Consider the following 461373-nt stretch of genomic DNA (forward strand, 5'->3'; position numbering starts at 1 on the left):
GGCACCGAGATCGATACCGGGTTCCGCGCCGACAATCGCGCAGAGTACGACCGCTGGCTGGAGGAAGAGGCATGACGAACAATCGAAATGGCAAGGCGGTCCTGGTACTTGAGGACGGGCGCGTCTTCACCGGTACGACGTTCGGGGCGGTCGGGCAGACCCTCGGCGAGGCGGTGTTCTCCACCGGGATGTCGGGCTACCAGGAGACGCTCACCGACCCCAGCTACCACGGCCAGATCGTGGTCGCCACCGCGCCGCAGATCGGCAACACGGGCTGGAACACCGAGGACGGCGAAAGCCGCGACGACAAGATCTGGGTGGCCGGTTACGCCGTGCGCGATCCTTCGCCGCGCGCGTCGAACTGGCGTGCCAGCGGAACCCTGGACGACGAGTTGGTCCGGCAGGGCATCGTGGGCATCGCCGGCATCGACACCCGGGCGGTGGTGCGCCACCTGCGCACACGCGGGTCGATGAAGGCCGGGGTGTTCTCCGGAGACGCGTTGGCCGGGACCGACGAGCTGGTGGCCCGCGTACTGGACCAGCCCTCGATGCTGGGCGCGGATCTGGCCGGTCAGGTCAGCACGCGCAGCCCGTACATCGTTGAAGCAGAGGGAGCACCTGAAGGTGGCCACCGGTTTACGGTCGCGGCGGTTGACCTGGGAATCAAGACCAACACCCCGCGCAACTTCGCCCGGCGCGGGATCCGCAGCCACGTCCTGCCATCGTCGGTGACGTTCGACCAGATCGCCGACCTCCAACCCGACGGGGTGTTCCTGTCCAACGGTCCCGGTGACCCGGCCACCGCCGACCACATCGTTGCGGTGACCCGCGAGGTGCTCGGTGCCGGAATCCCGCTGTTCGGCATCTGCTTCGGCAACCAGATCCTGGGCCGTGCGCTGGGCAGGTCCACCTACAAGATGGTGTTCGGCCACCGCGGCATCAACATCCCGGTGATCGACCACATCACCGGCCGGGTGGCGATCACCGCCCAGAACCACGGCTTCGCCCTCGAGGGCGAAGCGGGCGAGACCTTCGACACCCCCTTCGGTGCCGCCGAGGTCAGCCACACCTGCGCCAACGACGGTGTGGTGGAAGGGATCCGGCTGGCCGATGGCCGGGCGTTCTCAGTCCAGTACCACCCGGAGGCCGCGGCCGGACCACACGACGCCGAGTACCTGTTCGACCAGTTCGTCGACCTGATGGCAGGAGAGAAGTAGATGCCACGTCGCTCTGACCTCAACCACGTGCTGGTGATCGGGTCCGGCCCGATCGTCATCGGCCAGGCTTGCGAGTTCGACTATTCGGGCACCCAGGCCTGCCGGGTGCTGCGTTCCGAGGGCATCCAGGTCAGCCTGGTCAACTCGAACCCGGCGACGATCATGACCGATCCCGAGTACGCCGACAACACCTACGTCGAGCCCATCACCTGGGAGTTCGTCGAGAAGGTCATCGTCCAGCAGGCCGAGCGCGGCAACAAGATCGACGCCGTGCTGGCCACCCTCGGCGGGCAGACCGCGCTGAACACCGCGGTGGCCCTGCACGAGAACGGTGTGCTCGAGAAGTACGGGGTCGAACTCATCGGCGCCGACTTCGAGGCCATCCAACGCGGCGAGGACCGGCAGAAGTTCAAGGATATTGTCGCCAAGGTCGGCGGTGAATCCGCCCGCAGCCGTGTGTGTTTCACCATGGACGAGGTCCGCGATACGGTCGCCGAGCTGGGACTGCCCGTCGTGGTCCGCCCGTCGTTCACCATGGGTGGGCTGGGATCCGGCATGGCGTACTCGGCCGAGGATGTCGAGCGGATGGCCGGCGACGGCCTGGCCGCCTCACCTTCGGCGAACGTGCTGATCGAGGAATCCATCTACGGGTGGAAGGAATTCGAGCTCGAGCTGATGCGCGACAGCCGCGACAACGTCGTGGTGGTCTGCTCGATCGAGAACTTCGACCCGATGGGCGTGCACACCGGCGACTCGGTGACCGTCGCGCCCGCGATGACGTTGACCGACCGCGAATACCAGAAGATGCGCGACCTGGGCATCGCGATCCTGCGCGAAGTGGGCGTCGACACCGGTGGCTGCAACATCCAGTTCGCGATCGACCCCAGCGATGGTCGCCTGATCGTCATCGAGATGAACCCTCGTGTGTCGCGGTCCTCGGCGCTGGCATCGAAGGCCACCGGCTTCCCGATCGCCAAGATCGCGGCGAAGCTGGCCATCGGCTACACGCTCGACGAGATCCTCAACGACATCACCAAGGAAACGCCTGCCTGCTTCGAACCCACGCTGGACTACGTCGTGGTCAAGGCACCGCGGTTCGCATTCGAGAAGTTCCCTGGTGCCGATGCGACGCTGACAACCACGATGAAGTCGGTCGGTGAGGCGATGTCATTGGGCCGCAACTTCATCGAGGCCCTCGGCAAGGTGATGCGGTCGCTGGAGACCAGCCGGGCCGGGTTCTGGACGGGCCCGGACCCCGACGTCACCGTCGAGCAGTTGCTGACCGGCCTGCGCACCCCGGTGGACGGCAGGCTCTACGACATCGAGCACGCACTGCGCCTGGGCGCCAGCGTCGAGCAGGTGGCCGAGGCCTCCGGCGTCGACCCGTGGTTCGTCGAGCAGATCGCCGGTCTGGTCGCGCTGCGTGTCGAGCTGCTGGAAGCACCGGTGCTCGACGCGGAACTGCTGCGCCGGGCCAAGCACAGCGGGCTCTCGGACCGCCAGATCGCCGCGCTACGACCGGAACTGGCCGGCGAGTCGGGCGTGCGCGCGCTGCGTCGCCGGCTCGGCATTCACCCGGTGTACAAGACCGTCGACACCTGCGCGGCCGAGTTCGACGCCAAGACGCCGTACCACTACAGCAGCTACGAGCTCGATCCCGCTGCGGAGACCGAGGTCGCCCCGCAGACCGAGAAGCCCAAGGTGCTGATCCTGGGTTCCGGACCGAACCGGATCGGTCAGGGGATCGAATTCGACTACAGCTGTGTGCATGCCGCGACCACGCTGAGTGCGGTCGGGTTCGAAACGGTGATGGTCAACTGCAACCCCGAGACGGTGTCCACCGACTACGACACCGCCGACCGGTTGTACTTCGAGCCCCTCACGTTCGAGGACGTGCTGGAGGTCTATTACGCCGAGGACATCTCGGGCAAGGGGGAGGACGGAACCGGCGCCGGTGTCGTCGGTGTGATCGTCCAGCTCGGCGGTCAGACGCCTCTGGGCCTGGCCAAGCGCCTCGAAGAGGCCGGGGTGCCGATCGTGGGCACCGGGCCCGACGCCATCGACCTGGCCGAGGACCGTGGCCTCTTCGGCGAGGTTCTGGTCAACGCGGGCCTGCCTGCACCGCGGTTCGGGACCGCCACCAGCTTCGAGCAGGCCCGGCGGATCGCCTCCGACATCGGCTATCCCGTGCTGGTCCGTCCCTCCTACGTCCTGGGCGGGCGTGGCATGGAGATCGTCTACGACGAGGCGACCCTGGAGGGCTACATCGCCCGCGCCACGCAGCTGTCCCCGGAACACCCGGTGCTGGTCGACCGGTTCCTGGAGGACGCGATCGAGATCGACGTCGACGCGCTGTGCGACGGCAACGAGATCTACATCGGCGGCATCATGGAGCACATCGAGGAGGCCGGTATCCACTCCGGTGACTCGGCGTGTGCGCTGCCTCCGGTCACGTTGGGCCGCAGCGACATCGAAGCCGTGCGCCGCGCGACCGAGGCCATCGCCCATGGCATCGGCGTGGTCGGACTGCTCAACGTGCAGTACGCGCTCAAGGATGACGTGCTCTACGTGCTGGAGGCCAACCCGCGCGCCAGCCGTACGGTGCCGTTCGTATCCAAGGCCACCGCGGTGCCGCTGGCCAAGGCCTGTGCCCGGGTGATGCTGGGTGCCACCATCGCCGAGTTGCGTGCGGAAGGCCTGCTGAACAAGAACGGCGACGGGGCCAACATCGCCCGCAACGCCCCGGTGGCGGTCAAGGAAGCCGTGCTGCCGTTCCACCGGTTCCGTCGTGCCGATGGTGCCCAGGTCGATTCGCTGCTGGGACCGGAGATGAAGTCGACCGGCGAGGTGATGGGCATCGACCACGACTTCGGAACCGCCTTCGCCAAGAGCCAGACCGCGGCCTACGGGTCGCTGCCGGCCGAGGGCACCGTCTTCGTCTCGGTGGCCAACCGCGACAAGCGTTCGCTGGTATTCCCGGTGAAGCGCCTGGCCGATCTCGGATTCCGGGTGCTGGCCACCGAAGGCACCGCGGAGATGCTGCGCCGCAACGGCATTCCCTGCGATGAGGTGCGCAAGCACTCAGAACAGCCCAGTGGAAGCCGCGACCTGCCGTCCGCGGTCGACGTCATCAAGGCCGGCGAGGTCGACATGGTGATCAACACGCCGTACGGAAACTCCGGGCCGCGCGTCGACGGGTACGAGATCCGTTCGGCCGCAGTGTCGATGAACATTCCGTGCGTGACGACCGTCCAGGGAGCCTCGGCCGCGGTGCAGGGCATCGAGGCGGGGATCCGTGGCGACATCGGCGTGATGTCACTACAGGAACTGCACAGCGAGCTGGAATCGCGCTGACGATGGAGGCTTTCGGGCAACGGCTGGCCGACGCGGTGTCGGAGCGGGGGCCGCTGTGTCCCGGCATCGACCCCCATCCCGAGCTACTTCAGGCTTGGGGGTTGTCCGCCGACGCCGACGGCCTGGCCGCGTTCAGCGAGATCTGCGTGGCGGCGTTCGCCGGCTTCGCGATGGTCAAGCCGCAGGTGGCGTTTTTCGAGGCCTACGGCTCAGCGGGTTTCGCGGTGCTGGAGCGCACGATGGCCGCCTTGCGCGAGGCCGGCGTGCTGGTGCTGGCCGATGCCAAGCGCGGGGACATCGGCTCGACCATGGCCGCCTATGCCGCGGCGTGGGCCGGTGATTCGCCGCTGGCGGCCGACGCGGTGACCGCATCGCCGTATCTCGGGTTCGGTTCGCTGCAGCCGCTGCTGGACACCGCCGCGGCCCATGGCCGGGGCGTGTTCGTGCTGGCGGCGACCTCCAACCCGGAGGGGGCGAGTGTGCAGCGCGCCATGACCGGGTCACGCACTGTCGCGCAGTCCGTCGTCGACGACGTTGCCGCCGTGAATCGAGCCGCCGGTGGGCCGACCGGCTCGGTCGGTGTGGTGGTCGGCGCGACCGTGACCGAACTGCCCGATCTCAGCGCGCTGGGCGGACCGGTGTTGGTTCCCGGTGTCGGAGCCCAGGGCGGCCGCGCCGATGCGCTGGGCGGATTCGGCGGGGCGCGATTGGTGCTGCCCACGGTGTCGCGCGAGGTGCTGCGGGCGGGCCCGGCGGTGGCCGATCTGCGTGCGGCAGCCGAGCGCTTGCGCGACGAAGTCGCTTACCTCGCCTGACGGCACGCCCCGTCGCGTGGGCCGGTTTGCTTGTGCCCCACACCGTTTTCCACACCTGGGCCGTGATCGCCGCGGTGTCGCGACCCAGGCGTGGAAAACGACGACCGATACGAGAAGCGGTCGAGCACAATCAGATTGACTGGTTGCCTGTCAGACCTGTTGCGGCGCAGGCCGTCACAGCGGGATCCAGATGCCGAAGAACCAGAAACCCCACGCGTTGTAGCCCGGATCGAAAATGGGTGTCACCCAGCTGCCGTTGTAGTTGAACGGCTGGTGGTCGAACCGGCCCTGGTCCATGCCGCGCCAGGACAGGTCCGGGGGTGGCGGGCCCCAATGCCGGCCATGGTCGTCCGGTCCACCCGGGCCACCGGGGCCTCGGTCACCCGGCCATCCGGGTCCACCCGGGCCACCGGGCCAGCCGGGCCCATCATGGCCTCCTGGGCCGCCGGGACGGTCCGGTCCACCGGGCCCGCCTGGTCCAGCCGGCCCGCCGGGGTGTTCGGGCCCTCCTGGGCCTCCTGGGCCGCCAGGACGGTCGGGGCCACCTGGCCCACCTGGCCCACCTGGCCCACCTGGCCCACCTGGTCCTCCGGGTCCCTGGCAGTTGCCGAAGCCGCAGGGCGGTGCGGGTTGGGCGGCTGCCACGCCCGCTCCGGCCGCCAAGGTGGCGGTTCCGAGCGCTATGGCGAGGGCAGAAGCGCAGGTCAAGCGCTTGATGTTCATGTCCAGCTTCCCTTCGGGGGTCATGGATTCCCGACCTGTGAAGGCTATTTAGCCAAGCTGTGTAATCGCTATGCGGCAATTAGGTGGGTGCTGGGCGTCGTGAAATGCGTCCGCTTGACGTGCGCGTAACCCGTTCCGACACGCCCGACACGCCGTGACCAGCGAAAAGTTTTTCCAATACCCCGCGGTAACCAGGTCCGGTGGCGTCGGAACCGGTGCGGGACGCCTGAGTAGTTAGCTGTCGATCGCTCGAAAACCATTGACTTGCAGGAATATCCGGCCCAATGGGGTGTCGGGGGCGATGCCGGACGGCGTTTTCGGGGGGAAACCGGGTGTCGCCCGCGCGCACTACACGCTGGGCTTTTAACGCCGTAACCAGGGGGTGGCGTTCGCTTTCGTCAGCCAGCGTGGGTAGGTTCGTCGTCGCTGGCTGGTTTGCACTCCAGCCGTAAAAAACAAGAGATGGCCGAAGAAGAATCGCCAGGAGACGGAGGAACCCGTGGCCCTTCCCCAGTTGACCGACGAACAGCGCGCGGCAGCGTTGGAGAAGGCTGCTGCCGCACGTCGAGCGCGAGCCGAGCTCAAGGATCGACTCAAGCGCGGCGGCACCAACCTCAAGCAGGTGCTCACCGACGCCGAGACCGATGAGGTCTTGGGCAAGATGAAGGTCTCCGCGCTGCTGGAGGCCCTGCCCAAGGTCGGCAAGGTCAAGGCGCAGGAAATCATGACCGAGCTGGAGATCGCCCCGACCCGCCGTCTGCGCGGCCTCGGTGATCGTCAGCGCAAGGCCCTCCTGGAGAAGTTCGACCAGTAGAGGCTTCCGCATTGAGCGCTGGTAGAGGGGCCGGACAACACGCAGCAACGGCTCCGGTCGTCGTGTTGTCCGGTCCCTCCGCCGTCGGGAAGTCCACCGTGGTCCGCTGTCTGCGGGAGCGGCTTCCCGACCTGTATTTCTCTGTCTCCGTCACGACCAGGGCTCCCCGCCCCGGCGAGGTTGACGGAGTCGATTACACATTCGTGTCCGCCGAACGGTTCCAGCAGCTGATCGATGACGGCGAACTGCTCGAATGGGCTGACATTCACGGCGGATTGCACCGCTCGGGGACGCCGGCCCAGCCTGTGCGGGATGCCACCCGGGCCGGGCGCCCGGTGCTGATCGAGGTCGATCTGGCCGGTGCGCGAGCCGTCAAGAAGGCCATGCCCGAGGTGGTATCGGTGTTCCTGGCGCCGCCGAGCTGGGACGAACTCGTCAGCCGATTGTCCGGCCGGGGCACCGAGTCGCCCGAGGTGATGGCCAGGCGATTGGAGACGGCGCGGGCCGAAATGGCCGCCAAATCCGACTTTGACCAGGTCGTGGTGAACCGCCAGTTGGAAACTGCATGTGCTGAATTGGTATCCTTGCTGGTGGACAGTCGATGACTCATCGTGGCGGGACCGACGCGATCGGATCCGCGAGCCACCAGCACGCTGTTCGCAAAGTGCATTTTCGCCATAACCGCCAGGAGACTTTTTAGTGAGCACCCCGCACGCCGATGCGCAGCTGGCCGCTGCGGACGACATCGATTCGTCCGCCGCCAGCGCCTACGACACTCCGCTGGGCATCACCAACCCGCCCATCGACGAGTTGCTGGACCGCGCATCGAGCAAGTACGCGCTGGTGATCTACGCCGCCAAGCGCGCGCGTCAGATCAACGATTACTACAACCAGCTGGGTGACGGCATCCTTGAGTACGTCGGCCCGCTGGTCGAGCCGGGTCTGCAGGAGAAGCCGCTGTCGATCGCGATGCGGGAGATCCACGAGGACCTGCTCGAGCACACCGAGGGCGGCGAGTAGCCAGGCCAGGGCCGGGCACGTGAACGCGGGTAAGCGAATCGTCGTCGGCGTTGCCGGCGGCATTGCCGCCTACAAGGCGTGCACCCTGGTCCGTCAACTGACCGAGGCCGGCCACTCGGTGCGCGTGCTGCCCACCGAGTCGGCCCTGCGCTTCATCGGAGCCGCCACGTTCGAAGCCCTGTCGGGCAATCCCGTGCACACCGGTGTCTTCACCGACGTGCACGAGGTGCCGCACGTGCGGATCGGCCAGGAAGCCGATCTTGTCGTCGTCGCACCCGCCACCGCCGATCTGCTGGCCCGCGCGGTCGCGGGCCGGGCGGACGACCTTCTGACCGCCACGCTGCTCACGGCGCGATGTCCCGTGCTGTTCGCCCCGGCGATGCATACCGAGATGTGGTTCCACCCGGCCACCGTCGACAACGTGGCCACGCTGCGCCGTCGGGGTGCGGTGGTGCTGGAACCCGCGTCCGGGCGGCTCACGGGAGCCGACAGCGGCGCGGGACGGCTACCTGAGGCCGAAGAGATCGCCACGTTCGCGCAGCTCCTGCTCGAGCGGGGCGACGCCCTGCCCTACGACCTGGCCGGGGTCAAGGCCCTGGTGACCGCCGGCGGAACCCGTGAACCCCTCGATCCGGTGCGGTTCATCGGCAACCGCAGTTCCGGCAAGCAGGGATATGCCGTGGCCAGGGTCCTGGCCCAGCGCGGCGCGGACGTGACACTGGTCGCGGGCAATACCGCAGGTCTGGTCGATCCGGCCGGCGTCAACGTGGTGCACATCGGCTCGGCCGCGCAGTTGCGTGACGCGGTGTCCAAGTACGCCCCCGAATCCAACATCCTGGTGATGGCCGCGGCGGTCGCCGACTTCCGGCCCGCGCAGGTGGCCACCAGCAAGATCAAAAAGGGCGGCGCCTCCGAACCCAGCTCCATCGACCTCGTCCGCAATGACGACGTGCTCGCCGGGGCGGTTCGGGCCCGTACCGAGGGGCAGTTGCCGAATATGCAGGCCATCGTCGGTTTCGCGGCCGAGACCGGCGATGCCAACGGTGATGTGCTGTTCCATGCCAGGGCCAAACTCCAGCGCAAGGGATGCGACCTACTGGTGGTCAACGCGGTGGGGGAGAACCGGGCGTTCGAGGTGGACAACAACGATGGTTGGTTGCTGAGCGCCGATGGCGCCGAGGTCGCACTCGAGCACGGTTCGAAGACTCTGATGGCCACCCGTATCGTGGACGCGATCGCGGCGTTTCTGGGCAAGCACGACGGGTGATCCGACGTACGCATCAAGGTGCGGATAAGGGTTGCGCATTCGCGTCCCACGCGCTTGGGTGCAACAGGGCATGGATATTATTCGCCTAACTAAGTAGTTTTGAGACTGAGAACTTTTTCAGATCGGCAAGGAAGGAAGCAGACCGTGAGCCAAGGTCGCCTGTTTACCAGTGAGTCGGTAACCGAAGGACACCCCGACAAGATCTGTGATGCGATCAGCGACTCGGTGCTCGACGCGCTGCTGGAGCAGGATCCCAAGTCGCGGGTCGCGGTGGAGACGCTCGTCACCACCGGTCAGGTGCACGTCGCCGGTGAGGTCACCACCTCTGCCTACGCCGACATTCCGAAGATCGTCCGTGACCGCATCCTGGAGATCGGCTACGACTCGTCCACCAAGGGTTTCGACGGCGCCTCCTGCGGGGTGAACATCGCCATCGGCGCACAGTCGCCCGACATCGCCCAAGGTGTGGACACCGCCCACGAGGCGCGTGTCGAGGGTGCCGCTGACCCGCTGGACTCCCAGGGCGCCGGCGACCAGGGCCTGATGTTCGGATACGCCATCGGCGATACCCCCGAGCTGATGCCGCTGCCCATCGCGCTGGCCCACCGGCTGTCGCGCCGGCTGACCGAGGTCCGCAAGAACGGCGTGCTCGACTACCTGCGGCCGGACGGCAAGACCCAGGTCACCATCCAGTACGACGGCCGGACGCCGGTGCGGTTGGACACCGTGGTGCTGTCCACTCAGCACGCCGACGGGATCGACCTGGACGCCACCCTGACCCCGGACATCCGGGAGAAGGTCGTCAACACCGTGCTGGCCGACCTCAACCACGAGACGCTGGACACCTCCGATTTCCGCCTGCTGGTCAACCCGACCGGCAAGTTCGTGCTCGGCGGTCCGATGGGTGACGCCGGTCTGACCGGCCGCAAGATCATCGTCGACACCTACGGGGGCTGGGCCCGCCACGGCGGCGGCGCCTTCTCCGGCAAGGATCCGTCAAAGGTGGACCGTTCGGCCGCGTACGCGATGCGCTGGGTGGCCAAGAACGTGGTCGCCGCCGGGCTGGCGGAACGCGTCGAGGTGCAGGTGGCCTACGCGATCGGCAAGGCCGCCCCGGTCGGCCTGTTCGTCGAGACGTTCGGCACCGAGACCGTCGACCCGGCCCGCATCGAGAAGGCCATCAGCAGCGTGTTCGATCTGCGCCCCGGCGCGATCATCCGCGACCTGGACCTGCTGCGGCCGATCTACGCCCAGACGGCGGCCTACGGCCACTTCGGGCGTACCGACATCGAGCTGCCCTGGGAGCAGCTGAACAAGGTCGATGACCTGAAGGCCTCGGTCTAGTAGTTCTGCCAACAGCCCCCGATCGCTGATCGGGGGCTGTTGTGTTTCCCGGGCCCGCTGCACGTCGTCGAAAGTGACGCAAACGTCGTATCGCGGTGCGGGGAACGACGTTTGCGTCACTCTCGGCGTGAGAAGCGGCTACGAGGTGAACGCGTAGTCGTCCAGCGGGAAGCTGCGGCTGCGCCAGTACGCCTCGAATGTGGTGGCGGGACGCAGCGGCACGTCCCCGTTGCGGTCGAAGTAGTAGCTGTTGGCCAGGCTGCAGCTGTCCTGCCAGAAGATCTGGCGGTGACGCTTGCGCATCATCTCGGCGAAATACCGGTCGTTGGCCTCCTGGCGGACCTCGACGCGGCGGGCCGTCCGACGGTCGGCCTGCTCGATGCACCGCACCAGGTGACGCGTCTGGGCCTCGATCATCGCGAAGTACGACGACCCGACGTAGCCGTACGGGCCCATCACGGAGAAGAAGTTCGCGAAACCCGGAACGCTGACGCCTTCGTAGGCCTGCATCCGGTGCTGCTTCCAGAACTCGCTCAGCGACTGCCCGCCCGACCCCACGATGTCGAACGTCAGCGCGTCGACGTCCATCACCTTGAAGCCGGTGGCCAGGATCAGCACGTCGACGTCATGGCTCTCACCGTCGCTGGTCGCGACACCGGAACCCGTGATCTTGTCGATCGGTTCGGTGACCAGCCGGACGTTGTCCCGGTTGAATGTGGCCAGATAGGTGTTGTGGAACCCGGGTCGCTTACATCCCACCGCGTACCGCGGTGTGAGCTTGTCGCGCACCTCCGGATCACGCACCTGTTGGCGTAGGTACGCCCGGCCGGCGCCACCGGCCCGCTTGGCGAACGGGTTGATCGTGAAGTACTGCGCGGCGAGCGGGAACGTGAACTCCACGTACGCCTGGCTGATCAGGCGGTGCAGCGTCCGGCCGCCGGGCAGCCGCAGCGCCCAGCGTGCGACCGGCGGGATCGGCACGTCGAACTTCGGGAAGCACCAGATCGGGGTGCGCTGAAACACGGTGAGCTGTTTGACCTTCGGGGCGATTTCGGGAATCACCTGGACCGCTGATGCGCCGGTGCCGATGATCGCCACCCGCTTATCCGTCAAATCCAGGGTGTGATCCCAGCGGGCGGTGTGCACGGTGACCCCGGCGAAGGAGTCCACGCCGTCGATCTCGGGCAGCTTCGGGACGGTCAGCACCCCGCTGGCGTTGACCAGGAACCGAGCCGTCAGTGTCTCGCCTGCGTCGAGATCCAGGCGCCACAGGTTCTCCTCGTCATCGAAGACCGCGCGGGCGACGGTGGTGTTGAACCGGATCCGGGGCCGCAGACCGTACTTGTCGACGCAGTTGTCGGCGTAGGTACGCAACTCGTTTCCTGGGGCGTAGGTGCGGGACCAGTTCCGCGACTGCTCGAATGAGAACTGATAGGAGAACGACGGGATATCCACGGCCACACCGGGATAGGTGTTCCAGAACCAGGTCCCGCCGGCCCCGTCGCCGGCCTCCAGGATCAAGTAGTCGTGCAGCCCCGCCTTGTCCAGGGCGATGGCGGCGCCGATTCCGGAAAATCCGGCTCCGACGATGAGGGTGTGAAAGTCGGGCATCAGGCCACCTCCCGGCTGCGTCCGGTCATGTGAACGCCGTGTTTGGGTCGCAACGTCAACGTAGCCTCCAACTCCACCGAGTGGCCAGGATTGAGATCGAATACGAACCGCCGGCTCATGATCGCGGCGATCAGCGCCATCTCCATCAGCGCGAAACTCTGTCCGATGCAGATGCGGCGGCCGCCGCCGAAGGGGAGATAGGCCGAGCGGGGGCGGTTCTTGGGCGCATCGCCGAGAAAACGGCTGGGGTCGAAGGTTTCCGGATCGGGCCACCATCGGCTGTCGTGGTGGATCTGGTGAATCGGGATGATCACCGTGGTGCCCGGTCGGATGTGGTGGCCGTCGATGTCGTCGGGCTCGACGGCCTCGCGCGCGACGATCCACACCGCGGAGTAGTACCGCTGCGACTCCTGAAGGCACGCGGTCGTCCACGGCAGCCGGGTCAGGTCGGCGGCTGTCGGACGACGCGCCCCGACCACGTCATCGACCTCGGCCAGCATCCGGTCCCGGGCTCCGGGATGGCGTGCCATCAGGAACCAGAACCACGCCATCGCGTTCGCGGTCGTCTCGTGCCCCGCGAGCATGAACGTCAGCGCCTCGTCCCGGACGCGCCGGCGGGGCCAGGTTCCGTCGTCGGCGCCGAACAACACGTTGAGCAGGTCGGCCGATTCCGTGGGATGGGCAAGACGCTCGTCGAGCACGGTGTTCACCGCGGTGTCCAGCGCCAGGGCGATCCGCTGACCTTCGCGAAGCGGTGGGGGCAGCGGGATCCCGGAGAACGTGCTGGTGGCGATGGCGTCGTAGACCGGGCGGGGGAGCAGGCCCAAGAGTCCGAGTCTGGCCAGCAGTTCGGTGCGTCGCAGTCCACGCGTCGTGAGGTCTCGCATGCTGTGCACGATCGGGCCGAAATCCTGGCTGAACAGCGTGTTGGAGACCACCCGCAGGGTAGTTTCCACCATCGCCGAGTGCATGTCGAACTGCACGCCGTCGCCCTGTTCGATGAGCTCGTCCGTGGCCCGCTCGATGGGGTCGATCATCAGGTCGACGAGCGTATTGAGGTGACGGCGCGCGAAGGTCGGATTCAGTGCCGTTCGGTGACCGGCCCAGGAGTCGCCCTCGTCGGTCAGCAGGTTGATGCCCGCCGCCGCCCTAATCGGTTCGTACTCGTTGGATTTGACGTAGCGAAGGCGTGCCCGGTGCAGAACGTGGTCGACGTAGTCAGGATGCGTGATCGATACGAAACGCCTTCCTGCGCAGCGGAACCGGGTGATGTCCCGGCCCTGGGTCCGGGCCAGGAAGCCTCCGTCGGTGCTGAATCCGACGGTGATGGCCTCGCGGGTCATGGTCCACGTGCTCAGTCGTGCCGCCGGCGCCGCCATGAATCCAGCGTATGAGTGACAAGACCGACGAGGAATGGGACTATCGGACACAGAGTTGGGATTTTGGGACAGCGGCTGGAGGCGAACCATGGCCAGGTCGGGATCGATCTCGCGATCAACATGGTCGGCCGACGTGTGCCATCCGATTCATGCCACCCGGGTGCTGTGCGAGGTGGCCGTGGAACGCGGTGTCAGCGCGGCGCAGGTCCTGGCCGGAACCGGAGTGGCGCCAGCGGATCTCGATGACCCCGATGGTGTGATCAGTGCGCACGACGAGATCCTGGTGGTCCGCCACCTGCAGGCCCGGCTTCCCGGCGAACCCGGACTGGGCATCGATGTCGGTGGCCGGTCGGCCCTGACGCACATGGGGCTGTTCGGGTTCGCCGTCATGTCCTGTGCCACCCTGCGGGAACTGTTCAGCATCGGGATGCGGTATTTCGCCCTGACGACCCTGCAGATTGATCTGCAGTTGTTCGAGGGCGCCGACGAGTGTGTGCTGGAACTCAATGCCGACCATCTGCCCAACGATGTCCAACGCTTCTTCATTGAACGAGACATCGCTGGAATGATCGCTACCACAAGCAGTTTCGCGTACAATGTGGTGGCTCAGTATGCCGACCGGATCTACGCCGAGGTGTCGATCGACGAGGAAGTGCTGCAGCCTCTCCTGACCTTGATGCCGCTACCGAATGTGGCGTTCGGGCGTGCCTACTCTCGGTTGCACTTTCCCCGTGCCATGCTCGACGAGCCACTGCCACAAGCTGATCCGTACACCCTCGATCTGTGCATTGCCCAGTGCGATGCGCTGATGCAGCGTTATGAGCAACGTCGCGGTATCACTGCTGTGGTGCGCAGCAAGCTTTTTCGCGATACCGGCCGGTTTCCGGCCCTTCCCGAGGTGGCAGCAGAGCTCGACATGCATCCGCGCACATTGCGGCGTCGGCTCGCCGACGAGGGCACGTCATTCCGCGCGTTGGTGAACGAGGCGCGCTCGGCGCTCGCGCGCGACCTGCTGTGCAATGTCGGGTTGACGGTCGACGAGGTATCGCGCCGCCTCGGCTACACCGAGACCTCGACGTTCTGCCACGCCTTCAAACGCTGGCATGGCATGCCGCCCAGCACGTTCTCGCAGACACGCTAGCCATTTGAACCGCGACTCCGAAGTACGCGATGGTCGGAAGTGAATTACGTTTCAGTACAGTGCGTTTACTCACATGAAGGTCGACGGCGAGGCGCCTTCCCGCTTTCTTCTGTGATAGGCCTTGACCGACTACTCAATTGATTTCCATCCAGGCTGGTTCCGGGCCTAGAGCGGAGTTGAATTCCGCGATCTGCACCGGAGTTGTGTACGTGATGTCCATATTCTCGCTGTCCTGCGAGATGTAGAAGCGTTCCGCGCGTCCGGGTGGGGCAAAGATCGGTGCCAACTGTTCGATCAGCCCGTCGGGTAGGTACTTGGCGTACATGGTGAAGGGCAGCGAGTGTCGGGCAGCGCCCATCTCGAATTCGATGACGGCGTTGGGTGTCGGGTCCAAGCTGGGGCGCTGATGGTCGTCGATCGTTTCGAACCTGATCTGACGCAACGGCCCGTCGTATCCGCTGAGGCGGGCGAATTCACGCACGATCTCGAATACATCGTCGTCGTAGAACTCCACCTGGTTGGTGAAGAACGCGAGGTGTCGAAGTGGTGGGTCCCGTTCGTCGCCCAGCATTTCCAGGACCATCGTCACGGAGTGGATGCCCATCTCTTCGAATACGTCAGTGTGTTCAGCGCACTCGACGACATCGTCATCGGATACTTCGCCGGGTTCGAGAATCCCGGCCGTTTCCAGCAGGGCGAACGTGGACAGCAGTTGTACCTGAAGTTCGGGTGCAAGTGGGTGCCGCCACCGGGGCGACGCCGGTCGGTTCGGGTCAGGTGGTGAATACGGCGGTTCGTCATCGCGGGCTTCGAGAAACTCCTTGTAGGCCTGCCGTAGGCATCCGAGACCAAACGCGAGAATCCCCCACGCGACCAGTTGGTTCGGCATGGGCGTATTCGGGATCGACCACAGCCCCAGCCACCCATGCCGAGGCCGCACCCCAAATAGAGCAGTGGACCAATCCAGCGCGTCCGGTACAGCGCCTGATCGAAGAGGTCCGTCCACCACGAGTTCACGGCGTAATCACTCCCGAACGAGCGACGGGTAGAAATGCGCTCATCTTGAGGTGGGGTGGTTGATGTCTGTAATCAGCAGGGGATTGGTCTCCGCAATCTTCTCGAGTATCTGCAGTGTGCCTGCCACGCCATTGTCGAGCGCTTGTGCGGAAGTGACGGTGTCGTCGGTAACGCCGACAAGTTGAACGAAGCGCAGGCGACCGAATCCGGTGTCGATCGCAGCGAGTGCAGGATCGTCGCCGAACATGATTGCGGTCAGGTCGGTTTGGGGTTCACCTAGTGTGATCGGCCCGCCGACTTTGATGCGGTGACCCACGTCCAGCGCATCGGTTCCGCTGAAAACCAGGTCTCCCAGCCGTTGGAGGAGAATCAGGGACCAGGTAGGAACCTGGGGTGCCAGCGGTTGGGTGAGGTCGATGTCGGCGGCCACTCGGAAGGTCCACTCAAAGTCTGCCCAGGTGTCGTCCTCGTCGGGCGACGGGTCGGAAGCGAACACGTTGGAGAACCCGTAGGTGACCAGGTGCCAGTGCGGCTGAGGGGCCGCGGTGTTCGGGTAGGCAGTGATTCCCCAAATTCCCTGGCCCGGCAGACGCGCATCGGTGCGTCCGAAATGTGGCGCGGCATCCCCCAGTCCTGGGTACAGCCGGGCAAACGCGGCATCGATGGCATCCCATCCGGGAGCCGAATCGTCGTCGTCGTCATCATCGTCGTAGTCATCACGGCGGTCGAAACGTTCACCAAGCGCCTTGGAGGGCAGCACGCCGAAGATGATCGGGAACACGGATCCGATGTAGGGCAACAGGAATAGCAGGGACATCCATCCTGACAAATCGGCGTCATGGAGTCGGCGGACCAAGAGTGCCCAGTTTGGAACCGCACACACAAGTACGAACACCACCACGAGTGCCAGAGACAGGCGCCCGAGCGCGCTGGGGTCTCCGGCTACGGCGACGATTGCCACGCAAAAGATGGCGACTATTGCGATTGCCAGCTGGACCCACCAGTACTCGCTGCGCGACGCGCGGCCGGAGAAGCGGGCGTAGCTGCGGAAGAAGCGCGACACTGCGTGGCCGAATGTGGCTCCGTACAGCGGCAGCGTGAGGTCGCGCGGATCGTTCGCGCCGACTGGCTCGGATGGGTGCGTGTCGGACGACGTGTCCTCGCTGCGGGTCATTGGTCCTCTTCTCGATTATTCGGTTGTGCACGGAACCGGCTGAGTTCCGCTGTCCGATCCACTGGGGCTGAGATCAACGCGCAAGGTACAGCGTTGCGTCAAGCAATACGGGCAATTCGGGTGGAGTGGAAGTTGTCGTAGAGGTAGGTGATTACGCTATCGCTGCGCGGTCTCATTGGTTGACCGTTTGTGTGCGGGAGGATGGCGCGGAATGGCGATAGACCCTCAGCTGCTGGCGGCGATCGACGGCGCGGTTCGTGCCGAGCCGGCAAATCGCGCTCTACGGCTGCACCTGGCAGATCTGCTCCTAGATGACGGGCAGTACGTCGCCGCGCTCGGTCACTGCGAAATTCTCCTGCAGCAGTCCCCTGAGGACGCCGAGGTCCTCGCGCGTAAGACCGCGGCGCTCGATGGATTCGGCATGCCCACTGTCACACCGCAACCGACCGTTCCCGAGCAGGTTGCCCCCGCGCCACAACCGGCGCAGCTGCCGCAGACCGAATCATGGGCCACGGCCGACGACGATGACGACGCCATCCCGGTCAGCGACTTGATGGAGATCGTCCGGCCGGAACTCACGCTCGACGATGTGGCCGGGATGGAGGACGTCAAACAACGGCTTCGGATGAGCTTCCTCGAACCCATGCGCAATGAAGAGCTGCGCAAGTCGTTCGGGCATGCACTGCGATCCAGCCTGCTGTTGTGGGGACCGCCCGGTTGCGGCAAGACGTTCCTGGCCAAATCGCTGGCCGGCGAACTCGGGCTGTTCTTCATCCATGTCGGCATCGCCGACATCCTCGACAAGTGGCTCGGCAACAGCGAGCGCAACATCAAGAGTGTCTTCGAAGAAGCGCGACAGATGCGCCCGACCGTGTTGTTCATCGATGAGCTCGACGCACTCGGCCACAAACGCGCGCAGACATCGAGCTTCATCCGCAGCATCGTCAACCAATTGCTGCTCGAACTCGACGGGGCGACCAGCGACAACGAGGGGATATTGGTGCTCGGGGCGACCAACCAGGTGTGGGATGTCGACCCCGCGCTGCTGCGTCCTGGTCGCTTCGATCGAAAGGTGCTGGTGCTGCCGCCCGATCGACCCGCCAGAGAGGCGATCCTGGCGCACCATCTGCAGACCAGCCCGACAGAGCGGCTGAACCTGGCGGCTGTGGCCGACCGCACCGAAGGGTATTCGGGGGCGGATCTGGCGGGTCTGTGCCGCCACGCTGTCGAGTTCGCACTGCACGACTCGGTGCGACGCGGTTCCACCCAGCCGGTCAACCAGCGCCACCTCGACACGGCACTGAAGGACTCCCAGGCCAGCACGGCGTCGTGGTTCAGCCTGGCGCAGAACTATGTCGCGTTCGCCGAAAACCGGGACGAATACGCCGAACTCGAACGCTACCTCGCGAGGAGGAGGAAGCGGCGATGACGTCGATGGCCGACCGTGCCGCGGAGAAGGTCCGGGTACTTCTCGATCTCGACCGCAACGAGGAGGCAGCCCAGGCGGCACGCGCCGGATTGCAGAGCGACCCGAACAACGCCGAGCTGTTGGGACTGCTGGCCTCTGCGCTTCACGCGGACGGTCACGCGCGCGAGGCCCGGAAGTGGACCGAACGCTCCCTTGCCATCGACCCGAACCAGGCTTGGGTCCATGACGTCCGGGCGCGAGCCATCCTCAACGGTGGCGGAAAGGCCAAAGAGGCAGTCGAATCGGCCAGTGCGGCAGTGAAACTCGCGCACACCCACGCCTACTACCGCTACACGCTCACGCGCACCCAGCTCGAGGCCAAACAACGCAAGGCCGCCCAGGCAACCGCGGAGTCGATCCGCACAGTCGCCCCGGCTTCGCCGTTGGGCCCGCTCTCACAAGCGCTCGTCGAGATCGACCGCGCCAAGTTCTTCAGCGTTCACCCGGTGTGGGCAGTGGTGGCAGTCGTGGTGACCCGGGGTGCCGTCCTGCTTTTCTGGGCCATCGCGTGGCTCTACATGTACTTTCGGCGGCGCGGCCCACTCCGGCGCGCCGACGCCCACCTCATGGAAGCGTTGCGCCTCAACCCAGGGGACGCCTTCACGCATCGGGTCGCTGCCGAAGTCGCCCGATACCGTTTCCGGTTCGTCCGCGCCGTCGATTCCACACTCGCGTCGGCAGCAATTGACGCCGACATGGTGGACGCAACCGAGCTGGCGCGCGGCATCGTGCGCAGGACCACGGCGATCACGGCCGTCACCTTCGCCGTCTGGCTCGTCCTCATGCTGACGCTGTTCAGCACCATGAGCCACTCAGCCGTGATGTCCATCCTCGGTACGGTGCTGGTGATCGCCGCAGCGGCGGGCGTCACCTGGCTTTATGAGGAACAGACCAAACGACTACCGCCGGGCGTCCTGCGACTCGTCCGCCGACGCTGGGGCCTGCCGGCCACGGTGCTCGTGATCGCGGCGTGGCTATCGCTCATGGCCGCGAACAACCCGCTGAGCATCGCTGTCCCTACGGCGGTCGGCGCTGTGACCCTGCTGGCTGGCTTCTGCGTATTGACCGTGAAGCTGGTGTCCGCCAGGCGTATTGGCTGATCCGAGAGATGGAAGTCTGTGACTCACCGGCGTTATGGCTGGGGCAGGTACCAGTGTCGGCCCACTGCCCATCCGAGGAAACGTCGGCCCGTACCCGCCGGCACGGTGCCGGTCGCTGCGAATGTCTTTCCGCCGATGACGTGGTCCAGTCCGTCAATCGCGGGCCGGAATTGGTTGTGGATGCCGGCAGCCCGGGCTTCGTCGTGCAGCAGCCCCACCTGTGACTGTTGCACCGCAGGATCGCAGAAGCTGAGCAGGAAGATTGCCTGACGCCAGGCGTATGCGGCGTTCTTGATTTGGATCAGTGCGACGTGCCAGTCATGGGTGGGTTGTGCGAGTCGTCGGATAACCCAGGTGAATGTGTTGCGGACCAATTGGGGTGAGCTATCGCGCAACTGGTCAAGGAGGTCGAGCTCGTACACGAGCGTAGCAAGGTTATGGGTGGTAAGGATCTGGCTTTGTTCCAGAATGGCGCCGTTGCGAGCGACCCAGGAGCCGTTGCGGGGTTGATATTCCGTGGCGCCTGCCTCTTCGGCTCGCCTAGCGCACACCTGAGCGAAGTCCTCTGCTGTCGGCTTTCCCCATCGTTTCGGGGCGTCGCTTCGGGCCGCCCAGAACCAAGCAGGCGGGAGATCGTAGTAGTCGGCGTAGAGGGTGCCGGCCATGGTGCGGCTAGCGATAGCAGCGGCGCTATGCCATTTTGAGGTGAAGGTGCCCATGAAGATGTCAGCGGCGACTTCCTCCACCAGCGGCAGTTGCAGCCCGGATTCGGTCGCCAGCGTGCCGAGTTCGCGGACCAGTGAGTTGGGCAAGATGGTGTGGGGAAACGCAGTCAGGGCAAGCATGCTGGCTTGTCGCAGAGATTGCCGGGCCGCCTTGGCGTTGTCCGCGTGCCGAGATCGGCATGGTTGCAGCGCAGCGATCCACGGCAATTCCTCAAAGCGCACCTGGTGTTCGAGGTTGAGGAGCAGCAGGCTACGACGGCGGCGGAACGCGGTGTAGGTCTGCTCGTAGAGGCCGGCCAGCACCGGATCGCCGATGCTTGCTGCAGTAAGCCGTGACGTCAGCTGCGGCAGCACGATCGCGAGCACCTCGCTGGAGCTGATGACGCCACGGCTCACCAACTCATCCACGGGCGCTTCTAGCGCGCGAGTTGCCTTCTGCAGCAAGTGTTGCGGGATCGGTGTCCCCGTGGGGATGCTGTCGACTGGCTCATCGGCTTCGGTGACGTCGGCGGCGATCGAATCTAGCGAAGGCACACCTGCGTCCGCGGGGTAGCGGTCCAAGCGTCGGGCGAGCACGCGGGCCAGCGCGGCGTATGTTGGCGCGTTGGCGATTCTGAGCTGAGTCGCTCGGAGTGTGTCTCGGTGCTTAGAGCCGGCGGCTCCGTGCCGGGTGATCGTGTTCGCCAGAGCGCGACGGATCCCGCCGACCTCATGGGCGGGCAGTGTTTCACCCCCGTTGGGGCAGCTTTCAAGAGCGCGGTGCAGCGTGGCGAAGTTGCTCTTGGGGTGGGCGTGGCGACCAACGAATTCATCACTGCTGCATGCTTGCGCGAAGTCGGCGAGCCAGCGTGCCCTATCGTGCGCCCACTTTGGCGGCCATTGTTGGCAGGGCCAGCCTCCATGCACGGCTCGAGTTCCGTCGCGGTGAGGCAATTCACCCTCAACTGTGGTGGACCACAGCGCTACAAGTCGGTCATACAGTGGGTTCCATACGGCCAGCGTTGCCCGCATCGTAGCGATCTGGGGCGGCACTGACACCGCTCGTAATGACTGTGCCGTCTGCGTGGCAGAGGCCAGCCGCACCGCAGCCCCCGACAAGCGGGCCACCGACTCGAACCGTGGGGTGAACCTGAGCCGGTTCATGAACGGCCTCAGTTCTGCGACAAGGTCCAACGCTTGTTCTGGGAAGTCGTTGTCCAACAACAGCACTACGACGCTGAGAGCGGCCTCTTCAGGTATCTCCACGCGGTAGTGGCCGCTATGCAAGGCCTCGCGCAGCCGCGTCTGCCCGGCATCGCTTAGAAACCACAGATTGAGCCGTTCACGCTCATTCGCACCCGGGGTATCGCCGGGCAGCGTTGTCAGCAGCGCCATTTCGTCGTCATCGAGTGCGCTCTCCGCCAGATACCGTCCGGTGGCGAAGCCCCCGTGGGCGACCTCCAAGGTCACCCAAACCGGAGTGTCGGCGACAGGTGTGCGATTGCCCACGGAAATCTGGCCGCTGGCGATCCCGAACACGACATCTTCCCAGCGTCGTACTTTCTGCCGCACCCGCTCACGGTCCGCGGCATCGCCCAGCTCAACTGCCCGGGCCATCGCGCGGTGCAGCTGCTGGGTCGCGTACGCCAGGGACGCGGTGGGGTAGTGCTCGTCGGGCACGACAGTCTCCAGAATTAAGGGGTGACCTGGTGGTGAGGTTCGAACTCACGCCCTCCCGGTTACGAGCCGGATGCTCTGCCGCTGAGCTACACCAGGTTGCGACATGGCGGTCGCGTCGACATGGAGGCGGGGATCGAACCCGCGCCCTCCCGGTCCGAAGCCGGGCGATCTACCGCTGATCTACTCCATGATGGCGAATCGACGCTAGCAGAAGGGACCATTGCTGGCCGGCGATTTCGGCGTGGGGCGACTTGGTAGCTGTAACTGATCAGGGCTCGACCCGCAGTGGGCTTCGCGTGGCGGCTGAAAGACACGTATCAGCCTCGGGATGCAGATCCCCGAGCATCCCGTAGTGGTCAACCAGAAGTCAGGATTGCAATCACTTCCTGAATTCGGCTGCAGCCTGATTGCGACCCTGTTGCATCTTGGCGAGGTCAACCAGCTCACCGTAACCCTTGGACAGTGCTGCAGGGTCTGCGGCGTTTGTCGCCACCCACGAAAGAAGCTGGTCGGCAATGAGATCTACCATCTCGCCACGCGATTGATCCCGCAAATCAAGCATCAGGACATTGTTTTCATTCAGCTCGTGAATTTCCTGGCGCGCTGGCCCCGCCGGCAATGTGTCCTCAAGAAAATCGAACAAGAAGCTGGTCATCGAACTCTTCCATGACCAGTTACCGTGCTGGAGACGAACAAAACCGCCCATGCAGTCCTCTCATGTCACCGCGGATCCGCAGCATGCACACCCCGTGACACAGTCGGTTGCCCAGGGCGGCACATACCGTTCAAGTAAGTGTGGACCCAGTACGCGGATCTTTGAACAACGTATGTACAACCGCATCATGAGTGTGCCCAGTTCCGGTTTCTGAGTCCACCCGTTTATAAAGTCAGGCTTGTTTGATCAGATTCAGTGGATGCGGCAGGCCATGAAGAAACATGCGCTTGTTGTTCAGTCGATCGTCGATGGACGTCACGACGGTATAGGCATTTGGCCGACCTCGGGCACACCTGGACTTCCTTTTATTCACAGACTTCTGCGGTTGCATGGCAGCCGACACACAGACTCGGCACCGCGTTCGGCCGAATGAACGGCGGGCGGCCGCATACCGTTTCACACTGGAGGAAGTCCAGCGGCGAAGGGGAGTGCGACCAGGATGGAATCCGATGACGTTCCGGCGCTCAACCGCAGGAGAGCACTGCTCGGTCTGGCCGCGGTCGGCGGTGTCGCGGCGGTCGGTGTCGGCGGTCTCGCCGAGGCGGCGGGCTTGCTGCGGCCCAGTGCGCTGACTCCGGCGGATTTCGCCGACCGCTTCGAACAGATCAACGGCCGTCACGACGGTTTCCGGCGCAACCACGCCAAAGGCTTGGCCGCGACCGGAACGTTCACCAGCACGGGCGCAGGCGCCGAGGTGAGTCGCGCGGCGGTGTTCAAGCCTGGCGCAGTGCCCGTCGTGGGCAGGTTCTCGCTGTCGGGTGGCCTGCCCGATCAACCCGACAAGCCGGACACCGTGCGGGGATTGGGCCTGATGTTCCGGCTTCCCGACGGGGAGCAATGGCGCATCGCGATGGTGAACGTCCCGGTGTTCACCGACAACACCCCGCAAGGCTTCTACGACCGGATGCTCGCGTCACGCCCACAACCGCAGACCGGCAAGCCGGATCCGCAAGCGATGGCAGATTTCCTGGCCGGCCATCCGGAAACCGCCGCGGCGATGAAGATCATCAAGCAGAACCCACCGAGCGCCGGATTCGCCGACAGCACCTACCGCGGACTACACGCCTTCCGCGCCACCAACGACCAAGGCGCGACGACGTTCATCCGGTGGACGGCCGTGCCTCTGCAACCCGACGAGCCCGCCGAACCGCCACAGGCCAACGACAAGAACGGTCTCTTCGACGCGCTGATCGAGACGGTGGCGCACGGGCCCGTCCGCTGGAAGCTGGTCCTCACCCTGGCCGATCCGAGCGATCCCACCAACGACCCGACACTGCCGTGGCCGGCGAACCGTCCGACGATCGAGGCCGGCACGATCACCATCGACGCCGTCCACACCGAGGCCCCCGGCAACGCCCGCGACATCAACTTCGACCCGCTGGTGCTGCCTGACGGTCTGGACGCCTCCGACGACCCGGTGCTGACTGCGCGATCGGCGGTCTATGCCCGCTCGTTCAACCGGCGGGCTCGAGAACCCAAGTCGCCCAGCGCAGTCGTCGTTCCCGGGGGTGCGCAATGACCACCGAGACGAAATCGCCGATCACCCGCTTCAATCTGCCCGCCAGACTGCTGCACTGGTCGATGGCGGTGATGGTGATCGCGCAGTTCTTCATCGGTGTCACGATGATCGCGGCGCTCAGCTACTACCCGCTGCTGCTGGCGATCCACCGGCCGCTGGGCATAGCGATCCTGGTGTTCGCGATCGTGCGGCTCGTCAACCGGCTGACTCACCGGTTGCCGCCGTTCCTGGCCACGATGGGGTCCGTGGAACGGCGGGTCGCCAGCTACTCCGAATACCTGCTGTACGCACTGCTTTTGGTGCAGCCACTGATCGGGTGGGCCATGCTGTCGGCCGCGCAGTCACCGGTCGTGATGGTGGGGGCGGTGCACCTGCCGGCGATCGCCCCGCACAACATCACCCTGTACGCCGCGCTGCGCACGGCGCACACCGTGGCCGCCTACTTGTTGTTCGCGACGTTCACCGCACACATCTGCGCGGTGCTGTTTCACACTCTGGTGCTACGCGACGGCATTCTGCATCGAATGTCGTTGTGGCCCAAAAGAAACCATCCCGCCGAGTAGGGGAGTGAAACCGTCAGCCGTGCAGCGCATCTCGCAGCGCGGCGATGGCCTTGTCGAACGATTCGGTGGAGGCGGGCACCACACCGACATATCCGAGGTAGCCGTGTACCAGGGTCTCGGCGTTGTCCAGCTGCACCGGAACGCCTGCGGCGGATAGCAATTCGGCGTAGCGGATGCCGTCGTCACGCAACGGGTCGTGCCCGGCCACCGCGACGTAGGCCGGTGCGAGGCCGGACAGATCCGTCGCGCGGGCCGGCACCAGCGTGGCCGGTGGATCGGACAGATCCACGTGCCCGGCATACCAGCGCGAGAACCCCTGGACAGCGTCGAGCCCGAGGATCGGTGCGGTGGCGTTCTCGGTGAACGACGGCAGGCTGGTGTCCCACGTGGTGGCGGGGTACCAGAGCAGCTGAAAGCGCAGGGGAGTGCCGGCGTCACGCGCCAGCAGCGCCACGACCGCGCTGAGGTTGCCGCCCGCCGAATCGCCGGCCACGGCCATCCGGGTGGCGTCGGCACCCAGTTCTGCGGCATTGGCGGCCACCCACTGCGTCACGGCCCACACGTCATCGACGGCGGCCGGGTACGGGTGCTCGGGGGCCAGTCGGTAGTCCACCGACACCACCACCGCGTCGGCGCCCACGGCGTGCTGGCGGGCGGTGCCGTCGTAACTGTCCAGGTCACCCAGCGCCCAGCCGCCGCCGTGGATGAACACGATGACCGGCAGCGTCGCACCGTCGGTGGTCGGCGGCCGGTACACCCGGACCGGGATCGGGCCGGCCGGCCCAGGAACCTCACGGTCCTCGGCCTGCACCTCGGGATGGACCGGCATCCGCGGAATCTCACTGAATTGGCGCCGGGCCTCGTCGACACCGATGTCGGTCGATAGTTGGAACGGCACTGCCTCCAGTACCTTTTGCAGGATGGCATCGACAGCTGGTTTCTCGTCAGCAACGGACATCCCGCCACCGTACGCACACCGCCGGACGGTGTGGCTGTGGGGCGCCGCCGCGGTCGTCGGCGCGGCTTACGGGGTGTTTCTGCTCGTGGTGGCTCTGCGCTTGCCGGCCGGTGCCGATCTCACCGGCCAGTTCTTCGCCCAGCCCGCGGTCAAGGCGCTGCCTGCCCTGCTGCTGGCGGCGGCCGCGTGGGCTCATCCGATCGTGCGGGAACGCCGCTGGCTGGTCGGTGCGCTGGTGTTCTCCGCGCTCGGCGACTTCCTGCTCGCCATCCCGTGGTGGCAGCCGTCCTTCGTGCTCGGACTGGCCGCATTCCTGGTCGCGCACCTGTGCTTCCTTGGCGCACTGCTGCCCCTGGCGCGGCGCTCGACGCCGCGCCTGATCGCCGTCGCAGTCACGATCCTCGCCTGTCTGGCGCTGCTGACCTGGTTCTGGCCCCGGCTCGTCGAACAGGGGATGGCCGTTCCGGTGGTGGCCTACATCGCGGTGCTGGGAGCCATGGTGTGCACGGCGCTGCTGGCCCGGCTGCCCACCCCGTGGACCGCGGCCGGGGCGGTGTGTTTCGCGGTGTCGGACTCCATGATCGGCATCAGTCAGTTCGTGCGTGGCGATCAATTGCTCGCCGTTCCGATCTGGTGGGCGTACGCGACGACGCTACTGCTGATCACGGCGGGCATGTTCTTCGGCCGGGCGTCAGACAAGTCTGCTAAAGCTGTGAAGTGACGATCACCCGCCGCGCCGCCGAGCATGAGCCCATCGCGCGGGTGCTTCCCCTACTCACCGTTCCGCACCTGGACCGGGAGTTCGACTATCTGGTGTCGGAGGAACAATCTGACGATGCCCAGCCCGGCGTGCGGGTCCGGGTGCGCTTCAACGGCAGGCTGGTCGACGCGTACCTGCTGGAGCGGCGGTCCGATACCGACCACACCGGAAAGCTGGGCTGGCTCGATCGCGTGGTCTCGCCCGAGCCGGTACTCACCGCGGAGATCCGGCGGCTCGTCGACGCCGTCGCGGCCCGCTACGCCGGAACCCGCGCGGATGTGCTGCGTCTGGCGGTGCCGCCGCGCCATGCCAGGGCCGAGAAGCAGACTCCCGCCGAGCCGGAGCCGGTCGCGGCCGTCCCGGTCGATACCAGCGCCTGGGCCCGTTACGGCCGTGGCGAACAGTTCCTGACCGCAATCGGTGAAGGCCGTGCGGCGCGGGCCGTGTGGCAGGCGCTACCCGGGGAGAACTGGACACACCGGCTGGCCGAGGCGGCCGCCGTGGCGGTGAACGCGGGACTGGGAGTGGTGGCCGTGGTGCCGGATCAGCGCGATGTGGATGCGCTGTATGCCGCGGTGACCGAACACGTGCCCGCGTCGCGGGTGGTCGCGTTGTCGGCCGGGCTCGGCCCGTCGGCCCGGTACCGCCGCTGGCTGGCGGCGCTGCGGGGACAGGCCCAGGTGGTGATCGGCACCCGCAGTGCGGTGTTCGCCCCGGTGACCAACCTCGGGTTGGTCCTGGTGTGGGACGACGGCGACGACAACCTCGCCGAGCCGCGCGCGCCTTACCCCCATGCCCGCGAGGTCGCCATGCTGCGGGCACATCAGCTGCGCTGCGCCGCGATCATCGGCGGCTACGCGCGGACCGCCGAGGCACAGGCCCTGGTGCGGACCCGCTGGGCGCATGACGTGGTGGCGGCCCGGCCGGTGGTCCGCGCCGCCGCACCACGGGTGATCGCGCTGGAAGACAGCGGGTACGCCCAGGAGCGTGACCCGGCCGCCCACACCGCCCGGCTGCCGTCCATGGCGCTGCAGGCGGCCCGTTCGGCGCTGCAGGCCGAACATCCGGTGCTCATCCAAGTTCCGCGCCGCGGCTACGTGCCTGCGCTGGCCTGCGCGCGGTGTCGTGCGGTGACCCGCTGCAGGCACTGCACCGGCCCGCTGGCCCTGCCGGACCGCGGGAGCGCAGCTGCCGAATGCCGGTGGTGCGGCCGGGCCGAACCCGCATTGCGTTGCGCGCGTTGCGGTTCGGATGCGGTGCGGGCGGTCGTGGTGGGGGCCCGCCGTACCGCGGAGGAGTTGGGCCGGGCGTTCCCTGGCACCTCGGTGATCACCTCGGGCGGCGACGCGGTGCTCGGTGCGGTGGGGGCTGGACCGGCTCTGGTGGTCAGCACGCCCGGTGCGGAGCCGATCGCCGAAGGCGGTTACGGTGCGGCACTGCTGCTCGACGCGTGGGCGCTGTTGGGCCGGCAGGATCTGCGTGCCGCCGAGGACACCCTGCGCCGATGGATGGCTGCGGCGGCCCTGGTCCGGCCGCGCACCGACGGCGGAGTGGTGGCCGTGGTGGCGGAGTCGGCGATCTCCACCGTGCAGGCACTGATCCGCTGGGATCCGGTGGGGCATGCCGACGCCGAACTCGACGGGCGCGGCGACGTCGGACTGCCACCCGCCGTGCACATGGCGGCCATCGACGGGACGACGACAGCCGTCGAGGCACTGCTCGAAACCGCGCAACTGCCCGAAGTCGCGGAAACTCTCGGCCCGGTGGAACTGCCCGTCGGCGCACGCCGGCCACCAGGCCTGGACGCCGACGCCGAGGTGAGCCGGATGCTGGTCCGGGTGCCCAGGGGTGGGGGCCTGGAGTTGGCGGCCGCGCTCCGCAAGGCCACCGCGGTGCTCAGCGCGCGCAAAGACCAGCAACCGTGTCGTGTCCAAATCGACCCGTTACACATCGGGTAGGGCGGATACTTCACCCGTTGTCGGTGAGTGCCGAATCAGGAGGCTGCGATGCGCCGGGTGTGGTCGTGGTTGTTTACGTTGGGGCTCATTGCCTTTGGTCTGCTTTGGCCGCTGGTGTTCACCGGCGGGTCAGCGTCGGGGCCGGGTGTGGGTCACGCCGATCCGGTGGTGATCACCGACTACCGGGCCGAGTTCACCGTCGACACCGACGGACGGATGACCGCGGTCGAGACCATCACCGGCAATTTCCCCAGCGGACGGCACGGGATCTTCCGATATTGGGACGTGGCGAATCAGAACAATTCCCGCCTCCGGCAGGTACCCGAGATCGTGTCGATCACGATGGATGGCGCCCCGGCTCCGTACCAACTGCTGTGGGAGAGCGGTAAACGGTTCCGAGTGGCCAAGATCGGCGACCCCGCCACCACGCTGGACTGGGGCAGCCACGTCTTCGAGATCCGCTACACCATCGACGGCGTCCTCGACCCGGGCACCGTCGGTGCCAACCGTCAGTTCGCCGCGAACACCGGTAGCCCCGATGCGCGATCGGCCTTCTTCTGGAACGTCGTCGCACCGGCCTGGAACAACACCATCGAACGGGCCGACATCTCCGTCACCCTGCCCGCCGAGATCACCGGAGCCGGTTGCAGTGTCGGATTCGGTGTCGGCAGCGCCTGCACCGATCTGCGCGCCGAAGGCAACACCGTGCGGCTGGTGGCGACCGACCTGGAGCCGCACACCCCGGTCACGCTGCGCGCCGGCGTCGACGTGGCCACACCCGCGCAGGCGAGCCTGCCGTGGCCATACACCTGGGACCGGATCCTCGGCCGGTCGGTGACCGCACTGTTCTGGATCGCCTTGCTGACTGTCGGTATGGGGCTGCTCGCCTACTTCTGGTCGCGGACCACCGTCGAACCGTCACCGGGATTTCCGGTGCAGTACGCCCCGCCGGAGGGGCTCGGGCCCGTACAGACCGAGTACATCCGCACCGAGAACGTTCCGAAGAACGGGCTCAGTGCGACTTTGTTTCACCTCGCCGAGCGCGGACTCGTGGAACTGCGGCAGGTCAGTGACAAGCACTGGAAGATCAAAGGTCTCGCGAAGCCGGCAGATTGGGCCGATGTCGATCCGGTCGGCATCGACGTGGGTGCTGCGCTCAAGGTGATGTCGGTGGGTGCCGAGTTCACCGCCAAGAACACCGCGGCGGCCGGCAAGAAGCTGGCCAAGGCCAAAGCTGACATGGCGGTCGCGGTGCGCAAGTGGGCGTTCGACGACGGCCTCATGGTCAAGCGCCGTAGGGAATGGTGGATCCTCGTCGCCAATGTGGCGGCGTTCTTCGCGGCGTTGGCGTGTTTCTGGCTGTGGTTCGGAATCCCGATCACGTTGTGGGGGATGCCCTTCGCGGCGTTCTTCGTGTTCTCGGTAGGTTCCTGGGCCGGCGGTGTGGGTACCCGCCGCACCCCCGCCGGCCGGGAACTGTGGTCGCGGGCAGAGGGATTTCACCGTCTGCTGTCCACCGATTCCGCCGAGACCAGGTTCGACTTCGCCGCGCGCAAGGACCTCTACCTGGCGTACATCCCGTTCGCGGTGGCCGGAGGTACCGCGGCGCTGTGGGCCAAGAAGTATCAGGACACCATGGGCGCTGCTGCACCCCAACCGGATTGGTACAACTCGTCGTCGTCCTCGTCGGACAGCGGCCATGGTTTCATCGGCGGATCCGGCGATGCGGACTTCGACAGTTTCGAATCGGCACTATCGTCATCGATCGGGGCGTACACAGCCTCGCAGTCGTCGTCCTCCTCTTCGTCGGGCGGCGGATCGTGGTGAGCCTGCTGTTGGTGGTGATCCTGGTACTCGCGGTGGCGGTACTGGTGGGCTTCGTCATCGGCTACAACAAGCTGCGGGCGGCCGACGTGCACGTCGCCGAGGCGCTGAGCGGCATCGACGTCGAGCTGACCCGCCGTGCGGCGCTGATTCCGGCGCTGGTGCAGACCGTGGCGACGTTCGCCACGCACGAGACCGCGGTCCTCGGCCGGGTCAGCAGCGCCCAGGCGGCGCTGAACTCGGCGACCGGCGGAGCCTCGGTGGTACAGCGCAGCGCCGCCGAACGTGATCTCGACTCGGCGCTGACCGGCGTCCTTGCGCTGGGATCGTCCTACCCGCAACTCAATTCGTCGAACAACTTCCTGAACCTGCAGGAGAACCTCGCCGACACCGAGAACAAGCTGGCCTTCGCCCGGCAGTACTACAACGACGCCGTGGCCACCCTCAACCGGCTCGTCGGCACCATTCCCTGGGTGTATCTCGCCCCGCTGGCCGGAGTATCCGAGCGGGAGTACTACCAGACGCCGCATTAGGGAAGCGGCGGGCTGGATCCCTAAACTGGTGCGGTGCGTCTTGTCTTTGCCGGAACTCCAGAGCCTGCCCTCCCGTCGTTGCAGCGGCTGATCGACTCGCCCCGTCACGATGTGGTCGCGGTGCTGACCCGGCCCGACGCCGCCGCCGGGCGACGCGGCAAGCCCGAACCGTCGCCGGTCGCGAAGCTGGCGCTCGAGCACGACATACCCGTGTTGCGTCCGTCGCGGCCCAATTCCGACGAGTTCGTCGCCGAGCTGTCCGAGCTGGCGCCGGACTGCTGTGCGGTCGTCGCCTACGGCGCACTGCTGAGTGAACGGCTGCTCGCGGTGCCCAAGCACGGCTGGATCAACCTGCACTTCTCGTTGCTGCCCGCCTGGCGCGGGGCGGCGCCGGTGCAGGCCTCCCTGGCCGCAGGTGACGAGGTGACCGGAGCCACGACCTTCCTGATCGAACCGGCACTCGACTCCGGGCCGGTCTACGGCGTGGTCACCGAGCGGGTTCGTGACACCGACACCGCGGGCGAACTGCTTGGGCGGCTTGCTGATTCGGGTGCGGCGCTGCTGGAGTCCACGCTGGACGGCATCGCCGAGGGGGCGCTGACGGCGGTGCCCCAGCCGGCCGACGGGGTGAGCCTGGCGCCCAAGATCACCGTGGAGTCGGCCCGGGTGCGCTGGGACCTGCCGGCCCACGTCATCGACCGGCAGATCCGTGCGGTCACCCCGAATCCCGGGGCCTGGACGATGATCGGGGACCTACGCGTCAAGGTGGGTCCGGTCACGGTCGAGCGGTCGGAAGATTCGTTGGCGCCCGGCGAAATCCGTGTCGAACGCAATGCCGTGTTGGTCGGTACCGGTTCGCAGCCGGTACGGCTGGGGCAGATCCAGCCACCCGGCAAGAAACTCATGAACGCTGCCGACTGGGCCCGCGGCGCGCGGTTGGAGGAATCGGTGCGCGCATCATGAGCAATACGCCGAACCGGCCCAACCGTGGGACGCAACGCAACCGCCAGCACCGGCGCACGCCGCTGGATCCCGCCCGCCGGGCGGCGTTCGATGTGTTGCGCGCCGTATCGGAGCGTGACTCCTATGCCAACCTGGCCTTGCCCGCACTGCTGCGGGAACGGGGGATCGAGGGACGCGACGCGGCCTTCGCCACCGAGCTGACCTACGGCGCCTGCCGGACGAAGGGGCTGCTCGATGCGGTCATCGCCGCGGCGGCCGGGCGCCCGACCGACCGGATCGATCCCGTACTGCTCGACCTGTTGCGGTTGGGCGCCTACCAGCTGCTGCGCACGCGGGTCGAACCGCATGCCGCGGTGTCCACCACCGTCGAGCAGGCCGGGATCGAATTCGACTCGGCCCGAGCCGGTTTCGTCAACGGCGTGCTGCGGACGATCTCCCGGAGCACCGAGCAGGAATGGGTGGAACAGCTGGCACCGCCGGCGGCCACCGATCCGGTCGGGCACGCCGCGTTCCTGCACGCCCACCCGCGGTGGATCGCCCAGGCCTTCACCGATGCGCTCGGGGCTCGGGCCGGTGAACTCGACGCCCTGCTCACCAGTGACGACGAACGTCCGGTGGTCCACCTGGCGGCGCGGCCCACCGCACTGACCGCGGCCGAGCTGGCCGCACAGTCCAACGGCACCGTGGGCCGCTACTCGCCCTATGCGGTGTACCTGCCCGGTGGTGACCCCGGACAGTTGGCGGCCGTGCGCGACGGTGCTGCCCAGGTGCAGGACGAGGGCAGCCAGCTGGTCGCCCGCGCGCTGACCCTGGCCGAACTCGACGGCCCGGACAACGGTCGCTGGCTGGACTTGTGTGCTGGCCCGGGCGGTAAGACCGCACTGCTGGCCGCCATCGGTGCGGCCTCGGGTGCCCGGGTCACCGCAGTCGAGCCCGCGCCGCGCCGTGCCGATCTGGTCGAGGAGAACACACGCGGTCTCTACGTCGACGTGCGTCGTGTGGACGGCCGGGAATCCGGTCTGGAGCCCGGCTTCGACCGGGTCCTGGTCGATGCGCCCTGCACCGGGTTGGGAGCGCTGCGCCGACGCCCGGAGGCACGGTGGCGTCGGCAGCCCGGCGATGTCCCCGGGCTGGCGAAACTGCAGCGTGAACTGCTTGCTTCGGCTATTTCGCTGACCCGTCCCGGCGGCGTGGTCCTCTACGCGACCTGTTCGCCGCACCTGGCCGAAACGGTCGGGGTGGTGGCCGACGCGGTGCGCCGGCATCCGGTGACCCAGCTGGACGTCCGGGAGTTGTTTGCCCCGGCCGACGACCTCGGCGACGGACCGCACGTCCAGCTGTGGCCGCACCGGCACGGGACCGATGCGATGTTCGCCGCAGCCCTAAAAGTAGGGTGATCGCCATGGCAGAACCCCTGATCGCCCCGTCCATCCTGTCCGCTGACTTCGCGCGGCTGGCCGATGAGGTCGCCGCGGTGGCCGGGGCCGACTGGCTGCACGTCGACGTGATGGACAACCATTTCGTGCCCAACCTGACGTTGGGCCTGCCCGTGGTGGAGTCCCTGCTCAAGGTGACCGACATCCCGATGGACTGCCATCTGATGATCGACCAACCCGAACGCTGGGCGCCGCCATACGCCGAGGCGGGCGCCTACAACGTCACGTTCCACGCCGAAGCCACCGACAATCCGGTCGGCGTGGCGCGCGATATCCGTGCCGCCGGCGCCAAGGCCGGCCTGTCGGTGAAGCCCGGCACCCCGTTGGAGCCGTACCTGGACATCCTCAAGGAGTTCGACACCCTCCTGGTGATGTCGGTGGAACCCGGCTTCGGTGGGCAGAAGTTCATCCCGGAGGTGCTCACCAAGGTGAGCACCGTGCGCCGCCTGGTGGACTCCGGCGAGCTGACCATCGTCGTCGAGATCGACGGTGGCATCAATGCCGACACCATCGAGCAGGCGGCTGAGGCCGGCGTCGACTGCTTCGTCGCCGGCTCTGCGGTGTACAGCGCAGCCGATCCGGCTGCCGCGGTGAAGTCCCTGCGTCAGCAGGCTGCGAGCGCCTCGAGACATCTGACGCTATGACGCCCGAGGCCGCAATGCGGCTGGCCATCGAGCAGGCCGAACAGGTCAAGGGCTCGACCTACCCGAATCCGCCGGTCGGCGCGGTGATCCTGGACAGTGACGGGCAGATCGCCGGCGTCGGCGGGACGCAACCCGTCGGCGGGCCGCACGCCGAGGTGATGGCCTTGCGGGCGGCCGGGGACCGGGCCAAGGGCGGCACCGCCCTGGTCACCCTGGAACCGTGCAATCACCACGGCCGCACCCCGCCGTGCGTGGATGCGCTTCTGGCATCGGGGATTTCGGCCGTCACCTTTGCGGTGTCCGATCCCAACCCGGCAGCGGAAGGCGGGGCGGCGCGGCTCGCGGAGGCCGGCGTCACGGTCAGCGCCGGGTTGCTGGCGAACGAGGTCGAAAAGGGACCGCTGCGCGAGTGGCTGTACAAGCAGCGCACCGGATTGCCGCATGTCACATGGAAATTCGCGACGAGTGTGGACGGCCGCAGCGCTGCCGCCGACGGTTCCAGCCAATGGATCACCAGTGAGGCCGCCCGCGCGGACGTCCATCGCAAGCGGGCCGCGGCCGACGCGATCGTGGTCGGCACCGGGACCGTGTTCTTCGACGATCCGACGTTGACTGCGCGCCGGGCCGACGGCACGCTGGCCGGTCATCAGCCCCTGCGGGTCGTGGTGGGGATGCGCGAGGTGTCGCCGGACGCCAAGGTGCTCAACGATGATTCGCACACGATGCTGATCCGTACGCATGATCCGCTCGAGGTGATGCGGTCGCTGGGCGACCGGACCGACGTCCTCCTGGAGGGCGGGCCGACCCTGGCCGGGGCGTTCCTGCGGGCAGGAGTGGTCAACCGGATCCTGGCCTACGTGGCGCCGATACTGCTGGGCGGCCCGATAACTGCGGTCGATGACATCGGAGTGCCGAGTATCACGCACGCGCAGCGGTGGGGGTTCGACGGCATCACCCCCATCGGGCCGGATGTTCGCCTGAGTCTGGTACCTAACTGATAGTGGGCCCGCAGTAGGTAGCCAGCTTTAGTTAGGGTGACCTAAGTTACGCTCGTGAAATGCCAGGCATCGTCGGTGATGATCGGTACACTCGTACCAAAGCGCGTTCGTTGCCGAATGTGCGCCGGGTGAACACGAGCAAAGGACGCGAGCAATGACTGCACTGCAGGACTGGCTCCCCACGACGCCATGGACTCCCCGCACGATCCGGGCACTGGTGCGCGCTCCGCTACGCCTCGTGCTGCCCGGCCGGCCCGATGAGGCCGACCGGGCGCCACGTTTGCTGAGCCCCGGAGTCGAACGCTGCTGAGCCGATCAGCTCGATCGATGGCGTCCCGGCGGTTGGTCGGTGCCCTGGACCGCCGGGTCGGCTGACTGGACCGGCAGGACCTCCGTCGGCAGGTACAGCTGCCCTGTCGACGTGTCATCACTCTGACCGGCGCGCAGGTCCTCGGGAGGACCGGCAGGTTCGTCGACGTGGACGTGACGCGCGGCAATCAGCAGGCCGAGCACCGCACCCACCACGCAGACGATCGCGGTGATCCCGAAGATGTCGCCGTACATCGACACGTACGCCTCGCGATAGCGCACCGCTTGAGACGCCAACCGCTCCTGAAGCGACATCTGGCCGGTGTTCGCCGCGGCCGACAAGGTGGACAGGTGCTGGTTGAACCGGTACAGGCCCCAGGCCGACAGGCCCGCCATACCGATCAGCATGCCGATCATCCGGGCGACCACCACGAAGGCCGAGGCGATGCCGTGTTGTGCGGCAGGCACCACCCGCAGCGTGGCCGAGGTCAGCGGAGCGATCACCAGTCCGAGTCCCAGGCCGACGATCGCCAGATCGGTGTCCAGGACCGGCAGCTTGAACAGAACCAGGTCGTGTACGGCGTCGAGCACATCGATCGACCACTGGGTGATCAGCCAGAACCCGCCGGCCGCGATCATCAGGCCGACGAATGTGATGATGCGATCCCCGACCCGGGTGGCGATCCAGCCACCGATCAGCGCGCCGATCGGCAGCGCACCCAGGAACCACAGCAGCAGGAAGGCGGTCTCGTACTTGTCCTTGCCGAGCACGCCCTGACCGAACAGTTCGACGTTGACCAGCGTGACCATCAGTGCGGCGCCGGTGCACAACGAGGCGGCGAGTGCGGCCAGGAACGGCAGGAACCGCACACCCGCGGGTTCGATCAGCCGGGTACGCGCCAGCCGTTCCCACACGAAGAACGCCACGGCCGCCACCAGCGCACCGATCAGGACCGGGAGGCCCCAGCTGGGTAGCACCTGCTTGCCGTCGGGTTCCGGGTTGTAGAGGCCGACGACGGCCAGGCCCAACGCGATCGCCAGCAGGATGCCGCCGACGACATCGACCTTCTCGGGGTGGTCGCTCGGTTCCTTGCCCGGCAGGCTGAAATGGATCATCACCATGGCGATGAGCGCCAGCGGCACATTGATCCAGAACACAGATTGCCAGTGATGGAACACCGCCACGGCGCCGATGCCGTACAACGGGCCCAGCACGCTGCCGAACTCCTGGGCGGCGCCGACGCCGCCGAGCACCGCGGCCCGGTTACGTGCGGCCCACAGATCGGCGGCCAGCGCCAGCGTCACGGGCAGTAGCGCGCCGCTCGCGGTGCCCTGCACCACGCGGCCGATGACCAGCATGGTCAGGTCGCTCGACAGTGCGGTGATCACCGAGCCGATGGCGAAACCGGCCAAGCCGACCTGGATCAGCATCTTGCGCCCGAACCGGTCCGAGGCCCGCCCCAGCAGCGGCATCGCCGCGATGTAGCCCAGCAGGTAACCCGTGATGATTGGCGTGACCTGCTGGATCTTGTTGATCGCGATACCGACGTCGGACATGATGTCGGTCATGATCGTGACCACGACATAGGTGTCGAGGGCACCGAGCAGCACGGCAAGACTGCCCGCGCTGATCGCGATATGGCGGTTGCGGCCGGACCTCACCGACTCCGCGGTCGACATCAGGAAGCGGGCTTGGTGACGGTGACCTGCTTGCCCCAGTCAGACAGGGTCATGGTGACGCTGTTTCCGGGCGTGGGTTCGAGCTTGGCCTGCAGCAGGGTGTGGTTCCCGTCCTCGGTGATCCAGGCAGTTCCCGGGACCGGGCCTTCGGCCTTGAGCTGCGGGGCGATCTTGTTGACCGCGTCGGCGCTGACGGTGCCGGTCACTCGGACCGCCTCGGTGCCGCCGATGGATTCACGGCCGTCGGCCTTGGGGTCACTGAAGTTCGCCAGCACGTTGGCCAGGCCGTTGTCGGGGTTCAGGATCGCCGAGATGTCGTAGATGTTCGTGGCGGGCCCGTAGTTGGACAGCGGATCGCCCGGGGTCAGCGCCGCGTACAGATCGCCGCCGGCCACCACGAACTTCGCGTCGGCCAGCTTCTGGCCCGCGAACAGCAGGTCGGCGGTGCCCTCGGCAGCCACCTCGGGGGTGTTGGTCAGGTCACCGTCGAGCTTCTCCACCGGAAGTCCCTTGATGGTGCCCTGCACGGTAAGCAGCAGATGCACGCTCTGCTGTGCCTTGGTGCTGGCCGAGGACTCCTGCAGTAACTGGGCCGCGTCGGGCAGCGGGGCGTTCGACTTCTCCGAGGACGAAGACGACGAGCAGCCGGCCACGAGGGCGGCCGCTGCGAAGAGAATTGCGAGTAAGGACTGGACTGCGAAGCGTGGGCGCGTCTGCATTACTGCATCGTAGAGGCTCGCGGCAGCCGGGCGTTTTCTCCAACTCGTACTCGGGCCGAATAGTCTGGTCGGCGTGTTCACCGGAATCGTTGAAGAGCTGGGTGTCCTGGTCGACAAGGCGGAGCTGACGGATGCCGCCCGATTCACCATCCGCGGCCCCGTGGTCACCGCCGACGCCGGTCACGGCGACTCGATCGCCGTGAACGGGGTCTGTCTGACCGTGGTGGACGTACTGCCCGACGGAGCGTTCACCGCCGACGTCATGGGGGAGACGCTGAACCGGTCGAGCCTGGGTGGGGTCGGGGTGGGCAGCCAGGTCAACCTGGAGCGGGCCGCCGCGGTCAATAGTCGCCTCGGCGGCCACATCGTGCAGGGCCACGTGGACGGCACCGGAACTGTGATCTCCCGCACGCCTTTCGATCACTGGGAAGTGGTCCGCATCGGTCTTCCCGCCACGCTGTCGCGCTATGTCGTAGAGAAGGGTTCGATCACCGTTGACGGGGTGTCGTTGACGGTGTCCGCGGTGGGTGACGACTGGTTCGAGGTGTCGCTCATCCCCACCACGCGTGAGCTCACCACGCTGGGTCAGGCGGGCGTCGGGACGACGGTCAATCTCGAGGTGGACATCATCGCCAAATACGTGGAACGGCTCATGGCCGGTCCCGGTGAGTAAGAGCTGGCAATAACCGCTGGATTTCGGTGGTTCATACTGGAGTCGGCGATTGGTCCCGCATTGGGGACCTGTCATTAGAACAGGCAAGGTGGCGCAGATGACCAGGCTCGATTCCGTCGAGAGGGCGATAGCCGATATCGCGGCGGGCAAAGCCGTGGTGGTGATCGACGACGAGGATCGCGAGAACGAGGGCGATCTCATCTTCGCTGCCGAGAAGGCCACCCCCGAACTCGTGGCGTTCATGGTGCGCTACACCTCCGGCTACCTGTGTGTGCCGCTGGACGGCGAGATCTGCGACCGGCTGGGCCTGCTGCCGATGTATGCGGTCAACCAGGACAAGCACGGCACTGCCTACACCGTCACGGTGGACGCGAAAAAAGATGTGGGAACCGGTATTTCGGCTTCCGACCGGGCAACGACCATGCGTACGCTTGCCGATCCGTCCGCCGTCGCCGACGACTTCACCAAGCCCGGCCACGTGGTTCCGCTGCGGGCCAAGGACGGTGGCGTGCTGCGCCGTCCCGGACACACCGAGGCCGCCGTGGACCTGGCCCGTCTGGCCGGGCTGCAGCCCGCCGGCGCGATCTGCGAGATCGTCAGCCAGAAGGACGAAGGCGACATGGCGCGCACCGATGAGCTGCGTGTCTTCGCCGACGATCACGACCTGGCGCTGATCTCGATCGCCGACCTGATCGAGTGGCGCCGTAAGCACGAGAAGCACATCGAGCGCATCGCTGAGGCTCGGATCCCGACCCGGCACGGCGAGTTCGTGGCAGTCGGTTACAAGAGCATCTACGAGGACGTCGAGCATGTCGCGCTGGTTCGCGGCGATATCTCCGGCCCGGCCAGTGACGGTCACGACGTCCTGGTCCGGGTCCACTCGGAATGCCTGACCGGTGACGTGTTCGGCTCCCGGCGTTGTGACTGCGGTCCGCAGTTGGACGCCGCGATGGCCATGGTGGCCCGTGAAGGACGCGGCGTGGTGCTCTACATGCGCGGGCATGAGGGCCGCGGCATCGGTCTGATGCACAAGCTGCAGGCGTATCAGTTGCAGGACGCCGGCGAGGACACCGTCGACGCGAATCTGAAACTCGGTCTGCCTGCCGACGCACGCGACTACGGCATCGGCGCCCAGATTCTGGTCGACCTGGGTATCCGATCGATGCGGCTGCTGACCAACAACCCGGCCAAGCGGGTGGGCCTGGACGGCTACGGGCTGCACATCATCGAGCGGGTACCGCTGCCGGTGCGGGCGAATTCGGAGAACATCCGCTATCTGATGACCAAGCGGGACCGCATGGGCCACGACCTCGTCGGCCTCGAAGACTACGACGAAGCGGTGAGCATGGACGACTACGACGAGGCGGTGTACCTGCTCGGTGACCGCCGGCCGCCCAGCGCCACCGATTCGGGTTCGACCCTGTGAGCGGCCACGGAGTCCCTGATCTTCCCCAGGTGGACGCATCGAATGTGAAGTTGGCGATCGTGGCCAGCACCTGGCACACCCAGATCTGTGATGCGCTGCTGGCCGGCGCGCGCAAGGTCGCCGACGACGCCGGCATAGCCGAGCCGACGGTGGTGCGCGTGCTCGGGGCCATCGAAATCCCCGTGGTGGCACAGGCATTGGCGGCTACCCATGACGCAGTGGTGGCGTTGGGTGTGGTGATCCGAGGCCAGACCCCGCATTTCGACTACGTGTGTGACGCGGTGACGCAGGGTTTGACCCGGGTGTCGCTCGATGCGTCCACTCCGGTCGCCAACGGTGTGCTCACCACAGAGAACGAGGCCCAGGCACTCGATCGTGCCGGTCTCCCGGGTTCCACCGAGGACAAGGGCGCCCAAGCGGCGGCAGCGGCCCTGACCACCGCGCTGACCCTGCGGGAACTGCGCGCCAAGGCGTGACCGAGAGATGACTGCAGAAACCTGGGACATAGATATCCGGCCTTACCGGACACCGTATTTCGCCTACGGCGCGGCGCTGATCATCTTCCTGGCGCACGTTGCGGTCGGCGTGCTGCTGAAGGTCGGGTCCACCGGCGTGGTCTTCCAGACCTCCGATCAGGTGGCGATCGCCTTGCTGGGAGCCATCATCGGCTGCGTGGTGCTGTTGTTCGCGCGGCCGCGGCTGCGGGTCGGCCCGTCGGGCGTGGCCGTCCGGAATCTGATCGGTTTCAAGGTGATTCCCTGGTCCGAGGCTCTCAGTGTGTCGTTCCCGGTCGGAGCCCGCTGGGCTCGGTTGAACCTGCCCGACGACGAGTACATCCCGCTGATGGCGATCCAGGCGATCGACAAGGACCGCGCGGTCAAGGCGATGGACGAGGTCCGGGACCTGATCGACCGCTACCGCTCAAATCTCGTCTGACACCGCAGGATCAGCCGGCATCGCCCAGCACCAGGCCCTCCCGCCGCGGATCGGCCCCGCCGATCCAGCCCGACGGGGTTCGCACCAGGGCTGAGAGCCCACTGGACTGATCCGCCAGCGACACCTGATGCCCGAGCGCCCGCAGGCCCTCGACCAGTTGATCACGGTCTCCATTGGCGACCGTGTCGACCAACGGGTGCTCACCTCCGACATTGGTCACCGGGGTATTGGCCGCGCCGAAGTCGATCATCGACACCGCCTGCTGTGGATCCAGGTTCCAATCCATGATTCCGACAAGGGTTTTCACGACGAACTGGATGATCACCGAGCCGCCGGGGGAGCCGACGACCGCGTACAGGGGGCCCCGTTGCGGCCCCGTCTTGTCGAACACCAGCGTCGGCGCCATCGTGCTGCGGGGGCGCTTGCCGGGCTCAACCCGGTTGGGTACGGGATGGCCTTCGGTACTGGTCGGCTCGGCGGAGAAGTCGGTGAGCTGGTTGTTGAGCAGGAAGCCGTCGACCATGTGGAACGAACCGAAGGCGGACTCGATCGTGGTGGTCAGTGACGCCGCATTGCCGTGGCTGTCGATCACGCTGATCTGGCTGGTGCCGTGCTCGGGCGGCGGCGGGATGGTCATCGGTGGGGCGAAGTCCCCGGGCGCGGCTGTGCCCATCGTGTGGTTGCGCGAGATCAGGGCGGCGCGGCCGGTCAGGTAGGCGCCGCCCAGCAGTGTCTCGGGTGATCCGCCGGGCAGCGGGACGAAATCGGTGTCGGCGACGTAGCGATCACGGTCGGCGTAGGCGAGGCGTTCGGCCTCCGAGATCAGGTGCACCCCGGTCACCGACGGGTGCCCGCCGTTGAGGTCGACGCGGACCGGCTTGTAATCGCTCATCGGGAAGTGCTCGAGCATGCCGAGGGTGGCGGCCACCGCGATGCCGCCTGACGACGGCGGTGGCATACCGCAGACCTCGCGACCACGGTAGGTGGTGCACACGGGGTCGCGGTGTTTGACGGTGTAGGCGGCGAGATCCTGTTCGGTCATGAGGCTCGGCGTGCGGCCGCCGCTGGTATCGGCCGCGGCCGCAACGACAGCGCGGGCGATGTCGCCCGTGTAGAAGGCCTGAGCACCCTCGGATGCGATGGCGCCCAAGGTTTTCGCATAGGCGGGGTTGGTCATGCGGGTGCCCACCGGCTTGGGACTGCCGTCGGGGTTGAGGAAGTAGCCGGCGGCGGCGGGATCCAACCGAAGCTGGGCGTCGGCATCGTCGATGGCCGCAGCGAGGCGCGGGCTGACGTCGAACCCCTTGTCGGCCAGCGACACGGCCGGGTCGAAGAGATCGCGCCAGGCCTTCTTGCCGAACTGGTGGTGCACGTCGTCGAGCAGTCGCACGATCCCCGGCACCCCGATCGAGCGGCCCGATGCCCGGGCGTCGGGTTTGGGGATGGTGCGGTCGGTCTCCGACACCCAGCGCAGGTAGTTCTCCGTCGCGGCAGCTGGGGCGGTCTCACGTCCGTCATAGGCGCGCACCGCGTTGCCTGCCGCGTCGTAGTACAGCAGGAAGCCGCCGCCGCCGATCCCGGAGGACTGGGGTTCGACGAGACCGAGCACGGCCTGTGCGGTCACGAGTGCGTCGGCAGCCGTGCCGCCGTCGCGCAGCACCTTGCAGGCGGCTTCGGTGGCCAGTGGATTGGCGGTGGCCACCGCGTAGGTGGCGGTGCGGACGGCTGTCATGTCGCTGCGGTAGCCGGTGCCGATCTCGGGGTTGGTCGCGAGGTCGCGGGTCGTCGGCGGTGCCGACGGTTGGGCTGGGGTCGGCGGTGCCGACGGTTGGGCTGGGGTCGGCGGTGGCGGTGCTTGAGGAGGTTTGGGTGACGGGGTCCCGTTGGAAACGATCTGGCACGGGCCTGCCTCGGTCCTCGCCGGGCGCCGACTGCCGTCGGAGCATCCGGCAAGGATCACAGCGAGGACACTGAGCAGCGCGATGACCGAACGGGTGGACGCCAGCAACCGCACAGTTCGACGGTAGCGGAGTTCAGTCGGATCGCGGCAGTAACCTGGAAACCGTGCCCGATCCAGCGACGTACCGGCCGGCGCCCGGATCGATACCAGTGGAGCCGGGCGTGTACCGGTTCCGGGACCCGCACGGCCGGGTCATCTATGTCGGTAAAGCCAAGAGTCTGCGCAGCCGGCTGACGTCGTACTTCGCCGATATCGCGAGCCTGGCGCCGCGCACCCGGCAGATGGTGATGACGGCGGGCAGTGTCGAGTGGACCGTGGTCACCACCGAGGTCGAAGCGCTCCAGTTGGAGTACAACTGGATCAAGGAATTCGATCCACGCTTCAACATCCGCTACCGCGACGACAAGACGTACCCGGTGTTGGCGGTCACGCTCAACGAGGAGTACCCGCGGCTGATGGTGTATCGCGGACCGCGGCGCAAGGGGGTGCGGTACTTCGGCCCCTATTCGCATGCGTGGGCGATCCGGGAGACACTCGATCTGCTGACCCGGGTGTTTCCGGCCAGAACCTGTTCCGCGGGAGTGTTCAAGCGGCACAGGCAGATCGACCGTCCGTGCCTGCTCGGCTACATCGACAAGTGCTCGGCGCCGTGCATCGGCCGGGTCAGTGCCGAGGAACACCGGCGCATCGTGCTCGACTTCTGCGACTTCCTGTCAGGCAAGACCGACCGGTTGGCCCGCGACATGGAGCAGCAGATGATCGCGGCCGCCGAGGAGCTGGATTTCGAACGGGCCGCCCGGTTGCGGGATGACATCGCGGCGCTCAAACGTGCGCTGGAGAAACAGGCCGTGGTGCTCGGCGACGGCACCGACGCTGACGTGGTGGCGTTCGCCGATGACGATCTCGAGGCGGCCGTGCAGGTGTTCCACGTCCGTGGTGGCCGGGTGCGGGGTCAGCGCGGCTGGATCGTCGAGAAGTCGGGTGACCCAGAACAATCCGGGCAGGAGCATCTGGTCGAGCAGTTCCTCACCCAGTTCTACGGCGAGCAGGCTGAACTCGGCGGGGCGGCCGACGAGGCGACCAACCCGGTGCCGCGGGAGGTTCTGGTGCCGGTGCTGCCGCCGAACGCCGAACAGCTGGCGGCGTGGTTGTCGGGGCTTCGTGGGTCGCGGGTGAGCTTGCGGGTGCCGGTGCGCGGGGACAAGCGCACGCTGGCCGAGACCGTCGCGCGCAATGCGCACGAGGCTCTGGCCCAGCACAAGCTCAAGCGAGCCGGCGATTTCAACGCGAGATCGGAAGCACTGCAGAGTATTCAGGATTCCCTGGGCCTGGCCGATGCGCCGTTGCGGATCGAATGCGTGGACATCAGCCACGTCCAGGGCACCGACGTGGTCGCCTCGCTCGTGGTGTTCGAGGACGGTCTGCCGCGGAAGTCGGACTACCGGCACTACGCGATCCGCGAGGCTGCCGGCGAAGGACGTTCGGATGACGTCGCCTCGATCGCCGAGGTGACGCGACGCCGTTTTCTGCGGCATGTGAGCGATACGCAGCCCGAGCCGGGCACGGAGCAGCGTCCGCGCCGGTTCGCCTATCCGCCCAACCTGTTCGTCGTGGACGGCGGTGCCCCTCAGGTCAACGCGGCGGCCGCGGTGCTCGATGAGCTGGGCGTCACGGACGTCGCGGTGATCGGGCTGGCCAAGCGACTCGAAGAGGTGTGGGTGCCTGCCGAGCCTGATCCGGTGATCTTCCCGCGCAACAGTGAAGGGCTGTATCTGTTGCAACGCGTGCGTGACGAGGCACACCGGTTCGCGATCAGCTATCACCGCAGCAAGCGGTCCAAGCGGATGACCGCCTCGGCACTCGACTCGGTGCGTGGTTTGGGCGAACAGCGCCGCAAGGCGTTGGTGACGCATTTCGGCTCGGTCGCGCGGCTCAAGGACGCCACGGTGGAGGAGATCACCGCGGTGCCCGGGATAGGTGTGGCGACGGCGAAGGCCGTCCTGGCTGCGCTCGGCGGTGAGCCGCCAATCGAGCCCGGCGGTGAGCCGCCAATGGAGTCAACAAGCGCGCCGCCATCGGTCCAGAGCGATGGCCCGCGAAGTGAGAACAGCGCCGGACTGGGCGATTCAGGGGCGCCCGCAACGGTTATCGAGGATGATCGACGCAGGGTGTCGGGATGACGGGTAACGGGGACATGAGTAGCCAGGCGGATCGCGCATGAACGAACATCTGCGCGAGGGCGGCATCGTGGGTGGTGCGGACGCGGATTCGGGAATCGATGTGGTGCTGGTCACCGGCCTGTCCGGGGCGGGGCGCGGCACCGCGGCCAAGGTGTTGGAAGACCTCGGTTGGTATGTCGCCGACAACCTGCCGCCGGAGCTGATCGCCCGCATGGTCGAGTTGGGGCTGGCCGCCGGTTCGCGGATCACCCAGCTGGCCGTGGTGATGGATGTGCGGTCGCGCGGTTTCACCGGTGATCTCGATTGGGTGCGCAACGAATTGGCGGCGCGCAGCATCACGCCGCGGGTCTTGTTTCTCGAGGCCTCCGATGACATCCTGGTGCGCCGCTATGAGCAGAACCGTCGCAGCCACCCGCTACAGGGCACGCAGACGCTGGCCGAGGGGATCGCGGCCGAACGAGCGTTGCTGGCCCCGGTGCGCGCGGCGGCCGACCTGGTGATCGACACGTCCGCGCTCCCGGTGCCGGCGTTGCGTGAGAGCATCGAGCGTGCGTTCGGCGGTGAGACCGTCGCCTATACGAATGTCACCGTGGAGTCGTTCGGCTACAAGTACGGGCTGCCGATGGACGCGGACACGGTGATGGACGTGCGGTTCCTGCCCAACCCGCATTGGGTCGACGAATTGCGGCCGCACAGCGGTCAACATCCGGATGTCCGTGACTACGTGCTGGGACAACCGGGGGCCAGAGAATTTCTCGACACCTACCATCGTCTGTTGGACGTGGTGATCGCCGGATACCGCCGGGAGGGGAAGCGTTATATGACCGTCGCCATCGGCTGTACTGGCGGCAAACACCGAAGCGTGGCGATTGCCGAGGCCCTGGCGGAGCGGTTGCAGGGCGGCGACGGGCTCACTGTGCACGTGCTGCACCGGGATCTGGGTCGCGAATGACCCCGCGCATCGTGGCCCTCGGTGGAGGGCATGGGTTGTACGCCACCTTGTCGGCGGCTCGGCGGCTCAGCCCGCACGTGACGGCAGTGGTGACGGTCGCCGACGACGGTGGGTCGTCCGGTCGGCTGCGCAGCGAACTCGATGTGGTGCCGCCCGGTGACCTGCGAATGGCGTTGGCGGCCTTGGCCTCTGACAGTCCGCACGGCCGGCTCTGGGCAACCATCATCCAGCATCGGTTCGGCGGCAGCGGTGCGCTGGCCGGTCACCCGATCGGCAATCTGATCTTGGCGGGCCTCAGCGAGGTGCTGGCCGATCCGGTCGCGGCACTCGACGAACTCGGGCGAATCCTGGGAGTGAAGGGCCGGGTGCTGCCGATGTGCCCGATCGCCCTGCAGATCGAGGCGGACGTCGCTGGGCTGGAGTCCGATCCCCGGATGAGCCGAGTGATCCGCGGTCAGGTGGCGATCGCCAGCACGGTGGGCAAGGTGCGCCGGGTGCGGTTGCTGCCCGGGGATCCACCGGCCACCCGGCAGGCCGTCGAGGCCATCATGAGTGCCGATCTCGTGGTGCTCGGGCCGGGTTCGTGGTTCACCAGTGTGATCCCGCACGTGTTGGTGCCTCAGTTGGCGGCGGCGTTGCGGTCGACGACGGCCCGGCGTGCGCTGGTCTTGAATCTGGCGGCGGAGCCGGGTGAAACGGCGGGGTTCTCGGCCGAGCGTCACATCCACGTTCTGGCCCAGCATGCTCCGGACTTCAGCGTGCATGACATCATCGTCGATGCCAGCCGGGTGCCGAGCGACCGTGAACGGGAGCAACTCATCCGCACAGCCAACATCCTCAATGCCCGCGTTGAGTTTGCTGACGTGTCTCGACCTGGTACACCTTTACATGACCCGGCGAAGTTGGCCGCGGTGCTGGAGGGGGTCCGATTGCGCGCGATGGCGCCCAGGGCTGTGCAGGAGTCCACCGTTCCCACGCCCGCTGCGAGGTCGGTCGACGTGGCGCAGCAGGAGCCGGCGCCGAATACACCGAGAGGGGACGATCCGTGGCGATGACAGCCGAGGTGAAAGACGAGCTGAGCCGCCTCGTAGTCAACTCGGTGAGTGCTCGCCGCGCGGAGGTGGCGTCCTTGTTGCGCTTTGCCGGCGGCCTGCACATCGTGGCCGGCCGGGTGGTGGTGGAAGCCGAGGTGGATCTCGGGATCATCGCGCGCCGTCTGCGCAAGGACATCTACGACCTGTACGGGTACAACGCCGTGGTGCACGTCCTGTCGGCCAGTGGAATCCGGAAGAACACCCGCTATGTCGTGCGGGTGGCCGCCGATGGGGAAGCCCTGGCCCGGCAGACCGGGCTGCTCGACCTTCGTGGACGCCCGGTGCGAGGCCTGCCCGCGCAGGTGGTCGGCGGCAGCGTCGGTGACGCGGAGGCAGCGTGGCGCGGGGCGTTCCTCGCTCACGGATCGCTGACCGAGCCCGGTCGCTCGTCGGCGCTCGAAGTCAGTTGCCCCGGTCCGGAGGCGGCCCTGGCCCTCGTCGGTGCCGCCAGGCGGCTCGGAGTCAGTGCCAAGGCTCGCGAGGTGCGTGGCGCTGACCGGGTGGTGGTGCGCGACGGTGAGGCGATCGGCGCGTTGCTGACCCGGATGGGGGCCCAGGACACGCGGCTCACGTGGGAGGAACGGCGCATGCGCCGCGAGGTCCGCGCCACCGCCAATCGCCTGGCCAATTTCGACGATGCGAACCTGCGCCGGTCGGCGCGTGCCGCGGTGGCCGCGGCCGCCCGGGTGGAGCGTGCGTTGGACATCCTCGGTGACGGGGTGCCCGATCACCTTGCCGCGGCGGGCAAGCTGCGGGTCGAGCACCGGCAAGCATCTCTGGAGGAGTTGGGAAGGCTCGCCGATCCGCCGATGACGAAAGATGCTGTGGCCGGCCGTATCCGGCGCCTGCTGTCGATGGCAGATCGCAAGGCCAAGCAGGAAGGGGTTCCCGACACCGAGTCGGCGGTGACCCCGGACCTGCTCGACGACGCCTGATCCTGTCGCGCTTCGCGTCGTCACGCGCACTGCCACGTGAAGCTCGCCCGGTCGAACGCCCCCGCCGCGAGGTCTTGTGGTCGGATCATGAAGTAGAGGACACCGCAGTCGCCCCACATGAATCCGGCAGCGTCGTCGCTGTCGAATTGAGCGAGCAGTTGCCATTCCCGTGACTCCACTGTGATGGCTGGATCGCTCCAATCAAGGGCGTTGCGTCCGCCATCCGACAGTTGCCCGTAGGCGATTTCGATCTCGACCGGACCTTGGACTGGGTCCGGATGCCCTCCGACCTGATGAACCGGACCAGGAGTCACTTGCCGCACGGCATCCAACTCTTCAAACAGTCCACGCCATCCCTCGGCCGGCCAGTTTTCGTCGTGAAGATCGGGGTGCTCCCACGTCGGCCAGGTGAGGACAGGTTCTGCCCGAAGCTCGATCGCCGGGTACGCGGTGATCGGCGACGGAGGTTCGGTCAGCACAACCGGCACATCCGCCGGGGTGTGGATCACTCTCGCGCCATCGTTGGTACCGAACATTGGGCCGACGACCTCTAGGCCGTCGTCGACCTGACCGTCGAAGTAGAAGAACGACAGGAGCCCGTCCAGCGGGAATCCGGCAGCCGTCAGCGACTCTGGCACGAACCGGTGGAGCGCCAGACAGTCGAGCGTGGCGATATGCGCCAACGGACCGCGGCCACTCCAAATCGGCCACTCGGCGCCTCGCGGAAGGGGCGGCGACAAACCCGTCGTCTATTACCGAAAATCGCTGCTATCAAGGTCTTTTGGCTCGGTAGCCGGGGCTCGGTGGGCCGAATTCGATGGCGTTCTCATCGAAGGCGTTGGTGATTGTGATCCGGTCGTGGGCGAAGCCGAAGCTGATCGCGACCGAATTGTTGGCGAGGTCGGTCTCGCTACCTGCTCGCCCTCGAAGTCCAGCAGGACGGGGCAGTCGGCGAACCACTGATGCCGACAGGCGCATGGATATTTCGGATAGCGGGCGCTATCCGAAATTTCAGATAGCGATTACTATCTGAAATATGGTCGACGATCGAAGCGGTGATGACGCGATGCCAGTACGGATGACGCGGGCTGAGAATCAGGCACGGACCCGGGCGGCGCTGTTGGACGCAGCCGCCCAGACCTGTGCCCGGAAGGGCTACGCCGCTGCATCGGTGGACGAGATCGCCGCCGCAGCGGGGTATTCGGTCGGCGCGGTGTATTCCAACTTCTCCAGCAAGGAGCAGTTGTTCTCCGAGTTGATGGCAGAGCGCGCCTCCGGCCGGCTCGACCAAGTGGTGCAGACCATCGAGGAGAACGCCGACCGGAGACCATTGATGGCCCTGAGCCGCATACTCGTCGAGATCGCGGACAATGACATCGAGTTCGAGGCGATCCAGGCCGAGTTCTGGTTGCATGCCGTCCGCAACCCCGATGCCATGCAGATCCTGCGGGACCGCTCGGCGCGCACGCTGGCCGCGCTGTGCGAGATCCTCGCCGATGCGCTGGAGCGCAACAACATCGACGACAGCGTCTCCGTGGAGGGGTTCGCCGTTGTGGTTCTCGCCCTCTTCCAGGGGCTGATCCGGCAGCGGCGCATCGACCCCGACCGGGTGCCCGACGAACTTTTCGGCCAGGCATTGGCCTGGCAACTCGCCGGCATGCCGAAGGGGTCGGGCCGGAAAACGGCGTCGGCCAAGAACAGGTAGAGGGGAAGACACCGCCATGGATCCAGTGCGGATCGGGCTCTACGCCATGCCCGCCTTCTTCGTCCTGATGGCGATCGAGTTCGTCAGCTACCGCTTCGACAAGGACTTCGACAAGGACAAAGCCAAGGACGACAACGGTTCAGCCCGGCCCCGGGCCGGGATCTCGTGGCGGGACACTGCCACGAACGTCTCGATCTACGCGCTGGGCATTGTCCTGCGCCCGTTGGGTAAATTCATCGCGGTTCCGATGGTCGCGATTGCCGCGTCGCTGACGCCGCTGCATCTGTCGGCGTCGTACTGGTGGGTCTGGGTGCTGGCCATCGTGCTGGCCGATCTGGCCTACTACCTGCAACACCGAATGTCGCACCGCATCCGGATGTTCTGGGCCGCGCACAACGTGCACCACTCGAGTCAGTACTTCAACCTGTCCACGGCCCTGCGGTTGTCCTGGCTGATTCCCGGATCGTTCCTGACCTCCATCGGTTATGTGGGGTTGGCGCTGATCGGCATTCCGGCATGGTTGGTCTTCTTGTCGCAGGCCATCGTGCTGCTGTACCAGTTTCCGATCCACACCGAGCGCGTCGACCGGCTTCCCCGCGTGATCGAGTACGTGTTCAACACCCCATCGCACCATCGTGTCCACCACGGCGCCAACAATCCCTACCTCGACAAGAACTACGCAGGCATCTTCATCCTGTGGGACCGGATGTTCGGCAGCTTCGTCGCCGAGGGTGAACCCGTTCGCTACGGCCTGACCAAGAACATCGATACCCACAACCCGGTCAAGGTGAACTATCACGAGTTCGCGGCCATGGTCGGCGACGTCTGGCGGGCGCGGACCTGGCGCGGCAGGCTCGGCTATCTGTTCGGCCCGCCCGGATGGAGTGAAAAGGCCGACACCGCAACGACTGTCGAGTCCAACGTGCGGAAGCAGCCGGTCCACAATGCAATGACCTAGGCACGTCGGTCGCCGTCGTTGCCGACACCTGCCGGGTTGTCGTGCTTGAGTCACGCCGACGTCATTGCGGCGTTGTAGTGTGTGGCGACAAACTTCGACGTCAACCCCCCGATTGAGGCAGCGCTCGCGATGAGACTGATTCTTGAGCTGATTCGCCCGTACCGGTTGCTGGTCGCCGGAATCTTCGCGGTCCTGCTGGTACAGATCGCGACGGGCCTTGCCGCGCCCTGGCCGTTGAAGGTCGTGCTGGACAGTGTGGTCGGCCACCACCCGTTGCCGGGATGGCTACACGGTCTGCTGCAGCCGCTGCTCGGTGGCGAAGGCAAGATGCACATCGCCGGTCTGGCCGCGATCATGGTGGTCGTCATCGCGGTGGTCGCCGCGATCGCGTCGTACGTCGCCAACTACCTGACCGAAACGGTCGGTCAGCGCATCGGCAACGACCTGCGCACCCGCGCCTACCACCACCTTCAGCAGTTGTCGCTGAACTACTTCGACACCCATCGGGTCGGGCCGATCCTGAGCACGCTCACCGATGACGTCGACACCATCCAAGGGTTCGCGTCGGCCTCCACGCTGGGTATCGCGACCGACCTGCTGACCATCGTCGGCATGTTGGCCATGATGTTGTGGCTGCAATGGGATTTCACGCTCATCGCGCTGGCGGTGGCGCCGCTGCTGCTGTTGTTCGTCTCGCGGATTCGTAAGGCCGTCAAGGCGGCGACACACGAGGTGCGCAAGCGGGAATCGGACATCGTCGCGGTCGCAGAGGAAGGTCTGCAGTCGATCCGGGTGGTGAAGGCGTTCGACCGCGAGGAGTTGCAGGAGCGCCAGCTGGCGATGGCCGGTCAGCAGGCCGTGGATGCCGCGCTCAACGCCAGGCGGGTGAAGTCGGTGGTGTCGCCGATCGTCACCGTCGTGGTGGCCGCCTGCACCGCGGTGGTGTTGTGGCGGGGGTCGGCGCTCATCCTGGCCGGCGCGATGACGGCGGGCACGCTGACCGTGTTCATCTCCTACCTGGCGTCGTTCTTCAAGCCGGTGCAGGATCTGGCCAAGCTCACCAACACCATCGCGATGGCCTCGGTCGGGGTGGACCGCGTCAACGCCCTGCTGACCGCCGAGACGTCGGTCGAGGAGAAGCCCGAGGCCATCGAACCGGAAAAGATCAAAGGTGCGATCAGCTTCGAGCGGGTGGCCTTCAGTTACGACAGCGAAACTCCCGTGCTGCGCGATGTCACCTTCGAGGTGAAACCCGGACAGCTCGTGGGTGTCGTGGGGCACACGGGAAGCGGAAAATCCAGTCTGGTCAGCCTGATTCCCCGGTTCTACGACCCGAGCATGGGCACCGTCCGCATCGACGGCGTCGACCTGCGCGACTACAAACTTCACGAACTCCGGCGCCAGATCGCCTATGTCCTGCAGGACACCGTCCTGTTCCGGGGCACCATCCGCGACAACATCGCCTTCGGCCGGCCCGAGGCCGACCACGACGAGATCGTCGAGATGGCCAAACTGGCCAACGCCCACGAGTTCATCTCAGAGATGCCGCAGGGCTATGACAGCCCGGTCGGGGAACGCGGGCTGACCCTGTCCGGCGGTCAGCGTCAGCGCATCGGTATCGCCCGCGCGCTCATCCGGGACAGCCCGATCCTCATCCTCGACGAACCGACCGCCGCCCTGGACGCCGAGTCCGAGCATCAAGTGATGTCAGCGCTGCAACGGCTGATGGACGGACGCACGGTGATCACGATCGCTCACCGCCTCAGCACCATTCGCGATGCGGACAAGATCGTCGTGCTCGAGGAGGGGCGAGTGGTCGAAGAGGGATCACACACCGAACTCCTGGCCGCAGGCGGCAGATATGCCGAGTTGCACCGCATCCAATACGAGGACGAGACAACGTGACGCGTTCGCTGATCATCCTGCCCGACGACTCGGCGAAGCCGGTGCTCGACGCGATCGCCGCGTCCACCCGGTCGGTGCGGATCAAGATGTTCGCCTTCAACCACCTGCCGCTGCTGGAGGCGGTGGTTGCCGCCCACCGGCGCGGCGTGGATGTCAAGGTCATGCTCAACCCCGAGCGTCGCGACGGGGAAACCGACAACGACGCCGCGCGGGAGACGTTGCAGCGGTTCGGCATCGAGGTCCGGGCCAGCAACCCGGCCTTTGATCTGACGCACGAGAAGTCCATGGTGGTCGACGACGACCACGCGTTCGTCGAGTCGTTGAACTGGACCGAGGAGAACTTCACGGTGACGCGCGACTACGCCGTCGTCACCCCCAGCGCCTACGAAGTCGCCGAGATCGTCGACTGCTTCGAAGCCGACTGGGCTCGGGAGGAGTTCGACCCCGGCGGCGGGGCACACCTCATCTGGTGCCCGACCAACGGTCGGCACCGCATTGCCGAATTCATCGACAGTGCCAAGCACACCCTGTTCGTCCAGAACGAGCGGTATCAGGATCCGGTGATCATCGAGCGCCTGGTCCGTGCGGCGCATCGCGGGGTGAAGGTGCACGTCATGGCCCGCGCGGCCCACCATCTCAAGTCGGGCAAGCTTCTCGAAGGCGTCAGTGGCATGCGCATCCTGGACGACGTCGGCATCAAGATCCACCGGCTCAAGCACATGAAGCTGCACGCGAAAATGATTCTGGCCGATCACGAGCGGGCCATCGTCGGCTCGATCAACTTCTCCCCGGGCAGCTTCGACCATCGGCGCGAGCTGGCCATCGAGGTGACCGATCACCACATCATCAAACGCCTGAACGAGGTCGCCCACCACGACTGGAAACGCTCCGAGCCGATGGACCTGTCGGACGAGGGGTTGATCGCCGATCTCGTGGGTCAGGACCCGCACGAACTCGACCAACTCGCCCTACACGACCCCGATATCTGATGCACTGACCGGGCCGCACGTACAGGACGCATCACTACTAGGCTGGCGGCGGGCAGTTACCGGCAACTGAGGGAGAATCACGTGACCATCCGGGTAGGCGTTAACGGCTTCGGCCGAATCGGGCGCAACTTCTACCGGGCCCTGGCGACGCAGCAGGCCGAGGGTCAGAACACTGACATCGAGATCGTGGCGGTCAACGACCTCACCGACAACGCCACCCTGGCTCACCTGCTGAAATTCGACTCGATTCTGGGCCGGCTGCCGCAGGACGTCAGCCTGGAGGGCGAGGACACCATCGTCATCGGCGACAAGAAGATCAAGGCGCTGGAGGTCAAGGAAGGTCCGGCGGCGCTGCCCTGGGGCGACCTGGGCGTCGACGTCGTCGTCGAGTCCACCGGTATCTTCACCGCCCGCGCCAAGGCACAGGGGCACCTCGACGCCGGCGCCAAGAAGGTCATCATCTCCGCGCCGGCCAGCGATGAGGACATCACCATCGTGCTGGGCGTCAACGACGACAAGTACGACGGCAGCCAGAACATCATCTCCAACGCCTCGTGCACCACGAACTGCCTCGGCCCGCTGGCCAAGGTCCTCAACGACGAGTTCGGCATCGTCAAGGGCCTGATGACCACCATCCACGCCTACACCCAGGATCAGAACCTGCAGGACGGCCCGCACAAGGATCTGCGCCGTGCCCGCGCCGCCGCGTTGAACATCGTGCCGACCTCGACCGGTGCCGCAAAAGCAATTGGCCTCGTCTTACCTGAACTGAAAGGCAAGCTGGACGGCTACGCCCTGCGGGTGCCGATCCCCACGGGCTCGGTCACGGATCTGACCGCTGAGCTCAAGAAGTCGGCCAGTGCCGACGAGATCAACGCGGCCATGAAGGCCGCCGCCGAGGGGCCGATGAAGGGCATCCTCAAGTACTACGACGCGCCGATCGTGTCCAGCGACATCGTCACCGATCCGCACAGCTCGATCTTCGACTCGGGCCTGACCAAGGTGATCGACAACCAGGCCAAGGTCGTCTCCTGGTACGACAACGAGTGGGGCTACTCCAACCGCCTCGCCGATCTGGTCGCGCTCGTCGGAAAGTCCCTCTAGTACCGATGACTGTCAAGACACTCGCCGACCTGCTGGCCGAGGGCGTGGAAGGTCGGGGCGTTCTCGTGCGCTCCGACCTCAACGTCCCCCTCGATGACGAGGGCAACATCACCGACCTGGGCCGCATCATCGCCTCGGTCCCGACGCTGTCCGCGCTGGCCGAGGCCGGCGCCAAGGTCGTCGTCACCGCACACCTGGGCCGCCCCAAGGGCACCCCGGATCCGAAGCTGTCGCTCGCCCCGGTCGCCGCGGCACTGGGGGAGAAGCTGGGACGCCACGTCCAGCTGGCCGGCGACGTGGTCGGCACCGACGCGCTGGCCCGCGCCGAGGGACTCACCGACGGTGACGTCCTGCTGCTGGAGAACATCCGTTTCGACCCGCGGGAGACCAGCAAGGACGACGCCGAGCGGCTGGCGCTGGCCAAGGCGCTGGCCGCCCTGGTCGAGGGGGCCGACGGCTCGCCGGGTGCCTTCGTCTCCGACGGTTTCGGGGTGGTGCACCGCAAGCAGGCTTCGGTCTACGACGTCGCCACGCTGCTGCCGCATTACGCGGGCACGCTGGTGGCCACCGAGGTCAAGGTGCTCGAGCAGCTGACCAACTCGACCGAGCGGCCCTACGCCGTGGTGCTCGGCGGGTCCAAGGTCTCGGACAAGCTCGCGGTGATCGAGAACCTGGCCACCAAGGCCGACAGCATCGTCATCGGCGGCGGTATGTGCTTCACCTTCCTTGCTGCCCAAGGGGTTTCGGTCGGAACTTCGCTGTTGCAGGAAGAGATGATCGACACCTGCAAGCGGCTGCTGGATACCTACGCCGACGTGATCCACCTTCCCGTGGACATCGTCGTGGCCGACAAGTTCGCCGCCGACGCCGAGCCGGAGACCGTGGCCTCCGATCGCATCCCCGACGGCAAGATGGGCCTGGACATCGGTCCGGAGTCGGTCAAGCGCTTCACCGCATTGCTGTCCAACGCCAAGACCGTGTTCTGGAACGGCCCGATGGGCGTTTTCGAGTTCCCGGCCTTCGCGGCGGGCACCAAGGGTGTGGCCGAGGCGATCATCGGTGCCACCGAGAAGGGCGCGTTCAGCGTGGTCGGCGGTGGCGATTCGGCGGCCGCGGTGCGCCAGCTCGGCCTGCCCGAGGACGGCTTCTCGCACATCTCCACCGGTGGCGGCGCGTCGCTGGAATACCTTGAGGGCAAAGACCTGCCCGGTATCGAAATCCTGAAATAGCCGTACTGGACTAAGGACACACATGGCCCGTAAGCCGCTCATCGCCGGCAACTGGAAGATGAACCTCAATCATTTCGAGGCCATCGCGCTGGTGCAGAAGATCGCATTCGCCCTGCCGGACAAGTACTTCGACAAGGTGGATGTCACCGTCATCCCGCCGTTCACCGATCTGCGCAGCGTGCAGACCCTGGTCGACGGAGACAAGCTGCGCCTGACCTACGGGGCGCAGGATCTGTCGCAACACGACTCGGGCGCCTACACCGGTGACATCAGCGGGGCGTTCCTGGCGAAGCTTGGCTGCAGCTTCGTGGTGGTCGGGCACTCCGAGCGGCGTACGTACCACCACGAGGACGACGCGTTGGTGGCCGCCAAGGCCGCCGCGGCGTTCAAGCACGGCATCACCCCGATCATCTGCATCGGCGAGCAGCTCGAGGTGCGGGAGGCCGGCAACCACGTCGAGTACAACGTGAACTCGTTGCGCGGTTCGCTGGCCGGTCTGAGCAAGGAGCAGATCGGACAGGCGGTCATCGCCTACGAGCCCGTGTGGGCGATCGGCACCGGGCGGGTGGCCAGCGCGGCCGACGCGCAGGAGGTCTGTAAGGCCATCCGCGGTGAGCTGGGCAACCTGTCCTCGCCGCAGCTCGCGGCCGGTGTGCGGGTGCTCTACGGCGGGTCGGTGAACGCCAAGAACGTCGGCGAGATCGTGGCGCAGGGCGACGTGGACGGCGCACTGGTCGGCGGTGCTTCGCTGGACGGCGAGCAGTTCGCCACGCTGTCGGCCATCGCCGCGGGCGGACCGCTGCCGTAACCCCGGGGGCCTGGGCCGGACACCGCACCCGGTAGTCTTACAGCCATGGAATTGGCTCTGCAGATCACTCTGGTCGTGACCAGCGTGCTGGTTGTGCTCTTGGTGCTGCTGCATCGTGCCAAAGGTGGCGGTCTGTCCACCCTGTTCGGTGGCGGTGTCCAGTCCAGCCTGTCCGGCTCCACCGTGGTCGAGAAGAACCTCGACCGGCTGACGCTGTTCGTGACCGGTATCTGGCTGGTCTCGATCGTGGGCGTCGCGCTGCTGATCAAGTACAGCTAGTTCGCCTCACCCAAAGACATGAAAGCCGCCCCGGGCAGAGTGCCGGGGCGGCTTTCGTGGGCCCTGTGTCAGTAGCCGGACGCCACATCGGGTCCAGATGCGCTCAGCAGTGCGCGTGAGCCCGACACGCCCAATCGGGTGGCGCCGGCCGCGATCATGGACTGGGCCTGCTTGAGGGTGCGCACACCACCGGATGCCTTCACCGCGAGCCCAGCGTCGCGGACTGTCCGGGACATCAGCTCGACCGCGTGCACGGTCGCGCCACCGGTGGGATGGAAACCGGTCGAGGTCTTGACGAAATCGGCGCCCGCTGCCACGGCCGCGCGGCACGCACCGACGATTTCCTCGTCGGTCAGGGCAGCCGACTCGATGATCACCTTCAGTACCGTCGGCGCCGGAGCAGCGGTTCGCACCGCTGCGATGTCGGCTTCCACTCGGTCGAAGGCGCCCTCTTTGGCCGCGCCGATGTCGATCACCATGTCGATCTCGTCGGCGCCGTTGCGCACCGCCCCGGCCGCCTCGGCGGTCTTGATTTCGGTACTGTGCTTGCCGCTCGGGAAGCCGCACACTGCCGCAACCTTCAGCTCGGAGCCCGCCGGTAGACCGACCGGAAGCATCGACGGTGACACGCACACCGAGTAAGTGCCCAACTCGACCGCCTCGGCGACCAGCGCTTCGACGTCAGCGGCGGTGGCCTCGGGCTTGAGCAGGGTGTGGTCGATCATCTTGGCGACCTGTGCCGTGTTCGGCGGTGTGACGATCGTCATCGGTAAGGGATCCCTTCTGTTGTGGCTTGGGTTCAGGCGGTCTTGGTTTGACGGTCCAGGACGTAGTTCATGATCAGTGCAGCGATCAGGATGAGTCCTGTCACGAGCATCTGGAAGAAGGAACTCAGCCCCATCAGGTTGAACAGGTTTCGGAGCACCGACAGCAGCAGTACGGCAATGAATGTGCCCATCACACCGCCTTTTCCGCCGAACAGACTGGTTCCGCCCAGTACCACCGCGGCGATGGCATCCAGCTCGAGACCAGTGTGCGCCGTTGGTTGACCGATGGTCAGCCGCGCGGTGAGGAGGACCCCGGTCAGCGCAGCCAACCCGCCGCAGATGACATACGCGGCAGTGGTGATGCGCTGCACTGGCAGGCCTGACAACCGGGCAGCTTTTGCGTTGCTGCCGACTGCGTAGACGTGTTCGCCAAAAGTTGTGCGGCGCAACACCAGACCGACGATCACCGTGGTAATCACAAAGATCAGCCCGACGACCGGGATACCTGCCACCGATCCTGCACCCAGGAAGCGAAGGCCGATGGGAATCTCTGCGGTAGTCGGTGTGCCATTGGTGGTCAAGAAGGTCAGACCGCGAATGCTCTGCATCCCGGCCAGCGTCACCATGAAGGCCGGCAGCGCGAGGTAGGCGCTCAGTCCGCCCATGATCCCGCCGAGCACCAACCCGCTCAAGATGGCCAGCACCATGGCAACCGGCCAGGCGATTCCCAATCCGATCAGGATCGCCACCAGCATTCCGGACAGCGCCGCAACGCTTCCCACCGAAAGGTCGATACCGGAGGTGAGGATCACCACCGTCATCCCGATCGCGACGATGCCGGTCAGGCTGGATTGTTGGAGCAGGTTCGCGAGGTTCTGCGAGGTGAGAAATTGCGGAGCTGTGATGGAAGCGACCACGAACAGCGCGACAAAGATGAACAGCAGATTGAACCGCACGATGATGTTCTGCCGCCGTGATCGTGCGGCGCCGGCCGGGTTGGCTGGTGATGGTGGAGCGAGCCTTTGGATTTGGTCAGTCATTGTCGTTTCTTCCTGTGACCACACAGCGAGCGATATCCGCCGGTGGAGTGGTTCTCGGGTCGTAGGCCGCGATGTTCCTGCCTTCGTGCATGACCCAGATCAGATCGCAGTTCTCGGTGAGCTCGCTCATCTCGCTGGACGCCAACAACACCCCGACGCCGCCTTCAGCCAACTCGTGAACCTGTTGGAAGAGATCGGCTTTCGCGCCGATGTCCAACCCGCGGGTGGGTTCATCGAGCAGCAGTAGGTCGATCCCGCGGGCCATCCACTTGGCGAGCACCACCTTTTGCTGATTGCCACCGGAGAGCTGACCGACCGGCTGATCGACGCTGGAGAACTTGACGCCCAACTGCTGCAGCGGTGGCGTACACAACGCTCTGGCGGCCTTCAACGGGTTGAGGCCGAACGGCGCCAGTGCCGCGATTGCGGCGTTGCGCAGAATCGACTGGTCCAGAAACAGGCCCTGGCTCTTGCGGTCCTCGGGCACCAGGCCGATTCCCGCCCGCACGGCGGCTCGTGGTGTCAAATGAGTGATCCGGGAGCCACTCAACGTCAGGTCGAGTGCGGCGCGTCGGTCGCCGAACAGGCTGGCCAGTAGCGTGGAACGGCCCGCGCCGCCCAACCCCGCCAGGCCGATGATCTCGCCGCGACGGACAGTCAAACCCGATACCTCGATCACGCCGGGAATGGCGGCGCGGTGAACGTTCAGCAAGTCGGCTCTGTCCCGGGTCGGGTGAGATGGCTTGGGTGAGTTGGATTGCAGGCTTCGGCCGATCATCGCCTCGACGAGTTCGTCCTTGCTCACCGTCGCGATGTCGAATACACCGACAGTGGCGCCGTCGCGCATGACGGTGGCCCGGTCGCCGATGGCCATCACTTCGTCGAGTCGGTGCGATATGTAGATCACCGATCTGTCCGCAGCGGTGAGCTCGCGGATGACGCGGAACACCTCGGACAGATCGTGATCGGTGAGCGTGGCGCTGGGCTCATCCATGATGACGACACGGGCATCGGTGGTGAGTGCCTTCGCGATAGCGGTCAGTTGCTGATCCGACACCGACAGACTCGCGACGACGTCGGACGGTGCGAAGCTGCCGCCGACACGCGCGATCGCCTCTGCCGCCCGACGATCTCGTTCCCGGCGCGCGATGAACGGGCCGCGCACTGGTTCATGGCCGAGGAAGAGATTCTGTGCCACGGTCATGTCCGGGACGAGATCCAATTCCTGATAGATGGTGTTTATCCCGGCCCGGACGCCGTCGGTGGGGGAGCCGAGCGAGACCTCTTCCCCGTCAAGGGTGATCGTTCCGGCGTCTGGGGTGTAGGAACCCGAGAGGATCTTCATCAAGGTGCTCTTGCCTGCTCCGTTCTCACCGAGCAGACAGTGCACTTCACCGCGGGCGACCTCGAGGGTCGCACCATCGCACGCCTTGGTGCCGGGGAACGTTTTCACGATGTCCCGCATACGCAGTGCGGGCATCCCCAGGGCGTCGGCATCCCGGCGCGGCAACGTCGATTCTGCGTTGTGGCTATGTGTCATGTCGTTGCTCCAGCACGGCCAGCGCCGTGGGCTCGTCGGTGATCAGGACCGAGCACAGCCCTTTCGTCAGTGCACCGATCACGACGGGGACTTTGCGTGGTCCGGCTGCCACCGCGATCGCGCATTTCGCATCCTTGACGTCATCGAGACTGAGACCTACTGTCCGCCTGTCGATGTCGTCGTAGGCGATTTCTCCGGCCGCGGTGATGTAGTGGGCGAGGATGTCGCCGCAGGCTCCGGCTGATTCGAGTTGGGCAAGTTCGGCAGGGGTTACTGCACCGGACTCGACCAAGACCGACGTCGGCCCGAGTGCTCCCAGCGAGAACAGGATCGCCTCTGCCGTACGAGCGCGGGACAGAACATCTTCCACGAACCCCTCGGCATAGAGCGCATCACGCGTCTCGATTCGCTCGACGATGGCCGGGACTGGTAACAGCGTGGCCCGTCCGTTGCCGCTGTGGGCGATGCTGGTCACGATGTTGGCGGCCTTCGTGGGATGCACAGACCGACTCACGCCCCCGTTGACCTGGATGACCTCGATGCCGCTCGTCCACCCGGCAGGTAGCACCGAGGCGATCTGCTGCAGCGTATTGCCCCAGGAAACACCCAGGGTGGTGATCCATGAGGAGTTGGATTTCAGATAGGCGGCCGCGGCCGTGGCGATGTGCTCGCCGATGGTGTCGGGGGTGTCGGGGCCCGGCACGACCACGCACTCGCGCAGACCGAACCGATTGCGCATCGCTATTTCGAGATCGGGGCGACGCGCCTGGGGATGCACGATCTTGATCTGCACCAGGCCGACGCCACGGGCCTCATCCAGCAGTCGTCCCACCTTCCACCGCGTCAGGTGAAGTTCGGAGCCGATATCTTCCTGGGTACGGCCCTGCTCGTAGTAGCACTGCGCAACATAGAGCAACAGGTCCGTATGGCTGCGGTCAGTGGATGCACTCATTACCGCACCACCCGGAACGGGCCACGGGCACCGGCGGCCCCCGAGCCACCGTCAGCGGTGTCACACATGATCGGGCGCAGTGCGGCGGTCAACCGCTGGTAGTCGCCAAAGGTGTGCTCATACACGGCTATTCGCTTCGGATCGGGCTCGAGAAGACGAACTTTCGGGGCGAAAAGTTGTGAACCCGCACCTAGGCTCGGGACGATCCCGGCGGCGGTCGCCGCGATCACCGCACAGGCCCGAAGCGTGAGGTTCTCACCGATCACCAATTCTGCGGGCCTGCCGAGCACATCGATCGTGACCTGCTGCCACAACGAGTTTCGCTCGATGCCGCCGGAGAAGACCAGGCGCGCGCACGGTACTCCGGATCGTTCGAACGAGTCGATAACACTGCGGGTGCCGCAGGCGACTGCCTCGACCATCGCCCGATACAGTTCGGCCTTTGTGGTGCCGAGTGTCAGCCCGATCACCGCACCGCGTAGGCGGGCTTCGCGGTGCGGCGTGCGGTTGCCCATGAAGTAGTCGAGGGCCCTCAGGCCGTGGGCGGCCGGGTCGACGGCGGAGGCCTGGTCGATCAACCCCGGCAGCTCGTCGCGAGGCACACCCATGATGGACTCCCCGGTCCATTTGAGTACCGAACCGCTGGTCACCTGACCGCCCTCGACCAGCCACTTGTCGTGCGTCAAGGCATTGGGATACGGGCCCCACACCTCTTTGGATGTGCTCGGCTGGTCCACTTCGGTGACGATGGCCGAGGACGTGCCGGACACGATGGAGACCAGCCCGTCCGTTTTGCCCCCGCAGGCCAGCAGGGATACGTGCGCATCGATGCCGCCGACGGCGACGACCGGTGTGCCCGAGATTGCGAGATCGGCAGCTGCGCCCGCGGTGAGCGTGCCGGCGGCCCCGCCGACGGGAATGATCTCGTCAGGCAGCTTGGCGATGAGATCCTCCATGCCGAGGGCGGCATAGAGTTCGGCGGGGAAACGCCCGGCGAGGGAATCGTAGTTGTACTTGCAGACCGCGTTCATCTGCGAGCCGACCCATCGGCCGGTCAGCCGGAAGGTGAGGTAATCGACGGCCTCCACGATGCGTGCGGCAGACCGGTAGGCATCGGGGTCATGCTTTTTGAGCCACATCGCTTTTGGCAGAAGCCATTCGGAGGCGTCGGATCCTCCGGACCACTGGAGGATCGGATGCTGGTGGCTGACTTGCGCGGTGCGCTCCGACTCGGCGGCGCCGCGGGCGTCCATCCACAGGATCGCCGGCCGCAACGGTGTTCCGGCCGCGTCGACGACCGCCACGGTTGAGGCCGTGGTCGACGCGGCGATCGCGACCACCTGGCCGGCGGCCCGGCACGGGTCGGTGTCCATGAGCTGACGAGTCGCGGCGGTGATCGCGGCCCACCAGTCCCGCGGGTCCTGCTCGGCCCAGCCCGGCCTGGGGTGATGGGTCGAGTACGGGCGGTGCGTCGTGCCCAGCGGGGTGCCGTCCTCGGTGAATGCGCCGATGCGCGCACCCTCGGTGCCGAGGTCGATCGTCAGAAGGATTCCCATGGCTCAGTCCTCGTTGGGCAGGAACAGAACTTTTGACGAGAAGACCGAGCGGTCGCCGAGCTGCTGCATCATGTCCGGCAGCGCCGACAATGGCAGCTCGTGAGTGATCATGAACTCCCACTTGAGTTTTCCTTCGGTCAGCATCTGAGCCGAGGTGTGCCACTCGTCGCCCGGGAACGGCGCCGAGAATGAGTTCCAGGAACCGTGCAAGCTGGTCTCCAGCCGCATGAACTTGTTGAAGGTGTCCTTGTCGAGTGTCACCGGTGCGTGCGGGATACCCACGAAGACGGCGTGTCCTTGCGGACCGGTCAGATTCGCGGCCATATCGGCCGTCGCTGGCACTCCGGCGGACTCGAGCACGATGTCGAACCCGCGCCCACCCAGGGCCCGCGCCTCTTCGATGCCCTGCACTGCGTGGGTGGCGCCGGCCTCACGGGCCATAGCGGCCTTCTCCTCACTCAGGTCTACCGCCACGATCTGGCCGGCGCCGTGCAGCTTTGCCCATTGAACGGCGAAGAGTCCGATCGGTCCCGCCCCGATCACCAGGACCCGGTGCCCGGCCCTCAGGTTGGTCTTCCACAACCCGTGCAGTGCGATCGCAGCGGGGTCAAGCATCGCGGCTGCGCGGGGATCGATACCCGAGGGCAGCTTGAGCAGATTGCCGACAGGGCTGACGACGTACTGGGCGTAGGCGCCGTCGCATCTGCTGCCGAAGTAGTCATAGTTCTCGCAGAGACCGAACGCGCCTTTGGCGCAGAAGTCGCAGTTGCGGCAGGGGATCAGCGGGGGGACCGATACCAGTTCGCCGATGTCGAATCCCTCGACGCCCTCGCCGAGTTCAGTTACCCAGCCGGAGAACTCGTGACCGCAGATGATCGGCATGATGTAGCCGCCATTGCGCAGCATCCTGGGAATGTCGGATCCGCACACTCCGCAGGCGGCGACCTTGAGCAGGACCTCACCGGGTCCGGGTGTGGGTACCGGCGCCTGTTCGACCCGGATGTCGCCGGGGGCGTACATCACCGCCGCGGTCATCGTCGCGGGCAGGTTGGGTTGCACCGACGCGGTTGTCCGGGCGGGAGCCTCGGTCGTCATCGAAGTTGTCTCCTTGTGTGTGGTGAGGGCTGACGGGAACGGGAGTCGCTATTTGGTGGCGGCAAAAGTTGATTCGCCGACCAGCGCTTGCGCGTTGGACTTGTTGACCAAACTTGTTCCGGCGTCGACGAACTCCGGAACCGACTCGCCCCGGGCCGCCTTGACCGCGGTCTGAACGGCCAACTGGCCCTCGGCGTTGGGGTCGTTGAGCGCGGTGGCGATGTACTGGTCTCCGGCGGCGATAGCGCGCACCGCTTCCATCAGGCCGTCCACTCCGAAAACCTTGACGTCCCTGCGGTGGTTCTCGGTGAGTACCTGCAAGGCGCCCAGCGCCATATCGTCGTTCTGGGCGTAGACCGCCTTGAGATCGGGGTGGGCCTGCAGGAGGTCCTGCATGGCGGTGACGGCTTTGGACCTGGTGTAGTCGGCGTACGGACCATCGACGACGGCGATGTTCGGCTGGGCCGATACTGCCGTCTTGAATCCTTCGCCGCGGTCGCGCGCCACTGCGCCCCCTGCATCGCCCTGGATCTGGATGATCTTGCCCCCGGACGGGCCGAGCGTCTCAACGGCTGCCTTGCCGACAAGCTGGCCCATGGCCTTGTTGTCGCGGCCGACGAACGCCGCCGCGCCCGATTCAACAGGCCGGTCGACGGTGACGACCTTGATGCCCGCCGCCTCGGCCGCCGTCAGGGACGGCGTGACGCCCATCGGATCGACCGGGTTGATCACGAGCACGTTGATGCCACGGGTGATCAGGTCCTGGACGTCGTTGTTCTGTTTTGTCACATCGCCGTTGGCATCGGCGTAGAAGAACTCGTTGCCCTGCGCCTGAGCCTCGGCTTTGGCCGCGTCGGTGAGGGCGACATAGAACGGGCTCTGCTGGGTTGCCTGGCTGAACCCGATCTTCACCGGTCCGTCGACCACGGTGTTCGCGCCTTGGGCAGCGTTGTCGCCGGGTACCGAGCAGGCAGAGGACGCCACTGCCAATGCGGCTCCGACTGCGATTCCCGACAGGGCTTTTCCGAGTCTCACTGTTCCTCCTAAGTGTGCGTCCCGGTGGTTGGGCCGCGCATGACGCACATCACGTTAGAAACAGTCGTATGGCGGGGTCAACATATGCGCATAACTTTGCTCATATGAGCAAACCGGATCGTGGGTCCTCGCCTGAGCAGCGGTTCGGTGCAGGCTCTCCCCACCCTGCGGCCCGTGCGGGTCGCGTCGATACTGGACGCATGCCTGAAACCAGCGATGTCGCGCTCGACCCGATCGGCGCGGTCCAGCGCACTCCGGTGGGCCGCGAGGCCACCGAGCCGATGCGCGAGGATATCCGGCTGCTCGGGGCGATCCTCGGCGATACCGTGCGCGAGCAGAACGGTGAGGAGGTCTTCGACCTGGTCGAGCGGGCGCGGGTGGAGTCCTTCCGGGTCCGCCGTTCGGAAATCGACCGGGCCGAGTTGGCCGCGTTGTTCACCGGCATCGACGTCCACCAGGCCATTCCTGTCATCCGCGCCTTCACCCACTTCGCGCTGCTGGCGAATGTCGCCGAGGATATTCACCGCGAGCGGCGCCGGGAGGTGCACGAGGCGGCCGGCGAGCCGCCGCAGGACAGCAGCCTGGCCGCGACGTATCTCAAGTTGGACGCGGCCGATCTGGACGGCGCCGGCGTCGCCGATGCACTGTCCGGAGCCCTGGTGTCACCCGTCATCACCGCTCATCCCACCGAGACCCGGCGCCGCACCGTCTTCGACACCCAGCATCGGGTGACCGAGTTGATGCGGTTGCGCCTGCACGGGCAGACCCGCACCGCCGATGGCCGCGACATCGAGACCGAGCTGCGCCGCCATATCCTCACGCTGTGGCAGACCGCCCTCGTACGGTTGTCCCGGCTGAAGATCTCCGACGAGATCGAAACCGGCCTGCGGTACTACCCGGCCGCGTTCTTCGAGGTCATTCCACAGGTCAACGCCGAAGTGCGGACCGCGTTGCAGACCCGCTGGCCCGGGGCGAACCTGTTGGAGCAGCCGATCCTGCGGCCGGGTAGCTGGATCGGCGGGGACCGCGACGGGAACCCCAACGTCGACGCAGGCGTGGTGCGGCAGGCCACCGGGCGAGCCGCCAACGTCGCCTTCGCGCACTACTTCACCGAGATGACCGCGCTGGAAGAAGAGCTGTCGATGTCTGCGCGGCTGGTCAAGGTCAGCGACGGGCTCACCTCGCTGGCCGGTGCCTGCAACGAGCCGGCGCGTGCCGACGAACCCTACCGGCGGGCCCTGCGGGTGATCCATGCCCGCCTCACGGCCACCGGGCACGAGATCCTCGACGAGCAACCCGAACACGAACTCGACCTGGGGCTCGAACCCTATCGCGCGCCGGGGGAGTTCCTGGCCGATCTCGACACGGTGGACGCCTCCTTACGTGTCAACGGCAGCGCGGTGCTGGCCGACGATCGGCTGGCTCGACTACGAGAAGCGGTGCGGGTCTTCGGTTTCCATCTGTGTGGCCTGGACATGAGGCAGAACTCCGAGGTGCACGAGCAGGTAGTCGCCGAGCTGCTGGCCTGGGCCGGCGTGCATCCTGACTACGCATCGCTGCCCGAACCGCAGCGGGTGGAACTGCTCGCCCGCGAGATCTCGACCCGTCGTCCGTTGATCGGCGAGGGTGCCGAGCTGTCGGAGTTGGCTCGCAAGGAACTCGACATCGTCGGTGCCGCAGCACGGGCGGTCAGCGTGTTCGGCCCGCAGGCCGTGCCCAACTACATCATCTCCATGTGCCAGTCGGTGTCCGACCTGCTCGAAGCCGCGATCCTGCTCAAAGAGGCCGGCCTGCTGGATGTTTCGGGTGCGGGTCACGGAGCGGAGGTGTACGCTCCGGTCGGGATCGTGCCGCTGTTCGAAACCATCGACGATCTACAGCGGGGGTCCTCGATCCTGCAGGAGGCGCTCGCGCTCCCGGTCTACCGCAGCATCGTCTCCGCACGCGGGCAGCATCAGGAAGTGATGCTCGGATATTCGGACTCCAACAAGGACGGCGGATACCTGGCGGCGAACTGGGCGTTGTACCGCGCCGAACTGGACCTCGTCGAAGCCGCGCGCAAGACCGGAATTCGGTTGCGCCTGTTCCACGGTCGGGGCGGCACCGTGGGCCGCGGTGGCGGACCCAGCTACGACGCGATCCTGGCGCAGCCGCCCGGGGCGGTGAAGGGGTCCTTGCGGATCACCGAGCAGGGTGAGGTGATCGCGGCGAAGTACGCGGAGCCGCGGATCGCGCACCGCAATTTGGAGACACTGTTGGCCGCGACGCTGGAATCCACCCTGCTCGACGTCGAGGGGTTGGGCGACGAAGCCGAGCCGGCCTATCAGGTGCTGGATGAACTGGCTGCCCTGGCGCAGCGGTCCTACGCCGAATTGGTCCACGAGACACCGGGATTCGTCGAGTACTTCAAGGCGTCGACACCGGTCAGCGAGATCGGTGCGCTCAACATCGGCAGTCGCCCCAGCTCACGCAAGCCGACCACGTCGATATCCGACCTGCGGGCCATCCCGTGGGTCCTGGCCTGGAGCCAATCCCGGGTGATGCTGCCCGGCTGGTACGGCACCGGCACCGCGTTCGAACAATGGATCGGCGACGACGAGTCCCGAGTGGCCGTGCTGCAGGACCTCTACGAGCGCTGGCCGTTCTTCCGCACCGTGCTGTCGAACATGGCGCAGGTGCTGTCCAAGTCGGATATGGGCCTGGCGGCACGGTATTCCGAGCTGGTCGACGACGCAGAACTGCGGGCCCGAGTATTCGACAAGATCGTCGCCGAACACGATCGCACCATCGCCATGTACAAACTGATCACCGGCCAGGATGACCTGTTGGCGGACAACCCGGCGTTGGCCCGCTCGGTGTTCAACCGGTTCCCGTACCTCGAACCGCTCAATCACCTTCAGGTCGAGCTACTGCGCCGGTACCGGGCGGGGGACACCGACGAACTGGTGCAGCGCGGAATCCTGCTCACCATGAGCGGACTTGCGACCGCCCTGCGCAACAGTGGCTGAATTGTCGCTGTCGCGACGGTAGCCAGATTGTCGCTGTCGCGACGGTGGCCAGATTGTCGCTGTCGCAACGGTGGCTAGCCCACCAGAATATCCGCCAGCCGGAGCGACACCGTGGCCCTGCGGTCGGCGTAACCTCGTGCGGCACGCTGGATCTCGGCCGTCTGCTCCGTTCTGATGCGTTGGTAACGCTGCAGCGCCTGGGTGAAGTCACCGTCGCGGGCGGTCGAGATCTGGGTTGCCAGCTCCGCGGCGTCCTGGATGGCCTGGTTGGCGCCCTGGCCGCCGAACGGTGTCATCGGGTGGGCCGCGTCCCCGAGTAGCGCAACCCGCGCACTGGTCCACCGGTCGATCGGATCTCGGTCGTACACCGGATGCATGTAGACGGGGCTCGTCGCGGCGCGCAGCATCCGCCCGACCGCGGGATCGAACTCGTCGAACTGGCAGGCCAGCGCCTGCAGATCGGCCTCGGCCGACCACAGGTGCAGCGGCGGCTCGTCCACCCCGAGGGTGGCGTCGACGGCCACCTGTCTACCGGCCCGCACCGGCATGGAGATGACGTGTTTGGCGTAGTCCGCGGAGTGCCACGACCGGAGCCGGTCGTTGGGGGCCTCAAGGCATTCGGCGGGGCTCACGGCCCGGAAGATCACCGAGCCGCAGTAGTGAATGTCGTCGTCGCTGAACATCTTCCGCACTCTCGAACGCAGGCCGTCGGCTGCGATCACCAAACCGGCCCGGTGTACCTCACCGTTGGTGAAGATGAGCTCGACGTGATCGTCGCGCTCGGTGATACCGGCGAGCTCGTGGCGCAGTCGCACCTGCCCGGATCCCACGGTCGACACCAACAGGCTGTGCAGATCCGCGCGGTGCACGGTGCGTGGGGACACCTCGGCGTCGGCGTAGCCGAACCGGCCGTGTTCGGATCCGGCTTCCGGGGTGGCGGCGTAGTCGGTGATCCTCTCCAGTCGCCCCTGCTGGTCGAGGTTCTCGAAGTATTGGGTGGCCGAGGAGATTTCGTTGAAGGCATCGACGATGTTCCACTGGTCGAGCAGTCGCAGTGTCTGCGGTGAGATCCCGAGCGGGCCGCCGACCTCGCCGAGTTCGCGGGTCTTGTCGTACACGACGGGACGATGGCCGTGGTGTTGCAGGGCGACAGCGGCGGCCAGTCCGCCGAGGCCCGCACCGATGATGACGATTTCCATGATGTGCCTCTCGGGTTCAGGGGATTCGGGCCAGGGCTTCGGCGTCGAGGTAGACACCGGAGAACGCGCCGGACCGATAGCTGGTGACGGTGCGGACATTGCATAGCGGCAGCCACAGGCCGCTGTCGAGGATCTGACGCTGGATGTCGTGCACCAGCGCGCCGCGAGCGTCGGGGTCCGCGCAGGTGAGCTGAGCGTCGAGCAGAGTGTCGAGATCATCGGGTTCGTTGCGGCGGTTCATGTTCCGCTGGCCGACGGCGAATTGGTACCGCAACAGATCGGGGTCGCTGCCGGTGAAGTAGAAGAACCGGAAGTCGTAGTCGCCGGACTGCTGGCGGCTTCGGAGTTCGGGGAAGTCGACGTCGGCGAGGATGAGCTCGATGCCGTGTTGCCGCCACTGCGCCGCGACGGCGGTGAGGATTGCGGCGTCGACGGGGGAGAACGTGCTGTTGAACACCACCTCGAACGAAAGTCGTCGAGCGTCTGCGGCAGTGAGTAGCCGGTGAGCGGTCGCCGGATCGTGGGCGAGGTCGGCCGAGCAGTCCCGGTAGCAGTTGGTCGTCGGCGTGAGCACCGACGATGCGACGCTGTACCCGTCGACATCCAGGATCGGCCGCAACGCTTGACGGTCGATCAGCAGCGACAGCGCACGCCGGATTCTGGGATCGGTCAGCGGGCTGCGGGATGCGTTGGGGCACAGGCCGTAACTGATGCCAGGGTTGTGGAGTTCGGCGACGACGCAACCGTCGATCGGCCCGGCGTACAAGTCACCGGTATCGGCCTTGAGGAATGCCAGCCGGCGAGTTGCGTCGGCGACGCCGTCGTCGGCCTGCACCCACCGACCGGTGCCCAGTCCCGATGAGCTCCTGATCGCGAGGCTCACACTGGCAAGCGACCGGAGAAATGCCGCGTTGTGTCGCACGAAGTGAAACGTCACCTTGTCGGCCCCGGCCTCGACACGGCCGAGTCCGGTGAGCATCGCGACCGCGGCAGGCAGCGGTGAAATCTGTTTGAGGGCAATGATGCCGGAGAAGCTCTGCACAACCGCCTCGGGCGTGAGCGGCGTGCCATCGGAGAAACACCTGTCGGGCCGGATGGTCAGGTCCAGGGTGAGCGGGTCGCGGTAGTGCCACGCGGTGGCCAGCCACGGCAGCAGGTTCCCGGTGTCCGGGTCGATGTCGAGCAGGCTCTCATAGATCAGCCGGCAGTACGTCTTCGAGATACTGTTGTACGCCAGTCGCGGATCGTCGGTGAGCTGATGAGTCGGCCAGCCGAAGGTGAGGTCGCGCATCATCGCACCCGTACCGATTGTGTTGCCCGCCATGCCGAACCGGCAGCCAGCGTCGCAATCAATCCGGTCGCCGTCACCACCACGGCCGCCCCGCCGAACAGTGCGGTGCCCAGGCCGTCGATCATCGTCGCTCCCGTTGCCACCCCGATCGCGGCGCCCAACGCCCGAAGGTAGTGGTACAGGCTCGAATCGAACGGGATGTGCGTCGAATTGGTCAGCACGTTACTGGCCAACGAACTCCACAGGAATCCCATCGCAGCGCCCATCAGCGCCGCACTGATCAGTAGCTGCTGCGCGGGCAGGGTCAGGCCGGCCACGATCAGGAATGCCGAGCCGGCACACACGAGACGGGTGCTCTTCGGATTGTCCCCGGGCCTGCCGAACCTCAGCACCGGGATCAGCCCGGCGAAGAACGCCATCGGCAACAGGAACAGCACCGAGCCATAGGAATTCAGCCCTCGCACCTGTTGCAGGACGTACACGACCGACAGCGTGAACACGTTCGTCGCGATGCCGGCTACGAACACCACCAGCAGGCTTCTCGACAGGACGCGCGTCTGTGACCGGCCGCGCAGGACGATCACGGCAATCCCGAGCAGCATCGCGACCGCGAGCAGGGCGACCTTGGTAGGCAGTGCGCCGGACCAGCCGATCGCCAGGAAGATCGCCATCTGCGCCACGGCGAGGCCCACGACCGGGATCGCCTCCCGGTCGGTCGCGGTGCGTTCGTCGGTGGTAGCCGGGGTCCCCGGTGCCAGGGCCAGCAGCACCATCGCCACGACCGTGGTCACCACGGTCTCGTACGGAAACGAGCGCCAGCCCCACAGATCGTTGAGCAGGGCGGTGATCAACGGCGAGCACAGTGCTGATGCCGACACCACCAGGCCCCACGCGCCGAGGACGGTCGAATGATGGTCCGGATAGAACTGAGCCCGAATGATCCGGAAGATCTGGGGTGCGAGCACGGCCGAGGCGATGCCCTGCAGGAACCGCAATGCGATGAGGACCCAGAACTCGGGACTGAGGCCGGCGGCGATCCCGAGTACGGCCAGCGCCGCCGAACCGGCGAAGAACACGGCAGTGGGCCGGTAGCGGTGCGACAGCAGGCCCGCGGGCAGCAACGCCAGACAGAATCCGGCCAGGAACGCCACACCGATGTACGCGGCCTGTGAGAACGGGATCTCGAAGTGGTCGGCGATCGCTGAGTTCAACAGCACAGCCGACGACGAGTTGGAGTAGAGGGTGTATTCGGTCAGGTAGAGCGACGCCGCAACGGCGTATAGGGACGGCTTCATGACGCCTCGAAGCTGATAGCAGGATCAAATGGGCAGCGAGAGCTAACCCGCGATCCTCTTCAGCGGTGCCAGGCGGGCCCGGTTCCAGATCGACGCCAGCAAACTAGGTGCGAACGCTGCGGCAGCGTGCACGGGACGTGCTTCTGCGCGATCGAATCCGGCACCCATGACGACCACTGTAACCGAGGGTGTCGAGTGGACCGGATCTAGAGAAAGGATCGATCGCGGATTGCCTTGACGATGCCGCGCACGGCGGTTTCGGTGGCTGCCAGCGGTGACATCACCGCTTCGCCGATCCCGACGATGACTTCGACGCGGTCCACGATCGACTCGAGGCGTTCGACCACGCCGATCAGGCGCGGCGCGAGCTCGTCGATTCGGGTGATGGTGTCGTTGAACCGGTCCAGGGTGGCATCCAGGCCGCCGGTCGACTTGTTGAGGTCGACCAGAGTGGTGCTGAGATCGGTGAGCAGGGTGTCGACCTGCTCCACGGTCATGTCGGCGTTGAGCGCGGCCTGCGTCAATGTCCGAATTCTCTGCCTCCCGGAATTCGGGCGGGTGCGGCCGTCCCCTTTGTCTGCCATGCCGACAGTATGGCCGGAAAGGAACCAAACGTGGACGAACTGCGTCTGAATGGCTGTGCGGCAATTCTGCGAACATCGAGTCGGATCGGCCGTGGCGGCCGACCGGGTCACACGCAACCATCAGGTGGCCGACTACCTGGCCGGCTACGCCGAGGCTTTGGCGGACACGACGAGCGAGCGGCACGGAGGTGCCGCGGATGACTAGACAGGCGACTCAGAGCTTGGCGGCGGCGGCCTCGTCGAGCAGCCAGATGGTCTTCTCCTGACCGATGGCGCCGGCAGCGGGAATGTCGACCGGATCCGCACCGCCGATCGCGGCGGCGACCGCTTCGGCCTTCGCCTCGCCGGACACCACCAGCCAGACCTCGCGGGACCGTTGAATCGCGGGCAGGGTCAGGCTGATTCGGCGCGGCGGCGGCTTGGGGGAGTCGGTCACCGCGACCACCAGCCGGGTGGTCTCCCGCACCGCCGGGGTGTCCGGGAACAACGAGTTGATGTGCCCTTCGCCACCCATGCCCAGCAGATGCACATCGAACTGTGCCGGCAGCTCCTGTTCGTATGCGGCGGCGGCATCGTCGATGGCGTCGCCGAACAGGCCGTCGCTGGTGGCCATCCGGTGCACATTCGCCGGCGGAATGTTGATGCTCTCCAAAAGCGCGTCGTGCGCCTGCTGGTCGTTACGCTCGGCGTCGCCCTGGGGCACGTAGCGGTCGTCACCCCAGTACAGCTGCACGTTCGACCATTCGATCTCGGCACCGGCGACATGGCGCAGCAACGCGATCCCGACGGTGCCGCCGGTCAGCACGATGTCGGCCGCGCCGCGCGTGGCGATGGCCGAGGTGATCGCACCGACCAGCCTCGCACCTGCCGCTTTCGCCAATTCACCTGCGTCGGCGTAGGTCTCGATGATGCGTTCAGACATAACTCACCTTGTCGATGCCCGTGAGAGCGTCGTAGTAGATTTCGTCGGCGTCGAGGCGGCGTAGATCCTCGGCCAGGCACTCCTTGGCCTCGCGGCGGGCCAGCGGCACCAACGCATCCGGCTTGCCGGTACGGCTCAGTACGGCGGTGACGCCGGTCTGCGGACGTGCCAGGGTCACGGTTTCACTGGGCCTGGTCAGCTCGACCTTCAATTCGCCGGTTGTCCGGGTCACGGGTCCGTCGATCCGGTTGGCCAACCAGCCGGCCAGGATGTCAAGTGCGGGTTCGTCCTTGAGCCCGGATACCAGCGCGGAGGTGATGGGTTCGTGCGGCGGCTGGTCGATCGCCGCGGCCAGCAGTGCCCGCCAGTAGGTGACGCGGCTCCAGGCCAGATCGGTGTCACCGTCGGTATAGCCGTTGAGCCTGCTCTTGATGCAGGCCAGCGGATCAGTGCCGTTGGTGGCGTCGGTGATCCGGCGAATCGCCAACTTGCCCAATGGATCCTTTGCAGGGACGGCCGGGGCGAGGTCGGGCCACCAGGTCACCACCGGGGTGTCGGGCAGCAGGAACGGCGTCACCACACTGCTGGCGTGGTTGGCCAGCGGACCTGACAGACGCAGCACCACCACCTCGTTGGCGCCGGCGTCGCGGCCCACCCGCAGCTGGGCATCCAGCCGGGCTTCGGTGGTCAGTCGGTCCCCGGGAATGACCACGATCACGCGGCACGGATGCTCACGGCTGGCCCAGTTGGCCGCCTCGATCGACTCCTCGAGCACCGATTCGGTGTCGGGGGCGATGACCAGCGTCAGTACCCGACCGAGAGTGATCGCACCGCCCTCCTCGCGCAGAGCGACGATCTTCTTGTTGATCGCCCCGGTATTGGTCTCGGGCAGATCGACGATCATAGTGTTCGGCTCCTCGCGCTCGTCACGGCCGCCTCCATTCGCGGCCCGACCGGCGCAGCATCTCGAACGCCGAATCGGGGCCCCACGTTCCGGACTCGTACGAATCGGGCTTACCGTGCGTCGCCCAGTACTCCAGTGCGGGATCGAGGATCTTCCAGCACAATTCGACCTCGTCGTTGACCGGGAACAGCGATGGCTCGCCCAGCAGCACATCGAGGATCAGGCGTTCGTAGGCCTCGGGTGATTCCTCGGCGAAGGCCGAGCCGTAGGAGAAGTCCATGCTGACATCGCGGACTTCCATGATGTGGCCCGGAACCTTGGACCCGAACCGCAGAGTGATGCCTTCGTCCGGTTGTACCCGGATCACCAGTGCGTTCTGGCCGAGCTCGTCGGTCATCGTGGCGTCGAAGGGCAGGTGTGGCGCGCGCTTGAACAACAGCGCGATCTCGGTGACTCTGCGGCCCAAGCGTTTTCCGGTGCGCAGATAGAACGGCACGCCGGCCCAGCGCCGGGTGTCCACATCCAGGGTGATGGCTGCGAACGTCTCGGTGGTCGATGTCTTCGAGAAGCCTTCCTCGTCCAGCAGCCCGACGACTTTCTCGCCGCCCTGCCAGCCCGCGGCGTACTGCCCCCGGGAAGTGGTCTCGTCGAGCGGCTCGGCGAGCCGGGTCGCCGACAGCACCTTGATCTTCTCGGCTTGCAGCTCTGCGGGGGAGAAGCTCACCGGCTCTTCCATCGCGGTCAGAGCCAGCAGCTGCAGCAGGTGGTTCTGGATGACGTCCCGGGCGGCACCGACACCGTCGTAGTAGCCGCCGCGTCCGCCGAGACCGATGTCCTCGGCCATCGTGATCTGCACACTGTCGACGTAGTGCGAGTTCAACACCGGCTCGAACATCTCGTTGGCGAAGCGCAGTGCCAGGAGGTTCTGGACGGTCTCCTTGCCCAGGTAGTGGTCGATGCGGAACACCGACGACTCCGGGAACACGCTGTTGACCACAGCGTTGAGTTCCTCGGCGCTCTTGAGGTCGTGACCGAACGGCTTCTCGATCACCACCCGGCTCCAGCTGCCCTCCGGCTTGTCGGCGAGCCCGGATTTCGACAGTTGCTCGCAGACCTGGGGGAACGCCTTCGGCGGGATCGACAGGTAGAACGCGTGATTGCCGCTGGTGCCGCGTTCGACGTCGAGTTTGTGCAGCGTCTCCTTGAGGCGTTCGAACGAGGCGTCATCGTCGAATGTGCCCTGTACGAACCGGAACCCCTCCGCCAGGCGGTCCCAGACCTCCTGGCGGAACGGCGTGCGGGCGTGCTGTTTGACTGCGTCGAAGACGATCCTGCCGAAATCCTCATCCGCCCAATCGCGGCGAGCGAAGCCCACCAGCGCGAAGCCGGGCGGCAGCAAGCCGCGATTGGCCAGGTCGTAGATGGCCGGCATCAGCTTCTTGCGGGCCAGGTCACCCGTGACGCCGAAGATCACCACCGCACAGGGTCCCGCGATGCGGGGCATGCGCTTGTCGCGCTTGTCCCGCAACGGGTTACGCCAGGCGGTGGTGTCGGCGCTGGCCGGGCTCATCGTCGTCCTCGGCTCTCCGCGCAGGCGCTCATCGCGTGGCGGCGTCGAGTTGGCCCTGTGTTGCGTCGAGCAGTTCCTGCCACGACTTCTCGAACTTGTCCACACCCTCGTCCTCGAGCACCTTGAACACATCGACCAGGTCGATGCCGATGGCGCTGAGGTTGTCGAAGACTTCCTGCGATGCCGCCGCAGTCCCGGTGATGGTGTCACCGGTGATCTTGCCGTGGTCGGCGACCGCTTCCAGGGTCTTCTCCGGCAACGTGTTCACCGTGTGCGGTGCGACCAGCTCGGTGACGTAGAGCGTGTCCGAGTAGTCCGGGTTCTTGACGCCGGTGGACGCCCACAGCACGCGCTGCACGCGGGCGCCGTCACCCTTGAGCGCCGCGAAGCGCTCGCCGCCAAAGACTTCCTCGTAGGCCGCGTAGGCCAGGCGCGAGTTGGCCACACCGGCCTTGCCGCGCAGTCCCAACGCGTCCTCGGAACCGATCTTCTCGAGCCGGTTGTCGATCTCGGTGTCCACGCGGGACACGAAGAACGAGGCGACCGAGTGGATCTTGGACAGATCGTGGCCGGCCTCGCGGGCCTTCTCCAGTCCGTCCAGGTAGGCGTCCATCACCGCACGGTGCCGCTCGACCGAGAAGATCAGCGTGACGTTGACCGAGATGCCCTCCGCGATCACCGCGGTGATCGCGGGCAACCCGGCAAGCGTCGCGGGAATCTTGATCAACAGGTTGGGCCGGTCGACGATCTTCCACAGCTCGATCGCCTGCAGGATCGTCTTGTCGGTGTCGTGGGCCAGCCGCGGGTCGACCTCGATCGACACCCGGCCGTCGACACCCTCGGAGGCCTCGTACTGCTTGGCCAGGACGTCGCAGGCGTTGCGAACATCGTCGGTGGTGACGGTGCGGATGGTGGCGTCGACGTCGGCGCCCCGCTCGGCGAGTTCCTTGACCTGAGCGTCGTAGGCGGTGCCCTTCGACAGCGCAGCCTGGAAGATCGACGGGTTGGTGGTCACCCCCACGACGCTGCGGGTATTGATGAGCTCCGTCAGATTTCCTGATTGCAATCGCTCGCGCGACAGATCGTCGAGCCAGACGGACACACCCGCGGCACTCAGCGCCGCGAGGTTCGGGTTCTGAGTCATATTCGCCTTCTCCTGCCAGTCGTCTGTCAGTTGTCTAGGGATCGTTCCGCCGCGGCCGCCACGGCCTCGGGGGTGAAACCGAACTCACGGAACAGCGTCTTGTCGTCGGCCGAGGCGCCGTAGTGCTCGATCGAGACGATCTCGCCGGTGTCTCCGACCAGCTTGTACCAACTCTGCGCCACTCCGGCCTCGACCGCCACCCGGGCCGAAACCGCCGGCGGCAGCACCGAATCGCGGTACTCCTTGGGCTGCGATTCGAACCACTCGACACACGGCATCGACACCACGCTGGCGGTGATCTCCTTGTCCGCCAACAGCTTCTGCGCTGCGACGGCGAGCTGGAGTTCGGAACCCGTGGCGATGATCACCACATCGGGGTTCTCGTCGGGAGCGCCGCCGAGCACGTAGCCACCGCGGGCCACACCTTCGGCGCTGGTGCCCTCGATCACCGGGACGCCCTGACGGGTCAGGATCAACCCGACCGGGCCGGTGCTGGCGGTGCGCTCCAGCACGGTCTTCCACGCGTAGGCGGTCTCGTTCGGGTCGCCCGGCCGCACCACGGACAGGTTCGGGATCGCGCGCAGCGCCGCCAGGTGCTCGATCGGCTGGTGCGTCGGGCCGTCCTCGCCGAGACCGATCGAATCGTGCGTCCAGACGTAGATCGGATCGATGTTCATCAATGAGGCCAAACGCACGGCCGGCCGCATGTAATCCGAGAACTGGAGGAATGTTCCGCCGTACGCCCGCGTCGGGCCGTGCAGCACGATGCCGGACAGGATGGCGCCCATCGCATGCTCGCGGATACCGAAGTGCAGGGTGCGGCCGTACCAGGTCGCATTCCAGTCCTCGGTCGAGATCGACGGAGGACCAAACGAATTCGCGCCCTTGATGGTGGTGTTGTTGCTGCCGGCCAGGTCGGCCGAACCACCCCACAGTTCGGGCAGCGTCTGGCCGACGGCGGCCAGCACGGCTCCAGAGGCGGCGCGGGTGGCCACCGGCTTGGAATCGAGCTCCCAATGCGGCAGGTCGGCGTCCCAGCCCTCGGGGAGCTTCTGCGCCTGCAGCCGGTCCAGCAACTCCTTGCGCTCGGGCTCGCGCTCGGCCCAGGCGTCGAAGGTCACCTGCCAGTCGGCGTGCGCCTTCTTGCCGCGGTTCACCAGCTCACGGGTGTGGGCGATGACGTCGTCGCGCACGTCGAAGCTCTTGTCGGGGTCGAACCCGAGGATCTTCTTGGTGGCGGCCACCTCGTCGGCACCCAGGGCGGAACCGTGCACGCCACCGGTGTTCATCTTGGTGGGGGCGGGGTAGCCGATGATGGTCCGCAGTGCGATGAACGAGGGCTTGTCGGTGACCTTCTTGGCCTCGGCGATCGCCTGCTCGATCCCCACCACGTTCTCGCCGCCCTCGACCTCCTGGACGTGCCAGCCGTAGGCGCGGTAGCGCGCGGGCACATCCTCGCTGAGCGCGATGTCGGTGTTGTGTTCGATGGAGATCTTGTTGTCATCCCAGAACACGATGAGATTGCCGAGCTGCTGGGTGCCCGCGAGTGACGACGCTTCGCTGGTGACGCCCTCCTCCATGTCGCCGTCCGAGGCCACCACGTAGATGTAGTGGTCGAACGGGCTCTCGCCCGGTGCGGTGTCGGGATCGAACAGGCCACGCTCGTAACGAGCGGCCATCGCCATTCCGACCGCCGACGCCAGCCCCTGGCCGAGCGGGCCGGTGGTGATCTCCACACCCTTGGTGTGGTGGTACTCGGGGTGGCCCGGGGTCAGCGAACCCCAGGTGCGCAGCGCCTCGATGTCGGCCAGCTCCAGGCCGAACCCGCCGAGGTAGAGCTGCAGGTACAGGGTCAGGCTGGAATGCCCGCAGGACAGTACGAAACGGTCCCGGCCGATCCACTCGGTGTCGCTGGGATCGTGGCGCAGCTGCCGCTGGAACAGCGTGTAGGCGAGGGGAGCCAGGCTCATCGCTGTTCCCGGGTGGCCGTTGCCGACCTTCTGCACCGCGTCAGCCGCGAGCACCCGGACGGTGTCGACCGCAACGCTGTCGAGTTCGGTCCAGTCATCTGGGTGGTTGGGCTGGGTGAGAGCGGTGATCTCTTCGGCGGTGGTCACTAAGCTCACTTCCTCGTCTTCTATCTGCCGGCACGTGCGCGCAGTTGCCATGCTGCTACGACAAACACCCTAGTGGGGCGGACTGAACAGATGCAGACTGGTTCTCACACCGATACCCGGTCGTTTACCCCGTTGTTGCCCCGAACAGACCCTGCGGTGCTGAGCTGTTCGGGCGGCGGTCTACCATCGTGTGTAGTAGAAGCCGCGTGACGCCACCCGAGGAGTTATTTGCGTGAGCATTCGCGAGCGCCGGCTCATCAATGGGGCGCCGAGCCGAATTCGATCCACCATCCTGTCGTATTTGGCGTTGACCAAGCCACGTGTGATCGAGTTGTTGCTGGTCACCACCATCCCTGCGATGTTGCTGGCAGACCGTGGCACCGTTGACCCGCTGCTGATCCTCAACACCTTGGTGGGCGGCATGCTGGCCGCGGCCGGCGCCAACACGCTCAACTGTGTCGCCGACGCCGACATCGACAAGGTGATGAAGCGCACCGCTCGCCGCCCGCTGGCCCAGGCCTCGGTCCCGACGCGGCACGCACTGATCTTCGGTCTGGTGCTCTCGGTCACCTCGTTCTGCTGGCTGACATGGACGTCGAATCTGCTGTCCGGCGTGCTGGCAGTGGCCACGATCGCGTTCTACGTCTTCGTCTACACGTTGCTGCTCAAACGCCGCACCTCGCAGAACGTGGTGTGGGGCGGGGCGGCCGGTTGCATGCCGGTGATGATCGGCTGGTCCGCGGTGACCGGCACCATCCAGTGGCCGGCATTGGTGATGTTCCTGATCATCTTCTTCTGGACTCCGCCGCACACCTGGGCGCTGGCGATGCGCTACAAGGACGACTACAAGGCGGCCGGGGTGCCGATGCTGCCCGCCGTGGCCACCGAGCGTCAGGTCACCCGCCAGATCCTGATCTACACCTGGCTCACGGTCATCACCACGCTGGTACTCGCGCTTGCCACCGGATGGCTCTATGGCGCCGTCGCCCTGCTTGCGGGCGCCTGGTTCCTGGTGATGGCCCACCAGCTGTACTCCGGGGTGAAGCGCGGCGAGCCGGTGAAGCCGCTGCGGTTGTTCCTGCAGTCGAACAACTACCTCGCCGTGGTGTTCTGCGCGCTGGCCATCGACTCGGCGCTCGCGCTGCCGACACTCTTCGGTCACTAGGCGCTATCGCTTATCCGGTCCAGCCGCCCCCGACACCGTTGGGTGTGGCAGCGTTGTGAGCATGACCGAACTGGTGAACCCCGACAACTTCGCGCGTGCCGAATCCGACCTGTACTTCGCCAATGCAGTCAAGGACGGCGGTTTCGGAAAGTTCTTCCACAACCGCGAGCTGACCCCCATCGACCACCAGCTCGTCATCCGGCAGAACCGGGACACGCTGTACTCGGCGGCGGTGTTCGACCTCGACGGCGGTCCCGTGACCATCACGCTGCCCGAGAGCGGGGACCGGTTCATGTCGCTGCAGGTCATCAGCGAGGACCACTACACCACCAACGTCGCCTACGCGCCGGCCGAGGTGACGTTCAGCCGCGACTCCGTCGACACCCGCTTTGCGATCGCGGCGGTGCGCACCCTGGTCGATCCGGGCGATACCGCTGACCTGGCCGCAGTGCACGCCCTGCAGGACGCGATCACCGTCTCGCAGGCCGAGCCGGGATTCTTCGAGATCCCGCAATGGGATCCGGTGAGCCAGAAGACGGTTCGCGATGCGCTCATCACGTTGTCCACCACACTCACGGACACCAACCGGATGTTCGGCCCCAAGTACGACGTGGAGCCGGTCCGGCATCTGATCGGCTCGGCATTCGCCTGGGGCGGCAACCCCGCGCGCGACGCGCTCTATCTCACAGTGGTGCCGGCCCGCAACGACGGCTCCACCGTGCACCGCCTGACCGTGAAGGACGTCCCGGTTGACGGGTTCTGGTCGGTGACCGTCTACAACAAGGACGGCTATTTCACCGCGAACCCGCAGAACGCCTACTCGCTGAACAACATCACCGCGGTCAAGGACGACGACGGCTCAACCACCGTGCAGTTCGGTGGTAGCGGCGCGGGCAACGTGCTGCCGATCACCGAGGGCTGGAACTACATCGTGCGGCTGTACCGGCCGAGGCCCGAGATCCTCGACGGGTCGTGGACGTTCCCCGGCGCGCAGCCGGTTTAGCTGATCGCCGAGTGTGACGCAGGAGTCGCTCCGTGGCGCGGTCAACAACGCCTGCGTCACACTCGGCGTAGTTGTGGTCTAGGGCACCAGCACGATCGAGCCGACGGTCTTGCGGCCCTGCAGGTCGGTGTGGGCCTGGGCCGCATCGGCCAGCGGGTAACGGCCACCGACGGTGATGGTGATGGATCCGTCTGCGATGGCATTGATCAGTTCTCCCGCGCGCCAGGAGAATTCATCGGGCGTGCGGGTGTGGTGGGCCAGCGTCGGACGGGTCAGGAACACCGAGCCGGCCGCGTTGAGTCGCTGCGGATCCACCGGTGGTACCGGTCCGCTGGCCGCACCGAACAGGGCGAGTGTGCCGCGCACCGCGAGGCTGGCCAGGCTGGCGTCGAACGTCGATGCACCGACCCCGTCATAGACGGCGGCCACTCCCGCCCCGCCGGTGAGATCGCGGACCTTGTCGCCGAACTCGGCCGGATCCTCGGGATACTCCAGCACCTCGATCGCGCCGGCCTGCCGGGACAGCTCGGCCTTCTCCGGCGTCGAGGCCGTGGTGATCACCCGGGTGCCCATACTGGTGGCCCACTGGGTGAGGATCAGGCCGACACCGCCGGCGCCGGCATGCACCAACACGGTGTCGCTCGGCTGCACGGCATAGGTCGATTTGATCAGGTAGTGCGCGGTCATGCCTTTCAGCAGGGCCGATGCGATGGCGTCGGGTGCCACGCCGTCGGGCACATAGGCGACGAAATCTGCTGGGGCGACGCAGAAGTCGGCGTAGGCGCCGGTCGCATTCGCGGTCACCACTCGGTCACCGACGGCCAACGCCGCCACATCGTCGCCGACCGCTGCGACGGTGCCGCACACCTCAGACCCGACGACGAACGGGACGTCCCGCGGATACAGCCCGGACCGGAAGTAGGTGTCGATGAAATTGACGCCGACCGCCTCGGCCTTGATCAGTACCTCGCCGGGGCCCGGGGAGGGCTCGGGCCGCTCGACGTAGCTCAGGACTTCGGGTCCGCCGGTCTCGGCAACTTCGATGGCATACACGCCATCCATCATCCACACCTATCATCGCGAGGGTGAAGCTCGCCCGTCCGGATGTGTTCCATCCCCGCATCGTGCTGGCCGGTTGCGCTGCGTTGCCTGAGGGCGACGGCGACGACGCCGGCCTGCTCATGGCGCTGCGCAACCGCGGGCTGCACGCCCGCTGGCTGCCCTGGGACGACCCGGCCACCCTCGATGCCGATCTGGTGGTCCTGCGGGCCACCTGGGACTACACCGAGCGTCTCGACGAGTTCCTCACCTGGACGCGGTCGGTGCCCCACCTGATCAACTCGGCGCAGATCGTCGAGTGGAACACCGACAAGCGCTACCTCGACGACCTGCATCGCATGGGGGTGCCGGTGGTGCCGACCGGATACTTCGCGGTCGGCGACAACGTCAGCGTGCCCGATGGCGAAGTCGTGGTGAAGCCCGCGGTGGGCGCCGGTTCGACCGGGGCGCAGCGATTCGTCGATGCCTCGGAGGCCCTGGCCCACGCGGGGGCGCTGCACGCCAACGGCCGCGCCGTGCTGGTGCAGCCCTACGATCCGCGGATCGCCGACGGCGAGACCGCTCTGGTGTTCCTGGGCGGTCAGGAATCCCACGCGTTCACCAAGGGACCGATCCTGCCGCCGGCCGGGCAGTCACCCGAATTCGAGGAGACCGGCACCTATGCCCAGGAGTCGCTGTCGCCGGCGGATCCCGATGACGAGGTCTGGGAGGTCGGCCGCCTGGCGATCGACGCGGTGATCCGGCTGTTCGACCTCGAGCCCGAGGATCTGGTGTATGCCCGGGTCGACGTGATCGGCGGCCCGGAGGATCCCCGCCTACTGGAGCTGGAACTGGTCGAGCCGGGACTGGGATTCCGGCAGCTCGATCCGGCCGCGCGGGAGCATGCCGAGCGCCGGTTCGCGGTCGGCGTGGAGGGTGCCCTGGAGCGGTTCGGGCTGGGCCCGCTGTCACACCGGGGACTCTGAGGGGCCGGCCGAAGCGGCCGAAGCCCACCAATCCCTACGCCGATGGCAGGTCAGCGATTTCGGCGAACCGGTCGACCGAGCCGCTTTAGAGTCGGCCGGTGGACACCTTTGAAGGACGCGGCGCCGTGGTCACCGGCGGGGCCAGCGGCATCGGCTTGGCGACGGCGCGCCAATTCGCCGCGCGGGGCGCCCGGATCGTGCTCGCCGACTACGACGAAACGGCGCTCGGTCGAGCCGTCGCGCAACTGCGGTCCGAGGGATACGACGCCCACGGCGTGCCGTGCGATGTCCGCGAACTCGAGCAGGTGACTCACCTCGCCGACGAGGCCTTCCGGCTGCTCGGCGCCGTGCACGTGGTGTTCAACAACGCCGGCGTGGCTGTCGACGGGCCGATCGCGCAGATGACCCACGACGACTGGCATTTCGTCCTCGACGTCGACCTGTGGGGGCCGGTTCACGGTGTCGAGGCGTTTCTGCCCCGGCTGATCGAACAGGGCCAGGGTGGGCATCTCTTGTTCACCGCGTCGTTCGCCGGCTTGGTCCCCAACGTCGGCCTCGGCGCGTATTGCGTGGCCAAGTACGGTGTGGTCGCGCTGGCCGAGGTGCTGGCCCGCGAGGTCGACAGCGATGGCATCGGGGTTTCGGTCTTGTGCCCGATGATGGTGGGCACCAACCTTCTTGCCACGTCGGCGCGAGCCCGCGGAGACGCGGTCGAGGATCAACTCATCGCAGGCGACGGCGTTCTCGACGTCGACGACGTGGCCCGGCTCACCGCCGAGGCGGTGCTTGCCGACCGGCTGTACGTGCTGTCGCACGAGGCGTCACGAACTTCGATCCGCCGCAGATTCGATCGCATCGACGCGACCTTCGACGCGCAGACCGCCGCCGGGTGGAACCACTGATGAGGATGGGGCCGGGCTAGTCGCCGGCCTTGACCCGCTCACGCATCGAGGCCCACAACGCCGCCGTGGCCGCGGTGCAGGTAGCCGCACCGGCGACGTGCACGGCGACCAGGACCGCGGGAACACCGGTGTAGAACTGCACGATGCCGACGAGTCCCTGGGCGCACACCAGCACCACAAGAACCGCGAGCCGGACCATGACCGGGCGTGGGGCGCGCACCGCGGCGAGACCGAATCCCAGCGCGACGATCAGCGACAGGTAGGCGACCAACAGCGACGAATGCATGTGCACCAGCGTGGTGATCTCGACCTGCAGGCGTGGCACCACGCGATCGAGGCTCTTGTCGCCGGCATGAGGGCCGGCGCCGGTCACCAGCGTTCCCGTCACCAGGACTGCGGCCAGGAGGACAGCGCTCAGGACCGTCAGCTGCCGCAAGGGTTTCGGCACGGTTTCCGTTGGCGCACCGGTGTCGGGCTGCCCGATCTTGACGAACAGCAGAACGGCGAGCCACACCATCGCCATGGAGGCCAGCAGGTGAATGGCCACGGTCCACCACAGCAGGCCCGTCCGCACCGTGATGCCGCCGATGATGGCCTGGACCACGGTGGAGGCCGGCATCAGCCAGGCGTAGATCAACACCTCGCGGCGGCGACGGGCCCGGGTCACGGCCAGGACCGCGGCGATGGCGGTCAACACCACCAGGAAGGTGATCATCCGGTTGCCGAACTCGACCACCTGGTGCACGACGGCGACTTCGGCGTGCGGTACGGGCGTGAAGCTGCCCGGGAAGCACTGGGGCCAGGTGGGGCAGCCCAGGCCGGATGCGGTGACCCGGACGATCGCCCCGGTGACCGAGATACCGCCCTGGGTGAGGATCACCAGGAACGCGATCAGACGCTGAACCCGCAGACTCGGCATGGGCAGCAGATCGACCAGTCGCTGGAAAGCTGTTCCGCCGGGCACGGCCTGATCGTAGTTGATCAGGAACTACAGCCCGTAGTAGGGCTGGTTTGGGTCAGGTGAACCGGAACCAGCGCAGCGCACAGATCGCCGCGACGGCACCCCACACCACCAGTACGGCCACGCCGAACCAGTCCATCGACACCGTCATCGCCTGGGTGAGGGATTCGGTGAGGGCTCCCGATGGCGTCAGCCGGGCAGCCCAGCGCAGCGCGGACGGAACCGGGCCGCCTTCCAGGGTCAGTGCGCCGAGGCCGGCGAACACGAACCACAGCAGGTTCGCCAGCGCCAAGACGATCTCGGCCTTCAGGGTGCCGCCGAGCAGCAGCCCCAACGCCGCGAACGTGGCTGTACCCAGCGCGATGATCACCGCGCCCAGCGCCAGACCTGCCGGCGAAGGGCGCCAGCCCAGTGCAAAACCGATGGCGCCCAGCAGGATTGCCTGCAAGAACACAACTGTCACCACGGCCAGCGACTTGCCTGCGATGATTCCCCACACCGGGAGTGCGGTGGCGCCGAGCCGTTTCAGGGCGCCGTACCGGCGGTCGAAGGCCACCGCGATGGCCTGCCCGGTGAACGCCGTGGAGATCAGGGCCAACGCCATGATGGCCGGGGTGAAGGTCGCCGCCCGATTGTCACCGAACGCGCCCAGCGGCAGCAGCGTCATCCCGACCAGCAGCGTGATCGGGATGAACATCGTAAGCAGCAGCTGTTCGCCGTTGCGCAGCAGCAACTTCAGTTCCAGCCCGAACTGGGCGGCCAGCATGGCCGGCACCTTGGCCGGGCGGGGGTCCGGGGAGAAGGTGCCCGGGGCGAATCTGTTCGGAGCACTCGTCATGACCGCAGCTCCCGTCCTGTCAGGTCGAGGAATACATCTTCGAGGCTGCGCTGCTCCACCCGCATATCCGTGGCGAGCACGTCGAGCCGGGCGCACCACGCCGTCACGGTGGCCAGCACCTGCGGATCGATGTGCCCCTCGACCAGGTACTCGCCGGGAGCGGTCTCGGTGGCCTTGTAGTTCTCCGGCAGGGCGGCGGTCAGCAGGGACAGGTCGAGCTTGCGCGGCGCGCTGAATCGCAGCTGGTTCTCGGCGCCGCTGCGGGTCAGCTCGGCGGGTGTGCCGGTGGCGACCGCAACGCCGTGATCGATGATGACGATCCGGTCGGCGAGTTCTTCGGCCTCGGTGAGATGGTGGGTGGTCAGCACCACGGTGACACCGTCACGGCGCAGCGCATCGATCAACTCCCACACCACGATTCGGGCGTGGGCGTCCATCCCGGCGGTGGGCTCGTCGAGGAACACCAGCTCGGGGCGACCCACCACGGCGCAGGCCAGTGCCAGGCGTTGTTGCTGGCCACCCGACAAGCGCCGGTAGGTGGTGCGGGCCGATTCGGTCAGACCGAGGGTGTCCATCAACCAGGCCGGGTCGAGGGGATCGGCCGCGTAGGAGGCGACCAGATTGAGCATCTCGCCGGCCTTCGCCGCGGGGTACCCGCCGCCGCCCTGCAGCATCACACCGATCCGCTCACGCAACTGGGAGTTGTCGGCAACGGGATCCAGGCCGAGGATCTCGACACGGCCGCCGTCGGGGCGGATGAATCCCTCGCACATCTCGACGGTGGTGGTCTTGCCCGCGCCGTTGGGGCCGAGCAGGGCGAGCACCTCGGCGCGTTGCACGTCGAGGTCGAGGTTGGCGACCGCTGTTGTCGATCCGTAGCGCTTGCTGACGCCGCGGAGCAGCACCGGATGTTCAGAACGCGAGGTCACGGGGATTCAGCGTAGGCGTCGGGGGTCTGCGTGCGTGCCGGCGGTGGGCTTGTGTCCGTCTGACGTGACGCGCGCCACGGTAGCCGGCGCCACGTCAGCCCGATCAGGATCAGCACGATCAGCGCGCTGGCCAGCGTCGCCATCACGATCTGGAACAACGTGAACCGGTCGCCGTTGGCCGTCGGGCCGAAGATGCCGACGACCAAGGTGATGGCGATCGTGGATCCGCGGAACCCCGGCCGGGTTGCCCACGCCGCCAACGGGATCACCGCCCACAGCAGATACCACGGTTGCACCACGGGGAACAGCAGAATCGTGCCGCCGAGGGCGACGCCCAGACCACCCACGGCATGCAGGCGGCCGCGCATCACCGCCAGCAGCAGCCAGCTGACCAGGATCGCGATCAAGAAGACGCCGATGGCGCGCGTCAGCGCGAGGACCGCGGTGGTGTGGTCACCGAGACCCAACAGGATGCCGACCTGGCCGGTGCCCAGGGCCAGCAACGTCGGCGGTGACATCCAGCTGCGCACGACGTTGGCCGTGCCCAGGGTGCCCAGCCAGCCGAAGCCCAGCCCGCTGGCCCAGCCGATCAGGGCCATCACCGCCAGGGACACCATGCCGAGCGGGACACTCGCCACGAAGAACGCCTTGATCGTGCCACCCAGACGCCAGGCCAGGGCCATTGCGACGAATCCGAGTGCCAGCAGCGACGGCAGCTTGACCTGGGAGGACAGGGTGATCAGCACAGTCCCGAGCAGCAGCATCGCCGCGGGATACCAGTGCTCCCAGTCCTCGCGTGAATGTGGCCAGGTCAGCGGTCGCGGGACCAGGGGCGCGGCCGCGTCGATGCCGCGCAGCGCGAACTCCGTGCCGGCCAGCATCAGCCCGAGCATCAGCGCCTCGTTGTGGATCCCCGCCACCAGGTGCATGAACAGCAGGGGATTACAGGCGCCCAGCCACAGTGCGCTGACCTCGGCGACGCCGCAGCGTCGGGCCAGCCGCGGCGTCGCCCACACGATGAGCCCGACACCGAGCAGCACCACGACGCGGTGGCACAGCACGGCGGCGACGATGTTCTCGCCGGTCAGCGCCGAGATGCTTTCGCCGATCCACAGGAAGAGCGGCCCGTACGGGGCCGGGGTCTCGCGCCACAGACTGGGCACCGACAACGTGAACACGTGATCGAGGCCGAGACCGGTCGCCGGGCCGACTTTGTAGGGGTTGAGACCGATGTACCCGATCTCGCTCTGCGCCAGGTACGAGTAGACGTCCTTGCTGTACATCGGCGGCGCGATCAGCAGGGGGATGGCCCACAGCAAGAGTGTGCGGTCGAGCTGGCTGCGCGACATCCGCCGGGGGCCGAGGGCGAAGCGTCCGAGCATGAGCCAGGCCAGCGCCATCATCACCGCACCGGTGGTGGTCATCGTCAGCGACACGGTCTGGATGCGGGAGGGCAGGTTGAGCAGCCGCACCCCGAAGGTCGGGTCCTGCACGACGGGGCGGGCTCCCGCACCGAGGGCGCCGATCGCCATCAGGACCGTTCCGGTGGCCCCGAACAGCCGGGTACGGCGCTGCGCGATGACCTCGGAGGCGTTGAGTGGAGACCCGACGGTCCGTTCGTCGCCGTGCCACCGGGCGATCGATGAGCTGAAGGTCGACAGGCGGCTTGCCATCAGGGCAGCGTAACCGTCGACGGAGGCGGTCTTCGCCAGGCAACGGTGGCCCAGGTCACGTAAGGGTGCCCTTGCTAGAACCCTGCGTGGAATTCCGTCACAATGGTGTTGTGAAAATGCGTCGTACGGCTGCGGGCTCTGCTTCGAGCCCAGCTTCGGTCAGTGTGCCGAAGCCGGTCAACGACGTGGTGCCGGCCTCCGACGGGCATACCCGGCGGGCGATCATCCACCTGTTGCTCGAAGGCCCCATCACGGCCGGGCAGATCGGTGAGCGGCTCGGGATATCGGCTGCCGGCGTGCGTCGTCACCTCGATGCTCTGATCGAGGCCGGCGATGCGCAGGCCAGTGCCGCCGCCGCGTGGCAGCACAACGGCCGGGGTCGCCCGGCCAAACGCTACCGGCTGACCGCTGCGGGGCGCGCCAAACTCGGCCACACCTACGACGACCTCGCGGTCGCCGCGATTCGGCAACTGCGTGAGATCGGTGGCAAGGATGCCGTGCGGACTTTCGCGCGGCGCCGGGTCGACACCATCCTGGCCGGGGTCACCGAGGGGTCCGGCGGAGTCGCCGACACCGCCCAGCGCGTCGCTGACGCGCTCACCCGGGCCGGGTACGCCACCACCACGACGCCGGTGGAGGGCCCGATTCACGGGGTGCAGATCTGTCAGCATCACTGTCCGGTATCGCATGTCGCCGAGGAATTCCCGGAGTTGTGCGAGACGGAGAGCGAGGCGTTCGCCGAGATCCTGGGCACCCACGTGCAACGCCTGGCCACCATCGTCAACGGTGACTGCGCCTGCACCACTCACGTTCCACTCGATGCGGACAACGTCGAGACCGAAGCAAGTACGGACAGTGCGACCAAGGTTCGGGGCACAGCCCGCGCCCGGACGACCGCAGTGACAAGCAAAACAGCGAGCAAACAAGGAGCGGCGACATGACCATCACGCCCGAAACGCCATTGACCCAGGAAGAGACCATCGCGTCACTGGGCACCTACGGCTACGGCTGGTCGGACTCGGACGTCGCGGGCGCCAGTGCGCAGCGCGGCCTGTCCGAAGCCGTCGTGCGTGACATCTCGGCCAAGAAGAGCGAGCCGGAGTGGATGCTGGAATCCCGGCTCAAGGCCCTGCGGACCTTCGACAAGAAGCCCATGCCGAACTGGGGTTCCAACCTCGAAGGCATCGACTTCGACAACATCAAGTACTTCGTTCGCTCCACCGAGAAGCAGGCGGCTTCCTGGGAGGAACTGCCCGAGGACATTCGCAATACCTATGACCGCCTTGGCATTCCGGAAGCCGAGAAGCAGCGCCTGGTGGCCGGCGTGGCAGCCCAGTACGAGTCTGAGGTGGTGTACCACCAGATCCGCGAGGACCTGGAGGCGCTCGGCGTCATCTTCCTCGACACCGACTCGGGCCTGCGCGAGCACCCGGAGCTCTTCAAGAAGTACTTCGGCACGGTCATCCCGGCCGGCGACAACAAGTTCTCGGCCCTGAACACCGCGGTGTGGTCGGGTGGCTCGTTCATCTACGTGCCGCCGGGTGTGCACGTCGACATCCCGCTGCAGGCGTACTTCCGGATCAACACCGAGAACATGGGCCAGTTCGAGCGGACGCTGATCATCGCCGACGAGGGCTCCTACGTGCACTACGTCGAGGGTTGTACCGCTCCGATCTACAAGTCCGATTCGCTGCACTCCGCGGTCGTCGAGATCGTCGTCAAGCCCGGTGCCCGGGTGCGTTACACCACGATCCAGAACTGGTCGAACAACGTCTACAACCTGGTCACCAAGCGGGCCCGGGCCGAGGCCGGCGCCACCATGGAGTGGATCGACGGCAACATCGGTTCCAAGGTCACGATGAAGTACCCGGCCGTGTGGATGACCGGCGAGCACGCCAAGGGCGAGGTGCTCTCGGTGGCGTTCGCCGGTGAGGGTCAGCACCAGGACACCGGTGCCAAGATGCTGCATCTGGCTCCTCACACGTCGTCCAACATCGTGTCCAAGTCGGTGGCCCGCGGCGGTGGCCGCGCGTCGTACCGTGGCCTGGTCCAGGTCAACAAGGGTGCGCACGGCAGCAAGTCGAGCGTGAAATGCGATGCGCTGCTGGTCGATACGATCAGCCGCTCGGACACTTACCCGTACGTGGACATCCGCGAGGACGACGTCACGATGGGTCACGAGGCCACGGTGTCCAAGGTCAGCGAGGATCAGCTGTTCTACCTGATGAGCCGCGGGTTGACCGAGGACGAGGCGATGGCGATGGTGGTGCGCGGCTTCGTCGAGCCCATCGCCAAGGAACTGCCCATGGAATACGCGCTCGAGCTCAACCGGCTGATCGAGCTGCAGATGGAAGGCGCGGTCGGTTAAGTGACACAGAATCTCACCCAAGCGGTAGAGGGGGTCGTGACAAATAAGGGCGAGCTGTTCGCGTCCTTTGACGTCAACGCCTTCGAGGTGCCCGGCGGTCGCGACGAGCTGTGGCGGTTCACCCCGCTCAAGCGGCTGCGCGGCCTGCACGACGGCTCGGCCGTCGCGAACGGCATTGCCGGCATCACCGTGACCGAGCGGCCCGGCGTGACCGTGGAGACCGTCGGCCGCGACGACAAGCGTCTCGGCGAGGGCGGTGTGCCCACCGATCGTGTTGCCGCCCAGGCATTCTCGTCGTTCGAGGCGGCGACCGTGGTGACGGTCGAGCGCGACACCGAGGTGGCCGAGCCCATCGAGATCGTCGTGAACGGACCCGGCGTGGACACCGTGGGTTACGGACATCTGCAGATCCGGGTGGAAGAGCTCTCGCGTGCCATTGTGGTTGTCGACCTGCGTGGCAGTGGAACCTACGCTGACAATGTCGAGATCATCGTCGGTGATTCGGCCGGTCTCGGATTGATCTGGATCGCCGACTGGGCCGACGACATGGTGCATGTCAGCGCTCACCACGCCAAGCTCGGCAAGGACGCGGTGCTCGGACACGTCAACGTCACCCTCGGTGGCGAGGTGGTGCGTACCGCGGCCACCGTGCGGTTCACCGGCCCCGGCGGTGACGCCAAGATGCTCGGCACCTACTTCGCCGACGACGGTCAGTTCTTCGAGTCGCGGTTGCTGGTCGACCATTCCCAGCCGCACTGTAAGTCCGACGTCCTCTACAAGGGCGCCCTGCAAGGGGATCCGGACTCCAAAAAGCCCGATGCCCACACGGTGTGGATCGGCGACGTGTTGATCCGGGCCGAGGCCACCGGCACCGACACGTTCGAGGTGAACCGCAACCTGGTGCTCACCGACGGCGCCCGCGCCGATTCGGTGCCCAACCTCGAAATCGAGACCGGCGAAATCGTGGGCGCCGGGCATGCCAGTGCCACCGGGCGATTCGACGACGAGCAGTTGTTCTACCTGCGCGCCCGCGGCATCCCCGAGGATCAGGCCCGGCGCCTGGTCGTGCGCGGATTCTTCAACGAGATCATCGCCAAGATCGCTGTGCCCGAGGTGCGTGAGCGCCTGACCGCAGCCATTGAGCAAGAACTGCAAAAGACCGAACTTAACGAATCGAAAGCTACGCACTAATGACCACTCTGGAAATCAAGGACCTGCACGTCTCGGTCAACGCCACCGAAGGCGCTGAGAACACCGAGATCCCGATCCTCAAGGGTGTCGACCTCACCGTGAAGTCGGGGGAGACCCACGCGGTGATGGGCCCCAACGGTTCCGGCAAGTCGACGCTGTCTTATGCCATCGCCGGGCATCCGAAGTACACCGTGACATCCGGTTCGATCACCCTCGACGGCCAGGACGTGCTCGAGATGAGCATCGACGAGCGGGCCCGGGCGGGTCTCTTCCTGGCCATGCAGTACCCCGTCGAGGTGCCAGGGGTGTCGATGTCGAACTTCCTGCGCACGGCGGCGACCGCCGTTCGGGGCGAGGCGCCGAAACTGCGCCACTGGGTCAAGGAAGTCAAGGCCGCGATGGACGAGCTGGACATCGATCCGGCGTTCGGTGAGCGCAGTGTCAACGAGGGCTTCTCCGGCGGCGAGAAGAAGCGTCACGAGATCCTGCAGCTGGGCCTGCTCAAGCCGAAGATCGCGATCCTCGACGAGACCGACTCGGGTCTGGACGTCGACGCGCTGCGCATCGTCAGCGAGGGCGTCAACCGCTATGCCGAGGCCGAGCACGGGGGCGTCCTGCTGATCACCCACTACACCCGGATCCTGCGCTACATCCAGCCGCAGTTCGTGCACGTGTTCGTCGGCGGTCGCATCGTGGAATCGGGTGGGCCGGAACTTGCCGACGAGCTCGAAGAGAACGGATACGTGCGCTTCACCCAAGCTGTCGGAGCCTGACATGACCACCTCGGCGACGACATTGGACCAAGCCGGGTTGACCAGGATGAGAGCTGATTTCCCGATTCTGAGCCGGGTGATGCGCGGCGGAAAACAGCTTGCCTACCTGGATTCCGGTGCGACGTCACAGAAGCCGCTACAGGTCCTCGACGCCGAACGCGAATTCCTCACCACCTCCAACGGTGCGGTGCACCGCGGTGCACACCAGCTGATGGAGGAGGCCACCGACGCCTACGAGCAGGGCCGTGCGGACATCGCGGCGTTCGTCGGTGCCGAGACCGATGAACTGGTGTTCACCAAGAACGCCACCGAGTCGATCAACCTGGTGTCGTATGTGCTGGGGGACAAGCGGTTCGAGCACGCGGTCGGCCCCGGTGATGTCATCGTCACCACCGAGCTGGAACACCACGCGAACCTGATCCCGTGGCAAGAACTGGCCCAGCGCACCGGTGCGACGCTTCGCTGGTACGGCGTCACCGATGACGGCCGCATCGATCTGGATTCGCTGGAACTCGACGAGCGGGTGAAAGTGGTGGCATTCAGCCATCATTCGAACGTCACGGGCGCGGTTGCCCCGGTGGGCGAGTTGGTGTCGCGGGCCAAGGCGGTCGGTGCACTGACCGTGCTGGACGCGTGCCAGTCGGTACCGCACCAGCCGGTCGACTTCCATGCCCTTGATGTCGATTTCGCGGCTTTCTCGGGTCACAAGATGCTCGGGCCCACGGGTATCGGCGTGCTCTACGGCCGGCAGCAGCTGCTGAACTCGATGCCGCCGTTCATCACGGGCGGTTCGATGATCGAGACCGTCACGATGGAACAGACCACGTATGCGCCTGCCCCGCAGCGCTTCGAGGCAGGCACCCCGATGACCTCGCAGGTGGTCGGATTGGCCGCTGCCGCGCGATATTTGAGCGACGTCGGGATGGACGCGGTCGAGGCGCACGAAGCGGATTTGGTGGCGGCCGCCCTGACCGGACTGGCAGGCCTGCCACAAGTCCGCGTCATCGGACCGACGACGACGGAACACCGCGGATCGCCGGTCAGTTTCGTGGTCGACGGGATCCACGCCCACGATGTCGGGCAGGTGCTCGACGACGAGGGCGTCGCGGTACGCGTCGGGCACCACTGTGCCTGGCCGCTGCATCGTCACTTCGGGATCGCCGCGACGGCTCGTGCGTCGTTCGCGGTGTACAACACGCTCGACGAGGTGGATCGCCTGGTGGCCGGCATCAAGCGTGCCGTGGAGTTCTTCTCGTGAAAATGGAACAGATGTACCAGGAAGTGATCCTGGACCACTACAAGCATCCGCATCACCGCGGACTGCGGGAGCCCTTCGCTGCCGAGGTGCATCACGTCAACCCGACCTGCGGGGACGAGGTGACGTTGCGGGTCGCACTCTCCGACGATGCGGAAACGGTCGCCGACATCTCGTACGACGGGCAGGGTTGCTCGATCAGTCAGGCCGCCACCTCTGTGCTCACCGATCAGGTCATCGGCCTGAGCGTCGGCGATGCACTCAAGACGGTCGAGGCGTTCACCGAGATGATTTCCTCACGCGGCAACGTTGAGGGGGACGAAGATGTACTCGGTGACGGCATCGCGTTCGCCGGTGTCGCCAAATATCCGGCGCGGGTGAAGTGTGCGCTACTGGGTTGGATGGCTTTTAAGGACGCGCTGGTGCAGGCCAGCGATGACGTGAAGGAACAGCGATGAGCGAGACCGCTTCTGACGAACTGCTGGCCGACGTCGAGGAGGCCATGCGCGACGTGGTGGATCCCGAGCTGGGCATCAACGTCGTCGACCTGGGCCTGGTGTACGGCCTCAATGTCGAGGAGGGTGATGCCGGCAAGGTCGCCCTTATCGACATGACGCTGACCTCGGCGGCCTGTCCGTTGACCGACGTGATCGAAGACCAGTCGCGTACCGCGCTGGTGGGCGCGGGGCTGGTCAACGAGATCAAGATCAACTGGGTCTGGAACCCGCCGTGGGGCCCGGACAAGATCACCGACGACGGGCGCGAGCAGTTGCGCGCCCTCGGTTTCACGGTCTAGATCGCGACGGACACCGCACAATGACCGTGTGATCACGGTCCCGGCGTTCGTCTGGCGTAGCGGCTTCACGGGTCGGGCGCTGATCGTCGGCGCCGGTGTGGGCATGGTGCTGGGTGTGCTCTCTTGGCTGGACTCCGGGTTCTGGGTCTCCGGCGTGCTGGTCCTCGTGATCGTCGGCACGTTCTACGGCATCTGGATGGCGCGCCGGATGGCCCGGTACTGGCCCATGTCGAAGCAGTTGACCGGCGCCGACCGCGTGGCCGTCGTGCGCGCTGCCCGGGCCGGTGAGCGCATCGAGGATCCGCGATTGGTTGACGCCGCCCGTGACTACGGCCGCGGAGTGCACGCGGCGGCGGAGACGGCTCGCCCGTTTCGCTGGCTGCTGCCGTTGGTGCTCGTCGTCGCCTTGGCAAGTGCGTTGTGGGACGCCGTATTCGGATCGGTCGGTAATGGCGTGGTGTCGGTCATCTACCTGGCGGCGCTGGCGGTCGAACTCTCCTGGTGGCCGAGGCGGCAGGCTCAACTGCTGGCCAACGTCGACCGAGCGTGCCGGTAGAGCAAGGACCAGCCCTGTGGATAATTCCCGATTCTGAGCCGATTCCTGGGTGGGTTTGTCGGCCGGCGTCTTTAGCTTTCGGCGCATGGGGACGGATGGCGTTCCCACGTAACCGGGAGGCACCACGATGAGCACCGAAGTTGAACGACTGCACGCGGCCTGCGAACGCGATCTCGGCGACCCGGCGGGCTGGCCGGATCCCACCGCTTATCCAAACGCGTTGGCGCTGTGCATCATTGATGCGATCTATGTCACGGGAGCACGTCATCTGACCGTCGAGCGGATCGTTGAGCGGTATCGCGGTCACCGGGCCGGGCAAGGGGGCGACGCCGACTCCGACGGCGCCGGGGAATTGCTGGCGAGCATCCACGGCCTCGGCGGACCGCGGCAGTGGGCGTCGCAGATCGGCAACCGTCGCCCGACCTCCACCGCCAAGGGTGCGCCGTTGCGGTCGGCCGCACTCCTCGCGGCCGCCCACGCCCTCGTCGAACTGGGCATCCGGACGGCCGAGGACCTCCGTACGGCCGCCCAGGACGACGATCGCCGCGCCGCGGCCAAGGCCGCGTGGTGCGCGGTGCCGGGGCAGCAGTCAGGTTTCACGTGGGGCTATCTGGTGACGCTCGCGCAGGTCCCCGGCGTCACGGTGGACCGGGCGGTGGCGGGCTACGTCGCTCGCGAGGCGGGTACGGCCGCGCCCGCCGCCGCGTTGCTGCGCGCCGTGTCGGAATCCGCGGGCTGGGAGATCGCTGCCCTTCACCACGCGATCTGGCGATTCGAGTCGGGACGCCCGTACCAACGAGAAGTGCCGGCCTGACGTCCTGACGGCAGGCGGACGCGGGGGTGGCTTCGGCGGCGCGCGCCCGCCGAAAGCCTGCTGCCAGTTCATGTTGCCCATATGGTGGGAACAGGCCGCTACGCCCCGACGTTAGGAAAAGTGTGAGTACGCAGGACATCACCGCAGATCAGTTCAATGACATCGTCAACGGCAACGACATCGTGCTGGTGGACTTCTGGGCGTCGTGGTGCGGACCGTGTCGTGCCTTCGCGCCGACGTTCAAGGCCGCTTCGGAGCAGCACCCTGACGTCGTGTTCGCCAAGGTGGACACCGAGGCCGAGCAGGGGCTCGCCGCGGCTGCCGACATCCGGTCGATCCCGACCCTGATGGCGTTCAAGAAGGGCAAGCTGGTCTTCAACCAGGCCGGAGCGCTGCCACCGGCGGCGCTGGAGGATCTGGTTCAGAAGATCAAGGAATTCGACATCGACGCGGCCATGAAAGAGCAGGCTGCTGAGGGCGACGCCGAACAGGTGTGATGAGCGGCACGCGATAGCGTGCTGTCCGTGACTGCGCAGAACGAATTCGTACTGGTTGACCGTCCGCGACCGGACGTGGCCCTGGTGACCCTCAACCGGCCTGAGCGGATGAACTCGATGGCGTTCGACGTCATGGTGCCGCTCAAGGACGTCCTCGAAGAGCTCCGCTACGACAACAGCGTGCGCGTAGTGGTGCTTACCGGGGCCGGCCGGGGCTTCTCGTCCGGGGCCGATCACAAGTCGGCCGGCTCCGTTCCGCACGTTGCCGGTCTGACCAGGCCGACGTACGCCCTGCGGTCGATGGAGATCCTCGACGATGTGATTCTCGCCCTACGCCGGCTGCACCAGCCGGTGATCGCCGCCGTCAACGGCGCGGCCATCGGGGGCGGCCTCTGCCTGGCGCTGGCGTGTGACGTCCGGGTCGCCGCCGAGGGCGCCTACTTCCGCGCCGCGGGGATCAACAACGGGCTTACCGCCAGTGAGCTGGGCTTGTCCTACCTGCTGCCGCGGGCGATCGGGTCGTCACGGGCGTTCGAGATCATGCTGACCGGCCGCGACGTCGACGCGCAGGAGGCGGAGCGCATCGGTCTGGTCTCCAGCGTGGTGGCCGAGGACGCGCTCCTGGACGCCTGCTACTCGATGGCGGACCGCATGGCGGCGTTCTCCCGGCCGGGTATCGAGTTGACCAAGCGCACACTTTGGAGTGGACTGGACGCCGCTAGCCTGGAGGGGCACATGCAGGCCGAGGGCCTGGGACAACTTTTCGTGCGCCTGCTCACCGCAAACTTTGAGGAAGCGGTTGCCGCGCGCGCGGAGAAGCGCCCCGCCGTATTTACCGACGAGAAGTAACACAGACACCGAGGAGGACGCAGCGTGATCACCGCAACGGACCTGGAGGTCCGCGCCGGCGCGCGCACGCTGCTGTCCTTCGAGGGCTCCGCGCTGCGCGTGCAGCCCGGCGACCGGATCGGACTGGTCGGGCGCAACGGCGCCGGTAAGACCACCACCATGCGCATCCTGGCAGGGGAAGGCGAGCCGTACGCCGGCAGCATCTCGCGTACGGGTGAGGTCGGTTACCTGCCCCAGGACCCCAAAGAAGGCGACCTCGACGTCCTGGCCCGCGACCGGGTGCTCTCGGCTCGCGGTCTCGACACGCTGCTGGCGGACCTGGAGAAGCAGCAGGTCTTGATGGCCGAGGTGGCCGACGATGCGGCCCGCGACAAAGCGGTGCGCCGCTATGGGCAGTTGGAGGAGCGGTTCTCGGCGCTGGGTGGTTACGCCGCCGAGAGCGAGGCCGGCCGGATCTGCGCCAGCCTGGGCCTGCCCGATCGGGTGCTGACGCAGCCGCTGCGCACGCTCTCCGGTGGCCAGCGCCGGCGTGTCGAGCTGGCCCGCATTCTGTTCGCGGCCAGCGACACCGGTTCGGGGTCTGCCACCACGCTGCTGCTCGACGAGCCCACCAACCACCTCGACGCCGACTCGATCGGCTGGCTCCGCGACTTCCTTCACAACCACACCGGTGGACTCGTGGTGATCAGCCACGATGTCGAGCTGCTCGACGAGGTCGTCAACCGGGTGTGGTTCCTCGACGCCGTACGCGGTGAGGCCGATGTTTACAACATGGGCTGGAAGAAGTACCTCGACGCACGCGCGACCGACGAACAGCGTCGTCGCCGCGAACGTGCCAACGCCGAGAAGAAGGCGGGCGCCCTGCGGGCCCAGGCCGCCAAGATGGGCGCAAAGGCCACCAAAGCCGTTGCCGCACAGAACATGTTGCGTCGGGCCGAGCGGATGATCGCCGAGCTCGACGCCGAGCGGGTGGCAGACAAGGTGGCCCGGATCAAGTTCCCCACGCCGGCGCCGTGCGGTAAGACCCCGCTGGTGGCCAAGGGGCTGACCAAGACCTACGGGTCGCTGGAGATCTTCACCGGTGTCGATCTGGCGATCGACCGCGGATCCCGGGTGGTGGTGCTCGGACTCAACGGTGCGGGCAAGACGACATTGCTGCGTCTGCTCGCCGGTGCCGAGACCGCCGACGCCGGAGTCCTGGAACCCGGGCACGGGTGCAAGATCGGATACTTCGCCCAGGAACACGACACCCTCGACAACGAAGCGACCGTCTGGGAGAACATCCGTCACGCCGCGCCGGACACGGGCGAGCAGGATCTTCGAGGTCTGTTGGGCGCCTTCATGTTCACCGGCCCTCAGCTGGAGCAGCCCGCGGGCACCCTGTCCGGCGGTGAGAAGACGCGGTTGGCGCTGGCCGGCCTGGTCGCTTCGACGGCCAACGTGTTGTTGCTGGACGAGCCGACCAACAACCTCGACCCCGCGTCACGCGAGCAGGTTCTCGACGCGCTGCGCAGCTACCAGGGTGCAGTCGTGTTGGTGACCCACGATCCGGGCGCGGCCGAGGCCCTGGATCCGCAGCGTGTGGTGCTGCTCCCGGATGGCACCGAGGACTTCTGGTCCACCGAATACCGGGACCTCATCGAGCTCGCCTGACAGCGAATTCTCAAGAACCACCACATCTTCGAGAACGTCAATATAAGACGTTGGACAAATCGGCCCCTCGGTGTGTGGGTGGTTTCTACTGTGGGTATGCGGTCGGGACATCACAAGCGGGGAGATGTCGATGAGGGATACGAACAAGAATCGCGGCGAACTGCTGGAAGAGCTTCGCAAGGCATACGAAGGGGGTGCCAGTATCCGCACGCTCGTGGCCAATACGGGACGTTCCTACGGCTCGATTCACAGCTTGCTGCGGGAGTCGGGAACGACGATGCGCAGCCGCGGCGGCCCCAATCACCGCACCCGGTCCAGGGCGTACTGAGCAACCGCCTGTGCGGTAGCCCCGGATTCAGTTGTCCGCAGGCGTCTGCTGCCGCACGCTGGCCTCGACCAGGTCCAGCACCGCGGTGAGGTTCTTCGGGTCCTCGCCGGAGGCGATTCGGGCTACCAGGCCGTCGAGAACCAGATCCAGATAGATGTGCAGGACCGCACTGGGCACGTCGTCACGCAGCCGCCCGGCCTGCTTCTGGCGGCGCAGGCGCGCGGTGATCGCGGCGTCCAGTTCGGCCGAGCGTTCCGCCCAACCTTGGTGAAACGCCGGATCGTTGCGCAACTTACGGGCGATTTCCAGCCGCGTGGCCAGCCAGTCGAACTGCTCGGGTGCGGCAAGCATGTTCCGCATCACCTGGATCAGGCCTTCGCGGGCGGCCACTTCGGCCATCCGCTCGGCGTCCTCCCGGGCCAGTTCGAAGAACAAGGTGTCCTTGTCCTTGAAGTGATGAAAGATTGCGCCGCGCGACAGCCCGATGGTTTCTTCGAGCCGTCGCACGGTCGCACTCTCATATCCGTACTGACCGAAGCAGCGCCGGGCGCCGTCGAGAATCTGACGACGCCGGGCGGCAAGATGATCGTCCGTCACCCTGGGCACTGGAGAACTCCTCGCCCAAGCGCGGCTCGGCGCCGCGCCTGTGCTGCTTCGGTTGTCGGATTCAGGATTACTTCGACTTCAGCATGTTGCGCAGCACGTACTGCAGGATGCCGCCGTTGCGGTAGTAGTCGGCCTCACCGGGGGTGTCGATGCGGACCACCGCGTCGAACTCCACCTTGCTGCCGTCTTCCTTAGTGGCGGTCACCTTCACCGTCTTCGGGGTCTTGCCCTTGTTGAGCTCCTCGATGCCGGTGATGTCGTAGGTCTCGGTGCCGTCCAGCTTGAGGCTCGCGGCCGACTCACCTGCCGGGAATTGCAGCGGGATGACGCCCATGCCGATCAGGTTCGACCGGTGGATGCGCTCGAAGGACTCGGTGATGACGGCCTTGACGCCCAGCAGCACCGTGCCCTTGGCAGCCCAGTCACGTGAGGAGCCCGAGCCGTATTCCTTGCCGCCCAACACGACCAGCGGGATGCCGGCTTCCTTGTAGTTGACCGACGCGTCGTAGATGAACGCCTGCGGGCCGCCGGGCTGGGTGAAGTCACGCGTGTAGCCGCCGGAGACGTCGTCGAGCAGCTGGTTCTTCAGCCGGATGTTGGCGAAGGTGCCACGGATCATCACCTCGTGGTTGCCGCGTCGCGACCCCAGCGAGTTGTAGTCCTTGCGCTCAACGCCGTTGGCGTCCAGGTACTGCGCGGCCGGGGTGCCCGGCTTGATCGAACCGGCCGGGCTGATGTGATCGGTGGTAACCGAATCGCCCAGCAGGGCAAGGACTCTGGCGCCCTTGATGTCGCCGACCGGCTCAGGCTCGGCGGGCATGCCGTCGAAGTACGGGGCCTTGCGGACGTAGGTGGAGGCGTCGTCCCACTCGAAGATGTTGCCTTCGGGGGTCGAGAGCGAACGCCAGCGGTCATCGCCCTTGAACACGTCGGCGTAGGAGTCGGTGAACATCTCCCGGTTGATCGAGGACGCGATGGTCTCCTCGATCTCGGCCGCCGACGGCCAGATGTCCTTCAAGAAGACGTCATTGCCGTCCTGGTCCTGCCCGAGCGGGTCGGACTCGAAGTCGAAGTCCATGGTGCCTGCGATGCCGTAGGCGATGACCAGCGGCGGCGAGGCCAGGTAGTTCATCTTGACGTCGGGGGAGATGCGGCCCTCGAAGTTGCGGTTACCCGAGAGCACCGCGGTCACCGAAAGGTCGTTGTCGTTGATGGCCTTGGAGATCTCGTCGGGCAGCGGGCCGGTGTTGCCGATGCACGTGGTGCAGCCGTAGCCGCCCAGGTAGTAGCCCAGCTTCTCCAGGTAGGGCCACAGGTTGGCCTTGTTGTAGTAGTCGGTGACGACCTGGCTGCCCGGTGCCATGTTGGTCTTGACCCACGGCTTGCTGGTCAGGCCCTTCTCGACGGCCTTCTTGGCCAGCAGGGCCGCGCCGAGCATGACCGACGGGTTGGAGGTGTTGGTGCACGAGGTGATGCCCGCGACGACGACCGCGCCGTGGTCGAGCACGAAGTCGCCGCGCTCCTCGGAGCGCACCGTGACCGGCTTGGACGGCCGACCCTCGGAACCGTTGGCGGCCGACGGGCGGACGTCGACCGCACCGTCGTCGGCGAAGGACAGCGAGACGGAGTCGCTGGCCGGGAAGGACTCGTCGACGGCCTCGTCCAGCTTGGTCTCCGGAGTCGGGAGGTTTTCCTCGACGTAGTTGTGGATGTCCTTGCGGAACGCGTTCTTGGCGTCCGACAGCTCGATGCGGTCCTGCGGGCGCTTCGGGCCGGAGATCGAGGGCACGACGGTCGACAGGTCGAGCTCGAGGTACTCGGAGAAGGCCGGCTCGTGGTCGGCGTCGTGCCACATGCCCTGCGTCTTGGCGTAGGCCTCGACCAGTGCCAGCTGCTCCTCGGTACGCCCGGTCAGCCGCAGGTAGTTGATGGTCTCTTCGTCGATCGGGAAGATCGCCGCGGTGGAACCGAATTCGGGGCTCATGTTGCCCAGGGTGGCGCGGTTGGCCAGCGGCACCTCGGCCACACCCTTGCCGTAGAACTCGACGAACTTGCCGACGACGCCGTGCTTGCGCAGCATGTCGGTGACGGTGAGCACCACGTCGGTGGCGGTCACGCCGGGCTTGATCTCACCGGTCAGCTTGAAGCCGACGACGCGGGGGATGAGCATCGAGACGGGCTGGCCCAGCATGGCGGCCTCGGCCTCGATACCGCCGACGCCCCAGCCCAGCACACCGAGGCCGTTCTCCATGGTGGTGTGGCTGTCGGTGCCCACACAGGTGTCGGGGTAGGCCACCCCGTCGCGCTCGAACACCACCCGGGCCAGATATTCGATGTTGACCTGATGCACGATGCCGGTGCCCGGGGGGACCACCTTGAAGTCGTCGAAGGCGCCCTGCCCCCAGCGCAGGAACTGGTAACGCTCGGAGTTGCGTTCGTATTCGAGTTCGACGTTGCGCTCGAACGCGCCGGCATTGCCGAACACGTCGAGGATCACCGAGTGGTCGATGACCATCTCGGCCGGCGAGAGCGGGTTCACCTTGTCCGGGTCCCCACCCAGGGCCGCGACCGCCTCGCGCATCGTCGCCAGGTCGACGATGCACGGCACGCCGGTGAAGTCCTGCATCAACACCCGCGCCGGGGTGAACTGGATCTCGACGCTCGGCTCGGCAGAGGGATCCCAGTTGGCGATGGCCTGGATGTGGTCTTTGGTGATGTTGGCACCGTCCTCGGTGCGCAACAGGTTCTCCGCGAGCACCTTGAGGCTGTACGGGAGCTTTTCGGTGCCGGGTACCGCGTCGAGGCGATAGATCTCGTAGCTCTTGTCCCCGACAGTCAGAGTGTCGCGGGCACCAAATGAGTTAAGGGACGAATTTTCCGTATTCTCGCTGCTCACATCAACTCCCGGTTAGATCTCGCCGCGACGGGCTGTGTCGGCGGCGTGCTGATCTTAACAGTACGCTTGTCCTGCAATGGCCGGCGGGCCGGGGTCTAGTCTTCACCGGTCGCGTGTTCGTTGCCACCCCGTCCGGGCGATCCGTGTGATCCGTCGGCCCGGCACCCGCTCGGGGCCCGCCTCGAGCGTCACCCCGGCGTGACGATAGGTGGTCGATGCGGTGACGATTACCCGTGTCGCTTCGCAGGGGCGGATGGGCTCGGGATACCGTGCGTCTGTGACCGGACCCCATGTCATCCCGTTCCTGCCGGCCTACATCCCGGTCGAGGTGTGTGACACAGTCGGGATGGATCCTGCGCAACCCGACGGGGTGGCCAAGTGCATGGCGGCCGTGCAGGCCGACGTTCGCGATGACGGGGTCAGCGCACCGGACGCCGATGTAGAGGCCCTGCGCCAGGTGGTCAGCGACGCGCGTCAGGGCGGGGTCGACCTCAAGATCGTGGTGCTGCCGCAGAACCCCGGCATCGATACGCCGCTGCGTGACATCGCCTCGGAGGTCGGGGAGGCCAATCCGGGTGCGACCGTGCTCGCACTGAGTCCGTCCTTCGCCGGTACGTACAGCCCGACTGTCGACCGGGTGACTTTGGAAGCCGGACAGGATGTGGCCAAGACCGGTAATCCGGTGTTGTCGGCAAAGAATTTCGTCGGGGAGATTTCGACCCCCGACTTTCCCTGGACCGCACTCACGATCGTGCTGACGCTCGGAGTTGCCGCGGCGGCCGCACTGACTCGTGCTCTGCAGGTGCGCAGCAAACGATTGGCCGGGTCAGAGGCCTCGAGCGCCCCTTCGACGGAGGCCTGAAAAACCCGTCGAACATTAGTTCGGAATATCTCCGAATATCACTAATAGGTCACACTATTCGCAATTACATTCCTGTAATTCGTGACTAAAGTTTCTTTGGCTTCAGATGTGACGTACGGTGCAATCGGTACCCATTGTTGCAGTTGTGCTTCATGTGACTTCTGTGCAAAGGCCCCGAGCAAACGCCGTACAACGGCGTTGAGCCATAGGAGACTTGAGTCGAATGAGACGCACCGTCGGCGTCCCGCGCACGCGAGGAACAGTTGGGGCATCTGCACCCTGGCTGGTCGGCCGTTTCTGGGCTGTGCCGGTGACCGTCGCGATGCTGTTGGCCACGGCGATGTCGGGCGGTGTCCCGGCCGCGGCTGATCCCGGGGCGCCCGATCAGGTGGCAACGCTCGTCGCCGCGGTGGCCAACGCCGATCAGAAGCTGCAGGAGTTGGGCGCTGCCATCCAGACCCAGCAGGAAGCCGTCAACAAGGCCATCGTCGACGTGCAGGACGCCCGCGACGCGGCAGCGACGGCACAGCAGGAGGTCGACGCCAGCCAGCAGGGGATCGCCGACGCCAATGCCGCCATCGCCGCGGCGCAGAAGAGGTTCGACACCTTCGCCGCGGCCACCTACGTCAACGGCCCGTCGAGCTCGTATCTGACCGCGTCGGACCCCGCTGACATCGCGCGCACCGCGGCGACCGGTCAGACCCTTGCGGCCAGCACGGACAAGGTGATCGCCGATCTGCAGCGCGCCCGCACCGAGCAGGTGAACCGCGAGTCGGCCGCCCGGCTGGCCAAGCAGAACGCCGACCAGGCCACGGTCAATGCCCAGACCAGTCAGGACTCCGCGGTCGCAGCACTGCAGCAGGCGCAGCAGACGTTCAGTGCCCAGCAGGGTGAGTTACAGCGGTTGACCGCCGAACGGGCAACGGCGGCAGCCCAACTCGCTCAGGTGCACAAGGCGTCGGCGCCGATCGCCGCCGCGCCGGCGCAGGGAGCGGCACCGCAGGTCGCGGCGGGGGACTGGGATCGGGCTCCGGGTGCACCGGCTCAAGCGGGCCAGAAGTGGGACGGCGAGTGGGATCCCACGCTGCCGGCGATTCCCAGTGCGTTCGTCAGCGGTGACCCGATCGCGATCATCAACACCGTTCTGGGGATCTCGTCGACCTCGGCTCAGGTCACCCAGAACATGGGCCGCAGCTTCCTGCAGAAGCTGGGCATCCTGCCCACGCCGACGGGCTACACCAACGGGGCGATCCCGCGGGTGTACGGAAGGCAGGCGTCTGAATACGTCATCCAGCGGGCCGGCTCCCAGATGGGGGTTCCGTACTCCTGGGGCGGCGGCAACGCGGCCGGTGCCAGCCGAGGCATCGATTCGGGTGCCAACACGGTCGGGTTCGACTGTTCGGGTCTGATCCTCTACGCATTCGCCGGTGTCGGCATCAAGCTGCCGCACTACTCGGGCTCGCAGTACAACGCCGGTCGCAAGATCCCGTCCTCGCAGATGCGGCGCGGTGACGTGATCTTCTACGGCCCCGGCGGCAGCCAGCACGTGACGCTCTACCTCGGTAACGGCCAGATGCTCGAAGCGCCCTACACGGGTTCGCACGTCAAGATCTCGCCGGTCCGGACCAGCGGGATGACCCCGTACGTCGTCCGCTACATCGAATACTGATGGGAATACCTTGCGCTCCTTCGTCTTACGTTGCCTGATACTGATCGCCGCAACTGCGTTCGCGGCGATCAGTATGGTGGCGCCGGCCGGTGCCGCGCCTGACGACGGACAGTGGGATCCCACTCTTCCGAAGCTCGTCAGTTCCGGGGCGCCCGGCGACCCGGTCGCCATCGCCAATGCGTCGTTCCAGGTCAGTCAACTCGCGCTGCAGACCACGCAGAACCTCGGCCAGCAGTTCCTGCAGACCATCGGACTGGCCCCGAAGCAGGCGGCCTCGACATTCCCCGGCGGCCGGGTCCGCGGCCCGCAGGCCATCGAGTACGCGATCCGGCGCGGAGGTACCCAGATGGGCGTGCCCTACTCGTGGGGCGGTGGCACGCTGACCGGTCCCGGCCCCGGTGTGGACTACGACGCCGGAAAGATGGGCTTCGACTGTTCCGGCCTGACTCGTTACGCCTTCGCCGGTGTGGGTGTGCAGATTCCGAAGTACTCGGGTGACCAGTACAACACCGGCCGCAAGGTGCCGGTGGCCCAGGCAAAGCGCGGTGATCTCCTGTTCTGGGGCCCCGGCGGTAGCCAGCACGTGGCGATGTACCTCGGCGGCGGGAAGATGCTGGAGGCGTCGGGCAGCGCGGAAAAAGTCACCGTGAGCCCGGTCCGCACCGCGGGCATCCAGCCCTATGCGGCCCGCATCATCGAATCCTGAGGGGAACCTGAAGTCTTCCGGGCAGCGTCGACGGATCTGGAAGTGCCTGGAATAGTTGACGACGGGCACCCGATTGCCCGATAGAACAAGTTTGCAAGACGAGCGTTTTGTAGTCGAACACCGTGGGAGGAAGTTGATGACGTCACCGAGTGGACCGCCGCAGGGCGCCGGAGGTTATCCCGGTTCGAGCCCGGCGCCGGGCTTTCCGCCCGGGTCGACCGGCTCCCAGCCCGGGCCGGCTGCCCCGCAGGCCCCGACCAACGGCAGCCTGCAGGCCGAGGTGCACACCCTGGAACGTGCCATCTTCGAGGTCAAGCGGATCATCGTCGGCCAGGACCAGCTCGTCGAGCGGATGCTCGTGGGGTTGCTCGCCAAGGGTCACGTCCTGCTCGAAGGTGTGCCCGGTGTGGCCAAGACCCTCGCGGTCGAGACGTTTGCCAAGGTCGTCGGCGGCACCTTCGCGCGCATCCAGTTCACCCCTGACCTGGTGCCCACCGACATCATCGGTACCCGCATCTACCGGCAGGGCAAAGAAGACTTCGACATCGAGCTCGGCCCGGTGGTGGTCAACTTCCTGCTCGCCGACGAGATCAACCGTGCGCCGGCCAAGGTGCAGTCCGCGCTCCTCGAGGTGATGGCCGAGCGCAAGATCTCCATCGGCGGCAAGACCTTCCCGCTGCCCAGCCCGTTCCTGGTGATGGCGACTCAGAACCCGATCGAGCAGGAAGGCGTCTACGCGCTGCCGGAAGCCCAGCGTGACCGCTTCCTTTTCAAGCTCAACGTCGACTACCCGACGCCGGAGGAGGAGCGCGAGATCATCTACCGGATGGGCGTCAAGCCCCCGGAGCCCAAGCAGATCCTGAACACCGGCGACCTGCTGCGGCTGCAGGAACTCGCGGCCAACACCTTCGTGCACCACGCGCTGGTGGACTACGTGGTGCGGATCGTCACCGCGACGCGGGAGCCCGAGAAGTTCGGCATGCCCGATGCGAAGGCGTGGATCGCCTACGGTGCCTCCCCGCGTGCCTCGCTCGGCATCATCTCGGCGGCCCGTGCGCTGGCTTTGGTACGCGGCCGTGACTACGTCATCCCCCAGGATGTCGTCGAGGTGATCCCCGATGTGCTGCGCCACCGCCTCGTGCTGACCTACGACGCGCTGGCCGACGAGGTCTCGGCTGAGACCGTGGTCAACCGAATCCTGCAGACGGTTGCCCTGCCGCAGGTGAATGCGCTTCCGCAGCAAGGGCATTCGGTTCCGCCAGCCGTACCTGCCGCGGCCGGCGCGGCGGGTGGTCGGTGACCAGTTCCCGACGCACCGTCGACCTGCCGTCTCTGAAGCGCGGGGAGATTCGGGACCCCGCATTGACGGCGGCGTTGCGCAAGCTTGAGCTGACGGTGCGGCGCAAGCTCGACGGAGTTCTGCACGGCGACCACCTCGGTCTGATCCCGGGTCCGGGATCAGAGCCGGGGGACTCGCGGATCTACCAGCCCGGCGACGACGTGCGCCGGATGGACTGGTCGGTGACGGCGCGGACGCAGACGCCCCACGTGCGACAGATGATCGCCGACCGCGAACTGGAGACCTGGCTGGTCGTCGACATGTCGGCCAGCCTGGACTTCGGTACCGCCGGTTGCGAGAAGCGTGATCTGGCTGTGGCGGCCGCGGCTGCGATCGCGTTCCTCAACAGCGGTGGCGGCAACCGGATCGGCGCGATCATCGCCAACGGGGACACCGTGCGCCGGGTCCCGGCATTGAGCGGGCGGCTGCACGAGCAGGAGTTGCTGCGGGCGATCGCGACCACCCCGAAGGCTCCGACCGGGGTGCGGGGCGACCTGGCCGGCGCCATCGACGCGCTCCGTCGTCCCGAGCGCCGCCGCGGCATGGCGGTGATCATCAGTGACTTCCTCGGTCCGATCAACTGGATGCGCCCGCTGCGCGCCATCGCCGGGCGCCACGAGGTGCTGGGGATCGAGATCCTCGACCCGCGCGATGTCGAGTTGCCTGCTGTCGGCGATGTGGTGCTGCAGGACACCGAGACCGGTGTCACCCGCGAGTTCACCATCGACGAGCAGTTGCGCAGCGATTTCGAGCGGGCCGCCGCGGCCCATCGCGAGGAAGTGGCCCGCACATTGCGGCGTTGTGATGCACCGCTGCTGAGCCTGCGCACCGACCGGGACTGGATCGCCGATGTGGTCCGGTTCGTGGCGAACCGGCGGCGCGGCGCCCTGGCCGGCCGATGAGCGCTTGCGCGAAGAGGAGACAGCAGCGATGAGCGCTTGCGCGAAGAGGAGACAGCAGCGATGAGCGCTTGCGCGAAGAGGAGACAGCAGCGATGAGCGCTTGCGCGAAGAGGAAACGGCACAGATGACTGAAAGCTTGATCAGCAATCAACCGAAATGACTTCTAGCACATGACTTTACCGATTCTCGGTCCGATGAGCCTGACAGGCTTCGCGCACCCGTGGTGGTTCCTGTTCCTCTTCGTGGTACTGGGCCTGTTGGCGTACTACGTCATCGTGCAGCGCGCGCGGAAGCAGCGGATTCTGCGGTTCGCCAACATGGAGCTGCTCGAAAGTGTGGCGCCCAAGCAGCCGACCCGGTGGCGGCATCTGCCTGCCGCGCTGTTGGCGGTCTCGCTCGTGCTGCTGACTGTGGCGATGGCCGGCCCCACCCATGATGTGCGGATTCCGCGAAACCGTGCTGTGGTGATGCTGGTGATCGACGTGTCGCAGTCGATGCGTGCCACCGACGTCGCGCCCAGCCGGTTGGCCGCCGCCCAGGAAGCCGCCAAGCAGTTCGCCGATCAGCTCACCCCGGGGATCAACCTGGGCCTGATCGCCTACGCAGGCACGGCCACGGTGCTGGTACAGCCGACCACCAACCGCGAGGCCACCAAGAACGGCCTGGACAAGCTGCAGTTGGCCGACCGGACCGCAACCGGTGAAGGCATCTTCACGGCGCTGCAGGCGATCGCCACCGTGGGTGCGGTGATCGGCGGCGGTGACGAGAAGCCGCCCGCGCGCATCGTGCTGATGTCCGACGGCAAGGAGACCGTGCCGTCCAACCCGGACAACCCCAAGGGTGCCTACACCGCGGCGCGCACCGCCAAGGACCAGGGCGTGCCGATCTCCACGGTGTCCTTCGGTACGCCCTACGGCTACGTCGAGATCAACGATCAGCGCCAGCCGGTGCCGGTCGACGACGAGATGCTCGGCAAGATCGCCAAGCTGTCCGGCGGAGACGCCTTCACCGCGTCCAGCCTGGAGCAGCTGAAGCAGGTGTTCACCTCGCTGCAGCAGCAGATCGGCTACGAGACGATCAAGGGCGACGCCAGCCTTGGTTGGCTGCGGCTGGGGGCATTGGTGCTGGCGCTGGCCGGTGTGGCGGCCCTGTTGATCAACCGCAGACTGCCCGGCTAGGACGCGATCCGGCCCGCGCGGTCGCCGGTCGTCACGGGTGATGCGATTTTCAGACCGTGCTGGTGAGGAGATAAGTTGGCGGGCATGAGTGACAGCGTCGCCACCGAGAATGCCACCGAAAGCCCCACCGCAGAATCCGGCGGCCGACCGGCATTCGTCTCCCGCTCCGTGCTGGTCACCGGTGGAAACCGGGGGATCGGCCTTGCGATCGCACAGCGCCTGGCCGCCGACGGGCACAAGGTGGCCGTCACCCACCGCGGATCCGGAGCGCCCGAAGGGCTGTTCGGCGTCGTGTGCGACGTCACCGACAACGAGGCCGTCGATCGCGCGTTCAAAGAGGTCGAAGAGCACCAGGGTCCGGTCGAGGTTTTGGTGTCCAACGCCGGTATCTCCCAGGACGCGTTCCTGATGCGGATGACCGAGGAGCGGTTCGAGAACGTCATCAACGCGAACCTCACCGGGGCGTTCCGGGTGGCGCAGCGGGCCTCGCGCAGCATGCAGCGCAAGCGTTTCGGCCGGATCATCTTCATCGGCTCGGTCTCGGGCATGTGGGGCATCGGCAACCAGGCCAACTACGCGGCGGCCAAGGCCGGCCTGATCGGCATGGCCCGCTCGATCTCCCGGGAACTGTCCAAGGCTGGTGTCACCGCGAACGTCGTGGCCCCCGGCTACATCGACACCGAGATGACCCGTGCCCTCGACGAGCGGATTCAGGCGGGCGCACTGGAATTCATCCCGGCCAAGCGGGTCGGCACCGCAGACGAGGTCGCCGGTGCGGTCAGCTTCCTGGCGTCCGAGGATGCCGGCTACATCGCCGGTGCGGTGATCCCGGTCGACGGCGGCATGGGTATGGGGCACTGACCCAAAAGCGCTGGACAACACGAACTTTCGCATAACTCTTCACCGAAGTAGGAGTCAGGACAATGGCAGGTTTGCTCGAAGGCAAGCGCATCCTCGTCACGGGGATCATCACGGACTCGTCGATCGCGTTCCACATCGCCAAGGTGGCCCAGGAGGCCGGCGCTGAGCTGGTGCTCACCGGATTCGACCGGATGAAGCTGATCCAGCGCATCGCCGACCGGTTGCCCAAGCCGGCACCGCTGCTCGAGCTCGACGTGCAGAACGAGGAGCACCTGGCAAGCCTGGCCGGACGTATCGGTGAGGTCATCGGTGAGGGCAACAAGCTCGACGGTGTGGTGCACTCGATCGGCTTCATGCCGCAGACCGGCATGGGCGTCAACCCCTTCTTCGACGCCCCCTACGAGGACGTCGCCAAGGGCATCCACATCTCTGCGTACTCCTACGCCTCGCTGGCCAAGGCCACGCTGCCGATCATGAACGAAGGCGGCAGCATCGTCGGCATGGACTTCGACCCGACCCGCGCGATGCCGGCCTACAACTGGATGACGGTGGCCAAGAGCGCACTCGAGTCGGTCAACCGGTTCGTCGCCCGTGAGGCCGGCCCGTTCGGTGTCCGCTCCAACCTTGTTGCGGCGGGACCGATCCGGACCCTGGCGATGAGCGCCATCGTCGGCGGCGCACTGGGTGCCGAAGCCGGGGATCAGATGCGGCTGCTCGAGGAGGGCTGGGATCAGCGTGCGCCGGTCGGCTGGAACATGAAGGACCCGGAGCCGGTGGCCAAGACCGTGTGTGCGTTGCTGTCGGACTGGCTGCCCGCCACCACCGGCACCATCGTCTACGCCGACGGCGGCGCCAGCACCCAGCTGCTGTGATGAGCGCCTGCGCGCGGAGCCGACGGCTCTGACTTGTTTTTCGCCGACACCGCGTTCCGGCAGGTGTGCCACTCGCACAAATCCTGTCGGAGTGCGGTTTCGCGGTTGAAAGGAGAGGCACCCAGATGAAGATTGATGAGCCGCTTGCGCGACGATCATCAAGCTTTGACGCCGTTCTGCTGCTGTCCTTCGGGGGACCGGAGGCGCCGGATCAGGTGATGCCGTTCCTGGAGAACGTGACCCGGGGGCGCGGCATCCCCGCCGAGCGCCTGGCCGACGTCGCCGAGCACTACCTGCATTTCGGTGGGGTGTCGCCGATCAACGGGATCAACCGGGCACTGATCGAGCAGCTGCGGGCCGAATTGCCCGGGATGCCGGTCTATTTCGGTAACCGGAACTGGGATCCCTATGTCGAGGACACCGTTACGGCGATGCGTGACGACGGAGTTCGGCGGGCGGCAGTGTTCACCACGTCGGCCTGGGGTGGATATTCCAGCTGCACCCAGTACGTCGAGGACATCGCCCGGGCCCGGGCTGCGGTGGGCGACCAAGCCCCCGAGCTCGTCAAACTCCGCCAGTACTTCGACCATCCACTGCTGGTGGAGATGTTCGCCGACGCGATCGCGGCAGCGGCAGCCACATTGCCGCCCGAGCTGCGCGGCGAGGCCCGGTTGGTATTCACCGCGCACTCGGTGCCCATCGCCGCCGATGAGCGGCACGGCCCGCGGCTCTACAGTCGTCAGGTCGGCTACGCGACGCGGCTGGTGGCCGCGGCCGCGGGCTACCAGGACTTCGACCAGGTGTGGCAGTCGCGGTCGGGTCCGCCCCGGATCCCGTGGCTCGAACCCGACGTCGCCGATCACCTGACCGCATTGGGCCAGAAGGGAACCCGGGCGGTCATCGTGTGCCCGATCGGGTTCGTCGCCGACCACATCGAGGTGGTGTGGGATCTGGACTACGAGCTGCGACTGCAGGCCGAACAAGCAGGTATCGCCTTCGCGCGGGCCAGCACCCCGAACGCCGACAGGCGTTTCGCTCGGTTGGCCGCCGGGTTGATCGATGAGCTCCGCACCGGTGCGGAGCCGCTGCGGGTTGCCGGTCCTGATCCGGTGCCCGGCTACGGATTCAGCGTCAACGGTGCGCTGTGCTCACCGCGCTGCTGTGGCACGCCGTCCTAGTACGCGAACCACCTGAGGCCCGGAAAAGTCAGTCCCGCCAAGCGGATTGCAGGATCGCCTCGAGTGCGGCCAGTCGTGCCGAGCGGACCACCCGGTCCAACGGCCTCATGGCATCGCCGGCGATCTGGACCTCCGAGGAACTCTGCAGGCCGATCGGCATCAGCCCCGAGCTCACCGTGATGATCGCTTCCACGTGGGCGGCGTTCTCCAGCACCCGCACGGCCCGGGTCGGGGCATGGTCCGGGATCGGGTGCATCCGGCCGGCCTCGAGGATGTCCTCCACCATGCCGCGCGGGTCGTCGATGTCGATACCGACACCGGCCCGCAGCGCGACCAGGGTGTCGGCGGCCGAGCGCACCGCCGCCTTCAACTCGTACTCGGCCTCGCCGAGGTCGTAGTGCTGCGGCGGTGGCAGAACCGGCAGTGAGTACACCGTCCACGACAGTGCCCGCGGTTCGGGCGCCAACGTGGATTCGGTTTCCACGTCATCGAATTCGAAATACTCGAACTCCGGCACCAACCCGACGCCGTCCAGCTCGTCATGGGTCACCAGCACCGCTTCGCCGACCGCCAGCGCATCCCGCTGGAACTGCGAACCCGCAGGCAGACCGCGGACGTCGCCGGGAACCGGCAGGGCCACCCTGATCGAGGGCCTGGTGCCGGATCTGCCGACGGCGGTGCGGAGGGTCTGCAGCAACGACACCGAACCGGAGTCCTCCAACTCCGGCCAGGGCAGGCTGGTTCGGACCGCCGCCTGCGAGTCATAGGCGGTCACAGAATGCATTGGTGCCCACTGGGATAACGCGTCGAGGACGTCGTCGGGCGCGGCCGCGCCGGCAAGCCAGGCGTTGGCCCACATCGAGAGAGTTGCACTTGGACACCACATGATCCTGGCAGTGTAATTGTCGGTCGCCGATCAGGCCTGATTCGCTAGGGTGGGCGCATGCCCCTACCGCTGATCTGGCTCATCCTGGCGCTGGGACTCGCCGGGGCAGAAGCGCTGACCGGCGACATGTTCCTGCTCATGCTGGCCGGCGGGGCACTGGCCGCGAGCGGATCGAGTTGGCTGTTCGACCTGCCTCTCTGGGCTGACGGTGCGGTGTTTCTCGTGGTGTCGGTGCTGTTGCTGGTCTTGGTCCGGCCCGCGTTGCGGCGCCGTTTCGAGGCCGGACGAGGACTTCCCGAGCCCGTCAAGGCGCTCGAAGGCAAGACCGCACTGGTGTTGGATCGGGTGGCCCAGCACGAAGGGCAGGTCAAGCTGGATGGAGAAGTCTGGACGGCGCGGCCCCTCAACGACCACGATGTGTATGAACCCGGTGAGCATGTGACCGTGGTCAGGATCGACGGCGCCACCGCGGTGGTCTTCAAGGCGATGTAGTGCCTCTTCAATACGATTTCGAAACGACGTAGCCCCAGGGAGGGATTCACCATGGAAGGTGCCGTAGCCGGGCTGGTCTTGTTGCTTGTGCTGGTGGTGTTCGCGATCATCGTCGTGGCCAAATCGGTCGCGCTCATTCCCCAGGCGGAGGCCGCGGTGATCGAGCGCCTCGGCCGCTACAGCCGCACCGTCAGCGGGCAGCTGACGTTGTTGGTGCCGTTCATCGATCGGATCCGGGCGCGCGTGGACCTTCGCGAACGGGTGGTGTCGTTCCCGCCCCAACCGGTGATCACCGAGGACAACCTGACCCTCAACATCGACACCGTGGTCTATTTCCAGGTCACAAATCCGCAGGCAGCGGTGTACCAGATCAGCAACTACATCGTCGGTGTGGAACAGCTGACCACGACCACGCTTCGCAACGTCGTCGGCGGCATGACCCTGGAGCAGACGCTGACCTCGCGCGACTCGATCAACGCTCAGCTGCGCGGTGTGCTCGACGAGGCGACCGGCAGGTGGGGGCTTCGCGTCGCCCGGGTGGAGCTGCGCAGCATCGACCCGCCGCCGTCCATCCAGGAGTCGATGGAAAAGCAGATGAAGGCCGATCGTGACAAGCGGGCCATGATCCTCACCGCCGAGGGTGTGCGGGAATCCTCGATCAAGCAGGCCGAGGGCCAGAAGCAGTCGCAGATCCTGGCGGCCGAGGGCGCCAAGCAGGCCGCGATCCTGGCCGCCGAGGCCGACCGGCAGTCCCGGATGCTGCGGGCCCAGGGCGAGCGGGCCGCTCAGTACCTGCAGGCCCAGGGGCAGGCCAAGGCCATCGAGAAGACCTTCGCCGCGATCAAGGCGGGCCGGCCCACCCCGGAAATGCTGGCATATCAGTACCTGCAGACGCTGCCGCAGATGGCCAAGGGGGAGGCGAACAAGGTCTGGCTGGTCCCGAGCGACTTCGGTGCGGCGTTACAGGGTTTCACCAAGATGCTGGGGGCGCCCGGCGAGGACGGCGTCTTCCGGTACACACCGTCACCCGTGGACGAGGATCTGCCGAAGCCCGAGGACGACAGCGACGAGGTCGCCGAATGGTTCAACACGGAGACCGATCCGGAGATCGCCCGGGCCGTCGCCAAGGCCGAGGCCGAAGCTCGGGCCACCACTCCGCCGCTGAGTGCCAGGCCGCCGCAGTCGTCGTTGGAGACCCCGCCGGCGACCCTGCCCAACGAACTGGAGGGTGGCGTGCACCGCGCGCAGTAGCACCGGTGCGTCAGCGATTCGGCCGTAGCCGGATCTCGACCATCGGCAGCGGTGTGTCTGTCTCGACGATCGGTCAGGACCTGGTCGGCGCGGCGCTGGTCGAGGACATGGGCGTTGCCGGACACCGGCCGGTGACTGCCGAGCCGGTGCGCTCATGGGTCGTCTCCGCTCGCCCCGTTCACGGCTCCGTGAAGGTGCGTGGAATGTCGACTGGTTGCGCTGTGTCGGGCTGCAGGTGCGCACGCTCGCGGTGATGGAGGCGCATCTCGTAGACCAGTCCGGTCACACCGAGCGCGGCGGTGCTCAGCGACACCATGATCAGCGCCGGGCTGATGTTCCCGGTCAACGCATCGCCCAGAATGACGACCGCTGCCGTGCCGGGGAACAGCCCCACCAGTGTCGCCAAGGTGTAGGGCACGACCCGCACGGCGGACGCGCCGGCCGCATAGTTCAGCACCGAGAACGGCACCGCCGGAATCAGCCGCATGGACAGCACCACCGGCCAGCCACGCCGCCGCAGCCGGGTATCCAGTGAGTCGATCCGGGGATGGGGCAGCAGCCGGTTGAGCTGCCAGCCGGCCGCGCGGATCAGGAACAGGGCCAGCACCGCACTCACCGCACTGGCTGCCACCGCGATCGCCACGCCCAGTACGGGGCCGAACAGCAGGCCTGCGGCCAGGGTGAAGGCGGTGCGGGGGAACGGGAAGACCGTCACCACGATGTGGGCGCCGAGGAAGGCCAGCGGGAACCAGGGCCCGACCGAGGTGGCCCAGTCCCGCATCTGCATCGCTGTCGGCAACGGAATCAGCACGGCAACTGCGACGAGAATCACAATGCCGGCCAGTAGGCCCACGATCCGCCGAGGTGGCAGCTGGGAAGCCGTCGCGATCACCGCGGCGCGCACCACGCGCAGGGTTCTGACGACGGGTTTCACGTCATACAACAGTACGGGCCGCCGGCACGGAACACCGGTGGGCGCCGCCGTGAGTCGACCGACCAGCGGTCAGCGCCGTGATGGCGATCATTTAGCCTGAGGGGCGAGTGGGTAGGTCACACGCTGCGATAACAGGAGATGCGGGTGTCGTTACAGGGGACTAGTGCGGTCGAGTCGGACCGTCAGCAGTGGCGGACGGCCGTCGCCGGCGTGCTGGCCAAGAGCAGTCGGCGGGACGTCGCCGATCTGCCTGCCGAGCCGGAGCGCCTACTGGATTCGCAGACCTATGAGGGTTTCGCCATCCGGCCGCTCTACACCAGCCTGGACGCGCTTCCGGAGACCACCCTGCCGGGGCAGTGGCCGTTCGTGCGCGGCGGCGACGCCCTTCGGGACGTGAAGTCCGGCTGGAAGGTCGTCGAGAGCTTCCCCGCTGTCGCGGGTAGCGCCGTGGGCACGGTCAACGGTGCGGTGCTGGTGGCGCTGACCGAGGGTGCCAGCGCGCTGGCCGTGCGGGTCGGCGGCGAGGACGGTGTCGCTCTGGTTGAGCTGGAGCGTCTGCTGGACGGCGTGTTCCTGGATCTGGTTCCGGTGATCTTTGAAGGCGTTGCGAACACCGCAGCGGATCTGGCCGCCGTCGCCGACGCGGTGCTGCCTCTTCTCGAAGACCTTGACGACGACCAGCGCTCGCGGTTGTCGATCGACCTGGGTGTCGACCCGCTGACCGCGCCGCTCTCGGGGCAGTCCGCCGTCGGCGGAGCCGAAAATTCAGCCACGACCGATGACTCGGACTTACTCGCCACCGTCGCCAAGCTCACCGGCCACGGCGGTGGAGTGCGGGCGATCACGGTCGACGGCCCGGCGTTCCACAACCTGGGCGCCAGTGCGGCGTGGGAGCTCGCCGGCTCGATTGCCGCGGCGGTCGCCTACCTGCGGATCCTCAACGATGGCGGAGTAGCGGCACCGGATGCGTTGCGGCAGATCAGTTTCCGGTACGCCGCCGATGACGATCAGTTCATGACGATCGCCAAGTTGCGTGTCGCGCGGCAGCTCTGGGCCCGGGTCGCCGAGGTGGTCGGTGCCGCGGATGCCGGCGCCGCCCGGATCCATGCCGTGACCTCGCTGCCGATGATGACCCAGCGGGATCCCTGGGTGAACATGCTGCGCACCACGCTGGCCGCCTTCGCGGCGGGCGTCGGGGGAGCCGACACCGTGCAGGTGCACCCGTTCGACGCGGTGATTCCCGACGGCCTGGACGGGACGTCGGCGAGTTTCGCCCGCCGCATCGCCCGCAACACCCAGCTGCTGCTGCTCGAGGAATCGCACATCGGTCAGGTGCTCGACCCGGCCGGTGGCTCGTGGTTTGTCGAAGACCTGACCGCGCAGCTCGCCGAACAGGCCTGGGCGCATTTCCAGGACATCGAGGCGCGCGGCGGATTCGTCGCGGCCCGCGACTACGTCGCCGCCCAGATCGCCGAGGTCGCAGCTCGGCGCAGTGCCGACATCGCGCACCGCCGCACTTCGATCACCGGTGTCAACGAATTCCCCAACCTCGACGAAAAGCCGCTCCCGCAAAGTGGTTCGGTGTCCTCGATCGCTCGGTACGCGGCCGGATTCGAGGCGCTGCGCGACCGCTCGGACGCGTTCCTGGCAGCGACCGGTGCCCGTCCCAAGGTTCTGCTGCTGCCGCTGGGACCGCTGTCCGAGCACAACATCCGCACCACGTTCGCGTCGAACCTGTTGGCGTCCGGCGGAATCGAGACGGTCAACCCGGGAGTCCTGGACGCAGCCGCGGTTGCCGGGGCGGTGGCAGAAGCCGGGGCCCCGACGGTGGCGGTGCTGTGTGGAACCGATGCCCGTTACGGCGCTGAGGCGTCCGGCGTGGTGGCGGCCGCACGTGCTGCCGGTGTCCGTCAGGTGTTGCTCGCCGGCCCGGAAAAGGCTGTCGCCGAAGCCGACTCGAAGCCCGACGGATATCTGACCGCGAAGATCGATGCGGTCGAAGCCTTGTCGAACCTCCTCACCGGACTGGGGGCCTGAGATGACTGCCACAACTGGATCAGAGATCCGTAGTTTCGCCGACGTACCGCTGCGCAATGATGAGCCGGGTCGGTCCGTCACCCCCGATGCGGTTCAGGAGCATGTCGCGGCGGCCGCCGCCGCGCACGGCTACGCCCCCGAGCAGTTGACCTGGGCCACGCCCGAGGGCATCGACGTCAAGCCGGTGTACATCGCTGCCGACCGGGACGAGGCGGCCGAGGCGGGCTATCCGCTCGACAGTTTCCCGGGCGCACCGCCTTTCGTGCGCGGGCCGTACCCGACGATGTACGTCAACCAGCCGTGGACCATCCGCCAGTACGCCGGGTTCTCGACCGCCGCCGAGTCCAACGCGTTCTACCGCCGGAACCTGGCCGCCGGCCAGAAGGGTCTGTCGGTGGCCTTCGATCTGGCCACCCACCGCGGGTACGACTCGGACCATCCGCGCGTGCAGGGTGACGTCGGAATGGCCGGTGTGGCCATCGATTCCATCCTCGACATGCGCCAGCTGTTCGACGGTATCGACCTGTCGAGTGTGTCGGTCTCGATGACGATGAACGGCGCGGTGCTGCCGATCCTGGCGCTCTACGTCGTCGCCGCCGAGGAGCAGGGGGTGCCGCCGGAGAAGCTGGCCGGGACCATCCAGAACGACATCCTCAAAGAGTTCATGGTCCGCAACACCTACATCTATCCGCCCAAGCCGTCGATGCGGATCATCTCGGACATCTTCGCCTACACCAGCGCCAAGATGCCGAAGTTCAACTCGATCTCGATCTCGGGCTACCACATCCAAGAGGCCGGTGCCACAGCGGATCTGGAGTTGGCCTACACGCTGGCCGACGGTGTCGAGTACATCAAGGCCGGCCTTGATGCCGGACTGGACATCGACAAGTTCGCACCGCGGCTGAGCTTCTTCTGGGGCATCGGCATGAACTTCTTCATGGAGGTGGCCAAGCTTCGGGCCGGCCGCCTGCTGTGGAGCGAGTTGGTGGCCCAGTTCGAGCCCAAGAGTGACAAGTCGTTGTCGCTGCGCACCCACTCGCAGACCTCGGGCTGGTCGCTGACAGCACAGGACGTGTTCAACAACGTCGCCCGAACCTGTATCGAGGCGATGGCGGCCACGCAGGGGCACACCCAGTCGCTGCACACCAACGCCCTGGACGAGGCTCTGGCGCTGCCCACCGACTTCTCCGCGCGGATCGCCCGCAACACCCAGCTGCTGCTGCAGCAGGAGTCGGGGACCACCCGGCCGATCGACCCGTGGGGCGGTTCCTACTACGTCGAGTGGCTGACGCATCAGCTGGCGGAGAAGGCACGTGCCCATATCCACGAGGTGAACGAGCACGGCGGCATGGCGCAGGCGATCAGCGACGGGATTCCGAAGCTGCGTATCGAGGAGGCGGCCGCCCGGACCCAGGCGCGTATCGACTCCGGTGCCCAGCCGCTGATCGGCGTCAACAAGTACCAAGTGGAAGAGGACCAGGAGATCGAGGTCCTCAAAGTCGAGAACAGCCGGGTGCGGGCCGAGCAGCTGGCCAAGCTGCAGCAGCTGCGAGCCGATCGCGACGAGTCTGCGACGCAGGCTGCGCTGGCGGAGCTGACCCGTGCGGCCGAGGCCACCGGGTCCGCCGGCGAGGACGGGCTGGGCAACAACCTGCTGGCCCTGGCCATCAATGCGGCCCGCGCCAAGGCCACCCTTGGCGAGATCTCCGACGCGCTGGAGAAGGTGTACGGGCGCCACCAGGCCGAGATCCGTACGATTTCGGGCGTCTACCGCGACGAGGTTGGAAAGGGCAGCAACATCGCTACCGCGACGGAGCTGGTGAACAAGTTCGCCGAGGCCGACGGTCGTCGGCCCCGCATCCTGGTCGCCAAGATGGGCCAGGACGGTCACGACCGTGGCCAGAAGGTGATCGCGACGGCATTCGCCGACATCGGCTTCGATGTCGACGTGGGCTCGCTGTTCTCCACCCCGGAGGAGGTGGCCCGTCAGGCCGCCGACAACGACGTGCATGTGGTCGGGGTGTCCTCGCTGGCGGCGGGGCATCTCACCTTGGTGCCGGCGCTGCGTGACGCGCTGGCCGAGGTGGGTCGCCCTGACATCATGATCGTCGTCGGCGGGGTCATCCCGCCCGGGGATTTCGACGAGCTGTATGAGGCCGGGGCGACGGCGATCTTCCCGCCGGGCACCGTGATCGCCGATGCCGCCATCGGCCTGCTGCAGAAGCTGGCAGACCGGCTCGGGTACCAGCTGAGCGAGTAGTGGTTTCCGTTCGGAGGGCAGGAGCGGAGCGACCCGGGGATATGAACTCAGTTCACGAACTGGCGGCCGCCATCCGTAGTGGCGACCGCGCCGCGCTGGCGCGGGCCATCACGATGGTCGAGTCCACCCGGGCCGATCATCGTGACCAGGCCCAGCAGTTGCTGCTGGAACTCATGCCGGACGCGGGCAAAGCCCAACATGTCGGTATCACCGGCGTTCCGGGGGTCGGCAAGTCGACGACGATCGAAGCTCTCGGCATGTACCTGATCGAGGCAGGTCACCGGGTCGCGGTCCTTGCCGTCGACCCGTCGTCGACCCGGACCGGCGGCTCGATCCTGGGCGACAAGACCCGGATGGCCCGCCTGGCGGTCCATCCGGACGCCTACATCAGGCCGTCACCGACATCTGGGACGCTCGGCGGGGTGGCAAAGGCCACCCGGGAGACCATCGTCCTGCTGGAGGCGGCGGGCTACGACGTCATCCTGGTCGAGACCGTCGGGGTGGGGCAGTCCGAGGTCACGGTGTCGAACATGGTCGACACGTTCGTCTTTCTCACCCTGGCCCGCACCGGCGACCAACTGCAGGGCATCAAGAAGGGTGTCCTCGAGCTGGCCGACGTCATCGTCGTCAACAAGGCAGACGGCGAGCACGCGATCGAGGCCAAGGCCGCCGCCCGCGAACTGACCGGAGCCATCCGTCTGATCTACCCCCGCGAAACACTATGGCGGCCACCGGTTCTCACGATGAGCGCGATCGAAGGTCACGGGCTTGCCGAGCTGTGGGAGACAGTGCTCAAGCACCGTGAGGTGCTCACCGAGGCAGGCGAGTTCGAAGCCAGGCGCCGGGCGCAGCAGGTGGATTGGACCTGGTCGATGGTGCGCGACACCGTGCTGGATCGAGTGATGTCGCATCCTGGGGTGCGCGAGATCCGCGACGAGGTGGAACGCCGGGTGCGCGAGGGCGAACTGACCCCGGCGCTGGCGGCCCAGGAGATTCTCGACGCTGCCGACTGACAGGACGTCTGCCGCACTTACGCTGTTGCAAGCGACACGGAAGCGAAAGGCTGGGCTGAGCCGGAGATGAGGGACGTGAAGGCGAAACTGCGTGTGCTCGTGGGCGCTGCGATGGTCGGCGGTGTGGTGTTGACCGGGTGTGGCGGCGGCGGGTCGACCGATGCGCAACCCACCGTGGCCAAGACCAAGCTCCAGGCTCTGGCGAAGGAGAAGCTGGAAGCCGCGGCCAAACGCAAGGCCAAGTCTGTGACCTGCGAAGACGGCATCGTCGGCAAAGTGGGGGCGACCCAGCGTTGTGTGCTGACAGCCAAGGACGGCACCAAGTACGGCGTTACGGCTACGGTCAAGACCGTCGAGTCCGACAACGTCAACATCGACTTCAAGGTGGACGACAAGCCGAGCCAGTGATCTGGGGGCCGAGCTCCGGCTAACAGGTAGATAACGCTTGTGGAATTTGCCGGGGGTCCAGGTAAATTCGAGTGTGTGACCGATCACAACGGGGTGCGCGACGAGGCGCTCCCACACGGCGTCCAAGGCGCGGCGGACAGGAACTTCTCCTGTACGGTCCGCGGGTTCTCGAAATTGTTCCCAGGCCGGAAGTACGGCGGCGGGGCGCTGGTGATTCTGCAGGACGGAGCGCCGGTCGTCGACGTCTGGACCGGCTATTCGGATCGTGACGGTACACAACATTGGACGGCCGACACCGGCGCGATGGTGTTCTCCGCGACAAAGGGAATGGCCTCGACAGTCATCCATCGGCTCGTCGACCGCGGTCTGATCGAATACGACAGCCCGGTGAGCGCGTACTGGCCTGAATTCGCGGCCAGCGGCAAATCCGCGATCACGGTGCGGCAGGTGATGGCGCACGAGGCCGGGCTGTCTCAGCTCAATGGCGTCAGCAAAGCCGATCTGCTGGATCACCTGGTGATGGAGGGTCGGGTTGCCGCCGCGCCGGTCAACTCGATTCTGTTCGGTAAGCCGGCTTACCACGCCCTGACCTACGGCTGGTTGTTGTCAGGTCTGGCCCGTGCCGTGACCGGGCAGAGCATGCGTGAGCTGTTCCGTGTCGAGTTGGCGGAACCGCTGGGGACAGACGGTCTTCACCTGGGACGCCCACCGGTGGGGTCTCCCACCCGGGCCGCGCAAATCCTTCTGCCACAACGTCATTGGCCCAACCATATCTTCGACTTTCTTGCGCCGAGGGTCGCTGCGCTGAACTTCTCCCGGGCCTTCGGCTCGATGTACTTCCCCGGCGTGATGTCGCTGGTTCAGGGCGACACTCCGTTCCTGGACTCCGAGGCGCCTGCGGTCAACGGTGTGGCAACTGCCCGTGGCCTGGCCAGGATGTACGGCGCGATCGCCAACCGGGGCCGCTTCAACGGCGCGGAATACCTGTCCGAGCGCACCGTGGCCGGGCTGACCGGTCCGCCCGGATTACGTCCGGACCGCAATCTGGGGGTGCCACTCGGCTTCCACCTCGGATATCACTCGGTCCCGTTCGGGGTGATGCCCGGATTCGGGCACGTGGGGCTCGGTGGGTCGGTCGGCTGGGCGGACCCGGCCAGCAGGCTGGCGATCGGCTTCGTGCACAACCGGCTGTTGACGCCGATGGTGCTCGACATGGCTGCTTTCGTCGGTCTGAACGCTCTGATCCGAAAGGACGTCGCCCGCGCCCGCGGGCGGGGATACGCGGCCGTACCGGATCTCGGTGCGTCGCCGCACCGGGTACCCCGGCCCGCGGCGGGCTAGTGCGCCGACCCCGATACAAGCCGACCTGACGGATGCCGTCAGGTCGGCTTTGTTCGTAGCGGTGGGTCTCAGTGGGCTGCCGGAGGCGGCCGCCGCGTTTCCAGCTGCAGTGATATGTATCACACAGTGTCCCAGATATGGGAGACCATTCCTGGTTACGCAGCGCTTCTCCGCCGTTAACCCAGGTCGGTTTGCTTTTCGATGCATGCAGTGGGCTCCCTCACGCGTTCGGGTGTGGCGTGCGCTGAGTCTCAGCGCGTTCGGCCTCGCTGCCTGATGGGCCCATCGCGGCCGTTGGGGGTTGCGAGCGTTTTGCGGATATTCATGATCGGCGCTGGTCGTTACGTTGCGGTGTCAACCAACGCCATTAGCCAATGCGGTTAATAGGTACACATTCGTACCATTATCTGGACGCGCGTAAGCGGAACATGAATGAGGTTCAGCTACGGTTTCGGGAGTTTGCGTGCCAGTGGCCAGCTAATTAATTGAAGGTATCCTATGAATTAACTGGGAGCCGCGAATTGAACGCCGACTTCAAGGGATGGACAACCCATGAAAAGGTGTTTGATTGCCCGAAAATGGCGTGGCACTAGTTAGCGGGATAATTTCTGCCGCGGAGCGATGACTTCGAAGAAGCGACCCAATTAGCTTGGGCTGCACGAGCATTCATCGAATTTCTGGACAAGTCGCCGGACCTGCTGGGGTCTCGCTGGGGAAAGCGACTGCCGCTGTCAGTTTTCGACAATGGGTTCGTCCAGCGAACATGTGATCATTTTTGCGATCAGATGTTTCCAACATCTAGGTTGGGCCACGCGCTACGCTACGGACCCGCGTTGGCAACGACTCGAACCGGATACGGGGATTCGGTACCGTGCGTCGATGGCGACGTAGCGCACGTTCTTTTCCACGTCCTAAGTACGTTGATCGAAGCTTTGCTCATCGATCGCACCGAGAGAGGTTGAGCCGACTTGGTCGAGACTCCAGTGACCCCGATTGCCGTACTCGGCATGGCATGCCGGCTACCCAACGGGATCGACTCGCCTGCCAAGTTGTGGGATGCATTGTTACGGGGCGACGACCTGGTCACCGAGGTTCCGCTCGACCGATGGGACGCCGAAGAGTTCTACGACCCTGAAGCCGGGGTTGCCGGCCGGTCGGTGTCGAAGTGGGGTGGATTTCTCGACGACATCGGTGGTTTTGACGCCGACTTCTTCGGGATCGGCGAGCGTGAGGCGATTGCGCTCGATCCCCAACAGCGTCTGTTGCTCGAGACCTCTTGGGAGGCCATTGAGCACGGCGGTATCGACCCGGCCACTCTCGCAGGATCGTTGACCGGCGTCTTCGTCGGCATGACGGGCGCCGACTACCAATTGGTGGCCGCGGACGCCCAGGCTCTGGACGGGCCGTACGGCTTCACCGGAAGCAATTTCAGCATGGCGTCCGGCCGCATCGCATACGCGCTCGGCGCGACCGGGCCGGCCTACACCGTGGATTCCGCCTGCTCGTCAGGACTGCTCGCCGTGCACAACGCCTGCCGCAGCCTCCACGACGGCGAGAGTGACCTCGCGCTGGCCGGTGGAGTCAACGTCGTTCTGGAGCCACGCAAGATGGCATCGGGTTCCGCGCAGGGGATGCTGTCCCCGACAGGTCGTTGCCACGCATTCGATGTGGACGCGGACGGCTTCGTTTCGGGCGAAGCCGTCGGCATGGTGCTGCTGAAGCGACTTCCCGATGCGCTGCGGGACGGTGACCGGGTTCTCGCGGTGATCCGTGGTACGGCAGCCAACCAGGACGGGCGCACCGTCAACATCGCCACGCCGTCCCGTGATGCGCAGGTGGCCGTGTACCAGGCGGCGCTGGCCGCAGGGGCCACTGATCCCGCCACGATCGGGATGGTCGAAGCACACGGGACCGGTACTCCGGTCGGTGATCCGATCGAGTACGCCGGACTGGCCCACGTCTACGGCACCGACGGCCCGTGCGCGCTCGGCTCGGCGAAGACCAACTTCGGCCACACTCAGTCGGCATCGGGCACCGTCAGCCTGATCAAGGCCGTGCTGGCCCTGCAGGAGGCGGTCGTTCCGCAGAGCCTGCATTTCAATCGGCTGCCCGACCAGATGGCCGAGATCGACACAAACCTGTTCGTGCCACAGGCGAATGTGCCGTGGCCGGCGCCTGCCGGGCATCCGCGACGAGCGGCTGTGTCGTCCTACGGCCTTTCCGGAACCAACGTCCACGCGATCGTCGAACAGGCACCGGAGTACCCGCCCGCCGTCACCGTCGAAGGCGGGGACGCGACACTTGCCCCGGCGGACGGCCCCAAGCTGTTCACCATCTCCGCGAGCTCGGCCGAGGCGCTCAGGCAGACCGCGGGTCGCCTGGCCGACTGGGTCGCCGCTCAGGCGGACTCCGGCGAACTCACCGATCTCGGCTATACGCTCGCGCGTCGCCGCGGACACCGCGACGTCCGGACCTCTGTGCTGGCCGGCAGCCCGGAAGAACTCATCAAGGCCTTTCGCGAGGTGGCCGACGGCGACGCCCCGTACCAGCCCGCGGTTGCTGCCGGTGGCCGTGGACCGGTCTGGGTGTTCTCCGGGCATGGATCGCAATGGGCCGGGATGGGCGCCTCCCTGCTGGCCGCCGAACCCGTCTTCGCGGCGACCGTGGCCGAACTCGAGCCGCTCATCGCCCGCGAGTCCGGGTTCTCGGTGACCGAGGCGATGTCGGCTTCCGAGGTCGTGACCGGGATGGACCGGGTCCAGCCGACGGTCTTCGCGATGCAGGTCGCGCTGGCTGCCACGATGAAGGCGTACGGGGTCAGCCCGGGCGCGGTGATCGGCCATTCGATGGGGGAGGCCGCCGCAGCCGTCGTCGCGGGTGCGCTGTCGGTCGAGGACGGCGTGAAGCTGATCTGCCGCCGGTCGCGTTTGATGGCGCGCATTGCCGGATCCGGTGCGATGGCTTCGGTGGAACTGCCTGCGGCGCAGGTGCTTTCCGAACTCGCGGCTCAGGGTGTCGGCGACGTCGTGCTGTCGGTGGTGGCCTCGCCGCAGTCGACGGTGGTCGGCGGCGCAACCGAGTCGATCCGAAACCTGGTGGCAGGCTGGGAGAAGCGCGGCCTGTTGGCCCGCGAGGTGGCGGTCGAGGTGGCCTCGCATTCACCCCAGGTCGACCCCATCCTCGATGAACTGGCCGACGAGTTGGCGGATCTGTCCCCGATGGCGCCGACGGTTCCGTACTACTCGTCCACCCTGTATGACCCGCGCGAAGAACCCATGTGGGACGCGGACTACTGGGCCGACAACCTGCGATACACCGTGCGGTTCGCCGCGGCGGTGCAGGCCGCCCTCGAAGACGGCTACCGGGTGTTCGGTGAACTGTCGCCGCATCCGCTGCTGACCCTTGCCGTCGAGCAGACGGCCCGCAGCCTGGACATGTCGACCGCGGTCCTGGCCAGCATGCGGCGCGAGCAGGGGATGCCTTCGGGCCTGCGCGGTCTCGTCGGCGACCTTCACGATTCGGGTGCGGTCGTGGACTTCTCGGCGCTGTATCCCGACGGCCGCCTGGTCGAGGCACCGCTGCCGGCGTGGACCCACCGCACCCTGATGCTCGCCCGGGAAGGGCAGGACCAGCTGGGCCACGGTGGCCACAGCGTCGCGGTGCATCCGCTGCTCGGCGCACACGTCCTGCTGCCCGAGGACCAGGAACGCCACGTCTGGCAGGCGGACATCGGCACCGCGGGGCAGCCATGGCTCGACGACCACCGGGTGCACGACGTGGCAGCCCTGCCCGGCGCGGCCTACTGCGAGATGGCGTTGACCGCCGCCGCAGGCGTTCTCGGTGACGGCGCGGAGGTGACCGACCTCGCGTTCCATGACCTGCTCCTGCTCGACGACCAGACGGTGGTGTCGACCACCGCGGCCGTCCTCACCGATGGCGTTGCCGAATTCGGGATCGAAACCACCCGTGACGGCGAACGGGTCCGCCGCGCGTCTGCGCGACTGCAGACCGGCGAGGGGCCGGTGCCGCAGAGTCGCGACATCACTGTGCTGCTGGCTACCCACGCCGACCGCACGGACGGTGCGCAACTGCGGGAATCGTTTGCCGCGCACGGTATCCAGTACGGTCCGGCATTCGCCGGCCTGGTCTCGGCGGGAACCGGGGCCGGAGGGTCTGTGCTCGCCGAAGTCGCACTGCCGCCGGCACTTCGCTCGCAGCAGTCCGCCTATTCCGTCCACCCGGCGCTCCTCGATGCGTGCTTCCAGGCGGTTGCCGTGCATCCCGCGATCAGTGACGACTCGAACGGGGCATTGCTGCTGCCGCTGGGAGTACGCAGGATTCGCGTGCACGCCTCCACCCGCCAGGCGCATTACTGCCTTGCGCAGGTCATGAAGGTCGGCGAGGCGTTGGTGGAAGCGGATCTGGAGATCCTCGACGAGCACGGAGCCGTTCTCGTCACGATCGACGGTCTGCGCCTCGGATCGCGCGCCGGAGCCTCCCGCCGCGATCACACGCTCAACAACCGCCTGCTGACCGTGGACTGGATCCAGCCGAGCCCGCCGAAGGCCGGTGACTTCGGCAACCGGTCGGTGTTGGTGGTGGATACGACCGAAGCGGGCAACCCGGTGTCGGGCGGCCTGGTGGCGGCACTGACATCGCAGGGTGTCACCGCCAGTCAGATGGCCTGGCCCACCGGCGCCGGCGATGCCGCTGCCCAAGCCGCGCTGGAAGCGCACCTCGAGAACGAGAACATCGGGGCCGTAGTGGTATTCGCTGGAGGGGAGCCGACCGTCGAGTCTGGCTCGGCCGCGGTGTCGCAAGGCGCCGACGAGGTTCGTCGGCTGGTGCGCATCGCCCGCCTGCTGCCCGAAGCCTCTGGTGCGCCCCGGCTCTATCTGCTGACTCGGAACGCGCAGTCCGTGCTCGAGGGTGACGTGGCCAACCTCGCCCAGGCTGGTCTGCGCGGCCTGATCCGGGTGATCGGGGTCGAGCACCCGCATCTGCATCCCACGATGGTCGATCTCGACGGCCACGCGGATGCCGGGCAGTTGGCCGCCCAGGTGCTGGCGGGATCCGAAGAGGACGAGACGGCTTGGCGGGACGGGGCTTTCTACGCGGCCCGCCTGAATCTCAGCCCGTTGGGCTCGGACGACTTCCGGTCCACCGTGGTGGACCACCAGCGCGACGGGGTCCGGCTACAGATCCGTACCCCCGGAGACCTGCAGTCGCTGGAACTGGCCGCCGTCGATCGAGTGGAGCCCGGACCCGGGCAGATCGAGGTCGCGGTACGCGCATCGAACCTCAACTTCGCCGATGTCCTTGTGGCACTGGGCCGGTACCCGAGTTTCGAGGGACGCATGCCGCAGCTCGGTGCCGACTACGCCGGCGAGGTCGTGGCGGTCGGACCTGGTGTGACCGAGCATGAGGTAGGCGACCTCGTGGCCGGTATCTCCACCAATGGCGCGTGGGCCACCTACATCACCTGCGACGCGAACCTCGCGGTCGCCCTGCCGCCGTCCTTGACCGCCGGACAGGCGGCCGCGGTGCCCAGTGCGCACGCCACCGCGTGGTACAGCCTGCACAACCTGGCCAGAATCTCGTCGCGTGACAAGGTGCTGATTCACTCCGCCACCGGTGGAGTCGGGCAGGCCGCCATTGCGATAGCCCGTGCGGCAGGCGCCGAGATCTTCGCCACCGCCGGAAGCCAACATCGGCGAGAGTTGCTGCGCGGCATGGGTATCACTCATGTGTATGACTCCCGCAGCATCGATTTCGCGGACCAGATCCGCCGCGACACCGATGGCTATGGCGTCGACATCGTGCTCAACTCACTGCCGGGCGCCGCGCAACGGGCCGGCTTGGAACTGCTGTCATTCGGCGGGCGCTTCGTCGAGATCGGCAAGCGCGACATCTACGGAGACACCCGGCTCGGCTTGTTCCCGTTCCGGCGCAATCTGGCCTTCTACGCGGTGGATCTGGCGTTGTTGACGCTCACCGATCCCAACACCGTGCGTGACCTGTTGACGACGATCTACCAGAACATCGCCGACGGTGTCCTGCCTGCGCCCGAAACCACGCACTACCCGCTGACCGACGGCGCCACGGCCATCCGCGTGATGGGGGCCGCCGAGCACACCGGAAAGCTGGTACTGGACGTGCCGCGCAGCGGTCAGGACCCCGCGGTGGTTCCCCCGTCGGAAGTCAAGACCTTCCGTGCCGACGGTTCGTACGTCGTCACCGGCGGTCTGAGCGGCCTCGGGCTGTTCCTGGCCGAGAAGATGGCCGAAGCAGGTTGCGGCCGCATCGTTCTCAACGGGCGATCGGCACCCGGGCCCGCCGCGCAGTCGGTGCTCCGGCGGATTCGGTCGCACGGTGTCGAGGTCGAGGTGGAGCGCGGCGATATCGCGGACCCGGCCACTGCCCGGCGGCTGGTGGCGGCGGCGACGGCAACCGGCCTGCCCCTGCGGGGCGTTCTGCACGCGGCCGCCGTGGTCGAGGACGCGACACTGAACTCGATCACCGATGAACTGATCGAGCGTGACTGGGCGCCGAAGGTCCGGGGTGCCTGGAATCTTCACGAATCGACGACGGATCAACCGCTGGACTGGTTCTGCTCGTTCTCCTCGGCGGCAGCCTTGGTCGGCTCGCCCGGCCAGGGGGCGTACGCGTCGGCCAACAGCTGGCTGGATGCCTTCGCCCACTGGCGCAAGGCCCAGGGGCTGCCTGCGACGGCGATCGCATGGGGAGCCTGGTCCGAGATCGGGCAGGGGCAGAACCTGGCGCAGGACGAGGCCATGGCGATCCAGCCTGACGACGGTGCCTACGCGTTCGACTCGCTGCTCCGCCACGATCGGACTCACACCGGCTATGCGCCGGTGGCGGGTGCGCCATGGTTGGCGTCGTTCGCGCAGACCCGGCCGTTCGCCGAAGCGTTCCGGAACCTCGACAAGGGGCGCGCGGGTGGCAGCCAGTTCCTCGCCGAATTGCGGTCGATGCCGACCGAAGAATGGGCTGCCCGGCTGCGCCGGCTCATCTCGGATTCGATCAGCCTGATTCTGCGGCGATCGGTCGATCCCGACCGCCCGTTGTCGGAGTACGGGCTGGATTCCCTCGGCAACCTCGAGCTGCGTACCCGGATCGAAACCGAGACCGGTATTCGGATCAGCCCGATGGGCATCACCACCATTCGGGCCCTTGCCGAGAGCTTGAGCGAAACGTTGGCCGCCGAAGCAACTGCTTCGACACCGTCATGATGATCCGGAAGTAGAGCTAGGAGACACATGGTCGCCTTCGAAGCAATCCACGACTGGGTCGATGCGCCGGGCACGGTTGTCTCGTGGGAGCCCTCGGCTGCGACGCTCGCCAAAGTCGCCGAGGCCCCGATCAGCACGGTGCCGGTCAGCTATCAGCAGGCGCAGCATCTGCACGCATACCGCGATCACGCCGCGAATGGGCGCAACATGGCGCGGTTGAACATCCCGTCGTGGAACATTGCGGGGCAGTGCGACATCCGCGCGATGACCCACGTCATCAACGCCTACCTGCGGCGGCACGACACGTTCCACAGCCGGTTCGAGGATGACGGCGCGGGCGGGTTCGTCCGCCGCACGTTGGCCAACGCCCGCGATATCAGGTTCACCCCGAAGAACCTCGCCGAGATGGCCGCGGAGGATTGGCGCTCGCATCTGCTCGCAACGCCGGATCCGCTGCAGTGGGACTGCTTTCGTTTCGGGATCATCCAGCGATCGGACCACTTCACGTTCTACCTGAGCGTCGACCACGTCCACGCGGACGCGATGTTCATGGGGGCCCTGTTCGTCGAGATCCACATGATGTACGCGGCTCTGGTCGGCGGTGGCGCGCCGTTGCAGCTACCGGAAGCGGGCAGCTATCACGACTACTGCATCCGTCAGCGGGAGTACACCACCGGACTCACGGTGGATTCGCCCGAGGTGCGGACGTGGATCGAGTTCGCCGAGCACAATTCCGGTAGCCTGCCGACGTTCCCGTTGCCACTCGGCGACAACGCGGAGGCCTGTGGCGGAGCGCTGCTGACGGTGCAATTGCTCGACGACGATCAGACCGAGCGATTCGAAGCCGTATGCGCCGCGGAGGGCACCCGGTTCAGCGGTGGCGTTTTCGCCTGCGCGGCAATGGCCGATCACAAGATCACCGGTGCGGGGATGTACCACGTGATCACACCCACGACCACCCGCAGAACGCCGGCCGAGTACATGACCACCGGATGGTTCACCGGACTGGTCCCGATCAGTGTGCCGGTGGCGGGATCGTCGTTCGGCGCGATCGCCCGGGCGGCGCAGGAATCATTCGACTCCCGTATCGATCTGGCGAATGTGCCGTTCGACCTCGTTTTGGAACTCGGTGCCGCGGCCGGTGTGCGAAAGCCGTCCTCCGGTGTTCCCATGCTGTCGTACCTTGATGCGGGGCTCCCGCCGCTGTCGCCCGCGATCATCGCGGAGTGGAATCAGCTCAACGGTCGCGTCTTCGCCGATGCCGGTGATGCGCACCAGGTCGGAATGTGGGTGAACCGGCTGGGCAGGGGAACCACCGTGACGGTCGCCTACCCCAACAACGCCGTCGCCCGGGAATCGGCGCTGCGGTACGTCGAGGCGATGAAGGCCGAGTACCTGGAAGTCGTGGCCGGACGTGTGGGCACCGTCTCGAGCAGCTCGCTGCCTGCGCTGGCAGCGCTGAGCTCGACGGTGAGTTGATCGGTGGGGCAGGAGGTTCGACCAGTGGCAGTGCTGCACGGTGCACCGGACGCGAACGTTGGCTCCGCATCGCCTGATCCAGCGGTGCACCCGGACAACCGACTCGACTACACCGACCAGGCCATGTTCTTGGCGCTGCGCGCCACGGGCGAAGAATCGATGGCGCAGATGGTGTGGGTGTACGAGCGCCCCGTAGACCTCGATGCGGTGCGAAAGCTGCACGAGAACCTCGGGTTCGGGCTGTTCGGCCGGCGAATCGAAACCTCGCCGCTACCGTTCGGCCGGCATCGTTGGGTCGCCGCCACGGGCCCCGCGGCACCGTTGGACATTGAACAGTCCGCCCGTCCGCGAACGGAACTCACGGACTGGGCGGACGAGCGTGCAGGTCTGCCGATCGACCCGGAGACCGGCCCCGGCTGGCGCCTCGGGGTGCTGCCGATGACCGACGGGTCCACCGCGATCAGTCTCGAGATCTCCCACTGCCTCACCGACGGCATGGGTGCCGTGCTCACGATCATCGATGCCATCAAGGGCATCAGGCGAGAGCTCGGCTATCCGATGCCGCAATCCCGCACCAGGTCGCGTGCGCTGAAATCGGATGCCCGCGACACGCTTCGGAGCCTGCCCGAGGTCGCGCGAACGGTGGCGAAGACGATTCGGCTGGCGTACCGCCGCCGCAACGACATCAGCCGCTCGGCTCCGCCGCCACAGTTGGCCTACGCCGGTGACCCCGACGCCGAAGTGCAGGTGCCGGCCATATCGGTATTCATCGATCTCGACGAATGGGATCGCCGCGCGGAGGAATTGCAGGGGAATTCGCATTCACTGCTGGCCGGGTTCGCGGCGAGGCTCGGCGCGCGTCTGGGCCGACAGCGAGTCGACGACGGTGCGGTCAGCCTGCTGATTCCCATCGCCGACCGGGCAGAGGGCGACACGCGGGCCAACGCGGTATCCCTGGACAGCATCGCGGTGAATCCGGCGCCCGTGACGACGAATCTGTCCGATGCGCGGGCAGCGATCCGGGCGGGCTTCAAGAAACGCCGGGACGAACCCGACGAGTCGCTGGAACTGCTCCCGCTGATCCCGTTCGTGCCCAAGGTCGCCGTGAAACGAGGCGCCGACGTGTTGTTCGGCTTCGCCGACCTACCGGTGTCCTGCACGAATCTCGGCGATCTGGACCCGACTCTGGGCCGTGCTGACGGCAGCGACTGCGCGTACGTGTTGCTTCGGGGCATCAACGGACGGATCCCACGAAAATTGCTGGAACAGCGGCGTGGGCTGCTGACAGTTGCGTCGGGCCGCATCGGTGGCCAGATCTCGATCACGGTGGTGGGTTACGAGCCCGGTGCGGTGAACACCAAACAGAGCCTGCGTGAGCATGTCCTGCACGTATTGGGTGAGTTCGGCTTGACCGGCATTCGGCAGGTCGAAGGCTGACCGATGCACAACGCGAACACCGTTACGGGAAAAGACAATCGGCTGGCCTATCTGGACCAGGCGATGTTCGACGCGATGCGGGCGGGCAACCGTGCGCAACTCATGCAGTGTCTGTGGATCTACGAACACCCGGTGGATCTCGATGCCCTGCGGCGCTTCCACCACCATCTGGGCGGGACCTTCGCCGGTCGTCTGGTCGAGCGGTCACCGCTGCCCTTCGGCCGCCATCGGTGGATCTCGGCACCCGGTACCGAGCTCGCCATGGATATCGAGTCCGAGCCGAGACCCCGTGCTGGCCTCAGCGATTGGACCGATGAGCAGGCCGCACGACCGATCGACCCCGAGCGAGGGCCGGGCTGGCGGCTCGCTGTACTGCCGATGACGGACGGTTCGACGGCGGTCAGCCTGGTGGCGTCGCACTGCATGGCAGACGGTGTCGCGGGCATCGTCTCGGTCATATTTGCGGCCAAGGGGGAATCCCTGAACTTCGGCTATCCGCCGGCCCGTTCGAAGACGGCTCGAGCCTGGCTGCGCGCCGCACGCATGGATGCCGCGGCGACCGTGCGCGACCTGCCAGAAGTGTTCCGCACCGTCGGGGCCGCTGCGAGGTTGATCATCCGGCGCCGGGATGAGCTGGCGCCGCCGGCTTCTACCGCCGAGAGCATCGGTGACGCCGGAAGCGAACGGGTGGTGACCGTACCGGCGATATCGCTGTTCATCGATGTCGAGCGGTGGGACGCACGCGCGAAATCACTTGGCGGAAACTCGTACTCGATGCTGGCCGGTTTCGCCGCACGACTCGGTGCGCACATGGAGCGGCGGGGCGGTGAGGACGGCGCGGTCAATCTGCTGCTCGCGCTGAGCGACCGTGGCCTCGACGACACCCGTGCCAACGCGATGACGATAGGCAACGTCGGTGTGGATCCCACGGTGGTGACCTCCGATCTGTCATCAGCGCGGACATCGATCAGGGCCGCGATCGCCGAGCGGCGCGATACGCCGGACGAGACCGCGATGTTCCTGCCGTTGATTCCGTTCGTCCCGAAACGGGCGATGACCCGGTTGTCGGACGCCTTCGTCGGCGCGGCCGGCCTGCCGGTGTCCTGCTCGAACATGGGGGAGTTGGACCCGGCCTTCAGCAGGGTCGACGGCACCGACGCGGAGTACGTGGTGATGCGCGGGGTCGACCAGAATGTCATCGAACGCGACATCATCCGCGCCGGAGGGCATCTGGTCCTGGTGTCCGGCCGGCTCGGTGCGAAGATCTCGATCTCGATAGTCGGCTACCAGCCCGGTGCCGAGAATACGAAGGCCTGGCTGCGCGACGTTGCCACTCAGGTTCTGGGGGAATTCGACCTCACCGGGACGGTCGTGTGATGGCCGCCGGACCAATGCCCGCGACGTGCCGTCGCGGTCTGGATATCACCACATCGACAGGTCTGCGAATGCAGTCCGTCGAGCACGAAAGGTATTTCACGTGATCGCATCTTCTCTGACTGCCGTGCTGCGGGAGCGCGCAAGTGTGCAGCCGAACGAACCTGCGTTTACCTACGTCGACTACGACCACAGCTGGGACGGCGTCGAGGAGACGCTGACCTGGGCGCAGATGTATCGCCGGGTGAAGAACCTCGCCGTGGTGCTGCGCGAGCATGCGTCGGTGGGGGACCGCGCCTTGATCCTGGCTCCGCAGAGCCTGGAGTACATCGTCGCGTTCCTGGGGGCGATGGAGGCGGGTCTGATCGCGGTCCCGCTGTCGACGCCGATGGCCGGGGCGCACGACGAGCGGGTGGGCGCGGTGCTGCGGGATGCGGCGCCGACCGTGCTTCTCACCACATCCGCGGTGGCCGGCGATGTCGCACCGTACGCGCAGGCCGACGCAGGCGGCGTCGCTCCCGTCGTGATCGAGGTGGACGCCCTCGACCTGGATGCGCGCAGCGGCGGACGCCTCAAGCGGGAGACCCTGCCCGAAACCGCCTATCTCCAGTACACGTCGGGTTCCACCCGCACCCCTGCCGGCGTCATGGTGTCGAACCGCAATCTGACGGCCAATTTCGAACAGATGATGGGCGGCTTCTACTCGGACTACGACCGCGTACCGCCCGCCGACAGCACCGTGGTGTCGTGGTTGCCCTTCTATCACGACATGGGGTTGCTGCTGGGGGTGTGCGCACCGATCCTCGGTGGCTGGCGGACCGTCGTGATGAGCCCGCTGTCGTTCCTGGCGCGGCCCGCACGGTGGCTGCAGCAGGTGGGTACCCACCCGCACGCGCTGACCGCGGCCCCCAATTTCGCCTTCGACCTGGCAGCCGCCCGCACCAGCGACGAGGACCTGGCCGGGTGCGATTTCGGCAACGTCCTGAGCATCATGAGCGGCGCCGAGCGGGTGCACGAGGTGACGGTGCGCCGTTTTGCGGATCGTTTCGCGCGCTTCAACCTTCGCCCGGCGGTGATCCGCCCCTCCTACGGTCTCGCCGAGGCGACGCTGTACGTGGCGACCAGATCGCCGGGGCAGCCTCCGCTGGTCGCGCAGTTCGAGCCGGAGAAACTGTCAGCCGGCCACGCCGAACGGTGCGGCAACGGAACGGCTTTGATCAGTTACGGCACACCGGATTCACCGTTGGTGCGCATCGTCGAACCCGAGCTTCGGACCGAGTGCCAGGCGGGCACGATCGGCGAGATCTGGGTGCACGGCGAGAACGTCTCCGCCGGATACTGGAACAAGCCCAACGAGACCGAGCAGACCTTCGGCGGCAGCATCGTCGACGCACCGGCCGATGTACCGACCGACAAGTGGTTGCGCACAGGGGATCTGGGCTTCGTGTCCGACGGTGAGCTGTTCATCATCGGCCGCATGAAGGATCTGCTGATCATCCGCGGACGCAACCTCTACCCCGACGACATCGAGGCTTCGGTGCAGGTGATCACTCGTGGTCGGGTGGCCGCGGTCGCCGTCCCGGACGATGCGACGGAAACGTTGGTGGTGGTCGCAGAGGTCAAGAACAAGGGCGACGATGCCGATGCCGTCGCCGAGCATCATCGGACCGTGAAAGGCGAAGTCGCCTCGGTGGTGTCAACGGCGCACGGGGTGGCAGTCGCCGATGTGGTGCTGGTTTCCCCGGGCTCGATTCCCATCACCACGAGCGGCAAGACCAGGCGTTCGGCATGTGTGCAGAAGTACCGCGAGGGCAGCTTCAGCCGCGTCGATGCGAAGGTTCCCGTCAGCTAGTGGTCGGGTCGGTATCTGAGCGACGGGCCCGACTACTCTCGTCGTCGGGCCCGGGCGGTGGCCGGGTGGCCGTCTACGCAGGCGTCGCGCTGCTGATCACTGCCTGGACGCTGGCCATCGTCTACATCGCGGCGTCGGTCGTTCCCATCGACCACTACCTGATCTCGTACTACGTGGTCGACTACCGCTTCGGCTTCACCCGGCGCGGTCTCGCCGGGGAGATCGTCGGAAATGTTTCTGACGCAGGGTTTTTCACCAACGCCTACCTCATGCGGTGGATCTCGACGGCGGTGTACGTGCTCGGCCTCGCCGCCCTGGCGTACAAGCTGCTCAGGAAGCGTCGGTCTGAACGCCGCATCATGGTGGCGCTGCTACTCGCCGTGCTGCCGTTCGGAATCCCGTACGCCGTGTACTCGGCCCGCCCCGATCTCTTCGGGGCGGTCGCCCTCATCGTCCTGTGCCTGGCGCTCACGACGGTCTCCAGGGCACGGTCAATGGTGTTGCGCTGTGGGCTGTTCGGGGCGGTCATCGCCGTGCTCGCCCTGATGCACGAGGGCATGGCGCTGGAGTTCGGGTTGGGCGCGATCCTGGCGATCCTGGTCCTCGGCCGCGGGCTGGCCGCGTCAGCGCAACGCCTCAGCGCCGCCCTGGCCATCGGACCAGGTCTGATCGTCGCGCTGATCGTGGCGGCGTTCGCCAATCACGATGTCAGCGGCAAGGTGTGCGGCACGGTCCCGCACCGCATGATCGAGACGCCGTTCGCGTCGATCAAGTCCTTCCCTGACCTGATCGCCTACTTCACCGGTGCCGTGCACAGCGACGCGGATTACCACGACTGGGTTTGCGGCTGGTATCTGTCCACCTTCGATCACACCGTCACCGACGGGATGAGAGAGGTGGCCGCGGTCGGACTGCCCGCGCTGGTCGGATCGTTCGTGTTGGGTGCCGTGGGGGTTGCCCTGACGCTCCGCGCGGTGAGTTACTTCTCCGGGGTATCCCTGCGCAGCTTCGTCGGCGAGCTGAACGGTCGGTACGCCCTGCCTGCCGCGGGTGCGTTGCTGATGGTGCCGCTGTTCATCACCGGTGTCGACTGGACCCGCTGGCTTCTCGTCGTCGCGTTCGACGTGGTGGTGGTCTACGTCCTGTACGCGAACGGGCGACCCGAGATCGACGAGACGCCGCCGAAACGCGCAGTGCGTCTGTTTCCCCTCGTGGCACTCGGATTCATGCTGATCCCGCTGGGCCTGGCTCCCGGTGGTGGCTCCACGAGGTAGCCGTTACGAGGTAGTCGTTCGTGCCGGCTACCCGAACGGCCATGGCGGGGGTGGCAATCCCGGCGGCGGCGGGGGTGGCGGCAATCCCGGCGGCGGCGGAGGTGGCGGCAGGTCCTGCGGAGACGGCAGTTGAGGCCCCGGCAGGCCCAACCCGGGCAGCGCAGGCAGGGGAAGCCCCGGCGGACCGACCGACACCGGCACGCTCACCTGGACCGGAGCCGGCAGGTCGGACGGCCACGGTCCCGGTTCCGGAATCGGGCCGACCTGTGCCAGTACCTGTTGCACTTCCGGTGTACACGTCGGGCACTGCAGCATCGGTGCGTCGTTCTGGGCGTCGCGGTTCGCGGCGTTCTCGATCGCCTGCGGATCGACGGGATCCGCGTGTGCGACGCCGCACGCGAGTGCGTACATGGCAGCGCCGACCGTGGCGACCCCGGCCGCTCTCAGCAGCCTGTGCGGGAAATTCACCGAGTGCTCCCTCGATTGGAATGTCTTTCGATCATAGTGGTTTCGAATGTTCACAGCCCCGCCGCACCAAGTGCGACAAGCGCCGTTCCGGCCAGCGTCAGGATCAACGCGACGTCCCGCCGGGTGCGGGTGTGGACCCAGGCTCGCATGGCCTCCAACCGGGCACGGGTCGCGGCGGGCGCCACCAGGAAACTGGCGATGGGAATGGCCACGACAGTATTGGCGACCGCGACGAAGGTGATGAGCAGGCCCAGCTGGAGCGACGGTGTGGCTCCGGACGTGGCGATCAGGACCAGCAGGGCCAGATAGTCGATGGAGGGCAGGGCGATTGCCAAACCCATCGCTCCCGAGAACCAGGGTGAGCTGCCACCTACCAGGTTCTTGACCTTGGAGGTCACAAACGCGACAGTCCGAGTCTGGCCCGGAAGTCGAGGCTCGCCCGCGGCATCGGGAGTGCGGGAGAACTGGCCGAGCGGCACCTTGCTCGCCAACACGGCCGCCGCGAGCACCGCGACCACACCGAACGCGATCTGAACCTTCGCGGTGCTGAACTGCGGAGCCCCCAGCATCGCGGGACGCACCACGAACAACACGATCAGCCCCGCCGTGACGCTCATGAGAAAGCTGCCGGACAGGAATGCCATCAGCTGCAGCGCAGGCCTCGGCCTGCCGAGCGCCAGAGTGATCAGACCGAGCCGGATCGGCTCGAAGTTCACCGCGATGGCAAGGCCAAGGACGGTGATCCACACATCAACGGACCTTACTCGAATCGATGGCACGGTGGCCCGGCCCCGAAGGCCGGCCACGATCTACCATGCCGACGTGGACAACACCCTCACGTACATGGATCAGGGGTCATTCCTGGGACTGCGGGCACTGGGGCGCGCGCCGATCATGCAGTTCACCTGGATCTATCGCGACGGTGTCGACATCGCCGGCTTGCGGCGATTCCACGTCAACCTCGGGCACGGGCTACTGGGGCGCCGCATCGAGCGGTCGCCGCTGCCGTTCGGCAGGCATCGCTGGGTCCGGTCGGCAGGTCCCGCCGATATCGCCGTCGCCGCGGCGGAGCGCCCTCGGGCCGAGATCACCGCGTGGGCCGACGAACGCATTGTTGTTCCCATCGATCCCGAACGTGGACCAGCATGGCACCTGGGGGTCCTGCCGCTGGCCGATGGCGGCGACGCTGTCACCCTGGTGGTGTCGCACTCAGTCGCCGACGCGTTGGGTCTGACACTCGCGATCGCCGACGCTTCCGAGGGAATCCGGCGTGAATTGGGTTATCCGGTGCCGGGATCGGCCTCCCGCAGGCAGGCTCTGTTGCGGGACGTCCGGCGTGCGGCCCGGGATCTGCCCGAGGTGGGACGAGCGCTTCTCGCCACGGCCCGGGTCGCCCGGGAGCAGAGTGAGGATCTGGCGGCGTCGGCCAAGTCTGCTGCGCCGGTGAGCGGGCCGGGGTCCTCCGACCCGGTCATTGCGCCGACGGTCACGGCCTACGTCGATTTGGGAGCCTGGGATGAACGAGCTGAAAGCCTTGGTGGAACAAGCAATTCACTCTTCGCCGGCTTCGCGGCCCGGCTCGGGCAACTGCTCGGCCGGGTCGATGCCGAAGGGCAGGCCATGCTGTCATACCCGGTCAGTGATCGCACCGAGGGCGATACCCGTGCCAATGCCCTCAACACCGTCACCGCGATCGTGGACCCGGCCAAGGCCAGTATCGACCTGACTGAGATCCGCGGCGAACTCAAGAGGGTGCTCACCGAGTTGGGTACCTCGCCCGACGCCAACCTGGCGCCGCTGCCGCTGACCCCCTACGTGCCGAAGGTCGTGGTGCGCAGGCTGGAACGCATGGTGCTGAAGGTGGGCAGTCCGATCGGCTGCTCAAACCTGGGCGAATTGCCCGCGGCGGCGAACCGCCCGGATGGCACCGATGCCGACTACGTGTCGTTCCGCCTGGTCGAGCCCGGGATCACGCCCGGGGTGCTGGAAAGTCTCGGAGGACTGCTCTACCTTGCGTCGGGCCGCGCCCACGGACGGGTATTCCTCACTGTGTCCGCCTGGACAATCGGCGGGATCAACACGCGCGCAGAGCTTTCCGAGGCGGTGCGGCGCACGCTTGCCGAATTTGAACTGCCCGCCACCATGGACTGAGATCCGGGTCAGTCCGCGACGGCCGCCAGTTCCTGCTCGGGCTCGGTGTTCTCGGATTTCTTCGGGGGCGCCTTCACTTCCGGCCGCCAGCGCGACGGCCACCAATTGAATCGACCCACCAGAACGGCGATTGCCGGCACGGTCGTGGTACGCACCAGGAACGTATCGAGCAGGATTCCCACACCGATGATGAAACCGGCCTGCACCAGTGTGCTGATGCTGGCGAACAGCATTCCGAACATGGACGCGGTGAAGATCAGGCCCGCCGCGGTGATCACACCTCCGGTTGCGCCCACCGTTCGGATCACCGCGGTTCGCAAGCCGTGTGGCGATTCTTCCCGGATCCGAGAGATCAGCAGCAGGTTGTAGTCGGCACCGACCGCGACCAGGATGATGAATGTCAGTCCGGGCACGCTCCAGTGCAATTCCTGACCCAGCAGCTCTTGGAACAGCAGTACCCCGATGCCGAGCGCCGATAGGTATGAAATCACCACGGAGGCAATCAGATAGAGCGGCGCCACCAGGGCGCGCAGCAGGACCACCAGGATGAGGAACACCACGGCGACCGTCACCAGGATGATGAATCGGATGTCCTCGTTGTAGTACTCACGCGTATCGCGGAGCGACACCGAGTATCCGGTCATCGACACCTTGGCGTCGGCGAGCGTCGTGTTCGGTTGAGCATCGCGAGCGACGTCGAGAATCGCGTTGATCTGATCCATGGCATCGGTGCTGAACGGGTTGAGCTTGGTCTGGATCATGTACCGCACGGTGTGACCGTCGGGGGAGAAGAACAGCGCCGCAGCCTTTTTGAAGTCATCGGTGGCCAGGAACTGTGGCGGCACGTAGAACCCTGACATGGACGGTGTCCTGGCCTCGTTCTTCATCGCGAGCAGGAATGCCGACGCGTCGCCGAGTCCGCCGCCCATCTTCTTGGTCTCGTTGACCAGCAGGCCGACACCGTCGGCCACCTGCCGGCTGGCCTCGGCGAGCGTGTCCGCGTGCTGCTGCAGCGTGGCCATCTGCTGCCGCATGCTCGACGGATTGTCCAGGCCGGCCGAATTCAGTGCTTTGGTGGCGGTGTCGAACGCACCCCGGAGATTGTCGGTCGTCGCACCGAGGGTCTGGTTGCCCTCGGTCGCCTTCAACTGCCTGGCCAACTGGGCGATGCCGGCCAGGGTGCCGTTGTCGCCGGCGTCGACCATGCGTTGCAGCTGCCCACGGGAGTTGCGGCAGGACGGATCCACATCGCAGATCGGGCTGGCGTTCAGCGCGGTCAGGACCGGCCGGGCCTGCTGGACGGAGTCGGCGGCATCGTCGAGGGTCACGCCGATGGAGTCGCCGAGCGATCGCATCGCGAGGACCAGCTTGGCCGCACTGTCGAACTGGTTGAGCGCCTTGTCGCCACCGAACTGTTTCTGCATGGAGCTCAACGCGTCGATCAGACCGCTGACTGTGACCGCTGCCTGGCCCAGCTGCCCCTTCACCCCGCCGAGTACATCGGCGATCTGGCTGGCGCCGCTGGCCAGCTTGTCCATGTCGCCGCCCCGCTCGGAGACCACCGAGGAGGCGTCGTTGAGTTTGGAACCGACCTCGCCGGCCTGGAACGACAGCCTGGCCTGCTCCAACGACTCTCCCGTGGGGCGGGTGATCCCGCGAACCGCTTCGATGTTGGGCAGCTGACTGATGCGGTGGGCCATCTGTTCGAGGTCGGCGAGCTCCTTGGGGCCGCGCAGATCGTGTGGTGATTCGATCAGGAGATACTGGGGCAGGCTGGAATTCACCGGGAAGTGTGCGGCGATCGCGTCATATCCCTGGAGGCTCTCGACGGTGCCGGGGAGCGCCTTGCGGTCGTCGTAGTTGTACCTCGCCAGGCCCGCGCAACTGGCGAGCACCACCAACAGCATCAGGCTGGCGATCAGGTTGCGCCGCGGATTTCGCACGATCCGCACACCCGACCGTCGCCACAGCGTGTTCGTGAGGCTCTTACGCGGCGAGACCCAACCGCGGCGGCCCGCCAGGGTGAGCACCGCCGGCAGGAAGGTCATGGCGGCCAGGCAGCCGATGGCGATGGCGACGGCGAGCGCCACTCCGACCGATGAGAAGATCGTCAGTTTGGTGAAGATCATCCCGATGAAGGTGACGGCCACAGTGGCTGCCGACGCGACGATCACCGGGCCGATCGAGTGCAAGGCGCTCTTGACGGCCTTGTCGGAATCCTCACCGAGCCGTAGAAAGTCGTGGTACCGGCTGATCAGGAAGACCGCGTAATCGGTTCCGGTGCCGGCCAGCATCGCGGTGAGAAAGACGATGGTCTGGCCGGAGATGGCAAGGCCGAGACTGCCCAATGCGGCCACGACGCCCTGCGCGGTCGCCAGCGATACCCCGATGGTCAGCAGCGGCAGGATCATCGTCAGCGGATTGCGGTAGATGATGATCAAGATCGCCAGGAGCATGCCCACCGTGGCGATTTCGATGTGCACACGGTCGCGTTCGCCCACCTCGGCGAGGTCGGCAAGCGTGGCCGCCGGGCCCGTCACATGCGCGGTGATTCCGGATCCGCCGCCGCCCACGGTGTCTTTGACGATCCGGACGACGTTCGACGTCGCGGTGTAGGACTGCGGTGAGCCCAGTTCGCCGGTCAGGCTGACCGGCAGTAGCCACGCCTTGCCGTCCTGACTGCTCATCACCTGGCGCAGCGGCGGTGTGGTGATGAAATCCTGCATTGTCACGACGCTCGCGGTGTCGGCGCGCAATTTGTCGACGAGGCTGCGGTAGACGGTCTCGTCGGCGCCGTCCAGGCCGTTCTCGTCACTCAAAACGACCAGCAGGATGTTGTCCGACCCGGACTCGTGAAATGCCTGCGACATCTGTTGGGCGGCAACGGACCCAGGTGCGTCGGCCGGAAGCATGGCCGGAGGGGTCTTCTGGGAGAGTTCGGTCAGCGAGGGGAACATCGGGGGGAGCGCGGCGGCGAGCACCACCCAGAACGCGATCACCAGCCAGGGCCACCGAACGACGACACCGCCCAGCAAGTGGAACGTGCCGCTCTCGGGGTTGTCCGCGCTGCCGCGCAGGCGTCGCAACAACTGTGCTGCCCTACTGATCCTGCATGTCCTTACCTACTTCGCCATCGAGCGCGTCAGACGGGTCGTCCCGGCGCTCGATGTGACGGGCGACGCTTTCAGTGCGCCCAGTGTATGTGGTGTCCCGGACCGGCCGGGTGGGCTCGCTCTGCCTGTGTGCCCGCTGTGGTCACCGATTGCTCGGCGCCAGCCACCGGGTCTTGATTCGCCAGGAGTGTGCCGAAGCGAGCGCGAAGATGGCGCCGCAGGCACACGCGAAAACCCACACCAGGCGACCGTTCTCGATGGGCTGCAACGCCGGTACCAGAGACGTGACGATCCGGGTCGTGCAGGCGAGCATCCCGCTCACCGACGCGAACAGGTAGATGTTGGCGATCCGGCGGGACTTCGGATCGCGGCGGAGCACCAGCATGGCGCGGGCCCCGTAGCCCAGCAGGTAGAGCAGGGTGCCGCAGAGCAAGATCCAGTAGGCGCTGAGCCAGAAGTCCGTCGGGACCTGGAAGAAGTCGGGCCGGTACACCGCGGCACCGTTGCCCATCGAGAAGGTGGCCAGCAAGACGGGGATGCAGATGGTGGCCGGGCGCTCCACGTACTGCTTGAAGGAGCGCTGCATGGCGTTGTCGTCCTGGAGGCGGCCCAGGGAGTTGTAGACGATTGCCGACGCCGCCACGATGTAACAGTCGTGTCCGATGTAGTCCTCGACGTTCCACTTGCCGGTCAGCGTGTAGAGAACCTGGCCGATGGTTTCCGAGGCCCACGGTGACATCAGCAGCACCGCCACGCCCTGCAGGGCGATGTTCAGAGTGGCGGCCACTTCCCACCGGCAGGACCAGGTGACTCTCCTGATCCACAGGCTCCACATGATGCAACTCAGTGTGATGGCGATGAGTGTGGCGATGGACATGACAATTTGCCTCGGACGGTGGTGCGGATGGAGCCGGAGCGCCGGTTACAGCGGGGGCGCGTCGTGTCGTGGGGTCAGTTGGGACAGTTTCTTGGGCCGGTGCACGGCAGGCCGGACTCGGGTGGCGGTGTCCACGGGAGCCACCGTCACCGGCGACGATTCCATGTAGTGCCAGACTTCCTGGCGACTCATCAGGCCGAACCGGATCTGCAGATCCGGATAGCTGAGGTGGAAGCGGTCGGCGACCTGCCGCAATTCCTCGGCGTTGGGATAGTCGGCTTCTTTGACGCGCCGGTAGTACGTGCTGCTGGATACTCCCAGTGCGCTGTACACGGCCTTGGCGTCGACCTCGCCGTCCAGCAGATAGTCCAGCAGGGCCTTGAGCTGCCTGCCGTTCTCGTCGGTTCGCGGCATCAGAACACAATAGACCCCGAGCCCGGAGTTGGTCGCAGCGAACCGCAGCAAAGCCAGCAGTGGCGTTATTGACAACGCTGTCAGACTTTTGGCACAGCTCTCCCATTTTTGGGAAACTCTGTCTAACGTGACATATATGTCTGTTTCCGTCCTGCCCGACGCATATGGCACCGGTTCGTGGATCGCCGACTACGCCACCGTCGGACCGCCGGCCGTCTCGGATATGGCAACTGTGTCCGGTGCACTGGACGACGTGTTGTCAGCGGAGCTGGACGGAGCCCAGACCGCGATGGGCTGCACGGCCGAGGATCTGCTGCTGGCCGCCCTCGGCCGGGCAGTCGCCCGCGCGATCGGTGACGGTGTTTTGACCGTCGATGTCGTGAGCGGTCCCGAGAGGGCCGGATATCGCCGCGTCGGAGTGCCCTGTGTGTCACATCGTGGCCTGTCGGGGCCCGAATTGCTGGCCGTGGCACGGCCGGGGGTCGGCACCGGTGACCACCCGTCGGCGGACATGAGCTTCGCGTACGGAGAGGGGCCGCGGGCAGGGCAGTCCGACCATCCGCTGGCGCTGCACATCCATCGCGATACCGAGACCACCATGCACCTGCACTGGCGGTTCGACAGCCGCAGATTCGACCATTGCACGGTCGACGAGCTGGCCGAGCAGTTTCCGCTGGCCCTGATCGAGGTCACCTCCGGTTAGGTCTGATTTCCGGATGATTTGCGGCGCTCATTAGACTGGGTCCATCGGCGCTGATCCGGCCATCACCGGGGAGCCTTCGGAAGAACAGCCGCGGGATTCGAGTATTCGGATTCGGCGTCGCTCAGTAGAACCGGACGGGTGGGCCCGTGATCGCCCGAAGTTGAGCGGCGCGCTGCCTGCAGCGCGCAAGCGGGGTGGTACCGCGGCGCTTGCGCACCCGTGCGACGTCGTCCCCGTGCCTGGACACACAGGCTCCCCGGGTGGGGAGCCCCCGACGCGGCCCGGCCGCGTCATAGGCACAGGAGACGCGTCAGTGACTGCCCAATCGGAGTCTTCAACGTCGACCGGCTACCCCAAGCCGGCCGCACCCAACTTCCCGGAGCGGGAACTTGAGGTGCTCGACTACTGGGCTGCCGACGACACCTTCCGGGCCAGCATCGCGCGCCGTGCCGATGCCGAGGAATACGTCTTCTACGACGGGCCGCCGTTCGCCAACGGTCTGCCGCACTACGGTCACCTGCTGACCGGGTATGTCAAGGACATCGTGCCGCGCTACCGCACCATGCGCGGTTACAAGGTGGAGCGCCGGTTCGGCTGGGACACCCACGGGCTGCCCGCCGAACTTGAGGTGCAGCGCCAGCTCGGCATCGCCGACAAGGCCCAGATCGAAGAGATGGGCATCGCGAAGTTCAACGAGGCATGCCGCGCCTCGGTGCTGAAGTACACCGACGAGTGGCGTGCCTACGTGACCCGCCAGGCCCGGTGGGTGGACTTCGACAACGACTACAAGACCCTGGACCCGACCTTCATGGAGTCGGTGATCTGGGCGTTCAAACAGCTGTGGGACAAAGGCCTGGCCTACGAGGGCAACCGGGTGCTCCCGTACTGCTGGAACGACGAGACCCCGCTGTCCAACCACGAGCTGCGGATGGACGACGACGTCTACCAGAGCCGCCAGGATCCAGCGGTCACAGTGGGCTTCACCGTGACCGACGGCCCTCTCAAGGGTGCGCACCTGTTGATCTGGACGACGACCCCGTGGACGTTGCCGTCCAATCAGGCCGTCGCCGTCAATCCCGACATCGACTACGTGCTGGTGCAGGGTTCCGACGGGCGGCGCTACGTCCTGGCCCAGGCTCGGCTTGCCGCGTACGCCCGCGAGCTCGGGGAGGAACCCGAGGTTCTCGGCAGCTACACCGGGCGGGATCTGCTCGGCACGCGGTACCTGCCGCCGTTCACCTACTTCATGGACGCGCCCAACTCGTTCCAGGTGCTGGCCGCTGATTTCGTCAGCACGGAGGACGGCACCGGCATCGTGCACATGGCCCCCGCCTACGGCGAGGACGACAAGGCCACCGCGGACACCGCCGACATCGTCGCGGTCACCCCGGTGGACTCGAAGGGCCGATTCGACGCGTCGGTACCCGATTACGCGGGCCAGCACGTTTTCGACGCCAATTCGCAGATCATCCGCGACCTCAAGAACGGCGACGGGCCTGCGGCGGCCAACGGCGCGGTGCTGTTGCGCCACGAGACCTATGAGCACTCCTACCCGCACTGCTGGCGGTGCCGGAATCCGCTGATCTACCGCGCCGTGTCGTCGTGGTTCATCAAGGTCACCGACTTCCGGGACCGGATGGTGGAGCTCAACCAGCAGATCACCTGGTATCCCGAGCACGTCAAGGACGGACAGTTCGGTAAGTGGCTATCCAATGCGCGCGACTGGTCGGTGTCGCGAAATCGGTACTGGGGCAGCCCGATTCCGGTATGGAAGTCCGATGACCCGGCATACCCGCGGATCGACGTCTACGGCAGCCTCGACGAGCTCGAGCGCGATTTCGGTGTGCGCCCGACGGATCTGCACCGGCCGTTCATCGACGAGCTGACGCGGCCGAACCCGGACGACCCGACCGGCAAGTCCACGATGCGCCGTATCGAGGACGTGTTCGACGTGTGGTTCGACTCCGGGTCGATGCCGTACGCGCAGGTGCATTACCCGTTCGAGAACCAGGAGTGGTTCGACGGAATCGACGCCGGCAATCAGGCCGACGGCACCGACGCGCATTTCCCCGGCGACTTCATCGTCGAGTACATCGGCCAGACCCGCGGCTGGTTCTACACCATGCACGTGCTGGCCACCGCACTGTTCGACAAGCCCGCCTTCAAAACCTGTGTGGCGCACGGGATCGTGCTGGGCAACGACGGCCAGAAGATGAGCAAGTCGTTGCGCAACTACCCGGATGTCAGCGAGGTGTTCGACCGTGACGGGTCCGACGCCATGCGCTGGTTCCTGATGGCCTCGCCGATCCTGCGTGGTGGCAACCTGATCGTCACCGAGCAGGGTATCCGCGAAGGCGTCCGGCAGGTGCTGCTGCCGTTCTGGAACGCCTACAGCTTCCTGGCGTTGTACGCGCCGAAGAAGGGCACTTGGCGGACCGACTCGGACAACGTGCTGGACCGCTACATCCTGGCCAAGTTGGCTCAGCTGCGTGACGATCTGACCATCTCGCTGGATACGTGCGACATCTCCGGGGCATGCGACGAACTGCGGCAGTTCACCGAGGCGTTGACGAACTGGTATGTGCGCCGGTCACGTTCGCGCTTCTGGGAGGAGGATGCCGACGCCATCGACACCCTGCACACCGTCCTCGAGGTGGCGTGCAGGCTGGCCGCACCCCTGTTGCCGCTGGCGACCGAGGTGATGTGGCGGGGCCTGACCGGTGAGCGCTCGGTGCACCTGACCGACTGGCCCGAAGCCGATGTGCTGCCCAAGGACCCCGATCTGGTTGCCGCGATGGACCAGGTGCGCGAGGTGTGTTCGGTGGGTTCCTCGCTGCGCAAGGCCAAGAAGCTGCGGGTGCGCCTGCCGTTGCCGAAACTGACTGTGGCATTGGACAACACGGTGAATCCGTCCTCGATCACCCCGTTCGCGGACCTGATCGCCGACGAACTCAATGTCAAGGATGTCGAGTTGACCGACGACATCGACGCCTATGGCAAGTTCGACCTCGCGGTCAACGCCCGCGTCGCCGGTCCCCGGATCGGCAAGGACGTTCAGGCCGCGATCAAGGCCGTCAAGGCGGGGGAGGGTGTGGTCAATCCCGACGGCACGCTGACCGCCGGGCCGGTGGTGCTGCAACCGGAGGAGTACACCGCCAAACTGGTTGCCGCCGATCCGGAGTGGACCGCGGCCCTGCCCGACGGCGGGGGCCTCGTGGTGCTCGACGGCACGGTCACCGAGGAATTGGAAGCCGAGGGCTGGGCCAAGGACCGCATCCGTGAACTGCAGGAACTGCGCAAGTCGACCGGCCTTGAGGTGTCCGACCGGATCGCGGTGCAGATCTCGGTTCCGGCTCAGTACGAGCCGTGGGCACGTACCCATCGAGATCTCATCGCCGGTGAAATCCTGGCCACCGGTTTCGAGTTCGTCGACGGGGCCGCGCTGCCGGAGGGCACGGTGATCGGGGACGGGGTGCGGGTCGCGATCGCCAAAGCGTGAGGCGGCCCGATCAGGCGCCGGTCACCCGGGCCGTGCGGTCCCCGAGCGAAACGGTGTCGCCTGGGCGTAGCTGCCGGCCGCGCCGGAGTTCGACCTCGCCGTTGACGCTGACCAGGCCGTCGGCGATGACGGACTTGGCGTCGGCGCCGCTGTCGATGAGGGATGCCAGCTTGAGGAACTGCCCGAGGCGAATCGACTCGTCCCTGATTGGTACGTCATCCGGCGTCATGCAGGTCAGGCTAGCGCCATAGCATCACAACCATGAACGGCGCCGAGGCCACGGGCGCGGGCGGACGCTGGGTCCTGCACCTCGACATGGATGCGTTCTTCGCCTCCGTCGAACAGCTGACCCGTCCCACCTTGCGCGGCAGGCCCGTGCTCGTCGGCGGTCTGGGCGGTCGCGGTGTGGTGGCCGGGGCCAGCTACGAGGCGCGCCGCTACGGCGCGCGCTCGGCGATGCCCATGCATCAGGCCCGCCGGCTCGTCGGTGCACCCGCGGTCGTGCTGCCGCCCCGCGGTGCCGTGTACGGCGTGGCCAGCAGGCGGGCGCTGGACACCGTGCGCAGCGTCGTACCGGTGCTCGAGCAGCTGTCCTTCGACGAGGCGTTCGGTGAGCCTGTTGAACTGGCCGGTGCTACCGCGGCCGATGTCGAGGAGTTCTGCCAGCAGTTGCGGGCCAAGGTGCGTGAGCAGACCGGGCTGGTGGCCTCCGTGGGGGCCGGATCCGGAAAGCAGATCGCCAAGATCGCCTCCGGGCTGGCCAAACCCGATGGGGTCCGGGTCGTCCGCCGCGACGAGGAGGCGCGGCTGCTCGACGGCCTACCGGTGCGCAAGTTGTGGGGGATCGGGCCGGTGGCCGAGGAGAAGCTGCACCGGCTCGGTATCGAGACGGTAGGTGCGTTGGCCGCGCTGTCGGATGCCGAGGCCGCCAGTGTGCTCGGCACGGCGGTCGGCGCTGCGCTGCATCGGCTGGCCCGCGGAATCGACGATCGCCCGGTGGCCGAGCGGGCCGAGGCCAAGCAGATCAGCGCCGAGTCGACATTTCCCGAGGACCTCACCACACTGCGTCAGCTTCAGGATGCGATCGGCCCGATCGGCGAACACGCGCACCGGCGCCTGGAGAAGGACGGCCGCGGCGCCCGTACCGTGACGGTCAAGCTGAAGAAATCCGACATGAGCACGCTGACCCGTTCTGCCACACTGGCTTACGCCACCACCGAGGCCGCCACCCTGATCGGTACCGCCCGCCGGCTCTTGCTCGACCCGGTTGAGATCGGTCCGATCCGGCTTGTGGGCGTGGGCTTTTCAGGACTGTCCGACAGCAGGCAGGAATCGTTGTTCCCGGACCTGGAACAGCTCGACGACATCTCCGACTCCCACCACCACAGCGCCGAGACAGCTCAGGTAACCCAGACCGGTTGGCGCATCGGCGATGACGTGGCGCACCCCGAGCACGGCCACGGCTGGATCCAGGGCGCCGGACACGGGGTGATGACCGTACGGTTCGAGACCCGGGCCAGTGGACCGGGACTGGCCAGGACCTTCCCCGACGACACGCCCGGATTCCGTCGGGCCGACCCGGTCGCCAGCCTGGACTGGGGTGACTATCTCAGCGGATTGGCCGACTACCAGAGCACGCCGTAGGTACTGCTGAGAATGAAGCCGTGCTCGCCGTATGTCTTGCACGTCACTGTGCCCTGATAGCCGACTCCGCAACTGGCGCCCCAGTTCTCCAGTCGGTGGCCCTCGGGCAGCACGTCGACGTCGCGGGTGAACGAGGCGGTGTCGGAGTGTCGGTAGGAGGCGGGCCCGCCGCTGTTGACGAAGATCTGGTTGCTGCCCGCCGGGGCATCGATCGGCACGGCGTCACATCCCACCGGACCGCCATTGGGGCCGATTCCGCAATGACGACCGTCCGGGGTCCGGAAGAATACGCCGTAGAAATCGGTGGGCGAGCTGTAGTGCCCCTCGGCGATGGGGTAGCTGTCGATCTGGTCGGCGCCCGGCGGTGGCTCGGCCGCGGCAGTGGGTAAGGGGCCCAGTGCCGACAGGCCGACCGCGGCAATTGCCATGATGAGGCGCATAGGGTCCATTCAACCGATGTCGTCAACCCCCCGGCCGACCACCTGGGCGACAACCGGTTACCAGAGCATGCCGGACGCGGTGTCCAGCGAAAAGCCATGCCGGCCCGACGTTTTGCAGATCACCGTGCCCTGCTCGCCGATACCGCAGCTGGCTCCCCAGTTCTCCAGCCGGTGTCCCACGGGCAGCACGTCGACATCATCGCGGGTGAAGGACGCGGTTCCGGAATATCGGTACGAGGCGGGTGCGCCGCTCTCGACGAAGGTCTGGTTGGTTCCTGCCGGCGCGTCCCCGGGTACCGCGTCGCAGCCGACCGGGCCCCGGTTGGGCCGGATCGCACAGAAGCGGCCGTCCGGCGTTCGGAAGAACATCCCGTAGAAGTCGGTGGGCGAGCTGTAGTTGCCCTCCGCGATGGGGTAGCCGTCGATCTCCTCGACGCCGGGTGGTGAGGGCAGAGCCAGCGCCGTCGGAAGCGGGCTGAGCACCAGTAGGCCGACGGCAGCCGCCGCCGAAATGTGGAAACGCACGTTCTCTATTGAACACAGCGCGTCAACCCCAGGCTTCGATGACCTCGACAACCGGCCGAATGCCGGCCAATGCGGCCATCAGCAGGACTCGGGCCTGCGGTGGGCGCAGCCGGGGTAACACCACCGCGCCGGCATCGACGAGTTGCTGTCCCGGGCCGTACTGCGCGGCGACCGGGCCGTCGGGAACCCGGGTCGATATCGCGACCACCAGGCCGTCGCGGCAGTGCCTGCGGACCCCGTCGATCAATGCGGCCCCAGCATTGCCCGAGCCGACCGCCTCGACCACGATGCCCCGCGCTCCCGCCGCGACACAGGCGTCCAGAGCTGCGGCGTCAGCTCCCGGGTAGGCGGCGACGATGTCGACCCGGGGCGCTGAGGCCGCCGCGAACGCACCGAGAAAGGCACGCGCTTTCGCGGTGGTGAGCACACAACCGGCGTCGGTGACGGTTCCGAGTGCGGTGCCGGTGAAGGCGTCCAGATCGTGGGTATGACGCTTGCGCAGGCCCAGCGGTTGCCACACCGTGCCGGCGAAGCTGACCGCCACGCCCAGGTCCCTGGCCTGCGGGCCGGCCGCGACGGTGATGGCGTCCCGCAGGTTTCGCGGTCCGTCACTGTCGGGATCGTCCGCGCTGCGTTGCGACCCCGTGAGCACCACGGGCACTTTTCCGCCGTAGGTGAGGTCGAGCCACAGCGCGGTCTCCTCCATGGTGTCGGTTCCATGGGTGATGACGACTCCGTCGGCGTGGTCCGCCGCGGCGCCGACCGCGCCTGCGATCCGGTCCCAGTCGGCGGGTGTCAGCAGTGCGCTGTCGGTCGCCATCGCGTCGACGATGTCGACCTGCGCCGCAACGGCCATCCCGGCCGTCAGCTCAGCACCGGTGTGCGTCGGGCGTCTGATTCCGGCCTCGTCGGTGCTGGTCGAGATGGTGCCGCCGGTGGTGATGACGACGATGCGCCGGGGCGGGCGCGCGGGCAGCTTTGCGGGCTCCATCACGGTGCAGATTGTCCCGCATCGACTGTTTGGGATGATGGGAGAGTGACTGATGAAACGTCAGGCCCGGCGGAGCCGGTGACCGACGCAACCGGGGACACGAAATCGTCCTCCGTAACCGCTGCTCCGCCTCGGCGGCGGCTGCGTCTGCTGCTCACCGTTGCTGCTGTGGTGCTGTTCGTCGACGTGGTGACCAAGGTGCTTGCGGTCCGCCTGCTGACACCCGGCCAACCGGTGTCGATCATCGGTGACACCGTCACCTGGACGCTGGTGCGCAACTCCGGCGCGGCGTTCTCGATGGCAACCGGCTACACCTGGGTGCTGACCCTCATCGCCACCGGCGTGGTGATCGGCATCGTCTGGATGGGCCGCCGGCTGGTCTCTCCGTGGTGGGCCATTGGCCTGGGCATGATCCTGGGCGGTGCGACCGGAAACCTGATCGACCGTTTCTTCCGTGCCCCCGGACCGCTGCGCGGCCATGTGGTGGACTTCTTCTCGGTCGGCTGGTGGCCGGTGTTCAACGTGGCCGATCCTGCGGTCGTGGGCGGCGCCATCCTGTTGGTGGCGTTGTCGCTGTTCGGCTTCGACTTTGACACCGTCGGCCGGCGCCAGCCGGGCGACGAGACTGCCGGGGTCGGCCGGCGCCAGCCGGGCGACGAGACTGCCGGGGTCGGCCGGCGCCAGCCGGGTGATCCCGAGCCGGAGAAGGTGAAGCGGGAACCAGCTGTCGCCGCAGACGCTCAGGTCACCGACGCCGAGGCCGAGGAGGCCGGTGACGCCGCCCCGGTGACCCCGTCCGACGAGTCGAGCACGGTCGGTCGCCAGGCCGAGACGTCATAGTGACGACCCGGTCGATGCCGGTGCCCGAGGGCCTGGCGGGAATGCGAGTCGACGCCGGGCTGGCCCGGCTGCTCGGGCTGTCGCGGACGGCTGTGGCGGCCATGGCCGAGGACGGCGGCGTCGACATCGACGGCGCCCCGGCCGCGAAGTCCGACAAACTCGTTGCCGGGTCCTGGCTGGAGGTCCGGCTGCCCGAAGCGCCTGCCCCCGTCGAGAACACCCCGGTCGACATCGAGGGCATGGACATCCTCTACGCCGATGACGACATCGTGGCGGTGGACAAGCCGCCCGGGGTGGCCGCACACGCCACGGTCGGCTGGCACGGCCCAACTGTGTTGGGGGGCCTTGCCGCCGCCGGATTCCGGATCAGCACCTCGGGCATTCACGAACGCCAGGGCATCGTGCACCGACTCGATGTCGGCACTTCCGGCGTCATGGTGGTGGCGCTGTCCGAGCGGGCATACACGGTGCTCAAGCGGGCGTTCAAGCAGCGCACCGTGGAAAAGCGCTATCACGCGCTGGTGCAGGGGCACCCGGATCCTTCGAGTGGGACCATCGATGCCCCGATCGGGCGGCACCGGGGTCACGACTGGAAGTTCGCGGTCGTCGAGGGTGGCCGGCACAGCGTCACCCATTACGACACCGTCGAGGCGTTCCAGGCCGCCAGTCTGCTCGACATCGAGCTGGAGACCGGCCGGACCCATCAGATCCGCGTGCACTTCGCTGCGCTGCATCACCCGTGTTGCGGCGACATGACCTACGGTGCGGATCCCACGTTGGCGAAAAAGCTTGGGCTGGAACGTCAGTGGTTGCATGCCCGGTCCCTGGCCTTCGCCCATCCGGCTGACGGCCGGCGCATCGAGATCACCAGCCCTTATCCGGCCGACCTGCAAGCCGCCCTCGACGTCCTGCGCCGCCACTAGCCGTGGGTGGTCAGGCCCCGTCGCAACGAGCCGCCGCAGGCCGCTCAGGGGTGCTGTACGGGGCAGGTGCCTACATCTGGTGGGGACTGTGCCCCGGTTTCTTCCTGTTGTTGCTGCCCGCGGGGGCGCCGGAGGTGCTGGCCCACCGCATCGTGTGGAGCGCGCTGTTCCTGCTGCTGGTGCTGGCGGTGGCGCGGCGGCTCGGTGATTTACGCCGGTTGACCCTGCGGACCTGGCTTCAACTGCTGGCGGCCTCCGTCCTCATCGCGATCAACTGGGGGACATACATCTACGCCGTCACCACCGGTCACGTCGTGGACGCAGCGCTGGGCTATTTCATCAACCCGTTGGTGAGCGTGCTGCTGGGCGTGCTGGTGTTCCGCGAACGGATCAACCGATGGCAGGCGACGGCGTTGGTGCTCGCGCTCATCGCGGTGGCGATCCTGACCGCCGAACTGGGCGCACCGCCCTACATCGCGGTCATCCTCGCGCTGTCCTTCGGGGTGTACGGCCTGGTCAAGAAAGTCGTGCAGGCCGACCCGCGGGTGAGCGTGGCTGTAGAAACGCTGCTGGCCCTTCCGTTTGCCGCGGGCTACGTGATCACCCTGGAGGTGCTGGGCCGGGGCAACTTCCTCAACCACGGCCCCTGGCACGCGGCGCTGCTGCTGCTCGCCGGACCCGTCACCGCCGTGCCGTTGCTGCTGTTCGCCGCGGCCGCACAGCGGCTTCCCATGGTGACATTGGGCCTGCTGTTCTATCTCAACCCGGGCCTGCAGATGGCCTGGGGTGTGTTCATCGGTCATGAGCCGATGCCGCCGGGCCGATGGGTCGGCTTCGCCCTGATCTGGGTGGCGCTGGTGATCATGACGGTCAGTGCACTGCGCAGAAAGCCGGCGGATTCGTCGGCCGAGATTGTCGATCAGGTAGAACCGGAATCGTCATCACGGTGACAGGCTGGAATCGACAACCAGGAGGACACCGTGCAGTACTGCCTACTCATGCACTACCAGGAGGGACCGGAGGCGGGTCTGAGCGAGGAGGACATGAAGCCGGCCCAGGCCGCTTTCGCCCGCTATGCCGACGACCTGGATGCGGCCGGCGTGCTCATCGGCACACAGGTACTCCAATCGGCGTCGGCCACCACGACCTACACCGCACGCACCGGCACCGCCGAGATCCAGGACGGGCCCTTCGCTGAAACCAGGGAACGGTTAGGTGGAGTGTTCGTCATCGACGTTCCCGACCTCGACGCGGCGTTGGCCTGGGCCGAGAAGTGCCCCGCCGCGGCCTGGGGTTCGATCGAGATCAGGCCCGTCGCAGTGACCTACGGCCGGGGCCGGGGCTGGTACACGCCCTGAACACGCCCGCCGGGGAGCGGCTCACGCAGGTGGTCGGCCGGTCCTATGGCCGGCTGCTTGCGCTGCTGGCCGCGCAGTGCCGCGACATCACCGCCGCCGAGGACGCGTTGGCCGACGCGATGGAACGCGCCCTGCAGCGCTGGCCGCGCGACGGCGTCCCGGGCAATCCCGAGGCGTGGTTGCTGACCGTGGCGCGAAATCGGCTGCGGGACACGTGGAAATCGCCGGCTCATCGGTTGAGCGGGCCCTGGACCGAAGACCGCGACGTCGCCGAGGAGGTGACTGAACCCGCCGCGATTCCTGACCGTCGGCTTGAGCTCATGCTCGTGTGCGCACACCCGGCGATCTCCGCCGACATCCGTACCCCGTTGATGTTGCAGACGGTGCTGGGCGTGGACGCGGCCGCGATCGCCGCGGCATTCGCCGTCGCACCCGTCACCATGGCCCAGCGGCTGGTGCGGGCCAAGAAGCGCATCCGGGACACGGGAATCCCGTTCACCCTGCCCGAGCGCACCGACCTCGCCGCACGACTCCCCGAGGTGCTCGAAGCGGTCTACGGCGCATATTCGATCGACTGGTTGTCGGTACCGCAACGGCCGGCCATCGAATCACTGTCGTCGGAGGCCCTGCACCTGGCCATGGTGCTCGTCGAGTTGCTGCCCGAGGAGCCGGAGGTGCTCGGCCTGGCGGCGTTGATGTGCCTGTGTGAGGCGCGGCGCCCGGCCCGCCTCGATCGGGACGGCACCTTCGTCGCGTTGGACGACCAGGACCGTAGCCGGTGGGACGCCGGGCTGTACGCACGAGGGGAACGGCTGCTCGCCCGGGCCCACGGCTTCGGGCGGCCGGGCCGGTTCCAGTACGAGGCCGCGATTCAATCGGTGCACTGTGCCGACGGCGTTGAGCGTCATGCGCTGCGAAAGTTGTATCGGGCACTGATGCGGGTGGGTCCGTCATTGGGCGCCGCTGTGGCCCTGGCTGCGTTGGACGGCGAAATCGACGGGGCCGACGCGGGATTGCGCGCCCTCGACACGATCACGGACCGGGCCGCCGAGAGGTTTCAGCCCGCGTGGGTCACGCGCGGCCATCTCCTCGGCGAGGCAGGACGCGTCGATGAGGCCGCGGCGGCATATCGCCGGGCCATCCAACTGACCGCCGATGATTCGGTGCGGGCCTACCTGAACGAGCGGGTGCGGAGTCTGACGTCGGCCGGCCCGATTGACGGCATTAGCGACACCCCTTTTTGACCTTGATTCAGCAATGACTTAGTGTTTGCTAGATGACTCCCCGGGGTAGGCCCAAGGCGAGCCGTCGAGGACCGGGCCGACCGGTCGGTGCCGATGCTGCGCAAACCCGTGAGAGCATCATGCAAGCGGCCTACGAAGTCATCAACGAGCGCGGTTACGCGGCGGCGACATTCCAGGAGATCGCCAAGCGCAGCGGCTTGAGCCGCCCGACGCTGAACTACTATTTCGCCAGTCGCGAGGACCTCTACCGTGCACTGCTGCAGCAGGCGCACGAGGTCGTCATGTCGTGCATCCACGTCGCGAAACAGCATGACAGAACGCTGGATCGGTTGCATGCGTACATCGATGCCGTGGTGGAGGTGTGGCATCGGGACGGTGCGGTGGTGGGGTTTCTGGTCAATGCCAGGCTCGAGTCGTACCGCCATCCCGATCTGCCCGCGGCCACGGTCGCGGCCACCCGGGGATTCCTCGGCGAACTGGTCACCGAGGCGGTCGTCCGGCGCGAGTTGCCTGCGCACACCGAGCAGGTGAGTTTGGTCGAACTGCTGTATGCGATGTTGTGGGGAGTGGGCGTCTACACCGGCTGGCAGGGCCGGCCCGTCGATGTTCCAGCGATAGCCAGGCAACTGCAATCGGTGATTGTCAATGGGTTGCTGCCTATCGCCGATCGTGATCTCTGACTCGCCGGCGGAGACACGCGAGGCGACACGCGCGGCGGTGTCGGTGGGGCGCCATAGACTGGCACCCCTATGAGCGGTTCATCTTCTGGGTCCTTCGTGCACCTGCACAACCACACCGAGTACTCGATGCTGGACGGCGCCGCGAAGATCACCCCGATGCTGGCCGAGGCGCAGCGTCTGGGCATGCCGGCGATCGGCATGACCGACCACGGCAACATGTTCGGCGCCAGCGAGTTCTACAACTCGGCGACCAAGGCCGGCATCAAGCCGATCATCGGTATCGAGGCGTACATCGCACCCGCCTCGCGGTTCGAGACCAAGCGTGTCCAGTGGGGTGACCCGAGCCAGAAGAGCGACGACGTCTCCGGTAGCGGCGCCTACACGCACATGACGATGGTCGCAGAGACCGCGACCGGTCTGCGCAACCTGTTCAAGCTGTCGTCGTTGGCTTCCTTCGAAGGTCAGCTCGGCAAGTGGGCGCGCATGGACGCCGAGATCATCGCCGAACACGCCGAGGGCATCATCGCGACCACCGGTTGCCCGTCGGGTGAGGTGCAGACCAGGCTGCGGCTCGGCCACCGCCAGGAGGCGCTGGAGGCGGCCGCCAAATGGCGCGAGATCTTCGGCCCCGACAACTTTTTCCTCGAGCTCATGGACCACGGCCTCGACATCGAGCGCCGGGTCCGCGAGGGCCTGCTGGAGATCGGGCAGAAGCTCAACATCCCGCCGCTGGCCACCAACGACTGCCACTACGTGACGCGGGAGGCCTCGCAGAACCACGAGGCCCTGCTGTGCATCCAGACCGGCAAGACCCTGTCGGACCCGAACCGGTTCAAGTTCGACGGCGACGGCTACTTCCTCAAGTCGGCCGAGGAGATGCGCGCACTGTGGGACTCGCAGGTGCCGGGTGCGTGCGATTCCACGGTCCTCATCGGCGAGCGGGTGCAGTCCTACGCCGACGTCTGGACACCCACCGACCGCATGCCGGTGTTCCCGGTTCCCGACGGCCACGACCAGGGCTCCTGGCTGACCCATGAAGTGCGGGCCGGCCTGGAGGAGCGCAGGTTTCGCGGCGCGCCTGTCCCGCCCGAGTACACCGACCGCGCGGCCTACGAGATCAAGGTCATCTGCGACAAGGGCTTTCCTTCCTACTTCCTGATCGTGGCCGACCTGATCAACTACGCCCGCTCGGTCGGGATCCGGGTGGGGCCGGGTCGTGGATCGGCCGCCGGGTCACTGGTGGCCTACGCGCTGGGTATCACCAACATCGACCCCATCCCGCACGGTCTGCTGTTCGAGCGCTTCCTCAACCCGGAGCGACCGTCCGCCCCCGATATCGACATCGACTTCGACGACCGCCGCCGCGGCGAGATGCTGCGGTACGCGGCCAACAAGTGGGGCAGCGACCGGGTGGCCCAGGTCATCACCTTCGGTACCATCAAAACTAAAGCGGCGCTGAAGGATTCGGCCCGCGTGCACTACGGCCAGCCGGGTTTCGCGATCGCCGACCGGATCACCAAGGCGCTGCCGCCGCCCATCATGGCCAAGGACATCCCGGTGTCGGGGATCACCGATCCCAACCACGAGCGGTACAAGGAAGCCGCCGAGGTCCGCGCCCTGATCGACACCGATCCGGATGTGCGGACCATCTTCGAGACCGCGCGTGGCCTGGAAGGTCTGGTGCGCAACGCGGGTGTGCATGCCTGTGCGGTGATCATGAGCTCCGAGCCGCTCATCGACGCCATTCCGCTCTGGAAACGGCCCCAGGACGGCGCGGTCATCACCGGCTGGGACTATCCGTCGTGTGAGGCCATCGGCCTGCTGAAGATGGACTTCCTGGGCCTGCGGAACCTGACGATCATCGGTGACTGCCTGGAGAACATCCAGGCCAACCGGGGGATCGACCTGGATCTGGACACGCTGCCGTTCGACGATCCGGCGGCTTACGAGCTCCTCGGCCGTGGTGACACGCTGGGCGTGTTCCAGCTCGACGGCAGCGCGATGCGTGACCTGCTGCGCCGCATGCAGCCCACCGGATTCAACGACATCGTGGCGGTGCTCGCGCTGTACCGTCCCGGTCCGATGGGCATGAACGCCCACAACGATTACGCCGATCGCAAGAACGGCCGGCAGGCGATCAAGCCAATCCACCCCGAGCTCGAGGAACCGCTCAAAGACATCCTCGCCGAGACCTACGGCCTGATCGTCTACCAAGAGCAGATCATGTTCATCGCGCAGAAGGTCGCCTCCTACACCATGGGCAAGGCCGATGCGCTCCGTAAGGCCATGGGTAAGAAGAAGCTTGAGGTGCTCGAGGCCGAGTACAAGGGCTTCAAGGAAGGCATGACGGCCAACGGGTTCTCCGAGGCGGCGGTGAAAGCCCTGTGGGACACCATCCTTCCGTTCGCCGGGTACGCGTTCAACAAGTCCCATGCGGCCGGCTACGGCCTGGTGTCCTATTGGACGGCCTACCTCAAGGCGAACTATCCCGCCGAATACATGGCCGGTCTGCTCACCTCGGTCGGCGACGACAAGGACAAGGCCGCGGTCTACCTCGCCGACTGCCGTCGGCTCGGTATCACCGTCCTGCCGCCCGACGTCAACGAGTCGGTGCAGAACTTCGCCTCGGTGGGCGATGACATCCGGTTCGGTCTGGGCGCGATCCGCAACGTCGGCGCCAATGTCGTTTCGTCGCTGATCAGTACCCGAACCGAGAAGGGCAAGTACGCCGACTTCTCCGATTACCTCAACAAGATCGACATCGCGGCCTGCAACAAGAAGGTCACCGAATCGTTGGTGAAGGCGGGCGCGTTCGATTCTCTTGGCCACCCCCGCAAGGGGCTGTTCCTGGTGCACACCGACGCCGTCGATTCGGTGCTCGGCACCAAGAAGGCCGAGGCGATGGGGCAGTTCGATCTGTTCGGCGGTGCCGACGACGGTGGCGGCACGGACGCGGTGTTCACCATCAAGGTGCCCGAGGAGGAGTGGGAGGACAAGCACAAGCTCGCACTCGAACGCGAGATGCTGGGGCTGTACGTGTCCGGTCATCCCCTCAACGGGGTCGCCCATCTGCTGGCCAACCAGGTCGACACGCAGATCCCGGCAATTCTCGACGGCGACATCGCCAACGATGCGCAGGTGGTCGTCGGCGGTATCCTGGCCTCGGTCAACCGTCGTGTGAACAAGAACGGGCTGCCTTGGGCCTCAGCCCAATTGGAAGACCTCACCGGTGGTATCGAGGTGCTGTTCTTCCCTCAGACCTACTCGCTGTTCGGTCACGAGATCGCGGACGACGTGGTGGTACTGGTCAAGGCGAAAGTGGCTGCGCGCGATGACCGGATCTCACTGATCGCCCACGAACTGGTCGTGCCCGACTTCAGCAGCGCCCAGGCTGACCGGCCGCTGGCGGTGAGTCTGCCCACCCGCCAGTGCACCATCGACAAGGTGAGTGCGCTCAAGCAGGTGCTGGCCAACCATCCCGGTACCTCCCAGGTGCATCTGCGGCTGATCAGCGGTGAGCGGATCACCACGCTGGAACTGGATCAGTCGCTGCGGGTGACCCCCTCTTCGGCGTTGATGGGTGATCTCAAGGCGTTGCTCGGCCCAGGTTGTCTGGGGTAGCGGCCAGGTCGATCTTCACGATCGCACTGTCGGGCCACAGCCCGCGATCCCGCGCCCGCCGTAGCTTCTCTCGCAACGGAAGGTCCCGGTGCACGTTGGTGACGCCCGGGATCCTGAGCAGCGGCACGATGTTCCACTGCCATCCGTATCGCCGGTGCAGGGCGCGGTTGGCCTGTTGGGCGTTCTCACCGCCCAGGACGCTGGCCCGGCCGCTCAGCCAGGTGCTCCCGGTGATTCGTCCCTTGTAGTCGCAGACCACCAATTCGACGTCGGGCCGGGCGGTGAGTCTTCGGGTCTTCGGGCCGATCTTGGTGCGGAACAGCGCCGTTGGGCCGTCGAGCACGAACCAGATCGGGGTGTCGACAGCCGTGCCGTCGCGGCGGAAGCTGCGCAGCAGCGCGTAGTGGGAGCGGCTGAGGGTTTGGAGTGTGGTGTCGGTATGCGGCATGTGACCAGTCAACGACTTAGAGTTGACTCTAAGTCAAGCTCGGTGAGGAGGCCGGATGAGAACGACGCTGACCATCGGAGACGTCACGCAGCGGACGGGGGTGGCTCAGACCGCGCTGCGCTACTACGAGCAGGTCGGGCTGTTGCCCGCGCCGGAGCGCGTGGGCGGGCAGCGCCGCTATCCGGAGTCGGTCCTGCTGCGGCTGGAAGTGATCAGGTTGTGCAAGGCCGCCGGGTTCTCGTTGACCGAGATCCGGCTGCTGCTCAAGGACGACACTCCGGGCCGTCCGGTGGCTCGTGAGCTGGCGCAGACCAAACTCGCCGAAATCGATGCGCAACTGGAGGCGCTTGCCCGGGCCCGGGCGATCATCGAGTGGGGCATGCGGTGCACGTGTCCGTCAATTGAGTTGTGTACGTGCGGGATTCATCACGAGCTTCCGGCCTGACGCAGGAGCGGCAGCAGCCGGCCGGCGAGCATGTGCGGGTGCGGATCGAGCGAGCCGATCCGCAGGACCAGGTGTCGTGCCCCGGCGTCGACATACCCGGCGAGCCACGCCGCGCATTCCTGGGCGGATCCACCGCAGATCGCCTGAAACGAGCTCAGCACATCCAGTGGCTGGCGATAGTAGGTCCGGGTGTAGGTGTCGAGCGTGTCGTGGGCGCGCCTACGGTCGTCGTCGATGCACACCGTGGCGTACAGCGCGGGCGTGATGGGGCGCGGCGTCAGCTCGCCGATTCGCGCCAAGCCCCGCGCGTAGGCGCCGGCATCGGGCAGGTAAGGCAACCAGCCGTCGTAGCCTTCGGCGACCCGGGCGATGACCCGGTCGGAGTCGCCGCCGGCCAACCACAGAGGCGGGCCGCCCAGGCGCGCGGGCGGTAGCGCACTGTCGAGGCCATCGATCTGCCAGTACCGGCCGCTGAATCGGCTCTCACCGGCCCATGCCTGCCGCCACAGTTCGGCGGCCTCGTCGAGGCGGCGTGCCCGATCGGTGAACGGCATTGCCAGCGCGTCGAATTCACGCCGGCTTTCCGGTAGGGGAGATCCGGAACCCAGGCCGAGGATCAGCCGGCCGCCCGACAGTTGGTCGACCGTGGCGGCCTGCGCCGAGGTCAACAATGGCGGGCGCAGCGGACCGATCAGGGCTGCGGTACCGAGGGTGACACGGGAGGTGCGGGCACTCACCGCGGCGAGCAGCGTCAGCGGATCAACCCGGGTGCGGGCCAGCACGGAATCCCCGGTCCATACCGAGTCGAATCCCGATTCCTCTGCGATTCTGGCGAATTCGATCAGCCCGCGCGCGTCGTGGCGCCCCGTCATCGCGGTTTCCCGGCTGGGCAGCATGATGCCGATGGACAGCGACATGTGTCAACGATGACGCCACATGCCGGTTCGGTCGACTACCTGACGGGTAATGGCGACGGCCGGTCAGAACCGGTACCGCAGTATGCGCGCCTTGCGGGCTGTCGCCTTGCTGAGGCCGGAGGCTCGGGTCGCGATCCGCAGTACACCGGGAAAGCGATCGACCTCCGGTTGGTGGGCCAGGCTGGACTCCTCGACGAGTCGCAGTCGCGGGTTCCAGGTTTCGGGATGGTGGGCGTCCTTGAATCCCTGGTAGCCCCACTGGCTTCCGACGTCTTTGAACATCTTGGCCGGAAAGAACTTCAGGGCCGCCTTACTCATCCAGCCGATTCGGCCGTAGTCGTTGAACGCGAGCTCCCCGGAATCGAAGTGGTCGGTGATCCTCCGGAAGATGCCGGTGATGACCGGTTCGCTGAGGAACGCGAACAGCCCGTCAGCCACCAGCATGGTGGGTCTATCGGAGGGAATCGGGTCGGTCCAGTCCGGGTCGGCCAACGACGCGGCAACCGTATGCGCCTGGGGAAGTGGCGGCAGCACGCGGTCCCGTAGATGGCTGATCCCCGGCAGGTCCACGCTGTACCAGTCGACTGTGACCGGCGGCGAGACACGGTGAACACCGCTGTCGAGGCCCCCGCCGAGATCGACGACGACGGCGTCGGGATGGCCGGCCACGAACGCGCGGACCCGGTCGTCGAGCATCTTGGCCCGCAGCGCCGACTGGCACACCACGCTGGTCTGCACCCCCAGGCCGGCGAAGTCGTAATCGAGTTGTCCGACTGCCTCATCGGCCATGGCGTCGCCGAGGATCGGGCGGGCCCACCGGCTGTCGAGCGCCCGGGCGTACAGCGTCAGAAAAGCGGTTTCCTCCACCGGTGTGAGGCCCGTCGTCGCAATACCCACAAACCCGACCGTACACCCGGTGCACGGCTGAACAGTTGGGCGAAAACGTTTACCGCCCTTGCGATCACGGGCTGACGCGGGAAACGCCAGTGCGTGGGTGGGCGGCGAGCGTCCGGCAGCCTACGGTGGAACCATGCGTAGCAGGCATGTGAGCGTCTGGATCGAGGTCGCGCCCGACGCGGTGTACGCCTACGCGTCTGATCCGAGGCAGTTGGCCACGTGGGCGGCGGGACTGGCCGAGGGTGGGTTGCGCCTCACTTCGCGAGGATGGGTGGCGGATTCCCCGATGGGTGAGGTCAGCGTCGAATTCACGCCGACGAACGCGCTCGGCGTGCTCGATCACGTGGTGCGTCTGCCCTCGGGTGAGGCCGTCTACAACCCGATGCGGGTTGTCCCGGTGGGGGTCGACGAAGAGTCGTGCGAAGTCGTGTTCACCGTCCGGCAGCGGCCCGGGATGACCGATGAGCAGTTCGAGGCAGATGTCGCCGCCGTAGCCGCCGATCTAGAGACGTTGCGGGGACTGATGGAAGGTCACTGATCAGAGGGCGAGATGCGGCCCAGGCCCAGCCATACCGCAATGGTGACCGCGGTAGCCGAGAGCACAGCTGGTGCAGCACTCATGGTGGCCACACCGACGACCACCAGCACCAGGGCGCCGATCGCCAGGGCGATCAGCTTGTAGGTCGGCCAGGGGACCCCGGCGATGTCAACCTGGTGATCGGCCCGGGAGGTGGCGCTGCGGAAGTTCCCGGCGGTGGTCATATGTTGACGATAGCTCGCAACATTGATTTCGGCTAGCCGAAACCTCGGATCAGGCGTGTCGTTTTCCGGTTGGTCTGGGTCAACAGCGGGCTTCCACCCGGTACCGGACTTCAGACGGTTTGGTCGGGCGGTCGGCGAAGGAGCCGTGCGCTGTGCCGCTGAGGTGGAATTTGGTGTCGTCGATGCCGGCCTGGGTGTCCGACGCTTCGGCCAGCGCGCCCCCGGTGAAGCCGGTCAGGTCCCGAATCCGCATGACCTTGGGCTCGACAGAGGCTCCGGTCTGGATGATCGCGGTGAACCCGGGTGTTTGCGGCTCGGTTTCGATGGTCCACAACCAGGAGATTTGCGTGCACTGCACCTTGTAGGCCGTCGCCATTTCCTGGTCGTCAATGAAGACCCGTGCGGTGTTGGCATCGGCGGGGCTGCCTGCGGGCGCCGCGCACGCAGACGCGGACGCGGCGAGCGCGACCACCATCGCGGTGCGCGCTGCCGCCCACCGCACCCGTTGCTGAGTGTGCCGCACGATGGTTGTTTTCCCAGTTCGGGGTTTGTTCAACCACATGCCGCGAATTTCGGTGGTCGGGCGACGCGGACGGCGGAATCTCGGCGTGTGCGCCCACCCAGGTGTAGTGAAACCGCTGGCCAGTGGCACCATTGAACGGTGACTGCCGATCTGAGCAAAGGCTCCCGAGTGTCCCCGCTGGCCGCGCCGCTGACTGCCGCCGACATCGACGAGGCCGCCGAGCGAATTTCCGGGGTGGTCACCCGCAGCCCGCTGCAGTTCAACGAGCGCCTGTCGGAAGCGACCGGGGCCAACGTCTACCTCAAACGCGAGGATCTGCAGGCGGTGCGTTCCTACAAGGTCCGCGGCGCGTTCAACCTGATGGCCCAGCTCTCGCCCGACGAACTGGCGGCCGGCGTCGTGTGCTCCTCGGCGGGCAACCACGCCCAGGGCTTCGCGATGGCCTGCCGGTCGATGCGCACCCATGGCCGCGTCTACGTACCGGCCAAGACCCCCAAGCAGAAGCGGGACCGGATCCGGTACCACGGCCGCGAGTTCATCGAGCTCATCGCCGGCGGGTCGACTTACGATCTGGCCGCTGCCGCGGCGCTCGACGATGTCGCACGCACCGGGGCCACCCTGGTGCCCCCGTACGACGACCTGCGCACGATGGCAGGCCAGGGCACCATCGCTGCCGAGGTGCTCGACCAGCTCGACGACGAGCCGGATCTGGTGATCGTCCCCGTGGGTGGTGGCGGCTGTATCGCAGGCATCACCACATATCTCGCCGAGCGTGCCTCGGACACATCGGTGCTCGGGGTGGAGCCGGCGGGCGCGGCGTCGATGATCGCGGCGCTGGCCGCGGGTGAACCCGTGACGCTCGACCACGTCGATCAGTTCGTCGACGGTGCGGCAGTGGCGCGGGCCGGTGCGCTGCCCTACGCCGTCCTGGCCGCCGCCGGTGACATGGTCGCCCTCACCACGGTCGACGAGGGCGCGGTCTGTAGTGCGATGCTCGACCTCTACCAGAACGACGGAATCATCGCCGAGCCCGCCGGGGCGCTGTCGGTGACCGCGCTGCTGGAGGCAGACATCGAGCCCGGGTCCTCCGTCGTGTGCCTGATCTCGGGTGGCAACAACGACGTGTCCCGCTACAACGAGGTGGTCGAGCGGTCACTGGTGCACCTGGGACTCAAGCACTACTTCCTCGTGGACTTCCCGCAGGAACCCGGGGCGCTGCGCCGCTTCCTCGACGAGGTACTCGGGCCGGGCGACGACATCACCCTGTTCGAGTACGTCAAGCGGAACAACCGGGAGACCGGTGAGGCGTTGTGCGGTGTCGAGCTGAGCGCGGCCACGGACCTGGAGGGCTTGCTGGCCCGGATGCAGGATTCCGACATCCACGTCGAGTTACTCGAACCGGGGTCGCCGACCTACCGGTACCTGACCTGAGCGACCCCCTGAACCGGCGGGGCCTCAGGCTCCGATGCCGGTGGCCTCGAACCCGGCACTGACTGCCCGGACTTTTTCGTCCAGAACGTCTTGGGGATCCTTGCGGAACAGGGACTTGGCCACGAGTTCGACCGCGCGCCGGCTGTCGCTGAACCCGGATGTCCGCGACAGGTGCAGGGTCAGTGCCAGATAGAACAGCGTTGCGACGTCCTGCGGCGTGAAGAGATAGCCCTGGCCGTTCTTGGCACTGATGACGTTGTACGCCGCCTTGTTGTGGATGCCGCTGTTGGTGTGCACGCCGCCGTTGTCGCGGGTGGTGTTGACGTAGTCGCGCACGTGGGCGGGCTGACCGCGCCGCGTCGGATCACTCAGATCGCGCAGCGGGACGCCGGTTCCGTCGAGTTCCTCGCCCATCTCCCAGTTCCAGCTGTCGATGTCCGGCTTCTGGGAGTTGGCAATGATCGTGCCCATGATGTCCGAATAGGACTCGTTGAGCGCGCCGGATTCGTTCTTGTACTCCAGGCGTGCCGTGTTGTCGGTCAATCCGTGCGTCATCTCGTGGGCGACGACATCCACGGCCACCGCATAGGACCGCAGCTCTCCGTTGACGCTGCGCTGGCCGTACACCATCTGCGTGCCGATCCAGGCGGCGTTGCGCCATTCATTGGGCGTCGGGTCCTGGATCGATGTGCAGTTGATGGAGGAGATGAAGGGTCCTCCCTGGTTGTCCAGACCGTTGCGCTGCAACGTGTTCAGCAGGTAATCGGCCACCTCTTGGGCATTGGCATGTGCGCTGATCGCCGCCGGGCTCCACGGGGCCGGGGGGTTGGTGATCGGCGCGGCGCCCGGTAGCGAGCGGAATTGCGATTCGATCCTGCGGAACCCGAAATCGTAGGTCTCGATGCGCCGGGTCGGGTCCACGAGCCGCGTGTTGTCGTTCTCATCGCGCTCGGCCCGGATACGCCGGGTTTGGCCGAGTGCATCGGTTGAGTCCAGCTCTTCCAGGGTCCATGAAATCGTCTGCGTACGGGGAAGTTTGGTCACCAGATCGCCGGAATGGGCGTCGACGACGTAGTCGAAGAGTTCCGGCAGCGTCTCCGGATGGCCGTCCGAGGTGCGCTTGCGGTGTCGCTGGACGTTCTTGGCGATGTAGACCAGGCGCCACACCCCGGGCTGGGAGCTGTTGTCGAAGTAGAAGTACAGCCGGGGAGGCTCCGGTAAGGGCAGCGCGTCCTTGCCCGCGTCCTTGACGATCACGTCCTGAGCCTGGGCCGGCGATATCGCCGCCACGGCGTCGACACCGTCGGGATTGCCGATCGCCGAATTCACGGCCAGCATGTTGTTGGCGTCATCCAACTCGATCGTGACGAGGGAGCCGTAGATCGGGATGTGCTGACGGTACTGAGCGAACTTGACGACGGTGGAATCCGTGAGTGGTACAGATTCGGTGCCCAGGGCCCGGTACTCGGTTCCCGGACCCGCGCTGCTGTCGGTGATGGTGGGCACCTCGGGGTTGGCGATCATCTGGTTCAGATAGCGACGCGCAGCCGATTCCGGATCGAGTGTCGCCACGTCGATCGCCCGGGCCGTGCCGGGCCTGACCGTTTCGTCATTGATGGCCCGCACTGCCGGGCCCTGGTATTTGTCCGCGCTGTGCAGCGCAAAGCTCTCTAACCCGTTGTCGTTCATCAGTTCTCATATCTCCTGGTCCGATGGTGGCTGCCCCGGATGGGGCCGACCGGGTGTCGGCGCCATGGCATGGCCTGATCATGCGTCGACGGCGCCGCAATTTCGTGCGTAGTCGCCTACTCGAAAATTGCGCCGAACGGACCCGTGAGGTCTGCAGCGGTGCCGCTGTCGTGCGAAGTGACGACCGCGTCGGCACCGAATGCAGGTAGTGATCTACGCGCGCGCTCCGGGCCGAGGATGCCTACCGTCCATGACGTGGGGTTTCAGCCTCACACGAGACCCGCCGTCAAGGGAGCCAGCCATGGCGAAATACCTCATCAAATCCGGTGACACCCTCGGTGCCATCGCAACTCGGCTCGGGGTGGGTCTGGCCGGCCTTGAATCGGCGAACCCGCACATCACCGATCCACACCGGATCTTCCCGGGCCAGATCATCATCGTGCCGGGCAGTTCACCGGTGCCCGGACCCGAATACGTCGTGCAGTCCGGCGACACGCTGACCCACATCGCTGCCAGGTTCGGGGTGAGCCTGGCCGACCTCGAAAGCGCCAATCCCCAGATCGCCAACGTGAACCGGATCTTCACGGGGCAGATCATCACGGTCACGGAAGCGGCTACACGGGTCCGCCACGACATCTGGACACTCGATGAGATCGATCACTGGCACCCGACCATCTACGCCTACGCCCGCGCGGTGCAGGTGCTGATCGACCGGACGGACGCGGACCAGTTCGACCCGATCAGTTGGCAGTATCAGTCCGACATCCATGGCACCACAGAGAATCCCGACAATTACCGCAACCAATGCCAGCACTTCTGCTGGTTCTTCCTGCCCTGGCACCGGATGTATCTGCAGTGGTTCGAACGGATCATCAGATCTGCCATCGCAGACCTGGACGACGTCGACGAGCAGACCAAGGCGACCTGGGCATTGCCCTACTGGAATTACAGCAGCGACGATTCTGCCCGCAGGCGGTTGCCGCAGGCTTTTCTCGATACCACCCTGCCGGACGGCGTGACGCCGAACCCGCTGTGGGTGCCTGGGCGAAACCTCAATGACGGTTCGTCGCTGCCAGTCTCCGACGTCGACCTGACCAGTGCGCTGGCGCCGGTCGATTTCGCCGGGATCGGCGGGTTTGCCGGTGGGCGCACCGGATTCAGCCATGGCGGAGAAGATCCGGGCTCGGCGATGGGACCGCTCGAAGGAACGCCTCACGGTGCGGTTCACGTGGGTGTGGGCGGTCTGATGGGTTCGTTCAACACCGCCGCGCTGGACCCGATCTTCTGGCTGCACCACGCCAACATCGATCGGATCTGGGAGATCTGGCGGACGATGCCCGACCGGACGAACACCACAGAGGCCGCCTGGCTGACCGGTGTGACGTTCCACTTCCACGACGAGAACCGGGCGACGCTCACCGAGACGGTGCAAGAAGTGCTCGACACCACGACCCAGCTCAGCTACCGCTATGAGGACATCACGGCCCCTGTCGCACTGGAGGCTCTCATGCCAACCGCACCTGCACCCGAGAACCCGCCGGAACTGGTCGGAGCATCGGACAGCGCGATCGCCCTGGCCGGTGAGACCACCAATGTCACGTTCGGTATCGCTCCTCCGATCGGCCCGCTGGCCGAGGAAGCGACACCGGCGTCGCGTGCTTTCCTCCGCATCGAGGACGTGACGTCACCGGCACCGGTGGGCGTCACCTACAAGGTGTATCTCAATGTGGGCGGCGGCGAACCCACAGTCGATGACGACCATTTCGTTGGTGTCGCAGCTTTTTTCGGGATCGAGGAAACCAGTAACCCCGACAATGAGCACGGTGGGATGCGGCTCGCCTTCGACATCACGGGCCTGTACCGACGATTCAGTGCCGAGGGCCGCTGGAGCGATCAGGTCAGCGTCACCTTCGTACCGCAGTATGTGGAGCCGGCGGCCCATCCGATCCAGCTGCCGGGTGCCCAGGCCTCGGCGCCGCAGCAGTCCGGCAATGCGCGAGTTGGTCGAGTGAGCGTCTTCCTGCAATGACACTCACCGCGGTGCCGAGCCGGGCGGCGCGGCCATCGGCCTGGCGGCGGTTGCGGTGGAGACATCCGGAGCTGTACCTGCTGACGGTCGCGGTGGCCGCCTGGCTCGCGGTCGTGATCCTGCATCTGACGATGCTGTCCCACACCGGAGCTCAGCATTGTTCGATGGTGCCGCACGGCGCGGGCCACCACCACGGCGTGCTGAGGGTCGACGTCCTCGCCGAGGGTTGTGTCGGGGTGCCCTCCGGTGCAATGGAATTCCCCGAGTCGATGGCGCTGTGGGCGGTGATGGCGGCCGCGATGATGCTGCCGACGACGCTGCCCGCCGCCCGGTCGATAGCGCTGAACGGCAGATGGAATCGGCGCCACCGCGGCCAGGCGTTGTTCGCGGTCGGCTACCTCGCGGTGTGGTCGGGGTTCGGAGCCCTCGCGCTGACGGGCGCCTGGTTGGTCGGACCGAAAACCGGAGGTGCTCTTGCCGTCTCGGCGCTCCTGGCGACGGCGGCGGCCTGGGAACTGACCCGCAGGAAGCGGTTCTTCCTCCGCGCGTGTCACCGGGTCCGGGCGCTGCCGGCCGGCGGATGGCGCGCGGACCGGGCCTGCGTCGGGGAGGGGCTGCGAAACGGATTGCGGTGCACCGGTGCATGTGGCCCGATGATGCTGCCGATGGCGCTGGCCCCGCACGCGCTGTGGCTGATGGTGGTCCTGTTCGGGGTCGTCGTGGGGGAGAAGTGGGTGACGAAAGGCGTGGACCATCTTCGCCTCTTCGCTGCGGTGCTCGCGGTGGTCGCCGTCATCGTGGCATGTGGTGCGCCGCTCGGTTGACCGACCAGACGACCAGCGCGCAAGCCGCGAACGTGGCGCCGAGGATGCTGGAGCCGGTCCACCCCGCGAGCGAGTAGACCGCGGTGGTGGCCGTCGCCCCGAGCGCCGAGCCGAGTGAGTAGAAGAACATGTAGCCGCCGATGACGCTGCTGGTGCGATGCGGGTGGGCTGTGGTGAGTAGGTGCTGGTTGCTCACGTGCACCGCTTGTACGGCGAAGTCGAGCACGATCACGCCGACGACGATCAGTACCAGCGACCATGATGCGTGTCCGATGGCCAGCCATGACACGGTGAGGAGCGCGAGCGCCCCGCCGGTGACGGCGCTCGCGAGTCCGGAGTCGGCCCAGCGTCCTGCGCGGGCCGCGCCGAGCGCACCGGCAAGACCTGCGATTCCGAAGAGGCCGATCTGCGCCGTGCTCAGATGCCACGGAGCGGCGGTGAGCGGCAGCGCCAGGCCGCTCCACAGTGTCCCGAAGGACGCGAACAGGAAGAACGCGATCAGCCCGCGTGAGACGAAAAGGCGCTCGCGGAACAGTCGGGCCAACGACGTCAGCACGTCGAGGTAATCCGTTTGTTCGCGCCGAGGGTCGGGCGGCAGGAGTCTCGGCACCAGGCCTGCCAGCGCAACCAGCAACACCGCCAGCCCGGCATAGACGCTTCGCCACCCCCACACGGCGGCGAGGGTGCCTGCCGCGACGCGTGAACCGAGGATCCCGACGACGACTCCGGAGGTCACCATGCCGAGGGTCCGGCCGCGGTCCTCGGGCGTGGACAGGGCTCATTTCAGCAACTCTTCAGGGGGTGTGATGGCCGAGCCGGTGCCGCACAGCGATGACGTGACCTGGACCGATCCCACCTGCCCGGTGGCGCGCACTCTCGACCTCGTCGGGGACCGTTGGAGTCTGCTCATCGTCCGCGACGCCATGGACGGCGCGCGGGCGTTCACCGACTTTCAGCAGCGCACCGGCATCGCGCGCAATATCCTCACCGATCGGCTGCGCCGTCTCGTCGAGCGCGGCATCCTCGATCGGGAGGTGGCCGCATCAGGACGGCGGCAGGTGTACACGCTCACGCAGGCCGGTCGTGACCTCTTCACCGTCGTGGTGGCGCTGCGCCAGTGGGGTGAGCGGCACGCGTTCGAGGCTGACGAGGCTCGCTCGGTGCTCGTCGACGAACGGGGTCTGGCGCTCGCGGAATTGCGCCCCACGGATTCCCGCGGTGCCCCGGCGGATCCGGACAGCACGTCCGTGCGGAAGGACTACTGAACGCGCTCGGTGCGCAGGATTGCGAACGAGTGACCGGCCAATACCGTGGCGCCGGAAGCGATGTCGGGGTCTTCCCACGCCGCGACCAGTTCGCCCGTCACCGGCACGGACACGGCGTCGGAACCGAGGTTGCAGGCGATCGACAGGGCGCCACGGTGCAGAACGATCCACCGCTGCTGCTCGTCGAAGTCGATCGACATGTGATCCAGCCACGGATCGGCGAGGTCGGGCTCGGTGCGCCGCAACGCGATCAGCTCCCGATAGGTCCTGTGCAGCCGATCGTGATCGCCGTCGGAGACCTCGCTCCAGTTCAGTTTGGACCGCAGGAATGTCTCCGGGTCCTGCGGATCTGGGATCTCGTCGGCATCCCAGCCGTGCTCGGCGAATTCGGCCTTACGACCCTCGGCGGTAGCGCGGGCCAATTCCGGCTCGGGATGCGAACTGAAGAACTGGAACGGTGAGGAGGAACCCCACTCCTCGCCCATGAAAAGCATTGCCGTATAGGGGGATCCGAGCGCAAGCGCCGCCTTCACGGCCAGCTGGCCGAATGTCAGGAGCTGCGACGGCCGGTCGCCGACGGCGCGGTTGCCGACCTGGTCGTGGGTAACGGTGTAGGCCAGCAGCCGCGTGCCCGGAATGGTGGCGGTGTCCAATGGACGGCCGTGTCTGCGATGACGGAACGACGAGTATGTGCCCGCGTGGAAATATCCGTGCTTGAGCGTCTGTGCCAGGGTGGCCAGCGATCCGAAATCGGCGTAGTAGCCCTGCCGTTCACCCGACACCGCGGTATGGATGGCGTGGTGGACGTCGTCGTCCCACTGTGCAGTCAGGCCGAAGCCGCCACGGTCGCGCGGCGTGATCAGCCGGGGGTCGTTCAGGTCGCTTTCGGCGATCAACGAGAGAGGACGGCCGAGTTCTTCGGCAAGGGCGTCGGTCTCGGCCGCCAGTTCCTCGAGCAGATGGATCGCGGTGGTGTCCACCAGCGCATGCACCGCATCCAGACGCAGACCGTCGGCGTGGAAGTCGCGCATCCAGCGCAGCGCACAGTCGATGATGTAGGTGCGAACTTCGTCGGCGTCGGCATCGGACAGGTTGATCGAACTGCCCCACGGATTGCTGCCGGCGGACAGGTATGGACCGAACCGCGGCAGATAGTTGCCCGACGGGCCGAGATGGTTGAACACCGCGTCGATCAGCACGCCGAGTCCACGCGCGTGGCAGGCGTCGATCAGCCGGATGAGGCCGTCCGGTCCGCCGTAGGATTCGTGCACCGCGTACCAGAGCACCCCGTCATAGCCCCAGCCGTAGGTGCCGTTGAACGCGTTGACCGGCATCAACTCGACGAAATCGACGCCGAGATCCACCAGGTGGTCGAGCTTCTCGATGGCGGCGTCGAATGTGCCATCGGGAGTGAAGGTTCCGGTGTGAAGTTCGTAGATCACCCCGCCGCAGATGGACCGGCCCGCCCACCCGGCGTCGGTCCAGGCGTCCGGTGCGGGCTGCCACAGCTGTGAGCGTTCATGCACGCCGTCGGGCTGACGCGCTGAGCGAGGATCCGGCAGTACCGTGGCGTCCTCGTCGAGAACGAACCCATACCGGGCGTCGGCGCGGCAGCTGACCTCGGCCCGCCACCAGCCGTCGGCGGTGCGCGTCATCTCGTGCAGCGCTCCGTCCACGTCGACCCGCACGCGGTCGGGCTTCGGCGCCCACACGGTGAATTCAGTCATCCGTGCGCTCCAGCAAGGCCACCGGCGAATCGGCGAGCAGGTCGGTCAGCGGCACCCGCCCGGCCCACTGCCGGCCACTGAGCCGATCCAGCCACCGGCCGGCGGGTAAGGGCAATACCGTGTCGGCCCAGCCGGTTTCGGCCAGTGCCACGGTCCACCGGCATGCCGCCACCACGACATCCTGACCGCGCAGAAACGACACCAGGTGTGCCGCGGCGGTACCGGTGGCGGGCAGCGGCGTGTAGCCGCCGGCCCGGAAGGTCGCCGGCCGCGCGCGGCGCAGTGTCAGCGCAGCCGTGGTCACCCGCAGCTTGTCATCGTCCCCGCGCTCCAACGCGTCACGCAGCGCCGCATAGTCGACGGGGCGACGGTTGTCCGGATCGACCAGACTGTCCTCGGTCGTTTCGGTGCCCTGGTAGACGTCGGGTATGCCGGGCGCGGTCAGCTGGATGAGTTTCTGGCCCAGGCTGTCGTTCCGGGCGTGCGCCTCGAGCCGACCCACCAGCGCCGTCAGTTCGGCTGCGACCGGACCGTCGAGGACCCGGTCCAGCCAACCGTGCACCTCGTTCTCGAAGTCCACGCACGGGTCATGCCAGGAGGTTCGGGTGGCGGCTTCCCGGATCGCCTTCTCGGCGTAGGCGTGCAACCGGGCACGAAGCTCGTCGGTGACGGCTCCGTCCACCGGCCAGACGCCGAAAATGTTCTGCCACAAGAACAGTGCGGTCTCCCGCTCCGGGGGAGTGGACGATGCCGACCACCGCTCGACCGAATCGGCCCACGTCTCGGGGACCTGGGACAGCAGCCCGATCCGGGCGCGGACGTCCTCTCCGCGCTTGGTGTCGTGGGTCGACAACGTGGTCATCGCCGTCGGCCGGGCGCGCATCCGCGTGGTCGTCCGCTGGTGGAACTCGGCTGCCGACACCCCGAACAACTCTGGTGCACCGCCGACCTCGTTGAGCGACACCAGGCGGGCGTCGCGGTAGAACAGGCAGTCCTCGACAGCCTTGGCCGTCGCCGCACCACACAGTTGGTTGAACCGGGACACCACCTCGTCGCTGGTGGAAAGGGCCGTCGCGACGGTGGACAGCGTGTCGGTCAGTTCCATTGCGGCCCAGGATGTCTCCTGCATGGCCACCGGAACGATCGCGCCGAGCGACGGATAGTCACTGCGGTAGACGCCGATCCTGCTGATGAGTGCTGCCACGGCCGCCGGCAGCTGCGGGTCCTGCCTCGCGGTCACCGTCGCGATGGCCCGGCACAGCCGGCTCAGTTCGCTGGACAGGGTGTCGGTGACCGCCGCGGTCTTGAGCGTGCGTTCGGCGTCAGGATCCGGGCGCCCACTCACCGCGGTGAGTGGGCTTTCCCCTGACGGGGCGATGAACAGTCCACCGACCTCGCGCAGCGCGTCGTAGCCGGTGGTGCCGTCGACGGGCAGTGACGCATCGAGGCTCTCGTCGGCCGCCAGGATCTTCTCGACCACGATCCAGGCTTCGGGACCGGTGAGTTCGCGCAACCACCCCAGATAGCCCGCGGGGTCGGACAATCCGTCCGGATGGTCGATCCGCAGGCCGTCCACCAGGCCCTCCTCGAACCAGCGCTTGACCTCCACGTGGCTCGCGTCGAAGACGGTGCGGTCCTCCTGGCGCAGCGCCGCCAGGGACGTGATCGAGAAGAAGCGACGGTAGCCGCAGATCCCGGTGCGCCAACCCCTCAGCCGGTAGTGCTGGCGGTCATGGACCTCGCTGCCGGTGCCCGAGCCGGTTCCGGGCGCCACCGGGAACACCAGGTCGCCCAGTCTCAGCACGTCGCCGTCGAGCACCAGGTCGGCGACGTCGTCGTCGGAACCCAGGACCGGCAACACGATCCGCCCGCTGTCGAGATCCCAATCGATGTCGAAGTAGTCCGCGTAGGCCGAGGCGCGGCCATGCCGCAGCAGATCCCACCACCACGGGTTCTGCTCGGGGTGGGCGACGCCGACGTGGTTGGGCACGATGTCCACGATCAGGCCCATGCCGCGGGATCGGGCAGCCTCTGACAATCTGCGCAGTCCCTCCCTGCCGCCGAGGGAGGCCGATACCGTGGTGGGATCGGTCACGTCGTAGCCGTGTGTGGATCCGTGCGCGGCGGTCAGGATCGGCGACAGGTAGAGATGTGAGACTCCCAGCCGGTCGAGATAGTCCAGGAGATTCACCGCGTCATCGAATGTGCAGCAGTCGCCGCGCATCTGGAGCCGATACGTGGACAGGATGGGGCTGGGCATATCAGGCCGTCTTGCGCAGCACGAGCAGCGAGCGGGCCTGTAGTGAGATCTTCTCACCCGCGGCCACCACGAGACCGGAATCGCCTGTCGGACTGGAGGTGTCGAGGTCGCCGGTCCATTCGGCGGCGTAATCGCCGTTCGGGGTGACGAAGTCCTGCTCGTGGTCGTTGGCGTTGAAGCACAACAGGAACGTGTCGTCGACGACGCGTTCACCTCGCGCGTTGGGGGCCGGGATGGAATCGCCGTTGAGGAACACCGCGACACAGGTGCCCAACCCGGTGCCCCAGTCCTCGGGGGTCATCTCGGTTCCCGCCGGGGTGAGCCACGCGATGTCCCGAACCTGGTCACCGCTGCGGATGGGCTTGCCCTCGAAGAACCGGCGACGCCGAAACGCGGGATGGCGCTTGCGGAATGCCAGCACCTTGCGGGTGAACTCCAGGTGGTCGGCGTTGCTCTCGAGCCGTGACCAGTCCATCCAGGACAGCTCGGAGTCCTGGCAGTACACGTTGTTGTTGCCCGACTGGGTCCGACCGATCTCATCGCCGTGGGCGATCATCGGGGTGCCCTGGGACAGCATCAGTGTCCCCATGATGTTGCGCATCTGCTTGGCGCGCAGGGCCAGGACCTCCGGGTCGTCGGTCGGGCCCTCGACGCCGCAGTTCCACGAGCGGTTGTGGCTCTCGCCGTCGCGGTTGTCCTCACCGTTGGCCTCGTTGTGCTTCTCGTTGTAGGACACCAGATCGTTGAGGGTGAATCCGTCGTGGCAGGTGACGAAGTTGATGCTGGCGCCGGGCCGGCGGCCGGTGGCCTCGTAGAGGTCTGAGGAGCCGGTGAGCCGGGACGCGAACTCGCCGAGCGTCGAGGGTTCGCCGCGCCAGTAATCACGCACCGTGTCGCGGTACTTGCCGTTCCACTCGGTCCACAAGCCGGGGAAGTTGCCGACCTGGTAGCCGCCCTCGCCGACGTCCCACGGTTCGGCGATCAGTTTCACCTGGCTGACCACCGGGTCCTGCTGGACCAGGTCGAAGAACGCCGAAAGCCGGTCCACGTCATAGAACTCGCGGGCCAGCGTTGATGCCAGGTCGAATCGGAAGCCGTCGACGTGCATCTCCAGTACCCAGTACCGCAGAGAGTCCATGATCAGTTGCAGCGTGTGCGGGTGCCGGGCATTGAGGCTGTTGCCGGTCCCGGTGAAATCCTTGTAGTACTCGAGCTGCCCGTCGAGGAGCCGGTAGTACGCGGCGTTGTCGATCCCGCGGAAGTTGATGGTGGGACCGAGGTGGTTTCCTTCGGCGGTGTGGTTGTAGACCACATCGAGGATGACCTCGATACCGGCATCGTGAAACGCCTTGACCATGGTCTTGAACTCGGCCACGGCGCCGCCGGCGTGCCTGGTGGCCGCATATTGGAAGTGCGGGGCGAAGAAACCGACTGTGTTGTAGCCCCAGTAGTTCCGCAACCCGAGGTCCAGCAGCCGATGGTCGTGCATGAACTGGTGCACCGGCATCAGCTCGATCGCGGTGATGTTCAGCGACTGGAGGTACTCGATGACCACCGGGTGGCTCAGCCCCGCATAGGTGCCCCGGAGTTCCTCCGGGATGCCCGGGTGAGTCTGGGTCATTCCCTTGACATGTGCCTCGTAGATGACCGTGTCGTGATACGGGGTCTTGGGTGAGCGGTCCGAGCCCCATTGGAAGAACGGGTTGATCACCACGCTGGTCATGGTGTGGCCCAGGGAGTCGACCTGCGGCGGGTTTCCGGTGCCGGGAGGTTCGGCCGTCAGGTCGTAGGAGAACAGGGCCTGGCTGAAATCGAAGTCGCCGTGGAACGACTTGCCGTACGGGTCCAGCAGCAGCTTGCTGGGGTCGCACCGATGTCCGGCGCCGGGATCCCACGGGCCGTACACCCGGTACCCGTACCGCTGCCCAGGCGTGACAGTCGGCAGGTAGGCGTGCCAGACGTAACCGTCGACCTCTTCGAGATTGATCCGGTGCTCGGTCCCGTCCTTGGCGATCAGACACAGCTCGACGCGTTCGGCGACTTCCGAGAACAGCGAGAAGTTGGTGCCCGCACCGTCGTAGGTCGCGCCGAGCGGGTAGGCCTCGCCGGGCCAGACGGTCGACATCGGCGTGGGTACTGGAGATGACGGCACTGGAGAAGACGGTGGCATGGGTTCACCACCAACCGGTGGCCGCCGCCATCTGGCGGCCCAGTTCACCCGTCATCGTGCGCATGTACGTCGTGGAGATGTGGTGGGAATCGTGGTACATCAACACATTTCCCTCCACCACGCGGCAATAGTCCTTACGGCACACCGCATCGCTCATGTCGAGTGGCTTGAGCAGAGGAAACCTTCCGACGAAATCCAGCGTGGGGTTGTGGTCGGAGAGTACCTTGGACCGCTCTATGCCGCAGGAGATGGAGTCGCCGCCGTTGGCCAGGCAGTCGTAGGGGAAGTACGGCTGGCCGTTTCGGGTCAGCCACGGGGTATCGCGCATCGCCAAAACCGGAATGTTGTTCTGCGAGAGAGTTTCCCAGATTCCGATATAGGTGCCCGGCATCACGTCACCTGGCTTGATGTTCCACGGCCGGGTGGACGTGGTGAACACATAGTCGGGCCGATCGGCGATGAGCCGGGCCATCACCTTTTCGTTCCACTCATGGCATTTCGGATACGGGCGGTTATCGCCCATCACCAGCGGCGTTTCCTCCGTGGTGAGAGGACAACCCATCTTGAGGTAGGTGACGACCTTGAAGTTGTGCAGGCGGCCCAGCAGGTCCAGGGCGGTGATCCAGTGCTCGGCATGCGACCCGCCTGCCACCGCGACGGTGCGCGGGGAGTCTTTGTCGCCGTAGGTGCAGTTGATGATGTCGGTGTTGCCGAAATCGCTGATACAGCCGTCCGTCGTGGACGCCGGCAGATCGTCCTTCGCCTCGAGCACCGTGGGGCGCATGGGCAGTTTGGGTACCCGCGCGTGGTCGATCAGGGCGCGTGCTCCGGGATAGTCGCGGGCCGACAGCCCCGACAGTTCCTTGCCGTTGGCGCGCTGCACGGTGACATGCTCACGCCAGGTGAAGGAAGTGGCGGTCAAGGCGACACCGAGAAGGCCGACGATCGAGCCGACAACGATGGTGGGCCGGCGCAGACGGACCCGTAGCGGAAGGGCAGGTGCCGCGGTGGCGGCCTTGGCCTTCTGCGAGCGCAGTGGCTCCTCGATATAGCGCGTGGTGAGCCAGGCCAGAACGCCCGACACGAGCAGCACGATCGTGCCCTCGAGGAAGTTGGCGTGGGCATGGCCCGAGTAGGACAGCCAGAAGATCAGCAACGGCCAGTGCCAGAGGTAGAGCGAGTAGGCCATCGAGCCCAGCGACACGAACGGCTTTGTCGCCAGCATCCGGTTGGGTGCGGGCAACCGCTGGCCCGCTCTCGGATCGTCGGTCCGGTTGGCAGCGGTCAGGATGAAGATGACGGTGGCGCCGACCGGAACCAGGGTCCACGGCCCGGGAAACTCCTTGACGCCGTCGATCCACCAGCCACACGTCAGGATCGCGGCCAGCGAGACGGTCGCCAGGACGGTGCGCAACCACATCGGCCACCGCACCGCCGGCACCAACGCCCCGGCGAGCGCGCCGACGAGCAGCTCCCAGCCGCGGGCAAAGCTGTTGTAGTAGGCGGTGGCCTGATCGTTGTTGTGGGCGATGATCGCGTACACGAAAGACGCGATGGTCAGCGCGCTCAGTAAAACGATGAACGCGGTGCGCAGATGGCGGCCGAACAGCCGGCGGCCCATGAAAGCGAACCCGAAGACCAGTAACAGGAAGGCCAGGTAGAACTGCCCCTGGACGGACATCGACCAGATGTGTTGGAGCGGGCTGACCGCCTCACCGGCGCGAAGGTAGTCCGCGGCAGTGTTGGCCAACTCCCAGTTCTGGTAGTAGCCCAGGCTTGCCAGGCTTTGGTCAGCAAACGTTTCCCAGCGGGTCTCGGGCTGCACCAGGATCGTCAGCACGGCGGCTGCGGCAAGCACCACCACCAGCGCGGGAAGCAGGCGCCGAATCAACCGGACCACTTCGGGAAGCGGCCACAGCGGCGCATCCGGATTGAGTGCGATCCGCAGGATCTTGCCGCCGAAGAAGAATCCGGACAGCGCCAGGAAAACGTCGACACCACCGGAAACCCGGCCGAACCAAATGTGGAACATCGCCACGAGGGCGATGGCGATGCCGCGCAGTCCGTCCAGATCGTGGCGGTAGAAACCCGATGCACGGGTACCCATGACTGCGCGTGGAACGGAACCGGATTCGGTGCCGGGCTCCGTCCGGGGGGCGTCAAGGGTTTTCATGGTCGAGGCCAATTTACCTAACATCGGCCTGCCGCTCACATTTCGGATGGGTGCGTCACAGTCTGTGAGCAAAGGGCTAGGCTGCCCGACTGTGGCTGAGCTGACACCAGCGCAGATCAATGCCATCGACGCCGCCCACATCTGGCATCCCTACAGTGCCATGGGCTCGGCGGCGCTTCCGCCGGTGGTGGCGGTCGGTGCCAAAGGCGCGTGGCTGACTGTGATTGACCCTACTGACGGCGCACCGATCGAGGTGATCGATGCGATGGCGTCCTGGTGGACCGCCGTGCACGGACACGGGCACCCGGTACTGGACCGTGCGATCAGTGACCAGCTCGCCACCATGAACCACGTCATGTTCGGCGGCCTGACCCACGAACCGGCCGCACGGCTGGCGCAGCTGCTGGTCGAGCTCACCCCCGAGGGCCTGGAGACCGTGTTCTTCAGCGATTCCGGGTCGGTGTCCGTCGAGGTGGCCGTCAAAATGGCGCTGCAGTACTGGCGCAGCCTGGGCAGAGGGTCCAAACACCGCCTGATGACCTGGCGCGGCGGCTACCACGGCGACACGTTCACCCCGATGAGCGTGTGTGATCCGGACGGCGGCATGCACGAGCTGTGGTCCGGGGAAAACTCAGTCCTGGTGCCCCAGATTTTCGCCCCGCCCGTGCCCGCCGACTATCAACCGGCCTACAGCGAGGCATTCGAGCGGCAGCTGGCCGAACACGCCCACGAGCTCGCCGCGGTGATCGTCGAACCCGTCGTGCAGGGCGCCGGGGGTATGCGTTTTCACGATCCCCGGTACTTGGCCGACCTGCGCGTGATCTGCGATCGCCACGATGTACTGCTGATCTTCGACGAGATCGCCACGGGATTCGGCCGCACCGGAAAGCTGTTCGCCGCCGAACATGCCGGGGTCAGCCCGGACATCATGTGCGTGGGCAAGGCGCTGACCGGCGGCTACATCACCCTGGCCGCCACGCTGTGCACCGGGGAGATCGCACGGACGATCAGCGCGGGGGCACCGGGCGCCCTCATGCACGGACCGACGTTCATGGCCAACGCGCTGGCCTGCGCCGTCGGCGTCGCTGCGGTGGAACTGCTGATCGGCGGTGACTGGCGGGCGCAGGTGACCGAGATCGAGGCCGGGCTGCGGGAAGGACTCGAGCCGGCCCGCACGTTGCCGGGCGTCGCCGATGTCCGCGTGCTCGGCGCCATCGGTGTAATCGAGATGCGCGAGCCGGTGGACATGCGGGTGGCCACGTTGGCGGCCCTGCGCCACGGGCTCTGGCTGCGCCCGTTCGGCAAATTGATCTATGCCATGCCGCCCTTCATCTGCACGTGTGCGGAGGTGGAACAGATCACCGCAGGCATGGTCGGCGTGGCTCGTGCACTAACCTGAACGGTGTTCAATGCTCGGTCGGCACAAAGGAGCACCCACGTGACCCGCACGGATCTTTCACCGCTGGCCTGGCTCGCAGACGTCGAGCAGCAGCGCAGGCAGGCCGGACTGCGCCGTGAACTGCGCACTCGCCCTGCTGTGGCCACCGAGCTGGACCTGGCCTCCAACGACTACCTGGGGCTGTCGCAGCACCCGGAGGTGCTCGACGGTGGCGTCGAGGCGCTGCGGACCTGGGGCGCGGGTGCCGGTGGATCACGCTTGGTCACGGGCAACACCGAGTTGCACGAAGGGTTCGAGACCGCCCTGGCGACGTTCGTCGGCGCCGAGTCGGCGCTGGTCTTCTCCTCGGGTTACACCGCCAACCTTGGTGCCGTCGTCGCATTGTCCGGTCCCGGCTCGCTGCTGGTCTCCGACGCTCTCACGCACGCGTCGCTCGTCGACGCCTGCCGGTTGTCGCGCGCCCGGGTGAGCGTCACCCCACATCGCGACGTCGACGCGGTCGATGCGGCGCTGTCGGCGCGCACCGAGGAACGCGCGGTGGTCCTGACCGAGTCCGTGTTCAGCACCGACGGAGCGCTGGCGCCGTTGCGTGAGCTGCATGCGGTCTGTCGCCGCCACGGCGCGCTCCTGCTCGTCGACGAGGCGCATGGGCTGGGTGTGCGTGGCCCGGGTGGACAGGGTCTGCTGTACGAGACCGGCCTGGCCGGGGCGCCGGACGTGGTCATGACGACGACCCTGTCGAAGGCGCTGGGCAGCCAGGGCGGCGTGGTGCTCGGCCCGGAGGCGATCCGTGCCCATCTCATCGACGCGGCCCGTCCGTTCATCTTCGACACCGGCCTGGCGCCGGCGGCCGTCGGCGCCGCGTGGGCCGCACTGCGGGTGCTGACCGCCGAACCTCAGCGAGCTCAAGCCGTGTTGGACCATGCCGCCGCACTCGCCCGGATTTCCGGGGACACCGCGGTGCCGGACTCCGCGGTCGTCTCGGTGATCCTCGGTGAGCCCGAGGTGGCCGTGGCCGCGGCCGCCGCGTGCCTGGACCGTGGGGTGCGGGTGGGGTGCTTCCGTCCTCCGACGGTGCCCGAGGGCACCTCGCGGCTGCGCTTGACCGCACGGGCCTCGCTGACCGCCGACGAGATGGACCTGGCCCGCCAGGTGTTGACCGAGGTGCTGTCGAAGGCCCGGTTGTGAGCACGCTGGTCGTCACGGGTACCGACACCGGCGTCGGGAAGACAGTGACGACCGCCGCGCTGGCGTGTGCGGCCCGCATGGCCGGCCTCGATGTCGCGGTGTGCAAGCCGGTGCAGACCGGAACCGTCGACGGCGACAACGACCTCGCTGAGGTGAACCGGTTGTCCGGGGTGGGCAACCTGCATGGGGGATGGCGTTATCCGGAGCCGCTGGCCCCGGTCGCGGCCGCGCACCGGGCCGGGTGTGGGCTGCCGACCCGCGCGGAGTTGGTGGACGCGGTGCGAGGCGCCGAGATTCCCGGCGGGCTGACCCTGGTCGAGGGTGCCGGTGGACTCCTCGTCGAATTGGGCGACGACGGTGTCACGGTGCGTGATCTGGCAGCTGATCTGGCCGCCGCTGTCCTGGTGGTGGTGGCTCCGGGGCTGGGGACTCTGAATCACACCGCGTTGACTTTGGAATCTCTTGCCGGGCAGGGGATTCCATGTGCCGGTCTGGTGATCGGTGCATGGCCGGAGAACCCCGGTGTCACGGAGTCGGGCAACCGGGAGGCGCTGGCGCAACTGGCGCCGCTTCGGGCCGTGCTGCCCGCGGGGGCGGGCGGTGCGAGTGCCACGGAGTTCGAGAAGATCTGCGCCGATGCCTTCGACCGGGACTGGCTGATCGGCCTGATCTGAGATGGTGCACTCCGTCGAGCTGGTCTTCGACCCGGACACCGAGGTCGCGATCCGTGGCATATGGGACGCGCTGCGTGACAAAGACATTCCCAGCCAGGCCCCTGCCAGCCGGCCGCACGCGACGCTGACTGTCGCCCAGCGCATCGACCCCGAGGCCGACGCCGTGCTGACCGAGCTCGTGGACCGATTCCCGCTGCCGTGCCGGCTCGGTGCGACCCTGATCTTCGGGCGTTCGGCCGGAGTGCTGGCGCGGCTGCTGGTGCCGACCGACGAGCTGCTGGCCGTCCAGGCCGATACGTACCGACTGTGCCTGCCGTTCACGGACCCGGCCCCGATGCCGCACGCGGAACCGGCGAACTGGACCCCGCACGTGACGCTGGCCCGACGGGTGGCTCCGGCCAGGTTGGCCACTGCCGTGCGGATCGCCGGACGCCCCTCAGAGATCGTCGGCCAGGTGACGGGGCTACGGCATTGGGACGGCGACAAGCGCCTCGAACACCCGATCGGCTGATCGGCCGGCGATCAGCCCTGGCTGTGTTGCGAGATGCCGCGTCCGGAGCTGAGCGTGCTGGCGCCCCGCACGGCCAAGCCGTCGACGAGCAATTGCAGGCCGAAGGCGAATTGCCGCGAGGTGTCGCGGTTGAGCACCGACTGCTCATCCGCCAGTGCTCCAGCCGCATCCCACTGCAGCCGGGACTGTTCGTCGGCGGTGAAGCCCAGCACGTAATAGAGCACCGTGCGGGCGGCCAACTCGTCATCCGGCGACGTCACGCCGGCCTGCTTCGCGGCATCGGCGAGCTGCGCCACGATTTCGCCGACGATCTGGGATTGCCCGGCGGCAAAACTGGACGAGACCAGCTCGGCACCGTCGGTGTGCGACAGCAGTGCATCACGCAACGCCACACAGGTCTGGTGGATTCGGCCCGGCCAGGCTGTCGCGGTGCCCTCGGTGCGGGCGGGCTGCAGGATGCGGTCGGCGACGGCGCCGAGCAGTTCCTGTTTGTTGGCGAAGTGCCAGTACAGCGCGCCCGGGCTGACATTGAGCTCACGGGCCAGGCGCCGCATCGTCAGGTCGGCGATGCCGTAGTTGTCCAGGATGGCCGTCGCCGCATCCACCACGTCGGGTTTGTGGAGTTGCACACCGTTACCCTAGCCTGAACGGTGTTCAATTGTCGGCACCGCCGACGTGTTCAATCGTCGGCACCGCCGACGTGTTCAGTTGTCGGGCTCGATCGATGTGTTCAACCGTCGGCCCGACAGGCAGACGATCCACAGGAGGACTTTCGGTGACGCAGGCAGCCGTAGACGTACTGGGCATGGCTCGCGAGCAGGTTCTGGAGCGTGGCGTCGGCCTCGACCGGGATCAGACGCTGCAGGTGCTGCAGCTTCCCGACGACCAGCTCGAGGAGCTGCTGGCCCTGGCCCACGAGGTCCGGATGAAGTGGTGCGGTCCCGAGGTCGAGGTCGAGGGCATCATCAGCCTCAAGACCGGCGGCTGCCCGGAGGACTGCCACTTCTGTTCACAGTCGGGCCTGTTCGCCTCCCCGGTGCGCAGCGCCTGGCTCGACATCCCGAGCCTTGTCGAGGCCGCCAAGCAGACCGCCAAGACCGGTGCCACCGAGTTCTGCATCGTGGCTGCGGTGCGTGGCCCCGACGAGCGGCTGCTGGCCCAGGTGGCCGCTGGTATCGAGGCGATCCGCAACGAGGTCGACATCCAGATCGCGTGCTCGCTGGGCATGCTGACCCAGGAGCAGGTGGACCGCCTCAAGGAAATGGGCGTGCACCGCTACAACCACAATCTGGAGACGGCGCAGTCGTTCTTCCCCAATGTCGTCACGACCCACTCCTGGGAAGAGCGCTGGGGCACGCTGGAGATGGTGCGTGAGGCCGGTATGGAGGTCTGCTGCGGCGGCATCCTGGGCATGGGGGAGACGCTGGAGCAGCGTGCCGAGTTCGCCGCCAACCTGGCCGAGCTGAACCCGCACGAGGTGCCGCTGAACTTCCTCAACCCTCGCCCGGGCACACCGTTCGGCGATCTCGAGGTGCTGCCGGCGTCGGAGGCGCTCAAGGCGGTGGCCGCGTTCCGGCTGGCGCTGCCGCGCACCATGCTGCGCTTCGCCGGTGGCCGTGAGATCACCCTCGGTGACCTCGGCGCCAAGCAGGGCATCCTGGGCGGCATCAACGCCGTCATCGTCGGCAACTACCTGACCACGCTGGGTCGCCCGGCCGAGTCGGACCTGGAATTGCTCGACGATCTGCAGATGCCGATCAAGGCCCTCAACGCCAGCCTGTAGAACAGGGTGGTGATGATCGAGGAAACGCCGGCTCTGCCCGCGCCCGTCGGCGCCGGCCTCTACAACGTCTACACCGGGGTCCAGGCTGACGCGGCGAACGGAGCTGCGCTTCCCACCGCGGCTCAGCTCGGCCTAGAACCGCCGCGGTTCTGTGCCGAGTGCGGCCGCCGGATGATCGTCCAGGTGCGGCCGACCGGGTGGTGGGCCAAGTGCTCGCGGCATGGGCAGGTGGATTCGACGGACCTGGATACGCGGCGATGAGCCTCTCGGGCGAAGAGCAGAAGGCACCGATGAGCCTCTCGGGCGAAGAGCAGAAGGCACCGATGAGCCTCTCGGGCGAAGAGCAGAAGGCACCGATGAGCCTCTCGGGCGAAGAGCAGATGCTGTCGGTCGACCCGGCCCCCGCTGATATCCCGGGCGCACCGCGCGTTTCGCGTCAGCGGGCGGTACTGATCGTCATCGCCGCTCTTGCCGTGGCGGGTGCCGTCGTCGGTGCGCTGTGGGCGTTCCTGGCCCCCGGAGTGCATGGCGTGGTGGCGTTGACCCGCAGCGGTGACCGGGTGCACGCCTACCTGGGCGGCGAATCCGACCACTTCTTCACCTCGGCGTTCATATTCGTCGGCTTGCTCGTCGTCCTGGGCGTCGTGGCGGCGGTGGCACTGTGGCAGTGGACCCCGCACCGCGGGCCGGTTCTGGTCGCCGCGTTGTCCGCCGGTTGTGCGGTGGCCACGGCGGTGGCCGCGGGTGTCGGTGCGGCACTTGCGCATTGGCGGTTCGGTTCGCTCGATATCGCGGGTGCACCGGTCACACCGGACAACCGTGTCCACTATGTGGTGGAAGCGGCGTCGGTCTTCTTCGGGCACACGCCGCTGCAGATCGCCGGCACGATCCTGTTCCCGGCGGCGATGGCCGCGATGGTCTACGCGTTGATCGCGGTCTCGACGGTTCGCGATGATCTGGGCGCCTGGCCCCCTGTGCAGACGCCGACGTATCCGGTGATTCCGCCGGTGATCAGTTCACCTGGGGCTTGACAGCAGCCGCCTCGAACAGCTCGACGGGGTTGCCGTCGGGATCGCTGAGCTGGATCTGCCTGCCGCCGGGCCCTGTCTCCACCGTGTTGCGGAACACGATGCCGGCACCGCGCAACTCTGTGATGGCCGCGTCGAGGTCATCGACCTCGAGCACGAATCGGTTGTTGCCTCCGGGTGTCTGCGGGGTGCCGTCAGGCAGTTGACGTGCGCCCGAGCTTCCCGGCCCGCTCAAGAACAGGGTGAGATGGCCGTTGGCCACCGACGCGAACGCCGGTCCGCCACGGAGGGCGATATCAAACCCGAGATGCTCGGTGTAGAAAGCGACCGCGCGTTCGACGTCGGTGACCTGGTAGCGGACTGCGCCGGTTCGGTAGGTGATGGATCCAGACATGACCGCAGTCTGCCGACCTCCGCGGCGGATGTATTGAACAAAATTGACCTATGGCTCAAGCGCGATGTGGTCGTCCTTCGCGACGTACCCGCTTCGGCGTAGTTGCTCGGCGGGTGTCATCCCGGAGAATTCCTGGAACTCCCGGATCATGTGTGACTGGTCGGCGTATCCGTGCTCGGTGGCGAAGATGGACCAATGCGGCGCTGACAGTGCCCCGGAGACGGCGTCGTGTGCGTGCCGGAACCGCTGCAGGCGGGCAAACCGTTTGGGTGGCATTCCGACCTGGGTCGTGAACAGCTGGATCAGCCTGCGGTGGCTGAAGCCGACTTCGCGGGCCAGTTTTTCGATCGGCGGTTGGCGGCCGAGGCTGAGGGTGTTCACGGCAAAGGCCACTTCACGTGTCAGTTCGCGGTCGTCGTGTAGCCGGGCGAGCAATGCGCGTTCGACGATCGCCAGGCGTTGTGTGATCGACTTTGCCGCGCAGACCTCGGAACGGAGGTCGGCAACCGCGCCGTTCCACACCGCGTCGAGATTGATGTGAGCGCCGAGTAGCTCGTCCGGTGATACTCCGAGGACTGCGCGTACGCCGCCCGGCTTGAAATGCACGCCGACCATGGCGGTGTGCTCGCTGGCGTCGATGTCGAACGGCCGGGCGTAGGGGCCCGAGACCACGGTTCCCGAAAATCGTTGTGAACCTTGATGGTTCGTTATGGTGACGGCGTCAGCGCTGAGATTGATGACGAGTTCGGTGGTGCCGGTGGGCAGGATTCGCTCGGCGGAATACGTGGGTCCGTCCGCAATACACCACAAGTGGTCGACGCTGTTGCGCAAGGCCACCGACGGGGGTTGACGGATGTAACGCATCTACCCCCATTGTGCCAGCTCCCGGCAGATCAGAGCGGGCGTCGCCGGACAGTGCGTCCCAAGGCGACCTTGGTGGCGATTCCGGCCAGCCGCGCCATGCCCATGTAGGTGATCGGGTTGAGCAGGGTCGGCCACTTGGACCGCACCAGGTTGGCGGTCAGTGGGCGATCGGCGAACCGGTCTGTCAGCCAGCGCAGCGCCATCGGCGCCGAGAACGGGTGCAGCAGCAGGTGCTCGCTGAACATGTCGCGGTGATAGGTCACGTCGGCGCCGCCGGCCAGATAGGTATCGGCGAGTTCGTCGATGTCTCCGACCGAGATGATCTCGTCGTGCACGGCCTGCACGATCAGCACGGGCGGAACCGGCACGGCCACACCGAGTTTGGTGTCCTCGAACACCTCGCTGACCTCGGGCCCGTCGAGGATCTCGTCCAGCGGCATGTCGACCAGGTCGGCCATGTCGGTCCGGAACATCCGCACGACGGCTTCCACGGTGGTCATGCGGTGCAACCGGTCGAGGATTTTGCGTCCCTCGGTCGTGGCGTGCTCGGCGATGACCTGATTGAGATTGGGGTAAATGTCGGCGAGCGCGGCCACCACAAGGGCGGGCAGGCCCGAGAACACGGTGCCGTTGAGCCGGCGGAAGGTGTTTCCGAGATTGCCGACCGGCGAGCCGAGGACGGCGCCGACGATGTTGAGCTCGGGTGCGTAGCTGCCGGCCATTTCGGCAGCCCAGGTACTGGCCAGACCGCCGCCGGAGTATCCCCACAGGCCGATGCGTGTTGTCGGCGACAGCGCCAGGTGTTCGGTGTTGATGGCCGCGCGCAAGCCGTCGAGTACTCGGTAGCCCGGCTCGTAGGGCGCGCCCCACATGCCGTTGACGCCCTCATGGTCGGGAACCGAGACCGCCCAGCCCTCGGCCAGGGCGGCCGAGATCAGCAGGAATTCCAGCTGGGCCAGGGAACCGGTGGCCTTGGCGTGGTGGCGTAGGGCGTAGGACGGGAAGCATCGGGCCGAGATCGCGTCGATCGCGCACTGGTACGACACGATCGGACAGTCCGGTGCGGCGTCGGCCGGGACGATGACGGTGGTGGCGGCGGCCTCAGGGATGCCGTTGCGGTCGGTGGAGCGGTAGAGCAGCTGCGTGGCCTGCAGCCGTTGCGGGATCAGGCCCAGAAACGCCAGTTCGACATCACGGCTGCGCAGGACGGTGCCCGGTTCGGCGTGCTGGAACCCCGCGGGCGGTACGTAGAATGGGTCTTTGTGGGGGAGTACGGGTCGAGCGGCCGGGTCGAGGTCCTCGTGAGGTGCCCGACCGATCCACTCGGCTCCCGAGACGCTGGCCGCACTGCCCAAGTCCATCAGGGCATTCTTGCTTAAGAAGGGTCTAAGAATCCAGTCGACTCACCCGGGTGGGCGTAGAGCAGCGAATTCGTCGGTGACGCGGTACCGCGAGTCGGTGAATCGGTAGAGGGCGGCGGGGCGCCCCCCGCTGCGGCCCGATCGGGCGGTGGTTCCGGTGCGGGTGATGACCTTGCGACGTTCCAGAACCCGCTGCAGGTTGGTCGCGTCGACTTGGTGGTCGAGTGCGGCGCTGTAGATGTCCCGTAGCGTCGAGAGCGCGAATTCTTTTGGTGCCAAGGCGAATCCGATATTGGTGTAAGACATCTTGGCCACCAGCCGGGTGCGTGCGTGCTCGACCATCGGCGCGTGGTCGAAGGCCATCGGGGGCAGGTCGCTGACCGGATGCCACCGGGTGTCCGGCGGCAGGGCCGGGGTGGACGGGGAGGGCACCAGGCCCAGGAATGTGGATGCGATCGTCCGCATGCCGGGCACCCGGACCGGGTCGGAGAACACCGCCAGCTGCTCCAGGTGGGCGATCTCGCGCAGGTCAACCTTCTCGGCCAGCTGGCGCCGCACCGAGCTGGTCAGATCCTCGTCGTCCTCCAGTCGTCCGCCCGGCAGGGACCATTTGCCCCGCTCCGGATCCAGCGCACGCTGCCACAGCAGCACGTTGAGCGTGGGTTGCTTGGTGTCGAGCCCGCGAACCTGGAACACAACGGCGAGTACTTCGTGCGCGGTGTTACCATGTGGCATGTTTTCGATTATAAGTCGAAAACCTGACGTAGTGGAGGAGGTCGGCGTGACCGCTCTCAATGGCACCCTCTCGGGGGGCTTGGCAGATCAGATCGTCGATGGCCCCGGTGGCTATTCCGGCGTCGACGGCGACGAGAAATGGGCTGCCGAGATCCGTCGTCTGGTGGACCTGCGCGGTGCGACGCTGCTGGCGCACAACTACCAGCTGCCGGCCATCCAGGACGTCGCCGACCACGTCGGCGATTCTCTGGCGCTCTCGCGGATCGCCGCAGAGGCCCCCGAGGACACCATCGTGTTCTGCGGCGTGCACTTCATGGCCGAGACGGCCAAGATCCTCAGCCCGGACAAGACGGTGCTGATCCCGGATCAGCGGGCCGGCTGCTCGCTGGCCGATTCGATCACCGCCGACGAACTGCAGGCCTGGAAGGACGAGCACCCCGGCGCGGTCGTCGTGTCCTACGTCAACACCACCGCTGCGGTGAAGGCGCTGACCGACATCTGCTGCACCTCGTCGAATGCCGTCGAGGTGGTGGCCTCGATACCCGAGGACCGTGAGGTGCTGTTCTGCCCGGATCAGTTCCTGGGTGCGCATGTCCGGCGCGTCACCGGCCGCAAGAACCTGCACGTCTGGGCCGGCGAATGCCACGTGCACGCCGGGATCAACGGCGACGAATTGGCGGCGCAGGCCCGGTCGCACCCCGACGCCGAACTCTTCGTGCACCCCGAATGCGGGTGTGCCACCTCGGCGCTCTACCTGGCCGGCGAAGGTGCGGTTCCCGAGGATCGGGTGAAGATCCTGTCCACGGGCGGCATGCTCGACGCGGCGCGCGAGACCCGGGCGCGGCAGGTACTGGTCGCGACCGAGGTCGGCATGCTGCACCAGTTGCGCAGGGCTGCACCCGAAGTCGACTTCCTGGCCGTCAACGACCGCGCGTCGTGCACCTACATGAAGATGATCACTCCGGCCGCGCTGCTGCGCTGCCTGATCGAGGGTGCCGATGAGGTGCACGTCGATCCCGATACCGCTCGCCTGGGTCGTGCCAGCGTGCGGCGCATGATTGCGATTGGCCAGCCCGGCGGCGGCGAATGACTCCGACGGGCAGTGCCCGGGGATCAAACCGCTTCGCCTGCGGCAGTTCAACGCTGTGGCAGCAGCGCGCTGACGTCGTCGTGGTCGGCACCGGGGTCGCGGGCCTGGTGGCAGCCCTGGCCGCGCACCGCCGCGGCCGACGGGTGGTGGTGCTGAGCAAGGCCCGCGAGACCGCGACCTTCTACGCCCAGGGCGGGATTGCCGTCGTGCTGCCCGACACCGACGATTCCGTCGAGGCGCACGTCGCCGACACGGTGACCGCCGGCGGGGGCCTGTGCGACCCGGACGCGGTGCGCTCCATCGTCGCGGCAGGCTATGACGCGGTCGCCGATCTGGTGGCCGACGGCGCACAGTTCGACGAGACCGCTCCCGGGCGTTGGGCGCTGACCCGCGAGGGCGGTCACACCCGGCGCCGGATCATTCACGCCGGCGGCGATGCCACCGGGGCCGAGGTGCAGCGGGCTCTCGATTCTGCGGCCGCCACTCTCGACATCCGCCGTGACCATGTGGCGCTGGAGGTCCTGCGCGACGAGGCCACGGTGACCGGGGTACTGGTCCGCAATGAGGACGGCGTGGGCATCATCCACGCGCCGTCGGTCATTCTGGCCACCGGGGGCCTCGGCCACGTGTACGAGGCCACCACCAACCCGAGCGGCTCGACCGGTGACGGCATCGCGCTCGCGCTGTGGGCCGGCGTTCCGGTCCGTGACATCGAGTTCGTCCAGTTCCACCCGACGATGCTGTATGCCGAGAACAGCGGCGGGCGACGCCCACTCATCACCGAAGCGCTGCGCGGTGAAGGCGCTGTACTCGTTGACTCGCAAGGTAACTCGGTAACCGGCGGGGTGCACCCGATGGGGGACCTGGCCCCGCGGGACGTGGTCGCCGCAGCCATCAACGCCCGGCTGAGCGCCACCGGCGACCCGTGCGTGTACCTCGACGCCCGGGGCATCACCCGGTTCGCCGACCGGTTTCCCACGGTGGCGGCGGCGTGTGCGGCGGCCGGTGTCGACCCGACGCGCCAGCCCATCCCGGTGGTTCCGGGCGCCCACTACAGCTGTGGCGGCGTGGTCACCGACGTGCATGGCCGCACCGAACTGCCCGGGCTGTTCGCCGCGGGCGAAGTGGCCCGGACGGGGATGCACGGGGCCAACCGGTTGGCCTCCAACAGCCTTCTGGAAGGGCTGGTCGTCGGCGGCCGGGCCGGTCGGCTGGCCGCCGAACACGCCGGCGCGGCAGGCCCGGTGCGCGCACAGGCGCCGCAGGACCGCCGTCAAGACTCGGTCGACCGAGATGTCCTGCAGCACGCCATGTCTGAGCATGCCTCAGTGGTCCGCGATGCCGATGGCCTCCACCGGCTCGATGCCATTCTGGCCGGCGCGCGATCAGTGCAGCCCGCCAACCGTCAGAGCTTCGAGGACGCGGCCCTCACCGCGACGGCACAGGCGATTGCCGTCGCAGCCCTGGCCCGTACCGAAAGCCGTGGCTGCCACCATCGCGGCGATTACCCCGAAACCGACCCCGCTCAGGAGCATTCCGTGACGATTCGCGCCGTAGCCGGCCGTCCCGCCCTCGACACCGCAACGGCGGTGTGCTGATGGCACTTTCGGATCTGGAGCTGGCCGAGGCGCGTGCCACGATCGCGCGGGCGCTCGAAGAGGACCTGCGCTACGGCCCGGATATCACGACGCTCGCCACCGTGGGCGCCGACGCCATGACCACCGCCTCGGTGGTCAACCGGGAGCCGGGTGTGGCCGCGGGTGTCGACATCGCGCTGATGGTGCTCGACGAGGTGCTCGGCGCCGATGGCTACCGCGTGATCAACCGTGTCGAGGACGGTGCCCGGCTGGACGCCCGTTCGACGATCCTGACGGTCGAGGCGTCGACCCGCGGGCTGCTCACCGCCGAACGCACGCTGCTCAACCTGATGTGCCACCTGTCGGGGATCGCCACCGCGACCGCTGCCTGGGTCGATGCGGTAGCCGGCACCAACGCCAAGATCCGGGACACCCGCAAGACGCTGCCGGGCATGCGTGCGCTGCAGAAGTACGCGGTGCGCGTCGGTGGCGGCGTCAACCACCGGATGGGACTGGGCGACGCGGCCCTGATCAAGGACAACCACGTAGCCGCGGCCGGGTCGGTGCTGGCCGCTCTGAAGGCGGTCCGGGCCGAGGCGCCGGATCTGCCGTGTGAGGTCGAGGTCGATTCGCTCGAACAACTCGACGATGTGCTCTCGGCCGACGTGGAACTGGTGCTGCTGGACAACTTCCCGGTCTGGCAGACCCAGATCGCGGTTCAGCGCCGGGACACGCGCTCGCCCAAGACGCTGCTGGAATCCTCGGGCGGCCTGACGCTGGACAGCGCCGCCGATTACGCCGGCACCGGGGTCGACTACCTCGCGATCGGCGCCCTCACCCACTCGGTGCGGGCGCTCGACATCGGTCTGGACACCTAACCCGCAGCGGTGCGGCGTAATTCGCGCCGGGTCGCGGTCGGCGTCCACCCGGTGTGCGCACGCACTGTGCGGCAGAAGTGAGCCTGGTCGGCGAAGCCCAGCGTGGCCGCGACATCGGCCATCGTGGATTCACCGCGTTGCAGATGCTCGAGCGCCCAACCGACCCGGACCCGGTTGCGGTACCGCGTCACCGACACCCCGAGTTCATTGCTGAACGAGCGGCTCAGCCGGTAGGGGGAAACACCGAGAGCGGCAGCGAGGGGGAACAGGCCCCCGGCAGCGTCATCGGCCTGCCTGATCGCATCGCGCGCCTGGGCCACCAAACGCCGCTCGGAATGCCGGGCGGGTGATCCGGCCGGTATCGGTCGTTGCGCCGCGGAACGCAGCGCCGTACCGACCAGCCGCACCAGACCCTCGGCCAGCTGGTAATCGGGATCAGCGTGGCCGGCGGCGAGTAGCCGCCTGTGCGCCAGTTCGAGACGGGCGTCCACGTACACGGCGGCAGGCCCGAGCCGTTTCGGCTCGCCGGCGAGGTGCCACCAGTTCTCGGCGGTGAGTTGCAACGACGTACAGGCATCTCCGCCGTGCGGATGGGCGAAATGTTCGGGCTCCCCGGGCGCACCGAGGTAGCCGAGCGTCGCATCGTGCTCCACCGCGCCGCCGGATCCGCGACGGTGAAAGCTCCCCGAGCGCACCAGGACGAACCGCCCGTCGACCGGACGTTCGGGCTCGGACCAGTCGGCGTGCTCCCCGGTGCAGCTCCAGGTGGCGATGCTGAAATCCGGCCGGGAAGCCAGCGTCTGTGCGGTCAACACCTTCTGCACGTTAGCGGCCGGGACCGACAGTCCGGGCCGGCGCCGACAGCCCGCAAGAATGTTCAAGACACCAGGTCAACGCCCGGCCAGACTGGTGCCATGGCATCGATCCAGATCGAGTTCGACGTGGAAGCCGACAGTTCCCCGGTGTGGCAGGTGATCGGCGATTGGGCAGATGGCCCGGTGCGGATGGCGCCGGGCTTCGTGGCGTCCTGCGATGCGGACGGCGACGTTCGCGTCGTGACGTTCGCAGACGGATTCGTCGCCCGCGAGCGTCTGGTCAGCCGCGACGACCAGGCCCGCCGGATCGCCTACTCGCTGATCGGCGACACAGCCCGGCCCGAGCACGACAATGCGGTGATGCAGGTGGTGGCGGAGGGACCGAACCGCTGCCGCTTCCTGTGGTCTCGCGATGTGCTGCCGCACGATGCCGCCGGCGCCTTGCGGGCGGCGATGGAGCGGGCAGCGCCGATCATCAAGGGCGCGCTGGAGGGCCGGACAGGCGGCTAGGCCGTCGCGCCGCGACGCACCAGCGAGAGCACCACGGCGGCGGTCGCGAACAGCCCGGAGAACACCCGGCCGAGGATGGTCTGCTGCCGCGGCGTCTGCAGCCAGTTGAGCAACCGCGCCGCCAGCCCGGTGTAGAGGCTCATCACGACCACGTCGACGGCGACCATCGTCGCCCCGATCGCCAGATATTGCGGCAGCAACGGCGCGGTCGGCACTACGAACTGCGGCAGCACCGCGACCAGGAACACCAACCCTTTCGGATTGGTGGTGTTCACCAGGAATCCGCGCATCACCAAGGCCAACCGGCCCCGCTCGCCCTCGCCGCCCATCCGGGCGCGCAGATCCTGCGAGGCGCTACGCCACTGCTGGATCGCCAGGTAGATCAGATAGGCCACACCGATCCACTTGACGATGTGGAAGGCCAGCATCGACTTGGCGACGACGGCGCCCAGGCCGGCGGCGACCAACACCAGTTGTGCAAGCAGCCCGAGCTGGAGTCCGAGCACGCTCCATGACCCACGGCGTACGCCATGAGTCAGGCCGGTCGCCATCGACTGGATCGCCCCGGCTCCCGGGGACAGGCTGATAGCGATCGAAGCGCCGAGAAACGCGAGCCAGATCTGCCAGGTCATGTATGCAGTCTGGCGACCCTGTCAAACGATATCTGCGACGAAGACGCCCATCCGGCGGGCCGCATTCCGGGGGATTCGGGGGAGCGTCGGATCGTCAGTGCCCGCCGGCAGGACGCGCGGATTGGTGATCTTGATGTCGCCACGGAACACGTGCACGTCGGCCCCGCCCGCGGCGATCACGTTCTTCACCCAGTTGGTCTTGCCGTGCATGAGTGTCACAGCGAAGACATTGCCCTTGCGGTAGCTGGTGACGATCGTCTCGTACGGCGTACCGGAGGTGCGGCCCCGGTGCTTGATCACGGTGAACCCCGGCAGGCGCTTGGAAAATGGTTTCACCAGCGGGTTGATGTATTTGATCTGGAACCGCTCCAGGGCGGGCGGCATGAGCATCGGTACGCCGGGGGCGTTGTTCGGGTGGTCTTTCGCGGACATCTGGGGCTCCGTTCGGCAGTCTGAAACCACCCTACGGCGCGTCGGGCCGGCGGCAGTGGGCGACGGATTTTTATCAACTGGACTGATCAGGGACAATCGAACCGATGGCCGAGTTTGAGATGTCCCGTATCGACCTGCGTAACCGTGTGCTGAACGCCGCGCAGTTGCGATCCGCGCTGCCCCGCGGCGGAGTCGATGTGGACGCAGTGGTGCCCAAGGTCCGCCCGATCGTGGAGGCGGTCGCCGAGCACGGCGCGACGGCCGCGCTGGACTATGGCCATACCTTCGACGGCATCCGCCCCGACACCGTGCGGGTGCCCGCGGCCCGGCTGGCTGCCGCGCTTGCCGAGCTCGACCCTGACGTACGCGCCGCACTGCAGGTCGCGATCGACCGGGCGCGCGCGGTGCACGCCGATCAGCGCCGCACCGACACCACCACCACGCTGGCCCCCGGTGCCACCGTCACCGAACGTTGGGTGCCGGTGGAACGCGTCGGGCTGTACGTGCCCGGCGGTAACGCGGTGTACCCGTCGAGCGTCGTGATGAACGTGGTCCCCGCGCAGACCGCCGGTGTCGATTCGCTGGTGATCGCCAGCCCGCCGCAGGCGGAATTCGACGGCCTGCCGCACCCGACCATCCTGGCCGCCGCCGCGCTGCTCGGCGTCGACGAGGTATGGGCCGTCGGTGGTGCGCAGGCGGTGGCGCTGCTGGCCTATGGCGGCACCGATACCGACGGTGCCGAGCTGGCCCCCGTCGACATGATCACCGGTCCCGGGAACATCTACGTGACCGCCGCCAAGCGGATCTGCCGCTCGCAGGTCGGCATCGACGCCGAGGCGGGCCCGACGGAGATCGCGATCCTGGCCGACGGCACCGCCGACCCGGTGCACGTCGCTGCGGATCTGATCAGCCAGGCCGAGCACGACGAGATGGCGGCCAGCGTGCTGGTCACCGACAGTGAGGCATTGGCCGCGGCCACCGATCGCGAGCTCACCCGCCAGCTGGCGACCACGGTGCACGTCGACCGTGTGCGGGTGGCGCTCTCGGGCAAGCAGTCCGCGATCGTGCTCGTCGACGATATCGAGGCCGGGGTGCGGGTGGTGAACGCCTACGCCGCCGAGCACTTGGAGATCCAGACCAAGGACGCGCCCGGCGTGGCCGGCCGGATTCGTTCCGCGGGCGCCATTTTCGTGGGTGCCTGGTCTCCGGTCAGCCTGGGTGACTACTGCGCAGGCTCCAACCACGTGCTGCCGACCGCGGGCTGTGCTCGGCATTCCAGCGGCCTGTCCGTGCAGACCTTCCTGCGCGGCATCCACGTCGTCGAGTACGACGAGGCCGCACTCAAAGACGTTTCCGGACATGTGATCACGTTGTCCAAGGCGGAGAACCTGCCCTCGCACGGCGAGGCGGTACGACGGAGGTTCGAGCGGTGAGCGCACGGGATGTGACGCTGGCCGATCTGCCGCTGCGCGAGAACCTGCGCGGGAAATCGCCTTACGGGGCACCGCAATTGGTGGTTCCGGTACGGCTCAACACGAACGAGAACCCGCATCCGCCGACGCAGGCCCTGATCGACGACGTCGCCGCATCGGTCCGAGAGGCAGCCGCCGAGCTGCACCGCTATCCCGATCGTGACGCGGTGGCGTTACGCACTGATCTGGCGGCGTATCTCACCGCGGCCACCGGTGTGCAGCTCACCGTCGACAACCTCTGGGCGGCAAACGGTTCCAATGAGATCCTGCAACAGCTGCTGCAGGCCTTCGGCGGGCCGGGACGCACCGCGATCGGGTTCGTGCCGTCGTACTCGATGCACCCGATCATCTCTGACGGCACCCAGACCGAGTGGCTGCAGGCGGCCCGCGCGGCAGACTTCGGGCTGGACGTCGACGCCGCCGTCGCCGCGGTCGAGGAGCGCACACCCGACGTGGTGTTCGTGGCGAGCCCCAACAACCCGTCGGGCCAGAGTGTCTCGATCGAGGACCTGCGCCGTCTGCTGCAAGCGATGCCGGGTGGGATCCTGATCGTCGACGAGGCCTACGGCGAGTTCTCGTCGCAGCCCAGCGCGGTCACCTTGATCGACGAGTTCCCGGCCAAGCTGATCGTCACCCGCACGATGAGCAAGGCGTTCGCGTTCGCCGGTGGACGGCTCGGCTATCTGGCCGCGGCGCCCGCGGTGATCGACGCGCTGCTGCTGGTCCGTCTGCCGTATCACCTGTCCGTGCTCACCCAGGCCGCCGCGTGCGCGGCGTTGCGTCACGCCGACGACACCCTGGGCAGTGTCGCGATCCTGGCCGCCGAGCGTGACCGGGTGAGTGCGGAACTGCATCGCCTCGGCTACCGCGTGATCCCCAGTGATGCCAACTTCGTGCTCTTCGGCGAGTTCGCCGATGCCCCCGCGACGTGGCAACGCTACCTGGACAAGGGGATCCTCATCCGCGATGTCGGCATCCCCGGATTCCTGCGCACCACAATCGGTCTGGCTGAGGAGAACGACGCGTTCCTGGCCGCCAGCGCCGAACTGTCCGCCACCGAACTTCAGCCAGCCAACAGCCCGGTAGGAGCATCGTGACCCGTCGCGCGAAGGTCGAACGCAAGACCAGGGAATCCGACATCGTCGTCGAGATCGACCTCGACGGCACCGGCGTCGTCGACATCGACACCGGTGTGCCGTTCTTCGACCACATGCTGACCTCGCTGGGCACCCACGCCAGCTTCGATCTCACGGTGCACGCCAAGGGCGACATCGAGATCGAGGGGCACCACACGATCGAGGACACCGCGATCGTGCTAGGCCAGGCACTCGGCCAGGCTCTCGGCGACAAGAAGGGCATCCGCCGGTTCGGCGACGCGTTCATCCCGATGGACGAGACTCTCGCGCACGCCGCGGTCGACGTGTCCGGCCGGCCGTACTTCGTGCACACCGGCGAACCGGAGTTCATGGTGGAATTCACCATCGCCGGATCGCAGGCGCCGTACCACACCGTGATCAACCGGCACGTGTTCGAATCACTGGCGTTCAACGCCCGCATCGCATTGCACGTACGCACGCTCTACGGTCGCGACCCGCACCACATCACCGAGGCGCAGTACAAGGCCGTGGCCCGCGCGTTGCGCCAGGCCGTCGAGTACGACGCCCGGGTGACCGGCGTTCCGTCGACCAAAGGCACTCTGTGACCAAGAAAGTCATCGTTCTCGACTACGGATCGGGCAATCTGCGGTCGGCTCAGCGTGCGCTGGAGCGGGTCGGTGCCGACGTCGAGGTCACGGCCGATCCGGGCGCCGCCGCGGCAGCCGACGGACTGGTGGTGCCCGGTGTCGGTGCGTTCGAGGCGTGCATGACCGGACTCCGGGCGATCGGCGGCGAGAAGATCATCGCCGACCGCCTGCAGCACGGTCGTCCGGTGCTCGGGGTCTGCGTCGGCATGCAGATCCTGTTCGCCCGCGGGGTGGAATTCGGGACGGAGTCCACCGGTTGTGGGCAGTGGCCCGGCTCGGTGACCCGACTGGACGCCCCGGTGATTCCGCACATGGGGTGGAACGTCGTCGACGCGGCCGCCGGTAGCACCCTGTTCAAGGGGCTCGACGCCGCCACGCGTTTCTATTTCGTGCATTCGTACGCAGCCCAGGAGTGGTCCGGTAATCCGGACGCACTGGTCACCTGGGCGACGCATCATGTGCCCTTCATTGCCGCCGTCGAAGACGGCGCGTTGTCGGCCACGCAATTTCATCCGGAGAAGAGTGGCGACGCCGGTGCGACGCTTCTCGCGAATTGGGTTGAGGGACTGTGAGTTTGATTCTGTTGCCGGCTGTCGATGTGGTGGACGGCAAGGCGGTGCGGCTTGTCCAGGGCAAGGCAGGCAGTGAGACCGATTACGGTTCGGCGCTGGAAGCCGCGCAGGCATGGCAGCGTGACGGTGCCGAGTGGATCCACCTGGTGGACCTGGACGCCGCCTTCGGGCGCGGCAGCAACCGCGAGCTGCTGGCCGATCTGGTCGGCAAGCTCGACGTAAAAGTCGAATTGTCCGGCGGGATCCGGGATGACGATTCGCTGAAGGCCGCCATGGACACCGGTTGTGCGCGGGTGAACATCGGCACCGCGGCGCTGGAGAGCCCCGAGTGGTGCCGCCGCGCCATCGCCGAATACGGCGACCGGGTGGCAGTCGGGCTGGACGTGCAGTTCGAGAACGACAGCTGGCGGCTCCGCGGCCGCGGCTGGGAAACCGACGGCGGCGACCTCTGGGAGGTCCTGGATCGCCTTGACCGCGAAGGGTGTTCGCGCTACGTCGTCACCGACGTCACCAAGGACGGCACCTTGACCGGTCCGAACCTGGAACTGCTCGCCGCGGTCGCCGACCGCACCGACGCCCCGGTGATCGCCTCGGGCGGGGTGTCCAGCCTCGATGACCTCCGGGCGATCGCCACCCTGACCGGCCACGGTGTCGAAGGCGCGATCGTCGGGAAGGCGCTCTACGCCGAACGATTCACTCTGCCGCAGGCACTGGCCGCGGTCAGCGGATAAGCGAGGTGGGTGACCTGGATCCGTCGAAGTTGGCCGCACTGGTAGCTGCGGCGACCGAGATCCTCGACGCGGCGTCGGTGCCGTTCATCGCCGGGCACCGCGCGGATTCCGCGGTCACCAAGCAGGGCAACGACTTTGCCACCGAGGTCGATCTCGCGATCGAACGGCAGGTGGTGCGGGCGCTGACAGAGGCGACCGGGATCGGGGTCCACGGCGAGGAATTCGGCGGTGAGCCGATCGACTCTCCGCTGGTGTGGGTGCTCGACCCGATCGACGGCACGTTCAACTACGCGGCGGGCTCGCCGATGGCGGCCATTCTGCTCGGGCTGCTGGCCGATGGTGAGCCGGTCGCCGGCCTGACCTGGCTGCCGTTCACCGGACAGCGGTATTCGGCGCTGGCCGGAGGTCCGGTGCGGGACAACGGCACCGCGCTGCCACCACTGGGGTCACCGACCCTGACCGACTCGATCGTCGGCATCCAGACCTTCAACATCGATTCCCGCGGCCGGTTCCCCGGCCGCTACCGGGTCGAGGTGCTGTCCAACCTGAGCCGCGTGTGCTCGCGCGTGCGGATGCACGGCGCCACAGGGGTGGACCTGGCCTACGTGGCCGCCGGGATCCTGGGCGGGGCCATCAGTTTCGGGCACCACATCTGGGACCATGCCGCCGGCGTCGCGCTGGTCCGGGCTGCCGGGGGCATCGTGACGGATTTGGCCGGCGATCCGTGGACGGCCGAGTCGAAGTCGGCGCTGGCCGCCGCGCCCGGCGTGCACGAGCGCATGCTGGAAATCGTGAAATCCGCTGGCAATCCGGAGGACTACCTGTGAGCACCATCAGTGATGTGGCAACGAGGGTCATCCCGTGCCTCGATGTCGATGCCGGCCGGGTGGTCAAGGGCGTCAACTTCGAGAACCTGCGGGACGCGGGCGATCCTGTCGAACTCGCCGCCGCCTACGACGCCGAGGGCGCCGACGAGTTGACCTTCCTCGACGTGACCGCCTCCTCGTCGGGCCGGGCCACCATGCTCGAGGTGGTCAAGCGCACCGCCGAGCAGGTGTTCATCCCGCTGACCGTCGGTGGCGGCGTGCGCGCGGTCGAGGATGTCGACGTGCTGCTTCGTGCCGGCGCCGACAAGGTTTCGGTCAACACCGCCGCGATCGCGCGGCCCGAACTGCTGGCCGAGATGGCCCGCCAGTTCGGTTCGCAGTGCATCGTGCTCAGCGTGGATGCCCGCACCGTGCCGGCCGGCGAGCAGCCCACCGCTTCGGGGTGGGAAGTGACCACCCACGGTGGACGCCGCGGCACCGGAATCGACGCGATCGAGTGGGCCGCCCGGGGCGCCGAACTCGGGGTGGGCGAGATCCTGCTCAACTCGATGGACCGTGACGGCACCAAGGCCGGTTTCGACCTGCCGATGCTGCGCGCGGTCCGCGCCGCGGTGCATGTCCCGGTGATCGCCAGCGGTGGCGCCGGTGCGGTGGCCGATTTCGCTCCTGCCGTGCAGGCGGGCGCGGATGCGGTGCTGGCCGCCAGCGTCTTCCACTTCGGGGAGATGACCATCGGCCAGGTGAAGGCCGCGATGGCGGCCGAAGGAATCGTGGTGCGGTAATGGCTCTCGATCCCGATATCGCCAAGCGCCTCAAGCGCAACGCCGACGGGCTGTTCAGCGCCGTGGCACAGGAGCGGGGAACCGGTCAGGTGCTGATGGTCGCCTGGATGGACGACGACGCGCTGGCCCGCACTCTGGAAACCCGTGAAGCCACGTACTTTTCGCGCTCGCGCGGAGAGCAGTGGGTCAAGGGCCTGACGTCGGGGCACACGCAATACGTGCACTCGGTCCGCCTGGACTGCGACGGGGACACCGTGTTGCTGGAGGTCGACCAGATCGGCGCCGCCTGCCATACCGGGGCTCACACCTGCTTCGACGCGGACGTGCTGCTGTCCGACGGCTGACTGGTGTCCAATCCCGATTTCGGTTGATCAGGACCCTTGCCGAGGCGGCTTTTTAGGTAGATAATCGAACACATGTTCGAGTCCGACGCATCGTGGGAGCTGGTGCTCTGCATCAGCGACTCAGTGTCGGAAGAAGCCATGTTGATGGCATCGCGGATGGCGATCGTCGGTGAGCTGCTCAACCGGCGCATAGCTGAAGTCGAGATTGAGGATGACGATCCCGGGCACATGTTGCTGACCGGGTTTGCCCGCACCGTCGCCGAAGTCGGTGCGGCGATGCACCTGTCGCCGTCGGCGGCATCGCAGGTCGTGTCGCAGGCGGAATCACTGACGAACCGATTGCCACGGGTGGCGCACGTGTTGCGACGCGGCGAGATCGATTGGGAGTCGGTGGCGGTGATCATCGCTCACACCGAGTTGGTCGTCACCCAGTCGATCCTGGCTCGGTTGGATGCGACGTTGGCCGAGCGGATCGCCGGGTGGACGTCGTGGTCACGCAAGCGGGTGTCCAACGCCGTCGACGCTCTGGTGCGCGAACTTGATCCTGACGCGATCGCTGAGCGGGAGCGAGCCGAGCGTGGCCGGTATGTACGGGTGACGCCGGCGGGCGACGGTACGGTGCGGTTGGCGGGAGTGCTGACCGCGCGGGCTGGCGCGATTTTCGATCAGCGGGTCACCGAAGTTGCGAACGGGGTGTGTGCACAGGATCCCCGCACGCTTGCCCAGCGCCGGTCGGATGCGGTCGAGGCGCTGGCCGAAGGTCTGCCATTGCGGTGCCTTTGTGGTCGGGATGAGTGCCCGCAGGCCCAGGCGACTGAACCGAGCCCGGTGCGGGTCGTGCTCAATGTGATCGCCCCGCAATCGGCACTGCTCGGCGGGCGGGGGCCGGCCTACATAGCGGGACACGGTGTAATCGACGCGGAGAAATTGCGCGAGCTGGCGCAGCAGGCCACGCTGCGGATCCTGCAGGCCCCCGATGTGCCCACCGATGACGCATTGCGATACCACCCGTCAGCTGCGTTGGCGCGCTGGATCCGCTGCCGTGACATCACGTGCCGGTTTCCTGGATGCGACCGGCCCGCCGAGCAATGCGACATCGATCACACCGTCCCGTTCGATCATCGCCGCCCCGAGAACGGGGGTTTGACAGTGCCGTGGAATTTGAAATGTCTTTGCCGTCAACATCATCGCTTGAAAACTTTCCATGACGGATGGCGAGATCAACAGCTTGCCGACGGGACGGTGATCTGGACGGCGCCGACCGGACGGACCTACCGGACCTGCCCCGGCGCGACCGAAGTGTTTGCACCGGAGGTCCGGTCGCGGCGTTGCCCACATCGGGCCATGCCAACCTCCCGGGCGGCGCGGGTCGCGCAGCGCCGTGCCAAGAACAAGCGGCTACGGCCCATCAATGCTGAGGCCCGGCGCGTCAGGGCGGCTCGCGCCAAAGAAATCCGACGGCGCACCGAACGCAACCGGATGCGCGCCACCCTAACCCTCTTCAAAGGGACTCGCCCCAGCACCAGCCCGTTTTGCGCCTGGATCAACGATCCGTATGAACCCGAAGATCTTCCGCGCGACTGGCAACCCCCGCCGCCGACAGACCCAGGCCCTGACGAACCCCCGTTCTGAGCGGGGCCACGTCTGCGCGCGTTGCGGTGTCCGAACTTGTCGGTGTCATCGGCAACAATGACGGGGTGACCGACACCGCCGCGACCCGCAAAGCGCGCGGTGCGTTCTTCACCCCACCGGAGATCACGCGTTACCTGACCCGCTGGGCGATCCGATCCGCTGACGATGCGGTCTTCGAGCCCGCGGCCGGGGAGGCGGCTTTCGTGGTCGAGGCGGTTACCCGGCTGGTCGAATTGGGTACTGACCGGCCGAGGGTCGACGGGGTGGAACTTCACGCGGCGAGTGCGGCCACTGCCCGCAAGCGCGTCGCCGCCGCCGGCGGCGCGGCCCGCATCCGGACCGCCGACTTCTTCACTATTGAGCCGCGAGCCGAGTACACCGCGGTGATCGGTAACCCGCCCTACATCCGCTACCAGGAGTTCCGGGGTGCCACCCGGGCACAGTCGCGCCGGGCCGCGCTCAAGGCCGGGGTCACGCTGTCGGGGCTGGCATCGAGTTGGGCGGCGTTCACCGTGCACGCTGCGTTGTTCCTGCGGCCGGGGGGCCGCCTGGCGTTGGTACTGCCCGCCGAGCTGCTGAGCGTGAACTACGCGGCTGCGGTGAGGAAGTTCTTGTTCGACCGGTTCGCCAGCGTCGAGCTGGTGATGTTCGACGAGCAGGTGTTCCCCGAGGCGGAAGCGGACGTGGTGCTTCTGCTGGCCGACGGCTATGGGGGCGGCCCAACCAGTCACGCTGTCATCCACCGCGCCCGCAATGCGTCCTCACTGACATCTGAACTCGCGCAACGGCGTTGGTCGCCGCGCGATCCTGCGGACAAATGGGTCAGCGGCCTGATCGGTAACGCGCCGGTGGATGCGATCCACGGTCTGCATGACGCCGGGCACTTCTCCATGCTGGAGACCTGGGGTGACACCACGCTGGGCATGGTGACCGGCAACAACAGCTTTTTCGCGCTGTCCCCGGACCGTGTGCGTGAACTCGGGCTACGGCGCACCGACCTGTTGCCGTTGTCGCCGCCCGGGAGCGCCCACCTGCGCGGTCTGACCCTGTCCGCCGAGCAGTTGGCCAAGCTGGGGGAGGACGGGCGGTCGATCCACTTGTTCCGTCCGACCGGGACGCCATCGGCCACCGCCCAGCGCTACATCGACGCCGGTCACGCCGCCGGGGTGCATCTGGCCTACAAGTGCCGGGTGCGCCGGCCCTGGTACCTGGTGCCCCTGGTGAATCCGGCTGACCTGCTGCTGACCTGTATGAACGCCGACACACCCCGGTTGGTCACCAACCGGGCCAAGGCGCATCACCTCAACTCGGTGCACGGGGTGTACCTGCGCGACGCGGTGCGGACGCTGGGCCGCGACCTGCTCGGGCTGGCCGCGCTGAACTCGGTGACGGTGCTGCACGCCGAGATCGTCGGTCGCTCCTACGGCGGCGGCATCCTGAAGATCGAACCCCGCGAGGCAGACCGGTGGCTGGTCCCTTCACCGGATCTGGTGGCGGCCCGCGCCGACGAGCTGCGGGCGGTCCGCCGGCGGATCGGATCGCTGCTGGATCGGGGCCGGCTGCTCGAGGCGACCCGCATCGTCGATGATGCGTTGGGGCTGGAGACCAGAATCGCCCTGGAACCCGTTCGGACCGCGCGCGATTCATTGGCGACGCGCCGGACGGTAAGGTCTCGGCGTGCCCGCTGAACCGTCGACCAAGGCCACCGCGTGGGCCATCTTCGACCGAATCGTGGCCGACGCGGCACCGGAAGGCGTGCACACCAACCCCTGGGTGCGGGTGGCCGGCGAGCTGAGCTTCGTTCCTGATTTCCGAGTGCTGCGCAAACTCCTCGGGGTGCCGTTGTTCCTCGATGCGCCGTCGACCACCGGGGTTCCGGCGCTGGCTCTCGACGTGTGGTTGGCCTACGAGCTGCGGCGCGCCGGTTTCGATCCGGATGCGGTGTGGCCCAGGGCGACAGATCCACGGATCATGCCCAGTGCCATCGCCAGCCTGCTTGAGGCGCTGCCGCAAAAAGAACGGCACCTCATCGAGCAACGGCTGAAGCGGTCGATGAAAGGCGTCGCCGCGTCGAGCGCCAGCGTGCTGGGCAAGCACTACATGAAACAGGTCGACGTGGTGATGTCGGACTGGGACACCGGTCCGGAATTGCTGATCAGCACCAAACGGATGGATTCCAGCTTCGGCAAGAACGCCGCCAACCGCGTCGAGGAGAGCTACGGCGACGCCAAGAATCTGCGGCTGCGCCACCCGTTGTCGGCGCTCGGATTCGTCTACGGCTTGCGCTCGACGATCCTGAGCACCGAACCGGACAAGGCCGAGTGGCTCATCGACCTGCTGGGCAAGCTCGGTACCGAGGATGACGCCTATCACGCTGTGGCACTGGTGATGATCGACTACGACTCCGAGGTCGCCGAGTCCGCGGACGAGGAAGTTGACAGCATCGAAAAGGCCGAGCCGGACGCGCTGTTCGAGATCGTCGATGTCGCCACGGCAGCGGTCGACGAGGCACTGGCGGCCCTGCCCGACATCGCGATCCGGCACGACACGGTGCCGCCCGAGCTGCAGCCCTCGCGGTTTCTGGCGACCATGGTCAACCGCGTCATCGACACCACACCGGTGACCCGGCACCGTGAGGCGCGCCGGCGGCGCAATGCCGCCGCCAACGGCTGAAGCCCGCTAGAGCACCCTCGAGCTGGCCTTGGCTCGCGCGGTCCATCTGCCGTCCTGGAACCCGACCACCACGGGATGGGCGAAGGCCTCGCTGACGTGATCGGTGTTGACGACGTCGTGGGCCGGGCCGCTGGCCACAGTGCGGCCCTGCGAGATCAGCAGGGCGTGCGTGGTGCTGGTGGGCAGTTCCTCGAGGTGGTGGGTGACCAGGATCGAGGCCATGTCGGGATGTGAGTCATCCAGGGTGTCAAGGGTTTCCAACAGCTGCTCGCGGGCTGCCACGTCCAGGCCGGTGGTCGGTTCGTCCAGCAGCAACAGCCGCGGGTCAGCGATCAGCGCTCGCGCGATCAAAGTGCGACCGCGCTCGCCCTGGGACAACGTCGGCCAGATCGCGTCGGCGCGGGCCGACAGCCCCACGGTGTCGATGAGCTCCTCGGCCCGGCGCACCTGCTCGGCGGTGGGGCTCCAGTGTGCTGCGATGTCTATGGTGGCGGTGATGCCGGTGAGCACCACCTCACGCACGGTCAGCGGGTACTGCAGGCGATGCCGGGGATTGACGTGACCGATGGAGCGGCGCAGCACCGCCAGGTCGGTGCGGCCCATCTGGCCGCCGAGCACGTGCACGGTCCCCGACGTCGGAAACGTCACGGCCGCACAGAAACCGAGCAGTGTGCTCTTGCCGGCGCCATTGGGTCCCAAGAGTGCCCAGTGCTCACCGGACTGCACGGTCAGTGAGATGCCATCGATGATCTGCTTGCCGTCACGGCGAAAGGTCACATCAGCGATGTCGAGGACCGGGGTCATGCAAAATTCTCCTTCAACGAGCTCAAATGGGTTCTGCTGGCGGCTGCGGCGGCCTCGGGATCGCGGGCGACGATCGCGTCGGCCAACTGCTGGTGCAGGTCGTGATCGCAGGGTTCGGACGCGATCGGGCGGATCTTGAGCATGTCGATCATCGCCAGCCGCAGCCGGGGGAGGAACGCGTCGAACAACTGGATCAGCACCTCGTTGTGGGCCGCGGCGATCACCGTGCGGTGGAACGCCATGTCCGCGTCGACGTGATCGGGTACCGACTGTCCCACCACACCACGGGCGGCCAGGGTCCGACGGATCGCCCGCAGGTCGGCGGGGGTGCGCCGGGCGGCGGCCAGCGCGGCGGCCTCGGCTTCGATGGCGATACGTGCCTCGATCACCGACACGATGGTGGCGCGGCGCAGCACGGTGTCCCAGTCTTCGGCGGCGTCGAGTGCGGTCACGAAAACCCCGGCGCCCTGGCGGCTCTCCAGCACGCCCTTGCCGGACAGTTCGCGGATCGCTTCGCGCAGGGTGGAGCGGCCGACACCGAGCTGCGCGGCCAGTGTGGTCTCGCCGGGAAGTCGATGGCCCAGCGGCCATTCACCCTGACGGATGCGCGTCAGGAGAAGCTGGGCGGTCTGGGCCGCCAGCGGGTGACGCTGAACTTGGGACGTCATCACAACCTGTCTACTTGTCTGAGGAGTTGTGTATAGTCTACCCATCATGACGCGCGTCCTGCTCCTTAGCCGCCGCGGCGGGGCCTGAATCGACCGGCCCCCTGCCGTGGGGCTGTGTCGCGCCGGTCGAACCTCCCTTCTGACCGAAAGCGCCATCATGACCAGTTCTGTTTTTCCCACCATCGACACCCCTGCCGGAGCCATCCCGGCGAACGCGGCGGCCTGGAACCGGCAGCGTCACTCCCAGATGCCGTCACATCGCTACGCGTCTGTCTATGACCGCGTCGAAGTTCCTCTGGTGCAACGAGATTGGCCGACAGCCCGGATCAACGCCGCGCCGCTGTGGGTGCCGGTGGATCTGCGCGACGGCAACCAGGCACTGGCCGAGCCGATGGATCCGGCCCGCAAACGCCGCTTCTTCGAACTGCTGGTGGCCATGGGCTACAAGGAGATCGAGGTCGGTTATCCGTCGGCGTCGCAGACCGACTTCGACTTCGTCCGGCTGCTGGCGGAATCCGACATCGCCCCGCCGGACGTCACCATCGTGGTGTTCGTGCCGGCGCGCCGCGACCTGATCCAGCGAACCGTGGACTCGGTCCGCGGCATCGGCAACGACGTCGTCATCCACATGTACACCGCCACCGCGCCCACCTGGCGCGACACCGTGCTGGGCAAGGGTCGCACCGAACTGCGGGACCTGATCCTGGCGGGTGCGCGTGACGTTCTCGAATTCACCGAAGGCATGCCGAATGTGAGATTCGAATTCTCCCCGGAGGTGTTCAACCTCACCGAGCCGGACTACGTGCTCGAGTTGTGCGACGCGGTGACCGGGCTGTGGCAGGCCACCCCGGATCGGCCGGTCATCCTCAACCTGCCGGCCACCGTCGAGATCGCCACCCCGAACGTGTATGCCGACCAGATCGAGTACATGCACCGCAACGTGTCTCGTCGCGACAGTGTCATCTTGTCGGTGCATCCGCACAACGACCGGGGTACCGGTATCGCCTGCGCAGAGTTGGCGGTGCTGGCCGGTGCGCAGCGGGTGGAGGGTTGCGTATTCGGCAACGGTGAACGCACCGGCAATGTCGACATCGCCACCCTGGCGCTGAATCTGCATGCCCAGGGCGTGGATCCGATGATCGACTTCTCCGACATCGACGAGATCGCGCGGACGGTCAGCCATTGCACCCGCATGCCCATTCACGAACGCCATCCCTATGTGGGGGACATGGTGCACACGGCGTTCTCCGGAACACACCAGGATGCGATCAAGAAGGGCTTCGCCGAACATCGTCTCCGCGCCACGGCCACCGGTCGGCCCGAAAACGAAATCGATTGGCGGGTACCGTATCTGCCGATCGACCCGGCCGATATCGGCCGCACCTACGACGCGGTGATCCGGGTGAATTCCCAATCCGGCAAGGGTGGCATCGCCTACCTGCTGGCCACCGACTACGGGTTGGAACTGCCGCGCCGGTTGCAGATCGACTTCGCCCGCCACGTCCAGGCGCACACCGACGAAAGCGGTGCCGAGGTCACCGCCGGCGAACTCTTCGATCTGTTCGAGGCGACCTACCTCGACACGTCAGGTCCGGTGCAACTCAAGGACTGGCGCACCGGCGGCGACGGTGCGGCCGCGGTCACCGACCTCACCTTGATGTTCGACGGGCGCACCGCATCCAGCAGCCATCGCGGCATCGGACCGGTGGACGCGCTGCGGGCCGCGCTCGAGGAGATCGGCCGTCCGGTCGAGGTGCTGAGCCTGACCCAGCAATCGATCGGCAGCATCGCCGTCAGCTACCTGGAATACAGGTCGGACGGTCGCACCGGTTGGGCGTGCGGCCGCAGCGATTCGGTGCTCGCCGCGTCGATGGCGGCGGTGCTGCGGGCGGTCAACGCGCCCTGAGCAGCTCCAGCGCCTTGTCGGCATGGGTGTCCATGCTGATCTCGCTTGAGATCACCCCGAGCACGGTGCGATCGGTGTCGATGACGAACGTGGTCCGCTTGACCGGCATGAGCTTGCCGAGCAGGCCACGTTTGACCCCGAACTGGGTGGCCACCTTGCCGTCGGCGTCCGATAGCAGCGGGTAGTCGAAGTTCTGGATGTCGGCGAACTTGGCCTGCTTGGCGACCGGGTCGGTACTGATACCGACCCGGCTCGCCCCGGCGGCGGCGAACTCCGCTGCCAGATCCCGGAAGTGACAGGCCTCCTTGGTGCATCCCGGGGTCATCGCCGCCGGATAGAAGAACAGCACCACCGGGCCGTCGGCGAGCAAGCTCGTCAGACTGCGAATCGTGCCGGTCTGATCCGGCAGTTCGAACTCGGGAACGGTGTCGCCCGTGCTGATCTGTGTCATGGCTGGCTACGCTACGCCGTCTGCATGGCAGGACCGTGGCGCCGATCTGGGAGAATTGTTTCCGTGCAAACCACAGCCACCCACGCTCCGGGATCCTCGGGCGCCGGCTCATCGCTTGCGGTCACCACGTCGCGGGAGGATTTCCGGGCGCTGGCCGCCGAGCACCGAGTCGTCCCGGTGACCCGCAAGGTGCTGGCCGACAGCGAGACGCCGTTGTCGGCGTACCGCAAGCTCGCCGCCAACCGTCCGGGCACGTTCCTGCTGGAATCGGCCGAGAACGGTCGCTCGTGGTCGCGTTGGTCGTTCATCGGTGCCGGCGCCCCGTCGGCGCTGACGGTTCGCGACGACGAAGCGGTGTGGCTGGGGACGGCTCCCAAGGATGCGCCCAGCGGCGGTGAGCCGTTGGCCGCATTGCGGGCCACCCTTGAAGTGCTGCAGACCGAGGCGGTGCCGGACCTGCCACCCCTGTCGTCGGGGTTGGTGGGGTACTTCGCCTACGACATGGTGCGCCGCCTGGAACGGCTCCCGGAGCTGGCGGTCGATGATCTCGGCCTGCCCGACATGGTGCTGCTGCTGGCCACCGACATCGCCGCCGTCGACCACCACGAAGGCACCATCACCCTGATCGCCAACGCGGTGAACTGGAACGGCACCGACGAGCGCGTCGACGACGCCTACGACGACGCGGTCGCTCGGCTGGATGTGATGACCGCGGCCCTCGGCCAGCCGCTGCCGTCGACGGTCGCCACGTTCAGCCGGCCTGCCCCCAACCACCGCGCGCAGCGCACGGTGGAGGAGTACACGGCGATCGTGGAGAAGCTGGTCGGTGACATCGAGGCCGGCGAGGCCTTCCAGGTGGTGCCGTCGCAGCGGTTCGAGATGGACACCGCCGCCGACCCGATCGACGTCTACCGGATGCTGCGGGTGACCAACCCCAGCCCGTACATGTACCTGCTCAACGTCCCCGACGCCGATGGCGGGCTGGACTTCTCGGTGGTCGGCTCCAGCCCAGAGGCGCTGGTCACGGTGAAAGACGGCCGCGCCACCACCCACCCGATCGCGGGAACCCGGTGGCGTGGCAGTACCGAGGAAGAAGACGTGCTGCTGGAAAAGGAACTGCTGGCCGACGAGAAGGAACGCGCCGAGCACCTGATGCTGGTCGATCTCGGCCGCAACGACCTGGGGCGGGTGTGCCGCCCGGGCACCGTGCGGGTCGAGGACTACAGCCACATCGAGCGCTACAGCCACGTCATGCACCTGGTGTCCACCGTGACCGGCGAGCTGGCCGAGGGGAAGACCGCGCTGGACGCGGTGACGGCATGCTTCCCGGCGGGAACCCTGTCGGGGGCACCCAAGGTTCGGGCCATGGAGTTGATCGAGGAGGTCGAAAAGACCAGGCGGGGCCTTTACGGCGGGGTGCTGGGGTACCTCGACTTCGCTGGCAACGCCGACTTCGCGATCGCCATCCGTACCGCGCTGATGCGCGACGGCACGGCCTATGTGCAGGCCGGCGGGGGAGTCGTGGCCGATTCCAACGGTCCCTACGAGTACAACGAATCGGCAAACAAGGCCAAAGCCGTGCTCAACGCCATCGCCGCCGCCGACACATTGGCCGAGCCGTGACGCGGGCAGCGCAGGCGCTGTTCGTCGTCTCGGCCGTGGTGCTGTGGGTCGCGTCGCGGATGACCTGGGTCCAGGTGAGCTCGTTCGACGGGCTCGGCCAGCCCAAGACCACCACGCTGACGGGTGCGTCCTGGTCCACGGCGTTGATTCCGCTGGCGTTGCTGGTGCTGGCGGCAGCGGTGGCGGCACTGGCTGTGCACGGCTGGCCGCTGCGGTTGCTGGCCCTGCTGATCGCCGTGGCCAGTGCGGGCATGGGGTATCTCGCGATCAGCCTGTGGGTGGTCAAGGATGTCGCGGTCCGGGCCGCTGACCTGGCAGTCATTCCCCTCGCACAGTTGACCGGGACCAGTCGTTCCTACGGCGGCGCCGTGCTGACCCTGATCGCTGCGGTGTGTGCGCTCGCTGGTGCGGTGATGTTGATGCGGTCGGCCAACAGTGCCAAGCGCGGCATTGCGGGGCGCTACGCGGCACCCGCCGCCCGACGGGAGGCCGTCAAGGGTGACGACAGCGGGGAGCCGATGTCGGAGCGAATGCTCTGGGACGCGCTGGACGAGGGACAGGATCCGACCGGTGACGGCGGCGATCCGGACAATAAGGGCCGGTGAATGGTGAAGGTGTGGCGGCGGCTACCCTTCCAGGGAGGGCAACCGGGACCGGCCCGGAGGCACCAGAAAGGAACCGACGGGCGATGAGTTCGGCCACAGTGCTCGACTCCATTATCGAAGGAGTCCGCGCCGACGTTGCCGCCCGCGAGGCCGTTATCAGCTTGGCTGATATCAAGGCGCGGGCCCAGGACGCACCTCCGCCGCTCAACGTGATGGCTGCGTTGAAGGAACCGGGAATTGCCGTGATCGCCGAGGTGAAGCGGGCGAGCCCGTCTCGGGGTGAGCTGGCCAATATCGCCGACCCGGCTCAGCTGGCGCGGGCTTACGAGTCCGGCGGCGCGCGGATCATCAGCGTGCTCACCGAGCAGCGCAGGTTCAACGGCTCACTCGACGACCTGGACGCGGTGCGGGCTGCGGTGTCGATTCCGGTGCTGCGCAAGGACTTTATCGTCAAGCCGTACCAGATCCATGAGGCTCGGGCGCATGGTGCCGACCTGTTGCTGCTGATCGTGGCGGCGCTCGAGCAGTCAGTCCTGGAATCACTGTTGGAGCGCACGGAATCCCTTGGGATGACGGCACTCGTGGAGGTGCACACCGAAGAGGAGGCCGACCGGGCGTTGCAGGCCGGGGCCAAGGTGATCGGTGTCAACGCTCGCGACCTCAAGACGCTGGAAGTCGACCGCGACTGCTTCGCGCGCATCGCTCCAGGGTTGCCCAGCAATGTCATCCGTGTCGCGGAGTCCGGAGTCCGCGGAACCGCTGACCTGCTGGCCTACGCCGGCGCGGGTGCCGATGCCGTGCTGGTCGGTGAGGGTCTGGTGACCAGCGGGGATCCCCGCAGCGCGGTCGCCGATCTGGTCACCGCCGGCACGCACCCCTCCTGCCCGAAACCGGCTCGCTGAACCAGGCAATGAGCCGCTTGCACGAAAAGGCACTTTGATGGCGGATCTCGCGGGGCCTGAATTGCCCCGTACCAGCGCAGGCGTTGCCGAACCCACCGTTCACGATCCCGACGCACTGGGCCATTTCGGTTCCTACGGGGGCCGGTTGGTTCCCGAGGCGCTGATGGCGGTGATCGAAGAGGTCACCGCGGCCTATGAGAAGGCCCGCGGTGACCAGGCATTCCTCGATGAGCTCGACCGGTTGCAGCGGCACTACAGCGGCCGGCCGTCGCCGCTGTACGAAGCGACCCGGCTGTCCGAATACGCCGGTGGCGCACGGATCTTCCTCAAGCGAGAAGACCTGAACCACACCGGTTCTCACAAGATCAACAACGTTCTGGGCCAGGCACTGCTGGCACGGCAGATGGGCAAGACCCGAGTCATCGCCGAGACCGGCGCCGGCCAGCACGGGGTCGCCACCGCCACGGCGTGTGCGCTGCTCGGCCTGGAATGCATCGTCTACATGGGTGCGGTGGATACCGCCCGCCAGGCTCTCAACGTCGCCCGGATGCGGTTGCTCGGCGCCACCGTGGTCTCGGTCGAGGCCGGCTCCAAAACCCTCAAGGACGCGATCAACGAGGCGTTCCGGGACTGGGTGACCAACGCCGACGACACCTATTACTGCTTCGGGACGGCGGCCGGCCCGCACCCGTTCCCGCTGATGGTCCGCGATTTCCAGCGGATCATCGGCATGGAGGCCAGGGCACAGATCCTCGATCAGGCCGGCCGGCTGCCCGACGCGGTCACCGCATGTGTCGGCGGCGGATCGAACGCCATCGGCGTGTTCCACGCCTTCATCGACGACCCCGCGGTGCGGTTGGTCGGTTTCGAGGCCGCCGGCGACGGAGTCGAAACGGGGCGTCACGCCGCGACATTCACGGGTGGCTCGCCCGGCGCGTTCCAGGGATCGTTCTCCTACCTGTTGCAGGACGAGGACGGCCAGACGATCGAATCCCATTCGATCTCGGCCGGTTTGGACTACCCGGGCGTCGGGCCCGAGCATGCCTTCCTCAAAGACATCGGCCGTGCCGAGTACCGCCCGGTCACCGATACCGAGGCGATGGACGCGTTCGCGCTGTTGTGCCGCCGCGAGGGGATCATTCCCGCGATCGAGTCGGCGCACGCGGTGGCCGGTGCGCTCAAGCTCGGTCCCGAACTGGGCAGCGGATCGATCATCGTGGTGAACTTGTCCGGGCGCGGTGACAAGGACGTCGAGACTGCCGCCAAATGGTTCGGACTGCTCGACGAGGGGAGCGTGGGATGAGCCGGCTGGCGGAGTTGTTCGACGGCTGCCGTGCCGAGGGTCGTGCCGCGCTGATCGGCTATCTGCCCACCGGGTTCCCCGATGTGCAGACATCCATCGCGGCGATGACGGCGATGGTCGAATCCGGTTGCGACTTGGTCGAAGTCGGTGTGCCCTACTCGGATCCGGGAATGGACGGACCGACGATCGCCGCCGCCACCGAGGCCGCACTGGCCGGCGGCGTGCGGGTGCGCGACACCCTGGCCGCGGTCGAGGCGATCAGCAACGCCGGTGGCCGCGCCGTGGTGATGACGTACTGGAACCCGGTGCTGCGCAAGGGCGTTGACACGTTCGCCCGCGACCTGGCCTCCGCCGGTGGATACGGTCTGATCACCCCGGATCTGATCCCCGAGGAAGCCGTCGACTGGATCGCCGCGTCCGAGGAACACAACCTGGACCGGATCTTCCTGGTCGCCCCGTCCTCGACGCCGGAGCGGCTCGCGGCCACCGTGAACGCGTCGCGAGGTTTCGTCTACGCCGCATCGACCATGGGTGTGACCGGAGCGCGCGATGTGGTCTCGAATGCAGCACCGGAGTTGGTGCGCCGCGTCAAGGAAGTGTCCGACATTCCCGTCGGGGTGGGGCTCGGCGTGCGCTCTGGAGCGCAGGCCGCCGAGATCGGTGCCTACGCCGACGGCGTCATCGTCGGGTCGGCACTGGTGTCGGCCCTGCAGGAGGGGTTGGACTCAGTGCGTCGCCTCACCGAAGAACTGGCCAACGGCGTTAGGCAGAGGATTTCAGCTTGACCACTACCGTGCTCGCGTATTTGCCCAGCCCGTCACAGGGCGTCTGGCATCTGGGCCCGGTGCCGATCCGCGCTTACGCGCTCTGCATCATCGTGGGCATCATCGCCGCGCTGGTGATCGGCGACCGGCGTTGGCAGGCGCGGGGCGGGCAGCCTGGCGTCATCTATGACATCGCCTTGTGGGCAGTGCCTTTCGGCCTCGTCGGTGGTCGGCTGTACCACGTCATGACGGACTGGCCCACCTATTTCGGGCCCACCGGCAAGGGCCTTGGCGCCGCCTTCCAGGTATGGCAAGGCGGCCTGGGCATCTGGGGAGCTGTCGCATTGGGTGGTGTCGGAGCCTGGATCGGTTGCCGCTCGCGCGGAATACCGCTGCCGGCTTTCGGCGACGCGATCGCGCCCGGAATCATCCTGGCCCAGGCCATCGGCCGGCTCGGAAACTACTTCAATCAGGAGCTGTACGGCGGTGACACCACACTGCCGTGGGGCCTGGAGATCTACAAGCGGCTGAATGCCGCCGGCGTGCCCGACGATCTCAACGGGGTGTCCACCGGCGAGGTCCTGCGGGTCGTCCATCCGACGTTCCTGTACGAATTGGTGTGGAACCTCCTGATTTTCGCGCTGCTGATCTGGGCCGACCGCAAGTTCAAACTCGGCCACGGCCGGCTGTTCGCGCTCTATGTGGCCGGCTATTGCGCGGGCCGTTTCATAGTCGAACTGATGCGCAGCGACCCGGCGACCGAGTTCGCGGGTATCCGCGTCAACACCTTCACCTCGACGTTCGTGTTCATCGGCGCCGTCATCTACATCATGCTCGCGACCAAGGGACGGGAAGACCCGGCGACCTTGGCGGGCAAGCCGGAAGAAGACGAATCGGCGGTCGACGAGTTCGGCAAGGAACTCGTCACCGCAGCGGCGACCACCGGTGTCGTTGCGGCCGCAACGGTGGCCGGACAAGACGATGACGACGATGCCGACCACATGCATCCGGACGAGGTCGGCGCCAGCGAAGACGACGGAGCCGAAGCTGCCGCGGCAATCGAACTGAAGGCGATCTCCACAGAGCCTGGCGACTCTGAAGAAGCGGAGGTCGAAGCGGAAGAGGCCGAAGACGAGGCGGAAGCCGAATCCGAGGAAGCCCTCGAGGACGAGGCTGCCGACGAGGACGCCGCTGAATCTGACGACGATGAAGCCGAAACCGAGGCCGAAGATATCGCGGCCGAGACTGAGGATGAGGCGGCAGACGGCGAGGAGGCCGAGCCGGTCGAGTCGGTGGATGCCGACGAGGACGCCGAAGCAGTAGTGGTCGAGGAGCCCGAGGCGGCTGAAGCCGAGGCCGACGTCACGGAAGAGGCCGTCGACGAGGTTGAGTCTGAGGCCGAGAGCGACGTCGAGGTTGCTGAAGTCGAGGTTGCTGAATCTGTCGAATCGGTCGAGGCTGATGAAGCAGACGAGGAAGAGGCTGAAGCACTGGCAGCCGAGGATTCCGAGATCGAGGTCGACGAGGACGCCGCAGTCGAGGAGTCAGAGGCGGCTACCGACGACAAGTCCACCGACGCCGAAGGCGAGGCCGAGGCAGATTCCGAAGAAGCTGCCGACAAGGTCACCGCTGACGAACCCGCGGACGAGCCCGAAGGCGTTGTAGCCGAGGCCGACGTCACGGAAGAGGCCGCGGAAGAAGCAGAAGAAGTTGAGGCCCCTGCCGAGGACGACACCGAGGCAGCTGTTGCCGAGGATGAGGGCGATGCAGGTGACGAGGCCGCCGAGCCCATCGAGTCGGAGGACACCGACGAAGGTGAGCCCGCCGTCCAGGAGGAGTCGGCCGACGAGGTTGCCGTCGAGTCGTCGTCCGCGGATGAGGCCGAGCCGGATGCGGCTGGGGTAGAAGAGAATCCCTCCGAAGCCGAAGCCGAAGCCGAAGCCGAAGCCGAAGCCGAAGCCGAAGAGAGCGACGAGGTCGCGGACGAGGACGGCGACGTGGCTGCTGAGGCTGCGGATGCCGACGAGGATGCCGAGCCTGCTGAGCAGTCCGCCGTCGAGTCCGAAACCGGCGATGTGGCTGACGAACCCGAGGACGACGAGGCTGACGTCGAGTCTGTGTCCGAGGTCGAGACCAAGGCCGCAACCGGCGAGGGCGACGCCGCTGAATCCGCGGATGACGCAGAGTCTGACAGTGACGAGCCGGACGAGGCCGACGATGACGCCGACGACGACGAAGACGATGCCGCAGGCGAGGCCGAGACTGAATCACCGGCCGCGGTCGAGCAGCCCGAGTCGGAGCCGCAAGGCGGCCGGGTGCGGCGCTGGTTCCGGCGCAACCGGTAACAGGCCGGGCTCTGGCATCCTGGTTGCATGACGGATCCGTCTCAGTCCCCAGACCCGTTGGATGGACCGCAGCCGGCCGGCTTTCCGCCGCCTGCGGGATACCCGCCACCACCGGTCTACCCGCCGTATCCGTCGCCGTACGGGGACCCGAGCGCCCCGTATGGCCGCCATCCGATCACCGGTGAGCCGTTCTCCGACAAGTCCAAGGTGATCGCCGGTCTGTTGCAGTTGCTGGGGCTGTTCGGCCTCGTCGGTATTGGACGTATCTACATCGGCGATACCAAATTGGGCGTCATCCAGTTGATCGTGGGTTTGGCCACCTGCACCATCGGCGCCATCATCTGGGGGATCATCGACGCCGTCCAGATCCTCACCGACAAGGTGCGTGACCCGTACGGGCGTCCGCTGCGCGATGGAACATAGCGGCCGTACCACCACCTCGTCTGGGCGGTATTCGCTGCTGGCCGGGGGCGCCCTCGCGGCCGGTGCCCTCACTTACATCGGTGTGGCCGATCCGCACCGTCCGGGCTTCTTGTTCCCGGGATGCCCGTTCAAGGCCCTGACCGGGTGGGACTGCCCGGCCTGCGGCGGTCTGCGGATGACTCACGATCTGCTGCACGGTGACGTGGGCGCAGCGGTCGTTGACAACGTATTCGTCCTGGTCGGCCTGCCCGTCCTGGCGGTGTGGCTGCTGGTGCGTTGGTGGCTGGGCAAGGCGCTGTTCCCGCTGCCTGCGGTGGTGACGATCGTGGTGACACTGGTGGCCTGGACGGTGGTGCGGAACCTGCCGGGCTTCCCGCTGGTCCCGACATTAACCGCTCAGTAGTAGCCCACCTGCGCTGATACACTGAAAATTCGGGCCGGTGCAGTCCCGGGACCAGGATGTTCCGGACTTGCGGAGGTGCGATCAAGTGCTGTTCTCGGCATTGCCAGATGCGCAGGGGCTCTATGACCCCGCCAATGAGGCCGATTCCTGCGGCGTGGCCATGATCACCGATATCCAGGGCCGCCGTTCCCACGGCATCGTCAGCGACGGTCTCACCGCGCTCGAACACCTCGAACACCGCGGTGCTGCCGGGGCCGAACCCAACAGCGGTGACGGTGCCGGCATCCTGTTGCAACTGCCGGTCGAACTGCTGCGCGAGGTGGTCAACTTCGCCCTTCCTGGCCCGGCTGGGGACGGCAGCAACACCTTCGCCGCCGGCATCTGTTTCCTGCCGCAGGACGAGGACGCGCGCAGTGCCGCTCGCGCCCGCGTCGAGGCGTTGGCCGCGGAGGAAGGCCTTGAGGTTCTGGGCTGGCGCACCGTGCCGGTGGATCCGGACGGCGCCGGAATCGGCTCCACTGCGCTGGGTTGTATGCCCCACATGGCGCAGCTGTTCGTCACGACACCGGACGCCGACGGGGGCCGGTCGGGCGGAATCGAGCTCGACCGCAAGGTTTATCCGCTGCGCAAGCGGGCCGAGCAGGGCACGGGCGTGGACGCGGTCTACTTCGCGTCGCTGTCCAGCCGGACCATCGTCTACAAGGGCATGCTGACGACAATGCAGCTGCCGCAATACTTTCCGGATCTGCGCGACGAGCGCTGCGTGAGCGCGATCGCGATCGTGCACAGCCGGTTCTCCACGAACACGTTCCCGTCCTGGCCGCTGGCCCATCCGTTTCGATTCGTCGCGCACAACGGTGAGATCAACACGGTGCGGGGAAACCGCAACCGCATGCACGCCCGCGAGGCGCTGCTCGCCAGCGCCCGGATTCCCGGTGACCTGAGCCGCTTGTCGCCGATCTGTACCCCGGATGCCTCCGACTCGGCGTCCTTCGACGAGGTACTCGAGCTTCTGCACCTGGGCGGGCGCGATCTGCCGCACGCAGTGCTGATGATGATCCCGGAGGCGTGGCAGAACGCCACCACCATGGACGCGGCGGAGCGTGCGTTCTGGAAGTTCCACGCCTCGCTGATGGAGCCGTGGGACGGGCCGGCGTGCGTCACCTTCACCGACGGCACCGTGGTCGGGGCGGTGTTGGACCGCAACGGCTTGCGGCCGGGCCGCTGGTGGCGCACCGTCGACGACCGGGTGATCCTGGCCAGTGAAAGCGGTGTGCTGGATGTGCCGTCGGGCGAGGTCGTCGCGAAGGGCCGCCTGCAGCCCGGCAAGATGTTCCTGGTCGACACCGCCGCCGGGCGCATCGTTCCCGACGATGAGATCAAGGAACAGCTGGCCGCGGCCGAACCCTACGGTGAGTGGCTGCACGCCGGTCTGCTGGATCTCAGCACCTTGCCCGAACGGTCCCGTATCCAGCCGAATCACGATTCGGTGGTGCGCCGGCAGATCGCCTTCGGCTACACCGAAGAGGAACTGCGGATCCTGCTGACGCCGATGGCCGCCTCAGGCGGTGAGCCGCTCGGTTCGATGGGCACCGATACGCCCGTCGCGGTGCTCTCCAAACGCTCACGGCTGCTGTACGACTACTTCGTCGAACTGTTCGCCCAGGTGACCAACCCACCGCTGGATGCCATCCGCGAAGAGGTGGTCACCTCGATGGCCCGTGTCATGGGGCCCGAGGAAAATCTGTTGGAACCCTCGGCAGCCTCGTGTCGCCAGATCGTGCTGCGGTGGCCGGTGCTCGACAACGACGAGCTGAGCAAGATCGTCCACATCAACGACGACGGCGAGCATCCGGGTCTGCGCACCACGGTGCTGCGTGCCCTCTACGACGTCGAACGCGGTGCCGAAGGGCTGGCCGAAGCGCTCGATGACCTCCAGATGAGGGCCACCGAGGCCATTGCCAAAGGTGCTCGCACACTCGTGATCTCCGATCGGGATTCCGACCACACCAGGGCCCCGATCCCGTCGCTGCTGGCGGTCTCGGCGGTGCACCACCACCTGGTGCGCACCAAGGAACGGACCAAGGTGGCACTCGTGCTGGAAAGCGGCGATGCCCGCGAAGTCCATCACATCGCGATGCTCATCGGGTACGGCGCCGCCGCGGTCAACCCCTATCTCGCCTTCGAGTCGATCGAGGATCTGATCCGCGAGGGTGAGCTGACCGGCATCGAAACCGCCACCGCCGTGCGCAATTACGTCAAGGCGCTGGGCAAGGGCGTGGTCAAGGTGATGAGCAAGATGGGCATCTCCACGGTCGCCTCCTACACCGCGGCACAGGTTTTCGAGGCGATCGGGCTGAGCCGCGACGTCGTCGACCAGTACTTCACCGGCACCACCAGCCAGCTCGGCGGCGTCGGGCTGGACGTGCTGGCCGAGGAGGTCAAGCTGCGTCACCGGCGTGCCTACCCGGAGAACCCGACCGAGCGGGTGCACCGTCGCCTCGAGGTCGGCGGTGAGTACGCATTCCGCCGGGAGGGCGAGCTGCACCTGTTCACCCCGGAAGTGGTGTTCCTGCTGCAGCATTCGACCCGGACCGGGCGCCGCGACATCTTCGCCAAGTACTCCGAGGAGGTCGACCGGCTGTCCCGGGAGGGCGGGACGCTGCGCGGCCTGTTCGATTTCAAGAAGGGGCTGCGACCCCCGGTCCCGTTGGAGGAGGTCGAACCGGTCGAAGCCATCGTGACCCGGTTCAACACCGGGGCCATGAGCTACGGGTCCATCTCGGCCGAGGCTCACGAGACCATGGCGATCGCCATGAACAACCTCGGTGGGCGGTCCAACAGTGGTGAAGGCGGTGAGGATGTGGACCGGCTCTACGATCCGCGCCGGCGGAGTGCCGTCAAGCAGGTCGCCTCCGGTCGCTTCGGCGTCACCAGTGACTATCTGGTGAACGCCACAGACATCCAGATCAAGATGGCGCAGGGCGCCAAACCTGGTGAGGGCGGCCAGCTTCCGGGCTACAAGGTGTACCCCAACATCGCCAAGACCCGGCACTCCACGCCCGGTGTGGGGCTGATCTCGCCACCTCCACACCACGACATCTATTCGATCGAGGATCTCGCCCAGCTGATCCACGATCTGAAGAACGCCAATGCCGACGCGCGGATCCACGTGAAGCTGGTCAGCAGTGTCGGGGTCGGCACGGTGGCGGCCGGGGTGTCCAAGGCGCACGCCGACGTGGTGTTGATCTCCGGGTACGACGGCGGCACCGGAGCGGCGCCGTTGACCTCGCTCAAACACGCCGGGGCGCCGTGGGAGATCGGGCTGGCCGATACCCAGCAGACGTTGGTGCTCAACGGTTTGCGGGATCGGATCACCGTTCAGTGCGACGGCGGCATGCGCAGCGCACGCGATGTGATCGTGGCCGCCCTGCTCGGTGCCGAGGAGTTCGGCTTCGCCACCGCACCGCTGGTGGTGGCGGGCTGCATCATGATGCGAGTCTGTCACCTGGATACCTGCCCGGTCGGGGTGGCCACGCAGAACCCCGAATTGCGGGCCCGGTTCAACGGCAAGCCCGAGTTCGTGGAGAACTTCTTCACGTTCATCGCCGAGGACATCCGCAGGTATCTGGCCGAGCTGGGATTCCGCAGCATCGACGAGGCGGTCGGCCACGCCGAGGTGCTCGACACCGATCCCGGTGTGGCGCACTGGAAGAGTCGCGGCCTCGATCTGAGCCCGATCTTCGCGCTACCGACCGATGCCGACGGCGCCGTGCTCACCCAGCGGCGGCGGGTCCGCGATCAGGACCACGGACTCGACCAGGCACTCGATCAGACCCTGATCCAACTCGCCGAGGGTGCGTTGGAGGATGCCCACCCGGTTCGGCTTGAGCTGCCCGTGCGCAACGTCAACCGCACGGTGGGCACGCTGCTGGGGTCGGAAGTCACCCGTCGCTATGGCGCGGCAGGATTGCCCGACAACACCATTCACATCACGTTGACCGGCTCGGCCGGCCAGTCGATCGGAGCCTTCCTGCCGCCGGGAGTCACGCTGGAACTGATCGGTGACGCCAACGACTATGTGGGCAAGGGGCTTTCGGGCGGACGAGTGATCGTGCGGCCGCCCGATGACGTGCTGTTCCTACCCGAGGACAATGTGATCGCCGGCAACACCCTGCTCTACGGCGCCACCTCGGGTGAGGTGTTCCTGCGGGGCCGGGTCGGTGAACGGTTCTGTGCCCGCAATTCCGGGGCCTTGTCCGTTGTCGAGGGCGTGGGTGACCACGCGTGTGAGTACATGACGGGTGGCCGGGTGGTGATCCTGGGTAAGACGGGACGCAACCTGGCGGCCGGCATGTCCGGCGGCATCGCCTTCGTGCTCGGCCTGGACCCGGCCCGGGTCAACACCGAGATGGTGCAACTGCAGCAGTTGGAGGCCGAGGACCTGACCTGGCTGCACGACGTGGTCGCGGCCCATGCGCGCCACACCGGCAGCACGCTGGCGGCCTCGATCCTGGCCGACTGGCCGAGGCGCAGTGCGCAATTCACCAAAGTAATGCCCACCGACTACCAGCGTGTGCTGCAGGCGACCCGGATGGCCAAGGCCGAGGGACGTGATGTGGACAGCGCGATCATGGAGGCCAGCCGTGGCTGATCCGACCGGATTTCTTCGGGTACCCAAGATCGAGGCCGCCAAGCGGCCCGTCGAGGAACGTGTGGGGGACTGGCGCGAGGTCTACGAGCGTGAAGATCCCAACGAGCGCGCCGGTGAGGTGGCGCAGCAGGCACGTCGCTGTATGGATTGCGGTATCCCGTTCTGCCACTCCGGCAAGGCCGGCTGCCCGTTGGGCAACCTGATCCCGGAATGGAATGACTTGGTGCGGCGCGGCCGCTGGGACGCGGCCAGCGATCGTCTGCACGCCACCAACAACTTCCCGGAGTTCACCGGGCGGCTGTGCCCGGCGCCATGTGAGTCGGCCTGCGTGCTGTCGATCGCCGAAGAGCAGACCGGCGGCAGTGTGACGATCAAGAGGATCGAGCAGACGATCGCCGATCACGCCTGGATGAACGGCACGGTCGAACCTCAGCCGGCCGCGATCTCGACCGGCAAGAGCGTCGCCGTCGTCGGGTCGGGCCCGGCGGGTTTGGCTGCCGCACAACAACTCACCCGCGCGGGCCACGAGGTCACGGTCTACGAGCGCGATGACCGGGTGGGTGGGCTGCTGCGCTACGGCATCCCCGAGTACAAGCTCGAGAAGTCGGTGCTCAATCAGCGCCTGGCCCAGATGCGTGCCGAGGGCACGCGATTCGTCACCGAATGCGAGGTCGGCGTCGATCTCACCGTCGAGCAGCTGCGCCAGCGTCATCAGGCGGTAGTGCTTGCGGTCGGTGCGCTACGGGGACGCGACAACGAGGTGCCCGGCCGGGAACTCGATGGTGTGCACCTGGCCATGGAGCACCTGGTTCCTGCCAACCGGGAGTGCGAGGGCGACTCGTCAACACCGATCTCGGCGGCGGGCAAACACGTGGTGATCATCGGTGGCGGTGACACCGGCGCCGACTGCCTGGGCACCGCGCACCGGCAGGGCGCGGCCACGGTGACTCAGCTCGACTACAACGCCGAGCCGCCCGAGACCAGAGACGACGACCTCTCGCCGTGGCCCACGTGGCCATTGGTGCTGCGAACCTCCCCGGCACACGCCGAAGGCGGCGCCCGCCGCTTCGAGGTGGCTGTGCAGCGATTCATCGGCGACGACAACGGCCATGTTCGGGCCATCGAGATCGCCGAGGTCCGGGTGACCAGGGACGCCCAGGGACGCCGCGAGATCACCCCGGTGGGCGAGTCGTTGCAGATTCCCTGCGACCTGGCACTGCTGGCGATCGGGTTCGAGGGCGTCGAGCACATGGCGTTGCTCGACGGGTTGGACCTGAAACTGACCCGGCGCGGCACCGTGTCCTGTGGTTCGGACTGGCAGACCGATGCTCCCGGGGTGTTCGTGTGCGGCGACGCGCACCGGGGCGCCTCGCTGGTGGTGTGGGCCATCGCCGAGGGCCGCAGCGCGGCGCATGCGGTCGACGCGTACCTGATGGGCGAGTCGGATCTGCCGGCCCCGGTGCGGCCCGGCACCCTCCCTCTGGCCGTCATCTGAATCGATTAACGACTATGCTGACGTGACGTGAGCAGACGCGGAAAGATCGTTTGTACGCTTGGCCCCGCTACCAGCACGGATGAGACGGTGCGGGCCCTGGTGGAAGCTGGCATGGATGTCGCCCGGCTGAACTTCAGCCATGGTGACTACACCGACCACGAGGCCGCCTACAAGCGGGTGCGGGCGGCATCGGATGCCACCGGCCACGCCGTAGGCGTGCTGGCTGACCTGCAAGGACCCAAGATCCGGCTGGGCCGCTTCGCCGATGGTCCCACCTACTGGGCGGCCGGCGAATCGGTGCGGATCACCGTCGACGACTGTGTGGGCACTCACGACCGGGTGTCGACCACCTACAAGCGGTTGGCCGAGGATGCCCGGCCGGGGGATCGGGTCCTCGTCGACGACGGCAACGTCGGTCTGAAGGTCGACGAGATCGACGGCACCGACGTGGTCTGCACGGTCACCGAAGGCGGCCCGGTCAGCAACAACAAGGGCATGTCACTGCCCGGGATGAACGTGACGGCGCCGGCGCTGTCCGAGAAGGACATCGAGGATCTCGAGTTCGCGCTGCGCTTGGGCGTTGATCTCATCGCATTGTCGTTCGTCCGTTCGCCCGCCGACATCGAACTCGTCCATGAGGTGATGGACCGGGTCGGCCGGCGCGTTCCGGTGATCGCCAAGCTGGAGAAGCCGGAGGCCGTCGAAAACCTCGAGGCGATCGTGCTGGCGTTCGACGCGATCATGGTCGCCCGCGGTGACCTCGGCGTCGAACTGCCGCTGGAGGAAGTGCCGCTGGTCCAGAAGCGCGCCATCCAGATGGCAAGGGAGAACGCCAAACCCGTCATCGTCGCCACCCAGATGCTGGAGTCGATGATCGAAAGCTCCCGGCCCACCCGGGCCGAGGCCTCCGACGTCGCCAACGCCGTCCTCGACGGTGCCGACGCGGTGATGCTCTCCGGGGAGACCTCGGTCGGCAAGTATCCGCTGGAGGCCGTCAAGACGATGGCCCGCATCATCAAGGCGGTCGAGGACAACTCGGTGACGGTGCCGCCGCTGACCCACACCCCCCGCACCAAGCGCGGCGTCATCTCCTACGCGGCCCGCGATATCGGTGAGCGGCTCGATGCCAAGGCGCTGGTGGCGTTCACCCAGTCCGGGGACACCGTCCGCCGCCTTGCCCGGCTGCACACCCCGCTTCCGGTCCTGGCGTTCACGGCGCTTCCCGAGGTTCGCAGCCAGCTGGCGCTCACCTGGGGCACCGAGACGTTCATCGTGGCGCAGATGGCCAGCACCGACGACATGATCCGGCAGGTCGACAAGTCGCTGCTGGATCTTGGCCGCTACAAGCGCGGTGAGCTGGTGGTCATCGTCGCAGGCGCCCCGCCGGGCACAGTAGGCTCCACGAATCTGATCCACGTGCACCGCATCGGGGAGGACGACGTCTAGCGGTCCTCAGCCGGAGAGCGCCTAGAAAAGATCTCGAAAGGCATTCCTTGACACACCCGGATTTCGAGGAGCTGCTGGCTGTTCTCGATTTGAATCGCGTTGACGACAATCTGTTCATCGGTTCGCATCCGAGCAAGAACCCGGTGCGCACCTTCGGTGGGCAGATGATCGCGCAGGCTTTCGTCGCCGGCGGCCGCACGCTGGAGCACAAACTCGCCCCGAGTGCGTTGAATGCGCACTTCATCGCCGGTGGCGATCCGGAGAAGGATCTGGAGTTCCACGTCGTGCGGCTGCGCGACGAGCGCCGGTTCGCCAACCGCCGCGTGGATGTCATGCAGGACGGCAACTTGCTGACCACGGTGATGCTGTCCTACATGAACGCCGGCCGGGGGCTGGAGCACAGCGTGCCCGCGCCGGAGGTTCCGCATCCGGACACGCTGCCCAAGATCGATGAGCTGCTACGCGGCTATGAGAAGACGGTGCCGTTGTTCGTCGAAGCTCTGCGCCCCATCGAATGGCGGTACACCAACGATCCGTCCTGGGTGATGCGTGACAAAGGCGGCAGGCTCGATCACAACCGGGTGTGGCTCAAGACCGAAGGCGTGATGCCCAGCGATCCCGTGCTGCACGGCGCGGCCCTGGTGTACTCCTCGGACACCACGGTGCTCGATTCGATCATCACCACCCACGGGTTGTCCTGGGGGTTCGACCGGATCTTCGCGGTGACGATGAACCACTCGGTGTGGTTCCACCGGCCGATCAAATTCGACGAGTGGGTGCTGTACTCCACCACTTCGCCGGTCGCTGCGGAATCCCGCGGGCTGGGCACCGGACACTTCTTCGACACCTCGGGCCACTTGTTGGCGACGGTGGTGCAGGAAGGCATCGTCAAGTACTTCCCCGATGCCGCCAAGTCGTGAGACCGCTCAGCGGGTAGGCGTCGGCGTAACGCCGAACGAATCCTCGACCCGTCGCTCGAATTCTTGCTCGCACTGCTGCTGGGCCGCGGTGTCGTCGCCGGCGCGCTGCAGGCACTCCACGTAGTCGTGGCCGCCGACGTCGTTGAACCATCGTTCACCGAAGTGCACCCAGATGCCGATGAACACCAGCGACAACACACAGGCGATGGCGCCGAGCACGATCCCCGAAACAGCAACGCCGCCGTTGGTGGCCTCGCCGCGCCGGCTGCGTCCTTGGGCGAGGAATCCGAGGATGACGGCGGTGACGCCGAATACCAGCCCGCCGATCACCGACCACGTCAACAGCAGGGCGAAGATCGCGACCACGAGCGCCGCGATGCCCAGCCCGTTGGCGGGGCCGCGTTGGATGGGTTGCATCGGGTACCCGCCGTACGGCGGCGGGGCCGGAGGGTAGGCCCCCGGATATGCGCCCGGCGGCGGCCCGTATGGGTACGCCGGTGGCGGGGGAGGTCCGGCCGGCTGTGGCTCGTCAGACCCGGGCGGGTTGGATCGCTCGTCGGTCATGCCTGTGAGGTTACTCGCTGATCGCTGCGCCGGGTTGTGGGCAACGGACGACGGGACAGTCGAGCGTGTCGGGAAGGTGGTGGGTGGCGACGACGACGGCCCGCTCAGCGGCGAACCAACCACCCGGAGTGAGGATTTCGGTGAGGATCCGTTGACCGTCGGCGGCGTCGAGGTTCTCGGTCGGCTCATCGAGCAGGACGAAGGAGAAATCTGACAGCAGCACCCTGGCCAGGAGCAGCCGGCGCCGCTGTCCGGCCGACAGAGCGGTGTGGCCGCCTTCGAGCACGGTCGACAACCCCTCGGGCAGGCCGGCCAGCCAGTCGGCGAGGCCGACACGCTGAATCGCGGAGGCCAGTTCCGTATCGGTGGCGTCCCCGCGGACCACGAGCAGATTGTCCCGGACAGTCGTCTCAAAGATGTGCGCGTCTTCGGCGAAAAAGGCTGCACACCTGGAACTTCCGTTGAGCTTGTCGGCCAGTGCCATGAGCAGGGTGGTCTTGCCCGAGCCACTGGGGCCGACGACGGCGAGCCGCCCCCCGGCGGGCAGATCGACCGGTGAGGCCGGTGGCCGCCGGCGGGCCGCGGGGTCGCTCTCGGTGAGTTCGAGGAGACGCCGTGCGGCGATGCGGGCCTTGGTGAGCCCGACGGCGGCGTCGGGGAGGGCGGTGGTTGCCTCGAAGGCCGACAGCGGCAACAGCATCAGGATGGCCAGTGTGGTCGGCGCGGTCGTGGGAGCCAGTGCGATGCCGGCGACGACGGCGCCCAGGACGCTCGCGCCGATGGCGATGCTGGGCATGGCAGCGGCCAGCGCTGCCGGGGCCGCGGCGCGGTCGGCGGCTCGCCCCCAGTCGCGGTGGTGACGCTCAGCGGTGGCGATCACCCCGTCGAGCCGTCCGCTCACCCGCAACTCGGGGGCGTACTCGAGGGCCAGCATCGTCGCGGAATCGCGGTCACTACGGTGTTGAACCGCAACGGATTCCGCAGCGGCCACCGCGCGGGCCGTGAGAGCGGGGGCGACTACTCCGGCGATCAGCAGGGACAGTCCCAATACGGCGGCGGCGCTCGGTGAGATGAGTGCGATGACGCCAACGGATATGCAGCTGAGCACCGTGGCCACCACGATCGGCAACACCGAGCGCACCAGCACATCGGCCAGTTCATCGACGGAAGTCCCGACCCGGGCCACCAATTCACCACTCGGCAGCCGCATAGCATCGTCTTCGGGGCCCGTGGCGAGCTTGCGGTAGAGCCCGGTGCGGGCGTTGGCTGCCGCCCGCAGTGCCGTGTCGTGAGCGGCCAGTCGCTGGCAGTAGCCGAGGACGCCGCGCGAGATGCCCAGCGCACGTACCGCCACGACGGCCACGGACAGGTCGAGGATCGGGGGCATCTGCCAGGCGCGGGTGATCAACCATGCCGAGACACCCGCCAGGGCCAGGGCACTGCCGAGCGACAGCACACCGAGAACGCCGGCCAGGATCAGCCGACTCAACCGGGGGCGCAGCAGATCCAGCGTCAGCCGCAGCAACGGATCACGACGAAACATGAACGGCACCAATCGTGATCACCCGATCGCCGACGGCCAGTATCGGGTCCCGGTGCCCGACCACCACCACCGTGGCGCCCGCGTGCGCCCGTGCGACGACGGCCTGCAGCACCCGCTGCTCCAGAGCGGCATCCAGGTGAGCGGTGGGCTCGTCGAGCAGCAGCAACCGCGCGGACGACCCGAGGGTGCGGGCGAGTCCCAGCCGCTGTCGCTGGCCCAGGGACAAACCGACGCCGGTGCGACCGATCTGGGTGTCGAGGCCGTCGGGAAGATCGGCGAGAACGTCATCGAATCCGGCGTCGCGGCAGGCTCGGTCCAGGTCGGCCAGCGGTCCCAGCAGCTCCAGGTTTTCGCGGACGGTGCCGGGGATGAGGACCGGACGGTGGGGAAGCCAGGCGATACTGTGCCACCACGTCGTCGGATCCAGGTCGGCGACATCGACGCCGTCGACCCGCACCGGTCCCGATGGCAGCGTGGTCAAGCCGAGAATGGCTTGCAGCGCAGTGGATTTTCCGGCCCCGTTGGGTCCAGTCAGCACGGTGACCCGGCCGGGTTCGATCGCCGGGCCCAGACCGTCCAACTGTATTGTCGGTGCGGAGCCCGGCACCCGGACGCCACCTTGGACCGGTGCATGCGTCTCGCACAGCCGAAAAGCTTGTTCTGCGGCGGTTTTGCCGTCCTGCGCGGCGTGAAAGGCCGCGCCCACCCGGCGCAACGGCCAGAACACTTCGGGAGCCAGCAACAGGACCGTCAACCCGGCCGCAAGGGTCATCTCGCCGTGTACCAGCCGCACACCGACACTCACCGCCACCAGGGCCACGCCGAGGGTGGCCAGTAGCTCCAGCACCAACGAGGACAGGAACGCGATCCGTAGCGTCGCCATCGCCGAGCGGCGATGCGCAGCAGCCAGTTCGGTGATCCGCTGCACCGATCCGGCGGCCCGGCCGAGGGCGCGCAGTGTCGGGATGCCTGCCACCAGATCGAGCAGCCGGGCCTGCAGCGTGGTCATCGCTGCCAGCGCGGCGGCCGAGCGCTCGGCGGTGACCAGGCCGATCAGCACCATGAAGATCGGGATCAGGGGGAGCGCGATCACCACGATCGCGGCGGCCTGCAGGTCGTAGCAGGCCATCACCACCACCGCGACTGGAGTGAGGACCGCGGCCTGCACCACCGCGGGCAGGTAGCCGGTGAAGTAGGGGCGCAGGCCGTCCAGGCCCCGGGTCACCACTGCCGCAGCGGCATCCCGGTCGGTCGCCAATCGCCTTGGCGGCAGGGAGGTCACCGAGCGCAGTACCTGGCTGGACAACTCGCCTATCACCGCTGTCGCGCCGCGCTGCGACAGCCGGCCCTGGAGCCAGTGCGCGGCCGCGCGTAGAAGCCAGAGCGCACACAGCGTGACGATGGCGGCACCGTGGCGGGTCGCCGAGCCCGGATCGGTGATGATCCCGGCGACGATGTGTGCCAGCACAACGGCTGCCGCGATCGTGCTGACGCTGATGGTTACCCCGCACCCTACTGTCGCCAGGAGGTGGCGCCGCAGTGCCGCCGTCGACCCGGTGGCGCCGCGGACGCCGAGTGCGCGCCAGAGATTCAGGCCGACCGCCGCGACAACCCGATGGGGGCTGGGATGCGATCCGCCGAAATCCGCTTGCGGAACACCCAGTACGTCCAGCCCTGGTACACGAGAACCAGAGGCAGCAGCGTCAACGAAGCCCAGGTCATGATCTTCAAGGTGTAGGGGGTCGACGAGCCGTTGTAGATCGTCACGCCCCAGTCCGGGTTCAGGGTCGAGGGCAGCAGATGCGGGTACATCGCGCCGAACAGCAGGACCACGACGGATGCCACGACCACCACGGTGGCGACGAATGCCCACCCTTCCCGCGACCGCGACCACATGAGCGCGACCGAGACGAGCAGCGCGATCACGGCTACCGCCAACGGCGCCCAGGTCCACGGCTTGCCGTAGGCCAGCTGCGTCCACAGCCCGAAGCCGCCGGCCAACAGGATCACCGGCAGGGTCAGGATCCGGGCGAACCGGAAGGCGTCATCACGCACGGGCCCTGCGGTTTTCAACGCGATGAACACTGAGCCATAGAACGCGAACAACGAGGCGGTGGCCAGGCCGCCGAGCAGCGTGTAGGCGTTGAGCACGTCACCGATCGAGGTATGGACCCGATGGTCGGCGTCGATCGGTAAGCCGCGCACCAGGATTGCGAAGGCAACGCCCCACAGTATGGCGGGCAACCACGATCCCACCGCGATGCCCAGGTCGGCCCACTTGCGCCATTTGGTGTCATCGATCTTGCCGCGCCACTCGATGCCCACGATTCGCAGGATCATCCCGAACAGAATCGCCAGCAGCGGCAGGTACAACGCGGAGAACAGGGTTGCGTACCAGTTCGGGAATGCCGCGAACATCGCCGCACCCGCCGTGATCAGCCACACCTCGTTGGCGTCCCACACCGGTCCGATGGTGTTCAGGACTGCGCGCCTACGGCTTTCCGGATCACCTTCTCCCGCACTGCCCAGCGGGGCCATCAGCATGCCGACGCCGAAGTCAAAGCCTTCCAGCACCACGAATCCGAGGAACAGAACGGCGATGAGTATGAACCAAAGTTCTTGGAGTCCCATCTGTGATCAGTCCTCTCAGTACGCGAACGACAAGGGAGCGGATTCGTCCTCGCCGGGAGGCGTGGGCGGTGCGGGTTCGGAATCGTGTTCCTGAGGCCCTTCGGTCACGTAGCGACGCATGAGCCAGAACCAGACGACCGCGAGGGCACCGTAGAGCAGGGTGAAGACCGCGAGTGAGAAGAAGACCGTGCCTGCCGAATGATCCGACACGCCTTGTTGCACGGTAAGCCGCACCATCTGGTCGCCGGTCGGGTTCGGTACCACCACCCAGGGTTGACGACCCATTTCGGTGAACACCCAGCCGGCGGAATTGGCCAGGAACGGTGTCGGCAGGGTGATCAGGGCGAAGATGCCGAACCACCGCTGGTCGGGAAGCCTTCGCCCACGGGTGAGCCACAGCGCCAGCAGGGCGAAGGCCAGCGGTACCACCATGAGGCCGATCATCGCCCGGAACGACCAGTAGGTGACGAACAGGTTCGGCCGGTAGTCACCGGGGCCGAACCGTGACTCGTATTGCTTCTGCAGGTCGTTGACGCCCTCCAGGGTGACGCCGCTGAACTTGCCCTCGGCCAGGAACGGCAGCACGTAGGGAACCTCGATCACGTGGTTCACGCTGGCGCAGTTGTTGTGCGTGCCGACGGTCAGGACCGAGAAGTCCGGATCGGTCTGCGTGTCGCACAGTGACTCGGCCGAAGCCATTTTCATGGGCTGCTGGACGAACATCAGCTTGCCCTGGACATCACCGGTGAGGAACAGCACGACCACGGCAGCCAAGGCGACCACGCTGCCCAGAATCGTTGCCGGCCGGTACATCCTGGCGGAGTCGAGCGCTCCTTCTGTCGCCGGGGCGTCCAGCGCCTCGCCGCGAGCCGCCCTGCGCCGGTCGCGCACCATCAGCCACGCGCTCACGGTCGCGACGAACGTGCCTGCGGTGAGCAGCGAGCCGGCGACCACATGCAGGAACGCCCAAATCGCAGTGTTGTTGGTCAGCAGGGCACCGAAGTCGATCAGCTCCGCTCGTCCACTCTCAGGGTTGAACTTCGCCCCGACGGGATGCTGCATGAACGAGTTCGCCGCGATGATGAAGAAGGCCGACGCGTTGACGGCGAAGGCCACCATCCAGATGCAGAACAGGTGAACCGCCCGGGGCAGTCGCGTCCAGCCGAAGATCCACAAGCCGATGAACGTGGACTCGACGAAGAACGCGACCAGGCCCTCGAAGGCCAGCGGAGCGCCGAAGATGTCGCCGACGAATCGCGAGTATTCGCTCCAGTTCATGCCGAACTGGAATTCCTGCACGATGCCGGTGGCGACACCGATCGCGAAGTTGATCAGAAAGAGCTTGCCGAAGAACCGGGTCAGCCGGTACCAGCTGTCGTTCCCGGTGACCACCCACACCGTCTGCATCACGGCGATCAGCGGTGCCAACCCGATCGTCAGCGGAACGAATATGAAGTGATAGACGGTGGTGATGCCGAACTGCCACCGCGATACGTCCAAAGCGTCCATCTGGCCCTACTTCCGAGGTCTCAGACCAATCTACGACGGAGTGTAGTAGATGGTTGCGGGCCAGGCGCCGACCTTGACCGGTGTCTTACGTCACCGGAGGCGCCTGGTGTGAGATTGCGGCTTTGAGCTTCTTGGCGTCGCTGCGGATTCCGAAGGCCGAGATGACCTCGAATACCCCGACGACGATCAGGATGATGCCGGTGACCTGAGTCAGTGCGACCAGACCCTCCAACGGGGCGACGAACATGATGATGCCGGCGAGGACGCTGACGATGCCGAGGATGATCTCCCAGATACGCCCAGGCAGGGTGGGGTCCCCGATGGCCGACATCGCCGTAGCGACGCCGCGGAAGATGAACCCGACACCGATCCAGATCGCCAGCAGCTCGATCGAATTGTCCAGGTTCATGAAGCAGAGGACGGCCAGCACGAGTGCCGCGGCGCCGCCGATGAACAGCAACACGCGGCCACCGACCGACGAACGGATGCTGAACGCCAGTACGAGCTGCGAGATACCCGTGATCAACAGATAAGCGCCGAAAAAGATGGCGGTGACGAAGATTGCAGCACCGGGACGGATGAAAACGAGGATTCCGAGGAGGATGGCAAGGATGCCGGTGACCAATGCCGTCTTCCACAGGTGCGGCAACAAGCTTGGGGCAGCGGTGGTTTCCATGGTCGCAGTCTGGCACATACAGCTGCCCTGAACACGGATTTTACGGTACGGCTGTGGCGCTGAAGCATGCTCGTTAAGGTTCCGTTACCGGCGCTGCATCCCCGGCCGGAGGCCGTTAACGTCTCCGTTTTGGGATAGCCCGAGCCCAGCCGAAGACAGAGAGAAGAGGCAACCGTGACTGTTGGATGTCGTCCCCGACGAAGCAAGATGTGGCGTTTCGCGGTGGTGGTTGCCGCGAGCGGTGCGCTCGTGATGTCGGGCTGCGCGAACAATACCGAATCCGGTGGGTCCGAAACCAAGACGACGACCGCGGCAAAGGTTGAGAAGGTGGACGCGATCGCCAACACCTTGCCGGAGCCGATCAAGTCGAGCGGCAAACTCATCGTCGGTACCGACCCGTCCTACCCGCCCAACGAGTTCAAGGATCCCGCCGGGCAGATCATCGGCTTCGACGTCGATTTGATGAATGCGATCGCCGCCACGCTGGGCCTTACCCCGGAGTACCGGGCGTCGTTGTTCGACAAGATCATCCCGTCGGTACAGGGCGGAAACTACAACGTCGGCATGTCCTCGTTCACCGACTCGAAGAAGCGCGAAGAGCAGGTGGACTTCGTGACCTACTTCAGTGCCGGTTCCGCGTGGGCGCAGAAGGTCGGTGCGGGGATCAACCCAGAGGATGCGTGCGGCAAGAAGATCGCGGTGCAGACGGCCACGGTGCAGGACACCGACGAACTACCGGCGCGCAGTGAGAAGTGTGTCAAGGCCGGCAAGCCTGCCATCCAGGTCGTGAAGTTCGACGACCAGACTGCCGCCACCAGTGCGGTCATGCTCGGGCAGGCTGACGCCATGTCGGCCGATTCGCCGGTGACGGCGTACGCGATCAAGCAGAGCAACGGAAAGCTTGAGGCGGCAGGGGAGGTGTTCGATTCCGCCCCGTACGGCTGGGCGGTGCAGAAGGGCTCGCCACTGGCGGCCTCCCTGCAGCAGGCTCTGCAACACCTGATCGACAACGGTGTCTACAAGCAGGTGGCCGCGAACTGGGGTGCCGAGAACGGGATGATCGAGAAGCCGGTCGTCAACGGTGCAATCAGCTGAGCCGCCGATGACTGATGCATCGCCGCCGCCCGCCATCGACGCTGTTCCGCTGAGGCATCCGTGGCGGTGGGTGGCGGCGATCGTCATCCTCGTCCTGCTCGGGCTGTTCATCTATGGCGCGGCCACCAACGAGGCTTACGGGTGGCAGACCTACGCGAAGTACCTCTTCGACGAACGTATCTCGCAAGCTGCCTGGAACACGCTGCAACTGACCATCTATTCGATGATCCTGGCGCTCGTTCTCGGCGTGCTGCTCGCCGTTATGCGGCTGTCGCCGAATCCGGTCCTCAAGGCCGTGGCCTGGACGTATCTGTGGATCTTCCGCGGCACACCGATCTACGTGCAATTGGTGCTGTGGGGGCTTGTCCCGGTGATCTACAAGAACATTCAGATCGGGGTACCGTTCGGCCCACGGCTTTTCGAGTTCAGCCTGTCGGATCCGAATGTGTTCTGGCTGGCGGTACTCGGCCTGGGTCTCAACGAGGCGGCCTACATGGCCGAGATCATCCGGGGCGGCCTGATCTCGGTGCCCGAAGGCCAGACAGAGGCATCGGTCGCGCTCGGCATGTCGTGGGGAATGACCATGCGCCGCACGGTTCTTCCGCAGGCGATGCGCGTCATCATCCCGCCGACCGGCAACGAGTTCATCAGCATGCTGAAGACCACGTCACTGGTCACCGCCGTTCCCTACAGCTTCGAGTTGTACGGTCGCTCAAAAGATATCGGGGTCGCGCTGTTCGAACCGGTTCCGCTGCTGCTGGTGGCCTCCACCTGGTACCTGGCGATCACCAGCGTCCTGATGATCGGGCAGTACTACCTGGAGCGGCACTTCTCGCGGGGTGCGTCGCGCAAGCTCACCTCCAAACAACTTGAGGCCTTGGCCAAAGCCCAGATGGGAGTGACGAATTGACCGTCGTCGCCGAACCGATGGTTCGGGCCGAGAGTGTGTGCAAGAACTTCGGCGCCCTTAACGTCCTCAAGGGCGTGACGTTGGACGTCGGCCGGGGCGAAGTGTTGTGCATGGTCGGTCCATCCGGCTCGGGCAAGTCGACGTTCTTGCGATGCATCAACCATCTTGAGCAGGTCAACGCCGGCCGTCTCTACGTCGATGGGGAACTGATCGGCTATCGCGAGCGCGGCGGCAAGCTGCATGAGATGGCCCCGAGGGACGCCGCGCGGCAACGCCGCGACATCGGCATGGTCTTCCAGCATTTCAACCTGTTCCCGCACCGGACTGCGCTGGAGAACGTCATCGAGGCACCCATCCACGTCAAGCGGGTGAAGAAGGATGCGGCGCTGGCTCGCGCCAAGGACCTGCTGGATCAGGTGGGGTTGTCCGCGAAGTCCGACGCGTATCCCGCACAGCTGTCGGGCGGGCAGCAGCAGCGGGTCGCCATCGCCCGCGCGCTGGCGATGAATCCGAAGCTGATGCTGTTCGACGAGCCGACCTCGGCACTGGATCCCGAGCTGGTCGGTGAGGTGCTGGCGGTGATCAAGAAACTCGCGGGCGAGGGCATGACGATGGTGGTGGTCACCCACGAGATGGGTTTCGCCCGCGAGGTGGCCGACAAGCTGGTCTTCATGGACGGCGGCGTCATCGTGGAGAGCGGCAATCCTCGCGAGGTGATGGCCAACCCGAAACATGAACGTACAAAAGAGTTTCTGTCGAAGGTGATGTAGCGTCGATCGTGTGGTTTCGGCACGCAATGACGTCTTCGTCACGGTTGGTGAGCTTCGCGAGCACATCGCCTCGGGAGCTCCGGTCACGGTGCTCGACGTGCGGTGGACGCTGGCCGAGCCCGACGGTGAACAGGCCTATCTCAGCGGTCATCTGCCCGGCGCCGTCTACGTCTCACTCGATGACGACCTGACCGACCACCGGGTCACCGGTCGCGGGCGTCATCCGCTGCCGTCGGGAACCGACCTGCAGGCCGCGGCCCGTCGTTGGGGTGTGCGCAACGGTGTGCCCACCGTCGTCTATGACGACTGGAACCGCGCTGGATCTGCCCGGGCCTGGTGGGTGCTTACCGCGGCCGGGATCGACGACGTCCGCATCCTCGACGGCGGTCTGTCGGCCTGGTCAGCAGCGGGTGAGGGCCTGCAATCCGGCCCGGTCACGCCGGAACCCGGCGACGTGGACGTCGTTCACGACGACCTGTACCACGGAGCGCTGCGAACCCTGACCGCGGAAGCGGCGCAGTCTGCCGTGGACGTGCTGCTGGACGCGCGGGCGCCCGAACGGTTCCGCGGGGACGTCGAACCCGTCGACCCGGTGGCCGGCCACATCCCCGGAGCGGTCAATCTGCCCAGCACCCAGCTGCTTTCCGCGGACGGCACGCTGCTCCCGGACGGCCCGCTTCGCGCGCTGCTGGCCGACCGGGGCGCGACCGGCGGCGCCGACGTCGGCGCGTACTGCGGGTCGGGGGTGACGGCGGCGCTGGCGGTGGCCGGGCTGGCCGCAGCCGGGGTGGACGCAGCGCTGTATCCCGGGTCGTGGTCGGAATGGGCCTCGAACCCCGACCGGCCCGTGGCCCGGGGTGAGCAGTAGCCGCGACGCGCGAAATCGCTGCGCCCAGGCGCCGGGCGGCAACTTTATGCTGGGCCAATGCAGCGCCGCCCCGACCCGGTCACGCCATTGTGGCGTGCCGCGCAGATCTTTCGGCTGCTGAGCTGTCTGTACGCGCTGGGGTTCCAGATCGCGATCAACGACGACCTGGCGCGTCCGGTGCTCGCCGGTGTGCTGTGCGCCGTACTGATCGCCTGGAGCATCGCGTGCGCGGTCGCCTACCTGCAGGGTTTCGGTCGCCGTCCGTCGTGGGTAATCGCCGAGGTCGTCGTGGTCTTGGCCCTCATGCTGTCCACCGAGTTGGTGGCCTCCGACCACTGGATCGCCGACAACCAGTCGTGGCCGACCACACTGTGGGCGACGAATGCCACCATCTCGGCGGCACTGCAATTCGGCCCGGTCGGGGGGATGGCGGCCGGGCTGGCGGTGATGGCTGCGGCGGCCGCGCTGAAGGGCTACGTCAGCATCAATCTGGGCCGCAATGCCACCATCGTGATCGAACTGGCGGTGGGATTGGCGGTGGGGATGGCCGCGCAGACCGCGCGCCGCGCCCATGCCGAGTTGGAGCGCGCAGTGCGGCTGGCCGCCTCGCTGGAGGAGCGGGAGCGATTGTCGCGCCGGGTACACGACGGGGCCATCCAAGTGCTGGCCCTGGTATCGCGGCGGGGACGCGAGATAGGGGGCGAGACAGCACAATTGGCCGAACTCGCGGGGGAGCAGGAGCGTGCCCTACGCAGGCTGGTCAGTGCGCCCGACCCGGAAGTGCACACCGGCGGGGCCGCCGACATCGGCGCGTTGCTGCGGGCGCGCGCCTCGGATCGTGTATCGGTCAGCTTGCCGGCAGAGCCGGTGCTGCTCGAGCACGGGGCTGCCCATGAGTTGTTCGCCGCGGCGAGCAACGCCCTGGACAACGCCGCCGCGCACGCCGGGCCCGACGCCAAGGTGTTCGTCCTGCTCGAAGACCTGGGGGATTCGGTGACGGTGAGTATCCGCGACGACGGTGTGGGCATCGGTGACGGGCGCCTGGCCGAGGCGGCCCGTGAAGGTCATGTGGGAATCACGAAATCCATTGTGGGCCGGATGGATTGGCTGGGCGGCCGGGCGCAGTTGCACACCGCGCCGGGATGCGGCACGGAGTGGGAGCTGACGCTGCCCCGCCCGGGCCGCGCCGCCGTTGACAAGGGTGGGAAGGGACAGCCATGACCGAGACTGCACTGACCGTTATGGTCGTCGATGATCATCCGATCTGGCGTGATGCGGTGGCCCGCGACCTTGCCGACGAGGGGTTCGACGTGGTGGCCACCGCCGACGGCGTCGCTTCGGCGCGCAGGCGCGCCGGGGTGGTGATGCCCGATGTGGTCGTGATGGACATGAGCCTGTCCGACGGCAGCGGTGCCACGGCCACCGCGGAGGTGCTCGCCGCGTCGCCGTCGTCACGGGTTCTGGTGCTCTCGGCCTCCGACGAGCGTGACGACGTCCTGGAGGCGGTGAAGGCCGGGGCCACCGGGTACCTGGTGAAGAGCGCGTCCAAGGCCGAGCTGACCGAGGCGGTACGCGCGACTGCCGAGGGGCGTGCGGTGTTCACCCCGGGGCTGGCCGGACTGGTGCTCGGCGAGTACCGGCGCATCGCTCAGCGGCCTGACGACGGACCGGCCACTCCGAGCCTGACCGAGCGGGAGACCGAGGTGCTGCGCCATGTGGCGAAAGGGTTGACGGCCAAGCAGATCGCCACCCGCCTGTCATTGAGCCACCGCACGGTGGAAAACCATGTCCAGGCGACGTTCCGCAAGTTGCAGGTCGCCAACCGGGTCGAATTGGCCCGCTACGCGATCGAACACGGCCTCGACGAGTAGTCCTACTCATCACGGCAGCCGGTTTTGTTGCCACGATGACCGCATGAGCGAACCTCATCGCGTTGTCATCGGCCGGATGTCGTCGGATCTTGCCGCGATCTCGGCCTATATGAACCGGGTTTCGGCGGATCTGGGGGAGTTGGGCCGCCTGCTGGATCAGGCGCCGGTGCCGGTGCCTCCTCCGTTGCCTGCGGCTGCGGTCGTCTCAACATCGCAGGCGGCGGTCACCGCCCCCGTAGCACCGCGGCCTGCACCCGCAATCGGTCCGGAACGGTCGGAAGGCTGGATCGGCAAGGCGCTCGCGGTGGCCGGGGTGACGGTGACGCTCACCGGTGTGGTGCTGCTGCTGGTGCTGGCGGCGCAGGCGGGAATTCTGCGACCGGAGTTCAGGGTTGCCGCGGGCGCAGTTCTGGCTGCAGGCCTCGTCGGCGTCGGGTGGTGGCTCTATCGCCGGCCGGGTGGTCGGGTCGGGGCGATCGCGTTGGCCGCGACGGGCGTTGCCGCCGCGTACATGGACGTGATCGCCCTGACGACGATCTATGACTGGGTGTCGGCGCCGGTCGGTCTGGCGTTGGCCGCGGCAATCGGTGGCGGCGGCCTGATGCTGGCGCGCCGGTGGAACTCCGAGCAACTGGGCTTGTTGGTCCTGGTGCCGCTGATCGGCCTGGCACCGGTGGTCACAGACGGCGTGACCTTGTTGTTGATCGGGTTCATGCTGGCCCTGTCGGCGGCCGCGCTGCCGGTCCAGTTCGGTCGGGACTGGGCCTGGTTGTATGCCGCGCGCACCGCGGCGGCCACCTTGCCGCTGTTGATCGCGCTGGCCGCGACCTCGATCGACGGGCGGCACGACCTCGTGCTCGCGCTGACCTGCGGGCTCGCGGCAGTACTGGCGTTGGCGGGTGGAGTGCTGGTGTTGCGCTGGACCACCAGGCCGGCGGCGACGGCGGTTCTGGCGGCGGGCGGCGTCCTGCCGGTGCTCTGCGTGGCGGCTGCCGTCGACCGCGTCATCGCAGCCCTGATGGCGGCAGCGCTGGCGGCGGCCCTGGTGGCAATCGTGGCGGTCGGCGACCGTGTGCCCGGGGTGAGCGCCGTGGTCTGCCAGGTGTGGTCGGTGCTCGCGGCCGTCGCCGCGCTGATCTCGGTGCTGGTGGCCTTCGACGGGCCGGTGGCCGGGCCGCTGCTGCTGGCGATGGCCTCCGTGGTCGCCGTGGCCGGCCGCCGGCACGGCGTGACACGGTGGATAGCCGTAGGCCTGGCGGTGGTGGGCGGCGCCATCTACCTCGGCTCCGCCGGTCCCGACACCTTGATCGAAGCCACGAAACTGTCTGCAGGGCTTACGATTTCGGTGCTGATCGGCAGTGTTCTGGCCATCGCTTCGGCCGTCGCCATCTCCTGGGCGTGGTCGGCCGACGGAGAGGCGGATGAGGAGGTGGCCCGGCTGGTGTGGGTGGCCGGGGCTGCGGCGGCCGGGTATGCGGTCACGGTGTTCACCGTCACCGCCGGCGTTGCCATCGGCGGCACCGGGGCGGGGTTCTTCGGCGGCCACATGGTGGCGACCATCTGCTGGATCGCGGTGGCGGCGGGGTTGCTCGGCTATGCGGCGCGGCGGCCCAGGGCGCAACGATCGCTGCCGATCGGTTGCGGGATGGCACTCGTCGCCGCCGCCATGGCGAAACTGTTCCTTTTCGACCTGGGGACCCTCGACGGGATGTTCCGGGTCGCGGTGTTCATCGTCGTCGGGTTGGCGCTGCTGGGCATGGGCGCAGGATATGCGCGCCTGCTCAATCAGCAGGACCAGGTGGCCGGCCGGCAGCCGCTGTGAGCGTCACCACAGATTCGCTAATCTGGATTGATTCCAGAATAGCGGTCGTTGTGTATGGCATGAGTACACGTCGAAACGAATCCGATATCCAGGGTTACCAGGCCGCACCGGAGCTCAGCGGTCATCTTCAGCAGGTGCTCGTCGACCTGATCGAGCTCGGGCTCCAGGGCAAGCAGGCGCATTGGAACGTCGTCGGCACGAACTTCCGCGACCTGCACCTGCAACTCGACGAGGTCGTCGATTTTGCCAGGGAGGGCAGCGACACGATCGCCGAACGGATGCGTGCGTTGGACGCCGTCCCGGACGGACGGTCGGACACGGTCGTGGCGGACACGACGCTTCCGGAGTTCCCCGCCTACGAGCGCAGCACCGACGAGGTGGTCGACCTCATCACCACGCGGATCTACGCGACGGTGGGCACCCTGCGTGGGGTGCACGATTCGGTGGATGCGCATGACCCCACCACCGCCGACATCCTGCACCAGTTGATCGATGGACTGGAGAAGCTGGCATGGCTGATCAAGTCGGAGAACCGCAAGGTCTAAACACCGGCAGGCGGCACGATCGAGGCGGTACGCATCGGACTGGCATTCTCCAGCCGGGTGCGGACCGCCTCGTCGTCGCGGCGCCCGACCAGATACCAGGTGTGCATCAGGCCCTTGCCCTTGATCTCGACATCGCCGCGTTCCTCGAGCACGAACGCGTGGCTGATCCGCTCGTAGACGTTGTGCGGCACCTGGATTCGCCCGGCCACGTCGGTGGTCTCCATGCGTGAGGCGACGTTGACCGCGTCGCCCCAGACGTCGTAGAAGAACTTGCGGGCCCCGACCACTCCGGCGACCACGGGACCGGCGGCCAGACCGATGCGCAGTGGCACGGCCCGGCCTCGCGGGTCCTTGAGGTCGGCGACGGCGTCGGCCAGGTCGAGGGCCAGGCAGGCCAGCGCCTCGATGTGATCGGTACGTGGTTTGGGCACCCCGGCCACCACCATGTAGGAGTCACCGCTGGTCTTGACCTTCTCCAAGCCGTGACGATCCACCAGCGCATCGAGATCGGTGTAGAGCCGGTCCAGAAAACCCACCAGGTCTGTCGGGGTGATGTCACTGGCGCGTTCGGTGTATCCGGCGATGTCGGCGAACAAGATCGAGGCGTCGTCGTACTTGTCGGCGATGATCGTGCGTGACGGTTCTTTGAGTCGCTGGGCGATCGTGGTCGGCAGGATGTTGCCCAGCAGCTGCTCGGAACGCTGATATTCGGCTTCCATGGCCTGCTCGGCCCGGGACATTTCGCGCAGCGACAACCAGACCGTGGCAAACACCATCACCGCGGCGGATACGGCGGAGCTCACGAAGCCCGCTGTGAGTGCCCACGGCGGCCCGACGCCCCGGTCGTCGGGAACCAGGACTTCCAGCACGATCGTGGCGGCCACGCCCAGGGCCGCCAGCGTCCCCGCCAGCACGATGCGCTCGATTCCGAACACCAGGACCGCCAGCGACGCCGCGACGAGGAAGTAGAACTGCAAGCCCGAGCCGGTGCCGATCGCGAAGCACATCACCGACACCGACACGTACGCGAAGAGGAAGAACGCCAGTGGCGCGATCAGCTCGCCGAACCGGTACAGCAGGGGCACCAGCAGGAACAGAACTGCGGAAACAAGGTTGACGAAGGCCAGCCGCCACATCGGCCCGCCCAGGGCCAGCTGGAAGATTCCGAACCCTCCCGACACTGCGGCGGCGATCCACGTCGCGATGGTCAAAACGCGCAGACGGCTCGATATGCACTCGGCGTAATGCCGAGTGCGGGCCGACACGCGGTTGTCCAACGCGACCTCGGGCATACACACCGGGCGGCGGAACTCGCTGACCACCACGAACAAAGCGTATCGCCGTCGGCCACCCGGCCGGTCGACATTGGCCGTGCTGCTCTCAACGGCATGGTCCAGCAAACCCGATCAGATCCCGGTATGTCACAATGGGAACTTGTTCCAGTGAGCGTGGCACTTCTGCCGCCGATCTCTTCTGGGGGGACTCCTTCGTGGACCGGTCATGGATGCGGTACACCGCAGCTGGCTGTGCAATCGCTTGTGGCGCCATGGTCGCCGGGCCGGGCGTGCTCGGTACCGGGGTGGCCTCGGCTCACCTGTTCGGTATCGACATCGACGTCCTGGACATCTTCGATCACAAGGAAAAGAAGAAGAAGTCCGATCACAGCGCCAAGGTCGGTAACCAGCGAACCGGTGCGTCCAAGAAATCTGGTGGCAGCCTCGGCGGGCCGAATGCGTCGGCAGGGCCGAAGGCCAAGGTGGGCGCAAGCGAGGCGCCGGCGCCTTCGGCCGCCCGTTCCGCTTCGACGGCCGAGGCTCCGCAGTCGACGGGCGTCGGCACGACCGGGCAGGCTCCGTCGGCAGCTGTCACCGGTGGGACCGGGCAGGCTCCTTCTTCCGCGGTCGTGACCGGCGGGACCGGGCAGGCGCCCTCGGCCGTCGTGACCGGTGGTGGCGGAGGCGGCGGAGGAGTGCCGACCAACGCCAACATCGGCAGGGCCCCGAATCTGGCGCCCGTGCCCACCGCCCCGAGCAGCCGGGCAATCGTGATCCGGTCGGCCCCGCCCAAGGCCCCGGCTGCGCCGGCCCCGGCGATACCTGCGGCGCCGGTCGTTCCGGTCGCCCCCGCACCGGTGGCCATCCCTCCGGTTCCGGCGCTCCCGGCCCCCGTGCCGTCGGCGCCACCGGCGGCCGCTCCGCCCGCCGGTCCGAGTGCTCCGATCGTTCCGGCGCCCAGGTCCGAACCCCCGGCAGCGCAGCAACTTTCGGTACCGGCCGTGCCAGAGTCGTTCCGGCTCGGCTATGCCGACTATCTGCGAACGGCCAGCACCAGCGACCTCCTGTTGGCGGTGCTGCCCGGACTGGGCGGCATGGTGCTGATGACGGCGGCCGGCGGTGTGGTCGGTTTCCGCCAGGCCCGGGCCGCGCAAACACTCCCGTCGCCGCAGATCGCCCGATTCCTGCCCTAGACGCATTCAGAAATCCGGTAGCACCTGAACCCGGGTGACCGGGGTGGGTGAATGGTGCCGGCGCGAGTGTCGGATGGATTCATCGACGTGAGGTTGCCTCCGTCGAAGCGCGCGTGGGAATGGCGCATTTCGTGGTCCTTTCATAGAAAGTTCATAGCTACCTCCCAGCGCGGATGCCGAGCGCATAGGCTGCGAAGTGCTCGAACAGCGGTAGTCGGCAGCGGTCTCGCTTGGTGTGCCAGCGGTGGAGGCTTCGAAGCGATTGCCAAGGCGTTGAACCGATTCCGGTCAACTGACTCGTTTGCGACAAATTGACGCACCGGCATGGTTTACTCTTCGGGATCGGTTGCGCTCATCGACGGGCGCCGCACGTTTGCGGGAGCTTCGTGCAGGGTCCGGCCTGGGATGTCACCGCGTCCGAGGCCCGATCGTTCGCATCCGATCTGCAAATGCATGTTCGCGCACCCACCAGGGTGTCGACACGGAAGACAGTCGGAGGAACTCGCGATTTTCAGGATCCTGAAGCGGCTGTGGATTCCGCTGGTGCTGGTGGTGGTGGGAGTCGCAGGCGGATTTACCGTGTCGCGATTGCACGGCGTCTTCGGCAGCGAGAGCCGCCCCGCGTACACGAGCGCCGAACGTGAGGAGAAGCGACCCCACGACCCCAAACACCTGGTTTACGAGGTGTTCGGCCCTCCGGGGACGCTGGCGACCATCAGCTATTTCGATGCCGACGCCGAGCCGAAGCTCGTCAGGGATGCGCCGCTGCCATGGTCGATGGACTTCCCGATCTCGGACGCGACGGCGATGGGAAACATCTCCGCGCAAGGCAATGCTGACTCGATCGGATGTCGCATACTCGTCGGCGACGAGGTGAAGGACGAGAAGGTCCGGACTGGCGTGAGTGCCTTCACCTTCTGTCAGCTGAAGGCCGCATGAGCACGGACAGTGAGCCGATAACGGAGCCGTTGCCCGTAGCCAGGCGCCGCCCGTTCATCGCACGCATGGTCCGCGTGCTGTCGGTGCCGATCATCCTCGGATGGTTGGCGATCACCGTCATCCTGAGCGTCGCAGTTCCGTCGCTCGAGCAGGTGGAGAAAGAGCACCCGGTAGCGATGGATCCCATCGCCGCACCGTCGTTCGAGGCGATGCAGCGCATGGGGCAACTATTCGGCGAAGCCGGCTCGGGCGCGGTCGCGATGATCGTCATTGAGGGCGAGGAACCGCTCGGCGACGCTGCACACAGCTATTACGACGAGATGGTTCGTCAGTTGAAGGCCGACACCACGCATGTCGTGCACGTCCAGGACTTCTGGGGCGACCCGATGACCCAGGGCGCTGCGCAGAGTGTCGACGGCAAGGCCACATACGTACAGGTGACTCTCACCAGCAACCAGGACATCTCGGCGGTCAAGTCCGTTGAGGCGATGCGCGCGATCGTGGACCGGATACCGGCGCCGCAGGGGATCACGACCTATGTCACGGGACCGGCGGCATTCGCCGCGGATCTGGGCCCGGCAGGCAACCGGACGGTGGGGTTGGTCACCTCGTTGAGCCTCACGGTCATCTTCGTGATGTTGCTGCTTGTCTATCGGTCGATCATCTCCGTCATTCTCATGCTGCTGGTTGTCGGCATCGAATTGACGGTGGCCCGAGGGGTTGTGGCGTTTCTCGGCAGTCTCGGGGTCATCGGTATCACGACGTTTGTCGTCAATCTTCTGGTGGCGCTCGCGATCGCGGCGGGAACCGACTACGGCATCTTCTTCACGGGGCGCTATCAGGAGGCGCGCCAGGCCGGCGAGGACAAAGAGGCGGCGTTCTATACGACGTTCAGCAGCGTCGCGAAGGTGGTCGTCGGTTCCGGCATGACGATCGCCGGGGCGATTCTCTGTCTGCACTTCACCCGTCTGCCGGTCTATCAGACTCTCGGCGTTCCCACTGCCGTGGGCATGGCTGCCGCCGTGTTGGTGGCCGTCACACTCGTCCCCGCAGTCATCGCCGTGGGTAGCCGCTTCGGGCTGTTCGAACCCAAGCGGAAGCTCACCACCCGTCGGTGGCGGAAGGTGGGCACTGCGGTCGTCCGGTGGCCCGGGCCCATTCTCATCGCGACGTGCGCGGTCTCGCTCATCGGCCTGCTGGCGCTTCCCGCGTACAAGCCGAGCTACAACGACCAGAATTACATCCCGCAGGACATCCCCGCCAACGTGGGTTATGCGGCAGCGACGCGACATTTTCCCCAGTCATTGATGATGGCGCCCGACATTCTGTTGGTCGAGGCCGACCACGACATGCGGAATCCGATCGACTTTCTGGTCTTGAACAAACTGGCCAAGGGTGTGCAATCCGTGCCGGGAGTCGCCATGGTCCAGGCCCCGACCCGTCCCGCCGGTGAGCCACTCAAACACTCCACGATTCCGTTCATGCTCAGCATGAGCAACGCGTCTCAAACCCATTTGATGCCGTTCCAGAAGGATCGAATGGACGACCTGCTGGTGCAGGCCGACGACATGACGAAAACGATTGCCATCGTCAAGCGCATGCAAGCACTGACGGAAGAGATGGTCAGCACCACGCATCAAATGGTCGCCGATACCCACGAGCTGCAAACGGTGACCAATCAACTGCGCGATCACGTTGCGAACTTCGACGATTTCTTCCGACCGATCCGGAACTACTTCTACTGGGAACCGCACTGCTACACGATTCCGATATGTTCGTCGATCAGAGGGGTTTTCGACACACTCGACGGGATTGACCAAATCACCGTCAAGATGGTCAGCCTGGTTGACAACCTCGATCGACTCGACGCAATTCTGCCGCAATTGGCCGCTCAGTTTCCGGTGATGATCTCGACCATGGAATCCACCCGAACCATGATGCTGACGATGCACAGCACCATGTCCGGGATCATGGATCAAATGGCGACGTCGAACGACAACGCCACCGCGATGGGCAAGGCATTCGACGCTGCCCAGAACGACGACTCCTTCTATCTGCCTCCGGAAGTCTTCGACAACAAGGACTTCCAGCGCGTCATGGACATCTTCCTGTCACCGGACGGGAAAGCGGCCCGCATGCTCATCACCCAGCGAGGCGACCCAGCGACGACTGAGGGCATGTCGTTGGTCGACCCGATCGAAACCGCGGCCGAAGAAGCGCTCAAGGGCACGCCGCTGCAAAATGCCTCGATCTATCTCACGGGCACCGCAGCGTCGGTGAAAGACCTGGTCGAAGCGTCCAAATACGACCTTCTGATCGCGGCTGTCGCCGCACTCTGCCTCATTTTCGGCATCATGCTGGTGGTGACGCGGAGCTTCATCGCCGCACTGGTCATCGTCGGCACGGTGGCGCTTTCACTGGGCGCGGCCTTCGGGCTTTCCGTGCTCATCTGGCAGCACATCCTCGGTATGCCCTTGAACTGGGTGGTGCTGGCGATGTCCGTGATCGTTCTGTTGGCGGTGGGTTCTGATTACAACCTGCTGCTGGTATCCCGGATGAAAGAGGAGATCGGCGCCGGGATCAACACCGGCATCATCCGGGCCATGGGCGGCAGCGGCAAGGTGGTGACAGCTGCCGGCCTGGTGTTCGCGTTCACGATGTTGGTGATGGTCGTAAGTGACCTGGTCACCATCGGGCAGTTGGGTGCCACCATCGGCGTCGGTCTGTTGTTCGACACCCTGGTGGTACGCGCATTCATGACGCCGGCGATCGCCGCGCTGCTGGGGCGGTGGTTCTGGTGGCCGCAACGGGTGCATCCACGGCCGCTCAGTGCAACAGCGCGCCCCTCCGGCCGCGGCCAGCTTGTGCGGTCGATCCTGCAGAGAGAAGAGCGCTGACAGCCATGAATGCGTCTTCCTTCTGTGCGGTGAAAGCCGCATGAGCAGTCGGCACACAAGCGACCGGCCGCCGTTGATCGCACGGGTGATCTATCGGCTGTCGGTGCCGATCATCCTCGGCTGGCTGGCGGTCATCGCCGTCGTGACCTTCGCTGTTCCGTCATTGGAACAAGTCGGGCGGGAAAGCTCTGTATCGCTGGTTCCCAAGGATGCGCCGTCGTTTCAGGCGATGCAGCGCATGGGGCGGGTGTTCGGCGAATCCGATTCCGACAGCGTCGCGATGATCGTTTTGGAGGGTGACAAACCCCTCGGTGAAGACGCGCACCGGTATTACGACGACTTGGTTCGTCAGCTGCGAGCCGATACGAAACATGTGCAGCACGTTCAGGATTACTGGGGAGACTCACTCACCGCGTCGGGTGTCGAGAGTGCCGATGATCTGAGTGTCTACGTCCAGCTGAATCTCGCGGGTAACCAGGGACAGGCCCTGGCCAACGAATCTGTGGAAGCGGTCCGGAACATCGTGGCGGGGACGGTCCCGCCGCCGGGGGTGAAGGCCTACGTCACGGGTCCTTCCCCGTTGATCACCGACATGAACCACGCCGGTGATACGTCGATCATGAAGATCACGCTGGTGACGCTGGTGGTGATCTGCACGATGCTCCTATTCGTGTACCGCTCGGTCATCACCGTTGTTCTCCTGCTGGCCATGGTCGGAATCCAGGTGCAGGCGGCGCGGGGAGTCGTCGCATTCCTCGGCGATCACCAGATTCTCGGGCTGTCGACATTCGCGGTGAATCTCCTGGTATCGCTCGGAATCGCGGTCGGTACCGATTACGGAATCTTCTTCATCGGGCGATATCACGAGGCACGTCAAGCCGGCGAAGACCGCGAAACCGCGTTCTACACCACCTATCGCAGTGTGGCCAAGGTGGTGGTGGCTTCAGGTCTGACGATCGCCGGCGCCATCTACTGCCTGAGCTTCACCCGGTTGCCGTACTTCGAGACGATGGGCATTCCTTCCGCTATAGGCATGGCGGTTGCCGTCGCGGTGGCCGTCACGCTGGTTCCGGCCGTCATCGCCGTCGGCGGCCGGTTCGGGCTGTTCGAACCGAAGCGAAAGCTCATGGTCCGCCGGTGGCGGGGGGTCGGCACGGCGGTGGTGAGATGGCCGGTGCCGATTCTTGCCGGGGCGTGCGCGGTGGCGTTTGTCGGACTTCTCGCCCTGCCCGGATATCAGACCAGCTACGACGACCGGCTGTATGTGCCCCAAGACATCCCCGCCAATGTCGGATATGCGGCCGCCGAGCGTCATTTCCCCGAGTCGCGGATGACGCCAGACATCCTGATGCTCGAAGCCGACCATGATATGCGCAACCCGACGGATTTTCTGGTTCTGCACAAGCTGGCCAAAAAGATCTTCGCGGTCCCCGGGATTGCCACGGTGCAGAGCATTACCCGGCCTGAGGGCAGCCCGATCGAGCGCACGTCGATACCATTTCAGATCAGCCTGCAGAGTGCCGGCCTCCGACAGATCGTGCCGTTCGCGAAAGATCGCATGAATGGCATGTTGAAGCAGGCGGACGACATGCAGAGAATGATCACCCAGATGGAGGGCACTCACAATCTGATGAAGTTGATCGGCTCGATCACCCACAACACGGTCGAGGTGACCGGGGAGACTGCCGAACTTACTGATGATCTGATGGCCACCGTTTCGAATTTCGATGACTTCTTCCGGCCGATACGCAATTACTTGTATTGGGAAGGCCACTGCTACGACATTCCCATTTGCTTCGCCATTCGATCAGTGTTCGATGCGCTTGATAGCACCGACCAGCTCAGCCTTCAGATGCACAAACTGCTCGATAACCTGGTGAAGGTCGATGGGTTACAGGCGCAGCTCGTCACCCAATTGCCGCCGATGATCGAGATCATGAAGTCAATGCGAGCCATGATGCTGACAATGCACAGCACCATGTCCGGAATGATCGCCATCATGGATGAGACGACGTCGAACGCCAGCGCGATGGGCAAAATCTACGACGGCGCCCAGAACGACGACTCCTTTTATCTGCCCCCGGAAGTGTTCGCGAACAAGGATTTCCAACGGGCGATGAGCCTGTTCTTCTCGCCCGACGGGAAGGCTGTCCGGCTGATCCTCACGCACCGGGGTGATCCCGGAACTCCCGAGGGCATCTCCCGGGTTGATGCTGTGCGGACGGCGGCCGAGGAAGCGATCAAGGTGACGCCGCTGCAGAACGCTTCCATCCACCTCGCCGGAACCGCTGCGACATACAAGGATCTGCGAGACGGTTCAAAATTCGACCTGTTGATCGCGGGTGTCGCGGCGCTCTGCCTGATCTTCGGCATCATGCTGGTGGTGACGCGGAGTTTGGTCGCCGCGTTGGTGATCGTTGGCACCGTGGCGCTTTCGTTGGGTGCGGCGTTCGGCCTCTCGGTGCTGGTCTGGCAGCACATCCTCGGCATCGAATTGCACTGGCTCGTCTTGGCGATGTCGGTGATCGTCCTGTTGGCGGTGGGTTCTGATTACAACCTGCTGTTGGTGTCGCGGATGAAGGAAGAGGTCGGCGCGGGGATCAATACGGGCATCATCCGGGCCATGGGCGGCACGGGCAAGGTGGTGACGACGGCAGGCCTGGTGTTCGCGTTCACCATGTTGTCCATGGTGGTGAGTGACTTGCGCATCATCGGACAGGTCGGTTCCACGATCGGGCTCGGTTTGTTGTTCGACACCCTGGTGGTACGTGCATTCATGACGCCTGCCATCGCTGCGCTGCTCGGTCGGTGGTTCTGGTGGCCGCTGAGGGTCCGGCAACGGCCGGCCAGTGCGGTCCTGGGCCCAGTGACCATCCCCGCCGGTCCACTGGTCAAGCAGGAGGCCTGATTTCGTGTTGTGGTCGACATGGGCAATTCATGGGTGAGATCGGTCCGACCCGATTACAGTCGGAGCGGTCGGGAGCAATGGTAGGGAGGAAGTTTGTATATGTTCCGTCCGTCGTTGACCAGACTGGCTGTCGGGCTCGGAGGGCTGGCATTGTCCTTGACCGCCGGAGCCGGTGTGGCATCCGCAGGGCCCAATTTGGACTCCGCGATCAACACGACATGCAGTTACCCGCAGTTGGTGTCGGCACTCGATGCGCAAGATCCCCAAGTCCGTCAGGCATTCGACCAATCGCCGATACTGCAGCGCGGATTGCGTCAGTTCATCGCCGACCCACCGGACAAGCGGGCGAGGACGGCCCAGGATGTGGCCGCCGCTCCGATGTTTCAGCCGTACCTCGGCACCATCGAGCAAGCTTTCAATACCTGCAACAACTTCTGATCCTGAGGTGGGCGCTACCATCTCTGGTTCCGGCTGGGGAGAGGCCTGCGGGGCCTAGATACGGCAATTCGCTACGGCGCCAGCGCATCTCCGAATACTCTGCCGTCATGAGTCAGAGCCGATGCAGCGCCGCGAAGCGCAGCGCAGGATCTCCTTGCGGGTATTCAGCGACTGCGAACATCGACCAATTCGACGCAGCCGCATTCCTCAACGGATCATCGTCGAACGTTGGGGCGTTCGCGGAGTTGTTCTCGTGAACACCGCAGGACGCAGTGAGTCCGGGGCCCGCCCCGTCGCCTTGTTCGTGTTGGGTGTGCCTCGATCCGGAACGTCGGCGGTCACGCGGGTGTTGTCCCTATGTGGTGCCACGCTCCCGGCCGGGTTGTCGGGCGCCGACCCGCGCAACCCGCGTGGCTACTGGGAGCCGCGGGCGTCCCTTCATCTCAACAACACGATTCTGCGCAGCCATGGCAGCGCCGTGTTCGACACGTCATTCCGCTTGCAGGAGGAGGGCGGACTCGATGAACACCAGAAGGCCGCCTGCATCAACAAGATCGGACAGTTTCTTTCTACGCTGCCGTCCGCGCCGCTCGTACTCATCAAGGATCTGCAGATAACGCTGCTGTCCGGTTTGTGGTTCGAGGCCGCGCGGCAGGCCGGCTTCGACATCGCGGTCGTGAACATGGTGCGCCCCCCGCAGGAGGTCATCGCATCGGGTGCGGCGGACTTCCTGACGTTGCCTGAGCTCGGGAGCGCGCTGTGGTTGAAATTCAACTTGTTGGCCGAGAGAGACACCCGCGACGTACCGCGCGTGTTCGTCGAGTACGCCAACCTCCTCGATGACTGGCGTCGGGAGGTGAAACGGATTTCGGTGGCATTGGGGATCGATCTGGAGACGCGTGATGAGGCCGCCATCGAGGAGTTCCTCACACCGGACCTTCACCGCCAGCGGCGCACCGGCCCGGTGAACGAAACCTTCGGCACCGACTGGATTTCTACCGTCTACGAGGCGTTGCATGCGGCGGCGCGCGACGAGCCCTTGGATCAGTCTGTGCTGGACCGCGTCTATGCCGAGTATCGCGCGAGCGAACAGGGTTTCCGGAAGGTGTTCGAGAACTCCGAGCGCCTGCACAAGCTCAACCGATTCATCCGGCCATCGATCCTGAAGTTCCGCTACGAGGTCGTTGCGATGGCTCACCGGCGCCGGGGAACTTGGGCCTGATGGGACCGCTCCGCAACTCCAAACGCCCTGTACGACCGGATAATCGGCTCGCATTGGCAGACGAAGCGCTGTTGGCAGAGCATCACGCTGCCGGCATGAACGTGGTCATCCAGGTCACGTGGCTCTATGACCGTGCTGTCGATCTCGATGGGTTACGCCGTTTCCATCATTTTCTCGGCCGGGGGTTGTTGGGTCGTCGCATCGAACGCCCGGCGCTACCGATCGCCCGGCATCGGTGGGTCGCAGATTCCGGACCGTCGGACGTCGACATCGCCGAGTCCACCCGCCCGCGTACTGAATTCAGCGACTGGGTCGATGAACGTTCGCAACTTCCGGTCAATGCGGAGTCGGGTCCGGGCTGGCACATCGGTGTCCTTCCCCTCGATGACGGCTCGACCGCGATCAGCCTGGTACTTTCGCACAACCTGATCGACGGCCTCGGTCTCGCGCTCGTCATAGTCGAAGGGGCCGTGGGTAAGACACGCGATCTCGGGTACCCCCCGCCACTGTCACGAACACGAATGCGTGCGTTGGGGCAAGATGCCCGACAGACGGCCCGGGACGTGCCGAATGCGGCTCGGGCGCTTGTCAGTGCGGTGAAATCGGCCCGAAAACAGACCCGCGCCGCAGCTGGGGAAAACCGTTCTTCGGTACCACGGCCCGAGCCGGCCAAGGCGGTCGGCGCCGATGAGGTCGTCCTCGTGCCGGCCCTCACGATCTTCGTCGACCTGGATGACTGGGACGCGCGAGCGGAGGCTCTAGGCGGAGCGAGTCATACCCTGGCCGCGGCCTTCGCTGCCAAGTTCGGGGAACGCATCGGGCGCGTACGCGCGACCGACGGCGCCGTCACACTTCAGATTCCGATCAGCGACCGCACCGATGAGGACGACACACGCGCGATGGCACTCTCGTACGCCCGCGTCACCGTCGACCCGACACAGTCCGCAACCGATCTGCGTGAGATCCGGGCTGCCATCAAGCAGACACTGCGAACGTTGAAAGAGACACCAGACGAGTCCAAGCAACTCCTGTGGCTGCCGTCATTCATGCCGAAGCGAATGCTGAAACAGATGGTGGCCAGGGCGCCGGCCGATCCCGACCAGCCGGTGTTTGCTTCTCACCTCGGTGATTTGAGCTCTTTGATCAGCCAGGCCGACGGCACCGAAGCTGCCTTCGCCAACGCCCGCACCACTGGGCAACAAGAATCGCGGCAGTTGCTAGAGCGAACAGGGGGCCGCGCTGTCATCCTCTCTGGACGCATCAGCGGCAAGATCTTCATCAGCATCGGTGCTTATCAGCCCGGCGCGGAGAACACCACGTGCGCTCTGCGTGAACTGGCCGCGAAAACGCTGACTGATTTCGGCCTTACTGGCGAAATTCACTGACGTACGCGCAAAACCGTGGGTACCCTTTATGTTTCGACCCCGAACATCCGGTGCTACAGCGTTGTTCGCAACTGGTCGACCGGAGATCTCATGTCGAAAGAAGCGCTATGAAGTTGGTGCTGGCGAGCTATGGCACTCGCGGCGATGTGGAACCTTGTGTCGCGGTCGGTTGCGAGTTGCTGCGCCGCGGCCACGATGTCCGCTTGGCAGTCTCACCGGACCTGGTCGCCTTCGCTGAGGCGGCCGGCCTTCCGACGGTCCCATACGGGCCGGACACCGCGGTCTGGTCGGATGCACATCGAGACTTCTGGATCCGATTCTTCGGCAATTTCTGGAAGGTCCGCGAACTGGCCAACCTGTGGCGCGAGATGCGCGAGATCGGGGAGTCCGTCGTCCAGTTCTGGGAGGAGATCTCTGCCACGTTGAAGTCGCTGGCCGACGGGGCCGACCTGCTCATCACGTTTCTGAATTTCGAGCCGCCTGCCGTGAATGTCGCAGAGTATTACGGTATTCCGTTGGCTACCGTGCACGTCTCACCGGTGCGCCCCAACGGCCGGATGCTCGGATTCCTGCCGCCGGTTTTGGGGCGCTATGCGCTGATGGTGTACGAGTGGGTGAACTGGCGCGGGGTGAAGAAGTTCGACGATGCACAGCGCCGTCAGCTTGGCTTGCGTAAGGCGACAGTCTCCTCGCCGCGGCGGATCACCGAGCGCGGATCACTGGAAATTCAAGCCTACGACCAGGTTTGCTTTCCCGGACTGGCCACAGAATGGGCGAAGTGGAACGGCCAAAGGCCCTTTGTCGGAGCACTGACGATGCAGTTGACAACGGCAGGCGACGACGAAGTCGCTGCGTGGATTGCCGCGGGAACTCCGCCGATTTTCTTCAGCTTCGGCAGTACCCCGGTCAGGTCTCCCTCCGACACGCTCGCCATGATCGAGAACGCTTGCGCGGAACTGGGTGAGCGGGCACTGGTGTGCGCCGGCTCGAGCGACTTCAGCCAGGCCCTTGATTCCGACCGGGTCAAAGTCGTGGACACGATGAACTTCGCGGCCGTGTTTCCAGCCTGCCGCGCGCTCGTTCACCACGGTGGCATGGGCACCATGTCCGCGGGGCTGCGCGCAGGAGTCCCCATGCTGGTGTACTGGACGGCCCTCGATCAGGCGATCTGGGCAGCTCGTGTCAAACAGCTGAAAGTTGGTCTAGGCCGGCGTATCTCGGCTGTCACCAGCGAATCACTCGTCGCCGACCTGCGCACGATTCTCGATCCCGAGTATGTTGCCCGGGCCCGTGAGGTCGCTACTCAGATGACCAGACCGGACGAAAGTGTTGTCAACACCGCGGATCTCCTGGAGCGTTTTGCCATTCAAGGCTTCTTGACCGACGTCGGGTAGCCCTCACGCGGCCGGGTGAGCATCGGGGCTCAACTCAGATGATGCCCAATCCCTTTACCACCTGCAGTAACCCGATCATGACAAAGATGCCGATCATCACCTGGCGGCGATTTGCCAGCGCCCAGTCGTGCACCGGTTGCAGCACCGCCTGGGTGCGCACCGGAGCGATCAGGTGGCTGACAACGGCGACTTCGAAAACCGCGAACATCGCGACGACGAACAGGATGACGGCGATGATCTGCGTGCCCGTCGAGGCCCCGGAGGACACGACGGTGGTCGTGACGAACAGGACCAATGGGAAACCGGGCAGGAATCCCATGCCGCAGACCAGGGCGACCCACAAAGCGCCACTGTCCCAGGCTCTTTGAAGACGCCCGAATAGCCGCCGGATTGCCGACTTACCCTCCGTCGCCTCCTCCATGCCGGCAAAAGGCGAAGAGATCGGGGCCGGCTTCTCGGACTCCAGCAACTGGCCCGGTGCGTTGCCGCTCGGTGCCGGCACCTGCGCTCGCCGACGCACCCAGAAACGCACTGCGATCAGCGCGGCGACCGACAGCACGAGCACACCCATGCCGAGCTGTATGTGCCGGGTCGCGGCGTTGGCAGCAGGGGCCTGAGGGCTGAACATCGGCGCGCGGTGCAGCAACATCACCGGTATCACCAGAGCCGGAATGTTCGTCGTGAGACAGCCGATCCAGCACACCAGAAGGTTCTGCACAGGACGTGGACGGGAGATCACAAGGAGGATGAGGGCCAGCAGGGCGGGATTGAACGCCATCACAATCGCCATCCCGAACAGTGAGCCCCACACGGCCCGGGACACTACCTGTTGTTTGTTTGTATTTTGTAGCTTTCGCAACCCTGGTGATCTTGATTGTTGTTTGCCCAGCGTGGATGAGGGTCGGGTACGGGGAGCGGACACCTGCCGATGGGCGCCGAGAGTACTTGCCGTCGTGCCGGTTTGATCGTGGGACGGGTGCGCCCGACGGCGAGACCGATGCGCCGGTAACTGACCCGTCCTCCGGCGATCTGGGAGCTGCCAGGCGTCCTGCCCGGGAATATGGTGTCGACACCCATCGACTGATGGATCCATCTGATGCCCGTCGAACCCTTGCGCAGGTTCGTCCCGAGCACGTGCTCAGTTTTGGACCGGAACTGACAGGGGATCGGGATAATGACCGATGTCTCTGGCACCCCAAGGGTGCGACAACTGAAAGGTTCGAGGTCTCCGCGATGAAATTTGTGCTGGCTTTCTACGGGACTCGAGGTGACGTCGAGCCCGGTGTCGCGGTAGGCCGTGAGTTGTTGCGTCGCGGACACGACGTACGCATGGCGGTCTCGCCCGATCTGGTTGAGTTCGTCGAGACGGCTGGTCCGACAGCCATAGCGTGCGGGCCCGATGTGCGTGTATGGCAAGACCTGAACCGCGACTTCTGGGCACGCTTCTTGCGCAAGTTCTGGAAGAACTTCTGGAGAGTGCGGGATCTGGCCGGGTTGTTGCGCGAGGAATGGCATCTCTTCGACCAGTACTGGCAGGAGGTCAGCAAGACGCTGACGTCACTGGCGGATGGGGCGGATCTGCTGTTCACCGGCGTGATCGGCGAGGAGGCTGCGGGCAACGTCGCGGAGGCCTGCGACATTCCGTTCGCCATGCTGCATGTGTTTCCGCTACGGCCCAACGGCCAGCTCGTTCCCGCCTTACCGGCGCGGTTGGCCCGCACGATGATGAGGGTGTCGGAGTGGTTGAGTTGGCCGATGATGAAACGGCTCGAGGATCCGCAGCGGAGGGAACTGGGCCTACCGAAGGCCACCGGCCCTTCCGCATGGAGGGTGGCCGAGCGTGGTTCGCTGGAGATCCAGGCCTACGACGAGATCTACTTTCCCGGGCTGGCCGCCGAATGGGCCAAATGGGATGGACAAAGGCCCTTTGTCGGTGCGCTGACAATGGAGTTGCCGACAGATACCGATGACGAGATCGCTGCCTGGATTGCCGCAGGGACACCGCCGATCTGCTTCGGCTTTGGCAGCATGCCGGTCGATTCGGGCGCTGACACGCTGGCGATGATCGGCGCCGCCTGTGCGGAGTTGGGTGAGCGGGCGGTGGTGTGTGCCGGCGCGAGTGACTTCAGCAACGTCCCGCATCCCGACCACGTGAAAGTGGTGGACACCATGAATTACGCGGCCGCCTTTCCCCTCTGCCGTGCGGTGGTGCACCACGGTGGTGCGGGCACCACCGCCGCGGGTCTACGCGCCGGCGTCCCCACATTGATCCTGTCGACCGATCTGGATCAGACGCTGTGGGGAGCCCGGATCAAGCGGTTGAAAGTGGGGACCGCCCGGCGACTTTCAGCCACGACACAAAAGTCGTTGGTCGCAGACCTGCGTACGATCCTCGAGCCGCAATATGCGACTCGCGCCCGAGAAGTCGCAACCCAGATGACCAAACCGGCCGAGAGCGTTGCAGCCACCGCCGACCTGCTGGAAAAGTTCGCCCATCTCAGGCGAGTGGGCTGATCGTCCCGGCGCAAGTCAATGCCATCGACCAGGCGGCTTCTGCGCGAAAACTCTTGGATCTGTGAGTGATCGAGCGTTGGCCCCAACCCGGGGCGGCCGCAGCACCCATCGCATTTTGCGACTTCTGATCGGATCATGACCGCGATGATCCATGATGGTCTACGTGGATAGCAGAACCCGCGACATTGCGAACATGCCCCGGGGCGGACCAGACGCTTCCTGGCTGGACCGGCGTTTGCAGACCGATCGGCTCGAGTACCTGGATCGCGACGACGTCGACGATCTGAAGCGCAAGGTCATGGATTCACTCGACCGCGCCGGAGGACGGCGTGGGATCGGTATTCACGACAAGTGCGCCCGGATGGTGCTTCGCGAGGTGGCCGAGGTGCCGTCACCGAAGATCCTCGAGCTCGGCGCCGGCCTCGGCGGGCTGTCGCGCAAGCTACTGGACAAGCATCCCACTGCGCAGGTGACGGTCACCGACATCGAACCCGCGTTTGTCGCGGGTATGGCCGCAGGCGACCTCGGCAGTCACCCCCGCGCCACGGTGCGGGAAATGGATGCCACCGAAATCGATGCGCCGGAAGGCTATTACGACCTCGCGGTGTTCGCTCTGTCGTTGCACCACCTGCCCCCTGAGCTCGCCGCCCGAGTCTTCGCGGCAGGCACCCGGGCAGCGAAGAAGCTCCTGATAGTCGACCTTCCCAGGCCGCCGGCACCCGTGCACATCGCGTTGTTGGCGGTGGTGCTGCCGCTCATCAGAATCTCTCCGTTGCAACACGACGGATTCATCAGTTCGCTCCGCGCCTACAGCCCGTCGGCTCTGCGTGCGCTGGGCCACCACGCCGACCCGTCCATCACGGTCGAGTTCCGGACTCGGCGTGGACTCGGCCCGACGGTGGCGGTCGCCAGCCGCTCCTGACCCGGCGACAACCAGCGGAATCGACTCTCACCTGCAGGTCAGATGCTGTTCAAACCCTTGGCGATCAGCATCGTGCCGGCCAGTACGCACATGGCCACCAGGATCTTTCGATGATGAGCCCACGCCCAATCGTGTAGTCGTTGCACGATGGCTTCGGTTTTCGCAGGCGCGGCCAGATAGCTGACCAGGACGACCTCGACAACGGCGAGCATCCCGACGACGAACGCGATGGTCGCGGTGATCTGCGTGCCGACCGCGGCTCCTGAGACCACGACGATCGCAAGCAGGAACAGGGCTACGTCGGGCGGCGCACCGGCAAACGAGAAGCCGATCACGAACGAGACCCACAAAGATCCGTCTTCCCACGCGTCGTGGCCGCGGCGCAACAACCGGCGGAATACCGAGCGGCCCTCTGCCGGGGCATCCTGCGCGCGGGCCAGGAGTCGCGAGACCGGTGTCGAAGTGTTCGCCTCCGACACCAGGGTCGATGTGCCACCCTCCGGGGCCGGCACCGTCGCCCGCTGGCGCACCCAGAAGTGCACGGTCAGCACCGTTGCAGTCATCAGCGCGACCGAACCCATGCCGATTTGAATGTAACCGCCGGTGGAGCTCTTGGCCCACGACTCCGCGGTGGACTTGAACATCGGCGTGAGGTGCAGCAGCGTCAGCGGAATCACCAACGTGGGAATGGTCGCCGTCACGCAGCCGGCGCCGAACATCAGCAGGTTCTGCACGGGCCGCGGCCGCGAGATCACGAGAAGGGTGATGCCCAGCCGCATGGGATCGAGCCCAACCAGAACACCTAGCGCCAGCACCGAACCCCACACCGCCGAAACACTACTAGGTTGCTCCGGGCTGTCGGCTCTTTTGAAGCCATCGTTGTGCGCAGCGATCACGGCGCACCAAAGTCGGCTTGCCAGAGCTAACTTCGCCCGCGCGCCGACTCCGGTGGCATCACGGTTTCGGCACGGGCAGCCCCCGCAAAAGCTATGCTGCGCCGGTGGCGTCGAGTTCTCTGAGGTTGGACGGGTGAAAGCGGTTACAAAAGATTGCCGGCTGTGCGGATCGATCGGTCCCCACCAGGCAATTGAAGTTCGCGAGATGATGTTCGGCACTCGGGAAACGTTCGAATATTTCAGCTGCGCTGCGTGCGAGACGTTGCAGATTCACGACGCGCTCGAGGGCGAAGAGCTCATGCGCCACTACCCACCAAACTACTACTCGCACAATGCGTCGGCCCAACCCAGCGCGTTCCGATGGCTGGTCACCCAACACGATGCGCACAAGCTGCGTGGCGGCGGCAACCGGATGCTCGGAGCCCTGATCTCGGCTCGGATATCCGAAGGAATCTTCCGCGTGCTTCTCGGAGGAGACGTCGTCAGGATGCTTGCTCAACTTGAAGTTGAGCGTGACGCTCGAATTCTGGACGTAGGTTGCGGTACCGGTGAACTGCTCGACCGGTTGAGTCGAATTGGATTCAACAATTTGCTCGGTGCGGATCCGTTCATCGCGGCCGATGGCGAGTCCGCTGAAGGCGTGCCATTGATGAAACGCGATTTGAACACCGTCGATGGCAAATTCGACCTCCTGATGTTCAACCATTCCCTCGAGCACGTCCCCGATCCGGTCGCGACACTCAAAGTTGCGTACGAGAAGCTCGCTGTGGGCGGAATGTGCCTGGCTCGTGTGCCCACGACCTCGTCAGAAGCTTGGACCACCTACCGGGCGGACTGGGTGCAGGCTGATGCACCCCGGCACATGGTCATACCGTCACGGCAGGGAATGGCGATGGCGGCGGAGAAGGCCGGACTGCGAGTCGTCAGGACGTTCGATGATTCGAATTTGGGCCAGTTCCTCGGCAGCGAAGCGTATCGACGTGACGTTGCGGTGACCGACCCCAAGATTCTCCGAATGTTCGGCCCCAAGCAGCTGTGGGAGTGGGAGAAACGCGCTCTATCGCTCAACCAGCGGCAGCGCGGCGACCAAACCGGGTTTGTGCTGCAGGCGATGTGAGGCGTCGGACAGCTGGAAATCCGCTCTGCCGCAATCGAATCTAGCTGTCGGCATTAGGCAACCCTTAATTGGTCTTGGCGCATCGACCGAGCGGCACCCGCCGAGTCAACGATTGAATCCGAATCACCCAAACCGCGCCGAGTCCATGCCCGTTCGAAGCTAGAGTCATCGAAACCATCTGGACATACAAGCTGGGGGCCCTTTTCACGTGACCGATCTCGACGTTCGATCTCTGTACCTCGACCTGATCCGAGGCAACCTCACCAGGTACGGGATGCACGAGCGTATGCCCGCGCAGTGGACGCTGCGGCGACGTCTGTACTTCAAGACCCTCAATCGCATGATGGTCCGCGGCGGGGCGTATCGACTCGCCCGCGCCACGCCGAACGAGAATCGCAGCACGCTCGTTCAGCACAAGCGCGACTTGGGCATCGACTGGCCGGCGGAGGCCGAGACGATGATCGGAATGCAGCGGCTCACCAGTCTTCAGCATTGCGTCGAGACTGTGCTGGCGGAGGACATCCCGGGCGACCTGATCGAATGCGGAGTGTGGCGTGGCGGGGCCTGCATCCTGATGCGTGCCGTACTGGCTGCCTATGGCGATGAGACGCGAAGTGTCTGGGTGGCGGATTCCTTCGAGGGCCTGCCACCGGCAGACCCCGAGAACTACAAGGCCGACAAAGGCCTCAGGACGCAGAGCCTTGCCGGGATCCTCGGTGTGTCCGAAACTGAGGTCAAGGCAAACTTCCAGCGCTACGGACTGCTGGACGACCAGGTCCGCTTTCTTCCTGGTTGGTTCAAGGACACCCTGCACGATGCGCCGATCGATCGCATCGCTGTGCTGCGGGTCGATGGCGATCTGTATGAATCCACGATCCAAGCGCTCGAGGCGCTCTACCCGCGACTGTCTCCGGGGGGCTTCTGCATCATCGACGACTACCACGATCTCAAGCCGTGCCGGGAAGCCGTCACCGACTACCGCGCGGAGCATGGGATCACCGCCGAGATCGTCGACATAGACGGGACTGCTGTGCTGTGGCGCAAGTAGCGCCGGCACGGCTGTCGCCGTCATTGCGCAGGCGCGCAAGGTAATTGAGAGGCCAGAGTCCACGATGAAATTCGTACTCGCGAGCTACGGCACACGCGGCGACATCGAGCCTTTGGTTGCCGTCGGCCGCGAGCTGCTGGGCCGCGGACATGACGTGCGGATGGCTGTCCCGCCTGATCTGGTTTCCTTCGCCGAGGCGGCCGGGCCGACGGCGATTCCGTACGGGCCCGATCTGCAGGCTGTCCTGGACTCCCACCGCGACTTCTGGACCCATTTCTTCCGCAACTTCTGGAAGGTCCGGGAACTGATCAGGTTGCGGCGCGAGGTCGTCGAGCCCTTTCACCAGTGCTGGAAGGACATCATCGCCACATTGACGTCACTGGCCGACGGTGCCGACTTGCTGTTCACCGGCGTGAACTTCGAGGACGCCGCGGGCAACGTCGCCGAGTACTACGATATTCCGTTGGCCACCCTGCACCTGTTCCCGTTGCGGGCCAACGGCCAGTTCGTACCGTTCCTGCCTGCGCCGTTGGGCCGTTCAGCGATGAAGGCCTCTGAGTGGGTCGCGTGGCGCAACGCGAAGAAAGTCGAGGGTATTCAGCGCGGTGAACTGTCGCTGCCGAAGGCCACAGCGCCCTCACCGTGGCGGCTCACCGAACGCGGCTGTCTGGAGATTCAGGCGTACGACGAAGTCTGCTTTCCCGGCCTCGGCGCCGAATGGGCGCAATGGTCTGATCAACGGCCCTTTGTCGGTGCTTTGACGATGGATCTGCCCGGCGATTCCGATGACGAGGTCGCGTCGTGGATCGCCGCGGGAACACCGCCGATTTTCTTCGGCTTCGGCAGCTTGCCGATGGAATCCGGCGCCAAGACACTCGCGATGATCAGCTCGGTCTGCGCGGAGCTGGGCGAGCGTGCGTTGGTGTGTTCCGCCGGAACCGACCTGAGCGACGTCCCGCCGTCCGATCACGTGAAGGTGGTCGGTGCGATGAACTACTCGGCCGCTTTCCCCGCCTGCCGTGCCGTCGTTCACCACGGGGGATTGGGCACCACGGCTGCGGGGCTGCGTGCCGGAGTTCCCACCCTGATCCTGTCGACGGACCTCGATCAGACACTGTGGGGCAGGCGGGTGAAACAGCTGAAAGTGGGTACTGCCCGCCGTTTTTCGGGCACCACCGAAAAGTCGTTGGTCGCAGACCTGCGCACCATCCTCGACCCGCAGTATGCCGATCGAGCCCGCGAGGTCGCCGCGCGGATGACCAAGCCTGCCGAAAGCGTGATGGTCACCGCCGATCTCGTGGAGAAGCTGGCCGGCCTCGGCCGGCCGTGACCGACGTCGAATCAGCTTCGCGGCGCGTTACTACTGCGAGTTGTGCGACCCGTGAGCGCTGGCGGGGCAGTGTGTTGGGGCCATTGACACCCGTGATGGCGGTGTGGCGTCTCTGATCGCGCGAACGTGGATCACCCCGCCGCGATGCGGCACGAACGTGACATGTTTCGGTCGCTGCTTCTCGTCTGCCGCGGTGGTGGTTCTCAACTCGACCCTGCGGAGGATCTCACGTAGTACGAGCCGTATCTCGACCATGGCGAAGGTGGCGCCGAGGCAGCGGCGGTTCCCGCCGCCGAACGGTAACCAGGTCGTCGGGCTCAGGGTGGTGCCGAGCATGCGATCGGGGTCGAACCTGTCCGGATCCGGGTACACCGTGGGGCTGGCGTGCACGAGCCCGATCGCCGGGTCGACCATGATGCCCGCGGGAAGCCGGTAGCCGCCCACCTCGACCGGCTCCTTCAGCACGCGTCCCGAGCTGAACAGCACCGGACGGATCCGCAGCGTCTCTTTGATCACCGCGTCGAGGTACTCGTCACCGGCAGGATCGCCCGCCGCGCTGGCATCGGCGGCCTGCACGGCCTTGGCCAACGCCACCGGGTGGCGGGTCAGCCGTTCCAGTGCCCAGGACAGGGCCGTCGCGGTGGTCTCGTGCCCGGCCGCGATCGCCGTCAGGAGCTGGTCTCGCAGTTCGCTGTCGGACATCACGCGGCCGTCGTCGTCGGTGGCGCGGACCAGCATGGCCAGCACGTCGGTGCGTTCGGCGAGGTTGGGGTCGGCGCGACGGTCGGCGATCTCGGCGTAGAGCAGGGCGTCGGTCTCCGCGAATCGTCGGCCCACTCCTCGCCACGGGTGGTGGCGCCGCAGACTCGGCTTCGTAATCGCCGGTGTTTCCCACGATTTCATGTAGAGCAGTCTCGGCACGACCTTGCGCAACGCGGCCAGCCGTGCTGGGTCGCTGGCGCCGATGACGGTCCGCAGGATCACTTCCAGCGTGATCTCGGTCGTCTTGGGCGCCACCGGGAAGCTCTTGCCGACCTCCCAGCCGGCGATGTTCGCGGCCGCGATCTCGGTCATCTGAGCGGCCTGGTTTGCGACGGCATCGCGGTGGAACGCCGGCATGGTCAGGCGACGCAGGCTGTGGTGTGCGTCCTCGTCGAGCACGAACAGCGAGCTGTCGCCAAGAAGTCCACGAAAAAACCAATGCGCTTCGCCGGAATGAAAAACCTTGGGGTCACCGGCATATACGGTCTTGATATCGGCGGGATCCGCAAGGTACACGACCGTACCCGAAAGTGGAATCCGCAGTGTGAACATGTTGCCGTAGCGGCGTTTGCACCCCTTCAGGAAGCGCAAGCCGTAGCCCGCCATCAACGCGGACTGCACCACCATGGGAAGCGGAGGTCCAGGCGGCAGTGCGGTTTTGGCGGTATTGCTCACTTCTGCGCGATCCCTAGCTACTAGATGGTACGTATGCCGACATGACGACCTCGGGCTGTGACCGACGCTGATCGCCGGTCGCGGGGGAGCAAGTGCTCCGGGTCGATCCACGGTCGCAGCTCTGGGTTCTACGGTAACTCCCAACCGTACGTTGTCGGTTGGGGCGCGGGGCACTTTCGACGGATCGTCTCCCGGCGGAATCCTGAGCGGATGCACAGCGTTTGTTGATCGATTGAATTTGTATTTCCTATGAGCTCTAGGGATCGGCCGATGGCTCGATGACGCGTCGCCGATGCCGACTACCCGCCGGTCAGCAAAATTCTGGCAAACCATGACACTATCGGCGAAATGGCTGGTGTCGACGTTGGCAGCAGGGCGCTTACCGGGCGCATACCAAGGTCTGCTGGCTAATTCGCCATGTTAACGGTGGTCCTGCAGACTGTTCCCGCATCGCACCACGCCTGCCGGACGTAGAACAGCAAATATTGACGATTTTCCTAAAATCGCTTGCCAGTCGGACCGTCTGGGTTAGGTTTAGAACGTGTTCCATTTAGCTCGCCCAGATGGTGTGGAGAACAGGTGAGTATCAATCCATTCGACGACGACAACGGCAGCTTCTTCGTCTTGATCAACGACGAGGAGCAACACAGCTTGTGGCCGGCCTTCGCGGATGTTCCAGCCGGATGGCGGGTGGTCTACGGCGAGGCGAACCGCGCCGCATGCCTGGAGTACATCGAGCAACACTGGGCCGACATTCGGCCGAAGAGTCTGCGAGACAGGTTGGCACAGGGTCGGACTGTTGATCAGTAGTCGGCGGGCTGCGACCGATGGAATGTGATCACGAGAGACTCCCGCTCACGCGGGGCCAGTTGGACATTTGGCTTTCGGAGGAAACCGGCCTCGCGGGTGTCAAGTGGCAACTGGGCATGCTGGCGCGGATTGACGGCGTCATCGAACACGAAGTGCTCCAACGAGCGATTCGTCATGTGGTGCGCGAGGCTGAACCCCTCAGAGCTACCTTCGCCGAAGCCGATGGCCAGGTTTTCCAGACGGTAGTTGACTATCCGGATGTCGAGCTTGTCCGCCACGACCTGACGGAGTCGTCTGATCCGGCGCAGGACGCCTATCGGGTAGCGTCAGCGATCCGGCAGACGCCGATGCCGCTCAGCGGCCCGTTGTTCAAGTTCGCGCTGCTGCAGACACGCGCCGACGAGTTCTACTTTTTTGTGTGCTGCCACCACATCGCGATCGACGGAATCGGGATGGCCCTGGTCTGCCACCAGATTGCCGCTGCCTACACAGCAATCGCTGGTGCCGCGCCGATGCCACCTGCGATCTTCGGCTCATTGAAGAGCCTGATCGATTGTGAGTCGGAATACGAGGCTACCGAGGATTACCTCGACGATCAGGCCTATTGGGCCAGGAACGTTCCGCCCGAGAGTGAACACCGCTCTGGACCGGCTCTCGGAGTCGCAAACCCGCCCAACCAGTATGAGCCTTCTGCGCCGATCCAGCTGGCCTCTTCCGTCGTGGCCAGGGCCCGCGGTCTGGCGAAAGCCCTGGGGGTGCGTCGTGCCTCGGTGATCACCGCGGCCTACGCGCTGCTGGTGCATGGCGAGATCGGGGGAACCGAGGTCGTACTCGACCTTCCGGTCAGCCGGCGGGTGCGTCCAGAGGCACTGATGGTGCCCGGCATGGTGTCCGGGGTTGTGCCTTTGATTTTGGGCATGTCGCCGCAGTCGACTGTGGCGGCCTTGTGTGAGCATGTCGACCAGCGGTTCCGAGATGCGCTGCGCCATCAACGATTCCCGTTGCGCGCGATCGAGAACAAGTCGCGATTCCAGGGCACGGGACAACCGTCGGCCCGGCCTGCCATCAATTTCATTCCGACCATTCCCGAGGATCAGTTCGGTGGCGCTCCGGCATCGGGAACCGTCACACACACCGGCCTGGTGGATCAGTTCGGTCTGGTCTTCCTCCAGAAAGACGAGGACCTTCTTCTCAGCACGACGGGCGTGGGCGAGCTGTTCGTCGGTTGCGACGCCCGCGATTTGGCGGATCGCTTCGAGCGGGTTCTGACCTCGATGACCGCCGATCCGGGACGGCCGCTTTCCGCGATCACTGTCCGCGCTGACGTCGAGGAACTCGACGGGTGGGGTAACCGGGCCGCTTTGAATCGGACGATGCCGGTGGCGGCGTCGATCCCGGTGCTGTTCGACGCGCAGGTGGCTCGAGATCCGGCGGCGGTCGCGGTCAGCTTCGGTGCCAGTTCGATGTCGTACCGCGGATTGGATGCCGCTTCGAATCGGTTGGCGCACCTGCTGCTCGAGCAGGGCGTGGGGCCCGGGCACCGGGTGGCGTTGTTGTTCCCACGTTCGGTCGAGGCTGTGGTGGCGATCATGGGGGTGCTGAAGACCGGTGCGGCGTATGTGCCGATCGATCCTTCGGTGCCCGACGCACGGCTGGATTTCGTACTGGCCGACTCCGAGCCGGCGGTCGCGGTAACGACCGCTGATCTGGCCGATCGGCTGGATGGGCGCGGGTTGACGGTGATCGATGTCAATGACCGCGCGGTCTACAGCCAGCCGGGTACGGCGCTGTCCGTAGGGCCGACGCCTGACGACATCGCGTATTTGATCTACACCTCGGGGACGACGGGTGTGCCCAAGGGTGTGGCGATTCCGCATCGGAATGTGGCGCGGTTGCTGGATGCGATCGATCGTGATGTGGACTTGTCGGCGGGTCAGGTGTGGACGCAGTTCCACTCATATGCGTTCGATTTCTCGGTGTGGGAGATTTTCGGTGCGCTGCTGCACGGCGGCCGGTTGGTGGTGGTGCCCGAATCGGTGACGCGCTCGCCTGAGGAGCTCCACGCCTTGCTGGTCGCCGAGCGGGTCAGTGTGTTGAGTCAGACGCCGTCGGCGTTCTACGCGCTGCAGGCGGTGGATGCGGCCCAGCCGGAAAATCGGATGGCGCTGGAGGTCGTGGTGTTCGGCGGGGAGGCGCTGGAGCCGTCGCGGCTGAGCCCGTGGTTGGCCGAACATCCGAGGCTGCCGCGGTTGATCAATATGTACGGAATCACCGAGACCACGGTGCATGCCTCGTTCCGTGAGATCACCGCTGCCGATCTGGGGAATGTGGTCAGTCCGATCGGTGTGCCGTTGGCGGATCTGGCGTTTTTCGTACTGGACGGTTGGTTGCGTCCGGTGCCCGCCGGGGTGGTGGGCGAGTTGTACGTCGCCGGTGCGGGTTTGGGCTACGGGTATGTCGGTCGGGTGCCGTTGACGTCGACGCGATTCACAGCGTGTCCGTTCGGGTCGCCGGGGATGCGGATGTATCGCACCGGGGACCTGGTGTCGTGGCGCGCGGACGGGGAACTGCAGTATCTGGGCCGTGCCGATGAGCAGGTCAAGATCCGTGGCTATCGCATCGAATTGGGTGAGATCCAGTCTGCGCTGATGGCGTTGGACGGTGTCGAGCAGGCGGTGGTGATCGCCCGTGAGGACCGGCCCGGGGACAAGCGGCTGGTCGGTTATGTCACCGGGACCGCCGATCCTGCTGTGTTGCGTGCCGCGCTGGCGGAGAAGCTGCCGCCCTACATGGTCCCGACCGCTGTGGTGGAGATCGAGGCCCTGCCTTTGACGGTCAACGGAAAACTCGATATTCGAGCGTTGCCGGCCCCGGAATACCAGCATGTCGATGGCTACCGGGCTCCGAGCACGCCCACCGAGGAGATCCTGGCCGGCATCTACGCCCAGATCCTCGGCCTGGACCGCGTCGGTGTGGACGCGTCGTTCTTCGAGCTGGGTGGCGACAGCATCCTGTCGATGCAGGTGGCCTCCCGTGCTCGGGCCGCAGGACTGACGTGTCGCCCACGAGACATCTTCGTCCAGCAGACCGTGGCCCGACTTGCCCAGGTGGTCGAGGCGACCGGTGTCACCGACCAGCCCGCCGACGAGGGTCTCGGTCCGGTGGTGGCGACCCCGATCATGCGCTGGCTGAAGGGCCTGGAGCGTGCCGACGGCCCGATCGACGAGTTCAATCAGACGGTGGTGCTGCAGGCACCCGCCGGTGCCTCCGAGGACGACGTCGTAATCCTGTTGCAGGCCTTGCTCGATCTGCACGGCATGCTCCGATTGCGTGCCGAGGACGACGGCACCGGCGCATGGTCGCTGACAGTGCCCGACGCGGGGGCAGTCGACGCCGGTCAATGCTTGCACTCAGTGGACGTGCTGTCCGATGAGTCGCTGGTGGCGGCCAGGTCAGCGTTGAACCCTGCCGCCGGGGCGATGCTCCGCGCGCTGTGGGTGACTTCCACGAGTCAGCTGGTGCTGATCGTTCACCATCTGGCGATCGACGGTGTGTCATGGCGAATTCTGTTGGAGGACCTCAACATCGCCTGGTCCCAGCATCGAGGCGGCCAACCGGTGGTGCTGGCGCCGGCGGGTATGTCGTTCGCCCGATGGGCGGGCCTGCTGGCGCAGTTCGCGCAGGATCCGCACGTGACGGACCAGACGTACGCATGGCGGCAGGCGGTGGCCACACCGCCGGCGCTGCCCGCGCCGCAACCCGAGGTCGATACCTACCAGACCGCCGGGCAGCTGTCGATGACGCTCGACCGCGAGACCACCCACCTACTCCTCGGTGAAGTGCCCGCGGCGTTTCATGCAGGCACTCAAGACATTCTGCTGATCGCGTTCGCGCTCGCGGTCGCCGAATTCTCACGTGGCGGCGGCGCCCCGATCACCATCGATGTCGAGGGCCACGGCCGCACCGAAGAACTCGGCGCCGATCGCGACATCGACCTGTCGCGCACGGTCGGCTGGTTCACCACCAAATACCCGGTAGCCCTGGCGGTTCGCGAATTGCGTTGGTCCCAGGTGGTCGCCGGTGACGCGGTGCTCGGGACCGTGATCAAAGACGTCAAAGAGCAGCTCCGCGCTCTGCCGGACGGCCTGACCTACGGTCTGCTGCGCTACCTGAACCGCGACGTGGACCTTTCCGGACCCGACCCGGCGATTGCGTTCAACTATCTGGGCCGCCTGGGTGGAACCGCCGGCGATACGTCCGGCGATCGGTGGCAGATCCAGCCCGAGGGCTTGTCGTCGACCCGCGCCGCCGCGGCGGTGCCCACGTCACTCGGGCATACCGTCGAACTCAACGCAGCCACCCTCGACACGGACGCCGGCCTGCAACTGAACGCCGACTGGACGTGGGCACGCTCGGCGCTCGATGACGAGCAGATCAGTCGATTGAACCGGTTGTGGTTCGAGGCTCTGGTCGGCATCTGCGAGCATGTGCGAAGCGGTGGCGGCGGATTGACTCCATCGGATATCGCCCCCGCGGAGCTGAGCCAGGACGAGATCGACGAGCTCAGCCGGCACCACCGTATCGCCGACGTCCTGCCGCTGACCCCGTTGCAGCAGGGATTGCTCTTCCACGCGGACACCGCACAGGGCTCCGACGACGTCTATGCGATGCAGCTGGATGTCGCGCTGAGCGGCCCGCTCGACGCGCAGCGGCTGGGCGAAGCGGTGCAGACGGTGGTCCGCCGACATCCGCAACTGGCGGCCCGGTTCTGCGGACAGTTCGAGCAACCGGTGCAGGTCATCCCCGTTGATCCCGTGGTGCCCTGGCAGTACATCGAGTTGGAAGTCAACGGCATTGGCACCGACGGTCACATCGAGGAGATCTGCGCCGGCGAACGTGCTGCGGTCTGCGATCTGGAGAACCAACCCGCGTTCCGGGTCGCGCTCATTCGCGTCGCGCCCGACCGGCATCGGTTCGTGCTGACCGCTCACCACATCGTGCTCGACGGCTGGTCGATGCCGATCTTGCTCCAGGAGATCTTCGCCGGGCTCAATGGGCAACGACTGCCCGCCGCCGCGCCGTATCGCAGTTTTGTCACCTGGCTCTGCGAACGTGATAGCGCCGGTGCCCATGAGGCGTGGCGCGAGATCCTGGCAGGGTTCGAAACGCCGACGCTGATCGGTCCGCCCGAGCGAGATGGACTGGGGCAGCGAGGTGTTGAGTCGTTCCGGCTGTCCGAGGAGATCACGAGGGCGCTCGGCGATCTGGCACGCTCGCATCACACCACCCCCAGTGTCGTGTTGCAGGGCGCGTGGGCGCTACTGCTCAGCTCGCTCACCGGCCGGCAAGACATCGCCTTCGGCACGACGGTCTCCGGACGCCCCGCCGACGTTCCCGGCTCGGATTCCATGGTGGGCCTGCTGATCAACACGGTGCCGGTGCGGGCGATCCTCCACCCGGACACCACCACCGCGGACCTGTTGCAACAATTGCAGGGCGCCCACAACGACACCCTCGAACACCAGCACGTGGCGCTCAACGACATCCACCGGATCACGGGCCAGGACAGACTGTTCGACACCCTCCTGGTCTTCGAGAACTACCCGGTCGATGCCACGGCACTGTCGAACATCGACGGCTTGGCGATCACCAAGTTCGATTTCCGCGAATCCAACCATTACCCGTTGGCGGTGCAAGCTCTGCCGGGCCGCGAACTACAACTCCGCGTCGAATATGACTCCGAGGTGTTCGGCCTCGACGCCATCGAGGCCCTGATCGAACAGCTGAATGCGGTTCTGTCAGCGATGACGGCAGACCCGCGGCGGCCGTTGTCGTCGGTGGATCTGCTCGACGAAGCTGCCCACGCATGTCTCGATGCGTGGAGCCATCGGGCGGTGTTGACCAAACCGGCTACGGCGGAGTCGATTCCGACGTTGTTCGCCGAACAGGTGGCCCGCACCCCAGATGCGGTGGCGGTCACTTTCGATGGCCGGTCGATCACGTATCGGGAGCTCGAGGACGCCGCCGACCGGTTCGCGCACGTGTTGTCTGCTCACGGTGCGGGCCCGGGCGAGGTAGTGGCGCTGTTGTTCTCCCGGTCCTCCGAAGCCATCGTGGCAATTCTCGCTGTATTGAAAACCGGCGCGGCCTACGTTCCGGTCGATCCTGCGCTACCGCTTGCCCGCATCGAGTTCATGGTGGCCGATGCCGCGCCGGTCGTGGCGGTCACCACGGCGGCACGGCGGTCGCGCCTGGACGGGTGCGAGGTTCCGGTCATCGACATCGGCGATGTCGCGGCGACCGCAGACTCCGTTTCGGGAGCTCGCTCGAGCAATACCCTGACGGGCCCGGCGCCCGATGACATCGCGTACATCATCTACACCTCGGGCACCACCGGCGTCCCGAAAGGTGTTGCCATCCCGCACCGCAACGTGCCGGGCCTGTTCGGATCCCTCGGCGCTCACGTGTCGTCGGGACCGGGGCAGGTATGGACGCAGTGGCACTCCTACAGCTTCGACGTCTCGGTCTGGGAGATCTTCGGTGCGTTGCTCCATGGGGCGCGCCTGGTGGTCGTGTCAGAGTCGGTCGCCGCATCGCCCGACGACTTCCACGATCTGCTGGTTGCCGAACATGTCACCGTGCTGAGCCAGACCCCATCCGCTGCTGGCATGATCGCGCCCCAGGGCCTGGAATCTGCGGCGTTGGTGGTGGCCGGCGAGGCGTGTCCGCCCGAGCTGGTGGAGCGCTGGGCTCTGGGCCGGGTGATGATCAACGCCTACGGTCCCACCGAGGCCACGGTGTACGCGTCGATCAGCGCGCCCCTCGCCGCGGATTCGGTGGTGCCGATCGGCGCGCCGGTCGCCGGGGGAGCGTTATTCATCTTGGACGGTTGGCTGCGTCCGGTGCCGCCCGGAGTCGTCGGTGAGCTGTATATCGCCGGTCGCGGTGTGGGGACAGGATATTGGCGCCGGTCGGGGCTGACTTCTTCGCGGTTTGTGGCGTGCCCGTTCGGGGCGCCGGGAACCCGCATGTACCGCACCGGCGATCTGGTGCGGTGGGGCCTCGATGGTCAAGTGCAGTATCTGGGGCGAGCCGACGAGCAGGTGAAGATCCGCGGCTACCGCATCGAACTCGGTGAGGTCCAGGCCGCCCTGGCCGCACTCGACGATGTCGTGCAGGCCGTGGTTGTCGCTCGCGACGACGGCCCCGGGGGCAAGCGCCTGGTCGGTTACATCACCGGCACCGCCGACCCGGACCAGATCCGTGCTCGGCTCGCGGAGCGACTCCCGAGCTACATGGTCCCGTCTGCGGTGCTGGTCATCGACACGGTGCCTCTGACAGTCAATGGCAAGCTCGACCGACGCGCCCTGCCGGCACCGGACTACGTTGGCGGCGAGGGCTACCGGGCCCCGGCCAACCCGGTCGAGGAGATCCTGACCGACATCTACATCCGTGTTCTCGGCGTGGACCGGGTGGGCGTCGACGATTCGTTCTTCGATCTGGGTGGGGACTCCTTGTCCGCCATGCGCCTGGTCGCGGCGATCAACAAATCGCTGGATGCCGGCATCGCTGTGCGCTCCTTGTTCGACGCGCCGACAGTCGCGCACCTGGCCTCCCATATCGGTGGGCACGAGGCTCGGTTGGAGCCGGTGGTGGCCCGTGAGCGGCCCGCGGTGGTTCCGCTGTCGTTCGCCCAGTCCCGTTTGTGGTTCCTGGACCAATTGCAGGGTCCGTCAGCGGTTTACAACATGACGGCTGCGTTCCGGGTCAGCGGTGTTCTGGACATCGACGCCATGAATGAGGCGTTGGCCGACGTGGTGGCTCGCCACGAAAGTCTGCGCACCCTGTTCGTCGCACCCGACGGCGTTCCACGTCAGGTGGTGATGGCCCCTGGGCAAACGGAACTCGGCTGGGATGTCGTCGCTGCCGGCGGGTGGACACCGGAGGAGCTGCAGGCTGCTCTCGAGGCCACAGCACGGCATACATTTGACCTGTCCAGCGAGATTCCCCTGCGGGCACGACTTTTCCGCCTGGCCGACGACGAGTACGTACTGGCCGCGGTGGTGCACCATATCGCCGCAGACGGCTGGTCGATCACCCCACTGGTGGCTGATCTGGGCGTGGCCTACGCCCGCCGTTGCGCGGGGCAGGCTCCCGACTGGGCGCCCCTGCCGGTGCAGTACGCCGATTACACCTTGTGGCAGCACGCGCAGTTCGGCGACTTCGAGGACAGCCAGAGCCGTATCGCCACACAGCTGAGCTACTGGCAGGACGCGTTGGCCGGTATGCCCGAGCGTATTGCCCTGCCCACCGATCGGCCGTACCCGCTGACGACCGATCAGCGCGGAGCCACGATGACAGTGGACTGGCCCGCGGAGTTGCAGCAGCAGGTTGCCCGCGTGGCACGTGAGCACAACGCGACCAGCTTCATGGTGGTTCAAGCGGCGCTCCTGACCCTGCTTGCGAAACTCAGCGCGAGTTCAGATGTCGCGGTGGGTTTCCCGATCGCCGGACGTCGCGATCCCGCGCTGGATGAACTGGTCGGCTTCTTCGTCAATACCCTGGTCCTGCGGGTCGACCTGGCCGGGGACCCGACGGTTACCGAGATGCTGGCTCAGGTCCGCGCGCGCAGCCTGGCCGCCTTCGATCACCAGGATGTGCCGTTCGAGGTGCTCGTCGAGCGGCTGAACCCGACTCGATCCCTGGCCCACCACCCACTGATCCAAGTAGCGCTGGCATGGCAGAACCTCGCCGGGTACGACATCAATGATTCAGCTGTCGGCCTGGAGTTGGGCGATTTGCAGGTCACTCGGATGCCGGTGGACACCCACACCGCCCGAATGGATTTGAATTTCTCGCTGGCTGAACGCCGGACCGATTCCGGCGAGCCCGCCGGAATCGGCGGCACGGTGGAGTTCCGCACCGACGTGTTCGACGCCGATACCATCGCCACACTGATCGCCCGGCTGCAGCGGGTGCTGACGGTGATGACTGCCGACCCGACGGCGCGATTGTCGTCGGTCGATCTACTCGATGACGACGAGCATGCCCGGCTCGCTGCGATGGGCAATCACGAAGCGCTGACCCGTCCGGCTCCCCGGCCGGTCTCGGTCCCCGCGTTGTTCGCCGAGCATGTGGCGCGCACCCCCGGGGCGACGGCGGTCACCTACGGTGACCGTTCGTGGACCTATCGTGAACTCGATGACGCTGCGAACCGGTTGGCGCACTTGCTCACCCGCCGGGAAGCAGGCCCCGGCCAGTGTGTCGCGGTGCTGTTCAACCGGTCCGCCGAGGCGATCATCGCGATCCTGGCGGTCCTCAAGACCGGCGCGGCGTATCTGCCGATCGATCCGTCGGTGCCCGATGCACGGTTGGAGTTCGTACTGACCGACGCCGCGCCGGTGGCCGTGGTCACCACCGCCGATCTCGCCGAGCGGGTGCAGGGGCGCGGTGTCGCGGTCGTCGACGTCAGCGAGGTCGATGCCACGGCCGCCGCTGGTGGGTTGCCGACGCCGCGCGCAGATGACATCGCCTACCTGATCTACACCTCGGGTACCACCGGTGTGCCCAAAGGTGTGGCGGTCACCCATCACAACGTGACCCAACTGCTGGAGTCCCTCGATGCCGGGCTGCCACGCCCGGGAGTGTGGCCCCAGTGTCACTCCCTGGCCTTCGATGTCTCGGTGTGGGAGATTTTCGGCGCCCTGCTCCGTGGTGGACGGGTGGTGGTCGTACCCGAGGACGTCGCGGTCTCACCGGACGACTTCCATGCCTTGCTGGTCGGGGAACGAGTCGACGTTCTCACCCAGACACCCTCTGCGGTACGGGCATTGCCGACCGAAGGCTTGGAGTCGGCGGCCTTGGTGGTGGTCGGCGAAGCCTGCTCACCCGAGGTGGTCGAGCAGTGGGCTCCCGGCCGCGTGATGATCAATGCGTACGGACCCACCGAGACCACGATGTGCGTGGCGATCAGTGCGCCCCTGCAGCCCGGCCACGGCGTGCCGATCGGCTCACCGGTTCCCGGAGCCGCGCTGTTGGTGCTCGACGAGTCGCTACGTCCGGTGCCTGCCGGAGTGATCGGTGAGCTCTACGTGGCAGGTGCGGGTCTGGCGTATGGCTATGTGGGCCGAACCGGGTTGACCGCCTCGCGATTTGTCGCGTGCCCGTTCGGCGGCATCGGCACGCGGATGTATCGCACCGGAGACCTGGTGTGCTGGCGCCCGGACGGTCAGTTGCAGTACCTGGGCCGCGCCGACGAGCAGGTCAAAATCCGCGGCTACCGCATCGAACTCGGTGAAGTCCAGGCCGCATTGGCAGCGCTCGATGGCGTGGAGCAGGCGGTGGTGGTCGCCCGCGAGGACCGTCCCGGCGACAAGCGGCTCGTTGGCTACATCACCGGCACCGCCGATCCGGCCGGGATCCGTGCTGAATTGTCGGACCGGTTGCCCGCCTTCATGGTGCCCGCCGCCGTGATGGTGTTGGACGCGATTCCGTTGACGGTCAACGGAAAACTCGACACCCGTGCGCTTCCCGCTCCCGACTACGGCTCCGGGGACGGGTATCGCGCCCCGGCAGACGCGGTGGAAGAGGTCCTGACGGGTATCTACGCCCAGGTTCTCGGGCTGGACCGGGTCGGTGTCGACGACTCGTTCTTCGACCTTGGCGGCGACAGCATCTTGTCGATGCAGGTGGTTGCCCGGGCCCGCGCCGCGGGGCTGGTGTGCCATCCGCGTGATGTCTTCGTCGAGCAGACGGTGGCCCGGTTGGCGCGCGTAGCCGGAACGGCCGGCGCATCGCGGGGCCCGGTCGACGAAGGAGTCGGACCGGTGCCGGCGACTCCCATCATTCGGTGGCTGAACGACGTGGAACGCGCCGACGGTCCCGTGGACCAGTTCAACCAGACGGTGCTGTTACAGGCGCCCGATGGGGTGGCCGAGGCCGATGTCGTAATCATGTTGCAGGCCTTGCTCGATCGGCATGGCATGCTTCGGCTGCGAACCGGGGATCCTGACGCGGGCTGCTGGTCGTTGACCGTGCCCGAGGCAGGCGCGGTCGACGCGCATGGATGCCTGCAATCGGTGGACACCCTTACGGATGAGGCGCTGGTGGCGGCGCGGTCGCGGTTGAACCCGGCCACCGGGGTGATGCTGAGCGCGCTGTGGGTGACCTCGACGAGCGAGCTTGTGCTGATCGTCCACCACCTCGCTGTCGACGGGGTGTCGTGGCGAATTGTCCTGGAAGACCTCAATCTCGCGTGGGCACAGCGTCGCGGCGGACAACCGGTGGATCTGCCGCCTGCTGGGACGTCCTTCGCGCGGTGGGCCGAACTGCTGGAGACGCACGCCGACCACCCGGACGTTGTGGCTCAGGCCCCGGTGTGGCGGCGGGTGGCGGCCACCCCTGCGGTGTTGCCGGCGGTGTGCCCCGACGCGGACACCTATCAGACGGCCGGTCAGCTCGCGGTGTCCCTGGACGCCGGAACGACGCGCATGTTGCTCGGCGAAGTGCCGACGGCGTTCCACGCCGGGGTGCACGACATCCTGTTGATCGCGTTCGGGCTTGCGGTGGCCGAATTCTCCGGGACGTTGGGCACACCGGACATGCCTATCGCCGTCGACGTCGAAGGGCACGGGCGTCAGGAAGAACTGGGCGGAACCCTCGATCCGAACACCGATCTGTCGCGCACTGTCGGGTGGTTCACCACCAAATACCCGGTGGCATTGAACTTCGCGGGCCGCACCGGGGGACTGACCTGGTCCCAGGTGGTAGCCGGCGATGCGGCACTGGGCTCGGTGGTCAAAGACGCGAAGGAGCAACTCCGTTCGCTCCCGGATCCGCTGACCTACGGCCTGCTGCGCTACCTGAACGCCGACGTTGATCTGGACGGGGCCGACCCGAACATCGGGTTCAACTACCTGGGGCGTCTTGGCGGCGGATCCACCGCGGCAGCCGATGAGCTGTGGCGGATATCCGCGGATGGTCTGTCGGCCACCGGTGCGGCCGCGGCGATACCCATGCCGTTGACCCACACCGTGGCACTCAACGCGGGCACCCTCGACACCGATTCGGGCCCGCAGCTGCAAGCCAATTGGACCTGGGCACGCTCGGCTGTCGACGACGCACAGATCAGCCGGCTCAGCAAGCTGTGGCTGGACGCTCTGGCCGGCATCTGTGCGCACGTGCGAAGCGGCGGGGGTGGACTGACGCCGTCGGACATCGCGCCGGCCCGGCTCAGCCAGTCCGAGATCGATGAGCTGGCGCGGCAATACCGGATCGCCGACATCCTGCCGCTGACCGCGTTACAGCAGGGACTCGTCTTCCACAGCACTAGCGCGCAGAATCCCGACGACGATCTCTACGTGGTGCAGTTGGACATCACCGTCGCCGGTGTGCTCGACGAGCACCGGCTGCGGGATGCCGTGCAGGCCGTGGCCACCCGCCATCCGCACCTGGCGGCCAGGTTCTGCGAACAGTTCGACGAGCCCGTGCAGATCATTCCGGCCGATCCCACCGCAGGGTGGCGGTATGTCGAATTAGGCACCGCCGCAACCGAAGAACAGATCCAGCAGGTGTGCGCGGACGAACGCGCAGCCGTCTGTGATCTGGCCCATCCACCGGCCTTCCGGGTGGCGATGATCCGCACCGGACACAACCGGCACCGGGTCGTGCTCACCAACCACCACATCGTGCTCGACGGGTGGTCGCTGCCCATCCTGCTGCAGGAGATCTTCGCCGGCTATCAGGGACAACGGCTGCCCGCGGCCACACCGTTCCGCAGCTTCATCAACTGGCTCGCCGATCGGGACCTCCCCGCCGCCCACGCCGCCTGGCGCGAGGTGCTGGAAGGTCTTGACAGCCCGACCCTCGTCGGCCCGTCGCAGAAATCGAAGCTGGGGCAGCGGGGCGTGCTGGCACATCGAGTGCCCGCGGAAACCACCCGCGCGCTCAACGAACTGGCGCGCTCACATCGGACCACCGCCAACATCGTCTTGCAGGGCGCCTGGGCGCTACTGCTGAATTCGCTGACCGGCCACGGCGACATCGTGTTCGGCACGGTCGTCTCGGGGCGCCCGGCCGAGGTCGTGGGCGCGGAATCGATGGTGGGCCTGCTGATCAACACGGTGCCGGTGCGCGCGGATATCACCGCGGCGACCACCACCACTGGCCTGCTCGACCAGCTGCAACGTGCGCAAACGAAGACCCTTGAGCACCAATATCTCTCGCTCAGCGAGATCCACCGCATCGCCGACCACGACCGACTGTTCGACACCCTGTTCGTGTTCGAGAACTACCCGGTGGACACGGGCGCGTTGTCAGGCGGCGACGGTGGGTTGGAGATCATCGAGGTCGCCAGCCACGAGTCCACCGACTACCCGCTGACGATGCAGGCCATACCCGGTGACGAACTGCGCCTGCGTCTCGAATACGACACAGCCGTCTTCGACGTCGCCGACATCGAAGTTCTCGCCCACCGCATCGAGGCAGTGCTGGAGGCGATGACGACCGATCCGGGTCGCTCGCTGTCGACTGTGGACCTGCTCGACGAGGCCGAGCGCAGCCGTCTGGCGCGCTGGGGGAACCGGGCGGTGCTGTACGACTTGGCGCAGCCGGCGTCGGTGCCGGAATTGTTTGCCGCGCAGGTGATGCGGGCACCGGAATCGGTGGCACTGGTCTGCGGGGATCATTCACTCACGTATCGAGAACTCGACGAGTCCGCGAATCGGTTGGCGCACTTGCTCGTCGGTCACGGGGTGGGTCCCGGCGAGCGGGTGGCCTTGATGTTCCCGCGTTCGGCCGAGGCCATCGTGGGGATCCTGGCGGTCCTCAAGGCCGGGGCGGCCTACCTGCCGATCGATCCGGCGCTGCCCGAGGCCCGCGTGGAGTTCATGCTGACCGACTCCGCCCCGATCGCCGCGGTGACCACCACCGAGTTGGTCGACCGGTTCGACGGGCACGGCCTGATGATCTTCGACGTGACGGACCCCGTCGTCGCCGACCAGCCCAGCGCGGCGCTGACGCCCCCGGCTCCCGACGACATGGCTCACATCATCTACACCTCGGGGACCACCGGACAGCCCAAGGGTGTGGCGGTCACCCAGCGCAACGTGGCGCAGCTGTTCGACTCGCTCCAGATCGGGATACCGCTGGAGCCGGGACAGGTGTGGACGCAGTTCCACTCGTATGCGTTCGACTTCTCGGTCTGGGAGATCTGGGGCGCGCTGCTGCACGGCGGGCGGCTCGTGGTGGTGCCCGACACGGTGACCCGTTCCCCGGAAGACTTCCATGCCCTCCTGCTGCGCGAGCAGGTCACGGTGTTGACGCAGACCCCGTCGGCGGTGGGAGTGCTGCCGGTGCGGGGCCTGGACGCCGCGGCGTTGGTGATCGGCGCGGAGCCCTGCCCACCGGAATTGGTGGATCGCTGGGCGCCGGGACGGGTGATGGTCAACGTCTACGGCCCGACGGAGACCACCATGTGGTTGTGTGCCAGTGCGCCACTGGCCGCCGGGACCGGAGCTCCGCCGATCGGTGCGCCGACGGCGTGGGCGGCGTTCTTCGTGCTGGACGAGTGGCTGCGTCCGGTGCCCGCAGGCGTGGTCGGTGAGTTGTACCTGGCCGGCGCGGGCGTCGGCATCGGGTACTGGCGCCGGTCGGGGCTGACCGCATCCCGCTTCATGGCTTGCCCGTTCGGGGAACCCGGCACGCGCATGTATCGCACCGGAGACCTGGTGCGGTGGCGCGCCGACGGGCAGCTGGACTACTTCGGCCGCGCTGATGAACAGGTCAAGATCCGCGGGTACCGCATCGAACTCGGCGAGATCCAGTCGGCGCTCAACGCGCTGGACGGCGTGGATCAAGCGGCGGTGATCGCCCGCGAGGACCACCCGGGCGACAAGCGTCTGGTGGGTTACATCACCGGGACGGCCGACCCCGTGCAAGCCCGTGCCGCACTTGCCGAACGGCTGCCGGGCTACATGGTTCCCGCCTCGGTGGTGGCCCTCGCCGCGCTGCCGGTGACGGTGAACGGCAAACTCGACACCCGGGCGCTACCGGCGCCGGACTACCGGGATGTCGACCACTACCGTGCGCCGGCCAGTCCGGACGAGGAGATCCTGGCCGGCATCTACGCGCGGGTCCTGGGTGTCGATCGGGTCGGCGCCGACGACTCGTTCTTCGATCTGGGCGGGGATTCCGTCTCGACGATGCGCCTGGTCTCCGCGATCAACGCCAGTATGGATACCGAACTTTCGGTGCGGACGGTGTTCGAAGCGCCCACGGTTGCCCAGCTTGCGCTGCGTATCGGTGAAGGCGAACAGCGACTGGCACCGTTGGTGGCCGGTGAGCGCCCCGCTGTGATCCCGCTGTCGTTCGCCCAGAACCGGTTGTGGTTCGTCGACCAGCTGCAGGGACCGTCGCCGGTCTACAACATGCCGATCGGTCTGCGGCTTCATGGACGGCTCGACGCCGACGCGTTGGGTGCGGCACTGGGCGACGTCGTGGGTCGCCATGAGAGCCTGCGCACGCTGTTCGATGCGCCCGACGGAACTCCTCGTCAGGTGGTCACGTCCGTCGACAGGGCCGACTTTGGTTGGGCCGTCGTCGATGCCACCGGCTGGACCGAGAGCGCGCTGAACGATGCCATCGACGGCGCGGTTCGGTACAGCTTTGACCTGGCTTCCGAAATCCCCTTGCAGGCCAAGGTTTTCCGCGTCGCCGACGACGACCACGTGCTGGTGGCGGTGGTGCACCATATCGCCGCCGATGGCTGGTCACTTGCCCCACTGGTGCGTGATCTCAGCGTGGCCTACGCCGGCCGCTGCGCAGGGGCGGCACCCGACTGGGAGCCGCTGGCGGTGCAGTACGTCGACTACACGTTGTGGCAGCGCGAGCAGCTGGGCGATCTCGACGACTCCGACAGTCCCATCGCCGCGCAGTTGACCTACTGGGAAGACGCGCTGGCCGGGCTCCCGGAACGTATCGCGCTGCCCACCGATCGGCCCTACCCGCCGGTCGCCGATCAGCGCGGCTCCACCGTCGCGGTCGACTGGCCGGCCGAGTTGCAACAGCGAGTGTGCGCGGTGGCCGGCGACCACGGCGCGACGAACTTCATGGTGATGCAGGCCTCGCTGGCGGTGCTGCTGTCCAAGATGAGTGCGAGTTCCGATGTAGCCGTTGGATTCCCGATCGCCGGGCGCAGTGACCGCGCCCTCGAAGAGTTGGTGGGCTTCTTCGTCAACAACTTGGTCCTCCGGGTGGATCTCGCCGGGGACCCCACCGTGGCAGAGGTGTTGGCCCAGGTGCGGGCCCGGAGCCTGGCCGCCTTCGACCACCAGGACGTGCCGTTCGAGGTTCTGGTGGAGCGGCTCAACCCGACCCGCAGCCTGACCCATCACCCACTGGTTCAGGTGGCGTTGGCGTGGCAGAACCTTCCCTGGCAGGACACCGGCCCCGCCGGCGGGCTGAGCCTGGGAGACCTTCAGGTCACGCCGTTGCCGGTCGACACGCAGACCGCCCGCATGGATCTGACGTTCTCCCTCGGGGAACGCTGGACGCCCGAGGGCGAGCCCGCCGGGATCGGCGGGGCGGTGGAATTCCGGACCGACGTGTTCGACGCCGACAGCATCGAGGCGTTGATCGCACGGTGGCGGCGGGTTTTGGCGGCGATGACCGCCGACACGTCCCAGCGGATCTCGTCGCTCGATCTTCTCGACGAGGCCGAGCGCGCGCATCTGGACGGGTGGGGTAACCGGGCGGTACTGAATGCTCCGGCGACCGCCTCGGCCACAATCTCGATTCCGGCACTGTTCGCCGCACAGGCTGCCCGAGTGCCCGAGGCCGTGGCGATCAGCTTCGACGGCAGCCGCATGACCTACCTGGAACTCGATGACGCCGCGACTCGACTGGCGCGCAGGCTGGCGGCTCACGGCGTCGGTCCGGGTGCATGCGTGGCGTTGCTGTCGGAACGCTCGGCGGAAGCGATCGTGGCCATGCTGGCGGTGCTCAAGGCGGGCGCCGCGTACCTGCCGATCGACCCCGTGTTGCCCGATGCGCGAATCGAATTCATGCTCGCCGACGCCGGGCCGACGGTCGCGATCGTCACCGCAGGCCTGGCCGACCGGCTGGCCGGATGTGACCTGCGGGTCATCCGTGTCGGCGATGTCGCGGAACAGGATCGCGACGGCGTCCCCGGCGCCGCATTGCCGGTGCCGCACCCGGACGATGTCGCCTACGTCATCTACACCTCGGGCACCACCGGCGTGCCCAAAGGCGTGGCGATCACCCACCGCAATGTGACCGCACTGTTGGGGTCGCGCGACACCTTCCTGGCGGGACAGGCGTGGACGCAGTGGCATTCCTACGCCTTCGACGCCTCGGTCGAAGAGATCTGGGGCGCACTGTTGCACGGCGGACGGCTGGTGGTCGTGCCCGAGTCGGTGGCCCGCTCACCGGAGGACCTGCAGACTTTGCTCGTCGCCGAACAGGTGGATGTCTTGAGCCAGACCCCGTCGGCGGTGGCGATGCTGTCGCCCGAGCGGCTGGGCGCGGTGTCATTGCTGGTGGCCGGTGAGGCCTGCCCGGCCGAGTTGGTGGACCGCTGGGCGCCGGGCCGGGTGATGGTCAACGCCTATGGTCCGACCGAGACCACGATATGTGCTTCCAGGACTGCACCTTTGGCCGTAGGTGCAGGGGCGCCGTCGATCGGTGCACCGGTGCCGGGTGCCGCGTTGTTCGTACTGGACGGGGCGTTGCGCCGGGTTCCGCCCGGGGTGGTCGGCGAGTTGTATGTGGCCGGCCGCGGTGTTGGCGTCGGCTATCTGGGCCGGGCGGACCTGACCGGTTCGCGATTTGTGGCCTGCCCGTTCGGATCTCCGGGACAGCGCATGTACCGCACCGGAGATCTGGTGTGCTGGGGCCCCGATGGGCAGCTTCGCTACGTCGGGCGTGCCGATGAGCAGGTCAAGATCCGCGGCTATCGGATCGAGCTTGGTGAGATTCAGTCGGTCTTGGCCGGCTTGGACGGCGTCGAACAAGCCGCGGTGATCGCCCGGACCGACCGTCCCGGGGACCAACGACTGGTGGGCTACGTGACCGGGACCGCGGACCCGGCGAAGCTGCGCACCCAGCTGGCCGAGCAGCTGCCCGCCTATATGGTTCCGGCCGCGGTGGTTTCATTGCCGACGCTGCCGTTGACCACCAACGGCAAGCTCAACACCCGCGCCCTTCCCGCACCCGAGTATCAGGACATCGACCGCTACCGCGCGCCCGGCACCCTCACCGAGGAGATCCTGACCGGGATCTACGCCGCGGTGCTGGGAGTGGAGCGGGTCGGGGTCGACGATTCCTTCTTCGATCTGGGTGGAGATTCCCTGTCGGCGATGCGCCTGGTGGCCGCCATCAACACCGCTCTCGACAGCGGTCTTGCGGTGCGGGTCCTGTTCGAGGCGCCTACCGTGGCGCAACTGGCGCCGCGGATCGGCGGCGAAGAGGCTCGGCTGGATCCTCTGGTGGCCGGTCAGCGGCCCGCCACGATTCCGCTGTCGTTCGCGCAGTCCCGGCTGTGGTTCCTCGACCAACTGCAAGGCCCCTCACCGGTTTACAACATGGCCACCGCGCTTCGGATCAGCGGGGCGCTGGATGTCGACGCCCTGGGCGTCGCGCTGGCCGACGTGGTGGCCCGCCACGAAAGCCTGCGTACCGTCTTCCCGGCGGCCGAGGGAATCCCGCGGCAGTCGGTGGTGCCGATCGAGCACGCCCAGTTCGGTTGGGACGTCGTGGATGCCACCGGTTGGTCGGGGGAGCAGTTGCACGAGGCGATCGGCGAAGCCGCCCGTCACACGTTCGATCTGTCCGGTGAAATCCCGTTGCGGGCGAAGCTCTTCCGGCTCGGAGGTGACGAACACGTGCTTGCGGCGGTGGTGCACCACATCGCGGCCGACGCCTGGTCTCTCACCCCGCTGGTGGCCGACCTCGGGGTGGCCTACGCCGGCCGCAGCACCGGGCAGGCGCCCGCCTGGGCTGATCTGGCCGTCCAGTACGTCGATTACACGCTGTGGCAGCGCGCCCAGTTCGGCGACTTCGACGACAGCCGGAGCCGTATCGCCACACAGGTGAGCTACTGGCAGGATGCGCTGGCCGGCATGCCCGAACGGGTGGCACTGCCCACCGATCGGCCCTATCCGCCGGCCGCCGATCAGCGCGGCGCCATCGTTTCGCTGGACTGGTCCGCCGAACTGCAGCAGCAGGTCGCCCGGGTCGCCCGCGAGCACAACGCGACCAGCTTCATGGTGATCCAGACAGCGCTGCTGACCCTGCTGTCCAGACTCAGCGGAAGTTCCGATGTGGCAGTCGGTTTCCCCATCGCCGGACGCCGCGACCCCGCCCTCGACGACCTGATCGGGTTCTTCGTCAACACCTTGGTCCTGCGGGCCGATCTGGCCGGGGATCCGACGGTGGCAGAACTGTTGGCGCAGGTGCGGTCTCGCAGCCTGGCCGCCTACGACCACCAGGATGTGCCGTTCGAGGTACTCGTCGAGCGGCTCAATCCGACCCGATCCCTGACCCATCACCCGCTGATCCAGGTGGCACTGGGATGGCAGAACGTTCCCGGTCAGTCCGGGAGCGCCCTGGCGCTCGGTGACCTGGAGGTCAGCCAGATGCCCGCGGACACCCACACCGCGCGCATGGACCTGAGCTTCTCGCTCGCCGAACGGCGGACCCAGACCGGTGCACCCGCCGGAATCGGTGGGACGGTGGAGTTCCGCACCGACGTGTTCGACACGGCGACCATCGAAACGATGATCAAGCGGTTCGAACTGGTGCTGTCGGCGATGACCGCCGACACGGACCGGCACCTGTCCTCGATCGATCTGCTCGATGACGTCGAACACGCCCACCTCGACGCGATCGGCAACCGCGCCGCGCTGGCGGGGTCGGTGCCGCCCTCGGATCCGGTATCGGTCCCGGCATTGTTCGCCGCGCAGGTCGCGCGGAACCCGGAAGCCGTCGCGGTCACCTTTGACGGCCGGTCCCTGACTTATCGCGCACTCGATGAGGCGGCAAACCAGTTGGCGCACCTGCTGATCGGGCAAGGTGTCGGACCTGGTCGCTACGTGGTCCTGCTGCTGGAGCGCTCTGCGGACGCCATCGTCGCGATGCTGGCGGTGCTCAAAGCGGGGGCCGCTTACCTGGCGATCGACCCCGCGCTGCCCGCAACCCGGATCGATTTCATGCTGGCCGATGCCGCCCCGGTAGCCGCGATCACCACCAGCGGTCTGGCCGACCGACTGGACGGCCATCGCCTGCGGGTGATCGACGTCGGCGATCCGGCGGTTGAGCACCAGCTCACCACCGCGCCCGCAGAACCGGCGCCGGAGGATATCGCGTATCTCATCTACACCTCGGGAACGACCGGACTGCCCAAGGGCGTGGCCGTCAGCCACCACAACCTGACTCACCTCGCCCGGTCCACCCCTGCACACCTGCCGGAGAATCAGGTTTGGACGCAATGTCATTCGTACGCTTTCGACTTCTCGGTATGGGAGATCTGGGCTGCGCTGCTGGGCGGGGCACGCCTGGTCGTGGTACCCGAGTCCGTCGTGAGTTCACCCGACGACTTCCATGCCCTCCTGGTCGGCGAGCGGGTCAACGTGCTCACCCAGACCCCGTCGGCGGCCGGGGCGCTGTCCCCGCAGGGGCTGGAGTCGGTCGCGTTGCTACTCGGCGGTGAGGCCTGTCCGGGTGAAGTGGTCGATCGTTGGGCGACCGGGCGTGTGGTGATCAATGCCTATGGCCCCACGGAGATCACGGTGTACGCGTCTATGAGCGCACCGCTGAAAGCCGGGTCGGGGGCCGCGCCCATCGGGGCGCCCGTTCCGACGTCGGCCTTGTTCGTGCTCGACGAGTGGTTGCGCCCGGTGCCCCCTGGGGTGGTCGGCGAACTGTATGTGGCCGGAGACGGTGTCGCGTGCGGTTATCTGGGCCGCTCGGGATTGACCGCAGCACGTTTCGTGGCGTGCCCGTTCGGTGAGCCGGGGCAGCCCGCAAGGCGGATGTATCGCACCGGAGACCTGGTGAGCTGGCGTGTCGACGGGCAACTGCAGTATCTGGGTCGCGCCGATGACCAGGTCAAAATTCGTGGTTATCGCATCGAACTCGGCGAAGTTCAGGCCGCGTTGAGTGGGCTGGCCGGAGTCGGGCAGGCGGTGGTGATCGCCCGTGAGGATCAGCCGGGCATCAAGCGTCTGGTCGGCTACGTCATCCCAGACGCGGCCGGGTCGGTGGATCCGGCTGGGTTGCGAAGCGCACTGGCCGATCGGCTGCCGCCGTACATGGTCCCGGCCGCGATCGTGGTTCTGGACGCATTGCCGTTGACGGTCAACGGCAAACTCGACACCCGCGCGTTGCCTGCACCGGAATATCAGGACGCCGAGCAATATCGTGCACCGGAGACTGCGGTCGAGGAGATCCTGGCCGGCATCTTTGCCCAGGTGCTCGGGCTTGAGCGGGTCGGTGTCGACGACTCGTTCTTCGACCTTGGCGGCGACAGCATCCTGTCCATGCAGGTGGTGGCCCGGGCCAGGGCATGCGGTGTGATGTGCAGGCCCCGTGACATTTTCGTCGAGCAGACGGTGGCGCGACTGGCTCTGGTGGTAGGCCTCGACGCCGATGACACCGGCCCGGTCGACGAGGGCATCGGTCCGGTAGGGGCAACTCCGATCATGCGCTGGCTGGAAGAGGTCGACCGTGCCGGAGGGCCGGTCGGCCAGTTCAACCAGACGGTGGTGGTCCAGGCGCCGCCGGGGGCCACTGTGTCCGACGTCGAGATGGTGTTGACCGCTCTATTGGACCGGCATGCCATGTTGCGTGCGCGCGCTGAAGACGACGGGGCCGGAAGCTGGTCGTTCGTAGTGCCCGAGAAGGGTTCGGTGCGAGCGCATCTGGAGTCGGTCGATGTGCTGTCCGACGACGCGTTGATGCGAGCCCGGTCCCGGCTGGACCCGAGTTCCGGGGAGATGGTCAGCGCACTGTGGGTGGCCTCCACCGGCCAGCTGGTATTGATCGTCCACCACCTCGCGGTGGACGCCGTGTCCTGGCGGATTCTGCTCGAAGACCTCAACATCGCCTGGGCTCAGCATTGCCAGGGCCAGCCGGTGGCACTTCCGACGACCGGGACCTCATTCGCCCAGTGGACGGAACTGCTCGGTCAGCACGCCAGCTCGGCGGCAGTGGTGGATCAGGCCGACAGCTGGCGGCGAGTGTTGGCGACCCCCTCCGCGCTGCCCGTGGTCCGGCCCGAACTCGACACGTACGGGACGGCCGGGCACCTCACCGCATCGTTGGATGTCGAGACGACCCGGGTCCTGCTCGGCGAGGTTCCGGCAGCGTTCCACACTGGGGTACAAGACATTCTGTTGATCGCCTACGGTCTGGCGTTGACTGAATTCCTGGGCGTCAGCTTGCCGGTCGCCATCGACGTCGAGGGCCACGGCCGAACCGAAGAATTGGGTGAAGCTCTCGACCGAAATATCGACCTCTCACGAACCGTGGGTTGGTTCACCGCCAAGTACCCGGTGAGACTGAATGTCCGAGGGCCCCTGGCCGGGCTCCAATGGTCTGAGGTGCGGGCCGGCCATCCGGCGCTCGGCCGCGTGATCAAGGACGCCAAGGAACAACTGCGCGGACTGCCCGACGGAACGACCTACGGACTCCTTCGCTACCTCAACCCCGACGTCGATCTGTCCGGAGCCGACCCGACCATCGGTTTCAACTACCTCGGCAGACTGGGTGCGACCGGCCCGGCACAGTCGGACGAACTTGCCGGCCTGTGGCAGGTCAGCCGCGATGGGGCAGAGGTCGCCGCGGCCGCCGCGGCCATACCGATGCCGCTCGGGCACACCGTGGAACTCAACGCGAGCACCGCCGAAACCGATGCCGGCCCAAGTCTTCACGCCGCCTGGACGTGGGCGCCCTCGGCTCTCGACGAGGCCCAGATCGGCCGGCTGAGTCAGCTCTGGTTCGAGGCGCTCACCGGTATCTGCGCGCACATCGCCGGCGGCGGTGGCGGCCTGACACCGTCCGACATCGTCCCTGCCCGTCTCACCCAGCCCGAGATCGATGAGCTGAGCGAGCACCACCGGATCGCCGACGTGCTGCCCCTCACACCCCTGCAGCAGGGACTTCTGTTCCAGGCCAATGCAACTCAAAGCAACGATGACGACGTCTACGCCATGCAACTCGACGTCACCATCACCGGCCCGCTGGATCCGCACCGGCTGCGCGATTCGGTGCGCACCGTGGTCAACCGCCACCCCAACCTGGCCGCGCGGTTCGACAAACGATTCGGCGAACCCGTCCAGATCATCCCGGCGGAACCCAGCGTGCCCTGGCAGTACCTCGACATGACCACGGGCACAGATGCCGCCGGTGTGGACGAGCAGATACAGAGGTTGTGCGCCGACGAACGTGCGACAGTCTGCGATCTGGTCCACCAATCGGCATTCCGCGCGGCACTGATCCGGTCTGCGCATGACGAGCACCGGTTCGTGATGACGTATCACCACATCGTGCTCGACGGCTGGTCACTGCCGATCCTGCTGCAGGAGATCTTCGCCGGCTACTACGGGCAGCGGCTTCCTGCCGCCGCTCCCTACCGCAGGTTCGTCACGTGGTTGGCCGATCGAGACGTCGACGCCGCTCACACCGCGTGGCGCGAAGTCCTGGCGGGCTTCGCCACCCCGGCCCTGGTCGCCCCCAACCGGGTAACTCCAGGGCGACGTGCCACCGAGTCGTTCCAATTGCCCGCCGAAACCACCCGAGCGGTCAATGAACTCGCGCGTTCGCAGCACACGACTGCCAGCACCGTGCTCCAAGCGGCGTGGGCGCAGGTGCTCATGTGGCTCACCGGAAAGCATGACGTCGCCTTCGGCGTTGCGGTCTCGGGCCGGTCGGCGGAGGTGGCCGGCGCGGATTCGATGGTGGGCCTGCTGATCAACACCGTGCCGGTGCGGGCCACCATCACACCGGACACGACCATCGCCGGGCTGCTCGACGAACTGCAACGCCATCACGGCGACACGCTCGAACATCAGCATCTGGCGCTCAGTGAGATTCACCGTGCCGTCGGCCACGATCAACTGTTCGACACCCTTTTCGTCTACCAGAACTATCCGGTCGAGACGGTCGCGGCAACGATGGTCGACGGGTTGGCCATCACCGAGGTCAATGGCCGCGAATACAACCACTACCCATTGACCCTGCAGGCCATGCCCGGCACCGAACTGGTTCTGCGTGTCGAATTCGATACCGACGTATTCACTGCGAAGCGCGTGCAAAAAATCGTCGGACGGTTCCAGCGTGTGCTGGAGGCCATGACCGGAGAGGTACAACCATCGTGACTGCCGACGCCAACCGGCGATTGTTGTCGATGGATCTCGACGACGACGATGACGTCGAGGAACTCGACGGGTGGGGTAACCGGGCAGCCTTGAATGAGGTGGTCCCGGTGTCGGCGTCGATCCCGGTGCTGTTCGACGCGCAGGTGGCTCGTCATCCGGACGCGGTGGCAGTCAGCCTCGGTGCCAGTTCGTTGACCTATCGGGAACTCGACGCGGCTGCGAATCGGTTGGCGCACTTGCTGGTCGAGTGGGGAGCAGGTCCCGGGCTGCGGGTGGCGTTGTTGTTCCCACGTTCGGTCGAGGCTGTGGTGGCGATCATGGGGGTGCTGAAGACCGGTGCGGCGTATGTGCCGATCGATCCTTCGGTGCCCGATGCGCGCTTGGATTTCGTCCTAACCGACTCGGCGCCGATCGCTGTGGTCACCACCGCTGATCTGGTGGGTCGGTTGGATGGGCGTGGGTTGACGGTGATCGATGTCGACGACTCCGCCGCGGTCGGCCGGCCGAGCACCCCACCGCTGGTCGAACCAACTGGCGATGATGTTGCGTACCTGATCTACACGTCGGGGACGACGGGTGTGCCCAAGGGTGTGGCGATTCCGCATCGGAATGTGGCGCGGTTGTTGGATGCGATCGATCGTGATGTGGATTTGTCGGCGGGTCAGGTGTGGACGCAGTTCCACTCGTATGCGTTCGATTTCTCGGTGTGGGAGATTTTCGGTGCGCTGCTGCACGGTGGCCGGTTGGTGGTGGTGCCCGAATCGGTGACGCGCTCGGCCGATGAGTTCCACGCGTTGTTGGTCGCCGAACGGGTCAGTGTGCTCAGTCAAACACCGGCAGCGTTCTATGCGTTGGCCGCGGTCGACGCGGCCCGGCCTGACCACCAGCTCTCACTCGAACTCGTGGTGTTCGGCGGGGAGGCGCTGGAACCGCAGCGGCTTTCACCATGGTTGGACCGGCACGCGGTGATGCCGCGGTTGATCAATATGTACGGGATTACCGAGACGACGGTGCATGCCTCGTTCCGTGAGATCAGCGCCGCTGATGTGGGCAATGTGGTCAGTCCGATCGGTGTGCCGTTGGCGGATCTGGCGTTTTTCGTACTGGACGGTTGGTTGCGTCCGGTGCCCGCCGGGGTGGTTGGCGAGTTGTACGTCGCCGGTGCCGGTTTGGGCTACGGGTATGTCGGTCGGCCGGGATTGAGTGCGTCGCGATTCACAGCGTGTCCGTTCGGGTCGCCGGGGATGCGGATGTATCGCACCGGGGACCTGGTGTCGTGGCGCGCGGACGGGGAACTGCAGTATCTGGGCCGTGCCGATGAGCAGGTCAAGATCCGTGGCTATCGCATCGAATTGGGTGAGATCCAGTCTGCGCTGATGGCGTTGGACGGTGTCGAGCAGGCGGTGGTGATCGCCCGTGAGGACCGGCCCGGGGACAAGCGGCTGGTCGGTTATGTCACCGGGACCGCCGATCCTGCTGTGTTGCGTGCGGTGCTGGGGGAGACGCTGCCGCCGTATATGGTGCCCGCGGCGGTGGTGGCTATCGATGCGTTGCCGTTGACGGTCAACGGCAAGCTCGACAAAAAGGCCTTGCCTGCACCGGAATACCAGCATGTCGATGGCTACCGGGCTCCGAGCACGCCCACCGAGGAGATCCTGGCCGGCATCTACGCCCAGATCCTCGGCCTGGACCGCGTCGGCGTCGACGAATCATTCTTCGATCTCGGCGGTGATTCCTTGCAGGCCATGCGCCTGGTCGCCGCCCTCAATCGGACTCTGGGCACCGGCCTCGAAGAGCGCGTCCTGTTCGACGCCCCAACGGTCGCCCAGCTGATGCTCTGCATCGGTGACGACGAAGGCCGGCATCAACCGTTGCTGGCCGCGGAACGGCCCGCGGTGATGCCGCTGTCGTTTGCGCAGAGCAGGTTGTGGTTCATCGACCAATTGAACGGGCCTTCACCGGTTTACAACCTGGCGGCGGGTTTGCGCTTGGACGGACCACTTGATGTCGAGGCCCTCGGCGCGGCGTTCGGGGACCTCTTGGATCGACACGAGAGCCTGCGCACGTTGTTCCCGACGGTTGACGGGACGCCTCAGCAACTGATTGTTCCCGCTGAGCTGACCGAATTCGGCTGGGAGGTGGTTGATGCCGTCGGATGGCCGGCCGGCAGGTTGGAGCAGGCCGTCGAGGACGCGGCGCGTCACAGCTTCGACCTCGCTGCCGAGATCCCGCTGCGGGCGAAGGTTTTCCGGGTAGCCGAGGATGAGCATGTGCTGGTGGCGGTGGTGCATCACATCGCCGCCGACGGTTGGTCGATCACTCCGCTGGTGGCCGATCTGGGGGTGGCCTATGCGAGCCGGCGTGAAGGGCAGGCGCCGGGCTGGGAGCCGTTGGCGGTCCAGTACGCGGACTACACGTTGTGGCAGCGCGCCCAGCTGGGTGATCTGGAGGAGAGCGACAGCCGCATCTCCCAGCAGCTGAGGTTCTGGGCGGACGCACTCGGCGGGATGCCCGAACGCCTGGCATTGCCGACCGATCGTCCCTATCCCTTGGTGGCTGACCAGAATGGCGACCGAGTCGATGTGGAATGGCCCGCCGATCTGCAGCAACAGGTGGCTCGCCTGGCTCGCGAACACAACGCGACCAAATTCATGGTGATTCAAGCGGCGCTGCTGACTCTGCTGTCGAAGCTCAGCTCGAGTTCGGATGTGGCGGTGGGCTTCCCGATCGCCGGGCGCCGTGACCCTGCCCTCGACGAGCTGATCGGGTTCTTCGTCAACACGTTGGTGCTCCGGGTCGATCTGGCCGGAGACCCGAGTGTTGCCGAGGTGCTGGCTCAAGTTCGGGAACGCAGTCTCGGTGCGTTCGAGCACCAGGACGTGCCGTTCGAGGTGCTTGTCGAGCGGCTCAACCCGACCCGGTCGCTGACCCACCACCCACTGGTGCAGGTGATGTTGGCCTGGCAGAACGTTCCCGGTCAGACGGGCGAAGACGGCGGCGGGGTGTCGCTGGGGGATCTGCAGGTCACTCAGTTGCCGCTGGACACCCACACCGCGCGGATGGACCTGTCGTGGTCGTTGGCCGAACGCTGGACGGAAACCGGTGAGGCCGCGGGAATTTCCGGCACTGTCGAGTTCCGTACCGATGTGTTCGACGCCGGCAGCATCGAAGCCCTCGTCGATCGGTTGCGGCGGGTCCTCGAGGCGATGGCCGCCGATTCCACCCTGCGACTGTCGGCGATCGATGTGCTCGACGCCGATGAGCGGGCACGTCTGGACACGGTGGGCAATCTGGCGACGCTGACCCGTCCGACCCCCGGTCCGGTGTCGATTTCGGTTCTGTTCGATGCTCAGGTGATCCGTGATCCTGGTGCGGTGGCCGTCAGTTTCGACGGAAGCCACATCACGTACGGGGATCTCGATCGGGCCGCGAATCGGTTGGCGCACCTGCTCGTCGAGCAGGGTGTTGGTCCGGGCCAGCGGGTGGCGTTGCTGTTCTCGCGGTCGGTCGAGGCGATCGTCGCGATCTTCGCGGTGCTCAAAACCGGGGCGGCATACGTGCCGATCGATCCCGCGGTGCCCGATTCCCGAATGGAGTTCATCCTCAGCGATTCCACGCCGCTGGCGGCGATCACCACCACGGATCTGGCCGACCGGCTGGCCGGGCGCGCATTGAGGGTGATCGCCGTCGACGATGCCGCGGTGGCCGGCCAACCCGATACAGCCCTGCCGGGGCCGGGTCCGGACGACATCGCGTATCTGATCTACACCTCGGGCACCACGGGTGTGCCGAAAGGTGTGGCGATCCCGCACCACAACGTGACTCGATTGCTGCAGGCCCTGGACGCCGATCTGGAGTTGTCGGCGGATCAAGTGTGGACGCAGAGTCATTCGCTGGCCTTCGATTTCTCGGTGTGGGAGATTTTCGGCGCACTGCTGCACGGTGGCCGGCTGGTGGTGGTGTCCGATTCGGTGGCACGGTCGCCCGAAGAGTTCCACGCCTTGCTGGTCGCCGAGCGGGTCAGTGTGTTGAGTCAGACGCCGTCGGCGTTCTATGCGCTGCAAGCCGCGGACGAGCTCTCAGCGGGGGCCGGTTCTGAGCTCGAGCTTGAGTTGGTCGTATTCGGCGGTGAAGCACTGGACCCGACTCGGCTGGCGGAGTGGTTCCAGGACCATCCGGTGTTGCCGCGGTTGATCAACATGTACGGGATCACCGAGACCACGGTGCACGCATCGTTCCGGGAGATCACCGAGCTCGATGCGGAGGTCGCGGTCAGTCCGATCGGTGTGCCGCTGAAGCACCTGGCCTTTGTCGTGCTCGATCGCTGGTTGCGTCCCGTGCCGGTCGGGGTGGTGGGCGAGTTGTATGTGGCCGGTGCGGGTTTGGGCTACGGGTATGTGGGTCGGCCGGGATTGAGTGCGTCGCGATTCACAGCGTGTCCGTTCGGGTCGCCGGGGATGCGGATGTATCGCACCGGGGACCTGGTGTCGTGGCGCGCGGACGGGGAACTGCAGTATCTGGGCCGTGCCGATGAGCAGGTCAAGATCCGTGGCTATCGCATCGAATTGGGTGAGATCCAGTCTGCGCTGATGGCGTTGGACGGTGTCGAGCAGGCGGTGGTGATCGCCCGTGAGGACCGGCCCGGGGACAAGCGGCTGGTCGGTTATGTCACCGGGACCGCCGATCCTGCTGTGTTGCGTGCCGCGCTGGCGGAGAAGCTGCCGCCCTACATGGTCCCGACCGCTGTGGTGGAGATCGAGGCCCTGCCGTTGACGGTCAACGGAAAACTCGATATTCGAGCGTTGCCGGCCCCGGAATACCAGGACATCGATCGTTATCGTGCTCCGGCCACTGGTGTCGAGGAGCTTCTGGCCGGCATCTACGCCCAAGTCCTCGGCCTGGACCGCGTCGGCGTCGACGAATCATTCTTCGACCTTGGTGGCGACAGCATTTCGGCCATTCAGGTGATCTGGCGCGCCCATAGTGCCGGTCTGACCGGGCGCCCACGCGACATCTTCGTCCAGCAGACGGTGGCCCGGTTGGCGCGGGTGGTCAGTATGGCCAACAACGCCGGCGGCGTGATCGACGAGGGTCTCGGTCCGGTGGTCGCGACCCCGATCATGCGGTGGCTGAAGGGCCTGGAGCGTGCCGACGGCCCGATCGACGAGTTCAATCAGACGGTGGTGCTGCAGGCACCCGCCGGTGCATCCGAGGACGACGTCGTAATCCTGTTGCAGGCCTTGCTGGCACGGCATGGCATGCTCCGATTGCGTGCCGAGGACGACGGCACCGGCGCATGGTCGCTGACAGTGCCCGACCCGGACGCGGTGGATGCGCGCGAGCATCTGCTCACCGTCGACCTGTTGACGGAAGACGCGCTGGCAGTGGCACGGTCGCGGTTGAATCCCGCCGCCGGGGTGATGTTGAGCGCGTTGTGGAGTTCTGCCACGGGGCAACTGGCGTTGGTCGCCCACCATATGGCTGTCGACGGAGTGTCGTGGCGAATTGTGCTGGAGGACCTCAACATCGCCTGGACCCAGCATCGCGGCGAGCAGCCGGTGCTGCTGCCGCCGACCGGGTCGTCGTTCAAACGATGGGCGGAGCTGCTGGCTGAGTACGCGCACCACCCCGACGTGGTCGGCCGGGCGGAGGCGTGGCGGCAGGTGGCCTCGATCCCACCTGCATTGCCGGCGCCGCGGCCCGCCGAGGATACGTTCGCCACCGCCGGATACCTGTCGGAGTTCCTGGATGCCGAGACCACCCACATGCTGCTGGGTGATGTGCCTGCGGCATTTCACGCCGGGGTGCAAGAGATCCTGTTGATCGCGTTCGCACTGGCGTGGGCCCAGTATCTGGGGACGGGCGGCGCTCCGATCGCCATCGATGTGGAGGGCCACGGGCGCCAGGAGGACTTGGCAAATCTGGGCGCACCCGACGACCCAGAGGTCGACCTATCGCGCACGGTGGGGTGGTTCACCGCCAAGTACCCGGTATCGCTGGCAGTCGGTGGGCTGCGCTGGACGCAGGTGGTGGCAGGCGATGCGGCGCTCGGCGCGGTCATCAAGGACGCCAAAGAGCAGCTTCGAACCCTGCCCGACGGTCTGACCTACGGACTGCTGCGCTACCTCAACCCCGACGTGGATCTGGCCGGATCCGATCCGGTGATCGGGTTCAACTATCTCGGGCGGCTGGGTTCCCCGGCGGCGTACGCGTCCGGTGACGTGTGGCGTTTCAGTCAGGACGGCCTGTCGATGACCGGTGCGGCCGGCGCGATGCCGATTGCGCTGGCGCACTCCGTGGAGCTCAATGCGGTCACCATCGACACCGACAGCGGCCCGCACCTGAATGCCACCTGGACGTGGGCGCCCACCGCACTGGATCGTACGGCTGTCACCCGGATCAGCCGGTTGTGGTTCGACGCCCTGGCGGGGATCTGTGCCCATGTCAGGCGGGGCGGGGGCGGATTGACGCCGTCGGACATCGCGCCGGCAAGGCTGAGCCAGCACCAGATCGATGCGCTGCACAGCGAATTCCCCATCGCCGACGTGCTTCTCCTGACGCCGTTGCAGCAGGGACTGCTCTACCACGCCGGCATCGCGAATTCCTCTGGCGACGACGTCTATGCGGTGCAGCTGGACCTGGCATTGAGCGGTCCGCTCGACGTACACCGGCTGCGCGATGCCGTGCAGACCGTGGTGAGTCGGCATCCGCATCTGGCTGCCCGCTTCTGCCCGCAGTTCGAGCAACCCGTGCAGGTGATCCCCGCTGATCCGGTGACGCCGTGGCGGTATATCGAGTTGGACGCCAACGGCATTGGCGTCGACCAGCAGATCGAGCAGATCTGCGCCGCCGAACGTGGCGCAGTGTGCGACCTCGAGAACCAACCTGCCTTCCGGACCGCCCTCATCCGCACTGCCGAAGACCGGCACCGGTTCGTGCTGACCAACCATCACATCGTGCTCGACGGATGGTCGATGCCGATCCTGATGCAGGAGATCTTCGCCGGCTACCAGGGGCTGCGGCTGCCCGCGGCCTCCCCGTACCGCAGCTTCGTGACGTGGCTGTCCGAACGTGATCACCATGCCGCCCATGCGGTGTGGCGTGAGGTGCTGGCCGGTTTCGACACTCCGATTCTCGTGGGACCGCCGCAGAAGCTGCGGTTCGGGGAACGTTGTGTCGGCTCGTACCGGGTGCCCGCCAAGACCACGCGGGCCCTTACGAAACTCGCGCGCGCGCATCACACCACCGTGAACGTCGTCTTGCAGGGGGCTTGGGCTCTCCTGCTCAGCTCGCTGACCGGCCACCACGACGTCGCCTTCGGAACCGTCGTCTCGGGTAGGCCACCGGAGGTGGACGGTGCGGATTCGATGGTCGGCCTGCTGATCAACACGGTTCCGGTGCGGGCTACCTTCACCCCGGAAACCACCACGGCCGATCTGCTGGACCAGCTGCAAAGTGCCCACAACGACACACTCGATCATCAGCACGTGGCGCTCAGCGACATTCACCGCATGACCGGCCAGGACAGCCTCTTCGACACCGTCTTCGTGTACGAGAACTATCCGACCGATACCGGAACACCACCGGGCGGCGAGGGTTTGGCCGTCACCGGTTTCAGCAGCCGCGACTTCTACCACTACCCGATCGCGGTGCAAGCCGGGCCCGGTCGCGAGTTGGAGCTGCGGGTCCAATACGACACCGAGGTATTCGACGGCGAAACCATAGAAGCGCTGATGGAGCGGTTCAAGAAGGTGTTGGTGGGGATGACGGCCCATCCGGGTCGCCGCGTGTCATCCCTGGATCTCCTGTCGAAGACCGCGTGCCTGGACGGGTGGGGGCGCAAGGCGGTATCGGCTCGGCCGGACACCGGCGTGGTGCCCGCATCCGAAGTCGGTGAGGCCGACGGCCCCTATCGCCCCCCGGCCACCTTGGTCGAGCAGATCCTCGCCAGCATCTACGCCGAGGTGCTGGGCGTCGACCGGGTGGACGTGGAGGAGTCATTCTTCGATGCGGGCGGCGATTCGATTTCGGCGATGCGTGCCATCGCCGCGATCAACGGAGCCCTCGACGTCGAACTCACGATGCTCGCGCTGTTCGACGCGCCGTCCGTACGCAGCTTGGCTCAGCAGTTGGCAAACGCACCGGTTCAATGAACGACTGCCGCGCCGGCCCCGTGCGGGCCGGCGGAGCAGTCACCACATATAGGGCACCAGGCGATAACGCGCCTTCTGCGCGTACTCGCGGTAGCCGTCCAACTCTTCGACGAGCAGCTTTTCCTCATCCCGAATGCGGACGACGAGAACGATGAGGCCCGGTATGACGGGCAGGAGCCCCCAGTAGGAGCCGAGCGCGAGGGGGAAGCCGATGATCGTCAGCACGTTGCCGGTGTACATGGGGTGACGAACCAGCCCATAGAGGCCGGTGGAGGCGAGCTTCTGGCCTGACTCCACCTGCACGGTGGAGGCCGCGAAGCTGTTCTGGATGACCACCAGGCTCGTGACACCCAGTCCGAGGGCCACCAGAACGTCACCGGCAACGCAGATCGCCGCCGGTACCGACGACCAGTCGAAGCGGTGGTCCAGTGCGCTGACCACCACCATCGCCGCCAGCGACAGGTACCAGCCGGCGATGAGGACCTTCTGCACCGTTCGGGTTTCCGCCGCCGGTCCGGCGTGCTTGCGCCGTTGGTGTGCCTCGGGGTTTGTCCGTTGCAAGAAGATACTGGGAATCCACGTCGACAGGGCGAACACGACGAGAAAAGCCCAGGCTTGCCAGAAGTCGAGTGTGCCGGCGAGTGAGAACAGCACCAAGCCGAACACGATGAGTTCAACAAGCCCGAATCCGACTACTCTCGCAACGGCTTTCACGATCCTCCTGTCGTCCGTCGCGGCACAGACTGCCGGCGGGCGCAACCCAGCGCACGGCTCAACCTACCGTCGGTCACCTGCAAGATGGGTGCAATTGACGGACAAGTCATGAGGGTGAAGTGGCGGTCACCGCACGGGTTCCGGACACGAGAGTCGTGACCGGGAAATCACCCGACTGCGCGTACGACCGGGATTGTGGCGGCGGGAGCGACAGCGGACCCGAAGCGTTCTGGCAGGGGTACGCCGAGTCTGCGGTGATAGTCCTGACTCATGATGACGAAAGCACGTGTTGCGGCAATGACAGCGCTACTTACCGCAGGTATCGGTCTCGCGGGTCTGGGTGGAGCTGTCGCGCAGGCGGCGCCCACAGTGCCGCTGCCGGATTACCACTGGTGCCCGGGGGAGTTCTGGCACCCCGAATGGGGTTTCAACTGGGGCGGCGACCGGTGCCATGACGACTATTACTTCGACGGCGAGGCCCGTGACCGCGGGCACTGGCACGGACGCGGCGATTGGCGTCCGGGCTTCTGATCAGCCAGGGGCCGATTGGCGTGTGGTGGTGCCCTCGGTGAGATTCGAACTCACACTGTACGGGTTTTGAATCCGTTTCCTCTGCCAGTTGGGATACGAGGGCGTGCCGATCAGTACTGCGGCCTACCACCATAGAGGATGGCCCCGCAGTCGCCGAACGGCGGCCTCCACGACACAATGATCCTCATGACCGGGTCACCGAAAGACGCTGACAGCCCCCGCCGCGTGCTCATCGCCGAGGATGAGGCGCTCATCCGCCTCGACCTCGCGGAGATGCTCCGGGAGGAGGGCTACGAGGTCGTCGGTGAGGCGGGCGACGGGCAAGAGGCCGTCGAGCTCGCCGAGTCACTCCGGCCGGACCTGGTGATCATGGACGTCAAGATGCCGCGACGCGACGGCATCGATGCGGCTTCTGAGATCGCCAGCAAGCGCATTGCCCCGATCGTCATCCTGACCGCGTTCAGCCAGCGGGAGCTGGTCGAGCGGGCCCGCGATGCCGGAGCGATGGCGTACCTGGTCAAGCCCTTCAGCATCACCGACCTGGTCCCGGCCATCGAGGTCGCGGTCAGCCGGTTCAGCGAGATCGCCGCGCTGGAAAACGAAGTGGCGACGCTGGGGGATCGTCTGGAGACGCGCAAGCTGGTCGAGCGGGCCAAGGGTTTGCTGCAGAGCAAACATCAGATGACCGAGCCCGAGGCGTTCAAGTGGATTCAGCGGGCCGCGATGGACCGCCGGACCACCATGAAACGGGTGGCCGAGGTGGTACTGGAAACCCTCGAGGATTCCGAGGAATCACCGGTTCAGGAGAGCTGATCGGGGGGCCCGGTTGTTAATTATGGGTTTCCGCCGGGCCGAAATTCCGCATTCAGCCAGGACCCACGGACGAACCATTCACTCAACATCCCGCACTCGGGCCGGTGGTTGGCTATGTTCTACCCGAAGCTCCGGCGCCCAGCCCTTCCAAGGTCAGGGCGCCGGTGCCGCTGACAACTCTGACCCGGAGGTGAAGCGTGCGCGGTCGCGTGGCACGGAAAGCATTTGCTCTCGGAAGTGCGGGTGTGGTTGCCCTGGCGATTGCCGGCTGTAACCAATCCTCGCCGGAAGGCGAGGCATCGCAGACCAATTTGAAGATCGTCGAGAAGGTCCAGATCGACGAGAACGGTGCTGAGGTCAAGGCGGCCGAGGGCGTCACCCCGGCCGATCCCGCCGGCGATGGGAAGGCCACCTGCCCGCCGGTGATGATCGGCATGATGGGTGCGCTCAACGGTCCGGACGCCGCGCTGGGCATCAATATCAAGAACGGCGTGCAGCTCGCGATCGACAAGCACAACGCCGCCAACTCAGGCTGCCAGGTGCAGCTCAAGAGCTTTGACACCGAAGGTGATCCGCAGAAGGCGACCGGTGTGGCGCCGCAGATCGTCGACGAGGCGTTCATCGTCGGCCTGATCGGGCCCGCGTTCTCCGGGGAGACCAAGGCCACCGGCGACGTGTTCAACCAGGCCGGTCTGGTCGCGGCCACCGCATCGGCCACCAACGTCACGTTGAGCGAGAACGGGTGGAAGACGTTCTTCCGCGGCCTGGCCAACGACGGCGTCCAGGGGCCCTCGGTGGCCAACTACCTCAAGAACACGCTGGGCAACAAGAAGGTGTGCGTGGTCGACGACAGCACCGACTATGGGCTCGGGCTGGCCGAGGCGGTGCGGGAAACCCTTGGCCCGGTTGCGGATTCGTCATGCAACATCTCGGTGAAGAAGGGTGACAAGGAGTTCTCCGCCGCGGTCACCCAGATCAAGGGAGCAGCTCCGGATTCGGTGTTCTACAGCGGCTACTACTCCGAGGCCGCGCCGTTCGTCCAGCAGCTCAAGGACGGCGGCGTGACGGCGACCTTCGTCAGCGCCGACGGCACCAAGGACCAGCAGTTCGTCGACCAGGCCGGTGAGTCGTCGAAGGGCGCGTTGCTGTCCTGCCCGTGCGGTCCGGCCACCGGGACGTTCGCCGACGAGTACACCCAGAAGTTCGGCCAGGCCCCCGGCACCTACAGCACCGAGGGCTATGACCTGGGCACCATCCTGCTCAAGGGCATCGACTCCGGTGCCATCACCCGGCCGGCACTGCTCGACTTCGTCCGCAAGTACGAGGGCCAGGGTGTCGCCCGTAAGTACCAGTGGACCGACAAGGGTGAGCTCACCACCACTCTGATCTGGATGTACGAAGTCAAGTAGCCACGAGACGAAACGCGTCCGAGACCGTCACCAGGACTCGGACGCGTTTCGTTACACACCACTTCAGTCAGGAGCCGCCACCGGATGATCTACCAGTGCGTCGAGCAGTCCGCCTGCCTGGCATCCAACATCAGTTTCAACCTGGATGGCCTGCGAGACGGCTTCTGGCAGTTGACGATCGACGGCCTGTCCTGGGGCGCGATCTACGCGCTGGTGGCGGTGGGCTACACCCTGGTCTTCGGTGTGCTGCGCCTGATCAACTTCGCCCATTCCGAGATCTTCATGCTGGGCATGTTCGGCGCCTACTTCTGTCTGGACGTCATTCTCGGTTTCGCCCCGAGCGGCAACGCCTACAACAAGGGCGTCGCGCTGACAGTGCTGTATCTCGGGATCGCCATGCTGTTCGCGATGTTGGTCTCGGGATCGGCGGCGGTCGGTCTGGAACTGATCGCCTACCGGCCGCTGCGAAAACGCAATGCCCGCGCGCTGACCTTCCTCATCACCGCCATCGGTATGTCGTTCGTACTGCAGGAGTTCGTGCACTTCGTGTTGCCGAAGCTCCTGAAGGGCTACGGCGGGAGTAACGCTCAACAACCCATCGTCCTGGTCCAGCCGAAAGCGCAGTTCACGATCTTCGGCGCCACGGTGTCGAACGTGACGCTGGTGATCGTGGGCGCCGCCCTGGTACTCGCCGTGCTCACCGACATCGCGATCAACCGAACCAAGTTCGGCCGCGGCATCCGGGCCGTCGCGCAGGACCCGACCACCGCGACGCTGATGGGTGTCTCCCGGGAACGCATCATCATGCGGACCTTCCTGATCGGCGGTCTGCTGGCGGGTGCGGCAGCGCTGCTCTACACGTTGAAGGTTCCGCAGGGCATCATCTATTCCGGCGGATTCCTGCTCGGCATCAAGGCATTCTCGGCGGCGGTGCTCGGCGGCATCGGTAATCTTCGCGGCGCTCTGCTGGGCGGTCTGCTGCTGGGCATCATGGAGAACTACGGGCAGGCGGTCTTCGGAACGCAGTGGCGTGACGTCGTGGCATTCGTTCTGCTGGTGCTGGTCCTGCTGTTCCGGCCGACCGGCATACTCGGTGAGAGCCTCGGGAAGGCGCGGGTATGAGCGAGCATCACGGTTCAGAGTCCGCCGGGTCGGTGACCAAGACGCTGCTGGCCCCCGGCGACGCGATTCGCGACTCGTGGTCCAGCCTGCCGCGGGCGGCCAAATGGCTTGTCGGGGTGATGGGTTTCGGACTGCTGGCCCTGCTGCCGTTGTTCACGCCCAGCTTCCTCAACACCACCGGCATCAGTTTCGGCGGCACCATGGCCCAGTTCGCGATGGTCGCCATCATCGCGATCGGGCTCAACGTCGTCGTCGGGCAGGCCGGCCTCCTCGACCTCGGTTACGTGGGTTTCTACGCGGTCGGCGCCTACACGGTCGCGCTGCTGACCAGCCCCGACAGTCCGTGGAACAAGGTGGGGCCCGACGGGTTCTTCAGCAAGGACTGGGCCTGGCTGTCGTGTGTGCCGCTGGCGATGGCGGTCACCGCGCTGGCCGGGCTGATCCTGGGAACGCCCACTCTGCGGTTGCGCGGAGACTATCTGGCCATCGTCACTCTCGGATTCGGCGAGATCATCCGTCTGCTGGCCGACAACCTGTCCGACATCACCAACGGTTCGCGTGGACTCAACCAGGTCGCGTACCCACGGCTGGGGGAGAGCGAGCAGCTGCCCAACGGGGTGTTCTCCAGCGGCAACTCGGCCGGTGAGGCGAACTACGGCACCTGGTGGTTCTGGCTGGGCCTGATCCTGATGGTCGGCATCCTCCTGTTGGTGGGCAACCTGGAGCGCAGCCGGGTCGGGCGCGCCTGGGTGGCGGTCCGCGAGGACGAGGACGCCGCAGAGGTGATGGGCGTCAACACCTTCCGGTTCAAGCTGTGGGCGTTCGTGATCGGCGCCGCGATCGGCGGCCTCTCGGGCGCGCTCTACGCCGGTCAGGTTCAGTACGTGGCTCCGCCGACGTTCAACATCATCAACTCGATGTTGTTCCTGTGTGCGGTGGTGCTCGGCGGGCAGGGCAATAAGCTCGGCGTCATCTTCGGCGCCTTCATCGTCGTGTATCTGCCCAACCGGCTCCTGGGAGTCGAGTTCCTCGGGATCAACCTCGGTGACCTCAAGTACCTCTTCTTCGGTTTGGCGCTGGTGGTACTGATGATCTTCCGGCCACAAGGTCTTTTCCCGGTACGCCAGCAGCTGTTGACGTACGGCAGATCGGCTCGACAATTGTTGCGCGGCAACACGGACAAGGAGCCGGTGGGATGAGCGAGCCCATGCCCGGCGTGACCGAGAGCGTCGAGGAACTGGCGGGTGTACACCGCGAGATCCAGGCTGCCGAGGGCGAGGTCCTTTTGGAGACCAGGGATCTCACTGTCAAGTTCGGTGGCCTCGTCGCCCTGGACTCGGTCAGCTTCAACATCCGCCGCGGCGAGATCCTCGGTCTGATCGGGCCCAACGGTGCGGGCAAGACCACCTGCTTCAACGCGATCACCGGTGTCTACCGGCCCAGCTCGGGATCGGTCATCTTCGACGGCGCGCCGCTGGGCCGGATCAAGCGTCACCAGATCACGCGGCGTGGCATCGCCCGTACGTTCCAGAACATCCGGCTCTTCGGCGAGATGACCGCGCTGGAGAACGTCATGGTGGGCACCGATGCGCGGCACAAGACGTCGGTGCCCGGGGCCCTCGTGCGTTCCCCTCGGCACCGTCGCGAGGAACGGTCGGCGATCGAACGCGCCGCGGCCCTGCTGCACTTCGTGGGGATCGCCCACCGCGGCGAGGAGAAGGCCAAGAATCTGCCCTACGGTGACCAGCGCCGCCTCGAGATCGCCCGCGCACTGGCCACCGAGCCCAAGCTGTTGTGCCTGGACGAGCCTGCCGCCGGATTCAATCCCGCCGAGAAGGCGTCACTGATCGAGCTGATCCGCAAGATCCGCGACGACGGCTACACCGTGCTGTTGATCGAGCACGACATGCGTCTGGTGATGGGCGTGACCGACCGCATCGTGGTGCTGGAATTCGGCCGCAAGATCGCCGACGGACTGCCACACGAAATTCGCGAGGACCCGAAGGTCATCGCCGCCTATCTGGGGGTACCCGATGACGAGCTCGGTTGAGACCAGCCGACCGGTGCTGCTCGAGGTGCGCGACGTGGTGGTGCACTACGGCCGGATCAAGGCGTTGCACGGGGTTTCGCTGGTGGTGCACGAGGGGGAGTTGGTCACGCTGCTGGGCTCCAACGGGGCCGGTAAGACCACGATGATGCGCGCGATCTCCGGTCTGCGGCCGCTGAGCTCGGGTTCGGTCTGGTTCGAGGGCCGTGACATCTCCCGGGTGAAAGCACACCAGCGCGTGATCGACGGGCTGATCCAGGCTCCGGAGGGGCGCGGAGTGTTCCCCGGCATGACGGTGCTGGAGAACCTCGAGATGGGTTGCTATGGACGCAAATTCGCGTCCCGTGCGGAGCATGACGAGCGGTTGGACTGGGTGTTCACGACCTTCCCGAGGCTGGCCGAGCGGCGCAGCCAGGTCGGCGGCACCCTCTCCGGCGGGGAGCAGCAGATGCTGGCCATCGGCCGGGCACTCATGTCCCGGCCCAGGGTGCTGCTGCTCGACGAGCCGTCGATGGGACTGGCGCCGATGGTGATCTCGCAGATCTTCAAGATCATCTCCGAGATCAACACCCAGGGCACCACGGTGCTGCTGGTCGAACAGAACGCCCAACAGGCGCTGAGCCGGTCCGACCGCGCCTACATCCTGGAGACGGGCAATGTCACCCGCACCGGTGATGCGCGGGAACTGTTGGCAGACGATAGCATTCGCGCTGCCTACCTCGGTGTCGCGTAGCCGGCCCGGTATTCCCCCGCACCGCGAGCGTGCGTGACTGCCGGCGACACGCCGCGCAAAGGGCCACAATTGCGCACGCTCACGGCACTCTGAGGTGGTGATGGTAGGCAAATCGATCGCGCTGTTCGTCCTGGCCGCCATGCTGGAGATCGGCGGCGCCTGGCTGGTATGGCAGGGCGTGCGCGAGCACCGCGGCTGGATGTGGATGGGCGCCGGGGTGATCGCGCTCGGCGCCTACGGCTTCGTCGCGGCATTCCAGCCCGACGCCCACTTCGGCCGGGTCCTGGCCGCCTACGGTGGCGTGTTCATCGCCGGTTCGTTGTTGTGGGGCATGGTGGCCGACGGCTTCCGGCCCGACCGCTGGGATGTCGCCGGAGCACTCGTGGCCCTCGTCGGCGTCGGGCTGATCATGTACGCCCCGCGCTGATCGTCAGCCCAGATGGGCGCTGTCGTCGTCGAGGTCGTCGCGGCTCAGCCCCATCGGGGTCGCGGCGGGCACGTCGCCGGCTGCCACCACCTGCCGGGTGATCGGTGTCAGCACCCGGAACAAGGTGGTGACCTCGTCGTCGGTCAACGCGTCCAGCGCACCCAGGGCCAGGGCATCGGTCCGGTCCTCGACCACCTGCTTGACGTCTCGCCCGGCGTCGGTGAGCTCACCCTGGCCGTCGAGCCAGCCGCGCGAGCGCAATTGTTCGACGTAGCCCGCCCACTGCTCGTCGTCGTAGTCGCGGCCGCGCATGATCATCTCGCGCGGCACCCGACCGGCGGCGGCGTGCAGCACATTGCATTCCCGTCCGCTGATCCCCTCGGCGACCAGTACGGCGATATGGCCGTCGCCGCGTTGCTCGCGCAGCAGGGTGACCGCATGCCAGAGCTTCGCGATCGGTTCCTCCGGCCAAGGCAGGGCCCGGTTGGCGGCGTAGAGCGGCCGGCCGTCCAGCGGCGCGGTGCGGGCCGCCTTCGCGGCCAGCTCGGCCGCGAGGCGGGTCGACTCGGAGTCGGTCACCCCGGAGCGACGCAGTGCCGCGACGGCCGACTCCGACCGCACCTGCAAAAGCTTTGCCGGACTTGCCTTGTCCCAGGCCGCGGGTAGCGCCCTGGCCACCCGCGCGATGGTGAAGTTGTAGAACGCCGCGGCGACGACTTCGGGCGGCACGATGCCCAGCGGCGCCGAGCGGGCGCCGAAGTAGCCCATCCAGAAGCCGGGATAGCCCAATTCCGCGAACGCCGCGAGCGACTCCGGGGCGAAGTAGGTGACCCCGTGTACCGGCTCCAGCCGGTCGAAGAAACGCCGTGCCAATTCCGGAGTACGACCCATACCGCTAGTTAAGCATCGGGACCGTTGCCGTCGATCACCGCGGTGGCGGCCTCGTCGATGATGGCCCGCATCGCCCGTTCTGCGCCGTCCTCGTCGCGTAGCCGGATCGCCCGGGCCACCTCGTCGTGCAACGCGATGGCGGCCGGGTTGGGGGAGTCCGGCATCAGGCCGTGCTGGGTGCGCCCGGCCAGGACCTCGGCCACCACGTCATTGAGCGCGCGGAACATCTCGTTGCCGCTGGCATCGAGGAGCGTCTGGTGGAAAACCTTGTCCGCCAACAAGTAAGCGTCGAGGTTGCCGGAACGGCCGTGCACCACCATGTCCGAAACCGCGGCGGCCAGGATCCGGCACTGATCCGGGTTGGCCCGCCGGGCGGCGAGTGCTGCGGCGGCCGGTTCGAAACCCCGCCGGAGTTCCGACAGCGACGCCAGCAGCGCGGCGCGGTCGCCCGCCTGCAAGCGCCAGCGAATCAGCCTGGGGTCGAACACATTCCATTTACGCGCGGGCTGGACGGTGATCCCCACCCGGCGTCGTGATTCCACCATGCCCATCGATTCCAGGACCCGGATCACCTCCCGCGCGACACTGCGGGATACCTCGTGCTCGGTGCTGACCCGGTCCAGGGTCAGCACCTGCTCAGCCGCCAGCTCACCGGAGACGATGCCGGTGCCGAGCGCGGTCAGCAGGCTGGCATGCAGCGCACCGACGTTTGAAGGCGAGGACACGGTTACATCCTGTCATATCCGACATTGGGTGGTGAAAGATCAGATCTAATCGTGACCGTCTTGCAAACGTATGCCTTTTAAGTCATGCTGTGTGACGGCAGACACATATCTTGAGGGCGGATGTATGGGTTCACCAGTCGTGGTCATGGGTGTATCGGGGTCGGGCAAGTCGACCGTCGGCGCCGCGTTGGCGCAGCGGATGCGGGTGCCGTTCGCCGATGCCGACGACTTTCACCCCGCGGCCAACATCGCCAAGATGTCCGCGGGCCACGCCCTCGACGACGACGATCGCTATCCGTGGCTGGAGTCGATCGGTGAGTGGCTCGCCAAGCACCACGACGGTGGCGTGATGAGCTGCTCGGCGCTCAAACACAAGTACCGCGACCAATTGCGGCGGCACTGCACCGATGTGGTGTTTCTGTTTCTGAGTGGCTCAGCCGAGGTGATCCGTCGGCGCCAGGCCAGTCGTCCCGGACATTTCATGCCGGCCGCCCTGCTGGACTCCCAATTCGCGACGCTGGAGCCGCTCGGCCCCGACGAGGTCGGCATCGCCATCGACGTAGATCAGAGCATCGATGACATCGTCGATGAGTACATTGCCCAATCCGACACTGCGACAACAGAACAGGAGAACCGATGACCTCGGCGCTCACTCATCTCGCGGCCGGGACGGAGCTGGTTGAGCCGGTGGCGGGCGGCGCGCAGCTGGTCCTGGCCGCACTGGCCGGCATCGCCCTGATCGTCGTGCTCATCACGATCGTCAAACTGCATCCGTTCCTGGCCCTCATCTTCGGCGCGCTGACCGTGGGCATGGCGGCGGGCGAGAACGTCAGCGACGTGCTCGCCTCGTTCTCCACCGGCTTCGGGTCCACTGCTGCCAGCGTCGGGATATTGATCGCTCTCGGTGCGATGTTCGCCAAGCTCTTGGCCGACTCCGGGGGAGCGGACGAGATCGTGGACACCATCGTCGGGCACGCCTCACCGCGGGCGCTCCCGTGGGCAATGGCGTTGGTGGGCGCGATCATCGGCCTGCCGATGTTCTTCGAGATCGGTCTGGTGCTGCTGATGCCGGTGATCTACCTGGTGGCCCGCCGTTCTCAACTGTCCCTGATCACGGTCGGCATCCCCGCGCTGGCAGGCCTGTCGGCCATGCACGGATTCGTACCACCACACCCGGGACCCGTCGCCGCGATCTCATTGCTCAACGCAGACCTCGGTGTCACCTTGGCCTTGGGTGTGCTGGTCGCGATCCCGACGATCGTGGTGGCAGGTCCGTTGTTCGGCAAGCTGGCCGGACGCTGGGTGGTCCTCGAGGTCCCGGACCGGTTCGACGCCGCCGACTCCACGGCGGGCCCGACGGGCGCGGATGCCGGCGGCGGTGCCACGACCGGCACGACCGCTACGAAGGCGCGACCGACCTTCGGGATCACCATGTTCAGCGTCCTGCTGCCGGTGGCACTGATGATGGGCAAGGCGCTGGTCGACATCTTCGTCGAGGACAAGTCGCACCTGCTGCGTCAGACGTTCGACATCCTCGGGCAGCCCTTGATGGCGTTGCTGATCGCGGTGGTGGTCGGAATGTTCACGCTCGGCGGCGGCGCCAAGATGAGTCGCGACCAGATCGTGAAATGCATCGAGTCATCGCTTCCGCCGGTGGCCGGCATCATCTTGATCGTCGCGGCCGGTGGCGGATTCAAACAGGTTCTGGTCGATACCGGGATCGGAACCCTGCTCGCCGAATGGGCCAAGGGCGCCAACCTGTCAGTGGTACTGCTGGCGTGGGTGTTGGCCGTGCTGATCCGGTTGGCCACAGGGTCGGCCACCGTGGCCACCATCACCGCGTCGTCACTCATGCTCGGACTGGTCGAGGGGATGAGTACCGGGGAGGTGTCCCTGGTGGTGCTCGCGGTGGGTGCCGGCTCGTTGTTCTTCTCGCACGTCAACGACGCCGGATTCTGGCTCGTGAAGGAGTATTTCGGGATGACGGTCGGCCAGACGATCAAATCGTGGTCACTGATGGAGACGGCGCTGTCGGTCTCCGGCCTGATCTTCGTCCTGTTGCTGGGCCTGGTGGTCTGAGCCGGTTGACCGGCCCCGGCGTGAGATGCCCGATTCAACGGGCATCTCACGCAACGGGTTTCAGCCCCGGACCACCTGCGTGCCGCCGGCGAGTTCGTCGTGCTTGCCCTGCTTGGTGGGGCTCGAGCTGATGGTGACCGCGATGACGATCATGGCGACGATGGCCAGGAAGCCACCCACGAACGGGATGATCGTCAGCAGGGTGAAGGCATTGCGGATGGCCGATTCCTTGGCGGTCGGCTTCGGTGTGTTGCCCGCGCCGTGCACGGCCAGGCCCAGCACCTTCTTGCCCGGTGTCGCACCCGTCGCCACTTCGAAACCGACGAAGTAGACGAACATCAGCAGTCCGGTGAACAGGCCGGTCACCCAGTAGCTCGACAGCGAGTCGGTGACGAACGACAGGAAGAACGCCACGATCGCGACGAGGATCCCGTCGATCACCCGGGCCAGCCAACGTCGCCCCAAACCGCCGGGGGTCTGCGTGCCGTAGGGCGGGGGATAGCCGCCCGGCGCCTGCCCGCCGTAGGGCGGTGGGTAGCCGCCGGGTTGTCCGTATTGTCCGAATTCCGGTTGATAGTCACCCGTGGTCATGCCACAACGCTACCGATCAAGGCGCTGGTCGAGTTGAGTTCGTGCGAGATCGGCAAGAGCAGCGGAGCGTTCCCGGGCGGCCTCGGCCAGTTCGGGTGCGCGTTCGCGGGCGACATGGGCGAGTTCGCCGGCCCGTGCACGGGCGGCGTCAGCCACCTCGGGTCCGTGGTCACGCGCGAGTTGGGCCAACTCCGAGGCCAATTCGGTCGCCCTGTCCACGGCCGCGTCGGCAAGTTCGCGGCCGCGTTCGGCGCCGACGGCCAGACCGTGACCGATCTTCTCGGCGATGGCACTGTCAGCGAGGGCGTCACCGCCCGCCGCCACACCGGGAACGGCAGCGGCGACACTGGCCGAGACGTGTCGCGCGGCCCGGCGTCCGCGCCAGGCCAGCGACGGCTTGCCCGCGGTGTCGGCTGCCGCGATGATCAGACCGCCCAGCAGGCTCACATCGGTCAGAAACTCACGGCGCTGCCGCGCGGCGTGTTGCGGGTCGGAATCCTTCAAGAATGCCTGCGAACCAAGGCTTCCCGGAATCATCGTGACGGCAAGGGCCGCCGCGGTCAGGCGGGGCGCCCGCCCGGCGGCCAGCAGCAACCCGCCTGCCACCTGGACCACCGCGTTGACCCGCGCGACGGCATTGGCATTGTTGGGAACACCGGCCCCCACCGGGCCGGGCAGTGCGCTCAGCGCGCCGAGGGTTCTCTGTGTCGTCTCCGTGGAGGTACTCGGGTCGCGCAGAGTGTCCACACCGCGGGCGATGAAGGTCGCAGACAACATGGGACGGGCGATTCGTCTGATCAACATGGGCTAGGAGTTCCCCCAGCCCGCCAGAGCAAACCTGTGCGGTCAGCTCAGCGACGACCGGCCAGGAGAACTTCGCTGAGGTGGGTGGTGGTCTGGACTCCGTCGTCGTAGCCGCCCTGGTCGCCGAGGGCATTCATTATCGCCAACGTGTACCGCTGCTGCGGTCCCGCGAAACCGACGCTGTTGATCACCCAGCCGCCCTGTTCGAGTGACCAGCCGTCCTTGTTGCCGGGATTCATCGCCGCACCGGCACCCCAGACACCCCACTGCTGGTTGGCGTCGACATGCTGCAGTGCGTCCACGATGCCTGCCGTTTCGGCCGGCGTGAGGCTGGTCAGCGTGTAGTTCATCAACCGGTCCAGATCCTCGGGCGTGGCCTTCTGGAAGCCCCAGTACGGGAAGGTCTTGCTGAACCCGCGTTGCGGTTGCAGCCCGGTCAGCCCATACGCCCCGAAATCGGCGTTGAAAGCCTGGTGGTCGGCGCCGCTGTACCGGGTCCACAAGGTATCGGCGGCGTCGTCGTCGGACGAGTGCAGCATCGCTGCCATCAGGGTCCGGTCCGAATCGGTCAGCGTCACGGTCCCGGCCCGTTGCCTGGTCATCAGGTCGACCACCATGCCCAGCTTGATCGTGGACGCCGTCCACACCAGGTCGCCGGCGTGCGCGTTCCGGTAGACGGCGCCGGTGGTGCGGTCGCGCAGCACGTACCCGACCGTGCCGGGGCGGCTCGCCAAATAGGCGTCGGCGGCGGCGACGCGGTCGGCGAGATCGCAGTCCGTCCCCGTCGTGCAGGCTGCCCGCGCCGACGGGATCGTGATGCCGCACGCCATCGCGACGAGTACGCAAACAGAGAACAGGAGGCGGTGCACAGGAGTAGCTTCGCAGGCGTGCGTCCCATTGCCGGCACCGACGGTGGGCAATGAACTACGACTGGGAACCATTGGGCGAGGGTGTGTGGCGCACCCGCCTGCCGTTCCTGGATGTGACGGTGGGACTCGTCAGTGGCCGCACGCACGCCCTATTGGTCGATTCCGGCACCACGTTGGCCGAGGCCCGCGGCATCGAGGCCGACGTTGCCGCGCTGACGGCGCGACGGGTCGGGCATATCGTCCTGACGCACAGCCATTTTGACCACGTCCTCGGCTGCTCGTGGTTCAACGAGGCCGAAATCCATTGCGCACCAGAGGTTGCGGCTGCCATGACATCGGGCCGGGCGCACCTGCGCGAGGATGCGATCCGCTACGGCGCCGACGCCGACGATGTCGACCAGGCCATCGCGGCGATGCCGGTCCCCGCGCACCAGGTGTCCGGCGGCGATATCGATCTCGGCGGTCGGACCGTGAGCATCCGGCGGCCCGGCCGCGGCCACACCGACCACGACCTGATCGTCACGGTGCCCGGCAGGCATACGGTGGTGTTCTGCGGTGATCTCGTCGAGCAGTCCGGTGACCCGGTCATCGACGCCGACTCCGACCTCGAGGCCTGGCCGGTCACCCTGGAGGCGGTGCTCGCCGCAGGTGGGGAGGACGGGGTGTTCGTCCCCGGCCACGGCGCCGTCGTCGACGCGCATTTCATCCGGCTCCAGCAGCGCTGGCTGAGCGCCTGGTCCGCTTCGTGATCCCCGCCGACAAATTTAGTTAGCCCATATGCGACGATTCGCCGATGACCGAGGTTGACGCCCATTTTGTGCAGTCCGAGCAGGACAGGTTCCAGCCGACCCGCTTTGCGCAGAGCCACTGGGGTGAGGATCACCTCAACGGCCCGGCGTTGGTCGGTCTGGCCGCGCGGGCGCTGGAGGCGGCCTTCGGACTGCCCGAATTTCTGCCCGCCCGGCTGACGGTCGACCTGTTCAAGGCAGCGCGCGGGGTGCCGACCACGACGAAGGTGGCGTTGGTCCGGGACGGTCGGCGGGTCCGCAACTCCGAATGCGAACTGGTGCAGGACGGCGTGACCGTGGCACGTGCGACGTTGGTGCAGTACCGGCTGAGTGCACCCCCGCGCGGTGAGGAGTGGACGTCGCCGACCCACTTCGAACCGCCGACCGCGCTCGATGGGGACCGGACCACCTATATGGGCAGTGACGCGGGCGGTTGGAGTCGCGCCATCGCCGAGCATCAGAACGCGTCGCGCAAGCGCTTCATGAATCGGACCATCACCGTGGTGCAGGGACAACCCAACTCACCCTTCGTGCGGGCCGCGATGGCCGCAGAGGGCACAAGCCTGGTGACCAACCTGGGCACCGCTGGTGTCGGTTACATCAACGGTGACCTGACCGTCGCCCTTTCGCGGTTGCCCGGCGACGAGTGGATCGGCGTTCAGGCCGATTCGCACTGGGCTGCCGATGGCGTCGCCGTGGGCGCGTCGACGTTGTTCGACAGCGCCGGGGCGTTCGGCACCGGCCTCGTCACGGCGATCAGCAATCCGGCGGCGCAGATCGATTTCTCCCACGACCCGTTTCCGGATCGCACCGCGCCGAGATGACCGCGTGAGCGGCGTACCCCATCGGGAAGAGGTTCTCGGCTCGCCGCCACCGGCACCGGTTCGGTTGTGCGCTGACGCGTGCGATCTGGGCCACAAGCCGCAGGCTGGATCGGTCTGACCGTCCATCCCGCGGCCCTCGTCTACGAGGAGTTTTCCCGAACCGCGATCACCGCGGCGACAGCTCGTGTTGGTCGATTTCGTAGTCCTTTTTGATCGGCCGGATTGGATCTCTTGTATCCGGCTTTCTGGTTGGGCATCGTGGCGGAGCTTCTGTACCACCCTTTGACCCCTGAGCAGCGCTCGCCACATCACCGATCGGCACGGTCATCTCCACCGTGCTCGGCTGCCCGGTACTCGACGCTCTTCGACCGACCGAAAGAACGCATTACATGCCTCGTACCGCCCTTCGCCATGCCCTGATGACGTCTGCCGCCGCTCTTTCAGTTGCGCTGGTTGGTGCCGGTTGCGGTAGTGGGTCCGAGACCGCGTCCTCGGGTGACAGCGGTACACCTGTGAGCGGTGGCTCCATCGTGTACGGCGCCGATCGTGAGCCCACCTGCCTGGACCCCCACAATTTCGGTGACATGCCGCAGACCTACGTTGCCCGGCAGTACCTCGACTCGTTGGTGTCCGAACGCCCCGATGGATCGGTGGTGCCGTGGCTGGCCGATTCATGGACGGTGTCGCCGGACGGCCTGGTTTACACCTTCACGATCCGTTCCGGCGTGAAGTTCCACGACGGCACCCCCTTGGATGCCGCCGCGGTGAAGGCAAACTTCGAGCAGATCCTGGATCCGGCGACGCAGTCGCAGACCGATACGGGTTACCTGCGGCCGTACTACAAATCCTCGCGCGCGGTGAACCCCTCCACCTTCGAACTCACGCTGTCCTCGCCGTATTCGGCTCTGCTCCCGGTACTTTCGCAGGCGTTCTTCGGAATCGAGTCGCCCAAGGCGATGGCCCGTGGGCTCGAGGCCAACTGCCAATCCCCGGTCGGCACCGGACCATTCATCGTCAGGCAGTGGAACCGCGGCCAGAGCGTCGAACTGGACCGCAACCCTGAATACAACTCGGCCCCGCAGGATGCCAAGCACCAGGGCCCGGCCTATCTCGAGCACGTCAGCTGGAAGTTCCTCGAAGACGGATCGGTTCGGTTCGCCGCGGTGCAGGGCCGCGACGCCGACATCATCTTCAACCCACCGCCCCAGCAGAAGGCCGCGTTGGAAGCAGACCGCAACCTGGTACTGCAGGCATTCACCCATACCGGACTTCCGAACGGCATCGCGCTGAACACCACCCACAAGCCGTTCGACGACAAGGCGGTACGCCAGGCGTTCATCCACGGCGCCAACGCCGAAGCCGCGGTCCGAAGCGCCTACCTCGGCGTGTTCGACTGGGAGCCGGGCCCGCTGTCGTCGACGACGCCGTACCTGCGTGAGGATCTGCGTGACTTCTACACATACGACCCGGACAAGGCGAACGCCCTGCTGGATTCCGCCGGGTGGACCACGCGCGATGCCGATGGCTACCGCACCAAGGACGGCAGACGGCTGACCGCTCAATTGGTCTACTCGTCCGATCCTGGCGACACCCCGCCCGCCGATGTGACGCTGTTCCAGAACATTCAGGCCGCCGAGAAGCAGATCGGCTTCGACGTGGTGCTCAAACCACTTCCCGCCGACCAGTACTACTCGGCATTCACCGACAAGGACGCCTACGACGGCCTGACCGGTGCATATTGGAACAGCCCCACTCCCGCCGTGCTGTCGATCGTGTATTCCACCGACTCACTCAAGGCTGCCCCGGGCAACAACATGTCCTGGGTCTCGGACCCCAAGATCGATGATCTGCTGCATCAGGCGGCAGCCTCGAACGACATCGAGCAACAGAAGAAGCTCTACGGCGAGGTCGAGCAGATCGTCGCGGAGAACGCCTATCACCTCGGGCTGTACCCCCAGACCACCCGCCTGGTCACCAAGAAGCGGCTCAAGGACGTCTGGATCGAGCCCTCGGAGGGCGAGCCGGTACTGCATGACGCCTGGCTGGCGCCATGAGGCGCCTGATGACCCGAATCGCCGGAATGATCGGAGTGCTCTGGGGCGCAGCGACGTTGACGTTCCTCGCCCAGCACCTGATGCCGGGCGAGCCGGCTCAGACGATCCTCGGCGGTGCCGGCTCCAAGCCCAGCCCCGAGCAACTGGCGGCGGTCAACGAGCAGTACGGATTCAACCGGCCGCTGCCGGTGCAGTATCTGGACTATCTCGGTGGATTGCTCCACGGTGACCTCGGGACGTCGTATGTGCTCAAGCAGCCCGTGTCCGACATCATCGGGCAGCAGGTGGGCCCCACGCTGGTACTGACGGTCACCGCACTGGTGATCTCCTGGGCGATCGCGGTGGTGGTCACCCTGCTCACTGCCCATCGCAGCCGGGTGCTGGCCTCCATCGGCTCGGGCCTGGAGATCTTCCTGGCCGCTTTGCCCCAATATTGGCTGGGCATCGTGCTTCTGGTGATCTTCGCGTTCCAGTTGCACCTGTTCCCGGTGGTCGGCGACGACGGCGTGGCCGGGTTGGTGCTGCCGGCCCTGACCCTGGCACTGCCCCTGGCGGGTTTCCTCGGTCAGGTGACCCGCGACGAGTTCTCCTCGGCAATGGAGCAACCATTCGCGGTGTCGGCGCGGGCGCGCGGCATGAGCGACTGGGCCGTGCGCTGGCGACATGCGTTGCGCCATGCCGTACTGCCCGGTCTGTCGTTGTCGGGTTGGGCACTGGGGTCGTTGTTCTCCACAGCCGTCATCGTCGAGATCGTGTTCGTGCGTCCAGGTTTGGGCCGCATCCTGGTCGATGCTGTCTCCAAACAGGACATGCCGGTCGTGGTAGGTGTGACGCTGCTGGTCGCGTTGGCGTACGTGGTGGCCAACCTGCTGGTGGACATCGCCTTCGTCCGTGTCGATCCCCGGCTCAGGACGGCATGAGATGGCGGTGCGTATCGCCGATGGGCTCACAGCCGGATCGGGCTTGGGCGACCGGGGCGGCAGGCGGCTTCGCCCCGGAGTGTGGGTCGCCGGTCTCTACCTCGGATTGATGCTGGCCTGGGCCGCCGTGCCGTCGCTGTTCACCGATGAGTCGCCGTACGACACCGATATCGAAGCGCCGCTGCAGGTTCCGTCATGGGAGCACTGGTTCGGCACCGACGCCTCCGGGCGTGACATCTACACCCGCGTTGTCTACGGCGCCCAGAGTTCACTCGCGATCGGCGTGGGGGCGACCGCACTGGCGCTGAGCGTCGCCATCGTGTTCGGCCTCGCTTCGGGGCTGGGCGGACGGTTCACCGATGGTGCGATCAGCCGGTTCCTGGAGGTCGTGCTGGCGCTGCCGGGCATGCTGGTCGCGTTGCTGTTCATCGCAATGCTCGGCCCGGGCGCGGCGACTCAGATCGTGGCGGTGGCGATCGGCTCGGCCGCCGGCTATGCGCGGATGATCCGGGGGCAGGTGTTGGCCGTCAAAGATTCCGGATACGTCAGTGCAGCAATCGCTCTCGGTCATCCACCGCATCGCATCGTCACCCGCCACATCTTCCCGAACGCGATGCGGCCCCTGGTGGTGCTCGGCACGATGGGGGTCGGCCAGTCGATCGTGTGGGCGTCTTCGCTGAGCTTTCTCGGGCTCGGCGTCGCGCCGCCGGCGCCGGAGTGGGGCGCCATGCTCAACGCCGGGCGCGACTTCGTTTCCACCGCCTGGTGGTTGGAAGTGTTTCCGGGACTGGCGATTGTCGGCTGCACCCTGGCGGTCACCGTCGTCGGCCGCTATCTGCAGCAACGGCTGGAAGGACGGCTGACATGACCGAGGTATTACCGGATCTGGTTGCGCGGACCGATCGGGCGCCGGTCCGGTTGGTCGACATCTCAGATCTCGAGGTCAGCTTCGGCACCGGAGACCATCGCCGCAGGGTGGTGCACGGCGTATCCCTGCATGTCGACGCAGGGGAGTGCCTGGCCATCGTCGGAGAATCCGGGTCGGGCAAGAGCGTCACCGCGCGCACTCTGCTGGGTCTGACCGGTACAGGCCCGAATTCCCCAGCGCGGGTGAGGGCGAACCGCCTTGAGGTCGCGGGCGAATCGGTACTGGGATACCGCGACCGGGACTGGCGAGCCGTGCGCGGCAAGCAGGTCGGGTTCGTGTTGCAGGACGCCCTGGTGTCCCTGGACCCGCTGCGCAGCGTCGGCGGGGAGATCGCCGAAACGTTGCGGCTGCATCGCTTCGGCAACCGCGCTCGACGCGCTGCCCGGGTGATCGAATTGCTCACCGCCGTAGGGGTTCCGGAGCCTCAACTGCGCGCCCGCCAGCTCCCGCACGAATTGTCGGGCGGTCAACGCCAGCGTGCGTTGATCGCATCGGCAATCGCACTGGACCCACCGCTGCTCATCGCGGATGAGCCGACCACCGCGCTGGATGTCACGGTGCAGGCCCAGATCCTCGACCTGCTGGCCGAGATGAAGGCGCGCGGCACCGGCCTCATCGTGATCAGCCATGACCTGGCTGTGGTGAGCCGGCTGGCCGACCGGGTGGCGGTGATGCGCGGCGGCCGAGTGGTGGAACAAGGGCCGGTGGCCGAGGTGCTCACCGCTCCATCGCATCCTTATACCCAGTCGCTGCTCGACGCGGTACCCGCCGCGCACCGCAAGGGCACCCGATTGTCGGGTGTGCCGCCGCGCCCGGTACATCCGGTGCGTCGCAGTGCGCCGCCTGCCGACGGAATCCTGCTGCGCGCTGACGGTTTGGTGAAACGCTTCATCGGGCCAGACGGAGTGGCCCGCGTGGCCGTCAACCATGTGTCGTTCAGCCTGGGGGTCGGCGAGACTCTTGGCATCGTCGGGGAATCCGGATCGGGCAAGACCACCACGGCACGGCTGGCGCTGGCCCTGTTGGATCCCGACGACGGCGCCGTACAGTTGGCCGGCGAACCGTGGACTGAGGCGGCCGAGGCCCAGCGGCGGCCCCGGCGCCGCCGGATCTCGGTGATCTACCAGGACCCGCTCGGATCATTCGATCCGCGTTGGACGGTGCGCCGGATCATCGACGATGCCCTGCCAACCGATCTGTTCTCGGATGCCGACGCCCGCCGGCGTCGCACCGAGGAGCTGCTCGGTGATGTCGGCCTGGACCGGGAACACCTGGACCGTCGGCCACTGTTGTTGTCCGGCGGCCAGCGTCAGAGGGTCGCGATCGCCCGAGCGCTGGCTTCCGAGCCGGACGTGATCGTCTGCGACGAACCGGTGTCCGCACTCGACGTCACCATCCAGGCTCAGGTGCTCGACCTGCTGACCGACCTGCAGGACCGACTCAAGCTGTCCTACCTGTTCATCTCGCACGACCTCGGTGTCATCCACCACATGGCCGACCGGGTTCTGGTGATGCGTCATGGCTGTGTCGTCGAGTCAGGCCCGGCTGCAGCCATTTTCGACAATCCGCAGGATCCATACACCCGTGAGCTGCTCGCGAGTCTCCCGACTGGCGAGTCCGAATCCGTTGCCGGAGGTTTACCGTGACCCGCCAGATCGTGCTCAATGCGTTCGACATGAACTGCGTCGCCCATATCGTCGCCGGAACATGGCGGCATCCGGAGTCGCAGGCGGTGCGCTACAAGGACATCGACTACTGGCTGGACCTGGCCAAGGTGCTCGAGCGTGGTCTGTTCGACGGACTGTTCATCGCCGATGTACTCGGCATCTACGACGTCTACGGGGGTGGTCCGGCGGCCGCGCTGCGTTCGGGTGCCCAGGTCCCCGTGAACGACCCACTGCTCGTGGTGCCGGCAATGGCCACCGTTACCAAGAATCTCGGCTTCGGCATCACCGCAGCCACATCGTTCGAACATCCGTATTCATTCGCCCGGAGGATGTCGACCCTGGATCACCTCACCAAGGGCAGGGTGGGCTGGAACATCGTCACCGGGTACCTCGAGAGCGCCGCGCGGAACCACGGGCTGGACACCATCACCCCGCACGCGGATCGTTACGACATCGCCGACGAGTACACCGAGGTGTTGTACAAGCTGTGGGAGGGCTCGTGGGAGGACGACGCCGTCGGCGTCGCACCGGATCGGGCGACCTATGCGGACCCGGCCAAGGTGCACCCGATCGCCCATGACGGCAAGCATTTCCGAGTTCCCGGGATCCACCTGTGCGAGCCCTCGCTGCAGCGCACCCCGGTGCTCTACCAAGCAGGCGCATCCAGCCGCGGCCGACAGTTCGGAGCCGAGAACGCCGAGGTGATCTTCATCGGTGCACCGACCAAGGAGATACTCCGTGAGGCGGTGACCGATATCCGGGCCCGCGCCGCGGCGGCCGGACGTGATCCCTATGACGTGAAGATCGTCAACGGCCACGTGGTGGTGACCGGTGCCACCGAACAGGCCGCGCAGGCCCGCTACGACGAGTTCCGGCGCTATACCGATCCCGAAGGTGCCCTTGCGCTGTGGTCCGGGTGGCTCGGAACCGACCTGTCCCGTTTCGACCTTGATGACCCGGTTGCGGTCACCGACAACGAGTTCCTGAAGTCCTCGGTGGAGATGTTCGGCCAGGGACAGTGGACGTTGCGGGATTTCATCGACGCGAAAGCCATCGACGCCGAAGGCGGGTTCACCGTCGGCTCGCCGACCCAGGTGGCCGACGAGCTGCAGGCGTGGGTGGAGGAAACCGATGTCGACGGGTTCAACCTCACCAACGTGATCACACCGGGGTCCTTCGTCGATTTCGTCGACCATGTAGTGCCGGAGCTGCAACGGCGCGGGCTGTACAAGACGTCGTATGAGGAAGGAACCCTGCGCCACAAGCTGTTCGGCCGCGGACCCCGACTGCCCGAGACCCACCGCGCCGCCAACTATCGCCACGCCAACCAGGAGGCAATCCGATGACATCCATCACTGTTGAACCCGTCACCTACGGATCTGAGCGGCTCGCCAAGCTGATCGCGGCTATCGGCGAGGGCGCGCTGGAACGCGAACGCACCGGCGAACGGCCGTTCGCCGCAATCGAGCTCATCCGCGCCGAGCGTCTCGGTGCGCTGCGCGTGCCCAGCGCCGACGGTGGCGGGGGAGCGAGTCTGCGTGAACTGTTCACCCTGGTGATCGAATTGGCGACCGCCGACGTGAACGTTGCGCACATCCTGCGCGGGCATTTCTCCCACGTCGAGGAGCGGCTGCGGCTCGATGCCGAGCAGCGCCGCCGGGTGACCGAGTTGGCACTGTCCGGCGCGATCGTCGGCAACGCCTCGACCGAACTGGGCTCGACCCCGGCCGGCGGGTTCACCTGGCAGACCAAGCTCACCCGCGACGGTGACGGATATCGGCTCAACGGGAAGAAGTTCTTCACCACCGGCACGCTGTACGCCGACTATGCCGAGGTGCTGGCCAGCAATCCCGAGGGTGCGTCGGTGATCGCTCTGGTTCCCACCGACCGGCCGGGATTCACTGTGGTCGACGACTGGGACGGGATGGGGCAGCGCGCTACCGGGACCGGCACCGCGACCTTCGAGGACATCGCGGTATCCGCCGACGAGGTGCTGGAGTTCGCGCCGCCGAACGCCGACGACGAAGAGCAGTCGCTGTACCTGTCCGGCGCGTTCTTCCAGCTGTACGTGACGGCATTGGAAGTCGGTGTGGTGCACGCACTCCGCAATGACGCGGTGGCGCATGTACTTCAGCGGCCCCGGAGCTTCGCCTGGGCACCCACCCCCACGGCCGCCGATGACCCGCTGCTGCAGCGCGAGATCGGTGAGATCGCGGCCGCCGCATACGCCGGGCAGGCCACGGTGCTGGCCGCCGCCGACGCCCTGGCCGTGGCGTTCGCGGCCGACAGCAGCGGGACCGACCCGGGCCTCGAACTCGCCCATGAGGCGTCCACGCAGGCCGCGGCGGCCAAGATCGTCGTCGATGCCCTGGCGCAGAAGGCGGCGGGGCAGATCTTCGATGTCGGCGGGGCATCGGTGGTGCGGCAGTCGCATCTGCTCGATCGGCATTGGCGCAATATCCGGACGCTGGCCTCACACAACCCGTCGTCATACAAGGCACAGGCGCTCGGCGCCCTTCACGTGCGTGGCACCCGGCTGCCTGGCAGCGGCTACTTCTGATCCGACTGGGCTCCCGCATCGGCAGGATCAGCGGCGGAACACCACCCACCGCATCGCGCTGTACATGTAGACCGCCTCGCAGCCGCCGGCAACGATGCGGGCCAGGTGGTACTCGACACCCACGGCGGCCAGCCCGCTGGATACCCCCAGGATGAACGCCAGGTAGTTGATCACGACGACCGCCACGTACACCGTCAGCTGAGGACCGACAGCAGCATGCGAGCGGAAGTTCAGGGTCCGGTTCAAGTAGTACGCGAGACCGAAGGCCGCGGCGTATCCGACGGTCACCGCGAGCGGTAGCGGTACCCGGAATACGCCGTGCAGGAGCGTGAGGATCGCCAGGTCGACGCCGAAGGTGAAGGTATTGATCACCGCAAAGCCGAGAAATGTCGGGGCCACAAGAGAATTCAGAGGCGCCGGCAGGGCGTGCACGACCAGTACGCACAACCGGTGGAACCGCTCGGCGGTGGATACCCGGCTTCGTTCGTCTCGCACATGGACACCGTGGCATCGGAAGGTGTCAGGTTCGTGAGCGCCGGGCGAACTCCGTGAAGTAGTCGACGGTATCGACATCGCCACGGTTGGTCTCGATGCTCACTCCGAGATCTCAACTCCCTCGTAGCTGGTCAGCATCTCGATGTTGGGCAACGCCATCTGCAGGTAGACGTCGATGTGGCGGATCTTGTCGTCGGCGGTGAACTCGTACACCGAGATCGAGTTGACCACCGACTCGAAATCGCCCATCTTCGTGCGTTCCTCGAGCTCGAGGAACACCACACCGTCGACCTCGCTGACCCGTTTGAACAAGCCGTCCCATTCCGAGGTGGTCGCCCAGTTGGTCAGAAAGCCGGTGTACTGGTCCCAGTTCATCACTTCTTTGAAGTTGCCCACCCGTTCGAACTCATCGATGGCGACCAGCTCCGCCAGCGGGGCCCAGCCTTCGACCCCGAAACCGGGTTGCTTGGCGGCGTCCACGAGCCGTTGGGTGGTGACCGCGTACCGCACCGCCGCGCGGCTCCGGCCGGTGTAATCGTCGACGACCTCACTGACATGCTTCAACGAGAAATCCTCTTCTGTAGTCATTTTCGAGACAGGATGGATCAGGAGTGGACGCCGGCCGATTCGAGGTACTTGTCGATGACCGAATGGAAGTGCGCGATGACGACTTCTTCCTTGACCAGGGCCATGTGCTCAAGCGCAGTGTTGCGCAACCCGATCTGCTGTCGGGGCATCTGCTCGTAATCCTGTTGCAGCGCTTCGAAATACTTGTAGCTGCCGGCCTCGTCGACGACGATCGGTGAGGCTGTGAACGCGGCTTTGGCCTCGTCCGGCAACCACATGTAGCTGGCGACGTGCCAGATGCACCGGTTGGGGTCTCCGTCGGGATGGGGCAGCGACATGATGATGTGCGCTTCGCCGGCGCGGATGGTCATGAAGAAGTTCGGGAACCACACCCATCCGTGGTTGTCGCTCATCTGAGCGTCGGTCAGCCCGCTGACGTCAAGTCCCATGGCGGTCAAGGTGTCTCGCGTCGCCTTCTGCAGCAGCGTGCGGGCGGTGACCCCCTCGGGAAAATTCAGCGACCCGTCGTCGCCGCGGTATTCGGCGACGAGTTCCTGGAAGCGGGGGATTACCGCGACAGTGGAGGGGAAGGTCTCGGGTAGGTCCATGATTCCGTCGACCTGATGCTCCGGGGTGGCGCCGACGACGTCGAACGGTGCCATCGACACACTGTGCTGCTCGAAGAACCGGTACCGGCTGGTGGCGGGATCGATGTTGATCACCCGCAAGAGCTGGGGGTGGATACCGTCGATGTGGTAACCCTCCTGGAAGGCGTCGAGCACGACCTTCCAGTTGCAGTCGATGGCTTCGGTCACATCCATCACGGTGACCATCTCATCGAGGTGGTACGGCGCCAGCATGGTCGCCACCTCGTCGCCGATGAAGTCCGCCAACGGAGCTGCATCCGGGTCCGGATTGAGGAAGATGAACCCGGCGAAGGTGTCCACCGCGACCTCGATCAACCCATGTGTGTCCTTGTCGATCGGACCGGCCAGCGCCTCCCGCAACATGCCCTTGAGGCGGCCATCCAGGTCGTATGACCACAGGTGGTACTGGCACAGGAAGCCGCGCTTGGCATTCCCGCGGGCCTCGCGGCACAGCGCGTTGCCCCGATGACGGCAGGCATTGACGAACGCGCGAATCGCGTCGTCCTTGCCGCGCACGATGATGTAGGACTGATCGAAGATCCGGTACTGCTTCCAGTCGCCGGCCTTGGTCAACTCATCGACCCGACCGACCACCTGCCAGACCTTCTTCCAGATCGAATCACGCTCCTGGGCAACAAATTCCGGTGCGACGTAGCGACTCGTCGGAATCTCCATCCGATACGCATCCGGGGCGATGTCGTCCAGGCGGGTGGCGTTCTCGACCCAATCTCCGGGGCGTGCTGTCTGCACGGGCGGACCTCCTCGATCGATATGTGGGCGGGTGAGGTGTCGCTGACGGCCGGTTGTTCCCCGCCCTGTCGGCGCCAGTGGTGGTTGTGACTGCGGTCACCACTATACATAGGCGTATGTCTTATACATCTGTGAATATAGACGGGCAAAGCGCGGCGATCGTGGGGGTGTTCCGGGTGCGGTCTCAGTTGGAGCTCATGGCTGAAAGTGCGGAGCAGGCGGTGATCTGGGCTGCGGGCTGATCTGCGACCGGGCGGACCCCGACGGCGTACCCCACCATCGGCTCAGCTTTGCTGCGCGGGCCTTCAAGGCGCTGGCGCTGACGGCTTGTGGACGCCCTGGCCCCGTCGGAGAGATCGAGACGTTCCGCCCCACCGACCTGCGGTGGTCAATTGGCCCATCTGCTGGCCGGACCGTGACAACACAAGTGCAATGACCTTTGACAGGATGGGGCTATGGCCGAACGCTGGACCAAACAACGCCGCCTGGAGCACACCCGCAACGTCCTGCTGGACGCCGCTGAGGAGGTGTTTGCGCGCAAGGGGTTTGACGGGGCCGCGCTCGAAGACATCGCGGAGGTCGGGGGCTACACGCGCGGTGCCATCTACTCCCATTTCGGGAGCAAGGCCGAGTTGTTCCTGGCGGTCATCGAACGGCAGCGCGAACAATTCCTCGACGGGTTCGCCGACGTCATCGCGACGTTTCACCGGCTCGAGGACCTCGACGCCGACGAACTCGGCGATCGGTGGCGGGACCTGGTCGCCGCCGAGGGGCCCGACCGCGCAGTTCTCGGATCCGAGTACACGCTGTTCTTGCTGCGCAATCCCGAGGCGCGGGAGCGCGTGGCCGCACAGCGGGAGGAGACGGTTCGCGCCCTCGCCGACTACGTCTCCAAAGGCGCTGCCCGGTTGGGAGGCCACCTGAGCATCCCTGCGCTGGACCTGGCCCGGGTCATTCTGGCTGCCAACGACGGCGTGACGCTCAACAGCCTGCTCGATGACCAGGCGGTTTACCGGCCGTTCCTTCGGATGGTTCTGGCCAATATCGTTGTCCCCAAGGGGAACAACTTGTGACCAAGACCGGACATCCGGCGCGCACCGGCGCGCTGATGGCCATGGCCTCCATGCTGTGCGTGCAGATCGGGCTCGCGGTTGCGGTCGGTCTGATCGATGACATCGGAGCCGAGGGTGCTGCGTGGCTGCGCCTGGCGTGGGCCGGCGTTCTGATGCTCGTGATCGTGCGGCCGCGCCCGTCGGCCTTCACCAAATCCGCATTCTGGACCTGCGTCGCGCTCGGCGTGGTCACGGCCGGAGTGACGATGCTCTTCATGGCGGCGCTGTCCCGGATCCCGCTCGGCACAGCCAGTGCGCTGGAATTCCTCGGCCCGCTCGGGGTCGCCGTGGCCCACGGGAAGGGGCGCAATCGGGTGCTGTGGCCCGGGCTGGCAGCGGCCGGCGTGGTGCTGCTCACCGAGCCCTGGACGGGCGACGTCGACCTCATCGGTGTGCTCTACGCGCTGTGTGCCGCGCTGTGCTGGGCCTGCTACATCCTGCTGACGCAACGGGTCGGCGACGAGGTGGCCGGCATCAAGGGGCTGGCGGTGTCCATGCCCGTCGCCGGCCTGGTCGGCACCGCGGTTGTCGGGCCGTCGGTGTTTCCTCAGCTGACGCCGCAGTTGCTGCTTATCGGCGTGGGGCTCGCGATCCTGCTGCCGGTGATCCCGTTCGCCCTCGAGATGTCTGCGCTGCGGTACCTGAGCACGGCCGCGTTCGGAACGCTGATGGCCCTGGAGCCGGCGTTTGCCATGCTGGTCGGTTTCGTTCTGCTCCACCAGGTCCCGGCCCCGGCCGCCGTGATCGGCATTTGCCTCGTGGTGGCTGCCGGGATCGGCGCGGCGCGTACCGGGGCGCGTACGACGCCGGTCCCTGCCGAGATCGGCTGATCAGGTTACGCTGGCGCCAATGGCACGTGGAATCTTCAATTCCCCGATCTCCCGCTGGTTCAATGCGGCCGCCGTGGGCCTCACCCGAGTTCCGGTGCTCGGCCGGTGGATCGGCCACGGTGTGGTGGTCATCCGGTACACCGGGCGCCGGTCGGGTCGCACGTTCGAGACTCCGGTTTCCGTGACGCGCGACGGCAACGAGGTGACCATCAACGTGATGGCGCCGGACAGCAAGAACTGGTGGCGCAACTTCCTCGACGGGGGCGGTCAGCTCACCTTGCTGAACCTGGACGGCAGCGACCGTACGGGGCACGCCGTTGCCCACCGTGACGGCCACGGCAAAGTGGCCGTCACGGTGCGACTCGACGCGACCTGACGTCAGGCGTCGATACGCTTGCGCCGGTAGAGCGTTCCGAACATGAGCAGTAGCAGGCTCACCAGCAGGATCGCCGTGGCCAGCACATTGATCTGCGGGGGTACCGCGGCCTTGACCGCCGCGTTGACGTACAGCGGATAGGTGACCGTCGAACCGCTGACGAAGTAGGTGATGATGAAGTCGTCCAGGGACAGGGCGAACGACAACATCGCAGCGGCCACGATGCCCGGAACGATCAGCGGCAGAGTCACTTTGAAGAACGTTCTGGTCGGGCTGGCCCCGAGATCCATCGACGCGTCCTCCAGCGTCCAGTCGAATCCGCGCACCCGTGCCCGCACCGTCATGGCGATGAAGCTCACCTCGAACGCGATGTGGGCGATGAGGATCGTGGTGTAGCCCGCCGCCCAGCCGAGGTCGAGGAACAAGGTCAGCAGCGAGGCGCCCATCACGACCTCAGGTGCGGTCAGCGGTAGCACCAGGAACGTGTCGACCGCCTTCTGCCCCCGGAACCGTTGGCGCACAAGCGCGATGGCGACCAACGTGCCGAGCACCACGGCGACCGCGGTGGATACCGCCGCGACGTTCAGGCTCAACTTGAGCGCATCGGTCAGCGCCGGGTACTTGAACGGGTGTGCCCAGTTGTCGAGGGTGAAGCCCTGCCAGGTGTAGTTGAACTTGCCCGCCGGCTTGTTGAACGAGAACAACACGATCACGAAGATCGGCAGGAACAGGTACAGCAGCACCAGACCGGCGACGATCCGCAGGGACCAATCACCCCACCGCGGTGATCCTTTGACCACCTTCGGGGTGGCCGGGCTTGTGGCGTCTGCCAACGCGGTCGACGTCATACGAGATCCTCCGTGCCCAGCGCCCGCGTGTAGAGCAACACCCCGACCAGGATGATCGCCATCAGCACCATGCTGAGTGCGGCCGCGGCCGGATAGTCCTTGACCACCAGGAACTGCTTCTGGATGACGTTGCCGATCATGGTGGTCTGTGTGCTGCCGAGGTAATCGGCGTTGATGAAATCGCCGGCCGCGGGGATGAACACCAGCATGCTGCCGGCCAGCACTCCTGGCATGGACAGCGGCAGAATGACTTTGGTGAAGCTGCGGGTGTTCGACGAGTACAGGTCTTTGGATGCCTCGATCAGGCGGGGATCGATCTTCTCCAGGCTCACGTACAGCGGCAGGATCATGAAGATGATCCAGTTGTAGGTCAGGCCCCCGATCACGGCCCAGCTCGTCGACAGCAGCCGTCCTTCGCTCGGCAGCAATCCGATCGATCCGAGTGCGCTGACCACCAACCCGTCGTCGGCCAGAATCGTCTTCCACGCGATGGTGCGGATCAGGAAGGTCACGAAGAACGGCAGGATGACCAGGCCCAGGATCAGATTCTTGTACCGGCCCGCCTTGAAGGCGATGACGTAGGCCAGCGGGAATGCCAGTAGCGCGCACAGCACTGTCGCCACCAGTGCATAGCCGAACGTCCGCAGAATCTGGTCCTGATATTCGCTGAACGCGTGCAGGTAGTTGCCGAAGTTCCAGTCGAACTCCAGCGTCGGCAGGTACACCGAACCGCCCGAAGTCGACAACGAGGTGCGTGCCAACGAGAAGAACGGCACCACAAAGAAGATCCCCAGGTACACCAACGCCGGCAGGATCATCAGGTACGGAGCGATCTTGCTCCGCTGCCGGTTACTGGTGGCTGCGCCCGCCATCGGCGTCAGCCTCCGGTCACTGCGGCGTAGAGACTGTTGAACTCCTGGGTTTGCTCGTCAGTGAGGGCGGGCCACGACTTGAGCTTGGCGAGAATGTCGGCGGGTGGGTTGATCAGCGGGTTGCCGGCCAGCTTGGGATCGATCTTGGCGAGCTCGTCGGTCATGTCCGACAACACCGGCACGAACTGGGTGAATGCGATCAGCTTGGCGTAGTTCGCCCGGTCGTAGACGTAGTCGATCCACGCTTCGGCGCCCTTCTGGTTCTGCGTGGTGTAGGGGATCACCATGGTGTCGATGAACCAGTCACCGCCGGACTCGGGCACGATGAACTGAAGGTCCGGGTTGTCGGCCTGCAGCTGCACCACGTCGCCCGAATATGCCTGGGCGACAGCGATGTTGCCCGCCGCCAGATCGTCGGCGTAGTCGTTTCCGGTGAACCGGCGGATCTGGCCCTTGTCCTTCTGTTCACGGATGAAATCGACCGCTTTGGTGATGGATTCGGTGGTCGGATCCTCGACGGAGTTGCCCTGCCACTGCATGATCATGCCGAGCCCGTCCTGGACGTCGGACAACAGGCTGACCCGGCCCTTGAATGCGGGATCCCACAGATCGTCGATCTTGGTGATGTCTCGCCCCGTCGCGGCCTTGTTGTAGGCCAGGCCCACCATGCCGGTCATGTACGGCGCGGTGTACTTGCGGCCCGGATCGGCCTTCGAGTTGAGCAGGTCCTCGCGCAGGTTCTTCTTGTTGGGGACGCGGGAGTCGCGGATCTCGTTGAGCCACTTGAGGCCTGCGAGCCGGACCGCCATGAACTCGGTGGGTACGACGAGATCGGCGCCGATGTCCTGCTTACGGGACAACGGTTCCTTGACCTTGGCGAACCACTGTTCGTTGTCGTTGAAATCCTCTTTGTAGTCCACCGTCAGACCGGACGCGGTCTGGAACGCTGCGACGAATCCTTCGGCCATGTACAGCGGCCAGTTCGAGATGCGGACTTCGCCGGTGGCCGGTGAGCCGTCGTCGGGGGCGGCCGACGATGTTGCACCTGAGCCTCCCTCGCCACCTGACCCGCACGCGGCCAGCACGGACGGACCCAGCGCGAGCGCGGCCGCGGCGGCCGCGCCGCCGCCCAGGAAGCGGCGCCTCGAGGTGCGATTCGCGGTGAGCCGGGCGAGAACTTGGGGATCGAATTGAGCGGGCATGGGCGACCTTTCTGAATTCGGGCGCTTTCGTCGATGAAGGGTGGGCGTGGGTCGGCTGGTGCCAATGCCTACGTGTCGTCGAGCATCTCTTCGAGATCCTCGGTGGTGGGTATGTCCGCGGCCGGAAGTACCCGTGACGCGTCCGGGGACCAACTCACGTGCACCTGGTCGCCCGGGCGCAGAAGGGGGAGGTCCTGCTCGGGGCCGACGTGGGCGATGATCGTCGAATCATCAGGTGCGGCAAGGGAAAGCCGGAGCACCGGCCCCTGGAAGGTCAGGTCCTTGACGGTGGCGGGCACGGTGGCCACATCCCCGGTGGGAACCTCCATGGAGACGCGGACCCGCTCGGGGCGGATCATCAGGGTGGCGTGGCCGCCGGGTTCGATGGTGGTGTCGCCGGGCTTGGCCTTGAGCGTCGTGCCGAGCACGTCGACCTCGACGAAGTCGCGGTTGGTTCGCCCGGTCTGCCGGCCCGGCCACAGGTTGGCCTGCCCGATGAAGCTGGCGACGAACACCGTTGCCGGACGATCGTAGATCTCGGTGGGGCTGCCGATCTGCTCAACGTTTCCGTTGTTCATCACCGCGATCCGGTCGCTCATCGTGAGCGCCTCTTCCTGATCGTGGGTGACGTAGATGAACGTGATGCCGACCTCGCGCTGAATACGCTTGAGTTCGAACTGCATCGCGTGGCGCAGTTTGAGATCGAGGGCGCCCAGTGGCTCATCGAGCAGCAGCGCGCTGGGGTAGTTGACCAGGGCACGGGCCAACGCGACCCGCTGCTGCTGGCCGCCCGAGAGCTGCCCGGGCTTGCGCTTGGCGAAGTCGGTGAGCCGGACGATCTCCAGCAGCTCGTCGACGCTGCGTTTGATCTCGGCCTTTTCCTTCTTCGCGCTGCGCGGCCCGTAGGCCACGTTGTCCCACACGGTCATGTGCGGGAACAGCGCATAGTGCTGGAAGACCGTGTTGACGTTGCGCTTGTGCGGTGGCACGCGGGAGACGTCGACGCCTTCGAGCCGGATGGCACCCTCGGTCGGGCTTTCGAATCCGGCGATCATGCGCAGCGTGGTGGTCTTCCCGCAGCCCGAGGGGCCGAGCATCGAGAAGAACTCACCCGATGCGATGGAGAAGTCCGCCTCGGCTACGGCTAGGTAGTCGCCGAACCGTTTCGTGACGTGGTCGATCTCTATGACGGGCGCGCCGGTGCGTGGCGAGCCGTCGTGTCCCGTCGACTTGTCGACGGCGGTGATATCTGGGCCGGTCAGCGGAATCCTCCTCCAGTACAGCCGGGAAGCTGTCGGTAAACAATCGCCGATGGAGCCGACCTTCGCAACCGTTTCCGCAATGAATTAACAATTTTTCAATGGAATCCTTTGTCTGAACCGGCTTGACAGCGTGATTCCATAGCGTGGCAGGCTAACGGCCACGGCGGGTGCGGTCGGTCCACGGTCTGGAAGGGCAGTGACTGGCTGGAGTCAAGTTTCGCAGCTCAGCGGGCCGTCACGACGGGAAACCGGCGACTGGAGGAATCAGCCCCACTCGTGGTTCATGGCGCGGGACTCGGACATGGTGCGCACGGACTCGCCGTGGCGGTCGGGGGCGCGGGATACCGCGATGAGAGCCATCGCCAGGGCGGCTGTGACCGCTCCGGCGACGAAGATCGTCACGAAGCTGCCTTCCGACGGCACCATTCGATGCCCGAGCAGTACCGCCACGACAGCGGCCGCAACGGAGCTGCCGATCGTGCGGGCGATCGCGTTCATGCTCGTGGCGATGCCCGTCTCACTGGCGTCCACCTCGCTGACGACCAACGCGGGCAGGGCGCCGTAGCCCAGGCTGATATAGGCGTTGGCCAAGACACCTGCCACGACGACCTGCCAGGGACGGCCATGGGCCACGGCGAGCATGACGAATCCGGCGATCCCGGCGACAGCGGCCACCACCAGTACTCGGCGGGCGCCGTACCGGTCGATGTACCGGCCGCTGACGAGTGCCACCAGAAAACCGGTCAGCGCTCCGGGCAGCAGGAAGTAGACGCTGGCTTGCAGCACACTGGCGCCGAATCCGTAGCCGGCGGCCTCACGTGACATCTGCACGAACTGGGTGAGGCCGAGGAAGGCGAAGTACAGCCCCATTCCGACCAAGATCGTGGCCAGATTGGTCAGCAGGATGGGTCGCCGGGCCAGCATCGTGGTCGAGACCAGGGGATCGGCGGCTCGTCGTTCCCACCACCACCAGCCGATCAGCACGCCGATACCGCCGGTCAGAAAGCCGAGCGTCCCCGGGTGGGTCCAGCCCCACGAGTTGCCCTGGGTGATGGCCAGCAGCATCGACGACAGCCCGATCGCCAGGCCCGCGGCGCCCAGCCAGTCGATCGCGCCGCCGGCGGCAGGCTTGCGGTTGGGCACGACCACGACCGCCACCACGATGACGACGGCGGTGAATGCGGTGGTGAGCCAGAAGACCCGGTGATACCCGGCGTCGCCCGACATCAAGAGGCCGGTGACGACGAGGCCGACGCCGCCGCCGAAACCCAGCGTCCCGGACAACACCGACATGGCGCCGACCAGACGATCCTCGGCGAGTTCTTCGCGCAGGATCGCGATGCTGATCGGATAGAGCGCGTACGAGGCGCCCTGCAGGATGCGGGCTGCCACCAGCAGCGGTACCGACGCCGTGACCGCGGCCAGCACCGAACCTGCCAGTACGACCACCAGCACGCCGAGCAGGACCCGCTTCTTGCTGTAGAGGTCGGCCAGCCTGCCGATCAGCGGGGTCGACGCGGCGGCCGCCAGCAGGTTGGCGGTGACGGCCCAGCTGACCGCCACCGACGAGGTGTTCAGCTGCCTGGCGATGATGCCAAGGATGGGGACCACTGCGGTCTGCAGGATGGCGACGGTGAGGGCCACCAGACTCAGGCCGACGATCAGGACACCGGGGCGACGGGGTATTCCGGGCACCGCGGGGGAGGCGGACCGGTCGGTTTCGGTCCTGGCCACGTCCCGCTCCGATCCATAGCTAATCTTTGTGTTTCCCGATTATGGCCTTGGTGCGACACGTGCCCGCACACCGGGTGCGTGGTCGAATAGACGAATGGCTTTCGGCGTCAGTGCGCTCAACGCAGCTACGTTCAGCGGGCGCCGCCCGACCGGCTCGGGTGACCTGACCGTGGAGACCCATGGGATCGCACCGCTGGCCGCCGACCAACGGTACGGACATCCCGCCCGGCTGTTCACGGTGTGGTTCGCACCGCAGGTGAACATGACCGGCGTCTTCACCGGGACATTGGCGATCACCCTCGGGCTGGGCTTCTGGCTGGGACTGCTGGCCATGGTGATCGGCACCGTTCTGGGGTCGGGCGTGGTCGCATACCTGTCGACGTGGGGACCGCGCACCGGGGCGGGCCAACTTCCGAACGCGCGCATGGCATTCGGCGGGCTCGTCGTGGTGCCGGGCATCCTGCAGTGGGGATCGTCGATCGCCTGGGACGCACTCGTCGGGCTGTTCGGCGGGGAGGCGCTCGCGGCGCTGCTGGGCATCCCGTTCTGGATCGCGGTGTTGATCGTGCTGGCGGTGCAGGGCGTAGTCGGGTTCTTCGGCTACGAGTTGATCCACCGCCTGCAGGCGGTGTTGACCGTCATCCTCTTCATCACGTTCGCGGTCTTCACGGTCAAGCTGGTCAGCGGCCACGACATCGTCGTGGCGCCGTCGGTGTCCGGTGCCGATCTGGCCGGAGCTTTCGTTTTCGAGGTCACCATCGCCCTGAGCCTGGCGATCTCGTGGGCCAGCTACGCCGCCGATTTCAGTCGGTATCTCCCCGGCGACTCGTCGCGGTGGCAGGTGTTCGGGTACTCGTTCGCCGGGATCGTGTTGGGCTACATCTTCGTTCAGGGCATCGGGATCGCGGCCGCGTCGGTCATCGGTGAGCACACCGCCGACGGTGTCCACGCGGTCATGGGCGGGGGCCTGCTCGGCGGTCTGGCGCTGTTGGTGATCGCGCTCGCAGCGGTCGGCTCGGGGGTGATGAACGACTACAGCGGCTCCTTGGCGTTGCAGACCATCGGTGTGCGGGTGCGCCGGCCGGTGTCCGCGATCATCGTGACGGCGCTGGCCTTCGGTTTGATCCTGTGGCTGCACGCCGCCGATACCGCGACCAGGTTCACCGATGTTCTGCTGTTGGTCAGCTACTGGATTCCGGCGTTTGTCGCCGTGGTCGTGGTGGATTGGGCGATCCGTACCCGCGGACGCAACACCATCGATCCGAGCACCGAACTCACCGGGCGCCGCGATGCGGTGGCGGCACTGATCACCTTCCTGGTGGCCTACGCCGTCGCCGTGCCGTTCATGAACACCACCCTGATCCAGGGTGCGGTGGCCACCGCATGGCACGGTGCCGACATCGCCTACTTCGTCAATTTTGTTGCGGCGCTCGCGCTTTACGGAGGTTACCGACTGTTGACACGGCGGGCGGCCCGACCATAGGGGTCAGGGCAGTGCGGCCAGTACGTACTCGGTGAACGACGACGTGGACGCGCTGCCGCCGATGTCTGCGGTGCCGACACCGGCATCGAGGGTCCGCCGGACCGCGTCCTCGATGCGATCCGCGGCGATGCCGAGCGCCGGTGTGCCGCCCTCCCTGCCGGCCAGCCATCGCAGCAGCATCGCGGTGGACAGGATCATCGCGACCGGGTTGGCGATGTCGCGTCCGGCGATGTCGGGCGCAGACCCGTGGGCCGCCTGCGCCATCGCGTGAGTGTGCGACGCGTTGATCGAGGGCGCCATCCCGAGTGAGCCGCTCAACTGCCCGGCGAGGTCGGACAGGATGTCGCCGAACATGTTCTCGGCCACGATCACATCGAAGTCGCGCGGGTGGCTCACCAATCGAGCCGCCAAGGCGTCGATGTGCTCACCACGGACTTCGACGTCGGGGTAGCTCTCGGCGACCGCCTGGCACACGTCGCGGAACAGCCCGGTGGTCTTGGCCAGGACATTCGTCTTGTGGGCGACGGTGACCGACTTGCGCCGGACGGACGCCAACTGGAACGCCTGATGGGCGATCCGCTCACAGGCGGTCCGGGTGAAAACCGCGACGGCCAGCGCGACATCGGGGGTGGGCATGAATTCGCCTGCGCCGTCGTACATGTTGCGGTCGGCGTAGAACCCTTCGGTGTTCTCCCTGACGATGACCACATCGAGATCGGGGCAGACCGCGTGGACGGCTGCACTCAGGGTGCGCGCGGGCCGGATGTTGGCGAACAAGTTGTAGCGCTTGCGGATTGCCCCACCGGGCGACAATGTGCCCCGGAACTGCTCGGGGTATCCGGCGTTGTCGTGCGGCCCGAGAATCCACCCGGCCAGCCCGTCGAGCTCGGCCAGCGTGGGTTCCGGCAGCGGAGTTCCGAACTCACCGATCGCCTCGAGGCCGAACGGCAGTTCGCGCCAGCGCACGGCGACCGAAACACTGGCCAGGGCCCGTTCAGCGACCCTGGTGGCCGAATCCACGATCTCCGGCCCGATACCGTCGCCGAGAAGCACGCCCAGAGTCAGCACACCGTCATCTTCCGCTCAAACAGGATGGGCCGCGAACCACTGCAACAACATTTCTGCGATCTCCGCCGGCTTTTCTTCCGGGAGCCAGTGCGAGACCCCCTGCAGCGTTTCGAAACGGTAGGGACCGCTCACGTAGTTCGCGGTATCGCGCGCAGGCTTGGCGGTGATCGCGATGTCGCGGTCACTCCAGACGTACAGCGTCGGCACCGTGATCTTGTCCGCGGCGCTCAGGCCCGACCGGCTCAGCGGCATGGCTCGATACCAGTTCAGCGCGGCGGTCAGGGCCCCGGGTTGAGCCATCGCGCGAGCGTCACGTTCGGCGGCCTCGGGTGGCAGCCCGCTGTGGATCAGGGATTTTTCAATCGCCGCGCCGTTGCCGTCGCGCCCGAGCATCAACCGTTCGGACACCCACGGCAGTTGATTGACGTACATGTACCAGGAGGCCAGACCCTGTCGGCTGGTGAGCAGGGACCGCAGGAATGCCAGCGGATGAGGCACCGACAGCGCCGACAACGACGCCAGTTTCCCGGGTACGTGGCCGGCCACGCTCCAGGCCACCGCGGCACCCCAGTCGTGGCCGACGAGATGGACGCGATCGGCGCCGCTGGCATCGATCAGCGCAACGGTGTCCTTCACCAATTCCGTCGCGCGGTAATCGCGGCGACGAGTCGGCCGGGCGCCGGGCGAGTACCCGCGCTGATTGGGCGCAAGACACCGGAACCCCGCGGCGGTGAGCGGGGAGATGATCGGCTCCCAGCTGACATTCTGCTGGGGGAAACCATGAAGCAAGACGACCACCGGACCGTCGGCGGGACCGTCATCGATGACGTCGAACACGAATTCCCCGCGGCGGTACTGATCCATGCCCTGCATCATGCCAAGCGCTGCGGCAGCCGGGAATGAGGCATTGCCGTTCGACGAGATGTTGGTGAGCAGGCTCTGTGCCCGGCGGTCCAGCTTCCCGGTGATGCCCTGTTGTGACGCTTCGGTACAGCAGCGAGTAGCCGACTACGCGGGCATCGGTGGTGGAGCCGCCCCCGTCCCGGCGATGCCCGCCTTGACCATCGGCACCGCGGGTGCTGTGGACGTTCCCCTCAGCACCGGGATGGCAAGAGCGCCAACAGGACTGACAGGCGCAGGTATCCCGCTCGACTTGAGGTAGCCCGCTACGCGCGACCACAGACCGAGGGGTACTCGACACTGAGCCGATATGGGCCGCACACGACCAGAAAGGCAGTGGCAGATGAAGAACTACACCGTGGCACTCGGCGACACCCTGTTCGGGATCGCCCAGCGCGAATACGGCGACGGAGATCTCTACCCCGTGATCGCCGAGCAGAATCACCTCAGCAATCCGGGGCTGATCAACATCGGGCAGGAATTGTTGATCCCGTACGTCACCTACCGGCATCTGTTCACGGCTGATGACGGCACCGCCGCCCGCAGGCAGCTCACCCAGTCGTTCTACGGGACGCAAAGCCCGGACATCCAGTTGATATGGGAAGTGGTCAACGGTGTGGCGCAGCGGGAGATCCGTCGCGGTACGTGGTTGCTCTTGCCGGATCTCACCAACGTCGGACACCATACCGTCGTCGAAGGGGAGAGCTTCGTGGTCCTGGCGGCCCGGTGGTACGGCGACGATAACCTTGCGATCGTCATCGCCAACGCCAACAACCTGGACCCATCCACCGATCCGGACCCGGGCCAGGTTCTGATGGTTCCCGGGCTCAATCGTCGTCGCCATATCGCCGGCGACACCCTCGAGTCACTGTGCGTCGAGGAGTACGGCGATGACGATGTGTCGACCCGTGCGGCCGTTGCCGGCGCGGCCAACTACATCAACCGTCCGCACCACCTCTTCTCCAATCAGGTGGTGTACTTCCCCTCGTGATCGCTTCGGTGTGAACGAGAGTGGTTGTTTGCCAGTCGATCCCGTGTTGCCGACGACGGCGGCGGCCGTGACCTTTCGGTGGCCAACTTGTGACAGCAACGTGGCGGCTGTGGGGCGCCTGCGCGGTTGCAGCGTATGCGCAGGATGCGGTACCAATCATGGGGTGTGCGCGGGAAGGACCATCTGAATGAGCTCGATTGGGACAGAAGACGTTCCAGGGCATTGGCTGACCGCGGCGGAAGTGGCCCGGGCGTCGCAGCTGCGGGAGGACCTGGTCGAGCGGTTCCTGCCGGCTGGGCAACCGCAAGGGACGCTCTACGGACGCGATCTCGTGTCGGTTGCCCGATTCGTCAAGGTTCTCACCGATCTGGGAACACCGACCGCTGCCGTCGAAGTAGCTGTCGCCGAATTGAGGGCCCGCCCGGACGCGGCATTCAGCGTGGCCCTTCGCGGGGGTGGCGGTGCGAGTCGGTGGTCACTGAGTCCGAAGCTGACCGGCAACCGGACCCGGGTGTGGAAAACGGTGGGTGCGACCACTGCCGCCGCGTTGCTCGTCGGCGGCGTCGTGGGAGTCACGATGTCGCGGCACGAGGATCAGCGGGCCACTGCGGGACCGGCACCATCGGGTGTCAAACCCGTTCCCGCCGAAGTGGTTGCGTCGACCGTGACGGATGAGCCGGGCGACCGGCCCGCTCAGGCGTTTGCCGCACCCAAGCCGGATCCGGTGTGTTCGCAATGGCAGCGGGCCGGCGCCGGGTACGACGGCAAGCAGCAGGCGTGGGTCAAGACCGACCACCGGGTCCCGGCATCGCGCTGGTCACCCAAGCAACGGTCGGTGACACTGGCTGTCATCCCGGTCATGCGCCAGGAGGCCGCCGAATTGCGCGCCTTGGCCGACAAGGCCACGGATCCGCTTCTGATCGGTCTGCTGCGGGCCCAGTCTCGGTACGTGGACAACTACGCCACCAAACTGCCGAAGTTCGAGCCGGCAGACCATGCGAACTGGACCGCGGCCGGCGCGATGGACGCCGCGGTGAAGGCGGCTTGCTCAACCCCACGTTGAGTGCCCTCGTTCCGGTATCTGGTGGGGCACTAGGGGATGAGTGCCCCACCAGAAATCGGTTCGGTTACATCGGAATCCAACGATCGAGGAACCAGAAACCCCAACCGCGGCCGTCGGCGGCCTGCATCGGGGTCACCCGCTGGCCATTCCACTCGAACGGTTGATGATCACGACGCGCCGCGTCGATGCCGCGACCGTGCCAGTCGTCGGGCCGGAAGTCACGGTCGTCGTGGCGGTCGCATTGCTGCGCACCCGGACGGTCGCAACCAGGGCCCGGGTCGGCGCCTGCGGTGCCGATGCCCAGCCCCAGCAACCCGGCCACGCCTATTCCTGCCGCCATCGCCGATATGCCCACGGATTTTTTGAAACGCATTGCTTTACTCCGTTTCTGATCAGTGCGACGACGGTGCCGCACGGAGAGCAAAGCTATTTCGGCGGGTTGTGTTTGCCCTGTGTTGACCATAGGCACGTGCTGTGCGGTCGGTAACGAGATGAAAACTGCTAGGACTCAGTGATATTGAGTGCCGACAGCGCACTTCAGATGCGTCCCGGCGTACCGTCGCGGCGACGCACCGACGACGAGGATGAGACGGCGGATTCAACGAGGTCAACCCGCCAATCGGAGCAGTGGCTGAGGATCTCATCAAAGTCGACGCGGCCTTCGTTACGCGCCAAGGCATTTCCCAGGAACAATCGACGGTGCCAACGCTCATACCGGTCCCGACTGCCGGGGACCCGTACTCACCAGGTCAGATTGTGCTTTTCGAAGTGGCGAGCCAGCGCCTCCATGTACTCGTCCCCGTAGAAGGGCCCACGGGCGCCGATCGCCTTTTCCAGGAAAGGACCGTATTCCTCGTCGTTGACGTAGGTCGACCAGTGGGTGATCTGGCCGTCGTCGTTGGTGTCGATGAAGCTGATCGAGTAGAAGCCCATCGTCTCACCCTCGGCTGTCGTGCCCTCCCAGCGGTAGCGCATGACGAGGCCGTTCTCGGCGGGCCAGAACTTGTGGTCGACGGGTTTCCAGTCGGGGAACACCACCGAATAGGCCTTGGCCTCGACGGTGGCCGCGACGTCGAACGAGGTCGCCACGTCTTTGAGCACGAGTTCCTGACCTGCCACGAAGTAGGGCGAGGTGTACACGGCGTCGTCGGTGAACTCCCACTCGTCGTACGACTCGCCTTCCTGCACCTTCCGCAGCACGTACTTGTCGCGGTAGCTCTCGGCCATGCGGCGGTGTTTGGCGATTCGGTCGACCAGATCCATTGCGGTCCTTATTCATTGGGGGAGTGGCAAGGCCAGGCCGGCGGCTCGTGTGGCCCGGCGCACACCACTAATATACAGACCTGTATCGCAGATTCAACGGTGAATCTTCACGGTCGGCATTACGTCATGGACCCACATTTCGGCACGGGGGAATGCCTGTTCGGGAGCCGTCGCGAAGTCAGGACCGCAGCGCTTCTTGGACGGGTTCGACGCACCGCGAAACTAGGTGCGGTTGAGGAACCCCAGCACGGTCTGCTCGAAGGCCTCCTTGGCTTCGATCATGGCCCAGTGTCCGCAGTTGGGGAACACATGCAGCTCGGCGTTCGGGATCGTCCGCATGGGGATCAGTGCCATGTCGAGCGGGCTGACCCGGTCATCGCGGCCCCAGGTCAGCAGCGTGGGGGCGGCAACCTTGTGCATCTGGGCCCAGGGCATCGGGGCATCCGACGACCGCATGGCGGCCATCATCCCCGCGAACGCCGCCTTGCCGTACATCCGCTTGGCGGCGGCCAGGGTCGTGGGGTCGGTAGCCAGCTCCCACCGCTGTTCGATGAGCTCGTCGGTGACCAGCGCCGGGTCGAACACCATCGAGTTCAGCCAGTCGATCAGGCGCTGACGGGTCGGGTCGTCGGTGAACTCCTGCAGGAGCCGGATGCCCTCGCTGGGGCCCGGGCTGAACAGGTTGGTTCCGATGCCACCGATGGTGACCAGCTTGCCGATGCGGTCCGGCCTGCGGATGGCGAAGTTGATTCCCACCCCGCCACCCATGGAGTTTCCGACGATGTGCACCCGGTCGATGTCGAGGGCATCGACGAAGGGGCCCACCACGCCCTGGGCGGTGACCATGGGGTGGCCGCCGATGTCGTCAGTGACACCGAACCCCGGGAATTCCAGGACCAGGCACCGGAATTGCTGGGCGAAGGTGGGCAGGATCCCCCGGAAATTGCGCCAGCCTGTCACTCCTGGCCCCGAGCCGTGGAGGAACAGCAGCGCCGGGCCGTCGCCGGTGTCGTAGTACCGCAACACGCCGGCGGACGTCTCGATCTCCCTCAGTTCCAGCTCGGTCATGGCAACCAACCTACGGGTGCCCGCCCGCCGGCTCCCCGGCAGTCCCGCACCGTGGAACACGATCCGGTGTCCCGCGTGGCCTCGACTCCGTCACCGCGGGGAGAGCCTGCGGTGACGGAGGCCAGAATCCGATCAGAACGTCGTCACCAATACGCGTGACTGCCTTATCTTGCGACACAGGATCTTTCGCGGTGGAGCAATACGGTGCTGATCGCCCCGCCGGACAGCGCAACCGCCCCACAGGTGAGGAGGGCGGCCACTACCGCGTACGTCGACGTTCCGTCGCGCAAATGCGCTGCGTGGCTGATGGTGCCGCACAGTGCGATGCCGATGGTAAGGCCCAGTTGGCGGGCGGCGTTGGCTGCTGCGGCGGCCACTCCGGCCCGTGCGGGCGGGACCGCCGTCGCCGCAACGGCGGGCAGAACCGGGGACACGATTGCAGCACCGATGCCGGTTCCGATCAGCATCGCGATCAGTGAAGTCCAGTGTGGGCGCAACAACAGTGCCGCACCGGGCAGACAGGCCAGTCCGGTGAGCAACGTTCCGCCACCGAGCACCCAGCTGCGCGGCGCATGGTGCAGTCGAGCGCTCAAGGTCAGCGACACCAGAACGAATGCGGCAAGTTGCAGCGTCAGCACCAGAGCCGCTTGCAGGGGTTGCATGCCGCGGCTGGACTGCAACCACTGCGACAGCGCCGGCAGTGCGGCGAAAGCCGCGAAGTAGTAAGCAAATCCGGCGATGAGTACGGCGAGGAATCCACGTGTTGCGAACAGGTCCGGCGGCAGCAGCGGATGGGCGGCGCGGCGTTGGACCGAGACGAACACGCAAACCGCGGCGAAACTCACCGCGGCGGCTCCCAGGGTCCCGGGCGAGGTCCACCCGGACTCACCGGCATTGATCACCGCGTACGTGGTCCCCGTCATCACGGTGGTGATGAGGGCTATTCCCGCGACGTCGAGTCGGGCGCGCACCGGACGCTCCCGCGACAGCGATTGCCCGCCGATGATCACGGCGACCAGACAGATGGGCAGTGCGCCGAGAAACAACCAGCGCCACGAGATGAATTGGGTGACCGCTCCGCCGGCGATCGTTCCCGTGGTGCTGCCGATCCCCGCAACTGTTCCCCAGACAGCGAATGTGATTCCGCGCGTGCGGCGTCGGTAGTGCTGGGTCAACAGCGGAACGACGGTTCCGAAGATCGCCGCACCGCCCGTGCCCTGGACGACGCGCGCCGCGACCAGGAGGCCGCCGCGCACCCCGCCGATGCCACTCCGAACACGATCAGACCGACCAAGAAGAGCCGCCGGTGTCCCCACCGATCTCCCAGGGTTCCCATGGCCATCACGAGCGCGGCCAGCGCCAGGGTGTACCCGTCGATAATCCATTGGGCTGTTGCGAATCCGGCACCCAGCCTGCTCGCGACATTCCCCGCGCTGACCGTCACGACGGTGGTGAACGCGAGTAACAGGAAGGTCGCCAGGCAACAGGTCACCAACGGGCGCCAATCGCTGCCTTGCTCGGGTGAAGGGTCGTGAACCGGGGCGGACCCGGGGGAGTTCAAGGACATGGTCCGACCCTGATGTAATGGTCTTGTGCGTGTAAACCATTACATCGAGCCGCTGCTGCGGAACGTGACCGATCTGGTCAATCGCCCCGCGTCCACACCGGCCGACCTGGAACAGCGCTGGACGGCTCGCGACATGCCCATCCACTGCCGCGTCACGCGTGCCGACGTACGAGAGGTAAGGGATTTCCTGGAACTCTGGACGGATGTCGTCGACGCCGGCACCGAACAGAGTCGGGTCACGGTTCTCAATCAGTTACTGGCGCGCTTCGCCACCAGCCCGTCGATCACAGATCACGACGGCAGCGGCTGGCATCTGCACTACCGCGACGCTGACGCCGGCTTCGCCGCCACGCTGGCCGGCGCCACGAGTGCCGCGGCCGCCCACTTCCTCACCGAACGCGGGATGCACCGTATCCGGCGTTGCGCCCGCCAAGGATGCGCCTTGGCATTCGTCGACTTCACCCGACCGGGTACACAGAAGTACTGCAGTCACGGTTGCGCCAATCGCGACGCCGTCAGGCGGCACCGAGCCATGTCTGCCCGTTAGCGACTGACTGGAGCACGTGTCGGGCCCGGTTCGTATATTGGGTGATAGAGCGTACGATCCGTGCGCTCGGGCAACACTGGGAAGACCGCAGATGTGACTACGTCACCGGCACCCGCATCACGCCCACGTTCCGGCGTGACGACGGATCCTGCCGGGACCGGTACACAGCGCAGGCTGCCGCTGCGAATCCTGCTCGGCGTGGTGGTACTGACCCTCGCGGGTAGCGGGGCAGCACTGGTTCTCGATCACAACACGGGCCAGATCGGTCACGAGTCAGCGCTGATGGGGCTGGTCGCGGTGTCGTTGGCCGCGACGATTCTGCTGCACGGTCTGCTCCTCGGACGCCCGCTGACCGTGGCCCATGGTGCCACCGCCGCGGCGGCCCTGTTGCTGGCGACATTCGCGGTGGTGCTCGGCCACCCGGCTGACGCGTGGATCTGTCTCGTCCTCTCGGCCGCCATGCTGATCAGGCCGCGGGGGTCGACGGCGCAACCCGGTGCGTTACGTGCGGTGGCATCTCTGGTCGACCGCACCCGGGGCGATCCGCTGGCGCCGTTCGCGATGGCCGCGGGCAAAAGTTACGTGTTCTCGGCCGACGGCACCGCCGCACTCGCCTTTCGGACGGTGGCCGGGTTTGCGGTGGCCAGCGGTGATCCGATCGGAGACCCGACCCGTTACCCGGAGGTCGTCACCGCATTCGGCGGCCTGTGTCGAGCGCAGGGCTGGCGCATCCTGGTGCTGGGCGCGTCCGAACGGCGGGTGATGTTGTGGCGCGACCGTGCCGTGACCGGCACCGCCCTGCGGGCCATCCCGATCGGACGTGACGTCGTGGTGGAGGTGAACGGGTTCGACCTGGCCGGTCGGTCCAAGCGCAACCTCCGGCAGGCGGCGCAGCGAACGCGCAACGTCGGCGTGACGACCGAGGTGGTCGCCGAGTCCGGTGTGAACGATGCGCTCCGGGCCGAACTCCTCGACGTGATGCGCGAGTCGGGAAAGGCAGTCGGTCGTGAGCGAGGGTTCTCGATGATGCTCGGCGACACCTTGTCCGGCCGCTGTCCCGGCGTGTGGCTGATCTACGCGCGGGACCGTGCGGGACGGATTCAGGCCTTTCAGCGTTACGTCGCCGCCGGTGGCGGTGCCGAATTGAGCCTTGACCTGCCGTGGCGACGGCTGAGCGCACCGAATGGGATCGACGAACGGCTCACTGTGGACATGATCGGCTGGGCCCGATCGCACGGCGGCGAGCGTGTCTCGCTGGCCTTTGCGCCGTTTCCCGATCTGTTCCGCAGTGACCGCAGCGGTGAGGTACCCGTGCGGGCGCTGCGGACCATCGCTCATGCCGGCGATCGGCTCATCAAACTGGAGTCGCTGTATAGATACGTCCGCAAGTTCGACGCGATGGGCGAGCAGCGGTATGTGCTGCTGCCGCTGGTCGACCTGCTTCCAGCGGCGGCGGTGTTGGTGACGCTCGAGCTCGCTCCACACCGCCCGGTGCCGTGACCAGCTGATTTCGCCGGGGCGATGTCGGTATTCTGGATCGGGATGTTGTCGCGAATGCTCTCCAGTCTGATCCGGGTCCGAGTCACCCTGGTCTACGCGGCGGCGCTGTTCGTAATCGCGTCCCTGCTGCTGATCCTGGGGCCCAGGGTGCAGGACAGTGTGGTCGGTCATCTGAGTACCAACCTGGAGAACCTTGGGCAGGGCCATCTGGGAACGCTGGTGGGCAGCGCGTTCGTCACCGCCGAGGGATACACCTATCTCCTGCTGCCGGGCCTGGTGTGTCTGCTGGCGTTGGCGGAGCTGCTGTGGTGCAGCAGGCGGTTGATCCAGGCCTTCGCCCTGGGGCATGTCGGGGCCACCCTGATCGTGGCCGCCGGGCTGGCCGCCGCGATCAGACTCGGCTGGTTGCCGATCTCTGTCGCGCACGCGAAAGACGTGGGGCTGAGCTACGGCGCGATCGCCGTCCTCGGCACGCTCACCGCGGCCATTCCGACGCGGTGGCGCCCGGCATGGATCGGTGGATGGGTGACAATTGCCCTGGTGGTGGCGGTCTCGGGGACCGATTTCACCGCCATTGGACATGCCATTGCGCTGATTCTCGGGATCCTGCTGTCGACCCGATTCAGCACCGGCTCGGACTGGACGCCGGCCCGGCGGGTACTGCTGGGAATCGGTATCGGGTTCGGACTGCTGCTCCTCGTCGGAGTGTCCCTGCCCGCGGCGCCGATTGCGCTTCCCGCGGGTCTTGCGGTCGCCGGGATCGCGACTTGGGCTTGGTGGCGGTGGCTCGGAGCGCCGAAGGTCGGCGAACCCAGCCTGACTACAGTGTCGGCATGACGCTGCACGCCGACGCTGCCCATCCGGATCTGGTTTCCGTCGGGGTACCGACGCACTGGTACAACCTGGCAGCCGAGCTGGACCAGCCGATCCCGCCCCATCTGCACCCGGGAACCAAGGAACCGGTCGGCCCCGACGACCTCGCGGCGCTCTTCCCGAGCGGATTGATCGCTCAGGAGGTATCCACCGAGCCCTACATCGAGATCCCGGAGGTGGTGCGCGACATCTACTCGATGTGGCGCCCGGCGCCGCTGATCCGGGCCCGCCGGTTCGAGCAGGCGCTCAACACCGGTGCCCACATCTACGTCAAGTACGAGGGTGTCAGCCCGGTCGGCAGCCACAAGACCAATTCTGCTGTGGCGCAGGCCTATTACAACAGCGTCGACGGGGTCCGGAGGCTGACCACCGAGACAGGTGCCGGGCAGTGGGGTAGTGCCCTGTCCTTCGCCGGAGCACAGTTCGGCCTCGAGGTCGAGGTATGGCAGGTCCGCGCGTCCTATGAGTCGAAGCCCTACCGCGGTCACCTCATTCGCACGTACGGCGGCACCGTGCACTCAAGCCCGTCAAATCTCACCGAGTCGGGACGCGCGATCCTCGCGGCCCACCCGGACACCACCGGCAGTCTCGGGATGGCGGTGAGTGAGGCCGTCGAGGTGGCGGCTGCCAACGCGGACACCCGCTATGCGCTGGGCAGCGTGCTCAACCACGTCGTCCTCCATCAGAGCGTGATCGGGCTCGAGGCCGTCGCGCAGCTCGCCGCTGTCGAGCCGGATGGTGCCGACGTCGTCTTCGGCTGTGCCGGTGGTGGTTCCAACCTCGCCGGCCTCGCATTCCCGTTCCTGCGCGAGAAGATTCATGGACGATCGAACCCGAAGGTGATCGCCGCGGAGCCCGCTGCGTGTCCGTCGATCACACAGGGGGAGTACCGCTACGACCACGGCGACGTCGCGGGACTGACCCCACTGCTCAAGATGCACACGCTCGGAATGGATTTCGTGCCAGATCCCATCCATGCGGGTGGCCTGCGCTACCACGGGATGGCCCCGGCGCTCAGTCATACCGTCGAACTGGGACTGGTCGAGGGCATTGCCGTCGGGCAGCACGATGCTTTCTCCGCGGGCGTCCTGTTCGCGCGAACCCAGGGCATCGTGCCCGCACCCGAGTCCACTCACGCCATCGCGGCCGCCGCCGCGCACGTGGCCGACGACCCGAACGAGCAGGTGGTCGTGATCGGACTCTCGGGTCACGGTCAACTCGATCTGCCGGCGTACGCGGAATTCCTGGACGGGAACTTCTGAGCCCGGCCTACGACCGGACGGCGATGAAGGACGCAACGAATCCGGCCTCGGCCTGACCGTTGGAGTGCGCCACGGTGCGGATCACCGATCCGGTGATCGCCGGCACCTGGTTGACTCCGTGCGGCCACGACGGAGTCAGATAACCGAGGTAGTCGTAGACCCAGGTTTCGCCCCCGATTTCCCCCACCCCCTGAAGACGGCACGCGAACGGATTCCCGTAGGACGCCGCACCTTTGATCTCGAGTTGCCAACCGGTGCCGCCGAGCGTCCCGGCCAGCTGGCCGAAGCTCGGAGAGTGCAGCGTCAACGTGCCCGCGCCGAACCTCAGGTCGTTGAAATCCACGTCGAGGTCAGGGTTGTCGACGAAGCTGCGGTAGCTCCAAGTACCGGTGAACGATTCGGTGTCCATGGTTCGTCTCCTCCTGGTGATCTGCCGGCGCGCGGCCATCCAGAGTCGCTTGCAGTCAACGTCGCACGACGTGGCCGGCGGACACACGAGTAGTCGGCTACGCGATCTGGCGGTGTGACCACTGACCTGCTGCGTTGCGCTCACACCAAATCCGGTGCAGCAAACCGGCCCGGCGGATTAGGCTCCAGTCATCCACTGGCGACGAACTGTGGGGGCAGCATCGATACGGTGACCGCGGGCCAGGCCGCATCAGCCCCGTTGTCGGAGCTGATGTCGACGCTGCATACCCAATCTGAGGGGTTGTCGTCGGCGGAGGCATCCGCACGTCTGTCCCAGCACGGGCCGAACATCATTCGCACGCATCGGGTCAGTGCCTGGGCGGTGCTCAGGCGGCAACTGAACAATGCTGTGCTGATCCTGCTGGCCGTGACCGCCGTGGCCTCGGCCTTTCTCGGCGACGCCACGCAGTCGATCATCATCGGAATCATCCTGGTGATCAGCATCGGGCTCGGGTTCGTCAATGAGTACCGGGCAGAACGGGCCACCGAAGCCCTGCATTCGCGGGTGCAGCACACCGCGGTCGCACGCCGTGACGGGAAGGCCGTCAAGGTTGGTGTGACCGAGTTGGTGCCCGGCGACGTCATCCAACTCACGCTGGGCGAGGCGGTGCCCGCTGATGTCCGGCTGTTCGACGTCACCGGTCTGGAGTGCAACGAAGGCATTCTGACCGGCGAGTCGATGACCGCGGAGAAGTCGGTCGATGTGGTGGCGATGGACACCGCACTGGCCGATGCAACGGATCTTGCCTTCATGGGCACCATCGTCAGCGCGGGCACCGGCATCGGTGTCGTGTATGCGACCGGCGCTGACGCTGAGTTCGGCCGGATCGCGGTCGGCCTGAGCCAGAATGCGCCGGAAACCGACTTCCAAGCAGGTCTGCGGAAGTTCTCCTATCTGCTGCTCTACGTCGCGTTGACCCTGACCGTGTTCATCCTGCTGGCCAACGTGATGCTGCGCCGGCCGGTCATCGAATCCGTACTGTTCGCGCTGGCCATCGCGGTCGGCATCACCCCGCAGCTGCTGCCGGCCGTGGTCAGCAGCAGCCTCGCCTCCGGGTCGCGGGAACTGGCCAAACGCAAGGTCTTGGTCAAACGATTGGTGAGCATCGAGGATCTCGGTGACATCGATGTCCTGATCACCGACAAGACCGGAACTTTGACCGACGGCCGCATCAGCTTCATCGATGCCGTTGACGCCGCGGGTATCCATTCCGGAGATGTGCTGCGTGATGGGTTGCTGGCGACCGACGTGGACCCGGCGACCGGGGGAGCCAGCGGCAACGAGATGGATGCCGCACTGTGGCAGGCGGACGGTGTCGACGCCGGGGCGCTGACCGCGGGCGTCCGCCAGATCGCGGTTCTGCCGTTCGATCACACGCGCCGGTCCACCACGACGCTTGTCGACGACCCCGGGCGCGACCAGCGGACACTGATCACCAAGGGGGCACCCGAGCAGGTGCTGGCCAGGTGCGCCCAGGTGCCGGAATCGGCTCACCAAACGCTCGATCGACTGTTCGCCGAAGGCCGGCGGGTCGTCGCGGTCGCCGTCAAGCCCGCGTCCGGACTCGCGGCTGTGACCCCAGCCGACGAAACCGACCTCCGCCTGGCCGGGTTTCTGTCCTTTGCCGACAACCCCAAGTCAGCTGCCCGAGAGTCGTTGGCCAAACTGGCCGAACTGGAAATCGACGTGAAAGTTGCCACTGGAGACAATCCGCGGGTGGCCGAAAAAGTCTGTACCGAACTCGGTTTGGCGTCGAAAGGCACGATCACCGGCGTCGAGATGGACAAACTCGATGACCTCGAATTCGATCGGATGGTCACCCAGACAACCATTTTCGCCCGCGTCACCCCGGAACAGAAGGCGCGGGTGATCACCTCGGCGCGCAAACAAGGACGCTCGGTCGGCTTCCTCGGTGATGGTGTGAATGATGCGCTGGCCCTTCACGCGGCCGATGTCGGCATCTCGGTGGACTCGGCGACCGACGTCGCCAAAGATGCCGCCGATGTCGTACTCCTGGAGAAGGATCTCGGCGTTCTCGCCGATGGTGTGTCGGAGGGACGACGCATCTTCGCCAACACGATCAAGTACGTATTGATGGGCACGTCAAGCAATTTCGGCAACATGTTCAGCGCCGCCGCGGCGTCCGCGGTGCTGCCGTTTCTCCCGATGCTGCCCGGGCAGATCCTGCTGAACAACCTGCTCTACGACAGTTCCCAGCTGGCCATCCCCACCGACCGCGCCGATCCGGAGCAACTGCGCGCGCCGTCACACTGGAACATCGCGTTCATCAGGCGGTTCATGCTGACGTTCGGGCCGATCAGTTCCTTGTTCGACTTCCTGACCTTCGGCTTGATGCTCGGTGTGCTGCACGCGGCGCCCGCCGAGTTTCGCACCGGGTGGTTCGTGGAGTCATTGGCCACCCAGACCCTGATCATCTTCGTCATCCGGACCCGCCGCATTCCGTTCTTCCGCAGCGTGCCGAGCGGTCCGCTGATCGCGACGACCTTCGGTGCAGTCGCGATCGGGATCGCGCTTACCCTGTCGCCCTTGGCATCTCGCCTAGGTTTCGCACCGTTGCCGTGGCAGTTCTTTGCCGCACTGGTGCTACTGACAGTGGGCTACCTGGTCTTGGTCGAGTTCACCAAGAAGGTGTTCTATGCCGATCCGATGCATCTGGCGGGTGCGCCGGTTCGCACCCGCGGGCGTCTCCATCGCATCGAACGCCGAGCCTCCAGGTTCGTGCACCATCCGAGCTCGGCCACCCGATGATGGGGAGTCGCCCGGGGGCCGGCACACGGATCAGATCTGCCAGTCTTGCGCGCCATCCGGCTGGTTGTAGAGGCCGACGGAGTTCTTGACGACGACAGGGTCGCCACTGCCGAAGTGGTCGAAGAACCATTGCGCGTTCGCGGGGCTGAGGTTGGGGCAGCCGTGGCTGACGTTGCGCTTGCCCTGAGCGCCGACCGACCATGGTGCGCTGTGCGCGAAAATGCCCGTGTTACTGAGGCGGACCGCATTCTGGACCTTGAGCTTGTAGCCTTCGGCCGAGTTCACCGGCACCCCGTACGTAGACGAGTCCATGATGATGTCGGCGAACTTCTCCAGCACGTAATACGTGCCGTTGGGGGTTTCATAGCCCGGCTTCCCCAGGGAGACGGGGAAGGTCTTCTCCAGCGTGCCGTTGCGGTGGATCTGCATCTGATGGGTGTTGTTGTCGATGGTCGCCACCAACGAATCGCCGACCTGGAAACTGGACTTCGTGCCTGCGGCGTCAATGTTCACGACGGTGCCGGCGGGCCAGAAATCGATTGGGCGCCAACGTACTTGACTATCGCTCATCCAGTAGAACTTGCCGGGCACCGGAGGGTTGGAGGATATGTGGATCGCGTCCTCGGCCATCTGACGGTCGGCGATCGGCCGCTGGAACGTGATGGAGATCGGCTTGGCGACACCGACCGTCGACCCGTTGGCAGGATTGAACGCGGGTGGCAGAAACGGCGGCTCGCCGCTGAACGGCAAGGGGTTCTGTCCCGGCGGGGTCGCGACATTGGCCGCCGCGCCGAACGGGTTGAGCCAGGGCATCGGCGCCGGGTCGAGTTGCGGTGCCGGTTCGACGGGCTGCGGCGGACCCGCGGGTTCTGCCAGTGCGGTGGTGCCGGCGACCGTTGACGCGGTGACCATGACGGTTGCCGCGATCGCGGCGATCCACAGGTGTCTGGTCCGGTGCTGCACTAGGCCTCCATCGACGGTGTGTCCTCGACGATCACGCCCGGTTGGGCGGATGCATGACGCCGTCCAGTCTACTAGTTACGTACGGGGATAGTAGATAGTGAGCGGGCACGCAACTACTCGCCGTCGAGTCTTCGGGACAAATATGTTTGTTTGCCATTGCATTTGTGAAGAATCCGTAAAGCCCCGGACGTAACACCCAACGCTCTGACCTGCGAAATCAGGCCGTACTTAGTTCTTCAATACGTGGAACCTACGTAGGTCGTTGTGTGTTCGATATGAGTTTCGATTTCCGTGGAAACCCCGCTCTTACCCTGACTGCACAACATCGTGTCGAGAAGGGAAACGTCGATGCCTCTATTACGTTCGGTAACAGTGGTTCTCGCGGTTGGAGCCGGCGCCGCGATGATGATGTTCGCGGACGTCGCGGAAGCGGCTCCGACCGGAACACCGGATGCCCAGACGACGATCGGCATGCTTCAGGCGCAAGGCTTCCGGGTGATGATCAGCAAGGTCGGTCATGGACCGCTCAACCAGTGCACGGTCAACGCGGTACGCCCCGGGCGCAAATCCTCGCAATCCCAGAACCCACTGGTGGGGGTTCGAACCCGCCCGCAACAGAACATCGCCCCGACCGTCTACGTCGACTTGGTGTGTAACCGCTGAGATACGCGGTCCGGATATGAGTTCCGGTTCCCGGACCACAAGTGCGATGGACGGGTTTCTTCAACGAACCTTCACAAAACTCATACCGATTCACTGAACTCCGCGCCCAGGGTGGAGGGCATGCCAGACATTTCCAACCAGCCACGGCTCAGTCGCCGGGGATTCCTTGTGGCATCTGCTGCGCTGAGCGCCACAGCTGTCGCGGGGTGTCAGAGCGACGCCGGCGCCCCGCCGACCGGTGTGGGCGACCGTGACGCGATCGCCGCGGCTGAAGCCCGTCGCCCGCACAGCGGCAGGACAGTTTCGACCACCTTGACCGCCCAGCGCACGCGGGTTGACCTCGGCGGCAGGATCGCCGACACGATCGCCTATAACGACGTCGTGCCCGGGCCACTCCTGCGGGCATCGGTCGGTGATGAACTGGAGGTCACGATACGTAACAGGCTCGGCCATGCGACCTCGGTGCACTGGCACGGCCTTGCGCTGCGGAACGACATGGACGGTGCATCGCCGGCGACCCGTGACATCGCCGACGGGCGCGACTTCACCTATCGGTTCTCAGTGCCCCACCCGGGAACGTACTGGGCCCATCCGCACACCGGGCTGGATGCGGACACCGGCCTGTACTTCCCGGTGATCGTCGACGACCCGAACGACCCCGGCCGCTACGACGCCGAATGGGTGGTGATGCTCGACGATTGGACCGATGGCGTCGGTCCGAGCCCTGTTCAGATCTATGACCGGCTGCGCGTGCCGTCGGGCGACGGGCGCGGCATGCCCGGGATGGGTGGCATGCCGGGCATGCACGGCGACGGCGGGATGGGCTCGATGGGGGGCCGAGACCGTTCACCGCTCGGAGGCGACGGTGGTGACGTCGACTACCCGTTGTACGTGGTCAACGGCCGCGATGCCCAGAACCCCAGCAGCTTGCGGGTACGTCCTGGTCAGCGGGTTCGGATCCGGCTGATCAACGCCGGCTCCGACACCGCGTTCCGGGTCGCGCTGGCCGGGCACCGGATGACCGTCACCCATACCGACGGGTTCCCCGTGGTTCCCACCGACGTGGACGCGGTGCTGATCGGAATGGGTGAGCGCTATGACGTGATGATCACCGCGCGTGACGGGGTATTCCCGCTGGTGGCGGCGGCCGAGGGGAAGGACGCGTCGACGCGCGCGATGTTGGTGACCGCCGGCGGCTCACCTCCGGCGCCCGACTACGCGCCACCGGAATTGCGGGGCCGACTCGGCACCGTCAACTCGTTCACCGCACCGCCGGAGGCCACCTTCGACTCCACGCCTGCTGACGCCGAGCTGCCGGTCGAATTGGGCGGCTCGATGGCCACCTATGACTGGACGATCAATGGCCGATCGTTCACGAAGGCTCAGCCGCTGACCGTGCGCGAAGGACAGCGCGTAGCAATGACTTTCCAGAACTCGTCGATGATGTGGCATCCGATGCATCTGCATGGGCACACTTTTCAGGTTCTGGGTGACGATGGCCGCCCGGGTGCCCGCAAGGACACGCTCATCGTGCTGCCCATGCAGCGGCGGCGGGTGATTTTCGCCGCTGACAATCCAGGGACATGGATGTTGCACTGCCACAACACATATCACCAGGAGGGCGGGATGATGACGAGCGTCGCCTACGCCGGCTGACGTGCGGCATATCGAGGGAGTACTACGTACTAGCTTAAGTAGTAGATACGGAGCCCGCGTCGAGGCGCATCACGAGCCCGATCGCGAGGTACGCTCACAACACCGATCGTGGAGGGGTGCAGTGCGCGTACGAGGATTCGGCGAACTCGAAGCCGACATCATGGATCGCATCTGGAATCGCGGAGACGCGGCCGTCACGGTCCGCGAGGTGTTCGACGAAATCGCCGAGGAGCGCCGGATCGCCTACACCACAGTCATGTCGACGATGGACAACCTGCATACGAAGGGCTGGCTGGAACGCGACCGCGACGGGCGCGCCTATCGATACTGGCCGACGTTGAACCGCGAACAGCACACCGCCCAGTTGATGCGCGAGGCGCTCGACGGTGGCGGTCGTTCTGATCTGGTGCTCAGCTACTTCATCGAGCAGATGGACCCACAGGATTCCGACCGGTTACGTGCCGCGCTCCGTACATTGGCCCGGCGCTCCGGAAGGACGAGGAAGCGGTGAATGTCGCCGCGGGGCTGCTGATCTACAGCGTGGTGATGGTGGCGCTGGCGCCGACATTGCTCGGCGTTCTCACTCGCGGTGGCTCGGCTCCCAGATTTGGTGTGACGGCGTGGTTGACGGCCGTGGTCAGCGTCTTGGCGACCTGGATCGCTATTCCGATACTGGTCATCCTCGATGTGGCCTTCCACGGCGGGCGGCGGCAGTCCTTGTTGGCGTCGTGTGTGCAGTTCCTGTGTGACATCGCGTCTGGGCGTGCAGGCCTGGCAGCGCAGTCGACGATGATCGCCGGCGCAGCCGTGCTGGCCGTGGCGGTGGTCGCTGCCGGGATGAAGGCGGCACGGACCATCAGCCGGCTGCAGTCCCGCGCTCACCGGCACGCTCAGGCGGTGAGGATGGTGGGACGTCCGACAGCCCAACGCGACGTCTTCATCGTCGACACCGACGAGCGCACCGCATACTGCGTCGCGGGTGCGCCACCCGCGATCGTGGTCACCACCGGTGCGATCGCCGCGCTCGGTGGCGACGAACTGCAGGCGGTCCTCGCCCACGAACGGGCGCACTTGGATGGACATCACCTCAAGATCGTGACGGCCCTGCGCGGGTTGGCAATGGTTTTCCCACGGGTGAGGCTGATGACGCGGGCGGCCACCGATGTCGGTCGGCTGCTGGAAATGTGTGCCGACGACGCCGCTGTGCGCCGCCATGGACAGCGCTCGCTCCTCGCCGGGCTGATGGCCCTGGCCGGGACCACGCCGGCCCAGGCACTCGGAGCCGCCGACGTGGCATTGCTGATCCGTGCTGAGCGCCTTGCCCTTCCACCTGCGCCATGGATGCGGGTGGGTGCGGGGGCCGGTTTGTTCGGCGCTACGACCGTGATCGCGCTGGCTCCGGTGGCGACCTTCGCGCTAGGGGTCTCGGGCCTGCTCTGCCGTTGAGGTCAGTGCTCCCGTTCGAATACAACGAGTGTGTCCGCCAGGTTGCCGTCGACGAAGTATGCCCGGCAGACGAACGGGTCGTGAATCGTGCTGCCGGATTCGGTCTGGGCGTCGACCGTTCCAGACACGTTCCATACGGTGATACGTGAGTGCTCGACGCCCTTCAGAGGCTCGTCGGTGGTCAACGGGAACAAGTCCCGACTGTCGGGCTCGAGGTCACCGAGCTTCGACTCCACGTCGGTGAGCTTCGCGGTCGCGGGCGTCACCAGCTTGCCGCGCACGTCAGTCTCGCAACGATCCTGAGCCTCGCGCTCCGCCGTGTCCACGAGACCAAAGCCATGTGTTCTCACGGCGATCACAGCGACGACGCCCAAAATGAGTGCACACGCCAATAGCCACAACGGGACACGTCGACCGGTCATACTCACCTGGCGATTATCGCGTCAGTATTCAATCACGCGGGTGACATTGGGCGTCATCCCCGATTTGCGGACCGGCGAGATCTTGACCGGGACACCCGACTGCTGGGCCTCGATCATTTGACCGTTGCCCAGGTAGAGCGCCTCGTGTTGTCCACCGCCGGGTCCCCAGAACAGGAGGTCGCCCCGCTTGGCCTGTGACGGCGGGAGTTGGCGTCCCGCGGTGTATTGATCGCCCGAATAGCGGGGGAGCAGCACACCGACACCGGCGAACGCGTAACGGGTTAGTCCAGAACAGTCGAAGCCGACGGTGCCGGCGCCAGAATCCACCCCTCGACTGGGTCCGGTCAAGCTGCCACCTCCCCAGGAATAAGGGACGCCGATCTGAGTGCCGGCCCGCCGGATGACGTACTCGACCGCCTGTCTGCCGTAAACACGGTTGCCGCGGAGTACGGGAGCTGCGCCGCTGTTGTCAGCCGGCACAAGTCCCAGGCTGCCGAGGAACTTTCGCCCCATGTCAAAGGTTGTCTGTGCCGCAAAAGCGCTTGCCTGCAACGACGCATTGGCAATAGCCACCGGATCGCCGGGCGCACCTGCGCTCAGCAGGTTGGGCAGAGTGGGGTCCCACTGGCCGGCGTTGGGTTCTGCATGGGCGCGCGGCGCGCCCATCAATGCCAGTGACGCTGCAGCCAAAACCCCTGTGCGCAAGAGTGTTCGACGTTCCCAGCAGGTCTGATCCGAGCGCGGATTGGAAGGCATGGTCCCGCAGTTCCTTTCCGCCCTGGGGCAGCCGCAGCTGGGGCTGGTAACGGACCATTCAATAACTACGTAGTAACTACGTACGTACGTACTCTACATCACAATAATCACGTGAGTCCCACTTGCAACATAATTGCACTTCTGTAATTCCTTGTAGAGGTTGCGTTTTGGTATCGGGTCTGGCGACGGGTGTGTCGCCGAACGGCGTCGTCGACTACGCGGTCCGTCGCAGTTTTGCCCAAACAGAAGAGCAGGCGACAACCATCAAGGGGCAGTAAAACTCGAGCCGCCTGCGTTCCTGATGCACCGGGCCTAGTTGGACCGGCCCGATGGCCGGGTGCCGCAGAACAGGTAGCTGATTACTCGTGCCAGCTGTGCTGCGGCTCCATACGCTTGTGGATGTCGGGCAGCAGAAGGGATGCGGGCATGATCGTTCTGACGGATACCGTTCAAACGTGGGGCCATTCGGCCACCGTCCACTACTCCCATGCCGCGCGCTCCGTCATCGCTCAATCGAACCTTGCGTTGCACATGGAGTTCAACGTAGATCTACCGCCCACGCCGATATTTCGGAGCTTCGGGTTCTTCCGTACAGCCGTAGTCGGTGGATCGACCATCACCGTGAACGGACCTTCCCTTGTCGCAGTCGGTGTGACGGAGTTGAATTTCGAACTCCTGACCGACAACGGCGCCTCGGTGTCGATCGTCAATCAATTCGATACAACAGGCACTTTCACCGAGCCGCCGCAGGAAGCCATCAGTGTCCGGCGCGTCTCGTTTCACCGTCCCGTGAACGGAACGACTGCTTTCGCGCACACCGCCAAGGTCTACGCCGGCGGCCGGGACATCAGCGAGCAAGAAGCCGTCGAAACGGCAATCGCCAATCTGAAGTCGCGCGGTCTGGACCCAGCAGATCTGATCATGAAGGTGGTATCCGGGGCCGATCATGTATCCCGCTTGCAGCGCCTCGATCTCGAGACCAAAGAACTCGTTGACGAGGTGACCGACCCGCGAATCGGCTAGCGGAGTTCCGTGACCACCCGCAGGTGCCTCAACCTCCGAAGCCGTCGATGAATCCGGTGAGCCCTGACGGTGAGTGCGGTCCGACGGCGATCTGCTCGACGACGCCGATGCCGGTGCGCTCACCCATCGTGGCCTTGACGACGTTCTGTAGGTGAATCGAGGCGAAGTCGGTCGGGTCGAAATCGTCGAGACGTATGGACTCCCGGCCGATCTCGAATTGTCCGTGGTTGGAACCGTGGCCCCAGTGCGGATGCCAGTAGCCGATCCCACGCATCCGGAAGGTGAAGAGTTTCTCCACCTCGATGTGCGTCTTGCCTTCGACCGGATCGGTGAACCACAGGTGCGCCCGCCGGATTTCGCGTCGACCGGGTTCCCACTCGAGTTCGTAGCCGATGTCATAGCACTCGCGCACTCCGACCCGACTGCACGGGGAGACGCCCGCCGGCAGCGGATCGAGGACCTGCGCGGTCTGCAACCACCGCCGTCCATCCTCATGCTCGTGGAAGGCGTAGTGGGTGAACCGATCACCGAAATGCAAAGGTGCCCAGAGCCAGAACACCCGAAACGGCATCGGCTGGCGGAGGACAGGAACCTGCTCGCCGACGGGCCGGACACCCCATGACCGATCACGAGTTCCGGGCACAGAGCCGGACTCGACAGCGGTGTCCTCGCCATCGACGCTGATCGTTCCCTCCCAGGTACCCCATTGCGTGAGGCGGGTGTGGTCGGTCAGCACGATGCCTTCGGTGGTCCGGCGCGTTTGCCGGGGTTCCTCGATCGCCACGGTGGTCGCCCGGAAGGTCAGGTCGCAGGAGACGTTGTGTTCATTCGAGTCGACGATGTACCGGATGGTGCGAAGCGGTTCGATCACCTCGATGCGGAACGGCCCGATAGTCGCCGACCGGTCCAGTGGCATTGCCCCGGAGGCGAACACCGAGTGCTCCACACCGTCTTTGACGAGGCTGAAGGCGGCATCGATGACCCCGCGGACCGGGTAGTGGCCCATCGCGGCGCCGAAGTAGAAGTCTCCGTCGCGCTGGTGACCGTTGAACCAGTAGCGGTCATAGTGATTGGGGTCGGCGCTGACCGGTGTCGCGACCGGTTCGGCCGACGCGTGGATGGGGTAGTCGTCAAACGGTGTGAGCATCGGTCCTGTTTCTGTTCACTTGCCCAGCAGGGAAAACGCGTCGAGGTCGGCGATCGCGGTGGCCGACCGTTCGGCCATCACCGTGAACATCCGGTCGCCGCGCTCGGAGGGCTGGCCCACCAGTGCGCCGAGCACTGTGACGAACGGTCCCTGGAACTGCGCGTAACGATAATCCTCCCAACAGCTTTCGAGGCTGTACCCGGTGATGCCGAGTTCGGTCAACCGGCGGTGGTAGGCCTCGATGATCGAACGCTCACCGGCGCGGCGGTCCGGGACCGACAAACCTGGCGCGACCAGCAGCGTGACGTCACGCAGGGGCAGGCCGGTTGACATGACCTGCCAGTCCACCGCCACCACCGGGTCGGCGCCACCGGCCTTGGCGAAGAGCAGATTGTCCAGGCGATAGTCGCCATGCAGCAGTGCGAACGGCTCCCGTCGTCCGGTCGCCCAGGTCATGAACTCGTCGGAGAACCGCTGCAGCACAGCGGCGGTCTCCGGCGACAAGGTGTACCGCTGGAGAACTGTTCGGTGGCCTTGGCCAGCAGCCCCGCGGCGAACTCGGGCATCGCCGTGAGGTCGGGAATCAACCAGTCGAGCTCACGCACCGCCGGATCATTCCAGGTCGATGCATGCAGCCCGGCAACGTTCACCGCTGCGGCCAGGGCTTCATCCACTGTGCAACCGGCGATCTGATCGCCTTGCTCGGCCGGCGCCAGATCCTCCAGCAACAGGGTGAATGCGTTGGACTCCGCATCCGCCGCGACGTAGTAGCAGTGGGGGAGCCGCGCACCGATCCGGTGCGCGTAGTCGCGATAGAAGCTGGTCTCGCATCGATAGCTGAGTGTGCCGGCGGCCCGGCTGTTGGCGTCGGTGGCAGGCAGCTTGATGATCAGCCGGTCAGGGCCGGTGCCGTCGGCGTAGTCGACGAACAGTCGTGAGCAGGAACCCATCTGGCCGGTGCCGACCCGTTCCGCGGTCACCTGCCGCACAGTCGCGGCGACGCCGGACGAGTTCAGCGCAGCGGTCAGCCACTGGGGGTCGACCTCATCGGCGGTATCGACCACCCCGGGCGCAGGCACCCTGCTCCGGCCGGGATCCGTCGCCGTCATCCTTGGCCAGGTTCGTTGATCTTCACCAGCATCTTGCCGATGTTGGCGCCGGTGAACAGTCCGTTGAGCGCATCGATGCTGGATTCCAGCCCTTCGTACACGGTTTCACGGTGCGCCAACAGCCCCTGCTGTTCCCAACTCTGCAGCGCGGCGAACGCCTCGTCGAAACGCGCCCACTCTTCGAGTGCGATGAAGCCCTGCATCGTCGAGGCGGTGGCGAGCAGGTTCACGTAATTGGACGGTCCGGGGTGATCACCGTGGAGATAGCTGGAAATGATGCCGCACATCACCACACGCGCCTTGTGCGCAAGATTGGCCAGCACCGCATTGAGCACGTCGCCGCCGACGTTGTCGAAGTAGACGTTGATCCCGTTGGGGCACACTTTCTTCAGCGCAGCGGTCAAGTCGCCGGCCTTGTAGTCGACGCAGGCATCGAAGCCGAAATCCTCGACCACGACCCGGCATTTGTCCGGGCCTCCGGCGATACCCACTACCCGAGCGCCGGCGATCTTGGCGATCTGGCCGGCCACCGATCCGGTGGCACCCGCGGCCGCCGATACGACGACGGTCTCGCCGGCTTGCGGATTGCCGACACCCTTCATGCCGAAGTAGGCCGTCGCGCCGGTCGGCCCGTAGATCGACATCACGGCCAGCGGGTCGGTGTACCCGACCACCGGCGTGCTGAACAGGTCGTCGCGGATGATCGCGTAATCCTGCAGTCCGGTCAGGGTGGTCACGAGATCACCGACTTTGTAGGCATCGCAGCGTGATTCGACGACCTCGCCGATACCGGCCACCCGCACCACGTCACCCAACTCGAGGGGCGGAAGATAGCCGGGCTCGCCGTCCAGCCACGTGCGAGCGGCGGCGTCGATGCCGACATAGGTGGTCCGCAGCAGTGCTTCCCCCTCCGCGGGCACCGCCGCGGGCACGGTCACCATCTCGGTGTCGTCGGGGGAGACCAGTCCATTGGGGCGGCGGCGCAGCAGGACCTGACGGTTCTGCCGGTGCGCGGAGTCAGTCAATTCATCTCTCCCGTGGTCATCATAATTTTCATATTGATTCTTAGAACTCGCATGGATTAACGTCAACCCCCAGATCGAGAGTGTCCCGCCTGGTAGGAGGATTCCGTGACCGCCAACGACGTAGCGCCGCGTCGTGGTCGGCCGCCCCGCATCGACACGAGCGCCATAGTCGCTGCGGTGCTGGAGATCGGCACCGAGAACGTCACCATGCGCCGGGTCGCCGAACACCTCGGCGTCAGTCTTCCGGGGCTGTATCACCACGTGAAGAACCAGGACGATCTGTTGCGTCTGGCCGCCGAGAGCGCACTGGTCAACTCCCCGCCGCCGCGGTACGCCGGCGAGCACTGGGCCACCTGGATGCGCAGCTACGCGTCCTACATCCGTACGGTGCTGGCGTCCGAGCCGGCACTGGTGGAGAAGTTCGTGACGGGCGGGGTGCGGGACGAGATGGAGATGGAGTGCAATGGCGACGCGGTCGAGGCGCTGGCCGAGCACGGTCTCGCCCCCGATGATGCGATGGCGGTCTGGGCGGCGGTGAGCGCGATGGCGATCGGCAGCGTCACCGAGGCGCACCGCGAACACCTCCAAGCCGAAAGCGGACAGCCGTGGTTGGCCCGGATCTTCAAACTCACCGCCAAACGTCCCGCGTCCGACTATCCGACGCTGCGTGCGATCGCGCAGTCCGGTTATGACCCGTTCGGTGAGGACAGCTTTCAGCAGCGAATGACGATGTTGCTCAACGGCATTGCGATGCAGTACGGACTACCGCCGGAGCCCGCGGACTAGCTCCCCGGCATTCGGCGAACCAGCCCGTCGTCGAGCATCTGCTGGAAATGATCGGTTACGGTCTGTTCGGCGGGCCGATAGGCCAGTCCCAGTTCGTCGCGGCTACGACTGTTGTCGAATGCCAACGGGTACCCGATGTTGCGATCGACGAACTTTCGCGTCAGCCCGGCGGCCGGAGCGATGGCTTTCACGAGCACCTTGGGTGCGGTCATCCTCGGGAACGGGTAGAACGGTCCGAACCGGCGGCGCAGCACCTTGCCGATCTCCAGGAGGCTCAGCGAGTCGGCGTTGACGATGTAGCGGTCGTGGGCCTCGGGGGTGAACCCGGCGCGCAGGTGGGCCTCGGCGACGTCACGCACATCCACCACGCCCATGGTCAACGCGGGAGCACCGGCGAGCAGTGTGCCATCGGTGAATTGTTTCATCGTGCTCAGGCTGGCCGAGTCGCTGGCGTTGGTCAGGGAAGGACCGAGCACCAGGCCCGGGTGGATGGTGACCATGTCCCAGCGGTCCTGCGCCTTTTGATACCGCCAGGCCTCCTGCTCCGCCACGGTTTTGGAATAGGGGTACGGCTGGTGGTCGACACTGCTGGTGGTGTTCCAGTGTTCGTCGGTGAATACACCGCCGGGGACGTCCCGGGTCTCACGGGCATCTCCGTAGATCGCGACCACGCTGCTGGTCAGTACCACACGTTTGACGCTGTCTGTGCGGTTGACCGAGTCCAGGACGTTGCGGGTGCCCTCCAGTGCCGGGCGGATCAGTGCCTCTTGCGCATCCTTGTAGCCGGAGAGCAGGAACGGCGACGCGGTGTGCATGACGAGCTGACATCCGGCCATGGCCGCGTCGAAACTGCCGGACTCGAGCAGGTCCGCCTTGAACAGCTTCAGCCGGCCGGGATGGTCAGCCGAGAGCTTGTGTAGGTGCTCGAGGCCGGACGTCTTCTGCGGATTGCGCACTGTGCCGTGGACGGTGTGGCCGGCTTCGAGATACCGGACGATCCAGCTGCCGATATACCCGCTGGCGCCTGTCACGAGCACCGGTGCGTCCGGGTCGATCGGGGTCCGGGGTGTGCTCATGGCGGGTCCTTCCGTTCGGGTCATCCGGCTGGATGTGGTCGCCGGCGTTGTCAGCGCGGCGGCGTGCCGCTGACCAAGTTTGCCCTTCAGTGATCGCATGGCAACAGTCGCAGGTCGATTTTGCTGGATCGAGCAACGGTGCGGTCAGAGTGGGGGGACAGTTGCCTCTATGAGTAGCCAGAAAGTACCGAAACCGAGCGACCTCAAATCGGCCGCTCAGGCGGCGGTCGGGACGGCCCAGTCCGCCGTGGAAGCCGCACAGGCAGTGGCGAGCGGCGCGATGCGTATCCCGCCGGCATCGGCTCAACTCGCCGCGCAGTTGCCCGATTTGCTGGAGAATCTCGCTGTCGCGACTGAACGGCTCAACACCACGATCGACCGGACCGAACGGTATATGGCCATGGCCGACCCGATGTTCCGTACGGTGGACCGCCTCCTGCCGCAACTCGAATCGTTGATCAACACCGGCAACGATGTCTTCCGGATGTTGACCAACATTCCGGGCATCTCCACCTTGAATCGGATCACCGGCCGCGGTCAGGGCGACCGAGACTGACCGCGGTTCTGATTGAACATCAAAGGCCTACCCGATGCCGAGAACGGCAGCGGTGAAGCGCCAGAGTGTCTGCGTGGCTTGATCGGAATTCGGCGTCGGGGTGACCCGGAGTTGTTGCGCAATGCCGTGGCGCAGGCCTCCGATGACGTATGCCCCTGCGCTGTCGGGATCCAGGTCGGCCGGAAGTTCACCTGACTGCTGCCCGTGGCGGATGTTGGCGGCGGCGTTGTCGATCAGGTTGTGAATGTAGGCGGCTTCGAGTTCGGTGAGTTGCGGGTCGCCGGCGGTGCGGTTGAGCAGGATCGGCGCCAGTGGATCGGCGAGGTGATAGGCGACGAAGCGGTGGGTGCGGTCACGTTCGCGAGTCGCCCAGTCGCCGGTGGGGAGGTGGGCGTCGGCGATGGCGTGCCGCAGTCCGTCGTAGAACCCGTCGTAGATCGCCGCCAGCAGACCGCTCTTCGATCCGAAATGGTGGTACAGGGCGCCGGTGCTGAGCCCGGCGCGGCGCATCAGCCCGCTGAGTTCGATGACACCGTTTTCCTGGACGAGTTCGTCACGGGCAGCGTCGAGTAGTTGTTGACGTCCGATCGGGGCCCGTGCCATAGTGCAGACCATAACAGAAGTCAGTTATGTTTCGGTGAGGGCGACCATGGGCACTGAAGTGACATCGTTGACGGAGTTGGCCGGTGACCTGGCCGGCACGTACCGGTGGACCCCCAGCAGTGGTGAGCAGGTCGACCCGGCGGTGGCCGACGCGGATCTGGCCGCGGTGCTGCGCGACGGCTACGTGATCCTGCCTGACCTGCTCACCGCAGCCGAACTCGATGCGATCCGGTCGACTGTTGGGCCACTGCTGGATCAGCGGGGCCGCAACGGATTCGAAGGTCGCGCCACCCAGCGTGTGTACAGCGTGTTGAACAAGACCCGCACCTGTGACCGGATCGCCGACCATCCGCGCGTGCTGGCGCTGCTGGATCGGCTGTTGATGCCGAACTACCTGATGTCGATGCTGCAGGTCATCAGGATTCTGCCGGGGGAGCAGGCGCAGATGCTGCATACCGACGATGGCTTCTACCCGCTGCCCAGGCCGCGAAAAGCATTGGGCGCGGCCACGATCTGGGCTATCGACGAGTTCACCGCCGATAACGGCGCCACCGACATCGTCGCGGGCAGCCATGAGTGGGGTGATCGACTTCCTGAGCCTGCCGAACGCGCACCGGTGGTGATGAGTGCCGGGTCATGTGTGTTCTTTCTCGGGACGTTGTGGCACGGCGGCGGCGCCAACCGATCCGCGAACGCACGTCTGGCGCTGACGGCGCAGTATTGCGAACCGTGGCTCCGCCCGCAGGAGGCGTTCACCTTGTCGATGACCCGTGACACGGTGCGCGCGGTATCCGAGGACATCCGCCGCATGCTCGGCTACAGCATCCACCCGCCGTTCATCGGACAGGTCGACGGCATGCACCCCAAGCGACTGCTCGAACCGGGAGCCCAGTCCGTCTGACTGGCCTAGTTTGCGCCTCGGGCACGCTTGCCCGAAGCGGCAGAATGTCGATGCGATCAGAGCTGTATGAATCGCCTTGAGACAGAGTCGAAAACGTCACGATCGGCGCGAAATATGTTCGATCGTCTATTGATTGACGCGCTGTCATCGCAGGCGCATGCGCTCTAGGCTGTCGCTTTTTTGTGTGACTACGAGTACCGTTAAACGTATCGGTGTTCCGTCACGCAGATTGCCCATCGGGGTTTGGACCATCGATTCAACAGGCCGATTTGGTTCGGTCATAGATGGGAGCGTCCGCATGACGCTACAAGCGGTTGACAATTCGCAACGGGTGCAAGGCCCGTCCCGTACTCCGAGATTGCGATTGAAACCGAAGGCACCACGCATTGGGTTCGTCGACGGGGCGTGGTGGCCTCACGGCGATGACCTCGGCGCTGAACTTCCTGACCTTCTCGCGGTGCTGTCCGTCAGGCTGGGGCATGTCGAACGGGTACTCTACCGATTGTCGGACTGGCGGCCCGCGCCTCGAAAAATCGACACTGGTGGCGGTCCAGTCAAGCTGGACGGATATGAGCGCCAACCGATCTCAACGATCAGTCTGCAAGGACCCGGATTCCGTCGACTCGACTTGCTGGTCGTAGCTGTGCACACGGACGCCTCCGACGCGCACGCGACGATGATGAGGGCCGCACATCCCAGCGACCAGACCCATGTCGACCGCCTCCTCGGGATCGGACCGCGCGTCCGGATCAGCTTGGACCGGGCCAGCGTTGCCCAGCAACGCTGGGAATCAATGATCTTCAAGCCCCGCAGAGCGTTCCCCAATACCCATCCGGTGACCGCCTCTGAAGAGCAAGACGCTGGCGATATCGTCAGGGATCGGATTTGACCATGACTGTACAAGTAACACGCAACGACGGCGTCACTGATGAGTTTGGCCGCTTCGGCGATTGCTACATCAAACACACCGACGGGTCACTGGAGGTTGTCCGAGCCGAAACAATGCCGGCCGCGACCTATCCGGCGGGACGCTGGACTGAGGTAGTAGGGGACGAGAAGCGCAGGCACCGTGGGCTGTTTCACCACCGCACATAGTGCGGTTGCAGTCGAGTGACCTGCGAGTCAGGTTCGAGATTCACTCGCGCCATTGCCTGACCCCGTTCAGCCGCGTTGCGGTGCCAAACGTGGGGAAGCCGTTGTTCCGCCTTCTGATTCCCAGCGTTCTTGAGCAGTGGATGCCTGGGTGCGTCTGTCCCGGTCTCGTTGGCTGATCATGAGCAATCCGTCGACGGTCGCGGCGTTGTGGGGTTGCGCCGCGGTCATCATGGTGCGGTGTGCGTCGTCGGCATCGGTGTGGGGAGGAATCACCAGTAGCGTGATCCGGTCACCGTCGAGCCCGAGAACTTCGACGGTGTTGATCGGCTGTCGCCGATACCCATCCAGGCGTACCGCCCGCCCTCCGGTGATGAGCTTTCGTGGCGCTTTCGCCCATGCGCTCAGGTGATACAGCACCCGGTCGATGCGGCCCAGTCGCACTGAGAGCACGGCCAACAGGTCTGGCAGCTCTGTGCTGAGGTCATCTGTGTGCGGCCACCACGCCCCGTCGACATAGCCACTTTGTGGTGCTTTGGGCTTCAACCGCAGGCGCGGCGTACGCGCCGGCACGATGGAGTCCTGATCATTTCTGCGTGTCTGCTGTGGCGTCATGACGACGCTCCCGTCTGGACCGCGTGACGCGGCCCTATCCTTCAAATCAGCGATGACACACTCGAAATGGTTGCGTGTACGAAGTACCGCCGATAGTTGTGATCCTACGCTGGTCCAGCCTGAATGCAGGCCCGGTGAGGCGATCGTTGGAAAAGGTGGCCCGAGACTCTCCCACCTCTATCAGCCCGGTCATGCCGTGCTGCCCAACGCACCGTGGGTACGGGGCGCGACGTCTGCCGTCTCAGCGATGAGGTGATCGACGACGTCGAACAGGTTGTTGCTCATGCACATGACGCGACGCTGCCGGGCCGCCGAGCTGCCGTCTGCCAGCGCCCGGCGCGCCAATTCCTCAACGGCGTGCCAATCTCCGGATGCCTCCAGCTGTGGGCGCAGCATCTGGACCAAGTCGGTCACCACATCGCCCGCGGGGCGACTCGCCGGATGAATCAAGTCCACCAGGTCGCCTTCCAGCCCTGACCGGGCAGCTCGCCACAGCGCGGCGCGGCCGAGCGGGGGGACCACCACGGCGGCAGGCACCCCGGCGCGTAGTCCCTCGATTTCACGTTCGACGAGCGCGCGGAATAGCGCCGCGATGAGCACGATGGTGTCGGCACGTGGGCAGCTATCGCATACGCGCAGTTCCAAGGTAGGAGTTCGCAGGGCGGGGCGAACGTCGAAGTACGACATCCCCGCATCGCTGATCACTCCGGTCGCAACGAGATTGGAGATCAATGTGTCGTACTCCTCGGCCGACGTGGCCGGCGGCGCCAAACCAGTGGTGGGCCATCGTTGCCATACCAGTGTGCGGACACTGCTGTAGCCGGTGTCAGATCCGTCGGACCAGAATGGCGAACTCGCGCTCAGCGCAAGCAGGGTGGGAACGTAAGCGGCCACCCGGCCGGCCACCAGAACAGACTCGTCACGGTCCTCGATTCCAACGTGTATCTGGGTCCCACAGATCAGTTGTTCGCGCGCCAACAGCTGATAGTCGGCAAGCATCTGCTGATAACGGGAAGTCTGGGTCACCTGCATCTCGCTGGGCACCGACAACGGAACCGCGCCTGCGGCAACCACTCCCAAACCGAGAGTGGCGGCGGTATCGACGAGGACTCGGCGCCTCGCTATCAGATCAGCCCGCAGCTCCGGAAGGGTACTGACCACGCTGCCGTTTGCCTCCACGACACAGCTCTGCAATTCGGCCACATAGCCGTCAGGCAGCAGGTGCAGCAGCTCTGGTGCCCGCGTTGCCAGCCGTCGGGTTGTGAGGTCGACAACGTGGAACTCTTCCTCTATACCGACCGTCCGGGGCATCTTGGAGACTGTCAATTGTCTTGGCGTTGCTTGCGATCGGCACTCGTGTGCGGATGGGGTGGCTGTGGGACGGTATCCATCGTGTCCGCCCGGTCCCACTGAGTTGTCGAGCTGCTCAGGGGAGTTCGGTGCCGCGTCGCGGCGGACGTCCATGCCTCGCGCTGCCGAGATTGCGGGCGGTCCAGGTTGGCGGATCTCTGGATGTTGTCGGGTGTCGCAGAGCGGTCTTTGTCGCGCTTATTGCCCGTCACCCATGCGAAGACGGCGATAGGCACTATCGTCGCGAACACCACGAGGACGACGAAAACGACATTGCTGGTAGCCATAATCGGCTCCTTGTGATTGTTGAAACGTGAGTACTGCACGCAGCCTCGAAGTGGATATGCCTTCGACTATTGGGGTACGGGGCCGATCATGGCCGTCGGCTCAATGGTCGCCGGCCATGACCCACGGGCCGGTCAGTAGTAGTGGCGCCGGCCACCGACCGCGTGACCCGCTCGGCCCATCAGCATCATGAGCAGGCCTACGACCAGCAGGATGACCCCGATGACCAGTACCACGTGGGCGAAAGCGAATGTGGGGACGAGGCTGGGGAGGAGGAGCCCCAGAACGATCATGATGATTCCGAGGATGATCATGGTTATTACCTAGTTTCGGTATGGATGTTTGAGGGCAGGTCCGCCCCGGGATCAGTGTTTGAAGGCGTCTTTGAGCTTGTCGCCTGCCTGTTTGGTGTTGCCTTTGACCTGGCCGGTGCGTCCTTCAGCCCGCAGGCGGGTGTTGCCGGTCATGCGGCCAAAGACTTTCTTCGCGCTACCCATGGCGGCTTCGGCTTTGTGGGCGACCTTTTTGCCAATGCTCATTGTGCGGCTCCTTGATTTTCTGTGTTCATGGCCCGTGAGTGCGGGATGAAGATTGGGGCGGGAGATTGGTTGGCCGGAGTCAACGACACCTCGAGTTCGTGGTGGGTGGGGCGCCTTTGTCCCGCGGTGCGCCGTACACCGGCCGGCAGCACGCTCAAGCCGAGCATGGGAATGCGCCGACGAAGACGCCGAAGACGCGCGCTGTACGTCGGCCCGGTGATGTCATCGCCGAATACGGAGAGATTCGCGTTCAGTAGGTGAGTGGGCCCCGAGTTTGTCAGTGCCCCGGTGAACCCCACGACCACCGCGGCGAGCAAAACCACCAATCCAACGATGACGATCATGGCGGCGCCTCTACTGATGCTTAGAAGTCCAGTACACGCCTGATCAACAACATTGTCAACGGCGTAGATCTACGGCATAGGCATACTCTGTTGACATGGCGAGATGCTTTGCCATTGTTATGTCTACGGTGTAGGCCTACAGTGAAGGTCAACATTGGAGACATAGCCGAAGGTGGCAACATCCATGACCCAGCCGCCAGCAGGTCCAACTGGACCCGCGCCCGTCGCCCGCAACATCGAGGCGGACGGTGACAGCGGGCCGATCACCCGTGCGGCGGTCCTGGCCAGCGCCCTGGAGATTATCGACCGCGACGGCGTCGACAAGCTCTCGATGCGGAGGCTCGGCGAGGCGGTCGGGCGCGACCCGATGGTTCTCTATCGCCATGTGCCCAACAAGGCTGCGGTGCTCGACGGGGTCGTCGAGATGGTCTTCGAACAGCTTCCGCTGGACACCACAACGCCGGATTGGGCCGCCGCATTGCGCAAGCTCGGCCACGAGTTCCGCGATCTGGCGCGCGCGCATCCCAATGTGGTGCCGTTGTTGGTCACCCGTCCGCTGGCGACACCACTTGGGATGCGGCCCCCAGGAATCCTGCGGCACCTCGAAGAGGTTCTCACTCTGCTCATCGGTGCCGGGTTCACCGGGGCGGACGCGGTGCACGTCTACCGGGCGTTGTTCGGATTCCTGTACGGGCACGTACTTACCGAACTGCAGGAAATCGTCGAGCGGCCTGAGGAAACCGACCATGTACTGCGGCTGGGACTGCACCGACTTCCGATCGACCAGTTTCGGCACCTTCGCGAGCTCGCGCCAACCTGGGCGTCCTACGACGGACTGGCCGAACTCGACCGCGGACTCGACATTCTGCTCAGCGGACTTGCCGCTCGGCTCGCAGTCCCGGGCGCCGCTCCGGCGCCCACCGCTGAGTCTCCGTAGGACGACCACGAACGGACGTGACCTCGATGCCGCACTTGCATCTTTCCAAACTCACCCTCTTCCTGTGCGAATAGGCATGACCCACAGGCTCTTACGGACTTGGTACGACGATGGCAATAACAGACGCAGCCGAATACGCCCACCTTTGCGAGGCCGACGTCGAGCTACTCGGTGTCGAACTGGAGGCAATCCGTCGCGACATCGAGAATTCGCGCGGTGAACGAGATCGGGCATATATTCAGCGGGCCATCGCGTTTCAGCGCTGCCTCGACATCACGGCACGGCTCATGATCGCCGTCAATCGAAGCAGGCCCGGCTGGGCACTGGGGACCGCCGCGCTGGCCACCGCGAAAAGCATCGAGAACATGGAACTCGGTCACAACATCTGCCACGGTCAATGGGATTGGATGAACGACCCGGAAATCCACTCCAGCACCTGGGAGTGGGACATGGCCGGCGTCTCCTCACAGTGGCGGTACGCCCACAACTACCGGCATCACGTGTTCACGAACGTCATCGGCATGGACGACGACCTGGGATACGGCGTCATGCGGGTCACCCGCGACCAGCAGTGGCGGTTGAGCAATCTATTTCAGCCGTTCCGAAGCATATTGCTGGCCATCATGTTCGAGTGGGGCATCGCCCTGCAGGGGTGGGAGTCGCAGCAGAAGCGCGCCGCGACGGGCGACGACAAATCCGCGCTCACCCGAGCCTTGGTCCGCAAGGTGGCGCGGCAGGCCGGCAAGGACTACTTGATCTTTCCGGCGCTGAGTCTTCGACGATGGCGCCGCACGCTCACCGCGAACGTGGCCGCCAATGTGCTGCGAAATGTGTGGGCCTACGTGGTGATCTGCTGTGGCCACCTCGGCGACGGTACACAGAAATTCGCACCCGCCGCACTGGAGGACGAGTCCAAATCCGAATGGTATCTGCGACAAATGCTCGGTACCGCGAACTTCCGTGCCGGGCCGATGTTGGCGTTCCTCAGTGGAAACCTCTGCTACCAGATTGAGCACCACCTCTTTCCCGATCTCCCGAGCAACCGCTACGCGCAGATCGCTCCAGAGGTTCGGTCCATATGCGCCCGCTTTGACCTGCCGTACACGACCGGTCCGCTCGTACGTCAATACCTAGGGACCGTGCGAACCATTTTCACGCTCGCACTCCCGGATCGGCTTCCGTCCAGCGATTGTGACGCACCAAAAAACCCAGCCATGGTGCTTGCCGGGGGAGAACGGTCATGGTGACGTTTCGACGCTCGTAGCGGGGGCGCTCAAGGTGGAACGAAGACCAAATTGTCGTTTCCTCCATTGAATTCGGACAAGACGCGGCCCTGTCGGCGCTGCTCGCGTGATCATCGATCACATGACAAACAAGCGGGTGTTCGGTGTCTACCGCGGCCTCGTAGCTGAGAACGTCGATCCGGAACTGGCCGGACGGGTCAAGGTCACCTTGCCCGCCGATGCCGGCGGGCAGGCGCTGTGGGCGCCGATCGCGCAGCCCGTCGTGAGTGTCGCGCAGGAGGCGCCGGCCGTGGGAACGGAGGTGCTTGTCGCGTTCGAGGCGGGCGATCCCAACCGTCCCTGTGTGATCGGTCGATTGTGGCGGGAACCGCCGATGCCTGCCGTCCAGACCTTGACGCTGCGCAGTGGGCATCAGGTGGTGATCGACGAGCCCGCGCAGGAAGTGCGGTTGCGTCACCCCAACGGCACCGAGCTCGTCCTGGAATCCAATGGCGGCCTGACGATTACCGCACCGGTGGTCAACGTCCAAGCAGCAGCGGCCAATTTCAGCGGTACGGTCACCTGCACGACGATGGTGGCGACCAACGGGGTGATATCACCGTCCTACACGCCCGGCGTCGGCAACATCATGTGACCCAAGGCCGGCCGCCTACGCACGAATACCGTTGCGGTAGAAGCAGATATGTCATTGTGACGAATTGATGGCATGGAGCTGCACCCCGTCTACGGGAAGGGGATCGGGGGAATCGCTGAAGGTAGCGGGATCTCGGGGATATCGGCAGGCAACTCGACATGCGGCACATCGGCCGGAAGTTGCTCACGCGGGATCGCATTCGGCATCTCTACGTTGGGCACGGCGCTCGGCAACGGAATCGGCGGAATGTCGCTGGGCAACGGTACGGGTGGAATGTTGGGCGGAACAGGCAGTGTCGTCACCGAGTCGTTGGACGCGACCGACTGACTCGACTCGACACTGCAGCCCACGGTCATCGCGAAGACGAGCGCGATCGGGAGGCACAGCGCACTGCGCTGGTGTATCCGTCGCGCCTCCGTGGGCATCTGGCCGACTCCTCGTCAAGTAGAGAACCACGACGTTATCACCGGCGCTCCGCCGGCAGCTTCTGTCTCGCACGGCAGCCGCAGCGATCGCACCGCTCAGTAGTCGCACCTGAACTCGACATGAATTGGCTATGCATTGTCTATGTCGACATTTATGCGTCGCCTATGAATTCCTCGCATTATATTCAACCGCGACTAAACTCAACACAAAGGCGGAGCGCAGGAATAGGCGTGCACTTCGCGAAAGCTGGAAAGGGAATTACATTGCCGAGCGGCAGGATCGTAGGGAGCGTCGTCGTTGCCTCAGCTGCGGCTGCACTGGGATTAGGCTTGTCCGCGCCGGCATTGGCAGCGCCGACAGGTCAGACATCGGCGCAAGCGACAATCAGTGAGCTAGAGGCACAGGGATTCCGGGTGATCCTCAACAAGGTCGGTAACGCACCCATGGACCAGTGCACGGTGACCGCCGTGCGGCAGGGCACTGACGTCAAGCATTCCTGGGTGCAGCGGGGCCCGACTGGCAGGGTGAACAATCTCGTGCGCTACACAACGGCGTATGTCGACCTCATGTGCAATCGCTGAGTATCCCGCAGCGGGGAATTGACGTATTAAGATTTCGGCAGATCTGTATTCGCATTGAATTGCAGACGGGCGGACATTGCCACCATCGGAGAGCATATGGAACCGCGGTGTTTTCTGTAAGAAGTGCCCTGGGAACACAGGTCCGCGCGAATTTGGTCGCGCCATCCATCAATCACCGCGTTGAATACGGCCTCGTCAGCCCGCAGTAGGCGAAATATCCTCGCGACGGAAGCTGCGAGGAACGACCCCCGGCAGTTCCCCAGGCATAGCGAAGACCAATGGACGCCAACGCGAGAGGCTGATCAACGTCATCAGCACGATATGGGCGGCGTCGGCCAAACGGAGCCACGCAGCCGCGCATCAATCGCCTGCGGCCCGCAGCATGACCTCTGAAATGTTGGTGCGGCTCTGCCCGTCGAGGGTGCCCAATTTCGAAATCCACACCAGCACATTGGAGGTTTCCGTCTGATTGTCGACGGTGATGGTGTTTTCCCCGGGTTGTAACGCCACTGTCGGCGTCAGCTCGGTTGTGTCGGACAGGCTGTTCGGGCGGGCACTGTCGGCCGCACGAATCTGGACCTCTGTTCCGGTGCTGGGCACGTCGATCGTGACCTCGCTCAATGTGGTCGGCGAGGGGAGCTGAAGTAGCAGGCCGACGCCTTCCTTGAAGGCAGGAAACGGCGCAGCATCTTGGTAAATGTCGGTGGGCCACGACGTGTCCGGGTTGCCGTCGATGGCCAGCCCCGCCTGATCCGGATGGTCTGGTGAGCCGCCGGGGGAGAACACCGTCGCACTCTCGGGCGTCACGATCGGCCCCGGGGCGCTGTGCGACGACGAGCCCAAACCGCGAATGAGAAGGACGGACATGGCAACGATCATCGCGATCACGGCCAGGACCAAGACGATGCGCACGGGACCGGACGTCAGAGCACGGCGGCGACTACCTGACCTCACTTCAGACGAGTTGCGCCGGCGGCGTCCGCGGGTCCCGGCCGAATGATTGACCACCGAGTCGGCGAACAGCGTTCGGTCATCCCAGGGGCCGCTGACCTCCACCACATCCCCGTCGGAGAGTTCTCCCGTGATGGAGTTGCCACGGAGCTCGACCGGCACGACAGTGTGCGCCTCACCCGTCGACTCGTATCGCTCCACGCGAAACGTCCAGACCGCTTCCTCGCCGTCATGCCCGGACGGTCGCTTCTGCACCCCTTGGGCAGTGCCCAGGATCGTGAGCAGGGCCAACCGCTTGGTCTCCGGTGAGCTGCGCTTCTCGTGGTCGTCGGGGAGCTCGAGCGGGGCGGTGTGCGGACCGGCATCAGGGAGAGTCGGCTCGGTATCCCGCTTCGCCACCGGTTCGGGCGCGGTCGACACATCCGTACTTCCCCCCAGCGCCCGCGCGAAGTCCAGGCAGCGCGCATAGCGCTTGCCGGGTTGCTTCGCCAGTGCCTTCGCCATCACGGCGTCGAGATGGGCGAGGTCGCGACGACGCTCGGACAGCGGCGGCGGTGGTGTGTAGAGATGTTTGCCGGCCTGGACGATGCGATTGGTGTCGTCGAAGAGAGCCGCGCCGGTCAAGAGATGGAATGCGGTCGCAGCCAGGGCGTACTGGTCTGCCCGGCCATCGAGCGTCTTCCCGGCGAGCTGTTCGGGCGCTACATACGCGACGGTACCGATGGCCACGTCGGTCTCCGTGAGGCCACTCGCGTCATCGGCTTCCCGGGCGATGCCGAAATCGGTGAGCAGTATGCGTCGCCGGGCACTTCCCGACGGGGTGGTGACCAGGATGTTCGCCGGTTTGACGTCGCGGTGCAGCAGGTTCCGTTCGTGCGCGACGTCGAGGGCTTCGGCGACGGCTGTCACGATCTCCACCACATCCTGGTAGGGCATCCCAGACGGGTGCTGCTCGATCAGATGCTTGGCGTCGGTGCCCTCGACATAGTCCATCGAGATCCACAGCCGGCCGTCGGACTCACCACGATCGTGCACGCCGACGATGTGTGGATGCCACAACGCTGCGGCCAGCTCTGCCTCGCGGGCGAACCGGGCGCGGAACTCCTCATCGCGCGTGGTGTTCACCGAAAGGATCTTGAGTGCATCCAGACGGGGAAGGCGAGGATGCTGGGCCAGGTAGACCTCACCCATGCCACCGGCGCCGAGGAGCCGCTGAATGGTGTACCCGGCAAAGACGTCACCGGCATTGAACGGCATGTTCGAAGCCTACAAACCAGGGCAAATCGAGCGCGAACAGGTGTTCGTCAGGGCGGCGACGCGCCAAACAGCATCAGCCGAGCCCGCCCCAGAACCGGGTGAGGGCAGCCGCGCCACGAGCCGGGTCCTGCACCATCCACCAATGCCCCAGGCCGTCGAGCACCTCCGTGCGAGCACCGGCCCGCGTCGCAGCACGCTGCCGAATTTCGTCGGAGCCGATGTAAGGATCATCGGTGGCGAGCAGGGAAAGGCCCGGCCGGGCCTGAGCGTTCTCCAGCGCGCGCCCGGCCTCCGCCATGGCGGGTTGGCGGGCCGAACGGTATAGCGCGAGGATCGCCCGCCCCATCTCCGGTCCTTGCTCCGCCGCAATCGACGTTGCGATGTCGATCGGTATCCCCAGCGCGAACATCTGGGCGGCGCGGTCCTCGACGGTTCCGCCCAGCATCGTGTCGACGAGTTCCTCACCATCTCCGGGTGTCTGCCATACCTGGGCCATGTCGTGCCACACGTAGTCGGGGTCGAGGACTCCGATGACATCGGTGGCCCAGCTGCGCACCAGCTCAGGTCGATGCATGACGACACTCATCACATGGCCGCCACCCCAGTCATGCCCGACGACATCGACTGGTTCGTCGATGTTCTCCAGCTCGGCTTCGAGCCAGTCACGGTAGGCAAGGAAGGTCGCCGAAAAGCCGTCGGGGAGTGGGGCACCGAATCCTGGCGGCGACAGGCGCACAACATCGTCGCGTCCGAGCGCCTCGACGAGCGGACCCCAGATCGCGTCAGTCTCCGGATTGCCGTGCACGAGAACCACAGTCATGGAGGTCATCCTTGCATCGTCATCGTCTTGAGGTGCCTGTTCGCTTGATCCGCCTGCGCGCAAGCGAGCTCCGTACGCCTGCGCGTGTCGGGTTCAGTTCAGCCTCTCGGTGAGGTGGACCTCGACGTCGTCACCGTCAGTCACGCCCGGCGGCGGTAACTTGATGTGACGACATCTGGCGAAAACCGTTCTGCTACAGCAGAATACGTCACAGTGACGATTGTTGGGCTTGTGGCGGGTTCGAAAAAGGAGATGGCAGGAATGGCAGAAGGCAACTGAATTTGCGCGATGTCGGCAAACGGCGCCGACGGAAGGTCACCCGGAAACGGGAACGGTGGGATGTTGGCAGGAATCGGCAGTGGCGTCGCAGGATCGTCCAATGCGACAGATCGGGTCGGATCGGTGCGGACAGCCGGCGGTGACCGCCAGCGCGGCCATCGGGGACACGAACAGCGCAGTTCGCCGCCGCGTCCGTCCGGTCGTCCCTACACCGTCGTGGACAACGCCGTGAGATTCACCGTCGGCGTTATCACCGGCATGACACGTGGAGGTTTCCCGTCCGACCTCTCAGTCCTGGTTGAGGTCCGAAAGCGACTGCAGCACAATCAAATCGGCAAGCAAGGGACCAGGCGAGAAAACGTCACTGTGACGGAATTAGCAGTGTGGAGCCGGAATGGGTAGAGGGGCGTCAGTAACCGTCGCCGCCGATCGACCGGCGCGAGTACCGCCGTGTGCATCCCAGGCGCCGACGGGTTGCGACCGGATCCTTGGCGGCACGGCCGGCGCCACGACGCTTATGCGGCTTGCACAGCGCACAACCGCGCCACGAGCGAGATGGATGATGGTTGGGCACAGGAGGCTCCCGGATATGACTCCGCCAAAGGGCGAAGAAAGTGACTCTACGCGACTGTCCACGGTGTCAGCCCTGTATATCAAAGTGCCGATAAGCTACATTATGTCAAGTCGAACTGAATCCATGCCGCTGCCAGGAGATTGAGCGTCGTCGCGGGCTGGAAGCTGTCCCGGGTCAGCAGTGCGCGGCTGACCAGTCGCGGGTTGGGATCGAGCAGCCGCTGGGCGGATTCCGGATACGAGTGTTCAGGTGGGACGTTGCGGCCGAAGCGGCACCCCACCGCACCCATCCTGGGGTCGCTCAGGTCGTTGTAGGAACCGTCCCGGGTTCGCGCACCCAGGTAGTTGCCGATATCGACGGGTCCGGTCGGTGGGATCGGGGCAGGTTCGGCGGCATACAGATTCGACGTTCGCAGCTGGTGTCGCAGCCCGATCAGCACGGCCAGGCCGATGGCTTTGGGAAGCCGGGCCCAGCCCACCGACTGATCGACGTACTGGGCGATCCGGGCCGCGAATGTGACCGTCACCCATCGGGACCGGGACCAGGCAGCGGCGATGAACACTGGAGCCTGTCTCGCCGTGGTCACCATTCGTTCGTTTCCCTCCGGCCGGAGTGCGTTTCTGCCTCCCAGTACACGATTGTTGTTCACGGAGGCGGAAATGACATGAGTAGTGGGCTACTCGATCCGACATTGCTGATCCGTGTGCGTTTCGAGTAGTCGAATACGCGTGTACGTGCGGCCCGGCTGAGCGACGATCAATCGACGCAGGAAAACCTGGGGTGGCGGATCATGCCGAGGAGCGCGGTGAGTTCAACTGGGGAAGTCTGGGCAGATCGGGTGCTGGTTGCGTTGGGGGATCTGGAGGGGTCCCCGAAACCCGTGGATCTGACGTTGTTGACCGAGACGGTCGCCGCCACGTTCGCGTCGCAGTTCGACGAACGCGACCGGCAATACGAGAACGACAACCCGTACTGGCACAACCGTGTTCGAGAAGCGGTCACCGCACTGCGCAGGCGAAAACTGATCGCCCCGAGGGTGGCGAAGAGCCCAGTCGTGCAACTGACCAAGGCGGGCGCTGACGCCGTCGCGGATGCCCGCGTACGGGCCGAGGCCCCGCCCACGCCGGCGGTGCGGACCGCGGCTCCCTCGCGCGAGCCCACCCCGGTAACGCAGGTCGGAACTTCAGAACCCCCCAAGCGAGACCCTGTCCTGGCCGGTGTCGTGACACCGCCGCTGCGCACGGCGATGGCGCAGGAGAGCAACGACACTCCGATACCGATCATGATCGAGCTCAACTTGACCTTCCAGCCGTCGGTGGCTGCCGCGATCGAACGGGTCGAGGGGCTGTGGACACTGGTCCGCGCGCCGGGCACCCCGGTGCCGTTGGCCGATCAGTTCATTGCCGGGGATCTCACGCCCGACCAGATCAAATCGATCGTGTCCGCCGATGCCGTTCCGCAGGCCTGGCCGCAGCGCGCGATCTACCGGATCTGGCCGGACTTCGAGGTGCACCCGCAGATCGATGCCTCCTCGACCACCATCAAGGCCATCGCCGCCCAGCGATCGTTCGACAGCTTCGGCGACGGAATCGTCTGGGCTGTGGTGGATTCCGGCATCGATGAGAAGCACGCGCACTTCGACGCCTACCAGAACCTGCGCGATCCGTCGGTGGCAGATCTGCACCACGACTTCACCGGCGGCGACGCCCCGCTGACCGACACCGACGGACACGGCACGCACGTGGCCGGGATCATCGCCGGTGGTTTGGTGGACCGTAAGCCCGAGGACATCGTGGTGGTCGAGAAGCGGCTCAACGATCCCGAGTTCGGCGGTGATCCGATCACCGCGCCGCGCACGGTGTCGGATCCGTCGCGGTTGGCGGGTATGGCGCCGAAGGCCAAATTGGTGAGCCTGAAGGTGCTCGGACCCGGGGACGACGCATCCCGAGTGAGCCGGGTGATGCAGGCCCTGGCCTACGTCCGGAAGCTGAACGCCGGCAGTGAGCGGGTGCCCCGGATACACGGCGTGAACCTCAGCCTCGGCTACGAGTTCGACGCCGAGTGGTACGCCTGCGGGCAGAGCCCGATGTGCATCGAGGTCGACAAGACCGTGCGCTCCGGGGTGGTGGTGGTCGTGGCCGCGGGCAATTCCGGCTATGTGTCGCTGAATACGGCGTTCAGCAAGGATTCGGTGAAATTCACCGCCGACATGACGATCAACGACCCGGGAAACACCGAGAGCGCGATCACCGTGGGTTCCACCCATCGGAGTTCGCCGCACACCTTCGGCGTCTCGTACTTCTCCTCGCGCGGTCCGACCGGGGACGGGCGGCGCAAGCCCGACCTGGTCGCACCTGGTGAACGCATCACCTCGGCGGCGGCCGGCAGCCGCCGGGAGAAGGTCACCAACCAGATCGAGGTGGCCGATGACGTGCCCGTGTACATCGAGGAAAGCGGTACCAGCATGGCCGCGCCACACGTGTCCGGCGCGATCGCGGCGTTCCTGTCGGTGCAGCGCGAGTTCGTCAGCGAACCCGAGGCCATCAAACGCATCTTCGTCGAATCGGCGACCTCGCTGAATCGGGACCCGGCATTCCAGGGCAGCGGTCTGCTGGATCTCATGCGTGCACTGCAATCCGTCTGACCTGAAAGGAATCCGATGACCAACGATGTGGCGGAACGGATCTGGCGCCTGGTGTTCGATGCCGAGGGCGATCCCGATCCGGCTGTGCTGGCCGATCTCAAGAACCGGATCGGCGCCGCGGGGCTGACCGATCTGATCATCTTCTCCCACGGCTGGAACAACGACGAGGCGGCTGCGACGTCGTTGTACGACCGGTGGTTCGAGATATTGGCACCGCAACTGGACCCGGCTCGCACGGTCGGCTTCGTCGGGCTGCGGTGGCCGTCTCAGCTCTGGCGCGACGAGCCGATCCCGGATTTCCGCGAACCGGCGGCACACGACGGCGGGGGCGCGGCCGCGCTGGGCGACGCGGTCACCATGCCCGCCGGGCCGGTGACCATCGATCCGGCCCAGCTCGACGAGCTCAAGGAGATGTTCCCCGGCGGCAAGGACCAGCTGGACACCATCGCCGCCCTGCTCGCCGCCCCGCCCACCACCGAACGCGTGCCGGAGTTGCTCGATGCGTTGCGCGCGTTCAGCGCCGCCACTCAGACCGGGTTCAATGACGGTGAAGGCGATGCCCCCGACCAAGGGCCCGGGATGCTTGCGCCGGATCAGGACCCGGAGAAGCTGTTCACCACCTTCGCCGACGAATTGGCCTCGGCCGGTGTGGAATTCGACGACGAGGGCGGGGGAGCGGCCGGCCTGGGCGATTTTGTTGGCCGGCTGTGGCACGGTGCCAAGGAGGCGCTGCGCCAGCTCAGCTACTGGAAGATGAAAAACCGCGCCGGCGTGGTGGGGCGCAAGGGGCTGGGCCCCGTCATCGATCAGCTGCACGCCGAATTCCCCGACCTGCGGATTCATCTGGTCGGACACAGCTTCGGGGCCAGGGTGGTGTCTTATGCCCTTGCCGGGATGAGCGACGTCCAGCCTTCACCGGTCAAGGCGGTGACCCTGTTGCAGGGGGCGTACTCCCGGTTCAGCTTCACCGAACGATTGCCGTTCCGGAAGGGAGCCGGTGAGCTGACCGGTCTGCTCGACCGCATCGACGGCCCGCTGACGGTCTGCTTCTCCAGCCATGACCGGGCACTGGGGACGTTCTATCCGCTGGCATCGGCCGCGGCGGGCGAAGATGCGGCCGCTGCCGAAGACCCGCTGTTCCGCTGGCGGGCCATGGGCTCGCACGGGGCCTACCAGTCTCAAACCCAGAGCCTGGGTGCCAAGGGGACGAGCTACCCGTTCCAGCCCGGTCAGATCCTGAACCTGAATTCGTCGGAAGTGGTGATCGAGGACAAGAGCCCTTCAGGGGCGCACAGCGACATCTTCCACGAGGAATTGACCTGGGTTGCCGTCGCCGCCGGGAAATTGAACCCGGCTTGATTGTGTGTGATCGCGGCTTCGCCGCTCAACACACTCAGTCTGATCGGAAATGAACGCGAGCGTCCAATTCTCTCGCTTCTGTCTTGTGTCCGAGGGGGGACTTGAACCCCCACGCCCGTTAATAGGGCACTAGCACCTCAAGCTAGCGCGTCTGCCATTCCGCCACTCGGACCTGCCAGCCGCTCGGGCTGGGCGCTTAAGGCTAACGGATTGGGTGCCCCAGACCCAAACCGGCGTCCCGGAGCGAATCGGTGGTACCAATGGACCTTGTGACTGCCCCCGCCTCCAGCGCCGACGAGGTGGTCGATCTCGTCAGCGTGCTCATCCGATTCGACACTTCCAACACCGGCGATCCGGCGACCACCAAGCCCGAGGCGGACTGCGCGGAATGGGTCGCCGACCGGCTGCGTGAGGTCGGCTACACCACCGAATACGTGGAGGCCGGCGCCCCGGGCCGCGGCAATGTCTTCGCCAGGTTGCCCGGCGCCGACCCGTCCCGTGGCGCGCTGATGATCCACGGGCACCTCGATGTCGTCCCCGCCGAGCCCGCGGACTGGAGCGTGCACCCGTTCTCCGGCGCGATCAAGGACGGCTATGTCTGGGGTCGCGGCGCGGTCGACATGAAGGACATGTGCGGCATGATGATCGCCGTCGCACGTCACCTCAAGCGCAACAACATCACACCGCCCAGGGACCTGGTCTTCGCCTTCGTCTCCGACGAGGAGCACGGCGGCACTTACGGCTGCCAGTGGCTTGTCGACAATCGCCCCGACCTGTTCGACGGCGTCACCGAGGCCATCGGCGAGGTCGGTGGCTTCTCGCTGACCGTCCCGACGAAGGACGGCGGTGAGAAGCGTCTGTATCTCATCGAGACGGCCGAGAAGGGCCTGTCCTGGATGCGGCTGACCGCGCGGGGCCGGGCCGGGCACGGCTCGATGGTGCACGACGACAACGCCGTCACCGAGATCGCCGACGCCGTCGCGAAGCTGGGCCGGCATCAGTTCCCGCTGGTGCTCAGCGAGTCGGTGGAGCAGTTCCTGACAGCGGTCTCAGAAGAGACGGGCTATGACCTCGACCCGAACTCGCCGGATCTGGAAGGCTCCATCGCCAAACTGGGAGGTATCGCGCGGATCGTCGGCGCGACCCTGCGCGACACCGCCAACCCCACCATGCTCAAGGCCGGCTACAAAGCCAACGTCATCCCGGCCACGGCCGAGGCCATGGTCGACTGCCGCGTCCTGCCGGGCCGCAAGGAGGCCTTCGAGCGCGAGCTCGATGCGCTGCTCGGGCCCAACATCACCCGCACCTGGGAGCGCGACCTGCCCAGCGTGGAAACCACGTTCGACGGCGATCTGGTGGACGCGATGAACGCCGCGATCCTGGCCGTCGACCCCGACGCCCGAACGGTGCCCTACATGATGTCGGGCGGCACCGATGCGAAAGCGTTTGTCCGCTTGGGGATTCGGTGCTTCGGGTTCGCGCCGCTGCGCCTGCCCCCGGAGCTGGACTTCGCGGCGTTGTTCCACGGCGTCGATGAGCGGGTGCCGGTGGACGCGCTGCAGTTCGGGGCGGGCGTTCTGGAACACTTTCTGCGGAACTGCTGACCGCACGAGTCACGACGAGAGGGAACCATGAGCACATCTCCGTACGACAGCCTGCCGAAGCTGCCGACGTTCACCTTGACCTCCGAATCGGTCACCGACGGGCAGCCGCTGGCCAACGATCAGGTCAGCGGGATCATGGGAGCCGGCGGGTCGGACATCTCGCCGCAGCTGAGCTGGTCGGGATTCCCGGCCGAGACCAAGAGTTTCGCCGTCACGGTCTACGACCCGGACGCACCGACCGCCTCGGGGTTCTGGCATTGGGCGGTGGCCGATCTGCCCGCCACGGTGACCGAGTTGCCCGCCGGCGCCGGTGACGGCGGCGAGCTGCCCGGTGGGGCCGTCACGCTGGCCAACGACGCGAGCCTGAAGCGCTTCATCGGTGCGGCCCCGCCGGCCGGCCACGGCCCGCACCGGTACTACATCGCGGTGCACGCCCTGCCGGTGGAGTCACTGGAGCTGCCCGAGGGTGCCACCCCTGCCTATCTGGGCTTCAACCTGTTCGGTCAGGCCATCGCTCGCGCCGTCATCCACGGCACCTACGAGCAGAAGTAGCTCCTCAGCACCCACCTCACCGCGCGAGCGACCGTGTCTGTACGCGACATGCCGCGAAATTGCGTACCTTCGCGGTCGCTCGCGCAGAGGTTGGTGTGCTCGGCTCAGCGGGCAGCTGAACCGACCGCGTCGCTCAGCGACGCGAACCCGCCTGCGTGCAGCCGCTGGGCGATGCCGTCGTGGATTTCTTTGGCCCACAGTCCGCCGCCGTAGATGAATCCCGTGTAGCCCTGCAGCAGGGTGGCTCCGGCGGTGATCCGCTCCCACGCGTCGTCCGCGGTTTCGATGCCGCCGGCGCTGATCAGCACGAGCTTGTCGCCCACGCGGGAGTACAACTGCCGCAGCACCTGCAGGGACCGGTGTGCCACCGGGCGCCCCGAGATCCCGCCGGTGCCAAGGTCGGCGACACCGAGTGTGGCCAGCCCCTCCCGGGACACCGTGGTGTTGGTGGCCACGATTCCGGCCAACTCCAATTCGACTGCCAGGTCCGCGATTTCATCGATATCGCCGTCGGAGAGATCGGGAGCGATCTTGACGAGCACGGGCTTGTTCGTCTCGGCCTTGACCGCGGCAAGGATCGGCCGCAGCGATTCCACGGCCTGCAGGTCCCGTAGACCCGGAGTGTTGGGGGAGCTGACGTTGACGACGACGTAGGCGGCCAGCGCACTCACCAGCCGGGTGCTCTCGGCGTAGTCGGCCACCGCGTCCTCGGGTGGGGTCAGCTTGGTCTTGCCGATGTTGACCCCGATCGGTACGTCGGGGGTGTGCCGGGCCAGCCGGATCGCCAGCGCCCCCGCGCCTTCGTTGTTGAAGCCCATCCGGTTGAGCAGCGCATGGTCCTCGGGCAGCCGGAACAGCCGGGGCTCGGGATTCCCCGGTTGCGGTTGCGCGGTGACGGTGCCGACCTCGGCATATCCGAAGCCCAGCGCGCCCCAGGTCTCCAGGCCGCGACCGTCCTTGTCGAAACCGGCGGCCAGACCCATGGGGCCGGGGAACCGGACCCCGAACACCGTGCTGGCCAGGACCGGATCGGTGGGCGCCAGCCGGCGCGCCAGCGCCCGGCGCAGGACCGCGGGACCGGTGGCGGTGCGCAGCAGGGCGAACACCCACAGGTGAATTCGTTCCGGGGGCACCAGGAACAGCGCCCGCCGCAGAGCCGCATAGATCACAGCGAAGGCGCCTGGGGTGTGCCCGGCATGGATGACGCGGACTTCTTGCGGCGCAAAAGCACCCGTCGGCTCCCATCTGTGTAGGCCCGCACCCGGGTGAGTTCCCAGCCGCGGTACTCGGCCTCGATCGACAAGCGGATCGAGGCGCTGATCCTGGTGACATCCGGCGGTAGCCGCAGCGGTATCCAGTCGTATTCCTCGGAAAGATCCTCGGCGACGACCTTGTCCCATCCGGGAGGCATGCGGCCCTGCTGGATGGTGGTCATCGGCGGCCCGACGCGGTGCGGATCACCTGCACACCGGCTCCCGAGCCCGACACCACGTAGAGGGTGTCGGTCTTGTCGTCGTAGGCCAGGGAGTTCGGTTGCTGCACGGTTCGATAACGCACCTTTTCCACCGGTATGCCGGTGGAGAGATCGTAACCAATCACGGTGTTGGCCGCGGTCTGCGACACCCAGGCCAGCTCGGCGGATCCCGCCAGGCCGTAGGGGGCGGCGGGCACCGGGTAGCGCTGGCGCATGATCAACGGGTCCGCGCCGAACACCAGTAGCTCGCCGCCGCGGGTGTCGGCGACCAGTACCCGGCCCCGGGTGTCGGCGGCCATGGTGGTGGCGCCTTCGCCGGCCCGCAGGGCCTGTGCGGCTTTTGTTCCGTTGGGGTTGACGGCTGTTACCGAGGTTTGTCCGCGATCCAGAACCACGGCGTTATTTCCTTGTGTGACAAGAGAATCCACGCGGGCGAAGATCTTGAGCCGGGCGGCCACGGCGTGGTCACCGGCCATTGTGTAAACAGCTCCGTCGGCGGTGCCCAGCACCGAGTTGCCGTCGGCGCGCTGCGCGATCGCGGTGAATTCCACGCCCTGGGCGCCGTCCACCTCGATTTTGCTGGCCTTGGCCTCGGCGATGCTCACGCGGAAGTATCCGCCGAGCGTGGCGGCCAGGATGTCACCGCGGCTGTCGACGCTCAACGCGGTGGCCGCGGGGGTCAGGTGCACCTCGCGCGGGGGCCGGCTGCCGGTCAGCAGGCTCAGGGTCGAGAGCCCTTCGGACCCGGGCGTCAGGACGGCCAGGGTGCCGGTTGCTGGGTCGAAGACCGCGGTCTCGGCATGCCCGGGCAGTTGCCGGATCTCGCCGTCCGGGGTGGCCGCGACCGGGGGCGAAACAGCGGCCTGAGCGGGCTCGATGGTGGGCGGCGGGGCATCGGCGGGGTTGGACGTGCAGCCCGCGGTGAGCAGCAGGGCCAGCGCGATGAGGCCGGCGCGAACTGGCTGACCTGCGAGAATTGGGCGCAACGGATGGCTCTCGATCGGGAACGGATGGTCGGTGAGGTGCAGGAATCCAGTCTAGGCATGGCCATCGGCCGGAATTGGTCGCGTCTGCAACCACCGCGGCATAAGTGGAGGTATGGTTCGATCATGACCCTCGCCGCAGACCGGGAACTGTGTAACCGAGAGTTTGCTATGGAGGATATTTCCACTGGTGTACACGCCAGTGGGTTTGGCCAAGTTGGCGACGGCCGGAGTTTTTCGTTCCACATCGAGCGCCAGCAGCTGATGATCGAGATCTACCGTCCCCGGCTGTCCGGGCCCGTGCCCGTCGAGGACGATGTGGTGGCCGTGGCCACCCGCAAACTGACCGATATCGACCTGACTGACGAACGCAGTCTGTCGGCAACTGTCCGTGACGCGGTCGCCGGCGCGCAGCCGGTTTCGCGCATCAGTCGCTGACGCATCGCAGCCAGGTCGTCACGGTACGGTCGTCGTCGTGACTGACGTCGGTGCCATGTCCTGGCTGCAAGTGGTTGTGTTGTCGATTGTCCAGGGGCTCACCGAGTTTCTGCCGGTCTCGTCCTCGGGACACCTCGCGATCACCTCGCGGGTGTTCTTCGACGACGACGCCGGCGCCTCGTTCACAGCGGTCACCCAGCTTGGAACCGAGCTCGCGGTGCTGGTCTACTTCGCCCGCGATATCGGCCGCATCATCAAGGCCTGGTTCAGCGGGTTGTTCAACGCGGCGCACCGGTCCGCGGACTACTGGCTGGGCTGGTGGGTGATCATCGGCAGCATTCCGATCGGTGTGTTCGGGCTGCTGTTCAAGGACGAAATCCGTACCGGCGCACGCAATCTGTGGCTGGTGGCCTCGGCGCTCATCGTGTTCTCGGCGGTGATCGCCGCGGCCGAGTACTACGGCAGGCAGACTCGTCGCGTCGAGCAGCTGACCTGGCGCGACAGCATCATCGTCGGCCTCGCCCAGTGTCTGGCCCTGGTACCCGGGGTCTCCCGCTCGGGCGCGACCATCAGCGCCGGCCTGTTCCTGGGCATGGAGCGCGAGCTGGCCGCCCGGTTCGGTTTCCTGCTGGCGATCCCCGCCGTGTTCGCCTCGGGCATCTTCTCCCTGCCCGATGCCTTCCACCCGGTCGGGGAGGGGATGAGCGCCAGCGGAGCCCAACTGCTGGTGGCCACCGTGATCGCGTTCGTCGTAGGCTTCGCGGCCATCGCGTGGTTCCTGAAATTCCTGGTGTCGCACAGCATGTACTGGTTCGTCGGCTACCGGGTGGTGCTGGGCGCGGTGGTGCTGGCGCTACTGGGTACCGGCGTGGTTGCCGCGCAATGATCGAGGCCAGAGGAGAGGGCTCGCGATGAGGACTGACAAATGACGGTGATCCTGCTCCGGCACGGCCGATCGACATCGAACACCGCGCATACCCTGGCCGGCCGCAGCGAGGGCGTCGACCTCGACGAGCGTGGTGCCGAACAGGCCGCCGGCCTGGTCGCGCGCATCGGCGAGCTGCCGGTGACCGCGATCGTGCACTCGCCGCTGCTGCGCTGCGTGCGCACGGTGGCACCGCTGGCCGAGGCGCTCGCGCTGCAGCCGATCGTCGACGACCGGCTCACCGAGGTCGACTACGGCAGCTGGACCGGCCGTGCGATCGGCGAGCTGGTCAAGGAGCCGCTGTGGGCAGTGGTGCAGCAGCAGCCCAGTGCGGCGGTGTTTCCCGAGGGCGAGGGCCTGGCCCAGGTCCAGGCCCGTGCGGTCGCCGCGGTGCGGGAGCGTGACCGCGCATTGGCCGAAGAGCATGGCGCCGACGTCTTGTGGGTGGCCTGCACACACGGAGACGTGATCAAGGCGGTGCTGGCCGATGCACTGGGCGTGCACCTGGACGGATTCCAGCGGATCACCGCTGACCCGGCGTCGATGAGCGTCATCCGCTACACCGACTTCCGCCCATTCGTGATGCATATCAACCACACCGGTGCGCAGTTGAGCGCTGGGCTGGCGGCGAAACCCGCCACCGACGCTGTGGTGGGTGGGTCCACCAACTGACCCGCGGTACCGCTACCGGTATTTTGGAAGGTGCCATGGCCCGCGCAATTCATGTTTTCCGCACTCCCGACCGTTTTGTGGCCGGGACCGTCGGCCAACCCGGTAACAGGACGTTCTACCTGCAGGCTGTCCACGACAAACGGGTGATCTCGGTGATCCTGGAAAAGCAGCAGGTCGCAGTGCTGGCCGAGCGCATCGCCGCCCTGTTGACCGAGATCAACCGCCGCTTCGGCACACCGATCCCGCCGGACACCGGTGAGGTGAATGATCTGCTGCCCCTGGTTACCCCGGTCGACGCCGAGTTCCGCGTCGGGACGATGGGACTGGGCTGGGATTCGGAGGCGCAGACCGTCGTGGTGGAGCTGCTCGCGGTCTCCGAAGGCGAGTTCGACGCCTCGGTGGTCCTCGACGACGCCGAGGAAGGGCCCGACGCCGTGCGGGTGTTCCTCACCCCGGAATCGGCCCGGGAGTTCGCCACCCGGTCCAACCGGGTGATCTCGGCCGGACGCCCGCCGTGCCCGCTGTGCGATGAGCCGCTGGACCCCGACGGTCACATCTGTGTGCGTACCAACGGTTATCGCCGTGGTGAGGTGGCCGGGTCCGAAGATGACACAGAATCCTGACGGAACCCCGGACCGGCCCAGAACCGATGGCGAGGTCCTGGCCGACGGTGAACTGACGGTGATCGGCCGGATCCGATCGGCCAGCAACGCCACCTTCCTGTGTGAGGCGACCTCCGGTGAGCAGCAGGTCCATTGCGTGTACAAGCCGATCCGGGGCGAGGCGCCGCTGTGGGACTTCCCGGACGGAACATTGGCCGGCCGCGAGCTGAGCGCCTATCTGGTGTCGGCCGCATTGGGCTGGAATATCGTGCCTCGCACCATTATTCGTGACGGTCCCGCCGGTCCGGGCATGCTGCAGCTGTGGGTGGATCAGCCCGGGGACCAGGTGGGGGACGAGCCGGATTCCGGCCCCGATCTGGTCGACCTGCTGCCTGCCGGGCACCTGCCGCCCGGATTCCTGCCGATCCTGCAGGCCTACGACTACGCCGGCGACGAGGTGACGCTGGTGCACGCCGACGATCCCCGGCTGTTCCGGATGGCGGTGTTCGACGTGCTGATCAACAACGCCGACCGCAAGGGCGGGCACATCCTGGCCGGCCTGGACGGGGCCGTGTACGGCGTTGACCACGGGGTGAGCCTGCACGTCGAGGACAAACTGCGGACCGTGTTGTGGGGCTGGGCCGGCAAGCCCGTCGACGACGAAACCCTGGCCGATGTCGCGGCGCTGCGCGCCGGGTTCGGCGACTTGGCCGAGCAGCTGTGTGCGCACATAACCGAAGTCGAGATCGCCGCGTTGAGGTCCAGAATTGTTGGGCTACTGAGCAATCCGGTGATGCCGACACCTGATCGGCACCGGCCGATCCCATGGCCTGCCTTCTAGCGGGAGCGCCCGAAGCGATCGAACGGATCTCCTACCGCGGCAGTGGCTTTCGCCATTGGGAAACATTGAGCTCGATGCGGCTGCGATGCGATCCAGACCATGAGGTGTCGAGGCCGAAGTGGTTGGCCAGCACCACGATCCGTTCGCCCACCAAGGTGTCGGTGCGCTCGGTGATCTCGGCGACCGCCGCCTCGTCGCCGGCGGCGGCGGCGCGCACCAACGAGTCCGGCAACGACGGGTGGGGCCGAAACGAGCTGAAACCCAGATACAGGGTGGGTTCGGCCTCGCCCAGCCGCAGCGCATCCTGCTCGTGGAAGTAGGTGTAGGCCCACTCCCGATAGCGGTACCAGTCCTCGGGTTCCGGGTTGGGGGAGCGCTCGTCATCGATGTCGTGCGTCGCGCAGGTGGTACAGCAGGAGAAGCACATCCGGGCCAGGATGCCCTCGGATTCGAGCTGGGCGAAGGTGTACTGCAACCGGCCGTAGTCCCCGGTGTCGGCCCAGGATGCCTGCTCGGCCAGGCGCCGGCGCCACATCGAGTCCATCAGTTCGGCCGCTTCCCCGGGATCGACCACGCCCGAGTCATCGATCCACTCGTGTGCCATATCGAGGATTTCGTCGTACCGCCAGAACCCGGCGACCAGGTGAGAGCGGATAAACGCACTGAGCTCGTCGCGGTCACCGGTTTGCCAGTCGAGGCTGCGCATGGCCTGACCCTACCGGCGCAACCGAGCCCGTCAGCGCACCAATCGGGCCCGTTCCGGCTACCGTGGCGACTCGGCGTTCCGCGCGCGTACCTGCGACACCACCGTGCGGATCGCGTCGACGACTGCGTCAGGCCTCTCCAGCTGAATGACGTGACTGGAATCGTCGAGCTTGCGATGCGTGCTCCGGGTCGACCAGCTCGCCTCCTCGACCTGCATCTCCCACCAGGCCTGTTGCATCCGGTCGAACTGGTCACGGGTCAAGCCGGTGCCCGCCCGCTCGGATTCGCTGTAGGCGCTCCAGGGTTTGCCCCGGGACAGGACAGCCAGTGGCCGGTCGCCCAGGTCGCGGAAGGTCCCCGCTTCCCGCAACGTGGCCTCCATGGCGTCGGCCTCGTCGAATGAGGCGGCCAGCGAGACGGGCTGGTAGGCGCCGATCGCGGCGACGACATCAGCCGGTAGTTCCGGCACGGTCGGCTCGGGAATGAGCAGCCGCGGCAGGCCCGTCCACGTCAGGTACCGCAGAACTTTGAACACCGCGGGGATGCCGGCTTCCGGATGTCCGGTCGCGGCCGCCAACCGGCCGGTCTGATCCGGGTGGGCAGCATCGACGAAGACCAGGCCGGCTACTTCGCTCCCGTGGTACTTGGTGAAGATCATGGTGAGAGGCCCGCCGAGCGATGCCCCGACCATGACGTAGGGCGGCGATTCGTTTGCCGCCTGCAGTGTCCGCTGAAGATCGGCGACAACTGCGACGGGGTCACGTGGCCCGTCGCCGGCAGACTCGCTCCACATGAGTCCGGCGCGATCGTACGAACACACCCGGGTGAAGGTGGCCGCTTGTCGCTGCACCGGGAACCACAGCGCGGAACCGCTCGTGTCGGCACCGGACTCGAGTACCACTGTCGGCGAGCCGTGGCCGCGACAGTCGAGATGAACGGCGCGGCCGCCGATGTCGATCATCTTGCCCGGGGCTGGAAACTCCGCGGCGGCGCGGTTTCGTTCGATCTGTTCCCACGCCGCGCCCGACCCGATCACCACGACCACAGTCGCCAGGACGCACAGCGCGATTATTTTGACGAGTCGCCTCACGCTGCCAAGTTACTGGCGCGCCAGCGCAACCCGGGCCCCGATCCGACACCGCTATTGCGTGGCACCGATACTTACCGGGTGCACTCGACCGACGCCGACCTGGCCGCCGCAGTGGCCAAGGAGGCCGGCGAGTTGTTGTTGGCCGTGCGCGAGGAGGTCGGTTTCTACGACCCGTACTACCTCGGCGACGAGGGCGACCGTCGATCCAACGCGCTGATCCTCGATCGCCTGGCCCAGGCCCGCCCCGGTGATTCCGTGCTCAGCGAGGAGGCGGTCGACGACCTTTCCCGCGTCGAGGCCGACCGGGTCTGGATCGTCGACCCGGTGGACGGCACGCACGAGTTCTCCTTGCCCGGCCGTGAGGACTGGGCGGTGCACATCGCCCTGTGGCAGCGCTCGGTGGGTGTCGACGGGGGCCTGTCGGATGCGGTGGTGGCCCTGCCCGCCCGGGGTGAGGTGTACCGCAGCGACACGGTCACCCCGCCCGGGCCGCGGCGGCCCGGCCCCCTGTTGATCACCGCGAGCTCCAACCGCCCCCCGGCGGTGCTGTGGCGGATACGTGAGCAGCTCGATTTCCGGATGGTGCGCATCGGCTCGGCCGGGGCCAAGGCGATGGCCGTGGTGCGCGGCGACGTCGACGCGTACATCCACGCCGGCGGGCAGTGGGAGTGGGATTCGGCCGCACCTGCGGGTGTGGTGATGGCCGCCGGTCTGCACGCGTCCCGGCTGGACGGCTCGGAGCTGCGCTACAACCGCGCCGACCCCTACCTGCCGGATTTCGTCATGTGCCGCAAAGAGCTGGCGCCGATCCTGCTCGAGGCCATCGGAGTGGCCCGGTGAGCGTTCTCCGGCGCGAGCCGACGGGGGATGCGGGAATGAAACCGGCGGCGGCGTTGTCTGACTTGCTGAACTGTGTGGGACCGACCGGCGGGAGGCCGTCCTGAGCGAGCACCTTAGAGTCGAGACCATGCGATCGTGGTCGGCACCGTCAATTCCGGTGCTGGAAGGACGTGGTCCGCAGCTGCGGTTGTACGACAGCGCCGACCGGCAGGTACGGCCGGTGACCCCCGGGCCGACCGCCACCATGTACGTGTGTGGCATCACCCCGTACGACGCCACGCATCTCGGCCATGCCGCGACGTACCTGACCTTCGATCTGGTGTACCGGCTGTGGCTGGACGCCGGACACACCGTGCACTACGTGCAGAACGTCACCGACGTGGACGATCCGTTGTTCGAGCGGGCCGATCGTGACGGCATCGACTGGCGTGACCTCGGCGACCGGGAAACCCAGCTGTTCCGCGACGACATGGCGGCCCTGCGTGTGCTGCCGCCGCGCGACTACGTCGCCGCCACCGACGCGATCACCGAGGTGGTCGAGCTGGTGGAGAAGATGCTGGCCTCCGGCGCGGCATATGTGGTCGACGACGCCGAATATCCCGACGTGTACTACCGCGCCGACGCCACGGTCCAGTTCGGCTACGAGTCGGGCTATGACCGCGAGACCATGCTGCGGCTGTTCGGCGAGCGAGGCGGTGACCCGGACCGTGCCGGCAAGGGCGACGAACTCGATGCCCTGCTGTGGCGGGCTCAGCGTCCCGGTGAGCCCAGCTGGCCCTCGCCCTTCGGCGCGGGCCGGCCCGGCTGGCACGTCGAGTGCTCGGCCATCGCGCTCACCCGCATCGGCTCGGGCCTGGACATCCAGGGCGGCGGCAGCGATCTGATCTTCCCGCACCACGAGTTCTCCGCCGCGCATGCCGAATCCGTCACGGGGGAGCGGCGTTTCGCCCGCCACTACGTGCACGCCGGCATGATCGGCTGGGACGGGCACAAGATGAGCAAGAGCCGCGGCAACCTGGTGCTGGTCTCGCGTCTGCGCGCCGACGGTGTCGACCCGTCCGCGCTCCGGCTCGGGCTGTTCGCGGGCCACTACCGGTCGGACCGGTTCTGGAGCGATGCGGTGCTCGAAGAGGCCAACGCCCGGCTGAAGCACTGGCGCAGCGCCACCGCGCTGTCCGCCGGTCCCGACGCCGCCGACGTGGTGGCCCGGGTGCGCCAATACCTGGCCGACGATCTCGACACTCCGAAAGCTCTTGCCGCACTGGATGGTTGGTGTACCGATGCGTTGACCTACGGCGGCCATGATCCGGCCGCGCCGCGGCAGGTCGCCGACACCGTGGATGCGCTGCTGGGAGTCGAACTCTAGACCTCGTCGGGCGCGCCCGGGTGCGGTACGTTGCGGCCATGGGTTCTGTGAACGGGAAAGTCGTCTTCATCACCGGCGGTGCACGCGGCATCGGCGCCGAGGTGGCCCGCCGACTGCGGCGCAGGGGCGCCAAACTGGTGCTCACCGACCTCGATGAGGCGCCGTTGAGTGCGCTGGCCGCCGAACTCGGCGAGGAGCACGTGCTGACCGCGCTGGCCGACGTGCGCGATCTGGCCGCCATGCAGAAGGCCGCCGACGCCGCCGTCGAGCGGTTCGGCGGCATCGACATCGTGATGGCCAACGCGGGCATCGCCAGCTTCGGTTCGGTCATGCAGGTGGATCCCGAGGCGTTCAAGCGGGTCGTCGACATCAACGTCGTCGGGGTGTTCAACACAGTGCGCGCCACGCTGCCCGCGGTCGTCAAGCGTCGCGGGTACGTACTGGTGGTGTCCTCGCTCGCGGCGTTCACCTCCGCACCCGGGCTGGCCGCCTATCACGCCTCCAAGGCGGGCGCCGAGTACTTCGCCAACACGCTGCGCCTGGAGGTGGCCCACCTCGGCGTCGACGTGGGCTCGGCCCACATGAGCTGGATCGACACCCCTCTTGTGCAGGACGCCAAGTCGGATCTGTCGGCGTTCCGGGAGATGCTGTCCAAGCTGCCGCCGCCGCTGAACCGGACCACCACCGTCGACGCCTGTGGTGCGGCGTTCGTGAAGGGCATCGAGGCACGCAAGAAGCGCATCTACAGCCCGGAGTGGGTCGGGGTGTTCCGCTGGATCCGGCCGTTCGTGACGACGCCGCTGGCGGAGCGCGACATCCTCAAGTTCACCCCGACGCTGCTGCCGAAACTCGACGCGGAGGCGGCCGCACTCGGGCGCTCGACCAGCGCCCGTATCGAGGCACTGGAGAAGCCGGAGGCCTAGCGGCCGCTAGCTGGATCGGGCGCTCAGCGGCCTCTGCGCCGCAGGTAGCGCTCGAACTCGGCCGCCAGCGCGTCGCCGTCGATCTTGCCGAGCACCTCGTGCATGTCGACCTCGGCGTCGCCGCGCTGTTCCAACGAGGCGACGTACTCCGCGATCTCCTCGTCCTCGGCGGTCATCTCGGTGACGGCCTGCTCCCACTCCTCGGCGGCGGCGGGCAGGTCGGCCAGTGGCACTTCGACGTCCAGCACGTCCTCTACCCGGCGCAGCAGGGCGACGGTGGCCTTGGGGCTGGGCGGCTGCGACACGTAGTGCGGTACCGCGGCCCAGAAGGTCACCGCCGGGATTCCGGCCTGCACGCAGGCATCCTGGAACACGCCGGCGATCCCGGTCGGCCCTTCGTAGCGGGTCTCCTCCAGGCCGAAGAACTTCGCCGACTCGGCCGAATACGCCGAGCCCGACACGGGCACGGGCCGGGTGTGCGGGGTATCGGCCAGCAGTGCGCCCAGGATCACGACGGTCTGCACGTTGAGCTTGTCGGCGATGGCGAGCAACTCGGCGCAGAAGGTGCGCCAGCGCATGTTGGGTTCGACGCCGTGCATCAACACCACGTCACGGTTGCTGCCCGGCGGACGGCAGTGCGAGATCCGCATCGACGGCCATTCCAGCTCCCGTGTGACGCCGTCGACCTGGCGGATCACCGGGCGGTTCACCTGATAGTCGTAGTACGACTCGTCGTCGATCTCGACGATCGGCTGGGCCTCCCAGATCGCATCCAGGTGGTCCAGCGCGTCACTGGCCGCGTCGCCGGCGTCATTCCAGCCCTCGAAGGCGGCCACGATGGTGGCGTCCTTCAATTCGGGCAGATTAATAGGCCGGCCGGCGGTCGGATACGACGGTGTCACACGTTCAGCGTAAGCCTTGAAGAGTGCCGATGAGCCCGTTGTGCGCGCGGGTCGCCGCCGCGCCGATCAGCCGGTTTGATAGACCGACTACCCTGTTTCATGTGACTGCCGCTGACAAATCCGCCTACGACGTCGACGTGCTCGACACGCGCGTAGTGGCAGGCAGCGGCGTCATGGGCATCCAGCTGCAGGCTGCCGATCTCACCCTCGTTGATCTCGAAACCATCGACGGTCGCGGCGAGATCCGCACCGTGACCTGCCCCGAGGTCATCGAAACGATCCATCGCAACTATTTCCAGGCCGGCGCCGGCGCGGCCGTGGCGAAATACGTTCGGCTGCAATCTGGTTAACCCTGGTGCCTACGACATTGCTGACAAAATCGGTGAGCTGTCACTCGGGGGCACCGCAATCGCCACGCGGGTCGGGGTCGATCGTGGCGACGAGTTGGGCGTCCGCGCGTCCGTCGGATGACGACGTAGACTCTTCTGGTCGAGAGGCGTTGCAACGGTTCCGGGTTTCTACCCGTATCCGCCACGCTCGGCAGAGTCAAGGACGCCTTCCGTTACGGAAGGAGTGCACGTGACTGCTGGTGAGTCGACGACCTTTACGCCGAACATCCGCCCCGACTGCACCGACGAACTGACGGCGGCCATGCGCCAGCGGATCCTGGTGATCGACGGCGCGATGGGCACCGCGATCCAGCGGGACCGGCCCGACGAGGCCGGCTACCGCGGCGACCGGTTCACTGAGTGGCCAACCGCTCTCCAGGGCAACAACGACCTGCTCAACCTGACGCAGCCGCAGATCATCGAGGGGATCCACCGCGAGTACCTCGAGGCGGGCGCCGACATCCTGGAGAGCAACACGTTCAACGCGAACGCGGTCTCGCTCGCCGACTACGACATGGCGGACCTCAGCTACGAGTTGAACTACGCGGGCGCCGCCCTGGCCCGTACGGCCGCCGACGAGTTCAGCACCCCGGAAAAGCCCCGCTATGTCGCCGGGGCCATCGGACCGACGACGCGGACGGCGTCGATCTCGCCTGACGTCAACGACCCCGGGGCCCGCAACGTCTCCTACGACCAGCTGGTCGCCGCCTACCTCGAAGCCGCCAACGGCCTCGTCGACGGCGGTGCCGACCTCCTCATCGTCGAGACGATCTTCGACTCGCTGAACGCCAAGGCGGCGGTGTTCGCCATCGAGACGCTGTTCGAGCAGCGCGGCCGCCGTTGGCCGGTGATCATCTCGGGCACCATCACCGACGCATCCGGGCGGACGCTGTCCGGTCAGGTCACCGAGGCGTTCTGGAACGCGATCAGGCACGCGAAGCCGATCGCCGTGGGCCTCAACTGCGCCCTGGGTGCCCCGGAGATGAGGCCCTACATCGCCGAGATGGCGCGGATCGCGGACACCTACGTCTCCTGCTACCCGAACGCGGGTCTGCCCAACGCCTTCGGCGAGTACGACGAGTCCCCGGAGCATCAGGCCGGCTACATCGCAGAGTTCGCCGAGGCCGGCCTGGTCAACCTGGTCGGTGGTTGCTGCGGAACGGCGCCGGCGCACATCGCCGAGATCGCCAAGGTCGTCGAGGGCAAGACGCCGCGCGAGCTGCCGGATATCGAGGTCGCCACCCGGCTCTCGGGGCTGGAGCCGCTCAACATCACCGACGACTCCCTGTTCGTGAACATCGGTGAGCGCACCAACATCACCGGCTCCGCGCGGTTCCGGAACCTGATCAAGGCCGAGGACTACGACACCGCGCTGTCGGTCGCGCTGCAGCAGGTCGAGGTCGGGGCGCAGGTCATCGACATCAACATGGACGAAGGGATGATCGACGGCGTCGCCGCGATGGACCGGTTCACCAAGCTGATCGCGGCCGAGCCGGACATCAGCCGCGTCCCGGTGATGATCGACTCCTCCAAATGGGAGGTCATCGAGGCAGGCCTGAAGAACGTCCAGGGCAAGCCGATCGTCAACTCGATCTCCATGAAGGAGGGCGAGGAGAAGTTCATCCGCGAGGCCCGGCTGTGCCGTAAGTACGGTGCCGCCGTCGTGGTGATGGCCTTCGACGAACAGGGGCAGGCCGACAACCTGGAGCGCCGCAAGGAGATCTGCGGGCGCGCATACCGGATCCTGACCGAAGAGGTCGGCTTCCCGGCCGAGGACATCATCTTCGACCCGAACTGCTTCGCGCTCGCGACCGGCATCGAGGAGCACGCGACCTACGGGATCGACTTCATCGAGGCCTGCGCCTGGATCAAGGAAAACCTGCCCGGAGTGCACATCTCCGGTGGCATCTCGAACGTGTCGTTCTCGTTCCGGGGCAACAACCCCGTGCGCGAGGCGATCCACGCGGTGTTCCTGTTCCACGCCATCAAGGCCGGCCTGGACATGGGCATCGTCAACGCCGGGGCGCTGGTGCCCTACGACTCGATCGACCCCGAGCTGCGGGACCGCATCGAGGACGTCGTGCTGAACCGTCGCGAGGACGCGGCCGAACGGCTCCTGGAGATCGCCGAACGGTTCAACAGCAAGGACAAGGGCGAGGACCCGGTCGCGGCCGAATGGCGCAGCCTGCCGGTCCGCGAGCGGATCACACACGCCCTGGTCAAGGGCATCGACGCGCACGTCGATGACGACACCGAGGAACTGCGGGCCGAGATCGCCACCGCGGGCGGGCGGCCGATCGAGGTGATCGAGGGCCCGCTGATGGACGGCATGAACGTCGTCGGCGACCTCTTCGGCTCGGGCAAGATGTTCCTGCCCCAGGTCGTGAAGTCGGCCCGGGTGATGAAGAAGGCTGTTGCCTACCTGCTGCCGTTCATCGAGGCCGAGAAAGAACAGAACGGCGAAGCCGCAGGTGGGGACACCAACGGCACGATCATCATGGCGACCGTGAAGGGCGACGTCCACGACATCGGCAAGAACATCGTCGGGGTCGTCCTGCAGTGCAACAACTACACCGTCATCGACCTCGGTGTGATGGTGCCCGCCCAGAAGATCCTGGACGCGGCCAGGGAGCACAACGCCGACATCATCGGGCTGTCCGGTCTGATCACCCCGTCCCTGGACGAGATGGTCAACTTCGCGGTCGAGATGGAACGCGAGGGGATGGAGATCCCGCTGCTGATCGGTGGCGCCACCACCTCGCGCGCTCACACCGCCGTGAAGGTGGCGCCGCGTCGCAGTGGTCCCGTGGTGTGGGTCAAGGACGCTTCCCGCTCGGTGCCGGTGGCTGCCGCGCTGCTCGACGACAAGCAGCGGCCGGCGCTGCTGGAGGCCACCGCGACCGACTACGCCGCCCTTCGCGAACGGCACGCCCAGAAGAACGAGCGGCCGATGCTCACGCTGGAGAAGGCCCGCGCCAACCGGACGCCGATCGAGTGGGACGGGTACACACCGCCGGTGCCGGCTATCGGTGCGGGAATACGGGATTTTCTTGAGTACGACCTCGCCGAACTGCGTGAGTACATCGACTGGCAGCCGTTCTTCAACGCTTGGGAGATGAAGGGCCGGTTCCCCGACATCCTCAACAACCCGGTCTCGGGCGAGGCGGCGCGCAAGCTGTACGACGATGCCCAGCAGATGCTGGACACCCTGATCAAGGAGAAGTGGCTCAAGGCCAACGGGGTGATCGGGTTCTTCCCGGCGAACGCGGTCGGCGACGACATCGAGGTCTACACCGATGAGACCCGGACCGAGGTGCTGACCACGCTGCACAACCTGCGCCAGCAGGGTGAGCACCGCGACGGCATCCCGAACCGTTCGCTGGGCGACTACATCGCGCCGAAGGACACGGGCCTGGCCGACTACGTCGGCGCTTTCGCCGTCACCTCGGGGCTCGGCAGCCAGGACAAGATCATGGAGTTCAAGGCGGCCCTCGACGACTACAGCGCCATCCTGCTGGAGTCGCTCGCCGATCGGCTGGCAGAGGCGTTCGCCGAACGGATGCATCAACGGGTCCGTGAGGAGTTCTGGGGATACCAGCCTGACGAGCAGCTGGACAACGAGGCACTGATCGGTGAGAAGTACGTCGGAATCCGCCCTGCCCCCGGCTACCCGGCCTGCCCGGAGCACACCGAGAAGGTGACGCTCTGGCAGTTGATGAACGTCAAGGAGCGCACCGGCATCGAGCTCACCGAGTCGATGGCGATGTGGCCCGGCGCGGCCGTCAGCGGCTGGTACTTCTCGCACCCGCAGTCGCAGTACTTCGTGGTCGGCCGGATGGCTCAGGACCAGGTCGCCGACTACGCGAAGCGCAAGGGCTGGACCCTGGCCGAAGCCGAGCGCTGGCTCGCCCCCAACCTCGGCTACAACCCCGAGGACTGACCGAACTGAAACCGGTTGAGCCGGAGCGGTTTCCGTTCCGGCTCATCCCGGCGGTGGCTAGGTGAACAGGCTGCGGTTGCGGGCCGCCCACTGCGCGATCGATTCAGCGGGGGCACCCGTCAACCGCTCGACGTTGTCATTGGCGGCCTGATGTTCCGGATCGCCGTCGAACAGGTCGAGGTACCAGTGCGCGCCGTCGCCCATGACGGGGCGTAGCAGCTCTTCGGCCTCCGCGCGGCTGCACCGCTGCGAGTCGACAGGCATGCCGATGCCGGCCCCGATCTGGCGGGCGATATCGGCGCGTGACAACGCGACGGGGCCGGTGAGTTCGTACATCGCGCCCAGATGGGCATCCTGCGGGGCGGCCAACAGGTGCGCGGCCACCCGGGCGATGTCGTCCATCGACACCGGGGACTCGACGTAGTCGGGGGCGACGTCGCGGACGGTGCCCGTCTTGATCTGCGGGGCCCACATCGCGAAGTTCTCGCAGAACTCGCCGGGTCCGAGCTGGGTGTGCGCCAGCCCAGAGGCGGTGACCGCTTCGGCGTGCTCCGCCCAATGCGCGCCGCCCGACAGTGCCACCACGTACTGCACACCCGCTTGCACCAACATCTCGAGCGTGGGTTCGATGGTGGTGGGGAACGGCGCCAGATACACGCGTTCGACGCCCTCCAACGCGGCAGGCAAGGTCTCTGGTTTCCCCAGGTAACCGGTGATTGCTGTCACAGATTCGGGCAATGCCGCCTTCGCCGGGTTTGTCGTCAACGCGCGGATGTCCCCGATATCGCTGCTGCCCAAACGAATTAGTTCATCCACGACGCGCCTGCCGATGTTTCCTGTGGCTCCGGTCACCAATACCGTCATGCTCCCACGCTATAGGCGCGGTCGGACAATGCGAGAATGGTTGCCATGCGTGCGGTGCTCTGGGACATGGACGGCACCCTCGTCGACTCCGAAAAGCTTTGGGACATCGCCATGCACGCGTTGTACGCGCGGATGGGCGGGGTGCTGAGCGCGGAGGTACGGGAATCGACGGTCGGCGGTTCGTCCGAGACCGTTATGCGGATCGTGTACGACGACCTGGGGCTGGAGCCCGATCCCGCCGCCATGGCGGATTCGGCGGACTGGTTGCACGACTACACCGGTGAGCTGTTCGAGCAGGGTCTGCCGTGGCGTCCGGGTGCCCAGGAGATGCTCGACGGTCTCACCGCAGCCGGGATTCCGATGGCGCTGGTGACCAACACCCGCCGGGACCTCGCCGAGCGGGCATTGAACAGCATTGGCCGCCACTACTTTTCGGTGACCGTCTGCGGTGACGAGGTCGACACCGGCAAGCCGGCCCCCGACCCGTACCTGCGGGCGGCCGATCTCCTCGGTGTCTCCGCCACATCCTGCCTGGCGGTCGAGGATTCGGTCACCGGCACAGAATCCGCCGAGGCCGCGGGCTGCCCGGTGCTGGTGGTGCCCAACGACGTGGCGGTACCCGGAGGCCCATTGCGCAGGCACGTTTCCTCGCTGGCGCAACTCGATGTGGCCGGCCTCCGCGCCGTGTATCACGAACTGAATTCCCAAGCCGGAGAACGCACCGCCTGATCCTGCCCGTGTGATTCAATGTGATCCTGATCACGCATTGCTGCGGAAGGGCGTCCCATGACTCACGGACCGGTCGGCGATCCTGCATCGGACCTCGACTACGAGGAATCCGAGCACAGCGGCAAGGTGGTCCGGATCGCTTCGGTGGCTGCATTGGGCGGTTTGCTTTTCGGTTATGACAGCGCGGTGATCAACGGGGCGGTCGCGGCCCTGCAGGACGAATTCCAGATCAACAACGTGGTTCTGGGTTCCGCGGTGGCCTCGGCGCTGCTGGGGGCCGCGGTGGGCGCGTTGACCGCAGGCCAGCTGGCCGACCGGATCGGCCGGCGGTCGGTCATGAAGCTCGCGGCGTTGCTGTTCTTGATCAGTGCGATCGGTACCGCGGTTGCCACCCACATCTGGCTTGTGGTGATCTTCCGCATCATCGGCGGCCTCGGGGTCGGCGTCGCCTCCGTCATCGCGCCGACGTATATCGCCGAGACGGCACCACCGCGCATCCGGGGGCGCCTGGGCTCACTGCAGCAGTTGGCGATCGTGACGGGGATCTTCCTGTCCCTGTCGGTCGATTATCTGCTCGCGCACCTGGCCGGCGGGTCCCGCGAAGAACTCTGGTTCGGGCTGGCGGCCTGGCGCTGGATGTTCCTGGTGATGGCCATTCCTGCCCTGGTGTACGGCCTGCTGGCCTACACCATCCCGGAGTCGCCGCGGTATCTGGTCGCGAAGTTCCGTATTCCAGAGGCACGCAAGGTTCTCTCCATGCTGCTCGGCGAGAAGAACCTCGAGATCACCATTCACCGGATCGAGGACTCGCTGAAGTCCGAGAAGCCGCCGTCCTGGCAGGATCTGCTCAAGCCGCGCCTGTCCGCCGGTGGGTTCACCGCATGGGTGCGGCGCTACGTGTGGTGGCTGCTGCTGCTGTTCATCGTCCTCGCCGTCGCGTCGGTTTCGGCCGGGTTGTGGATCCCGGCGGTGGTCTTCTTCGCGCTCGGCATCGGGGTGGCCGCTGTCAGTGGGCTTTACGGCATCGTCTGGGTTGGCTTGGGGCTGTCCATCTTTCAGCAGTTCGTCGGCATCAACGTGATCTTCTACTACTCGAATGTGCTGTGGGAGGCAGTCGGATTCGAGGAGAGCCAGGCGTTCACCATCACCGTGATCACCTCGGTGACCAACATCGTCACCACGCTGATCGCGATCGCGCTGATCGACAAGATCGGGCGCAAGCCGCTGCTGCTGATCGGGTCCACCGGTATGGCGCTCACCCTGGGCACGATGGCCGTGATCTTCGGAACCGCGCCGCAGGTCGATGGCCAGCCGCAGCTGAGCGGTGCGGCCGGGCCGATAGCACTGGTGGCGGCCAACCTGTTCGTGGTGGCCTTCGGCATGTCCTGGGGTCCGGTGGTGTGGGTTCTGCTGGGGGAGATGTTCCCCAACCGCATCCGCGCCGCGGCGCTGGGCCTGGCGGCGGCGGGTCAGTGGGTGGCCAACTGGCTGATCACCGTGTCGTTCCCGGAGCTGCGCAACGTACTGGGCGTGGCATACGGCTTCTACGCGCTGTGCGCACTGCTGTCGTTGCTGTTCGTCTGGAAGTGGGTCGAGGAGACCAAGGGCAAGCACCTGGAGGACATGCACGCCGACGCGCTGAGCGCTCAGCCGGCAGGCGGCGGCGGAGGCTCGTAGTCGTCGTCATACGGCGCGCAGCCGACGCAGCGGGCGATCTCGACGGCGGCCTCGACCAGCTTCTCCGGCGAGATGTCGTGGTGGGCCAGATAGACCTCACAGCGCCCGGCGACCACCCAGACGCTGGACAGTCGCACCTGCACCAGGGCGAATTCGTCGGGTTCGGTGCGTTGGACCTCATAGGTTCCCGGGGTGAGGTCGGCGCCGTAGCGCAGTTCTTCGACCTCGGCGGTGAACTCGTCTACCGGGTGGATCGCCACGGTGAGCGCCGGAGCCGACGCCACGTCGGCACCCCACGATGCGGACAGGCATTCGAGCGGCAGGATGGGGTTGGCGAGGCGATTGTTCTGGACCAGGCCGTCGACCGTCAGGTATCTGGACAGGATCGCGCGGATCGCGGTGACCCGGGCAGTGTAGGTCCGCAGCTCGTCGCCGACAGGTTCGCTCACCCTTCTATTGCACCCCACAAATCGACCCCCACCGAGCATGAAACAATTCATGCCTGTGAAGACCTTCGAGGCCCTGTTTGCCGAACTCAGCGACAAAGCGCGCACCAGACCTGCCGGTAGCGGCACGGTCGCCGCACTTGACGCCGGCGTCCATGGGCTCGGCAAGAAGATCCTGGAGGAAGCCGGCGAGGTGTGGCTGGCCGCCGAGCACGAGAGCGACGAGTCGCTCGCCGAGGAGGTCAGCCAGTTGCTGTACTGGACCCAGGTGCTGATGATCTCCCGGGGCCTGACCCTCGACGACGTCTACCGGAAGTTGTGAGCCGTGGCCGATCAGATGTTGCGCGTCGCGGTGCCCAACAAGGGCTCACTCAGCGAAGCGGCCGGCGAGATCCTCGCCGAGGCCGGGTACCGGCGTCGGCGTGACCCCAAGGATCTGACGGTCGTCGATCCGGTCAACAACGTCGAGTTCTTCTTTCTGCGGCCCAAGGACATCGCGATCTACGTGGGTTCGGGTCAGCTCGACCTGGGCATCACCGGACGGGACCTGGCCGCCGATTCCGACGCTCCGGTGCGGGAGCGCCTGTCGCTGGGCTTCGGTGGCTCGACCTTCCGATACGCCGCTCCCGCCGGCCGGGAGTGGAGCCCGAAGGATCTGGCGGGCAAGCGGATCGCCACGTCGTTCCCCAACCTGGTTCGCAAGGACCTTGCGGCGCAGGGGATCGAGGCGTCGGTGATCCGGCTGGACGGCGCCGTCGAGATCTCGATCCAGCTCGGGGTCGCCGACGTGATCGCCGACGTGGTCGGTTCCGGTCGCACTCTGGGCCTGCACGGCCTGGTGGCGTTCGGTGCGCCGCTGTGCGAGTCGGAGGCCGTGCTGATCGAGCGCGACGGTGCCGAGGGGGACGGCAGTGCGTCCGCGCGCGATCAGCTGACGGCGCGCGTGCAGGGCGTAGTGTTCGGCCAGCAGTACCTGATGCTGGATTACGACTGCCCGCGTGCGGTTTTGGACCAGGCCACCGCGGTGACGCCGGGGCTGGAGTCACCGACCATCGCGCCGCTGGCGGATCCGGATTGGGTGGCGGTGCGGGCTTTGGTCCCGCGTCGCGACGTCAACGCCATCATGGATGAGATCGCCGCGATCGGCGCCAAAGCGATACTCGCATCGGATATTCGGTTCTGCCGTTTCTGACGGGCGGACACCGCCCTGTCTGATCGGCGCGTGCCGCGCCGCATTGCGTGTTAGCGTCCGGGTGACAATTTCAGACCTCGGAGGTCGCCGTGACGCATTTTCTGGTTCTGTTGTTGGCTCTTTTCATCGGTGTGGTGGCCGGATTGCGGGCATTCACCGCTCCGGCCGCGGTGGCGTGGGCCGCCGCACTGAACTGGATCAACCTCGACGGCACCTGGGCCCAGTGGTTGGCTCACCCGGTCACGGTCACCGTGTTGACCATTCTTGCTGTGGTGGAGTTGGTTACCGATCAGCTGCCGCGCACGCCCAGCCGTAAGACCCCGGTGCAGTTCATCACCCGTCTGATCACCGGGGCGTTCGCCGGTGCGGTGATCGGCACCGCGTGGGGCTTCACGTTCACCGCGCTCGGTGCGGCCCTCGTGGGTGCCGTGATCGGCACCCTCGGTGGGTACGAGGCGCGAAAGCGCTTGGTCAGCCGCAATGATGGCCACGATCTGCCGGTCGCGCTGTTCGAGGACGCAGTCGCCGTGCTCGGCGGCTTCGCGATCGCAGCCCTGACCTCCGTCCTCTAGTTCATGGCGCCCGCGCAAAGTTTCGACGCAATCGTCATCGGCGCGGGTCAAGCCGGGCCGCCGTTGGCGGGCCGGTTGACCGCAGCAGGGCAGACGGTCGCGGTGATCGAACGCAAGCTGGTCGGCGGTACCTGCGTCAACTACGGCTGTATCCCCACCAAAACCCTGGTGGCCAGTGCGCATGCCGCCCATCTCGCGCGGCGCGGCGCTGATTTCGGCGTCGGCACAGGCGAAATCGACATCGACATGACCAAGGTCAAGGCCCGCAAGGATGCGATCATGCTGGCCGACCGCCATGGGGTGGAGGATTGGCTGAAGGGCATGGACGGCGCCACCCTGATCCGTGGCCACGCCCGTTTCGTCGACCCGCACACCATCGACGTCGACGGCCAGTTGCTGCGGGCCGATCGGATCTTTCTCAATGTCGGTGGCCGGGCCGTAGTTCCGGATTTTCCTGGTTTGGACGGCATCGACTACCTGACCAACGTCGGCATCCTGGACCTCGACGTCGTGCCCGAACACCTGGTGATCGTGGGCGGCAGTTACATCGCGCTGGAGTTCGCACAGATGTACCGCCGGTTCGGTGCCCGGGTGACGGTGGTCGAGAAGGGGCCACGGCTGACCTCGCGTGAGGACGAGGACGTATCGGCCACCATCGCCGAGGTCCTGCGGGCCGAGGGGATCGACGTGGTGCTCAACGCCACCGGCATCCGGTTTACCAAGCGGGACAGCGGTTTCGAGGTGACGCCGCGTGACGGTGCCGATCCGATTGCGGGAACGCACCTGCTGCTCGCGGTGGGACGGGCTCCCAACACCGACGATCTCGGGTTGGAGAACGCCGGCGTGGACCTCGACGGGCGCGGCTACGTCGTGGTCGACGATCAGCTGCGCACCACCGCCGAGCACATCTGGGCGATGGGGGACTGCAACGGCAAGGGCGCCTTCACCCACACGTCTTACAACGACTTCGAGATCGTCGCCGCCAATCTGCTCGACGATGATCCGCGTCGCGTGAGCGATCGCATCACCACCTATGCGCTCTACATCGATCCGCCGCTGGGCCGGGCCGGGATGACGGTCGATCAGGTGCGGAAGTCCGGCCGAAAGGCGTTGGTGGGCAAGCGCCCGATGACCAGGGTCGGCCGTGCGGTGGAAAAAGGCGAGACCCAGGGCTTCATGAAAGTGGTGGTGGATGCCGAGACCAAGGAGATTCTGGGGGCGGCCATCCTCGGTGTCGGCGGCGACGAGGTGGTGCACTCGATCCTCGACGTCATGACGGCGAAACTGCCCTACACCGCGATATCGCGGACCATGCACATCCACCCCACCGTCAGCGAGCTGGTGCCTACGATGCTGCAGGAGCTGAAGCCGCTGGACTGAACGTGCGGCCGATGTTGAGCTGACGCGTCACCAGAGCGACCCGCTGTCCGAGGTGGCGGCAGGTCTGGACATCGGCCGGGTGCACCTGGTCGGGCCCGGCATCCACGTCGGTGGCGGCCGCGGCGCCCAGCCAGAACCCGAGCCTGTTCAGGTCGTGCTCGCTGCCTGCCGCGCTGTTCCAGCCCGCACCCAAACCCAGGTTCACCCAATGCATGTGGTGTTGGGCGGCGAAGATCGCCAACGAGTTCAGCGTGGCGAGCTTGTCTCCGCTCTTGGCTCCGGAGTTCGTGAACCCGGCGGCGACCTTGTCGCGCCAGGTGCCGTCCATGCACCGCCGGCCGGTCTTCTCGGCGAAGGTCTGAAATCCGCCCGACACGTTGCCCATGTAGGTGGGGCTACCGAAGATCATGGCGTCGACGTTGTCCAGCACATCCCAATCCTCGTCGGTCATAGTCTCGACGTGCATGACGGTGACCTCGGCTCCGCCGTCATGAGCGCCTGCCGCGACGGCATCGGCCAGGGTCGACGTGTGGCCGAACCCGGAGTGATAAACCACCGCGACGGTGGGCGCTGCGATGTCAGTTCCATTGTGTGACATGTTGTTTCCTTCTATCGGGTCCACTGGGTGCCGAGCTTCTGGGCGACGTCCTGATAACGCTTGGCCCAGTCGGGCAAGGGCTGCCCGGCGAGATGAGCCTCGAGCCGGTCCAGATACGCGTGGGTGCCGGGGTGAAATCCCTGACCGTCGGAGACCGTCAGGCCGCGGTGGCTGAATCGGAGCAGGGTGCCCTCGCCGTCCGGGATGAGTTCGTAACGCACCACGCCGGGTTCGGGAGCAGACAACACTGCCTGGTTCCATTCGTGCTCGAAAACCCTTGGCGGATCCCACACCCGGATCCGTCCTGTCATCTTCTTCTGCTGCGGCGGGATAGGAGGAGAGTGGGGAACCATCTCGATCGTGCCGCCTTCCCGGGCGTCGATCGTCGTCTCGCCCATCCATTGGTCGCGTTGTTCGGGGTCGGTGATGGCGGCCCACACTGCCTCGACCGGATAGGGCAGACGCCGCTCGAAGTTCAGGGCGGCCCGGTCACCCTCGACGGTGAGTTTGCCTTCGCGGCTGGTCATTTCGTCTCCTTGTGGGTCTTCTTGAGGTGGGCTTCCAGGGCGTCGAGGTGATCCGACCAGTAGCGGCGGTACCGCTCGATCCACTCATCGATCTGCACCAGGCCGTCGGCGCGCAGCGCGTAGATGCGACGCTGCGCGTCGGGCCGCACCTCGACCAGGCCGACTTCCCGCAACACCCGCAGATGCCGGGACACGGTGGGCTGGGTCAAGCCGGGCAGGGTGGCCACCAGCTCGCCCGCGGTGCGTTCACCGTCGACGAGGGCGTCGAGCAATGCGCGTCGACTGGGTTCGGCAACGGCCTCGAACACGTCCATGGTTCGAGTATTGCACTACGTCTATATAGATGCAAGAGAATATAGTTCGAGTGAAGTGCAAGCCCCCACCCAAGCGCCGGCGATAGGATCCCCAGCCGATCCGATCGGACGTGCAAGCGTTCGTCATCCTCGAGGCGGCCCGCCAAGACCTGCGCGCAACCCGCTACTGCAAGGTCGCGTAGATTCTCTGAGGATCAATCCGAGCGCCTAGCGCAGCATTCAACGAAGGCCATCATGTCCGAGGATCAGAACGCAGACGTTCCACCGAATCACCTCTCCATCGACCCGCGCAGCCCGTTCTATAGCGAAGAGGTGCTCCGCCGCGACGTGGGTATTCGCTTCAATGGCGTCGAGAAAACCAATGTCCACGAATACAACGTGGCCGAGGGTTGGGTGCGTGTTGAAGTCCCTACCGCGAAGGATCGCCGCGGAAATCCTATGGTCGTCAAGATCAATGGCACGGTTGAGCCTTACTTCCGCTGAGCAAAATAGCGGATGCCCTTGGAAGGCCCAGCGGCTCTTTGGCGCATCCGCGTGAGCCAGGCGAGAATTGAACCAGCTGACGGCCGTTGAGCGGCGAGTCAAGATCTGGACAACCGTGTGGTTCTAGGACCTGTCACCGAAAGCGCAATCTGGTGTCCGCCATCTGAATTGCCGAACACGCAGCACGCGGCGGACCCGGAGCGAGCCTTGCGGCCATGCCCGGTGGGACTACAGTGGGCGGGGGACGGGGTGCTCGCTTGAGGCTATGCCGGAGGTGAGATGTGAACCGTTTGAAAAATCTCGGAAGGTTGGCCGCCGGACTCGGCGTGGTCGCGGTGCCGATCGGCGTCGCGTTGGCCGGGGCGGGGTCGGCATCGGCCGATCCGGGCCTGTGCGTCAGTGGTCCCTATGGTTTCGCGCACGCCTGCGTGGACACCCCCGGTTGGTACAACGGCTGGTATGACGGTCCGCGGTGGCACGGTGGCTGGGACGACGACCAGGGCGAGGACGATTAGCCGCAGGAGCGGGTCGCGGCGCGCAGCATGCGCAGTTGACCGATCTCGGCGGCGTTCTTCGTCAGCTCGACGTTCAACCACAACACCATGTCGGCCAGCGACCGGCCGGAATCCGGGCCCCACGGAAACGTCGCGGGGCCAAGAAGATCGGTGTCGGTCAGTGAATCCAGCAGGCCACTCCAGCGTGCGCTGAGCACCCTGATCCGCTGCACCGCGGCCGCGGGGCCGGGCCAGTCGATCTCGGAGCGCGGTGGTGGCGGCCGGCCGTCGACGTGCGCCAGCGCGGTCGTCCACCAGAAGATCATGTGCCAGGTCAGCCAGCCGACGGTCGGAACGGGGATCGGATCGGGCTCGGTGTCCGCCCAATCCGGCCACCACCGGCCCGACGGATCCTCGTGCACGGTCCACACCAGCGAGCCCGGTTCCCACAGGTGATCCTCGTCGACCAGCGCCGACAAGTGCAGGTCGGTCAGCGCCCAGGCCAGGTCGAACTGGCCGCGCAGCTCGACGATCATGGCACCCGCATTACCAGCAGGGTCTGGGCCGAGGTCCCGATAAACCCTTGGCGGTCAAAGATTTCCGCCGTCGTCACGCCGATGCCGTCCGGTCCGATGGACCCACGGGCCCGAACCGCGAAGTCCGACCCTTCCGGAAGCCGGTGCAGATGCACCGCGGTATCGGTGTTCATGAACACGAACTTTTCCGGATCGAGCGCCGCGCCAATGCCGTTCGCCGAATCCACCACCAGCGCCAGGCGCTGCAGGGCCGTCGTCTCCTCGTCGTCGACCACGGGCGTCAACGGACTCATCCAGGCCACCGCCGACTCACCGTCGGTCGCGTTCTGCCGACGCCACGACACGCTTTCCAGATAGCCCGGCGCGCCTTCCCAGTTGTGCGCCACGCCTGCCGCCTCGCCCTCCACCAATGGCGGGAAGCGATCGGTGACCACGTCGCTGGTGTCGCTGGGAGCCAGCAGCCAGGCGGTGACCCGCGCCACCGCGCGCCAGGTGCCGTCGGGTCGGGCCGCCTCCATCTCGGAGACGACCATCGAGATCCGTGACCCCGGCCGGTCCACCCAGGCCCGAACCCGCACCGGCGCAACCGGAATCGCGCCCAGGATATCCAGCGTCAACCGTCCGATCCGCAGGCCCGTACCGGCGGCCAACTCTTCGATCGCCTTGGTCAACAGCGCCAGCGGCGGTGAGCCGTGCTGAATGGCCGGGTCCCAGTTGCTCCGGGTATCGGCGGTGGACTCGAACAGCTGGTACTCACCATCGGTACCGAGCCGATGGTAATGACACCCGATCATGCAGCTCCTGATTCTGGCCACCCGGGATACGGCGGCGGGGTGCCGCCGAACGCCGGACACAAACTCTGATGTGCACACCACGAGCACAACCGCGACGGATTGGGCCGGAAATCGCCGGTGGCGCCGGCCGCCTGGATGGCCTTCCAGATCGCCATCAGCGTGCGCTCGAACCGCAGCAGCTCGTCATGCTCGGGGGAGTAGTCGAGCACCTGACCATCGGCCAGATACAACAGCCGAAGCCGGGACGGCATCACCCCACGCGAGCGCAGCAACGCCACGGCATAGAACTTCATCTGGAACATCGCCTTGAACTCGGCCTGCGCCCGCGCCTCGGGCGGGGCCTTACCGGTCTTGTAGTCGACGACGCGCAACTCGCCCGACGGTGCGACATCGATCCGGTCGACGAATCCGCGCAACAGCGTGCCGTCGGTCAGCTCGACCTCGAGGCGGTGCTCGCAGCACTGGGGATCGAACCGGGTCGGATCCTCCAGGCGGTAGTACCCCGACAACAGCGCCCTGGCCTCGGCGAGCAACGTGGCCGGATATTCGGTATCGGCCAGCTCTGGCTCGGCGGCCACCACCTGCTCCCACGCCGGCTCGACCAGCGTCAGCGCCGTGTCATGCACCCGTTCGGCCGCAGGCAGGCCGTAGAGCTGCTCCAACGCGGCGTGCACCAGGGAACCGCGCAGTTGGGCGGTGGACCGGGGCTCGGGGAGCCGGTCGATGGCGCGGAACCGGTAGAGCAGGGGGCACTGCTTGAAATCGCCGGCCCGTGACGGCGACAGCGCCGGGCGGCGCGGCGTCGGAGCCGGTTCCTCATTCACACCTGTAAGCCTAGGACCGCGCCCCGACAAAGTTGCGGAACCCCGGGCACCAGGCCCGGTGCGGGTACTGGCAGGCTGGACGTCCGTGGCAGCGAAGAGACCGACCGGACCGTTCGCCGTTGGCGACCGGGTGCAACTCACCGACGCCAAGGGCCGGCGCTACACGATGGTGCTCAACCCGGGCGGCGAGTTCCACACCCATCGCGGCATCATCGCCTTCGACAATGTGATCGGGCTGCCGGAAGGCAGCGTGGTCAAATCCACCAACGGCGACCAGTTCCTCGTGCTGCGACCGCTCCTGGTCGACTACGTGATGTCGATGCCCCGCGGGGCGCAGGTGATCTACCCGAAAGACGCCGCGCAGATCGTGCACGAGGGCGACATCTTCCCGGGCGCGCGAGTGCTGGAGGCCGGCGCCGGCTCCGGCGCGCTGACCTGCTCGCTGCTGCGGGCGGTGGGCCCGGAGGGCCGGGTGACGTCCTATGAGATCCGTGACGATCACGCCCCGACCGCCGAGAAGAACGTGATCACGTTCTTCGGTGAGCGCCCGGAGAACTGGGACCTGGTGATCGCCGACCTCGCCGACTACGAAGGTCCGGAGATGGACCGCGTGGTCCTGGACATGCTGGCGCCCTGGGAGGTGCTGCCCGCCGTCTCCAAGGCGCTGGTGGCCGGTGGTGTGCTGATGGTCTACGTCGCCACCGTCACCCAGCTGTCGCGCGTCGTCGAGGCGCTTCGCGAGCAGCAGTGCTGGACCGAACCGCGGGCCTGGGAAAGCATGCAGCGGGGTTGGCATGTGGTGGGGCTGGCGGTACGGCCGGAACACAACATGCGCGGCCACACCGCCTTTCTGGTCAGCGCGCGCAAATTGGCGCCGGGCGCGGTGGCGCCGGTCCCGCTGCGCAAGAAACGTCAGCTCGCCGTCGAGTCCGCCGTCGAGTCCGAGTCGGGGGCCTGACGGCCTAGTCGTCGCTGTGGTGCAAGCCCCGCCGGGCGGAGAGCAGTTCGAGTTCGGGGCGGCCCGCGACCATCCGTTCGGCGGCGTCGAGGACCTCGACCACGTGCGCGCGGTCGGCGGCGACCAGAGCGATGCCGATGCCGGCGCGGCGATGTAGATCCTGTGTGCCTGATTCGGCCGCCGACACCGCGAGCTTGCGGTGCAGTTCGGCGATCACCGGCCGGATCACGGAGCGTTTCTGCTTGAGCGAGTGCACATCACCGAGCAGCAGGTCGAACTCCAACCAGCCGATCCACATGGCGTCTCAGCGGGGTGGAGTCGGGGCGGGCGGCGCAGACGCTTCGGCACCCGCGCCCATCACCAGCAGCAGATCGGCGGTGTGCCTGGTCAGCTGCCAGCCGTCGCCGTGCGGGGTGAATTCCATCGGGAAGCTGAAGTCGCGGGCCGATTTCTCGCCGCCCGCGGTGACCTTGACGGTCGCCACCACGTTGCCCGGCTCGGTTTGGGACCAGGTCAGATCGTTGGCCTCGAAGGTCAGCGGAGTGAATCCGTTGTCGGCCAGCGCACGGCCGAACTTGTCCAGCGCGGCGGCGTCATCGGCGGTGCCCTGTTCGACCAGGACGACCTTGTCGGCGCCGGGGACGCTGACGTCGGCCAGCCGGTCCAGCACACCGGTCAGCGCTTCGGGGGCCGGCAGCGGTGCGGTGGGCGGAGCGGCCGGTGCCGTCGTGGTGAGCACGCTGGTGGCCGGGTGCGAGGACTCAGCCCGATCACCGTTGCCACTACACCCACAGAGCCCAAGTGCCGCCACGATCGTGGCGGCACTCAGGACTGCGAAACGGGTGCGGTTCAACTACCTACTCAGCCGACAGAGGACAGCAGGGCCATGGCCGATCCCTTGGAGATCTGCCAGCCGGTCGGGCTCGGGCCCGCCACGAACTGGATGTTCTGGGTGGCGGTGCCGCCGGTGGCCGAGGTGGCGGTGACATCGGCATACGCCACGCCGCCCTGGTCATCGATGTTGGCGATGTTGAAGGTCAGCGGGAACTTGCCTTCAGCGGCCGCCTTGCTGTAGGCGCGGTCGGCGGCGATGCTCTCGATCCGACCGATGCCGCCCTGGATGTAGGGGGCCTTGCCGCTGAACGAGCCACCGTTGGCGAGTGCCTGCAGAGTCTGCACCAGCGGTGACGCCAGGTCCGGTGCCGGCGTGGCCGGCAGGGGCGCGCCGAAGACCACCGGCTGGATGGCCGGCGAGGTCGACATGCCGCTGGATGCAATAGAAGTCACACCCGCCGCTGCTCCGCCCACCACGGCGGCGGCTGCAGCTGCGGTGATAAAGCCGGTAACGAGGGTTTTCGGGGTCACGACTGTCCTTTCGATCGGACCAACTGAACTTAGAGGCTAACAGTGGTGCTGGTGTGTCTAGTTCCTAGAGCGCACACAATGGCTGAATCGCCGGTAGCGTTGAAGTTGTTACTGCACCAACTTGCGGTGCGGGAGGGAGCGCAATATGAGTGAGTCAGAGCGTTCGGAGGGTCACGCCGAGAGTTTCTCGGCGGGCTACTCGCAGCCCATGTCCAGCGATGATGCCGCCGAGCTGGAATCGCTGCGCCGTGAGGCCGCGGTTCTGCGTGAGCAGTTGGAGAATGCGGTAGGGCCACAGAGCGGACTGCGCAGTGCCCGCGACGTTCACCAGCTTGAGGCGCGGATCGACTCGCTCGCGTCGCGCAACGCCAAGCTCATGGACACCCTGAAGGAAGCCCGTCAGCAGCTGCTCGCCCTGCGCGAGGAGGTCGACCGGCTGGGTCAGCCGCCCAGCGGGTACGGCGTGCTGCTGGGTACCCACGAGGACGACACCGTCGACGTGTTCACCTCGGGCCGCAAGATGCGACTCACCTGCTCCCCGAACATCGAGACCGCGTCGCTCAAGCAGGGCCAGACGGTCCGGCTCAACGAGGCGCTCACCGTGGTCGAGGCCGGCCACTTCGAGGCGGTCGGCGAGATCAGCACGCTGCGCGAAATCCTGGCCGACGGCCACCGCGCACTGGTGGTCGGGCATGCCGACGAGGAGCGCATCGTCTGGCTGGCCGAGCCCCTGATCGCCGTCGAGGACCTGCCCGAGGACTCCGAGGCGGCGCTCGACGACGACCGGCCGCGCAAGCTGCGTCCCGGAGACTCACTGCTGGTCGACACCAAGGCCGGATACGCCTTCGAGCGCATCCCCAAGGCCGAGGTCGAGGATCTGGTGCTCGAAGAGGTGCCCGATGTCAGCTACAACGACATCGGTGGCCTGGGCCGCCAGATCGAGCAGATCCGCGACGCCGTCGAGCTGCCCTTCCTGCACAAGGAGCTCTACCGCGAGTACTCGCTGCGGCCGCCCAAGGGCGTGCTGCTCTACGGCCCGCCCGGTTGCGGTAAGACGCTGATCGCCAAGGCCGTGGCGAACTCGCTGGCCAAGAAGATGGCCGAGGTTCGTGGTGACGACGCCCGTGAGGCGAAGAGCTACTTCCTCAACATCAAGGGCCCCGAGCTGCTGAACAAGTTCGTCGGTGAGACCGAGCGTCACATCCGGCTGATCTTCCAGCGCGCCCGTGAGAAGGCGTCCGAGGGCACCCCGGTGATCGTGTTCTTCGACGAGATGGACTCGATCTTCCGTACCCGTGGCACCGGCGTCAGCTCCGACGTGGAGACAACTGTTGTGCCGCAGCTGCTTTCGGAGATCGACGGTGTCGAAGGCCTGGAGAACGTCATCGTCATCGGCGCCTCCAACCGCGAGGACATGATCGACCCGGCGATCCTGCGGCCCGGCCGCCTGGACGTCAAGATCAAGATCGAGCGGCCCGACGCCGAGTCGGCACAGGACATCTTCTCGAAGTACCTGACCGAGGCACTGCCGGTGCACGCCGACGATCTCGCCGAGTTCGGCGGCGACCGGACGCTGACGATCAAGACCATGATCGAGAAGGTCGTGGACCGGATGTACGCGGAGATCGACGACAACCGGTTCCTGGAGGTCACCTACGCCAACGGTGACAAGGAAGTCATGTACTTCAAGGACTTCAACTCCGGCGCCATGATCCAGAACGTCGTCGACCGGGCGAAGAAGAACGCGATCAAGAGCGTGCTGGAGACCGGTCAGCCCGGTCTGCGAATCCAGCACCTGCTGGATTCGATCGTCGATGAGTTCGCCGAGAACGAGGACCTGCCCAACACCACCAATCCCGATGACTGGGCGCGGATCTCGGGCAAGAAGGGCGAGCGGATCGTCTACATCCGTACGCTCGTCACCGGCAAGAGCTCGTCGGCCAGCAGGGCGATTGACACCGAGTCGAACCTCGGGCAGTACCTGTAGCAGGTTCTGCGCGAGCAGTCGTGAATGTCCCCGGAATCAACCGATTCCGGGGACATTTGCGTCTTCTCGTCCAATCTTTGCAGCGACGGTGGCAGCATTGAGGTGTGACCACACCGGCGCTGTCCTGGGACGTGGTGTCCGTCGACAAGCCCGACGACCTCAACGTCGTCATCGGGCAGGCGCACTTCATCAAGACGGTGGAGGACCTGCACGAGGCCATGGTGGGGGTCAGTCCGTCGTTGCGGTTCGGGTTGGCCTTCTGTGAGGCGTCCGGTCCGCGATTGGTGCGCCGCAGCGGGAATGATCCCGAGCTTGTCGAATTGGCGGTGCGCAATGCGCTCGCGATTGCCGCGGGGCACACCTTCGTGATCTTCGTGCGCGAGGGGTTCCCGGTGAACGTCCTCAACCCGATCAAAGGGGTTCCCGAGGTCTGCTCGATCTTCTGCGCCACCGCCAATCCGGTCGATATCGTCGTCGCCGTCACGCCGCTCGGCCGCGGCATCGCGGGCGTGATCGACGGAGAGCCACCGCTGGGCGTCGAATCCGACGATGACGTGGCAGCCCGGCGGGATCTGCTGCGCGCGATCGGTTACAAGCTCTGACGCGTCAGGATTCCGCCGTGTGGGTGCGGTAGCGGTCGCGCGCCACCAGCGTGAGTCGGAGGTCATCGAGCAGCGGGTCGAGGAAGCGGGTCCGCTGCTCGACGTCGGAGACCGCCCGGGCGCTGAGGTACATGAACGTCAACGCCGCCAGGAACATGGTGGTCTGGATCAGCGCCTGCGGCACCGGGAACGTCATTCCCAGCAGCTGGCCATCGGATGACCCGTTGCGGGTCCAGGCGGCCAGTAGCTCAGGACTGAGCACGATCAGTCCCAGTACGAAGAAGATCAGCGCGGTCACCACCGCGACGGTGAGCACTTGGACGATCTGGGAGAGCACGAGCGCAAACACCACGTTGAGCCGTTCCGGCTTCGACAGACGTACCCGCCGCGGCCGGTCGGGCATATCGGCGAACGGCGTGCCGGCCAGGCGCCCGTCGTCCTCGGGTTCCTTGGCGTCGGGCCGCAGAATCGGGCGCACCCGCTCCAGCGTGCTGGAGACCAGAAACACCGTGGCGACCGCGAAGAGGAAGAGCAAGGCCAGCCAGAGACGGCCCCGGCTCAGGGTGGATGCCATCACCCAGACGTAGGTGTTGAAGAACACCAGAACGGTCAGCAGGACCACGGGCAGCGCCCGGACGAACAGGCTGCCGACCGACGCCAGATTCGAGATCGTCACGTGGGCCGCGAAACCCAGGATCGATCCGATTCCTGTTGCGGTGCAAACTAATACAGCCGTAATGACCAGCAATTCGATGATCAGGTTCAGGCCGTCCCGCGCGGTCAGGCCGCCGTAGAGTCCGCTCACCACGATCACCAGGCAGGCCACCGCCGACGCCGCGTCGGCCGAGCGCTTGGTCGGGAGGAGGGAGACCGCCCACCCGACCAGGGCGGCAGTTGGCAGCACCAGCAGTAGCACCGCCAGCACGAACCACTCTGTGCGAGTCGGGGTGCCATCGATGGCGATGGTGTGCTTGCCGGTCAGGGCGACCACCAGCACCGAATTAAGCATCACCCACGCGTATGCCACCAGAGCCGGTGCCGACCGCGCCCACACCGACCGGACCAGTGCTCCCGGGCGCAGCACCGCGGGCAGCCCGCTGGCCAGGAACCAGCGTTCGGCCGCGACGCGGTCAGGGGATTGTGAGCTCGCCACGGTTACCTAACCGCCACACCGGTGCCGTCGATCGGCGTTGCGTTGCGCATCACGAGGTACGTCATCACGACTACTGCACCAAGCAATCACCGGTACGGCAAGCACCGGCGTGATTGCCGGCGCAGCGTGTCGTCGGGCAATGGCGAGCGGCCCTACGGTCTAGAGTCTTGGGCTGCCATGACAGGAGGGCGACGTGTCCGTGAGACAGCGGTATCTCGGACTGACGGTGCTGATACGAGAATCACGGATTCGTCGTCGCCGTCGGCAGCAAGCTCCGTAAGCCGATCGACCAGACATTGTTGAGCATGCGCGAAGACGGTTCCTACGACATGATCAAGGAGAAGTGGTTCGGCGACGATGTGGCTACCTCGGCGGGCAACCCGAACTGACGTCGACCGGTCGGGCGCGCCAGGGCACGGTAGCTGGTGTTCCACAGCCATTCCACCGGTCCCCGGTCGAACCGGCGTAGCCACAGATGAGCGAAGGCCATGACCACCGCAACCACCACCAGGTAGATCGCGACGGTCACTGGCACCCGGTGCTGCGGCGGAGTGCTCGCGGCCAGGCCCAGACCCCAGCCGTAGCAGATCGCCGAGGCCACCAGATTCTGTAACACATAGCTGGACAACGCCATCCGTCCCACCTCGGCCAACCGGCGCCCGGCCCATCGGTGGTGGGGACGGCGTACGTAGAACTCGGCGACGGCGGACAGGATCGCCAGTGACACAAACGGTGCGACACCGTAGCGGGCCACGAGCAGTCCGGGTCCGCCCGCTGTCACCTCCAATGCGATGTCGACCGGAGCTGCCACGGCGAAACCCAGCCACATCAGCCGCCGGCGCAGCGCGGTGCCACGCGGCTCGAGCACTCCGGCCTGGAACAGCCTCGCGCCCAGCAGGAACAGGGCGATCGACATCGGGAAGATGAACACCGTCTCCAACCGGAACAACACCACGTGGTCGAGGCGGAATGTCACCAGATCCCAGAACGAACCGTGCGCGTAGGGATTCGGCTCCAGTGGTGCACGCGGGCCGGTCTCGGACGGGCCGGCGAGCAGTACAACGGTAATCGCTGCCAGCAGCGTGAGGTGTACTGCGGCGGCCGTCGCGATGATGCGGCGCTGCGTGCGCGGTGAAGTCAACAGCAGGTAAGACACTATCCAGCCGGTGATGGCGTAGCCCATCAGCACATCGAACTCGGTGAGCAGGACAAAGTGCACCACTCCGTCGAGCAGTAGCAGCACGGCCCGCCATGGGTAGCTCCCCGGCCAGTGCTGCCCGGCGCGCAATGCCGAACGTTGTTGTAGGGCAAGGCCGATACCGAACATCACGGTCAGCAAGCCTAGGAACTTGCCCTGGGCCAGGAATTGCAGCATGACCTCGACAGGCCGCCAGTCCGAGTCCGGGGTGCCGTTGAGGTAACCGACCAACCCCTCGGGATGGGTGAAGATCCAAATGTTGGTGCCCAAGGTGCCGAGGATGGCGATTCCGCGCAGGACGTCCAGGGACTGCAGACGTGTCGAGGACATGTGCGCGAACGCTACCATACGAACGTATTGGTGACTTAGGCTGGGGCTGTGAGCGCCCCCTATGAGCGAATGGCCGATGCGGTGTTACGCGTCCTGGTGGCCGAGGGATTCGAAGGCGTGTCGGTGCGCAAAGTCGCTGCCCTGGCCGAGCTTTCGATCGGTGCAGTGCAACACCATTTTCCGACCAAGGACGCGATGCTGGCTGCCGCGATGGATCGCGCCAGCGGCCGGTTCCTGGCTCGGCTCTCGGAGCGGCTTGCGGCAGAAATGTCTGCGGCGGCCCGATTGGAGGCATTGGCCGTGGCCCTGGTGTGCCCCGAACCAGGCGACCGGGACATCAGCGTGGCCTGGCTGTTGCGGCTGGCGCGAGCGGCTGTCGACGAGCGGACCGCGCTCGCGCACCGGCAGGATTGGATTCGGATGTCACGGTGGCTGGCCGATCTGATCGCGGAGGCGGCTCCCGGTGTGGAGGCCGAGTCGGCCGCCGTCGAGTTGCTGGCCCTGTTGGATGGGCTGGCCTGCGCAGTGGCCGTCGAGCCGGACCGGGTCAGTCCTGAGCTTGCCGAGCGGATCGCCCGCGGCCATGTGCAGCGCCTGCTGAACTGATGCCCGACGCAATCGCGGACAGTTCATCGAGCACGACCGCCACCGCGGGCCGTGCCGTGGCACCCGCGCGGGTGACCGCCTCGACCCGCCGGGCCACCGAGATGTCGGTGATCGGCAGCCGCACCAGCTCACGTGCGAGCCTCACGTAGCGCGGCATCAGGGCGATACCGGTGCCTGCGTGGACCAGCTCCTCGACCACGCGGAAGTCGTTGATCCGCTGGGTGATTCGCGGCTGTATGCCGGACAGGATCGTGATCGAGTTGAGCACGTCGTCGACCATCAATCCGCCTTCGACGCCGATCCAGCGTTCGTCGGCCAGATCGGTCAGCCGAACCTGACCGCGACTCGCGAGATGATGCCCCGGCGGCAGGACGACATCCAGCGGCTCCCGCAACAGCTCGGTGGCTTCGAAGCGCGGGCCCCAGGGTGATGCGTCGCGTTCGTCGCGGTGGACAACCACGACGTCGAAGTCGGCGAGTTGGGCCGGTGCCCGGGATGCCGGCACGTCGATGTCGCGCCCGAGAACCTGGACCTCGTGTTCGGCTGCCCGGACGATCAACGGGGCCAACAACATCGCTGCCCCGGAAGGAAAGAACGAGACACTCACGGTGCCGCGGGGGGTGCTGCGGTAGACGTCCATCTCGGCCCGGGCGCGGTCCAATGCCGCCAGTACGGCATCGGCGTGCCCGACAAGCACCTGCCCGGCATCGGTCAGGCGCACCCGCCTGCCGTCGGGTTCGATCAACGTCACGCCGGCCTCGCGTTGCAGGATCTTCAACTGCTGAGAGACGGCCGAGGGCGTCATGGACAGCACCTGAGCCACTGCGGCGACCGTGCCGTGGTCGGCGAGCTCACGCAGCATTCGCAGGCGTCCGGCATCCATGAAGTAATGCTACATATAATATGAAAAAAGATTAGCTTGACTGAACTATTGGATGGATAACACGCTGGTCCATATGGCCCAGCGCTCCACCGACCTCTGTCTGCTCGCCGTCGCTGTGGTGTGGGGATCGAGCTATCTGGCCACCAAGGAGATCGCCGCGCCCGACGCGGTCTTCGCGCTTCTGGTGGTGCGGTTCGCCCTCGCGGCAGCGGTGCTGGCTGCCGTCCTGTGCCGGCGGCTGGCGGGATTGACCCGCGCCGAGGGGGCCTCGGGTGTGGTCGGCGGGATCCTCCTGGCCGCGGTCTGTGTTGCGGAAACCTACGGCGTGACCATGACATCGGCGTCCAACGCGGGCCTGATCATGGCGCTGACCATCGTGGCCACGCCCATGATGCAGCGCAATCGGGTGGCGCACCGCTTCTATCTCGCGGCGGCACTCGCGGTCGTCGGTTGCGCGTTGCTGACCCAGACCGGGGGCCTGACAGCCCCGCGGGCGGGGGACGTCGTGATCGTGATCGCCGCTTTGCTGCGTGCCGTGCACGTCACGGTCATGGCGCGGATGTCGGAGAAGCATGAGATCGACTCAGCCCGAACCACTCTGGTTCAGTTGGCCACCGTTGCCGTGGTGGCGCTCGCCCTCTGCGGGCTGTCGGGCCAATCGGTGGTAGCCACGACGGCGGCCTACGGAGTGGCCGACTGGACCGTCATCGGATACCTGGTGTTGGCCTGCACGGTGTTTGCATTCCTGGTGCAGTTGCGGGCGTTGAGCACGACCAGTCCGGCCCGGGTCAGTCTGCTGGTGGGCACCGAACCGCTGTGGGCCGCCGTCATCGGTGTCACACTGGCCGGCGATCCCGTCACCGGAGCCGGAATCGCCGGAGCCGCGTTGGTGATCGCCGGAACCACCTGGGGGCGCGTGGTGCTGACGTCACAGGCCTCGGCCTCGCTCCAACTCCAGGTACGCGTCGCGCCCGGCCAGGCTGACCGCGACGTCGGCGATCAGCGGATCGAAGAACCGCTCGCGATACAGCGGATCGACACTCGTGCTCACGGTGAAGTACAGGCCGGAGAGCACGGCCACGAACAGCGACATGTGCACCACGGTCTGGGGAATCGGGATCGCGATGCCGAACCAGGTTCCGGCGCACGGCGGGGTACCGGTCTGGCAGGCCGTCTCTGCCGACCACAGCACGATGACGTCGTCGGGGATGGCGATGATGCCCAGCGCCAGGAAGAACGCGAACAGTCCGGTGGTGAACAGCACCACCTGGATCGCCTGGGACACCACCATCACCGCAACCACGTTGACCTGTTCGGCGCGTGACAGCGGGGTGCGACGCGGATGGTGGCCGTCCTGCACCGACAGCGGGGTGCCGGCGAGTAGCGCGGCAGGATCGCTGGGGCCGGTGCGATCCTCGCGCAGGGCGCGCACCTCGTCGCGAATCGTGGTGACCATGAAGGCGATTGCGATCAGAGCCAGGAATCCGATCGTCTGCCACAGTTGTTGCCGGGGCATCCGGGCCGAGAGCTGCCACAGCTCTCCGGTGAAATACACCACCACCGTGAGCATCAACAGGGGCAGGGCGCGACTCATCAGGGTGCCCAGCGCTCCCAGTTGCAGCCAGGCGAACCGGAACGCCCACAACGCGATCGAGCCGAAACCCAGGTAGGTCAGCCACACCACGAGCGATGCGACGAGCGCGAATCCGGCGGCCTCGGCGGCAGCGATACCGGAGAAGCCGCTGTCGGCGAACGGCAGTCCGAAGACGAACAGGGCCGTCACGAGCAGCGCCGCCGAACGGCGACCCGCCTCGCCTCGCGTCGTGTCTGCCTGGTGCAGCCGTTCCAGCACGAACGGTGCGGCGAACAACAGCAGGGCGAGTATGCCGAGTTTGACTGCGGTACCGATGTGTACGGCGGGTCCGGTGAGTTCGGCCAGCAGCATGATCAACGCGATGAGCCCGCCGGCTGCGGCGACCATCGGTGCCGAGCGTTCGAGAAGCGCGCGCGATCGCACTCTGCGCGTGAGTACCAGCGGAAGCCCGCGCTGGAGGAACCAGTCGTGCACACGCCGCATGTCGGCCACGGCGGTCATTGTGCTCGATCCCGGCTCAGCTGCGGCGATTTCAGAGTAGCCGACACGCCGCTGCGGATCCCGTGGCGTTGCCCGCGCGACACTGCGGCGGCCATCGTCTGGGTAGGCGATTCAGGGGAAAGCCTCCGAGCATATTCGATCGGTTATTGAAGTTGGACCGTACCGGTGATTATTAAATTTCAATTTGAGTTTTTCCGGCCCGGAATATCCGGGGAAATCCCGGAAATGTGTTGCGTTCGCCTGTTGCGGCGCGCGGGGCCATCGAGTAGGGCCGGGAGCGTCCGAGGTGGTACCGCTGCACCAATGTAACGATTCGATAACGACGCTAACGCTTTTCTGAGATCGACGATCTGTACGGTTATCCCAGTTCAATGCCGGTGACTGCGGACCCAATAGCGGTCCTGGCGCGGTCTGGGAGCTTGATCCCGGCAGGGTGGTGTGCTTACGTCGAGGGCACCGATGACTTGTAACTGACGATGATCGCTGACTGTTCGGTGGTGACTTTTAACTCGATATGCGTGTTTTAGAAAGCGTCCCGGGACGCCATTCCCGGGAAGAATTCCTGCGCCCTCCACGGGGTACCGATGCGATTGGCATCCGCGATCTTGCGGAAGCCACCGGGGTGCTCGATCTGAATTCCACCTATGCCTATCTGTTGCTGGCAACTGATTTTGCTGCCACGTCAATAGTGGCCGAGCGTGACGGCGACCTGCGCGGATTCATCACGGGTTACCACCCGCCGCCGCGGCCGGACGTCCTGTTCGTGTGGCAGGTCGCCGTGGCGCCGTCGGCGCAGGGCGGGGGACTGGCCAGCACCATGCTCGACGCACTCGTGCACCGGGTCCGTACGCAGCGCGATGGGCGCCCGGTCACCGTGGAAGCCACGGTCTCGCCGGGCAACGCCGCCTCACGCGCATTCTTCGGCGCCTTCGCGCGCCGTCACGGCGTGCCCCTGGTCGAGGACCCGCATTTCGGATGCGATCTCCTCGACGCCGGCGGGGCACACGAAGACGAGCCGATTCTGCGGATGGGGCCCATCGCCACACCGCTTTCTCGCTGAAATCAGTTGTCTGATAACCAGTTTGAATTGATTGGAAGGATTATCCCTTGCTGCTCGCTACGACAGCGCCGTTGTCCGAATCTGACCTTCCCGACGTGTTCAGTTCCGTCGAGTCCGAGGTCCGCAGCTATTGCCGCAGCTGGCCCACCGTCATGAACAGCGCCGCGGGTTCCTGGGTGACCGACACCGCCGGCCGCACCTACATCGACTTCTTCGCCGGTGCGGGCGCGCTGAACTACGGCCACAACAACGCCGCCCTCAAGGAGCCGTTGCTCGAATACCTTGTCTCCGATGGGATCGTGCACTCGCTCGACATGGCCACCGCGGCCAAGCAGCGGTTCCTGGAGAGCTTCGAGCGGCTCATCCTGCGTCCGCGCGGGCTGGACTACAAGGTGCAGTTCCCCGGGCCGACCGGGGCGAACTCCGTGGAGTCCGCACTCAAGTTGGCCAGGAAGGTGACCGGCCGCGAGTCGGTTATCAGCTTCACCAACGCATTTCACGGGATGACGCTCGGAGCGTTGTCGGTCACCGGCAACTCGATGAAGCGGGCGGGTGCCGGCATCCCGCTGGTCCACGCCACCCCGATGCCCTACGACAACTACTTCGGCGGGGTCACCGAGGACTTCCAGTGGTTCGAGCGCGTGCTCGACGATTCGGGCAGCGGGCTCAACCGCCCCGCCGCGGTGATCGTCGAAACCGTCCAGGGCGAAGGCGGTCTCAACGTGGCACGGATCGAATGGCTGCAGGCCCTGGCGGAGCTGTGCCGGAAGCGGGACATCCTGCTGATCGTCGATGACGTACAGATGGGTTGTGGCCGTACCGGGCCGTTCTTCAGCTTCGAGGCCGCCGGCATCGTGCCCGATATCGTCACGATATCGAAGTCGGTCAGCGGCTACGGCCTGCCGATGGCGCTCACGCTGTTCCGCCGTGATCTGGATGTGTGGGCGCCGGGGGAGCACAACGGCACCTTCCGCGGGCACAACCCGGCTTTCATCACCGCCACGGCGGCGATCGAGACGTATTGGGCGGACGATAGATTCAGCGCCGACACGACCGTCAAGGGTGAGCTGATCCGGGCGCGGCTGGAGGAGATCGCCGCTGCCCACGACGGCGTGACCGCCCGTGGTCGGGGAATGGCCCAGGGCCTCAAGTTCGACGAGGCGGACCTGGCCGGACAGGTCTGCCGGGCCGCCTTCGACCGCGGTGCGTTGATGGAGACCAGCGGTCCGTCCGACGAGGTGGTCAAACTGCTGCCGCCGCTGACCACTCTTCCGACCGAACTGTCCGAGGGACTCGACATTCTCGCCGAGTCCGTCGCCGTCGCGCTGGCCTGAGGAGGCTTGAAACATGATTGTTCGCACCACAGCTGAGATCACCGGCACCGACCGCGACGTGGCCGACGGCAGTTGGCGATCCAAGCGCATCATCCTGGCCGGCGACGGCGTCGGTTTCTCGTTCCACGAGACCACCATCGAGTCGGGGTCGGTCAACGAGTTCCACTATCAGCACCACGTCGAGGCGGTCTGGGTGATCGAGGGCACCGGCACGCTGACGGATCTGGAGACCGGGCAGCAGTACCCGCTCGCCGACGGAACCATGTACCTGCTCAACAACAACGACCGCCACCGGGTCACCTGCGATGAGCAGTTGCGGATGCTGTGCGTGTTCAATCCGCCCGTGACCGGGCGGGAGGTGCACGACGAGAACGGCGTTTACCCGGCGCCACAGTCGGTCGCATGACGGCACAGCGGGACGCCGAAGGTGTTACGGCCGCGGTCGAGGATCGCTACCCGACACGGCTCGAGCACGCGATCGAGCCGATACCGCGCCACGAGCCTGTGGTGTGGGGCAGTGTCGCCGACGGGCCGCTGAGCCAGCCTCATCTGGACGGTTTCTCCGAGTACGGCTACCTGGTGGCGCCCGAGACGGTGTCGGACGATTGGCTTCCGCTGCTGCGCCACGAAATCGACCGGGTGGCAGCGGATCTGGACACGGACGACCCGCGGGTGATCCGGGAGCCGGGCGGCACGATCCGGTCGATCTTCGAGCCGCATCTGCTGAGCGACCTGGTGGCCCAGGTGGTCCGGTTGGACACGGTGCTGCCGGTCGCTCGGCAGTTGCTCGGCGGCGACGTCTACATCCACCAGGCCCGGATCAACCTCATGCCCGGGTTCACCGGGACGGGGTTCTACTGGCATTCGGACTTCGAGACCTGGCATGCCGAGGACGGCATGCCGGCGATCCGCGCCGTCTCGTGCTCGATCGCCCTGACCGAGAACTATCCGTACAACGGGTCGCTCATGGTCATCCCCGGATCGCACCAGACGTTCTATCCCTGCGTCGGCGCCACGCCCGAGGACAACCACGACACCTCACTGGTGGCGCAGAACATCGGCGTGCCGGACCAGACGACGTTGACCAAGGCTGTCGACGCCCATGACATCCACCAGTTCACCGGCCCGCCGGGGACCGCGCTGTGGTTCGACGCGAATCTGCTGCACGGCTCGGGATCGAACATCACGCCGCTGCCGAGGTCGAACGTCTTCCTGGTTTTCAACTCGGTCGACAACGCGCTGACCGACCCGTTCGCTGCCCCGCGGCCACGACCCGAATACCTGGCGGCCCGGGGTGCACAGGCCGTCACCTAGGCTGGCCACATGCAACGGATTATCGGAACAGAGGTCGAATACGGCATTTCATCGCCGTCCGATCCGACCGCCAATCCGATCCTGACCTCGACTCAGGCGGTGCTGGCGTACGCGGCTGCCGCCGGCATCCAGCGCGGCAAGCGCACACGGTGGGACTACGAGGTCGAGAGCCCGCTGCGCGACGCCCGCGGGTTCGACCTGTCCCGGGCGTCCGGACCGGCTCCGATCGTCGATGCCGACGAGGTCGGGGCGGCCAACATGATCCTCACCAACGGCGCCCGGCTCTACGTGGACCATGCCCACCCGGAGTACTCGGCGCCGGAGTGCACCGATCCGATGGACGCGGTGATCTGGGACAAGGCCGGCGAGCGCGTGATGGAGGCCGCCGCCCGCCACGTCGCGAGCGTGCCCGGGGCGGCCAAGCTGCAGCTCTACAAGAACAACGTGGACGGCAAGGGTGCCTCCTACGGGTCGCACGAGAACTACCTGATGAGCCGCCAGACCCCGTTCTCCGCGGTGATCGCGGGGTTCACCCCGTTCCTGGTGTCGCGGCAGGTGGTGACCGGCTCCGGCCGCGTCGGCATCGGGCCGTCGGGGGACGATCCCGGTTTCCAGCTGTCCCAGCGGGCCGACTACATCGAGGTCGAGGTCGGCCTCGAGACCACGCTCAAGCGCGGCATCATCAACACCCGCGACGAGCCGCACGCCGACGCCGACAAATACCGGCGGCTGCACGTCATCATCGGCGATGCCAACCTGGCCGAGACGTCGACCTATCTCAAGGTCGGGACCAGCTCCCTGGTGCTCGACCTGATCGAGGAGGGCCCGCAGTACGGGCTGGACCTGTCCGATCTGGCGCTGGCCCGGCCGGTGCACGCCGTCCACGTGATCAGCCGTGATCCGTCGCTCCGGGCCACGGTCGCGCTGGCCGACGGTCGTGAGATGACCGCCCTGGCGATGCAGCGGGTCTATCTGGACCGGGTGGCCAAACTGGTCGACATCAAGGACCCGGATCCGCGGGCCTCCCACGTGGTCGAGACCTGGGCTCATGTGCTGGACCTGCTCGAACGCGATCCGATGGAATGTGCCGAGATTCTCGACTGGCCGGCCAAGCTGCGGTTGCTGGAGGGGTTCCGCCAGCGCGAGAACCTCGGCTGGCAGGCGCCGCGGCTGCACCTGGTCGACCTGCAGTACTCCGATGTCCGGCTGGACAAGGGCCTGTACAACCGGCTGGTGGCGCGCGGTTCGATGAAGCGCCTGGTCACCGAGCAGCAGGTGATCGACGCGGTGGACAACCCGCCGACCGACACTCGTGCGTACTTCCGCGGCGAATGCCTGCGCCGCTTCGGTTCCGACATCGCCGCGGCGAGCTGGGACTCGGTGATCTTCGATCTCGGCGGCGATTCGCTCGTCCGGATTCCAACGCTGGAGCCTCTGCGCGGCAGCAAGGCGCATGTCGGCGCCCTCCTGGACTCTGTGGACAGCGCGGCGGAACTCGTCGAGCAACTCACGAACTGACCATTTCCGGCGGTGAGCTATCCCGGGCAATCCGGGTGCCGACCGGTACTGTGGAAGAACCGGTTGGGCGGTTAGCCCGGCCGATGACAATTGCAGGAGGCAGCGATGGCTCAAGAGCAGACCAAGCGTGGCGGTGGCGGCGGTGAGGACGACGACCTCCCGGGTGCATCTGCCGCCGGGCAGGAGCGTCGCGAGAAGCTGGCCGAGGAGACCGACGATCTGCTCGATGAGATCGACGACGTGCTGGAAGAGAACGCCGAAGACTTCGTGCGCGCATACGTCCAAAAGGGCGGCCAGTGACCTGGCGCGAAAACCTGTCTCTGCCCCAACCCTTCTCCGGTATCACCTCTGTAGCCATGGACCTGTCGTCCTTCTCTGAACTGCTGCGTCGTCAGGCCCCAGAACTGTTGCCGGTCAACCGTGTCGCCGATGGCGGGATCAACCCGACCAACGCGGTGCCCCACGGGACGACCATCGTCGCGATCAAGTACCCCGGCGGTGTGCTGATCGCCGGTGACCGGCGTTCCACCCAGGGCAACATGATCGCCGGGCGCGACGTGCAGAAGGTGTACATCACCGATGACTACACCGCGACCGGTATCGCGGGCACCGCGGCCATCGCCGTGGAGTTCGCCCGCCTCTATGCCGTGGAACTCGAGCACTACGAGAAGCTCGAAGGCGTCGCCCTGACCTTCCGCGGGAAGGTCAACCGGCTGGCCATCATGGTGCGCGGCAATCTCGGTGCGGCACTGCAGGGTTTCGTGGCGCTCCCGCTGCTGGTGGGTTTTGATGTTGATGCCAGCGACCCGACAAATGCCGGCCGCATCGTGTCCTTCGACGCCGCGGGCGGTTGGAACATCGAGGAAGAGGGCTACCAGTCGGTGGGCTCCGGCTCGATCTTCGCCAAGTCGTCGATCAAGAAGCTCTATCCGCATGTGGTGGACGCGGATTCGGCATTGCAGGTGGCCATCGAGTCGCTCTACGACGCGGCCGACGACGACTCCGCCACCGGTGGACCCGATCTGGTGCGCGGCATCTATCCGACCGCGGTGACCATCGGTGCCGAGGGTGCGGTCGAGATCACCGAGGAACGCATCGCCGAGCTGGCCCGCGAAGTCATCGCGCGCCGGACCCGGACGGGCGGTGAGGGGTAAATGAGCTTCCCGTACTTCATCTCGCCTGAACAGGCGATGCGTGAGCGCTCCGAACTGGCGCGCAAGGGCATCGCCCGCGGGCGGAGCGTGATCGCACTCGCATACGACAGCGGCGTGCTTTTCGTCGCGGAGAACCCCTCGCGGTCTCTGCAGAAGGTCAGCGAGCTCTACGACCGGGTCGGCTTCGCCGCCGTGGGCCGGTTCAACGAGTTCGACAACCTGCGGCGCGGCGGAATCCAGTTCGCCGACACCCGCGGCTACGCCTACGACCGCCGCGACGTGACGGGCCGCCAGTTGGCCAATGTGTACGCGCAGACGCTCGGCACGATTTTCACCGAGCAGGCCAAGCCCTACGAGGTCGAGCTGTGCGTGGCCGAGGTGGCGCACTACGGCGAGACGAAGTCGCCTGAGCTGTACCGCATCACCTACGACGGGTCGATCGCCGACGAGCCGCACTTCGTCGTGATGGGCGGCACCACCGAACCGATCATCGCCGCGCTGAACGAGTCGTACGCAGAGAACGCCGATCTGGCCGCGGCGGTCAAGATCGCCGTCGAAGCACTCAGCGCGAGCGGCAACGGTTCCGAGCCGCGCACCCTGGGCCCGGCCACCCTGGAGGTGGCGATCCTCGACGCCAACCGTCCTCGCCGGGCGTTCCGCCGGATCACCGGCGCAGCGTTGGAAGCCGTTCTGCCTGAATCGGAGCCACCGGCGGCGTCTGAGTAGCCGCAGTGGTCGAGCCGGTCAGCCCCGAAGCGCCGAGGCTGACCGGTGCCCGGATCCTTCATCAGAACTGGGTCGACTTGACCTTTCTGCACTGGCCGGTAGATGCCCGGCGGATCGCACACCTGTATCCGGCGGGCACAGAGCCGGATACGTTCGACGGGATCGGCTATGTCGGGCTGGTCGCGTTTCGGATGACCGGCACCGGTTTCGGCTACGGCCCTGGCGTGCTCGGCAGTTTCCTGGAGACCAATGTGCGCCTGTACTCCGTCGATGGCATCGGCCGTCGTGGCGTCGTGTTCCTGAGCCTGGACACCCCGAGGCTCGACGTTGCGCTCGCCGCCCGCGCGGCGCTGGGGGTCCGGTACCGGTGGGCCGGGATGTCGTACCTCAGTGACGGGAACCGCCACGCCTACACGACCGTGGTGCGCTGGCCGCGAACCCGGGCGTCCAGCCGTATCGAGGTCCAAACCGGCGATGTTCTGGTACCTGGGCAGCTTGAGCATTTCCTTACGGCGCGCTGGGGTCTGCACGTCGCTCACGGCGGGCGCACCTGGTATGTGCCCAACGAGCATCCGGCCTGGTTGTTGCGGTCGGCGGAGCTGCTCGGGTTCGACGAGTCGGGATTGTTCGCCTCGGTCGGCCTCGGCGGGCTCTGCGATGGGCCGCCGGTGCACGTCGCGTTCAGCGACGGCGTACCCGCCCGGTTCGGGCTGCCCGTTCGGGCAGGCACGCCTAGGCGATGACGTTGACCACCGTTTCGGCGGCGCTGCGGTCGGTGTAGAGCTGCCAGATCTGCTCGGCCAGCTCGTCCGGGTTCAGTGTGTGGATCGCGATTCCGGCGAACTGCGGCGAATCGGCCATCGCCCGATGGATGTCACCGCGCTCGATCAGGCCGCCGATGGTGAGGGTCCCGGCGTAGATACCGGCGGGCGCGAGTGCGGCATGCAGGGTGACCGCGTAGTTGCGCAGCGCTGCCGCCGCCAAGGCCAGCCCGCTGAGCGGGGGCATCGGCACGACACTGCTCAGACCGCCGGCGAACAGCAATCCTCCGCTGCCGCGCTGCCGCATCTCGGGCAGCAGCTGCGCGGCGAAGTCGACCGCGGGTACGACGCTGTCGAGCGCCGCCTTCGCGCCGGCGGCGTCGAGATCGGTGATGTCGCCGGTGGGCGCCGTTTCGAATGCGGCCGGACCGTAATAGCCCACGTCGATCCGGCCGAACCGGGCACGGACCGCGTCGATGGCGCTGCGCAGCTGATCGGGCCGGGCCGCGTCGGCGACATAGGCGGCCGCCTCGATTCCGTTGTCGGCCAGTGCGGCCAGGTAATCCGAATGCCGTTGTGGCGAACGCGAAATCAGCGCGACGCGGTATCCCGCGGCGCCGAACCGCTGTGCGACCGACAAGCCGAGGCCGGGGCCGGCGCCGAGTACCACCAGGACCGGGGAAGAAGTTGAGGTCATACTCAACTTACTAGCACAAGTTGAGTGCACCCTCAACTTCGATATGCTGAACAGCATGTCGGCGATGCGTGCGGATGCGGTCCGAAACCGGGACCGCCTGGTGGCGGCGGCCGCCGAACTCTTCACCGAGCGCGGAGTCGACGTACCTCTCGACGAGGTCGCGCGAAAGGCGGGCGTGAGCATCGGCACGCTCTACAACCACTTCCCGAACCGCGGCGCACTCCTGGATGTCGTGCTGTCCGACCGATTGGCCGTCATCGACCGGCTGGCCCGGCAGGCGCTTGCCGATGCGGACCCATGGCGGGGATTCACCGGGTTCCTCCACAGCCTGTTCGCGATGCAGGCATCCGACCGCAGCATCAACGACGCGGTAGCCCGTAATCCTGTGGGCGCCGTCGACATCGCGGGGGAATGCGGCCGTGCCGGGGGACTACTGGAGGTCGTCGTCGGACGGGCCAGAGACGCCGGGGTGCTGCGAGCCGACTTCGGCGCCGATGACCTGGCGACGTTGATGTGGGCGATGTCGAAGGTGATCGCGATGGCCGACGGAGACGACGCCGTCTGGCGGCGTCACCTGGGTTTTGTGCTGGACGGGCTGAAAAGCCCGGTCGGCAGTGAGACGGGGCCCGGGCTGTCAGCCCAGGGCGAACCGTAGTTTCGCGACTGCCGTCTGGTTCCAGATGCCGGCGGTGATTTCGTCGGGTCGCACAGCGAAGGCCTCACCACGGTGCTCGAGGACCGTCACCGCGATGCGGGACAGCACGTCATACCCGGAATCGTCGTAATGCAGCGCGCCGTTCGCGGCCTCGATCCGGCCCAGGACATCGACGGTGAAGTTGTATACGAGGGTGTCCACCGCGCCGGCCGCCGCGGCGCGCGCGATGTCGCCCAGATCGGTGGCCACCAGCCCCTTGCTGAGGTCATTGCCCAGCTCCTCGACCCACGCGTTGGCTTCTTCGGAGTTCAGGGCGGGCAGTGACTCGCGGATGGCGCCGTCGATCTGATCGGGCCGCAATTCGTCAGCGGCGCCGGGCACCGCCACGATCCGGCGCTTGTGGTCGAGCCCGCGGTACATGTCGAGCAGCGGGTCGGTCGCGAACAGGTACAGCGGCCGCGTAGACGACGGATCGAGCTGCCCCAGTTCGGAGTCCACGGCCTCGGCGACCCGCTTGGCGTACTGCTCCAACAGCACTTTCTTGCCCTCGTCGCCCACCAGGCGGCGCACGTGGCCCCGGTCGCGCACGGTGGCGCGATGGGTCGCGTCGGCCACGTCGGCTGCGTACTCGCCGGTGAGCTCCAGTTCCTCGGCACGTGTGCTCGCGGTGGCCTGCCACAGGTTCCAGCCGTCGGCCGAGAGCGTCAACGCAAAGGCTTCCTGCGGCGTGGTGACCGCCCGCAGAAGCTGGCCGATGTCGAAGTAACTGCCCACCTGCGACTGGTTCTCCAGCTCGTTCGGCAGCACGTAGACCTCGTGGAAGTCGTCGGCGATGAAGATGGCCACCGAACTGGAAAGGCTCAGCCACAGGTCCGATTCGGCGATCTCGGCCCAGCGCGATCGCAACTTTTCCTCGACGGCGTGCCGCGCCCCGGAATCGCGGATCGTGCGCAGGGCCCGGTCGACGGCGCTCTTCGCGGTCAACAGACTCTTTTCCCGCTCGTCGGGTCCCGGTGCGGTTTCCGCGTACACCGTGATGGCGTGCTCATGAGGCTCGCCAAGGCGGATCAGGTCGGCAACATCGGGCAGGTCGTAGCGGGTCATCACCCCTCCTTTGCGCGGACTGCTACCAACCTTATGCCTGCGAGGGCCGCTGACCAGGGTAAAAAGTCCCAGAAGGTGGCATCACGCAGCGAATCGGGTCGACCGCAGGCCTCAATTTCGCTCGGCGCCCGGTATCACGGCCGCCAGTCCGTAAAGCAGTACCGCGATGCCGAATTCGAAGGCGTCGTCGGCGCGGGCGGGCTTGGCGCTGCCGGTGGTCAGCGCGGCGGTCAGTTCCGGGCCCACCTCGGCGCCGGTGCTCCAGGGTTCGTCGGGGGCCGCGACGTCCAGGGCCGAGCCCAGCACGAAAGAGTCGATCAGGGTGATGGCGCGCAGCGTGTCGGCTGGGTCGAATCCGGCGCGGCTGAAGGTGACGGCCAGGGTGTTGTACATGGTCAGAGCGTGTTCGCTGTTCACCGCGTGTGCCGTGAGCAGCGGGATGAGGCGCGGATAGCGGGCGTAGCTCTGCCGGTAGGACCGCATGATGTCGGCGACCACCTCGGTCCAGGGCCGGGCCGGGTCATCCGCGGGGAGGGTGACTTCGGACATGGCCCGCTCGCGTAGCAGTTCGACGATCTGTTCGCGGCCGGCGACGTGGTTGTAGAGCGATGACGGCCGGACCTTCAGCGCCCGGGCGAGTTGAGGGACGCTGAATCCACCGGTTGAGTTGACCAAATCCATTGCCGCACTGGTGATGCGGTCGGGGGAGAGCAGCGGTAGCGGAGGGCGTCCCATGGCACATTTCTACTACCTCTTTACAACCGCTGTTAGCGGGGTCACAATAAAACGAATGCCATTCGTTTTAGGAGACGACTGATGATCACCCTGACCGCCACCGCTCCCGAGTCGTTGTCCCGCAGCGCCGCGTCGACCCGCCCTCCGCTGCGGGTCGGGTTGGTGCAGCATCGGTGGCGGCCCGATGCGACAGAGCTGGTCAGGGTGCTGCGGGACGGTATCGACAGGGCAGCCGGCGCCGGCGCCGCGCTGGTCTGCCTGCCGGAGATAACCCTGCTGCGCTACCCCGCGGACACCCCGGCCGGACCGAACCCCGGCGAGTCCGCCGAGGATCTCACCGGAGGCCCGACCTTCGCCCTGGCCGCCGAGGCGGCCCGCGCGAACGACGTCTTCGTGCACGCCTCGCTGTACGAAAAGGCTCCGGCGGCAGATGGATTGGGCTTCAACACGGCAATCCTGGTGACCCCGTCGGGGGAGCTGGCCGGTTACACCCGCAAGCTGCACATCCCGATCTCGGCCGGCTACTACGAAGACACCTACTTCCGTCCGGGTCCAGGAGGCTCCACCGGCCAGACTGACCCGTATCCCGTGTACAACCCGGAGGGCCTGGGTGCCCGCGTCGGCCTGCCGACCTGCTGGGACGAATGGTTCCCGGAAGTGGCTCGCAGCTACTCACTCGGCGGTGCCGAGATCGTGGTCTATCCGACGGCCATCGGTTCGGAGCCGGTGTTCCCGGCCTTCGACACCCAACCGTTGTGGCAGCACGTGATCGTCGCCAACGGCATCAGCAGCGGGCTGTTCATGGTGGTGCCCAACCGGGTCGGTGACGAGGGCAAGGTCACCTTCTACGGTTCGTCGTTCATCTCCGACCCGTTCGGCCGGGTGCTGGTGCAGGCACCTCGCGACGAAGAAGCCGTGCTGGTCGCCGACCTGGATCTGGATCAGCGCCGGGACTGGCTGGAGCTGTTCCCGTTTCTTCTCACCCGGCGGCCCGACACCTACACCGCGCTGACCGCGCCGGTCGATGTGGAGCACCCGTACGGCGTCGGCCACGAAGCCACGGCAGTGGTGAAATGACCACCTACCGGATGCCGGCCGAGAGTGCGCCGCAGGATCGTGTTTGGATGGCGTTCCCGTCGGCCGGCTACTCGCTGGGCGACACCGAAGCCGAGCACCACGAAGCGCGCAGCACCTGGGCGGCGGTCGCGCACGCGGTGCTGGAGTTCGAACCGGTGACGATGGTGGTGGACCCCGCCGAAATGTCGGCGGCCCGGCGCTATCTGTCCGCCGCTGTCGACATCGTCGAGGCGCCGTTGAACGACGCCTGGATGCGCGATATCGGTCCGACCTTCGTACACGCCGGGGACGGTTCGGTGGCGGCGGTGGACTGGGTGTTCAACGGCTGGGGCGCCCAGGATTGGGCGCAGTGGGACAGCGACTCCAAAATCGGTGCGGCCGTTGCCGATTGGTCCGGCGTACCGGTGGTGGACTCGAACCTGGTGAACGAAGGCGGTGGGATCCAGGTCGACGGGCTGGGAACGGTCCTGGTCACCGAGACCGTGCAACTGGATCCCGGCCGCAACCCCGGCGCCACCAAGGCCGACGTCGAAGCCGAGCTGGCCCGCACCATCGGTGCCGATCACACGGTCTGGTTGCCGCACGGGCTGACCCGTGACTCGCAGCGCTTCGGTACGCGCGGGCACGTCGACATCGTGGCCGCGATACCCTCGCCGGGCCGGCTGCTTCTGCATGCGCAGAGTGCCGACTCTCACCCGGATCACCTGGTGTGCAAGGAGATCCGGGCATCGATCGAGCAGACCCACGATGTCGCCGGACGGCCGTGGGAGATCGTCGAACTACCCGCGCCCGACCAGTTGACCGACGCGGAAGGCTTCGTCGACTACAGCTACATCAATCACCTGGTGGTCAACGGCGGCGTGATCGCCTGCGCGTTCGGCGATCCCAGGGATGCGGACGCGGCGGCCATCCTGGCCGAGCAGTACCCGGGCCGCCGTGTCCTCAGCGTCGACGCCCGCCCGCTGTTCGAGCGTGGCGGCGGCATTCACTGCATCACCCAGCATCAGCCTTCGGCCCGCCGGCGGTGATCAGATTGCCGGCCCGCCGGCGGTGATCAGATTGCCGGCCCGCCGGCGATGATCAGCCGGCCGATCGCCTCGCTCACCTTGGCGCGGTTGCCGTCCCCGTTGCGCAGTACCCACGACGTCAGGTGCTCGACCAGCTCGCGCATCTGCAGCAGCGCCTGGATGCGCCGGCCCTCATCGCTGTTGCCGGCCAACTCGGCCGCCCACAGTGCGTCCAGGTCGAGGATGTCGCGCACCGTGGCGTAGGCAAGCGCCACCTCGGGCGTGGTCACCGCCAACCGCTCCTGCATGCGGTAGATGGTGCCGGGGCCGACCCGGTTGATCAGCTCACCGGCCACCGAGGTCGCCACGATCTCACGGCGCAGCGGGTGGCGGCTGATCTCGGCGTGGGCATGCTCGGCGACCGCAGCGGGGAAGTAGTCGCCGAGGCGGTGCGCGAACGCCTCATGGTCCGGAATCTCGGAGGCGAGCAACTCCTGTGCCACCAGGTTCTTGGATTGGGCGAGCAACACGGCGATCTCGGGTCGGGTGAGGCCCAGCCCCATGGTGCGACGGCGCACCAGTTCCGGCGCGGCCGGCAGCCCCTCCACCTGGGGGTCGACACCCGCTTGATCCTGCAGGTTGCTGATCAGCCGGATGTGCCGGTCCAGCAGTGAATCGGCTTCGGCGGCGGCCATGCTGATCGCCAGGATCGCCTCGGCGTTGTCTTCCAGCACGCGCGCCGCGACATCGTCGGTGGCCTCGGTGAGCAGCGTATTGCGCTGTTCGGTACCGATGTTTCCGGAATCCAGGGCGATCTTGATGTTGACCTCGAGGTCCGAGGTCGCGACACCGGCCGCGTTGTCGATGAAGTCGGCATTGATCCGGCCGCCGTTCAGGGCGAACCCGATACGCGCCTGCTGGGTGAGCCCGAGGTTGCCGCCTTCGCCGATCACCTTGCAGCGCAGCTGCGACGCCGATACCCGGACCCGGTCGTTGGCCTTGTCCTGGGCATCGGCGTCGGTCTCCCCGTCGGACCTGACGTAGGTGCCGACACCGCCGTTCCACAGCAGGTCGACGGGTGCGCACAGCACCGCCGAGATCAGTTCGTCCGGGGTGCACTCGGTTGCTTCGATACTCAGCGCGGTGCGTGCCTGCGGTGAGAGCGGTATCGACTTGGCCGTGCGGGGCCACACCCCGCCGCCGGCCGAGATCAGCGTGGAGTCGTAGTCCTGCCAGCTCGAGGCGGGCAGATCGAACAGCCGTGCACGCTCGCCGAAGGATGCCCGCGGGTCCGGGTCGGGATCGACGAAGATGTGCCGGTGGTCGAAGGCGGCGACCAATTTGATGTTGTGGGACAGCAGCATTCCGTTGCCGAACACATCGCCGGACATGTCCCCGATACCGGCCACGGTGAACGGCTCGACGTCGATGTCGCGGCCGGCTTCGGCGAAATGCCGCCGCACCGAGAGCCACGCTCCGCGTGCCGTGATGCCCATGGCCTTGTGGTCGTAGCCGGCCGAGCCGCCGGAGGCGAAAGCATCGCCGAGCCAGAAGCCGTACTCGGCGGCAACGGAATTGGCCAGGTCGGAGAATTTCGCGGTGCCCTTGTCGGCGGCCACGACCAGGTAGGCGTCGTCTCCGTCGGGGCACACCGTCCGGTCCGGATGCCGGACCGCGCCATCGACGATGTTGTCGGTGATGTCGAGCATCCCGCGGATGAACGTGCGGTAGCCGTCGGCGGGGGCGACGTCGGCGTTGCGGAGGACGAACGCGCCTTTGGCCCCGGTGGGCACGATGGGCGCGTTCTTCACGGCCTGTGTCTTCATCAGGCCGAGCACCTCGGTGCGGAAGTCCTCGGCGCGATTCGACCAGCGCAGACCGCCTCGGGCGATGGCCCCGCTGCGCAGGTGGATGCCCTCCATGGCGTCGGAATACACGTAGATCTCGCGGTGCGGGACCACCGGGCCGACGCCGGCCAGCTGGGCCGAGTCGATCTTGAACGACAGGTAGTCCTTCGCCTGCCCGTCCGGCCCGAGCTGGAACCAGTTGGTACGCAAGGTCGCCCGCACGAAGCTGTGCAGTGCGCGCCGAATGCGCTCGTCGTCGAGCGACGTGGCGGCATCCACCAGGGCGGCCACGTCACGATCGGCCTGTTCGGCGTCCGTATGGTCCGTGCCGTCGGGGTCGAAACGGGCATCGAAGAGCGCCAGCAGCGCGTTGACGAAATCCGGTGCGGCGAGCAGCGAATCGATGATGTAGTCGGTTGAGAAACCCAACCCGGTCTGCCGGATGAACCGGGTGATCGCGCGAGTCAGGACCACCCGGCGCCAATCGATACCGGCCGACGCGATGAGCGCGGCGTATCGGTCGACCTGCCAGCGCCCGGCGATCGCCGCCTCGTAGGCCCGTGCGATCAGGTCGAGGGTGGCCACCGGCAGGTTCAGGCCGCAGAATTCGTAGCAGTGTCCGGCGTCGCTGACCTCATAGGACGCGACGCGCAGTCCGAAGTGTTCGAACATGGCGCAGACCTCGGCGAGCAGCGGCGGGCTTCCCGGCCACTGCACCTCGGCGCGGGTGCCGGCTTCATCGGCGGCAAAAGACACTCGGGCAGAAGGGTTTTCCACAGCCAGAGTCTCGGCCATGTCGGGTCGGACAACCATCGACATTCTGGCGATCTTGCGTGCGGAAACGGCGCCATTTTGTCCAATGCCTAGGTGGGTGAACTGACCCCGCTTGCCGACCTCGCTAGCGATTTGTGCACGATTCTCCGCGGCAGCCGCGGAAAATCGTGCACAAATCACTCCAAGGCATTGCGTATCTCGGCGAGGACGCGATCGGGATATTCAGTCAGATCGAGCCAGGTGAACCGCAAGATCTGATACCCGAGCAGCGAGATGACGTTCTGCCGGTTTCGGTCGTTCACGAAGTCGTCAGCGTTGCTGTGAAAAGCCCAGCCGTCGACTTCGATGGCAAGCCTTGCCGCCGGAAAGACGACGTCGATCTTGTATCCCGCGACTGGATGGTTGGCCTTCCATCCGGTGATCTTGTTGCGGCGCAATAGTTTCACCAGCAGGCGCTCGGCTTCGGAACGGGCGCCATCTGCTGCGGACAGCAGCAGGATCCGGGCCGCCGGCGACCCGTGCCTGCCCTTGTTGCGCAGGTGCGCATCCCATAGTTGCTTCAGCTCGACGTGCCGTTGCAATGCCGCATCCATCAACGTGGCGCCACCGCCGCGGCGGGTCGCGGCTTCGATGACTGAAAGTGGAAGTGCGGTTACACGGAGTCCATTGCGCTCGACGATGTCGGAGCCGGGCAGATCGCGGCGTCGGACCCGGATCCCGTCGCGCTTGCGGTGATTGCTCACCCTGGGCACGGTGACTTCGACGCTTTCTGGCGGGTAGCGCGTGACGCCATGCCACCATGCGGCGGCCAGGCCGCTGGCGGTGGCGGCCGGCCCGTACGACCACACCGCGCTGCGCACCCGTGCTGAATCGGTGAATGGACGATCGTCGACGAAGAACACTCCGGGTGCGCAACGCAGCCAGTGGCCCGAACGAACGCGACGGCTGATGGCGTCGTCGCTGAGCCCGGCGGACAGGGCTTGTGCCCGGGTGATTACGCCATCGTGATTGCGAAGGTAGTCATCGAGCACACTGAATCGGACGTCCGCGCCGCCGCTCCGGTTCCACCGATTGTGATTTGTGCACGATTCTCCGCGGCAGCCGCGGGAAATCGTGCACAAATCACCCTGACTCAGGGAATCGGCGGCGTGTCCATGGTCAGGGTTTCGCCCCGGAAGAATGCCGGCTGGACGAAACGCAGGCCGAGCATGAGGACGGCGCCGAACAGCAGGATGCCGAATCCGAGATAGAACACCAGGCCGATGCCGCCGATCGACGCGCCGCTGCCGCTGGCCTCCGGGTCCATGCTCACCAGCACCGACTTGACGAACACCGACAGCAGCATGACACCGCCGACTGCCGGGAACACCAGCTTGTAGATGACGTTCCTCGGGCTGAGGAACAGTTCCTTGCGGAAGAACCACACACAGGCGAACGCGGTGATGCCGTAGTACCAGCAGATCATGATGCCAAGGGCGGCAATGGTATCCAGCAGTGTCCGCTCGGACAGCAGTGTCACGATGGTGTAGAAGCAGGCGGTGACCACACCGGCGACCACGGTGCTGAACACCGGTGACAGCGATCGCGGGTTGACGCTGGCGAACCTCTTGGGGAACGCACCGTAGGCACCCATCGCCAGCATGGTGCGGGCGGCAGGCAAGACGGTCGTCTGCAGGCTCGCGATCGACGATGCGAACACTGCCAGCAGCAGCAGTGGGCCGCCCCAGTCACCCAGCACCGGATAGGCCAGCGCCCCGAACACGTTCTCCGCGATCTCCTCGTTGCCCAGCCCCAGCCCGGTGGTGCCGACTCCGGCATACATCATCACCGCCACCGCCACCAGCAGGTAGGTCAGCAGGATGGACATGACACACAACAATCCGGCCCGGCCGGGCACCTTGGTGGGGTCCTTGCTCTCCTCGCCCAACGTCAGGCAGGTGTCCCAGCCCCAGAAGGCGAAGATCGAGCCGATCAGCCCAATGACGAAGGCGCTCATCGTGAGTCCGGTGAACGGGTCGAACCATTGGATGTCGAAACTCAGGTGCCCCTCGACCTCGCCGGACCGCGCGATGGCGACGACCGCGAACGTCACAAGGACGGTCATCTGGAACCCGACCAGCACATACTGCACCTTCTCGCTGGTGGTGATGCCGCGACAGGAGATGAAGGTGGCGATGGCGAGTAGCAGAACCGTGGAAACGATGTTGACGGCGACATTGTCCGCAGGGAGCATCGCGAGCGTTTCGTTGTGCAGCACCTTGCCCAGGAACTCGTAGCCGAAGAGGACGCCGATCGAGGCCAGATTGGACAGCACGATGATGGTGGCGATCACCATGCCCCACCCGCACATCCAGCCGACGTACGGCCCGAAGGCCTTGGTGGACCAGGTGAACGACGCGCCGCAGTCGGGTGCGCGGGAGTTCAGTTCGCGGTAGGCGTAGGCGGTGAGGAACATCGGGATGAAGCCGGCGATCAGGATGGCGGGCATCTTGAGGCCGACGGCCGCGACGATGAGCCCGATGCTGGCGGTCAGGGTGTAGCCCGGCGCCACCGTCGAGATGCCGAGGATCGCTCCGGTGAAGGTGCCGATCCGTCCCGGTGCCAGGCCTTTGGCGACCAAGCCCTCCTCCCGCTCGGCCCGTTCCAGTTCGGTGCTGGCCAGTTGCTCAGACATGTTCTGCCCCTTCATCCTTGGGTACCACAAACATCGGGACTTGCAGAACGCGCAGCATCTTCGCCGCAGTCGACCCGAGGAACAGGCGGCGCGGCTGGGCCAGCCGGCTCGAACCGACCATGATCATGTCGCCGTCTTTCCAGCCCAGCTTGTTGACCGCCTCCTCCACGGTCGGGCCGGTGGCCACCCGTGAACTGACCGGAACATCATCTGGCAGAAAGTCTTTCGCTTGATCCAGGGCACGCTGTGCGTGCTGCTGAGCGGCTTCCAGCCGGCGGGCGTCATCCACGGCCACCAGCGACACCAGCCGGAGGGGCGTCTCGGTGGCCCGGCAGAACCGCAGGGCGGTGTTGAGTAGCAGGGTGGCTCCGGGCCGGGTGCCGATGGCGCAGGTGACCTCACGAATCCGCTCGCTGCGCTGCAATCGGGCGCCGCGCGGTGCGATCACGACCGGTATCGGCGAGGCGTGCACCAGATCGTTGACCACCGAACCGAGAGACAGGGGCCCGGCCATCCCGCCGCCGGCTCCACCGACCACCAGCGCGTCGGCGCCCAGGTTCTCGGCCGCCGCGATCAGGCCCACGGTGCTGGACTCGTCATAGCTCAGGTGGGTGGTCACCGGCACGTCGTTGCGCACCCCGGCCGCGGCGGCGGCCAGCCAGCCGTCGGCTTCCCGGTGCAACACATCCCCGGGGGTGGGGGCGAGTGCCGAGCGGTCACTGGGCAGAACCATGCACAGGTCGAGGCCGGCGCCCAGGGTGCGGGCGATCTGTTCCCCGACCGCGACGGCGTCATCACCTCCCGGTGTGGCGATGTAGGCGACGGCGATTCGTGGAGTGTTCATCGACTGGGTCCGCACCGTCCATCTCTTGTGAAATTCATCGGGTCTCTGGCGGGCCAAGTGTGTCGCGGAACACATCGCAGTTCATCCGACAATATGGAGATTTTCTGTGCAGCTTTTCGACATTCTGTACATTCCTGTTGGTGGCGGTTCCGGTGCGATGGGTGATCGAACAGTCGGACCTGCATCTGCGTCTGCTGGCGGGCTCGGCCGGTGTCGGGCGCGAGGTGAACCTGGTGCTGACCACTGAACTGGCCAATCCGGCCGAATGGCTCTCCGGTGGCGAAATGGTGCTGACCACCGGCATCAGCCTGCCTGCCAGTGGTCGCGGGCGGCGTCGTTACCTGCGGTTGCTGGCCGAAAGTGGGGTTGCTGCAGTTGGATTCGGTATTGGTCTGACATTCGACGCGGTCCCCGGCGATGTGGTGGACGCTGCCGAGGAACTCGGGCTGGCGCTGATCGAGGTGCCGCTTCGCACCCCGTTCGCGGCGGTGGTGCAGCGGGTCGGTTCGCGCATCGCCGAGCTGGAGTACGACGCGGTGCTACGCGCTTCCCGGGCGCAGCCGCGCATCACCCGGGCGGTGGTGAGCGACGGTCCGCGCGGTGTCGCGGCCGAACTGGGTCGCGCGCTGAAAGCCGCGGTGGTGGTGCTGGATCCGACCGGGACGGTGATCGCATCGCAGCCGAGCAACCTCAGCGTCACCACGGTCAACCTGGTGCGCGACTCGATCGAACCGGGGGCCGCGTCGGGGGTGCGGGTGCTCTCGGACGGCACCACCGTGGCCCAACAGGACATCCGGGTCGGCGGCCGCTCGCACGGCGTGCTCGCCGTGGTCAGCCCGGGCGCACTGAGTCCGGTCGACCAGGTTCTGTTCGGGCACGCAACATCGTTGCTGGCCTTGGATTTCGAGAAGCCGGCCCGGCTGCAGGAGGTGCAGCGGCTGCTCAACGAACAGGCGCTGGGACTGCTGTTGACCGGCGAGCTCGACCCGGATCCGGTGTATGCACAGCTGGGTCCGGTCACCGACGCCGCGGGCCGGATCCGCGTACTTGTCGTCGAGTTCGACGACGAAGTGAAGTCCGCGACCCACCGGAGGAGGACGGTTGCGGCGGTGGTGCGCGAGCTGGAGGCGGCCGGACATCCGGTGTTCGTGCACGGTGCCGATCACCGGCTGACGGTGTTGCTGCCGGGCACCGTGACGGTGGACGGCGCCGCCGGTCTGCTTGGTGGGCTGGACCGATCGGTGCGCAAGTCGAGCCGCAGCGGGCTCAGCGGGACGCAGCCACTGTCCCGGTTGATGCAGGCTGTCGACGACGCCCGACTGGCCGCATCGGTGGCCGAACGGGGTTGTTACCCCTTGGAATTCGCCGCGCTGGCCGGCAGTGCGCTGCTGTCTTCCGGGCCCAGCCGTGAGGTGCTGGTGGCGCTCGGGGCGGCGGTGCTGACTCCCGTGGCCGACCACGACGCGCAGCATGGAACCGGGCTGATGGCGGCGCTGCGGGCGTTCCTGGAGGCCAACGGCCAGTGGGAGGCCGCCGCGGCGGCCCTCGGCGTGCACCGGCACACGATGCGCAAGCGGATCGAAATGACCGAGTCGTTGTTGGGTTGTGATCTCGGGGTGGCCCGGGTGCGGGCCGAACTGCTGCTGGCGATCTTGGCGCGCGGCTGATCTCATCGCCGCGGCGTGCTCAGACAGTGACCGTCCTTTCATCCCGTGTGCGCTCGCGACGCCAGCCGACGTAGGTCAGCCACAAGCCCATCGCGGTCAGTAACAGGAAGAAGATCCGGGCGGCCAGCATCGGGCCCGGGCTGGTGACGGTCGCGTTCGCCCCAGAGTCGATGACCGACGGGATGGCCATCATCGCCAGTCCGCGCAGCGCCACGAACCAGCCGAACAGCGAGATGAGCGCCGCCGTCACGCTGTACCAGTACTGGTGGAACGCGATCACGATCAGGCCCATCATCAGCATCGCCGCACCGAGGATCCAGGGCAGGACCGGATTGTCGAACAGTCCGCCGAGCAACCCGGTGAGGTCTGGCAGGCGAATCGCGATGATCACCGTCGCGGCCGCGACGAACGGGCCCAGGACGCGGGCGAACGCCCGGGTGCGGCGTCGGGCTTCGGGGGTGGCCTGTGACATCGCTGCTCCAATCAATAAACCGACGGACGGTCTATTATTACGTTAGGCTCGTTCCTGAGCAGTCGTCAATGGGAGGTGTCCGTGGCCCGTCGGGTCAAGCCGGATGAGTACGCGGCCCGTCGTCGGGAGATCCTCGATGCCGCTCTGCGGCTCATCCACGACAAGGGCTATGAGCGGATGACCATCGAGGACGTACTGGCCAAGGTGCAGATGTCCAAAGGCGCGCTCTACCACTACTTCGGGTCGAAGCAGGCGCTGCTGGAAGGGATCGTCGATGCGATGACGGAGGGTGCGACGCCGCCCCTGGAAGCGGTGGTCGCCGATCCCAGTCTCGATGCCATCGCCAAGCTCCACGCCTACTTCGGCGCGTCGGCCGCATGGAAGGCTGACAACCCGGCCGCTGTGTCGATCCTCATGACCCTGTGGCGGGACGAGAACGCGTTGTTCCGCCAGAAGCTGGCCAAGGAGTCCATGCGCACGTCGGTGCCCATGCTCGAAGCCGTCATCCGCCAGGGCTGCGACGAAGGCGTGTTCGACGCCGGGTTCCCGCACGAGGCGGCGATGTTCATCGCGGGCCTGGACGGCGTGCTCGCCGATGCCTTCGCCGTCGCGATGGAACAGGACGGATCCCGCGGGATCGACGCCGGCGGGCCCCGCGCGCAGCGTGTGATCGGCGCCTACCTGCAGGCGATCGAACGCATCCTCGGGTTGCCCGACGGCTCGCTGGCGCCCGTTGCCGAGGGGCCTGCCGCCGCGGTACGGGAGACGTAGCCAGGTCGAAATCGATCGGGCCCGCGGCCGTACCGCGCGCGACGTCCAGATTTTGCCGCCCCGTCAGCGCGCGCTTGTCCACCGTTGCGGTGAACCACCCCGTAAGCTCGTTAGCGTGCAGCGACGAATCATGGGCATCGAGACGGAATTCGGTGTGACCTGCACCTTCCATGGCCATCGCCGGCTCAGCCCCGACGAGGTTGCCCGCTATCTGTTCCGGCGGGTGGTGTCGTGGGGCCGCAGTTCCAACGTGTTCCTCCGCAACGGAGCCCGGTTGTACCTCGATGTGGGCAGCCACCCCGAGTACGCAACCGCCGAATGCGACAACCTGACCCAGCTGGTCACCCACGACCGCGCCGGTGAGCGCGTCCTGGAGGACCTGCTGATCGATGCCGAGCAGCGGCTGGCCGACGAGGGCATCGGCGGCGACATCTACCTGTTCAAGAACAACACCGACTCGGCGGGCAACTCCTACGGCTGCCACGAGAACTACCTGATCGTGCGGGCCGGTGAGTTCTCCCGGATCTCCGACGTGCTGCTGCCGTTCCTGGTCACCCGCCAGCTCATCTGCGGCGCGGGCAAGGTGTTGCAGACGCCGAAGGCCGCCACCTACTGCCTGAGCCAGCGCGCCGAGCACATCTGGGAGGGCGTCTCCAGCGCGACGACCCGGTCGCGTCCGATCATCAACACCCGCGACGAGCCGCATGCCGACGCCGAGAAGTACCGCCGCCTGCACGTCATCGTCGGTGACTCCAACATGTGCGAATCCACCACGATGCTCAAGGTGGGCAGCGCCTCGCTGGTGCTGGAGATGATCGAGGCCGGTGTGCCGTTCCGCGATTTCTCCCTGGACAACCCGATCCGTGCCATCCGCGAGGTCAGCCATGACCTGACCGGGCGGCGTCCGGTCAGGTTGGCGGGCGGCCGGCAGGCCAGCGCCCTGGACATCCAGCGCGAGTACTACAGCCGGGCCGTCGAGTACCTGCAGACCCGCGAACCGAGCACCCAGATCGAGCAGGTGGTCGATCTGTGGGGCCGCCAGCTCGACGCGGTCGAGAGCCAGGATTTCGCGAAGGTCGACACCGAGATCGACTGGGTGATCAAGCGCAAGCTGTTCCAGCGCTACCAGGACCGCTACAACATGGAGCTGTCCGATCCGAAGATCAGCCAGCTCGACCTCGCCTACCACGACATCAAGCGCGGTCGCGGGGTGTTCGACCTGTTGCAGCGCAAAGGTCTGGCCTCCCGGATCACCACCGACGAGGAGATCGACGCCGCGGTCAACACCCCGCCGCAGACCACGCGGGCCAAGCTGCGCGGCGAGTTCATCAGCGCCGCACAGGAAGCCGGGCGGGACTTCACCGTCGACTGGGTGCACCTCAAGCTCAACGACCAGGCTCAGCGCACCGTGCTCTGCAAGGATCCGTTCCGGTCGGTCGACGAGCGGGTGAAGCGGTTGATCGCCAGCATGTAGGCGGTCCCGGGGTCAGAACAGACGGGTCGCGGTCCGAGTGAAGACGAAGCCGTGCTCGCCGGCGCTGCACGCGAACATCCCTATTGCGGGGTCGGGGCCGACCCCGCACACCATGCCCGCCGGAAGATTGATCTTGTGCGCCGGCGGCAGCGGCAGGAACTCGCCGGGTCGTGGTTTCCAGTCGGGTGCCGGCGGATCAGCGGGCTTGATCGTCGCCGGGGTGTTCGGCCCGAACGACGTGTCCCAGTATCCGCCCCGGTCCGGCCGGGGCCCCGAACACCAGAGCCGGTGCAGGTAGTCACGTACGTTGATCGAGCACCGCTGACCGTCGGGCGTGGTGAACGTGTCGCCGCTGAAGTACTGCCGGGTGTTCTCGGTTCCGTAGACGTTCCCGACGAGGGGATAGTTCGACAGGTCGGGGAATGCGTCCGGAGCGGCGAGGGGCACCCCGCCGGAGATGCGGGTGCACGCGACCGCGCCGAGAAGCACAGCCGCCGCCGACATGCCGCGAGCGAATCTGCGCATGCCGTCCTCCCGGGCATCGAGGGTGCAGGCGATCACGCCGCGGCTCCAGCATCGCATTCGTGACGCGTCGGCCAGTGCACCTTTTTCGGGTGGCGCCGCCCGCCCCGCCCGGCCGCCGCTGACCGGATCCGCCGTGCGAAGGCCCTAAGCTTTCATCTCGTGGCGGTATCCAAAGTCGAGCGGTTGATGAACCTCGTCATCGCCCTGCTGTCCACCCGGTCGTTCCTGCCTGCCGACAAGATCCGCGCCAGCGTCGCCGGATACGCCGACAGTCCCAGTGACGAAGCGTTCTCCCGGATGTTCGAGCGCGACAAGAACGAATTGCGCGACTTGGGCATCCCGTTGGAGACGGGCCGGGTGTCGAAGTTCGATCCGACCGAGGGCTACCGGATCAATCGGGATTCCTACGCGCTGCCGCCGGTGCAGTTGAGTGCCGACGAGGCCGCGGCGGTGGCGGTGGCCACCCAACTGTGGGAGTCCCCGGAACTGGTCACCGCGACGCAGGGCGCGCTGCTGAAGCTGCGCGCCGCGGGCGTCGACGTCGACGCGGACGGGGCCGGTGTGGCCATCGCGTCGACCGCGACTCTGCCCGGGCTGCGCGGCTCCGAAGAGGTGTTGCGAATCCTGCTCTCCGCGATCGACTCCGGGCATTCAGTGCGATTCCGGCACCGGGCCTCACGCAATGCCGAGTACACCAGCCGGAATGTCGAGCCCTGGGGCGTCGTCACCCATCGCGGCCGGTGGTATCTGGTCGGACATGATCGCGACCGCGACGACACCCGTACCTTCCGGCTGTCGCGCATCGACGCCGACGTGAGCCCCGTCGGGCCGGCCGGCGCGGTGGCCAAACCCGAGGGAGTGAATCTGCGGGAGATCGTCGCCCGCGCGGTGGCCGAACTGCCCACCGGTGAACAGGCCAGGGTTTGGATCGCCGGGGGACGTGCCACCGCTCTGCGCCGGCAGGCCATCGAGACCGTGCCGCGCACGCTGGGTGGGCGCGCGGGAGAGGAGATCACCGTCGACATCGGAATGTCCGACCGGCTGGCCCGCGAGATCGCGAGCCACGGCGCCGACGCCGTCGCGCTGGAACCCCAGTCGCTGCGCGAGGACGTGGTGAACCGGTTGCGGGCGCAGGCGGGCACGGCATGAGCAGTCAGGTGTCGACCCGGCTGGTCCGGCTGCTGAACATGGTTCCGTACTTCCAGGCGAATCCGAAGGTCACGCGCGACGAGGCCGCGGCTGCACTAGGGGTGACCCGCAAACAGCTGGACTCCGATCTCGAACAGCTCTGGATGTGCGGGCTTCCCGGCTACAGTCCCGGTGACCTCATCGACTTCGACTTCGAAGGGGACACAGTCGAAGTCACGTTCAGCGCGGGTGTCGACCGCCCGTTGCGCCTGACGTCCACGGAAGCCACGGGCATCCTGGTGGCGTTGCGGTCGCTGGTCGACGTGCCCGGGATGGTGGACCCCGAGGCCGCGCGCAGTGCCATCGCCAAGATCGAATCGGCGGCGGGCACCCAACGTGCGTCTCTCGAGGATTCCGGTCCCGAGGAGACGGTGCCCCAGGAAACCGGCGCCGCCGCCGCGGTCCGGGCCGCCGTGCGTGACGCCCGCGCGCTGACGCTGGAGTATTACTCGGCGTCGCATGACTCCCTCACGTCGCGCACGGTCGACCCGATCAGGGTGGTACTGATCGGTGACAACAGCTACCTGGAGGCATGGTGCCGTACCGCCGAGGCGGTCCGGATGTTCCGGTTCGACCGGATCGTCGCCGCGGAGCTGCTCACCGACCCCTCCGCGCCGCCGTCACCGGCGGTGCAGGCCGGCACCGACACCTCGCTGTTCGATCCCGACACCGCTGACCCGTCATTGCCGTCGGCCACCCTGCTGATCGACCGCTCCGCGTCGTGGATGTTCGACTACTACCCGCTGCGGGTGGTCAGCGAGTTGCCCGACGGGGCGTGCGAAGCGGTGATGACCTACGCCTCCCAGGAGTGGATGGCGCGCTTCCTTCTCGGATTCGGTTCGGCAGTGCGGGTGTTGGCCCCGGAGGTATTGGCACAGCGGGTGCGGGAGTCGGCCGGAGAGGCTCTGCGCGTCTACGACACCGCGGCGCCGCATGCCTACGACGCCGGCGACGCACGCGGGTAGACTCGTCACGGACGTCTGGAGGTAACCAAATTGGGTGGTCTACAACCCTGGCACTGGATCATTGTCATCGCGGTGTTCGTGCTGCTTTTCGGCGCCAAGAAGCTGCCGGATGCGGCGCGGTCGCTCGGTAAGTCGATGCGGATCTTCAAGTCCGAGATCAAGGAGATGCAGTCGGATTCTGCGGCCTCCTCTACGGAGACCCCACCGGCCAAGCCGATCGCCTCCGAGCGGGTCGATTCTCCTGCCCCCGAGCAGTCCCCGGACCGCCACACGGCCTGACCGGTCCGGCGCCCGATCGCGGTCATCGCCCCGCGATGACGCGTCGCGCCCACGACCAGGCCGCTAGAACACGCCCGTGACCTCCGGATTCATCAAGAAGCTCGATCCCCGCCGCCGCCGTTCGCGGGTCAACCCCGACGGCACGATGTCGTTGGTCGACCACCTGCACGAGCTGCGCAACCGTCTGCTGATTGCCGTGGCCGCCGTTCTGCTGACGACGGTGTTCGGCTTCCTGTGGTACACCCACGGCTTCTTCGGATTCCACAGCCTGGGGGAATGGCTGCGCGGCCCGTACTGCGCGCTCCCCGCCTCGGCCCGCGCCACCATCGCGCCGGACGGCGAGTGCCGACTGTTGGCCACCGGCCCGTTCGACCAGTTCATGCTGCGGCTCAAGGTGGCACTGGCGGCCGGGTTGGTGCTGGCCTGCCCGGTGTGGCTCTACCAGCTGTGGGCATTCATCACGCCGGGTCTGTACAAGAAGGAACGCCGCTTCGCGATGGCGTTCGTCGGCGTCGGCGCCCTGTTGTTCATCGCCGGCGCGATCCTGGCCTACGTGGTGCTGGCCACCGCCCTGGGCTTCCTGCTCACCGTCGGCAGCGACGTGCAGGTCACGGCGCTGTCGGGCGACCAGTACTTCGGGTTCCTGATCAACCTGCTGCTGGTGTTCGGCATCAGCTTCGAGTTCCCACTGCTGATCATCATGCTCAACCTGGTCGGCATGCTCAGCTACGAGCGGCTCAAGGCCTGGCGACGCGGACTGATCTTCGGGTTGTTCGTGTTCGCGGCATTCGCCACCCCCGGTTCGGATCCGTTCACGATGCTGGCGCTGGCCTGCGCGCTCAGCCTGCTGCTGGAGTTCGCCATCCAGGCGGCGCGGATCAACGACAAGCGCAAGGCCCGCCGCGAGGCCCTGGAGGTGCCCGAGGACGAGGCCGCGCCGATCCCGACGGTGGAGCCGGTCGAGCGGCCGGCCCCGGTAGCGGGGGCGTCGCGGATCGACATCGACGACGATGCCACCTGACGCCGGTGACCAACCCGGCGGTGAGCTGACCAAGTTCACCGCCGAATATCCGTTCGCTCTCGACGATTTCCAGCTGCGTTCCTGCCGCGCACTGGAAAGCGGCCACGGCGTGCTGGTGTGTGCCCCCACCGGGGCGGGCAAGACGGTCGTCGGCGAGTTCGCCGTGCACCTGGCGCTGGCCGCCGGTGGCAAGTGCTTCTACACCACTCCGATCAAGGCGCTGAGCAACCAGAAGCACAACGATCTGGTGGCCCGGTACGGCGCGGACAAGATCGGGTTGCTCACCGGCGATCAGTCCATCAACGGTGACGCCGACATCGTGGTGATGACCACCGAAGTGCTGCGCAACATGCTGTATGCGAATTCTCCTGCACTGCACGGACTTTCCTACGTCGTGATGGACGAGGTGCACTTCCTGGCCGACCGGATGCGCGGCGCGGTGTGGGAGGAGGTCATCCTGCACCTACCCGAGGACGTGCTGCTGGTCAGCCTGTCAGCCACGGTCAGCAATGCCGAGGAATTCGGCGGCTGGATCCAGACCGTCCGCGGCGACACCACCGTCGTCGTCGACGAACACCGGCCCGTCCCGCTGTCGCAGCACATGCTCGTCGGCCGGCGGCTGTTCGACCTGTTCGAGGGCACGAACAGTACCCTCGTCGACCCGGACCTGTTGCGCCACATCAGCCATCGGCGTGAGGCCGATCGGCTGGCCGACTGGCAACCACGTGGGCGTGGGCGGGGAGGAGGTCGGCCCCAGCTGTACCGGCCGCCCAGCCGGCCCGACGTCATCGCCACCCTGGATGCCGCGGGGCTGCTGCCCGCCATCACGTTCGTGTTCTCGCGGGCGGGATGCGACGCGGCGGTCCAGCAGTGCCTGCGTGCGCCGCTGCGCCTGACCACCGACGAGGAGCGTGCCCGGATCTCGGCGATCGTCGACCGGCGCTGCGCCGACCTGGCCGAATCGGATCTGATCGTGCTGGATTACCACCAATGGCGCGAAGGCCTGCTTCGCGGGCTGGCCGCCCACCACGCCGGCATGCTGCCCGTGTTCCGGCACACCGTGGAGGAGCTGTTCACCGCAGGCCTGGTCAAGGCGGTGTTCGCCACCGAGACACTGGCCCTGGGCATCAACATGCCCGCTCGCACCGTGGTGCTGGAGCGGCTGGTGAAGTTCAACGGTGAGCAGCACGTCCCGTTGACGCCGGGGGAGTACACCCAGCTGACCGGACGGGCCGGGCGCCGCGGCATCGACGTCGAAGGCCACGCCGTGGTGCTGTGGCGGCCCGACGACAGCAACGCCGAGCCCGCCGAGGTCGCCGGGCTGGCCTCGACGCGGACGTTTCCGCTGCGCAGCTCGTTCACGCCGAGCTACAACATGACCATCAACCTGGTGCAGCAGATGGGGCCCGAACAGGCCCACAAACTGTTGGAGCGCTCGTTCGCCCAGTACCAGGCGGACCGGTCGGTGGTCGGGTTGGTGCGCGGGATCGCGCGCGGCGAGCGGATGATGGCCGAGCTGGCGGCCGAACTCGGCGGCGCCGACGAGCGCTCGCGCGAGGAGCCGAGGACCGAGCCGCCGATCCTCGACTACGTCCGGTTGCGGACCAAGATCGGTGAACGCGAGCGCGCGCAGTCGCGGGCGTCGCGGCTGCAGCGACGCAGGGCCGCCACCGATGCACTGGCCGCGTTGCGTCGCGGCGACATCATCACCATCACCCACGGTCGCCGCGGAGGGCTGGCGGTGGTGCTGGAGCCCGCCGAACGAGACAGTGACGACCCGAGACCGCTGGTGTTGACCGAACACCGGTGGGCCGGCCGGATCTCGTCGGCCGATTATTCGGGTGCATCGGATCCGCTGGGTGCGATGACCCTGCCCAAGCGCGTGGAGCACCGGCAGCCACGGGTGCGTCGGGACCTGGCGTCGGCGTTGCGCTCGGCGGCGGCCGACCTGTCGGTTCCCTCCAAGCGCGCGAGCAGGAGCGCCGGGGCCCCCGAACGCGACGTCGATCCCGAACTGGCCGGGCTGCGCGAGGAACTGCGTCATCACCCGGCGCATCAACTCCCGGACCGCGAAGCCAAGGCCCGGATCGCCGAACGCTATCTGCGCATCGAGCGTGACAACGCCCAGATCCAGCAGAAGGTGAACGCGGCGACGAACTCGCTGGCGCGCACCTTCGACCGGATCGTCGCGCTGCTCAGCGAACGCGGCTTCATCGAGGCCGACTCGGGGGAACCCCGGGTCACCGACGCCGGTCGCCTGCTGGCCCGGATCTACAGCGAGAGCGATCTGCTGGTGGCCGAATGCCTGCGCGCCGGGCTGTGGGACGGTTTGCAGCCCGCGGAACTGGCCGGCGTGCTCTCGGCAGTGCTGTTCGAATCGCGCGGGGATGCCGCGGGCGGGGTCCTGGGAGTCGACATTCCCACTGAGAGCTTGCGCCGCGCGCTGGCCAAGACCCGGCGGGTGTCGGCAGACCTGCGCGTCGACGAGCAGCGGCACCGACTCGCGCCGAGCCGGGAACCCGACGAAGGCTTCGTCACCGCCGTCTACCGGTGGGCCACCACCGGTGATCTGGCCGCTGCGCTCGCGGCCTCCGATGTGAACGGGTCGGGGTTGTCGGCAGGCGATTTCGTGCGGTGGTGCCGTCAGGTGCTCGACTTGCTCGACCAGGTGCGCAATGCCGCACCCGCAACTGCCCTGCGCAATAGCGCGAAACGCGCTGTCAACGATGTTCGGCGCGGTGTTGTTGCTGTTGATGCGGGGTAAGGTGTGGCAGGCGTTACCGAACAGGATCAAGGAGAACCATGAGCGGACCGCAGGGATCTGACCAGGGACAGCAGTGGCCCGGTCAGCAGCCTGAGCCCGCGGGGGAGCAGGCGCAGGGTGCCGAGGCATGGCAGCCGCCGACCCCCGCTTCCGAGGACCCCAGCACTCACGCTCCGGCCTGGCAGCCGCCGGCATACACGCCGCAGCAGTACCCGTCGTACCAGCCGCCCACCCAGGGCGTCCAGCAGCCGGATTACTCGCAGCCGCAACAGCCGCAGTACCCCGGTCCCGAGCAGTACGGCCAGCAGGCCTACCCGCCGCCCGGCCAGCCGCCGCAGTACGGGCAGGCGCCGGGCTACGGGCAGCAGCCCCAGTACGGTCAGCCGGGTCAGCCGCCGCAGTACGGTCAGCCCGGCCAGTACGGCGTTCCCGGCCAGTTCGGGCAGTACGGCGTTCCGGGTGCCGACGCGGGTTCCAAGCGTTCGCTGGCGACCATCGGTGTCATCGTCGGTGGCTTGGTGGCCCTGCTGCTGGCCATTCTCGCGGTGACCGCGTTCTGGCTGCCCGGATGGGCGGTGACGACCAAGCTCGACATCGACAAGGCCCAGAGCGGCGTCGAGCAGATTCTCACCGACAAGACCAACGGCTACGGCGCCACCAAGGTCACCGGCGTCAAGTGCAACAACGGTGAGAACCCGACGGTCAAGAAGGATTCGACCTTCGACTGCGAGGTCACCATCGACGGCACCAAGCGCAAGGTGACAGTGACCTTCAAGGACGACAAGGGCACCTACGAGGTCGGTCGGCCCAAGTAGGCCCTACCAGCTGCCGCTTTCTACAACAGGGCCGTCTGCGCTACCGCGCAGGCGGCCCTGTTGTAGAACGTGCGGATTGAGGTGTGCTCAGCCGGGCAGCCGGTCGAGCGCCGACTGCAACCGACTGATCGACGAGGTCACCCCGTACGCCGCGGCGAGTTCGGCGACCCGGGCCGGGTCGCCGGCGGCCAGCGGCAGATCGTCGGTCGCAGCAGACAACGTCACCGGGGCATCCGTGGCCACCCGGACCACCGGTTCAGCCGCGGCCATGTAGTCGGCGGCGGCCAGTAGCTTGGCCCGATGTGCTTTGGTCAGTGAGGATTTCGGGTCCTCGGCGGCCGCCTGGATACCCCGCAGCGAGCCGTGCCTGGCCAGCAGCGTCGCGGCCGTCTTCTCGCCGATCCCGGCGACGCCGGGAAGCCCGTCGGACGGGTCACCGCGCAGCAGGGCCAGCTCCGCGTACGCCGGTCCGGCCCGGTCGATGGGCACCCCGTACTGCTCGGCGACTTCCTCCGGGCCGAACTTCGTGGCCTTGGCCAGTCCCCGTCCGATGTAGAGCACGCGGATGGTGGGAGAAGGCTCGTCACGCACGAGCTGAAGCAGGTCACGATCGCCGCTGACCACCACGACCGGATCGTGCTGTTCGCGCGCAGCCAGTGTGCCGAGCACGTCGTCGGCTTCGAACCCGGGTGCCCCGGCCGTCGCGATGCCGAATGCGTCCAGCAGCTCCATGATCATGTCGACCTGCGGTGTGAGGTCGTCGGGAACTTCTTCGACGTACCGGGGGGCCGCGGGAGCCGCTCCGGCGGCGACATCCGGCAGAGCTTGGGGTTGTTCCACCCGGTGCGCCTTGTACGACGGCACCAGGTCGACCCGCCACTGCGGCCGCCAGTCATCGTCGCGGCACACCACCAGCCGGCGTGGCCGCTCCCGGGTGACCAGCGTGGCGACCGAGTCCAGGAACCCGCGCACCGCGTTCACCGGCCGGCCGTCGGGTGCCTTGATCGACGACGGCACGCCGAAGTACGACCGGAACCACATACTGGCGCCGTCGAGCAGCAGAACGGGATCGCTCATCGGGTTTCCTCCATCCGTCCGAACACATAGGAGGAAGCCGTGACGGCTTTGCCGCCGGCGCCCTCGTCGTACAGGGTGGCCCGCACCGCGATGGTGCCCCCCGCCCCGGGCAGCACCCGGGTGTCCACCCGGAACGGGCCGGTCTTGCCGCGCGCCAGGAACATCACGTGCGACGAAAGGCCTTGCAGCGTATCGGTTTCTGCGGCGCGGGCAGCGGCGTCCGCCGCGGCCGTCTCCAGGATCACGAACTGCGGGCCGATGTGCAGCGCGGCGTCCGGTGAGGCCACCTCGACCGCCAGCTCGGGCAGAGACCAATGTCCGCTGGACCGCTTGTGGCCGCCGAACACCTGCCAAAGCGGCGGCAGGCCCGGACCGTCGACGACGTCGATCGGCTCCACCGGCATCTTCTCCAGGCCCTCCGGCGGCGTGCCGATCGAGATGCCCTGCCCCTCGGTGAGCGCGATGACCCGGTCCGGGTTGTCGGCGTCGACGATCACCGACCGGCTGTACGCCAGTTGCCTGCCCTGCTTGAGTACCTCGGTGTCCACCCGGATGCGGGCCACATCAACGGCCGGGTCCAGGACCTGGCAGGAGTGGATCACGGGGTTGGGTACGGCTTCCAGATCGCTCACGCCACCGCTGTCCGGCGAGGAGATGCCCAGCACTGCAAGCAGTAATCCGCCCGCCGGGTTTCGCATGTCGCGTCGCAGCGTCACCGTGTCGTCGGCCGGGCCCAGGTCCATCGAGGAGTACGAGCGCCCGAGGTAGCGGTAACTCAGCAGGCCGCCCCAGCGCCGGCGCAGCTCAGCGGCGTACGCCTCGGGATCGTCGGTGAGATCGCGGATATCACGCAACATTCCAGCGACAGTAGCGTGAGGTATGACCTTCACCGTCAACCGTATTGACCATGTCGTGGTGAACTGCCGGGACAGCGACGCCACCGTCGCGTTTTATGTGCGGGTGCTGGGCATGCGCAGGGAAGTCTTCGGTGCCGGCCGGATCGCGCTGGTGTTCGGCGATCAGAAGCTCAACGTGCGGCCGACCGGTTCGGCCAACTGGGTGACCGGCGCCGTCGATGCACCAGGTTCACTGGATCTGTGCTTCATCGCAGACGTCGAACCGGAGGCCGTCGGTGAGCACCTGAGAGCGTGTGGCGTAGAGATCACCGAGGGCCCGGTTCCCAAGACCGGCGCATTGGGCCCGATGACCTCACACTATTGCCGCGACCCCGACGGCAACCTGATCGAGATCGCCAGTTATCTACCGCACCACTAGCCTCGATGCCATGACGGTCAGCCGATTCAGCACCGATGTGTACGCCCACCGCCTTTCCGCGGCAGCATCAGCCGCAGCAGAAGCCGGCCTGGCCGGACTGGTCATCACCCCCGGCTATGACCTGCGGTACCTGGTCGGCTCACGTGCGCAGACCTTCGAACGGCTCACCGCGCTGGTGCTGCCCGCCACCGGGGACCCGACCATCGTTGTGCCGCGCCTGGAGCTGGCCGCGCTGCGCGAGTCGGCGGTCACCGAACTCGGTGTGGCGGTGCGTGATTGGGTGGACGGCCAGAACCCGTACCAGATGGTGTCCGACGCACTCGGCGGGCCGGGCAGTGCCGTGGCGGTCACGGATTCCATGCCCGCACTGCATCTGCTGCCGCTCGCCGACCTGCTCGGGGTGGTTCCGGTACTGGCCACCGATGTACTCCGGCGACTGCGGATGATCAAGGACCCCGCCGAGATCGACGCGCTGCGCAAGGCCGGCGCGGCGATCGACCGGGTGCACGCCCGGGTGCCGGAGTTTCTGGTGCCCGGCCGTACCGAAGCCGACGTGGCCGCTGACATTGCCGAAGCGATTGTCGCCGAAGGGCATTCAGAGGTGGCGTTCATCATCGTCGGATCCGGTCCCAACGGTGCCGACCCGCACCATGAATGCTCGGAGCGTGAGCTGAGCGCGGGCGACATCGTCGTCGTCGACATCGGCGGGCCGTATGAGCCCGGCTACAACTCCGACTCGACCCGCACCTACAGCATCGGCGAGCCGGATCCCGAGGTGGCACGTCGCTACGCGGTGCTGCAGCGTGCCCAGCAGGCGGCCGTCGCGGCCGTGCGCCCAGGCGTGACCGCCGAACAGATCGACGCGGCGGCCCGCGACGTGCTGGCGGCCGAAGGATTGGCCGAGGCATTCGTGCACCGCACCGGGCACGGCATCGGGTTGTCGGTGCACGAGGAGCCCTACATCGTGGAGGGCAACGACCTGCCGCTGGAGCCCGGGATGGCATTCAGTGTGGAGCCCGGCGTGTATTTCCCGGGGCAGTGGGGTGCACGCATCGAGGACATCGTCGTGGTCACCGAGGATGGTGCGTTGTCGGTGAACAACCAGCCGCACGACCTCGTCGTGGTGCCGGTGAACTAGGTGCGGTCGATCCAAAAATCCTGGTACAGGAAGTTGATTTCATGCCAAAAGGCTTGAGCCCTTTCGGAGAATATGTGACCGACGTGACTGAGGCGCGAAGCTCTATCTAATGCGGTGATCACCCATTGGGTCGATCGCATCAGTAGCATCCACAGGTCGCGCTCTGGTGGACGCGAGTACAAACCGTCACACACGAGAACATTCGCGTGGGTGTACTTCGAGAGATGCTCGTATGCTGAGTGCCCGTTGAGCGGGTCCATCTGCCCAATTATGTTGGCATTGTTGAATTTCTTTGGGCTGGACGATATTCGTTTGCGCAAGTTCGAGTCGATCTCATCCAGGTGGGACAGCACCTCTTTGAGGAGTGCTGGTCCAGCTGGGCGTCCCGCGCCGGATTTGACCAGTGAATCCCGCAGAGTGTTGCAGCACTTGAGATAGCGCACTTCGGACTCTTCTGCTGAATCGCAGAGATACCAAACTAGCGCCGAATACTCGGCGAGCGAGCGAGCGAGGACGCCGATGCTGAGTTGACTGGAATTCTCTGATCGGCTGGCATCGCAGAGTGAGACAACCAAGCTTGCTGTCGCGGTGAGTATGTGATTGGGCACGCGTAGCACATACGGGTATATGTCGGGGTCATTGAGAACGTAGTCATCCGCTTCTGCGGGAAAGCCCCACAGATTGTGTAGCGAATAATAACCAGCAGCCTCTGAGACGTACTCGCAGACTAGCGCTGCGGCATTTAATGGCGAACCGTAAAAGCCGCGTCCATCCCGGATAATCTCTGCATGCGAGACATCGCGCGTCATCGTCGACTTCCCCCAGAGATGGCGATGTGAACCCGTCTGGCGGGTTGCTCAGTGTGGTGGGCGGCTCACCCTTCGCTGCGGTCCAGCAGCTCCGAGGAGCCCAGCACGCGCTCGATCCGTACCTCGATCACCACGCGGCGGGGGTTCACCCGCGGCGTGCGGTAGCGCTGGGCGTAACGCAGCTCGGCATCGCGGACCGCGTCGGCCTCGCTGCTCACCGTGGACTTGCCCTCCAACGACAGCCAGCGGGCACCGTCGACCTGGCTCAGCACCGCGATGCCGCGCTCGTGGGCGTTCACCGCCTTCTGCGAGCCGCCGTTGGTGATGACCCGCGCGATGTGCGTCTTGGGATCGAAGGTGAAACCGACCGCGACCACGTGCGGGGAATTGTCCGAGCGCAGAGTGGTGAGCATCGCCAGGTGGCGTTCGGTGAGAAACGCCAGTGCTTCGCTGGTGAGCTTGGTGGTTGCCTTGCCACGAGATGTAGCCATCGGGGTCCACGCTAGCGCAGGACATAATCGCTGCCATGGATGACACGGCTGGCACGGATCCACGTGTCGTGGTGATTTTTGGGGGCCGCAGCGAGATCGGCGTCGAACTCGCGGTCCGGCTCGCGGCGGGCGCGGTCGTCGTGCTGGCCGCACGCCGTGCCGATCAACTCGACGAGCAGGTCGCGGCCGTGCAGGCCGCCGGTGCCGCCGCGGTGCACACCCTTGAGTTCGATGCCGACGACGTCGCGGGCCACACCCGCGTGGTCGAGGCGATCGAAACCGGTCACGGACCGATCGACACGGCGGTGCTGGCATTCGGCGTGCTGGGGGATCAGGACCGGGCCGAGGCCGACCCGGCCCACGCCGTGGCCGTCGTGCACACCGACTATGTGGCCCAGGTCAGCCTGCTGACGGTGCTGGCGCAGCGCATGCGTGCCGCCGACCGGGGCCGGCTGGTGGTGTTCTCCTCGATCGCCGGAGCGCGGGCCCGCCGCGCCAACTACGTTTACGGTTCGGCCAAGGCCGGCCTCGACTCGTTCGCCAGCGGCCTGACCGACGCCCTGCACGGCACCGGCGTGCAACTGCTGATCGTGCGGCCCGGATTCGTGATCGGCCGGATGACCGATGGCATGGAACCTGCGCCGTTCTCCAGCACGCCGGCCCAGGTGGCCGACGCCACGGCCAAGGCGCTGGCCCGGGGCAAGCGTGCCGTGTGGGTGCCGTGGGTGATCCGGCCGATGATCTTCGTGACGCGGTTCGTGCCGCGGCCGATCTGGCGGAAGATGCCCCGGTGATGAGCGCTTGCGCGAAGAACGGACCGCCAGTGACGGGGACGATCACCGTGGTCGGCATCGGGGCCGACGGGATGGCGGGCTTGTCACGCACCTCGCGGGAGGAATTGGCGCGCGCGACCGTGGTCTACGGCTCGCCGCGGCAGCTGGACCTGCTCGACGACAGCGTGACCTCGGACCGTCGAGAATGGCCGTCGCCGATGCTGCCGGCCCTGCCGGCACTGTTCAGCGACGCCGATGTGCACGTGGTGGCCAGCGGGGATCCGCTGCTGCACGGCATCGGCGCGACGCTGATCCGAGTGTTCGGCGCGCAGCGGGTGCGGGTGCTGCCCCATGTGTCGAGCGTGACGCTGGCGTGTTCGCGGATGGGCTGGACGGTGCCCGACACCGAGGTGATCAGCCTGGTCACCGCGGCGCCGCACACCGCGGTGCGCCGTGGCGGGCGGGCGATCGTGCTGTCCCGGGATGCGCAGACCCCGGCCACGCTGGCGCGCCTGTTGAACGAATCCGGCCGGGGCGACTCGGAATTGACCGTGCTGGAGCAGCTGGGCGGCCCGGGGGAGCGCCGCCACGACGGCACGGCCCGGGACTGGGCGACGTCCCCGGTCGACGTGGACGACCTCAACGTGGTGGCAGTGGCCTACCTTCCGGACGAGCGCCGGGCCCAGGCGCTGCCCGACGAGGCGTTCGCCCACGATGGACAACTCACCAAGCAGTCCATCCGGGCCGTCACGCTGGCGGCACTGGGGCCGCGCCCCGGGGAACTGCTGTGGGATGTCGGCTCGGGCTCGGGCAGTATCGCGATCGAATGGTCGCGCAGCGCACCCGGTTGCTCGGCGGTCGCATTCGAACGTGACGAGCAGCGCCGCGATCGGATCTTGGGCAATGTCAAGGCTTTCGGAGTTCGGGTGGAGGTCCGCGGCGGTGCCCCCGAGTCGCTCGACGGGGCGCCCGAACCCGCGGTGATCTTCGTCGGCGGCGGTGTCACCCAACCCGGGTTGCTGCAGGCCTGTTTCGACCGCTTGCCCTCCGGTGGGCGGCTGGTGGTCAACGCGGTCACGCTGGAATCTGAATCGGTTGTGGCGCAATGGTATTCGAAGGAAGGCGGCGAGGTGCGGCGTTATCAGCACTACCGGGGCGGCGCGGTCGGTGGCTTCACCGGTTGGCGGCCGGCGCTGCCGGTGACTCAGTGGGCGGTGGTCAAGCGATGACGGTGTACTTCATCGGGGCCGGCCCGGGTGCCGCCGACCTCATCACGGTGCGCGGTGCGCGACTGCTCGGCAACTGCCCGGTGTGTCTGTACGCCGGGTCGATCATGCCCGACGACCTGTTGGCGTTGTGTCCGCCCGACGCCAGGGTCGTCGACACCGGGCCGCTGAATCTGGACCAGATCATCGACGAGTTGGTCGCCGCGGATCGGGCGGGTGTCGATGTGGCCCGGCTGCATTCCGGTGATCCGTCGATCTACAGCGCGCTGGCCGAGCAGTGTCGCCGGCTCGACGAACTGGGCATCGGATACGAGATCGTGCCCGGTGTACCGGCATTCGCCGCGGTGGCCGCCGCGCTGGGCCGGGAGCTCACCGTCCCCGGCGTCGCCCAGACGGTCACCTTGTCCCGGGTGGCCACCCTGTCCACGGCGATGCCCGAGGGGGAGGACCTGCGTACCCTGTCGGCTCCGGGGGCGACGCTGGTGCTGCACCTGGCCGCGGCTCAGATCGACAACATCGTCCCGCAGCTCCTCGACGGTGGATACGGTCCCGAAACCCCCTGTGCGGTTGTGGCATTCGCCAGCTGGCCGGAGGAGATCGTATTGCGTGGCACGCTCGCCGACATCGCCGAGAAGATGCACGCCGCCGCGGTGACAAAGACCGCGGTGATCGTGGTCGGCGATGTGCTTGCCGCCGAGGGGTTCTCCGACAGTTACCTGTACTCCTCAGGCCGCCGTCGCGGAGCCACGCACTGATGAAGGTCCTGCTGCTCGGTGGCACGGGTGAGGCCCGTGCTCTCGCCGCGGCCCTGCACCCGCAGGTTGAGGTGATCAGTTCGCTGGCCGGGCGGGTGCCGGATCCGGCGCTGCCGGTCGGTCCGGTACGCATCGGCGGGTTCGGCGGCGTGGACGGAATGCGCAGGTGGCTGGTCGATGAGCGCGTCGACGCCGTGGTTGACGCCACCCACCCCTTCGCCGCCACCATCACCGCGCACGCGGCGCAGGTGTGCACCGAACTCGGCCTGCCGCACCTGATCCTGGCCCGGCCGGCCTGGGCGCCGGGCACCGCGATCGTGGTGGGATCGGATCGGGAGGCCGCCGAGACCGTGGCGGGGAACGGCTATTCGCGGGTCTTTCTCACCACCGGGCGGTCCGGCACCCGGGTCTTCAAAGACGCCGACGCGTGGTTCCTCATCCGGGCGGTCACCCCGCCGGACCCCGACACGCTGCCTGCCTATCACCAGCTGCTGCTGTCGCGCGGTCCGTATGACTACGACGGGGAGCTGGCCCTGCTGCGCGAGCACCGCATCGACGCGCTGGTGACCAAGAACAGTGGCGGCGCGATGACCGAACCCAAGCTGCGGGCCGCCGAGTCGGCGGGCGTGCCGGTGGTGATGGTGGACCGTCCGGCACTGCCGCCCGGAGTGGACTCGGTGGCCACGGTCGAGGAGGCGGTGGACTGGGTTCGGGCCGAAACCGCAGGCTGAGGCGCCCGGCCGCAGTAGGCTCCACAGCGTGGCGGAGACGTCATACGCACAGTGCGGCGGTCTGAGTCTCGCCTACCAGGTATTCGGAGACGGGCCCGTCGACCTTGTCTACGCCGGTTCGTTCGTCAGCCATCTCGAGCTGTTCTGGACGATGCCCGAGTTCGAGGCGTTCATGGAGCGGATCTCGACGTTCTGCCGCGTCCTGCTGTACGACAAGGCCGGCGTCGGGCTGTCGGACCCCGTCCCGCAGGTACGCACGCTCGACGAACGGGCGGCCGAGATCGAGGCCGTGATGGATGCAGCGGGGTTCGGCCGTGCCGTTCTGTTCGGGTTGAGCGAGGGCGGGCCCGCGGCGATGCTGTTCGCGGCGACGCGGCCCGAACGCACCCAGGCCCTGATCCTCGCCGGCACCTTCGCGTACTTCGGTATCACCGAGTGGGCTGACTTCGACCGTGACCCGTCCGAGCTGCACGCGCGGATCCTGACCGAGATGGGCGAGGACTACACGCCCTCGACCCGGCAGCTCGCCACCTTTCAGGAATTCGGCCGCGCCAGCACCTCGCAGTGGGGTACCGGCACGGCACTCAAACTCCTGCTCCCGGACGCCGGTTCGGTGCGCCAGCTCGGGATGGTCGAGCGGATGAGTGCCAGCCCGGGAATGGCCCGGGCCACGCTGGGGGCACTGTTCCGGATCGATGTGCGGTCGGTCCTGCCGACGATCACGGCGCCGACTCTGGTCATCCATGCCACCGGCGATCTGGTCCCCATCCAGGGCGGGCGGTATATCGCCGCCCGCATACCGGGTGCGCGGATGCTTGAGGTGGACGGCACCGACCATGCACCCTGGATTGCCAACCCAGACGAGATCACCAGCGAGATCGAGGAATTCCTCACCGGCAGCCATGCCGCACCGTCGCAGTCCCACCGGGCGCTGCGCACGGTGCTGTTCACCGACATGGTGGCCTCCA

400 protein-coding genes, 4 tRNA genes and 6 pseudogenes (2 of these 410 only partly in view) are annotated in these 461373 nt (G+C 66.4%); 253 read left to right on the forward strand and 157 right to left on the reverse strand.

Annotated elements, in window-relative coordinates:
• The 4 genes in view from EH231_RS04770 to pyrF are tightly spaced (at most 2 nt apart) and all read left to right on the forward strand, a layout consistent with a single transcriptional unit that may run on beyond the window.
• Positions 1-75 carry the 3' end of a PH-like domain-containing protein gene (locus EH231_RS04770; protein WP_090425521.1) on the forward strand. 426 nt of this gene lie to the left of the window's left edge, so 75 of the gene's 501 nt are visible here — the last part of the coding sequence; the start codon falls outside the window, past its left edge; its stop codon occupies positions 73-75.
• Positions 72-1217: a glutamine-hydrolyzing carbamoyl-phosphate synthase small subunit gene (gene carA, locus EH231_RS04775; protein ID WP_090425522.1), complete on the forward strand. Its 1146-nt coding sequence runs from the start codon at positions 72-74 to the stop codon at positions 1215-1217. The genes EH231_RS04770 and carA overlap by 4 nt, the downstream gene beginning before the upstream one ends.
• Positions 1218-4571 carry a carbamoyl-phosphate synthase large subunit gene (carB, locus tag EH231_RS04780; protein ID WP_090425523.1) on the forward strand — a complete coding sequence of 1118 codons (3354 nt, stop codon included), beginning with the start codon at positions 1218-1220 and terminating at the stop codon, positions 4569-4571.
• A gap of 2 nt (positions 4572-4573) precedes the next feature.
• The gene (gene pyrF / locus EH231_RS04785) at positions 4574-5386 is read left to right on the forward strand and encodes an orotidine-5'-phosphate decarboxylase (protein ID WP_090425524.1); all 813 of its coding nucleotides are present in this window, start codon (positions 4574-4576) and stop codon (positions 5384-5386) included.
• 174 nt (positions 5387-5560) lie between these two features.
• Here the strand turns inward: pyrF and EH231_RS34200 are convergent, their stop codons facing one another.
• A complete protein-coding gene (locus EH231_RS34200) occupies positions 5561-6109 on the reverse strand; it encodes a hypothetical protein (protein WP_241178122.1) in 549 nt (182 codons plus the stop codon).
• Positions 6110-6608: 499 nt separating this feature from the next.
• Here EH231_RS34200 and mihF point away from each other — a divergent pair, with 499 nt between their 5' ends.
• The 5 genes from mihF to metK all read left to right on the forward strand — a co-directional run bounded on the left by mihF (position 6609) and on the right by metK (position 10554).
• Entirely contained in the window at positions 6609-6923 is a 315-nt protein-coding gene (mihF, locus tag EH231_RS04795; protein ID WP_003880790.1) for an integration host factor, actinobacterial type, read from the forward strand.
• Positions 6924-6934: 11 nt separating this feature from the next.
• Positions 6935-7528 (forward strand): guanylate kinase, encoded by a 594-nt coding sequence (gene gmk, locus EH231_RS04800; protein WP_090425525.1) that lies wholly within the window; start codon positions 6935-6937, stop codon positions 7526-7528.
• A gap of 94 nt (positions 7529-7622) precedes the next feature.
• Positions 7623-7943, forward strand: a complete 321-nt coding sequence (rpoZ, locus tag EH231_RS04805) for a DNA-directed RNA polymerase subunit omega (RefSeq protein WP_044518192.1) — start codon at positions 7623-7625, stop codon at positions 7941-7943.
• A 19-nt stretch (positions 7944-7962) separates the two neighbouring features.
• Positions 7963-9210 carry a bifunctional phosphopantothenoylcysteine decarboxylase/phosphopantothenate--cysteine ligase CoaBC gene (coaBC, locus tag EH231_RS04810; protein ID WP_124711987.1) on the forward strand — a complete coding sequence of 416 codons (1248 nt, stop codon included), beginning with the start codon at positions 7963-7965 and terminating at the stop codon, positions 9208-9210.
• A 144-nt stretch (positions 9211-9354) separates the two neighbouring features.
• Positions 9355-10554 (forward strand): methionine adenosyltransferase, encoded by a 1200-nt coding sequence (gene metK, locus EH231_RS04815; RefSeq protein WP_090425527.1) that lies wholly within the window; start codon positions 9355-9357, stop codon positions 10552-10554.
• Positions 10555-10692: 138 nt separating this feature from the next.
• Here metK and EH231_RS04820 read toward each other — a convergent pair whose 3' ends face one another.
• Positions 10693-12165: a flavin-containing monooxygenase gene (locus EH231_RS04820; protein WP_090425528.1), complete on the reverse strand. Its 1473-nt coding sequence runs from the start codon at positions 12163-12165 to the stop codon at positions 10693-10695.
• Entirely contained in the window at positions 12165-13544 is a 1380-nt protein-coding gene (locus EH231_RS04825; RefSeq protein ID WP_124711988.1) for a cytochrome P450, read from the reverse strand. The genes EH231_RS04820 and EH231_RS04825 overlap by 1 nt, the downstream gene beginning before the upstream one ends.
• Before the next feature lie 88 nt (positions 13545-13632).
• On the opposite strand from EH231_RS04825, the gene EH231_RS04830 reads away from it, so the two are divergent.
• Positions 13633-14685, forward strand: coding sequence for an AraC family transcriptional regulator (locus EH231_RS04830; protein ID WP_124711989.1), 1053 nt, complete (start codon positions 13633-13635; stop codon positions 14683-14685).
• A gap of 133 nt (positions 14686-14818) precedes the next feature.
• Here EH231_RS04830 and EH231_RS04835 read toward each other — a convergent pair whose 3' ends face one another.
• Together EH231_RS04835 and EH231_RS04840 are read right to left on the reverse strand one after the other, a co-directional pair.
• Positions 14819-15574 (reverse strand): hypothetical protein, encoded by a 756-nt coding sequence (locus EH231_RS04835; RefSeq protein WP_124711990.1) that lies wholly within the window; start codon positions 15572-15574, stop codon positions 14819-14821.
• 168 nt (positions 15575-15742) lie between these two features.
• Positions 15743-16876: a DUF805 domain-containing protein gene (locus tag EH231_RS04840; protein ID WP_124711991.1), complete on the reverse strand. Its 1134-nt coding sequence runs from the start codon at positions 16874-16876 to the stop codon at positions 15743-15745.
• Between the two features lie 211 nt (positions 16877-17087).
• On the opposite strand from EH231_RS04840, the gene EH231_RS04845 reads away from it, so the two are divergent.
• Both EH231_RS04845 and EH231_RS04850 read left to right on the forward strand, forming a co-directional pair.
• The gene (locus tag EH231_RS04845; protein WP_124711992.1) at positions 17088-18305 is read left to right on the forward strand and encodes an ATP-binding protein; all 1218 of its coding nucleotides are present in this window, start codon (positions 17088-17090) and stop codon (positions 18303-18305) included.
• Complete coding sequence (locus tag EH231_RS04850; protein WP_124711993.1) at positions 18302-19444, forward strand: tetratricopeptide repeat protein; 1143 nt, start codon at positions 18302-18304, stop codon at positions 19442-19444. Before EH231_RS04845 ends, EH231_RS04850 begins: the two co-directional genes overlap by 4 nt.
• A gap of 32 nt (positions 19445-19476) precedes the next feature.
• Here the strand turns inward: EH231_RS04850 and EH231_RS04855 are convergent, their stop codons facing one another.
• The 4 genes from EH231_RS04855 to EH231_RS04870 form a co-directional block, all read right to left on the reverse strand.
• Positions 19477-21828 (reverse strand): hypothetical protein, encoded by a 2352-nt coding sequence (locus tag EH231_RS04855; protein WP_090425535.1) that lies wholly within the window; start codon positions 21826-21828, stop codon positions 19477-19479.
• A gap of 24 nt (positions 21829-21852) precedes the next feature.
• Positions 21853-21924, reverse strand: a tRNA-Thr gene (locus EH231_RS04860).
• A 22-nt stretch (positions 21925-21946) separates the two neighbouring features.
• Positions 21947-22018, reverse strand: a tRNA-Arg gene (locus tag EH231_RS04865).
• 189 nt (positions 22019-22207) lie between these two features.
• Positions 22208-22483 (reverse strand): hypothetical protein, encoded by a 276-nt coding sequence (locus EH231_RS04870; RefSeq protein ID WP_090425536.1) that lies wholly within the window; start codon positions 22481-22483, stop codon positions 22208-22210.
• A 499-nt stretch (positions 22484-22982) separates the two neighbouring features.
• Between EH231_RS04870 and EH231_RS04875 the strand changes: the two genes are divergently transcribed.
• Together EH231_RS04875 and EH231_RS04880 are read left to right on the forward strand one after the other, a co-directional pair.
• A complete protein-coding gene (locus EH231_RS04875) occupies positions 22983-24062 on the forward strand; it encodes a catalase family peroxidase (RefSeq protein WP_090425537.1) in 1080 nt (359 codons plus the stop codon).
• Positions 24059-24625, forward strand: coding sequence for a cytochrome b (locus tag EH231_RS04880; protein ID WP_124711994.1), 567 nt, complete (start codon positions 24059-24061; stop codon positions 24623-24625). The genes EH231_RS04875 and EH231_RS04880 overlap by 4 nt, the downstream gene beginning before the upstream one ends.
• 13 nt (positions 24626-24638) lie before the next feature.
• Here EH231_RS04880 and EH231_RS04885 read toward each other — a convergent pair whose 3' ends face one another.
• Positions 24639-25583, reverse strand: a complete 945-nt coding sequence (locus EH231_RS04885; RefSeq protein WP_164480770.1) for an alpha/beta hydrolase — start codon at positions 25581-25583, stop codon at positions 24639-24641.
• Here EH231_RS04885 and EH231_RS04890 point away from each other — a divergent pair.
• From EH231_RS04890 to EH231_RS33740, 9 genes and pseudogenes are all read left to right on the forward strand, one after another.
• The gene (locus EH231_RS04890) at positions 25546-26304 is read left to right on the forward strand and encodes a lysoplasmalogenase (protein WP_164480771.1); all 759 of its coding nucleotides are present in this window, start codon (positions 25546-25548) and stop codon (positions 26302-26304) included. The two genes, EH231_RS04885 and EH231_RS04890, sit on opposite strands and share 38 nt — an antisense overlap.
• Positions 26301-28301 carry a primosomal protein N' gene (locus EH231_RS04895; RefSeq protein WP_090425539.1) on the forward strand — a complete coding sequence of 667 codons (2001 nt, stop codon included), beginning with the start codon at positions 26301-26303 and terminating at the stop codon, positions 28299-28301. The genes EH231_RS04890 and EH231_RS04895 overlap by 4 nt, the downstream gene beginning before the upstream one ends.
• 48 nt (positions 28302-28349) lie before the next feature.
• Positions 28350-30174 (forward strand): annotated as a pseudogene (locus tag EH231_RS04900) (DUF2207 domain-containing protein); the annotation flags it as partial.
• Positions 30125-30658 (forward strand): LemA family protein, encoded by a 534-nt coding sequence (locus EH231_RS04905; RefSeq protein WP_420891952.1) that lies wholly within the window; start codon positions 30125-30127, stop codon positions 30656-30658. The pseudogene EH231_RS04900 and the gene EH231_RS04905, both read left to right, overlap by 50 nt.
• A gap of 33 nt (positions 30659-30691) precedes the next feature.
• Positions 30692-31621 carry a methionyl-tRNA formyltransferase gene (fmt, locus tag EH231_RS04910; protein WP_090425542.1) on the forward strand — a complete coding sequence of 310 codons (930 nt, stop codon included), beginning with the start codon at positions 30692-30694 and terminating at the stop codon, positions 31619-31621.
• Positions 31618-33018, forward strand: a complete 1401-nt coding sequence (locus EH231_RS04915; protein WP_090425543.1) for an RsmB/NOP family class I SAM-dependent RNA methyltransferase — start codon at positions 31618-31620, stop codon at positions 33016-33018. Before fmt ends, EH231_RS04915 begins: the two co-directional genes overlap by 4 nt.
• Positions 33019-33023: 5 nt before the next feature.
• Positions 33024-33701, forward strand: a complete 678-nt coding sequence (rpe, locus tag EH231_RS04920) for a ribulose-phosphate 3-epimerase (protein ID WP_090426242.1) — start codon at positions 33024-33026, stop codon at positions 33699-33701.
• Positions 33698-34699: a bifunctional diaminohydroxyphosphoribosylaminopyrimidine deaminase/5-amino-6-(5-phosphoribosylamino)uracil reductase RibD gene (gene ribD, locus EH231_RS04925; protein WP_090425544.1), complete on the forward strand. Its 1002-nt coding sequence runs from the start codon at positions 33698-33700 to the stop codon at positions 34697-34699. Before rpe ends, ribD begins: the two co-directional genes overlap by 4 nt.
• 154 nt (positions 34700-34853) lie before the next feature.
• Positions 34854-35009: a hypothetical protein gene (locus EH231_RS33740; protein WP_164480772.1), complete on the forward strand. Its 156-nt coding sequence runs from the start codon at positions 34854-34856 to the stop codon at positions 35007-35009.
• Positions 35010-35014: 5 nt separating this feature from the next.
• On the opposite strand, the gene EH231_RS04930 is transcribed toward EH231_RS33740, so the two are convergent.
• Together EH231_RS04930 and EH231_RS04935 are read right to left on the reverse strand one after the other, a co-directional pair.
• On the reverse strand, positions 35015-36688 hold the full coding sequence (locus EH231_RS04930) for an MFS transporter (protein WP_234939903.1): 1674 nt from the start codon (positions 36686-36688) through the stop codon (positions 35015-35017).
• The gene (locus tag EH231_RS04935; RefSeq protein ID WP_090425546.1) at positions 36688-37407 is read right to left on the reverse strand and encodes an LppX_LprAFG lipoprotein; all 720 of its coding nucleotides are present in this window, start codon (positions 37405-37407) and stop codon (positions 36688-36690) included. The genes EH231_RS04930 and EH231_RS04935 overlap by 1 nt, the downstream gene beginning before the upstream one ends.
• Positions 37408-37480: 73 nt before the next feature.
• On the opposite strand from EH231_RS04935, the gene EH231_RS04940 reads away from it, so the two are divergent.
• From EH231_RS04940 to EH231_RS04955, 4 genes are all read left to right on the forward strand, one after another.
• Positions 37481-38080, forward strand: a complete 600-nt coding sequence (locus EH231_RS04940) for a riboflavin synthase (protein ID WP_090425548.1) — start codon at positions 37481-37483, stop codon at positions 38078-38080.
• A gap of 97 nt (positions 38081-38177) precedes the next feature.
• A complete protein-coding gene (locus EH231_RS04945; protein WP_090426248.1) occupies positions 38178-39506 on the forward strand; it encodes a bifunctional 3,4-dihydroxy-2-butanone-4-phosphate synthase/GTP cyclohydrolase II in 1329 nt (442 codons plus the stop codon).
• Positions 39503-39982: a 6,7-dimethyl-8-ribityllumazine synthase gene (ribH, locus tag EH231_RS04950; protein ID WP_090425550.1), complete on the forward strand. Its 480-nt coding sequence runs from the start codon at positions 39503-39505 to the stop codon at positions 39980-39982. The genes EH231_RS04945 and ribH overlap by 4 nt, the downstream gene beginning before the upstream one ends.
• A 7-nt stretch (positions 39983-39989) precedes the next feature.
• On the forward strand, positions 39990-40442 hold the full coding sequence (locus EH231_RS04955; protein WP_124711997.1) for a PH domain-containing protein: 453 nt from the start codon (positions 39990-39992) through the stop codon (positions 40440-40442).
• A gap of 10 nt (positions 40443-40452) precedes the next feature.
• Here the strand turns inward: EH231_RS04955 and ggt are convergent, their stop codons facing one another.
• Positions 40453-42456 carry a gamma-glutamyltransferase gene (gene ggt, locus EH231_RS04960; protein WP_206429633.1) on the reverse strand — a complete coding sequence of 668 codons (2004 nt, stop codon included), beginning with the start codon at positions 42454-42456 and terminating at the stop codon, positions 40453-40455.
• Between the two features lie 50 nt (positions 42457-42506).
• Between ggt and uvrC the strand changes: the two genes are divergently transcribed.
• The 4 genes from uvrC to whiA are packed head-to-tail and all read left to right on the forward strand — an operon-like array spanning position 42507 to position 47563.
• The gene (uvrC, locus tag EH231_RS04970; protein ID WP_124711998.1) at positions 42507-44582 is read left to right on the forward strand and encodes an excinuclease ABC subunit UvrC; all 2076 of its coding nucleotides are present in this window, start codon (positions 42507-42509) and stop codon (positions 44580-44582) included.
• Positions 44583-44619: 37 nt separating this feature from the next.
• Complete coding sequence (rapZ, locus tag EH231_RS04975; RefSeq protein WP_044518226.1) at positions 44620-45534, forward strand: RNase adapter RapZ; 915 nt, start codon at positions 44620-44622, stop codon at positions 45532-45534.
• Positions 45531-46589: a uridine diphosphate-N-acetylglucosamine-binding protein YvcK gene (gene yvcK / locus EH231_RS04980; protein WP_090425560.1), complete on the forward strand. Its 1059-nt coding sequence runs from the start codon at positions 45531-45533 to the stop codon at positions 46587-46589. Before rapZ ends, yvcK begins: the two co-directional genes overlap by 4 nt.
• On the forward strand, positions 46586-47563 hold the full coding sequence (whiA, locus tag EH231_RS04985; protein WP_077741723.1) for a DNA-binding protein WhiA: 978 nt from the start codon (positions 46586-46588) through the stop codon (positions 47561-47563). The genes yvcK and whiA overlap by 4 nt, the downstream gene beginning before the upstream one ends.
• 20 nt (positions 47564-47583) lie before the next feature.
• Here whiA and EH231_RS04990 read toward each other — a convergent pair whose 3' ends face one another.
• Positions 47584-48303 (reverse strand): YwqG family protein, encoded by a 720-nt coding sequence (locus tag EH231_RS04990; RefSeq protein WP_124711999.1) that lies wholly within the window; start codon positions 48301-48303, stop codon positions 47584-47586.
• Between the two features lie 296 nt (positions 48304-48599).
• On the opposite strand from EH231_RS04990, the gene EH231_RS05000 reads away from it, so the two are divergent.
• From EH231_RS05000 to secG, 8 genes are all read left to right on the forward strand, one after another.
• Positions 48600-49268, forward strand: coding sequence for a TetR/AcrR family transcriptional regulator (locus EH231_RS05000; protein WP_124712001.1), 669 nt, complete (start codon positions 48600-48602; stop codon positions 49266-49268).
• 16 nt (positions 49269-49284) lie between these two features.
• A complete protein-coding gene (locus tag EH231_RS05005) occupies positions 49285-50226 on the forward strand; it encodes a sterol desaturase family protein (protein ID WP_124712002.1) in 942 nt (313 codons plus the stop codon).
• A 129-nt stretch (positions 50227-50355) separates the two neighbouring features.
• Positions 50356-52131: an ABC transporter ATP-binding protein gene (locus tag EH231_RS05010; protein WP_090425562.1), complete on the forward strand. Its 1776-nt coding sequence runs from the start codon at positions 50356-50358 to the stop codon at positions 52129-52131.
• On the forward strand, positions 52128-53120 hold the full coding sequence (locus tag EH231_RS05015; protein WP_090425564.1) for a phospholipase D-like domain-containing protein: 993 nt from the start codon (positions 52128-52130) through the stop codon (positions 53118-53120). Before EH231_RS05010 ends, EH231_RS05015 begins: the two co-directional genes overlap by 4 nt.
• 81 nt (positions 53121-53201) lie before the next feature.
• Positions 53202-54224 (forward strand): type I glyceraldehyde-3-phosphate dehydrogenase, encoded by a 1023-nt coding sequence (gap, locus tag EH231_RS05020; RefSeq protein ID WP_090425566.1) that lies wholly within the window; start codon positions 53202-53204, stop codon positions 54222-54224.
• Between the two features lie 5 nt (positions 54225-54229).
• On the forward strand, positions 54230-55453 hold the full coding sequence (locus EH231_RS05025; protein WP_090425568.1) for a phosphoglycerate kinase: 1224 nt from the start codon (positions 54230-54232) through the stop codon (positions 55451-55453).
• Between the two features lie 22 nt (positions 55454-55475).
• Positions 55476-56261 carry a triose-phosphate isomerase gene (gene tpiA / locus EH231_RS05030; protein ID WP_044518247.1) on the forward strand — a complete coding sequence of 262 codons (786 nt, stop codon included), beginning with the start codon at positions 55476-55478 and terminating at the stop codon, positions 56259-56261.
• 45 nt (positions 56262-56306) lie between these two features.
• Entirely contained in the window at positions 56307-56540 is a 234-nt protein-coding gene (gene secG, locus EH231_RS05035) for a preprotein translocase subunit SecG (RefSeq protein ID WP_019348649.1), read from the forward strand.
• A 68-nt stretch (positions 56541-56608) separates the two neighbouring features.
• Here the strand turns inward: secG and deoC are convergent, their stop codons facing one another.
• Genes deoC through EH231_RS05070 form a run of 7 tightly spaced genes read right to left on the reverse strand, consistent with a single transcriptional unit; the run spans position 56609 to position 64525 of the window.
• Complete coding sequence (deoC, locus tag EH231_RS05040; RefSeq protein ID WP_090425570.1) at positions 56609-57307, reverse strand: deoxyribose-phosphate aldolase; 699 nt, start codon at positions 57305-57307, stop codon at positions 56609-56611.
• A gap of 32 nt (positions 57308-57339) precedes the next feature.
• On the reverse strand, positions 57340-58347 hold the full coding sequence (locus tag EH231_RS05045) for an ABC transporter permease (protein ID WP_090425572.1): 1008 nt from the start codon (positions 58345-58347) through the stop codon (positions 57340-57342).
• The gene (locus EH231_RS05050) at positions 58340-59887 is read right to left on the reverse strand and encodes a sugar ABC transporter ATP-binding protein (RefSeq protein WP_090425573.1); all 1548 of its coding nucleotides are present in this window, start codon (positions 59885-59887) and stop codon (positions 58340-58342) included. Before EH231_RS05050 ends, EH231_RS05045 begins: the two co-directional genes overlap by 8 nt.
• Positions 59877-60839 (reverse strand): sugar-binding transcriptional regulator, encoded by a 963-nt coding sequence (locus EH231_RS05055; protein ID WP_124712003.1) that lies wholly within the window; start codon positions 60837-60839, stop codon positions 59877-59879. Before EH231_RS05055 ends, EH231_RS05050 begins: the two co-directional genes overlap by 11 nt.
• On the reverse strand, positions 60839-62395 hold the full coding sequence (locus EH231_RS05060) for an FGGY-family carbohydrate kinase (RefSeq protein WP_124712004.1): 1557 nt from the start codon (positions 62393-62395) through the stop codon (positions 60839-60841). Before EH231_RS05060 ends, EH231_RS05055 begins: the two co-directional genes overlap by 1 nt.
• A gap of 3 nt (positions 62396-62398) precedes the next feature.
• The gene (locus EH231_RS05065; protein WP_124712005.1) at positions 62399-63490 is read right to left on the reverse strand and encodes a galactitol-1-phosphate 5-dehydrogenase; all 1092 of its coding nucleotides are present in this window, start codon (positions 63488-63490) and stop codon (positions 62399-62401) included.
• A 48-nt stretch (positions 63491-63538) separates the two neighbouring features.
• Positions 63539-64525 carry a substrate-binding domain-containing protein gene (locus tag EH231_RS05070; RefSeq protein ID WP_164480773.1) on the reverse strand — a complete coding sequence of 329 codons (987 nt, stop codon included), beginning with the start codon at positions 64523-64525 and terminating at the stop codon, positions 63539-63541.
• A 200-nt stretch (positions 64526-64725) separates the two neighbouring features.
• On the opposite strand from EH231_RS05070, the gene ppc reads away from it, so the two are divergent.
• Positions 64726-67533 carry a phosphoenolpyruvate carboxylase gene (gene ppc, locus EH231_RS05075; RefSeq protein WP_090425582.1) on the forward strand — a complete coding sequence of 936 codons (2808 nt, stop codon included), beginning with the start codon at positions 64726-64728 and terminating at the stop codon, positions 67531-67533.
• 74 nt (positions 67534-67607) lie between these two features.
• Here the strand turns inward: ppc and EH231_RS05080 are convergent, their stop codons facing one another.
• The 4 genes from EH231_RS05080 to EH231_RS05095 all read right to left on the reverse strand — a co-directional run bounded on the left by EH231_RS05080 (position 67608) and on the right by EH231_RS05095 (position 71902).
• Entirely contained in the window at positions 67608-68732 is a 1125-nt protein-coding gene (locus EH231_RS05080) for an FAD-dependent monooxygenase (RefSeq protein WP_164480774.1), read from the reverse strand.
• A gap of 16 nt (positions 68733-68748) precedes the next feature.
• On the reverse strand, positions 68749-70056 hold the full coding sequence (locus tag EH231_RS05085) for an ABC transporter substrate-binding protein (protein WP_124712007.1): 1308 nt from the start codon (positions 70054-70056) through the stop codon (positions 68749-68751).
• The gene (locus EH231_RS05090) at positions 70023-71318 is read right to left on the reverse strand and encodes an MFS transporter (RefSeq protein ID WP_090425588.1); all 1296 of its coding nucleotides are present in this window, start codon (positions 71316-71318) and stop codon (positions 70023-70025) included. The genes EH231_RS05085 and EH231_RS05090 overlap by 34 nt, the downstream gene beginning before the upstream one ends.
• A 206-nt stretch (positions 71319-71524) precedes the next feature.
• Positions 71525-71902 (reverse strand): hypothetical protein, encoded by a 378-nt coding sequence (locus EH231_RS05095; protein WP_044518257.1) that lies wholly within the window; start codon positions 71900-71902, stop codon positions 71525-71527.
• Positions 71903-71951: 49 nt separating this feature from the next.
• Between EH231_RS05095 and EH231_RS33745 the strand changes: the two genes are divergently transcribed.
• The gene (locus EH231_RS33745; protein WP_164480775.1) at positions 71952-72107 is read left to right on the forward strand and encodes a hypothetical protein; all 156 of its coding nucleotides are present in this window, start codon (positions 71952-71954) and stop codon (positions 72105-72107) included.
• Between the two features lie 9 nt (positions 72108-72116).
• On the opposite strand, the gene pgl is transcribed toward EH231_RS33745, so the two are convergent.
• From pgl to tkt, 5 genes are read right to left on the reverse strand one after another with little or no spacing between them, the layout of a single operon-like run.
• Positions 72117-72824 (reverse strand): 6-phosphogluconolactonase, encoded by a 708-nt coding sequence (pgl, locus tag EH231_RS05100; protein WP_090425589.1) that lies wholly within the window; start codon positions 72822-72824, stop codon positions 72117-72119.
• Positions 72817-73728: a glucose-6-phosphate dehydrogenase assembly protein OpcA gene (gene opcA / locus EH231_RS05105; protein WP_090425591.1), complete on the reverse strand. Its 912-nt coding sequence runs from the start codon at positions 73726-73728 to the stop codon at positions 72817-72819. The genes pgl and opcA overlap by 8 nt, the downstream gene beginning before the upstream one ends.
• A gap of 22 nt (positions 73729-73750) precedes the next feature.
• Positions 73751-75298 carry a glucose-6-phosphate dehydrogenase gene (zwf, locus tag EH231_RS05110; protein ID WP_090425593.1) on the reverse strand — a complete coding sequence of 516 codons (1548 nt, stop codon included), beginning with the start codon at positions 75296-75298 and terminating at the stop codon, positions 73751-73753.
• Between the two features lie 28 nt (positions 75299-75326).
• Positions 75327-76442: a transaldolase gene (gene tal, locus EH231_RS05115; RefSeq protein WP_090425595.1), complete on the reverse strand. Its 1116-nt coding sequence runs from the start codon at positions 76440-76442 to the stop codon at positions 75327-75329.
• A gap of 26 nt (positions 76443-76468) precedes the next feature.
• On the reverse strand, positions 76469-78559 hold the full coding sequence (tkt, locus tag EH231_RS05120) for a transketolase (RefSeq protein ID WP_090425597.1): 2091 nt from the start codon (positions 78557-78559) through the stop codon (positions 76469-76471).
• A 232-nt stretch (positions 78560-78791) separates the two neighbouring features.
• Between tkt and EH231_RS05125 the strand changes: the two genes are divergently transcribed.
• Positions 78792-79724 (forward strand): heme o synthase, encoded by a 933-nt coding sequence (locus EH231_RS05125; RefSeq protein ID WP_044518269.1) that lies wholly within the window; start codon positions 78792-78794, stop codon positions 79722-79724.
• A gap of 73 nt (positions 79725-79797) precedes the next feature.
• A complete protein-coding gene (locus tag EH231_RS05130) occupies positions 79798-80727 on the forward strand; it encodes a DUF1254 domain-containing protein (protein WP_170856272.1) in 930 nt (309 codons plus the stop codon).
• Positions 80728-80805: 78 nt separating this feature from the next.
• Here the strand turns inward: EH231_RS05130 and EH231_RS05135 are convergent, their stop codons facing one another.
• Positions 80806-81780 (reverse strand): quinone oxidoreductase family protein, encoded by a 975-nt coding sequence (locus EH231_RS05135; protein ID WP_164481154.1) that lies wholly within the window; start codon positions 81778-81780, stop codon positions 80806-80808.
• Positions 81781-81812: 32 nt separating this feature from the next.
• Between EH231_RS05135 and EH231_RS05140 the strand changes: the two genes are divergently transcribed.
• Both EH231_RS05140 and EH231_RS05145 read left to right on the forward strand, forming a co-directional pair.
• Positions 81813-82751 carry an ATP-grasp domain-containing protein gene (locus EH231_RS05140; protein WP_164480776.1) on the forward strand — a complete coding sequence of 313 codons (939 nt, stop codon included), beginning with the start codon at positions 81813-81815 and terminating at the stop codon, positions 82749-82751.
• A 98-nt stretch (positions 82752-82849) separates the two neighbouring features.
• Positions 82850-83653, forward strand: coding sequence for an SDR family NAD(P)-dependent oxidoreductase (locus EH231_RS05145; protein ID WP_124712009.1), 804 nt, complete (start codon positions 82850-82852; stop codon positions 83651-83653).
• Positions 83654-83669: 16 nt separating this feature from the next.
• Here the strand turns inward: EH231_RS05145 and EH231_RS05150 are convergent, their stop codons facing one another.
• From EH231_RS05150 to mptB, 4 genes are all read right to left on the reverse strand, one after another.
• Positions 83670-84572 carry a COX15/CtaA family protein gene (locus tag EH231_RS05150; protein WP_124714182.1) on the reverse strand — a complete coding sequence of 301 codons (903 nt, stop codon included), beginning with the start codon at positions 84570-84572 and terminating at the stop codon, positions 83670-83672.
• A gap of 97 nt (positions 84573-84669) precedes the next feature.
• The gene (locus tag EH231_RS05155) at positions 84670-85452 is read right to left on the reverse strand and encodes an ABC transporter permease (RefSeq protein WP_124712010.1); all 783 of its coding nucleotides are present in this window, start codon (positions 85450-85452) and stop codon (positions 84670-84672) included.
• Positions 85449-86381, reverse strand: a complete 933-nt coding sequence (locus EH231_RS05160) for an ABC transporter ATP-binding protein (protein ID WP_124712011.1) — start codon at positions 86379-86381, stop codon at positions 85449-85451. The genes EH231_RS05155 and EH231_RS05160 overlap by 4 nt, the downstream gene beginning before the upstream one ends.
• Positions 86378-88054 carry a polyprenol phosphomannose-dependent alpha 1,6 mannosyltransferase MptB gene (gene mptB, locus EH231_RS05165; RefSeq protein WP_090425609.1) on the reverse strand — a complete coding sequence of 559 codons (1677 nt, stop codon included), beginning with the start codon at positions 88052-88054 and terminating at the stop codon, positions 86378-86380. The genes EH231_RS05160 and mptB overlap by 4 nt, the downstream gene beginning before the upstream one ends.
• 116 nt (positions 88055-88170) lie before the next feature.
• On the opposite strand from mptB, the gene EH231_RS05170 reads away from it, so the two are divergent.
• The 13 genes from EH231_RS05170 (at position 88171) to EH231_RS05230 (ending at position 99134) form a co-directional block, all read left to right on the forward strand.
• Complete coding sequence (locus EH231_RS05170) at positions 88171-88995, forward strand: helix-turn-helix transcriptional regulator (RefSeq protein ID WP_090425611.1); 825 nt, start codon at positions 88171-88173, stop codon at positions 88993-88995.
• The gene (sufB, locus tag EH231_RS05175; RefSeq protein WP_090425613.1) at positions 88992-90422 is read left to right on the forward strand and encodes a Fe-S cluster assembly protein SufB; all 1431 of its coding nucleotides are present in this window, start codon (positions 88992-88994) and stop codon (positions 90420-90422) included. The genes EH231_RS05170 and sufB overlap by 4 nt, the downstream gene beginning before the upstream one ends.
• Entirely contained in the window at positions 90423-91613 is a 1191-nt protein-coding gene (sufD, locus tag EH231_RS05180; protein ID WP_124712012.1) for a Fe-S cluster assembly protein SufD, read from the forward strand.
• Entirely contained in the window at positions 91613-92386 is a 774-nt protein-coding gene (sufC, locus tag EH231_RS05185) for a Fe-S cluster assembly ATPase SufC (RefSeq protein ID WP_090425616.1), read from the forward strand. Before sufD ends, sufC begins: the two co-directional genes overlap by 1 nt.
• 1 nt (position 92387) lies before the next feature.
• Positions 92388-93644 carry a cysteine desulfurase gene (locus EH231_RS05190; protein WP_124712013.1) on the forward strand — a complete coding sequence of 419 codons (1257 nt, stop codon included), beginning with the start codon at positions 92388-92390 and terminating at the stop codon, positions 93642-93644.
• A gap of 2 nt (positions 93645-93646) precedes the next feature.
• Complete coding sequence (gene sufU, locus EH231_RS05195) at positions 93647-94099, forward strand: Fe-S cluster assembly sulfur transfer protein SufU (protein ID WP_164480778.1); 453 nt, start codon at positions 93647-93649, stop codon at positions 94097-94099.
• Positions 94096-94437: a metal-sulfur cluster assembly factor gene (locus tag EH231_RS05200; protein WP_044518296.1), complete on the forward strand. Its 342-nt coding sequence runs from the start codon at positions 94096-94098 to the stop codon at positions 94435-94437. The genes sufU and EH231_RS05200 overlap by 4 nt, the downstream gene beginning before the upstream one ends.
• Positions 94438-94465: 28 nt before the next feature.
• On the forward strand, positions 94466-94993 hold the full coding sequence (locus EH231_RS05205; protein ID WP_090425620.1) for a hypothetical protein: 528 nt from the start codon (positions 94466-94468) through the stop codon (positions 94991-94993).
• Between the two features lie 127 nt (positions 94994-95120).
• Complete coding sequence (locus EH231_RS05210) at positions 95121-95807, forward strand: DUF8548 family protein (protein ID WP_090425621.1); 687 nt, start codon at positions 95121-95123, stop codon at positions 95805-95807.
• Between the two features lie 122 nt (positions 95808-95929).
• Entirely contained in the window at positions 95930-96304 is a 375-nt protein-coding gene (gene trxA, locus EH231_RS05215) for a thioredoxin (RefSeq protein ID WP_044518301.1), read from the forward strand.
• Positions 96305-96322: 18 nt separating this feature from the next.
• Entirely contained in the window at positions 96323-97153 is an 831-nt protein-coding gene (locus tag EH231_RS05220; RefSeq protein ID WP_090425623.1) for an enoyl-CoA hydratase, read from the forward strand.
• Positions 97154-97177: 24 nt separating this feature from the next.
• Positions 97178-98806, forward strand: a complete 1629-nt coding sequence (locus tag EH231_RS05225; protein ID WP_090425627.1) for an ABC-F family ATP-binding cassette domain-containing protein — start codon at positions 97178-97180, stop codon at positions 98804-98806.
• Positions 98807-98936: 130 nt separating this feature from the next.
• On the forward strand, positions 98937-99134 hold the full coding sequence (locus EH231_RS05230; RefSeq protein ID WP_090426255.1) for a helix-turn-helix domain-containing protein: 198 nt from the start codon (positions 98937-98939) through the stop codon (positions 99132-99134).
• Positions 99135-99161: 27 nt separating this feature from the next.
• On the opposite strand, the gene EH231_RS05235 is transcribed toward EH231_RS05230, so the two are convergent.
• Together EH231_RS05235 and acnA are read right to left on the reverse strand one after the other, a co-directional pair.
• Positions 99162-99740 carry a TetR/AcrR family transcriptional regulator gene (locus EH231_RS05235; RefSeq protein WP_090425631.1) on the reverse strand — a complete coding sequence of 193 codons (579 nt, stop codon included), beginning with the start codon at positions 99738-99740 and terminating at the stop codon, positions 99162-99164.
• A gap of 67 nt (positions 99741-99807) precedes the next feature.
• A complete protein-coding gene (acnA, locus tag EH231_RS05240; RefSeq protein ID WP_090425634.1) occupies positions 99808-102636 on the reverse strand; it encodes an aconitate hydratase AcnA in 2829 nt (942 codons plus the stop codon).
• Positions 102637-102913: 277 nt separating this feature from the next.
• Here acnA and EH231_RS05245 point away from each other — a divergent pair, with 277 nt between their 5' ends.
• From EH231_RS05245 to EH231_RS05285, 9 genes are all read left to right on the forward strand, one after another.
• Positions 102914-103498, forward strand: coding sequence for an Rv1476 family membrane protein (locus EH231_RS05245; protein WP_090426258.1), 585 nt, complete (start codon positions 102914-102916; stop codon positions 103496-103498).
• A gap of 223 nt (positions 103499-103721) precedes the next feature.
• Entirely contained in the window at positions 103722-105167 is a 1446-nt protein-coding gene (gene ripA, locus EH231_RS05250; RefSeq protein ID WP_090425637.1) for an NlpC/P60 family peptidoglycan endopeptidase RipA, read from the forward strand.
• A 73-nt stretch (positions 105168-105240) separates the two neighbouring features.
• Positions 105241-105873 (forward strand): NlpC/P60 family peptidoglycan endopeptidase RipB, encoded by a 633-nt coding sequence (gene ripB / locus EH231_RS05255; RefSeq protein WP_234927134.1) that lies wholly within the window; start codon positions 105241-105243, stop codon positions 105871-105873.
• 136 nt (positions 105874-106009) lie between these two features.
• Complete coding sequence (gene moxR1 / locus EH231_RS05260) at positions 106010-107173, forward strand: chaperone MoxR1 (protein ID WP_090425642.1); 1164 nt, start codon at positions 106010-106012, stop codon at positions 107171-107173.
• Positions 107170-108114 carry a DUF58 domain-containing protein gene (locus tag EH231_RS05265; protein ID WP_090425644.1) on the forward strand — a complete coding sequence of 315 codons (945 nt, stop codon included), beginning with the start codon at positions 107170-107172 and terminating at the stop codon, positions 108112-108114. Before moxR1 ends, EH231_RS05265 begins: the two co-directional genes overlap by 4 nt.
• 170 nt (positions 108115-108284) lie before the next feature.
• Entirely contained in the window at positions 108285-109292 is a 1008-nt protein-coding gene (locus tag EH231_RS05270; protein ID WP_090425647.1) for a VWA domain-containing protein, read from the forward strand.
• Between the two features lie 84 nt (positions 109293-109376).
• Positions 109377-110153, forward strand: coding sequence for a 3-oxoacyl-ACP reductase FabG1 (gene fabG1 / locus EH231_RS05275; RefSeq protein WP_090425649.1), 777 nt, complete (start codon positions 109377-109379; stop codon positions 110151-110153).
• 62 nt (positions 110154-110215) lie between these two features.
• The gene (gene inhA, locus EH231_RS05280) at positions 110216-111025 is read left to right on the forward strand and encodes an NADH-dependent enoyl-ACP reductase InhA (RefSeq protein WP_044518324.1); all 810 of its coding nucleotides are present in this window, start codon (positions 110216-110218) and stop codon (positions 111023-111025) included.
• A 125-nt stretch (positions 111026-111150) separates the two neighbouring features.
• Positions 111151-112203: a ferrochelatase gene (locus tag EH231_RS05285; protein ID WP_124712014.1), complete on the forward strand. Its 1053-nt coding sequence runs from the start codon at positions 111151-111153 to the stop codon at positions 112201-112203.
• 28 nt (positions 112204-112231) lie between these two features.
• Here the strand turns inward: EH231_RS05285 and EH231_RS05290 are convergent, their stop codons facing one another.
• Entirely contained in the window at positions 112232-113089 is an 858-nt protein-coding gene (locus tag EH231_RS05290) for an Rv1486c family protein (RefSeq protein ID WP_090425656.1), read from the reverse strand.
• Positions 113090-113146: 57 nt separating this feature from the next.
• Here EH231_RS05290 and EH231_RS05295 point away from each other — a divergent pair, with 57 nt between their 5' ends.
• Both EH231_RS05295 and EH231_RS05300 read left to right on the forward strand, forming a co-directional pair.
• Positions 113147-113581, forward strand: a complete 435-nt coding sequence (locus EH231_RS05295; protein WP_090425657.1) for an NfeD family protein — start codon at positions 113147-113149, stop codon at positions 113579-113581.
• 51 nt (positions 113582-113632) lie between these two features.
• A complete protein-coding gene (locus tag EH231_RS05300) occupies positions 113633-114832 on the forward strand; it encodes an SPFH domain-containing protein (protein ID WP_090425660.1) in 1200 nt (399 codons plus the stop codon).
• A 178-nt stretch (positions 114833-115010) separates the two neighbouring features.
• Here EH231_RS05300 and EH231_RS05305 read toward each other — a convergent pair whose 3' ends face one another.
• Entirely contained in the window at positions 115011-115766 is a 756-nt protein-coding gene (locus EH231_RS05305) for a TVP38/TMEM64 family protein (RefSeq protein WP_124712015.1), read from the reverse strand.
• Positions 115767-115904: 138 nt separating this feature from the next.
• Between EH231_RS05305 and mutA the strand changes: the two genes are divergently transcribed.
• From mutA to EH231_RS05360, 11 genes are all read left to right on the forward strand, one after another.
• Positions 115905-117803 carry a methylmalonyl-CoA mutase small subunit gene (gene mutA / locus EH231_RS05310; RefSeq protein WP_164480779.1) on the forward strand — a complete coding sequence of 633 codons (1899 nt, stop codon included), beginning with the start codon at positions 115905-115907 and terminating at the stop codon, positions 117801-117803.
• Between the two features lies 1 nt (position 117804).
• Positions 117805-120063: a methylmalonyl-CoA mutase gene (scpA, locus tag EH231_RS05315; RefSeq protein WP_090425665.1), complete on the forward strand. Its 2259-nt coding sequence runs from the start codon at positions 117805-117807 to the stop codon at positions 120061-120063.
• A gap of 41 nt (positions 120064-120104) precedes the next feature.
• Positions 120105-121076, forward strand: coding sequence for a methylmalonyl Co-A mutase-associated GTPase MeaB (gene meaB / locus EH231_RS05320; protein WP_090425668.1), 972 nt, complete (start codon positions 120105-120107; stop codon positions 121074-121076).
• A gap of 66 nt (positions 121077-121142) precedes the next feature.
• Positions 121143-121484 (forward strand): DUF4333 domain-containing protein, encoded by a 342-nt coding sequence (locus EH231_RS05325; protein WP_090425671.1) that lies wholly within the window; start codon positions 121143-121145, stop codon positions 121482-121484.
• A 75-nt stretch (positions 121485-121559) separates the two neighbouring features.
• Entirely contained in the window at positions 121560-122825 is a 1266-nt protein-coding gene (gene lipL, locus EH231_RS05330; protein ID WP_124712017.1) for an esterase/beta-lactamase LipL, read from the forward strand.
• Positions 122826-123832: 1007 nt separating this feature from the next.
• Positions 123833-130078 (forward strand): sulfolipid-1 biosynthesis phthioceranic/hydroxyphthioceranic acid synthase, encoded by a 6246-nt coding sequence (gene pks2 / locus EH231_RS05335; RefSeq protein WP_234940289.1) that lies wholly within the window; start codon positions 123833-123835, stop codon positions 130076-130078.
• 27 nt (positions 130079-130105) lie between these two features.
• Entirely contained in the window at positions 130106-131557 is a 1452-nt protein-coding gene (locus EH231_RS05340; protein WP_090425680.1) for a condensation domain-containing protein, read from the forward strand.
• A gap of 24 nt (positions 131558-131581) precedes the next feature.
• A complete protein-coding gene (locus EH231_RS05345; protein WP_234927135.1) occupies positions 131582-132994 on the forward strand; it encodes a hypothetical protein in 1413 nt (470 codons plus the stop codon).
• 3 nt (positions 132995-132997) lie between these two features.
• Positions 132998-134371 (forward strand): hypothetical protein, encoded by a 1374-nt coding sequence (locus tag EH231_RS05350; RefSeq protein ID WP_124712019.1) that lies wholly within the window; start codon positions 132998-133000, stop codon positions 134369-134371.
• Positions 134372-134471: 100 nt separating this feature from the next.
• The gene (locus EH231_RS05355; RefSeq protein WP_124712020.1) at positions 134472-136220 is read left to right on the forward strand and encodes an AMP-binding protein; all 1749 of its coding nucleotides are present in this window, start codon (positions 134472-134474) and stop codon (positions 136218-136220) included.
• 65 nt (positions 136221-136285) lie between these two features.
• Complete coding sequence (locus tag EH231_RS05360) at positions 136286-137494, forward strand: Rv1490 family membrane protein (RefSeq protein WP_090425689.1); 1209 nt, start codon at positions 136286-136288, stop codon at positions 137492-137494.
• 27 nt (positions 137495-137521) lie between these two features.
• Here the strand turns inward: EH231_RS05360 and EH231_RS33750 are convergent, their stop codons facing one another.
• Together EH231_RS33750 and EH231_RS05365 are read right to left on the reverse strand one after the other, a co-directional pair.
• Entirely contained in the window at positions 137522-137962 is a 441-nt protein-coding gene (locus EH231_RS33750) for a hypothetical protein (RefSeq protein WP_164480780.1), read from the reverse strand.
• A gap of 50 nt (positions 137963-138012) precedes the next feature.
• A complete protein-coding gene (locus EH231_RS05365) occupies positions 138013-138711 on the reverse strand; it encodes a GAP family protein (protein ID WP_090425691.1) in 699 nt (232 codons plus the stop codon).
• Between the two features lie 73 nt (positions 138712-138784).
• On the opposite strand from EH231_RS05365, the gene EH231_RS05370 reads away from it, so the two are divergent.
• A complete protein-coding gene (locus tag EH231_RS05370) occupies positions 138785-140113 on the forward strand; it encodes a hypothetical protein (protein ID WP_241177885.1) in 1329 nt (442 codons plus the stop codon).
• Positions 140114-140121: 8 nt separating this feature from the next.
• Here EH231_RS05370 and EH231_RS05375 read toward each other — a convergent pair whose 3' ends face one another.
• From EH231_RS05375 to EH231_RS05385, 3 genes are all read right to left on the reverse strand, one after another.
• A complete protein-coding gene (locus tag EH231_RS05375; RefSeq protein ID WP_420891968.1) occupies positions 140122-143199 on the reverse strand; it encodes an MMPL/RND family transporter in 3078 nt (1025 codons plus the stop codon).
• A gap of 169 nt (positions 143200-143368) precedes the next feature.
• On the reverse strand, positions 143369-144103 hold the full coding sequence (locus tag EH231_RS05380) for a hypothetical protein (RefSeq protein WP_090425694.1): 735 nt from the start codon (positions 144101-144103) through the stop codon (positions 143369-143371).
• A gap of 45 nt (positions 144104-144148) precedes the next feature.
• A complete protein-coding gene (locus tag EH231_RS05385; RefSeq protein WP_044519495.1) occupies positions 144149-144517 on the reverse strand; it encodes a hypothetical protein in 369 nt (122 codons plus the stop codon).
• A gap of 136 nt (positions 144518-144653) precedes the next feature.
• On the opposite strand from EH231_RS05385, the gene EH231_RS05390 reads away from it, so the two are divergent.
• Positions 144654-145220: a hypothetical protein gene (locus tag EH231_RS05390; protein ID WP_090425697.1), complete on the forward strand. Its 567-nt coding sequence runs from the start codon at positions 144654-144656 to the stop codon at positions 145218-145220.
• A 313-nt stretch (positions 145221-145533) separates the two neighbouring features.
• On the forward strand, positions 145534-148719 hold the full coding sequence (gene ileS / locus EH231_RS05395) for an isoleucine--tRNA ligase (protein WP_090425700.1): 3186 nt from the start codon (positions 145534-145536) through the stop codon (positions 148717-148719).
• A 10-nt stretch (positions 148720-148729) separates the two neighbouring features.
• Here the strand turns inward: ileS and EH231_RS05400 are convergent, their stop codons facing one another.
• Positions 148730-148948, reverse strand: coding sequence for an RNA-binding S4 domain-containing protein (locus tag EH231_RS05400; protein ID WP_044518364.1), 219 nt, complete (start codon positions 148946-148948; stop codon positions 148730-148732).
• A 32-nt stretch (positions 148949-148980) separates the two neighbouring features.
• On the opposite strand from EH231_RS05400, the gene EH231_RS05405 reads away from it, so the two are divergent.
• The gene (locus EH231_RS05405) at positions 148981-150363 is read left to right on the forward strand and encodes a DNA polymerase IV (protein ID WP_124712021.1); all 1383 of its coding nucleotides are present in this window, start codon (positions 148981-148983) and stop codon (positions 150361-150363) included.
• On the opposite strand, the gene EH231_RS05410 is transcribed toward EH231_RS05405, so the two are convergent.
• The 3 genes from EH231_RS05410 to EH231_RS05420 all read right to left on the reverse strand — a co-directional run bounded on the left by EH231_RS05410 (position 150345) and on the right by EH231_RS05420 (position 152319).
• Positions 150345-150791, reverse strand: coding sequence for a hypothetical protein (locus tag EH231_RS05410; RefSeq protein ID WP_234939908.1), 447 nt, complete (start codon positions 150789-150791; stop codon positions 150345-150347). The two genes, EH231_RS05405 and EH231_RS05410, sit on opposite strands and share 19 nt — an antisense overlap.
• Positions 150792-150860: 69 nt before the next feature.
• Entirely contained in the window at positions 150861-151337 is a 477-nt protein-coding gene (locus tag EH231_RS05415; RefSeq protein ID WP_124714186.1) for a hypothetical protein, read from the reverse strand.
• 13 nt (positions 151338-151350) lie between these two features.
• Positions 151351-152319, reverse strand: coding sequence for an asparaginase (locus EH231_RS05420; RefSeq protein WP_124714187.1), 969 nt, complete (start codon positions 152317-152319; stop codon positions 151351-151353).
• A gap of 45 nt (positions 152320-152364) precedes the next feature.
• Here EH231_RS05420 and lspA point away from each other — a divergent pair, with 45 nt between their 5' ends.
• The 7 genes from lspA to dnaE all read left to right on the forward strand — a co-directional run bounded on the left by lspA (position 152365) and on the right by dnaE (position 160985).
• On the forward strand, positions 152365-153159 hold the full coding sequence (gene lspA, locus EH231_RS05425) for a signal peptidase II (protein ID WP_124712022.1): 795 nt from the start codon (positions 152365-152367) through the stop codon (positions 153157-153159).
• Positions 153159-154082, forward strand: coding sequence for an RluA family pseudouridine synthase (locus tag EH231_RS05430; protein ID WP_124712023.1), 924 nt, complete (start codon positions 153159-153161; stop codon positions 154080-154082). The genes lspA and EH231_RS05430 overlap by 1 nt, the downstream gene beginning before the upstream one ends.
• Positions 154083-154132: 50 nt before the next feature.
• Positions 154133-155032 carry an EamA family transporter RarD gene (gene rarD, locus EH231_RS05435; protein ID WP_124714188.1) on the forward strand — a complete coding sequence of 300 codons (900 nt, stop codon included), beginning with the start codon at positions 154133-154135 and terminating at the stop codon, positions 155030-155032.
• Positions 155033-155062: 30 nt separating this feature from the next.
• The gene (locus tag EH231_RS05440) at positions 155063-155440 is read left to right on the forward strand and encodes a YciI family protein (protein ID WP_124712024.1); all 378 of its coding nucleotides are present in this window, start codon (positions 155063-155065) and stop codon (positions 155438-155440) included.
• 29 nt (positions 155441-155469) lie between these two features.
• Positions 155470-156684 carry an RNA polymerase sigma factor gene (locus EH231_RS05445; protein WP_241177886.1) on the forward strand — a complete coding sequence of 405 codons (1215 nt, stop codon included), beginning with the start codon at positions 155470-155472 and terminating at the stop codon, positions 156682-156684.
• Positions 156685-156716: 32 nt separating this feature from the next.
• Positions 156717-157364, forward strand: a complete 648-nt coding sequence (locus EH231_RS05450) for a TetR/AcrR family transcriptional regulator (RefSeq protein ID WP_124712025.1) — start codon at positions 156717-156719, stop codon at positions 157362-157364.
• 69 nt (positions 157365-157433) lie between these two features.
• The gene (gene dnaE / locus EH231_RS05455) at positions 157434-160985 is read left to right on the forward strand and encodes a DNA polymerase III subunit alpha (protein WP_090425724.1); all 3552 of its coding nucleotides are present in this window, start codon (positions 157434-157436) and stop codon (positions 160983-160985) included.
• On the opposite strand, the gene EH231_RS05460 is transcribed toward dnaE, so the two are convergent.
• Positions 160951-161433, reverse strand: a complete 483-nt coding sequence (locus EH231_RS05460) for a PPOX class F420-dependent oxidoreductase (protein WP_124712026.1) — start codon at positions 161431-161433, stop codon at positions 160951-160953. The genes dnaE and EH231_RS05460 overlap by 35 nt on opposite strands.
• A 55-nt stretch (positions 161434-161488) precedes the next feature.
• Here EH231_RS05460 and EH231_RS05465 point away from each other — a divergent pair, with 55 nt between their 5' ends.
• Positions 161489-161878 carry a MerR family transcriptional regulator gene (locus EH231_RS05465; RefSeq protein ID WP_090425731.1) on the forward strand — a complete coding sequence of 130 codons (390 nt, stop codon included), beginning with the start codon at positions 161489-161491 and terminating at the stop codon, positions 161876-161878.
• Here the strand turns inward: EH231_RS05465 and EH231_RS05470 are convergent.
• Entirely contained in the window at positions 161860-162795 is a 936-nt protein-coding gene (locus EH231_RS05470) for an LLM class flavin-dependent oxidoreductase (protein ID WP_090425734.1), read from the reverse strand. The genes EH231_RS05465 and EH231_RS05470 overlap by 19 nt on opposite strands.
• A 63-nt stretch (positions 162796-162858) precedes the next feature.
• Positions 162859-163692 (reverse strand): class I SAM-dependent methyltransferase, encoded by an 834-nt coding sequence (locus EH231_RS05475; protein ID WP_090425736.1) that lies wholly within the window; start codon positions 163690-163692, stop codon positions 162859-162861.
• A 133-nt stretch (positions 163693-163825) separates the two neighbouring features.
• On the opposite strand from EH231_RS05475, the gene EH231_RS05480 reads away from it, so the two are divergent.
• Positions 163826-164230: a polyketide cyclase gene (locus EH231_RS05480; protein ID WP_090426280.1), complete on the forward strand. Its 405-nt coding sequence runs from the start codon at positions 163826-163828 to the stop codon at positions 164228-164230.
• Here the strand turns inward: EH231_RS05480 and EH231_RS05485 are convergent.
• Both EH231_RS05485 and EH231_RS05490 read right to left on the reverse strand, forming a co-directional pair.
• Complete coding sequence (locus EH231_RS05485) at positions 164224-164454, reverse strand: hypothetical protein (protein ID WP_124712027.1); 231 nt, start codon at positions 164452-164454, stop codon at positions 164224-164226. The genes EH231_RS05480 and EH231_RS05485 overlap by 7 nt on opposite strands.
• A 79-nt stretch (positions 164455-164533) precedes the next feature.
• Positions 164534-164977, reverse strand: a complete 444-nt coding sequence (locus EH231_RS05490; RefSeq protein WP_241177887.1) for a lipoprotein LpqH — start codon at positions 164975-164977, stop codon at positions 164534-164536.
• 138 nt (positions 164978-165115) lie between these two features.
• On the opposite strand from EH231_RS05490, the gene ilvA reads away from it, so the two are divergent.
• Positions 165116-166408: a threonine ammonia-lyase IlvA gene (ilvA, locus tag EH231_RS05495; RefSeq protein ID WP_090425743.1), complete on the forward strand. Its 1293-nt coding sequence runs from the start codon at positions 165116-165118 to the stop codon at positions 166406-166408.
• A 24-nt stretch (positions 166409-166432) separates the two neighbouring features.
• Here ilvA and EH231_RS05500 read toward each other — a convergent pair whose 3' ends face one another.
• A complete protein-coding gene (locus EH231_RS05500) occupies positions 166433-168097 on the reverse strand; it encodes a M4 family metallopeptidase (protein WP_124712028.1) in 1665 nt (554 codons plus the stop codon).
• A 301-nt stretch (positions 168098-168398) separates the two neighbouring features.
• Between EH231_RS05500 and EH231_RS05505 the strand changes: the two genes are divergently transcribed.
• Together EH231_RS05505 and EH231_RS05510 are read left to right on the forward strand one after the other, a co-directional pair.
• Positions 168399-170126, forward strand: coding sequence for a tyrosinase family protein (locus tag EH231_RS05505; RefSeq protein ID WP_164480782.1), 1728 nt, complete (start codon positions 168399-168401; stop codon positions 170124-170126).
• Positions 170123-170950, forward strand: a complete 828-nt coding sequence (locus EH231_RS05510) for a DUF2182 domain-containing protein (protein ID WP_124712029.1) — start codon at positions 170123-170125, stop codon at positions 170948-170950. The genes EH231_RS05505 and EH231_RS05510 overlap by 4 nt, the downstream gene beginning before the upstream one ends.
• Here EH231_RS05510 and EH231_RS05515 read toward each other — a convergent pair.
• The gene (locus EH231_RS05515; RefSeq protein WP_273545744.1) at positions 170919-171725 is read right to left on the reverse strand and encodes an MFS transporter; all 807 of its coding nucleotides are present in this window, start codon (positions 171723-171725) and stop codon (positions 170919-170921) included. The genes EH231_RS05510 and EH231_RS05515 overlap by 32 nt on opposite strands.
• A 31-nt stretch (positions 171726-171756) precedes the next feature.
• On the opposite strand from EH231_RS05515, the gene EH231_RS05520 reads away from it, so the two are divergent.
• The gene (locus EH231_RS05520) at positions 171757-172215 is read left to right on the forward strand and encodes a winged helix-turn-helix transcriptional regulator (protein ID WP_090425754.1); all 459 of its coding nucleotides are present in this window, start codon (positions 171757-171759) and stop codon (positions 172213-172215) included.
• Here the strand turns inward: EH231_RS05520 and treZ are convergent.
• From treZ to EH231_RS05540, 4 genes are read right to left on the reverse strand one after another with little or no spacing between them, the layout of a single operon-like run.
• Positions 172209-173942: a malto-oligosyltrehalose trehalohydrolase gene (treZ, locus tag EH231_RS05525; protein ID WP_124712030.1), complete on the reverse strand. Its 1734-nt coding sequence runs from the start codon at positions 173940-173942 to the stop codon at positions 172209-172211. The genes EH231_RS05520 and treZ overlap by 7 nt on opposite strands.
• A complete protein-coding gene (treY, locus tag EH231_RS05530) occupies positions 173935-176202 on the reverse strand; it encodes a malto-oligosyltrehalose synthase (protein ID WP_124712031.1) in 2268 nt (755 codons plus the stop codon). The genes treZ and treY overlap by 8 nt, the downstream gene beginning before the upstream one ends.
• Position 176203: 1 nt before the next feature.
• Positions 176204-178327, reverse strand: coding sequence for a glycogen debranching protein GlgX (gene glgX / locus EH231_RS05535; RefSeq protein ID WP_409542677.1), 2124 nt, complete (start codon positions 178325-178327; stop codon positions 176204-176206).
• Between the two features lie 49 nt (positions 178328-178376).
• Positions 178377-180545, reverse strand: a complete 2169-nt coding sequence (locus EH231_RS05540) for an acetyltransferase SucT (protein WP_124712032.1) — start codon at positions 180543-180545, stop codon at positions 178377-178379.
• 91 nt (positions 180546-180636) lie between these two features.
• Between EH231_RS05540 and EH231_RS05545 the strand changes: the two genes are divergently transcribed.
• From EH231_RS05545 to EH231_RS05560, 4 genes are read left to right on the forward strand one after another with little or no spacing between them, the layout of a single operon-like run.
• The gene (locus EH231_RS05545) at positions 180637-181944 is read left to right on the forward strand and encodes an adenosylmethionine--8-amino-7-oxononanoate transaminase (protein WP_124712033.1); all 1308 of its coding nucleotides are present in this window, start codon (positions 180637-180639) and stop codon (positions 181942-181944) included.
• Between the two features lie 39 nt (positions 181945-181983).
• Positions 181984-183132, forward strand: a complete 1149-nt coding sequence (locus EH231_RS05550) for an 8-amino-7-oxononanoate synthase (protein WP_124712034.1) — start codon at positions 181984-181986, stop codon at positions 183130-183132.
• A complete protein-coding gene (bioD, locus tag EH231_RS05555; protein WP_090425773.1) occupies positions 183129-183806 on the forward strand; it encodes a dethiobiotin synthase in 678 nt (225 codons plus the stop codon). The genes EH231_RS05550 and bioD overlap by 4 nt, the downstream gene beginning before the upstream one ends.
• Position 183807: 1 nt before the next feature.
• Complete coding sequence (locus tag EH231_RS05560; protein WP_090425776.1) at positions 183808-184317, forward strand: 2'-5' RNA ligase family protein; 510 nt, start codon at positions 183808-183810, stop codon at positions 184315-184317.
• Positions 184318-184328: 11 nt separating this feature from the next.
• On the opposite strand, the gene EH231_RS05565 is transcribed toward EH231_RS05560, so the two are convergent.
• Positions 184329-184946 (reverse strand): TetR family transcriptional regulator, encoded by a 618-nt coding sequence (locus EH231_RS05565; RefSeq protein ID WP_090425779.1) that lies wholly within the window; start codon positions 184944-184946, stop codon positions 184329-184331.
• A gap of 176 nt (positions 184947-185122) precedes the next feature.
• Here EH231_RS05565 and bioB point away from each other — a divergent pair, with 176 nt between their 5' ends.
• From bioB to EH231_RS05580, 3 genes are all read left to right on the forward strand, one after another.
• Positions 185123-186100 (forward strand): biotin synthase BioB, encoded by a 978-nt coding sequence (bioB, locus tag EH231_RS05570; protein ID WP_044518412.1) that lies wholly within the window; start codon positions 185123-185125, stop codon positions 186098-186100.
• A gap of 12 nt (positions 186101-186112) precedes the next feature.
• The gene (bsaP, locus tag EH231_RS33755; protein ID WP_164480783.1) at positions 186113-186361 is read left to right on the forward strand and encodes a biotin synthase auxiliary protein BsaP; all 249 of its coding nucleotides are present in this window, start codon (positions 186113-186115) and stop codon (positions 186359-186361) included.
• Between the two features lie 62 nt (positions 186362-186423).
• On the forward strand, positions 186424-187131 hold the full coding sequence (locus EH231_RS05580) for a DUF2567 domain-containing protein (RefSeq protein WP_090425788.1): 708 nt from the start codon (positions 186424-186426) through the stop codon (positions 187129-187131).
• On the opposite strand, the gene EH231_RS05585 is transcribed toward EH231_RS05580, so the two are convergent.
• Genes EH231_RS05585 through EH231_RS05600 form a run of 4 tightly spaced genes read right to left on the reverse strand, consistent with a single transcriptional unit; the run spans position 187112 to position 190482 of the window.
• Entirely contained in the window at positions 187112-187522 is a 411-nt protein-coding gene (locus tag EH231_RS05585; RefSeq protein ID WP_090425791.1) for a VOC family protein, read from the reverse strand. The genes EH231_RS05580 and EH231_RS05585 overlap by 20 nt on opposite strands.
• A gap of 48 nt (positions 187523-187570) precedes the next feature.
• Positions 187571-188386, reverse strand: coding sequence for a helix-turn-helix transcriptional regulator (locus EH231_RS05590; RefSeq protein ID WP_090425793.1), 816 nt, complete (start codon positions 188384-188386; stop codon positions 187571-187573).
• 29 nt (positions 188387-188415) lie between these two features.
• Positions 188416-189747 carry a lipase family protein gene (locus EH231_RS05595; RefSeq protein ID WP_124712035.1) on the reverse strand — a complete coding sequence of 444 codons (1332 nt, stop codon included), beginning with the start codon at positions 189745-189747 and terminating at the stop codon, positions 188416-188418.
• Positions 189748-189789: 42 nt separating this feature from the next.
• A complete protein-coding gene (locus EH231_RS05600) occupies positions 189790-190482 on the reverse strand; it encodes an NUDIX hydrolase (protein ID WP_090425799.1) in 693 nt (230 codons plus the stop codon).
• A 46-nt stretch (positions 190483-190528) separates the two neighbouring features.
• Here EH231_RS05600 and nadA point away from each other — a divergent pair, with 46 nt between their 5' ends.
• The 3 genes from nadA to nadC are packed head-to-tail and all read left to right on the forward strand — an operon-like array spanning position 190529 to position 194027.
• Positions 190529-191572 carry a quinolinate synthase NadA gene (gene nadA, locus EH231_RS05605; protein WP_124712036.1) on the forward strand — a complete coding sequence of 348 codons (1044 nt, stop codon included), beginning with the start codon at positions 190529-190531 and terminating at the stop codon, positions 191570-191572.
• Positions 191569-193170 carry an L-aspartate oxidase gene (locus EH231_RS05610; protein ID WP_090425802.1) on the forward strand — a complete coding sequence of 534 codons (1602 nt, stop codon included), beginning with the start codon at positions 191569-191571 and terminating at the stop codon, positions 193168-193170. Before nadA ends, EH231_RS05610 begins: the two co-directional genes overlap by 4 nt.
• Positions 193170-194027, forward strand: coding sequence for a carboxylating nicotinate-nucleotide diphosphorylase (gene nadC, locus EH231_RS05615; protein ID WP_090426288.1), 858 nt, complete (start codon positions 193170-193172; stop codon positions 194025-194027). Before EH231_RS05610 ends, nadC begins: the two co-directional genes overlap by 1 nt.
• On the opposite strand, the gene EH231_RS05620 is transcribed toward nadC, so the two are convergent.
• Complete coding sequence (locus tag EH231_RS05620; RefSeq protein ID WP_090426291.1) at positions 194024-194842, reverse strand: helix-turn-helix domain-containing protein; 819 nt, start codon at positions 194840-194842, stop codon at positions 194024-194026. The two genes, nadC and EH231_RS05620, sit on opposite strands and share 4 nt — an antisense overlap.
• Before the next feature lie 99 nt (positions 194843-194941).
• Here EH231_RS05620 and EH231_RS05625 point away from each other — a divergent pair, with 99 nt between their 5' ends.
• Complete coding sequence (locus EH231_RS05625) at positions 194942-195352, forward strand: SRPBCC family protein (protein ID WP_124712037.1); 411 nt, start codon at positions 194942-194944, stop codon at positions 195350-195352.
• Here EH231_RS05625 and rhtB read toward each other — a convergent pair.
• On the reverse strand, positions 195349-195984 hold the full coding sequence (gene rhtB, locus EH231_RS05630; RefSeq protein ID WP_090425808.1) for a homoserine/homoserine lactone efflux protein: 636 nt from the start codon (positions 195982-195984) through the stop codon (positions 195349-195351). The two genes, EH231_RS05625 and rhtB, sit on opposite strands and share 4 nt — an antisense overlap.
• Positions 195985-196005: 21 nt before the next feature.
• A complete protein-coding gene (locus EH231_RS05635) occupies positions 196006-196416 on the reverse strand; it encodes a nitroreductase family deazaflavin-dependent oxidoreductase (RefSeq protein WP_090425811.1) in 411 nt (136 codons plus the stop codon).
• 104 nt (positions 196417-196520) lie between these two features.
• Between EH231_RS05635 and hisD the strand changes: the two genes are divergently transcribed.
• The 11 genes from hisD to EH231_RS05690 all read left to right on the forward strand — a co-directional run bounded on the left by hisD (position 196521) and on the right by EH231_RS05690 (position 207193).
• Positions 196521-197849, forward strand: a complete 1329-nt coding sequence (gene hisD / locus EH231_RS05640) for a histidinol dehydrogenase (RefSeq protein ID WP_164480784.1) — start codon at positions 196521-196523, stop codon at positions 197847-197849.
• Positions 197846-198985 carry a histidinol-phosphate transaminase gene (locus EH231_RS05645; RefSeq protein ID WP_124712039.1) on the forward strand — a complete coding sequence of 380 codons (1140 nt, stop codon included), beginning with the start codon at positions 197846-197848 and terminating at the stop codon, positions 198983-198985. The genes hisD and EH231_RS05645 overlap by 4 nt, the downstream gene beginning before the upstream one ends.
• Positions 198982-199590, forward strand: coding sequence for an imidazoleglycerol-phosphate dehydratase HisB (gene hisB, locus EH231_RS05650; protein ID WP_090425820.1), 609 nt, complete (start codon positions 198982-198984; stop codon positions 199588-199590). Before EH231_RS05645 ends, hisB begins: the two co-directional genes overlap by 4 nt.
• Complete coding sequence (gene hisH, locus EH231_RS05655; RefSeq protein WP_044518435.1) at positions 199587-200204, forward strand: imidazole glycerol phosphate synthase subunit HisH; 618 nt, start codon at positions 199587-199589, stop codon at positions 200202-200204. The genes hisB and hisH overlap by 4 nt, the downstream gene beginning before the upstream one ends.
• Entirely contained in the window at positions 200201-200935 is a 735-nt protein-coding gene (priA, locus tag EH231_RS05660; protein ID WP_044518436.1) for a bifunctional 1-(5-phosphoribosyl)-5-((5-phosphoribosylamino)methylideneamino)imidazole-4-carboxamide isomerase/phosphoribosylanthranilate isomerase PriA, read from the forward strand. Before hisH ends, priA begins: the two co-directional genes overlap by 4 nt.
• Positions 200932-201762 carry an inositol monophosphatase family protein gene (locus EH231_RS05665; protein WP_090426294.1) on the forward strand — a complete coding sequence of 277 codons (831 nt, stop codon included), beginning with the start codon at positions 200932-200934 and terminating at the stop codon, positions 201760-201762. Before priA ends, EH231_RS05665 begins: the two co-directional genes overlap by 4 nt.
• Positions 201759-202544, forward strand: a complete 786-nt coding sequence (hisF, locus tag EH231_RS05670; protein ID WP_124712040.1) for an imidazole glycerol phosphate synthase subunit HisF — start codon at positions 201759-201761, stop codon at positions 202542-202544. The genes EH231_RS05665 and hisF overlap by 4 nt, the downstream gene beginning before the upstream one ends.
• Positions 202544-202888, forward strand: coding sequence for a phosphoribosyl-AMP cyclohydrolase (gene hisI / locus EH231_RS05675; protein WP_124712041.1), 345 nt, complete (start codon positions 202544-202546; stop codon positions 202886-202888). The genes hisF and hisI overlap by 1 nt, the downstream gene beginning before the upstream one ends.
• 72 nt (positions 202889-202960) lie before the next feature.
• Positions 202961-204520, forward strand: coding sequence for an HNH endonuclease signature motif containing protein (locus EH231_RS05680; RefSeq protein ID WP_124712042.1), 1560 nt, complete (start codon positions 202961-202963; stop codon positions 204518-204520).
• 65 nt (positions 204521-204585) lie between these two features.
• Positions 204586-206208 (forward strand): N-6 DNA methylase, encoded by a 1623-nt coding sequence (locus EH231_RS05685; RefSeq protein ID WP_241177890.1) that lies wholly within the window; start codon positions 204586-204588, stop codon positions 206206-206208.
• The gene (locus tag EH231_RS05690) at positions 206198-207193 is read left to right on the forward strand and encodes a hypothetical protein (protein WP_124712044.1); all 996 of its coding nucleotides are present in this window, start codon (positions 206198-206200) and stop codon (positions 207191-207193) included. Before EH231_RS05685 ends, EH231_RS05690 begins: the two co-directional genes overlap by 11 nt.
• Positions 207194-207199: 6 nt before the next feature.
• Here the strand turns inward: EH231_RS05690 and EH231_RS05695 are convergent, their stop codons facing one another.
• Both EH231_RS05695 and EH231_RS05700 read right to left on the reverse strand, forming a co-directional pair.
• A complete protein-coding gene (locus tag EH231_RS05695; protein ID WP_124712045.1) occupies positions 207200-207997 on the reverse strand; it encodes an ABC transporter ATP-binding protein in 798 nt (265 codons plus the stop codon).
• A complete protein-coding gene (locus EH231_RS05700; RefSeq protein ID WP_090425836.1) occupies positions 207994-208665 on the reverse strand; it encodes a FadR/GntR family transcriptional regulator in 672 nt (223 codons plus the stop codon). Before EH231_RS05700 ends, EH231_RS05695 begins: the two co-directional genes overlap by 4 nt.
• Positions 208666-208822: 157 nt before the next feature.
• Between EH231_RS05700 and EH231_RS05705 the strand changes: the two genes are divergently transcribed.
• Positions 208823-210571: a 2-isopropylmalate synthase gene (locus tag EH231_RS05705; protein ID WP_124712046.1), complete on the forward strand. Its 1749-nt coding sequence runs from the start codon at positions 208823-208825 to the stop codon at positions 210569-210571.
• Here the strand turns inward: EH231_RS05705 and EH231_RS05710 are convergent.
• Complete coding sequence (locus EH231_RS05710; RefSeq protein WP_044518452.1) at positions 210558-211022, reverse strand: peroxiredoxin; 465 nt, start codon at positions 211020-211022, stop codon at positions 210558-210560. The two genes, EH231_RS05705 and EH231_RS05710, sit on opposite strands and share 14 nt — an antisense overlap.
• Before the next feature lie 63 nt (positions 211023-211085).
• On the opposite strand from EH231_RS05710, the gene EH231_RS05715 reads away from it, so the two are divergent.
• The 12 genes from EH231_RS05715 to EH231_RS05770 all read left to right on the forward strand — a co-directional run bounded on the left by EH231_RS05715 (position 211086) and on the right by EH231_RS05770 (position 227905).
• Positions 211086-212645 carry an anthranilate synthase component I gene (locus EH231_RS05715; protein ID WP_090425839.1) on the forward strand — a complete coding sequence of 520 codons (1560 nt, stop codon included), beginning with the start codon at positions 211086-211088 and terminating at the stop codon, positions 212643-212645.
• Positions 212642-213250 carry a TIGR02234 family membrane protein gene (locus EH231_RS05720; protein WP_090425842.1) on the forward strand — a complete coding sequence of 203 codons (609 nt, stop codon included), beginning with the start codon at positions 212642-212644 and terminating at the stop codon, positions 213248-213250. The genes EH231_RS05715 and EH231_RS05720 overlap by 4 nt, the downstream gene beginning before the upstream one ends.
• Positions 213251-213333: 83 nt before the next feature.
• On the forward strand, positions 213334-214152 hold the full coding sequence (gene trpC, locus EH231_RS05725; RefSeq protein WP_090425845.1) for an indole-3-glycerol phosphate synthase TrpC: 819 nt from the start codon (positions 213334-213336) through the stop codon (positions 214150-214152).
• 37 nt (positions 214153-214189) lie between these two features.
• A complete protein-coding gene (gene trpB / locus EH231_RS05730; protein WP_090425847.1) occupies positions 214190-215455 on the forward strand; it encodes a tryptophan synthase subunit beta in 1266 nt (421 codons plus the stop codon).
• Complete coding sequence (trpA, locus tag EH231_RS05735; protein WP_090425850.1) at positions 215452-216240, forward strand: tryptophan synthase subunit alpha; 789 nt, start codon at positions 215452-215454, stop codon at positions 216238-216240. Before trpB ends, trpA begins: the two co-directional genes overlap by 4 nt.
• Positions 216237-218564: a prolipoprotein diacylglyceryl transferase gene (gene lgt / locus EH231_RS05740; protein ID WP_124712047.1), complete on the forward strand. Its 2328-nt coding sequence runs from the start codon at positions 216237-216239 to the stop codon at positions 218562-218564. The genes trpA and lgt overlap by 4 nt, the downstream gene beginning before the upstream one ends.
• Positions 218565-218591: 27 nt before the next feature.
• Positions 218592-218987 (forward strand): NINE protein, encoded by a 396-nt coding sequence (locus EH231_RS05745; protein WP_124712048.1) that lies wholly within the window; start codon positions 218592-218594, stop codon positions 218985-218987.
• Positions 218977-219390, forward strand: a complete 414-nt coding sequence (locus tag EH231_RS05750; protein ID WP_124712049.1) for a DUF2752 domain-containing protein — start codon at positions 218977-218979, stop codon at positions 219388-219390. The genes EH231_RS05745 and EH231_RS05750 overlap by 11 nt, the downstream gene beginning before the upstream one ends.
• A gap of 85 nt (positions 219391-219475) precedes the next feature.
• Positions 219476-224044, forward strand: coding sequence for a glutamate synthase large subunit (gltB, locus tag EH231_RS05755; protein ID WP_124712050.1), 4569 nt, complete (start codon positions 219476-219478; stop codon positions 224042-224044).
• Positions 224037-225539, forward strand: coding sequence for a glutamate synthase subunit beta (locus EH231_RS05760; RefSeq protein ID WP_090425865.1), 1503 nt, complete (start codon positions 224037-224039; stop codon positions 225537-225539). Before gltB ends, EH231_RS05760 begins: the two co-directional genes overlap by 8 nt.
• Before the next feature lie 27 nt (positions 225540-225566).
• On the forward strand, positions 225567-226985 hold the full coding sequence (pyk, locus tag EH231_RS05765; protein ID WP_090425868.1) for a pyruvate kinase: 1419 nt from the start codon (positions 225567-225569) through the stop codon (positions 226983-226985).
• A gap of 47 nt (positions 226986-227032) precedes the next feature.
• Positions 227033-227905 (forward strand): acyl-CoA thioesterase II, encoded by an 873-nt coding sequence (locus EH231_RS05770; RefSeq protein ID WP_124712051.1) that lies wholly within the window; start codon positions 227033-227035, stop codon positions 227903-227905.
• Between the two features lie 6 nt (positions 227906-227911).
• Here EH231_RS05770 and EH231_RS05775 read toward each other — a convergent pair whose 3' ends face one another.
• From EH231_RS05775 to EH231_RS05800, 6 genes are all read right to left on the reverse strand, one after another.
• A complete protein-coding gene (locus tag EH231_RS05775; RefSeq protein WP_090425872.1) occupies positions 227912-228469 on the reverse strand; it encodes a DUF4190 domain-containing protein in 558 nt (185 codons plus the stop codon).
• A 10-nt stretch (positions 228470-228479) separates the two neighbouring features.
• The gene (locus tag EH231_RS05780) at positions 228480-230012 is read right to left on the reverse strand and encodes an ATP-binding cassette domain-containing protein (protein WP_124712052.1); all 1533 of its coding nucleotides are present in this window, start codon (positions 230010-230012) and stop codon (positions 228480-228482) included.
• Positions 229999-231552: a thiol reductant ABC exporter subunit CydD gene (gene cydD / locus EH231_RS05785; protein WP_170856274.1), complete on the reverse strand. Its 1554-nt coding sequence runs from the start codon at positions 231550-231552 to the stop codon at positions 229999-230001. The genes EH231_RS05780 and cydD overlap by 14 nt, the downstream gene beginning before the upstream one ends.
• 50 nt (positions 231553-231602) lie before the next feature.
• On the reverse strand, positions 231603-232643 hold the full coding sequence (gene cydB / locus EH231_RS05790) for a cytochrome d ubiquinol oxidase subunit II (protein WP_090425874.1): 1041 nt from the start codon (positions 232641-232643) through the stop codon (positions 231603-231605).
• Between the two features lie 15 nt (positions 232644-232658).
• Entirely contained in the window at positions 232659-234152 is a 1494-nt protein-coding gene (locus tag EH231_RS05795) for a cytochrome ubiquinol oxidase subunit I (RefSeq protein WP_090425878.1), read from the reverse strand.
• Positions 234153-234237: 85 nt separating this feature from the next.
• On the reverse strand, positions 234238-234828 hold the full coding sequence (locus EH231_RS05800) for an HdeD family acid-resistance protein (protein WP_090425880.1): 591 nt from the start codon (positions 234826-234828) through the stop codon (positions 234238-234240).
• Between the two features lie 207 nt (positions 234829-235035).
• Between EH231_RS05800 and EH231_RS05805 the strand changes: the two genes are divergently transcribed.
• The 8 genes from EH231_RS05805 to EH231_RS05840 are packed head-to-tail and all read left to right on the forward strand — an operon-like array spanning position 235036 to position 242709.
• A complete protein-coding gene (locus EH231_RS05805) occupies positions 235036-235923 on the forward strand; it encodes an ABC transporter substrate-binding protein (protein WP_090425882.1) in 888 nt (295 codons plus the stop codon).
• Between the two features lie 7 nt (positions 235924-235930).
• Positions 235931-236833 carry an amino acid ABC transporter permease gene (locus EH231_RS05810; RefSeq protein WP_090425885.1) on the forward strand — a complete coding sequence of 301 codons (903 nt, stop codon included), beginning with the start codon at positions 235931-235933 and terminating at the stop codon, positions 236831-236833.
• Between the two features lie 17 nt (positions 236834-236850).
• Positions 236851-237603 (forward strand): amino acid ABC transporter ATP-binding protein, encoded by a 753-nt coding sequence (locus EH231_RS05815; protein ID WP_090426309.1) that lies wholly within the window; start codon positions 236851-236853, stop codon positions 237601-237603.
• A 10-nt stretch (positions 237604-237613) separates the two neighbouring features.
• The gene (locus tag EH231_RS05820; RefSeq protein WP_090425888.1) at positions 237614-238471 is read left to right on the forward strand and encodes a sulfurtransferase; all 858 of its coding nucleotides are present in this window, start codon (positions 237614-237616) and stop codon (positions 238469-238471) included.
• A gap of 57 nt (positions 238472-238528) precedes the next feature.
• On the forward strand, positions 238529-239692 hold the full coding sequence (gene macS / locus EH231_RS05825) for a MacS family sensor histidine kinase (protein WP_090425891.1): 1164 nt from the start codon (positions 238529-238531) through the stop codon (positions 239690-239692).
• Positions 239689-240342 carry a response regulator gene (locus EH231_RS05830; RefSeq protein WP_124712053.1) on the forward strand — a complete coding sequence of 218 codons (654 nt, stop codon included), beginning with the start codon at positions 239689-239691 and terminating at the stop codon, positions 240340-240342. The genes macS and EH231_RS05830 overlap by 4 nt, the downstream gene beginning before the upstream one ends.
• A 43-nt stretch (positions 240343-240385) precedes the next feature.
• Positions 240386-242164, forward strand: a complete 1779-nt coding sequence (locus EH231_RS05835; protein WP_090425896.1) for a DUF2339 domain-containing protein — start codon at positions 240386-240388, stop codon at positions 242162-242164.
• A gap of 59 nt (positions 242165-242223) precedes the next feature.
• Positions 242224-242709 carry a Dps family protein gene (locus EH231_RS05840; protein WP_124712054.1) on the forward strand — a complete coding sequence of 162 codons (486 nt, stop codon included), beginning with the start codon at positions 242224-242226 and terminating at the stop codon, positions 242707-242709.
• On the opposite strand, the gene EH231_RS05845 is transcribed toward EH231_RS05840, so the two are convergent.
• Entirely contained in the window at positions 242706-244001 is a 1296-nt protein-coding gene (locus tag EH231_RS05845) for an adenylate/guanylate cyclase domain-containing protein (RefSeq protein WP_090426311.1), read from the reverse strand. The genes EH231_RS05840 and EH231_RS05845 overlap by 4 nt on opposite strands.
• Before the next feature lie 254 nt (positions 244002-244255).
• On the opposite strand from EH231_RS05845, the gene EH231_RS34570 reads away from it, so the two are divergent.
• The 8 genes from EH231_RS34570 to EH231_RS05885 all read left to right on the forward strand — a co-directional run bounded on the left by EH231_RS34570 (position 244256) and on the right by EH231_RS05885 (position 256359).
• Entirely contained in the window at positions 244256-245176 is a 921-nt protein-coding gene (locus tag EH231_RS34570) for a hypothetical protein (RefSeq protein ID WP_090425902.1), read from the forward strand.
• 528 nt (positions 245177-245704) lie between these two features.
• Positions 245705-246115, forward strand: coding sequence for an MmpS family transport accessory protein (locus EH231_RS05855; RefSeq protein WP_090426314.1), 411 nt, complete (start codon positions 245705-245707; stop codon positions 246113-246115).
• Positions 246112-249012 (forward strand): MMPL/RND family transporter, encoded by a 2901-nt coding sequence (locus EH231_RS05860; RefSeq protein WP_090425905.1) that lies wholly within the window; start codon positions 246112-246114, stop codon positions 249010-249012. The genes EH231_RS05855 and EH231_RS05860 overlap by 4 nt, the downstream gene beginning before the upstream one ends.
• Before the next feature lie 40 nt (positions 249013-249052).
• A complete protein-coding gene (locus EH231_RS05865) occupies positions 249053-251920 on the forward strand; it encodes an MMPL/RND family transporter (protein WP_124712055.1) in 2868 nt (955 codons plus the stop codon).
• A gap of 99 nt (positions 251921-252019) precedes the next feature.
• Positions 252020-252358 carry a hemophore-related protein gene (locus tag EH231_RS05870; protein ID WP_090425911.1) on the forward strand — a complete coding sequence of 113 codons (339 nt, stop codon included), beginning with the start codon at positions 252020-252022 and terminating at the stop codon, positions 252356-252358.
• Positions 252359-252479: 121 nt separating this feature from the next.
• Positions 252480-253580: a sulfotransferase family protein gene (locus EH231_RS05875; RefSeq protein ID WP_234939913.1), complete on the forward strand. Its 1101-nt coding sequence runs from the start codon at positions 252480-252482 to the stop codon at positions 253578-253580.
• On the forward strand, positions 253580-254965 hold the full coding sequence (locus EH231_RS05880; protein WP_124712056.1) for a hypothetical protein: 1386 nt from the start codon (positions 253580-253582) through the stop codon (positions 254963-254965). The genes EH231_RS05875 and EH231_RS05880 overlap by 1 nt, the downstream gene beginning before the upstream one ends.
• Before the next feature lie 107 nt (positions 254966-255072).
• Positions 255073-256359 (forward strand): glycosyltransferase, encoded by a 1287-nt coding sequence (locus EH231_RS05885; protein ID WP_090425919.1) that lies wholly within the window; start codon positions 255073-255075, stop codon positions 256357-256359.
• Positions 256360-256393: 34 nt separating this feature from the next.
• Here EH231_RS05885 and EH231_RS05890 read toward each other — a convergent pair whose 3' ends face one another.
• Positions 256394-257170, reverse strand: coding sequence for a GAP family protein (locus EH231_RS05890; RefSeq protein ID WP_241177891.1), 777 nt, complete (start codon positions 257168-257170; stop codon positions 256394-256396).
• A 422-nt stretch (positions 257171-257592) separates the two neighbouring features.
• Between EH231_RS05890 and EH231_RS05895 the strand changes: the two genes are divergently transcribed.
• On the forward strand, positions 257593-258873 hold the full coding sequence (locus EH231_RS05895) for a glycosyltransferase (RefSeq protein WP_090425924.1): 1281 nt from the start codon (positions 257593-257595) through the stop codon (positions 258871-258873).
• Positions 258874-259024: 151 nt separating this feature from the next.
• A complete protein-coding gene (locus EH231_RS05900) occupies positions 259025-259795 on the forward strand; it encodes a class I SAM-dependent methyltransferase (RefSeq protein ID WP_420891953.1) in 771 nt (256 codons plus the stop codon).
• A gap of 38 nt (positions 259796-259833) precedes the next feature.
• Here EH231_RS05900 and EH231_RS05905 read toward each other — a convergent pair whose 3' ends face one another.
• Positions 259834-260691 (reverse strand): GAP family protein, encoded by an 858-nt coding sequence (locus EH231_RS05905; protein WP_241177892.1) that lies wholly within the window; start codon positions 260689-260691, stop codon positions 259834-259836.
• A 133-nt stretch (positions 260692-260824) separates the two neighbouring features.
• Here EH231_RS05905 and EH231_RS05910 point away from each other — a divergent pair, with 133 nt between their 5' ends.
• The 3 genes from EH231_RS05910 (at position 260825) to EH231_RS05920 (ending at position 264186) form a co-directional block, all read left to right on the forward strand.
• Positions 260825-261808, forward strand: a complete 984-nt coding sequence (locus EH231_RS05910) for a class I SAM-dependent methyltransferase (RefSeq protein WP_164480786.1) — start codon at positions 260825-260827, stop codon at positions 261806-261808.
• Positions 261809-262016: 208 nt separating this feature from the next.
• A complete protein-coding gene (locus EH231_RS05915) occupies positions 262017-262856 on the forward strand; it encodes a TylF/MycF/NovP-related O-methyltransferase (RefSeq protein ID WP_090425931.1) in 840 nt (279 codons plus the stop codon).
• A gap of 64 nt (positions 262857-262920) precedes the next feature.
• Complete coding sequence (locus tag EH231_RS05920; protein WP_124712059.1) at positions 262921-264186, forward strand: glycosyltransferase; 1266 nt, start codon at positions 262921-262923, stop codon at positions 264184-264186.
• A gap of 30 nt (positions 264187-264216) precedes the next feature.
• On the opposite strand, the gene EH231_RS05925 is transcribed toward EH231_RS05920, so the two are convergent.
• The gene (locus EH231_RS05925) at positions 264217-265623 is read right to left on the reverse strand and encodes a cytochrome P450 (protein ID WP_090425936.1); all 1407 of its coding nucleotides are present in this window, start codon (positions 265621-265623) and stop codon (positions 264217-264219) included.
• Positions 265624-266202: 579 nt separating this feature from the next.
• On the opposite strand from EH231_RS05925, the gene EH231_RS05930 reads away from it, so the two are divergent.
• The 3 genes and pseudogenes from EH231_RS05930 to EH231_RS34895 all read left to right on the forward strand — a co-directional run.
• Entirely contained in the window at positions 266203-266433 is a 231-nt protein-coding gene (locus EH231_RS05930) for an MbtH family protein (RefSeq protein ID WP_124712060.1), read from the forward strand.
• A gap of 17 nt (positions 266434-266450) precedes the next feature.
• Positions 266451-298603, forward strand: a pseudogene (locus tag EH231_RS05935) (non-ribosomal peptide synthase/polyketide synthase); the annotation flags it as partial.
• A 222-nt stretch (positions 298604-298825) separates the two neighbouring features.
• A pseudogene (locus EH231_RS34895) lies at positions 298826-298978 on the forward strand (acyl carrier protein); the annotation flags it as partial.
• A 39-nt stretch (positions 298979-299017) separates the two neighbouring features.
• On the opposite strand, the gene EH231_RS05945 reads toward EH231_RS34895, so the two are convergent.
• A complete protein-coding gene (locus tag EH231_RS05945; protein ID WP_090434265.1) occupies positions 299018-299692 on the reverse strand; it encodes a methyltransferase family protein in 675 nt (224 codons plus the stop codon).
• A gap of 270 nt (positions 299693-299962) precedes the next feature.
• Between EH231_RS05945 and EH231_RS05950 the strand changes: the two genes are divergently transcribed.
• Positions 299963-300223, forward strand: coding sequence for an Mtp family mycobacterial-type pilin (locus EH231_RS05950; protein WP_090434267.1), 261 nt, complete (start codon positions 299963-299965; stop codon positions 300221-300223).
• Positions 300224-300249: 26 nt separating this feature from the next.
• Here the strand turns inward: EH231_RS05950 and EH231_RS05955 are convergent.
• A tRNA-Leu gene (locus EH231_RS05955) sits at positions 300250-300326 on the reverse strand.
• A gap of 83 nt (positions 300327-300409) precedes the next feature.
• On the opposite strand from EH231_RS05955, the gene EH231_RS05960 reads away from it, so the two are divergent.
• From EH231_RS05960 to EH231_RS05990, 7 genes are all read left to right on the forward strand, one after another.
• Positions 300410-301036 (forward strand): two-component system response regulator PdtaR, encoded by a 627-nt coding sequence (locus tag EH231_RS05960; RefSeq protein WP_090434759.1) that lies wholly within the window; start codon positions 300410-300412, stop codon positions 301034-301036.
• 197 nt (positions 301037-301233) lie between these two features.
• The gene (locus tag EH231_RS05965; protein WP_164480787.1) at positions 301234-302445 is read left to right on the forward strand and encodes a branched-chain amino acid ABC transporter substrate-binding protein; all 1212 of its coding nucleotides are present in this window, start codon (positions 301234-301236) and stop codon (positions 302443-302445) included.
• A gap of 84 nt (positions 302446-302529) precedes the next feature.
• Positions 302530-303567, forward strand: coding sequence for a branched-chain amino acid ABC transporter permease (locus EH231_RS05970; RefSeq protein ID WP_090434272.1), 1038 nt, complete (start codon positions 302530-302532; stop codon positions 303565-303567).
• Positions 303564-304766 (forward strand): branched-chain amino acid ABC transporter permease, encoded by a 1203-nt coding sequence (locus tag EH231_RS05975; protein WP_124712062.1) that lies wholly within the window; start codon positions 303564-303566, stop codon positions 304764-304766. Before EH231_RS05970 ends, EH231_RS05975 begins: the two co-directional genes overlap by 4 nt.
• On the forward strand, positions 304763-305617 hold the full coding sequence (locus tag EH231_RS05980) for an ABC transporter ATP-binding protein (RefSeq protein WP_090434278.1): 855 nt from the start codon (positions 304763-304765) through the stop codon (positions 305615-305617). The genes EH231_RS05975 and EH231_RS05980 overlap by 4 nt, the downstream gene beginning before the upstream one ends.
• On the forward strand, positions 305601-306347 hold the full coding sequence (locus EH231_RS05985) for an ABC transporter ATP-binding protein (protein WP_124712063.1): 747 nt from the start codon (positions 305601-305603) through the stop codon (positions 306345-306347). The genes EH231_RS05980 and EH231_RS05985 overlap by 17 nt, the downstream gene beginning before the upstream one ends.
• Before the next feature lie 100 nt (positions 306348-306447).
• Positions 306448-306774, forward strand: coding sequence for a YnfA family protein (locus EH231_RS05990; RefSeq protein ID WP_124714195.1), 327 nt, complete (start codon positions 306448-306450; stop codon positions 306772-306774).
• Between the two features lie 3 nt (positions 306775-306777).
• Here EH231_RS05990 and EH231_RS05995 read toward each other — a convergent pair whose 3' ends face one another.
• Positions 306778-307665: an SCO6745 family protein gene (locus EH231_RS05995; RefSeq protein WP_090434286.1), complete on the reverse strand. Its 888-nt coding sequence runs from the start codon at positions 307663-307665 to the stop codon at positions 306778-306780.
• A gap of 8 nt (positions 307666-307673) precedes the next feature.
• The gene (locus tag EH231_RS06000) at positions 307674-308390 is read right to left on the reverse strand and encodes a FadR/GntR family transcriptional regulator (RefSeq protein WP_090434289.1); all 717 of its coding nucleotides are present in this window, start codon (positions 308388-308390) and stop codon (positions 307674-307676) included.
• A gap of 124 nt (positions 308391-308514) precedes the next feature.
• Here EH231_RS06000 and EH231_RS06005 point away from each other — a divergent pair, with 124 nt between their 5' ends.
• Together EH231_RS06005 and EH231_RS06010 are read left to right on the forward strand one after the other, a co-directional pair.
• Complete coding sequence (locus EH231_RS06005; protein WP_090434294.1) at positions 308515-309030, forward strand: gluconokinase; 516 nt, start codon at positions 308515-308517, stop codon at positions 309028-309030.
• Positions 309027-310469, forward strand: coding sequence for a GntT/GntP/DsdX family permease (locus tag EH231_RS06010; protein WP_124712064.1), 1443 nt, complete (start codon positions 309027-309029; stop codon positions 310467-310469). The genes EH231_RS06005 and EH231_RS06010 overlap by 4 nt, the downstream gene beginning before the upstream one ends.
• A gap of 60 nt (positions 310470-310529) precedes the next feature.
• Here the strand turns inward: EH231_RS06010 and EH231_RS06015 are convergent, their stop codons facing one another.
• The 3 genes from EH231_RS06015 to EH231_RS06025 all read right to left on the reverse strand — a co-directional run bounded on the left by EH231_RS06015 (position 310530) and on the right by EH231_RS06025 (position 312694).
• Complete coding sequence (locus EH231_RS06015) at positions 310530-311060, reverse strand: RDD family protein (protein ID WP_124712065.1); 531 nt, start codon at positions 311058-311060, stop codon at positions 310530-310532.
• 9 nt (positions 311061-311069) lie between these two features.
• Positions 311070-311837 carry a DoxX family protein gene (locus tag EH231_RS06020; RefSeq protein ID WP_124712066.1) on the reverse strand — a complete coding sequence of 256 codons (768 nt, stop codon included), beginning with the start codon at positions 311835-311837 and terminating at the stop codon, positions 311070-311072.
• A 74-nt stretch (positions 311838-311911) separates the two neighbouring features.
• On the reverse strand, positions 311912-312694 hold the full coding sequence (locus EH231_RS06025) for a serine hydrolase (protein WP_124714196.1): 783 nt from the start codon (positions 312692-312694) through the stop codon (positions 311912-311914).
• Positions 312695-312783: 89 nt separating this feature from the next.
• Between EH231_RS06025 and EH231_RS06030 the strand changes: the two genes are divergently transcribed.
• From EH231_RS06030 to EH231_RS06065, 8 genes are all read left to right on the forward strand, one after another.
• A complete protein-coding gene (locus EH231_RS06030) occupies positions 312784-313482 on the forward strand; it encodes an MBL fold metallo-hydrolase (protein ID WP_090434309.1) in 699 nt (232 codons plus the stop codon).
• A gap of 44 nt (positions 313483-313526) precedes the next feature.
• Positions 313527-314345 carry an acyl-CoA thioesterase domain-containing protein gene (locus tag EH231_RS06035; RefSeq protein ID WP_124712067.1) on the forward strand — a complete coding sequence of 273 codons (819 nt, stop codon included), beginning with the start codon at positions 313527-313529 and terminating at the stop codon, positions 314343-314345.
• Positions 314346-314857: 512 nt separating this feature from the next.
• Positions 314858-316399, forward strand: coding sequence for an ABC transporter substrate-binding protein (locus EH231_RS06040; protein WP_241177894.1), 1542 nt, complete (start codon positions 314858-314860; stop codon positions 316397-316399).
• 8 nt (positions 316400-316407) lie between these two features.
• Positions 316408-317319 carry an ABC transporter permease gene (locus EH231_RS06045; RefSeq protein ID WP_234939915.1) on the forward strand — a complete coding sequence of 304 codons (912 nt, stop codon included), beginning with the start codon at positions 316408-316410 and terminating at the stop codon, positions 317317-317319.
• A gap of 1 nt (position 317320) precedes the next feature.
• Positions 317321-318187 carry an ABC transporter permease gene (locus EH231_RS06050; protein WP_090434320.1) on the forward strand — a complete coding sequence of 289 codons (867 nt, stop codon included), beginning with the start codon at positions 317321-317323 and terminating at the stop codon, positions 318185-318187.
• On the forward strand, positions 318184-319893 hold the full coding sequence (locus EH231_RS06055) for a dipeptide ABC transporter ATP-binding protein (RefSeq protein WP_124712069.1): 1710 nt from the start codon (positions 318184-318186) through the stop codon (positions 319891-319893). Before EH231_RS06050 ends, EH231_RS06055 begins: the two co-directional genes overlap by 4 nt.
• Positions 319890-321260 carry an LLM class flavin-dependent oxidoreductase gene (locus tag EH231_RS06060; RefSeq protein WP_124712070.1) on the forward strand — a complete coding sequence of 457 codons (1371 nt, stop codon included), beginning with the start codon at positions 319890-319892 and terminating at the stop codon, positions 321258-321260. The genes EH231_RS06055 and EH231_RS06060 overlap by 4 nt, the downstream gene beginning before the upstream one ends.
• Positions 321257-322474, forward strand: coding sequence for an acyl-CoA dehydrogenase family protein (locus tag EH231_RS06065; RefSeq protein ID WP_090434331.1), 1218 nt, complete (start codon positions 321257-321259; stop codon positions 322472-322474). Before EH231_RS06060 ends, EH231_RS06065 begins: the two co-directional genes overlap by 4 nt.
• A 27-nt stretch (positions 322475-322501) precedes the next feature.
• On the opposite strand, the gene EH231_RS06070 is transcribed toward EH231_RS06065, so the two are convergent.
• From EH231_RS06070 to EH231_RS06080, 3 genes are all read right to left on the reverse strand, one after another.
• Positions 322502-322969, reverse strand: a complete 468-nt coding sequence (locus EH231_RS06070; protein WP_241177895.1) for a GtrA family protein — start codon at positions 322967-322969, stop codon at positions 322502-322504.
• Positions 322970-323068: 99 nt separating this feature from the next.
• Positions 323069-323557, reverse strand: a complete 489-nt coding sequence (locus tag EH231_RS06075) for a hypothetical protein (protein WP_124712072.1) — start codon at positions 323555-323557, stop codon at positions 323069-323071.
• Positions 323558-323574: 17 nt separating this feature from the next.
• Complete coding sequence (locus EH231_RS06080) at positions 323575-324933, reverse strand: aromatic ring-hydroxylating oxygenase subunit alpha (protein ID WP_124712073.1); 1359 nt, start codon at positions 324931-324933, stop codon at positions 323575-323577.
• Between the two features lie 455 nt (positions 324934-325388).
• On the opposite strand from EH231_RS06080, the gene EH231_RS06085 reads away from it, so the two are divergent.
• Genes EH231_RS06085 through EH231_RS06095 form a run of 3 tightly spaced genes read left to right on the forward strand, consistent with a single transcriptional unit; the run spans position 325389 to position 327251 of the window.
• Positions 325389-326006: a TetR/AcrR family transcriptional regulator gene (locus EH231_RS06085; RefSeq protein ID WP_090434343.1), complete on the forward strand. Its 618-nt coding sequence runs from the start codon at positions 325389-325391 to the stop codon at positions 326004-326006.
• Positions 326007-326041: 35 nt separating this feature from the next.
• On the forward strand, positions 326042-326875 hold the full coding sequence (locus EH231_RS06090; RefSeq protein WP_124714197.1) for an EamA family transporter: 834 nt from the start codon (positions 326042-326044) through the stop codon (positions 326873-326875).
• A gap of 19 nt (positions 326876-326894) precedes the next feature.
• Positions 326895-327251 (forward strand): hypothetical protein, encoded by a 357-nt coding sequence (locus EH231_RS06095; RefSeq protein ID WP_090434346.1) that lies wholly within the window; start codon positions 326895-326897, stop codon positions 327249-327251.
• A 2-nt stretch (positions 327252-327253) separates the two neighbouring features.
• Here the strand turns inward: EH231_RS06095 and EH231_RS06100 are convergent, their stop codons facing one another.
• The 5 genes from EH231_RS06100 to EH231_RS06120 form a co-directional block, all read right to left on the reverse strand.
• The gene (locus EH231_RS06100; RefSeq protein ID WP_090434348.1) at positions 327254-328099 is read right to left on the reverse strand and encodes an ABC transporter permease; all 846 of its coding nucleotides are present in this window, start codon (positions 328097-328099) and stop codon (positions 327254-327256) included.
• On the reverse strand, positions 328096-328971 hold the full coding sequence (locus EH231_RS06105) for an ABC transporter permease (protein ID WP_090434351.1): 876 nt from the start codon (positions 328969-328971) through the stop codon (positions 328096-328098). The genes EH231_RS06100 and EH231_RS06105 overlap by 4 nt, the downstream gene beginning before the upstream one ends.
• Positions 328972-328976: 5 nt before the next feature.
• Positions 328977-330173, reverse strand: coding sequence for a polyamine ABC transporter substrate-binding protein (locus EH231_RS06110; RefSeq protein WP_090434353.1), 1197 nt, complete (start codon positions 330171-330173; stop codon positions 328977-328979).
• 68 nt (positions 330174-330241) lie between these two features.
• Positions 330242-331270 carry an ABC transporter ATP-binding protein gene (locus EH231_RS06115; protein ID WP_234939916.1) on the reverse strand — a complete coding sequence of 343 codons (1029 nt, stop codon included), beginning with the start codon at positions 331268-331270 and terminating at the stop codon, positions 330242-330244.
• 429 nt (positions 331271-331699) lie between these two features.
• Positions 331700-333169 carry an MFS transporter gene (locus tag EH231_RS06120; RefSeq protein WP_124712074.1) on the reverse strand — a complete coding sequence of 490 codons (1470 nt, stop codon included), beginning with the start codon at positions 333167-333169 and terminating at the stop codon, positions 331700-331702.
• 94 nt (positions 333170-333263) lie between these two features.
• On the opposite strand from EH231_RS06120, the gene EH231_RS06125 reads away from it, so the two are divergent.
• Positions 333264-334652, forward strand: a complete 1389-nt coding sequence (locus tag EH231_RS06125; protein ID WP_124712075.1) for a purine-cytosine permease family protein — start codon at positions 333264-333266, stop codon at positions 334650-334652.
• A gap of 3 nt (positions 334653-334655) precedes the next feature.
• Here EH231_RS06125 and EH231_RS06130 read toward each other — a convergent pair whose 3' ends face one another.
• Together EH231_RS06130 and EH231_RS06135 are read right to left on the reverse strand one after the other, a co-directional pair.
• Positions 334656-335720, reverse strand: coding sequence for an isocitrate/isopropylmalate dehydrogenase family protein (locus EH231_RS06130; protein ID WP_124712076.1), 1065 nt, complete (start codon positions 335718-335720; stop codon positions 334656-334658).
• A 15-nt stretch (positions 335721-335735) separates the two neighbouring features.
• The gene (locus tag EH231_RS06135) at positions 335736-336584 is read right to left on the reverse strand and encodes an alpha/beta fold hydrolase (RefSeq protein ID WP_124712077.1); all 849 of its coding nucleotides are present in this window, start codon (positions 336582-336584) and stop codon (positions 335736-335738) included.
• Between the two features lie 379 nt (positions 336585-336963).
• Between EH231_RS06135 and EH231_RS06140 the strand changes: the two genes are divergently transcribed.
• Together EH231_RS06140 and EH231_RS06145 are read left to right on the forward strand one after the other, a co-directional pair.
• Positions 336964-337611 carry a LysM peptidoglycan-binding domain-containing protein gene (locus tag EH231_RS06140; protein WP_090434370.1) on the forward strand — a complete coding sequence of 216 codons (648 nt, stop codon included), beginning with the start codon at positions 336964-336966 and terminating at the stop codon, positions 337609-337611.
• A gap of 187 nt (positions 337612-337798) precedes the next feature.
• Complete coding sequence (locus EH231_RS06145; protein WP_124712078.1) at positions 337799-338674, forward strand: ESX-1 system-associated protein; 876 nt, start codon at positions 337799-337801, stop codon at positions 338672-338674.
• A 64-nt stretch (positions 338675-338738) separates the two neighbouring features.
• Here the strand turns inward: EH231_RS06145 and EH231_RS06150 are convergent, their stop codons facing one another.
• The 5 genes and pseudogenes from EH231_RS06150 to EH231_RS33760 form a co-directional block, all read right to left on the reverse strand.
• Positions 338739-339047 (reverse strand): hypothetical protein, encoded by a 309-nt coding sequence (locus tag EH231_RS06150; RefSeq protein ID WP_124712079.1) that lies wholly within the window; start codon positions 339045-339047, stop codon positions 338739-338741.
• A gap of 368 nt (positions 339048-339415) precedes the next feature.
• Positions 339416-339937, reverse strand: coding sequence for a nuclear transport factor 2-like protein (locus EH231_RS06155; RefSeq protein ID WP_124712080.1), 522 nt, complete (start codon positions 339935-339937; stop codon positions 339416-339418).
• Positions 339938-340159: 222 nt separating this feature from the next.
• Entirely contained in the window at positions 340160-341005 is an 846-nt protein-coding gene (locus EH231_RS06160; RefSeq protein WP_090434380.1) for an alpha/beta fold hydrolase, read from the reverse strand.
• 164 nt (positions 341006-341169) lie between these two features.
• On the reverse strand, positions 341170-341928 hold the full coding sequence (locus EH231_RS06165; protein ID WP_420891969.1) for an MFS transporter: 759 nt from the start codon (positions 341926-341928) through the stop codon (positions 341170-341172).
• Positions 341929-342021: 93 nt separating this feature from the next.
• Positions 342022-342572: pseudogene (locus tag EH231_RS33760) on the reverse strand (MFS transporter); the annotation flags it as partial.
• A gap of 25 nt (positions 342573-342597) precedes the next feature.
• On the opposite strand from EH231_RS33760, the gene EH231_RS06170 reads away from it, so the two are divergent.
• The 4 genes from EH231_RS06170 to EH231_RS06185 all read left to right on the forward strand — a co-directional run bounded on the left by EH231_RS06170 (position 342598) and on the right by EH231_RS06185 (position 346754).
• Positions 342598-343119 (forward strand): CGNR zinc finger domain-containing protein, encoded by a 522-nt coding sequence (locus EH231_RS06170; RefSeq protein ID WP_241177896.1) that lies wholly within the window; start codon positions 342598-342600, stop codon positions 343117-343119.
• 135 nt (positions 343120-343254) lie between these two features.
• Complete coding sequence (locus tag EH231_RS06175) at positions 343255-344619, forward strand: MprF family protein (protein ID WP_241177897.1); 1365 nt, start codon at positions 343255-343257, stop codon at positions 344617-344619.
• Positions 344620-344673: 54 nt separating this feature from the next.
• Complete coding sequence (locus EH231_RS06180; protein WP_234927153.1) at positions 344674-345456, forward strand: rhomboid-like protein; 783 nt, start codon at positions 344674-344676, stop codon at positions 345454-345456.
• On the forward strand, positions 345453-346754 hold the full coding sequence (locus EH231_RS06185; RefSeq protein ID WP_124712082.1) for a TrpB-like pyridoxal phosphate-dependent enzyme: 1302 nt from the start codon (positions 345453-345455) through the stop codon (positions 346752-346754). Before EH231_RS06180 ends, EH231_RS06185 begins: the two co-directional genes overlap by 4 nt.
• Before the next feature lie 7 nt (positions 346755-346761).
• Here the strand turns inward: EH231_RS06185 and EH231_RS06190 are convergent, their stop codons facing one another.
• Complete coding sequence (locus tag EH231_RS06190) at positions 346762-347163, reverse strand: hypothetical protein (protein ID WP_124712083.1); 402 nt, start codon at positions 347161-347163, stop codon at positions 346762-346764.
• A 270-nt stretch (positions 347164-347433) separates the two neighbouring features.
• Between EH231_RS06190 and mgtA the strand changes: the two genes are divergently transcribed.
• Positions 347434-349992 carry a magnesium-translocating P-type ATPase gene (gene mgtA, locus EH231_RS06195; protein WP_124714200.1) on the forward strand — a complete coding sequence of 853 codons (2559 nt, stop codon included), beginning with the start codon at positions 347434-347436 and terminating at the stop codon, positions 349990-349992.
• A 30-nt stretch (positions 349993-350022) separates the two neighbouring features.
• Here mgtA and EH231_RS06200 read toward each other — a convergent pair whose 3' ends face one another.
• Positions 350023-350955, reverse strand: a complete 933-nt coding sequence (locus EH231_RS06200; RefSeq protein ID WP_409544848.1) for a L,D-transpeptidase — start codon at positions 350953-350955, stop codon at positions 350023-350025.
• Between the two features lie 372 nt (positions 350956-351327).
• Between EH231_RS06200 and EH231_RS06205 the strand changes: the two genes are divergently transcribed.
• The 4 genes from EH231_RS06205 (at position 351328) to EH231_RS06220 (ending at position 354720) form a co-directional block, all read left to right on the forward strand.
• Positions 351328-351618, forward strand: a complete 291-nt coding sequence (locus tag EH231_RS06205) for a hypothetical protein (protein ID WP_090434389.1) — start codon at positions 351328-351330, stop codon at positions 351616-351618.
• Between the two features lie 120 nt (positions 351619-351738).
• Complete coding sequence (locus EH231_RS06210) at positions 351739-353274, forward strand: multicopper oxidase family protein (RefSeq protein WP_124712084.1); 1536 nt, start codon at positions 351739-351741, stop codon at positions 353272-353274.
• A 121-nt stretch (positions 353275-353395) separates the two neighbouring features.
• Positions 353396-353785 (forward strand): BlaI/MecI/CopY family transcriptional regulator, encoded by a 390-nt coding sequence (locus EH231_RS06215; RefSeq protein ID WP_090434395.1) that lies wholly within the window; start codon positions 353396-353398, stop codon positions 353783-353785.
• A complete protein-coding gene (locus EH231_RS06220; RefSeq protein ID WP_124712085.1) occupies positions 353782-354720 on the forward strand; it encodes a M56 family metallopeptidase in 939 nt (312 codons plus the stop codon). Before EH231_RS06215 ends, EH231_RS06220 begins: the two co-directional genes overlap by 4 nt.
• Positions 354721-354722: 2 nt before the next feature.
• On the opposite strand, the gene EH231_RS06225 is transcribed toward EH231_RS06220, so the two are convergent.
• Both EH231_RS06225 and ripB (EH231_RS06230) read right to left on the reverse strand, forming a co-directional pair.
• Positions 354723-355046, reverse strand: a complete 324-nt coding sequence (locus EH231_RS06225) for a hypothetical protein (RefSeq protein ID WP_234927154.1) — start codon at positions 355044-355046, stop codon at positions 354723-354725.
• 117 nt (positions 355047-355163) lie between these two features.
• Complete coding sequence (ripB, locus tag EH231_RS06230) at positions 355164-355898, reverse strand: NlpC/P60 family peptidoglycan endopeptidase RipB (protein ID WP_124712086.1); 735 nt, start codon at positions 355896-355898, stop codon at positions 355164-355166.
• Between the two features lie 426 nt (positions 355899-356324).
• Between ripB (EH231_RS06230) and EH231_RS06235 the strand changes: the two genes are divergently transcribed.
• The gene (locus EH231_RS06235) at positions 356325-356921 is read left to right on the forward strand and encodes a hypothetical protein (protein WP_124712087.1); all 597 of its coding nucleotides are present in this window, start codon (positions 356325-356327) and stop codon (positions 356919-356921) included.
• 28 nt (positions 356922-356949) lie between these two features.
• On the opposite strand, the gene EH231_RS06240 is transcribed toward EH231_RS06235, so the two are convergent.
• The 4 genes from EH231_RS06240 to EH231_RS06255 are packed head-to-tail and all read right to left on the reverse strand — an operon-like array spanning position 356950 to position 360202.
• A complete protein-coding gene (locus tag EH231_RS06240; RefSeq protein ID WP_124712088.1) occupies positions 356950-358068 on the reverse strand; it encodes an Rv3169 family protein in 1119 nt (372 codons plus the stop codon).
• A gap of 15 nt (positions 358069-358083) precedes the next feature.
• Positions 358084-358572 carry an oxidoreductase family protein gene (locus tag EH231_RS06245; protein WP_124712089.1) on the reverse strand — a complete coding sequence of 163 codons (489 nt, stop codon included), beginning with the start codon at positions 358570-358572 and terminating at the stop codon, positions 358084-358086.
• Entirely contained in the window at positions 358521-359177 is a 657-nt protein-coding gene (locus tag EH231_RS06250) for a hypothetical protein (RefSeq protein WP_124712090.1), read from the reverse strand. Before EH231_RS06250 ends, EH231_RS06245 begins: the two co-directional genes overlap by 52 nt.
• A complete protein-coding gene (locus EH231_RS06255) occupies positions 359174-360202 on the reverse strand; it encodes an NADP-dependent oxidoreductase (protein ID WP_124712091.1) in 1029 nt (342 codons plus the stop codon). Before EH231_RS06255 ends, EH231_RS06250 begins: the two co-directional genes overlap by 4 nt.
• A 105-nt stretch (positions 360203-360307) precedes the next feature.
• Here EH231_RS06255 and EH231_RS06260 point away from each other — a divergent pair, with 105 nt between their 5' ends.
• Positions 360308-360988, forward strand: coding sequence for a TetR family transcriptional regulator (locus EH231_RS06260; protein ID WP_124712092.1), 681 nt, complete (start codon positions 360308-360310; stop codon positions 360986-360988).
• Here the strand turns inward: EH231_RS06260 and EH231_RS06265 are convergent.
• Entirely contained in the window at positions 360985-362064 is a 1080-nt protein-coding gene (locus EH231_RS06265; protein WP_206429634.1) for an SDR family oxidoreductase, read from the reverse strand. The two genes, EH231_RS06260 and EH231_RS06265, sit on opposite strands and share 4 nt — an antisense overlap.
• 169 nt (positions 362065-362233) lie before the next feature.
• Here EH231_RS06265 and EH231_RS06270 point away from each other — a divergent pair, with 169 nt between their 5' ends.
• Positions 362234-362620, forward strand: a complete 387-nt coding sequence (locus EH231_RS06270; protein ID WP_124712093.1) for a hypothetical protein — start codon at positions 362234-362236, stop codon at positions 362618-362620.
• Positions 362621-362647: 27 nt separating this feature from the next.
• Here EH231_RS06270 and EH231_RS06275 read toward each other — a convergent pair whose 3' ends face one another.
• Complete coding sequence (locus EH231_RS06275) at positions 362648-363223, reverse strand: TetR/AcrR family transcriptional regulator (protein WP_090434425.1); 576 nt, start codon at positions 363221-363223, stop codon at positions 362648-362650.
• Between the two features lie 46 nt (positions 363224-363269).
• Between EH231_RS06275 and EH231_RS06280 the strand changes: the two genes are divergently transcribed.
• The 3 genes from EH231_RS06280 (at position 363270) to EH231_RS34210 (ending at position 365219) form a co-directional block, all read left to right on the forward strand.
• Positions 363270-364124, forward strand: a complete 855-nt coding sequence (locus tag EH231_RS06280) for a phytanoyl-CoA dioxygenase family protein (RefSeq protein ID WP_090434428.1) — start codon at positions 363270-363272, stop codon at positions 364122-364124.
• Between the two features lie 298 nt (positions 364125-364422).
• The gene (locus EH231_RS06285; protein ID WP_124712094.1) at positions 364423-365013 is read left to right on the forward strand and encodes a DUF5994 family protein; all 591 of its coding nucleotides are present in this window, start codon (positions 364423-364425) and stop codon (positions 365011-365013) included.
• 2 nt (positions 365014-365015) lie between these two features.
• Positions 365016-365219, forward strand: a complete 204-nt coding sequence (locus EH231_RS34210; protein WP_090434435.1) for a hypothetical protein — start codon at positions 365016-365018, stop codon at positions 365217-365219.
• A gap of 66 nt (positions 365220-365285) precedes the next feature.
• On the opposite strand, the gene EH231_RS06295 is transcribed toward EH231_RS34210, so the two are convergent.
• From EH231_RS06295 to EH231_RS06320, 6 genes are all read right to left on the reverse strand, one after another.
• Complete coding sequence (locus EH231_RS06295) at positions 365286-365831, reverse strand: DUF5994 family protein (protein WP_164480791.1); 546 nt, start codon at positions 365829-365831, stop codon at positions 365286-365288.
• Positions 365832-366020: 189 nt separating this feature from the next.
• Positions 366021-367142, reverse strand: a complete 1122-nt coding sequence (locus EH231_RS06300; protein WP_124712095.1) for a carboxylate-amine ligase — start codon at positions 367140-367142, stop codon at positions 366021-366023.
• An 11-nt stretch (positions 367143-367153) separates the two neighbouring features.
• On the reverse strand, positions 367154-367468 hold the full coding sequence (locus EH231_RS06305) for a hypothetical protein (protein WP_124712096.1): 315 nt from the start codon (positions 367466-367468) through the stop codon (positions 367154-367156).
• 132 nt (positions 367469-367600) lie between these two features.
• A complete protein-coding gene (locus EH231_RS06310) occupies positions 367601-367780 on the reverse strand; it encodes a DUF6131 family protein (RefSeq protein WP_090434446.1) in 180 nt (59 codons plus the stop codon).
• A gap of 51 nt (positions 367781-367831) precedes the next feature.
• A complete protein-coding gene (locus tag EH231_RS06315; RefSeq protein ID WP_409544906.1) occupies positions 367832-367999 on the reverse strand; it encodes a CsbD family protein in 168 nt (55 codons plus the stop codon).
• Between the two features lie 2 nt (positions 368000-368001).
• On the reverse strand, positions 368002-368349 hold the full coding sequence (locus EH231_RS06320) for a hypothetical protein (protein WP_090434452.1): 348 nt from the start codon (positions 368347-368349) through the stop codon (positions 368002-368004).
• A gap of 184 nt (positions 368350-368533) precedes the next feature.
• Here EH231_RS06320 and EH231_RS06325 point away from each other — a divergent pair, with 184 nt between their 5' ends.
• The 3 genes from EH231_RS06325 (at position 368534) to EH231_RS06335 (ending at position 371164) form a co-directional block, all read left to right on the forward strand.
• Positions 368534-369286, forward strand: a complete 753-nt coding sequence (locus EH231_RS06325; RefSeq protein WP_090434455.1) for a TetR/AcrR family transcriptional regulator C-terminal domain-containing protein — start codon at positions 368534-368536, stop codon at positions 369284-369286.
• Positions 369287-369396: 110 nt separating this feature from the next.
• Positions 369397-370533 carry a fatty acid desaturase family protein gene (locus EH231_RS06330; protein WP_124712097.1) on the forward strand — a complete coding sequence of 379 codons (1137 nt, stop codon included), beginning with the start codon at positions 369397-369399 and terminating at the stop codon, positions 370531-370533.
• A 118-nt stretch (positions 370534-370651) separates the two neighbouring features.
• A complete protein-coding gene (locus tag EH231_RS06335) occupies positions 370652-371164 on the forward strand; it encodes a phage baseplate assembly protein V (RefSeq protein WP_124712098.1) in 513 nt (170 codons plus the stop codon).
• 89 nt (positions 371165-371253) lie between these two features.
• On the opposite strand, the gene EH231_RS06340 is transcribed toward EH231_RS06335, so the two are convergent.
• From EH231_RS06340 to EH231_RS06365, 4 genes are all read right to left on the reverse strand, one after another.
• The gene (locus EH231_RS06340; RefSeq protein ID WP_124712099.1) at positions 371254-371589 is read right to left on the reverse strand and encodes a hypothetical protein; all 336 of its coding nucleotides are present in this window, start codon (positions 371587-371589) and stop codon (positions 371254-371256) included.
• 942 nt (positions 371590-372531) lie between these two features.
• Positions 372532-374379 (reverse strand): serine/threonine-protein kinase, encoded by a 1848-nt coding sequence (locus EH231_RS06350; protein ID WP_124712100.1) that lies wholly within the window; start codon positions 374377-374379, stop codon positions 372532-372534.
• Between the two features lie 73 nt (positions 374380-374452).
• Positions 374453-375199 (reverse strand): alpha/beta fold hydrolase, encoded by a 747-nt coding sequence (locus tag EH231_RS06355; RefSeq protein ID WP_124712101.1) that lies wholly within the window; start codon positions 375197-375199, stop codon positions 374453-374455.
• Between the two features lie 953 nt (positions 375200-376152).
• Complete coding sequence (locus EH231_RS06365) at positions 376153-376578, reverse strand: peroxidase family protein (protein WP_241177898.1); 426 nt, start codon at positions 376576-376578, stop codon at positions 376153-376155.
• Between the two features lie 279 nt (positions 376579-376857).
• Here EH231_RS06365 and EH231_RS06370 point away from each other — a divergent pair, with 279 nt between their 5' ends.
• Together EH231_RS06370 and EH231_RS06375 are read left to right on the forward strand one after the other, a co-directional pair.
• Positions 376858-378696 (forward strand): S8 family peptidase, encoded by a 1839-nt coding sequence (locus EH231_RS06370; protein WP_241177899.1) that lies wholly within the window; start codon positions 376858-376860, stop codon positions 378694-378696.
• 15 nt (positions 378697-378711) lie between these two features.
• Positions 378712-380055 carry an alpha/beta fold hydrolase gene (locus EH231_RS06375; protein ID WP_124712103.1) on the forward strand — a complete coding sequence of 448 codons (1344 nt, stop codon included), beginning with the start codon at positions 378712-378714 and terminating at the stop codon, positions 380053-380055.
• A gap of 86 nt (positions 380056-380141) precedes the next feature.
• Here EH231_RS06375 and EH231_RS06380 read toward each other — a convergent pair.
• Positions 380142-380227: transfer RNA gene (locus EH231_RS06380), tRNA-Leu, on the reverse strand.
• A gap of 88 nt (positions 380228-380315) precedes the next feature.
• Here EH231_RS06380 and EH231_RS06385 point away from each other — a divergent pair.
• Complete coding sequence (locus tag EH231_RS06385) at positions 380316-381659, forward strand: M20/M25/M40 family metallo-hydrolase (protein WP_164480792.1); 1344 nt, start codon at positions 380316-380318, stop codon at positions 381657-381659.
• 27 nt (positions 381660-381686) lie between these two features.
• On the forward strand, positions 381687-382211 hold the full coding sequence (locus EH231_RS06390; protein WP_090431161.1) for a YbhB/YbcL family Raf kinase inhibitor-like protein: 525 nt from the start codon (positions 381687-381689) through the stop codon (positions 382209-382211).
• Positions 382212-382315: 104 nt separating this feature from the next.
• Here EH231_RS06390 and EH231_RS06395 read toward each other — a convergent pair whose 3' ends face one another.
• Genes EH231_RS06395 through EH231_RS06405 form a run of 3 tightly spaced genes read right to left on the reverse strand, consistent with a single transcriptional unit; the run spans position 382316 to position 384671 of the window.
• Entirely contained in the window at positions 382316-383377 is a 1062-nt protein-coding gene (locus EH231_RS06395; RefSeq protein WP_164481161.1) for a quinone-dependent dihydroorotate dehydrogenase, read from the reverse strand.
• Complete coding sequence (locus EH231_RS06400) at positions 383377-383646, reverse strand: DUF5703 family protein (RefSeq protein WP_044523793.1); 270 nt, start codon at positions 383644-383646, stop codon at positions 383377-383379. The genes EH231_RS06395 and EH231_RS06400 overlap by 1 nt, the downstream gene beginning before the upstream one ends.
• Complete coding sequence (locus EH231_RS06405; RefSeq protein ID WP_124712105.1) at positions 383643-384671, reverse strand: YncE family protein; 1029 nt, start codon at positions 384669-384671, stop codon at positions 383643-383645. Before EH231_RS06405 ends, EH231_RS06400 begins: the two co-directional genes overlap by 4 nt.
• Positions 384672-384794: 123 nt before the next feature.
• Here EH231_RS06405 and EH231_RS06410 point away from each other — a divergent pair, with 123 nt between their 5' ends.
• The 5 genes from EH231_RS06410 to EH231_RS06430 are packed head-to-tail and all read left to right on the forward strand — an operon-like array spanning position 384795 to position 388146.
• Entirely contained in the window at positions 384795-385106 is a 312-nt protein-coding gene (locus EH231_RS06410; protein ID WP_090431157.1) for a hypothetical protein, read from the forward strand.
• Between the two features lie 55 nt (positions 385107-385161).
• Positions 385162-385992 carry an undecaprenyl-diphosphate phosphatase gene (locus EH231_RS06415; RefSeq protein ID WP_090432090.1) on the forward strand — a complete coding sequence of 277 codons (831 nt, stop codon included), beginning with the start codon at positions 385162-385164 and terminating at the stop codon, positions 385990-385992.
• Positions 385993-386031: 39 nt separating this feature from the next.
• Complete coding sequence (locus tag EH231_RS06420; RefSeq protein ID WP_090431155.1) at positions 386032-386703, forward strand: histidine phosphatase family protein; 672 nt, start codon at positions 386032-386034, stop codon at positions 386701-386703.
• Between the two features lie 35 nt (positions 386704-386738).
• Positions 386739-387326 carry an Rv2134c family protein gene (locus EH231_RS06425; RefSeq protein WP_090431153.1) on the forward strand — a complete coding sequence of 196 codons (588 nt, stop codon included), beginning with the start codon at positions 386739-386741 and terminating at the stop codon, positions 387324-387326.
• The gene (locus tag EH231_RS06430; protein ID WP_090431151.1) at positions 387310-388146 is read left to right on the forward strand and encodes an Rv2133c family protein; all 837 of its coding nucleotides are present in this window, start codon (positions 387310-387312) and stop codon (positions 388144-388146) included. Before EH231_RS06425 ends, EH231_RS06430 begins: the two co-directional genes overlap by 17 nt.
• A gap of 31 nt (positions 388147-388177) precedes the next feature.
• Here the strand turns inward: EH231_RS06430 and EH231_RS06435 are convergent, their stop codons facing one another.
• The gene (locus EH231_RS06435; protein ID WP_090431150.1) at positions 388178-388852 is read right to left on the reverse strand and encodes a DUF6891 domain-containing protein; all 675 of its coding nucleotides are present in this window, start codon (positions 388850-388852) and stop codon (positions 388178-388180) included.
• A 57-nt stretch (positions 388853-388909) separates the two neighbouring features.
• The gene (locus EH231_RS06440; protein ID WP_124712106.1) at positions 388910-389941 is read right to left on the reverse strand and encodes an alpha/beta fold hydrolase; all 1032 of its coding nucleotides are present in this window, start codon (positions 389939-389941) and stop codon (positions 388910-388912) included.
• 78 nt (positions 389942-390019) lie between these two features.
• Between EH231_RS06440 and EH231_RS06445 the strand changes: the two genes are divergently transcribed.
• The 3 genes from EH231_RS06445 (at position 390020) to EH231_RS06455 (ending at position 393070) form a co-directional block, all read left to right on the forward strand.
• Positions 390020-390781, forward strand: coding sequence for a 3'(2'),5'-bisphosphate nucleotidase CysQ (locus EH231_RS06445; RefSeq protein ID WP_090431146.1), 762 nt, complete (start codon positions 390020-390022; stop codon positions 390779-390781).
• 127 nt (positions 390782-390908) lie between these two features.
• Positions 390909-392147, forward strand: coding sequence for a cysteine--1-D-myo-inosityl 2-amino-2-deoxy-alpha-D-glucopyranoside ligase (mshC, locus tag EH231_RS06450; RefSeq protein WP_090431145.1), 1239 nt, complete (start codon positions 390909-390911; stop codon positions 392145-392147).
• A 38-nt stretch (positions 392148-392185) separates the two neighbouring features.
• Positions 392186-393070, forward strand: a complete 885-nt coding sequence (locus EH231_RS06455) for an SDR family oxidoreductase (protein WP_090432088.1) — start codon at positions 392186-392188, stop codon at positions 393068-393070.
• A 23-nt stretch (positions 393071-393093) separates the two neighbouring features.
• Here the strand turns inward: EH231_RS06455 and EH231_RS06460 are convergent, their stop codons facing one another.
• Positions 393094-393972, reverse strand: coding sequence for a PAC2 family protein (locus EH231_RS06460; RefSeq protein ID WP_090431143.1), 879 nt, complete (start codon positions 393970-393972; stop codon positions 393094-393096).
• Between the two features lie 101 nt (positions 393973-394073).
• Here EH231_RS06460 and EH231_RS06465 point away from each other — a divergent pair.
• Together EH231_RS06465 and metH are read left to right on the forward strand one after the other, a co-directional pair.
• Positions 394074-394395 (forward strand): annotated as a pseudogene (locus EH231_RS06465) (homocysteine S-methyltransferase family protein); the annotation flags it as partial.
• A gap of 150 nt (positions 394396-394545) precedes the next feature.
• Positions 394546-398301: a methionine synthase gene (gene metH / locus EH231_RS06470; protein ID WP_420891954.1), complete on the forward strand. Its 3756-nt coding sequence runs from the start codon at positions 394546-394548 to the stop codon at positions 398299-398301.
• A 57-nt stretch (positions 398302-398358) separates the two neighbouring features.
• Here the strand turns inward: metH and EH231_RS06475 are convergent, their stop codons facing one another.
• Positions 398359-399165, reverse strand: a complete 807-nt coding sequence (locus EH231_RS06475; protein WP_090431137.1) for an SDR family oxidoreductase — start codon at positions 399163-399165, stop codon at positions 398359-398361.
• Between the two features lie 45 nt (positions 399166-399210).
• Here EH231_RS06475 and EH231_RS06480 point away from each other — a divergent pair, with 45 nt between their 5' ends.
• Together EH231_RS06480 and EH231_RS06485 are read left to right on the forward strand one after the other, a co-directional pair.
• The gene (locus EH231_RS06480; protein ID WP_090432085.1) at positions 399211-399894 is read left to right on the forward strand and encodes an HAD family hydrolase; all 684 of its coding nucleotides are present in this window, start codon (positions 399211-399213) and stop codon (positions 399892-399894) included.
• 57 nt (positions 399895-399951) lie between these two features.
• A complete protein-coding gene (locus tag EH231_RS06485; RefSeq protein ID WP_090431135.1) occupies positions 399952-401571 on the forward strand; it encodes a sugar porter family MFS transporter in 1620 nt (539 codons plus the stop codon).
• Here the strand turns inward: EH231_RS06485 and EH231_RS06490 are convergent.
• On the reverse strand, positions 401541-402020 hold the full coding sequence (locus tag EH231_RS06490; protein ID WP_090431133.1) for a DUF7956 family protein: 480 nt from the start codon (positions 402018-402020) through the stop codon (positions 401541-401543). The two genes, EH231_RS06485 and EH231_RS06490, sit on opposite strands and share 31 nt — an antisense overlap.
• Before the next feature lie 37 nt (positions 402021-402057).
• On the opposite strand from EH231_RS06490, the gene EH231_RS06495 reads away from it, so the two are divergent.
• The 4 genes from EH231_RS06495 to EH231_RS06510 all read left to right on the forward strand — a co-directional run bounded on the left by EH231_RS06495 (position 402058) and on the right by EH231_RS06510 (position 405161).
• A complete protein-coding gene (locus EH231_RS06495; RefSeq protein WP_066897932.1) occupies positions 402058-402339 on the forward strand; it encodes a phosphoribosyl-ATP diphosphatase in 282 nt (93 codons plus the stop codon).
• A gap of 15 nt (positions 402340-402354) precedes the next feature.
• Positions 402355-403209: an ATP phosphoribosyltransferase gene (gene hisG / locus EH231_RS06500; RefSeq protein WP_090432083.1), complete on the forward strand. Its 855-nt coding sequence runs from the start codon at positions 402355-402357 to the stop codon at positions 403207-403209.
• Between the two features lie 89 nt (positions 403210-403298).
• Complete coding sequence (locus EH231_RS06505; RefSeq protein WP_090431131.1) at positions 403299-403781, forward strand: DUF4126 family protein; 483 nt, start codon at positions 403299-403301, stop codon at positions 403779-403781.
• Positions 403782-403784: 3 nt separating this feature from the next.
• Positions 403785-405161: an FAD-containing oxidoreductase gene (locus EH231_RS06510; protein WP_090431129.1), complete on the forward strand. Its 1377-nt coding sequence runs from the start codon at positions 403785-403787 to the stop codon at positions 405159-405161.
• On the opposite strand, the gene EH231_RS06515 is transcribed toward EH231_RS06510, so the two are convergent.
• The 3 genes from EH231_RS06515 to EH231_RS06525 are packed head-to-tail and all read right to left on the reverse strand — an operon-like array spanning position 405127 to position 406600.
• Positions 405127-405759 carry a flavodoxin family protein gene (locus EH231_RS06515; RefSeq protein ID WP_170856397.1) on the reverse strand — a complete coding sequence of 211 codons (633 nt, stop codon included), beginning with the start codon at positions 405757-405759 and terminating at the stop codon, positions 405127-405129. The two genes, EH231_RS06510 and EH231_RS06515, sit on opposite strands and share 35 nt — an antisense overlap.
• Before the next feature lie 11 nt (positions 405760-405770).
• Entirely contained in the window at positions 405771-406286 is a 516-nt protein-coding gene (locus EH231_RS06520) for an SRPBCC family protein (RefSeq protein WP_090431127.1), read from the reverse strand.
• The gene (locus tag EH231_RS06525) at positions 406283-406600 is read right to left on the reverse strand and encodes an ArsR/SmtB family transcription factor (RefSeq protein ID WP_090431125.1); all 318 of its coding nucleotides are present in this window, start codon (positions 406598-406600) and stop codon (positions 406283-406285) included. The genes EH231_RS06520 and EH231_RS06525 overlap by 4 nt, the downstream gene beginning before the upstream one ends.
• A gap of 234 nt (positions 406601-406834) precedes the next feature.
• On the opposite strand from EH231_RS06525, the gene EH231_RS06530 reads away from it, so the two are divergent.
• Positions 406835-407083: a DUF3297 family protein gene (locus EH231_RS06530; protein ID WP_090431123.1), complete on the forward strand. Its 249-nt coding sequence runs from the start codon at positions 406835-406837 to the stop codon at positions 407081-407083.
• 281 nt (positions 407084-407364) lie between these two features.
• On the forward strand, positions 407365-407598 hold the full coding sequence (locus EH231_RS06535) for a hypothetical protein (protein WP_090431121.1): 234 nt from the start codon (positions 407365-407367) through the stop codon (positions 407596-407598).
• Here EH231_RS06535 and EH231_RS06540 read toward each other — a convergent pair.
• From EH231_RS06540 to EH231_RS06550, 3 genes are read right to left on the reverse strand one after another with little or no spacing between them, the layout of a single operon-like run.
• The gene (locus EH231_RS06540; protein WP_090431119.1) at positions 407595-408113 is read right to left on the reverse strand and encodes a DinB family protein; all 519 of its coding nucleotides are present in this window, start codon (positions 408111-408113) and stop codon (positions 407595-407597) included. The genes EH231_RS06535 and EH231_RS06540 overlap by 4 nt on opposite strands.
• Positions 408110-408907: a thioesterase family protein gene (locus EH231_RS06545; RefSeq protein WP_090431117.1), complete on the reverse strand. Its 798-nt coding sequence runs from the start codon at positions 408905-408907 to the stop codon at positions 408110-408112. The genes EH231_RS06540 and EH231_RS06545 overlap by 4 nt, the downstream gene beginning before the upstream one ends.
• The gene (locus tag EH231_RS06550; RefSeq protein ID WP_044523851.1) at positions 408904-409731 is read right to left on the reverse strand and encodes a RecB family exonuclease; all 828 of its coding nucleotides are present in this window, start codon (positions 409729-409731) and stop codon (positions 408904-408906) included. The genes EH231_RS06545 and EH231_RS06550 overlap by 4 nt, the downstream gene beginning before the upstream one ends.
• Before the next feature lie 85 nt (positions 409732-409816).
• Here EH231_RS06550 and EH231_RS06555 point away from each other — a divergent pair, with 85 nt between their 5' ends.
• Complete coding sequence (locus EH231_RS06555; RefSeq protein ID WP_124712109.1) at positions 409817-410689, forward strand: tRNA (adenine-N1)-methyltransferase; 873 nt, start codon at positions 409817-409819, stop codon at positions 410687-410689.
• A gap of 4 nt (positions 410690-410693) precedes the next feature.
• Here EH231_RS06555 and EH231_RS06560 read toward each other — a convergent pair whose 3' ends face one another.
• The 3 genes from EH231_RS06560 to EH231_RS06570 are packed head-to-tail and all read right to left on the reverse strand — an operon-like array spanning position 410694 to position 412054.
• Entirely contained in the window at positions 410694-410987 is a 294-nt protein-coding gene (locus tag EH231_RS06560; RefSeq protein ID WP_124712110.1) for a DUF503 domain-containing protein, read from the reverse strand.
• A 6-nt stretch (positions 410988-410993) separates the two neighbouring features.
• Positions 410994-411542 carry a lipoprotein LppK gene (gene lppK, locus EH231_RS06565; RefSeq protein ID WP_124712111.1) on the reverse strand — a complete coding sequence of 183 codons (549 nt, stop codon included), beginning with the start codon at positions 411540-411542 and terminating at the stop codon, positions 410994-410996.
• An 8-nt stretch (positions 411543-411550) separates the two neighbouring features.
• On the reverse strand, positions 411551-412054 hold the full coding sequence (locus EH231_RS06570; RefSeq protein WP_090431109.1) for an MTB12 family secreted protein: 504 nt from the start codon (positions 412052-412054) through the stop codon (positions 411551-411553).
• Positions 412055-412199: 145 nt separating this feature from the next.
• On the opposite strand from EH231_RS06570, the gene arc reads away from it, so the two are divergent.
• A complete protein-coding gene (gene arc, locus EH231_RS06575; protein WP_090431106.1) occupies positions 412200-414041 on the forward strand; it encodes a proteasome ATPase in 1842 nt (613 codons plus the stop codon).
• Between the two features lie 104 nt (positions 414042-414145).
• The gene (locus tag EH231_RS06580; RefSeq protein WP_124712112.1) at positions 414146-414643 is read left to right on the forward strand and encodes an adenosine-specific kinase; all 498 of its coding nucleotides are present in this window, start codon (positions 414146-414148) and stop codon (positions 414641-414643) included.
• Between the two features lie 4 nt (positions 414644-414647).
• Here the strand turns inward: EH231_RS06580 and EH231_RS06585 are convergent, their stop codons facing one another.
• Positions 414648-415796, reverse strand: coding sequence for a hypothetical protein (locus EH231_RS06585; RefSeq protein ID WP_090431102.1), 1149 nt, complete (start codon positions 415794-415796; stop codon positions 414648-414650).
• 322 nt (positions 415797-416118) lie between these two features.
• On the reverse strand, positions 416119-417324 hold the full coding sequence (locus EH231_RS06595; RefSeq protein WP_124712113.1) for a DUF418 domain-containing protein: 1206 nt from the start codon (positions 417322-417324) through the stop codon (positions 416119-416121).
• A 48-nt stretch (positions 417325-417372) separates the two neighbouring features.
• Here EH231_RS06595 and EH231_RS06600 point away from each other — a divergent pair, with 48 nt between their 5' ends.
• Positions 417373-417930 carry a TetR/AcrR family transcriptional regulator gene (locus EH231_RS06600; RefSeq protein WP_241177900.1) on the forward strand — a complete coding sequence of 186 codons (558 nt, stop codon included), beginning with the start codon at positions 417373-417375 and terminating at the stop codon, positions 417928-417930.
• Here EH231_RS06600 and EH231_RS06605 read toward each other — a convergent pair.
• Positions 417872-418813: a LysR family transcriptional regulator gene (locus EH231_RS06605; RefSeq protein ID WP_090431100.1), complete on the reverse strand. Its 942-nt coding sequence runs from the start codon at positions 418811-418813 to the stop codon at positions 417872-417874. The genes EH231_RS06600 and EH231_RS06605 overlap by 59 nt on opposite strands.
• A gap of 550 nt (positions 418814-419363) precedes the next feature.
• Between EH231_RS06605 and EH231_RS34900 the strand changes: the two are divergent.
• A pseudogene (locus tag EH231_RS34900) lies at positions 419364-419657 on the forward strand (EamA family transporter); the annotation flags it as partial.
• Positions 419658-419741: 84 nt separating this feature from the next.
• Here the strand turns inward: EH231_RS34900 and EH231_RS34225 are convergent.
• Positions 419742-420908 (reverse strand): hypothetical protein, encoded by a 1167-nt coding sequence (locus tag EH231_RS34225; RefSeq protein ID WP_234939949.1) that lies wholly within the window; start codon positions 420906-420908, stop codon positions 419742-419744.
• A gap of 514 nt (positions 420909-421422) precedes the next feature.
• Between EH231_RS34225 and ectA the strand changes: the two genes are divergently transcribed.
• The 9 genes from ectA to EH231_RS06655 all read left to right on the forward strand — a co-directional run bounded on the left by ectA (position 421423) and on the right by EH231_RS06655 (position 428757).
• Complete coding sequence (gene ectA, locus EH231_RS06615; RefSeq protein WP_090431096.1) at positions 421423-421968, forward strand: diaminobutyrate acetyltransferase; 546 nt, start codon at positions 421423-421425, stop codon at positions 421966-421968.
• 47 nt (positions 421969-422015) lie between these two features.
• Positions 422016-423302 carry a diaminobutyrate--2-oxoglutarate transaminase gene (ectB, locus tag EH231_RS06620; RefSeq protein WP_090431094.1) on the forward strand — a complete coding sequence of 429 codons (1287 nt, stop codon included), beginning with the start codon at positions 422016-422018 and terminating at the stop codon, positions 423300-423302.
• 13 nt (positions 423303-423315) lie between these two features.
• Positions 423316-423708, forward strand: coding sequence for an ectoine synthase (locus EH231_RS06625; RefSeq protein ID WP_090431092.1), 393 nt, complete (start codon positions 423316-423318; stop codon positions 423706-423708).
• Positions 423705-424616 carry an ectoine hydroxylase gene (thpD, locus tag EH231_RS06630; RefSeq protein ID WP_124712115.1) on the forward strand — a complete coding sequence of 304 codons (912 nt, stop codon included), beginning with the start codon at positions 423705-423707 and terminating at the stop codon, positions 424614-424616. The genes EH231_RS06625 and thpD overlap by 4 nt, the downstream gene beginning before the upstream one ends.
• 9 nt (positions 424617-424625) lie before the next feature.
• Positions 424626-426134 carry a depupylase/deamidase Dop gene (dop, locus tag EH231_RS06635; RefSeq protein ID WP_090431088.1) on the forward strand — a complete coding sequence of 503 codons (1509 nt, stop codon included), beginning with the start codon at positions 424626-424628 and terminating at the stop codon, positions 426132-426134.
• A gap of 105 nt (positions 426135-426239) precedes the next feature.
• Positions 426240-426434 carry a ubiquitin-like protein Pup gene (locus EH231_RS06640; protein WP_003880265.1) on the forward strand — a complete coding sequence of 65 codons (195 nt, stop codon included), beginning with the start codon at positions 426240-426242 and terminating at the stop codon, positions 426432-426434.
• Positions 426435-426490: 56 nt separating this feature from the next.
• Positions 426491-427288, forward strand: a complete 798-nt coding sequence (prcB, locus tag EH231_RS06645; RefSeq protein ID WP_090431086.1) for a proteasome subunit beta — start codon at positions 426491-426493, stop codon at positions 427286-427288.
• Positions 427289-428014, forward strand: coding sequence for a proteasome subunit alpha (gene prcA / locus EH231_RS06650; protein WP_044523898.1), 726 nt, complete (start codon positions 427289-427291; stop codon positions 428012-428014).
• Positions 428015-428019: 5 nt separating this feature from the next.
• Positions 428020-428757 carry a YqjF family protein gene (locus EH231_RS06655; protein WP_124712116.1) on the forward strand — a complete coding sequence of 246 codons (738 nt, stop codon included), beginning with the start codon at positions 428020-428022 and terminating at the stop codon, positions 428755-428757.
• Here EH231_RS06655 and EH231_RS06660 read toward each other — a convergent pair.
• Entirely contained in the window at positions 428747-429472 is a 726-nt protein-coding gene (locus EH231_RS06660; RefSeq protein ID WP_124712117.1) for an SDR family NAD(P)-dependent oxidoreductase, read from the reverse strand. The genes EH231_RS06655 and EH231_RS06660 overlap by 11 nt on opposite strands.
• Positions 429473-429527: 55 nt before the next feature.
• Here EH231_RS06660 and EH231_RS06665 point away from each other — a divergent pair, with 55 nt between their 5' ends.
• Positions 429528-430127, forward strand: coding sequence for a TetR/AcrR family transcriptional regulator (locus tag EH231_RS06665; protein ID WP_205866855.1), 600 nt, complete (start codon positions 429528-429530; stop codon positions 430125-430127).
• On the opposite strand, the gene EH231_RS06670 is transcribed toward EH231_RS06665, so the two are convergent.
• Together EH231_RS06670 and EH231_RS06675 are read right to left on the reverse strand one after the other, a co-directional pair.
• On the reverse strand, positions 430107-431231 hold the full coding sequence (locus EH231_RS06670; RefSeq protein WP_124712119.1) for a baeRF11 domain-containing protein: 1125 nt from the start codon (positions 431229-431231) through the stop codon (positions 430107-430109). The two genes, EH231_RS06665 and EH231_RS06670, sit on opposite strands and share 21 nt — an antisense overlap.
• Before the next feature lie 111 nt (positions 431232-431342).
• Positions 431343-431966 (reverse strand): TetR/AcrR family transcriptional regulator C-terminal domain-containing protein, encoded by a 624-nt coding sequence (locus EH231_RS06675; RefSeq protein ID WP_124712120.1) that lies wholly within the window; start codon positions 431964-431966, stop codon positions 431343-431345.
• Positions 431967-432047: 81 nt separating this feature from the next.
• On the opposite strand from EH231_RS06675, the gene EH231_RS06680 reads away from it, so the two are divergent.
• Together EH231_RS06680 and EH231_RS06685 are read left to right on the forward strand one after the other, a co-directional pair.
• On the forward strand, positions 432048-433043 hold the full coding sequence (locus EH231_RS06680) for a nitrilase-related carbon-nitrogen hydrolase (RefSeq protein WP_090431076.1): 996 nt from the start codon (positions 432048-432050) through the stop codon (positions 433041-433043).
• The gene (locus EH231_RS06685) at positions 433040-434071 is read left to right on the forward strand and encodes an agmatine deiminase family protein (protein ID WP_090431074.1); all 1032 of its coding nucleotides are present in this window, start codon (positions 433040-433042) and stop codon (positions 434069-434071) included. Before EH231_RS06680 ends, EH231_RS06685 begins: the two co-directional genes overlap by 4 nt.
• A 26-nt stretch (positions 434072-434097) precedes the next feature.
• Here the strand turns inward: EH231_RS06685 and EH231_RS06690 are convergent, their stop codons facing one another.
• From EH231_RS06690 to EH231_RS06705, 4 genes are all read right to left on the reverse strand, one after another.
• Positions 434098-436716 (reverse strand): NAD-glutamate dehydrogenase domain-containing protein, encoded by a 2619-nt coding sequence (locus tag EH231_RS06690; protein WP_241177901.1) that lies wholly within the window; start codon positions 436714-436716, stop codon positions 434098-434100.
• 131 nt (positions 436717-436847) lie between these two features.
• Positions 436848-437702: a type IV toxin-antitoxin system AbiEi family antitoxin domain-containing protein gene (locus EH231_RS06695; RefSeq protein WP_090431072.1), complete on the reverse strand. Its 855-nt coding sequence runs from the start codon at positions 437700-437702 to the stop codon at positions 436848-436850.
• A 101-nt stretch (positions 437703-437803) separates the two neighbouring features.
• A complete protein-coding gene (locus EH231_RS06700; protein ID WP_090431068.1) occupies positions 437804-439345 on the reverse strand; it encodes an APC family permease in 1542 nt (513 codons plus the stop codon).
• The gene (locus tag EH231_RS06705; RefSeq protein ID WP_090432072.1) at positions 439338-440189 is read right to left on the reverse strand and encodes a universal stress protein; all 852 of its coding nucleotides are present in this window, start codon (positions 440187-440189) and stop codon (positions 439338-439340) included. The genes EH231_RS06700 and EH231_RS06705 overlap by 8 nt, the downstream gene beginning before the upstream one ends.
• Positions 440190-440341: 152 nt before the next feature.
• On the opposite strand from EH231_RS06705, the gene EH231_RS06710 reads away from it, so the two are divergent.
• Positions 440342-441856 (forward strand): PucR family transcriptional regulator, encoded by a 1515-nt coding sequence (locus EH231_RS06710; protein WP_124714206.1) that lies wholly within the window; start codon positions 440342-440344, stop codon positions 441854-441856.
• Between the two features lie 19 nt (positions 441857-441875).
• Here the strand turns inward: EH231_RS06710 and EH231_RS06715 are convergent, their stop codons facing one another.
• Complete coding sequence (locus EH231_RS06715; RefSeq protein ID WP_124712121.1) at positions 441876-442328, reverse strand: hypothetical protein; 453 nt, start codon at positions 442326-442328, stop codon at positions 441876-441878.
• An 81-nt stretch (positions 442329-442409) separates the two neighbouring features.
• On the opposite strand from EH231_RS06715, the gene EH231_RS06720 reads away from it, so the two are divergent.
• Positions 442410-443099 carry a TetR/AcrR family transcriptional regulator gene (locus tag EH231_RS06720; RefSeq protein ID WP_164480795.1) on the forward strand — a complete coding sequence of 230 codons (690 nt, stop codon included), beginning with the start codon at positions 442410-442412 and terminating at the stop codon, positions 443097-443099.
• Positions 443100-443214: 115 nt separating this feature from the next.
• A complete protein-coding gene (gene pafA / locus EH231_RS06725; RefSeq protein WP_090431062.1) occupies positions 443215-444573 on the forward strand; it encodes a Pup--protein ligase in 1359 nt (452 codons plus the stop codon).
• 12 nt (positions 444574-444585) lie between these two features.
• Here the strand turns inward: pafA and EH231_RS06730 are convergent, their stop codons facing one another.
• Positions 444586-445134, reverse strand: coding sequence for a hypothetical protein (locus tag EH231_RS06730; RefSeq protein WP_124712123.1), 549 nt, complete (start codon positions 445132-445134; stop codon positions 444586-444588).
• Positions 445135-445257: 123 nt separating this feature from the next.
• Here EH231_RS06730 and EH231_RS06735 point away from each other — a divergent pair, with 123 nt between their 5' ends.
• The 6 genes from EH231_RS06735 (at position 445258) to EH231_RS06760 (ending at position 452130) form a co-directional block, all read left to right on the forward strand.
• On the forward strand, positions 445258-446247 hold the full coding sequence (locus tag EH231_RS06735; RefSeq protein WP_124712124.1) for a helix-turn-helix transcriptional regulator: 990 nt from the start codon (positions 445258-445260) through the stop codon (positions 446245-446247).
• The gene (locus EH231_RS06740; RefSeq protein WP_090431055.1) at positions 446244-447251 is read left to right on the forward strand and encodes a helix-turn-helix transcriptional regulator; all 1008 of its coding nucleotides are present in this window, start codon (positions 446244-446246) and stop codon (positions 447249-447251) included. Before EH231_RS06735 ends, EH231_RS06740 begins: the two co-directional genes overlap by 4 nt.
• A 30-nt stretch (positions 447252-447281) precedes the next feature.
• Complete coding sequence (gene tatA / locus EH231_RS06745; RefSeq protein ID WP_090431053.1) at positions 447282-447530, forward strand: Sec-independent protein translocase subunit TatA; 249 nt, start codon at positions 447282-447284, stop codon at positions 447528-447530.
• A 76-nt stretch (positions 447531-447606) separates the two neighbouring features.
• Positions 447607-448551 (forward strand): twin-arginine translocase subunit TatC, encoded by a 945-nt coding sequence (gene tatC / locus EH231_RS06750; RefSeq protein WP_090431051.1) that lies wholly within the window; start codon positions 447607-447609, stop codon positions 448549-448551.
• A complete protein-coding gene (locus tag EH231_RS06755; RefSeq protein WP_124712125.1) occupies positions 448541-451315 on the forward strand; it encodes a DEAD/DEAH box helicase in 2775 nt (924 codons plus the stop codon). Before tatC ends, EH231_RS06755 begins: the two co-directional genes overlap by 11 nt.
• Positions 451316-451353: 38 nt before the next feature.
• Complete coding sequence (locus EH231_RS06760) at positions 451354-452130, forward strand: DUF4333 domain-containing protein (RefSeq protein ID WP_124712126.1); 777 nt, start codon at positions 451354-451356, stop codon at positions 452128-452130.
• An 87-nt stretch (positions 452131-452217) separates the two neighbouring features.
• On the opposite strand, the gene EH231_RS06765 is transcribed toward EH231_RS06760, so the two are convergent.
• The gene (locus EH231_RS06765; protein WP_124712127.1) at positions 452218-453207 is read right to left on the reverse strand and encodes a 5'-3' exonuclease; all 990 of its coding nucleotides are present in this window, start codon (positions 453205-453207) and stop codon (positions 452218-452220) included.
• Positions 453204-454064 carry a hypothetical protein gene (locus EH231_RS06770; RefSeq protein WP_124712128.1) on the reverse strand — a complete coding sequence of 287 codons (861 nt, stop codon included), beginning with the start codon at positions 454062-454064 and terminating at the stop codon, positions 453204-453206. Before EH231_RS06770 ends, EH231_RS06765 begins: the two co-directional genes overlap by 4 nt.
• Before the next feature lie 22 nt (positions 454065-454086).
• Here EH231_RS06770 and EH231_RS06775 point away from each other — a divergent pair, with 22 nt between their 5' ends.
• Positions 454087-454482: a VOC family protein gene (locus EH231_RS06775; protein WP_090431041.1), complete on the forward strand. Its 396-nt coding sequence runs from the start codon at positions 454087-454089 to the stop codon at positions 454480-454482.
• 10 nt (positions 454483-454492) lie between these two features.
• Positions 454493-455620: a M24 family metallopeptidase gene (locus EH231_RS06780; protein ID WP_090431039.1), complete on the forward strand. Its 1128-nt coding sequence runs from the start codon at positions 454493-454495 to the stop codon at positions 455618-455620.
• On the opposite strand, the gene EH231_RS06785 is transcribed toward EH231_RS06780, so the two are convergent.
• Positions 455617-456429, reverse strand: a complete 813-nt coding sequence (locus tag EH231_RS06785; protein WP_124712129.1) for a hypothetical protein — start codon at positions 456427-456429, stop codon at positions 455617-455619. The genes EH231_RS06780 and EH231_RS06785 overlap by 4 nt on opposite strands.
• Before the next feature lie 65 nt (positions 456430-456494).
• Positions 456495-456920, reverse strand: coding sequence for a F420-dependent biliverdin reductase (locus tag EH231_RS06790; RefSeq protein WP_090431035.1), 426 nt, complete (start codon positions 456918-456920; stop codon positions 456495-456497).
• A 35-nt stretch (positions 456921-456955) separates the two neighbouring features.
• On the opposite strand from EH231_RS06790, the gene EH231_RS06795 reads away from it, so the two are divergent.
• The 5 genes in view from EH231_RS06795 to EH231_RS06815 are tightly spaced (at most 28 nt apart) and all read left to right on the forward strand, a layout consistent with a single transcriptional unit that may run on beyond the window.
• Positions 456956-457714, forward strand: coding sequence for a decaprenylphospho-beta-D-erythro-pentofuranosid-2-ulose 2-reductase (locus EH231_RS06795; RefSeq protein ID WP_124712130.1), 759 nt, complete (start codon positions 456956-456958; stop codon positions 457712-457714).
• Complete coding sequence (cbiE, locus tag EH231_RS06800) at positions 457714-458922, forward strand: precorrin-6y C5,15-methyltransferase (decarboxylating) subunit CbiE (RefSeq protein WP_124714207.1); 1209 nt, start codon at positions 457714-457716, stop codon at positions 458920-458922. Before EH231_RS06795 ends, cbiE begins: the two co-directional genes overlap by 1 nt.
• Entirely contained in the window at positions 458919-459674 is a 756-nt protein-coding gene (cobM, locus tag EH231_RS06805; RefSeq protein ID WP_090431031.1) for a precorrin-4 C(11)-methyltransferase, read from the forward strand. Before cbiE ends, cobM begins: the two co-directional genes overlap by 4 nt.
• Positions 459674-460405: a cobalt-precorrin-6A reductase gene (locus EH231_RS06810; protein WP_124712131.1), complete on the forward strand. Its 732-nt coding sequence runs from the start codon at positions 459674-459676 to the stop codon at positions 460403-460405. Before cobM ends, EH231_RS06810 begins: the two co-directional genes overlap by 1 nt.
• 28 nt (positions 460406-460433) lie before the next feature.
• Positions 460434-461373: the 5' portion of an adenylate/guanylate cyclase domain-containing protein gene (locus tag EH231_RS06815; RefSeq protein WP_124712132.1), read on the forward strand. It continues 620 nt past the right edge of the window; only the first 940 of its 1560 coding nucleotides appear in the window; it begins with the start codon at positions 460434-460436; its stop codon lies beyond the right edge, outside the window.

This window comes from Mycolicibacterium nivoides (assembly GCF_003855255.1).
Taxonomy (GTDB): Bacteria; Actinomycetota; Actinomycetes; order Mycobacteriales; family Mycobacteriaceae; genus Mycobacterium; species Mycobacterium nivoides.

Excerpts from the sequence above, each read along its gene's own strand:
- EH231_RS05410 (WP_234939908.1), bottom strand. The coding sequence starts at position 150,791 with ATGGCAATTGCCGCGGTCGGCCTGTCGGCACTGGGCCCCTTACCCACT.
- EH231_RS04930 (WP_234939903.1), bottom strand. The coding sequence starts at position 36,688 with ATGTCGACCGCGGAGTCGGTGAGGTCCGGCCGCAACCGCCATATCGCG.
- EH231_RS05975 (WP_124712062.1), top strand. The coding sequence starts at position 303,564 with ATGAGCGAGCATCACGGTTCAGAGTCCGCCGGGTCGGTGACCAAGACG.
- EH231_RS06280 (WP_090434428.1), top strand. The coding sequence starts at position 363,270 with ATGGGCACTGAAGTGACATCGTTGACGGAGTTGGCCGGTGACCTGGCC.
- EH231_RS05500 (WP_124712028.1), bottom strand. The coding sequence starts at position 168,097 with ATGAACGACAACGGGTTAGAGAGCTTTGCGCTGCACAGCGCGGACAAA.
- EH231_RS06525 (WP_090431125.1), bottom strand. The coding sequence starts at position 406,600 with ATGGACGTGTTCGAGGCCGTTGCCGAACCCAGTCGACGCGCATTGCTC.
- EH231_RS05270 (WP_090425647.1), top strand. The coding sequence starts at position 108,285 with ATGACTTTACCGATTCTCGGTCCGATGAGCCTGACAGGCTTCGCGCAC.
- EH231_RS05510 (WP_124712029.1), top strand. The coding sequence starts at position 170,123 with ATGACACTCACCGCGGTGCCGAGCCGGGCGGCGCGGCCATCGGCCTGG.
- fabG1 (WP_090425649.1), top strand. The coding sequence starts at position 109,377 with ATGAGTGACAGCGTCGCCACCGAGAATGCCACCGAAAGCCCCACCGCA.
- EH231_RS06085 (WP_090434343.1), top strand. The coding sequence starts at position 325,389 with ATGGCCGAACGCTGGACCAAACAACGCCGCCTGGAGCACACCCGCAAC.
- EH231_RS06420 (WP_090431155.1), top strand. The coding sequence starts at position 386,032 with ATGACGGTGATCCTGCTCCGGCACGGCCGATCGACATCGAACACCGCG.
- ppc (WP_090425582.1), top strand. The coding sequence starts at position 64,726 with ATGCCTGAAACCAGCGATGTCGCGCTCGACCCGATCGGCGCGGTCCAG.
- EH231_RS06770 (WP_124712128.1), bottom strand. The coding sequence starts at position 454,064 with ATGTTGCGTGATATCCGCGATCTCACCGACGATCCCGAGGCGTACGCC.
- EH231_RS05625 (WP_124712037.1), top strand. The coding sequence starts at position 194,942 with ATGGCATCGATCCAGATCGAGTTCGACGTGGAAGCCGACAGTTCCCCG.
- EH231_RS05470 (WP_090425734.1), bottom strand. The coding sequence starts at position 162,795 with ATGTCGCTGTCCATCGGCATCATGCTGCCCAGCCGGGAAACCGCGATG.
- bioB (WP_044518412.1), top strand. The coding sequence starts at position 185,123 with ATGGCTCGCGAGCAGGTTCTGGAGCGTGGCGTCGGCCTCGACCGGGAT.
- hisI (WP_124712041.1), top strand. The coding sequence starts at position 202,544 with ATGGCTCTCGATCCCGATATCGCCAAGCGCCTCAAGCGCAACGCCGAC.
- prcA (WP_044523898.1), top strand. The coding sequence starts at position 427,289 with ATGAGCTTCCCGTACTTCATCTCGCCTGAACAGGCGATGCGTGAGCGC.
- EH231_RS05090 (WP_090425588.1), bottom strand. The coding sequence starts at position 71,318 with ATGAAGCCGTCCCTATACGCCGTTGCGGCGTCGCTCTACCTGACCGAA.
- rhtB (WP_090425808.1), bottom strand. The coding sequence starts at position 195,984 with ATGACCTGGCAGATCTGGCTCGCGTTTCTCGGCGCTTCGATCGCTATC.
- EH231_RS34200 (WP_241178122.1), bottom strand. The coding sequence starts at position 6,109 with ATGAACATCAAGCGCTTGACCTGCGCTTCTGCCCTCGCCATAGCGCTC.
- EH231_RS05600 (WP_090425799.1), bottom strand. The coding sequence starts at position 190,482 with ATGCCACATGGTAACACCGCGCACGAAGTACTCGCCGTTGTGTTCCAG.
- mgtA (WP_124714200.1), top strand. The coding sequence starts at position 347,434 with ATGTCGACGCTGCATACCCAATCTGAGGGGTTGTCGTCGGCGGAGGCA.
- EH231_RS06425 (WP_090431153.1), top strand. The coding sequence starts at position 386,739 with ATGGCCCGCGCAATTCATGTTTTCCGCACTCCCGACCGTTTTGTGGCC.
- EH231_RS06055 (WP_124712069.1), top strand. The coding sequence starts at position 318,184 with ATGACCGAGGTATTACCGGATCTGGTTGCGCGGACCGATCGGGCGCCG.
- carB (WP_090425523.1), top strand. The coding sequence starts at position 1,218 with ATGCCACGTCGCTCTGACCTCAACCACGTGCTGGTGATCGGGTCCGGC.
- mshC (WP_090431145.1), top strand. The coding sequence starts at position 390,909 with ATGCGATCGTGGTCGGCACCGTCAATTCCGGTGCTGGAAGGACGTGGT.
- EH231_RS05540 (WP_124712032.1), bottom strand. The coding sequence starts at position 180,545 with ATGAAAACCCTTGACGCCCCCCGGACGGAGCCCGGCACCGAATCCGGT.
- EH231_RS06515 (WP_170856397.1), bottom strand. The coding sequence starts at position 405,759 with ATGTCACACAATGGAACTGACATCGCAGCGCCCACCGTCGCGGTGGTT.
- EH231_RS06045 (WP_234939915.1), top strand. The coding sequence starts at position 316,408 with ATGACCCGAATCGCCGGAATGATCGGAGTGCTCTGGGGCGCAGCGACG.
- EH231_RS05080 (WP_164480774.1), bottom strand. The coding sequence starts at position 68,732 with ATGGAAATCGTCATCATCGGTGCGGGCCTCGGCGGACTGGCCGCCGCT.
- EH231_RS06475 (WP_090431137.1), bottom strand. The coding sequence starts at position 399,165 with ATGACGGTATTGGTGACCGGAGCCACAGGAAACATCGGCAGGCGCGTC.
- sufB (WP_090425613.1), top strand. The coding sequence starts at position 88,992 with ATGACCATCACGCCCGAAACGCCATTGACCCAGGAAGAGACCATCGCG.
- EH231_RS06270 (WP_124712093.1), top strand. The coding sequence starts at position 362,234 with ATGAGTAGCCAGAAAGTACCGAAACCGAGCGACCTCAAATCGGCCGCT.
- EH231_RS06295 (WP_164480791.1), bottom strand. The coding sequence starts at position 365,831 with ATGACGCCACAGCAGACACGCAGAAATGATCAGGACTCCATCGTGCCG.
- EH231_RS05450 (WP_124712025.1), top strand. The coding sequence starts at position 156,717 with ATGACTCCCCGGGGTAGGCCCAAGGCGAGCCGTCGAGGACCGGGCCGA.
- EH231_RS04830 (WP_124711989.1), top strand. The coding sequence starts at position 13,633 with ATGGCCAGGTCGGGATCGATCTCGCGATCAACATGGTCGGCCGACGTG.
- mptB (WP_090425609.1), bottom strand. The coding sequence starts at position 88,054 with ATGGCAAGCCGCCTGTCGACCTTCAGCTCATCGATCGCCCGGTGGCAC.
- EH231_RS06275 (WP_090434425.1), bottom strand. The coding sequence starts at position 363,223 with ATGGCACGGGCCCCGATCGGACGTCAACAACTACTCGACGCTGCCCGT.
- EH231_RS06625 (WP_090431092.1), top strand. The coding sequence starts at position 423,316 with ATGATTGTTCGCACCACAGCTGAGATCACCGGCACCGACCGCGACGTG.
- EH231_RS05465 (WP_090425731.1), top strand. The coding sequence starts at position 161,489 with ATGAGAACGACGCTGACCATCGGAGACGTCACGCAGCGGACGGGGGTG.
- EH231_RS04935 (WP_090425546.1), bottom strand. The coding sequence starts at position 37,407 with ATGCAGACGCGCCCACGCTTCGCAGTCCAGTCCTTACTCGCAATTCTC.
- EH231_RS06090 (WP_124714197.1), top strand. The coding sequence starts at position 326,042 with ATGGCCATGGCCTCCATGCTGTGCGTGCAGATCGGGCTCGCGGTTGCG.
- EH231_RS04955 (WP_124711997.1), top strand. The coding sequence starts at position 39,990 with ATGACTGCAGAAACCTGGGACATAGATATCCGGCCTTACCGGACACCG.
- EH231_RS06015 (WP_124712065.1), bottom strand. The coding sequence starts at position 311,060 with ATGACCACGGGTGACTATCAACCGGAATTCGGACAATACGGACAACCC.
- EH231_RS05405 (WP_124712021.1), top strand. The coding sequence starts at position 148,981 with ATGAACGGCGCCGAGGCCACGGGCGCGGGCGGACGCTGGGTCCTGCAC.
- EH231_RS05680 (WP_124712042.1), top strand. The coding sequence starts at position 202,961 with ATGTTCGAGTCCGACGCATCGTGGGAGCTGGTGCTCTGCATCAGCGAC.
- EH231_RS05055 (WP_124712003.1), bottom strand. The coding sequence starts at position 60,839 with ATGAGTGCATCCACTGACCGCAGCCATACGGACCTGTTGCTCTATGTT.
- scpA (WP_090425665.1), top strand. The coding sequence starts at position 117,805 with ATGACTGCCACAACTGGATCAGAGATCCGTAGTTTCGCCGACGTACCG.
- thpD (WP_124712115.1), top strand. The coding sequence starts at position 423,705 with ATGACGGCACAGCGGGACGCCGAAGGTGTTACGGCCGCGGTCGAGGAT.
- EH231_RS05025 (WP_090425568.1), top strand. The coding sequence starts at position 54,230 with ATGACTGTCAAGACACTCGCCGACCTGCTGGCCGAGGGCGTGGAAGGT.
- EH231_RS06020 (WP_124712066.1), bottom strand. The coding sequence starts at position 311,837 with ATGTTGTCTGCGACCTTCATCGCCCGCGGTGTGGACACTCTGCGCGAC.
- dnaE (WP_090425724.1), top strand. The coding sequence starts at position 157,434 with ATGAGCGGTTCATCTTCTGGGTCCTTCGTGCACCTGCACAACCACACC.
- ribD (WP_090425544.1), top strand. The coding sequence starts at position 33,698 with ATGACGCCCGAGGCCGCAATGCGGCTGGCCATCGAGCAGGCCGAACAG.
- EH231_RS05875 (WP_234939913.1), top strand. The coding sequence starts at position 252,480 with ATGCAGCGCCGCGAAGCGCAGCGCAGGATCTCCTTGCGGGTATTCAGC.
- EH231_RS06755 (WP_124712125.1), top strand. The coding sequence starts at position 448,541 with ATGCCACCTGACGCCGGTGACCAACCCGGCGGTGAGCTGACCAAGTTC.
- EH231_RS05060 (WP_124712004.1), bottom strand. The coding sequence starts at position 62,395 with ATGGGAATCCTTCTGACGATCGACCTCGGCACCGAGGGTGCGCGCATC.
- EH231_RS05325 (WP_090425671.1), top strand. The coding sequence starts at position 121,143 with ATGAGGGACGTGAAGGCGAAACTGCGTGTGCTCGTGGGCGCTGCGATG.
- EH231_RS05840 (WP_124712054.1), top strand. The coding sequence starts at position 242,224 with ATGAGTACACGTCGAAACGAATCCGATATCCAGGGTTACCAGGCCGCA.
- EH231_RS06105 (WP_090434351.1), bottom strand. The coding sequence starts at position 328,971 with ATGGCGGGCGCAGCCACCAGTAACCGGCAGCGGAGCAAGATCGCTCCG.
- pgl (WP_090425589.1), bottom strand. The coding sequence starts at position 72,824 with ATGTCTGAACGCATCATCGAGACCTACGCCGACGCAGGTGAATTGGCG.
- EH231_RS05400 (WP_044518364.1), bottom strand. The coding sequence starts at position 148,948 with ATGACGCCGGATGACGTACCAATCAGGGACGAGTCGATTCGCCTCGGG.
- EH231_RS06065 (WP_090434331.1), top strand. The coding sequence starts at position 321,257 with ATGACATCCATCACTGTTGAACCCGTCACCTACGGATCTGAGCGGCTC.
- EH231_RS05295 (WP_090425657.1), top strand. The coding sequence starts at position 113,147 with ATGCCCCTACCGCTGATCTGGCTCATCCTGGCGCTGGGACTCGCCGGG.
- EH231_RS04825 (WP_124711988.1), bottom strand. The coding sequence starts at position 13,544 with ATGGCGGCGCCGGCGGCACGACTGAGCACGTGGACCATGACCCGCGAG.
- EH231_RS05580 (WP_090425788.1), top strand. The coding sequence starts at position 186,424 with ATGAGCCTCTCGGGCGAAGAGCAGAAGGCACCGATGAGCCTCTCGGGC.
- EH231_RS06100 (WP_090434348.1), bottom strand. The coding sequence starts at position 328,099 with ATGACGTCGACCGCGTTGGCAGACGCCACAAGCCCGGCCACCCCGAAG.
- EH231_RS05460 (WP_124712026.1), bottom strand. The coding sequence starts at position 161,433 with ATGCCGCATACCGACACCACACTCCAAACCCTCAGCCGCTCCCACTAC.
- EH231_RS05005 (WP_124712002.1), top strand. The coding sequence starts at position 49,285 with ATGGATCCAGTGCGGATCGGGCTCTACGCCATGCCCGCCTTCTTCGTC.
- EH231_RS05985 (WP_124712063.1), top strand. The coding sequence starts at position 305,601 with ATGACGAGCTCGGTTGAGACCAGCCGACCGGTGCTGCTCGAGGTGCGC.
- EH231_RS06765 (WP_124712127.1), bottom strand. The coding sequence starts at position 453,207 with ATGAGCGATCCCGTTCTGCTGCTCGACGGCGCCAGTATGTGGTTCCGG.
- EH231_RS05900 (WP_420891953.1), top strand. The coding sequence starts at position 259,025 with ATGATGGTCTACGTGGATAGCAGAACCCGCGACATTGCGAACATGCCC.
- EH231_RS05920 (WP_124712059.1), top strand. The coding sequence starts at position 262,921 with ATGAAATTCGTACTCGCGAGCTACGGCACACGCGGCGACATCGAGCCT.
- EH231_RS06810 (WP_124712131.1), top strand. The coding sequence starts at position 459,674 with ATGAAGGTCCTGCTGCTCGGTGGCACGGGTGAGGCCCGTGCTCTCGCC.
- EH231_RS06705 (WP_090432072.1), bottom strand. The coding sequence starts at position 440,189 with ATGAACACTCCACGAATCGCCGTCGCCTACATCGCCACACCGGGAGGT.
- EH231_RS06685 (WP_090431074.1), top strand. The coding sequence starts at position 433,040 with ATGACCACCTACCGGATGCCGGCCGAGAGTGCGCCGCAGGATCGTGTT.
- EH231_RS04840 (WP_124711991.1), bottom strand. The coding sequence starts at position 16,876 with ATGACCCGCAGCGAGGACACGTCGTCCGACACGCACCCATCCGAGCCA.
- EH231_RS06740 (WP_090431055.1), top strand. The coding sequence starts at position 446,244 with ATGAGCAGTCAGGTGTCGACCCGGCTGGTCCGGCTGCTGAACATGGTT.
- EH231_RS06325 (WP_090434455.1), top strand. The coding sequence starts at position 368,534 with ATGACCCAGCCGCCAGCAGGTCCAACTGGACCCGCGCCCGTCGCCCGC.
- EH231_RS05150 (WP_124714182.1), bottom strand. The coding sequence starts at position 84,572 with ATGCCGAGTCTGCGGGTTCAGCGTCTGATCGCGTTCCTGGTGATCCTC.
- EH231_RS06210 (WP_124712084.1), top strand. The coding sequence starts at position 351,739 with ATGCCAGACATTTCCAACCAGCCACGGCTCAGTCGCCGGGGATTCCTT.
- trpA (WP_090425850.1), top strand. The coding sequence starts at position 215,452 with ATGAGCCGGCTGGCGGAGTTGTTCGACGGCTGCCGTGCCGAGGGTCGT.
- opcA (WP_090425591.1), bottom strand. The coding sequence starts at position 73,728 with ATGATCGTCGATCTGCCCGAGACCAATACCGGGGCGATCAACAAGAAG.
- EH231_RS05590 (WP_090425793.1), bottom strand. The coding sequence starts at position 188,386 with ATGCGTTACATCCGTCAACCCCCGTCGGTGGCCTTGCGCAACAGCGTC.
- bsaP (WP_164480783.1), top strand. The coding sequence starts at position 186,113 with ATGATCGAGGAAACGCCGGCTCTGCCCGCGCCCGTCGGCGCCGGCCTC.
- EH231_RS05795 (WP_090425878.1), bottom strand. The coding sequence starts at position 234,152 with ATGGACGCTTTGGACGTATCGCGGTGGCAGTTCGGCATCACCACCGTC.
- EH231_RS06455 (WP_090432088.1), top strand. The coding sequence starts at position 392,186 with ATGGGTTCTGTGAACGGGAAAGTCGTCTTCATCACCGGCGGTGCACGC.
- EH231_RS05380 (WP_090425694.1), bottom strand. The coding sequence starts at position 144,103 with ATGTCCATCGCCACACTCATCGCCATCACACTGAGTTGCATCATGTGG.
- EH231_RS05815 (WP_090426309.1), top strand. The coding sequence starts at position 236,851 with ATGGTTCGGGCCGAGAGTGTGTGCAAGAACTTCGGCGCCCTTAACGTC.
- EH231_RS06160 (WP_090434380.1), bottom strand. The coding sequence starts at position 341,005 with ATGACCGAGCTGGAACTGAGGGAGATCGAGACGTCCGCCGGCGTGTTG.
- EH231_RS06545 (WP_090431117.1), bottom strand. The coding sequence starts at position 408,907 with ATGATCGGGTGTCATTACCATCGGCTCGGTACCGATGGTGAGTACCAG.
- EH231_RS06240 (WP_124712088.1), bottom strand. The coding sequence starts at position 358,068 with ATGCTCACACCGTTTGACGACTACCCCATCCACGCGTCGGCCGAACCG.
- EH231_RS06540 (WP_090431119.1), bottom strand. The coding sequence starts at position 408,113 with ATGATCGTCGAGCTGCGCGGCCAGTTCGACCTGGCCTGGGCGCTGACC.
- EH231_RS06035 (WP_124712067.1), top strand. The coding sequence starts at position 313,527 with ATGACCGAGGTTGACGCCCATTTTGTGCAGTCCGAGCAGGACAGGTTC.
- EH231_RS33740 (WP_164480772.1), top strand. The coding sequence starts at position 34,854 with ATGACTGCACTGCAGGACTGGCTCCCCACGACGCCATGGACTCCCCGC.
- ripA (WP_090425637.1), top strand. The coding sequence starts at position 103,722 with ATGAGACGCACCGTCGGCGTCCCGCGCACGCGAGGAACAGTTGGGGCA.
- EH231_RS05050 (WP_090425573.1), bottom strand. The coding sequence starts at position 59,887 with ATGACACATAGCCACAACGCAGAATCGACGTTGCCGCGCCGGGATGCC.
- trpC (WP_090425845.1), top strand. The coding sequence starts at position 213,334 with ATGAGTTCGGCCACAGTGCTCGACTCCATTATCGAAGGAGTCCGCGCC.
- EH231_RS06675 (WP_124712120.1), bottom strand. The coding sequence starts at position 431,966 with ATGGGACGCCCTCCGCTACCGCTGCTCTCCCCCGACCGCATCACCAGT.
- EH231_RS05870 (WP_090425911.1), top strand. The coding sequence starts at position 252,020 with ATGTTCCGTCCGTCGTTGACCAGACTGGCTGTCGGGCTCGGAGGGCTG.
- zwf (WP_090425593.1), bottom strand. The coding sequence starts at position 75,298 with ATGAGCCCGGCCAGCGCCGACACCACCGCCTGGCGTAACCCGTTGCGG.
- EH231_RS05700 (WP_090425836.1), bottom strand. The coding sequence starts at position 208,665 with ATGACGTCCCAAGTTCAGCGTCACCCGCTGGCGGCCCAGACCGCCCAG.
- arc (WP_090431106.1), top strand. The coding sequence starts at position 412,200 with ATGAGTGAGTCAGAGCGTTCGGAGGGTCACGCCGAGAGTTTCTCGGCG.
- EH231_RS04945 (WP_090426248.1), top strand. The coding sequence starts at position 38,178 with ATGACCAGGCTCGATTCCGTCGAGAGGGCGATAGCCGATATCGCGGCG.
- trpB (WP_090425847.1), top strand. The coding sequence starts at position 214,190 with ATGGCGGATCTCGCGGGGCCTGAATTGCCCCGTACCAGCGCAGGCGTT.
- EH231_RS05200 (WP_044518296.1), top strand. The coding sequence starts at position 94,096 with ATGAGCGAGACCGCTTCTGACGAACTGCTGGCCGACGTCGAGGAGGCC.
- EH231_RS06660 (WP_124712117.1), bottom strand. The coding sequence starts at position 429,472 with ATGACCTCAACTTCTTCCCCGGTCCTGGTGGTACTCGGCGCCGGCCCC.
- EH231_RS05710 (WP_044518452.1), bottom strand. The coding sequence starts at position 211,022 with ATGACACAGATCAGCACGGGCGACACCGTTCCCGAGTTCGAACTGCCG.
- EH231_RS06495 (WP_066897932.1), top strand. The coding sequence starts at position 402,058 with ATGAAACAATTCATGCCTGTGAAGACCTTCGAGGCCCTGTTTGCCGAA.
- mutA (WP_164480779.1), top strand. The coding sequence starts at position 115,905 with ATGCGGGTGTCGTTACAGGGGACTAGTGCGGTCGAGTCGGACCGTCAG.
- EH231_RS05980 (WP_090434278.1), top strand. The coding sequence starts at position 304,763 with ATGAGCGAGCCCATGCCCGGCGTGACCGAGAGCGTCGAGGAACTGGCG.
- ripB (WP_234927134.1), top strand. The coding sequence starts at position 105,241 with ATGGTGGCGCCGGCCGGTGCCGCGCCTGACGACGGACAGTGGGATCCC.
- yvcK (WP_090425560.1), top strand. The coding sequence starts at position 45,531 with ATGACCCCGCGCATCGTGGCCCTCGGTGGAGGGCATGGGTTGTACGCC.
- prcB (WP_090431086.1), top strand. The coding sequence starts at position 426,491 with ATGGACCTGTCGTCCTTCTCTGAACTGCTGCGTCGTCAGGCCCCAGAA.
- EH231_RS06435 (WP_090431150.1), bottom strand. The coding sequence starts at position 388,852 with ATGCGCAGCCTCGACTGGCAAACCGGTGACCGCGACGAGCTCAGTGCG.
- EH231_RS06285 (WP_124712094.1), top strand. The coding sequence starts at position 364,423 with ATGACGCTACAAGCGGTTGACAATTCGCAACGGGTGCAAGGCCCGTCC.
- EH231_RS04820 (WP_090425528.1), bottom strand. The coding sequence starts at position 12,165 with ATGCCCGACTTTCACACCCTCATCGTCGGAGCCGGATTTTCCGGAATC.
- EH231_RS06190 (WP_124712083.1), bottom strand. The coding sequence starts at position 347,163 with ATGGACACCGAATCGTTCACCGGTACTTGGAGCTACCGCAGCTTCGTC.
- EH231_RS05350 (WP_124712019.1), top strand. The coding sequence starts at position 132,998 with ATGCACAACGCGAACACCGTTACGGGAAAAGACAATCGGCTGGCCTAT.
- EH231_RS06520 (WP_090431127.1), bottom strand. The coding sequence starts at position 406,286 with ATGACCAGCCGCGAAGGCAAACTCACCGTCGAGGGTGACCGGGCCGCC.
- EH231_RS05000 (WP_124712001.1), top strand. The coding sequence starts at position 48,600 with ATGGTCGACGATCGAAGCGGTGATGACGCGATGCCAGTACGGATGACG.
- EH231_RS06150 (WP_124712079.1), bottom strand. The coding sequence starts at position 339,047 with ATGCGTTTCAAAAAATCCGTGGGCATATCGGCGATGGCGGCAGGAATA.
- sufU (WP_164480778.1), top strand. The coding sequence starts at position 93,647 with ATGGAACAGATGTACCAGGAAGTGATCCTGGACCACTACAAGCATCCG.
- EH231_RS06165 (WP_420891969.1), bottom strand. The coding sequence starts at position 341,928 with ATGACGGGGACCACGTACGCGGTGATCAATGCCGGTGAGTCCGGGTGG.
- EH231_RS06115 (WP_234939916.1), bottom strand. The coding sequence starts at position 331,270 with ATGCTCGGCCCCTCGGGCTGCGGGAAGACCACCACGCTGCGCATGATC.
- EH231_RS06300 (WP_124712095.1), bottom strand. The coding sequence starts at position 367,142 with ATGCCCCGGACGGTCGGTATAGAGGAAGAGTTCCACGTTGTCGACCTC.
- EH231_RS06250 (WP_124712090.1), bottom strand. The coding sequence starts at position 359,177 with ATGACGGCGACGGATCCCGGCCGGAGCAGGGTGCCTGCGCCCGGGGTG.
- EH231_RS05300 (WP_090425660.1), top strand. The coding sequence starts at position 113,633 with ATGGAAGGTGCCGTAGCCGGGCTGGTCTTGTTGCTTGTGCTGGTGGTG.
- EH231_RS06790 (WP_090431035.1), bottom strand. The coding sequence starts at position 456,920 with ATGGCTACATCTCGTGGCAAGGCAACCACCAAGCTCACCAGCGAAGCA.
- EH231_RS06760 (WP_124712126.1), top strand. The coding sequence starts at position 451,354 with ATGAGCGGACCGCAGGGATCTGACCAGGGACAGCAGTGGCCCGGTCAG.
- ripB (WP_124712086.1), bottom strand. The coding sequence starts at position 355,898 with ATGCCTTCCAATCCGCGCTCGGATCAGACCTGCTGGGAACGTCGAACA.
- moxR1 (WP_090425642.1), top strand. The coding sequence starts at position 106,010 with ATGACGTCACCGAGTGGACCGCCGCAGGGCGCCGGAGGTTATCCCGGT.
- EH231_RS05285 (WP_124712014.1), top strand. The coding sequence starts at position 111,151 with ATGAAGATTGATGAGCCGCTTGCGCGACGATCATCAAGCTTTGACGCC.
- EH231_RS06680 (WP_090431076.1), top strand. The coding sequence starts at position 432,048 with ATGATCACCCTGACCGCCACCGCTCCCGAGTCGTTGTCCCGCAGCGCC.
- EH231_RS06390 (WP_090431161.1), top strand. The coding sequence starts at position 381,687 with ATGAGCACATCTCCGTACGACAGCCTGCCGAAGCTGCCGACGTTCACC.
- EH231_RS05970 (WP_090434272.1), top strand. The coding sequence starts at position 302,530 with ATGATCTACCAGTGCGTCGAGCAGTCCGCCTGCCTGGCATCCAACATC.
- meaB (WP_090425668.1), top strand. The coding sequence starts at position 120,105 with ATGAACTCAGTTCACGAACTGGCGGCCGCCATCCGTAGTGGCGACCGC.
- hisD (WP_164480784.1), top strand. The coding sequence starts at position 196,521 with ATGGCCGAGTTTGAGATGTCCCGTATCGACCTGCGTAACCGTGTGCTG.
- EH231_RS06700 (WP_090431068.1), bottom strand. The coding sequence starts at position 439,345 with ATGTCTGAGCAACTGGCCAGCACCGAACTGGAACGGGCCGAGCGGGAG.
- EH231_RS06690 (WP_241177901.1), bottom strand. The coding sequence starts at position 436,716 with ATGTCGATGGTTGTCCGACCCGACATGGCCGAGACTCTGGCTGTGGAA.
- EH231_RS34570 (WP_090425902.1), top strand. The coding sequence starts at position 244,256 with ATGGTCGCCGGGCCGGGCGTGCTCGGTACCGGGGTGGCCTCGGCTCAC.
- EH231_RS05960 (WP_090434759.1), top strand. The coding sequence starts at position 300,410 with ATGACCGGGTCACCGAAAGACGCTGACAGCCCCCGCCGCGTGCTCATC.
- EH231_RS06415 (WP_090432090.1), top strand. The coding sequence starts at position 385,162 with ATGTCCTGGCTGCAAGTGGTTGTGTTGTCGATTGTCCAGGGGCTCACC.
- EH231_RS06030 (WP_090434309.1), top strand. The coding sequence starts at position 312,784 with ATGAACTACGACTGGGAACCATTGGGCGAGGGTGTGTGGCGCACCCGC.
- inhA (WP_044518324.1), top strand. The coding sequence starts at position 110,216 with ATGGCAGGTTTGCTCGAAGGCAAGCGCATCCTCGTCACGGGGATCATC.
- EH231_RS05950 (WP_090434267.1), top strand. The coding sequence starts at position 299,963 with ATGATGACGAAAGCACGTGTTGCGGCAATGACAGCGCTACTTACCGCA.
- pyrF (WP_090425524.1), top strand. The coding sequence starts at position 4,574 with ATGGAGGCTTTCGGGCAACGGCTGGCCGACGCGGTGTCGGAGCGGGGG.
- EH231_RS05695 (WP_124712045.1), bottom strand. The coding sequence starts at position 207,997 with ATGACCCCGGTCCTCGACATCGCTGATGTGACCTTTCGCCGTGACGGC.
- EH231_RS06605 (WP_090431100.1), bottom strand. The coding sequence starts at position 418,813 with ATGGATGCCGGACGCCTGCGAATGCTGCGTGAGCTCGCCGACCACGGC.
- pks2 (WP_234940289.1), top strand. The coding sequence starts at position 123,833 with ATGGCATGCCGGCTACCCAACGGGATCGACTCGCCTGCCAAGTTGTGG.
- EH231_RS05210 (WP_090425621.1), top strand. The coding sequence starts at position 95,121 with ATGAGCACCGAAGTTGAACGACTGCACGCGGCCTGCGAACGCGATCTC.
- EH231_RS06145 (WP_124712078.1), top strand. The coding sequence starts at position 337,799 with ATGAGCTCGATTGGGACAGAAGACGTTCCAGGGCATTGGCTGACCGCG.
- EH231_RS06510 (WP_090431129.1), top strand. The coding sequence starts at position 403,785 with ATGGCGCCCGCGCAAAGTTTCGACGCAATCGTCATCGGCGCGGGTCAA.
- EH231_RS05560 (WP_090425776.1), top strand. The coding sequence starts at position 183,808 with ATGGTGCACTCCGTCGAGCTGGTCTTCGACCCGGACACCGAGGTCGCG.
- rapZ (WP_044518226.1), top strand. The coding sequence starts at position 44,620 with ATGAACGAACATCTGCGCGAGGGCGGCATCGTGGGTGGTGCGGACGCG.
- EH231_RS04845 (WP_124711992.1), top strand. The coding sequence starts at position 17,088 with ATGGCGATAGACCCTCAGCTGCTGGCGGCGATCGACGGCGCGGTTCGT.
- EH231_RS06560 (WP_124712110.1), bottom strand. The coding sequence starts at position 410,987 with ATGTGGATCGGCTGGTTGGAGTTCGACCTGCTGCTCGGTGATGTGCAC.
- EH231_RS04835 (WP_124711990.1), bottom strand. The coding sequence starts at position 15,574 with ATGCCGAACCAACTGGTCGCGTGGGGGATTCTCGCGTTTGGTCTCGGA.
- tpiA (WP_044518247.1), top strand. The coding sequence starts at position 55,476 with ATGGCCCGTAAGCCGCTCATCGCCGGCAACTGGAAGATGAACCTCAAT.
- EH231_RS05290 (WP_090425656.1), bottom strand. The coding sequence starts at position 113,089 with ATGTGGTGTCCAAGTGCAACTCTCTCGATGTGGGCCAACGCCTGGCTT.
- EH231_RS05805 (WP_090425882.1), top strand. The coding sequence starts at position 235,036 with ATGTGGCGTTTCGCGGTGGTGGTTGCCGCGAGCGGTGCGCTCGTGATG.
- EH231_RS06480 (WP_090432085.1), top strand. The coding sequence starts at position 399,211 with ATGCGTGCGGTGCTCTGGGACATGGACGGCACCCTCGTCGACTCCGAA.
- EH231_RS04915 (WP_090425543.1), top strand. The coding sequence starts at position 31,618 with ATGAGCAATACGCCGAACCGGCCCAACCGTGGGACGCAACGCAACCGC.
- cydB (WP_090425874.1), bottom strand. The coding sequence starts at position 232,643 with ATGGGACTCCAAGAACTTTGGTTCATACTCATCGCCGTTCTGTTCCTC.
- EH231_RS06350 (WP_124712100.1), bottom strand. The coding sequence starts at position 374,379 with ATGCCGTTCAATGCCGGTGACGTCTTTGCCGGGTACACCATTCAGCGG.
- EH231_RS04890 (WP_164480771.1), top strand. The coding sequence starts at position 25,546 with ATGGCATCGACAGCTGGTTTCTCGTCAGCAACGGACATCCCGCCACCG.
- EH231_RS06400 (WP_044523793.1), bottom strand. The coding sequence starts at position 383,646 with ATGACCACCATCCAGCAGGGCCGCATGCCTCCCGGATGGGACAAGGTC.
- EH231_RS06340 (WP_124712099.1), bottom strand. The coding sequence starts at position 371,589 with ATGCCCACGGAGGCGCGACGGATACACCAGCGCAGTGCGCTGTGCCTC.
- EH231_RS05095 (WP_044518257.1), bottom strand. The coding sequence starts at position 71,902 with ATGGCAGACAAAGGGGACGGCCGCACCCGCCCGAATTCCGGGAGGCAG.
- EH231_RS05800 (WP_090425880.1), bottom strand. The coding sequence starts at position 234,828 with ATGGAAACCACCGCTGCCCCAAGCTTGTTGCCGCACCTGTGGAAGACG.
- EH231_RS06430 (WP_090431151.1), top strand. The coding sequence starts at position 387,310 with ATGACACAGAATCCTGACGGAACCCCGGACCGGCCCAGAACCGATGGC.
- EH231_RS04870 (WP_090425536.1), bottom strand. The coding sequence starts at position 22,483 with ATGACCAGCTTCTTGTTCGATTTTCTTGAGGACACATTGCCGGCGGGG.
- EH231_RS05830 (WP_124712053.1), top strand. The coding sequence starts at position 239,689 with ATGACCGAGACTGCACTGACCGTTATGGTCGTCGATGATCATCCGATC.
- EH231_RS06775 (WP_090431041.1), top strand. The coding sequence starts at position 454,087 with ATGACCTTCACCGTCAACCGTATTGACCATGTCGTGGTGAACTGCCGG.
- EH231_RS04875 (WP_090425537.1), top strand. The coding sequence starts at position 22,983 with ATGGAATCCGATGACGTTCCGGCGCTCAACCGCAGGAGAGCACTGCTC.
- EH231_RS06670 (WP_124712119.1), bottom strand. The coding sequence starts at position 431,231 with ATGACCCGCTACGACCTGCCCGATGTTGCCGACCTGATCCGCCTTGGC.
- EH231_RS05775 (WP_090425872.1), bottom strand. The coding sequence starts at position 228,469 with ATGACCGACGAGCGATCCAACCCGCCCGGGTCTGACGAGCCACAGCCG.
- EH231_RS05085 (WP_124712007.1), bottom strand. The coding sequence starts at position 70,056 with ATGGCGGGCAACACAATCGGTACGGGTGCGATGATGCGCGACCTCACC.
- EH231_RS05995 (WP_090434286.1), bottom strand. The coding sequence starts at position 307,665 with ATGGGTCGTACTCCGGAATTGGCACGGCGTTTCTTCGACCGGCTGGAG.
- whiA (WP_077741723.1), top strand. The coding sequence starts at position 46,586 with ATGACAGCCGAGGTGAAAGACGAGCTGAGCCGCCTCGTAGTCAACTCG.
- EH231_RS06135 (WP_124712077.1), bottom strand. The coding sequence starts at position 336,584 with ATGGATCAGTACCGCCGCGGGGAATTCGTGTTCGACGTCATCGATGAC.
- EH231_RS05860 (WP_090425905.1), top strand. The coding sequence starts at position 246,112 with ATGAGCACGGACAGTGAGCCGATAACGGAGCCGTTGCCCGTAGCCAGG.
- EH231_RS06125 (WP_124712075.1), top strand. The coding sequence starts at position 333,264 with ATGGCTTTCGGCGTCAGTGCGCTCAACGCAGCTACGTTCAGCGGGCGC.
- EH231_RS06265 (WP_206429634.1), bottom strand. The coding sequence starts at position 362,064 with ATGAGCACACCCCGGACCCCGATCGACCCGGACGCACCGGTGCTCGTG.
- macS (WP_090425891.1), top strand. The coding sequence starts at position 238,529 with ATGCAGCGCCGCCCCGACCCGGTCACGCCATTGTGGCGTGCCGCGCAG.
- EH231_RS05745 (WP_124712048.1), top strand. The coding sequence starts at position 218,592 with ATGACGGATCCGTCTCAGTCCCCAGACCCGTTGGATGGACCGCAGCCG.
- EH231_RS06320 (WP_090434452.1), bottom strand. The coding sequence starts at position 368,349 with ATGATCGTCATCGTTGGATTGGTGGTTTTGCTCGCCGCGGTGGTCGTG.
- EH231_RS33745 (WP_164480775.1), top strand. The coding sequence starts at position 71,952 with ATGGCTGTGCGGCAATTCTGCGAACATCGAGTCGGATCGGCCGTGGCG.
- secG (WP_019348649.1), top strand. The coding sequence starts at position 56,307 with ATGGAATTGGCTCTGCAGATCACTCTGGTCGTGACCAGCGTGCTGGTT.
- EH231_RS04880 (WP_124711994.1), top strand. The coding sequence starts at position 24,059 with ATGACCACCGAGACGAAATCGCCGATCACCCGCTTCAATCTGCCCGCC.
- EH231_RS05385 (WP_044519495.1), bottom strand. The coding sequence starts at position 144,517 with ATGCCGCGAACCGACGAGAACGGCAGGCAGCTCAAGGCCCTGCTGGAC.
- EH231_RS05835 (WP_090425896.1), top strand. The coding sequence starts at position 240,386 with ATGAGCGAACCTCATCGCGTTGTCATCGGCCGGATGTCGTCGGATCTT.
- EH231_RS05170 (WP_090425611.1), top strand. The coding sequence starts at position 88,171 with ATGCGTCGTACGGCTGCGGGCTCTGCTTCGAGCCCAGCTTCGGTCAGT.
- EH231_RS05810 (WP_090425885.1), top strand. The coding sequence starts at position 235,931 with ATGACTGATGCATCGCCGCCGCCCGCCATCGACGCTGTTCCGCTGAGG.
- EH231_RS05635 (WP_090425811.1), bottom strand. The coding sequence starts at position 196,416 with ATGTCCGCGAAAGACCACCCGAACAACGCCCCCGGCGTACCGATGCTC.
- tal (WP_090425595.1), bottom strand. The coding sequence starts at position 76,442 with ATGACTCAGAACCCGAACCTCGCGGCGCTGAGTGCCGCGGGTGTGTCC.
- nadC (WP_090426288.1), top strand. The coding sequence starts at position 193,170 with ATGGCACTTTCGGATCTGGAGCTGGCCGAGGCGCGTGCCACGATCGCG.
- EH231_RS05420 (WP_124714187.1), bottom strand. The coding sequence starts at position 152,319 with ATGGAGCCCGCAAAGCTGCCCGCGCGCCCGCCCCGGCGCATCGTCGTC.
- cobM (WP_090431031.1), top strand. The coding sequence starts at position 458,919 with ATGACGGTGTACTTCATCGGGGCCGGCCCGGGTGCCGCCGACCTCATC.
- EH231_RS05485 (WP_124712027.1), bottom strand. The coding sequence starts at position 164,454 with ATGACCACCGCCGGGAACTTCCGCAGCGCCACCTCCCGGGCCGATCAC.
- ectA (WP_090431096.1), top strand. The coding sequence starts at position 421,423 with ATGCGTGTTTTAGAAAGCGTCCCGGGACGCCATTCCCGGGAAGAATTC.
- EH231_RS06715 (WP_124712121.1), bottom strand. The coding sequence starts at position 442,328 with ATGTCACAGGCCACCCCCGAAGCCCGACGCCGCACCCGGGCGTTCGCC.
- EH231_RS05705 (WP_124712046.1), top strand. The coding sequence starts at position 208,823 with ATGACCAGTTCTGTTTTTCCCACCATCGACACCCCTGCCGGAGCCATC.
- EH231_RS05155 (WP_124712010.1), bottom strand. The coding sequence starts at position 85,452 with ATGACGAGTGCTCCGAACAGATTCGCCCCGGGCACCTTCTCCCCGGAC.
- EH231_RS05885 (WP_090425919.1), top strand. The coding sequence starts at position 255,073 with ATGAAGTTGGTGCTGGCGAGCTATGGCACTCGCGGCGATGTGGAACCT.
- EH231_RS06485 (WP_090431135.1), top strand. The coding sequence starts at position 399,952 with ATGACTCACGGACCGGTCGGCGATCCTGCATCGGACCTCGACTACGAG.
- EH231_RS05065 (WP_124712005.1), bottom strand. The coding sequence starts at position 63,490 with ATGACGACCGAGGCTCCCGCCCGGACAACCGCGTCGGTGCAACCCAAC.
- EH231_RS06005 (WP_090434294.1), top strand. The coding sequence starts at position 308,515 with ATGGGTTCACCAGTCGTGGTCATGGGTGTATCGGGGTCGGGCAAGTCG.
- EH231_RS06185 (WP_124712082.1), top strand. The coding sequence starts at position 345,453 with ATGACGCTGCACGCCGACGCTGCCCATCCGGATCTGGTTTCCGTCGGG.
- EH231_RS05750 (WP_124712049.1), top strand. The coding sequence starts at position 218,977 with ATGGAACATAGCGGCCGTACCACCACCTCGTCTGGGCGGTATTCGCTG.
- EH231_RS06305 (WP_124712096.1), bottom strand. The coding sequence starts at position 367,468 with ATGGCTACCAGCAATGTCGTTTTCGTCGTCCTCGTGGTGTTCGCGACG.
- EH231_RS06050 (WP_090434320.1), top strand. The coding sequence starts at position 317,321 with ATGGCGGTGCGTATCGCCGATGGGCTCACAGCCGGATCGGGCTTGGGC.
- EH231_RS34225 (WP_234939949.1), bottom strand. The coding sequence starts at position 420,908 with ATGACCGCCGTGGCCGACATGCGGCGTGTGCACGACTGGTTCCTCCAG.
- EH231_RS06155 (WP_124712080.1), bottom strand. The coding sequence starts at position 339,937 with ATGGATCTGGTCGACCGAATCGCCAAACACCGCCGCATGGCCGAGAGC.
- EH231_RS06140 (WP_090434370.1), top strand. The coding sequence starts at position 336,964 with ATGAAGAACTACACCGTGGCACTCGGCGACACCCTGTTCGGGATCGCC.
- EH231_RS04885 (WP_164480770.1), bottom strand. The coding sequence starts at position 25,583 with ATGTCCGTTGCTGACGAGAAACCAGCTGTCGATGCCATCCTGCAAAAG.
- EH231_RS05990 (WP_124714195.1), top strand. The coding sequence starts at position 306,448 with ATGGTAGGCAAATCGATCGCGCTGTTCGTCCTGGCCGCCATGCTGGAG.
- EH231_RS05190 (WP_124712013.1), top strand. The coding sequence starts at position 92,388 with ATGACCACCTCGGCGACGACATTGGACCAAGCCGGGTTGACCAGGATG.
- EH231_RS06330 (WP_124712097.1), top strand. The coding sequence starts at position 369,397 with ATGGCAATAACAGACGCAGCCGAATACGCCCACCTTTGCGAGGCCGAC.
- EH231_RS06795 (WP_124712130.1), top strand. The coding sequence starts at position 456,956 with ATGGATGACACGGCTGGCACGGATCCACGTGTCGTGGTGATTTTTGGG.
- EH231_RS06310 (WP_090434446.1), bottom strand. The coding sequence starts at position 367,780 with ATGATCATCCTCGGAATCATCATGATCGTTCTGGGGCTCCTCCTCCCC.
- treY (WP_124712031.1), bottom strand. The coding sequence starts at position 176,202 with ATGCCCAGCCCCATCCTGTCCACGTATCGGCTCCAGATGCGCGGCGAC.
- EH231_RS05045 (WP_090425572.1), bottom strand. The coding sequence starts at position 58,347 with ATGACTGACCAAATCCAAAGGCTCGCTCCACCATCACCAGCCAACCCG.
- EH231_RS06075 (WP_124712072.1), bottom strand. The coding sequence starts at position 323,557 with ATGACTACAGAAGAGGATTTCTCGTTGAAGCATGTCAGTGAGGTCGTC.
- EH231_RS06785 (WP_124712129.1), bottom strand. The coding sequence starts at position 456,429 with ATGACGCGCGATGTCTCGCATGCAGAGATTATCCGGGATGGACGCGGC.
- EH231_RS05230 (WP_090426255.1), top strand. The coding sequence starts at position 98,937 with ATGAGGGATACGAACAAGAATCGCGGCGAACTGCTGGAAGAGCTTCGC.
- EH231_RS05865 (WP_124712055.1), top strand. The coding sequence starts at position 249,053 with ATGAGCAGTCGGCACACAAGCGACCGGCCGCCGTTGATCGCACGGGTG.
- glgX (WP_409542677.1), bottom strand. The coding sequence starts at position 178,327 with ATGTCGACCGTCTGGCCCGGCGAGGCCTACCCGCTCGGCGCGACCTAC.
- EH231_RS06110 (WP_090434353.1), bottom strand. The coding sequence starts at position 330,173 with ATGCCCGCTCAATTCGATCCCCAAGTTCTCGCCCGGCTCACCGCGAAT.
- carA (WP_090425522.1), top strand. The coding sequence starts at position 72 with ATGACGAACAATCGAAATGGCAAGGCGGTCCTGGTACTTGAGGACGGG.
- EH231_RS06530 (WP_090431123.1), top strand. The coding sequence starts at position 406,835 with ATGTCCGAGGATCAGAACGCAGACGTTCCACCGAATCACCTCTCCATC.
- EH231_RS06385 (WP_164480792.1), top strand. The coding sequence starts at position 380,316 with ATGGACCTTGTGACTGCCCCCGCCTCCAGCGCCGACGAGGTGGTCGAT.
- EH231_RS06780 (WP_090431039.1), top strand. The coding sequence starts at position 454,493 with ATGACGGTCAGCCGATTCAGCACCGATGTGTACGCCCACCGCCTTTCC.
- EH231_RS06010 (WP_124712064.1), top strand. The coding sequence starts at position 309,027 with ATGACCTCGGCGCTCACTCATCTCGCGGCCGGGACGGAGCTGGTTGAG.
- EH231_RS05610 (WP_090425802.1), top strand. The coding sequence starts at position 191,569 with ATGACTCCGACGGGCAGTGCCCGGGGATCAAACCGCTTCGCCTGCGGC.
- EH231_RS06640 (WP_003880265.1), top strand. The coding sequence starts at position 426,240 with ATGGCTCAAGAGCAGACCAAGCGTGGCGGTGGCGGCGGTGAGGACGAC.
- dop (WP_090431088.1), top strand. The coding sequence starts at position 424,626 with ATGCAACGGATTATCGGAACAGAGGTCGAATACGGCATTTCATCGCCG.
- cbiE (WP_124714207.1), top strand. The coding sequence starts at position 457,714 with ATGAGCGCTTGCGCGAAGAACGGACCGCCAGTGACGGGGACGATCACC.
- EH231_RS06335 (WP_124712098.1), top strand. The coding sequence starts at position 370,652 with ATGACAAACAAGCGGGTGTTCGGTGTCTACCGCGGCCTCGTAGCTGAG.
- EH231_RS05520 (WP_090425754.1), top strand. The coding sequence starts at position 171,757 with ATGGCCGAGCCGGTGCCGCACAGCGATGACGTGACCTGGACCGATCCC.
- EH231_RS05880 (WP_124712056.1), top strand. The coding sequence starts at position 253,580 with ATGGGACCGCTCCGCAACTCCAAACGCCCTGTACGACCGGATAATCGG.
- EH231_RS06095 (WP_090434346.1), top strand. The coding sequence starts at position 326,895 with ATGGCACGTGGAATCTTCAATTCCCCGATCTCCCGCTGGTTCAATGCG.
- deoC (WP_090425570.1), bottom strand. The coding sequence starts at position 57,307 with ATGACGATCGTCACACCGCCGAACACGGCACAGGTCGCCAAGATGATC.
- EH231_RS06595 (WP_124712113.1), bottom strand. The coding sequence starts at position 417,324 with ATGTCCTCGACACGTCTGCAGTCCCTGGACGTCCTGCGCGGAATCGCC.
- EH231_RS05595 (WP_124712035.1), bottom strand. The coding sequence starts at position 189,747 with ATGGACTTGGGCAGTGCGGCCAGCGTCTCGGGAGCCGAGTGGATCGGT.
- sufC (WP_090425616.1), top strand. The coding sequence starts at position 91,613 with ATGACCACTCTGGAAATCAAGGACCTGCACGTCTCGGTCAACGCCACC.
- EH231_RS05010 (WP_090425562.1), top strand. The coding sequence starts at position 50,356 with ATGAGACTGATTCTTGAGCTGATTCGCCCGTACCGGTTGCTGGTCGCC.
- EH231_RS05505 (WP_164480782.1), top strand. The coding sequence starts at position 168,399 with ATGGCGAAATACCTCATCAAATCCGGTGACACCCTCGGTGCCATCGCA.
- EH231_RS04850 (WP_124711993.1), top strand. The coding sequence starts at position 18,302 with ATGACGTCGATGGCCGACCGTGCCGCGGAGAAGGTCCGGGTACTTCTC.
- EH231_RS06025 (WP_124714196.1), bottom strand. The coding sequence starts at position 312,694 with ATGGCGTGCGGCATCACGATCCCGTCGGCGCGGGCAGCCTGCACGACG.
- hisG (WP_090432083.1), top strand. The coding sequence starts at position 402,355 with ATGTTGCGCGTCGCGGTGCCCAACAAGGGCTCACTCAGCGAAGCGGCC.
- EH231_RS06375 (WP_124712103.1), top strand. The coding sequence starts at position 378,712 with ATGACCAACGATGTGGCGGAACGGATCTGGCGCCTGGTGTTCGATGCC.
- EH231_RS05780 (WP_124712052.1), bottom strand. The coding sequence starts at position 230,012 with ATGTTTCGTCGTGATCCGTTGCTGCGGCTGACGCTGGATCTGCTGCGC.
- EH231_RS06180 (WP_234927153.1), top strand. The coding sequence starts at position 344,674 with ATGCTCTCCAGTCTGATCCGGGTCCGAGTCACCCTGGTCTACGCGGCG.
- EH231_RS05340 (WP_090425680.1), top strand. The coding sequence starts at position 130,106 with ATGGTCGCCTTCGAAGCAATCCACGACTGGGTCGATGCGCCGGGCACG.
- EH231_RS34210 (WP_090434435.1), top strand. The coding sequence starts at position 365,016 with ATGACTGTACAAGTAACACGCAACGACGGCGTCACTGATGAGTTTGGC.
- EH231_RS06665 (WP_205866855.1), top strand. The coding sequence starts at position 429,528 with ATGTCGGCGATGCGTGCGGATGCGGTCCGAAACCGGGACCGCCTGGTG.
- EH231_RS05585 (WP_090425791.1), bottom strand. The coding sequence starts at position 187,522 with ATGTCTGGATCCATCACCTACCGAACCGGCGCAGTCCGCTACCAGGTC.
- treZ (WP_124712030.1), bottom strand. The coding sequence starts at position 173,942 with ATGACTGAATTCACCGTGTGGGCGCCGAAGCCCGACCGCGTGCGGGTC.
- EH231_RS06410 (WP_090431157.1), top strand. The coding sequence starts at position 384,795 with ATGACCCTCGCCGCAGACCGGGAACTGTGTAACCGAGAGTTTGCTATG.
- EH231_RS05845 (WP_090426311.1), bottom strand. The coding sequence starts at position 244,001 with ATGCCCGAGGTCGCGTTGGACAACCGCGTGTCGGCCCGCACTCGGCAT.
- EH231_RS06235 (WP_124712087.1), top strand. The coding sequence starts at position 356,325 with ATGATCGTTCTGACGGATACCGTTCAAACGTGGGGCCATTCGGCCACC.
- EH231_RS05480 (WP_090426280.1), top strand. The coding sequence starts at position 163,826 with ATGCGTAGCAGGCATGTGAGCGTCTGGATCGAGGTCGCGCCCGACGCG.
- rpe (WP_090426242.1), top strand. The coding sequence starts at position 33,024 with ATGGCAGAACCCCTGATCGCCCCGTCCATCCTGTCCGCTGACTTCGCG.
- EH231_RS05390 (WP_090425697.1), top strand. The coding sequence starts at position 144,654 with ATGTCTGTTTCCGTCCTGCCCGACGCATATGGCACCGGTTCGTGGATC.
- EH231_RS06355 (WP_124712101.1), bottom strand. The coding sequence starts at position 375,199 with ATGACTGTGGTTCTCGTGCACGGCAATCCGGAGACTGACGCGATCTGG.
- EH231_RS05895 (WP_090425924.1), top strand. The coding sequence starts at position 257,593 with ATGAAATTTGTGCTGGCTTTCTACGGGACTCGAGGTGACGTCGAGCCC.